Source organism: Streptomyces sp. NBC_01808, assembly GCF_035917395.1.
GTDB lineage: Bacteria > Actinomycetota > Actinomycetes > Streptomycetales > Streptomycetaceae > Streptomyces.
Genome location: NZ_CP109072.1, coordinates 5,157,920 through 5,619,292, shown reverse-complemented (window position 1 = coordinate 5,619,292; position 461,373 = coordinate 5,157,920). Strand labels below are relative to the sequence as shown.

Annotated in this window: 382 protein-coding genes, 19 pseudogenes and 1 riboswitch (2 of these 402 only partly in view); of the genes and pseudogenes, 180 read left to right on the top strand and 221 right to left on the bottom strand. The window is 71.7% G+C overall.

Annotated elements, in window-relative coordinates; translation table 11 throughout:
• The 5 genes in view from OG946_RS24965 to OG946_RS24945 are tightly spaced (at most 37 nt apart) and all read right to left on the bottom strand, a layout consistent with a single transcriptional unit that may run on beyond the window.
• Positions 1-1,784 carry the 5' portion of a type I polyketide synthase gene (locus tag OG946_RS24965; RefSeq protein ID WP_326798244.1) on the bottom strand. Its footprint begins 1,162 nt before the window's first position, so only the first 1,784 of its 2,946 coding nucleotides appear in the window; the start codon lies at positions 1,782-1,784; its stop codon lies off the left edge, out of view.
• Positions 1,781-4,975: a non-ribosomal peptide synthetase gene (locus tag OG946_RS24960; RefSeq protein WP_326798243.1), complete on the bottom strand. Its 3,195-nt coding sequence runs from the start codon at positions 4,973-4,975 to the stop codon at positions 1,781-1,783. Before OG946_RS24960 ends, OG946_RS24965 begins: the two co-directional genes overlap by 4 nt.
• Before the next feature lie 12 nt (positions 4,976-4,987).
• Entirely contained in the window at positions 4,988-6,340 is a 1,353-nt protein-coding gene (locus tag OG946_RS24955; protein WP_326798242.1) for an ATP-grasp domain-containing protein, read from the bottom strand.
• The gene (locus OG946_RS24950) at positions 6,337-7,938 is read right to left on the bottom strand and encodes an MBL fold metallo-hydrolase (protein WP_326798241.1); all 1,602 of its coding nucleotides are present in this window, start codon (positions 7,936-7,938) and stop codon (positions 6,337-6,339) included. Before OG946_RS24950 ends, OG946_RS24955 begins: the two co-directional genes overlap by 4 nt.
• Positions 7,939-7,975: 37 nt before the next feature.
• Positions 7,976-9,694: a prolyl oligopeptidase family serine peptidase gene (locus tag OG946_RS24945; RefSeq protein WP_326798240.1), complete on the bottom strand. Its 1,719-nt coding sequence runs from the start codon at positions 9,692-9,694 to the stop codon at positions 7,976-7,978.
• 604 nt (positions 9,695-10,298) lie between these two features.
• Here OG946_RS24945 and OG946_RS24940 point away from each other — a divergent pair.
• The 6 genes from OG946_RS24940 (at position 10,299) to OG946_RS24915 (ending at position 16,851) form a co-directional block, all read left to right on the top strand.
• On the top strand, positions 10,299-11,207 hold the full coding sequence (locus OG946_RS24940; protein WP_326798239.1) for a class I SAM-dependent methyltransferase: 909 nt from the start codon (positions 10,299-10,301) through the stop codon (positions 11,205-11,207).
• Positions 11,208-11,320: 113 nt separating this feature from the next.
• On the top strand, positions 11,321-11,731 hold the full coding sequence (locus OG946_RS24935; RefSeq protein ID WP_326798238.1) for a phosphopantetheine-binding protein: 411 nt from the start codon (positions 11,321-11,323) through the stop codon (positions 11,729-11,731).
• Positions 11,728-13,098: an amino acid adenylation domain-containing protein gene (locus tag OG946_RS24930; RefSeq protein ID WP_326798237.1), complete on the top strand. Its 1,371-nt coding sequence runs from the start codon at positions 11,728-11,730 to the stop codon at positions 13,096-13,098. Before OG946_RS24935 ends, OG946_RS24930 begins: the two co-directional genes overlap by 4 nt.
• Positions 13,099-13,141: 43 nt before the next feature.
• On the top strand, positions 13,142-14,506 hold the full coding sequence (locus tag OG946_RS24925; protein WP_326798236.1) for a hypothetical protein: 1,365 nt from the start codon (positions 13,142-13,144) through the stop codon (positions 14,504-14,506).
• 30 nt (positions 14,507-14,536) lie between these two features.
• Complete coding sequence (locus OG946_RS24920) at positions 14,537-15,802, top strand: MFS transporter (RefSeq protein WP_326798235.1); 1,266 nt, start codon at positions 14,537-14,539, stop codon at positions 15,800-15,802.
• Between the two features lie 98 nt (positions 15,803-15,900).
• Positions 15,901-16,851 (top strand): aminoglycoside phosphotransferase family protein, encoded by a 951-nt coding sequence (locus OG946_RS24915; RefSeq protein WP_326798234.1) that lies wholly within the window; start codon positions 15,901-15,903, stop codon positions 16,849-16,851.
• Positions 16,852-16,884: 33 nt separating this feature from the next.
• Here OG946_RS24915 and OG946_RS24910 read toward each other — a convergent pair whose 3' ends face one another.
• From OG946_RS24910 to OG946_RS24890, 5 genes are all read right to left on the bottom strand, one after another.
• Positions 16,885-17,676 carry an SDR family NAD(P)-dependent oxidoreductase gene (locus OG946_RS24910; protein ID WP_326798233.1) on the bottom strand — a complete coding sequence of 264 codons (792 nt, stop codon included), beginning with the start codon at positions 17,674-17,676 and terminating at the stop codon, positions 16,885-16,887.
• Between the two features lie 106 nt (positions 17,677-17,782).
• A complete protein-coding gene (locus OG946_RS24905) occupies positions 17,783-18,775 on the bottom strand; it encodes an aldo/keto reductase (RefSeq protein ID WP_326798232.1) in 993 nt (330 codons plus the stop codon).
• Positions 18,776-18,836: 61 nt separating this feature from the next.
• Positions 18,837-20,078 carry an FAD-binding protein gene (locus OG946_RS24900; RefSeq protein WP_326798231.1) on the bottom strand — a complete coding sequence of 414 codons (1,242 nt, stop codon included), beginning with the start codon at positions 20,076-20,078 and terminating at the stop codon, positions 18,837-18,839.
• A complete protein-coding gene (locus tag OG946_RS24895; protein WP_326798230.1) occupies positions 20,075-21,124 on the bottom strand; it encodes a polysaccharide deacetylase family protein in 1,050 nt (349 codons plus the stop codon). Before OG946_RS24895 ends, OG946_RS24900 begins: the two co-directional genes overlap by 4 nt.
• Before the next feature lie 11 nt (positions 21,125-21,135).
• Positions 21,136-21,945, bottom strand: coding sequence for a phytanoyl-CoA dioxygenase family protein (locus tag OG946_RS24890; protein WP_326798229.1), 810 nt, complete (start codon positions 21,943-21,945; stop codon positions 21,136-21,138).
• A 769-nt stretch (positions 21,946-22,714) separates the two neighbouring features.
• Here OG946_RS24890 and OG946_RS24885 point away from each other — a divergent pair.
• The 3 genes from OG946_RS24885 (at position 22,715) to OG946_RS24875 (ending at position 24,665) form a co-directional block, all read left to right on the top strand.
• The gene (locus OG946_RS24885) at positions 22,715-22,909 is read left to right on the top strand and encodes a hypothetical protein (protein WP_326798228.1); all 195 of its coding nucleotides are present in this window, start codon (positions 22,715-22,717) and stop codon (positions 22,907-22,909) included.
• Between the two features lie 327 nt (positions 22,910-23,236).
• Entirely contained in the window at positions 23,237-23,602 is a 366-nt protein-coding gene (locus OG946_RS24880) for a MerR family transcriptional regulator (RefSeq protein ID WP_326798227.1), read from the top strand.
• 46 nt (positions 23,603-23,648) lie between these two features.
• The gene (locus OG946_RS24875) at positions 23,649-24,665 is read left to right on the top strand and encodes an NADPH:quinone oxidoreductase family protein (protein ID WP_326798226.1); all 1,017 of its coding nucleotides are present in this window, start codon (positions 23,649-23,651) and stop codon (positions 24,663-24,665) included.
• A gap of 91 nt (positions 24,666-24,756) precedes the next feature.
• Here the strand turns inward: OG946_RS24875 and OG946_RS36195 are convergent, their stop codons facing one another.
• Both OG946_RS36195 and OG946_RS24870 read right to left on the bottom strand, forming a co-directional pair.
• A complete protein-coding gene (locus tag OG946_RS36195) occupies positions 24,757-25,026 on the bottom strand; it encodes a transposase (protein WP_442814473.1) in 270 nt (89 codons plus the stop codon).
• A pseudogene (locus tag OG946_RS24870) lies at positions 24,923-26,038 on the bottom strand (ISL3 family transposase); the annotation flags it as partial. The gene OG946_RS36195 and the pseudogene OG946_RS24870, both read right to left, overlap by 104 nt.
• A gap of 146 nt (positions 26,039-26,184) precedes the next feature.
• On the opposite strand from OG946_RS24870, the pseudogene OG946_RS24865 reads away from it, so the two are divergent.
• The 6 genes and pseudogenes from OG946_RS24865 to OG946_RS24850 all read left to right on the top strand — a co-directional run.
• A pseudogene (locus OG946_RS24865) lies at positions 26,185-26,512 on the top strand (carbohydrate-binding protein); the annotation flags it as partial.
• Positions 26,513-26,544: 32 nt separating this feature from the next.
• The gene (locus OG946_RS24860; RefSeq protein WP_326800482.1) at positions 26,545-26,787 is read left to right on the top strand and encodes a hypothetical protein; all 243 of its coding nucleotides are present in this window, start codon (positions 26,545-26,547) and stop codon (positions 26,785-26,787) included.
• Positions 26,788-27,371: 584 nt separating this feature from the next.
• Complete coding sequence (locus OG946_RS24855; protein ID WP_326798224.1) at positions 27,372-28,649, top strand: hypothetical protein; 1,278 nt, start codon at positions 27,372-27,374, stop codon at positions 28,647-28,649.
• Positions 28,650-29,280: 631 nt separating this feature from the next.
• A pseudogene (locus OG946_RS36190) lies at positions 29,281-29,697 on the top strand (transposase); the annotation flags it as partial.
• Positions 29,597-29,866 (top strand): transposase, encoded by a 270-nt coding sequence (locus OG946_RS36185; RefSeq protein WP_442814473.1) that lies wholly within the window; start codon positions 29,597-29,599, stop codon positions 29,864-29,866. The pseudogene OG946_RS36190 and the gene OG946_RS36185, both read left to right, overlap by 101 nt.
• A gap of 7 nt (positions 29,867-29,873) precedes the next feature.
• Positions 29,874-30,044: pseudogene (locus tag OG946_RS24850) on the top strand (leucine zipper domain-containing protein); the annotation flags it as partial.
• A gap of 1,982 nt (positions 30,045-32,026) precedes the next feature.
• Here the strand turns inward: OG946_RS24850 and OG946_RS24845 are convergent.
• The 5 genes from OG946_RS24845 to OG946_RS24825 all read right to left on the bottom strand — a co-directional run bounded on the left by OG946_RS24845 (position 32,027) and on the right by OG946_RS24825 (position 38,306).
• Positions 32,027-33,379, bottom strand: coding sequence for a hypothetical protein (locus tag OG946_RS24845; RefSeq protein ID WP_326798223.1), 1,353 nt, complete (start codon positions 33,377-33,379; stop codon positions 32,027-32,029).
• The gene (locus OG946_RS24840) at positions 33,372-35,006 is read right to left on the bottom strand and encodes an NAD(P)/FAD-dependent oxidoreductase (protein ID WP_326798222.1); all 1,635 of its coding nucleotides are present in this window, start codon (positions 35,004-35,006) and stop codon (positions 33,372-33,374) included. Before OG946_RS24840 ends, OG946_RS24845 begins: the two co-directional genes overlap by 8 nt.
• Positions 35,007-36,998: 1,992 nt before the next feature.
• A complete protein-coding gene (locus tag OG946_RS24835; protein WP_326798221.1) occupies positions 36,999-37,229 on the bottom strand; it encodes an anti-sigma factor family protein in 231 nt (76 codons plus the stop codon).
• Positions 37,216-37,896 (bottom strand): RNA polymerase sigma factor, encoded by a 681-nt coding sequence (locus tag OG946_RS24830; protein ID WP_326798220.1) that lies wholly within the window; start codon positions 37,894-37,896, stop codon positions 37,216-37,218. Before OG946_RS24830 ends, OG946_RS24835 begins: the two co-directional genes overlap by 14 nt.
• 149 nt (positions 37,897-38,045) lie before the next feature.
• Complete coding sequence (locus OG946_RS24825) at positions 38,046-38,306, bottom strand: anti-sigma factor family protein (RefSeq protein ID WP_326798219.1); 261 nt, start codon at positions 38,304-38,306, stop codon at positions 38,046-38,048.
• 339 nt (positions 38,307-38,645) lie between these two features.
• On the opposite strand from OG946_RS24825, the gene OG946_RS24820 reads away from it, so the two are divergent.
• From OG946_RS24820 to OG946_RS24805, 4 genes are all read left to right on the top strand, one after another.
• Complete coding sequence (locus OG946_RS24820) at positions 38,646-39,347, top strand: flavodoxin family protein (protein WP_326800360.1); 702 nt, start codon at positions 38,646-38,648, stop codon at positions 39,345-39,347.
• A 40-nt stretch (positions 39,348-39,387) separates the two neighbouring features.
• Positions 39,388-40,236 (top strand): hypothetical protein, encoded by an 849-nt coding sequence (locus OG946_RS24815; protein WP_326798218.1) that lies wholly within the window; start codon positions 39,388-39,390, stop codon positions 40,234-40,236.
• Positions 40,237-40,525: 289 nt separating this feature from the next.
• On the top strand, positions 40,526-41,785 hold the full coding sequence (locus OG946_RS24810; protein ID WP_442814472.1) for a molybdopterin-dependent oxidoreductase: 1,260 nt from the start codon (positions 40,526-40,528) through the stop codon (positions 41,783-41,785).
• An 11-nt stretch (positions 41,786-41,796) separates the two neighbouring features.
• Positions 41,797-42,201, top strand: coding sequence for a hypothetical protein (locus OG946_RS24805; RefSeq protein ID WP_326798216.1), 405 nt, complete (start codon positions 41,797-41,799; stop codon positions 42,199-42,201).
• Between the two features lie 153 nt (positions 42,202-42,354).
• On the opposite strand, the gene OG946_RS24800 is transcribed toward OG946_RS24805, so the two are convergent.
• On the bottom strand, positions 42,355-42,702 hold the full coding sequence (locus OG946_RS24800; protein ID WP_326798215.1) for a winged helix-turn-helix transcriptional regulator: 348 nt from the start codon (positions 42,700-42,702) through the stop codon (positions 42,355-42,357).
• 88 nt (positions 42,703-42,790) lie between these two features.
• Between OG946_RS24800 and OG946_RS24795 the strand changes: the two genes are divergently transcribed.
• Both OG946_RS24795 and OG946_RS24790 read left to right on the top strand, forming a co-directional pair.
• Positions 42,791-42,979, top strand: a complete 189-nt coding sequence (locus tag OG946_RS24795) for a hypothetical protein (protein WP_326798214.1) — start codon at positions 42,791-42,793, stop codon at positions 42,977-42,979.
• Between the two features lie 155 nt (positions 42,980-43,134).
• The gene (locus OG946_RS24790) at positions 43,135-44,058 is read left to right on the top strand and encodes an NmrA family NAD(P)-binding protein (protein ID WP_326798213.1); all 924 of its coding nucleotides are present in this window, start codon (positions 43,135-43,137) and stop codon (positions 44,056-44,058) included.
• Positions 44,059-44,276: 218 nt separating this feature from the next.
• Here the strand turns inward: OG946_RS24790 and OG946_RS24785 are convergent, their stop codons facing one another.
• From OG946_RS24785 to OG946_RS24775, 3 genes are all read right to left on the bottom strand, one after another.
• A complete protein-coding gene (locus OG946_RS24785; protein WP_326798212.1) occupies positions 44,277-44,963 on the bottom strand; it encodes an MFS transporter in 687 nt (228 codons plus the stop codon).
• A gap of 289 nt (positions 44,964-45,252) precedes the next feature.
• Positions 45,253-46,572: a hypothetical protein gene (locus OG946_RS24780; RefSeq protein ID WP_326798211.1), complete on the bottom strand. Its 1,320-nt coding sequence runs from the start codon at positions 46,570-46,572 to the stop codon at positions 45,253-45,255.
• A gap of 1,751 nt (positions 46,573-48,323) precedes the next feature.
• On the bottom strand, positions 48,324-48,650 hold the full coding sequence (locus OG946_RS24775) for a hypothetical protein (RefSeq protein WP_326798210.1): 327 nt from the start codon (positions 48,648-48,650) through the stop codon (positions 48,324-48,326).
• A gap of 415 nt (positions 48,651-49,065) precedes the next feature.
• Between OG946_RS24775 and OG946_RS24770 the strand changes: the two genes are divergently transcribed.
• Positions 49,066-50,010 carry a hypothetical protein gene (locus OG946_RS24770; protein WP_326798209.1) on the top strand — a complete coding sequence of 315 codons (945 nt, stop codon included), beginning with the start codon at positions 49,066-49,068 and terminating at the stop codon, positions 50,008-50,010.
• A gap of 113 nt (positions 50,011-50,123) precedes the next feature.
• Positions 50,124-50,783: a hemerythrin domain-containing protein gene (locus OG946_RS24765; RefSeq protein ID WP_326798208.1), complete on the top strand. Its 660-nt coding sequence runs from the start codon at positions 50,124-50,126 to the stop codon at positions 50,781-50,783.
• 22 nt (positions 50,784-50,805) lie between these two features.
• Here the strand turns inward: OG946_RS24765 and OG946_RS24760 are convergent, their stop codons facing one another.
• Positions 50,806-50,988: a hypothetical protein gene (locus tag OG946_RS24760; RefSeq protein WP_326798207.1), complete on the bottom strand. Its 183-nt coding sequence runs from the start codon at positions 50,986-50,988 to the stop codon at positions 50,806-50,808.
• 799 nt (positions 50,989-51,787) lie between these two features.
• Between OG946_RS24760 and OG946_RS24755 the strand changes: the two genes are divergently transcribed.
• Positions 51,788-52,765 (top strand): lactonase family protein, encoded by a 978-nt coding sequence (locus OG946_RS24755; RefSeq protein WP_326798206.1) that lies wholly within the window; start codon positions 51,788-51,790, stop codon positions 52,763-52,765.
• A 79-nt stretch (positions 52,766-52,844) separates the two neighbouring features.
• Here the strand turns inward: OG946_RS24755 and OG946_RS24750 are convergent, their stop codons facing one another.
• Both OG946_RS24750 and OG946_RS24745 read right to left on the bottom strand, forming a co-directional pair.
• Positions 52,845-53,075, bottom strand: a complete 231-nt coding sequence (locus OG946_RS24750) for an anti-sigma factor family protein (protein ID WP_326798205.1) — start codon at positions 53,073-53,075, stop codon at positions 52,845-52,847.
• Positions 53,076-53,079: 4 nt separating this feature from the next.
• Entirely contained in the window at positions 53,080-53,730 is a 651-nt protein-coding gene (locus tag OG946_RS24745) for an RNA polymerase sigma factor (protein WP_326798204.1), read from the bottom strand.
• 257 nt (positions 53,731-53,987) lie between these two features.
• On the opposite strand from OG946_RS24745, the gene OG946_RS24740 reads away from it, so the two are divergent.
• Positions 53,988-54,362, top strand: coding sequence for a hypothetical protein (locus tag OG946_RS24740; protein ID WP_326798203.1), 375 nt, complete (start codon positions 53,988-53,990; stop codon positions 54,360-54,362).
• A gap of 847 nt (positions 54,363-55,209) precedes the next feature.
• On the opposite strand, the gene OG946_RS24735 is transcribed toward OG946_RS24740, so the two are convergent.
• Positions 55,210-55,977 (bottom strand): SDR family NAD(P)-dependent oxidoreductase, encoded by a 768-nt coding sequence (locus OG946_RS24735; RefSeq protein WP_326798202.1) that lies wholly within the window; start codon positions 55,975-55,977, stop codon positions 55,210-55,212.
• A gap of 686 nt (positions 55,978-56,663) precedes the next feature.
• On the opposite strand from OG946_RS24735, the gene OG946_RS24730 reads away from it, so the two are divergent.
• From OG946_RS24730 to OG946_RS24690, 9 genes are all read left to right on the top strand, one after another.
• Positions 56,664-56,966, top strand: a complete 303-nt coding sequence (locus OG946_RS24730; protein ID WP_326798201.1) for a hypothetical protein — start codon at positions 56,664-56,666, stop codon at positions 56,964-56,966.
• Positions 56,967-57,254: 288 nt separating this feature from the next.
• On the top strand, positions 57,255-57,767 hold the full coding sequence (locus OG946_RS24725) for a cupin domain-containing protein (RefSeq protein WP_326798200.1): 513 nt from the start codon (positions 57,255-57,257) through the stop codon (positions 57,765-57,767).
• A 195-nt stretch (positions 57,768-57,962) separates the two neighbouring features.
• The gene (locus OG946_RS24720; protein ID WP_326798199.1) at positions 57,963-60,950 is read left to right on the top strand and encodes an AfsR/SARP family transcriptional regulator; all 2,988 of its coding nucleotides are present in this window, start codon (positions 57,963-57,965) and stop codon (positions 60,948-60,950) included.
• Between the two features lie 119 nt (positions 60,951-61,069).
• Positions 61,070-61,729 carry a hypothetical protein gene (locus OG946_RS24715; protein WP_326798198.1) on the top strand — a complete coding sequence of 220 codons (660 nt, stop codon included), beginning with the start codon at positions 61,070-61,072 and terminating at the stop codon, positions 61,727-61,729.
• 278 nt (positions 61,730-62,007) lie between these two features.
• Positions 62,008-63,075: a hypothetical protein gene (locus OG946_RS24710; protein ID WP_326798197.1), complete on the top strand. Its 1,068-nt coding sequence runs from the start codon at positions 62,008-62,010 to the stop codon at positions 63,073-63,075.
• Between the two features lie 117 nt (positions 63,076-63,192).
• Complete coding sequence (locus tag OG946_RS24705) at positions 63,193-64,815, top strand: S9 family peptidase (RefSeq protein WP_326798196.1); 1,623 nt, start codon at positions 63,193-63,195, stop codon at positions 64,813-64,815.
• Positions 64,816-64,869: 54 nt separating this feature from the next.
• Complete coding sequence (locus OG946_RS24700; protein WP_326798195.1) at positions 64,870-65,877, top strand: hypothetical protein; 1,008 nt, start codon at positions 64,870-64,872, stop codon at positions 65,875-65,877.
• Positions 65,877-66,341 (top strand): acyl-CoA thioesterase, encoded by a 465-nt coding sequence (locus tag OG946_RS24695; RefSeq protein ID WP_326798194.1) that lies wholly within the window; start codon positions 65,877-65,879, stop codon positions 66,339-66,341. The genes OG946_RS24700 and OG946_RS24695 overlap by 1 nt, the downstream gene beginning before the upstream one ends.
• A gap of 201 nt (positions 66,342-66,542) precedes the next feature.
• Complete coding sequence (locus tag OG946_RS24690; RefSeq protein ID WP_326798193.1) at positions 66,543-67,271, top strand: hypothetical protein; 729 nt, start codon at positions 66,543-66,545, stop codon at positions 67,269-67,271.
• Positions 67,272-67,458: 187 nt separating this feature from the next.
• On the opposite strand, the pseudogene OG946_RS24685 reads toward OG946_RS24690, so the two are convergent.
• The 10 genes and pseudogenes from OG946_RS24685 to OG946_RS24635 form a co-directional block, all read right to left on the bottom strand.
• A pseudogene (locus OG946_RS24685) lies at positions 67,459-67,668 on the bottom strand (DUF6192 family protein); the annotation flags it as partial.
• Between the two features lie 266 nt (positions 67,669-67,934).
• Entirely contained in the window at positions 67,935-69,125 is a 1,191-nt protein-coding gene (locus OG946_RS24675; RefSeq protein ID WP_442814245.1) for an IS110 family transposase, read from the bottom strand.
• Positions 69,126-69,403: 278 nt separating this feature from the next.
• Positions 69,404-71,227, bottom strand: a complete 1,824-nt coding sequence (locus OG946_RS24670; RefSeq protein ID WP_442814639.1) for a type IV secretory system conjugative DNA transfer family protein — start codon at positions 71,225-71,227, stop codon at positions 69,404-69,406.
• Positions 71,228-71,268: 41 nt separating this feature from the next.
• On the bottom strand, positions 71,269-72,723 hold the full coding sequence (locus OG946_RS24665; RefSeq protein WP_326800359.1) for an ATP/GTP-binding protein: 1,455 nt from the start codon (positions 72,721-72,723) through the stop codon (positions 71,269-71,271).
• A 113-nt stretch (positions 72,724-72,836) separates the two neighbouring features.
• Positions 72,837-74,333, bottom strand: a complete 1,497-nt coding sequence (locus OG946_RS24660; protein WP_326798191.1) for an SCO6880 family protein — start codon at positions 74,331-74,333, stop codon at positions 72,837-72,839.
• Positions 74,334-74,394: 61 nt separating this feature from the next.
• Complete coding sequence (locus OG946_RS24655; protein ID WP_326798190.1) at positions 74,395-75,714, bottom strand: hypothetical protein; 1,320 nt, start codon at positions 75,712-75,714, stop codon at positions 74,395-74,397.
• A gap of 1 nt (position 75,715) precedes the next feature.
• On the bottom strand, positions 75,716-76,495 hold the full coding sequence (locus tag OG946_RS24650; protein ID WP_326798189.1) for a hypothetical protein: 780 nt from the start codon (positions 76,493-76,495) through the stop codon (positions 75,716-75,718).
• A gap of 34 nt (positions 76,496-76,529) precedes the next feature.
• A complete protein-coding gene (locus OG946_RS24645) occupies positions 76,530-76,859 on the bottom strand; it encodes a hypothetical protein (protein WP_326798188.1) in 330 nt (109 codons plus the stop codon).
• A gap of 41 nt (positions 76,860-76,900) precedes the next feature.
• Positions 76,901-77,239: a hypothetical protein gene (locus OG946_RS24640; RefSeq protein ID WP_326798187.1), complete on the bottom strand. Its 339-nt coding sequence runs from the start codon at positions 77,237-77,239 to the stop codon at positions 76,901-76,903.
• Positions 77,236-77,964 carry a DUF6668 family protein gene (locus tag OG946_RS24635; RefSeq protein WP_326798186.1) on the bottom strand — a complete coding sequence of 243 codons (729 nt, stop codon included), beginning with the start codon at positions 77,962-77,964 and terminating at the stop codon, positions 77,236-77,238. Before OG946_RS24635 ends, OG946_RS24640 begins: the two co-directional genes overlap by 4 nt.
• Positions 77,965-78,173: 209 nt before the next feature.
• Here OG946_RS24635 and OG946_RS24630 point away from each other — a divergent pair, with 209 nt between their 5' ends.
• The 3 genes from OG946_RS24630 to OG946_RS24620 all read left to right on the top strand — a co-directional run bounded on the left by OG946_RS24630 (position 78,174) and on the right by OG946_RS24620 (position 80,813).
• Positions 78,174-78,980 carry a transglycosylase SLT domain-containing protein gene (locus tag OG946_RS24630; RefSeq protein ID WP_326798185.1) on the top strand — a complete coding sequence of 269 codons (807 nt, stop codon included), beginning with the start codon at positions 78,174-78,176 and terminating at the stop codon, positions 78,978-78,980.
• A gap of 23 nt (positions 78,981-79,003) precedes the next feature.
• Positions 79,004-79,990 carry a hypothetical protein gene (locus OG946_RS24625; protein ID WP_326798184.1) on the top strand — a complete coding sequence of 329 codons (987 nt, stop codon included), beginning with the start codon at positions 79,004-79,006 and terminating at the stop codon, positions 79,988-79,990.
• 235 nt (positions 79,991-80,225) lie between these two features.
• Entirely contained in the window at positions 80,226-80,813 is a 588-nt protein-coding gene (locus tag OG946_RS24620; RefSeq protein ID WP_326798183.1) for a sigma-70 family RNA polymerase sigma factor, read from the top strand.
• 21 nt (positions 80,814-80,834) lie between these two features.
• Here the strand turns inward: OG946_RS24620 and OG946_RS24615 are convergent, their stop codons facing one another.
• The 3 genes from OG946_RS24615 to OG946_RS24605 are packed head-to-tail and all read right to left on the bottom strand — an operon-like array spanning position 80,835 to position 83,599.
• Positions 80,835-81,824 carry a hypothetical protein gene (locus tag OG946_RS24615; protein ID WP_326798182.1) on the bottom strand — a complete coding sequence of 330 codons (990 nt, stop codon included), beginning with the start codon at positions 81,822-81,824 and terminating at the stop codon, positions 80,835-80,837.
• A 60-nt stretch (positions 81,825-81,884) separates the two neighbouring features.
• On the bottom strand, positions 81,885-82,541 hold the full coding sequence (locus OG946_RS24610) for a hypothetical protein (RefSeq protein ID WP_326798181.1): 657 nt from the start codon (positions 82,539-82,541) through the stop codon (positions 81,885-81,887).
• On the bottom strand, positions 82,538-83,599 hold the full coding sequence (locus OG946_RS24605) for a C40 family peptidase (RefSeq protein ID WP_326798180.1): 1,062 nt from the start codon (positions 83,597-83,599) through the stop codon (positions 82,538-82,540). Before OG946_RS24605 ends, OG946_RS24610 begins: the two co-directional genes overlap by 4 nt.
• Before the next feature lie 249 nt (positions 83,600-83,848).
• Between OG946_RS24605 and OG946_RS24600 the strand changes: the two genes are divergently transcribed.
• The 6 genes from OG946_RS24600 to OG946_RS24575 all read left to right on the top strand — a co-directional run bounded on the left by OG946_RS24600 (position 83,849) and on the right by OG946_RS24575 (position 89,787).
• A complete protein-coding gene (locus OG946_RS24600; RefSeq protein WP_326798179.1) occupies positions 83,849-84,367 on the top strand; it encodes a DUF6668 family protein in 519 nt (172 codons plus the stop codon).
• Positions 84,368-84,379: 12 nt separating this feature from the next.
• A complete protein-coding gene (locus tag OG946_RS24595) occupies positions 84,380-84,712 on the top strand; it encodes a hypothetical protein (protein ID WP_326798178.1) in 333 nt (110 codons plus the stop codon).
• Between the two features lie 82 nt (positions 84,713-84,794).
• Entirely contained in the window at positions 84,795-85,553 is a 759-nt protein-coding gene (locus OG946_RS24590) for a hypothetical protein (protein ID WP_326798177.1), read from the top strand.
• Positions 85,553-86,821, top strand: coding sequence for a hypothetical protein (locus OG946_RS24585; RefSeq protein WP_326798176.1), 1,269 nt, complete (start codon positions 85,553-85,555; stop codon positions 86,819-86,821). The genes OG946_RS24590 and OG946_RS24585 overlap by 1 nt, the downstream gene beginning before the upstream one ends.
• Entirely contained in the window at positions 86,808-88,304 is a 1,497-nt protein-coding gene (locus OG946_RS24580) for an SCO6880 family protein (RefSeq protein ID WP_326798175.1), read from the top strand. Before OG946_RS24585 ends, OG946_RS24580 begins: the two co-directional genes overlap by 14 nt.
• Before the next feature lie 22 nt (positions 88,305-88,326).
• A complete protein-coding gene (locus OG946_RS24575; protein WP_326798174.1) occupies positions 88,327-89,787 on the top strand; it encodes an ATP/GTP-binding protein in 1,461 nt (486 codons plus the stop codon).
• 142 nt (positions 89,788-89,929) lie between these two features.
• Here the strand turns inward: OG946_RS24575 and OG946_RS24570 are convergent, their stop codons facing one another.
• From OG946_RS24570 to OG946_RS24560, 3 genes are all read right to left on the bottom strand, one after another.
• The gene (locus tag OG946_RS24570; protein ID WP_326798173.1) at positions 89,930-92,818 is read right to left on the bottom strand and encodes an AfsR/SARP family transcriptional regulator; all 2,889 of its coding nucleotides are present in this window, start codon (positions 92,816-92,818) and stop codon (positions 89,930-89,932) included.
• 83 nt (positions 92,819-92,901) lie between these two features.
• On the bottom strand, positions 92,902-93,039 hold the full coding sequence (locus OG946_RS24565) for a hypothetical protein (protein WP_326798172.1): 138 nt from the start codon (positions 93,037-93,039) through the stop codon (positions 92,902-92,904).
• Positions 93,040-93,177: 138 nt separating this feature from the next.
• On the bottom strand, positions 93,178-93,645 hold the full coding sequence (locus tag OG946_RS24560; protein ID WP_326798171.1) for a transposase family protein: 468 nt from the start codon (positions 93,643-93,645) through the stop codon (positions 93,178-93,180).
• 2,072 nt (positions 93,646-95,717) lie between these two features.
• Here OG946_RS24560 and OG946_RS24555 point away from each other — a divergent pair.
• On the top strand, positions 95,718-97,007 hold the full coding sequence (locus OG946_RS24555) for an RICIN domain-containing protein (protein WP_326798170.1): 1,290 nt from the start codon (positions 95,718-95,720) through the stop codon (positions 97,005-97,007).
• Positions 97,008-97,084: 77 nt separating this feature from the next.
• Here the strand turns inward: OG946_RS24555 and OG946_RS24550 are convergent, their stop codons facing one another.
• Entirely contained in the window at positions 97,085-97,459 is a 375-nt protein-coding gene (locus tag OG946_RS24550) for a DUF4913 domain-containing protein (RefSeq protein WP_326800358.1), read from the bottom strand.
• 564 nt (positions 97,460-98,023) lie between these two features.
• On the opposite strand from OG946_RS24550, the gene OG946_RS24545 reads away from it, so the two are divergent.
• Positions 98,024-99,637 carry a glycosyl hydrolase gene (locus OG946_RS24545; RefSeq protein ID WP_326798169.1) on the top strand — a complete coding sequence of 538 codons (1,614 nt, stop codon included), beginning with the start codon at positions 98,024-98,026 and terminating at the stop codon, positions 99,635-99,637.
• A gap of 2,630 nt (positions 99,638-102,267) precedes the next feature.
• Here OG946_RS24545 and OG946_RS24540 read toward each other — a convergent pair.
• The 3 genes from OG946_RS24540 to OG946_RS24530 form a co-directional block, all read right to left on the bottom strand.
• Positions 102,268-102,651 carry a hypothetical protein gene (locus tag OG946_RS24540; protein WP_326798168.1) on the bottom strand — a complete coding sequence of 128 codons (384 nt, stop codon included), beginning with the start codon at positions 102,649-102,651 and terminating at the stop codon, positions 102,268-102,270.
• Between the two features lie 458 nt (positions 102,652-103,109).
• Complete coding sequence (locus OG946_RS24535) at positions 103,110-103,931, bottom strand: hypothetical protein (RefSeq protein WP_326798167.1); 822 nt, start codon at positions 103,929-103,931, stop codon at positions 103,110-103,112.
• The gene (locus OG946_RS24530; RefSeq protein ID WP_326798166.1) at positions 103,910-104,764 is read right to left on the bottom strand and encodes a glycosyltransferase; all 855 of its coding nucleotides are present in this window, start codon (positions 104,762-104,764) and stop codon (positions 103,910-103,912) included. The genes OG946_RS24535 and OG946_RS24530 overlap by 22 nt, the downstream gene beginning before the upstream one ends.
• A 279-nt stretch (positions 104,765-105,043) precedes the next feature.
• On the opposite strand from OG946_RS24530, the gene OG946_RS24525 reads away from it, so the two are divergent.
• Positions 105,044-106,489, top strand: a complete 1,446-nt coding sequence (locus tag OG946_RS24525; RefSeq protein WP_326798165.1) for a sulfatase family protein — start codon at positions 105,044-105,046, stop codon at positions 106,487-106,489.
• Between the two features lie 238 nt (positions 106,490-106,727).
• On the opposite strand, the gene OG946_RS24520 is transcribed toward OG946_RS24525, so the two are convergent.
• Entirely contained in the window at positions 106,728-107,738 is a 1,011-nt protein-coding gene (locus OG946_RS24520; RefSeq protein ID WP_326798164.1) for a LacI family DNA-binding transcriptional regulator, read from the bottom strand.
• Between the two features lie 198 nt (positions 107,739-107,936).
• Between OG946_RS24520 and OG946_RS24515 the strand changes: the two genes are divergently transcribed.
• The 5 genes from OG946_RS24515 (at position 107,937) to OG946_RS24495 (ending at position 113,550) form a co-directional block, all read left to right on the top strand.
• Entirely contained in the window at positions 107,937-109,427 is a 1,491-nt protein-coding gene (locus OG946_RS24515) for an ABC transporter substrate-binding protein (protein WP_326798163.1), read from the top strand.
• Positions 109,424-110,413 carry a carbohydrate ABC transporter permease gene (locus OG946_RS24510; RefSeq protein ID WP_326798162.1) on the top strand — a complete coding sequence of 330 codons (990 nt, stop codon included), beginning with the start codon at positions 109,424-109,426 and terminating at the stop codon, positions 110,411-110,413. Before OG946_RS24515 ends, OG946_RS24510 begins: the two co-directional genes overlap by 4 nt.
• Positions 110,410-111,342 carry a carbohydrate ABC transporter permease gene (locus tag OG946_RS24505; protein ID WP_326798161.1) on the top strand — a complete coding sequence of 311 codons (933 nt, stop codon included), beginning with the start codon at positions 110,410-110,412 and terminating at the stop codon, positions 111,340-111,342. The genes OG946_RS24510 and OG946_RS24505 overlap by 4 nt, the downstream gene beginning before the upstream one ends.
• A 25-nt stretch (positions 111,343-111,367) precedes the next feature.
• Positions 111,368-113,014: an alpha-L-arabinofuranosidase C-terminal domain-containing protein gene (locus tag OG946_RS24500; protein WP_326798160.1), complete on the top strand. Its 1,647-nt coding sequence runs from the start codon at positions 111,368-111,370 to the stop codon at positions 113,012-113,014.
• Between the two features lie 110 nt (positions 113,015-113,124).
• Positions 113,125-113,550 (top strand): hypothetical protein, encoded by a 426-nt coding sequence (locus OG946_RS24495; RefSeq protein WP_326798159.1) that lies wholly within the window; start codon positions 113,125-113,127, stop codon positions 113,548-113,550.
• 101 nt (positions 113,551-113,651) lie between these two features.
• On the opposite strand, the gene OG946_RS24490 is transcribed toward OG946_RS24495, so the two are convergent.
• The 6 genes from OG946_RS24490 to OG946_RS24460 all read right to left on the bottom strand — a co-directional run bounded on the left by OG946_RS24490 (position 113,652) and on the right by OG946_RS24460 (position 123,621).
• Positions 113,652-114,365: an SDR family NAD(P)-dependent oxidoreductase gene (locus tag OG946_RS24490; protein ID WP_326798158.1), complete on the bottom strand. Its 714-nt coding sequence runs from the start codon at positions 114,363-114,365 to the stop codon at positions 113,652-113,654.
• A gap of 120 nt (positions 114,366-114,485) precedes the next feature.
• A complete protein-coding gene (locus tag OG946_RS24485) occupies positions 114,486-115,910 on the bottom strand; it encodes an RICIN domain-containing protein (protein ID WP_326798157.1) in 1,425 nt (474 codons plus the stop codon).
• Positions 115,911-116,195: 285 nt separating this feature from the next.
• Positions 116,196-117,398 carry a DUF418 domain-containing protein gene (locus tag OG946_RS24480; protein WP_326798156.1) on the bottom strand — a complete coding sequence of 401 codons (1,203 nt, stop codon included), beginning with the start codon at positions 117,396-117,398 and terminating at the stop codon, positions 116,196-116,198.
• A 501-nt stretch (positions 117,399-117,899) separates the two neighbouring features.
• On the bottom strand, positions 117,900-118,043 hold the full coding sequence (locus OG946_RS24475) for a hypothetical protein (protein WP_326798155.1): 144 nt from the start codon (positions 118,041-118,043) through the stop codon (positions 117,900-117,902).
• A gap of 2,044 nt (positions 118,044-120,087) precedes the next feature.
• Positions 120,088-121,620, bottom strand: a complete 1,533-nt coding sequence (locus OG946_RS24470) for a hypothetical protein (protein WP_326798154.1) — start codon at positions 121,618-121,620, stop codon at positions 120,088-120,090.
• Between the two features lie 702 nt (positions 121,621-122,322).
• Positions 122,323-123,621 carry a hypothetical protein gene (locus OG946_RS24460; RefSeq protein ID WP_326798153.1) on the bottom strand — a complete coding sequence of 433 codons (1,299 nt, stop codon included), beginning with the start codon at positions 123,619-123,621 and terminating at the stop codon, positions 122,323-122,325.
• A gap of 202 nt (positions 123,622-123,823) precedes the next feature.
• Here OG946_RS24460 and OG946_RS24455 point away from each other — a divergent pair.
• Positions 123,824-124,385: pseudogene (locus tag OG946_RS24455) on the top strand (transposase family protein); the annotation flags it as partial.
• A gap of 1,034 nt (positions 124,386-125,419) precedes the next feature.
• The gene (locus OG946_RS24450; RefSeq protein WP_326798152.1) at positions 125,420-125,626 is read left to right on the top strand and encodes a hypothetical protein; all 207 of its coding nucleotides are present in this window, start codon (positions 125,420-125,422) and stop codon (positions 125,624-125,626) included.
• Positions 125,627-125,777: 151 nt separating this feature from the next.
• Here OG946_RS24450 and OG946_RS24445 read toward each other — a convergent pair whose 3' ends face one another.
• Entirely contained in the window at positions 125,778-127,415 is a 1,638-nt protein-coding gene (locus OG946_RS24445) for a hypothetical protein (protein ID WP_326798151.1), read from the bottom strand.
• Positions 127,416-128,019: 604 nt separating this feature from the next.
• Here OG946_RS24445 and OG946_RS24440 point away from each other — a divergent pair.
• Positions 128,020-129,615 (top strand): sulfatase family protein, encoded by a 1,596-nt coding sequence (locus tag OG946_RS24440; RefSeq protein WP_326798150.1) that lies wholly within the window; start codon positions 128,020-128,022, stop codon positions 129,613-129,615.
• Between the two features lie 247 nt (positions 129,616-129,862).
• A complete protein-coding gene (locus OG946_RS24435; protein ID WP_326798149.1) occupies positions 129,863-130,639 on the top strand; it encodes a hypothetical protein in 777 nt (258 codons plus the stop codon).
• A 659-nt stretch (positions 130,640-131,298) separates the two neighbouring features.
• Here the strand turns inward: OG946_RS24435 and OG946_RS24430 are convergent.
• Entirely contained in the window at positions 131,299-132,273 is a 975-nt protein-coding gene (locus tag OG946_RS24430) for a glycoside hydrolase family 19 protein (RefSeq protein ID WP_442814469.1), read from the bottom strand.
• Between the two features lie 560 nt (positions 132,274-132,833).
• Between OG946_RS24430 and OG946_RS24425 the strand changes: the two genes are divergently transcribed.
• The 4 genes from OG946_RS24425 to OG946_RS24405 all read left to right on the top strand — a co-directional run bounded on the left by OG946_RS24425 (position 132,834) and on the right by OG946_RS24405 (position 136,631).
• Positions 132,834-133,373, top strand: coding sequence for a DMT family transporter (locus OG946_RS24425; protein ID WP_326798148.1), 540 nt, complete (start codon positions 132,834-132,836; stop codon positions 133,371-133,373).
• A complete protein-coding gene (locus tag OG946_RS36180; protein WP_442814467.1) occupies positions 133,370-133,951 on the top strand; it encodes a hypothetical protein in 582 nt (193 codons plus the stop codon). The genes OG946_RS24425 and OG946_RS36180 overlap by 4 nt, the downstream gene beginning before the upstream one ends.
• A gap of 308 nt (positions 133,952-134,259) precedes the next feature.
• Positions 134,260-135,606 carry a tetratricopeptide repeat protein gene (locus OG946_RS24410; protein ID WP_326798147.1) on the top strand — a complete coding sequence of 449 codons (1,347 nt, stop codon included), beginning with the start codon at positions 134,260-134,262 and terminating at the stop codon, positions 135,604-135,606.
• An 80-nt stretch (positions 135,607-135,686) separates the two neighbouring features.
• Entirely contained in the window at positions 135,687-136,631 is a 945-nt protein-coding gene (locus OG946_RS24405; protein WP_326798146.1) for an AraC family transcriptional regulator, read from the top strand.
• 613 nt (positions 136,632-137,244) lie between these two features.
• On the opposite strand, the gene OG946_RS24400 is transcribed toward OG946_RS24405, so the two are convergent.
• Entirely contained in the window at positions 137,245-138,000 is a 756-nt protein-coding gene (locus OG946_RS24400; protein ID WP_326798145.1) for an SDR family NAD(P)-dependent oxidoreductase, read from the bottom strand.
• Between the two features lie 236 nt (positions 138,001-138,236).
• Between OG946_RS24400 and OG946_RS24395 the strand changes: the two genes are divergently transcribed.
• Positions 138,237-139,145, top strand: a complete 909-nt coding sequence (locus tag OG946_RS24395; RefSeq protein WP_326798144.1) for a cyclase family protein — start codon at positions 138,237-138,239, stop codon at positions 139,143-139,145.
• On the opposite strand, the gene OG946_RS24390 is transcribed toward OG946_RS24395, so the two are convergent.
• The 4 genes and pseudogenes from OG946_RS24390 to OG946_RS24375 all read right to left on the bottom strand — a co-directional run bounded on the left by OG946_RS24390 (position 139,123) and on the right by OG946_RS24375 (position 141,094).
• A complete protein-coding gene (locus OG946_RS24390) occupies positions 139,123-139,701 on the bottom strand; it encodes a helix-turn-helix domain-containing protein (RefSeq protein ID WP_326798143.1) in 579 nt (192 codons plus the stop codon). The two genes, OG946_RS24395 and OG946_RS24390, sit on opposite strands and share 23 nt — an antisense overlap.
• Positions 139,614-139,934, bottom strand: a pseudogene (locus OG946_RS24385) (transposase family protein); the annotation flags it as partial. The pseudogene OG946_RS24385 and the gene OG946_RS24390, both read right to left, overlap by 88 nt.
• Before the next feature lie 236 nt (positions 139,935-140,170).
• Positions 140,171-140,305 carry a hypothetical protein gene (locus OG946_RS24380; RefSeq protein WP_326798142.1) on the bottom strand — a complete coding sequence of 45 codons (135 nt, stop codon included), beginning with the start codon at positions 140,303-140,305 and terminating at the stop codon, positions 140,171-140,173.
• Between the two features lie 9 nt (positions 140,306-140,314).
• Positions 140,315-141,094, bottom strand: coding sequence for an NAD(P)H-dependent oxidoreductase (locus OG946_RS24375; protein WP_326798141.1), 780 nt, complete (start codon positions 141,092-141,094; stop codon positions 140,315-140,317).
• A 138-nt stretch (positions 141,095-141,232) separates the two neighbouring features.
• Here OG946_RS24375 and OG946_RS24370 point away from each other — a divergent pair, with 138 nt between their 5' ends.
• Positions 141,233-142,120 (top strand): helix-turn-helix transcriptional regulator, encoded by an 888-nt coding sequence (locus OG946_RS24370; protein ID WP_326798140.1) that lies wholly within the window; start codon positions 141,233-141,235, stop codon positions 142,118-142,120.
• 104 nt (positions 142,121-142,224) lie between these two features.
• Here OG946_RS24370 and OG946_RS24365 read toward each other — a convergent pair.
• Positions 142,225-142,659 (bottom strand): annotated as a pseudogene (locus tag OG946_RS24365) (transposase family protein); the annotation flags it as partial.
• Positions 142,660-143,182: 523 nt separating this feature from the next.
• On the opposite strand from OG946_RS24365, the gene OG946_RS24360 reads away from it, so the two are divergent.
• Positions 143,183-143,506 carry a hypothetical protein gene (locus tag OG946_RS24360; protein WP_326798139.1) on the top strand — a complete coding sequence of 108 codons (324 nt, stop codon included), beginning with the start codon at positions 143,183-143,185 and terminating at the stop codon, positions 143,504-143,506.
• Between the two features lie 113 nt (positions 143,507-143,619).
• Positions 143,620-144,372, top strand: a complete 753-nt coding sequence (locus tag OG946_RS24355) for a transposase family protein (RefSeq protein WP_326798138.1) — start codon at positions 143,620-143,622, stop codon at positions 144,370-144,372.
• Positions 144,373-144,620: 248 nt separating this feature from the next.
• On the opposite strand, the gene OG946_RS24350 is transcribed toward OG946_RS24355, so the two are convergent.
• On the bottom strand, positions 144,621-145,244 hold the full coding sequence (locus OG946_RS24350; RefSeq protein WP_326798137.1) for a TetR/AcrR family transcriptional regulator: 624 nt from the start codon (positions 145,242-145,244) through the stop codon (positions 144,621-144,623).
• Positions 145,245-145,341: 97 nt separating this feature from the next.
• Here OG946_RS24350 and OG946_RS24345 point away from each other — a divergent pair, with 97 nt between their 5' ends.
• Positions 145,342-145,830: a peroxiredoxin family protein gene (locus OG946_RS24345; protein ID WP_326798136.1), complete on the top strand. Its 489-nt coding sequence runs from the start codon at positions 145,342-145,344 to the stop codon at positions 145,828-145,830.
• Positions 145,831-147,078: 1,248 nt separating this feature from the next.
• A complete protein-coding gene (locus OG946_RS24340) occupies positions 147,079-147,933 on the top strand; it encodes an LLM class flavin-dependent oxidoreductase (protein WP_326798135.1) in 855 nt (284 codons plus the stop codon).
• 344 nt (positions 147,934-148,277) lie between these two features.
• Here the strand turns inward: OG946_RS24340 and OG946_RS24335 are convergent, their stop codons facing one another.
• On the bottom strand, positions 148,278-148,421 hold the full coding sequence (locus OG946_RS24335) for a hypothetical protein (RefSeq protein WP_326798134.1): 144 nt from the start codon (positions 148,419-148,421) through the stop codon (positions 148,278-148,280).
• Between the two features lie 465 nt (positions 148,422-148,886).
• On the opposite strand from OG946_RS24335, the gene OG946_RS24325 reads away from it, so the two are divergent.
• Positions 148,887-149,618, top strand: coding sequence for a hemerythrin domain-containing protein (locus OG946_RS24325; protein WP_326798133.1), 732 nt, complete (start codon positions 148,887-148,889; stop codon positions 149,616-149,618).
• Between the two features lie 3,365 nt (positions 149,619-152,983).
• On the opposite strand, the pseudogene OG946_RS24320 reads toward OG946_RS24325, so the two are convergent.
• The 4 genes and pseudogenes from OG946_RS24320 to OG946_RS24305 all read right to left on the bottom strand — a co-directional run.
• A pseudogene (locus OG946_RS24320) lies at positions 152,984-153,145 on the bottom strand (ATP-binding protein); the annotation flags it as partial.
• Positions 153,146-153,479: 334 nt separating this feature from the next.
• Positions 153,480-154,874: an FAD-binding oxidoreductase gene (locus tag OG946_RS24315; RefSeq protein WP_326798132.1), complete on the bottom strand. Its 1,395-nt coding sequence runs from the start codon at positions 154,872-154,874 to the stop codon at positions 153,480-153,482.
• Positions 154,875-155,075: 201 nt separating this feature from the next.
• A complete protein-coding gene (locus OG946_RS24310; RefSeq protein WP_326798131.1) occupies positions 155,076-156,020 on the bottom strand; it encodes a pyridoxamine 5'-phosphate oxidase family protein in 945 nt (314 codons plus the stop codon).
• Between the two features lie 13 nt (positions 156,021-156,033).
• Complete coding sequence (locus OG946_RS24305; protein ID WP_326798130.1) at positions 156,034-157,395, bottom strand: MFS transporter; 1,362 nt, start codon at positions 157,393-157,395, stop codon at positions 156,034-156,036.
• A 204-nt stretch (positions 157,396-157,599) separates the two neighbouring features.
• On the opposite strand from OG946_RS24305, the pseudogene OG946_RS36175 reads away from it, so the two are divergent.
• Positions 157,600-157,968, top strand: a pseudogene (locus OG946_RS36175) (hypothetical protein); the annotation flags it as partial.
• On the opposite strand, the gene OG946_RS24300 reads toward OG946_RS36175, so the two are convergent.
• Positions 157,925-160,963 carry an AfsR/SARP family transcriptional regulator gene (locus tag OG946_RS24300; protein ID WP_326798129.1) on the bottom strand — a complete coding sequence of 1,013 codons (3,039 nt, stop codon included), beginning with the start codon at positions 160,961-160,963 and terminating at the stop codon, positions 157,925-157,927. The pseudogene OG946_RS36175 and the gene OG946_RS24300 sit on opposite strands and share 44 nt — an antisense overlap.
• 865 nt (positions 160,964-161,828) lie before the next feature.
• Here OG946_RS24300 and OG946_RS24295 point away from each other — a divergent pair.
• Together OG946_RS24295 and OG946_RS24290 are read left to right on the top strand one after the other, a co-directional pair.
• Entirely contained in the window at positions 161,829-162,371 is a 543-nt protein-coding gene (locus OG946_RS24295; protein WP_326798128.1) for a TetR/AcrR family transcriptional regulator, read from the top strand.
• Between the two features lie 104 nt (positions 162,372-162,475).
• Positions 162,476-162,840: pseudogene (locus OG946_RS24290) on the top strand (transposase family protein); the annotation flags it as partial.
• A gap of 10 nt (positions 162,841-162,850) precedes the next feature.
• On the opposite strand, the gene OG946_RS24285 reads toward OG946_RS24290, so the two are convergent.
• The 9 genes from OG946_RS24285 to OG946_RS24245 all read right to left on the bottom strand — a co-directional run bounded on the left by OG946_RS24285 (position 162,851) and on the right by OG946_RS24245 (position 173,896).
• Positions 162,851-163,057, bottom strand: a complete 207-nt coding sequence (locus tag OG946_RS24285; protein ID WP_326798127.1) for a hypothetical protein — start codon at positions 163,055-163,057, stop codon at positions 162,851-162,853.
• A 74-nt stretch (positions 163,058-163,131) separates the two neighbouring features.
• The gene (locus OG946_RS24280) at positions 163,132-163,422 is read right to left on the bottom strand and encodes a hypothetical protein (protein ID WP_326798126.1); all 291 of its coding nucleotides are present in this window, start codon (positions 163,420-163,422) and stop codon (positions 163,132-163,134) included.
• Positions 163,423-163,532: 110 nt separating this feature from the next.
• Positions 163,533-163,745, bottom strand: a complete 213-nt coding sequence (locus OG946_RS24275; protein WP_442814466.1) for a hypothetical protein — start codon at positions 163,743-163,745, stop codon at positions 163,533-163,535.
• Positions 163,746-163,870: 125 nt separating this feature from the next.
• Entirely contained in the window at positions 163,871-164,068 is a 198-nt protein-coding gene (locus OG946_RS24270) for a hypothetical protein (RefSeq protein ID WP_326798125.1), read from the bottom strand.
• On the bottom strand, positions 164,031-164,477 hold the full coding sequence (locus tag OG946_RS24265) for a reverse transcriptase domain-containing protein (protein WP_326798124.1): 447 nt from the start codon (positions 164,475-164,477) through the stop codon (positions 164,031-164,033). Before OG946_RS24265 ends, OG946_RS24270 begins: the two co-directional genes overlap by 38 nt.
• A gap of 1,133 nt (positions 164,478-165,610) precedes the next feature.
• The gene (locus OG946_RS24260) at positions 165,611-166,909 is read right to left on the bottom strand and encodes a TIGR02679 family protein (protein ID WP_326798123.1); all 1,299 of its coding nucleotides are present in this window, start codon (positions 166,907-166,909) and stop codon (positions 165,611-165,613) included.
• A complete protein-coding gene (locus OG946_RS24255; RefSeq protein WP_326798122.1) occupies positions 166,900-171,063 on the bottom strand; it encodes a TIGR02680 family protein in 4,164 nt (1,387 codons plus the stop codon). Before OG946_RS24255 ends, OG946_RS24260 begins: the two co-directional genes overlap by 10 nt.
• Entirely contained in the window at positions 171,060-172,310 is a 1,251-nt protein-coding gene (locus tag OG946_RS24250; RefSeq protein ID WP_326798121.1) for a TIGR02678 family protein, read from the bottom strand. Before OG946_RS24250 ends, OG946_RS24255 begins: the two co-directional genes overlap by 4 nt.
• Positions 172,307-173,896, bottom strand: a complete 1,590-nt coding sequence (locus OG946_RS24245; RefSeq protein ID WP_326798120.1) for a TIGR02677 family protein — start codon at positions 173,894-173,896, stop codon at positions 172,307-172,309. Before OG946_RS24245 ends, OG946_RS24250 begins: the two co-directional genes overlap by 4 nt.
• Before the next feature lie 173 nt (positions 173,897-174,069).
• On the opposite strand from OG946_RS24245, the gene OG946_RS24240 reads away from it, so the two are divergent.
• Together OG946_RS24240 and OG946_RS24235 are read left to right on the top strand one after the other, a co-directional pair.
• Positions 174,070-174,396 carry a hypothetical protein gene (locus tag OG946_RS24240; RefSeq protein WP_326798119.1) on the top strand — a complete coding sequence of 109 codons (327 nt, stop codon included), beginning with the start codon at positions 174,070-174,072 and terminating at the stop codon, positions 174,394-174,396.
• A 142-nt stretch (positions 174,397-174,538) separates the two neighbouring features.
• Entirely contained in the window at positions 174,539-174,787 is a 249-nt protein-coding gene (locus OG946_RS24235; RefSeq protein ID WP_326798118.1) for a hypothetical protein, read from the top strand.
• Positions 174,788-175,095: 308 nt separating this feature from the next.
• On the opposite strand, the gene OG946_RS24230 is transcribed toward OG946_RS24235, so the two are convergent.
• The 11 genes from OG946_RS24230 to OG946_RS24180 form a co-directional block, all read right to left on the bottom strand.
• A complete protein-coding gene (locus OG946_RS24230) occupies positions 175,096-177,792 on the bottom strand; it encodes an endo-beta-N-acetylglucosaminidase (protein WP_326798117.1) in 2,697 nt (898 codons plus the stop codon).
• An 86-nt stretch (positions 177,793-177,878) separates the two neighbouring features.
• Positions 177,879-180,173 carry a glycoside hydrolase family 3 protein gene (locus tag OG946_RS24225; RefSeq protein WP_326798116.1) on the bottom strand — a complete coding sequence of 765 codons (2,295 nt, stop codon included), beginning with the start codon at positions 180,171-180,173 and terminating at the stop codon, positions 177,879-177,881.
• Positions 180,170-181,465, bottom strand: coding sequence for a glycoside hydrolase 5 family protein (locus OG946_RS24220; RefSeq protein WP_326798115.1), 1,296 nt, complete (start codon positions 181,463-181,465; stop codon positions 180,170-180,172). Before OG946_RS24220 ends, OG946_RS24225 begins: the two co-directional genes overlap by 4 nt.
• Positions 181,462-182,301: a carbohydrate ABC transporter permease gene (locus tag OG946_RS24215; protein WP_326798114.1), complete on the bottom strand. Its 840-nt coding sequence runs from the start codon at positions 182,299-182,301 to the stop codon at positions 181,462-181,464. The genes OG946_RS24220 and OG946_RS24215 overlap by 4 nt, the downstream gene beginning before the upstream one ends.
• Entirely contained in the window at positions 182,298-183,185 is an 888-nt protein-coding gene (locus OG946_RS24210; protein ID WP_326798113.1) for a carbohydrate ABC transporter permease, read from the bottom strand. Before OG946_RS24210 ends, OG946_RS24215 begins: the two co-directional genes overlap by 4 nt.
• A 65-nt stretch (positions 183,186-183,250) precedes the next feature.
• On the bottom strand, positions 183,251-184,561 hold the full coding sequence (locus OG946_RS24205; RefSeq protein ID WP_326798112.1) for an ABC transporter substrate-binding protein: 1,311 nt from the start codon (positions 184,559-184,561) through the stop codon (positions 183,251-183,253).
• The gene (locus OG946_RS24200; RefSeq protein ID WP_326798111.1) at positions 184,558-187,719 is read right to left on the bottom strand and encodes an alpha-mannosidase; all 3,162 of its coding nucleotides are present in this window, start codon (positions 187,717-187,719) and stop codon (positions 184,558-184,560) included. The genes OG946_RS24205 and OG946_RS24200 overlap by 4 nt, the downstream gene beginning before the upstream one ends.
• Positions 187,720-187,861: 142 nt before the next feature.
• A complete protein-coding gene (locus tag OG946_RS24195) occupies positions 187,862-188,902 on the bottom strand; it encodes a LacI family DNA-binding transcriptional regulator (protein WP_326798110.1) in 1,041 nt (346 codons plus the stop codon).
• A gap of 197 nt (positions 188,903-189,099) precedes the next feature.
• Positions 189,100-191,901 (bottom strand): family 78 glycoside hydrolase catalytic domain, encoded by a 2,802-nt coding sequence (locus tag OG946_RS24190; RefSeq protein WP_326798109.1) that lies wholly within the window; start codon positions 191,899-191,901, stop codon positions 189,100-189,102.
• 43 nt (positions 191,902-191,944) lie between these two features.
• A complete protein-coding gene (locus tag OG946_RS24185; RefSeq protein WP_326798108.1) occupies positions 191,945-193,333 on the bottom strand; it encodes a pectate lyase family protein in 1,389 nt (462 codons plus the stop codon).
• A 147-nt stretch (positions 193,334-193,480) separates the two neighbouring features.
• Positions 193,481-195,652, bottom strand: coding sequence for a hypothetical protein (locus OG946_RS24180; protein WP_326798107.1), 2,172 nt, complete (start codon positions 195,650-195,652; stop codon positions 193,481-193,483).
• A 402-nt stretch (positions 195,653-196,054) separates the two neighbouring features.
• Between OG946_RS24180 and OG946_RS36170 the strand changes: the two are divergent.
• Positions 196,055-196,210: pseudogene (locus OG946_RS36170) on the top strand (transposase); the annotation flags it as partial.
• Between the two features lie 868 nt (positions 196,211-197,078).
• Here OG946_RS36170 and OG946_RS24175 read toward each other — a convergent pair.
• Genes OG946_RS24175 through OG946_RS24165 form a run of 3 tightly spaced genes read right to left on the bottom strand, consistent with a single transcriptional unit; the run spans position 197,079 to position 201,407 of the window.
• Positions 197,079-198,731, bottom strand: a complete 1,653-nt coding sequence (locus OG946_RS24175; RefSeq protein WP_326798106.1) for a protein kinase domain-containing protein — start codon at positions 198,729-198,731, stop codon at positions 197,079-197,081.
• 43 nt (positions 198,732-198,774) lie between these two features.
• Positions 198,775-199,266 carry a hypothetical protein gene (locus tag OG946_RS24170; protein ID WP_326798105.1) on the bottom strand — a complete coding sequence of 164 codons (492 nt, stop codon included), beginning with the start codon at positions 199,264-199,266 and terminating at the stop codon, positions 198,775-198,777.
• A gap of 44 nt (positions 199,267-199,310) precedes the next feature.
• Positions 199,311-201,407 carry a serine/threonine-protein kinase gene (locus OG946_RS24165; RefSeq protein ID WP_326798104.1) on the bottom strand — a complete coding sequence of 699 codons (2,097 nt, stop codon included), beginning with the start codon at positions 201,405-201,407 and terminating at the stop codon, positions 199,311-199,313.
• A 430-nt stretch (positions 201,408-201,837) separates the two neighbouring features.
• Here OG946_RS24165 and OG946_RS24160 point away from each other — a divergent pair, with 430 nt between their 5' ends.
• Complete coding sequence (locus OG946_RS24160) at positions 201,838-202,920, top strand: IS630 family transposase (RefSeq protein WP_326798103.1); 1,083 nt, start codon at positions 201,838-201,840, stop codon at positions 202,918-202,920.
• On the opposite strand, the gene OG946_RS24155 is transcribed toward OG946_RS24160, so the two are convergent.
• The 5 genes from OG946_RS24155 to OG946_RS24135 all read right to left on the bottom strand — a co-directional run bounded on the left by OG946_RS24155 (position 202,915) and on the right by OG946_RS24135 (position 211,107).
• The gene (locus tag OG946_RS24155; RefSeq protein ID WP_326798102.1) at positions 202,915-203,316 is read right to left on the bottom strand and encodes a golvesin C-terminal-like domain-containing protein; all 402 of its coding nucleotides are present in this window, start codon (positions 203,314-203,316) and stop codon (positions 202,915-202,917) included. The two genes, OG946_RS24160 and OG946_RS24155, sit on opposite strands and share 6 nt — an antisense overlap.
• A 178-nt stretch (positions 203,317-203,494) precedes the next feature.
• Positions 203,495-205,045: a DUF4189 domain-containing protein gene (locus OG946_RS24150; protein ID WP_326798101.1), complete on the bottom strand. Its 1,551-nt coding sequence runs from the start codon at positions 205,043-205,045 to the stop codon at positions 203,495-203,497.
• Positions 205,042-205,911, bottom strand: coding sequence for a protein phosphatase 2C domain-containing protein (locus OG946_RS24145; protein ID WP_326798100.1), 870 nt, complete (start codon positions 205,909-205,911; stop codon positions 205,042-205,044). The genes OG946_RS24150 and OG946_RS24145 overlap by 4 nt, the downstream gene beginning before the upstream one ends.
• 164 nt (positions 205,912-206,075) lie before the next feature.
• Positions 206,076-206,738 (bottom strand): vWA domain-containing protein, encoded by a 663-nt coding sequence (locus tag OG946_RS24140; RefSeq protein WP_326798099.1) that lies wholly within the window; start codon positions 206,736-206,738, stop codon positions 206,076-206,078.
• Positions 206,739-206,868: 130 nt separating this feature from the next.
• Positions 206,869-211,107: a CHAT domain-containing protein gene (locus OG946_RS24135; RefSeq protein ID WP_326798098.1), complete on the bottom strand. Its 4,239-nt coding sequence runs from the start codon at positions 211,105-211,107 to the stop codon at positions 206,869-206,871.
• A gap of 109 nt (positions 211,108-211,216) precedes the next feature.
• Here OG946_RS24135 and OG946_RS24130 point away from each other — a divergent pair, with 109 nt between their 5' ends.
• Together OG946_RS24130 and OG946_RS24125 are read left to right on the top strand one after the other, a co-directional pair.
• Positions 211,217-211,657 (top strand): hypothetical protein, encoded by a 441-nt coding sequence (locus tag OG946_RS24130; RefSeq protein ID WP_326798097.1) that lies wholly within the window; start codon positions 211,217-211,219, stop codon positions 211,655-211,657.
• Positions 211,657-212,568, top strand: a complete 912-nt coding sequence (locus OG946_RS24125; RefSeq protein ID WP_326798096.1) for a hypothetical protein — start codon at positions 211,657-211,659, stop codon at positions 212,566-212,568. Before OG946_RS24130 ends, OG946_RS24125 begins: the two co-directional genes overlap by 1 nt.
• A 148-nt stretch (positions 212,569-212,716) precedes the next feature.
• Here the strand turns inward: OG946_RS24125 and OG946_RS24120 are convergent, their stop codons facing one another.
• Complete coding sequence (locus OG946_RS24120; RefSeq protein WP_326798095.1) at positions 212,717-213,460, bottom strand: site-specific integrase; 744 nt, start codon at positions 213,458-213,460, stop codon at positions 212,717-212,719.
• Positions 213,461-213,789: 329 nt separating this feature from the next.
• On the bottom strand, positions 213,790-214,878 hold the full coding sequence (ychF, locus tag OG946_RS24115; protein WP_326798094.1) for a redox-regulated ATPase YchF: 1,089 nt from the start codon (positions 214,876-214,878) through the stop codon (positions 213,790-213,792).
• A gap of 285 nt (positions 214,879-215,163) precedes the next feature.
• On the opposite strand from ychF, the gene OG946_RS24110 reads away from it, so the two are divergent.
• Positions 215,164-215,763, top strand: a complete 600-nt coding sequence (locus tag OG946_RS24110; RefSeq protein ID WP_326798093.1) for a DUF6542 domain-containing protein — start codon at positions 215,164-215,166, stop codon at positions 215,761-215,763.
• Here the strand turns inward: OG946_RS24110 and OG946_RS24105 are convergent.
• Positions 215,684-216,685 carry a 4-hydroxy-3-methylbut-2-enyl diphosphate reductase gene (locus OG946_RS24105; protein ID WP_326798092.1) on the bottom strand — a complete coding sequence of 334 codons (1,002 nt, stop codon included), beginning with the start codon at positions 216,683-216,685 and terminating at the stop codon, positions 215,684-215,686. The genes OG946_RS24110 and OG946_RS24105 overlap by 80 nt on opposite strands.
• A 106-nt stretch (positions 216,686-216,791) precedes the next feature.
• Between OG946_RS24105 and xseA the strand changes: the two genes are divergently transcribed.
• Both xseA and OG946_RS24095 read left to right on the top strand, forming a co-directional pair.
• Positions 216,792-218,003, top strand: a complete 1,212-nt coding sequence (gene xseA / locus OG946_RS24100) for an exodeoxyribonuclease VII large subunit (RefSeq protein WP_326798091.1) — start codon at positions 216,792-216,794, stop codon at positions 218,001-218,003.
• A 21-nt stretch (positions 218,004-218,024) separates the two neighbouring features.
• A complete protein-coding gene (locus tag OG946_RS24095; protein ID WP_326798090.1) occupies positions 218,025-218,306 on the top strand; it encodes an exodeoxyribonuclease VII small subunit in 282 nt (93 codons plus the stop codon).
• Between the two features lie 121 nt (positions 218,307-218,427).
• On the opposite strand, the gene OG946_RS24090 is transcribed toward OG946_RS24095, so the two are convergent.
• Entirely contained in the window at positions 218,428-218,955 is a 528-nt protein-coding gene (locus tag OG946_RS24090) for a DUF4245 domain-containing protein (RefSeq protein ID WP_326798089.1), read from the bottom strand.
• Positions 218,956-219,136: 181 nt separating this feature from the next.
• Between OG946_RS24090 and glpX the strand changes: the two genes are divergently transcribed.
• Positions 219,137-220,183 (top strand): class II fructose-bisphosphatase, encoded by a 1,047-nt coding sequence (gene glpX / locus OG946_RS24085; protein ID WP_326798088.1) that lies wholly within the window; start codon positions 219,137-219,139, stop codon positions 220,181-220,183.
• 87 nt (positions 220,184-220,270) lie between these two features.
• On the opposite strand, the gene OG946_RS24080 is transcribed toward glpX, so the two are convergent.
• Together OG946_RS24080 and OG946_RS24075 are read right to left on the bottom strand one after the other, a co-directional pair.
• Entirely contained in the window at positions 220,271-220,636 is a 366-nt protein-coding gene (locus OG946_RS24080; protein ID WP_326798087.1) for a WhiB family transcriptional regulator, read from the bottom strand.
• Between the two features lie 211 nt (positions 220,637-220,847).
• Positions 220,848-221,537: a DUF1707 SHOCT-like domain-containing protein gene (locus tag OG946_RS24075; RefSeq protein WP_326798086.1), complete on the bottom strand. Its 690-nt coding sequence runs from the start codon at positions 221,535-221,537 to the stop codon at positions 220,848-220,850.
• 139 nt (positions 221,538-221,676) lie between these two features.
• On the opposite strand from OG946_RS24075, the gene OG946_RS24070 reads away from it, so the two are divergent.
• On the top strand, positions 221,677-223,386 hold the full coding sequence (locus OG946_RS24070; RefSeq protein WP_326798085.1) for a fumarate hydratase: 1,710 nt from the start codon (positions 221,677-221,679) through the stop codon (positions 223,384-223,386).
• Between the two features lie 85 nt (positions 223,387-223,471).
• On the opposite strand, the gene OG946_RS24065 is transcribed toward OG946_RS24070, so the two are convergent.
• Positions 223,472-224,176, bottom strand: coding sequence for a hypothetical protein (locus tag OG946_RS24065; RefSeq protein ID WP_326798084.1), 705 nt, complete (start codon positions 224,174-224,176; stop codon positions 223,472-223,474).
• A 239-nt stretch (positions 224,177-224,415) separates the two neighbouring features.
• On the opposite strand from OG946_RS24065, the gene OG946_RS24060 reads away from it, so the two are divergent.
• The 3 genes from OG946_RS24060 (at position 224,416) to OG946_RS24050 (ending at position 228,773) form a co-directional block, all read left to right on the top strand.
• Positions 224,416-225,852: a class II fumarate hydratase gene (locus tag OG946_RS24060; RefSeq protein WP_326798083.1), complete on the top strand. Its 1,437-nt coding sequence runs from the start codon at positions 224,416-224,418 to the stop codon at positions 225,850-225,852.
• A 24-nt stretch (positions 225,853-225,876) separates the two neighbouring features.
• Entirely contained in the window at positions 225,877-226,632 is a 756-nt protein-coding gene (gene fomD, locus OG946_RS24055; RefSeq protein ID WP_326798082.1) for a cytidylyl-2-hydroxypropylphosphonate hydrolase, read from the top strand.
• Between the two features lie 119 nt (positions 226,633-226,751).
• Positions 226,752-228,773, top strand: a complete 2,022-nt coding sequence (locus OG946_RS24050) for an ATP-binding SpoIIE family protein phosphatase (protein WP_326798081.1) — start codon at positions 226,752-226,754, stop codon at positions 228,771-228,773.
• A 416-nt stretch (positions 228,774-229,189) separates the two neighbouring features.
• Here the strand turns inward: OG946_RS24050 and OG946_RS24045 are convergent, their stop codons facing one another.
• Positions 229,190-230,458 carry a hypothetical protein gene (locus OG946_RS24045; protein ID WP_326798080.1) on the bottom strand — a complete coding sequence of 423 codons (1,269 nt, stop codon included), beginning with the start codon at positions 230,456-230,458 and terminating at the stop codon, positions 229,190-229,192.
• Positions 230,442-231,272, bottom strand: a complete 831-nt coding sequence (locus tag OG946_RS24040; protein WP_326798079.1) for a hypothetical protein — start codon at positions 231,270-231,272, stop codon at positions 230,442-230,444. Before OG946_RS24040 ends, OG946_RS24045 begins: the two co-directional genes overlap by 17 nt.
• A 204-nt stretch (positions 231,273-231,476) precedes the next feature.
• Between OG946_RS24040 and OG946_RS24035 the strand changes: the two genes are divergently transcribed.
• From OG946_RS24035 to OG946_RS24015, 5 genes are all read left to right on the top strand, one after another.
• On the top strand, positions 231,477-232,418 hold the full coding sequence (locus tag OG946_RS24035) for an SPFH domain-containing protein (RefSeq protein WP_326798078.1): 942 nt from the start codon (positions 231,477-231,479) through the stop codon (positions 232,416-232,418).
• Entirely contained in the window at positions 232,415-232,648 is a 234-nt protein-coding gene (locus tag OG946_RS24030) for a hypothetical protein (RefSeq protein ID WP_047017789.1), read from the top strand. Before OG946_RS24035 ends, OG946_RS24030 begins: the two co-directional genes overlap by 4 nt.
• Before the next feature lie 114 nt (positions 232,649-232,762).
• A complete protein-coding gene (locus OG946_RS24025; protein WP_326798077.1) occupies positions 232,763-233,287 on the top strand; it encodes a PadR family transcriptional regulator in 525 nt (174 codons plus the stop codon).
• The gene (locus OG946_RS24020) at positions 233,284-234,000 is read left to right on the top strand and encodes an ABC transporter ATP-binding protein (RefSeq protein ID WP_326798076.1); all 717 of its coding nucleotides are present in this window, start codon (positions 233,284-233,286) and stop codon (positions 233,998-234,000) included. The genes OG946_RS24025 and OG946_RS24020 overlap by 4 nt, the downstream gene beginning before the upstream one ends.
• Entirely contained in the window at positions 233,997-236,393 is a 2,397-nt protein-coding gene (locus tag OG946_RS24015) for an ABC transporter permease (protein ID WP_326798075.1), read from the top strand. Before OG946_RS24020 ends, OG946_RS24015 begins: the two co-directional genes overlap by 4 nt.
• A 91-nt stretch (positions 236,394-236,484) precedes the next feature.
• Here the strand turns inward: OG946_RS24015 and OG946_RS24010 are convergent, their stop codons facing one another.
• From OG946_RS24010 to OG946_RS23995, 4 genes are all read right to left on the bottom strand, one after another.
• Positions 236,485-237,942 carry an NF041680 family putative transposase gene (locus OG946_RS24010; RefSeq protein WP_326798074.1) on the bottom strand — a complete coding sequence of 486 codons (1,458 nt, stop codon included), beginning with the start codon at positions 237,940-237,942 and terminating at the stop codon, positions 236,485-236,487.
• Between the two features lie 956 nt (positions 237,943-238,898).
• A complete protein-coding gene (locus OG946_RS24005; protein ID WP_326798073.1) occupies positions 238,899-239,744 on the bottom strand; it encodes an IS5 family transposase in 846 nt (281 codons plus the stop codon).
• 32 nt (positions 239,745-239,776) lie between these two features.
• Positions 239,777-240,034, bottom strand: coding sequence for a hypothetical protein (locus OG946_RS24000; protein WP_326798072.1), 258 nt, complete (start codon positions 240,032-240,034; stop codon positions 239,777-239,779).
• Between the two features lie 168 nt (positions 240,035-240,202).
• On the bottom strand, positions 240,203-241,204 hold the full coding sequence (locus OG946_RS23995) for a DUF6192 family protein (protein WP_326798071.1): 1,002 nt from the start codon (positions 241,202-241,204) through the stop codon (positions 240,203-240,205).
• A 586-nt stretch (positions 241,205-241,790) separates the two neighbouring features.
• On the opposite strand from OG946_RS23995, the gene OG946_RS23990 reads away from it, so the two are divergent.
• Positions 241,791-242,327 carry a carboxymuconolactone decarboxylase family protein gene (locus OG946_RS23990; RefSeq protein ID WP_326798070.1) on the top strand — a complete coding sequence of 179 codons (537 nt, stop codon included), beginning with the start codon at positions 241,791-241,793 and terminating at the stop codon, positions 242,325-242,327.
• 42 nt (positions 242,328-242,369) lie between these two features.
• Here OG946_RS23990 and OG946_RS23985 read toward each other — a convergent pair whose 3' ends face one another.
• The 4 genes from OG946_RS23985 to OG946_RS23970 all read right to left on the bottom strand — a co-directional run bounded on the left by OG946_RS23985 (position 242,370) and on the right by OG946_RS23970 (position 247,528).
• Positions 242,370-243,776: an AI-2E family transporter gene (locus tag OG946_RS23985; protein ID WP_326798069.1), complete on the bottom strand. Its 1,407-nt coding sequence runs from the start codon at positions 243,774-243,776 to the stop codon at positions 242,370-242,372.
• A gap of 204 nt (positions 243,777-243,980) precedes the next feature.
• On the bottom strand, positions 243,981-244,706 hold the full coding sequence (locus OG946_RS23980; protein ID WP_326798068.1) for a transglycosylase SLT domain-containing protein: 726 nt from the start codon (positions 244,704-244,706) through the stop codon (positions 243,981-243,983).
• 417 nt (positions 244,707-245,123) lie between these two features.
• Positions 245,124-246,437, bottom strand: a complete 1,314-nt coding sequence (locus OG946_RS23975) for a PhoH family protein (RefSeq protein ID WP_326798067.1) — start codon at positions 246,435-246,437, stop codon at positions 245,124-245,126.
• Positions 246,438-246,748: 311 nt separating this feature from the next.
• The gene (locus OG946_RS23970) at positions 246,749-247,528 is read right to left on the bottom strand and encodes an isoprenyl transferase (protein ID WP_326798066.1); all 780 of its coding nucleotides are present in this window, start codon (positions 247,526-247,528) and stop codon (positions 246,749-246,751) included.
• 117 nt (positions 247,529-247,645) lie between these two features.
• Between OG946_RS23970 and mgrA the strand changes: the two genes are divergently transcribed.
• Positions 247,646-248,683, top strand: a complete 1,038-nt coding sequence (gene mgrA, locus OG946_RS23965) for an L-glyceraldehyde 3-phosphate reductase (RefSeq protein ID WP_078898420.1) — start codon at positions 247,646-247,648, stop codon at positions 248,681-248,683.
• Between the two features lie 283 nt (positions 248,684-248,966).
• On the opposite strand, the gene OG946_RS23960 is transcribed toward mgrA, so the two are convergent.
• The gene (locus tag OG946_RS23960; protein WP_326798065.1) at positions 248,967-249,695 is read right to left on the bottom strand and encodes an A24 family peptidase; all 729 of its coding nucleotides are present in this window, start codon (positions 249,693-249,695) and stop codon (positions 248,967-248,969) included.
• 202 nt (positions 249,696-249,897) lie between these two features.
• Here OG946_RS23960 and OG946_RS23955 point away from each other — a divergent pair, with 202 nt between their 5' ends.
• The 4 genes from OG946_RS23955 (at position 249,898) to OG946_RS23940 (ending at position 252,160) form a co-directional block, all read left to right on the top strand.
• Complete coding sequence (locus OG946_RS23955; protein WP_326798064.1) at positions 249,898-250,269, top strand: DUF192 domain-containing protein; 372 nt, start codon at positions 249,898-249,900, stop codon at positions 250,267-250,269.
• A gap of 110 nt (positions 250,270-250,379) precedes the next feature.
• The gene (locus OG946_RS23950) at positions 250,380-251,318 is read left to right on the top strand and encodes a hypothetical protein (protein WP_326798063.1); all 939 of its coding nucleotides are present in this window, start codon (positions 250,380-250,382) and stop codon (positions 251,316-251,318) included.
• Between the two features lie 172 nt (positions 251,319-251,490).
• On the top strand, positions 251,491-251,814 hold the full coding sequence (locus tag OG946_RS23945; protein ID WP_326798062.1) for a hypothetical protein: 324 nt from the start codon (positions 251,491-251,493) through the stop codon (positions 251,812-251,814).
• A gap of 127 nt (positions 251,815-251,941) precedes the next feature.
• Positions 251,942-252,160 (top strand): DUF397 domain-containing protein, encoded by a 219-nt coding sequence (locus OG946_RS23940; RefSeq protein ID WP_326798061.1) that lies wholly within the window; start codon positions 251,942-251,944, stop codon positions 252,158-252,160.
• Positions 252,161-252,167: 7 nt separating this feature from the next.
• Here the strand turns inward: OG946_RS23940 and OG946_RS23935 are convergent, their stop codons facing one another.
• From OG946_RS23935 to OG946_RS23915, 5 genes are all read right to left on the bottom strand, one after another.
• A complete protein-coding gene (locus OG946_RS23935) occupies positions 252,168-252,623 on the bottom strand; it encodes a hypothetical protein (RefSeq protein ID WP_326798060.1) in 456 nt (151 codons plus the stop codon).
• Positions 252,624-252,692: 69 nt separating this feature from the next.
• Positions 252,693-253,319: an OmpA family protein gene (locus OG946_RS23930; protein WP_326798059.1), complete on the bottom strand. Its 627-nt coding sequence runs from the start codon at positions 253,317-253,319 to the stop codon at positions 252,693-252,695.
• A 13-nt stretch (positions 253,320-253,332) separates the two neighbouring features.
• The gene (locus OG946_RS23925; protein ID WP_326798058.1) at positions 253,333-253,932 is read right to left on the bottom strand and encodes a hypothetical protein; all 600 of its coding nucleotides are present in this window, start codon (positions 253,930-253,932) and stop codon (positions 253,333-253,335) included.
• An 18-nt stretch (positions 253,933-253,950) separates the two neighbouring features.
• The gene (locus OG946_RS23920) at positions 253,951-254,592 is read right to left on the bottom strand and encodes a pilus assembly protein TadG-related protein (protein WP_326800356.1); all 642 of its coding nucleotides are present in this window, start codon (positions 254,590-254,592) and stop codon (positions 253,951-253,953) included.
• Positions 254,589-254,795: a hypothetical protein gene (locus OG946_RS23915; protein WP_101426327.1), complete on the bottom strand. Its 207-nt coding sequence runs from the start codon at positions 254,793-254,795 to the stop codon at positions 254,589-254,591. Before OG946_RS23915 ends, OG946_RS23920 begins: the two co-directional genes overlap by 4 nt.
• Positions 254,796-255,082: 287 nt before the next feature.
• Here OG946_RS23915 and OG946_RS23910 point away from each other — a divergent pair, with 287 nt between their 5' ends.
• The gene (locus OG946_RS23910; RefSeq protein WP_326798057.1) at positions 255,083-255,955 is read left to right on the top strand and encodes an LLM class flavin-dependent oxidoreductase; all 873 of its coding nucleotides are present in this window, start codon (positions 255,083-255,085) and stop codon (positions 255,953-255,955) included.
• Between the two features lie 24 nt (positions 255,956-255,979).
• On the opposite strand, the gene OG946_RS23905 is transcribed toward OG946_RS23910, so the two are convergent.
• From OG946_RS23905 to OG946_RS23865, 9 genes are all read right to left on the bottom strand, one after another.
• Entirely contained in the window at positions 255,980-256,879 is a 900-nt protein-coding gene (locus tag OG946_RS23905) for a DUF5936 domain-containing protein (protein ID WP_326798056.1), read from the bottom strand.
• A gap of 15 nt (positions 256,880-256,894) precedes the next feature.
• Entirely contained in the window at positions 256,895-257,830 is a 936-nt protein-coding gene (locus tag OG946_RS23900) for a type II secretion system F family protein (protein WP_326798055.1), read from the bottom strand.
• Positions 257,830-259,164, bottom strand: coding sequence for a CpaF family protein (locus OG946_RS23895; protein ID WP_326798054.1), 1,335 nt, complete (start codon positions 259,162-259,164; stop codon positions 257,830-257,832). Before OG946_RS23895 ends, OG946_RS23900 begins: the two co-directional genes overlap by 1 nt.
• A 2-nt stretch (positions 259,165-259,166) precedes the next feature.
• The gene (locus OG946_RS23890) at positions 259,167-259,616 is read right to left on the bottom strand and encodes a TadE/TadG family type IV pilus assembly protein (RefSeq protein ID WP_326798053.1); all 450 of its coding nucleotides are present in this window, start codon (positions 259,614-259,616) and stop codon (positions 259,167-259,169) included.
• Between the two features lie 233 nt (positions 259,617-259,849).
• A complete protein-coding gene (locus tag OG946_RS23885; protein WP_326798052.1) occupies positions 259,850-261,619 on the bottom strand; it encodes an AAA family ATPase in 1,770 nt (589 codons plus the stop codon).
• 108 nt (positions 261,620-261,727) lie between these two features.
• Complete coding sequence (cpaB, locus tag OG946_RS23880) at positions 261,728-262,441, bottom strand: Flp pilus assembly protein CpaB (protein ID WP_125936816.1); 714 nt, start codon at positions 262,439-262,441, stop codon at positions 261,728-261,730.
• A 10-nt stretch (positions 262,442-262,451) separates the two neighbouring features.
• Entirely contained in the window at positions 262,452-263,435 is a 984-nt protein-coding gene (locus tag OG946_RS23875) for a hypothetical protein (protein WP_326800355.1), read from the bottom strand.
• Between the two features lie 371 nt (positions 263,436-263,806).
• On the bottom strand, positions 263,807-264,010 hold the full coding sequence (locus tag OG946_RS23870; protein ID WP_326798051.1) for a hypothetical protein: 204 nt from the start codon (positions 264,008-264,010) through the stop codon (positions 263,807-263,809).
• Between the two features lie 285 nt (positions 264,011-264,295).
• The gene (locus tag OG946_RS23865; protein ID WP_326798050.1) at positions 264,296-265,585 is read right to left on the bottom strand and encodes an Nramp family divalent metal transporter; all 1,290 of its coding nucleotides are present in this window, start codon (positions 265,583-265,585) and stop codon (positions 264,296-264,298) included.
• 209 nt (positions 265,586-265,794) lie between these two features.
• Between OG946_RS23865 and OG946_RS23860 the strand changes: the two genes are divergently transcribed.
• On the top strand, positions 265,795-267,159 hold the full coding sequence (locus tag OG946_RS23860) for a M14 family metallopeptidase (RefSeq protein ID WP_326798049.1): 1,365 nt from the start codon (positions 265,795-265,797) through the stop codon (positions 267,157-267,159).
• Positions 267,160-267,241: 82 nt separating this feature from the next.
• On the opposite strand, the gene OG946_RS23855 is transcribed toward OG946_RS23860, so the two are convergent.
• The gene (locus OG946_RS23855; protein ID WP_326798048.1) at positions 267,242-267,442 is read right to left on the bottom strand and encodes a hypothetical protein; all 201 of its coding nucleotides are present in this window, start codon (positions 267,440-267,442) and stop codon (positions 267,242-267,244) included.
• Between the two features lie 93 nt (positions 267,443-267,535).
• Here OG946_RS23855 and OG946_RS23850 point away from each other — a divergent pair, with 93 nt between their 5' ends.
• Complete coding sequence (locus OG946_RS23850) at positions 267,536-268,510, top strand: GlxA family transcriptional regulator (RefSeq protein ID WP_326798047.1); 975 nt, start codon at positions 267,536-267,538, stop codon at positions 268,508-268,510.
• A 25-nt stretch (positions 268,511-268,535) separates the two neighbouring features.
• Here the strand turns inward: OG946_RS23850 and OG946_RS23845 are convergent, their stop codons facing one another.
• Both OG946_RS23845 and OG946_RS23840 read right to left on the bottom strand, forming a co-directional pair.
• Positions 268,536-268,949: a RidA family protein gene (locus tag OG946_RS23845; RefSeq protein ID WP_018834583.1), complete on the bottom strand. Its 414-nt coding sequence runs from the start codon at positions 268,947-268,949 to the stop codon at positions 268,536-268,538.
• Positions 268,946-269,695, bottom strand: coding sequence for an IclR family transcriptional regulator (locus OG946_RS23840; RefSeq protein ID WP_326798046.1), 750 nt, complete (start codon positions 269,693-269,695; stop codon positions 268,946-268,948). The genes OG946_RS23845 and OG946_RS23840 overlap by 4 nt, the downstream gene beginning before the upstream one ends.
• 113 nt (positions 269,696-269,808) lie before the next feature.
• On the opposite strand from OG946_RS23840, the gene OG946_RS23835 reads away from it, so the two are divergent.
• Positions 269,809-271,137, top strand: a complete 1,329-nt coding sequence (locus tag OG946_RS23835) for an alanine racemase (protein WP_326798045.1) — start codon at positions 269,809-269,811, stop codon at positions 271,135-271,137.
• Positions 271,138-271,171: 34 nt separating this feature from the next.
• A complete protein-coding gene (locus OG946_RS23830; protein WP_326798044.1) occupies positions 271,172-272,770 on the top strand; it encodes an N-acyl-D-amino-acid deacylase family protein in 1,599 nt (532 codons plus the stop codon).
• Here OG946_RS23830 and OG946_RS23825 read toward each other — a convergent pair.
• A complete protein-coding gene (locus tag OG946_RS23825) occupies positions 272,688-274,820 on the bottom strand; it encodes a P-loop NTPase fold protein (protein ID WP_326798043.1) in 2,133 nt (710 codons plus the stop codon). The two genes, OG946_RS23830 and OG946_RS23825, sit on opposite strands and share 83 nt — an antisense overlap.
• Positions 274,821-274,928: 108 nt before the next feature.
• Between OG946_RS23825 and OG946_RS23820 the strand changes: the two genes are divergently transcribed.
• The gene (locus tag OG946_RS23820) at positions 274,929-276,140 is read left to right on the top strand and encodes a pyridoxal phosphate-dependent aminotransferase (RefSeq protein WP_326798042.1); all 1,212 of its coding nucleotides are present in this window, start codon (positions 274,929-274,931) and stop codon (positions 276,138-276,140) included.
• Between the two features lie 449 nt (positions 276,141-276,589).
• On the opposite strand, the gene OG946_RS23815 is transcribed toward OG946_RS23820, so the two are convergent.
• Together OG946_RS23815 and OG946_RS23810 are read right to left on the bottom strand one after the other, a co-directional pair.
• Positions 276,590-279,205, bottom strand: coding sequence for a tetratricopeptide repeat protein (locus tag OG946_RS23815; protein ID WP_326798041.1), 2,616 nt, complete (start codon positions 279,203-279,205; stop codon positions 276,590-276,592).
• 71 nt (positions 279,206-279,276) lie between these two features.
• The gene (locus OG946_RS23810) at positions 279,277-279,843 is read right to left on the bottom strand and encodes a Uma2 family endonuclease (RefSeq protein ID WP_326798040.1); all 567 of its coding nucleotides are present in this window, start codon (positions 279,841-279,843) and stop codon (positions 279,277-279,279) included.
• 181 nt (positions 279,844-280,024) lie between these two features.
• Between OG946_RS23810 and OG946_RS23805 the strand changes: the two genes are divergently transcribed.
• The gene (locus OG946_RS23805) at positions 280,025-282,178 is read left to right on the top strand and encodes a thioredoxin domain-containing protein (protein ID WP_326798039.1); all 2,154 of its coding nucleotides are present in this window, start codon (positions 280,025-280,027) and stop codon (positions 282,176-282,178) included.
• A gap of 34 nt (positions 282,179-282,212) precedes the next feature.
• Here OG946_RS23805 and OG946_RS23800 read toward each other — a convergent pair whose 3' ends face one another.
• From OG946_RS23800 to trhA, 4 genes are all read right to left on the bottom strand, one after another.
• Positions 282,213-282,863, bottom strand: coding sequence for a TetR/AcrR family transcriptional regulator (locus OG946_RS23800; protein ID WP_326798038.1), 651 nt, complete (start codon positions 282,861-282,863; stop codon positions 282,213-282,215).
• 5 nt (positions 282,864-282,868) lie between these two features.
• The gene (locus OG946_RS23795) at positions 282,869-284,392 is read right to left on the bottom strand and encodes an MFS transporter (protein WP_442814638.1); all 1,524 of its coding nucleotides are present in this window, start codon (positions 284,390-284,392) and stop codon (positions 282,869-282,871) included.
• Between the two features lie 171 nt (positions 284,393-284,563).
• Complete coding sequence (locus OG946_RS23790; RefSeq protein WP_326798036.1) at positions 284,564-284,899, bottom strand: hypothetical protein; 336 nt, start codon at positions 284,897-284,899, stop codon at positions 284,564-284,566.
• Between the two features lie 140 nt (positions 284,900-285,039).
• Positions 285,040-285,729 carry a PAQR family membrane homeostasis protein TrhA gene (gene trhA, locus OG946_RS23785; protein ID WP_326798035.1) on the bottom strand — a complete coding sequence of 230 codons (690 nt, stop codon included), beginning with the start codon at positions 285,727-285,729 and terminating at the stop codon, positions 285,040-285,042.
• Positions 285,730-285,973: 244 nt separating this feature from the next.
• Between trhA and OG946_RS23780 the strand changes: the two genes are divergently transcribed.
• Both OG946_RS23780 and OG946_RS23775 read left to right on the top strand, forming a co-directional pair.
• The gene (locus OG946_RS23780; RefSeq protein ID WP_326798034.1) at positions 285,974-287,782 is read left to right on the top strand and encodes a phosphoenolpyruvate carboxykinase (GTP); all 1,809 of its coding nucleotides are present in this window, start codon (positions 285,974-285,976) and stop codon (positions 287,780-287,782) included.
• Positions 287,783-288,018: 236 nt separating this feature from the next.
• A complete protein-coding gene (locus OG946_RS23775; RefSeq protein WP_326798033.1) occupies positions 288,019-291,363 on the top strand; it encodes a tetratricopeptide repeat protein in 3,345 nt (1,114 codons plus the stop codon).
• Between the two features lie 172 nt (positions 291,364-291,535).
• Here the strand turns inward: OG946_RS23775 and OG946_RS23770 are convergent, their stop codons facing one another.
• Positions 291,536-291,946: a hypothetical protein gene (locus tag OG946_RS23770; RefSeq protein ID WP_326800481.1), complete on the bottom strand. Its 411-nt coding sequence runs from the start codon at positions 291,944-291,946 to the stop codon at positions 291,536-291,538.
• Between the two features lie 4 nt (positions 291,947-291,950).
• Complete coding sequence (mca, locus tag OG946_RS23765; protein WP_101421931.1) at positions 291,951-292,823, bottom strand: mycothiol conjugate amidase Mca; 873 nt, start codon at positions 292,821-292,823, stop codon at positions 291,951-291,953.
• Positions 292,824-292,935: 112 nt separating this feature from the next.
• Here mca and OG946_RS23760 point away from each other — a divergent pair, with 112 nt between their 5' ends.
• Positions 292,936-293,346 (top strand): DUF4307 domain-containing protein, encoded by a 411-nt coding sequence (locus tag OG946_RS23760; protein WP_326798032.1) that lies wholly within the window; start codon positions 292,936-292,938, stop codon positions 293,344-293,346.
• 146 nt (positions 293,347-293,492) lie between these two features.
• Positions 293,493-293,990, top strand: coding sequence for a transcription elongation factor GreA (greA, locus tag OG946_RS23755; protein WP_125936802.1), 498 nt, complete (start codon positions 293,493-293,495; stop codon positions 293,988-293,990).
• 90 nt (positions 293,991-294,080) lie between these two features.
• Here greA and OG946_RS23750 read toward each other — a convergent pair whose 3' ends face one another.
• The 3 genes from OG946_RS23750 to ilvA form a co-directional block, all read right to left on the bottom strand.
• On the bottom strand, positions 294,081-294,938 hold the full coding sequence (locus OG946_RS23750) for an ABC transporter permease (RefSeq protein ID WP_442814462.1): 858 nt from the start codon (positions 294,936-294,938) through the stop codon (positions 294,081-294,083).
• The gene (locus OG946_RS23745; protein ID WP_326798031.1) at positions 294,935-295,954 is read right to left on the bottom strand and encodes an ATP-binding cassette domain-containing protein; all 1,020 of its coding nucleotides are present in this window, start codon (positions 295,952-295,954) and stop codon (positions 294,935-294,937) included. Before OG946_RS23745 ends, OG946_RS23750 begins: the two co-directional genes overlap by 4 nt.
• A gap of 333 nt (positions 295,955-296,287) precedes the next feature.
• Positions 296,288-297,511 (bottom strand): threonine ammonia-lyase, encoded by a 1,224-nt coding sequence (ilvA, locus tag OG946_RS23740; protein WP_326798030.1) that lies wholly within the window; start codon positions 297,509-297,511, stop codon positions 296,288-296,290.
• 259 nt (positions 297,512-297,770) lie between these two features.
• Between ilvA and OG946_RS23735 the strand changes: the two genes are divergently transcribed.
• The 3 genes from OG946_RS23735 (at position 297,771) to OG946_RS23725 (ending at position 299,189) form a co-directional block, all read left to right on the top strand.
• Complete coding sequence (locus tag OG946_RS23735) at positions 297,771-298,358, top strand: MarR family winged helix-turn-helix transcriptional regulator (RefSeq protein WP_326798029.1); 588 nt, start codon at positions 297,771-297,773, stop codon at positions 298,356-298,358.
• A 100-nt stretch (positions 298,359-298,458) separates the two neighbouring features.
• The gene (locus OG946_RS23730) at positions 298,459-298,938 is read left to right on the top strand and encodes a sigma factor-like helix-turn-helix DNA-binding protein (RefSeq protein WP_326798028.1); all 480 of its coding nucleotides are present in this window, start codon (positions 298,459-298,461) and stop codon (positions 298,936-298,938) included.
• Positions 298,935-299,189: a hypothetical protein gene (locus tag OG946_RS23725; RefSeq protein ID WP_047017744.1), complete on the top strand. Its 255-nt coding sequence runs from the start codon at positions 298,935-298,937 to the stop codon at positions 299,187-299,189. The genes OG946_RS23730 and OG946_RS23725 overlap by 4 nt, the downstream gene beginning before the upstream one ends.
• Before the next feature lie 142 nt (positions 299,190-299,331).
• Here OG946_RS23725 and OG946_RS23720 read toward each other — a convergent pair whose 3' ends face one another.
• Positions 299,332-300,477: a cystathionine gamma-synthase gene (locus OG946_RS23720; RefSeq protein WP_326798027.1), complete on the bottom strand. Its 1,146-nt coding sequence runs from the start codon at positions 300,475-300,477 to the stop codon at positions 299,332-299,334.
• A gap of 121 nt (positions 300,478-300,598) precedes the next feature.
• Between OG946_RS23720 and OG946_RS23715 the strand changes: the two genes are divergently transcribed.
• The gene (locus OG946_RS23715; protein WP_326798026.1) at positions 300,599-301,690 is read left to right on the top strand and encodes a hypothetical protein; all 1,092 of its coding nucleotides are present in this window, start codon (positions 300,599-300,601) and stop codon (positions 301,688-301,690) included.
• A gap of 76 nt (positions 301,691-301,766) precedes the next feature.
• Positions 301,767-302,432, top strand: a complete 666-nt coding sequence (msrA, locus tag OG946_RS23710) for a peptide-methionine (S)-S-oxide reductase MsrA (protein ID WP_326798025.1) — start codon at positions 301,767-301,769, stop codon at positions 302,430-302,432.
• Positions 302,433-303,040: 608 nt separating this feature from the next.
• On the opposite strand, the gene OG946_RS23705 is transcribed toward msrA, so the two are convergent.
• Together OG946_RS23705 and OG946_RS23700 are read right to left on the bottom strand one after the other, a co-directional pair.
• Positions 303,041-304,327, bottom strand: a complete 1,287-nt coding sequence (locus tag OG946_RS23705; RefSeq protein WP_326798024.1) for a PP2C family protein-serine/threonine phosphatase — start codon at positions 304,325-304,327, stop codon at positions 303,041-303,043.
• A 514-nt stretch (positions 304,328-304,841) separates the two neighbouring features.
• Positions 304,842-305,447, bottom strand: coding sequence for a lytic polysaccharide monooxygenase auxiliary activity family 9 protein (locus tag OG946_RS23700; protein WP_326800353.1), 606 nt, complete (start codon positions 305,445-305,447; stop codon positions 304,842-304,844).
• A 736-nt stretch (positions 305,448-306,183) separates the two neighbouring features.
• Between OG946_RS23700 and OG946_RS23695 the strand changes: the two genes are divergently transcribed.
• The 3 genes and pseudogenes from OG946_RS23695 to OG946_RS23685 all read left to right on the top strand — a co-directional run.
• Positions 306,184-307,848: a PP2C family protein-serine/threonine phosphatase gene (locus tag OG946_RS23695; protein ID WP_326798023.1), complete on the top strand. Its 1,665-nt coding sequence runs from the start codon at positions 306,184-306,186 to the stop codon at positions 307,846-307,848.
• Positions 307,841-308,935, top strand: coding sequence for a cobalamin B12-binding domain-containing protein (locus tag OG946_RS23690; RefSeq protein ID WP_326798022.1), 1,095 nt, complete (start codon positions 307,841-307,843; stop codon positions 308,933-308,935). Before OG946_RS23695 ends, OG946_RS23690 begins: the two co-directional genes overlap by 8 nt.
• A gap of 11 nt (positions 308,936-308,946) precedes the next feature.
• Positions 308,947-309,170, top strand: a pseudogene (locus OG946_RS23685) (PPOX class F420-dependent oxidoreductase); the annotation flags it as partial.
• Between the two features lie 16 nt (positions 309,171-309,186).
• On the opposite strand, the gene OG946_RS23680 reads toward OG946_RS23685, so the two are convergent.
• From OG946_RS23680 to OG946_RS23665, 4 genes are all read right to left on the bottom strand, one after another.
• Positions 309,187-309,711 (bottom strand): hypothetical protein, encoded by a 525-nt coding sequence (locus tag OG946_RS23680; protein ID WP_326798021.1) that lies wholly within the window; start codon positions 309,709-309,711, stop codon positions 309,187-309,189.
• Positions 309,712-309,831: 120 nt separating this feature from the next.
• On the bottom strand, positions 309,832-310,830 hold the full coding sequence (gene gap, locus OG946_RS23675; RefSeq protein ID WP_326798020.1) for a type I glyceraldehyde-3-phosphate dehydrogenase: 999 nt from the start codon (positions 310,828-310,830) through the stop codon (positions 309,832-309,834).
• 146 nt (positions 310,831-310,976) lie between these two features.
• The gene (locus OG946_RS23670) at positions 310,977-311,933 is read right to left on the bottom strand and encodes a GlxA family transcriptional regulator (protein ID WP_326798019.1); all 957 of its coding nucleotides are present in this window, start codon (positions 311,931-311,933) and stop codon (positions 310,977-310,979) included.
• Positions 311,934-311,965: 32 nt separating this feature from the next.
• Entirely contained in the window at positions 311,966-312,796 is an 831-nt protein-coding gene (locus OG946_RS23665; protein ID WP_326798018.1) for an AraC family transcriptional regulator, read from the bottom strand.
• A 99-nt stretch (positions 312,797-312,895) separates the two neighbouring features.
• Between OG946_RS23665 and OG946_RS23660 the strand changes: the two genes are divergently transcribed.
• A complete protein-coding gene (locus OG946_RS23660) occupies positions 312,896-313,657 on the top strand; it encodes a class I SAM-dependent methyltransferase (RefSeq protein WP_326798017.1) in 762 nt (253 codons plus the stop codon).
• Between the two features lie 12 nt (positions 313,658-313,669).
• On the opposite strand, the gene OG946_RS23655 is transcribed toward OG946_RS23660, so the two are convergent.
• Entirely contained in the window at positions 313,670-314,569 is a 900-nt protein-coding gene (locus OG946_RS23655) for a TIGR03560 family F420-dependent LLM class oxidoreductase (RefSeq protein ID WP_326798016.1), read from the bottom strand.
• 200 nt (positions 314,570-314,769) lie between these two features.
• Here OG946_RS23655 and OG946_RS23650 point away from each other — a divergent pair, with 200 nt between their 5' ends.
• Entirely contained in the window at positions 314,770-315,441 is a 672-nt protein-coding gene (locus OG946_RS23650) for a hypothetical protein (RefSeq protein WP_326798015.1), read from the top strand.
• Between the two features lie 108 nt (positions 315,442-315,549).
• Here OG946_RS23650 and OG946_RS23645 read toward each other — a convergent pair whose 3' ends face one another.
• The 4 genes from OG946_RS23645 to hutH form a co-directional block, all read right to left on the bottom strand.
• A complete protein-coding gene (locus OG946_RS23645) occupies positions 315,550-316,233 on the bottom strand; it encodes an ABC transporter ATP-binding protein (RefSeq protein WP_047017729.1) in 684 nt (227 codons plus the stop codon).
• Positions 316,234-316,283: 50 nt separating this feature from the next.
• The gene (locus OG946_RS23640; RefSeq protein ID WP_326798014.1) at positions 316,284-317,744 is read right to left on the bottom strand and encodes an ABC transporter permease; all 1,461 of its coding nucleotides are present in this window, start codon (positions 317,742-317,744) and stop codon (positions 316,284-316,286) included.
• A 274-nt stretch (positions 317,745-318,018) separates the two neighbouring features.
• Complete coding sequence (locus OG946_RS23635) at positions 318,019-319,209, bottom strand: L,D-transpeptidase (RefSeq protein ID WP_326800352.1); 1,191 nt, start codon at positions 319,207-319,209, stop codon at positions 318,019-318,021.
• A gap of 258 nt (positions 319,210-319,467) precedes the next feature.
• The gene (hutH, locus tag OG946_RS23630) at positions 319,468-321,033 is read right to left on the bottom strand and encodes a histidine ammonia-lyase (protein ID WP_326800351.1); all 1,566 of its coding nucleotides are present in this window, start codon (positions 321,031-321,033) and stop codon (positions 319,468-319,470) included.
• Between the two features lie 174 nt (positions 321,034-321,207).
• On the opposite strand from hutH, the gene OG946_RS23625 reads away from it, so the two are divergent.
• Both OG946_RS23625 and OG946_RS23620 read left to right on the top strand, forming a co-directional pair.
• Complete coding sequence (locus OG946_RS23625; protein ID WP_326798013.1) at positions 321,208-321,987, top strand: enoyl-CoA hydratase/isomerase family protein; 780 nt, start codon at positions 321,208-321,210, stop codon at positions 321,985-321,987.
• Positions 321,988-322,068: 81 nt separating this feature from the next.
• Positions 322,069-323,172: a GGDEF domain-containing protein gene (locus OG946_RS23620; RefSeq protein WP_326798012.1), complete on the top strand. Its 1,104-nt coding sequence runs from the start codon at positions 322,069-322,071 to the stop codon at positions 323,170-323,172.
• 7 nt (positions 323,173-323,179) lie between these two features.
• Here OG946_RS23620 and OG946_RS23615 read toward each other — a convergent pair whose 3' ends face one another.
• Both OG946_RS23615 and OG946_RS23610 read right to left on the bottom strand, forming a co-directional pair.
• On the bottom strand, positions 323,180-324,379 hold the full coding sequence (locus OG946_RS23615) for an adenylate/guanylate cyclase domain-containing protein (protein WP_442814637.1): 1,200 nt from the start codon (positions 324,377-324,379) through the stop codon (positions 323,180-323,182).
• A 123-nt stretch (positions 324,380-324,502) separates the two neighbouring features.
• The gene (locus OG946_RS23610) at positions 324,503-325,369 is read right to left on the bottom strand and encodes a biotin--[acetyl-CoA-carboxylase] ligase (protein WP_326798010.1); all 867 of its coding nucleotides are present in this window, start codon (positions 325,367-325,369) and stop codon (positions 324,503-324,505) included.
• Between the two features lie 227 nt (positions 325,370-325,596).
• Between OG946_RS23610 and OG946_RS23605 the strand changes: the two genes are divergently transcribed.
• From OG946_RS23605 to OG946_RS23590, 4 genes are all read left to right on the top strand, one after another.
• Positions 325,597-327,204, top strand: a complete 1,608-nt coding sequence (locus OG946_RS23605) for an acyl-CoA carboxylase subunit beta (protein WP_442814460.1) — start codon at positions 325,597-325,599, stop codon at positions 327,202-327,204.
• 24 nt (positions 327,205-327,228) lie between these two features.
• Entirely contained in the window at positions 327,229-327,441 is a 213-nt protein-coding gene (locus tag OG946_RS23600; RefSeq protein ID WP_326798009.1) for an acyl-CoA carboxylase epsilon subunit, read from the top strand.
• 72 nt (positions 327,442-327,513) lie between these two features.
• A complete protein-coding gene (gene mmpB, locus OG946_RS23595; protein ID WP_326798008.1) occupies positions 327,514-327,660 on the top strand; it encodes a morphogenic membrane protein MmpB in 147 nt (48 codons plus the stop codon).
• Between the two features lie 137 nt (positions 327,661-327,797).
• Positions 327,798-328,406, top strand: a complete 609-nt coding sequence (locus OG946_RS23590) for a Maf family protein (protein ID WP_326798007.1) — start codon at positions 327,798-327,800, stop codon at positions 328,404-328,406.
• Between the two features lie 54 nt (positions 328,407-328,460).
• Here OG946_RS23590 and OG946_RS23585 read toward each other — a convergent pair whose 3' ends face one another.
• On the bottom strand, positions 328,461-328,892 hold the full coding sequence (locus OG946_RS23585; protein WP_326798006.1) for a hypothetical protein: 432 nt from the start codon (positions 328,890-328,892) through the stop codon (positions 328,461-328,463).
• A gap of 409 nt (positions 328,893-329,301) precedes the next feature.
• Between OG946_RS23585 and OG946_RS23580 the strand changes: the two genes are divergently transcribed.
• Positions 329,302-331,059 (top strand): acetyl/propionyl/methylcrotonyl-CoA carboxylase subunit alpha, encoded by a 1,758-nt coding sequence (locus OG946_RS23580; protein WP_326798005.1) that lies wholly within the window; start codon positions 329,302-329,304, stop codon positions 331,057-331,059.
• Positions 331,060-331,143: 84 nt separating this feature from the next.
• Here OG946_RS23580 and OG946_RS23575 read toward each other — a convergent pair whose 3' ends face one another.
• Entirely contained in the window at positions 331,144-332,574 is a 1,431-nt protein-coding gene (locus tag OG946_RS23575) for an MFS transporter (RefSeq protein WP_326798004.1), read from the bottom strand.
• A gap of 118 nt (positions 332,575-332,692) precedes the next feature.
• Between OG946_RS23575 and OG946_RS23570 the strand changes: the two genes are divergently transcribed.
• Positions 332,693-333,271 carry a TetR/AcrR family transcriptional regulator gene (locus OG946_RS23570; RefSeq protein WP_326798003.1) on the top strand — a complete coding sequence of 193 codons (579 nt, stop codon included), beginning with the start codon at positions 332,693-332,695 and terminating at the stop codon, positions 333,269-333,271.
• A 366-nt stretch (positions 333,272-333,637) separates the two neighbouring features.
• Here OG946_RS23570 and OG946_RS23565 read toward each other — a convergent pair whose 3' ends face one another.
• Positions 333,638-334,582 (bottom strand): DeoR/GlpR family DNA-binding transcription regulator, encoded by a 945-nt coding sequence (locus OG946_RS23565; RefSeq protein WP_442814636.1) that lies wholly within the window; start codon positions 334,580-334,582, stop codon positions 333,638-333,640.
• Positions 334,583-334,791: 209 nt separating this feature from the next.
• Positions 334,792-336,234, bottom strand: coding sequence for an NAD(P)H-quinone dehydrogenase (locus OG946_RS23560; protein WP_326798001.1), 1,443 nt, complete (start codon positions 336,232-336,234; stop codon positions 334,792-334,794).
• A gap of 106 nt (positions 336,235-336,340) precedes the next feature.
• Between OG946_RS23560 and OG946_RS23555 the strand changes: the two genes are divergently transcribed.
• Both OG946_RS23555 and OG946_RS23550 read left to right on the top strand, forming a co-directional pair.
• On the top strand, positions 336,341-337,147 hold the full coding sequence (locus OG946_RS23555) for a purine-nucleoside phosphorylase (protein ID WP_326798000.1): 807 nt from the start codon (positions 336,341-336,343) through the stop codon (positions 337,145-337,147).
• Positions 337,148-337,232: 85 nt separating this feature from the next.
• Positions 337,233-338,948 (top strand): phospho-sugar mutase, encoded by a 1,716-nt coding sequence (locus OG946_RS23550; RefSeq protein WP_326797999.1) that lies wholly within the window; start codon positions 337,233-337,235, stop codon positions 338,946-338,948.
• 2,093 nt (positions 338,949-341,041) lie between these two features.
• Here the strand turns inward: OG946_RS23550 and OG946_RS23545 are convergent.
• The 3 genes from OG946_RS23545 to OG946_RS23535 form a co-directional block, all read right to left on the bottom strand.
• On the bottom strand, positions 341,042-341,227 hold the full coding sequence (locus OG946_RS23545) for a type II toxin-antitoxin system Phd/YefM family antitoxin (RefSeq protein WP_326797998.1): 186 nt from the start codon (positions 341,225-341,227) through the stop codon (positions 341,042-341,044).
• Positions 341,227-341,829: a 3'-5' exonuclease gene (locus OG946_RS23540; protein ID WP_326797997.1), complete on the bottom strand. Its 603-nt coding sequence runs from the start codon at positions 341,827-341,829 to the stop codon at positions 341,227-341,229. The genes OG946_RS23545 and OG946_RS23540 overlap by 1 nt, the downstream gene beginning before the upstream one ends.
• Positions 341,830-341,996: 167 nt before the next feature.
• The gene (locus OG946_RS23535) at positions 341,997-343,292 is read right to left on the bottom strand and encodes a helix-turn-helix domain-containing protein (RefSeq protein ID WP_326797996.1); all 1,296 of its coding nucleotides are present in this window, start codon (positions 343,290-343,292) and stop codon (positions 341,997-341,999) included.
• A 388-nt stretch (positions 343,293-343,680) separates the two neighbouring features.
• On the opposite strand from OG946_RS23535, the gene OG946_RS23530 reads away from it, so the two are divergent.
• A complete protein-coding gene (locus tag OG946_RS23530; protein WP_326797995.1) occupies positions 343,681-343,935 on the top strand; it encodes a hypothetical protein in 255 nt (84 codons plus the stop codon).
• Between the two features lie 192 nt (positions 343,936-344,127).
• Positions 344,128-344,784, top strand: coding sequence for a class I SAM-dependent methyltransferase (locus tag OG946_RS23525; RefSeq protein WP_326797994.1), 657 nt, complete (start codon positions 344,128-344,130; stop codon positions 344,782-344,784).
• 10 nt (positions 344,785-344,794) lie between these two features.
• On the opposite strand, the gene OG946_RS23520 is transcribed toward OG946_RS23525, so the two are convergent.
• Positions 344,795-345,049 carry a hypothetical protein gene (locus tag OG946_RS23520; RefSeq protein ID WP_326797993.1) on the bottom strand — a complete coding sequence of 85 codons (255 nt, stop codon included), beginning with the start codon at positions 345,047-345,049 and terminating at the stop codon, positions 344,795-344,797.
• 26 nt (positions 345,050-345,075) lie between these two features.
• Positions 345,076-345,912, bottom strand: coding sequence for an ATP-binding protein (locus OG946_RS23515; RefSeq protein WP_326797992.1), 837 nt, complete (start codon positions 345,910-345,912; stop codon positions 345,076-345,078).
• Between the two features lie 235 nt (positions 345,913-346,147).
• On the opposite strand from OG946_RS23515, the gene OG946_RS23510 reads away from it, so the two are divergent.
• From OG946_RS23510 to OG946_RS23500, 3 genes are read left to right on the top strand one after another with little or no spacing between them, the layout of a single operon-like run.
• Entirely contained in the window at positions 346,148-347,014 is an 867-nt protein-coding gene (locus tag OG946_RS23510; protein ID WP_326797991.1) for a helix-turn-helix domain-containing protein, read from the top strand.
• On the top strand, positions 347,011-347,235 hold the full coding sequence (locus OG946_RS23505; protein WP_326797990.1) for a DUF397 domain-containing protein: 225 nt from the start codon (positions 347,011-347,013) through the stop codon (positions 347,233-347,235). The genes OG946_RS23510 and OG946_RS23505 overlap by 4 nt, the downstream gene beginning before the upstream one ends.
• 42 nt (positions 347,236-347,277) lie before the next feature.
• Positions 347,278-348,456, top strand: coding sequence for a C40 family peptidase (locus OG946_RS23500; RefSeq protein ID WP_326797989.1), 1,179 nt, complete (start codon positions 347,278-347,280; stop codon positions 348,454-348,456).
• A 49-nt stretch (positions 348,457-348,505) separates the two neighbouring features.
• Here the strand turns inward: OG946_RS23500 and OG946_RS23495 are convergent, their stop codons facing one another.
• A complete protein-coding gene (locus OG946_RS23495) occupies positions 348,506-349,189 on the bottom strand; it encodes a PH domain-containing protein (RefSeq protein WP_326797988.1) in 684 nt (227 codons plus the stop codon).
• Positions 349,190-349,318: 129 nt separating this feature from the next.
• Between OG946_RS23495 and deoC the strand changes: the two genes are divergently transcribed.
• Genes deoC through OG946_RS23480 form a run of 3 tightly spaced genes read left to right on the top strand, consistent with a single transcriptional unit; the run spans position 349,319 to position 352,639 of the window.
• Positions 349,319-350,287 carry a deoxyribose-phosphate aldolase gene (deoC, locus tag OG946_RS23490; protein ID WP_326800349.1) on the top strand — a complete coding sequence of 323 codons (969 nt, stop codon included), beginning with the start codon at positions 349,319-349,321 and terminating at the stop codon, positions 350,285-350,287.
• A 16-nt stretch (positions 350,288-350,303) separates the two neighbouring features.
• Complete coding sequence (locus OG946_RS23485; protein ID WP_326797987.1) at positions 350,304-351,746, top strand: aldehyde dehydrogenase family protein; 1,443 nt, start codon at positions 350,304-350,306, stop codon at positions 351,744-351,746.
• Positions 351,743-352,639 (top strand): aldehyde dehydrogenase family protein, encoded by an 897-nt coding sequence (locus tag OG946_RS23480; protein ID WP_326797986.1) that lies wholly within the window; start codon positions 351,743-351,745, stop codon positions 352,637-352,639. The genes OG946_RS23485 and OG946_RS23480 overlap by 4 nt, the downstream gene beginning before the upstream one ends.
• Before the next feature lie 9 nt (positions 352,640-352,648).
• Here OG946_RS23480 and OG946_RS23475 read toward each other — a convergent pair whose 3' ends face one another.
• From OG946_RS23475 to OG946_RS23465, 3 genes are all read right to left on the bottom strand, one after another.
• Positions 352,649-352,948, bottom strand: coding sequence for a type II toxin-antitoxin system PemK/MazF family toxin (locus OG946_RS23475; RefSeq protein ID WP_326797985.1), 300 nt, complete (start codon positions 352,946-352,948; stop codon positions 352,649-352,651).
• Entirely contained in the window at positions 352,945-353,148 is a 204-nt protein-coding gene (locus tag OG946_RS23470) for a hypothetical protein (protein WP_326797984.1), read from the bottom strand. The genes OG946_RS23475 and OG946_RS23470 overlap by 4 nt, the downstream gene beginning before the upstream one ends.
• A 250-nt stretch (positions 353,149-353,398) precedes the next feature.
• Positions 353,399-354,280, bottom strand: a complete 882-nt coding sequence (locus OG946_RS23465) for a SigE family RNA polymerase sigma factor (RefSeq protein ID WP_326797983.1) — start codon at positions 354,278-354,280, stop codon at positions 353,399-353,401.
• 210 nt (positions 354,281-354,490) lie between these two features.
• Between OG946_RS23465 and OG946_RS23460 the strand changes: the two genes are divergently transcribed.
• The 6 genes from OG946_RS23460 (at position 354,491) to OG946_RS23435 (ending at position 359,269) form a co-directional block, all read left to right on the top strand.
• A complete protein-coding gene (locus tag OG946_RS23460) occupies positions 354,491-355,168 on the top strand; it encodes a response regulator transcription factor (protein ID WP_027771656.1) in 678 nt (225 codons plus the stop codon).
• The gene (locus OG946_RS23455) at positions 355,165-356,712 is read left to right on the top strand and encodes a HAMP domain-containing sensor histidine kinase (RefSeq protein ID WP_326797982.1); all 1,548 of its coding nucleotides are present in this window, start codon (positions 355,165-355,167) and stop codon (positions 356,710-356,712) included. The genes OG946_RS23460 and OG946_RS23455 overlap by 4 nt, the downstream gene beginning before the upstream one ends.
• A 65-nt stretch (positions 356,713-356,777) precedes the next feature.
• Entirely contained in the window at positions 356,778-357,302 is a 525-nt protein-coding gene (locus tag OG946_RS23450; RefSeq protein ID WP_326800348.1) for a hypothetical protein, read from the top strand.
• Positions 357,303-357,377: 75 nt separating this feature from the next.
• On the top strand, positions 357,378-358,295 hold the full coding sequence (locus OG946_RS23445; RefSeq protein ID WP_326797981.1) for a DUF6891 domain-containing protein: 918 nt from the start codon (positions 357,378-357,380) through the stop codon (positions 358,293-358,295).
• Between the two features lie 79 nt (positions 358,296-358,374).
• A complete protein-coding gene (locus tag OG946_RS23440; RefSeq protein WP_326797980.1) occupies positions 358,375-358,974 on the top strand; it encodes a VanZ family protein in 600 nt (199 codons plus the stop codon).
• A 91-nt stretch (positions 358,975-359,065) separates the two neighbouring features.
• Positions 359,066-359,269, top strand: coding sequence for a PspC domain-containing protein (locus OG946_RS23435; RefSeq protein WP_047017701.1), 204 nt, complete (start codon positions 359,066-359,068; stop codon positions 359,267-359,269).
• A 76-nt stretch (positions 359,270-359,345) separates the two neighbouring features.
• On the opposite strand, the gene OG946_RS23430 is transcribed toward OG946_RS23435, so the two are convergent.
• A complete protein-coding gene (locus OG946_RS23430) occupies positions 359,346-359,606 on the bottom strand; it encodes a hypothetical protein (RefSeq protein ID WP_326797979.1) in 261 nt (86 codons plus the stop codon).
• A gap of 180 nt (positions 359,607-359,786) precedes the next feature.
• Entirely contained in the window at positions 359,787-360,917 is a 1,131-nt protein-coding gene (locus OG946_RS23425; RefSeq protein WP_326797978.1) for an adenosine deaminase, read from the bottom strand.
• 513 nt (positions 360,918-361,430) lie between these two features.
• Here OG946_RS23425 and OG946_RS23420 point away from each other — a divergent pair.
• Positions 361,431-362,171 (top strand): alpha/beta hydrolase, encoded by a 741-nt coding sequence (locus tag OG946_RS23420; RefSeq protein WP_326797977.1) that lies wholly within the window; start codon positions 361,431-361,433, stop codon positions 362,169-362,171.
• Between the two features lie 19 nt (positions 362,172-362,190).
• Here OG946_RS23420 and OG946_RS23415 read toward each other — a convergent pair whose 3' ends face one another.
• Positions 362,191-363,078, bottom strand: coding sequence for a LysR family transcriptional regulator (locus OG946_RS23415; RefSeq protein WP_326797976.1), 888 nt, complete (start codon positions 363,076-363,078; stop codon positions 362,191-362,193).
• A gap of 182 nt (positions 363,079-363,260) precedes the next feature.
• Between OG946_RS23415 and OG946_RS23410 the strand changes: the two genes are divergently transcribed.
• The 8 genes from OG946_RS23410 to OG946_RS23375 all read left to right on the top strand — a co-directional run bounded on the left by OG946_RS23410 (position 363,261) and on the right by OG946_RS23375 (position 372,895).
• Positions 363,261-364,661, top strand: coding sequence for an MFS transporter (locus OG946_RS23410; protein WP_326797975.1), 1,401 nt, complete (start codon positions 363,261-363,263; stop codon positions 364,659-364,661).
• Positions 364,662-364,761: 100 nt separating this feature from the next.
• Complete coding sequence (locus OG946_RS23405) at positions 364,762-365,781, top strand: BMP family lipoprotein (protein ID WP_326797974.1); 1,020 nt, start codon at positions 364,762-364,764, stop codon at positions 365,779-365,781.
• 180 nt (positions 365,782-365,961) lie between these two features.
• A complete protein-coding gene (locus OG946_RS23400) occupies positions 365,962-367,623 on the top strand; it encodes an ABC transporter ATP-binding protein (protein WP_442814459.1) in 1,662 nt (553 codons plus the stop codon).
• Positions 367,620-368,723: an ABC transporter permease gene (locus tag OG946_RS23395; protein WP_047017694.1), complete on the top strand. Its 1,104-nt coding sequence runs from the start codon at positions 367,620-367,622 to the stop codon at positions 368,721-368,723. The genes OG946_RS23400 and OG946_RS23395 overlap by 4 nt, the downstream gene beginning before the upstream one ends.
• Before the next feature lie 73 nt (positions 368,724-368,796).
• Positions 368,797-370,080, top strand: coding sequence for an ABC transporter permease (locus OG946_RS23390; RefSeq protein WP_326797973.1), 1,284 nt, complete (start codon positions 368,797-368,799; stop codon positions 370,078-370,080).
• Entirely contained in the window at positions 370,077-370,517 is a 441-nt protein-coding gene (locus OG946_RS23385) for a cytidine deaminase (RefSeq protein ID WP_326797972.1), read from the top strand. The genes OG946_RS23390 and OG946_RS23385 overlap by 4 nt, the downstream gene beginning before the upstream one ends.
• Positions 370,517-371,794 (top strand): thymidine phosphorylase, encoded by a 1,278-nt coding sequence (locus OG946_RS23380; RefSeq protein WP_326797971.1) that lies wholly within the window; start codon positions 370,517-370,519, stop codon positions 371,792-371,794. Before OG946_RS23385 ends, OG946_RS23380 begins: the two co-directional genes overlap by 1 nt.
• Before the next feature lie 99 nt (positions 371,795-371,893).
• Positions 371,894-372,895, top strand: a complete 1,002-nt coding sequence (locus tag OG946_RS23375) for a hypothetical protein (RefSeq protein WP_326797970.1) — start codon at positions 371,894-371,896, stop codon at positions 372,893-372,895.
• A gap of 46 nt (positions 372,896-372,941) precedes the next feature.
• Here OG946_RS23375 and OG946_RS23370 read toward each other — a convergent pair whose 3' ends face one another.
• The 5 genes from OG946_RS23370 to OG946_RS23350 all read right to left on the bottom strand — a co-directional run bounded on the left by OG946_RS23370 (position 372,942) and on the right by OG946_RS23350 (position 377,167).
• Entirely contained in the window at positions 372,942-373,700 is a 759-nt protein-coding gene (locus tag OG946_RS23370; protein ID WP_326797969.1) for a succinate dehydrogenase iron-sulfur subunit, read from the bottom strand.
• Positions 373,700-375,460, bottom strand: a complete 1,761-nt coding sequence (gene sdhA / locus OG946_RS23365) for a succinate dehydrogenase flavoprotein subunit (protein ID WP_326797968.1) — start codon at positions 375,458-375,460, stop codon at positions 373,700-373,702. Before sdhA ends, OG946_RS23370 begins: the two co-directional genes overlap by 1 nt.
• A gap of 21 nt (positions 375,461-375,481) precedes the next feature.
• Positions 375,482-375,964 (bottom strand): succinate dehydrogenase hydrophobic membrane anchor subunit, encoded by a 483-nt coding sequence (locus OG946_RS23360; RefSeq protein WP_326797967.1) that lies wholly within the window; start codon positions 375,962-375,964, stop codon positions 375,482-375,484.
• Positions 375,964-376,344: a succinate dehydrogenase, cytochrome b556 subunit gene (gene sdhC / locus OG946_RS23355; protein WP_326797966.1), complete on the bottom strand. Its 381-nt coding sequence runs from the start codon at positions 376,342-376,344 to the stop codon at positions 375,964-375,966. Before sdhC ends, OG946_RS23360 begins: the two co-directional genes overlap by 1 nt.
• A gap of 247 nt (positions 376,345-376,591) precedes the next feature.
• On the bottom strand, positions 376,592-377,167 hold the full coding sequence (locus tag OG946_RS23350) for a 2-oxo-4-hydroxy-4-carboxy-5-ureidoimidazoline decarboxylase (protein WP_326800346.1): 576 nt from the start codon (positions 377,165-377,167) through the stop codon (positions 376,592-376,594).
• A 163-nt stretch (positions 377,168-377,330) separates the two neighbouring features.
• Here OG946_RS23350 and OG946_RS23345 point away from each other — a divergent pair, with 163 nt between their 5' ends.
• The gene (locus tag OG946_RS23345; protein WP_326797965.1) at positions 377,331-379,097 is read left to right on the top strand and encodes a beta-N-acetylhexosaminidase; all 1,767 of its coding nucleotides are present in this window, start codon (positions 377,331-377,333) and stop codon (positions 379,095-379,097) included.
• A gap of 176 nt (positions 379,098-379,273) precedes the next feature.
• Here OG946_RS23345 and OG946_RS23340 read toward each other — a convergent pair whose 3' ends face one another.
• On the bottom strand, positions 379,274-381,979 hold the full coding sequence (locus tag OG946_RS23340) for an N-acetylmuramoyl-L-alanine amidase (RefSeq protein WP_326797964.1): 2,706 nt from the start codon (positions 381,977-381,979) through the stop codon (positions 379,274-379,276).
• 575 nt (positions 381,980-382,554) lie between these two features.
• Here OG946_RS23340 and OG946_RS23335 point away from each other — a divergent pair.
• From OG946_RS23335 to OG946_RS23325, 3 genes are all read left to right on the top strand, one after another.
• Entirely contained in the window at positions 382,555-383,199 is a 645-nt protein-coding gene (locus OG946_RS23335; RefSeq protein WP_047017683.1) for an RNA polymerase sigma factor, read from the top strand.
• Positions 383,199-384,350, top strand: coding sequence for a hypothetical protein (locus OG946_RS23330; RefSeq protein ID WP_326797963.1), 1,152 nt, complete (start codon positions 383,199-383,201; stop codon positions 384,348-384,350). The genes OG946_RS23335 and OG946_RS23330 overlap by 1 nt, the downstream gene beginning before the upstream one ends.
• A 267-nt stretch (positions 384,351-384,617) precedes the next feature.
• Complete coding sequence (locus OG946_RS23325) at positions 384,618-385,325, top strand: RNA polymerase sigma factor (protein WP_326797962.1); 708 nt, start codon at positions 384,618-384,620, stop codon at positions 385,323-385,325.
• A gap of 276 nt (positions 385,326-385,601) precedes the next feature.
• Here the strand turns inward: OG946_RS23325 and OG946_RS23320 are convergent, their stop codons facing one another.
• Positions 385,602-386,480 carry a L,D-transpeptidase family protein gene (locus tag OG946_RS23320; RefSeq protein ID WP_326797961.1) on the bottom strand — a complete coding sequence of 293 codons (879 nt, stop codon included), beginning with the start codon at positions 386,478-386,480 and terminating at the stop codon, positions 385,602-385,604.
• Positions 386,481-386,722: 242 nt separating this feature from the next.
• On the opposite strand from OG946_RS23320, the gene OG946_RS23315 reads away from it, so the two are divergent.
• Positions 386,723-387,595: a sulfotransferase family protein gene (locus tag OG946_RS23315; RefSeq protein ID WP_326800345.1), complete on the top strand. Its 873-nt coding sequence runs from the start codon at positions 386,723-386,725 to the stop codon at positions 387,593-387,595.
• A gap of 95 nt (positions 387,596-387,690) precedes the next feature.
• Positions 387,691-389,271, top strand: coding sequence for an acyl-CoA mutase large subunit family protein (locus tag OG946_RS23310; RefSeq protein ID WP_326797960.1), 1,581 nt, complete (start codon positions 387,691-387,693; stop codon positions 389,269-389,271).
• Positions 389,272-389,329: 58 nt separating this feature from the next.
• On the opposite strand, the gene OG946_RS23305 is transcribed toward OG946_RS23310, so the two are convergent.
• The 4 genes and pseudogenes from OG946_RS23305 to OG946_RS23290 form a co-directional block, all read right to left on the bottom strand.
• The gene (locus OG946_RS23305; RefSeq protein ID WP_326797959.1) at positions 389,330-389,782 is read right to left on the bottom strand and encodes a MarR family transcriptional regulator; all 453 of its coding nucleotides are present in this window, start codon (positions 389,780-389,782) and stop codon (positions 389,330-389,332) included.
• Positions 389,779-390,273: a MarR family winged helix-turn-helix transcriptional regulator gene (locus tag OG946_RS23300; RefSeq protein WP_326797958.1), complete on the bottom strand. Its 495-nt coding sequence runs from the start codon at positions 390,271-390,273 to the stop codon at positions 389,779-389,781. The genes OG946_RS23305 and OG946_RS23300 overlap by 4 nt, the downstream gene beginning before the upstream one ends.
• Before the next feature lie 98 nt (positions 390,274-390,371).
• A pseudogene (locus tag OG946_RS23295) lies at positions 390,372-391,136 on the bottom strand (macrolide family glycosyltransferase); the annotation flags it as partial.
• A gap of 51 nt (positions 391,137-391,187) precedes the next feature.
• Positions 391,188-391,826 (bottom strand): CatB-related O-acetyltransferase, encoded by a 639-nt coding sequence (locus OG946_RS23290; RefSeq protein ID WP_326797957.1) that lies wholly within the window; start codon positions 391,824-391,826, stop codon positions 391,188-391,190.
• A 107-nt stretch (positions 391,827-391,933) separates the two neighbouring features.
• Between OG946_RS23290 and OG946_RS23285 the strand changes: the two genes are divergently transcribed.
• Positions 391,934-392,554 carry a TetR/AcrR family transcriptional regulator gene (locus OG946_RS23285; protein WP_326797956.1) on the top strand — a complete coding sequence of 207 codons (621 nt, stop codon included), beginning with the start codon at positions 391,934-391,936 and terminating at the stop codon, positions 392,552-392,554.
• A 1,929-nt stretch (positions 392,555-394,483) separates the two neighbouring features.
• On the opposite strand, the gene OG946_RS23280 is transcribed toward OG946_RS23285, so the two are convergent.
• The 7 genes and pseudogenes from OG946_RS23280 to OG946_RS23250 form a co-directional block, all read right to left on the bottom strand.
• Positions 394,484-394,732 carry a DUF397 domain-containing protein gene (locus tag OG946_RS23280; RefSeq protein WP_326797955.1) on the bottom strand — a complete coding sequence of 83 codons (249 nt, stop codon included), beginning with the start codon at positions 394,730-394,732 and terminating at the stop codon, positions 394,484-394,486.
• Positions 394,733-394,769: 37 nt separating this feature from the next.
• Positions 394,770-395,516: pseudogene (locus OG946_RS23275) on the bottom strand (helix-turn-helix domain-containing protein); the annotation flags it as partial.
• 165 nt (positions 395,517-395,681) lie between these two features.
• The gene (locus tag OG946_RS23270; protein WP_326797954.1) at positions 395,682-396,917 is read right to left on the bottom strand and encodes an amidohydrolase; all 1,236 of its coding nucleotides are present in this window, start codon (positions 396,915-396,917) and stop codon (positions 395,682-395,684) included.
• 247 nt (positions 396,918-397,164) lie between these two features.
• Positions 397,165-398,277, bottom strand: coding sequence for a hypothetical protein (locus tag OG946_RS23265; protein WP_326797953.1), 1,113 nt, complete (start codon positions 398,275-398,277; stop codon positions 397,165-397,167).
• Positions 398,274-399,224, bottom strand: coding sequence for an N-acetylneuraminate synthase family protein (locus OG946_RS23260; protein ID WP_326797952.1), 951 nt, complete (start codon positions 399,222-399,224; stop codon positions 398,274-398,276). Before OG946_RS23260 ends, OG946_RS23265 begins: the two co-directional genes overlap by 4 nt.
• 47 nt (positions 399,225-399,271) lie before the next feature.
• Entirely contained in the window at positions 399,272-400,627 is a 1,356-nt protein-coding gene (locus tag OG946_RS23255; protein WP_326797951.1) for an acylneuraminate cytidylyltransferase, read from the bottom strand.
• 35 nt (positions 400,628-400,662) lie between these two features.
• Positions 400,663-402,000, bottom strand: coding sequence for a DUF6716 putative glycosyltransferase (locus tag OG946_RS23250; RefSeq protein WP_326797950.1), 1,338 nt, complete (start codon positions 401,998-402,000; stop codon positions 400,663-400,665).
• A 187-nt stretch (positions 402,001-402,187) separates the two neighbouring features.
• On the opposite strand from OG946_RS23250, the gene OG946_RS23245 reads away from it, so the two are divergent.
• Both OG946_RS23245 and OG946_RS23240 read left to right on the top strand, forming a co-directional pair.
• Complete coding sequence (locus OG946_RS23245; RefSeq protein WP_326797949.1) at positions 402,188-403,165, top strand: glycosyltransferase family 2 protein; 978 nt, start codon at positions 402,188-402,190, stop codon at positions 403,163-403,165.
• Positions 403,165-404,634, top strand: coding sequence for a polysialyltransferase family glycosyltransferase (locus OG946_RS23240; RefSeq protein WP_326797948.1), 1,470 nt, complete (start codon positions 403,165-403,167; stop codon positions 404,632-404,634). Before OG946_RS23245 ends, OG946_RS23240 begins: the two co-directional genes overlap by 1 nt.
• 113 nt (positions 404,635-404,747) lie before the next feature.
• On the opposite strand, the gene OG946_RS23235 is transcribed toward OG946_RS23240, so the two are convergent.
• Positions 404,748-405,743 carry a helix-turn-helix transcriptional regulator gene (locus OG946_RS23235; protein WP_326797947.1) on the bottom strand — a complete coding sequence of 332 codons (996 nt, stop codon included), beginning with the start codon at positions 405,741-405,743 and terminating at the stop codon, positions 404,748-404,750.
• 62 nt (positions 405,744-405,805) lie between these two features.
• Here OG946_RS23235 and OG946_RS23230 point away from each other — a divergent pair, with 62 nt between their 5' ends.
• Both OG946_RS23230 and OG946_RS23225 read left to right on the top strand, forming a co-directional pair.
• Positions 405,806-407,308, top strand: coding sequence for an MFS transporter (locus OG946_RS23230; protein ID WP_326797946.1), 1,503 nt, complete (start codon positions 405,806-405,808; stop codon positions 407,306-407,308).
• Between the two features lie 137 nt (positions 407,309-407,445).
• Complete coding sequence (locus tag OG946_RS23225; protein WP_326797945.1) at positions 407,446-408,294, top strand: methionyl-tRNA formyltransferase; 849 nt, start codon at positions 407,446-407,448, stop codon at positions 408,292-408,294.
• A 296-nt stretch (positions 408,295-408,590) separates the two neighbouring features.
• On the opposite strand, the gene OG946_RS23220 is transcribed toward OG946_RS23225, so the two are convergent.
• The 5 genes from OG946_RS23220 to OG946_RS23200 form a co-directional block, all read right to left on the bottom strand.
• Positions 408,591-409,205: a DUF6879 family protein gene (locus OG946_RS23220; RefSeq protein ID WP_326797944.1), complete on the bottom strand. Its 615-nt coding sequence runs from the start codon at positions 409,203-409,205 to the stop codon at positions 408,591-408,593.
• Positions 409,198-409,467 (bottom strand): hypothetical protein, encoded by a 270-nt coding sequence (locus OG946_RS23215; RefSeq protein WP_326797943.1) that lies wholly within the window; start codon positions 409,465-409,467, stop codon positions 409,198-409,200. Before OG946_RS23215 ends, OG946_RS23220 begins: the two co-directional genes overlap by 8 nt.
• A gap of 92 nt (positions 409,468-409,559) precedes the next feature.
• Complete coding sequence (locus OG946_RS23210; protein WP_326797942.1) at positions 409,560-411,818, bottom strand: MMPL family transporter; 2,259 nt, start codon at positions 411,816-411,818, stop codon at positions 409,560-409,562.
• A 97-nt stretch (positions 411,819-411,915) separates the two neighbouring features.
• On the bottom strand, positions 411,916-413,376 hold the full coding sequence (locus OG946_RS23205) for a sensor histidine kinase (RefSeq protein ID WP_326797941.1): 1,461 nt from the start codon (positions 413,374-413,376) through the stop codon (positions 411,916-411,918).
• Positions 413,373-414,122 carry a response regulator transcription factor gene (locus OG946_RS23200; RefSeq protein ID WP_326797940.1) on the bottom strand — a complete coding sequence of 250 codons (750 nt, stop codon included), beginning with the start codon at positions 414,120-414,122 and terminating at the stop codon, positions 413,373-413,375. The genes OG946_RS23205 and OG946_RS23200 overlap by 4 nt, the downstream gene beginning before the upstream one ends.
• A gap of 164 nt (positions 414,123-414,286) precedes the next feature.
• Here OG946_RS23200 and OG946_RS23195 point away from each other — a divergent pair, with 164 nt between their 5' ends.
• The gene (locus OG946_RS23195) at positions 414,287-415,120 is read left to right on the top strand and encodes a helix-turn-helix domain-containing protein (RefSeq protein WP_326797939.1); all 834 of its coding nucleotides are present in this window, start codon (positions 414,287-414,289) and stop codon (positions 415,118-415,120) included.
• A complete protein-coding gene (locus tag OG946_RS23190) occupies positions 415,117-415,368 on the top strand; it encodes a DUF397 domain-containing protein (RefSeq protein WP_326797938.1) in 252 nt (83 codons plus the stop codon). The genes OG946_RS23195 and OG946_RS23190 overlap by 4 nt, the downstream gene beginning before the upstream one ends.
• 12 nt (positions 415,369-415,380) lie before the next feature.
• Here OG946_RS23190 and OG946_RS23185 read toward each other — a convergent pair whose 3' ends face one another.
• The 3 genes from OG946_RS23185 to OG946_RS23175 all read right to left on the bottom strand — a co-directional run bounded on the left by OG946_RS23185 (position 415,381) and on the right by OG946_RS23175 (position 416,243).
• Entirely contained in the window at positions 415,381-415,632 is a 252-nt protein-coding gene (locus tag OG946_RS23185; RefSeq protein ID WP_326797937.1) for a type II toxin-antitoxin system Phd/YefM family antitoxin, read from the bottom strand.
• A 17-nt stretch (positions 415,633-415,649) separates the two neighbouring features.
• Positions 415,650-416,054, bottom strand: a complete 405-nt coding sequence (locus tag OG946_RS23180) for a hypothetical protein (protein ID WP_326797936.1) — start codon at positions 416,052-416,054, stop codon at positions 415,650-415,652.
• Between the two features lie 63 nt (positions 416,055-416,117).
• Complete coding sequence (locus tag OG946_RS23175; RefSeq protein WP_326797935.1) at positions 416,118-416,243, bottom strand: hypothetical protein; 126 nt, start codon at positions 416,241-416,243, stop codon at positions 416,118-416,120.
• Positions 416,244-416,699: 456 nt separating this feature from the next.
• Here OG946_RS23175 and OG946_RS23170 point away from each other — a divergent pair, with 456 nt between their 5' ends.
• Genes OG946_RS23170 through OG946_RS23160 form a run of 3 tightly spaced genes read left to right on the top strand, consistent with a single transcriptional unit; the run spans position 416,700 to position 418,339 of the window.
• Entirely contained in the window at positions 416,700-416,960 is a 261-nt protein-coding gene (locus OG946_RS23170) for a hypothetical protein (RefSeq protein WP_326797934.1), read from the top strand.
• Positions 416,932-417,459 carry a DUF6879 family protein gene (locus tag OG946_RS23165; protein ID WP_326797933.1) on the top strand — a complete coding sequence of 176 codons (528 nt, stop codon included), beginning with the start codon at positions 416,932-416,934 and terminating at the stop codon, positions 417,457-417,459. The genes OG946_RS23170 and OG946_RS23165 overlap by 29 nt, the downstream gene beginning before the upstream one ends.
• A 28-nt stretch (positions 417,460-417,487) precedes the next feature.
• Positions 417,488-418,339, top strand: a complete 852-nt coding sequence (locus OG946_RS23160; RefSeq protein ID WP_326797932.1) for a helix-turn-helix domain-containing protein — start codon at positions 417,488-417,490, stop codon at positions 418,337-418,339.
• A 37-nt stretch (positions 418,340-418,376) separates the two neighbouring features.
• Here OG946_RS23160 and OG946_RS23155 read toward each other — a convergent pair whose 3' ends face one another.
• Together OG946_RS23155 and rocD are read right to left on the bottom strand one after the other, a co-directional pair.
• Entirely contained in the window at positions 418,377-419,516 is a 1,140-nt protein-coding gene (locus OG946_RS23155) for an FUSC family protein (RefSeq protein ID WP_326797931.1), read from the bottom strand.
• A gap of 277 nt (positions 419,517-419,793) precedes the next feature.
• Positions 419,794-420,999, bottom strand: a complete 1,206-nt coding sequence (rocD, locus tag OG946_RS23150; protein WP_326797930.1) for an ornithine--oxo-acid transaminase — start codon at positions 420,997-420,999, stop codon at positions 419,794-419,796.
• A gap of 126 nt (positions 421,000-421,125) precedes the next feature.
• A riboswitch (ZMP/ZTP riboswitch) is annotated at positions 421,126-421,216 on the top strand.
• A gap of 31 nt (positions 421,217-421,247) precedes the next feature.
• Between rocD and glyA the strand changes: the two genes are divergently transcribed.
• A complete protein-coding gene (gene glyA, locus OG946_RS23145) occupies positions 421,248-422,543 on the top strand; it encodes a serine hydroxymethyltransferase (RefSeq protein WP_326797929.1) in 1,296 nt (431 codons plus the stop codon).
• Here glyA and OG946_RS23140 read toward each other — a convergent pair.
• The gene (locus OG946_RS23140; protein ID WP_326797928.1) at positions 422,513-423,025 is read right to left on the bottom strand and encodes an RNA polymerase sigma factor; all 513 of its coding nucleotides are present in this window, start codon (positions 423,023-423,025) and stop codon (positions 422,513-422,515) included. The two genes, glyA and OG946_RS23140, sit on opposite strands and share 31 nt — an antisense overlap.
• Before the next feature lie 53 nt (positions 423,026-423,078).
• Between OG946_RS23140 and trpS the strand changes: the two genes are divergently transcribed.
• The 3 genes and pseudogenes from trpS to OG946_RS23125 form a co-directional block, all read left to right on the top strand.
• Positions 423,079-424,098: a tryptophan--tRNA ligase gene (trpS, locus tag OG946_RS23135; RefSeq protein WP_326797927.1), complete on the top strand. Its 1,020-nt coding sequence runs from the start codon at positions 423,079-423,081 to the stop codon at positions 424,096-424,098.
• 20 nt (positions 424,099-424,118) lie between these two features.
• Entirely contained in the window at positions 424,119-424,700 is a 582-nt protein-coding gene (locus tag OG946_RS23130) for a 2'-5' RNA ligase family protein (RefSeq protein WP_326797926.1), read from the top strand.
• 100 nt (positions 424,701-424,800) lie between these two features.
• Positions 424,801-425,613, top strand: a pseudogene (locus OG946_RS23125) (YihY/virulence factor BrkB family protein); the annotation flags it as partial.
• Here OG946_RS23125 and OG946_RS23120 read toward each other — a convergent pair.
• Positions 425,530-426,909, bottom strand: coding sequence for a D-alanyl-D-alanine carboxypeptidase family protein (locus tag OG946_RS23120; protein WP_326800344.1), 1,380 nt, complete (start codon positions 426,907-426,909; stop codon positions 425,530-425,532). The pseudogene OG946_RS23125 and the gene OG946_RS23120 sit on opposite strands and share 84 nt — an antisense overlap.
• Before the next feature lie 172 nt (positions 426,910-427,081).
• Here OG946_RS23120 and OG946_RS23115 point away from each other — a divergent pair, with 172 nt between their 5' ends.
• Positions 427,082-427,894, top strand: a complete 813-nt coding sequence (locus OG946_RS23115; RefSeq protein WP_326797925.1) for a hypothetical protein — start codon at positions 427,082-427,084, stop codon at positions 427,892-427,894.
• A 67-nt stretch (positions 427,895-427,961) separates the two neighbouring features.
• A complete protein-coding gene (locus OG946_RS23110; RefSeq protein ID WP_326794281.1) occupies positions 427,962-428,846 on the top strand; it encodes an IS982 family transposase in 885 nt (294 codons plus the stop codon).
• 179 nt (positions 428,847-429,025) lie between these two features.
• On the opposite strand, the gene OG946_RS23105 is transcribed toward OG946_RS23110, so the two are convergent.
• On the bottom strand, positions 429,026-429,583 hold the full coding sequence (locus tag OG946_RS23105; RefSeq protein WP_326797924.1) for a GNAT family N-acetyltransferase: 558 nt from the start codon (positions 429,581-429,583) through the stop codon (positions 429,026-429,028).
• 185 nt (positions 429,584-429,768) lie between these two features.
• Between OG946_RS23105 and OG946_RS23100 the strand changes: the two are divergent.
• The 3 genes and pseudogenes from OG946_RS23100 to OG946_RS23090 form a co-directional block, all read left to right on the top strand.
• Positions 429,769-429,984 (top strand): annotated as a pseudogene (locus OG946_RS23100) (hypothetical protein); the annotation flags it as partial.
• A gap of 86 nt (positions 429,985-430,070) precedes the next feature.
• A pseudogene (locus OG946_RS23095) lies at positions 430,071-430,298 on the top strand (SCO4848 family membrane protein); the annotation flags it as partial.
• A gap of 175 nt (positions 430,299-430,473) precedes the next feature.
• Positions 430,474-431,925: a metallophosphoesterase gene (locus OG946_RS23090; protein ID WP_326797923.1), complete on the top strand. Its 1,452-nt coding sequence runs from the start codon at positions 430,474-430,476 to the stop codon at positions 431,923-431,925.
• 79 nt (positions 431,926-432,004) lie between these two features.
• Here OG946_RS23090 and pdxR read toward each other — a convergent pair whose 3' ends face one another.
• Positions 432,005-433,513 (bottom strand): MocR-like pyridoxine biosynthesis transcription factor PdxR, encoded by a 1,509-nt coding sequence (gene pdxR, locus OG946_RS23085; RefSeq protein WP_326797922.1) that lies wholly within the window; start codon positions 433,511-433,513, stop codon positions 432,005-432,007.
• 46 nt (positions 433,514-433,559) lie between these two features.
• Here pdxR and OG946_RS23080 point away from each other — a divergent pair, with 46 nt between their 5' ends.
• On the top strand, positions 433,560-434,030 hold the full coding sequence (locus tag OG946_RS23080) for a carboxymuconolactone decarboxylase family protein (protein ID WP_326797921.1): 471 nt from the start codon (positions 433,560-433,562) through the stop codon (positions 434,028-434,030).
• A gap of 5 nt (positions 434,031-434,035) precedes the next feature.
• Positions 434,036-434,773 (top strand): isocitrate lyase/PEP mutase family protein, encoded by a 738-nt coding sequence (locus tag OG946_RS23075; RefSeq protein WP_326797920.1) that lies wholly within the window; start codon positions 434,036-434,038, stop codon positions 434,771-434,773.
• 28 nt (positions 434,774-434,801) lie between these two features.
• Here the strand turns inward: OG946_RS23075 and OG946_RS23070 are convergent, their stop codons facing one another.
• The 7 genes and pseudogenes from OG946_RS23070 to OG946_RS23040 form a co-directional block, all read right to left on the bottom strand.
• Entirely contained in the window at positions 434,802-436,343 is a 1,542-nt protein-coding gene (locus tag OG946_RS23070) for a hypothetical protein (protein ID WP_326797919.1), read from the bottom strand.
• A 422-nt stretch (positions 436,344-436,765) separates the two neighbouring features.
• Complete coding sequence (gene rpmF / locus OG946_RS23065) at positions 436,766-436,954, bottom strand: 50S ribosomal protein L32 (RefSeq protein WP_442814454.1); 189 nt, start codon at positions 436,952-436,954, stop codon at positions 436,766-436,768.
• 294 nt (positions 436,955-437,248) lie between these two features.
• Positions 437,249-438,252 (bottom strand): annotated as a pseudogene (locus OG946_RS23060) (IS5 family transposase).
• 241 nt (positions 438,253-438,493) lie between these two features.
• On the bottom strand, positions 438,494-439,492 hold the full coding sequence (locus tag OG946_RS23055; protein WP_326797918.1) for a malate dehydrogenase: 999 nt from the start codon (positions 439,490-439,492) through the stop codon (positions 438,494-438,496).
• Positions 439,493-439,690: 198 nt separating this feature from the next.
• Positions 439,691-441,211, bottom strand: coding sequence for a helix-turn-helix domain-containing protein (locus OG946_RS23050; RefSeq protein ID WP_326797917.1), 1,521 nt, complete (start codon positions 441,209-441,211; stop codon positions 439,691-439,693).
• 160 nt (positions 441,212-441,371) lie between these two features.
• On the bottom strand, positions 441,372-441,755 hold the full coding sequence (locus OG946_RS23045; protein WP_326797916.1) for a DUF3017 domain-containing protein: 384 nt from the start codon (positions 441,753-441,755) through the stop codon (positions 441,372-441,374).
• Complete coding sequence (locus OG946_RS23040; RefSeq protein ID WP_326797915.1) at positions 441,755-442,687, bottom strand: bifunctional methylenetetrahydrofolate dehydrogenase/methenyltetrahydrofolate cyclohydrolase; 933 nt, start codon at positions 442,685-442,687, stop codon at positions 441,755-441,757. Before OG946_RS23040 ends, OG946_RS23045 begins: the two co-directional genes overlap by 1 nt.
• Before the next feature lie 111 nt (positions 442,688-442,798).
• Here OG946_RS23040 and OG946_RS23035 point away from each other — a divergent pair, with 111 nt between their 5' ends.
• Positions 442,799-443,392, top strand: coding sequence for a hypothetical protein (locus OG946_RS23035; protein ID WP_326797914.1), 594 nt, complete (start codon positions 442,799-442,801; stop codon positions 443,390-443,392).
• A 96-nt stretch (positions 443,393-443,488) separates the two neighbouring features.
• On the opposite strand, the gene purH is transcribed toward OG946_RS23035, so the two are convergent.
• Together purH and purN are read right to left on the bottom strand one after the other, a co-directional pair.
• Positions 443,489-445,099, bottom strand: coding sequence for a bifunctional phosphoribosylaminoimidazolecarboxamide formyltransferase/IMP cyclohydrolase (purH, locus tag OG946_RS23030; RefSeq protein WP_326797913.1), 1,611 nt, complete (start codon positions 445,097-445,099; stop codon positions 443,489-443,491).
• Positions 445,092-445,739 (bottom strand): phosphoribosylglycinamide formyltransferase, encoded by a 648-nt coding sequence (purN, locus tag OG946_RS23025; RefSeq protein WP_326797912.1) that lies wholly within the window; start codon positions 445,737-445,739, stop codon positions 445,092-445,094. The genes purH and purN overlap by 8 nt, the downstream gene beginning before the upstream one ends.
• Before the next feature lie 224 nt (positions 445,740-445,963).
• Between purN and OG946_RS23020 the strand changes: the two genes are divergently transcribed.
• On the top strand, positions 445,964-447,118 hold the full coding sequence (locus tag OG946_RS23020; protein WP_326797911.1) for a hypothetical protein: 1,155 nt from the start codon (positions 445,964-445,966) through the stop codon (positions 447,116-447,118).
• Positions 447,119-447,260: 142 nt separating this feature from the next.
• Here OG946_RS23020 and OG946_RS23015 read toward each other — a convergent pair whose 3' ends face one another.
• Positions 447,261-448,682 (bottom strand): cell division protein PerM, encoded by a 1,422-nt coding sequence (locus tag OG946_RS23015; protein ID WP_326797910.1) that lies wholly within the window; start codon positions 448,680-448,682, stop codon positions 447,261-447,263.
• A gap of 319 nt (positions 448,683-449,001) precedes the next feature.
• On the opposite strand from OG946_RS23015, the gene OG946_RS23010 reads away from it, so the two are divergent.
• Entirely contained in the window at positions 449,002-450,030 is a 1,029-nt protein-coding gene (locus tag OG946_RS23010) for an RNA polymerase sigma factor (protein ID WP_326797909.1), read from the top strand.
• 103 nt (positions 450,031-450,133) lie between these two features.
• On the opposite strand, the gene sucD is transcribed toward OG946_RS23010, so the two are convergent.
• The 5 genes from sucD to OG946_RS22985 form a co-directional block, all read right to left on the bottom strand.
• The gene (gene sucD / locus OG946_RS23005) at positions 450,134-451,018 is read right to left on the bottom strand and encodes a succinate--CoA ligase subunit alpha (RefSeq protein WP_326797908.1); all 885 of its coding nucleotides are present in this window, start codon (positions 451,016-451,018) and stop codon (positions 450,134-450,136) included.
• A gap of 22 nt (positions 451,019-451,040) precedes the next feature.
• On the bottom strand, positions 451,041-452,213 hold the full coding sequence (gene sucC / locus OG946_RS23000) for an ADP-forming succinate--CoA ligase subunit beta (RefSeq protein ID WP_326797907.1): 1,173 nt from the start codon (positions 452,211-452,213) through the stop codon (positions 451,041-451,043).
• A 183-nt stretch (positions 452,214-452,396) separates the two neighbouring features.
• Positions 452,397-453,605, bottom strand: coding sequence for a VWA domain-containing protein (locus OG946_RS22995; protein WP_326797906.1), 1,209 nt, complete (start codon positions 453,603-453,605; stop codon positions 452,397-452,399).
• 80 nt (positions 453,606-453,685) lie between these two features.
• Complete coding sequence (locus tag OG946_RS22990; protein WP_326797905.1) at positions 453,686-456,331, bottom strand: DUF5682 family protein; 2,646 nt, start codon at positions 456,329-456,331, stop codon at positions 453,686-453,688.
• Positions 456,332-456,630: 299 nt separating this feature from the next.
• Positions 456,631-457,815 carry an ATP-binding protein gene (locus OG946_RS22985; protein WP_326797904.1) on the bottom strand — a complete coding sequence of 395 codons (1,185 nt, stop codon included), beginning with the start codon at positions 457,813-457,815 and terminating at the stop codon, positions 456,631-456,633.
• Positions 457,816-457,962: 147 nt separating this feature from the next.
• On the opposite strand from OG946_RS22985, the gene OG946_RS22980 reads away from it, so the two are divergent.
• The gene (locus OG946_RS22980; protein WP_442814635.1) at positions 457,963-459,420 is read left to right on the top strand and encodes an SWIM zinc finger family protein; all 1,458 of its coding nucleotides are present in this window, start codon (positions 457,963-457,965) and stop codon (positions 459,418-459,420) included.
• A gap of 145 nt (positions 459,421-459,565) precedes the next feature.
• Positions 459,566-461,254: a DUF5691 domain-containing protein gene (locus OG946_RS22975; protein WP_326797902.1), complete on the top strand. Its 1,689-nt coding sequence runs from the start codon at positions 459,566-459,568 to the stop codon at positions 461,252-461,254.
• Positions 461,255-461,337: 83 nt separating this feature from the next.
• On the opposite strand, the gene OG946_RS22970 is transcribed toward OG946_RS22975, so the two are convergent.
• Positions 461,338-461,373, bottom strand: the 3' portion of a protein-coding gene (locus tag OG946_RS22970; RefSeq protein WP_047017636.1) for a cobalamin B12-binding domain-containing protein. It continues 378 nt past the right edge of the window; the window shows 36 of its 414 coding nt (coding positions 379-414); the start codon falls outside the window, past its right edge; the stop codon is at positions 461,338-461,340.

Sequence of the window (461,373 nt, the reverse complement as noted above, 5' to 3'; positions counted from 1 at the left end):
GCGACCGCGAACAGGGCGGGCTGGGAGAGCCGCGTGCCGTTCAGCTCGGCCGCGGGGAACCCTGGTTCGTACACGGCCTCGCGGACCCGTGCGGCGTGCTCCGCCGGGAAGGCGCCGAGTACGCCGTCCAGCGCCTTGGCGAAGCCCGGGAGGTGCTCCGCGAGCGGCACGGCCATGCCGGGCCGCTGCGAGCCCTGCCCCGGCAGCAGGAGGACCACCGGCCGGTCCCCGCCGCCCGGCGCCCGGCCGCGTACGCCGCCGGGGCCGCCGCGCAGCGCCGCCGCGGCCTCCTCCCCGCTCGCCGCGACGACGGCCAGCCGCTCGGGCAGGACGGCCCGTCCCACCCGCAGGGAGAAGGCCACGTCCCGGACGTCGTCCTGACGGCCCGTCAGCCGTGCCGCGAGCCGTTCGGCCGCGCCGTCGAGCGCGGCGGGGCGGATCGCCGACAGCGTGAGGAGCACGGGCGGACCGCCGGCTGCCGCCGCTGCCGCCCGGCGGGCGGGCTGCGGGGCCTCGACGATCACGTGGGCGTTGGTGCCGCCGATCCCGAAGGAGCTGACCCCGGCGCGCCGCGGTGCCGCCCCGGGCCACGGATCCGGCGCGGACGGCACGTAGAGGGGCGACTCGGCGGGCAGCAGGGGGTTGAGCCTGCTGAACCCGGCCATCGCCGGCACCTCGCCGCGGCCCAGCACCATCAGCGTCCGGTACAGGCCCGCGAGGCCCGCCGCGGCGTCGAGGTGGCCGATGTTGGCCTTCACGGAGCCGACCGCGATTCGGGCCGGGCCCGCGCCGCTCTCGCGCAGTGCGGTCGACGTCGCGGTCCACTCGATCGGGTCGCCCACGTACGTACCGGTGCCGTGTGCTTCGAGGTAGCCGAGGGAACCGGCCGCCACGTCTGCCACCTGGAGCGCCGAGCGGATGACGGCGGTCTGGCCGCGGGGCGACGGCGCGTTGAAGCCGGCCTTGTCCGCTCCGTCGTTGTTGACGGCGGACCCCAGGACCACGCCGTACGGTGCGGGATGCGCGTCCGCCTCGCCGAGGCGGCGCAGCACCATGGCGATGACGCCGGACCCGCCGATCGTGCCGTTGGCAGCGGCGTCGAAGGGGCGGCAGCACCCGTCCGGCGAGACGATCCCGCCGCGTACGTGCTGCGACCCGGCCTGCGGCAGCCGCAGCGAGGCCGCGACCACGACCGCCTGGTCGCAGTCCCCGTTGTTGAGCGACTGCACCGCCAGGTGCATCGCGACCAGGGAGGAGGAGCAGGCCGTCGAGACGCTCATCGCGGGGCCGCGCAGGCCGAGGCGGTAGGCGATGCGGGTCGCCATGAAGTCCCGGCTGGTGCCGGTGGCGAGCGCCTCCCGGGTCGCCGGATCGATGTCGCCGCCGGCGAGGACGCGCGCGAGGGAGCTTTCGCTCGCCGAGGCGAACACGGCGGTGCGCAGCGTGTCGGTCAGCGGGGCGCGGCCGGCGTCCTCCAGTGCGGCCCAGGTCGCCTCCAGCATCAGGCGGTACTGCGGATCGATCAGCTCGGCCTCGCGCGGGCTGATCCCGAACAGCTCGGCGTCGAAGCGCTCGCCGTCGGGGATGCGGCCGCGCACCGGCACGTACGAGGGGTCCCCGGCGAGGCCGGCGGGCACTCCCGCCTCGGCCAGCAGGTCCGCGTCGAGGCGCGTGGTGAGGACCTGCCCCGTGCGTACGGCCGCCCACCAGGCGTCCGGGTCGGCCGGGCCGGGGAGCCGGGCGTGCACCCCGGTGATCGCGACGTCGAGCGAGCGGTCCCTCATGCGTCCCCTGCGGCCGCGGCACGGCGGCGGCCGGCCGCCAGCCGTGCCTGCCGCGGGTCGAGCGCCGGCTCCGGCGCGGCCTCTTCCGCCTGCCCGGCCGTGAGCAGCTCCACCTGGTCGTCGACGGTCGTGGCGGTGAAGAGGTCGAGGATGTCGATCTCCACCCCGAGGCGGTCCTCCAGTTCGATCTGGAGGGTGGGCACGAGCAGCGAGTGGCCGCCCGCGTCGAAGAAGTTGACGTCCGTGTCGACCGAGTCGACCTCCAGCGTCTCGCACCACGCCGCGCGCACGTGGGCGCGCACGGCGGCCCCGGAGTCCGCGGCGCCTTCGCCGTCGCCGGGGTCCGCGTCCGGCGCCTGGGCGGCGGCGTCCGGCGGGCCCGCCGCGGGGGCGTCGCGGCGGGACAGCTCGCGCAGCGCGGTGCGGTCGATCTTGCCGTGCGGGGTACGCGGCAGCTCCGGCACCGCCGTGAAGGAGCCCGGGAGCATGACCGGCGGCAGCTCGCCGGAGAGCTGCTTGCGCACCTGCTTCTCGTCGAAGCCGGGCCGGGCGACGAGGAACGCGTCGAGGCTCGCGCCGCTCGGGGCCGGCAGCACGACCGCGTCCGCGACGCCCTCCGCGGCCCGCAGCGCGGTCTCGACCGCGCCCAGCTCGATGCGGTGTCCGCGGACCTTGACGAGGTCGTCCCGCCGGCCGACGAAGTCCAGACCGTCCCGCTCGTTCCAGCGCACGAAGTCGCCGGTGCGGTACATCCGTGCGCCGGGCCCGTCGAGGAACTTCTCGGCGGTGTCCTGCGGGCGCCCGAGGTAGCCGCGGGCCACGCCGGTCCCCCCGACGTACAGCTCGCCCGCCGCGCCGCGCGGCATGAGGTCCCCGTTCCCGTCGCGCACCGACAGCCGCGCGCCGGGGGCCGCGCCGCCGATGTCGACCGGCGCCGGTTCGTCGAGGACCCGGAAGGTGCTCCACACGGTGGCCTCCGTGGGGCCGTACTCGTTGGCGAGCACCGTCTCCGGCAGCGCGGCGAAGTGCCGGTCCGCGAGTTCCTGCGGCAGTTCCTCGCCGGCCGTGATGACGAGCCGGAGGGAGGCGAGGCGCGCGGCGCCGTCGCGGTCGGCCCGGTCGAGCAGGCCGGAGTAGAGGGTGGGGACGGACAGCATCGCGGTGACGCGCAGGCGCTCGATGAGGCCGGTCAGGCGCTCCGGGTCGTGGACGTCGCCGGTCGCGGCGACGACGAGCCGGCCGCCGGAGGCGAGCGTGCCCCACAGGCCGGCCACGGACGAGTCGAAGGAGAGCGGGGAGACCAGGAGGAAGACCTCGTGGCCCCCGTACGTCGCGAGCCGGCCGGAGGTGGACGCGGCCAGGGACCGGTGCTCGACGACGACGCCCTTCGGTTCGCCCGACGTGCCCGAGGTGTAGATGACGTACGCGGCGTCGCCGCCCTCCGGCGCCGCCGGCTCCGACGGCGCGGCGCCGGTGGTGCGTACCAGGTCGGCGGGCGCGAACACCTCGGCGCCGGGCAGCCTGCCGGCCCAGCGGGGGTCCCCGAGGACGACGTCGGCCCCCGCGTCGCGGAGCATCGCCGACAGCCGCGCCGCCGGGTACGACGGGTTCAGCGGTACGTACGCGGCGCCTGCCCGGAGCACGCCGAGCACCGCCGTCACCGCCGCGGCGGAGGGCTCGGCGAGCACCCCGACGCGGGACTCCCGGCCCAGGCCGCGGGCTTGCAGCGCGGCGGCGATGGCGTCGGCGCGGTCGGACAGCTCGCGATAGCCGAGGTCGCCGTCGGCGTCGGTCACGGCCACGCGCTCCGGATCGGCCGCCGCGATGTCCGCGACCAGGCCGGTGACCGGGCGGAAGTCCTCGTCCGGTGCCGCGCCGGTGCCGAGCGCCGCCAGCTCCGAGCGGTCGGCCGCGGAGAGCATCGGGACCGCCCGGACGCTGCCCGGCTCCTCGCAAAGGCCCGCGAGGACCGCGGCGGTGTGCGCGGTGAACTGCTCGATCTGCGCGGGCGAGTACCGCGACGACCGGTAGGTGGCGAGGAGTTCGGCCGTGTCGCCCCGGTCCCGCAGCACCATCGTCAGGTCGTACTTGGAGACGCGGACCGGCAGCTCGACCTCGCTGATCCGCAGCCCCGCCGTGTCGAGGACCGGCGCGTCGGCCTCGAAGTTGAACAGGGTCCCGAAGAGGGGCGTGCGGGTGGGGTCCGGCGTGGCGTGCAGACGGCGGACGACCTCCTCGAACGGCACCTCGCGGAACGAGAAGGCGCGCATGAGCGAGGAGTGCACCGACCGGCAGTAGTCCGCGACACCGGCGGCCGGGTCGGCGCGGACGCGCAGCGGCACGGGGTTGATGAACATCCCGACGGTGTCGGCGAAGTCGCCGGAGCGGGTGTCCATGGTGCCGCCGACGATCAGGTCGGTCCTGTCGGTGTAGCGGCTCAGCGCGAGCGCGTACGCGGCGAGGCCGATCACCTGCGGCGTGGTGCGCAGACGGCGGCCGAGCCCGCGTACGGCCTCCCACACCCCGGCCGGGATCGCGTGCCGGACGAGGGCCCCGTCGCGGTCGGCGTCCCGGGCGGCGGGGGCGAACCCGAGGGGGTCGCCGTCCTCGGGCAGTTCGAGTTCCTCGATCCAGGACTCGAACCGCCGGTCGGTCGGGGCGGGTGCCGCCGTGACGTAGTCGGTGTACGGGCGGCCGGCGGCGGGCAGTTCCTCCCCCGCATATGCCCTGAACAGGTCGCGTACGAGGAGGGTGAAGGAGCGGCCGTCGACCACGGCGTGGTGGGCCCCGACGACCAGGATGTGCTCGGCCGGGCCGAGCCGGAGCAGCTCGGCGTCGACCAGGCGGTGCCCGACGAGCGGGAACGGGCGGGTGACCGCGTGCTCCAGCTCCGCGGGCACGGTGGCCGGGTCGACCTCCCGTACCGGCAGCGGGAAGTCCCGTGCCGCCCACGCCGAACGGCAGGGCTCGCCGTCCGCCTCGTCGAGCCTCAGCCGCAGCTCCGCGTGGCAGTCCAGCACGGCGCGCCATGCCCGCCGCAGGCGTTCGGCGTCGAGCTCACCGACCAGTCGTCCGGCCCACGGAGCGGTGAACTCCGGGCTGTCGGGCTGGAGCCGGTAGGCCAGCCATAGCCGCCGTTGCGCCGCGGAGAGTGCCTGTGCGCGGCTCCGGCCGGTCTGCATCGTGCTCATGTGCCACGTCCCTCACATATCCCCGAGAACCGGACGACAGATGTCGTCGATCGCGTGCGTCAGTTGTGCGAGATCCGAGTGATCGCGTGTCCGTCCGTGCAGGCGGCCGAGGCGGGCGGTCGCCCCGCCGCGCCAGTCGGCCGGTGGGCCTTCGAGGGCACGCAGGTCGGCGAGGTCGACCCCGGGCAGGAGGCGCAGGGCCCCCAACTCCGTCGCCGTGGTCCGCCCGGCCGCCTCGCCCGGCGTTCCCGGCGTTCCCGGCGTCCCCGGCGTTCCCGGCGAGCCGGCCGGCGGCATCAGCGTGTACTGGTACGCGACGCCGTCGAACCGCGGCGTCTCCCGCACCGGCCGCCCCAGGGCCAGCAGCATCGCCGCCGCCACGAGGTCGACGCCGGAGCCGCGGCGTACGACGTCGCCGACGAGGCCACCGAGGCGGCCGTTGACCTCGATCAGGCGCGGCCCGTCCGCCGTGAGCTTCAGCTCCGTGTGCACGATCCCGTCGCGGACGCCCAGGGCCGCGATGGCCGCCTCGGCCAGTTCGTGTGCGTGCTCGGCGAGTTGCGGCCGCAGGGTGTGCGGGACGAACGAGCCGCGCTCCCGGAACGGCCGTACGAGCGGGAACTTGCCCGTCACGCACAGCCGGTGGCAGGCGCCCCCGTGGACCGCGGTCTCGACGGAGACGTAGTCCCCCCACTCGGGGCCCGCGCCCGCGGCGTCCCCCGGAAGCAGCCCTTCCACCAGCAGCTCCGCGCCGGGCGCGGCGGCGAAGAACTCCCCGGCGGCGACGCGGGCTTCGGCGGCGCTGTCGACGCGGGTGACGAAGCGGCTCCCGGTGCCGCGCCGCGGCTTGAGCACGGCGGGCAGGCCCACGGTGCCGAGCGCGTCGGCCACGCCGACGGCCTTGTCCGCCGGGGCGAAGGGCGGGCCGTCGAGCCCGGCGGCCGCGAACGCCCGGCGCTGCTCCAGCTTGTCGACGAGCCGCCGGGTCACCGCGGGGGAATGCCAGTGCCCGATACCGAGCCCCGCCGCGAGGGCGGAGGTCGTCTCCATCCGGTTCTCGCTGAACGTCACAAGACCGGCGGGAGCGAACGCGGCGACGGCTGCCACGGCCCCGGCCGCGTCGAGCCCGGTGACGTCGCACAGGGTGAACCGCTTCGCCAGCACGGGCAGCAGGTGCCGGACGTGGTCCGAGGCCGTGTCGACCACCAGGACCACGCCGGCGCCGCAGGCGCGCGCGGCGGCCGCCACCTCGGCCGGGCCCGCCGCGCCCACGTCGTAGACGACGCCGACCACGGGGCTCCCGCCGGGCGTGCCCGCCGCACCGCCCGGCGGGTACGGGGCGGGACGTGCCGGCGGCTCCGTCACTTCTCCTCGTCCCGCACCGGCCAGAAGCGCTCCGCGGTGACGTAGAGCAGCTCGGAGGGCACGCCCCGGTCGCCGGCCAGCTTCCGCAGCAGGACCTCCTGTTTGAGCTGCTCGGCCTCGGGGTCGTACCAGCAGCCGGTCAGGTGCTTGAGCCAGGGTTCGATGCCCAGCGCGTAGACGAAGATCTGGCGGGCCCCCAGCCGCTCGGCGAGCGAGTCGGCCGGCGCCGCGAAGGAGCCCTTGAGGCCGCGCTCCACGCTGTGCTCCCGCGCGATGGGCTCGTCGAGCAGCGGGCCGTAGAGCCAGCTCATCGGGGCGCCGACGCACTCCAGGCCGATGAACATCGCGTCGACCTGGCCGATCTCCGCGGCCACCAGGTCGTAGATCGTCGGGTCCACGGGCGAGGTGTCGGTGGCGAACATGAACCCGCGCCCGCCGAGGCGCACCAGCGGCACCATCTTGGCCCGGATGTCGAGTTCGCCGTGCTCGCCGAGGAACGGCAGGGCCGTGATGCGCGCCGGGCCCAGCTCGATCGACTGCATGTCGGCCACCTCCACCACGTCGGTGAAGCCGTAGTGCTCCAGCAGGGCGCGCATCCCGATGTCGGCCAGGCTGCCGCCGGAGGCCCGCGGCACCACGATCACGCCGATGCGGCGGCGCAGTTGCAGCAGCGTCTCCAGGGAGAAGTGGTCGGAGTGGGCGTGGCTGATGATCACGACGTCGATGGTCTCGGGCAGGTCGGCCATGGAGTAGTGCTCGTCGAAGCCGTCGCCGTCGTATCCGAGCGTGGGATCGGTCATCACGGTGAACCCGCCGAAGTCCAGCAGCACGGAGGCATGGCCGAAGTAGCGCATGCGCACCTCGCCGGTCAGGTTCGGTTCGTACGCCCGCGGCGCCTCCTCGGTGAACATCCGGCGGAAGGCCGCCTTCTGGTCGTCGTCGAGGCCGAACCGCCCGGCCAGCTCGTCCACGTCGACGGGGGCCAGCCGGGCCGCGAACAGCTCGTCGAGGAGTTCGGAGGCGAACGGGACCGCCAGGTCGACGCGTCCGGGCTCCGGCAGCACCGGCGAGCTGTAGATGAACGGCTGGTCGGGGTCGTGCCGCTCGCGCAGGGAGACGACCTCGGCCTCCGGCTGCGCCGCCTCCGTCCGGTACAGCAGGCTCTCGAAGAACCGGACGGAAGGGTGGTTCGCCGTGTCGTAGACCAGCTCGGTGATGCCGCGCAGCGAGTCGGGGAGGTCGTCGTAGAGCGACGTGAGCGCGCGCCCGTCCGCGTGCTTGGCGAGCATCTCCCGTACGGTGTCGATGTCCTCGGCCATGTGGATGCGCGGCGCGGCCTCGCGCGTCGTGCGGTCGAGCAGTTCGGTCACCGCCTCCGGCCCGTTCGCGCCGGGGCTCACGTAGGGGGCCCCGAACATCTGCGGGTTGGCCAGGGCACGGGCGTGCTTGCGCGGCGACTCGGCGTAGCTGCGCAGTGCGGGAAGGTGGCGCTTCACCAGGTTCAGCGCGCCGGTGTGCGGAGCGGCGACCATGGGGACGGCGTACCAGCGGTGGATGAGGGGTTGGACCACCGTCGACGGCGAGAGATATCCACGCATCAGAAACCTCGGTCGGCTAGTCGGAGACGTACGGGATTCAGTGGCGGGACAAGCGGGGTGCGGCCTCCGCTTCCGCGTGCCCGAGCACGCGGGTGAGGAATGCCGACTCCGCCGCGACGAGGTGGCGGATGTTCTCGGGCTTGGCGATCGCGTGGCCCTCGTCCGGATAGACCACGAGTTCCACGGCCGCGCCCCGCTCCCGCAGCCCCTCGCGCAGCCCTTCCGCCTGCTCGACGGGTACGACGGGGTCGCGGCCGCCGTGGAAGACGAGCGCCGCCGCCGTCCACGGGCCGGGTCTGCGGAGCGGGGAGCGGGCGGCGTACTGTGCCCGGGCCACGGGCCAGGGGCCGATGAGGCTGTCGAGGTAGCGGGATTCCATCTTGTGGGTGCGCTCGGGGATCGCCGCGGGGTCCGTGACGCCGGCGTAGCAGACCACCGCCGCGAAGTCCCGGTGTGCAGCTGCCGCGTTGAGCGCGGTCAGCCCGCCGGAGCTGCGCCCCCGGACGGCCAGCCGCCGGGGGTCGGCGAGGCCCTCGGCCACCAAGTGCCGGGCGGCGTTCACGCAGTCGGCCGCGTCGAGCACGCCCCACCGGCCGCGGATCCGCTCGCGGTAGGCCCGGCCGTGGCCGGCGCTCCCCCCGTAGTTGATCTCGGCGACCGCGTATCCGCGGCTCGTCCAGTACTGGACCTGTAAGTCGAGGGGGGCGCAGGCCACCACGGTCGGCCCGCCGTGGCAGGTCATCAGCAGCGGGGGCGGCACGCCGTCCGGGCCGCGGCGGTCCGGGTTGCGCGGGGCGTAGTAGAACCCGAAGACGGGCTGCCCCTCCGAGTCGAACTCGAACGGCCGTGCCTCGCTGATCCATTCACCGCCGGGCGCGGCCCGCCGGAGACTGGACCGCAGCTCCTCCGGCTGCCCGCCGCCGACGGGCAGCCGGACTACCGCGGCGGGGTGCGAGCCGGAAGCGGCGACCGCCACCGCCTCGCCGCCGCCGGTGGCCAGCGCCTCCACCACGTCGCGGTCGAGCGGCAGCGGCCGGGGGCCCGCGCCCTGGCCGACGACGGCGACCGCGTCCTTGCCGCGGGTGCGGTACGCGGCCACGATCCGGCCGTCGTCCAGGAAGCCGTAGGTGGTCAGGCCGCAGCACCAGTCCGGCCTGCCGAACTCGGCGGCCATGGGGGCAGGTGAGGTGTCCGCGCCGTCGACGCGCAGGTTCCACCAGCCCGAGCGGTCGTCCACGAAGTGCAGCCGGCCGTCGGGCGCGTAGCAGGGCTGGGTCACGGACACACCCGGGGCCGCGGCCACCAGGCGGCGGGACGCCACCGCACCGGCCCCGTCCAGGCACAGCTCCCACAGGACCGACTCGTCCCAGGGCATGTGCGGGTGGTCCCAGGCGGTGAACGCGATCCGCGCCTCACGGGGGTGGACGGCCGCGGCGCCGTAGAAGTCGTGTCCGGTCGCGAGGACCCGCACCGTCCCGGATCCGTCGGCGGATAACGCCACCGGCTCGTGCACCGCGTCCTGGCCGGCGCCGCGTTCGCGGACGGCGAAGACCAGGCGGCCGTCGTGGGCCGGCCGCGGGGCGCCGTAGCGGACCGGGCGGTCCTCCGCCGCCGTCAGCGGCACGGACGTGCCGTCCGCGTCGAGGCGGTGGACCCGCTGGTCCGCCGCGTCCACGTAGAAGACCGACGCACCGTGCACGGCGTACGGCACGGCGCCGTACCCGCCGACGTCGGAGCGCACTCCCGACCGGACCACCGCGGGTTCCTGTCCGTCGGCGGCAGCCATTAATCGGGGGGCGGCAGGATCGGCGCGATCCGTCTCAATCCAGAATGTCCGGTCGCCGCTGCGGCTCGGGTAGGTGAGTTCCCGGATCCCGTCCACGAGATCCTCCACCCCGACGGCCGATGGCCAAGTGCCGTACGGTGCAATACGCCGCTCCTTCATGTGCGACCTCCGGCAACTCCCGCGATGCGCAATGTGGCACGGGCAGAAGGTCTCACCGCAGCTGGAACGGTGTATTCATGCTGGTCGACCTGCCCCCGTGCGCCGGGGCGACGCATGTCAGGACACACGCACCCCAGGGTCATTCCTCATCACACAGTCAACTCGCCGTACCTTCCCACACAGACTCTCCGGCCCGCAAGTACATGTCAAGAAGATCGACAACGCCCATGCCGATGACCGTGCATGAGGCGCACAAAGCGGTGACTCTCATTCCGCTCTGCATGATCGCGCTGTTACGGGCGGCGTCCTTGACGCGCCCGCACCGCTGGATTATGTTCGCTGATCGGCTGGCCCGGATGGCTTCGTGCCGGTGTCGCCGGGGAAAGCATGCTGAATCTCCGGAAAGGAGCCAAGCTTGTCTGCCACCGCAGAATGCCCGCTCATCGGCATCGAGGCCCAGCGCGTATTCCTCGACCTCCGCGACCGGACCGCCGCCTTCGACTTGGCCGAGGAAGTCCTGCCGCTCACCTACGACTTACATTTCGGCCGGGGCGCCGGGGAACTGATGGGCAAAGGTCTCGCCCGGCTCCGCGAATGCACCACACTCGAAGAAGTGGACGCGGTCTTCGCACAGTCGCGCGACGCATGGGACGCGGCCGGCCACGGCGCGAACCTGACCACCGACAAGGAAGGCGCGTGGCGCCGGATCCAGACCGTCAGCGGCCTGGACACGGCGACCGGACACGTCGTGGACGTCGGCAACCCGAACAACGGATTCGGCGACTGCCTGCTGCGACGGAACCCCGGAGTCCGCCTCGTCACCGGTGTCGACCACCGGAAGGATCCGGCGGTCATGCTCGGCGAGCGGCTGCACTTCGCCCACCAGGAGGACCGGGCCCGCATTCCGCTGGCGGACGGCAGCGCCGACATCGTGGCCTTCCGGGTGGCGCTGCACCACATGACCAAGCAGATTCAGGAAGCACTGCTCGCGGAAGCCGCGCGCGTGCTGCGGCCGGACGGCGAAATCCTCATCCTGGAGGACTCCTGGGCCGATACCCCGGGATTCACGGACAACTCACTGACCATCAAGTTCCGTGCCCTCGACGAGGCCGACAAACTCGCCGCGCTGTCCCTGTTCGACGTGTCGGGCTGCCTGACGAAGCACGAGACGGTGGCATACCCGTTGTCATACCGGTCGGCGGCCGACTGGGAGAACCTGCTGACCGGGGTCGGCGCGAGTTCGATAGACACCGCGTACTGGGGCTTCTCGGTTTTCACCGTGTATGCAGCTCCGCTGGCCGTCATCCGGGCGAAGATAGCCTGACGGCCCCGTACACGGCGGTGTTATCCCGTGTTCTCCCGGGCCCCGGCCCTGAATTCGTTCGGCATCGGGTCGTACACCTGCGCTATGACCGCCACCCCGGAAGGAAACCGTACGTGCTCGATACGGAACTGATGACCTATCTGCGTGAGCGGCTACCCGCATACATGGTGCCCTCGGCGATAGTCGTGTTAGACGCCCTGCCGCGGACTCCCAACGACAAGGTCGACCTCAACGCACTGCCGGCGGTGACCGTGCAGCCCGGCATGGACGGCGAACCGCGCGACGACCTGGAACGCGAACTGGCCGACGTCTGGCGGCAGGTGCTCGAACTCGACGACGTGGGCATCCACGACGACTTCTTCGACCTGGACGGCAATTCACTCCAGGTCATCCGGTTGGTCTCGCATATTCAGCGCTCGCACGGCGTCGGCATTCCGGCCGAGGACGTGTTCGAGCACTCGACGGTCGCGACGCTCGCCGCGCGGGTGCGTGCCGAGATGGCCGCGAACGGGGAGCGCCCATGACGCCCGACCAGGAAACGGCGGCCGGGAGCGTCCTCGACCTGGTGGTCGACGTGATCGGCCGGCATCCCGACGTGCCCGTGGCGCACAGCGGCGGGAGCCTGACCTTCGCGGAGATCGGCCGGCACGCGGGCCGGCTGGCCCGGACGCTGGCGGGCCACGGGGTGTCACCGGGCAGCATCGTCGCCATCCACCGGGACCGGTCGGTGGAGTTGCTGATCGCCATGCTGGCGAGCTGGCAGCTCGGTGCCGCGTACGTGCCGGTCGACCCGAACTATCCCCGCCGCAGGGTCGAGTTCGTCCTCCGCGACGCCGGGGCGCAGGTGATCGTCACGGCGCCGGGCACGCCGGAGGACGCGTTCGACGGGCTCGACGTGCCCGTGGTCGTCTTCGAGGCCGCCGGCGGCGCCGCGGACGGCCCGCCGCTGACCGCCCGTAGCGAAGGCTTCGGGGAGGGCGCGGCGTACGTCCTCTACACGTCCGGCTCCACGGGCGACCCCAAGGGCGCGAGCGTGCCGCACCGCGCGGTGGTGAACCTGCTCCGCTCCATGGCGCGGGAGCCCGGCGTGACCGGCGAGGACGTCGTACTCGCGCTCGCCAGCCCGTCCTTCGACATGTCCGTGCCGGAGCTGCTCCTGCCGCTCACCACCGGTGCGCGCCTGGTCATCGCCTCGACCGCGGACGCCCGCGACCCGCAGCGCCTGCTCGATCTGGTCACGGCGCAGGGCGTCACGGTGATGGCGGCGACGCCGACGTCGTGGGGCGGATTCCGCGCCGCCGCGCCGGACGGCCTCGGCCTGCGCCTCGCGCTGAGCGCCGGGGAGCCCCTCACCCGCCCGCTGGCGAACGGGCTGTGCCGCGTGGCGGACGAGGTCTGGAACATGTACGGCCTGACGGAGATGGCCGTCTACTCGCTGATCACCCGGGTGCCCCCGGCAGCGGACGACGTGCCCGTACCCGTCGGCCGCCCCATCGACAACACGACGGCCTGGGTGCTCGGTGACGACCTGCGCGTACTGCCGGCCGGCGAGGTCGGCGAGCTGTACCTCGGCGGCGCCGGCCTGGCACTGGGGTACCGCGGCCGGCCCGACCTGACCGGCCGGCGATTCGTCTCCGGCCCGCCGGAGACGGGCGGCGAGCGCCTCTACCGCACGGGCGACCTCGTCCGGCTGGGCCCCGACGGGTGCTTCGAGTTCCTCGGCCGGGCCGACACGCAGATCAAGATCCGCGGCCACCGCATCGAGGTCGAGGAGATCGCCGCGGTGCTGCGCCGCCACCCCGGGGTGCGGGAGGCGGTGGTCGTCGCGAAGGACGACGACTCGGGCAACCGCCGGCTGGTGGCCTACGTGGTGCCCGGCAGCGGCAGTTGAGCAGTTGAGCAGTGGAACGTTACCGACAACCGAGGTGTTCACGATGGCGTCGCACGCCGATCTGACAGACGAGTACAACCGGCGTGCCGGGGCCGACGGCCGGCTGCTCAGATGCGTACGGGACCTCGACCCCGCCGAGCCCGCCGCGCACTACGCCGACGACGCCATCGCGCGCCCCGTGTTCGCCCGGCTCGACAGCCTGCAGGGCCTGACCGCCGACATCAAGGCGACGATCGCGGTCATGGACGACCTGCCGGGCCGCTGCTTCGGCGGCAGCGTCGAGGAGTACCTGAGGGCGCAGGGCTACGACGGCGAACTGCTGGCCGCGATGCTCGCCGGGATCGTCGGCTCCGGGGCGCCCGCCGGACCGTGGGACTCCGGCGTCAGCATCGACTACGGCCGCGCCGACGTGTTCCGCACGCCGGACGGCTACCGGGTGCTGGAGCTCAACATGGGCAGCGTGCTCGGGGGCCGGCTGACGACGACGCTGAACGGCGCCCTGCTGCGGACGTCCGCGTTCGGCCGGTTCGCGGAGGAGTTCGGGCTCACCTGGGCCGACCCGGTGCAGGGTCTCGCGGACGACCTGCTCGCCGCCGGCCGTACGACGGCCGGGACCGACTCCCCGGTGGTCGCGATCGTCGAGGAGTCGGGCTCCGAGCAGAGCGCCCGCCGGCTCATGCCCGCGCTCCGCTCCCACGGCGTCGACACCATCCACGGCGAACTCTCCGACCTCGGCTTCGCCGACGGCAAGGCCACGCTGCGGGGCCGGCCGGTCGACGTGGTGCTGCGCATGTTCTTCGTACGCCACATCCCGCTGGAACCGCAGGGCATGGCCAAGCTGCGGGCCCTGATCGAGGCCCACCGGAGCGGTCGCACGGCGTTGTTCACCCCGTTCGACCCGGAGATCCACGACAGCAAGGCGGCGCTCGGCCTGCTCTTCGAGCCCGCGGTACGGGCGAAGCTGTCCAGGACCGAGATCGCCTGCATCGACCGGATCGTGCCGTGGACCCGCCTGCTCGGGCCGGCGTTCCCCACCGTCCCGCAGAACGACCGCGCCGTCCTGCTGAAGGAGTGCCTCTCCCGGCGTACGGAACTCGTGCTCAAGCCCGCCAGCCTGTACGCCAGCCAGGGCGTCGTCATCGGCGACCAGGTCGGCGAGTCCGAGTGGCGGGCCGTGCTCGAATCACCGCCGCGCCCCGACTACGTCGTGCAGGAGCGGGTCCGCCCGCTCCCCGAGACGGTGATCGACCCGGAGACGGCCGAGCCCGACGACTGGACCGTACTGTGGCAGGTCTTCTTCGGCTCCGCCGGGCACAGCGGCTCCTCCGTACGCGGCCGCCCGCTGTCGCAGTCCGGCCCCCTCGGGGGCAACGAGCAGACCAGGACGGGCTGTGTCTTCTTCTGCTGACCTGGCCCACCACCCACCGGGAGGCGCCGGATGAACCGGACGAACCGGATGAACCGGATGAAGCTGCCCGCCGGCATCTCCCCCGTGATCCTGCTCCGCTCCATGTTCAGCGGCGTCTCCACCGGCCTGTACCTGACCGGCAGCGCGGTGTTCTTCACCGAGTACATCGGCCTCTCGCCGGGGCGCGTCGGCCTGGGGATCTCGATCGCCTGGCTCATCAGCACCGCGACGATGATGCCGTTCGGCATGCTGGCCGACCGCTTCGGCGGCCGCCGTGTCTGGCTGGTCGGCGCAACGGCGAGCGCCCTGGTCTTCCTCCTCTACCCCTTCGCCGGCACGTACTGGCAGTTCCAGCTCGTCGTCATCCTCGAACTGCTGGTCAGCGGGCTCGGCAGCGCCGGTGCCGGCCGCTACTTCGGCGACCTCTTCCCGGAGGGCGGCCGGGCACGCGGCAGGGCGTACCTGCGGACCACGTCCAACATCGGCATGGCCGTGGGCGCGGCCATCGCCGGCGTGGCCATCTCGCTGGAATCCCGGTCCGGCTACCTGGCGATCGTCCTCATCGCCGCCGCCGTCACCGCGATCGAGGCCGGCCTCATCGCCTGGGCGGTGCCGCATGTCGACCACCCGCACCGCCCGGCCGAACGGGCGGCCCGCCGCAAGCCGGTGGCCATACGCGACCGGTCGTTCGTGGCCCTCGCCGTGCTGAACGGCGTCTACAACCTCCACGGGCCGGTCCTGTCGGTCCTGCTGCCGCTGTGGATCGTGTCGCAGACCGACGGACCGACGTGGCTCGTGGCCGGAACGATGCTGACGAACATGGGCCTGTGCGTCCTCTTCCAGATCCGGGCGAGCCGCGGCGTGGAGACGCCGGGCAACGGCGCGCGGGCGTGGGCCCGGGCCGGCATCGCCCTGGTCGTCTGCTGCGTCGCCTTCGCCGTGTCCGGGACCACCGAAGGACTGGCCACCGTCGCCGCTCTGGCCGTCGGAATCGTCACGCTGACCGCCGGCGAACTCCTGACGTCGGCGGGGACCTGGGCCATCCGCTACGGCCTGGCGCCGGAGAGCCGGCGCGGGGAGTACGTCGCGGTGTTCGGCCTCGGCGGGCAGCTGAGCTGGGTCGCCGGCCCGGCCGCGCTCTCGTTCCTGGTGGTGACCGGCGGGCCGCCCGGCTGGCTCGTGCTGGCGGGCGTGTTCGCCGCCGCGGCGGCGGTCACCGGCCCGATGGTCGCCTGGGCGTCGCGTACGGACCGGGAGGAGGAGAAGCAGCCCGAGCCCTCCGCCCACCCCGCCTGACCCGCGTGTACGCCCCGTTCCCGGCGGCGGAACCCGGCCGGCGGCGGTCGTGCCGCAGGATTCCCCCCATCCCGCTATTCGCCTGACAGGAAGTCGTGTTGAGCAAGACACCGGATCTCGGCCCCGTACCCCAGCGCATCACCGTCGAGACGGAGCAGGTGCGTTCCCTCATCGGGCAGCAGCTGCCCCAGTGGGCCGGGCTCCCGGTCCGCCCCGTCGCCAAGGGCGGGTGGGACAACCGGACCTTCCACCTCGGCGCCGACATGCTGGTGCGCCTGCCCAGTGCGGCCGAGTACGCGCAGGCGGTCGACAAGGAGCACCGGTGGCTGCCGGAGTTCGCTCCCCGGCTCCCGCTGCCGATCCCCGTACCGCTGGCGAAGGGCGGGCCCGGCGCGGGCTACCCGTACGCGTGGTCGGTCTACCGCTGGCTCGACGGCGAGCCGGCCCGCGTGGACCGTATCGCCGACCCCGTCCGGTTCGCGGGCGACGTGGCCGGGTTCCTGGCCGCCCTGCGGGACGTCGACCCCGCCGACGGGCCCCGGCCGGGAGTCCACAACTGGTACCGCGGCGGCACGCTGCGGACGTACGACGGGCTGGCCCGCGGCGCGCTCGCCGACCTGGAGGGCCGCATCGACACCGGCCTGGCGCACGAGATCTGGACGTGCGCCCTCGACGCGCGCTGGGACGGTACGGAGAGCTGGTTCCACGGCGACATCGCCGAGGGCAACCTCCTCCTCGCCGACGGGCGGTTGGCGGCGGTCATCGACTTCGGCACCTGCGGCGTGGGCGATCCGTCCTGCGATCTGGCCATCGCGTGGACCCTGCTGACCGCCGAGGGCCGGCAGGTGTTCCGGGAGCGGCTGTCGGTGGGCGCGGCGGACTGGGCGCGGGGGCGGGGCTGGGCGCTCTGGAAGACGCTCTCCACCTACGCCTCAGCGTGCGCCGACGGCGACGAGGCGGAGGCCGCCGACTCCCGGCGCGTGCTCGGTGAGATCTTCTCCGAGTACGCCGCCGCCAGCAGCGCGGGCGCGGCGGCAGCCGACCGGTAGGACCCGTTCCGGAGGGGCTGCTTCACCGCGAGTTCACCGCGAGCCGCGCTGCGCCTCGACGATGAGCCGGCCCGCGTCGTCGGCGGGGCCCCGGCGCTGGATCCAGGCAGCCGCGGAGGGGAACTGCACCGCCAGAGCGCAGAGCAGCCGGAGTCTGGCCGGCGCGATGTTCACCTCCGCCCGGTTGTGTTCGACGGCCCGGAGCACCGCGGCCGCCACCTGGTCCGGAGTGACCGTGCGCGTGCCCCGCGGCACGGGCGCCCCGGTCCTGGCGAACATGCCCGCTTCCCGGACGAGGCCGGGCTGCACCAGGGAGACCCCGACGCCCGCCTCGCGCAGGTCCAGCCGCAGGGCGTGGGAGAAGCCGCGCAGCCCGAACTTGGCGGCGGTGTACAGCGACGAGTACGGGATGGCGGCCTTCCCCGACATGGACCCGACGAACGCGAGGTGCCCCCGGCCCGCCTCGGCCATCCGCGGGGCGAGCAGCCGGGCCAGCAGGACCGCCGAGCCCAGGTTGACCGCCAGGGCCCGGTCGATCTGCCCGGGGGTGTACTCCAGCAGGTCGCCGCTGGCCGGCAGCGCCGCGTTCGCCACCAGGATCCCGGTGCCGGCGCAGCGCTCCGCGAGCCGGGCCACGTCGTCCGGGTCGGCCAGGTCGGCGGGGACCGGCCGGGCGCCGAGCCGGTCCGCGAGGTCCCGTAGCGCATCGGTGTCCCGCCCGGTGACGATCAGGTCGGCGCGTGCCGCAGCCAGGCGCTCGGCGAGCACCCGGCCGACGCCCCCGGTCGCGCCGGTGAGCAGGACGGTCTCTCCGGCGATCTTCATCCTGCGGCTCCTGGGACTCCTGGGGCTTACGGGTTTACGGGTTTACGGGTTTACGGGTTTACGGGTTTGCGGGCTTGCGGGCTTGCGGGGCGGGCGGGGCTTGCGGTCACCAGCGGTGGTGCACCAGGCCGCGGATCCTGCGGTCGTACAGCTCGCGCAGCCGCTCGGCCGTCGTCGCGGGCAGCGGGGCCATCGACCCGACGGCCGCGTTGTCGCGCGCCTGCCCGACCGAGGTGGCGCCCGGGATCACCGTGGTGACGCCGTCCTGCTGGACGACCCAGCGCAGGGCGAGCTGCGCGGCCGTCATGCCCTCGGGCACCAGGGCGGCGAACTCGGCCGCGGCTGCGAGGCCGGTCTCGTAGTCGACGCCGGAGAAGGTCTCGCCGACGTCGAACTGCTCGCCGTGCCGGTTGTACGTGCGGTGGTCGTCCTCGGCGAAGACCGTCTCCGGCCTGAACTTCGCGGACAGCAGCCCGGACGCCAGCGGCACCCGGGCGATGATGCCCACGCCCGCGGCCTTCGCGGCGGGCAGGACCTCCTCCAGCGGCTTGCGCCGGAACACGTTCAGGATGATCTGCACGGACGCGACGCCCGGCCGGGCGAGTGCGGTCATGGCCTGGGCGCAGGTCTCGACGCTCACGCCGTACGCCTTCATCCGGCCCTCCTCGACCAGCGCGTCGAGGGCGTCGAAGACCGCGTCGGACGCGAACACGGCGTCGGGCGGGGTGTGCAGCTGCACCAGGTCGAGCGTGTCCATCCCGAGGTTCGCCCGCGACCGGTCGGACCACTCCCGGAAGTTGTCGAGGGTGAAGGAGCCCGGCTCCTGCGGGCCGCGGCGCCCGAACTTGGTCGCCACCGTGGGGCGTTCGCCCGGCGAGGTGCGGAAGTCCTTCAGGAACCGCCCGATCAGCCGTTCGCTTCGGCCGTCGCCGTAGACGTCGGCGGTGTCGATGAAGTCGACGCCGGAGGCGACGGCCGCGTCGAGGATGCCGCGGACGTCGCGTTCGCCGACGTGGCTCCAGCCGTCGCCGAACTGCCAGGTGCCGAGGCCGACAACGGAGAGCTTCCGGTCGGCCCTGGGCAGAAGTCGTGTTCTCATGCGAGCACTCCCGGTCTGGTGGGTCGATGGGTAGGGGCGGGCCGCACCGGAGCGGATCCGGTCACCGGGCACCCGCGGGGAACACGTCGTCGAGGAGGGCGTTGGAGAACTTGCCGCCCGGGTCGAACTTCGCCCGCAGCTCCTGGAAGTCGGCCGCACGGCGGTAGCACGACCGGATCCCGGGGCCCGTCATCACCGTCAGCTTCGCCCAGTGCGGCCGCGCGCCGAGGGGCGCCAGCCGCTCCTCCACGGCGGCGATCACCGGCAGCACCCGGGCGGTGTCCCGGATCCAGGTGAAGTGGAATGTCACCGAGTCCCGTTCGTAGGCGGGGCTCAGCCACAGGTCGTCCTGGTGCACGGTCCGGACCTCACCGACCTGGAGGACCGGCCCGAGCAGCCCGCCGAGCCCGCGGAGCGCGGCGAACGCGGCCGGTGCGGCGGCGCGCGGCAGGAAGTACTCGGACTGGAGCTCATCGCCGGCGGGCGCGGTGGCGCCCGCGCGGAAGTGCGGCAGCCGCTCGTGCCACGGGCCGGGCTCGCCCAGTTGGGGCGTGCACGCCGCCGGGTCGGCGCCGGGCACCGGGTGCAGCGGGCCCGGGGCCGGCACGCCGAAGTCCGGCTCGGGCGCGGGCCGGTCGGTGCGCCGCTTGAGCCAGACGACCGCGTCGTCCGCCCACATGGTGAACATACTGACGCTGTAGGCGGCGGCGAACACGTCGTCGAACCGGTCCTGTACCTCCGCGACGGGCACCGCCGTGCGCAGCGACTGGGCGACCTCGAAGGACGGCTCGATCTCCAGGGTCATCCGGGTGACGATGCCGAGCGCCCCGAGGGAGACCACCGCCCCGGCGAAGACGTCGCGGTCGGCCTCGCGGCGCAGCTCGACCGACTCGCCCTGTGCGTCGACCAGGTGCAGCCCGCTGACCGCCGCCGCCAGCCCGCGCCGGCCGTCGCCGGATCCGTGGGTGCCGGTCGCGCAGGCCCCGGCCGCGGTCAGGTCAGGGAGCGACGGCAGGTTCGCCAGCGCGTGGCCCGCGCGGTGCAGGTGCGCCGCCACGTCGGCGTAGCGGAGACCGGCGCTGACGGTCGCGGTGCGCGCCGCCGTGTCGATCTCGACCACGGGCGGCAGCCCGTCGAGGACGACGGCGGTGCCCTCCGGGGAGAGGACGCCGCTGAACGAGTGGCGGGAGCCGACGGCGCGGACCCGCGCGCTGTCCGCGACGATCCGGCGGAGTTCGTCCGTGGACCGGGGCCGTGCCGGCGGTTCCGCCCCGAGGTCGACGTTGCCTGCCCAGTTCCTCAAGGCGCGCTCACCAGCCCGGAGCCGTCGCGGTCGAGCATGTCGTCCACGCGGACGAACTCGTACCCGCGCTCGGTCAGGCCCTCGATGATCGGCGGGAGCGACGCCACGGTGGGTGCGCGGTCGCCGCCGCCGTCGTGCAGCAGGACGACGGAGCCGGGCCGGGCGGCGGACAGGACGTCGCGGGCGATGTCACCGGACTCGCGCAGGGCCCAGTCGTCGGGCGCGACGTCCCACAGCACCGAGACGACGTCGGACTCGGCGAGCGAGGCCAGGACCGCCGGGGTCCGCGCCCCGTACGGCGGCCGGAACAGCCGTGGCGGGTCGCCCCCGCCCGCTTCGGCTATCGCCTCGGCGGTGCGGTCGATCTGCTCGGCCGCCTGCGGGCGCGACAGCTCGGGCAGGAACGGGTGCGACCAGGTGTGGTTGCCGATGGCGTGGCCCTGCTCGCGCATGCGCGCCAGTATGTCGGCACGGCCGCCCACGTGGATCCCGCAGCAGAAGAACGTGGCGGGGACGCCGTAGCGTTCGAGGATGTCGAGGACCTGCCCGGTGTATGGCGGCTGGGGGCCGTCGTCGAAGGTCAGCGCGACCCGGCGGCGGTCGCGGCCGGCGTGGCTGAAGAGGCGGCCAGCCCCGGCGAGCTCCCGGTCGGCCGGGGCCGACTCCGCGATCCACGCGGCCAGTTCGTCCTCGCGGCCGGTCTGGGTGCCCCGGTGGGGCTCCAGCCTGACCAGCCCCCGCGCGCCGCGCAGGCCCGCGCGCGCCAGCTCCTCCGCCGCGACCGAGCCGAACAGCGGCCGGTCCGGAAGCAGCGCCGGGTCGGCGCGGTGGACCGCCAGGCCCGCCGCCATCAGCCGGCCGTCCAGGGTGCCGTTGGTGCTCTCCACCACCACGGTGGTCCGGTCACCGAGCCCCCGCAGCCGGGTGACCAGTTCGTCCACGCGGTTCGAGGCGTAGTCGGCGGGTTCCGGGACGTCCCGGCCGTCCGGGCCGGCCAGCGCGAGCCGGTAGCCGCCGGCCTGCCATGCGATCCCCGCGTACAGCATGTGACCACTCCTCACTCGGGCTTCACGTACTCGCTGAAGTGCTCGTCGGCGAAGAGGTCCGGCCAGTCCTGGCCGGCGAGCCCGAGCTGCCGCGCCCGGCTCAGCGTCTCCCGCCAGTACGGCTTCGCGGGTGCCCACACCGCCCCCACCTGGCAGTAGGAGGCGTCGACGAAGTAGCGGGGACGGCCCGCGCGCCGGGGCTTCGCCCGGCGGGCGTGGAAGAGCGCGGAGTGCACCAGCACCGTCGACCCGGGCGGCAGTTCCTCGATGAACACCTCACCGGGGACCACATCGGTGCCCAGGTGGGCGCGCGCGGTCTTCTCGGCCGGTTCCCGGTGCGACCCGGGGAGTACGACGAGGCCGGCCATCCTCGGATCGATGCCGTCGAGGTAGTGCAGCGCGTGGACCATGTCGTGGGTACGGGACGACTGGGGCACCAGTTCGTAGTCGTGGTGCCACGGCTTGCCGGGGAGGTCGGGCGCGTGCCGGTCACTGTGCATGTGGTGGAAGACGAATCGCGGTCCGAGTAACTGCCCGATCGCCCGCAGCAGCGGACGGTGGGTGAGGAGTTCCCCGTGCGCGGGCTGGTCGAATTCCATGACTTTCGGCACTCCGTTTGCGTCCGGATCCACCGCAGACGCAATGGACAGGGCGCGCAGACCGGTGTCGATCCAGCGGTCCGCTTCCGACTTCAGCCGGGTTACCAGGTCGGCGGGGAGGAACCCCGGCAGCACGAGAAAACCGGACCGGGCGAACTGCTCGATCTGCTCGTCATTCAGTCCCGACGGCTGTGAGGTGGCTGAGAGCGTCCTCGCGCGCATAAGAAAGGGCTCCATTCCTGTCGGCTCGGCGATCCACGCCGACGACGGCAACTGCATACCGTGATTCCGTCAGCGGGTGCTTTGTTGCGTACCTGACATCAAAGTCCGGAAGCCGACACCCTACCCCCGCTGACCACCACTGTCCGGTGGTCCGGCCTATCCGTCCGGGGCGCCCGGTTCACCGCGGACCGTCCAGTCCGGGCACCGGCGGGCGCATCCCCCGCGAACTTCGTACGCTTTATGCCGAAGTCGATTCGGGCGGGGTCCGTCGCGCCCGGAAAAAGAAGCAGCGGATTCCGCTAAACCTCGGCCAGCCCGGGCTTCGGGACGAAACGGAGGAGCCGGTTCTGAGCAGCGTCGGTGATCGTGTGGAGGGTGGTTTCGTAAGCCCCGCGTTCGTACGTCCTGTCGAACCCGCCTTCGCCGCTCGACTCCGGCCTCTGGCGGTCGCCCCGTTCACTCGTCGCTCAGGCTCGCTGCAGTCAGTCACACTGCTCATCGACTCTCCCGGCAAGAAGGCGAGTTCCACGGTTAACGGTAATCGAGGGGCGGGGTGGTGTCAGCGGGTCGCGCGGCACGGGTTCTGCCGCAAGGAGGCTGTGAGACGTCGGCCGAAGTGGCACCCGGAGCGCATAACAAGATCTTGCCAGGGCGCCCCTGTCGGGCATGGCCGGTGTGGGGAGCGGCCGTGGACCGTGGACGGCGAGAAGTGCGGCTACCCCGGTCCAGATCCCAGGCGGCGCCGAGTTCGCGGTAGCCGTCGACCGCGGTGCGCAGCGCCTCGGCGGCGGCCGGCTCACCTGCCCCGGCCAGGCTGACCGCCGACGACACCGAGGCCGCCCGGCTGCTGGAGGAGGTGCTGCGCACCGCCCCGCTCGCGCCGGCCCGGCGGGGCGAACTCACCGTCAGGCTCGGCCGGACGGCGATCGAGGCCCGCCAGCGAGCTGCGGACGCTGGTCGTTGATGTCCACTGCGGTGACGCCCTCGGCCTCGCCACGTGATCACCGCCCCGCGGGACGAGTCCGCACGCAGTCACAGAAGGAGTCGACAATTCCTAGAACTGGCGGCAGTTGGATACGCAAGTTCACCGTCTCAAGGCCGTGTTCATGCTGGATACACGGGCCCGGCGAGGGTCCACCCTGCATCGTTCGGCGGCGGTCCCAGGAGGCGGGGACGAGGTGGCCGTAGACGTCTGTTGCGGGACACGAGGTTGTTGACCGCCTGAGCAGGTTTTCAACTCGTCGCAGCGAGTGCTGGAAGACCGCGGTGCTCCTGGACGTTGGCTGCAGGTATGAAGATCAGCGAAGCTTCCAGAGCCAGCGGTGTGAGCGCGCGATCGTTGCGGCACTACGAGGACGAGGGCCTGATCGTCCCTGGCCGTTTCAGCAATGGATTCCGCGACTACTGTCAGTCGACCATCGATCGGGTGCTCGTCATCCGCTCGCTGCTGGAGTCCGGGCTGCCCGTGCGGTTGATCAGGGAAGTCCTGCCCAGCCTCACCGATGGATCTGATGCCGGCACCGACGTGGTGTGCGCGGAGTTCCTGCACGAGGTGCAGAGCTATCGCGATCGGCTCGCTGCTCGTATCGCGGTTCTCAGCGATCGGCAGGCGGCACTCGACGTCTACCTGCGAGAGGCCCGCCGTACTGATCTCTGACCGCCGCTTGACCTTGACGCAAGTGTCAGATTCCTACGTTCGGTGCATGGAAATCAACGAGCAGCAGCAAACCGCTGAGCAGACGGTACGAGCCCTGGTCCAGCGGTCGCACCGGGGACCGAAGGATCTGACTCTCACGACCGGTCTTCGACGCCCTACCCCGGGGCCAGGCGAGTACCTGATCCGCGTCGGTGCCGCCGGGGTCAACTTCGCAGACGTCATGCAGACCCATGGAACCTACGGAGGAGGCCCGCGGGCACCCTATGTGGCGGGCTTTGAGGCCGCTGGCGAGCTCGTGGGTGTCGGCCCGGAGGTCGACAGCCCGCTGCAGCTTGGCACGCACGTCGTCGGAGTCGGCCCGGGCGCCTTCGCGCAGTACATGACGATGCCGGCCGCGGGTGTGCTTCCTGTGCCGTCCGGCTGGAGCGACGCCGAAGCCCTCGGCCTGGTGCTGAACTGGGCCACCGCCTTGGCGGCACTGAAGCCGCTGGGCGACATCAAGACTGGTGAGGTAGTCCTCATACATGCCGCGGCCGGAGGCGTCGGGCAGGCCGCCGTCCGCCTCGCCCGCCACTACGGCGCACGCGTGATCGCCACGGCCTCACCGGAGAAGCACGACACCGCCAAAGCGCTGGGCGCCGACGAGGTCCTGGACAGCCGACGCCCCGATCTGGCCGAGGAGATCACCCGCCTGACCGGCGGTGTCGATCTGGTCCTGGAATCAGTGGGACAGGCCACGTTCAAGACCAGCCTGTCCGTCACCAAACCCTTCACCGGACGCATCGTCGTATTCGGCGCCGCCTCCGGCGACGCCACCCTGACCAGCCACGACCTGGTCTTCACCCACCAGGTCCAAGTCAAGGGTCTGCACATCGGTGCACTGGCGGTCGCGGCCCCGTACCTCTACCAGTCGTTGCTCGTCGAGATCGAGGCCCTCATCGCCCACGGCGTGTACGCGCCGGGCACGCCCCAGGTGCACCCTCTGGCTGAGGGGGCGAGGGTGCTGCAGGAACTCGAAGCGGGCCAGACCCGCGGCAAGCTCGCCCTCGATCCTTGGCGTTAGGGAATGCCTGTGCTTCACCGCAATGCCCCACTGTCTCCCGAGGGGCGGCTGCGACTCGGGCAGCGTTGCCAGCACCGCCCAATCGGGGTCTTCAAAGTTGAGCGGTGCGGAGGTGCCCGCGGGCTCGGCGGGTAGTGACGCAGCGTGTCCGTAGCCGCTGACTGTCCGCGTTGCGGAATCCGAACGCGTTGCGCGCGACGAGCTTGATCACGCGGTTGATGCCCTCGCTCTTGGCGTTGCTGTGCCCGGGTGTGGATGAACGCCTCAATCTCGGGCCACCAGCGGTCGACTGTGGTCGCGAGCTGCCGCACCTCGGGGATGTCGGAGTCCGCGCACCAGGTGAGGAACTTCCAGCGGGCATGGCCGACTTGATGGCGATCGGAGCCGGTGCGGGCCAGGGCCAGGAGGTTGCGCAGGTTCTCTTTGGCGATCCAGGCCGTGAGCAGCCGTTGGCCGATCTTCCCCTCGCCGAGCAGCGTGTTCCACATGGTGGCGAATTGCTCGTCGGTGAGGTCCTCGCGGTTGCGCAGCAGGCGCCGCCGGGCCTTCCACTCCGGATCACTGGCGCGTCCGCGCCGGCCTCGGGACCCGGCGGTGGTACGGCGCCGGACCATGGAGAGCATCTTGTTGGCGAGTTGGACGACGTGGAAGTGGTCGACCACGACGGCGGCCCGCGGCAGGGCGACGCGGACGGCCGCACGGTAGGCGGCGGACATGTCGATGGCCACGTACGTGATGTTCTTGCGCCACGTCAGCGGGGTGGCAGCCAGCCAGACGAGCACGTCCGCGACGGTCCGGCCCTCGATCTGCCCGAGCAGGCCGCCGGTGCCGAGTGCGTCGGCGAACCCGGTGTGCCACCGGTCGCGGACCAGGTGCCACTTTCCGGTGACGGGGTCCTGTTCCCAGCGTGGCCGCCCTCGCCGGGTCTCGTCGATGCCCAGCACCTCGACCTCGGGCAGGGGTGCGTCGATGACCTCGCGGGCGGCGGTGCGGAAGGCGTCCATGACGGTCGGCCAGGACAGGTGCAGGTCGCGAGCGGCCTGGACGACGGTGGAGCCGGCGTCCCTCACCCGGTGTCCGGCCCAGGCCCGCAGCCGGGTGGTGATCCGGGCGCGGGCCGGTATCTGCGGGATCTGCTCGGTGAACGAGCGGGGCGGGCAGGCGCGCTCCCCGCAGAACCAGCGACGCTTGTGCCAGCGGAACTCCAGCCCCGTCTCGCCGTACGGAAGATCGCGCGGCCGGGTCGTCGCTGAGCCTTTGACCCGGGTGGCGAACACCCCGCAGGCCGGGCATGCCCGGGCGGTCTCGTCTGCCGTGACCAGGTGAACCCGGCGTCTGCCATCGGCCAGCCGCTCGACCCGAACGACGGACACACCGTCGAGATCGAGCAGCAACGTCGAATCGTTAAGCAAGCCCGTGGCTCCCGCTTGATCGTTCTGCCTAGAGAACAGAAATGATCACTCAGGGCCACGGGCAGCTTGCGCTCAGGGCCGAGCTGCCCGGCACAAGACCACGGAGCGTGACGCCACGTCAGCGACTCAGGACGGCACACCACTCAAGTTCGAAGACCCGCGTATCCGCCGGCCCGGCCAGCGCCGCCGCCGACTGCGCGGCCGGGTGGAACAGCTCGGCGGTCTACTGGGGGGGACGACCTGGTCTCCTACGAGGGCCGCAACTGGGTGGCCAAGTGGTGGACGCTGGGCGAGGTGCCCGGCACCACCGGACAGTGGGGGGTCTGGGCCGACCAGGGCGCCTGCGGCAGCGGAGGCGACCCAGCGGCTGACGCCCCGTCGGGGTCCGTGGTGAGCGAGGCGCAGTTCAACGGGATGTTGCGCCGCTCCAGGAACAGTGCGCCGGCCCCGCCCCACTGGACGGTGACGTGCTGGACGCCGCGATCGGCGGAGGCCTTGCCGTCCGGGCCGGCCCCGCCAGCGAGGAGGGCAGGCTGCAGGCGCTCGCCGTGGACGGCGAGACCGTGCGCGGCTCACGCACCGCGACGTCTGCGGCCATCGCCCTGCTGGCCGCCATGGCGCACCGCGGGGGCGCCCTCGCCCGGCGTCAGGTCGCCGACAAGAGCAACGAGATCCCGGCCTCGCACCCCTGCTGGACGGCATCGACCTGACCGGCTCCGTGATCACTGCCGACGCCCTGCACCCCCGGCACGCCCACGGCGCCTGCCCTGGCGCGAGATCACGCTCGGCCACTACGAGCGCACCCAGGCCCACCACCGCCTGGAGATCCGCAAACTGAAGACGGCCACCTTCGCCCACATCGACTACCCGACGCGAAGCAAGCTCTCACCGAGCTCCCTGCCTGGATCCGGGGCCACCGCAAGATCGAAAACCAACTGCACCACGTACGGACCGCACCTTCCCTGAGGACGACTCCAAAGTCCGCACCGCCGTCCTGCCCCGCACCGTGGCAAACATGCGCAGCCTCGCCGTCAGCGCACACCGCCAGGACGGACGCACCAACATCGCCGCTGCCCTGCGCCAGCCCGAGCAGAACCCGGTCCGTCGCTCAAGCCATCCTCGCCCCCAACAACACATGGGACCAAACTCGTTGAGAAACCGAGTGAACTGCTCCGGCACCTCTTCCGTTGTGAACCAGCACGGGCAAGCAGGCCCAGGGGGCGTCAGGACCGGCTCCGCCGCAGTCCCTCACAACCTGTAAGCCCGAACCACACACCACACCAAGGGAGAAAGCATGGGAAAGAAGAAGGACCGAAACAAGGTCGCACACTTTATAAACCAATACCTGGAAAGCGATAATATCAGCCGGAGGGATTTCTGCGAAAATACAATATTCGAAGGCAAAACGATGCATCATACCGCCCTCAACGAGTGGCTAAAGGAAGCAGAAAGGGGGGAAATCGCAGGCGTAGACTCGGAGAGCGTAAAGAAAAAGAAGAATTCGGAAAGGGAGAAAGCGGAAAGGGAGAAAGCGGAAAGGGGGAAATCTCTTAGAGACTGGATTGACGACAACCCCGATCGCCCCTTGGCGGAGTACGCTCGGCACAGTGGCATTCCCGCCAATACGCTGAGGGATAGAATACGGAGGGAGATACAGCACAACGAATTCGGCCTGCGTGATGCGCTGTCGGAGAAAAAAGAAAGGCTGCCGGCGGCACCTCACACCCAGAGGCGCCTTACGTACGGCGGAAAGGTGGAGCTCAAGCGTGGGTTTGTCGGGCAGCAGCAGCGTCTTACCATGGAACAGTATGCACGCACCACCGGTGAATCACCGACGACAGTTAAAAAAGTGTTGCGCGATCGGAAGGTGGAGGTACCGGGCTGGTCTCAAGAAGAAATAAATAAGGCAATCATAGAAAGGGAACGTTTGTATCGAAAGGCGGTCCACGAAACTCGCGGGGGTAGAAGGCCGGCGGTAGCCGGCTCCTCCAACCCCGCCGGCCCCTCTTCTGTCGAACCCGACAACACCGTCGCCCCACACATCCGAGATCATTTCCCGGTGGATTACGGCACCACCACTCAGCGCCACAGCGGGTGGGAGGCGCCCTACGACCCGTACAGCCAGCCCACTCAGCCTTCATCTTCGTTTGCGGCGCCTGGCTGGGGGTCGGGTGTCGCCGTCACCCAGGGGGACACACCCGCCGGGTGGTCAAACAACGCGAACACCTTCCCGCCAGCCCCCCCGCGGCACCTCCCCCCTGGCACTTTCGGTACGGCCCCTCAGTACTCCAGCAGTCAGTACGGCCTGGGCCCCGCTGGTCCGTCTACGGCGCCCTATGCTTCGCATGGCGACTGGAATGCCAACGGCGGGTACACCCAGGAATCGTTTCCTCAGCATACGGGCGGCAATCCTTGGCAGCCGCAGCCGCAGCCGCAGCCGCCCGGCGGCGACCCGACCATGTATTATGCCCCGGGCACGGGTGACTACTCCGCCAGCTCCTATACCCCACCCCCCCGGCAGCACCCCCAGAGCCCCGGCGGCCCGAGCCAGCGTGCTCAGCACCCGAAGTGACAGTCGAAACCGTCGCCAGCACAGCCGGAACGCGAACCGGACGGGCAAACGATACGTTTTCGCGGGCACCGGGTGAACGCCGTGCGCCGACGACCCGCCCGCGCCCCTGGCCCATGGCGTCCACGCCCTGGACACCGCCGATGCCATGACCGAACAACGAGCCCCGACGTCGCGGCGGTGTCGGGAGCGCCGGCGGCGCGCCCCCGGCCAGTCGCCGGTACGCCGGTAACTCCGCCAGCGCGTACGTCACGCCGCACCGCCGGACGCCTCATCCTGACAGACGCAGGACACCAACGTGAGCCGGGCGCCGAGGGGACGGCGCCTGAGAAGGCTTCGGAACAGCAGGTCAATCGGGGTCTTCGAACTTGAGTGGTGTGCCGTCCTGAGTCGCTGACGTGGCGTCACGCTCCGTGGTCTTGTGCCGGGCAGCTCGGCCCTGAGCGCAAGCTGCCCGTGGCCCTGAGTGATCATTTCTGTTCTCTAGGCAGAACGATCAAGCGGGAGCCACGGGCTTGCTTAACGATTCGACGTTGCTGCTCGATCTCGACGGTGTGTCCGTCGTTCGGGTCGAGCGGCTGGCCGATGGCAGACGCCGGGTTCACCTGGTCACGGCAGACGAGACCGCCCGGGCATGCCCGGCCTGCGGGGTGTTCGCCACCCGGGTCAAAGGCTCAGCTTGTCCTACCTTCCAACCATGGTCCGGCGCCGTACCACCGCCGGGTCCCGAGGCCGGCGCGGACGCGCCAGTGATCCGGAGTGGAAGGCCCGGCGGCGCCTGCTGCGCAACCGCGAGGACCTCACCGACGAGCAATTCGCCACCATGTGGAACACGCTGCTCGGCGAGGGGAAGACCGGCCAACGGCTGCTCACGGCCTGGATCGCCAAAGAGAACCTGCGCAACCTCCTGGCCCTGGCCCGCACCGGCTCCGATCGCCATCAAGTCGGCCATGCCCGCTGGAAGTTCCTCACCTGGTGCGCGGACTCCGACATCCCCGAGGTGCGGCAGCTCGCGACCACAGTCGACCGCTGGTGGCCCGAGATTGAGGCGTTCATCCACACCCGGGCACAGCAACGCCAAGAGCGAGGGCATCAACCGCGTGATCAAGCTCGTCGCGCGCAACGCGTTCGGATTCCGCAACGCGGACAGTCAGCGGCTACGGACACGCTGCGTCACTACCCGCCGAGCCCGCGGGCACCTCCGCACCGCTCAACTTTGAAGACCCCCCAATCGCCCACGTGGTGGCCGAGATGGGCGTCTCCCGTGCGTGCGCGTCGAAATGGGTCAACCGGTCCCGTCGGCACGGTGAACTCGGTCTGCTGGACCGTTCTTCAACACCTCGACGCCAGCCGACGGCGACGAGCTCTGCGGTCGTGGCCAGGATCGAGGCACTCCGCCCTTCCCTCACCGGGAGTTGTGTTGTCTCCTCGGCTGCAACCGGTACTACGGCCACCTCCGACGCCCCCCGGCCCACGTCCACTTCCCGGGTTCACCGGTTATAGGACGCGCCGCTTCCGATGACGTCTCTCCGCAGGTCATCGGGCCGGGGAGGGCCTCCCCAGTTCCCGCCGCCACCTTCGATACGTTCCGCGCCCCATACGCCGGGGAGTCCTTCACGGCTGCCCGTCCAGGATCTTCACCGCTTCCATGGCCTTCGCCCCGATTTCGAGAGGCTCGGCACTCCCTCGTTCCACCCGAAAGAGTGGCTGAGTAACGACGCCACAGGCTTCGCGTGATGCTACGGACCGTATCGTCGCTCCCCCTGGCAGGGCCTTTGACGCTGGGCTTCGACGCCGGACGTTTCCCTCCGACGCCACCAGTCTGCTACCGGGCCTCCTGACAGCTACCCGGACCGGACTTCCACCGGCAGGCGACGACGAGCTTCCGAACAGCAAGAACACCGCTACGTCACGGTGTCACCTCCTGTTCTGCTGGGCGCACGAAAAAACGTCAGTCAAGTTCAGAAGCGTCGGTGACGACGGGAGTTACTCCGGGTGCGGAGTTACTTCGAGGACCGAGGAGACGATTCTTTTTGCGGTACTGGTCTCGCAGACACTGACGGGCCACACCGAATTCTCCATTATCCCTCACAAGCGAACCCAGGACTCTAGCAGCATCCCTGACATGCAGCAAGAACCGCTCTTCATTCTCGGTTTTCTCCAGTGATTCACCCCGCTCAGTAACACGGGCCAAAGCATATTGATAGAGATCACGCCGTTCTTCCTCGAGAGCCCTCCTTCCTTCCTCCGTGAGATGTTGCGGGGCTGCCGGGCCTTGCCCAACGCCTCTCCAGCGAATCCAGTAGTCACAGAGTCGGCGATCACTTCCCCCTGACGGGTCCTGGCCTTCAGACCACAAAATTTCCAGGCGCGCCGGAACATAAGCAGAAAAGGCCACGAATTCTGCCATGTCCGCCCAAGCTTCGCGCTGTTCAGCAGAAGTTCTGGGTGCCATAGCTCCTCACTCTTCTACGCAGAATCGCCTTGTCGGACTCAGCGCCCCGCAGTGGAGAGCGCCAGAAAGGCACCGCGGCCAGCCCGACGGGCGGACCACCGATAGCGATCGACACAGGAGGCTGCCTGCATCGGGGAGCAACTCACGCCTGCCCGCGGCGAGCCCCCCTGACGGACGCGACCAGCGGACGGATCTGCCCGTGACAGGGAGAGGTAGCCGGCACCTTCACCGCAGCCCTGCTGCCGACCCCGGTTCGGGAGGTCACTACGGGAGATCTCTCATTGGTTCATCATCACCAACAGGTGCCGGCAAGCTCTATGCCAACCAGCCGGTGACCCCACCGCCGAGCCACTCCAGTTGCTCATGCGCGCCGGCCTCGGTCACATAGGGAGAAATCACCGTGTCGCATCCTTCCTCGATCCGACTTACTCTCGTCACGGCGGCGCGTATCGTTGCGCTGCTTGGCTCAAGATTCGTTCATTTCGGATGCCGACCTGACCTCACGGTGTCAGCCGCAACTGTTCCATGAGCTGCAACGGAAATATGCGGTGCCCGGTTCAATCCCGGCTTCGGCGCGAGCATCTGCATGCCCTACCGGTCTCAGCGCGTGATGGCGGCACCGGTGTAAGGGCAGTTGAAGCGGCTCGGCCACGACAGGCTGCGGAATTGCGGACGTCGGCGGCGGTCCGGCACGTGACGGCGGATGGCGCTGCGGGCCCGCATCGTGTTGCGGGCGGGCGAGGGCCGCCGCCGCAAGGACGTCGCGGAACTGGAGGGGGTGCCACCGCTATGTGCGGCACGGCACCACGAACCTGTTCGCCGCACCGAACATCGCCACCGGCGAGGTGGTCGGCGACTGCAATCCCGCTGCCCTCCCCACCACCCCGCATCACCGCAGGTCAAGACAGAAACCACTGCTGGAGTACTACGAGACCAGAATGGGCATGAGCAGAGCCACGCAGGTGATCAGGCTCCACAGAGCGGGGGCAGCGCTCAGGGTCTGGGCGTGACGCGCGGTCGCCCTGGCCGCGGCCGCGTCGCTGCGGGTCAGGTGCCAGGGGCTGACCCGCTCCTCCAGCCGCTGGTACACCAGGCCGAGCACGGCGCCGTAGGCGAGGTGGCCGACGAGGGAGGGGAAGGACTCGGCCAGCGCGGAGGCGCTCCACCGGGGCGCGGCACCCAGCAGCAGAGGAAGCAGCGTCAGGTTGCCCAGGATCCACCAGAGGAACCCGTAGGACACACCCCAGCCGATCGCCGAGGCCGGATCGAAGCTGCGACGGCGGAAGAAGACCGCGTAGGTGACCCCGACGATCTGGGAGATCAGCAGGTGGACGACGAGGCCCACGACCGCGGAGCCGGAGCCGACCAGGGACGCGACGGTCGGCAGGAATCCCACGGCGACCATGACGCCGGTGAACGCCGCGCCTCCCGCCAGCCCGGCGACGACGCCGTGCCAGATCGAGATCACCCGGCCGCCGGCCGCCAGGCGGCCCTCCAGAGCATGGCGCACGTCATCGGAGAACACCGCGCGCGACAGACCGCCCAGCCAGCACGTCAGCAGGGCCGCACCGGCTCCGAGCAGGACGTAACCGGGCAGATCCGCCACGGCGGAACGCACCGCAGCCGCCGACCACCGCAGCCCGTCGCCGTCCAGCAGCGGCGCGACCGTCACCGCCGCGAGCACCCACCACACGAACCCGAAGGCGGCGCCGCGGATCAGGGCGGGGCCGCTGCCCTCGCGGACATCGCCGAAGATCAGCGCGTACGAGGCGCCGGCCAGCGCACCGACGAGCAGCCCGCGCCAGCCGAGGCCGAGCACCGGGGCGACGAGCAGCCAGGCGGCCGACGCGCGCGCCAGCAGACCGGGCCTGAGCCTGAACCGGTGCTCTTTGCGCGAGAGCAGGGCGAGGCCCGCGGCCGTGGACGCCCCGTAGGCCAGGTGGCCGAAGAGGCTGGGGATCAGGTCCCGCGCCGTCGCCACGTCCCAGGCCACGGGCTCGCCCAGCAGGACCGGCAGCAGCGTCAGCGGCCCGAGGAACCACCACAGCACGCCGTACGAGAGCCCCCAGAACAGCAGTTCGCGCTGGTGCGCCACCAGCTTGCCGAAGACGCTCCCGACGATCGCCGCGATCAGCAGGTGGACGGCGAAGCCCACGGCGGACGAGTCGGTCCTGACGATCGCCGCGACGGTGGGCAGGAACCCGATCTCCGCCATCACCGCACCGAAGACCAGCCCTCCGGCGAGGCCGGCGAGGGCCCCGAACGCGGCGTTACGCATGACGGTCATCCTTGGCCGTGAGGGCGATGTCCCTGGGAAAGACCAGGTCGAGGGTCCAGTCGGCGAGTACGCGCAGCCGCTTCTCCGCACCCGGCAGCTTGCTCAGATAGACCGAGCGCCACAGGATCCAGGCGAGGAAGCCGGAGACCCGCCGGCCGCCGATCTCTCCGGCCGCCGTGCGGTGCCCCAGCGAGACCAGCACGCCGAGCCCGCCGAAGCGGAACGGAGCGGGACGGCGTCCGCCGAGAACCGCGGCGATGTTCCCGGCCACCGCCTTGCCTTCGCGGATCGCGTGCTGCGCGGTCGGCGGGTAGACCCCGCCCTCCGGGTCGGGGATCTTCGCGCAGTCGCCCAGCGCCCACAGGCCGGGCACGTCGGGGACCTGCATGGTGGGTTCCACGGCGGCCGGCTTCGGCATGATCTGCTGCACCAGCGGGTTCGGCCGGTTGCCGGCCGTCCAGGCCAGGGTGCGGGTCGGGATGGCCTCGCCGGAGTCCAGCGTGATGTCCTCGGCGGTGGCCTTGCTCACGCGCGCGCCGAGGCGGAACTCGATGCCGCGTCCGCCGAGTTTGCGCTGCGCGTAACCGCCGAGCGTCGGCGACAGCTCCGGCAGCAGCCGCTCCCCCGCGTGCACGATCACGAATCTGGGCTGCAGCCCGTGCAGCCGCGGATAGTAGTGGAGTACGTCGTGCACGAGGTCGAACAGCTCGGCCACCAGCTCCGTCCCGGCGAATCCGCCGCCTGCCACCACGAACGTCAGCAGCCTGGCCTGCTCGGCGGGGTCCGGTTCGAGATCGGCCTGCTCCAGCGCGCCCAGCACGTGGTTGCGCAGCCTGGTGGCGTCCTCGACGGACTTCATCGGAAAGGCGTGCTCGCCCACTCCCGGCAGGTCGAAGAAGTGAGGTACCGCACCGACTGCCAGGACCAGTTGGTCGTACGGCACGCGGAGCATCCCCTCCTGACCGGCGTGGACGTAGGCGTTGCGGGTCTGCGTGTCGATCGAGGCCACCCGCCCGTGCAGGAAGGAGGCATGGTTGAGCCCGGCACGCACCGGGGCGCTCACGTGCCGGGCCTCCACCGTGCTGGAGGCGACGCCGACCAGCAGCGGGGTGAACAGCAGGAAGTTCGAGTCGCTGATCAGCGTCACGTGGGCGTCGAGCCCGCGGCCGATCCGCCGGTCCAGTTCACGCGCGGCCCCCACGCCGCCGAAACCACCACCCACGATCACCACATGGGGCTTGGCCCGCGGGGGCTCCGGCCGGGGCGGGCGCCAGCGGGAGAGGGCGTGGAGGGTGAGCCCGGCGAGCGCCCCGAACAGGGCGGCGCCGACGAGCTCGTCGAAGCGCGACACGGCCACCTCGATCGTCCAGGACGGCTCCGCCCCCTCCAGGGCGGGAGCGAGGGTGAGTGCCCACGTCACCCAGTCGAGCAGGCCGACGAGCAGACCGACGGAGAAGGCCGAGCCGTTGCTCTGTCTGTGGTCGCCGAAGAGGAGCCCCAGCACGGCTCCCAGCACCACCGTGTGCGCGGCCCATGGGATCCACGACGGATCCGTCACGACCGCCACGACCACGCCCGCGGTCAGTCCGGCGACGATGCCGGACAAGAGTCTTCTGAGCAGGGTCATGGCTGTCTCCGGTAGTCGCATTGCCTCCGCCCGAAGAGGACGAGGGCGAAGGCGATGCGCGACCTGAGGACTCCGGCGCCCGCCATCAGACGTTCAGTGCGGGCGCGCCCGCCGAGCGTTACACGTCCCTTGGTGGAAGGGCGCCTGCGAGTAAGGCGCCTCAAGGTTCCCGGACATGCACGGTGCACCGCCGGCCTGCCGGGTGCTGTGCGGTGTGCGCATCAGCGCGCTCAGCGGCTACGACGCGGCAGACGGGTAGTCGTGGGCGGCTGAGGGGGTGCGCTGTGGCCGCCGGAAGCCGCAGGGGCAACGCCGCGGTCGCCGGCTCCCGGGGGGCGGGGCGGCGGGAAATGTGCAGCCGGAGCCTCGCGCATCGGCGGGAGGGTCTGCGGTTCGCTGCCCCCGTAGCCAGGGATGTTCCCCGCGGGCGGTCCCTGCGGGTGACCGTGGCCGCCGTAGCCGCGGTTATCGTCGGCTACCCGTGTGCGGTACGCAGACTCCTCTAGCGAATAGTCCACAAAGGCGCGAAACGACGGGAGGTTCGGTGGCCCGCTGTCCGCGTAGGCAGGGGTGTTCCCCGGGGGCGGTCCCTGCGGGTCGCCGTGGCCGCCGTAGCCGCGGTTATCGTCGGCTACCCGTGTGCGGTACGCAGACTCCTCTAGCGAATAGTCCACAAAGGCGCGAAACGACGGAAGGTTCGGTGGCCCGCTGTCCGCGTAGGCAGGGGTGTTCCCCGGGGGCGGTCCCTGCGGGTGACCGTAGCCGCCGTAGCCGCCGGCTCCCGGGGTGTGATCCCCGGGCGGACGGAAACCCGGAGCCAGAACCGCCATCGACGGGTGGGCCTGGACGCCGGCCCCGAGGGCATCGCCGTCTCCCGCCGCGGGTGGCGCTACAGCACCGGCAGCGGCCTGGACGCCGGCGCCGAAGGCATCGCCGTCTCCCGCCGCGGGTGGCGCTACAGCACCGGCAGCGGCCTGGACGCCGGCGCCGAAGGCATCGCCGTCTCCCGCCGCGGGTGGCGCTACAGCACCGGCAGACTCCGCCGGCCCCAAGCCCGCCGCACGCCGAGCACCGGCCCTCGCCAAGGGATGGTTGCGGGGCAGGAACAGGAACTTCTCCGGCTGGTCGGGCACATCCATCACCCGGTCCTCATACCCGTAGTCTCTCAGCACCTGCGCCGTCGCCGGCCCCAGAAAGGTATTCTTCCCCGGGTGCCTGCGAGTCAGATACTCTTCCAGGCGCGATTGGTCGGGGGGCAATGCGGGACGTTGACCGGCCGGCACATCCTGCGCATCGAAGAATTTCTTCAGCTCAGCCGCGACCTCATCGTCGGTCCGTACCACACGAGTGCCAGCGGGTTGGAATTTGAACTTATCCACCCTGCCAGGCTGGTTGGGGACGGGCGTCACCCGGTCTCCATACCCGTAGTCCCCCAGCACCTGCGCCACCGCGGACCTCATCTGGCCATCGCTACCGGGGCGCGCGTTGTGCAGGAACCTCCCTAGGGGGGTATTCCAGCTGGGCAATCTGCCGGTTCCGTCGGGATTCCGGGGTTGCGATTCGAAGTGTTCCCGCAACTGGACCGCACGCTCAGCATCGGCCTGTTTCCGACGTTCCTCCTGGCGTTGCACAACGATCTCCTCTCGGCACGGAACCCCGCCCACGCCTCCCGCCTCGGCGAAGGGGGTACACCGTCACTACGGCTCCGCCCGCCCGAAGGTTCACCCTCCCAGCCCTCAACGCCCCCGGCAGGACACGACCGCCAAAATCATCTGAACTCGGTCCTGCATACCCTCGCCGTCTGCCAGATCCGCGACGACGGGCGCGGGCAGGACTGCTGCGCAGGATCGATGTGGGGAAGACGCCTTCGGAGACCCACAGGGCCCTCAAGCGGCACCCCTCCAACGTGGTCTACCGGATCATGAAACGAGATCAACGGAACCACCTCACTCAAGCCGCTTGACACACAGAGGCGCTACCGGGTGAAGAGGATCACTGCCGCCGCCAGTCCTTGAAAGCGCTGAGCAGTTGCCGCCTGGCGTCCGGTGAGATGCTGTCCGGGGTCAGCTCGCCCGTCGTGGCGATCGTCTGCCGGAATTGATCGAGGTAACGCTCGCACCCGGGGCATTCCGCCAGGTGCTCGACGAAGCGCCGCTCCTCTCCTTCGGGCAGAGCGCCCTCGAGGAAATCGGTCACGAGTTCTACGAAGTCAACGCAGTCCACGCTCGTCTCCTCCCGCCGCGACGTCATAGGCACTGGGCACGTAGCCCTCCAGTTTACGGCGCAGGAAGGCCCTGGCCCGATGGAGGAGGACGCGTTGGTTGCCTGGCGAGATCTCCAGCAGGGAGCACACTTCCTCCGAGCCGTACCCTGCGACGTCGCGAAGTGTGATCACCGTGCGGAGGCGGTCCGGCAGTTCGTCGAGCGCCTCGGATATCACCCCGAGGACTTCGCCGCGCAGCACGTGGTCCTCGGGAAGGTTCCAGGGACGCGGTTCCTGCCCGACGGCCCAGTGCCCGGGGTACTCCTCGCCGGGGCCACGGAACCGTGAGGCATCCACCGTCGGCCCTTCCTCCTCCGGCAGCAGGCTGGCGAAGGGAACGGTCCTGCTCTCCTTCGTACCGCGCGCCTTCGCCGTGCGGACCAGGATCCGGTACACCCACGTCTTCAGGGACGAACGGCCTTCGAAGTCGCCGATCCCCCTGATGACCGCCAGCCAGGTGTCCTGGACGGCCTCCTCCGCGGATGCCTTGGTCGACACGAATGACCTGGCCAGCCGGAGCATGCCGCCCGACCAGGCATCCAGCACCAGGGCGAACGTCTCCTCGTCACCGTCACGCAGCCGCTGGACCAGGACCTCGTCCGCTGGCAGTTCGCGTGCGCCCGCCATTCGCCTCTCCTTGCCGACCGTCAACGTAGGGGGTCAACTCAGGAGGTCAGCTTAGGGCAGGCCGGCGCGTGCGATCGCCGGCTGCTGCATCCGTTCATCTCCCGGTAAGAACATGCGCAGCCGTGCACATCGGGCTGCGGCCGGGTCCGTCAGCCTTGCCGCAACGATCGGAATACGCACCGCAGGTGGTCGCGCGTCTCCGTGGTCAGGCGGGTCTCGGGCAGCTCACCCAGCATCGCGACGGTCTGCTTGACCTGCTCGAGATAGGTCTCGCAGTCACCGCACCGAGACAGGTGCACGAGGAAACGAAGCTCGGCCGGCTCGTCCATGGCGCCGTCGAGAAAAGCGGTCACCAGCTCAACGAACTCGTCACATGACACCTGCCTGACCTCGCTCTTCCGCTCTTCCACCAGCCCACCAGGATACCCAATGCCTGAACGACGTGTTCACAACGTCGTTCATTTCCAGCCGTTGTCGAGGACGAGGGCAGCGTGGGCGATGACGCCGATGCGGCCCCGATCGCCGCCCTCGTCCGCCACCTCGACCAGGTGCGGGACCCCGGCCAGGACTCCGACCGCCTCGCCGCGCTCGCCGGGGTTCCTCCAGGCGGTCCCGGACCCGCGCCGTGTGCGCGGCCGTGCACCTTCTCTACCACCCTCGTTCACGGCGAACGCGCCGTGATCGCCCAGGCCCAGATCGCCACCAAGAGCAACCATGTAACGATCGGCGCGCGAGTCGCACTGAGGAGCATGGACTACGACGACCTGCGTGCGCTGTTCCTCAACTGCACGTTGAAGAGGAGCCCGGAGCGCAGTCACACACAAGGCCTGATCGACGTCAGCTCGCAGATCATGGAGAAGCAGGGGGTTCACGTCGAGCTCCTCCGGCCGATCGACCATGAGATCGCCACCGGGGTGTGGCCGGACATGACCGAGCACGGCTGGGAACGTGACGCATGGCCGTCGATCTACCAGCAGGTGATGGCCGCCGACATCCTCGTCATCGCCGGGCCGATCTGGCTGGGTGACAACAGCTCGGTCGCCAAGCTGGTCATCGAGCGGCTGTACGCCTGCTCGGGCCTGCTCAACGACGCCGGTCAGTACGCCTACTACGGGCGTGTGGGCGGCTGTCTGATCACCGGCAACGAGGACGGCGCCAAGCACTGCGCCATGAACATCCTGTACAGCCTCCAGCACCTGGGCTACACGATCCCGCCGCAGGCGGACGCGGCCTGGCTGGGAGAGGCCGGACCGGGCCCCTCCTACCTCGACCCGGGCTCCGGCGGTCCCGGCAACGACTTCACCAACAGGAACACCACGTTCATGACGTGGAACCTGCTGCATCTGGCCCGGCTGCTCAAGGACGCCGGCGGCGTTCCGGCGCACGGCAACCAGCGGTCGCAGTGGGACGCCGGGTTCCGGTTCGACTTCGAGAATCCCGAATACCGCTAAGCCCGAGTACCGCCAGCACCTCAGCAACGAGAGGCCGAACATGACCGTCGAATCCGTCGAGACCGTCCCCACCTGCGCCTACCCGGGCTGCACCAACCCGCCCGAGCCGCCCGCCCCCGGCGCGCAGGGCCCGGCGCCCCACTTCTGCGAGCATCCCGAGCACAACGCACTCGGCGCGTTCAGGAAATTCCGCGCCAAGCGGCAGCAGCGCAAGGAGGACAAGCGCGCGGCAGCCGAGGCGAAGGAGGCGGCCACGGAGGCGGCCACGGAGGCGGCCACGGAGACCCAGGTGTCCGGGCAGGTCCCGGACGCCGATGCGGCGCCCCCGCGGCCTGCGGCAGCCCTCGTCGCCGATGCGTCACAGCAGGCGACGGCCGAAGCCGCGAACGGTGAGGTGACGGCAATGACGTCGGCATCGATGGTCGACGGCGACCATGCCGCTCGGTCACGCGACGCCCTCGTGGCGCTCATCAAGCAGCTCTCCACCGATCTGCCCGCCTACATCGAGGAGCTGGCGGTCATCACGGACTCCGCGGCGGCCGAGGCCCGGATCGAGACGGTCACCCGCGCCTTCGCGCAGCGCATCCTGGTCGCCGAGGAGCGGGCCTTGCTCGCCGAGGAGGCGGGCGACATGGCCGTCGCCACGCTCGATGCCGCACAGGAGCAGTTCGCCGCGCAGACCGCGGCGATCCGCGAGGAGACGGCCCGCCAGGTGGCGGACGCCCAACTCGTCCGGGCCGAACTGGAGCGCTACCGCGGGCGCGTCGACATGCTCGAAGTCCGGCTCGACGCCGTCCGCGACGAGGCCGACGAACTGCGCCGCGAGAAGGCCGCGCGCGCCGTCACCACCGAGCACGAACGGCCGCGCCCCGCTGCGCAGGGGTCCTGACCGGCCGTCGACCCGCGTGCTCGTCGCGAGTGTTGCTTCATCCCCCACGAGCGAGGGCAACGAGAACCACCCATCTCACCAGCGCCAAGGGTAAGAAACTTCGAATCCCGGGACCGGTCGAAGCGGTGAGTTCCCGAGGAATCACCCCCCTCCTGAATTTATGAGCGCTGTTACGGACCATGAACTGTGCGTGCATCTGCTGGCCTTCTCTGGACGCTTTCGGCGCGGTCAGAGTTTCGTAAGGAGGCAAAACCTGTGAATGCTCTTGCCGGGGGAGTCGGATAGGAACATGCAATCGCGTATCCGTCCTCCCTCGTTCTCCGGGCGCCTGCACGAGCCCCGCACCGCCACTGTTGTGGGACGGCTGCTCGGGCTCGCCGTGCTGATCTGTTTCCTCACCGGGCTGGTGAGCCATCTGCTGCAGGAGCCGCCGGGGTGGCTGATCGGGCACCTGCCGACCAGGCCGGTGTCGGGGTATCGCGTCACCCAGGCGCTCCATGTGATCAGCGGGATCGCGGCGATCCCGCTGCTGCTGGTGAAGCTGTGGACGGTGTATCCGCGGCTGTACGAGTGGCCTCCGGTGCGCGGTGTCGGGCACGCGCTGGAGCGCCTGTCGATCGCGGTGCTGGTCGGGGCGATGACCCTGGAGCTGTTCATGGGGCTGCTCAACACCGCCAAGTGGTATCCCTGGCCGTTCTCCTTCCGGCTGGTGCACTACGCCCTTGCCTGGGTGATCGTCGGCGCGCTGCTGGTGCACCTGGGCGTGAAGATGCCGCAGATCGTGGCCCATTGGCGCCGCCCCCGGGTGGCGGCCGAGCCGGAGCCGGCGGTCGCGGCGGCCGGGCCCGAGGCGGCGGTCGTCGCGGCCGGGCCCGAGGCGGCGGCGGGAGCGGACGAGGCGGCCCGGCAGGGCACGCCGGGCACGCCGGCCGAGGGCGCCGAGCCCCGTGCCGTAGCGGCCGACCGCAGGTCTCTGCTGGTCGGTCTCGGCGTAGCCGTGGGCACGGTGACCGTCGTGACGGCGGGCCAGTCGGTGACCCCGCTGGCCCCCCTGAACCTGCTCGCCCCACGCCATCCCGACCACGGTCAGCAGGGGCTGCCGGTCAACCGCACGGCACGCGCCGCCGGCATCGGCCGCCAGGCCGTGGCGGACTGGCGGCTGAGCGTCGGCGGCCCGGCCGGCTACGAGCTGACGCTCGATCAGCTACGTGCCCTCCCGCAGCACTCCGCGACGCTGCCGATCGCCTGCGTCGAGGGCTGGTCGAAGTCGGCCCACTGGGAGGGCGTGCGGATCAAGGACCTGCTGGAGCGGGCCGGGCTCCCCGACGGGGCACGGCTGCGCGTCGTCTCACTGCAGACCCGCGGCGGATACGCCGTCACGGAGATGGACCGCACGTACACCCGCGACGACCTGACGCTGCTGGCGCTTCGGCTCAACGGCGAAGTCCTGTCGCCGGACCACGGCTATCCGGCCCGCGTCATCGCCCCCAACCGCCCCGGTGTCCTGCAGACCAAGTGGGTCACCCGACTGGAAGTGATCTCCGCATGAGACTGAGTGCGATGACCGCGGTGCGCCTGCTGCTGGGTGTCGCGGGCCTGGGCATGGGGGCGGTCGGCGTCGAGTACCTGCTCACCGAGACCCGGGCGGGCACCGTCCGGGATGTACTGGTGTGGGCCGGCGGCACGTTGATTCTGCACGACGGGCTGCTGGCGCCGGCGGTGTTCGCCGTCGGACTGCTGCTGGCCGGAAGGAGGCTGCGCGGCGTGTGGCGGGCCGGACTGCTGACCGCGGCGACGGTCACGCTGGTGACGCTGCCAGTGCTGCTGCGCCCCGGCAAGCCGGCGGACCCGTCGGTGCTGCCCCTCGACTATCCGCAGGGCCTGACCGTGGTGATGGCAGCCGTCGCGGCGGGCACGGCCGCGACGGCGGGCCGACACGTGTGGCGGCGCCGGCAGAGCCGCTGACGACACCACGGACGGACCACCCTCCCGATTCGATCCCACTCCTCACGCAGGCGTCGCAGGTTCGACCCTGTCCAGGACACCGACCCGGTCACCAGAGGTGATCAACCGTGAAGCGGGCCGGTGGATCCGGGTGAGGCAGGAAGTCATTCCGCGTCATGTCTCGCTTCGCGTGGGGAGATTCCGTTCGCTCCAGTGCGACAACGGCTGAAGGGCGGAGATCAGCTCTTCAGCGTCGGGAGTGAGGGCGTACGTGATCTGGACCGGCGTGCTGGGGACGACTGTGCGTTCCATGAGCCCGCGGCTCTGCAACTGCTTGAGTCGCAGTGTGAGCTGCGGATCCGAGATGCCCGGGACCAGAGCGCGGTACTCCTTGAACCGGCGGGCACCCCGGGCCCCGGCGAGCAGGATCGGTCCCGTCCAGCGCACCCCGATGATGTCGAGCGCGCGCAGGATGCGGTGGCAGCTCTCCTCGTCGACAGGGGAGTCAGGCGATTCAGTCACTTCTCCAGGATAAGTAACTTCGGTGCTCTTTGTCGATGCAGGCCGCCGGGCTGGATGCTTGACCCGGGCCGGCGAGAAGGAGGGCACCATGACCGCACGAACCGCGCCGACGGAGCGACGGGTGGACCGGGTTGTCACCAAGGTGGACATCGGTCCGACCCCCATGTCCGACCACAGTGCGCTGATCATTCCGCCGGGCGACGACGCCTACCGCGACTTCCATTCCGGCAAGTTCGGCAGCATCCCCAGGCATACGCGCTTGCCCGCCGGGGCTTGACCGACCGCGCCCACCGCCGCAGGCACCCGGAACACCTCCACCGCCCCTCGGAGAGAACCCGAGGATCAGCCGCCCGGATATCGCGACGCCGCACCGGGCGGCTGACCATCCACAAGCAGATCGAACAAGGAGTAACCGCAATGACGACAGTACTGGTGGCGGGCGCCACCGGAAGCCTCGGCAGCCTGATCGTGAAGAACCTTCTGGAGCGCGGCGCGGACGTACGCGCGCTGGTCCGTCAGTCCTCGACGGACAAGCTGGCGGCACACCCGAAACTGACGCTGTGCGTCGGCGACCTGGCAGACGGTGCCGACACACTGCAGCGGCACGTCGACGGTGCGGAGGTCGTGGTGTCCGCCGTCCAAGGCGGGCCGGAGGTCATCATCGACGGGCAGCGGGAGCTGCTGCGCGCCGCGGAGCGGGGCGGCGTACACCGCATGATTCCGTCCGACTTCTCGGTCAACCTCTTCGGGTACGGCTACGGCATCAACGTCCTGTCCGACCTGCGCCGAGTGTTCGCCGACGCGTTCGCGACCTCGACGGTCGCGCGCACATCGGTGGCGATCGGCGCGTTCCCGGAATATTTTCTTGGCCCGGTCCACGAGGTGCTCGACCCGGCCGCGGGCACGTTCTCGGTCTGGGGCGACGGCATGCGCCCGATCGACATCACCACGATTCCGGACACCGCCGCGTTCACGGCCGTGATCGCGCTCGACCCGAAGACCGCGGGCCGCGAGGTGCACGTGGTCGGCCAGCAGCTTTCCATGCTGGAGCTACGGAACGAGATCGAAGCGGCGTCAGGGCGGCGGTGGGAACTGGTGCGCAGGGGCACGCTTGACGACCTGCGCGCGGAAATCGCGCGTCGGCAGTTCACGGCCTCCAGCGTGGTCGCGTACGTAGCGCTGCAGTACCAGATTGCGATGTTCGACGGAACGGCCTCGTTGCGGGACGTGCGCAACGCGGACTACCCGGACGTGATACCGACCTCGGTGGCTGCGTACCTGGCGGGCCGGGGCGCGGCGCACTTCGCGGTGTCCCAGGCGGCCCAGCACCGAAGCGAGTGGCCGACCGCCGTCTGAGATTCATCGCTGGGCACCGTCCCCGGTAGACGAGAAGCGGACAGCCGATGCCGCTGTAGCGTAGGGGTCGTTTCGTCCAAGTGGTTGGTGTCTGGCTCCGGCGGGTGAGGAACTCCTCTCGGTCTTCCTCTCCCCATCGACCTGGGACGCCGATGGGGTCAACGACGGCGATGGCCGCGATCCCGGCGGCGGCGAGGCCGATGCCGAGCATCCTGCGATCACTCTCGCCGATCAGGCTCGGGCCGTAGACCAGACCGCCGAAGCCGAGCGTCGTTACGCCGACGCTGCCCCAGTCGATGGAGCTGACCTGCGGCTCGCCGATGTCCTCCAGCTTGCGCAGCCCGAGCACGGTCGCCGCGGCCGCGAGCGGCAGTTCCACCACGAACAGCGGCCCGCCAGGAGCCGACTTGCAGGATGAGCCCGGACACGGTCGGCCCGAGCGCGGGCCCCGTCGACATCGCCAGCGTGACGTGCCCCATCAAATTGCCGCGATGCTGCGCGGGGACGACCGCCATCAGCGGCGGCATCATCACCGCCGTGCCGGCGGCCTGCACGATCCAGCCGGCCAGCAGCACCGCGAACGTCGGCGCGACCGCGGACACGAGGGTGCCCGTGAGGAACGTGCCCATGGCGACCGCGTAGGCCCGGCGGGTCATGACCCGCTTCGGGAACCAGCCCGTGACGGAGATCACCGCGGCCATGGTGAGCATGCACGCCGTGGACACCCACTGCCCCGACTGCTCGGTGACGTGCATCGACTCCATCAGCCGCGGGATCGCGTTGACCATGATGGCCTCGTTGAGGATCACCACGAACGTCGCCAGGACCAGCAGCCGCACCACCGGCGGCGGGTCGCTTCGATATCGCAGCTCGCCTGTCAGCTCCTCGCTGCGGTTCCTGATCACAGTCACCGCGCAGCCGAGGGCCGCCGGACTGGAAGCTCCGTACCTGCCACCGAGGCAGACCCGCGGACGGGCCGGAAGTCGTCGGCCGGCCCGCTGCCGCGAGAGGACGCAGGCGGAGCCTCCGCCGGATGCGAACCGACGGCTCGCCGCCGCCGTGAGTCCTCTTCACCGTCGTCTCCGACGCGCCCCTTCGCCGCCCTACCCGGCCTGCTGACCAGCCCCTTCCACAAGGAGTCCGGCGGTCCCGTGGGACCATCGCCGGCTCAGTCAGGTCCCGGCCACGTTCGCATCACCTGCGGTGCCCCTTCCCCCTCGGCCGGGTGTGCCCGTGGTCCTGAGGGGGCGGTTGCGCAGTACCGGGCGTGCCGAAGCTCTGGCTGTAGGCGATCGGGCCGTACTGGCTGTAGCTGACGGTGCCGGGCGTGCCGGCGAAGCTCGGGCTGTAGGCGGTCGCGGGGTACGGGGGGTGGCTAGCGGTCTGGGATACATCATCGGCGAAGTCCCCGCCGGAGCCGGTCCGGTCAGGCACCGGATCAGCATGAGTGAGGAGGGCCGGGTTCACGGTGGGCGGGTTCGGTAGGCGGAAACTGCCGGGAACCTGCCCCTGCCCGCTGCCGCCGGCGTGAGCAGACGGCCGGCCGTACCCGGTGTACAGGAAGTCGGCCGGGCCGGCAGACGACTCCTCCCCCTCCGACTCTGAGCCGTATCCCAACCAGGGGTTGCGCAACCAGGACGCTGACGGATCTTGCGCGGCACTGCTGTCGAACGACTGCCCCTGCGAGGAAGCTATCGCTCCCCCCCGGTTCCCCTGTTCTCCCGCGGCTTTCAGCCACCTACTGAGGCGCGGTTGGGTTATTGTCCCGCCCGGATTCTCTCGGTTATAACTCTCTACGAAGGCACGCTGACTCTGACCCGATGTCGAAAATTCCTTCAGCACACGCTCCTTGTCCTGTGCACTGGAATTTCTCGGGCGATCTCGTGCCGCTTTCAACGCTACTTGGTCCACGTCAGGAAATCGATCCGGATCGCCTTGCGCGGCTGCCACCCATTCTCCGACTTTGTATCGACTGATTGTCGTGCCGGTTTCTTCACTATACTGCTCCGCGAACGCTGTCAAACTCGTACCGGACGCCACCCACGCATTCACCACCTCCGCCACCTTCTTATCGGAGGAACCATCTCGCGCCGCTTTCAACGCTACTTGGTCCACGCTAGGAAATCGATCCGGATCGCCTTGCGCGGCAGCCACCCAATTTCTGACGCTGTATCGACTGATTGTCGTGCCGGTTTCTTCACTATACTGCTCCGCGAACGCTGGGAAATTCTTACCGGACGCCACCCACGCATTCACCAACTCCGCCGCCTTCTTATCGGAGGAACGATCTTGCGCCGCTTTCAACGCTACTGGGTCCACGCCACGAAATAGATGCGGATGCTTTTGCGCGGCAGTCGCCCAATCTCTGACGTTGTGTCGACTGATTTTCGTGCCGGTTTCTTCACTATACTGCTCCGCGAACACTGTTTTACTCTCACCGGACGCCGCCCATTTTTTCACCACATCAATCTTCACCGCCAAGCTGTAAAGATCGCGCGATTGATTCGTTGGCATGCGTTCTCCTTGGGATTGAGGTCAAGCTGTGAGAGTTTGCCGGGCCTGCAAGAAGCCATGGTGTCCGCTCCCGGCCCTGCACGCTGACAAGCAGAATGCCCAGCAACATGAACTGGCGGAACCAGACCGCCACAGTCAGGTCCCGGCCACGTTCGCATCACCTGCCGGGCCGTTGCGCATTTCCCTTACCGGTGTACCCGTGGCCCGGAGGGGGCGATTGAGGCGCACTGGACCCGCTCCCCTGCCCCGCATACCCGCCGCTGGCATAGCCGGCGGGCGTGCCGAAACTCTGGCTGTAGGCGATCGGGCTGCGCGGGGTGTAGCTGACGGCGTAAGGCGTGCTGTAGGCGGCCGGGGGGGACTGGGAGTGGCCGGCGGTCTGGGATGGACCGGCGAAGCCCTCACCGAAGGCGGTCCGGCCACCCCGCTCGTAAAGGAGCTCGGCCGGGTTCACGGCGGCGATCGGGCTCGGAGGAGCAGACGACTGGCCGTGCCCGGTGTGCAAGGAGCCGGCCCGGCCGGCAGCCCACTCCTCCCCCGACCCCGACTCTGAGCCAGCTCCGCACCACGGGTCGTGCGGCCAGGGCGCTGACGGCTCTGTGGGCGCGGCGACGGACGACGCACCGAGTTGCCCCGTCGCCGCAGGGACCCACCCCTCACCCCCGCCCCCGTACGGGGCAGCCACCGGCTGACCCCGCTGCTGAGGCAGTTGCACGGGTTGCACGGGTTGCACGGGACGGTCGCCGAACGACTCGAACCGCGACGGAGCCACCACTCCCCCCTGGTTCCCCTGTTCTCGCGCGGCTTTCCACCTGCGGACGCCAGCTTCGGATATCGTCCTGCCAGGGTTCTTTTTGTTATAGTCCCTCACGAACCCAATTATTCCCTGGCCGGATGCCCCCAATGAATCCAGCACATCCGCTTTCTCCTGCTCACTGAATCTACGAACGCGATCTTGCGCCCGCCGCAACGCCCCATCTTCCACGCCATCAAAGAGGAGCGGGTCGCGTTCCGCGCGTTTTGCCCAGTTACGGAAGAGGGTTTCAGTGATTTCCCTGCCGGGGTTTCTTTGGTTGTACCCTTGCACGAACTCGTTTCTACTCAGACCGGATGCCGCCCACTCATTCAACGCCCCGATCATCACTTCCCGCTCGGGACCACGGCCTTTCTGCGGTTGATTCTTTGGCATGCGTCTCCTTGGGATTGAGGTCAAGCTGCGATGGTTTGCCGGGTCTGCGGGGAAGCATTCATGATCACGGTGGCTGCCCGCATGCCCGCACCCACCCCCGGCGGGACGCCGGCCAGCGCCGACATCGGAACCACTGCTGCCGTGACAACCCCGGAGCCTGCAACCACCCTGGCGCCTCTGTGGGCATGGCCTGCGCTCTCCTTCTGCTAGCGCCGGTGCACCCAAACGGAAACAGCCTCTAACGTCCAGACCCGTGTGCAGGGCCTGGTGCCAACGCTGCGACCGTGGGGACCGGCACCGTGCGATGTGGAATCGTGGGAACCGCCGGCGACCTCTTGCCCGGCGAGGGTTTTCGCTGCCGGCCAGGACCGGGCACACCTCGTCGCCTTTGCCGCCGAGGGAGTTCCGACCTGACCTGGCATTCCGGCAAGCAACAACGGCCCCGCGCCGCCAACGGTTCACCCGAGGGCCCGCGTCCCGCCACTCTTGACGTCCCCCCGCCACATCACCAAAGCCACCCGGTAACCGCCCTCCCCACGAGGGCACCGACGCGCCGGCCCCGTCACCGCTGGTCTCGGTTGGCTCCACGGTCGTGCGCGCCCACCGGCACGCGGCCGGGGCCGCAGGAAGCAACCCCAACCGGTGCTGCGCTGGCGCGTACGCCCTGAGGATGGTCTGGCTCACCGCTGCCCTCCGCGTCAGACGCACCCCCGCGCCGCGAAACGAACTTCGCGTCCACCGGTTGATCGACACCCGCGGCCCAGCCGTCCTCGGACTCCGGCGACTCCACCTGCTGCCAGGTATCGCCGTCGTCGAAGGGCACCTCGACCTCCGGGGTGTCCACGGCCGCGTCCGGTGAGGCGTGGTTCTGGGCGTACACCGGGATCACGACCGGGAGGTCGCGGCCCCCCTGCCCCGGCGGAGGGAGATCCTCGACGGCCGGATCCGATCGACTCCCCGGCGGTACGGGACCTCCCGGCATGACCCGCACCCCACCCGCGCCGCACCGGTCCCGGAGACCACCGCCGCGAGGGCCGCCCGGATCGGCCCCGTCCAGCAGGCGCTGTGGCAACGGCGGAGGCGGGCGAAGGCGGCAATCGGCAGGCTCGGACCTGTCTACGTGACCGCACGCACCCGGCAGCCGGTTTTGAACCGGATCGGCAGGTGATGCGTTGTCACCACTGGACTGCGCGATGTTCGGCTGCCGGAGGGTGCTGTGCCGTTGAACGACTACCACATGACTGCTGTGCAGAGGCTTCCCCGCAGCAGCGGATGCCGTTGTGGGAAGGGACCGGTGAGGTGAGATGGCTGACACCCAACGGCCTGCCGACAGTGGTCCAGAGCGGAAACTGAATAATGTGCTCAAGCAGTTGTCGGGGCTGTTGGAGCGGCGGAAGGTCCTGATCGAGCTGCGGAAAGGGGCATGGCTGGCGCTTCCCTGGCGGGAAGAGCCTCTGGAACAAGCGCAGTTCGAGCAGGTGTCGCAACGCGAGGGACAGCGCGGGTTGCAGCAATTCTGCACCGAGCTGTTCAATTTCGGCAAGGCGTTGCTCGCTCAGCAGCCCTCCCCAACGCCATCGGGCTCCCAGCGCCTGCAACTCCTGGGAACAGAGCATGAAGAGATGAGCCTTCGCGAGCTTGAGCTGCAAGTAGCGGAGGAAACGAGGGAACGGCACTGGCCACCTGATGTGCTGGAAGCAGCGAGAGCACAGCCACCGACGCCCGGGCAGGAGCGAATCCTCAAGTTGACGCAAAAGGTACGGGAGTTGACACAAAGGGCACGGGAGTTGGCTGACGAAGTACAACAGTTCCGGGAGCAGATGTCCCCCAGCCATCACGTGCCGCCTCTGCAGATGCCAGCCCCGTCAGCCGCGCCTCCGGCACATGCAGAGAAGGGTCAGACTTCGGCGCCTGAGCCTGCGCCGGCACCCCTGTCTCCGGCAGAAGCTGCCGCGCGAACGATTATGCAACGCGATGCGGCACAGATGGCTGCCATGCGACACCAGATGACCCAGCACGAGATCGTGACGATGGTCAAAAAAGAACTGGGCTATTCGCCCTCGGCACTGGCCGACGCCATCCAGGGCCACAGCCACGCCAATACCGCCATCGCATCTGCGGTTTCCAGCCACGCGCCGAGTGCGCAGGGAGAACGACCCGTCCCCTCCACAGAGAGCCGGCCCACATCCCCGCCAGCCAGGACGGCCAGAACGTCCCCTTCCCACCCTACGGGGCGACGTTCACGCTGATAGCCATCGAGAGTGACGTTTCTGCCGGCCGTGTAGCCCGGGTAGGAATCGCGGCTCTGCCACGTGGTGACTTTGTCCAGCCCTCACCTCTCGTGTACGTACGCAAGGAAGCCATGGCAAAGCACAAACCGCAACCTGCGGACAGCAGGGGCGTGTACGCGGTCCACACCATGTTCCGGCGTGAGTTCGATGCGCTGCCGGCGCTGATCCGTGGTGTTTCGGCGCCTGACCGGGCACGGACGCAGATCGTCGCCGATCACGTCGCTCTGGTGGTTGATCTGGTGCATGCACATCACCGCAGCGAGGACCACCACTGCTGGCCCACGTTGGCAAGCCGGGGGCCGCAGGACGTGGCGCCCGTCGTCGAACTGATGCGGTCACGGCACCAGACCGTTGAGGCGATGCTCCGGGCCACCGAACGCCGGATCGCCCTGTGGCGGGTGTCGGGCACGGCGGAGGACCGCGACGCGCTCGCTGACGCGATCGACGGAGTTCTTGCACCGCTCGGCCGGCACCTCGATGCCGAGGAGGAGAAGATACTCCCGCTCATCGACCGGTATCTGACCGCCGACGAGTGGGCCGACGTCGCCGGCAAAGGGCTCGGCAACGTACCCCGTACGAGAATTCCCGTGTTGTTCGGGATGCTGCTGCAGGATGCCTCCAGCGAGCACCGTGCTCTGTTCAAGAAAGCCATGAGCACTGCGGTGTTCGCGGTGATGTCCAGGGTTGGCCCGATCGCCTTGAAGCGTTACCGGCGCAAGGTTTTCGCCTGATCGGAAGCGTCTGCTCCACGCCTCACCTCTCGCCATGGCCTTCTGGCGCAACGCCCTGGGCTTCGCCACGCTCGGACTGTTCCTGCTGATGCTGCGCCGCCGTGAAGCCGTGCGGGTCGCGCGCGGAGAGCGCGGCCTGCTGCGCCGGGAACAGTGGCGGCCCCTGGTCTTCGGCTTCCTCGCGGCCACCTCGCTCGTTCTCCACTTCGCGGCCTTCATGACCAGCACGCGGATGACCACGGTCGCCGCGGCGACGCCGCACAACCCGCCCCGCGACGACAGGGCAGACATCGCAAGGGCACGCTGCTGTTCCCCAACGACGCCCCGGCCGCGGTACGTAGCCCCTCCCCGATCGGGGAGGAGGGCCGGAGCGTACCGGTCGCAGCTTCCGCCGCCGCCTGGTCGACACCACAGGCGGCAGCACCATACGGGCACCATGCCGAACCGGGCCCCGAGGCGGAATGGGCAGGCGTCAGCGAGGACGACAGGCCGACGATGATCCTCGCCTACCATCACGCCGCCGGCGCGTTCGACCCCATGTACTGGCAGCCCAACCGCGCTTACCACACAGCCCTTGACCGTCACGGCCCGGACTGAAGAAGCCGCACGGTCAGCTCATACGCGAGGGCCGGCGCCTACGGCCCTCGCCGTCGAGCACCAGGACGCCGGGCCCGGCCGGCGCGGCCGGCGCGGTGCTCTGCCTACGGCCCACGTCGCGCCTGTAACGCGGGGCGGTATCCGGACACTGAATCTGCCGTCGCCACGAGGAGCTCCGGCCGGCGCCGCGACTGCGCGCCGGGCGGCACGCCACCCGTCGGCTACGCAGTGGCCGATCAACGGCCCACAGTCAACTGAGGAGCACAGTGATCTCCAGAAGAAGCGCCTTGCGCACCCTGACCGTCACCGTGGCGGCTGCCGCTTCGGTCGCCGGGGCGGCCGGGTTCACGGCACCAGTGCACGCCGGCGAGCACGGCCAAGGTCATGCCCATCACGGGAACGGCGGAATGAACGTTTACGTGCAGAGCAACGCCGCCGACGGCAATGCCGTGCTCGCGTTCCGGTCCGACGGGTCGGAGATCGGGGCATTCGCCACCGGCGGCAGCGGAAGTGGCGCCGGGCTCGGTTCCCAGGGTGCGGTGACGGCCAGTGCCGACGGCGACCATCTGTTCGCGGTCAATCAGGGCTCGGCGACTGTGTCGGCCTTCGCGGTCCGCCCCGACGGGCAACTGCACCTGCTCGACTCGGCCAAGACCGGTGAGAACCCGGTGAGCGTGGCCACCCGCGGCAGCGGCGTGTACGTCGTGGGCGGCGATACGGTCACGGCGTTCCGGCTGCTGGGCGACCGCCTGGTGACCAGGGGCAGCCGTCCACTGTCGTCCCAGGGCTCGAACCCCGCACAGATCGGGGTCGTCCCGGGCGGCCGGGCGCTCATCGTGACCGAGCGGAACACCCACACCATCGACGTCCTCCCGCTGGACGCCTTCGGCCGCCCCGGCCCGGCCAGGGCCACCGCGGCCACCGGCGTCACCCCGTTCGGCTTCGCCTTCGGACGCGGCGGGGTCGCGGTGGTGTCCAACGCCTCGGCGGGCGAGGCGGGCGGCAGCACCGTGACGGGGTACGAGGTGGAGCACGACCGCGTGCGCAACACCACGCCCGCGATCCCGACCGGGCAGAGCGCCGCCTGCTGGGTGGCCGTCGACGAGACCGGGCGGTACGCATACGTGGCCAACGCCGGTTCCGGCACGATGTCGTCCCTCGCCGTGCAGCCGGACGGATCGCTCAAGCTGATCGACGGCGCCGCCGCGACCCCGGGCGGCGCCCCGATCGACGCCGCGGTCGGCGGCCACGTCCTGTGGGTCCTGGACAGCAGCCAGGGTCACGTCAGCGCCATCCCGCTCAAGGACGGCGGCAGGCTCGGCAGCCCGGTCGTCCCGATCTCCGGCCTGCCTGCGGGCACGTCCGGTCTGGCGGTCATCCGGTAACCCGGTCCCCGACTCCGCGGACCCCGCCGGGCCGGCCGCTGCGCGTGCGGCGGGCCCGGCGGCGTGTCCCGCGGGCGGCTCAGCCTTGCCGCCAGTCCTGGAACGCGGTCAGCAGCATCTCCCGCGCCTCTTCCGGGATCGACTCGGCGGGAAGCTCGCCCAGCGTCGCGACGGTCTGGCGGAACTGGCCGAGGTACGTCTCGCACCCGTCGCACGAGGCGAGGTGCTCGACGAAGCGCATCTCCTGCCCCGGCGGGAGCGCGCCGTCGAGGAACTCCGTGACCAGATCGACGAACTCGGCACACGTCATGGGCTCAGGTCCCTCCCGCTTCTGGCGCCGCGCGCAACGCAGGCGGCTGCGCGCCCGTGAAGTACTCCTCCAGCCGGGCGCGGACAGCGGCCCGCGCGCGGTGCAGCAACACCCGCTGGTTTCCGGGCGAGATCTCCAGCAGCGAGCACACCTCTTCCGACCCGTACCCCTCAACGTCCCGCAGGGTGATGACGGTCCGCAGCCGAGCCGGCAGATCGGCCAGCGCCGCGGTGATCACCGCCCGGGCCTCGCCGCGCAGCGCCTCTCCCTCGGGGGTCTGCCAGGGCGGCGGCTTCCCGGCGGACGTCCAGTGGCCCGGGTGCGGCTCGGAGGACGACTGGAACCTCGACGGATCGACGGTCGGTTCCTCGTCCTCCGGCAGCAGACTCGTGAACGGCACCGTCCGGTGCTCGCGGACCCCGCGCGCCTTGGCGGTGTTGACCAGGATGCGGTAGACCCAGGTCTTCAGCGCCGACCTGCCCTCGAAGCGGTCGATCCCTCTGATCACTGCCAGCCAGGTCTCCTGGACGACTTCCTCGGCCGAATCCCGCGTCGAGACAAAGGACATGGCCAGCCGCACCATCCGCGCCGACCAGGCGTCCAGCACGAGCGCGAAGGCTTCCTCGTCGCCCGCCCGCAGGCGCGCGACCAGCACCTCGTCAGGCGGGACCCCCGCACGCGCCCCCACAACCGCCCCCTATGTCGGCGTTGGCGCCGTGGCGCCGTTCCCGCAGCAAGCATAGGGCAGCCCGTCTCACCGTCCCGGCAGACGCCGGCACCGCACGACGCCGACGGCCCGGCCGGCACGAGTGAACTCTCTTCGCCCTGGTTTCGTGTGTAGTCGTACAGAGGGAGTTCCGGGGCGGGCTGGCCTCGCTGTCGACAGGAGAGTACATGCCAACACTGCCAACAATGGACCACCTGACCACCAAGGCAAACCTGCTGTGGTGGGACGATAGGCAAGTCAGGGACTACGTGAGGGCGCAACTGGCGGGGGCCGCAGCACCGGTCAGGCGGGCGCAAGATCGTCTGAGCCAGCGGCTGACGCAGATCGATCGCGAGAGGCCGGCGGCCCACCGGACTCAAGAACGGGCGGAGTATGACAGTCAGCACGCGCAGAGCTTGCGCCAGGACTTGGATGCTGTACGTGACACGGGGCTGGCGTACGGGAGGACGTGGGAGAAGAAGAGCCAGGAGTGGCGGAGTACCCCGCGGATGATGGATGTGTTCAACGAGGAGGCGAGGGGCTTCAACCGAGCTCAGACGGCTGTGGTGGAGAAGGGATGAGCCGTAGTGGCGTCCATGCAGCAACCGGTGGGTCCCCCTCCGGCCTTCCCTCCCCCTCCGGCGTACTCATACCTGCCCTCTGGTCAGGAGCAATCCTTCGGCCGGCCTTCGTCCGACACCCCGCAGGCCCGACAGCCCACGAGGCCACCGTCACCGGCGAGGAGACGCTGACGCATCGGAGCGCAGCCGCGCCGGCCACAGCGCGTCCCGGTCGCCGCGCCCCCGGGCGTGGGCCGTAGCCCGCTGGCACCCGTGCTCAGCGTCCTCGTGCGGGACGTCGAGCACGGAACGATCCGGGACCATGAGGTTCCCTGGCCGTGGGGAGGGCTCGGAGCGGTAGCGTGAAGGGCATCGGATCCGGAGTGGACGATGGGCCCCCACAGCCCGACGGACCACAGGATCTCGGCCCGTGGTCGATCCGGGGCCGACGGATTCTCCGGTCCGTGGTGCACGACGAGGGCGGGCATGGACGCGACCCGCAGAGAACGGTTCGGGCCCAACCGGGCCGAGGTCGGCGCCCCGAGAGGGGCGTCGGCCTCGGTTCTTGGAGCAGGTTCGGGTCAGCGTCAGGAGCTGTGCGCCGCAACTGCCCGCCTCGCACGGCGATCCGGCCGGATCAGGTCATGCCTGGACACGCAGGGTGAACCAAGGTGCAGTACCCGGAATCTGACCCAAATTTGCTGCTCAACTCCGGCAGATGAGAGGGAGTAGCGCGGAACAGAGTCCTCCTTCAACCGGGCACCACGGACTCGCGCCGCAAACGGTTCAACGGGAGCAATGAGCCCTGGCCGTCAGCATCGCTGCCACATGCGGACCGGGCGATCAGAAACTATCTCTCAGCTTAAGCTTAGAAGACGCAACTCTCCACCGGTAGCGTGCGCCCGCTGATGTACGCGGCATCTTTTCCTGCCAGGAACGCATAGGCGCCGGCGACTTCGGCGGGTGTGGCAAGCCGATCCAACGCATAACTGACGTCAAGCCATTCCTCAGCCGTAAGATTCATGCCAGGCGGCTGGTACTTGGCTGCGTTCTGCGCCACCATGGCGGTAGCTGTAGCACCCGGGGCCACCGCGTTGATGGTGATGCCACGCTGACCGAGTTCGATCGACAAGCAGCGCACCATTGCATCGACTGCGGCCTTGCTCGCGGTGTACAAAGTGTGCTCGAAGACCGCGCGGCGCGCAGCGTTGGAGGAGGTGAGGATGATACGCCCGCCGTCGGCCATGTGATGTGCGGCGTGCTGGGCTGCGAAGAGCTGACCTCGCATGTTGACCGCAAAGACCTGGTCCGCCGCCTGTGGGCTCAGCGTCGGCAGAGCTCCGAAGTGAGATATGCCCGCGCACGCAGCCAGAATGTCGAGCCGCCCGAAGGCGTCGACGGCCTTGTTCATCAGAGCGGCAACCTCTTCCGTTTCAACAACATCGGATCGCACGGCGATACATCGTGCGCCCGCTGTCTTGAGTTCTTCTTTGAGCGCATGCGCCTCATCAGCACTGCTGTTATACCCGATGACTACGGATGCACCCTCCTGCGCGAACCGGTTTGCCACCGCAGCACCGATACCACGGCTGCCACCGGTGACGACCGCCACCTTCCCGTCAAATTCTCCTGCCATTCTGCATACACCTGACCTAGGCCGCATGATGGATGGATGATCTGGAGCAAGACGAATGAAACCGCGCATGGTTATTGCCAATAGCTCAGAGGGCCTATCGAGCAATACCCCTTGAAGCACTCTCCCCTACCAGGAGAATCCCAGAACCGGATTTCAGTGCTGCCGAGCCCCCGGAGGCGCCGCCCGAGCACGTGCTGAAGTCACGCTGACATACCAGCTTCTCGACCGTTCCATGAAATGCGGGCCGCTGTCAAGCCTCGACCATGCACCGCAGGTTGCATGCGCGTCGTACGGCTCGTCCGCGGCCATCACGCAAAGTGTGCAGGTCTGGGACGCAGCGTGGCTTTGAACCGGGTTCCGCTGTCGTCCGTTGTGGAGTGCAGGAGCCACCATCCGCGCGTTGAAAGGAAGGGCACCACCTGGTCAAGCGTGGCTGCATATCCGGTTGGGCACATGCGGCCATGGGTGAGATTCGCGCGCGAGATTCGCATAGCGCCCTGAACGGGTTGGTAGAGGTCCGATCGCCCTTTCCGGTAGTCCTCTGATCCGGGTTGGCGAGGCGTCGGGCGGGCCGCCGGCGGTTCCGCGCCTGCGTGCCAGGGGAGCTGTTCCCACGCACACGACGCCCTCGAAGCACACGACATATTGATCCGAAACAGTAGGTGTTCTGGGTCGTTGGTCCCGGTGTGGGTGAACTGGTGGGGGACGCACGGCAGTTGTCGCCATCGGCGCAGGAGGCCCTTCGGCTGACCAGCAAACCCCTGACCGCCCACGACCCGAAAGACCTTGGAGAACCCGACCCCGTGCCGGGACTCCACCATGCCCAAGCAACGAAACCAGCCCGCCCGCTGGGTACCGACAGTTGGAAGGCGGCGCAGAGGTTTTTCCACGCCTTGCACTATGACGCCGGTACCGTCGACGGGATCGCCGGACCGGGGACCAAGGCCGCGTTCGCGGCGTTCGCCAACCTGCTCTCCAGCGTCTGCTGAGCCGACCCGACGACCGTACACACGCCGCGGCCCGTCCCTCTCCTGCGTGAGGGGACGGTCAGCGGCGTGTCTCTTCCCCGGGCCCACCACCCGGTCCACCACCAGCTCCGGCGGCAACGGGCACGTCGGCAGTCCCACCGAGATGCGATCTGTAACGTCCGCGAGTCCTGACTGACTGAGCCGGTACATCCGCTCGATGAAGGCCCCCGGATTTCCGGGGTGCCACGTACCAGAGCGGCGTATCCCAGCATCCGCAGTGATCGTCAGTTGGACCGAGGAAGGATCGCAGTGAGTTCTCCCTATGTGGCCCAGGCCGGTGAGCACGAGCAGTTGGAGTGGATCGGTGGCGGGATCATGGAAGTCCTGCTGAACGCGAAGCACACCGGCGGCCACCTGAGCATGTTCCGGTCGACCGTGCCGACCCCCACCGCCTCACCGGTACACGTACACCCCCACGAGGACGAGATCTTCGTGATGCTCAGCGGCGGCGGCCTGGTCTGGATCGGCGACCGCCGTTTCGAACTCCACGCCGGCGGCGTCGCCTTCCTGCCCCGCAACGTCCCCCACGCCTACCGCTTCAGCTCCGACAACGTCGACATGCTCGCCGTCGCCACCCCCTCGGGCATGGAGGGCTTCTTCCGCGACGCCGGCTGGAACCGGTCCCGGCCCAAGCCCGCCGACTGGGCCGTCACCCCCGAAGCCCTGGGCAGGGCAGCCGCCGCAAACGGACAGATCGTCCTCGGACCACCGGTCGCCGCCGACGAGATGATCCCGGCACACCTCCTTGAGGCGAGCCCGTAACCCAGACATCAGGCTGACCGGCACCGCGCGTGCCCGGCCGCTACGCATCCCTGTGGCTGCCACTGGACCCCGACGGGCGGCGGTCGCGTCAAACCCGCCCGGCTCCTCCGGCTGAGCATCAGCCAACCGACCGCTGAGGAAGTGATCATCATGAAGGCAACACGTGGTCCATCGGACATGATCGGTCCACAGACCATGCGGGGGGCAGATCACCGGGAGGGGCCGGGAGCCTACGAGGAATCGCTGCGCTTCGCCGTACTGGGGCCGGTGAGGGCATGGCACGGTGAACGCGCAGTGGAGCTGGGCTCCCCACAGCAACGAGCAGTGCTGGCGGCCCTGTTGCTACGACGTGGGCGGCCTGTCACCGTCGCCGAACTCGTGGACGCCGTATGGGGTGACGGGCCACCGCCCGCGGCCGTGTCCGTGCTGCGCACCTACGCCTCGCGGCTGCGCAAGGCACTGGAACCCGGGCACGCCGCCGGCGGGTCGTACCAAGTGATCGTCTCGGCCGCGGACGGGTATCTGGCGCGCGTTCCCGATCACGCCCTGGACCTGGGCGTGTTCGAGCAGCGGGTCGCCGGGGCGAAGCGGCTGCGCGCCGGGAATGAGGTGCAGGCCGCTGCGGAGTTGCTGCGAGCCGCGCTGGACGGGTGGGAGGGCACGCCGCTGGCCGGCCTGCCGGGGCCGCTGGCCGAGGCTGAGCGCTCCCGGCTGGCCGAGAAGCGGCTCACCGTGCGGGAGACCCGCCTGGAGGTCGATCTCCAGCTCGGCCGGCACAGCGAGGTGATCGCCGAGCTGGGCGTGCTGACCGGTGAGCACCCGCTGCGGGAACGGCTGTGCTGGCTGCTCATGCTGGCGCTGTACCGGTCCGGGCGGCGGGCCGAGGCACTGGCGGCATACCGCAGCACGCGCCGCACCCTGGTAACGGAGCTGGGCATCGAGCCCGGTGCGTCGCTGAAGAAGCTGCGTCACCGCATTCTGTCGGCCGACGTGTCACTTGCCCCCTCCGTGCCGGGAGAGGAGGCCGATCCGACGGGGCCCGCGGCCACCGGGCAGGCGCCCCGGCCGGCACAGCTCCCCCCCGACCAGTCATCCCCCGATCCGGAGTCCGGGGACGGGACGTCCGCGGCGGCCAAGCTTCCACTCCGCCCTGCGCAACTGCCTGCCGATCTGGTTGCTTTCGCGGGTCGGGGGGCTGAGCTGGAGCGGGCTGGGGGGTTGTTGCCCGGTGAGGGGGAGCAGCCGGCCGCGGTGGTGATCACGGTGATCGGTGGGATGGCGGGTATCGGGAAGACGGCTCTTGCGGTGCACTGGGCGCATCGGGTTGCGCATCGTTATCCGGATGGGCAGTTGTACATCAATCTGCGCGGTTTCGACCCGGTGGGCTCTGCGGTGCCGCCGGCGGAGGCGGTGCGTGTCTTCCTTGATGCGCTGGGGGTTCCCGCGCGGCGTATACCGGCGGCTGTGGAGGCGCAGGCGGCGTTGTACCGCAGTCTGCTCGCCAAGCGGCGGATGCTCATCGTTTTGGACAACGCCCGTGACAGCGAGCATGTGCGGCCGTTGCTGCCGGGTGCGCCGGGTTGTCTGGTGATCGTGACCAGCCGCAGCCAGCTCACCGGACTGATCGTCAACAACGGGGCGCAGCCGCTGACGCTGGACCCGCTGACAGCGGATGAGGCGTACAGCTTCCTGATGCGCCGCCTGGGCGCCGCCCGGCTGGCCGCCGAACCCCGGGCGGTGAAGGAGATCATCGACCGCTGCGCCCGGCTGCCGCTGGCCCTGGCCATCGCCGCCGCGAGGGCCGCCGCCCACCCCGGGTTCTCTCTCAGCGCCATCGCCGGGGAGCTGCGTGACAACCGGGGCAGCCTCGATGCTTTCACCGGCGGTGACCTCAGTACGGACGTACGGGCGGTGTTCTCCTCCTCCTACGCGGCACTCACCGCGCCCGCCTCCCGGCTGTTCCGGCTGCTGGGCCTGCACACCGGGCGCGACATCTCCGCACCCGCCGCAGCCGCCCTGGCCGGGCTCCCCCTGCGCGAGACCCACTGTCTGCTGACCGAACTCACCCGCGCCCACCTGCTCACCGAGCACGCACCAGGCCGCTACACCCAGCACGACCTCCTGCGCATCTACGCCACCGAACGCGCACAGACCAACGACACGCAAGAGGAGCGAAAGCGGGCGACCGAGCGGCTGCTGTCCTGGTACCTGCACACCGCCGACGCCGCCTACCCCCACCTCGCCCCCCACCGCCGCCGCATCCCCCTCACACCCCTGCCCCCCCACTGCCGTCCACTGGCCTTCACCACCCACGACCAGGCCCTGGAATGGTGCGAGACCGAACGCCCCAACCTCGTCGCCGCCGTACACCAGGCCGCAGCAACCGACCGACCAGACATGGCATGGCGACTGACCGCCGCACTCTGGGGATTCTTCTACCTCCGCAGCCACCTCCACGACTGGCTCGACACCGCCACCACCTCCCTCCACGCCACCCACGACACCGACGAGCACATCGGCCAGGCATGGAGCCACGACGACAAAGCCGCCGCGCTGACATCGATGCGCCAGTTCGACGAGGCCGTCGTCCACCTCCGCCGATCGATGACACTCTGGCGGGAACTCGGGGACACCCGCGGCAGGTCCCGGGCCCTGTCCAACCTGGGCCACACGTTTCTTGAGGCCGGCCGGTACGACAAGGCCGTCGAGTACGGCCGCCGCGCGCTGGTACTCCACCGCGCCAGCGGCAACCCCTGGGGCCAGGGCATCGTCCTGGCCAACCTCGGCGACGCCTACCAGCGGCTCGGCCGGTACGACGAGGCCACCGACCACCTCCGGGAGGCGCTGACCGTCCTGCGCGCCATCGGCGACCGCTGGGTCGAGGGCATCACGCTCGACATCCTCGGCACGGTCCACTACCGGCTCCACCGCCACGACGACGCGATCGAGCACTACCGCCAGGCGCTTGAGGTGCACCGGGACGTCGGCAACCGCTGGGTCGAGGGCGGCACCCTCGACCACCTCGGCGACGTCCTCCTCGACACCGGCGACCCGGAGGGCGCCCACACCACCTGGCGGCAGGCGCTCGCGGCCTTCGAGGCGATCGGCCATCCGGACGTCGAGGAGATCCGCCGGAAACTCCGTGACCTGGACGAACGAGTGCAGGACGGACCAGCGCCCTGACCACGTACGTCACGCTCCGCGAGTCGTGGGTGAACCACAGACCGAAGCGAGCCGTTGTCCCCCACAGGCGGCGCTGCGGCAGAGCGTGCACTCACCACCTGACTGGAAAACGGACGTCCATGACTGAACACCACGAACCGAATATTTCTCGGGTATCGAGTCCTGCCGTTCCCCGCAAAACCGGCTATCGAGCCGTCGTAGGTCAGACCCTTTTCGAGGAAGCTACCAACTGGCGTTTGATGAGTCGGGTCACCCAGTACATCGCCAATCTCCCCGACGCAGATTTCCAAGCCGCCCGTGCGAGCGCCGGCCCCATAACCGTGCGCTTTGGCCGCACCCTGGACCGAAGCGTTGGCGAGTGGCATCCGCGAAGCCGGACGGTCCTTCTGAACCCCTATCACAAGAGCGTGCGGGAGCGCGGCAGCAGCCGCCTGATGGGAACCGCGGTGTTCGAGATCATCCACGCCGCCACGGAGGCCACGCGCGAACACATCGAAGCGCACGCCCATATCGGCCATACCGAAGAACTGGCCGCAGCCGAAGGAATCACACCCGCGAGTTACCACGCGCGCGCGATGGCGAGCCTGGAGTTCGGCAACATACGATTCCATCGGCGGATCATGGCCAACATCGGCAAGTCGGGCACCCGGGCCGACCTGTTCCACGGGGAGAACCAGGAATTTCACGTGTACTACAACATTCAGGTGCGCACCGGGCGCACCCGCGGTCATGAACACCGGTACCACGTTCTGCGGCAGTCCTCTTACGGACCTTCCTGACGACGCACCGCACACCGTGCGGCATGCCACAGTCCGGCAAGTGCCACGTGAAGGGAGAGACATACATGCGGGAACCGGGTGGATCGAAGGCCGAGTGCCCGGCTGATCGCCGGAGGCCGACCCGTCGGAGGTTCCTCGGCCTTGCCGGCGGTGCGGGGCTGCTGCTCGCGGGGTGCGATTCGGGCGGAGACGCCGGCTCCGCCGACAGCGGCGGCTCTGCCGGAGGCACGTCGGGCGACGCCCCCGGGGCCGGGGACCGGCCTGCGGCCCCTCGGGACGTGCTGGGCGTGAATTTCAACGAGCAGCCGAGCGGGACCAGCCCCGCGGTGCTGGACGACCTGCGCGCGAAGTGGGTGCGCGGCTTCGTCCCGCTGACCGACCTGGACACCAAGCCGGCGCCCCGCCAGCCTGCGGTCAGCACCCTGCTGTCCTTCGCCGGCGACGGCTACGGCACGGTGCTCTCGCTGAAGTTCCCCTACCAGGACAAGCCTCTCCCACAGCCGGGTACCAGCGCGATGGATGCTGAACTCACGCGCCTCGACAAGGTGCTGGACGCCGCATTGGGCAAGGTCGACATCCTGGTCGTCGGCAACGAGCCCTTCCTTGAAACGCGTCCGCAGGACCGCGCCACCCTCCTGAACCCTTTTTACGAAGCCGTTGCCGCGCATGTGATCGCCGAGCGCAAGAAGCGCTTCGGGTCCGACTGCCGCACCCGTCTGTACATGGGCGCCCTCAACCGCCTCGACGACCCCGAATGGCGCACCCCCGCCGTCAACGGCTGGCTGGCCCATGTCAAGGCCACCCCCGAGATCGAGGGCGTAGACATCCACCCGCACGTCAGCGGCATCGAAGAGGCCGAGGCATTTACGCATCACGTGCTGCCCCGGATCCGCTCCGATCAGTTCTTCCTGGCCACCGAGTTCTCCCTGGTGCACTGGTGGAGGCAGCACTGGCGCGAGCCGGTCCCCGCCGTATACGCCAACCGCTACGGGGTGCCGGCCGGCACCCCGGTATGGAAGGAGGTGCGGGACGCCGCCGCGCATCCCGTACCGCAGCAACGATGGCACGACCTGCTCATGAACAGCCCGTGGTTCACTTCACGCCAGGACTACCTGACCGACCAGGTGCGGCGGTTCCGTGCCACCGGACGACTGGCCGTCGCGACCTACGGCGGGCTCCAGGGGCCCGCCATGGTGCGCGGCATCGGACCCAAGAAGATGCCGTGGCTACTGAACAGCCTTCATGCCAATCGTGTCGCCAGGCCGTCACCGACAGGTGAGTTGGCCCAACACCCCCTATTCTTCGACGACTTCCGCGCACTCCAGTCTCCCGCCGGCAAGAAATGAACAAAGCGGCGCCCAGCGGCCACTCGGCCGGTCCGTACGGAAGCGGTGAACCGAAACTCCGGCAGCCACGTGGTGCTTGTCAACGGCAGAACGTATCCAGCGGGAGGTGCTGATCGCATGTTCTCCGCTTCGCACAAGGTCCCGCACCTCACTGTCGAGGACCTGTTCTGCGCGCCCGTCCGCACCGCCGCATCGATCTCGCCCGACGGCACCAGGATCGCCTGCCTGGCGCCATGGCGGGGGACGCTGAACGTGTGGGTGGAGAGCGTCGACACGCATGAGGAGGCGCGCTGCCTCACCGCCGACGACAACCGCGGCGTCCATGCCTACCACTGGACGGACGACCCGCGGTGGCTGCTCTACGAGCAGGACGATGACGGTGACGAGAACCGGCACGTCTTCCGGATCGATCTGGAGAACCCGGACCGCGAGGCGGCCGATCTCACCCCCTTCCCCGGCGTCAGGGCCACGGGCTTCGAGACGACTCCCTCCCGCCCCGGCAAGGCGCTCCTGCACCTGAATCACAGGGAGCGCACGGAGTTCGACTTCTACGAACTCGACATCGCCACCGGTGAGCTGACCATGCTGGCACAGAACCCCGGCCGGGCCGGAGGCTGGCTGTACACCCCCGGCGGGGACCTGTACGCCCACGGCCTGACGGACGACGGCGACATCGAGCTGTCGAGGTGGGACGCCGAGCGGGACACGTGGCACCTCGTCGTGACGTTCGACGGCTCCGACTACCCGCTGGGCATCCAGCCGTTCCAGGTCACCCCGGACGGCACCGGCGTGTGGATCGGCTCCAGCCGAGGCAGCGACCGCACCCGCCTGGTCAGGCTCGACCTGGCCACCGGGAAGGAGACCGAGGTCGACGACCACCTGGTCCTCGGCCTCGACCCGCGGCACGCCGTCTCCCCGTCCCTTCCCCCGCCCCTCATCCTCGACCGGCGCACGGGGGAGCTGGCCGGGGTGCGCTACCTCGGCGAGCGGCAGGTGATCCGCGCGCTCGACCCGCACTTCGCCGCCGTGCTGGAGAACCTGGAAAAGCTGTCCGACGGCGACCTGGCCGTCGTGTCCGGCGACGAGAACGGACAGCGCTGGGTCGTCAGTTTCACGCACGACCGCGATCCCGGTGTCACCTTCTTCTACGATCACTCCACCGGCGAGAGCCGGCTGCTCTTCCGGCCGTATCCGCACCTGGGCCCCGGAGCGCTGGCGCCGAAGACCCCGCTCACGGTCTACTCGCGCGACGGGCTCGCCCTGCCCGCGTACCTGACGCTGCCCGTGGGCGCGGACCCGGCAGGGCTGCCGCTGGTCCTGCTGGTCCGTGAAGGGCCGTGGCACCGCGACACCTGGGGCTTCGACCCCTTCGAGCAGCTCCTGGCCAACCGTGGCTACGCGGTGCTCCAGGTCAACCTCCGCGGCTCCTCCGGCTTCGGCAAGGCGTTCACCGAGGCCGGCACCGGGGAGCCGGCGGGGACAAGGCACGACGACCTCGTCGACGCCGTCGACTGGGTGGTGGCGCGAGGCTACGCGGACCGGGAGCGAGTCGCCGTCCTCGGCGGCTCATACGGCGGTGACGCCACCCTCCCGGAGAACAACACCGACATGTACCGCGCGGTCGACTTCCTCGCCCGCCACCTGTGCGGAAAGCCCGAGGACCAAGCTGGTGACATCTCCGTCCACATGCAACTGAAGCATCCGTCCGGAAAGGTCTCCCCCGGTGGGAAAGACTGCTGAACACGGCCCTGAAGCGACCCCCGAAGACCTCCGGGTCCTCCGCGGGATGGATTCATGACACACGCCCCCCTGATGTGGCCGGACGAGGCATATGAAGCGTTCACGGGTGACTTGACCGTCGCAGTCGCCTACCTCACGCCGGCCGGCGGCGCGGTCGTCACACCCGTTTCTCCGGTAGGCATGGCCGACCGAGCGACGGGTGTGGTCAGTTTCGCCACCTCGATGGGCCTCCCGAAGAAACTGGAAAGGATCCTGAGTAACCCGCACGTCGCTCTCGCCTGCCACACGCGGGCGCACGGCTTCGCTACTCACGACTCCTATGTGCTCGCCCAGGGCAGCGCGTCGGTGGACCTGGAGCCCTCGGCGCAGCGACTGGTGCACCTCAAGAATTCCGCCGAGCGCTTCCTCGGGGAAGCCAAGCGAGGCAAGATCTGGGACTGGCTACTTCGCGAGTATCAGCGGGAACGCGCGTTCGTCGACATCGGCGTGGAGCGACTCGCCACCTGGCCGGAGCTTTCGGCTCATGGAGTGGTGACGGTCAGCGGCCCCTCCTGGCCGGAGCCGCCCGCCGCCCAGCGACCGCCCAGGAACGCAACGTCCCCACGTGTCCGCGTGCCCAAGCTCGCCCGGCAGATCGCCGCCCTCCCCCACCAACTGCTCGCCTACCGGGGAGCCGACGGATATCCCGTCATCCTCCCGGTGAAGGTGACCGGAAGCGACGACGCCGGACTCCGCCTCACGGGACCATCCGATCTACTCCCGCCGGGAGGACGCCGAGCCGGATTCCTGGCCCACACATTCCGGCCGCAGTGCGTCGGCCTGAGCATGCGAACCGTCACCGGCTGGCTGACGGTCGAGGGCGATGAAGCCCTCTACACCCCCCACACTTCCACCGGCCTGTCCGCGCCGCCGAACAAGACGGTGATGGCCATCGCCAACGGGCTGCTGACCAAACGCGGGCTGCGGCGCGCAGAACGCGATGGCACGAGCGCGCGACTGCAATATATGGCAGATGCCGCATCGCGCAATGCCTTTCCCTGCGCCCCCCAAGGAGAAAAATGATGACGCGTACTGAGGAGATCACCTCCCTGCCGAGCACCGACGTCGGTGTCCTGGTGCCGGTCACCGTGAACTATGACGATCTGGATCCGATGGGCATGCTGCACAACAGCCGGTACCAGGTGCTGGTTGAACGGGCGTGGGTCACCTATTGGGGTGAGCGCGGCTTCATCAGCGAGTCCGGCCTCGATGGGGATGCCTTCAACGTCGTCAAGACGTTCACCATCACCTTCGACTTCCCCATACGAAAGATCGGCGAATTCGCCGTGCACCTGTGGATGGAGCGTCTGGGCAACACCTCCTCCACCGCGGGCTACCGGGTGTGCTCAGCCGACGGGGGCACCACGTACGCGCACGGCAGTCGCACGATCGTCTGCATCGACGTCGCCACGCTCACGCCGACGCCGTGGTCCGACCGGGCTCGAAAGGCTGCCCAGGCTCTTGTCGTGCCGCACGGCGGAGCCTGAGAGCCTGCTTTCGAAGGTCCTGGTGAGTGTTTGCCCAGCTCAGGATTCGAAAGGGCTGGAAGCGGGTGCGATGTCGAGGGCTGAGTAGCCGACTGACCCGGGTCGGACGTAGTAGCCCTCTGGCGCGCGGGCAGAAGGGCAAGAAGGGGCCGCGTCCGGAGTTCCGCTGGCGGGCCTGTCCGCGATCTGAAAGGAATGCATATGCCAGATCCAAACATGAGAGAACGTGGCCATGCCTTCCGAGTGCGGCATCTCATGAACGATGATACCGCCCAGAAAGAGGCAAATAATTGGGTGAACGCAGGGCTGCGCGGTGCACGGTACTTGTATCACCAGCATATCCACCGGATGGCATTGGACATTCAAGGCATACGTCCCGGCGGTCACCTTGCGTCCAACACAGACCATCTCAGGTTCGACCTTACTGGCGACGAAAAATCGATGGAGGAGCAGGCCTATAATCTATTCCGCAAGGATTTCCGCAAATTGAAGGAGCAGGTTTCGAGGCCGAATTACGGGGAGGTCAATTGGGACCAGGCTTTCGAACTTAATGAAACACTATTCAACAGGGTGCGCGTCGCGGCGCAAAGAAAGCTGCGTGAGGTACTGGAGCATAATCCAGCTCCGGACTATGCGGCTGCCACGAGGCAGGTCAACCAGAACCCGCGCCCTCTGCACGGCCGCAACCCCGCGCGGCCCCCGGCCTACACGCCGAACCCGGCCTACACTGTGAGGCCAGAGGGGCCGTCTCTTCCGGCTTACGGCGAGGCCGCGGCGGCAGCGCCGCTTTCGCCCGTGGGCTCCTCGCAAAGCGTCAGATCGCTATCGCCGGTTACTGATGTGGCCCGCTCCAGCACTCCCGCCGGCCAGTCACAGATGCCGCCGGGGGGGCACGCACAGAGTCAGCCGCGCAGGACACCGTCCCGGTGATGGTGAGTGCCTATTTCTCAACCCGGTGATCGTTTGCCGATCGAGGCCAAGGACAGGTTCCGGGCGGCAATACATACAACGAGGGTGGGTCCTCCCGCTTTCCTCGGGAGGACCCACCCTCATCACTTACGGCCTCGTCAGCAGTTCGCGCCACAACTCGGTCTTTTCGCGCTGTCGTACCCTGCCCCTTGCCCGTGTTGACCGCGGTCTCGATCCAGTCCAGCGTCGCGCGGACCTTGGCCACGTTCTCGTGCACGATCGTGCGCTCGTCCTCGCCCAGCGTGCGGTCCCGCAGACCCGGGACCGCGCGGCCGACCGCGGCCACGAAGGAGTGGCACGCGGTGACCAGGTCCAGGAACTCGACCGTCCGGTCGATGTGACGGACCGCCGGGGCGACCGAAGGAGCGAGCCGAACAAGCTCACCCCAGCCCGCGTCCGCCGCGGGTTCCGGAACCTCCACGCGAAGGCCACCTCGCCGGCGCGTGCACCGCAACCTCCCCGGCCCGGCCCCGGCCGGCCACCAGGCTCAAAGAACCGCCGCCCGGCAACCCGTCACGACGTGGGCCGACTCCTCGCCACCGGCGAGGCACACACACGGCCCACCCACCACAAGAAGGGAACCAAACCCCGCCGAACTGGATAAACGACTTCCCAATGAGGATGTCAAGCAGCCATCGTGACTGGTGGTGCAGTTTGATAGCACGCTCCGTCGCGGATCATGGCCCAGAGAACGTTGGCCCTTCGACGGGCGAGGGACAGCACGGCCTGCTTGTGACCTTTCCCCTCAGCACGCTTCCGTTCGTAGTACGCCCGTGATGCGGGACACGACCTCAAGCTGGCCATGGAGGAGAGGTAGAAGGCCCGCAGGAGGCCACGGTGGTAGCGGCGGGGTCGGCGCATGTTTCCGCTGACGCGGCCGGAGTCGCGTGGAACCGGTGACAGGCCGGCGAAAGCAGCCAGCCGGTCTGATGTGCCGAAGGCTTCCATGTCGCCGCCGGTCGCGGCGATGAAGGTGGCCCCGAGCATGGCGCCCATGCCGGGCAGGCTGCGGATCACTTCGGCATGCGGGTGTTCGTGAAACCGGGCCTCGATTAGTGCGTCGAGCTCGGCGATCTCCTCTTCGAGGGCCATCACCCCCTTCGCGAGGCGGCCCACCATCGAGGCGGCCAGCTTCTCGCCGGGCAGTGCGGTGTGCTGGGCCTGGGCGGCCTCGACGGCGGCCTGGGCGAGTGCGGCGGCGCCTTTGACCTTGCGGTTCTTCAGCCACGTCTCGATTCGCTTGGCGCCGCTGCGGCGGATTGCGGCTGGCGTCTGGTAGCCGGTCAGCAGCAGGATCGGCCCCTTGTTCGTCAGACTGAGCGCACGCTCCAAGGCCGGGCAGACTTCGAGGAGTTGTTCCCTGAGCCGGTTGATCTGGCGGGTGCGGTCGTTGACGAGGTCGGTGCGGCGCCTGACCAGGATCTTGAGGTCTACGGCTATCTCGTCACCGGGACGGAGCACGCCGAGGTCCTTGCGCATGCGGGCCTGGTCGGCGATGACGAAGGCGTCCTTGGCGTCCGTCTTGCCCTGGCCTCGGTAGGCGGCTGATGCCTGGTGAACGGCGAGGCCGGTGAGGTAGACCATCGGCTGGTCGTGGCCGAGCAGCAGGCCGATGAGCAAGGCGGCGCCGCCGTGGTTGATATCCACCGCCCACAGCGCGTCCTCAGAGAGTGCGAGTACGTCGCCGATCAGCTCCAGCAGCGCGGACTCGTCGTTCAGGACTCGCCGTGACAGGAGGCGTTCGCCGTGCGCGTCGATCACCACGCAGTGGTGGTGTTCCTTGCCGATGTCCACCCCGGCCCAGATCTCGGGCACGGTCACCTCCGCCAGCTCGTCGTCACAGTAGTCCCGCAGACGACCTCGCCGACGTTGTCCTACACAGCGATCGAGTCGCGTATCCCAATTAGCGGTCGAGTCGTCGCGGGGCTCCGGGCGGCCAAGTCATTTGAGCCATCGAGCGGCGACAAGCTGACAGCCATACCCGGAACCCCTGGGCCAGACGATCCTACGAATGACCGCCTCAGGCCCACGCTTGGAAGGTAGGACAAGCTGAGCGGCACCGGCTCCGCCCCGGGGTACGGCACGGCAGCCGTTCACCAGGCGGTGTCCCCCCGCAGGGGCACGCCGTCCTGCGGGGGCACCGCTTTGTTCAAGGGCACGGCGTCCCGCTGCCACCTGCTCACGGCGTCGGTGATCCCCGCGCCGCCGGTGTGGGACCAGGCGCGGGTGGCCCGCTCGGTGATGGCGGCCGTCTCGGCCTTGGCCGCCGCCGAGATGGTGCCCGCGTTGGGCTCCTTGTACCAGGGGCGCAGGCGGATCAGAGCGGGCCGTACGCCGGTGGCCAGCAGCAGCGCGGTGCCCTTGGGCAGGGCGCGGATACGGTCCGCGGGCAGCACCGGGTCCAGTCGGTAGGAGTAGGAGCGGGAGGTGCCGTCCTTGCTCTTGGAGACCGACGCGGTGCGCACGTCGGCATTGCCCACGAGCTTGGAGACCTTCTCCACGAAGTCGGCGTCGTCCAGGCCCGCGCCGAGAAGCTTGATCGTGGCCGCGCTCCACATCGCGTCCATGCCCGCGTCGCCCCACACCCGGCTTCCCTGACGGTAACTCTGCAGCAGGGTGACGACGTTGATGCCGCGCGAGCCGAGGTGGCTGTACAGGTCGGGCAGGTCGGAGATGCGGCAGACGTTGGCGGCCTCGTCGAGGACCGCCGTCATCGGCGGGTCGAGCCGCCCGCCCATCCGCTCCGCGGCGATCACGCCCGCGCGCATCGTCGCGTCGGCAAGGCCCGCGATCACGCCCGCGGCCGAGCCACCACCGTCCTTCGACAGCAGATACAGGGTGTCGTGGCCCAGAGCGTGCTCGTGCGGATCGAACTGCGGAAGCCCGGGGTCAGGCGTCACCCAGGCTGCGATCTCCGGATCGAGCAGGCAGGCCACGCACTGCCGCGCGGTTTCGTAGATGCCGTCACGGGTCTCCACCGCACCGCGCACCGTCCCCTGCAACTGCTCGGCCATGGCGGTCAGTCCGGCGTCCCGCAGCAGGTCGACCGGCGTGCGGTCGGCGGGGTCGGCGAGCCAGGCCAGCAGGTCGTGCAGGGAGGCCCGGCCGCGGGCGGCGGCGAGGAACAGGGCGGTGAGGGTGTTCTGGGCCGCGGAGATCCAGAAGTCCTTCTTCGACTGGTCGTCGTTGACGGAGGCGACGAAGTGACCCGCCAGGCGGCGGGCGCCTTCCATGGTGTGGCAGTCGGCGAGGATGTCCCACCACATCTCGCGCGGGGCGTGCGCGATGGACTGCGGGTCGAACGTCCACACCCGGCCGGCCTTCTCGCGTTCGGCCCGCGTGACGGCGTACACATCTGACTTGTTGGAGGTCAGCAGCACCGCTCCCTGGGCACGGAGTACGCGCGGGACGGCGATGCCGGTGGACTTGCCGGCGCGCGGGGCCATCAGGTCCAGCTCCACGTCCTCGTACGAGGAGCGCAGCACCGGGCCGCTCGGGTCGAGCTCGCCGAGCAGGTTGCCCGTCTCGTCCGGGTGCAGGTCGTCCCGGCCCTTGAGCGAGGGGCGCAGCTCGCGGGCGCGCTTCGCGATGCCGGTCGGGCACAGTGCCGCCAGCTCCCGCTTCCCGGCCAGGCCCTTGGACCGGTTCGTGAACCGGATCACCCGGTGCACGGCCAGCACCCCGGCGGCGCCGGCCAGGCCGAAGACCAGGACGATGCCGGCGGTCACCGCGGCCGGTGACGCGTCCGGCCAGAGCGTCGCCGGACCGTCGGAGAGCAGGGCGGTGAACGTCGACATGGTGAACGGCGGGGGATCCCAGCCCGCCCCGGTCAGCACTGCGCCCAGGGACCCCCCGAGCCATGTGCCGCCGAACACCACCGCGCCCACGCCCGTCACCATGACGACGGCCCAGGGCATCAGCTCGCTGCCGTACATCTTGCCGTTGGATGCGCTCCCGCTCATCCGGTTCGCCTCCCGGCCGCCGTCGGCTGTTTGGAGAGGCTGGGTATGCCCCCGGGCGACTTCCCGGCGGCCGGCTTGTTCGGTGCCCAGCGCTTGTTGGTGTCGTGCAGGTGCCGCTCGGTGTCGGTGATGGCGACCTGGATCGGGATGCCGGGCCGGCCACCGACCTTGATCAGGAACCGCCCCCGGCCGGGCGGCTCCTCACGGTCCCCGTACGCGGCCCAGCCCGGGGGCGAGGACCAGGAGGAGACCAGGTCGATCTCCCGCCGGGACAGGCCGACGACCCGGCCCAACTCCTCCATCTCCTGGCGCGGCAGCCCCGCGCACACCACCATGCCGGCACGTTCGACGAAGCCACGTGCCTTGACCCGGTCGGCGTCGGTGCCCAGCGCCTCGGCGTCCTTGAGCGTGTGGGTGATCTTGGCGTCGCCCAGGCCGAGGGTGCGGTTGAGCCTGGTCAGGGCGTCGATGCGGTCCACGATGCCGGAGGCCGCGCGCAGGGGCCGCCACAGCTCGTCGAGCACGGTGAAGAACCAGCGCCGCGGCCTCAGCCCCGCGTCCGCCAGGGCGTGCGAGGCGGCCACCGTGCCCAGCCCGTCGGACCAGGCCGCCAGCATCGCCGCCGCGGTGAGCTGGGTGTCCGCCTCGCCGATCCGGGAGATGTCCACGCACACGGCGGGGGCGTCGAGGTCGATACGGGTCGAGGTCTCGGAGCCGAACGTGTCGCCGAGGGGCCCGTCCAGCACGCCCAGCAGCGAGCGGTGCAGCGGGTCCACGGCGTCGCGGTAGCGGCTGTCGTCCCCGCGGTCCAGGGTCACCGCCCGTACCCGGTCGGGGCCTTCGGCGAGGACCCGCAGCAGGTCCGGCAGCAAGGGCTGGCGGTCCGGCCGCGTGCGCTCGCGAAGGTGGTGCAGCGCCGCGGAGAGCACCGACTGCTCGTGGTCGTCGATGGCGTGGTCGCGCACGATGGTGATGAGCGCGGCGACCATGTTCAGGACGCGGCCGTGCGTTTCGACGGCCAGCGTCCGCCCGGCCTCGCCGCCGATGCGCTGGGCGGCGGCGCCCATGGCGCCGGGGTCGAGGACGTTGATGCCGCCCACCCCGCGCCCGATGGACAGGACCTGGCCGCCCAGGGCGCGCACGGTGTCGGCGTAGTCAGGCTTCAGGTCGCCGAGCACCAGCGGGACCACACCTGTCGCGGCCAGCCCGATGAGCATGCGGTTGACCAGAGTGGACTTGCCCAGGCCCGGCATGCCGAGCATGAACAGCGACGGGTTGGAGATGTAGTGGGCGCGGGTGAACCACGACAGCGGGTCCCCGCACACGGTGGCGCCGGTGAACAGGTGCTGGCCCAGCGGGACGCCGGTCATGGGCGCGCCCGAGCCCGCCGCGAACGGCCACAGCCCGCACGCCTGCACGGTGGTAGCACGCCACATCGTCGGCGGGTCCATGTTGGCGACCTGGCCGCCGCCGGGCCCCGGCCAGCCGCGCGGGCTGGGCGGGTCGGTTCGGGGTCCGGCGGGCTTCTTCCCGTTCGCCCTGGCCCTCTTCTTTGTCTCGGACGTCACAGCGCTTCCTTCATCTCGCGCGGCACCAGCGTGTACTCCCAGGGCAGAATCCCGGTCGGCAGCGTGCAACTGAACGCCGCCGCCTGCATCCGGTCGGCCGGGCGCATCGACAGCCGTGCCCCTGCCAGCAGGTTGCGCACGGTCGTGGTCGCGTCGGCCACCTCGGCTTCGCTGTCCACTGTGACCGTGACCATCAGTGAGAACTCCACCAGGCCGGCCCCGGTCGCCTCCTCCACCGCCGTCTGCTCGGCGGCGCGTACCTCGCTGGCGGCGCGCGCCTGCACCAGGCCGCGCTTGGAGGTGGCCATGAACTGCGCGGCGCGCCGGTCGGCTTCGACGATGCGCGCCGAGGTCGCCGGGTCGATCGGCCGGTACAGCAGCGCCACCCGCTTGCGCCGGGTGCCGGGCGCGTCCTCCAGCAGTCCGCGTAGCACCTGGGCGCGTACGGTGCCGCGCGGCGCGAGGGTGAGCATCCAGGTCCGTGACACCCCCGAGTCGTGCTGGTACGAGGTGGCCGTCTCGACGGCCGCCGCGGGACCGGCGTCCTCCCACTCCAGACCGGTGCCGCCGTCGACGGCGCGGGCCTCCAGGACGTCCCCCGCCACGGCCGGGTCGTACGCCACCCGGACGACCTCGGCGATGCGCTCGGCCGACAACGGGGTGGCGGGCCCGCCGCCGGCGCTGACCACTCCCGCCAGCAGGCCGGGGATGCGGGTGGCGAGGTCGGCGACGACGTCGTCGGTACCGCGCCGCTGCCCGGGGGGCGCCCCGTAGGTCAGCGCGAGGTAGGTGTGCATCTCCGAGGACGCGGCCGGGTACCGCTCGACGACCTCCTCCATCACCGCCCGTGCCGCGGCCGGGGCGTCCGGGCTGATGCGCGGCAGCACCTCGGCGGCCAGCCGGGTCCCCGTGTCCGGAGCGGTCTCCACCACCACGGAGGCTCCGCGCAGACCCGGCTCGCTGGAGAGCCGGGCCAGCCAGTGGCCCCATGCCGCCACCCAGTTGTCGATCTGGTCGGGGTCGACGAGGGAGCCGCCGTCCGGGTCGCAGCCCAGTACGACGGTGTACAGGTTGCGGCTGCGGTGGTGCAGCACGCCGAACGGCTGGTCGTAGGCGTCCCTGCCCTCCAGCACCCTGACCCGGCTGAGCAGCCCCGGCGGGCGGTACTTGCCGCCCGGCCGCGGGGACAGCGGGCCGGAGACGTAGGTGGTCACGCCCTTGGCCTTGCGCTGGAACCAGCCGATGCGCATGGCGAGGAGCTGGTAGGCGTTGCGCCCGTCCTGGGTGCGCACGGCGAGCGGCAGCAGGAAGAACGCCTGGAGAACGACGAGGCCCAGCGTGAACGTCAGCGAGACCAGCGAGGCCAGCAGATCGATGATGATCCCGCCGAACAGCCCGACGGTGCCGAGGAGCCCGAACGGCCCCAGGCCGGGCCGCCGGGGCCGGCGCCAGTTGCCGTAGGTGGGGTCGACGTGGGCGACTTGGGTGGACATGGTGGTACCTGTTCTCCCTCTCGGTCGGGGATGGTGGGCGGCGGTTCAGCGGGGCAGCGGTTCAGCGCCCGTCGTCCTGGTTGGCGCCCTCGATCCCGCTCCTGGCAACATCCGCGCTGCCCTTGGCCCGCTGCGCCACGAAGGACGCCACCCCGATCGCGGCGGTGATGCCGGCGCCGACGCCCTTGGCGGCCATCTGGCGACCTGACCCACCGCCGCCTCCGCCTTCGGAGCCGCCGCCGCCTCCAGAGGCGCCCGAGGGGCCGCCGCCTTCAGAGCCGCCCCCGGAGCCGCCGCCTCCAGAGCCGCCCTTGGAGCCGCCGCCTCCGCCGCCCCCTCCGGAGCCGCCGCCTTCACCGCCGCCCCCGCCGCCGCCCGCGCCGCTGGCCGCGGCGCCCGAGGCGGCCTTGGCGGCGCCGGAGGCAGCTCCGGCCGCGCCACCGGCTATGGCACCCGTGGCACCCTTGCCGCCCGCCTCGGCGAGCGACTTCGCGCCGGAGGCGGCGCCTCCCATGACGCCCATGGTCTGCTGGCCGACCGAGTCGCCGCCGAGGGCGGCCGTCGCCGGGACGATCACCCTCATCAGCGCCGGCAGGGCGATGCCCGACAGCAGCAGCACGCCCATGCCCGCGATCTGCACGTCGGTCTGTCGTTGCCCGTCCGCGTCGTAGATCATGACGGCGCCCGAGTAGAAGATGAGACCGATCAGGGGCTTGTACAGCAGCCAGGCGACCATCCAGCCGAGGTGCTTGCGCCACCACGAGCCGCCCCATTCCGTCATGGACGCGGCGGCGGCGAGGGGGAGCGTGCCCATCAGGATGATCATCACGCCGAGCCGGATGTACAGCAGGATCGTGTGGATGATGCCGGCGATGATCAGGAGACACCCGATGATCAGCATCAGCATGGGATGGACACCCGAGCAGTCGATGCCTCGCAGCAACTGCGAGAGAGCCTTGGCGAAGAGGTAATCGGAGTACGAACTCATGAGGTCGGCGAACGCGACGATCACGGTGGTCGCCGCCGCACTGACCACGACGACGCGCAGCAGGCCCTTCATCGCCATCGTGCCCGATTCGGCGCGCCGGTCCAGAGCCATCTTGGCGGCGGCGAAAAGGAGTGATCCGATCGCCAGGTAGATGACAAGCCACCGTATTTCACTGGTGATCGTCTCCGCCGAATCCTGGTCCACCGTCCTGGGGTTGCCGATTCCCTGGAAGATCTCCAGGGCGCCGCGCATCGCGATCTGCCCGATGGCCTCCATCATCTCGTCGACGGGGTCACCGAAGATCAGCTTGAAGAAGTCGATGCTGCCTGTGCACTTGTCGCCGATGTCATAGTCGTCCGACTGCGCGAGGTTTTCCACGCCACGCTGTGCCATGTCACGCTCCCCAACTGACGAAACCGTCAGGCGTCGCCTGTGTTCCCGGCGAATAGGCGTCCCCGTCGGCCTGGGGCGCCACCTTCCAGTCACCGTCCCGCCAGCGCACGGTCACCGACATCGACACGTGGCCGCCGAGGCCGTCCGCGACGAGCAGCCGCACGGTCGCGGCGTCGACCGAGTACGACGTCAGGGAGAAGCCCGCGAATCGCGGGACGGCGCCGTTCCCCGGATCCGTCCCCTCGGCCGCCTCCCGTTCGCGGACGAACGTGTCACGTGGCTTGCCGGGCACGACCTGCTGTTCGGCCACGGTGCGCCAGGCGGTGCCGTTCAACTCGACCGGAATGACGTGCGCCGCCATCACCGCTCCCGCGGGCGTGCGGGCAAAGCACCACCACACCCCCGCGTCGAACCGCAGGGGCCCGGCGGACGGTGAGGTGGGCACCGTGAGGTCGCCGAGCTTCTTCCACTCGGCGTCCTGCGGCGCGGCGGTCGGCTGGGCGGTGTCCCGGTCGTCGGTGACGCAGCCTTCCGGCCGCCCGTCCGGCCCCTGCCGGACCTGCTGCGGGTCGCCGGGGGACAGCGGGCCGACGAGGCCGTCCAGCGGCCCCCCGCCTTCCGCCGCGGCATCGGCGTCCCGCCCGCCCGGGTCGCTCGTCAGGATTCCCACGATCGAAATGACCACCAGGAAGCCCAGGAGGGCGGCGGAGTTGAGCCAGCCGCGCTGTTTGTAGAAAGGCCCGTCAGGCGGCGCCTTTTTGCGTTTCCAGGGGCCGAACATGTCGATGCCTTCTCCCGGGACTCAGCGCCTGGCCCTAGCCCTCGCCCTCCTGGTCACCGAAGAAGAACGTGACGATGGGGCCGGCCGTGGCCACCAGGATGCAGCCGCCCAGAACCATGCCCAGGCGGCTCATGTGCTCGGAGCCCTCGCCGCGCTTCATCGACACGGCCATCATGACTCCGGTGACGATGATGCCCACCACTCCGGCGGCGGTGCCGGCCCAACCGGCGATGCCCAGGACCGTGCCGACCGCGTCGGACAGCTCCGTCGGGGCGTTCCGCTCCACCTCGGGGACCTCGTTGGTGCCGTCCTGGGCGAGGTAGCGGTGGCCGTCCCTGTAGGCGGCAGAGAGGATGCTCTTCATGGGTTTCTCCGGTGTGAGAGTGAGTCGGGGACGAAGTACTGCTATTTGTTGACGAGATAGGGATCCACCACGAATGCGACGAGCGGCCCCGCGGTGGTTCCGAGGATGCAGGCGCCCATCACGATGACGCCCCCCCGGTAGATGTGCGCGCCCTCGCCCGGTTCGCCGCGGCGGAACTGAAAGGCAAGCTGAACACCGAGGATGAGCAGCCCTGCCACGGCGCAGGCCGTCACGCACCACGCGAGGAGGCCGAGCAGGTCGCCCGCTCCGGCGGCGACCGGGTCGAACTGGCAGTCCGGGTTGATCTCGCAGTCCGCGCCGGGCTTGAACTCGTCGGGATCGACCGGGTTCGCCAGCGTGCGGGAGTCCAGCAGGTTCATCGCAGCCTTCCCGCATGCCCGGCCGGCGCCGAGACGAGTGCGGCCAGCGCGCGTACTTCCCTCGGCGGCCGCTCGATCTCCTGACCGACGCGCCAGGCCGGTATCCAGGGAATGCGGCGGACCTCGGCCGCCGAGCGCAGGACGCGCACCCGCTGGCCGAGTTCGCGCGGCAGCCGCCCCGGCGCGTCGGCGACGAGCACGACGGCGAGGAGTTCCACCCCCGCCGGGTGCTCGGCCATGCGCAGCGCGTTCAGCGTCTGGGACGCCGCCCGGATGCCCGCGGCGTGGGTACGCGCGACGAGCAGTATCCGGCCGGGCTCGCCCTCGGCCCGGTCGGGCCACCGGCGGCCCACGTCCGCGCCGCCGAGCGCCCGCGCAAGCGTGCTCGCGCCGGCGCCGCCGTGCGCGCTGACCCAGGTGACCTGATGGTTCTGGGGCCGCGACGGCGCGCGTTCGGCCGGTTCCGCGGGCCAGAACGCGGTGTCCAGGCCCGAGCGCCCCGATGACGCGGCGGGCGCGGTCCGCGCCGGGACCCGCGGGATCGGCGCGGTCGGCGCCGGGACCTGCGGAATCAGCGCGGTCGGCGCCGACGCTTGCGGAATCGCCGCCGGAGTCCGCGTGGTCGGCGCCGGCGCGGGCCCGGCCGGCAGCGGGTCGTCCGGTTGCGTGGTCGGTCCGCGGACCCACATCTGGGAGCCGGCGGACGGCGCCGAAGGGACGCCCATGTGCCTCCCCCCTTCCCTGGCTTCTTCGTTCGCTTCGCGTACTGCGCGGATCGGCTTTGAACTGATGAGCCGCTGTGTCCGTTGCGGCATGCGGGCTCGCGGTGATCCGTCGCACAGCCCACCACGGGAAAACCGGCGGCGCGGTTCAAGGACGCCGGGATCCGTGTCGTGCAGCCGAGCGAGCATCGAGCGAAGAGGAGGCGACCGCCATGGCCGAGGACGAAGGGAAAAGCTCCGACCCGGTGACCCTCCTGCTGATCTTCGGCACCGGCATAACGGGCCTGGGATGCGTCAGTTTCATCATTTTCATCATCCTTTTTCCGATCGCGACGTTTCTCCTGCTTGGCATAGCGAAGACCTTTTGGCCCCTCGTGATCTTCTGCAAGATCTTCCCCGTCTGCGACAGCGGAGGAGGCGGAGACGGAGGGGGCAACGACGAGATCTCGCTGGTCGTCGAGGGCAACGGGCGGCAGGAGCTGTACTCCCCCTCCGTGCCCGTCGCCTGGGTGACGGAGGTCCGGGACGCCGGACGGGAGTGCACCGAGATCGGCCCCATCGTCATCGCCGCACAGATCCAGTTCGAGTCCGGGTGGAACGAGAAGCTGCTCGGCCCCAACGGGGAAGAGGGCCTCTCCCAGCTCCCCGCGGACAAGTTCGACGAGTTCGGCGGGGACGCGGACGACGACGACGAGGACTCGCGCATGGACCCCGAGGACTCGATCGCGGCGCAGGGCAAGTACATGTGCTCGCTGGCCGAGGAGATCGGCGTGCTGCTCGACAACGGTCAGGTCGAGGGGGATCCCCTCGACCTGGCCCTGGCCGCGTACGACGTGGGCCTCGATGTGATCAAGGACGCGAAGGGAATCCCGGAGGGCTCCGAGACGAACGGTTACGTCTACGGCATCAGGTCCTTGTTCCCCTTGTACGCCGGCGTCGAGAAACCCCCGGACGGGGAGACCTACCCATCGCCGTCGCCGTTCCCCTCCGAGCCCGGGGACATCCCGGACGGATTCTGACCCGCACAGCAAGGAGCCAGCACGTGTTCGGCAGACGGAGCCGCCAGAACCGGCAGGACCACGACGTACACGAGGCATACGACGTATACGACGGCACGCTGCAGTGGCCGCCGTCCCCCTTCGCGGTGCTGATCCGCCGCGACGGCAGCGCGCTCGTCGACGGCGAGCCCCTCCGCGTTCCCGACGGCGAACCGGTCCACGCCGCGGTGCTCGACGCGATGCAGCGCCACGCGCAGGCCCGGGGCGAGCCGGTCGAGGCGGCGATCCTCGACCGGAACGAGGGCGCGATCACCCATGTCGAGGTCGCCCCCGACGGATCCAGCCGGATCCTGGGCCAGGAAGAACACGACGAGGCGCCCAAGCCGGAACCCCGGCCCGTGGCCGCGGATTCTCCGACCGCCACGCCGGCGGCCGAACGGCCGTCTCCCGAGCCCCCGCCCGCCGCCGAGCCCCCGCCCGCCGCCGAGCCCCGGCCCACCGCCGGGCCGCGGACCGACGACGCGCCGCAGCCCCCCGGCGTCAGCATGCCGCTCCCGGCGCAAGTCCCCGCCGAACTCGCCGAACTCGCCAGACTCGTCACCGACTCCCTGGACACCGGAAGGCCGGAGCGGGCGGCGGCGGTCGCCTTCCGGCTGCGGCAGCACACCGGGCGCGCCTTCGGCGCCGAGCACCCTTACACCATCGAAGCGCGCGCCCTGGAGGCATTCGTCGCCCACCGGAGCGGGAACCAGCGCTTCGCCACGGCCACCGGCCTCGAACTCACCCGGATCCGCCACCGGTTGGGCGACCCCCGGGCCCACGAGGAGCTGAGGCGTGCGGTTGCCGCGTGGTGGCAGATCGACGACGTGCCGTCCGCCGTCGACCAGGGCCGGGTGCTGCTCGACGTATGGTCCACGCTCGCGGCACAGGGCGGGCCGACAGCGCAGGACACCGAATTACTGCACGGCGTCAATCGGCGTATGCACGCCCTCGCCGCCGTGGCTGCCACCCGCGGAACCGGAGCGGCCTGAGAGCGAAAGGCGCAGGTCAACGGCCGGCGACGGCGAGGGTGCCGGGGCGGGAGACCGGCGCTCCCCCGGCGCGCGGCACCCGGCTCCGGCGGCTGCGCCGCGTGCGGGCCGGCCGCATCGTAAATCGGTCGTCAAGGCAGTGTGGAACACCGGTCGCAACACTCCGGCGCAGCGGGGCCACTGACCACGGTCCCCGACCTCCCCTCACGAGGTCACGGAGTGAAGGAGTGCGACCTTGAGCTGGACCGTCATGGGTTCCACGGGATCTGTCCCCGCCCGGGAACGAGCGCTGCGCGCGCTGTACGAAGAACAGGCGGGGCCGCTGCACAGCTACGTGCTGCGACTGCTGGGAGGCGACCGCCACAAGGCCGAGGACGTGGTGCAGGAGGCCCTGCTGCGCTGCTGGCGGACTCAGGACCTGGAGGGCGACGAGCCGCTGCGGCCGTGGCTGTTCCGGGTGGCCCGCAATCTCGTCGTCGACGACTACCGGCTGCGCATGGCCCGGCCCCGGGAGGTCGACGGCACCGCCTGGCTGGACGATCTACTGGCGAAAAGCGACGACATCGACCGGGTGCTGTCCTCGATAGTCCTCAAGGAGGCGTTCCGGGCGCTGTCGCCCAAGCACCGGGAGGTGCTGTACGAGACCTACTACACCGGCAGGTCGACGCGCGAGGTAGCCCTTGTGCTCGGCATCCCCCCGGGCACCGTCAAGTCGCGCCTCTACCACGCGGTGCGGGCGCTGCGCATGGCCCTGGACATCGTGGAGACCCCCTCCGGGGAGGTCGCCGGGAAGCCGGCCTGGGCGTACTCGTCCGCGGCGTGACCCGGGCCCGTCCCGGGCGTGTCATGTCGCCGCCGGGATGTCCTGCGCCGGCCGCTCCCAGGAGCGCATCGGACGCCGCGGCCGCACCGCGCCGGCCCCGCCCGCCGTGGCCGACGTCGCTGGCGTCGCTGGCGTCGCCGAGGGAGAATCCACCGCGGCGGGCGGGGGCGCAGAGGATGCCGGTGCGGCCGGCCGGTGCTGCGGCTGCGGTCCGCCCTCGTCGCGGGCCGCAGTCAGCCACGCCTGGTGTTCCAGTACGGCGGCGAGCGCCTCTCCCGTCTCGCCCGGAAGCTGGTTGCGCAGGCGGATCATGGTGTCCCCGGCGGACAACGCGGTGTCCACGTCCGTGATCCCCATCCAGAGAGTCTCCGCGCGGGTCGCCGCGGCCTCGGCTCGCTCGCCCTCTCCCCTGTAGTGCCATCGCTCGGCGATGTCGCGGAAGAGCTTCAGGCTGCCGACGGCGTCCCCGGCCACCGCGGTGACGCGGGCCCGGACCTCGCGGATGCGCAGGGCATCGGAGTCGGATACCCCGAGGCTGCCGGAAGCCTGCTCGTCAAGCCGCGTCGCGAGCGTGGCGGCCTCGTCGATACGGCCCGCCTTCAGGTGTTCCGTGACCTGGGCCAGGGACTCGGCGTATGCGCCGGGCTCTGGCTGCGCGCCGGCAGGAGGCCGGTCGTCGCGTTTCCTGGGTGCCCTGGCGCGCCGTCCACTCGGCGGCTTGCCGTGTTGTGCACCGCCCGGCAGCTCCCCCACCGCTCCGTCGGGCGAGATGACCAGGTGCCACACGGTGCCGTCCGCCTCGGTGGCCTCGGCCCGCACCGCACGGCCGAGCCGGGCGGCCGCGGCTGCCACCTCGGCGACGGCCGCGGCGCGGGTGGGGTGCCCGGCGACGGGCACCAGCGGACCGGAGGCGGTGATCCGTCCGTCGCCGTGCACGGTGAGGGCGTAGACCGGCCACGAAGGCACGTCCGTGGACTCGGTGGACTCGGTGGACTCGTGTGTCGTATGCATGAAGGGTTTCCTCCGGCGGTGTGGCGGTGCGGCTTCGGGATCCAGGGCCATGGGGTCCGGCTACTGGAAGAGGATGTCGTCGACCCGCCACGCTTCGCCGGCTGCCTTGCGCGTGAGGTGCACATACGCCGGGACGGTGGCGGGCTCGCCCGTCCACCCGTCGCGCCCGCGGGGAGTGGTGGTGACGGCCCACTGGCGCCAGGCCTCGGTGTCGGTGTCGGCGGGCTTGGCGGCGTCCTCGGCCTTCTGCAACGCGACGGTGGTGTAGGCACGGTGACCGGCCCACTCCTGCCATTGGGCGCCGGGGGCCGCGCGGGGGCGGTGCTTGCTCAGGCTCGCCGCGTACGCGTGGGTCAGCCAGCCCGCGCTCGCGGCCCGCACCTCGGCGTCGGAGGGGCCGCGGTCGACCGTGGTGTCGAACGTCCCCATCACCGTGAGCGCGCCCTTGCTGACCGCGTCGGCGTCGGCCTGGTCGACGTCGTCCGGCCGCGGGACGCCTCCCTTGGGCGTACCCCCCGAGCCCGCGGGCAGCGGCTCGGCCTCGGCGGCGTCGGACGGGATCGGGTACGGGCCGGTGCCGGTCGCGGCGGGAGCAGAGGGCGTCGCGGGTCCCTGCCGCCCGCCGTCGGTGCCGGAACCGCACCCCACCGCGGTGAGGACGGCCGCGAGTGCCGTCGCAGCCGCCGCTGTGGCACCGCGCGTGACGGAGGGAGTCATCCGAAGCGCCTCACATTCTGGGGCAGGCCGTCGTAGTAGGGCTCGTCGAGGTCGCTGATCTTGACCACGTCGCCGGTCTTCGGCGCGTGGATGAGCTGCCCGCCGCCGAGGTAGATGCCGATGTGGTCATAGCTGCCGCGCTGGTTGAACCCGATGACGTCACCGGGGCGCATGTCCTCGCGCGGCACCGGCTCGCCCTCGGTGACCTGGAGCTGGGAGACCCGCGGCAGCAGTACCCGGCCGCCGCTGGCGTGGTAGACCGCGTACTGGACGAAGCTGGAGCAGTCGAAACCGACCGTGTCCGCACCCTGCGCGAAACCGCGGGAGGGGCCCTCGGGACCTCCGCCGCCCCACGAGTACGGGGTGCCGAGCCACTCCTTCGCGTGGGCCACGACCCGATCGCCGAACGCGCCGCCGTCCCCGGCCGGCGCACCGCCCGTGAAGTCGGCCATCGACTCGGTGATCGCGGCGACGTAGCCCTGCGTCTCCGGGTACGGCGGCACACCTCCGTACTCCTCGACCGCGCCGGGGCCGGCGTTGTACGCGGCGAGCAGCAGCCGTGTGGTGTCGCCGCCGAGGGCCAGCTCCTCGACCTTGCCGGCGAGCCAGCAGTCGTAGCGGGCCTGGGTCATGATCGCGTCGCCCGGGGTGAACGGGTCGGCGACGCCGTCCGGTCGGGGACTGCCGTCCTTGCCCGCCGCGTCCACTCCCCATGTCTCCCAGGTACCGGGGATGAACTGGCTCAGCCCCTGGGCACTGGCGGGGCTGACCGCGTCGGGGTTCCAGCCGGACTCCGCCTGGATCTGCGCGGCCAGCAGCGGAGCACTGACCTCCGCGCACTGCCTGCCGGCGCGTTCGATCCACGGCACGAACTCGTCAGGGACGTGGCCGGCGTCGAGCGTGGTGGCGAACCCCGTGGGGGCTGAACCTTGGCCTTGTTGCTGCGGCTCCACGGCTCCTCCCAGCACGGACAGGCCGACCACGGAACCGAGCAGCCCCAGGACGGTGCAGCCCGTCACCAGCATCGTCGTTCTCGCCCGAGCGGTGAGACCGCTCATGTCCAACCCCCAGGAGCCATGTGAGACAGGAAGTCATGCGCCCACAACAACGCAACTTGCCCTATCTGTCTGACTTATTGAAAAGTTACTACTTGTATAGAGTTAGGAACTCATGTATATACTTGGACTGTTACGTCCGCAGAAGAAGGTGATTTCGTGGCAGGGGATGGGTGGGCTGTCAATCCCTGGCTGCCGCTGCCGCGCCCTCCAGGGGGCATAAACGGGAAACCGCGGCGATCGGTTCAGGGCGTGCCGACGGAACTCACGGGCCCGGCCGCCCCCCAGGGGGCCGGGGTGCCGCCGCCCGAGCAGGCGCTGCCCGTCGCTCCGCCGCGACTTGGCGACAATCGCGCCTGGTGGTGGCTGGGCGTGCACGGCGGTGCGGGTGTCAGCACGCTGGAGCGGGCCGTGCCCGGCGGCCGGGACGCGGGCCGCGCCTGGCCCGCGTCCGTGCGGACCGAGCCGGTCGTGCTGGTCGCCCGCTCCAGCGCGCACGGCCTGGAGGCTGCGCAGAACGCCGCGCAGCAGTGGGCCTCGGGCATGGTCACCGGTATCGACCTGCTCGGCCTCGTCGTCGTCGCCGACGTTCCCGGCCGACGCCCCAAGGTCCTCCAGAACCTGGTGCGGCTGGTCTCCGGCGCGGTGCCCCGGATGTGGGAGATCCCGTGGGTGGAGCCCTGGCGGCTCGGCGAGCCGCCCCTGTCGCACCTGCCCAAGGAGTGCGCGCCCCTGACGCGCGACCTGGCCCGACTCACCCGACCCGTGTAGAGGGGAACCGCGTTGTCCAGTCTGCCGGCGGCCGTCCTGTCGGACGTCTCCACGTACGTCACTCATCTTGGTCACCTCGCCGCCGCCTCACCGCAGCCCTCGGGCGTGCCGGACGTGGGTGAGGGAGAGGCGCCGCCCGGAGCCGATGACCTGCTGAAGGTGCTGCGGTGGGTGGCCTGGTCCGTCACTTCTCTGTGCGTCGCGGGCATCTTCGGCGTCGCCGCACGGATGGCGATCGACCACTCCCGGGGAGGTGGCCGTGAGCACGCCAGGGGACTCGGCTTCGTCCTGGGCGCGTGCGTACTCGTCGGCTCCGCCTCGGGCATCGTCGGCGCACTCGTGTGACGAGACGGCCATCGGGCCTGAGGCACCGGCCAACTGACCACCCATCACCTGAGGGGAGACCACCGAGGATGGGGAAGCGACCATGACAGAGCCCGGCAGCCGCGCCGCGGCCGACGAGCCGCGCAGTCCGTGGCTGCGCACCGGCTTCGTCCTCGCCGCCGCGTTCATCGGCTTCGTCGCCGTCATCGGCGCCGTGGTCGCTATCGGCCCGGACGGCTCCACCGACGACGACCCCGCCGCCGCGGAGTCGTCCGGCGCCGGGACGGCCGGTCCGCCGGGGTCCGCGCCCGCCGACGACGGCTCCCCCTGCCCCGAGTTGGCCGACGAGCAGCAGGACACACCCGCCTCCCCTCCCGACGGGGTGACCTGGGCCCTGTATCGCGCCGTCGCCCTCCCCGCCTCGAAGGCGGCCGGGCCGGCCGTGGCCGGCGGGGACGTGGCGCGCTGCTACGCGCGCACCCCCGTCGGCGCCCTGCTGGCCAGCAGCCAGATCAGCGTCCGCTACCTGGCCGCCGACGACTGGCTGGAGGTGACGCTCGCGCAGACCGTCGGCGCGGGCCGCGACACCTACATCGAGGACCGGTCCGCGGCGGAGGAGACCGCACCCCCGGACGCGGAGGACGGCGCCCACGGGCAGATCGCCGGGTTCAGGTTCGTCACGTACAGCGACACCACGGCGGTGATCCAGACCGTGTGGCGGTTCCCGGACGGGCGCATGCAGGCCGCCACCACGACGATGCTGTGGCAGGACGGCGACTGGAAGCTGGAGTACCCGGCAGAACCCGCGGCCCCCACCCCGGTCGACTCGCTCGCCGGCTACACCGCATGGGGAGGCGTGTGATGGCGGGCTGTGACTTCGGCTTCGTGTCCCCGACGGTCGGCGGCTACTGCGTCGGCGACGGGGCGGGTACGGCACCGCAGGACCTCGGTGGCAGCGCGTTCGACGACATCGCCGAGAGCGCCGCACAGGCGGCGAGTACGACGGTCAAGGCGCTCGGCAGCGCCTGGATGGACCTGGGCGGTCCCGACCTGAGCGACGACGGCGGCCCGGTGGCGTTCCTGCGCGGCTCCACACTGTGGCTCACCTCGTTCGCGGCCGTGCTGTGCCTGCTGGTCGCCGCGGGGCACCTCGCCTGGCAGCGTCGCGGCGAGCCCGCCCGGCAGGCCCTTCAGGGGGTGCTCAACCTGGTGGTGGTCTCCTCGGCCGGGGTCGCCACCGTCAATCTGCTGACCGCGGCGGGAGACAAGTTCAGCGTCTGGATCATCGACAGGTCCACCGGCTGCCGGCAGATCAGCGCCACCGGGGAGCCGGTGGCCGAGTGCGTCGCCGAGTTCGACAAACGCACCTCGGCGATGCTGGCCCTCGGCGGCACGGACTCCTCGTTCCTCGTCCTGACCATGGCCATCCTGGTGCTCGCCGGCAGCGTGGCGCAGATCGCGCTGATGATCGTGCGCCTGGCCATGCTGGTGATCCTCACCGGCACGCTACCGCTGGCGGCGGCGGTCAGCGGCACCGCCGGCGGCCGGGTCATGTTCCGCAAGTTCGCCGGCTGGCTGGTCGCCTTCGTGCTGTACAAACCCGCGGCTGCCGTGATCTACGCCGCGGCGTTCGCGATGACCGGCCGGCGGCAGGAGAACGAGGTCGTCTCCATGGTCTCCGGGGTGGTGCTGATCGTCCTCGCCTGTCTCACCCTGCCCGCGCTGATGCGGTTCGCCGCCCCGGTCGCACAGGCGGCGCTCTCGGGAACGGGCCGAGCCGCCGGGGGATCCCCCGCAGGCGGTGGAGCGGCCGCGGTCACCGGGGCGCTGTCCGTACCGCACCTGCGGAGCCTGGCCGCCGGCCGGTCGGTGTCGGGCGCCGCCGTCGCCCCCGGCGGATCCAGCGGCACCGGGGCGCGCAACGCCGCGGGGGCGGGCGCCGCCGCCCGGGGCGCGGAGCGGCCGGCCGGAGCGCCGGACGCCGAGCGCACCGTGAAGAACCCCGCCCGGGGGGACCCGGAGGACACCGAGCAAACGCACCCGTACGAGCAGGAGGAGCCGGAGCACGTGCCCGTGCCGTCCCGCCGGCCCACCGACGACCAGCAGGAGGAGCACCGTGGCAGCCACTGAAGCGCCCACCCCCCGCACCTACGGCAACTTCCGCAAGCCCCGCACCTCCGGCCTGCGCGGTCTGTCCCTGGGGGCGACCCTGCTGCTGTTCTCCGGGCTGGCCGTCGTGGTGCTGGTCACGCTGATCTCCCTCTGGCTCGCGCTGGCCGTGGCGGTCGGTCTGGTGGTGCTCATGGCCCCGCTCGCGGTGAAGGACCGGCACGGCCGCACGCTGATGCAGCGCGGCGCGGTCCGGCTGGCCTGGTGGCGCACCTCCTCCTCCGGCGGCCACCACTACCGCTCGGGCCCGCTCGGCCGGGCCGGCTACGGCACCTGCCGACTGCCCGGCCTGGCCGCCGAGTCCACGCTGACGGAGGCGCGGGACGGCTACGGGCGCCCGTTCGCCGTGATCACGATCCCGGCGACCGGGCACCACACCGCCGTCATCGCCTGCGACGCGGACGGCGGCGCCCTCGTCGACGAGCAGCAGGTCGACACCTGGGTCGCCCACTGGGGCCAGTGGCTGTCCGCCCTGGGCGCCGAGCCGGGCCTCGTCGCCGCGAGCGTCACCGTGGAGAGCGCCCCCGACTCCGGAATCCGGCTCCAGCACGAGATCGACGCCGCCGTCGACGACGCCCCCCGCCTCGCCAGGGCGATGCTGGATGAAGTCCTGTCCGCCTACCCCGCCGGCTCTGCGCAGATCACCACGCGCATCGCCCTGACGTACTCCGGCGCGGCCCGCCCCGGCACTCCCCGCCGCACCGCCGAGGACATGGCGGTGCACATCGGCACCCGGCTGCCCGGCCTGACCGCCGGGCTGTCCATGACCGGCGCCGGCGCGGCCGTACCGATGACCGCGACCGAGCTCGCCGAGTCGGTGCGTGTCGCCTACGACCCGACCGTCGCGCCTTTGGTGGAGGAGGCACGGGCCACCGGCGGCACGGGACTGACCTGGGATCAGGCCGGCCCCATGGCCGCCCAGGAGTCCTGGGACCACTACCGGCACGACGGGGCGTTCAGCGTGACCTGGGCCATGACCGAGGCCCCGCAGGGCGAGGTGTTCTCCAACGTCCTGACCGGCCTGGTCCAGCCCAACCGCGACATCGCCCGCAAGCGGGTCACCCTCCTCTACCGCCCGCACACCCGCGCCGAGGGCGCCCGCGTCGTCCAACAGGACTACAAGAACGCCCTGTTCAACGCCCAGCAGTCACAGGTCGGGCAGGCCCGCGACGATGCCGAGGTCACCTCGGCGCGCCGGACCACCGAGGAACAGGCCCAGGGGCACGGGGTGATCCGCTTCGGCCTGCTGATCACCGCGACGGTCAGCTCCGCCGGGGAACTGGTGAACGCCGCCGCGGCCGTGGACAACCTGGCACCCGCCGCCCGCATCGCGGTGCGGCCGGTCTACGGCTCCCAGGCGGCTGCGTTCGCGGCGGCGCTGCCGCTGGGGCTGGTGCTGCCGCTGCACACGGCGGTACCGCAGACCGTACGCGACGCGGTGTAGCGGACGAGGAGGAAGAGTTTCCATGGCACGTACGACCAAGGAACCCCGCGAGCCGCGCCCCACCGCCCGGGGGTGGCCGGGACCCGGCGGCGGCACGGTCGGCTACGTCGAGCCCGCACCCGAGTGGCGCGGCACCTCCGTACAGGTCTGCGGCCTCTGGCCGTTCGGCGCCGGAGCCGGCACCCCGATGGTCGGGGTGCCGCTGGGCCGTGACCTCGACTCGGGGGCCACGGTGTGCTGCGACCCCGTGTCGTGGTTCACCCGCACGAACCTGCTGGCCAACCCGTCGATGTTCGTGCTGGGCCGGCCGGGCCTCGGCAAGTCGACCGCCGTACGGCGCATGGCCCTCGGCCTGTCCGGCTACGGCGTCCACCCGCTGATCTTCGGCGACCTCAAGCCCGACTACGTCGACCTGATCCGCGCGATCGGCGGCCAGGTCATCAGCCTCGGCCGCGGCCGCGGCAACCTCAACGTCCTCGACCCCGGCGAGTCGGTCCAGGCCGCGGCCCGCCTGACCGGCGACGCGCGCCACCGCCTCCTCGCCGACATCCACGGCCGCCGCCTGCACATGGTCTCCGCACTGGTGACCATCCTGCGCACGGAGCCGCCGACCGACCGCGAGGAGACGATCCTGTCGGCGGCACTGAACGTCCTGGACGACCGGCACGCGGAGGGGCGTGTCCCCGTACTCGGCGACCTTGTGCAGGTCATCAAGGACGCGCCGGAAGCGGTGCGTTCTGTCGCGCTGGACCGCGGCGACATCACCCGCTACCGGGACATCACCGAGAACCTGGAGGCGTCGCTCACCGCCATGCTCGGCGACGGCCGCCTGGGCGGCACGTTCGCCCGTCCGACGACGGAGGCGATGAAGCTGGACCGCCCGGTCTGCTTCGACGTCAGCGGCATCGACGACAGCGAGGTCCTGCTCCAGGCGGCGGCGCTGCTGTCCTGCTGGTCGTACGGCTTCGGCGCGGTCTCCACGGCACACGCGCTCGCGGACGCCGGTCTGGAACCGCAGCGCAACTACTTCCTGGTCATGGACGAGCTGTGGCGCGTCCTCCAGGCGGGCCGGGGCCTGGTCGACCGCGTCAACGCCCTCACCCGTCTGGACCGGCAGCGCGGCGTGGGCCTGGCCATGATCACCCACAGCATCGACGATCTCCTCGCCCTGCCCACAGCGGAGGACCGCACCAAAGCGAAGGGCTTCGTGGAACGGGCGGGCATGGTGATCTGCGCGGGCCTGCCGCCGGCGGAGATGCCGCAGCTCGGGCAGGTCGTGGAGCTGACCGAGGCGGAGAAGCGCCTCCTGGTCGACTGGTCCACTCCACCCGCGTGGGACGGCACGAACAGTCGCCGTGCAGACCCACCGGGTCTCGGCAACTTCCTGATCAAGGTGGGCAGCCGCCCCGGAATCCCCCTGCACGTCGATCTGACGGCGGCGGAGCTGGAGATCAACGACACCAACAAGCGGTGGAACAAGTAGGTGGACCTCTCTCATGCCGATTGAACCGCTTGGCGCCTTTTTCCGTGGAGTTGGCAAGGCCGTCTTCCACCGGCGGACCTGCCAGCCGGGACCGGACCCGGCCGCCCCCCGCTTCCCCGGGTCCGGTCCCTTGCCAAGGGCGTCACGGCCGAGCGGTCGTGTCCGTGGGGCGCAGAGTCCCCTCCGGGCCGGCGGCGGGATGCGGCCCTGCGCCCGGCTCACGTTCGTCCAGGCTGCGGAGTCTCCCCCGGATCTCCCCGGCGTCCGGATGGCCGAACTCCTCTAAGATCGCGAGCGCCTGCCGCCAGGTGGTGCGGGCCGCCTCCGGGTCGTCCGCGGCCAGATGGACGTCGCCGAGGTGGTACAGGGTCTGGCCCTCGCCCGAGCGGTTGCCGACGTCCCGGTGCGCGTCGAGCGCCTGGTGGTAGTGCTCGATCGCGTCGTCGTGGCGGTGGAGCCGGTCCTGGAGAGTGCCGAGGACATCGAGCGTGACGCCTTCGACCCAGCGGTCGCCGATGGCGCGCAGGACGGTCAGCGCCTGCTCCAGACAGTCGACGGCCTCGTCGTACCGGTCGAGCCGCCGGTAGGCGTCGCCCAGGTTGGCCAGGACGATGCCCTGGCCCCAGGAGTCGCCGCTGGCCCGGTGAAGTGCCAGGGCCCGGCGGCAGTATTCGACGGCCTCGTCGGGCCGGTCCGCCTGGAGGTAGGTGTGGCCCAGGTTGGACAGGGCCCGGGTTTCGCCCCGGGTGTCCCCGAGTTCCCGCCAGAGTGTCATCGATCGGCGGAGGTGGACGACGGCCTCGTCGAACTGGCGCATCGAGCACAGGGCGGCGGCTTTGTCGTCGTGGCTCCATGCCTGGCCGATGTGCTCGTCGGTGTCGTGGGTGGCGTGGAGGGAGGTGGTGGCGGTGTCGAGCCAGTCGTGGAGGTGGCTGCGGAGGTAGAAGAATCCCCAGAGTGCGGCGGTCAGTCGCCATGCCATGTCTGGTCGGTCGGTTGCTGCGGCCTGGTGTACGGCGGCGACGAGGTTGGGGCGTTCGGTCTCGCACCATTCCAGGGCCTGGTCGTGGGTGGTGAAGGCCAGTGGACGGCAGTGGGGGGGCAGGGGTGTGAGGGGGATGCGGCGGCGGTGGGGGGCGAGGTGGGGGTAGGCGGCGTCGGCGGTGTGCAGGTACCAGGACAGCAGCCGCTCGGTCGCCCGCTTTCGCTCCTCTTGCGTGTCGTTGGTCTGTGCGCGTTCGGTGGCGTAGATGCGCAGGAGGTCGTGCTGGGTGTAGCGGCCTGGTGCGTGCTCGGTGAGCAGGTGGGCGCGGGTGAGTTCGGTCAGCAGACAGTGGGTCTCGCGCAGGGGGAGCCCGGCCAGGGCGGCTGCGGCGGGTGCGGAGATGTCGCGCCCGGTGTGCAGGCCCAGCAGCCGGAACAGCCGGGAGGCGGGCGCGGTGAGTGCTGCGTAGGAGGAGGAGAAGACCGCCCGTACGTCCGTACTGAGGTCACCGCCGGTGAAAGCATCGAGGCTGCCCCGGTTGTCACGCAGCTCCCCGGCGATGGCGCTGAGAGAGAACCCGGGGTGGGCGGCGGCCCTCGCGGCGGCGATGGCCAGGGCCAGCGGCAGCCGGGCGCAGCGGTCGATGATCTCCTTCACCGCCCGGGGTTCGGCGGCCAGCCGGGCGGCGCCCAGGCGGCGCATCAGGAAGCTGTACGCCTCATCCGCTGTCAGCGGGTCCAGCGTCAGCGGCTGCGCCCCGTTGTTGACGATCAGTCCGGTGAGCTGGCTGCGGCTGGTCACGATCACCAGACAACCCGGCGCACCCGGCAGCAACGGCCGCACATGCTCGCTGTCACGGGCGTTGTCCAAAACGATGAGCATCCGCCGCTTGGCGAGCAGACTGCGGTACAACGCCGCCTGCGCCTCCACAGCCGCCGGTATACGCCGCGCGGGAACCCCCAGCGCATCAAGGAAGACACGCACCGCCTCCGCCGGCGGCACCGCAGAGCCCACCGGGTCGAAACCGCGCAGATTGATGTACAACTGCCCATCCGGATAACGATGCGCAACCCGATGCGCCCAGTGCACCGCAAGAGCCGTCTTCCCGATACCCGCCATCCCACCGATCACCGTGATCACCACCGCGGCCGGCTGCTCCCCCTCACCGGGCAACAACCCCCCAGCCCGCTCCAGCTCAGCCCCCCGACCCGCGAAAGCAACCAGATCGGCAGGCAACTGTGCCGGGTGGGCCGGGTGCTCGACAGCCGGAGACACTCCCACCTCGGCCTCAGCGTCCCCCTCCCCCTCTCCGCCGGCTTCCTGCTCTGTGGAGGGGGGGTGGAGGGATGTGTCGGCGGTGAGGATGCGGTGGTGGAGTTCCTGGAGGGATGCGCCGGGTTCGACTCCCAGTTCCGCTGCCAGGATGCTGCGTGTCCTGCGGTATGCCGCCAGTGCCTCGGCCTGTCGTCCGGACCGGTACAGCGCCAGCATGAGCAGCCAGCACAGCCGTTCCCGCAGCGGGTGCTCACCGGTCAGCACGCCCAACTCGGCGATCACCTCGCTGTGCCGGCCGAGCTGGAGATCGACCTCCAGGCGGGTCTCCCGCACGGTGAGCCGCTTCTCGGCCAGCCGGGAGCGCTCAGCCTCGGCCAGCGGCCCCGGCAGCCCGGCCAGCGGCACGCCCTGCCATCCGTCCAGCGCGGTACGCAGCAACTCCGCAGCGGCCTGCACCTCATCCCCGGCGCGCAGCCGCTTCGCCCCGGCGACCCGCTGCTCGAACACACCGAGGTCCAGGGCGCGTTCCGGGACGCGGGCCAGGTATCCGTGCGCGGTCGAGACGATCACCTGCGGGGAGGTGCCGGAATCCCGCGCGGGTTCGAGCACCTTGCGCAGCCGCGACGCATAGGTGCGCAGCACCGACACCGCCGCGGACGGCGGTTCATCACCCCACACGGCGTCGATGAGTTCGGCGACCGCGACCGGCCGCCCGCGCCGCAGCAACAACGCCGCCAGCACCACACGCTGCTGCGGCGAACCCAGCGGCACCTCACGCTCACCGCACCACGCACGAACCGGCCCCAACACCGAAAACCGCAGAGATCCCTCAAGAGATCCGTCATAGGCTGCGTTCATGATTCCGCCCAGGCGTCCTTCGGCACGATCGCCGTACTGACCGTCATGTCCTTGCCGGCCGCGAACACGGAACGGACCGGAACCGTGACAACGGCCGGTGCCAGTGCCGCCGCGCAGGCGACCGCAGTGAGCATAGGGAGTGGGTGCCGCCGCGGTCCGGCGGCCTCGATGAGAGCGTCCATACCCGCCAGGTTCCCGCCGACCGGGCGGCCTTGGGGGGTGCACCCTCTCACACGTCCCGGAATCGTCATTCCCGTGGACGCAGGGCGGCTTCAAGTGTCCGGTAGGGGCGGGCTGTCGGTGATGCCCCAGATCCGGATGGCGTGTTCGGGTGCGTCCCGGATCGCTCGGGTGGTCTTGGCGATGTTGTCCGCTCCGAGCAGCCGTAGCCTGCCGATGGCCGGGTTCCGCAGAGCGGCTATTGCCCGCGGCGCGCTGCCGGTGTGGACGACGGAGCGCGCCGGCGTCCGGGCAGGTGGCGGCGGATGCCGAGGCGTTCCAGCACCGTGGTGGTGGCGCGCTGTCCCCGGCTCGGTGATCTCGGTGATGGTCCGGGCGCCGGAGACGACTGCGCAGGCGCAGATCAGCAGCAGGCCGACCAGGGGATACCACCGCCCGCGACGCGAACGCGGGTCGGGTACGCGCTGGAGGTGGGCGCGCAGGCGGCCGGTGTCGTGCTGGTGAAGGGGGCCCAGTTTCGCCAGGACGGCAGGGACCAGAGAGGAAGGAGCGGCAGGCACGGGACCTCGATGTGATCAGCTGGCGTAGACACCCTGATGATCACCGGTCTCGTGCCTGTGCTGCTGCGTCAACTCCCGCTGGACGCGGACGATCTACGCGACCCCGGAACTTCCAGCCGCCCCGCCGTGAGGTTGAACTGTTTCGGTGCTTCCTCCGTTGTGGAGCCCTGTGAGGGTGGCCAGGGGAGACGGCTGGCCGGGGAGAGGCTCGCCCAGCATCATGTGCGATTCCGGTGTGAAGGCCGGTGTCGCCACACCGCTGCCGCACCCGCTCGTCCGTTCCCACCTGTTCCTCGCCTCGCGCACTCCCAGCCGGTTGCCGGCCTGAACTGCACCGCTTCAAGCAAAGGACGGATAATGGCACCGAACCCCGGGCAGAGGGATTCCGGCTCGCAGCCAGACTCTCAGCCTCACCAAGGCTCCGCTGACGGGCATTCTCCGGCGAATACGTATAACTTGGCTGATCTTGTGCGTAGTTCTGCGCTTCTTGCTCAGCGTCCAAGCACCGATTCATCGGCTCCTTCTCAGGCTGATCTGAGGGACATGCGGCGGGGCGTGGGTGCATCTGATGGCACCGGCCCCGGCTACAACTTGGCCGATCTCATACGATCCACGCTGCCGAGCGCGCAGCCCGATCGCAGTGAGCACGCGGAATCCCGCACTTCCGGCACCGGCCCCGGCTATCGCTTCGCCGACTTCGTACGAGACAACGTGCCGAGGGCGCAGAGCGATATGAGTTCGGGCGCGGCTTCCGGTCCGGAGTCCGGTCCAACCGCCGCCGGCAAGAAGGACGTAGCGTCGGACAAGCAGTCCAGGGGGGCGCGTCGGTCCTGACGGGAGTGTCCAATAGACGGGCCCTGTCTCACTTCCGGTGGTGACGGAGCGTCGCGGCTATCCGAGGAGGATACGGTGGCGGATTCTCTGAACTCGTGACCTTGGTCTGTTCAAGGGGTCCGTGGAGACGGGGTTGAGAGGTCGACAGTGCGGCGTGACCGGCGGGGCGGCTGGAAGTTCCGGGGTCGCGTAGATCGTCCGCGTCCAGCGGGAGTTGACGCAGCAGCACAGGCACGAGACCGGTGATCATCAGGGTGTCTACGCCAGCTGATCACATCGAGGTCCCGTGCCTGCCGCTCCTTCCTCCCTGGTCCCTGCCGTCCTGGCGAAACTGGGCCCCCTTCACCAGCACGACACCGGCCGCCTGCGCGCCCACCTCCAGCGCGTACCCGACCCGCGTTCGCGTCGCGGGCGGTGGTATCCCCTGGTCGGCCTGCTGCTGATCTGCGCCTGCACAGTCGTCTCGGATAGCCCGCCCCTACCGGTCACTTGAAGCCGCCCTGCGTCCACGCGGAGCAACCCCATAGTCACCGCGGCGATCATCGGCCCTCGCACCGCCGGGCACCTGCACAACCTTGAGCGCCGCGGACACCACCCTGGAACCCGCCGTGCTGGATCACATCGATCGTGTCGTGACGCCGGGCACTCACGTCAACCCCGACGACGCCGGCTACAGCGCGGACGTCCCGGCCGACCCCGGGCACCGCCGCCGCACCCCGCCCCGTGAACCGGGCCGGCCGTCCCGTAACCACACACTCCCCGAGGCCGCCCGACCGCCGGCTCCAACCTCTCCCCACCGCCTCGAAGAGGGAGGAAAAGGGAGTGCCCTGCCGACCGCACACGCCGTCGTGTGGCCGACAGGGCCGGGCGGCCACCGCGAGGCTCGAGGGAACCCCGGGGACCGCCGTCGCAGTGGGCAACGGCTGGGGTGAGGAGTCGGTTCACTGCTTTTCGCCGGAGGAGCTGAACTGTTTGCCGGTGGGGCCCGTTGCGGTGTGCGAGGACCGTTGTGACGTCGTGTCCGTGACCGGGCCGCGCGCGGACCGCGGTGGGCCCGGGGCCGGGGTTGCGCGGTCGGCAACGCCAGGAAGAGCGCGAGGAAAGGGGTGGTCATGAGCGTGGGTGAAGAGCCGGGCGAGCCGGGTGGGGTGGGCGGGTCTGCCGGGCCCGGGGATCCGGTGGATCTCGATAAGGCGGTGTTCGGTGGGGAGCCGGGTGAGCCGTCGTCTCCGATCGCTGTGATCATTTCCGATGACGGGTCCGCCGAGATCGACGGGGTGCCCGTGCCGGCGGTGGGAGACGAACCGGTCGACGTCGCGATCCTGGACACCCTCCACGGCTATGCCCGTAGCCGGGGCTCCGCGGTGACCGCGACGATTTCGGATCCGGCCGCCGGTTACGTCGCGGTTGTCGAGGTGGCGCCGGACGGCTCCAGCAGACTGCTGGAGCAGCACGGGCACGAGGCGGACGAGGACGACGTGCCCGGGCCCGCCGGATCCGGCGGGTACCCCGCTCCCCCCGGCCCCGTCGAGGATGCCCCCGGCTTCGACGCCGAGGCCCCCGGCTTCGACAACGAGGTCCCCGACTTCCCCGACTTCCCCGGGGTGGGTGACGAGCGGGGCCGGCAGCCGCAGCCCGTGCCACCGGCGCTTGCGTCCCCTCCCGCTCCCCTCCCGGGGCCCGGCGAGGACCCTGGGCGGGATTCCGGCCGCCGGGGGCAGCGGAACCAGTCGGACGACGAGTACCGGCCGACCGGGCTGCTCAAGCGGCCGGCGTTCGTAGGGGCGGCGGGTGTCGTGGTGGCGGCCGTCATCCTCATACCGCTGATAGCACTGGGCAGTTCGGGAGGCGGCGAAGAGCTGAACCAGTCCGCCGGGGCCACCCGGGAGCCGGACGGGAGGCCGACGACACAGCTCAACCCCGGAGCATCCGATCCCACGTTCTCGAGCACCTCCTCGCCTTCCCTGTCGGACTCGGCGGCCGGCTCGAAGAACCCGGCGTCGAAGGAGACAAAGGACGAGACGGCGGGCCCGGTTACCGGCGCGGATCCCGGCGTCCCCAAGGACGAGGTCCTGATCAGGAACATGAAGTACGGCCTGTGCGTGGACCTTCCCGGCACCGGCGAGAGCGCACCGGAGACCAGGGCACAGGACGCCGCCTGTGAGCCGTCGGGCGACGACAACCAGCAGTGGGTCCTGGACCTGGTCGACGAGAGGGCCGGCACCCACGGGGCCGACCTGTACCTGGTCCGTAACGTCGCATCCGGCCGCTGCCTGGACGTGCCCGGCGAGGGCCCGGGCCAGGTGGGCTCGGTGATCGGTGTCGACGACTGCGTCGACACCGACGAGGACAACCAGCGCTGGTGGCTCAACCGTCGCCCGAACGGCACCTACTCGATCCGCAACCAGAAAAGCGCAGACATGTGCCTCGACTCAGCCAGGACGGGCCAGCAGCGCCCGCACACCAAGATCACCCTCTTCGGATGCACCGCCGTGAACGACCAGCAGTGGAGCTTCTTCGCGCACTGAGTCAGAGGGAACAGCGCCCGGGAGCGGGATGTGCGCCCGGCGCGCACATCCCGCTCTCCGCTTCCGTGATGTCTCCGTCAGGCCGGGGAGGGCTGCGGCCCCGGCGGCGGGCCGAACGGGTCGGCGGCGTCGACCTGGGGAATCTCCTTGTCGCGGTGGGCACCTGGCTTGCAGCCGGCGAAGGGGCCCATCGGGTCCCGCAGCGTGGTCATCACGGGGCCCAGGTAGTCGCGGTGCCAGTTCGCGGGCCCGCACATCCCGGAACCGGGTCCGGTCAGCTCGCCCCAGGCGAGCCACAGCCCGTGGAGCTGAGCGATCGCTTCCGGGTGCTCCCACCAGCGGGAGCACCACGGGGCCGCGGAGGTGACCTCCCTGCCGTAGACCGGCAGCAGCACATGGTGGGTCCACAGGGTCAACTGTCGCAGGTTCTGCGCGTACTCGGGCCCCGTCATGTAGAGGATGAAGTGCGGTGGGGCGAGAGGAAGCTCCCGCGGCTCGGTGCTTTCCGATTCGGTACCCGACTTCTCCGGGGGAACGGCGTCCCCCTCCACTTCGGACACCTCGGAGGTCTCGGTGGACATGGCCGTCCCGCTTTCTCTCGACAGCTTCCGCCTGGCGCACACCCACCACGCCCCGGCGCCGCATACGGTTCACTGACCGGCGGTGGCCCGGGCGCCGAAAGGAGGAGGGAGACCCCCCTTTCCGGCAACGCCCGCCGGCGCTATTCCATCCCGCACGTATCCACCGTGCGCGGCTGTGCGCCGCATGACACCTCGTTGCCGAAGTCGGATCCCCGATTCACTCGCCGAAAAAAATGTGGCGTCTCGGCCAGCGGGGCTGCTGCGCGAATGACCAAAGCGCCGAACCCGCACGCCTGTTGAACCGACCGCTGCGCGCATACGTCGTGGGTGCGCAGGCGATCCACGATCAACGATCCGACGCAGGCCCCCACTCGAGAGGCACGTTCCATGCGCGTGAAACCACCTCGATCATATCGATCACTTCTGTTCGCATTCTTGCTGGTCGTCGTCGGCGCGTCGGCCGTGGCCGCGGCGGCCTTCCAAGACCCTCCCGGCGACCGTGAGGACCGCATCGTCGACGCCGCGGCCACCGGTGACGCCGAGCACACCGTCACCTTCGTGAACGACACAGGCGAACGCATCTGGGTCGGCAGCGTGGCCAGCACCGACGACGGTTCGACCCCGATCACCGGATTGCCGACGCTGGACCCGGGCCAGTCCGCCACCGTCACCGTCCCCGAGCGCTCCGGCGCCGGGCACTGGCGCGGCAGGTTCTTCGCCCGCCAGGGCTGCACCGGCGAGGAAGGCAGCACGTTCCACTGCGCCGTCGGCGACTGCGGGCCGTACGCCGACCGCTGCGACCGCGGGGCACAGCCCGTCAGCCTCGCCGAGTTCAACTTCGACACGGCCGACGCGGCGGCGCCCTGGTACAACGTCAGCTACGTCGACGCCGTCTCGGTGCCCATCACCATCACCCCGGACGGCGTGCCGCCGCCCGCGGACGGCGGCGAGTGCGCCGCGGTGGGCTGCAACGTCGACCTCCTCTCCGTCTGCCCGCCCGAGAACCTGACCAAGGACGCGGCGGGCAAGCCGCTGTTGTGCGTCAACCCGCACGAGGACAAGGACAGGGAGACCGCCTACAGCGACGCGCTCCTCGAACGGTGCCCCATGGCGTACGGGTGGTCCAAGCTCGACCACCAGCGGGGCAACCAGGTCATGCGGCAGTGCAGCAACTGCACCGGCATGACCGTCGCCTTCCACGGATCCGGCACCGGCGGGGGCTCCGACACCGGCGGGGACTCCGGCACCGGCGACGACTCCGGCACCGGTGACAAGACCAAGCCCAATGCGCCGAAGCGCCCCGATGCTCCGAAGGGCCGGACCACGCCCCTCAAGGGCGCCGCCCTCAACCCCGTCGACGGCACCCCCCAGGCGCTGACCGACTCCGGCGTGTCCTGGTACCACAACTGGACCTCCTCCAGCAACGGAGTCGCGAGGCCCAAGGGCGTCGAGTACGTCCCGACGATCTGGGGTCCCGGCTCGGTCAACGAAACCGAGCTGAGCAATGCCACCCGGGAGGGCAAGAACCTCCTCGCCTTCAACGAACCCGACCTGCCCGGGCAGGCCAACATGACGGTGGAGCAGGCGCTCGACCTGTGGCCCCAGTTGGAGAAGACCGGCCTGCGCCTGGGAGCCCCGGCGGTCGCCACCGATGCCGACAAGCCCGGCGCCTGGCTGGACCGTTTCATGAAGGGAGCCGAGGAGCGCGGCCTGCGTGTCGACTTCATCCCGGTGCACTGGTACGGCTCCGACTTCAGCTATCGCGCCAGCTACCAGCTTGCCTACTACCTGCAGCGCATCCACGACCGGTACAAGAAGCCGATCTGGCTGACCGAGTACGCCCTCATCGACTTCACCGAGGGCACCCCCCGCTACCCGAGCGAGGAGGAGCAGAACCGGTTCGTCGAGACGTCGACCGAGGTGATGGAGGTCCTGCCCTTCGTGAAACGCTACGCGTGGTTCGCCCTCTCCACGGAGACCAGCCCGACCGGCCTGTACGACGGCGCCACCCCGAACACCAGCGGCACCATCTACCGCAACGCCGGCTGACCCGCCCCAAGCCGGCCCCGGGAACAGAACCGTCTGCGCCCGGGGCCGGTGCCGAAAACGGACTCGCCGTGACCGCACCGGGGTCACGGCGAGTCCGGCGCAGGTCGCGTCCCGCCGGGTGTAACACCATGGCACCCGGCGGGACGCCATCCCGGGTTCGTTGCGCGGTCGACTGCACCGTGAGTGCGGCGGCCGGGCGGGAGCCGGCCGGGGCGCGTACGCCGGCCTGTCTGCGACAGGCCGGCGTACGCGCTTCCCTGCCCGAGTGGATAACCGGGCGGAGCATGTACAGAGGTGGTCGCTACGCCGTCGGGATCAGCGCCACCCCCCACCCCTTCCCCTGCGTGAACTGGCCGAACTGGGGCCACTTGACGCGGCAGGCGGCCCGTACCCACCGGCGCCCATTCCGTTACCGGCGCTGCCGCCCCCGTTCCCGCTCGGCGCCGCCGGCGCCCGGCCACTCACAGTCACCCCGGTCCTGCTTCGAAGCAACGGCGGGCGCGCGCGGATTGCTATCGAGGTCGCCGTTTCTGCCCGCCGCAGCTCACGCGCCGCCTCCGCGAGCGGAGCGGACGCCTGCTGCGTGCCTGCCGAGGTTGATTCTCCGGACGAGGGCGCCGGGAGGGGGGTCATGGCGCCGAAGACGGGGTTCTCTGCTCGCGTCGAGGTCTCGATGTTCCGGTTTCCGAGTGGGTAGAAGAGTCTGCGAGCATCCCCGTGAGCCTTCTGAGTCTCAAGAGTCGAGGGGCCCGTCGCCAGCGTGTCGATGAAGGCGCTCCATGTCTGCAAGGATGCCTGAACTGCGAGCCTCGTTTCCTCGGACATCGTCGCGTATCCGGTCGTGATGAGCGCGCCTTGCGCCAAGCCGGTGACCACCTGGGCTCCTGCCAACCCCAAGTCCTTCCAGTTGCCGGTCTGGGTGTAGGAGCTCATGTATCTGCGCACGTCCGGCACTTTCACGAGAACGTTCAGAGTTTCACCGGCCGTCACCATCCCCTTCCCCAGTGCCTTTTGGTCTGAGACAGCGTGGGTTATCTTGCCCGCCGACTGGAGCACATGAGCGGCGATCTTCACAGCCAACGTGATCCCCTGTTCATGCTCAAGTGCCCGCCTACCCGCCTTCCTGACGTCCACCGTCCCGTCGCTGGATCCGGCGGGTAGGACGGTGGGGAGGTTTCCGCCCTGCTGTAAGCCCAGGGCGGATCGATCGGAGACAGGACTGGAGGGACCGTCGGAGGGGGTTCCTGGAGGTTCTTCTGAGAACGCTCGCCCTTCCTCAAGGAACCTAAGGGGGGGTGTATGCGGCATACCGGGATGATCCCTTCGCAGGCGGGTGGTTGGCTTGCGGAAGAACACCACGATGCCGGAGTCCGGACGGTTCACCCCGGGGGCGCCGGCGGGTTCCCGCCCCCTGCCGCCGCCACGGTGCAGCCGCGCGGAGGCAGCGCCCTCTGGCCCTGCGCGGGAGATCCGCCGCTGCGTGAGCCGGGCGAGCCCCGCACGACCGCAAACCCGCACCCGACCGGATCTCCCTCGTCCCGAGCCCGACGTCTCACAGCCCGCCGCGAGGTGAACCCCTTCTGCTCCGGTTCCGTGTAAGAGGCACAGGAGAGTGCCGGTCGGGCAGGCCTCGCGGCTGGCCCGCACTGCCGAGGCACACGGATTCATTTCGCGATGAGAGCGAGGGCATATGCCACCACGGCAGCGGATGCAGGACTGGTGGCTGCACCAGAGCGAACGGGCCGTGCGGCGGTATCCGCTAAGGGACGTCTGGCAGGCGGCTGAAAGGGTGTGGGCTGAAGCCGGGGAACTCTACCGGGAGAGGGGGGAGCCGCTGAACTATTCACTGGAAGCGGGGAACCAGACGGTAGCGCAGGTGCTGGCACGGGAGATCCAGGCGGCGGAGGCGTTCCGCGAGCGGTGCGAGCAGGTGCGCAGCCGTGCGGCCTGGTCGCCGAACGCGGAGGCTCTGCGGATAGGTTTGGCGCGCCAGCAGTTTGAATTCGATGAACGTAGGCGGCGCGAGCTGTCGCGCGTAGGGGCATCAGATCCACCGCCGTATGCTGCCGCACCGCCGTACAGCGAGCTTGTGCCCGCGGGTAGCCGAGCTGTTCCGCAACCGGTCGGAGAAGCTGCCGGGGAACTCGCTCCGGATCGCGGTCCGAGCACATCATCAATGCCGCAGCCAGCGGATGGCACCTCGCAGCGCGCACCGTCGCCCGAGGGGCATCACGGGCACCTGCCGCAGACCGCCGCAATCTCCTCGCCTGGGACCGGTGATTGGCAAGCCGAAGCCGCCGCCGTGCTTCAGGCAACGTCCCGCCCGCCAAATACGGTCGGTACCGTAACTTCGGACTCGTCCACACCGGGGGTACCCCTCTCACGGCGGTCGTCGGGCCGGTCGCAGGGCAGAGGCCGAGGATGAGATGATGGGCGGGGTGTCGGCGGTGGCTGAAAAGTGGCTCTGGATCACTTTCCATGCTGGAGCCACGCAGGGTCACCGAATCCGCGATCATGACTGGCCGTGAGTGACGCGCTCCTCCAGGACCTGTGGTTCCGCTAGGACCGACGACGTCGCGGTTGACGCCATCGACACCAACCGCGAGCTGGTGGTCAACGGCCGCGCGCTTTCATCGCCGGCGTTTGGACTCCTCGCGTGTGTGCGCCGCCGGGCGCGTGCGGGAGGCGGCGGGAGCGGGTGCCGAGGCGGAGGCGGACTGACCGGGAGCCCCTGTGGTCTGCGCGCCGCCCGTCGGCTGGCGGGAGGCGTGTGCCGCAGCTGATTCCTCGGGAATGATCGTGAGGGGCTCTTCGCTGCCCAGCATGATCTGCCAGCGCGCGGTTTCCGGCTTCTCCGGGCCATCGGGACGGAATACGGCCGAGTACTGCCAGACCGCACCTTCCCGCCCCTTGAGAATCCAGTCGAGGGGAATGTCGTCGAGTGATATCAACAAGGGGTTGACGCGGATGCGCTGATCGTCGCCGCGCTCATGCTTTTTGATGCGATCAGGCACACCAGACGCCGAGCTGAGTACCAGAGGACCGAAGGGAAGTAGGGGCGAGTTCTGCGGTTCTGTGGATTCGCCTGAGGGTTCGGCCGGCGACGGCCCCGCAGAGGCTTTCGGCATTTTCTACTCCTGTCCGTTCCGCTATCTCTTCGCCATGGAATCCCGTGGCAGACACCAGGCACATCGTGAGCCTGCTGAACTCTGAGCCAATCGGAGATGACATCGCGCCGAACCGAGATTGAGGGTGTGCCGCCCGCCGGCCTCGCGAGACGACGACAGGCGGCCCTTCACGATCTGCAGCCCGACCTTGACCTCCTCCAGCGACGGCACGGACGGCGAGGCCCTGAGGGTGCCGCCGATGCCCTGCTGCCAGCAGCGCCCCGGAGGCGCGCGGACCCGATCCGCAGAGATGTCCCGGTGCTGCCCGCCGCCTGGGCGATCTCGCAGCCGCCGGCACGCCCTCTTCAAGGAGGGCTGTGGTCCGCAGCCAGGAGCGGAGGGGACGTGTCGTCCGGGGGTACGGGGAAGTCGGCCACGGCAAGGTCGACCTGCTCCTCGCAGCCGTCCCGTGCGCACTCGCAGGAGAAGGACAGCACGACATCCGAGGTGCTCCCGAGCGCCCGTGCCCAGGATCGGGTGAAGAAGGTCTGGTACTGAGCGACGAAGGCGCGGTTGGCGTAACGGAGTAGCTGCTGTCGCTCCGCCCGGCCGGTTGCCACCGGCCCATGAGCGAGCAGCTCGGCGAAGTGGTCCTCGACCTCCGCGACGACTTCCTCCACGCTGCATGAGGCGTCGACCACCACGGTCCGGCCGCCGAACTGCTCCACCTCCGCCGCGATCTCGTCCCCCAGATGCTCGTACAGATCCCGTACCCCGGGAAGCAGGTCACGCTCATTCAGGCGGTCACGCTGCAGTTGTGGAGTCGGGACGAGCCACAGGGCCGGGCCTCTTGCCACCTGCGGGGTGATCGGAGTGCCCTCGGCGATCGTCAGTGGTGCAGGGGGCAATGCACGGACGTCGTCCAGGACCATGTGGCCGCGTATGTCGTGCAAGGACATCGCGAGCCGATCCGCCAGGGGCGCCGACCAGCGATCCGGGATCGACATCTCCTCGTACCGAATAGCGGCCGGACATCCTGCGGTGATCGCCCGGTCGCGGTGGTCCCAGGTGTGAGCGTCGGCGTTGTACCAACGCAGCCCACGACGCCGGGCGAGCAACCGGGCAACGGTGGACTTGCCTGCCCCCGGCGGGCCACCCAGCCACATCACGGATTCGAGGCCGTCCATCTCCTGCCGCTCCTCCTCCTGCCACTGTCTGATCTGCCAGGCAGGCGGGGGCTTTGGGTCCCGGTCAGCTGCTTGGTGAGGTGTGACGCAGCCGGCGACCAGCGCCAGCCGGAGGCGTGCAGTGCTTCGGCACGATCGATGGCGATCTTCTGGCGGAGTATCTTCTCCTCTTCGTCGTGGTAGGCCGCGGTGACGGTGTGCTGGCCGGGGTGCTTGCGATACACCTCGCCCGGCCTGGCCTGCATCCACCCCCTGCTGACCGCCTCGCAGAACAGGGCGACGGCGGCGTCCTCGAAGGCCGGGATGGCCGGCCAGCCGCCGACGAGACGCACAAGGTCCGTGCGGGCGGTCAGCGTGGTCCCCATGACCGGCAGTTCACCGCGCTTGGCACCGTCGAGCAGTGCCCGCTCCGGCAGCGGCCCGGGGCTGGGGTCGTACGGACCAGGCTCCAGGCGGCCATCGGTGTGCAGATCGAGGCACGGGGCAACCGTCCAGCCATAGCAGGGGTCGGCCTCCAGGACCTCGATATCGCGGGCAAGGGTCTCCTGATCCGGCAGCAGGTCGTCGGAGTCGACGCAGCGCAGCAGCGTTCCGGTGGCGCGCGCCAGCCCCAGCATGCGGGCCTGGGCGGCTCCACCCCAGCGGCCGGCACCCTTCGAGATCCACGGCGCGTCCGGGAGAGCGTCCAACGGCTTCCCCGTCCGTCCGTCCTCCTGTACCACCCACTCAAGCTGCCAGCCGGCGGGGAGTGTCTGCCCGCGGAGGCACTCATGCAGTTCGCGCATGTCGTACCTGCCTTCATGCACGGGCGTCAGAACGGTGATCATCGGCATCGAGGGGCACAACGGGAGTCATCTGTCGGCGGTTCAACGGGCAGCGCCGTAAGCGACCAGCAACCGCCCGGACTACGCCGCCGCGCAGGCGGCGGTCAGGTCATGGCGTGCGTTCGGGCCTGATGCCGACAGGCGTTGAGACCGCCGGCATGACGGCGTCGTGTCGCCGCATCGCCGGGGACGGGCCGGACGTCGGCCGCGGGTTCTTGACAGGGGTGTCCGGTGCGATCGACAGTGAGCGAACGTTCGCGCTCGCCAGATCCCGGAGGTCGGAACCGCATGCACGGCACGCCCCAGCGTCGCCCCAACATTCTCTTCATCTGCACCGATCAGCAGCGCTACGACACCCTCGGCGCCTACGGCAACGCGCACGCCCGCACCCCGGTGCTGGACGCCCTCGCCGAGAGCGGGGTGGTGTTCGACAACTGCTACGTGCAGAACCCGGTCTGCGCGCCGTCGCGCGCCTCCCTCATGACCGGCCGCTACGTCGCCGCCCACGGCCTGCACGCCAACGGGGTCGCGCTGCCCGAGGGCAACCGGCTGTTCATGAAGAACCTCGCGGACTCCGGTTACGACTGCGCTCTCTTCGGCAAGCAGCACCTGTCGTCCTGCTTCGGCGGCCGTGACGAGATACGCCAGGACGACGGCTACCGCGTCTACCGGCACTCCCACGACCCCCGCCACCCCTCGCCCCGGAACGCCTACCACCAGTGGCTGCGGCGCGAGCACCCCGCCCTGTACGCGGCGGCCGAGCAGGGCACCGGCAGCTTCGACGACATGCCGACCGAGGCCCACTACAGCCACTGGGCCGCCGAGGAGGCCATCGACTACCTGCGCACCGGCCGCGAGCCGGACAAGCCCTTCTTCGCCTGGGTCAACTTCTACGACCCGCACCACGACTTCGTCGCGCCGCCGGAGTACCTGGACCGCTTCGACCCCGCCGCGCTTCCCTCCCCCGTCGGCTCGCCCGCCGACCTGGCCGACCGCCCGGCCGTGCTCACCGAGGCGTCGGTCAAGAGCTACGCGGGCCACCTGCCCGGCTTCCAGGACTACGACGAAGCCGGAATCCGCGACATCGTCCACAACTACTACGCGATGATCGCCCTGATCGACGACGAGGTCGGCCGCATCCTCGCCGCCCTCGACGAGGCCGGGCTCGCCGAGGACACCCTGGTCGTCTTCACCAGCGACCACGGCGAGAACCTCGGCGACCACGGGCTGCTGCTGAAGGGCCCGATGTTCTACGAGGGCGCGGTCCGCGTCCCGCTCGTCATGCGCTGGCCCGCCGGGCTGCCGGCCGGCGAGCGCCGCGCCGGGCTGGTCCAGTGGATCGACCTCAACGCGACCCTCACCGACGCCGCCGGCATCCCGCCGCTGCCGCGCGCCCAGGGCACCAGCCTGCTGCCGACGGCCAGGGGCGAGGCGGACGGCGTGCGCGACTGGGCCCTGTGCGAGTACCGGGACTCCGGCCACCCGTACGCGGACCCGTGCCACGCCACCATGCTGCGTACCGGGGTGCACAAGCTGGTCGTGCACCACGGCGCCCCCGTCTCCGGGCGTGCCCGCAACGGTGAGCTGTACGACCTGGCCGCCGACCCGCGCGAGATGACGAACCTCTGGCACGACCCCGGCCGCCGCGAACTGCGCGCCGGTCTTGAGGCGTATCTGATGGACGTGCTCGTCGCCGTGCAGGACCGCACCCAGCCCCGCGACGGCCACTGGTGAACCGATGAGCCGTACCGCCACCCCGTCTCCCCGCCGAGCGAAGGGAGGCCACCGACGACGACCGGCAGTCCCGCCGTCACCCATCCCGGGCCGCGGCTGACCCGTGCGCGCCCGCGGGACCTCCGCGGCGACCGGCAGTTCCCCCACAACGACGCCGGCCTCGTCGAGGGCTGACAGCGCCACACCGAGCCGGGACATGGCCGGAGCACGGGCGTTGGGGCCGGCGAGGCGCGCGTGTTCAGACCGGGACGACGGCCCGCGACGACGCGCGGTACACCATGGCCACCGGCATGGTCCGGTCGGCCGCCGCGCCCGTCTCCATCTGTTCGGCGAGCAGCCCCAGCGCGGTCTCCCCCGCGCGGTGGAAGGGCAGCCGCACCGTGGTCAGCGGGGGGATCGTGCGCGCCGCGAAGTGCAGGTCGTCGCAGCCGACGACCGAGCAGTCCTCGGGCACCCGCAGGCCGCGTTCGTACAGTGCGTTGAGCGCGCCGACCGCCATCGTGTCGTTCTGCGCGACGAGGGCGGTGAGTCCGGGTATACGGTCCAGCAGCCGGTGTGCCGCACGGTGGCCGCCCTCGACCTCCCAGTCGCCCTCCTCCACCAGCTCGGGCGGCAGGGCGATGCCGTGTTCGCCGAGGACCTCCGCGTACGTGTCGAGGCGCTCGCGGGTGACGCGGCGTGCGCGCAGCCCCGCGATGACGCCGATGCGCCGGTGTCCCAGCGTCAGCAGGTGGCGCATCGGCAGCCGGGCGGACTCGCGGTTGTCGCCGTGCACCACGGGGATGCCGCCGCCGTCGATGTGGTGCAGGGACACGGCCGGGATGCGGCCGGAGCGCAGGAGGGTGCCCGTGCGCGGGTCGTCCTCGACGGCGGGGGCGTTGCAGATGATGCCGTCGACGCGCCGTTCGGTGAGCACGCGCAGGGCACGCTCGGCGTCGGAGCCGGTGGCGTCGACGCTGCTGATGAGCACGCCGAGGCCGCGTCGGCGGGCCTCGCGCTCGATGCCGACCAGGTGCTGCGCGAGGACCGTGTTGCTGAAGTCGGAGTTGAGCACGCCGATGGTGCCCGTCACCCGGGTCTGCAGGCCGCGTGCGAGAACGTTCGGCACGTAGCCCAGTTCGTCCGCGGCCTCCCGCACCCGGCGCCGGGTCTCGGCGGAGACCCTGCCGGAGTCGTTGAGCGCCTTGCTGACGGTCTGGAAGCTCACTCCGGCCCGGGCGGCTACGTCCTTCAAGGAGACATTCGGCACGGTCGGATCATAACGACCCCCGAATCGGCCGTCGATCGGCTGCCGGCCGACGGACATCCGTACGAGGTGTTGACGCGCCGCGGGCGCGGTGGCCACGATGAGCGAACGTTCGCGCCACCGGGATGTCACACGTCGGGCGTCACGCCCCGCACCGGCAGGCCGGGTCGCGTACGGGCCGGGACGGCACCAGGAGGAGAGATGGCGATCAGCCGGCGCACGCTGCTGGGACACGGCTCCGCTCTGGCCGCCGTACCGATCGGCGGCGGCCCGCTGACGGGCTGCTCGTCCGGTTCCGCCGAGGTGACGGCCGACGGCCGCCAGGCGGGCGCCCTGACCTGGTGGGACCAGTACCAGCCCGTGGCGGAGGTGCACGACCGCTTCGCCCGGGCCTTCGAGAAGCACCACCCCGGCACCGCGGTCGCCCGGCAGGTCTACAACCCCGACCAGATGGGCCAGGCCCTGCAACTGGCCCGCAAGAGCCACCAACTGCCCGACATCACCAGCCTCGCCGGCCTGGAGGTGCCCGGCGGCACACCCGCCGCGGGGGTCGCCCGGCTGAAGCGCGACGGCTGGTTCCAGCCGCTGCGCCTCTCCGCCGGGGCCCGTGCCCGTATCCCCCGCGCCGGGCTGGTGGAGGGGCTGAACGTGTTCGACGGCGAGATCTACGGGATGCCGCTCTTCAGCGACCGGTCCCACTCCACCCTCAACTGGTTCGACAGCAGGCTCGTCGAGCAGGCCGGCGGCGACCCGGACTCCGGCCCGGCGACCTGGGACGAGTTCCGCGCCCTCGCCCGCCGCATCACGCACGCCGGCGACAACCGGGTCTGGGGCTGGATCGAGGGCGTGCAGTTCACCGACCGCCTCCAGCAGCGCCTGATCAACCTCGCCAACGTCGCCGGCGCCGCCGGCGAGTGGGACCCGGCCACCGGGGAGTATGCCTACGCCGACGAGCCCTTCGTGCGCGCCCTGGAGTTCTTCAAGGCCCTGCGCGACGACAAGGTGCTGTTCCCCTCCTCCACCTCGCTCGACGTGCGCACCGCCCGCTCCCGCTGGGCGTCCGGGGCGGCCGCGATGTTCCTCGACGGACCGTGGAACGCCGGCGTCGTACTCGGCAGCTTCCCCGAGTTCATGCCGAGGGTACGGGTCGGCCAGATCCCCGTGCCCGACGCCGGCACCGCTCCCCTGGTGCACGTCGCGCACGGCTCCACCCAGCTTTTCGTCACCGCCGACAGCAAGCGGCCCGAACTCGCGGCCGAGCTGCTCGGCGAACTCACCGGGCCGGACTACTACCGCGGTCTCGCCGAGGGCATGGACCTGCCCCCGCTCGACCTCGGCGCCGTGGCGGACGCCGACGTGCCCGGCGTCTACCGCCGGGCGGTGCAGATGTACGCCGAAACGGTCCGCCTGCTGCCCGACCCCACCATGAACAATCCCCGCATCGGCGACGTCACGGCCCGGATGCGGCAGGTCACACCGGACCTGGGCCAGATCGTCCAGGGAGTGCTCGTCGGCGCGCTCGACGACCCGGCCGCGGCGCTGCGCACGTACCAGAGCGACATGAGCGCCGAGCGGGACCGCGCCATCCGGCTCTCCCGCGCCGACGGCCTCGACGCCTCCCCCGACGACTGGGTGTTCCCGGACTGGCGGCGAGGACACGACTACGTACCCGGCGAGGAGGGCGACGAGTGAGCCTCACCAAGCCGGCGCGCACGCCGCACGCCACCACCACCCGGGCGCCGCGGCGGCCGGACCCGCACGGCGACCACTCCCTCGGTACGCGCCTCCGGCGCAACAAATGGGTCTACGCCTTCCTGCTCCCCACGATCGTGCTGTACGGGATGTACACGCTCTGGCCGATCGCCGCCAGCGTCTGGTACTCGCTGCTGGACTGGGACGGGCTGACCGGTGACGGCGAGTTCGTCGGCGGCGCCAACTACGCCGAGGCGTTCTCCGACCCGTTCTTCTGGAACGCCCTGTGGATCACCCTGCTGTTCATGCTGGTGTCGGTGCCGGTGCGGGTCGGCCTCGCGCTCGGCGCGGCCATCGTGCTGAACAACCCCAGGCTGCCGTTCGCCAGACTCTTCCGCACCGCGCTGTTCCTGCCGGTGGTGACGACCACCGCCATCGTCGGCATCGTGCTCGGCTTCGTCCTGGACCCCGTCGGCGGCCCGGTCAACCACGTGCTGCTGTCGCTGGGCCTCGTCGACACCCCGGTGAACTTCCTCGGCGACGCCGGCCTCGCGCCGTGGACGGCGATGGGGGTGCACGTCTGGAAGTGGTTCGGCATCACCCTGGTCTACTGGCTCGCCGCCCTGCAGACCGTGCCCAGGGAGCTGCTGGAGGCCGCCGAGGTCGACGGCGCGGGACCGTGGCAGCGGTTCCGCCACGTCACGCTGCCGGTGCTGAAGCCCTTCCTCGTCATCATCACGCTGCTGAGCGCGGTGGAGACACTCCAGGTCTTCGACCTGGTGCTCACCCTGACCAACGGCGGGCCGTTCTTCTCCACCGAGGTCGTCGAGGTCTACCTCTACCGGCTCGCCTACGCCTCCACCACGCCGCGCCTCGGCTACGCCTCCGCCGTCGCGGTGCTCTTCGGCGCGGTCACCGTGGTCCTGGCGGCCCTGCAGGTGCTCGGTGTCCGGCTGGCGCGCCGCAACGGGAGGAAAGAAGAATGAGCCACTCCCCGAACCGTCCGGCGGCCCGCCCGGCCGGCCGCCGCCTCGGCCTCCGCCCCCGCCGCCCTCACCGCCGCGAGCGCCGGAGTGCGTCCGTCCGGACCCGCCGCCGCGTCCTGCTCTGGGTGCAGGTCGCGATCATCGCCGTGATCTGCGTGGCCTGGATCTACCCGCTGCTCTGGGTGGTCTCGGTGTCCTTCAAGGACCAGGCCGAAGTGTTCTCCGGAGGGCTGTCGCTGATCCCCGACCGCTGGAGCCTGGACAGCTACGAACGGGCGTGGGAGGTCGGCGGGTTCTCCGACTACCTGCTCAACAGCTTCCTCGTCACCGCGGGAACGGTGGTCCTCGTGGTGGCGCGCTGCGCCATGGCGGGCTACGTGATCGCACGGTACAACTTCCCCGGCAAGCGCATCTTCGTGGTCCTGCTGGTCGCCACCCTCTTCGTGCCGGTGGGCCTGACCGTCATCCCCGTCACCGAGCTCAGCGACTCCCTGGGGCTGCTCAACTCCCGGTGGGGTCTGGTCCTCGCGCTCAGCGGCACCGGTCAGGTGGCCGGAGTGCTGCTCTACGCCGGCTACTTCAGGTCCGTGCCCCGCGAGCTGGAGGAGGCCGCCATGCTCGACGGCGCCGGATTCGTGCGCACGTTCACCAAGGTCATGCTGCCCATCGCGCGCCCGGTCACCGCCACCGTGGCGGTGATGACCTTCCTGTTCGCGTGGAGCAACTTCTTCCTGCCGCTGGTCTTCACCCTCAGCCGTCCCGAACTGCGCACCCTGTCGGTCGGCATGCTGGCGTTCCGCAGCGAGAACTCCATCGACTGGCCGGGTCTCGCGGCGGCGGGCACCATCTCCCTGCTCCCCGTCGTGATCGTCTTCATCCTGCTGCAGCGGCACTTCATCGACGGCGTCGCGGGGGCGGTGAAGTCGTGACCACCGGCCGCAGAGGAGGCCCGCGGTGACCGTGCAGGCGGTGATCGGGATCGACACCCGGCGCCCCGCCGGCCGCATCGAGCGCGACATCTACGGCCACTTCCTGGAGTCGGCGTTCTTCGGCAACATCGAGGGCGGCGTCTTCGACGAGGACTCGCCGTTGTCCGCGCCGGGTCCCGGCGTACGGGCCGGCTTCCGCGAGGACGTGCTCGCCCTCTGCCGCGACCTGGGCATCCCCCACGTCCGCTGGCCCGGCGGCAACTTCACCTCCCCGTACCGCTGGGAGGACGGCATCGGGGCGCGCGCCGCGCGCCCGCGACGGCTGGAACTGGCCTGGGGCGGCGAGGAGTCGAACCGCTTCGGCACCGACGAGTTCCTGGCCTGGTGCGCGGACGTGGGCGCCGAGCCGTTCCTGGTGCACGGCTGCCGCAGTGTGGACGACGCGGTGCGCTGGGTGGAGTACACCAACTACGCCGGCGACACCGCCTGCACCCGCCGCCGCGCGGCGAACGGCCACCCGGAGCCGTACCGCGTGCGCTACTGGGGCGTCGGCAACGAGCCCTACGGCCCGTGGCAGATGGGCCACCGCCCGCCCGCCGAGTACGCCGCCGCGGCCCGCGAGCACGCCCGGTTCATGCGCCTGGTCGACCCGGCGATCAAGCTGATCGCCTGCGGCAGCCCCTGGCAGCAGGAGGAGTGGACACGGCCCCTGCTCCAACGGGCCGGGCCGCTGATCGACTACGTCTCCCTGCACCTCTACGCCGCCAGCACCCACCCGTACACCGCCCCGCACGGAGACGACGACTACGAGGCGGTCGTCGCCCAGCCGCTCTACTTCGAGCAGCGCATCCAGGACTACGCCCACCTGGTGGCGGACCTCTCCGCCGAAGCCGGTCTTGAGCGCCCGCCGGCGCTGGCGCTCGACGAGTGGAACATCCGCCACCTGGAGCCCGCCGACTGGCCCGAGCCCCAGCCGGGCAGCGACGGCGGCACGGCCGCGCGCGAGCTGCCGGACGGCCCGGCAGAGGACCGGCCCGAGCGGCTGCGCGTCAACCGCTACAGCCCCCGCACCCTTGCCGACGCCCTGTTCTACGCGGGCGTCTTCCACGCGCTGCACCGCGCCTGCGCGCTGCCCGCGCCGGTGACACTGGCCAGCACGGTCAACCTCGTCAACGCCAACGGACTGGTGGTGGCCCGGCCCGGCGGTGCGGTGAGGTCCGCCTCGTACCACGTGTGGGATCTGTACCAGAACCACACCGGGCCCGTGGCACTGCCGACCACGGTCGAGGGACCGGCCCGCACCGCGGCCGTCCGCCAGGGCGACGGCAGTGAGCGCGGCGGCGCGCTCGCCACCCGCCCCGGCGTCGTGGCCCACCTCGACGCCAGTGCCACCCTCTCGGCCGACGGCCGCCGCCTCCACCTCGCCGTCGTCAACCGCCACCGCGACAGGGCGCTGCCGGCCCGCATCGTCCGCGACGGCGGACACGGCAGCCTCCCGGAGGTGGCCGCGGTCCGTGACCTGGGCGCGGGGACGGACGACGTACTGGCCGCCAACAGCCTGAGCGCCCCGGACCGGGTCGCCGTACGCCACCGCCCGGCGGTCCAGACGCCCGACGGCCACTACACCTTCCCGGCGCACTCCGTCACCGTGCTGGCCTTCGACCTCGCGTAAGAAATGCGGTCAAGGGACCACCGATGAACCCGATGGATAGGGGATGCGTTGTAGCGGATTGCAGGGTCTGAATCGACCCCGCGGTCCAAGAGCACAGGGAAGGAGCAGCCATGCCTCATGCAGTGGACGAGGATGAAAACGCTGAGGGGCTCACCGAGGAGACGGATCCCAACATGCCGACGTCCGAGGAACGGAGGTTGTACGAGCAATGGAGGAATGCCGCGAGCCGCGGGGAGCAGATCGACACGGACGCTGACGATCGCGAGTTGAGGGGCTTGGCGCCGTGGATGGCGGTTCCCGCAGGACGGACGGAGCGCGACCCGCGCCAGTTCTTGCGCAACCTCCGGGACCAGGCTCGCAGTGACGGCACGGACGAGATGAACGCGCCCACCGCCGAAACGGCCCGCGACACCCTGCCCCCCGCGAACGGCGCGAACGGGAATCCCCCCCACGGTACCGAGCGTCAACCGACAAACGGTGTCAACGGTCACGGACCCAGCAGCCCTGAGCGAGGCCGCCGCCGGGCGGCACGCTGACGGTTTCGCGCTCCACCGCGAGAGCGGAACCTGGACGCGGGCCGGTCGGGTACGAGACCGCCCTCCCACTCTCGTACCAGACCGGGCCCGTGGCCCGCGGGTCAGTGGCCGGCGCTCATGCCGCCGTCGACGTGGAGGATCTCGCCGGTGACGAACGGCGCGTTCTCCAGGTAGATCACCGCGTCGACGACGTCGCTCCGTTCGCCCATCCGGCCGACCGGATGCAGGGCGGCGAGGGCCTCATGGGTCTCCGCCGGGTGCATGGGGGTCTTGACCGTGCCCAGGGAGACGGCGTTGGTGCGGATGCCGCGGGTGGCGTACTCGATGGCGAGGGACTTGGTGGCCGACTGCAGGCCGCCCTTGGTCAACGAGGTGAGGACAGAGGGGACGTGGGAGTTGGCGTGGTCGACCAGGCTGGTCGTGACGTTGACGATATGGCCGCCGCCCTGGGCGAGCATCTGCTCGATGGCCAGTTGGGTGATGCGGAAGAAGCCGGCCAGATTCACACCGGTCACCGCGGCGTAGTCGTCCCGGGTGTAGTCGGTGAAGGGCTTGGCGACGAAGACACCCGCGTTGTTGATCAGAGTGTCGACACGTCCGAACCGCTCGACGCCGGCGGCGATGACGTGTTCGGCCGTGCCGGGAGCGGCGATGTCACCCTGGACGGTCAGGACCCCCGCGTCGTCGGAGGGGGCGATCGTGCGCGAGGTGGCGACGACGGCGTAGCCGAGCTTGTGATAAGCGTCGACGAGGCCGGCACCGATGCCCTGCGAAGCGCCGGTGATGACGGCGACCCTCTGGTTCTGAGTACTCATGTTGACCTTCTTCGGGAGGAGATGGGGACTGCCCGGCCGACGAGCGTGGCCGGGGTCGGGAGCCTCAGGTGTTGCGGGCACGCGCCCCCGCGCCCCGATCAGCGGCCAGGATGAAGGAACTCAGATGGTGAAGAAGTTCCACTGGTGGTCGTCGAGGTCGCTGCATCCGTAGAGGGTGACCTTGGCGTGGGGTTCCTCCTTGCTCGTCCTGGCTACGTCGAGGCACATGTCTCCGCTTTTCTGGTTGCGGATCCAGTAGGTGCCGTTCGCGCGCCGGTGGAGCCACCAGCGCTGGTTGTCCTCGGCGCTCTCGCGGCAGTCGTAGACGTCCATCACCACACCCACCTGGCCCGGGCCCCGGTCGGGCACGTCCAGGCAGAGGCCGGCCTTGACGTTGCGGATCACGTACAGGTCGGCCCCGCGGGTGCCGGCCCCCTTGTCGACCAGGTCCAGGACCCACCGCTGGTTGTCGTCGCCCGACGGCGTGCAGCCGGCGTCCCGGGTCCCGGTACCCGGTGAGCTCTTGCCGGTGCCGGGAAGGTCCAGGCACAGGTCGTACTTCTTGTTCCTGATCACGATCTCGCCCTTGGGGACGCGGGGATCCACCCCGGTACTCGGGCCCGCCGGCGGCTTCGACTTCACCGTCTCCTCCTTCTCCTCCGTCTCATCCGTGCCAGCCGGCTCCGGGGAGTCCTTCTTCTCCTCCGGGTCCTGCGAGTCCTTCTTCTCCTCCGGCTTCGGCTTCTTCGGGCCGGACGTCGAGTCCGAGGGGGAAGGCGAGGGGCTCGACGGCGAGGTGCTGGGGAACGTGGGATCGGGCACCCCGGGGTTGAGCTGTGTCGTCGGCCTCCCGTCCGGCTCCCGGGTGGCCCCGGCGGACTGGTTCAGCTCCTCGCCGCCTCCCGAACTGCCCAGCGCTATCAGCGGTATGAGGATGACGGCCGCCACCGCGACACCCGCCGCCCCTACGAACGCCGGCCGCTTGAGCAGCCCGGGCGCCCGGTACTCGTCGTCGGACTGGCTCTGCTGCCCCCGGCGGCCGAATCCCCCACCGGATCCCCGGCCGAATCCCCGGCCGAATCCCCGGCCGACGTTCTCGTCGGGATCCGGGGCGGGAGCGGGAGGCGGCGGAAGTGCCGCCGGTACGGGCTGCGGCCGCAGGCCCGGCTCGGCGCCTACGTCGCCTGCGTCGGGGAGGTCGGGGACCTCGTTGTCGAAGCCGGGGGCCTCGGCGTCGAAGCCGGGGGCATCCTCGACGGGGCCGGGGGGAGCGGGGTACCCGCCGGATCCGGCGGGCCCGGGCACGTCGTCCTCGTCCGCCTCGTGCCCGCGCTGCTCCAGCATCCTGCTGGAACCGTCCGGCGCCACCTCGACAACCGCGACGTAACCCGCGGCCGGATCCGAAATCGTCGCGATCACCGCGGAGCCCCGGGAATGGGCATAGCCGTGCAGGGTGTCCAGGACCGCGACGTCGACCGGCTCCTCCCCCACCGCCGGCACCGGCACCCCGTCGATCTCGGCGGACCCGTCATCGGAAATGATCACAGCGATCGGAGACGACGGCTCACCCGGCTCCCCACCGAACACCGCCTTATCGAGATCCACCGGATCCCCGGGCCCGGCAGACCCGCCCACCCCACCCGGCTCGCCCGGCTCTTCACCCACGCTCATGACCACCCCTTTTCTCGCGCCTCTCCTGGCGTTGCCGACCGCGCAACCCCGGTCCTCGCACACCGCAACGGGCCCCACCGGCAAACAGTTCAGCCCCGCCGGCGAACAAGTGGCAGCGGGCGGCGGTGTCCCTGCGGAAGCCGTACGACGGGGGGTGCTTCAGGGCCGCTTCGCCAGCGTGGCCGCGCGCAGCAGCCACTCGGCCGGGCCGTACCGGAAGCGGCGCAACAGCCATCGGCCGGCGGCGAGTTGCGCCGCGTACAGGGCGAGGCAGCCCGGCAGGACGGCCGCGGTGCCGTAGCGGCCGTACCAGCCCAGTCCGTAGCCGGTGAAGACCAGCGCCATCACCAGGGACTGGGTGAGGTAGTGGGTCAGGGACAGGCGGCCCGCCCCGGCCAGGACGGCGGCGACCCGGCGGCGGGGCCGGGCGGACAGCACGAGAAGCAGGGCGCACGCGTAGGCCGCGGTCAGCGCGGGGGCGGTGAGCACGCCGACGGCCGAGCCGATGTCGTACCAGCGCGCGTCCAGCGGCCCGTTGCGGCAGAAGGCCATGAACACGCTGCCGGCCAGGCCGACCGGCAGACCGAGGACGACGATCTGCGCCATCCGCGCGCGGTACCGGCCGCAGGTCTCGGCGAGCAACTCGCGGCGGCCGGCGGCGAGGCCCGCCAGGAAGGCGGCCAGCATGTCGGCTCCGTAGACGACGTTCCAGCCGAGCGAGTCGCGCAGCCAGCGCGCGTTGGTGCGGACGACCGCCGCGGGGTCGCCCCGGTAGGCGGCCACCGCGTCGTGCACCGCGGTCGCGGTGTTCTGCCCCCGCGGGGGTTCCGCGAGGGCGACGGTGAGCAGGCCCCAGGCCAGCAGCGCTCCCGCGGTGGCGACGACGAGCCAGGCCGCCGCACGCAGCGCGGTGCGCGGTGCGATGTCGCGGAGCGCGAACAGCACGAGGCTGAGCACCCCGTAGACCGCCAGTACGTCACCGGCGAACAGCAGGAAGCCGTGCGCGAGGCCGAGGAAGAACAGGCAGCTCGACCGGCGCAGGTGCCGGGGTGCGAAGGGAGCCCCCGCACGCGCCGCCGAGAGCCGCTGCAGCGTGAAGCTGTACCCGAACAGGAACGAGAAGAGCAGGTAGAACTTGGCGCTGACCAGCGCCGTGACCAGCCATGCGGCCACCTCGTCCGGCCGCGACACGACCGGCCCGCCCGCCGGGTCCACGTGTGGCCCGGCCATCGCCCGGGCGTTGACCAGGAGAATGCCCAGCAGCGCAAATCCGCGCAGGACGTCGACGTCCCGGATACGGCCCTCGGGCCGCGGCGCCGGCTCGGCGCCGGAGTGTGTCCGTACACGGGGCGGGAAGCGCAAGGCGGGTCTCCGGAGCCGGGGCGACGCCGACAGGCGGCTGCGGGGCACGGCGGCAGGACAAAGGGACGGCGGACCAAAGGGGAGCCGCGACCGTTGGGCCCGCACGGCCGACGGTCGCGGCTCAGGAGGCCACTACGGGACACCGCTCCAAGCGGTTCACCCGCCGCCGTCACGCCGTCCGGTCGTACGCCGGGACGCGCCGGTTTTCAGTTGGCCGAGTTCCGAGCACGCCGGCCAGGGGCCACCGCGCCGGTACGGAGACGTGGAAGAGGTACGGCGCCGCCCGGGCCCGCCCCGATGGCGGCATCACAGCGTGACAACGCAACGGCGCCACGGGCGGCTCAACACGCGAGAGGAGGCCGGCAGATCGATCACGGCAGAGAACGGTGCCCGGCGATGCCTACTGCGGGCAGCCGCGGGCTGCCCCGTCAGCCTCGCCCTGCCCGTCGTCCTGGCCCATGCCCATGCCCCTGCGGCTGCCGGTCATGCCGGTCATGCCGGTCATGCCGGGACGACGACGAGCCGGCCGCCGGCGGCGACGGCGTGCGACGGTGCGAGGGTGGAGGTGGAGACGTCTCCCGGAGGGTCGCGGCGACTCGCCTTTTCCACTTGATCCCACATCTGCTGCAACTGCTGCAACGACATGCGCCCTCCCAGTGAGCGTGCGCCATCTTGAAGTTCATGATCGCAAGGACTATGGACCAGCTCCGGGGGTCAGGACGATCTCCGCTGCCCGTCGGGCAGGCCGCCCGGCTCATTCGCAGAGCAGCCGGTCGGCTTGCGGCGTGGTGCACCGGCGCCGGAGCCAGGGCGGTTCAAACGGCTCGGACAAGCCGGCCCGCGTCGGGGGTTGCGGGCCGTGCCGTCTCCGGTGCGGCGGTACGGCGGCGGAGTCGTACTTTCTCCGTCACCTCCCCGGGCCACGCCTAGGCGACGGAGACGGAGACGGAGAACGGGAACTGCCGAAGCCGCCCTGGAACCGCGGACCCGACCCGCCGTGCCCACCGGTCTGGCCCCCGAAGCCCGGAGCCACCGCAGATCCGTACCCGTACGGCACCCCGGCGTTGGGCGCACCCGCGCCGCCCTGGAACTGCGGACCCGACCCGCCGTGCCCACCGGTCTGGCCCCCGAAGCCCGGAACCGCCGCAGATCCGTACCCGTACGGCACCCCGGCGTTGGGCGCACCCGCGCCGCCCTGGAACTGCGGACCCGACCCGCCGTGCCCACCGGTCTGGCCCTCGAAGCCCGGAACCGCCGCAGATCCGTACCCGTACGGCACCCCGGCGTTGGGCGCACCCGCGCCGCCCTGGAACCGCCGGCCCGGCGGCCAGGGGTTGTCCTCTTGACCGTAGGCCACTGGCTCGTGTCCGCGCGGGAGGGAGTCGTACGCGCTGATGGCCGTGGGTGGCACCGGGGCAGTGATTGCCAGTTCCCCCGTTTCCTGGGACAGTGCCTCGTCCCAGGAAGACGGGGTGCCCTCCCCGACGCCAGGCAGGTGGTCGTATAGGGAGGACCCGAAGGGATTCATCACAGGAAGCGCAGGAGGCCGCTGCCCGGTGTCGAAGACTTGGTCGGCCATCTCGTTGGCATTCAGGTCGCCGAACATCCCCGGCGCCGTTTCCTGCACGGGATACAGACCGTCATCGCGGTGGCCGGGCAGCCGCGGGGATCCGGGCATGTAAGAGCCGAAAATCTCCTTCCGCAGCGCGTCCTGCCACTTTCTCATCTCGTTGCGGGCAGTCTCCTGCGTCGGCCTGTGGAGGTCAATTGCCCTCAGCACTCCGGCATCGTTCAGGTCGAGCGTCGGATCGGCGAGCATTGACGGCACGCGCGCCTCCGACGGATCTTTCCTCAGCTGCGGCGCGTGCAGCCGGACCAGCACGGCTGCCGGCGTACTCGCGTTCGTCCTCTTCCGGGCCGACCCGGGATGCAACGCCACCGTCAACCCGTCCCCCGGCACCTCCGGCCACCCTGGCTCCAGTCGGCGATACTGCGCATACAACGCCGACGCCGAATCCCGCTCCCGCATGGCCTTCTTCCGCATCGAATCCCGACCCTGTTCCCGCCGCCGCTGCCGGGAGTCCGGAACCCGCGGCACTTCCCGCGGGTGGTTTCGATCCATGACAGTTCACGTCCCCTCGGTCTTCTGGTCTCCCCCGCTGCTACGCGCTGCACCGCCTACCGGTTCACCAGCCGCCCGTGAAGCTTTGAGTGGGACACGAACGCCCTCGTCCCCCCTCGGTGATGACGGAGGGCACGTCATCCGTGCCCCCGACGCGCGACCCGCTTGCTTCTGTGCTGACGCTTTCGGCCCGGGCCGGTGCCGGGATGGCGGCGTGGACGCGGTGATCACGGGGATCTCGCGGCGTCATCTCGCGTGCTCGGTGGAGGAGTTGGCGGTGCCCTGGCAAGCCAGCCTCGAGGACGGCCGACATGCCGTGCGAGGTGGGGCCGGAAGCGGGCCCCCGGAACCGGAGCCCGCCACCGGCTGGCGTTCGTCGACCAGAGATACATCCGACTCTTGGCCGCGCGGGGTACGCGATCCCCGACCGCCCCCACCTGCGGTTACGGGCTCTGGCCGACGTGTTCGCTATGAGACGGAACACGCCCCCTCGGTCTTCTCCTCTTCCTCGCTGCGGGCCGTGCCGTCTCCGGTGCGGCGGTACGGCGGCGGAGTCGTACTTCTCCGTCACTTCGCCAGGCCACCCGGCGACGAAGGACGGGAACTCCCGAACCCGCTGTGGAGCTGCTGGCCCGGCGCTACGTACCCGGCCTGGCTGTGGTAGCTGGGCGCGGGTTCATGGGCATGCGGCGCCGGGGGGTTGTACGAACCCGCACCGCCGGGGAACTGCTGCTGGCCCGGCACGACATACCCGACGGTCAGGTCTCCGTAGCCGGAAGGTCCCGCGGGTCCGTAGGCATACGGCGTCTGGGGGTTGAACGGACCCGCGCTGCCCGGGAGCTGCCGGCCCGGCGGCCAGGGGGTGCCTTGGCCGTGGGCCACTTGCTGGTGTCCGGGCGGGAGGGCGTCGTGCGCGCTGACGGCCGTGGGTGGCACCGGGGCTGTGATGGTCAGTTCGTCCATTGCCCGGGACATTGCGTCGTCCCAGGAAGACGGGGTGCCCTCCCCGACGCCAGGCAGGCGGCCGTACGCGGAGGACCCGAAGCGATTCATCACGGGAGCCACGGGGGGCCACTGCCCGGTGTCGAAGACTTGGCCGGCGCCGAACATCCCCGGCCCTGCTTCCTGCGCGGAATCCAGACCGTCATCGGGGTGGCCGAGCTGCTGCGGAGATCCGGGAATGCCAGGGCCGAACAACTCCATCCGCAGCACGGCCTGCCGCATTCCCATGTCGTTGCGGACAGTCTCGCTCATCTTCTCGCGAAATACGTCGTCCACGACACGATCGTTCAGGTTGAGCGTCGGATCGGCGAGCACTGGCGGCACGTGCGCCGCCGGCCGATCTTCCGGCAGCTCCGGCTGCGGCACGTGCAGCCGGACCAGCACGGCAACCGGCGTAGGCACGTTCGGCCTCTGCCGGACCGACCCGGGATGCAACGCCACCATCAACCCGGGCGGCGGCACCTCCGGCCACCCTGGCTCCAGCCGGCGATACTGCGCATACACCGCCGACGCCGCCCGCTCCCGCGCGACCTCGTCCCGCAGCGCGTTCTGCCAGATTCTCACGTTATCGAGGACAGCCTCGTTCGTCGGCGAGCCAATTACCGCCTGCACTTTGTCATTGTCCAGGTCGAGCGCCGGATCGGCGAGCACTGGCGGCACGCGCGCCCCCGGCGGATCTTCCCCCGGCTGCGGCCGCGCCGCGTCCAGCCGGACCAGCACCGCCGCCGGCGTCCTCCCGGTCACCTTCAACCGGACTGCCGCGGGATGCAACGCCACCGTCACCGGGGTCGACGGCACCGCCGGCCACCCTGGCTCCAGCCGGCGATACTGCGCATACACCGCCGACGCCGCGTCCTGCTCCCGCTTGGCCCGCTCCTGCGCGGTGTCCTGCTGCTTCTGCAGCCGATCCTCCAGCTTCTGCTTCGACCACCCCGCGACCCGCGCCGCATACCTTTCCCGATTCTTCTTCCGGGCGGCATCCGGATCCTTCCAATAATTCGCCGATAGCGACGCAAGGCGCTCCCGCCGGTACGCCTCATTGCGCTGATACCGGCTCGGAACCCGACCCTGCCCCGGCCCGTCGTCGTCCTGTTCCATTACGTTTCACGTCCCCTCGGTCTTCTGTCTCCCTCGCTGCTACGCGCTGCACCGCCTACCGGTTCACGAGCTGCCCGTGCAGCTTTGCAGCGGGACGCGAACGCCCACGTCCGCCTTCGCCGGTGACGGAGGGCACGCCATCCGTGCACCCGACGCGCGACCCGCTTACCTCGGTGCTGACGCTTTCGGCCGGGCCGGTGCCGGGATGGCGGCGTGGACGCGGTGATCACGGCGCCGGGGTCTTGCGAGTTGGTGCGTGATAGCAGGTGAGCCGTCGTGCCCGGCGGTGGCAGATCCGGCTGTGGCGATCACGGTCAATCGGGCGGTGCTGACGCATCGGCTGTTCACGGGGATCTCGCTACGTCATCTCGCGTGCCTGGTGGAGGAGTTGGCGGTGCGCCGTGGCAAGCCGGCCCCGAGGGCAGCCGTCATGCCGTGCGAGGTGGGGCCGGGAAACGGGCCGCGGGAGCCGGAGCCCGCCACCGGCTGCCGTTCGTCGCCCGGCTGGTGGCCACGCCGGTCCATCTGCGACACGACCTGCCGCACTCGGTACTGGGACTGCTGTTCGGCGTCGACCGCTCCACATCACCCGCCCGACCACAGAGGCAGAGATGCATACGGCTCTCGGCCGAGCGGGAGTGCGCGATCCCGACCGCCCCCACCTGCGGTTACGGACTCTGGCTGCGGAGTCGTATTTCTCCATCACTTGGGGCCAGGACCGGCCGGCCGAGGACGTGGATTCGTGAAGCCGCCCGGGAAGTCCCCAGCCGGCGGGCGACACTGGCCGCCCTGGCCGCCGGAGCCGGGAGCCGCGGGTCCAGGAGCAGACGACGCCTCGGGGTTCCACGCACCCGCGCCGCCCAGGTACGGCGGATCCGGCGCGTACCCACGAGCCTGCCCCCCGTAGGCGGGACCAGACGCAGGTCCGTAGACAAACGGCGCTTGGGCGTTGGCCGCACCCGGGCCGCCCTGGAACTGCGGGCCCGGCGGCCAGGGGTTGTTCCCCTGGCCGTAGGGCACTTGCTGGGGTCCGGCCGGGGAGGCGCCGCGCGCGCTGGTGTCCGTGAGTGGCATCGGGGCTGCGATGGTCATTTGGTCCACTGCCCGGGACAGTGCGTCGTCCGACCCAGGCAGGGTGCCCTGCGGGGCGGGAGGCAGGTGGTCGTATGTGGAGGACTCGAAGGGATTCATCACGGGAGGGACGGGAGGCCGCTGCCCGGTGTCGAAGACTTGGTCGGCCATCTCGTCGGCGTACGGGGCGCCGAACATCCCCGGCTCCGCTTCCAGCGCGGAATACAGACCGTCATCGAGGTGGCCGAACATCTGCGAGGGTCCGGGAATGCCAGAACCGAACATCGCCTTCCCCAGCTCGTTCTGCCACGCTTTCGCCTCATCAAGGGCTTTCGTCGCATCGAGGCCAGTCTGATTCGTCCTCGCGGTAATGACATCCTTCACCCGAGAATCGTCCAGGTCGAGCGTCGCATCGGCGAGCACTGACGGCACGAGCGCCGCCAACCGATCTTCCGGCGGCTCCATCTGCCGCACGTACGGCCGGACCAGCACAGCTGCCGGCGTACGCGTGTTCCTCTTCTGCCGGGCCGACCCGGGATGCAACGCCACCGTCAACCCGGGGGGCGGCACCTCCGGCCACCCTGGCTCCAGCCCGCGATATTGCTTATACACCGCCGACGCCGCCAGCCGCTCCCGCAGGCGCCTGTCCCGCGCACTTCCCGTTTTTTGTTCCCGATGATCCTGCTCAAACTGCTTCCGCTTCTCCTCCGGCATCTTCGCGAGCCGCGTCTCACGCCGTTTCCGCGACCGCTGCCGGGATTGCTCCGGATTCCGCCAATAACGAGCGCGCATCGCGCCCAGAAGCCGGTCCCGGTGCTCCGGATCCTGATATTCCCTCTTCTTCTGCTCCAGAAGCCGCTTCCGGTACTCCGGATCATCCCGATACACATTCCTCCGCGGCTGCTGCTCCGGCTGGTTGTCATGATCCATCACGTGTCACGTCCCCTCGGTCTTCTGGTCTCCCTCGCTGCTACGCGCTGCACCGCCCACCGGTTCACGAGCTGCCCGTGCAGCTTTGCAGCGGGACGCGAACGCCCTCATCCGCCTTCGCCGGTGACGGAGGGCACGTCATCCGTGCACCCGACGCGCGACCCGCTTGCCTCGGTGCCGACGCTTTCGGCCCGGGCCGGTGCTGGGATGGCGGCGTGGACGCGGTGATCACGGCGTCGGGGTCTCGCGAGTTGGTGCGCATCAGCTGTTCACGGGGATCTCGCGGCGTCATCTCACATGCCCGGTGGAGGAATTCGCGGTGCCGTGGCAAGCCGGCCCCGAGGACGGCCGTCATGCCGTGCGAGGTGAGGCCGGAGCCCCGCCACCGGCTGGCGTTCGTCGACCAGAGACACATCGGGCTCTCGGCCGAGCGGGCGTGCGCGATCCCCGACCGCCCCTACCTGCGGTTACGGACCCTGGCCGACGTGTTCGCCTGTGCCCGGGCCGAAGGCGTCAAGCTGCGCTCGGACATCACCCACATCCAGGTCCGCAGGCCACCGGCCCGCCGCGGCGGGCGGCGCGCGTTCGTCTCCGGGAAGAAGAAACAGAACACGATGAAGGCCACCGTCACCGCCGACGGGCAGGGCCGTACGTGAGGGACCGATGCCCTGCGTCCTGGGCATACGCACGACGGCCCGGCCGCCCGCAACGAGGGCTTCGCCATCTTCTTCCAGCACTTCCCCGACGTCGAGGCCCTCTTGGACAAACGGTTATTTCATCCTGGGCCTCTTCGTCGGCTCACCCTTTTGCCCTGCGGCAGGCGATTGCCCGTACTGGGGGTTCTGGGCGTGTTGCCCTGGACCGGAGCCAGCCGCCTGCGGGTACCCAGCGGCAGACCCGGAAGGCGCCAGGGACGCCGCGGCGGGCGCGAGCGGCTGAGGCTGCCCGCCGTAACCAGCAGACGAGCCGCCATGACCACGCGGCTGCGGGTGCGCCACACTCGCTGCCTGAGGGGCCTCCCCGGGAACCGGCACCCCTTGCTTCCACTCGTGCCAGGCCTTCTCGACTCGCCCGGCCTGCTGAGGTGCAGGGGCCTGCTGGTGCCGCTGGGGCATCCTGGCCATCAAGGCCTGTTGTTGGAGCTCCTCCGGGGACATGCTGCCCAACAAGGCCTGTTGTTGGCGCTCCCCGGAAGCGCTGGCTGTCAAGGCCTGTTGGTGCTCGCGCCAGGAGTTGTAGACGTCCTGCTGCGGCGGAATTGCAGGGGCCTGCGTGTGCCACTGGGGCATCCTGGCCATCAAGGCCTGTTGTTGGAGCTCCTCCGGGGACATGCTGCCCGTCAAGGCCTGTTGTTGGCGCTCCCGGGAAGCGCTGGCTGTCAAGGCCTGTTGGTGCTCGCGCCAGGAGTTGTAGACGTCCTGCTGCGGCGGAATTGCAGGGGCCTGCGTGTGCCACTGGGGCATCCTGGCCAGTGCCTCTCGGGTCACTTCGGATGGACCGGGCATGATGCCTCCTTGTGCGAGGGCGGAGATCGATCTGGTCACCAGCCCCAACGTCAGACACGGAGAATCGGTTCACTTGCGGCTGCACCACGCTCGCCGGGTTCTTTCGTCTTCGGCCCACTTCCTCAGGGCTGCGGCAGAGTCGGACCGTCGTGCACGTGAAGACCGCTCCGACCGTCAGATCGGCAGAGCCCGGTGATCGTCCGTAAGCGCTCGGCGTATGCCGGCCAGGCCGTAACTCGAAGGCGTGGTCGACGTCACCCCCGCGCCGGAAGACGCCGTTGAGGTCCATGGGGATGAAGCCGGTGGTCCACGTCCGTCGTCTCCCCGCAGATGGTCGTCTCGACCGCGGACGGATACTGGCCCGCTTCCCGGAACGCGCCCTGGACCTCGGTGTGTTCGAGCAGCACGCCGCCGGGGCGAAGATCGTCAGCCAGGTCGCCGCCTACTCGTGCCGGCCGAGCACCGGCCACGCGCAGCGTTTGCCCAGTTCAGTGACCTGATCCCGGATTCGTCGTTGCCCCGTCCGTGGATACCTCGAGAGATCTGGCGTCCCTGGCTGTGCCCTCGTCGGCGAGCTGGTAGTCAGGGATGCTCCGTGGGAGCCGTACCGTCTCCGGCGCGGTGGTAGGGCTGCGGAGTTGACCGTCTCCGTCACCTCGCCCCAGGCCCCCGCGACGGAGGACGGGAACCCCCGAAGCCGCCATGGGACTGCTGACCCGGCCCGCCGTACGCACCACCCCGCCCGATGCGGGGAGCCGCCGCAGGCTCAGGAGCATGCGGCGCCTGGGGGCTGAACGAACCCGCACCGCCATAGAAATGCGGACCCGACTCGACGTACCCACCACCCAGACCCCCGAAGCTGGGAGCCGGCAGAGGCACAGAGGCATGCGGCGCGTGGGAGTCGGACGGACCCACGCCGCCCGGGAACTGCGGACCCGACCCGCCATACCCACTATCCTGCCCAAAACCGGGAGCCTCCGCAGGCCCAGGAGCAGGCGACGCCTCGGGGTTCCACGAACCCGCACCGCTCGGGAACTGCCAGCCCGGCGGCCAGGGGGTGCTCCCTTGGGCGTAGGCCACTTGCTCGTGTCTGGCCGGGAGGGCGCCGTACGCGCTGATGTCCGTGGGTGACACCGGGGCTGTGACTACCAGTCCGCCCATTGCCTGGGACAGTGCGTCGTTCCAGTTAGACGGGGTGCCCTGCAGGGCGGCGGCAGGCAGGTGGCCGTATGCGGAGAACCCGGAGGGATCCATCACGGGAAGCACGTGAGGCCACTGCCCCGTGCCGAAGGCTTGGCCGGGCGCATCGCCGGCGTACGGGGCGCCGAACATCTCCGGCGCCGTTTCCGGCGCGGGATTCAGACCGGCATCGAGGTGGCCGGACAGCGGCGGGGGTCCGGGAATGCCAGAGCGGAACACCTCCTTCCACAGCTCCTTCCGCAGCGTGGCCTGCCACGCTCTCATCTTGTTGCGGACAGTCTCGTTCGTCTCCGAGTCAATTACCGCCTGCACTCGATCATGGTCCAGATCGAGCTTCGGATCGGCGAGCACTGACGGCACGTGCGCCGCCGGATCTTCCCGCAGCATCGGCCGCGCCGCGTACAGCTGGACCAGTATGGCTGCCGGCGTCCGCCGGGTCACCGTGCGCCGAGCCGACGCGGGATGCACCGCCACCGTCAACCCGGCCGACGGCACCTCCGGACACCCTGGCACCAGCCGGCGATATTGCGCATACACCTCCGACGCCGCCTGCTGCTCCTGCTCGGCCAGGGCCTGCCTCAGCCCGTTCTCATGCTTCCGCCGCCGCTCCCGCTCCTCCTTCGGCAGTTGCCCCAGCCGATCCCGCCGATCCTGTTCCCGCTGCCGGCCGCGGTTCGGATTCTTCCAATACTGACGGTGCTTCCTATCCGCATCCCGCTGCCGCCGCTTGTCGTCCTGTTCCGACGGGGCGCCCTGTTGGCCCGGCTGGATTTGGTGGGCCTCCCCGGGAACCGGCCCCCCTTCCTGCCACTTGAGCCAGGTCTGCCAGACCTGCTGGACCTGCTGGTGCTGGTCCTGCTGAAGCGGGCGGGGTGCAGGGGCCTGCCCGGGCCGCTGGGGCATCCCGGCCAACAGGGCCCGTTGGAGGTGGCGGGCATCCTCTGCATACGGCAGCCGATGCTCCGGGGGCTGCCCGACTGGCTGGTCCTGCTGAAGCGGGCGGGGTGCAGGGGCCTGCCCGGGCCGCTGGTACATCTTGTCCAACAAGGCCCGTTGGGCCTTTTGGGCCTCTTCGGATGGAGAGGTCATGATGTCTCCTTGCGCGAGGGCGGGGACCGATCTGGCCACCTGCCCCAACGTCAAACACGAAGAAACGGTTCACTTACGGCTGTACGACGCCCGCCGGGGGGTGAAGCCGAGCTGGACTCCACCGGTACAAGCGCGTACAACTGCGGCAACAGGGCCTCCTGGAACAGCTCGCGGTTTCAACAACCTTTGAGCTACCAAGAGGTGTCTGCCTTCATGACGACCCCGGCAGAATCACCCGCCCAGCCTGCCGCTTTCGATCACACCACACTCTTCGACCTGGCCTCCAACGGCCAGCTCTCAGCAGCCCGCATCTGACCGACAGACCAGCTCATTCACGCCGAAAAGTTAAGAATTGACGCAGCCGCGAGCCAACGGCTTGATGTGGGAGGACAGTTCGCTGCTGTTCGCCGTAGGCGCTGAACTGTTTGTCGGTGGGGTCCGTTGCGGTGTGCGAGGTCCGTTGTGACGTCGTGCTCGTGAGCGGGCCGCTTGAGGAAGGGCCGCAGGTCGTCGCATACCTGAGAAGGCGTCACTCACGCTGATCGAGGTGCCGGGTTGACCGGCGGACGGACCGAAGCGAACACCGAGAATGCAAGGTGCGCATATGCGTAAGCGACTGAAAAATGCGGCAGCCGCCGGGGCCGCTCTGGTGCTGGTGGCGGCCGGGTTGACGGCAGCGATCAGGAGCAACGGCAGTGCCCCAGATGCGGAACAAGCGACGAGGGAACGGCCGAACATCGTCTACATCCAGGTCGACGACATGTCAGCCGACCTGCTCGGCTATATGACCGAGGCGGCGAAGCTCCAGCGGCAGGGCACCACCATGGCCAACTACATCTTCGCCGACTCCCTGTGCTGTTCTTCCCGGGCCTCCGGCCTGACGGGCAGGCTGCCGCACAATACCGGGGTTCTGACGAACACTTCGCAGTTCGGGGACGGTGGTCTTGGCGCATTCCTCGACGACGAGAGCCGCACCTACGCCACCGCGCTGCGCAAGTCCGGCTACCGCACCGGCAAGATGGGGAAGTACCTCAACGAGTATCGGCCCGGGGGCGCTGAACCCGCCTGGGACTACGATTACCCGGCCGAATACGTGCCGCCGGGCTGGAACGAATGGCATGTCGCCGGCATAGGTGGCTATGGCCAGATGAACTACTCCATGACGGAGTCTGTCGACGGGAACAAGAAGCGGCGGCACTACCAGAACGAATACCTCACCGATCTGCTCTCCGACAAGGCCATGGACTTCCTGAACCGGTCGGTGAAGCACCACGCGGACCAGCCGTTCTTCCTGGAGGTCTCCCCCTTCGCACCGCACTCGGCGGTCGCGAAGAACGCGCCGCTGCCGTACGTGCCCGCGCCCCGCGACCGGGCGAATCCGGACGCCGGCTTCGCCGGCGACTGCGGCCCCGCGGCCTGCGACGACGTCCGCGCGCCGCGCGACGGCTCCGTCGACCGCGCTGTCGCCGACGGGCCGCAATGGCTACGCGAGCGCGCGCTGACCACGGACGAGATGAGGGCGATCGACCGCAGCTATCGGCTGCGGGTGCAGATGATGCAGTCGCTCAACGACATGATCAAGCGGCTCCGGGCGCACCTGACCAAGCTGGGTGTAGCGGACGACACCTACGTCGTCTTCGGCTCCGACAACGGCTTTCACCTCGGCGAGCACCGGCTGTTGCAAGGCAAGGGCACCCCGTTCGACCACGACGCCAGGGTGCCGATCCTGGTGGCCGGTCCCGGGGTGCAGGCAGGGGCGACCCGCCACGAACTGGTGCAGAACACCGACATGTACGCCACCTTTCTGTCGCTGGCAGGGGTGACGCCGGGTGCGAGCGATGGCCGGTCGATGGCCGGGCTGTGGCGCGGCGATACGGACGGCTGGGCCCGGGACGCGGCATTCCTTGAGCACACCTCGCACGCCACCACCGCGCCCCGGGACCCGGATGCCGGGGCCGGGACGGGCAACGCCCAGCCGGGCTCGTACAAGGCGATCCGCACGGCTGACGAGTTGTACGTGGAGTACGCGACGGGCGAAGTGGAGTACCACGACCTGGCTGCCGATCCGCACCAGTTGACCAACACGGCGGCCGAGATGCCCGAGGATCGGCGGGCTGTGCTGCACCGTACGCTGGCCGCCCTGTCCACGTGCGGCCAGCCGGGCAAGCCGGACTGCTGGACCGCGGGTCAGATGGAGTGACCCACGCCCCACCCGTGCGGCGAAGCCGGACGCCCGGGAGCCGGCGCCGTGTCCGGACTGCCGCGCGCCGTCGGGACGGTGCTGTCCGAGCGGCCGGTGCCGCACGTGCCGGGGGTCGACGACTTCGCGCTGCGCCGCCGCCACTGCTCCAGCACCACCGAAGGTGAACCGAACGCAGGCAGGATCCGTGTCTGTCTTAGCGTTGCACGCTCACGACACGGAAGTGGACTCTATGCCTCCGCAGCAGATGGACTTCGAGGCCCGCCGCCAGGACGCCCGGCGCCTGGCCCGGGAAATAATCCTCGCCGAACTGGGCGCCCGGCCGCAGAGGGGGCCAGGGGGGTGGTCAGATTTGCTGCCGGCAAAGTTCGAGGCCGATCTGCGCGACGAACTGAGCAAGATGCCGCCCCCGGCCGCACAGCAGAACTGGAACATCCCACACGGCAACCCGAACGACTCGGTGAACGGACCGCTCGACAGCGCAGTGCGATGGGCGATCCGATCACTGCACTGGCTTTCCCGGGGGCAGGAGTATGCGCAGCCATCTCAGGACCTCGCCGGGCCGGATGCCCGGCAGCGGCCGATGGGGCCACAGGCTGGTCCGAGCGCCTTTGAGCAGTACAACAGGCTCAGCGAAGCGGACCAGAAACTGGTCGCGAATGCAATGCAGGAGTTGCTCGGCGATCCCAACAGGGGGTATCCCGTGCAGAAACATCTGCCCATAGCCGCGAGTATCGCTCACGGTAATCAGTGGGCTATGCACTACGGTTCGGCTCCGCCGCCCCGCCGGATCCAACTGCCAGGGGACCACACCGCTACCCACCCGCAGCAGGACCCGGCACGCCTCCGGAAGCCTGAGACGGTGCTCACGACCTCCATCGGCACCGCCCTCGCCCCCTACGCCAGGCACCTCCTGCCCGCTGGCCTCAGCTTCGACAAACCCTCGTCAAGTGCGCCAGGGTCAGCCCTCGCCCCGGCAGGAGGAATGCCCCTTCGCCCCAAGCCCCGCATGGCGCGAGGGTGAGAGCGGCGGGGTGCGTACGGAGGATGACATGGTTCAGCAGGTTCCCCTTCATGGGACCGCCTTGTTGATCGCGTGACTGTACGGCCTTGGAGCGACGCCGGCATGCAGCCGCTGGCGGCAGTCCCTTCTGCCTCCCACGTTGCGCAGAATCCGGTGGGAGAGTATCTGGCGCCCGCGGCCGGTTCCGGTCAGTTCTCCAGCCCTCAGGCCGGTGACGGGCCGGGCTGGCCGCACGGGGCGCCGGACCCGCGGTTCCACCGCGGCGCAGGTCCGTTCAACCCCCAGGCGCCGCATGCCTACGGACCCGCGGCACCTCCCAGCCACAGCCAGGCCAGCCGATACAGCGGGCCGGGCCGGCAGTTCCAGGGCGGCTTCGGGAGTTCCCGGACGCCGTCGCCGGGGCGTGGCCCGGCGGGGTGACGGAGTCCGGGCGGTGCGGGTGCCGAGGGCACCGTGCTGTTCGTGACGGGTGCCTGTGTTCCCACGGGCAGCACCGCCTGTGCCGTAAGCGGAGAACGAGCACCTCGCCGACGACCTCTGCCGCGTCCGGCTCACGACGTACGGCGGCCTCCACGAAAGCACGTTCCGCACGGAACCCAGGAGACGCCGAAGCCCCAGGGCAGCGGCCCCGGGGCTCGTCGTGCGGGTGCGGCGGTGGATCAGCAGGTGAGAAGGTTGCCGTGCGTGACGCCCAGGATCTGGGTGAAACGCTGGTAGTTGTCGATGCGGCTCTGGACCTGGGCGGGGTTGGCCCCGTCGCACTCCAGGGCGCCGTTGATCGAGCGGATGGACTCACCGAAGCCGGCACCCGAGGTCATCGCCGTGTGCCCGGGCATGCTGCCGGGGCCGGACTGGGTCATCCAGTACCACAGGCCGGTCTGCCAGGCCACGGCCGGTTCCCGCTCCACTCGCCAGGGGTCGTTGAGCAGGTCGAGGCCGAGCGCGTCGCCGGCGGCCTTGTAGTTGAAGTTCCAGCTGAGCTGGATGGGCCCGCGGCCGTAGTACGCGGCCTGGCCGGCCGGGCAGCCGTAGGGCTGGCTCCAGTCGCAGTAGGAGGGGTAGTTGGCCTGGTTCTGCTCCACGACGTGGACGAGGCCGCCGGTCTCGTGGCTGACGTTGGCGAGGAAGGCGGCTGCCTCCAGCCTCTTCATCCTGTCGGCACCGGTGTGGGCGAAGGCCGGGTACGACCGCATGGCCTCGGTCAGGCCCTCGTACGTATAGAGCGGGTTCCGGTTCGGGAACATCTCGTTGAACTGGGCCTCGCTCACCACGGACCCCGACGGGGCGTCGGGCGCCGGGGCGTCGGACGGCGGCTCGTAGGGCGCCACGGCGTCGAACTCCTGGGCGCCTCCGCCGCCGCCGCAGGCGCCCTGGTCGGCCCAGACCCCCCACTGCCCGGTGGTGCCGGGCACCTCGCCCAGCGTCCACCACTTGGCGACCCAGTTGCGGCCCTCGTAGGAGACCACGTCGTCCCCCCAGTAGACCGCCGAACTGTTCCACCCGGCCGCGCAGTCGGCGGCGGCGCTGGCCGGGCCGGCGGATACCACGGGGACCGCGACGGCGAGCACGGCCGCCGCCGCCAGGGATCCGGCCAGCGCCCTGCCGCGTCCACGGCCCCTGCGGTGCGGACGCACGGGCGCACGCTCGCGCAACACCTCATCACGCCGCTCTGTGCGCACGCCGAGCACGCCGTTGGACGTGGTGCCGTTGGACGTGGTGGCCCTGTACCAAGCCGGGGGAACCACGCCTAGATTCCCGTGCCGCACGGAGGAGTTCCCCGGTTCCCCGTCAAGCGCAACCCGGCCGGCCTCTCTTCGCGATGCCATCTGTCTGCTCCTGATCGTCGTCTGCCAACCATCTGCTGACTGCAACGGGGAGAGCGGCACAAGGGTTCATGAAGATTCAGCCTGAACATTGCGTGACTTTGCCGCACGAAACCGGAATGAACTGACGTCACCGTGCCCGCGTAGTAGCCCACGCAGGAGAGGCGAATACAGGACGGGAAAAGCCGCTCCGGACTCCGTGAACCACCGCGAGCGAATACCGTCCGGTATCGGGACCATTCGATGCACTCACCGACGCATCCGACATCAGAGGTCTGGGCCCGCGCATGACAGAAAAAGTTCAGCTGCCGGACGGCATTCCTCCACCTCACCGTGGCCAACGGCCGAAGATCGGAATGGATCCGCTGTCCATGGCGGCGACCCTGGTCACCGTCACCGCCTTCGCGGCCACCGCTCCGCTCACCGCCGCGGCCTCCGCCTCGCCGCTCGCCATGGCCTTCTGGCGCAACTGCCTGGGCCTGGCCGTCCTCGTACCGCTCCTGTTATTGCTGCGCCGTCGCCAAGTGGCGCTCGTGGTACGCGGGAAGCGCCCCCTCCTGCACCGGGCCCAGTGGCGGCCCCTGGCCTGCGGCTTCCTCGCGGCCTCCACGCTCGCCTGCCACTTCGCGGCCTTCATGACGAGCACCCGGCTGACGTCGGTCGCCATGTCCACCGCGCTTGTCGCCACCCAGCCCGTCTGGCAGGCCCTCATCGCCGCGGGGCAAGGCGCCCGGGCGTCCGGCAGGACGTGGGCAGGTCTCACGCTCGCCGTGGTGGGAGCAGCAGCCGCCGCGGGTCTCGACATGCAGTCCGGCGGCACGGTGTTGCTGGGCGACCTGCTCGCCCTCGTCGGCGCCATCGCCCTGGCCGGATACACCTCACTGAGCGAACGGGCGCGCGCGCAGCCGTGAGCACACCGGTGTATTCGACGTTCACCGCACTGGTCTGCAGTCTGGAACTCCTCGCCCTCTGCTGGCTGGCCGGCATCCCGCTGTCCGGTTTCGACGGATCCACGCAACTGTCCCTGCTCGGGCTGCTCATCCTGCCCCAGCTCCTGGGTCTCGGCGCACTGAACTTCGTCCTCGGCAGAGCACCGGCGACGACGGTCAGCGTCCTCCTCCTGCTGGAGAGCCCCATCGCCGCTCTCGCCGCCTGGTCGCTGATGAGCCAGAGCGTCGAGCCGGCGACCGCACCCTGGCTCCTGCTGATCATCGTCGGTGTCGCGCTCGTGGTGACGAACGGCGGCAGCGAGCGGGTCGTAGCAAGGAAACGCGGACTACGCGGTACAGCGGACGAGGCGCCTGCGGCAGCACATGGCCGCGGAGAGGCTGAGAAAGGCGAGGTGGTCGCGGGCGATGCGCTCGTAGCGGTGCGGTTGAGCCGGCCTCGGACGGGTGACCGGGGTCTCCCGCGCACCCACGGCGTGTGCGCGGGGCGGGCAGTTCACCGCGGGCTGTCCCCGACGGCGCCTCCGCACGCCCCGGATTGAACCGTTCCGCGGCGGCTCCCGTGGTGGGGGCCGTCACGGGTCGGCCCACCACACCCTGCTCCGCAGGTCCGGGCCGGCCCGCCAGTCCGGGGCCGCCCCGCCCACCGGCCGGTGCCGGACCGACACCCAAGGCCCGCCCTTTTCTGACGTGGGGGCGGAACGGTGGCCCCGCCCCGCACGCGGACGCCGAGCGCCGCCTCGGGTAGGCAGCCGAGTCCCCGCTGCCCGGCCCGGGGCGACGCGGCCAGCCTCGTACGCCGCCGGTGGATGCAGACGCCCGCGCTGAGCCTCCCGCCGACCAGAGGGCCATGATGATCGACGCACCCAACCCCGTCCACACCGCACTTGACGACCCCGAGGCCCACGTCCGCCGGTGCCTGGCGCGGCTGCCGTTCGCCGACGTGGACGTGGAGCTGACCGCCGCCGCCTGCGCGCTGCCCGGTCGGACCGCGGGCGAGGCGCTGGCGGTGCTGGCCGACGCCGGGCTGCTGGAGCGGCACGGCAGGCACCCGGTCCGCGGCCCGGTCTACGGACTCCGCGGCGCGGTTCGTACCCCTCCCCGCACACATGCCGACGAACGCGACCAACTCGACCAACTCGACCGCCTCGATGCCGAGGGGCCCGACCCCGCCGCCGGGGAGCCGCTGCGCCGGGCGCTGGACTGGCTCCTGGCCGCCACCACGGCCGCCGCACATCTTCTGGACCGCGGCTACCGGGACCTGGACCGCGACTACCACTATCCGCCCGCCGACGCACCGGCCTTCACCACCGTCTCCGAAGCCCTGGCCTGGCTGGATGCCCAGCACACCAATCTCATGGCCGCGGTCCGCGCCACGCACGCCGCCGGGCTGCACAGAAGTACCTGGCAGCTGGTGCACGCCATGAGGCCCTGCTGGACGACGTTCCACCACCGGCCCGGATGGCTCGAAGCACACGAGCTGGCTTACGACGCCGCCCAGGTGTGCGGCCACGCGCCGGCGCAGCGCGAGATCCTCGCCACCTGGGGCGCCGCCCTGCGCAACGCCGGCCGCCATGCGCAGGCCGCCGTCGCCTTCACCCGGGTCATCGCCGCGGCCAGGACCGCCGGGGACGGACTCGGCGCCGCCCGGGCCCTGTACGAACTCGGCGGCACCCACCTGGACGCGAACCGCCCCCGCCAGTCGGTGCAGTTCCTGCGCCGCGCCCGGCGGCTGCTCCGCACACTCGGCGATGCACGCGGAGTCGCACTCTGCAGCATCTGCCTGGGGCAGGTGGCCCTCGTCCACGGCCGCCCCACCGAGGCGATCACACTCCTGGACGAGGCACGCGCCGCCCTCGTCGGGGAGCACCATGCCTTCGACGCCGCCCGTGCCCTGGCCTGGCTCGGCCGGGCCCACGCGCACAAAGGCGACTACGCCACCGCCCAGTACGATCTGCGCCTGGCTCACGACGAGTTCGTCGCCGTCGGCTCGTCACGCTGGATCGCCCGCGTACGGGAGATGCTCGGCGACATCGCCCGGGAGCAACACCGCCTCGAAGACGCCACCCGGTTCCACGCCCAGGCCCTGGAGATGTACGGCAGGAGCAGCCCGTGCGATGCCAAGCGCCTGCGCCGGCACCTGGACGGCCTCAAGGCGCCCACCGGCAGCCCGGACCGTGACCGTGACCGAGTCTGACATCGGCGAGGCCCCGCGGGCGTTCCGCTTGGGGCGAGGTGACCCGATGAACACCGAAGAGGCAATGGGACGATAGCGGAATGTATCACCATGATTCAGTTGATTCGGTACGCTCGATGGACGCTTGGCGCGACGCTTTCGTCGGTCTCCACGGCGCGAACCTCATCACGGTGGCAGACGCCGCGCCCTGGGCGGGACGCCTGGAGTGGCGGCAGTCGCAGGCATACGGCATCGCGCTGTGCGGTGGTGTACGAGTAGATCTGCGGCGGGAGAGGCGGCACATCCGCTCCGACCCCCGGGGTACCTACGAACTCCTGGTGCCGCTCGCCGGAGCGGCCCGGGTGGCACAGGGACGGTCTTCAGGAGAGATCAAGCCCGGGTTCATGGGACTGTGCGATATGGACCGTCCGGTGGCGTTCGCGCACGACGACGACTTCGTATCCATTGCGTTGATCGTTCCCGGGAAGGAAGTCGACCGCCGCGGCATGGCCGCAGCGCGCGAGTCACAGGTCTTCAGTGGTGTCAGCGGCTTGGGCCGGGTGATACGGCAGATGGTGACCACGCTGCAAGAAGAGTGCGAGCGGCTTCCGGAAACGGTTTTCGACCTCGCCTGCGAGCACCTGCTCGACCTTGTCTGTCTGGCTGCGGGAGGCGCCACGGACTCGGCACCGGCCGAGCAGCGGGCAACGGTCGAGGCGGAGATTCGGCGCCATGTCCGCCGGCATGCCTGCGACCCCGACCTCAACGTCGCAGGCATCGCGCGGGCCCTTGGCTGGTCAACCCGCTACATCCAAGAGGTGCTGAAGGCTGCCGACACCACGTCGCGGGATCTCATACGCAGGGAACGACTGCATCTCGCCCGCACCAGGCTGGCCAGTGCGAGCTGGGCCGGGCATTCCATCTCCGAGATAGCTTATTCCTGTGGTTTTGGCAGTCATGCGTCGTTCAGTACCGCATTCCGGCAGGAGTTCGGCATGACGCCTCGCGACGCCAGTAGTCGCCGCGCCTCCGGGCCGGTCGCGTAACGGGGCGGTGTAGGTCTCGCTCGGGTGACGGGTTGGGGTTCCACGGGGAACCGGGGTGGAAGACCGGGGCGGCTCATCGACATACCGAGAAAAGAGAAGGGTAAATCGTGAAGGGACCGGCGAGGTAGACATAATGGTGAAACCAGAGCCCACTAGGGGTAATCCGCCCCAGGGCGGCGAGAGGCGGTCACGACAAGAGAGCCTGACCGGGGCGGGAGCGCCCCCGTTCGAGGTAGCGCACGGGCACTCCACTCGTCAAGCCCTGGTCCAGGGGCCCGTCGTTGTGGCGGGGGCGTCCGGATGGCCCGGTCTGCGGTGTTGGATCTCACCGGCCTGTGCTGGGCGGCATGTGCGGGCTGGTCAGGTCGGGCCATCGAGTTGCAGAACAGGCACGGTCACCGGTGATCACGAGGTGTCGAAGCCCTGATCACACTACGGAAGACCGTGCCTGCCCCCGTATCCGCCCGCACCACCGCCCTGCGGCAACCTGCCCCCGCCTCTGCGGCCACCTGCTCGACGACGTGCTCGACGAACACGTCGAGGGCCGGCGGCCATTCGCCGCTCTCGCCGAGCTCCATCAGCCAGCGCTTGGCGAGACAAGCTGTGCGCCCCGTCAGACCTGCACGGTGCCGCCGTCTACGAAGAGTTCGGCACCGGTGACGAAGCGGCTCTGGTCGGAAGCGAGGAAGAGGGCCACGTCCGCGACGTCCTCCGGGGTGCCGAGCCGGCCGAGCGGGATCCGGGAGACCAGGAACTCCTTCACCTGCCTGCCCTGCTCCGTGTGGCCGCCGCCGACGACCTCGTCGAGTCCGGGGGTGTCGATCGTTCCGGGGCTGATGGCGTTGACCCTGATACCCCGTTCCTTGAGTTCGTTGGCCCAGGTGCGGGCGAAGGACCGTGTCGCCGCTTTCGTGGCCGCGTACACGCCGAAGCCCTCGGGTCCCTCGACCGTCCAGATCGAGGCCGAGAGGATGACGGACGCGTGGTCGTTCAACAGCGGCAGCGCCTTCTGCACGGTGAAGACGGTGCCCCGCACGTTCACGCCGAGAAGAAGGTCGAGGTGTTCCTCCGTGACCTGCGCGAGCGGGGCCGCCTCCCCCACTCCGGCGTTCGCGTACAGCACATCCACCCGGCGGCCGTCCGCGGCGATCCGCTCGTACAGGCGGTCCAGGTCGGCCGGGCCGGCCACGTCGCCGCGGACACCGGTCGCCCCCCGCCCGATGGACGCGACCGCGGCGTCGAGCACCTCCTGCCGCCGGCCGGTGAGGTAGACGTGGGCCCCCTCATCTGCGAAACGACGGGCGCTGGCGAGACCCATTCCCGTCGAGCCACCGGTCACCACGGCCGTCTTGCCGTCGAGCTGTCCCATCACGTCCTCCTCGTGCTCCGATCCCGCATGCGGCCGTGCACGACGAGGGGAACGGCACGCCTCACCCAGGCGAACGACATGCCGCATACCCGTCGCGCAAGCCAGACGTCGATGGCCCTACTCTCACCGTCCCGTGCCTGGACGATCTTTCGCTCCGGCGCACAGTCCTTGTGCGCAGACGCAGACCTTCGGGTACCGGTGAAGGGCGGCCGACCCTTTCCCGTAGGTTCACCGACATGGGTACGGAACCGAAGAACGATGTCACCGGTGCGGCCAACGAGGAGGAATTCCCGAGCAATTGGGGCCGATGGGGTGCGGACGACGAGCTGGGCACGCTCAATCTGATCACCGAGGAGGCGCGGGCCAGGGGCGCTGCGGAGGCCCGTACCGGACGAGCGGTCTCGCTGGCCCAGCCGATCCAGCCGGCGCCGCTCGTCAGCGGGCCCTTCGCGCCCACCACCCGTGATGTCTCGCCGGTGCAGCAGTTGATGCAGTACACCGGAGGTGCACCGGCGACGGCGGACATGATGCTGGTGACCAATCATCACGTGCGCTCGACCCACCTCGACGCCCTGGGGCACCAGATCTGGGACGGCCAGGTCTACCCGGGGCGTCCTCTCGCGGAGAGCGTGACACCGGCCGGCGTGCGGCACGGTTCCACGGCGGCGTTCGCCGCCGGGATCGCCACCCGGGGTGTTCTGCTCGACTTGGCCTTCGACGGCCCGCTGCCTGCGGGGCACCCGATCACCTCGGAGGACCTGGTGGCGGCCGAGGCCCGCCAGGGCGTACGGCTGGAGTCCGGGGACGCTTTGGTGGTGCGCTGCGGGTGGGTCTACACCATCGAACCGGAGAGGCCGATGCCGGGCATCAGCCTGGACGCGGTGCGGTGGATGCACCGGCGCGGCGTGTCCCTGTACGCCGGCGACCTCGGCGACGCCCACCCGCCGCTGGATCCCGCCGCTCCCGGACCGCTGCACCGCGTCGCTCTGCCGCTGCTGGGTATGCCCCTGATCGACGTCGCGGAGTTGGAGGAACTGGCCGCCGTCTGCGCGGAGTCGCACCGCTACGCCTTCCTGCTCACGGTGGCGCCCCCGCGCATCCACGGCCTGACCGGCATCCCGGTCAATCCGCTGGCGATCTTCTGACGGATACCACTCCGGCGATGCCTGCGACCAGTGAACTGCCACGGTGGCGACGTTCCAGGGCCCCCGGCCAGGGCCCCCGGCCCGCGGCCGGCCTCCGACGCCGGGCTCGCGCGCGCCGGGGCCACGCTGGAACCGGGACGGCCCGATCCGGGACGGCCCGATCCGGGAGGGCCGGGTCGCGAGGCACGGGTGCGGGCGTCGCCCGGTCCCTCACGGTGCCGATCAGCTCGTCGCGCTGCGCGTCGTCGAGACCGAGCGCGTCGGCGAGACCGAGCGCGTCGGCGAGTGCGCGCACGGAGTGCGGGTAAGGCCGTCGCCGCTCACCGCGCTCCAGGAGGCCGACCGCCTTCGCCGTCATCCCGGCCCGCCGGGCGAGCTCGTCCTGTGTGAGGGACCGCGCGGTCGGAAGCTGCCGCAACAGGACTCCGAAGGTCGTCACGGGAGTCCGCCGGGGGTCACTGAGCCTCTTCAGCGTTGCAACTCCAGGGTGGGAACGGCCTTGGTGATTGACGTCATGCGGGTGGGGCTGCCTCGGGATCTGCGGAAGATCCGCCATGATTTCAGGCGGGCAACGCCGCGTTCGACGGGTGCCCGTGCCGCGGCCAGGGCCCGGCTGCGGGTTCTCTCGGTGGGGGTGAGTTCCTGCAGGGGCCTGCGTTTGATGCCCGTGGTCAGCCAGGGGCCGCCGCCCTGGTATGCGAGGTCGGCCACGATGGGAACACCCTGGCGCTCGCAGATCCGGATGATCCGGTGGGTGCGGGCGGCGGTCAGGTCGTGGGTGCGGCCCGGCTGGCTTTGTCCACGAGAACGGACAGCAGATGTACACCACTTCCGGAGGCACCCCGATCGGCGGCGCTTCGATGTTCACGAGGATGAGCAGCACGCTGTGTTCACCCGGCGGGCCCGCCAGTAAGCGTGCTTGCGTCCGGGGGGCCGTCGCGCTCATCTCCCAACTGGAGGCGTAGGGGTGAACCGTCCCGAAGTAGGGCGGCGCAGCCGATTGCGGTGACGGCCGCAGCGGTCCGTCAGGCGAGGTTCGGCCGGCTCTGGCTCGTGCTGTGGAGCAGAGCCGAGAGCAGGTAGCTGGCCGCGTAGGCCGCCACCACCGCCACGGCCCTCGGGCTGCTGCTCGGGTTCGCGCCCCAGCTCCCCCTGTCCATCGCCGGCGATTAGCCGCGCACGTGCAGCCCGAAACCCGTGCGGCCCGCGGGCTCCAGTCCCTCCTTCAGATGCAGCGAGGGGATCTCGTAGTCGCCGAAGTTCTGCCGCCGGAACGCGATCGGCTCGGTCGACTCCAAGGTGAGCAGGCGCTGCTCCCAGGCCTTGGCGACGTCCGGATAGTCCTCGTCGGTCATCCGGTCGGTGCCGTAGAGCACGAACGGTGGCAGCACCTGGATGCCCGGGTAGTAGAGGATGCCGTGGTGGATCGGGAACAGCAGATCGTCGATGGGGCCGTTGATCCCGCGAGCGGCGTAATGCGACTCCGGGCCGCCGGCGGTCACCGACAGCAAGGCCTTCTTGCCCGCGAGGGTTCCTTCGCCGAAGCGCTCGCCGTATTTGGTGTCGCTGTGTTCGCCGACGCCGTACGCGAAGTGGTAGGTGAATACCCGGTCCACCCAGCCTTTGAGGATCGCGGGCATGGTGTACCACCACAGCGGGAACTGGAAGATGATCGTGTCGGCCCACAGCAGCTTCTCCTGCTCGGCGAGGACGTCGGGGGTGAGCGTCCCGGCATCGAAGGCCCGGCCCGAGTCCAGGGCGACCTTCAGCGGACGTGAGGCGTTGGGGCCGTAGTCCGCGGCGTCCACGACCGCCTTCCAGTTCATCGCGTACAGATCGCTCACCCGTACCTGGTGCCCGGCGTTCTCCAGCGTGGACACCGCGAGGTCCTTCAGCGAGTTGTTGAGCGACTTCGGCTCCGGGTGGGCGTAGACGATCAGCGTCTTCATGGGAACTCCTTCGGATCGGATGCCTTCGATCCTGGGCGCCGCGGCACCCGGCGTTCAGGGACGCTTCTTCCATCGGACGGGACTTCCTGGTCCTGGCAGGACCACCTTCACGGGCAGCACCGAGGCCATACTGAACACATGGACGATCTCGCGGGTTTCCTGCGGACCCGGCGTTCCCGGGTCGACCCGGCGACCGTCGGCATGCCCACCGACAGCCGCCGCCGGGTCGAAGGGCTGCGCCGCGAAGAGGTCGCACACCTGTCCGGAGTCAGCGTCGACTACTACGTACGCCTGGAGCAGGGCCGCGCAACCCAGCCCTCCGAGCAGGTCCTCGACGCACTCGCCCGCGTCCTCGGCCTCGACGAGACTGAACGCGGGCACCTCTACCGGCTCGCCCGGCAGCGCCACCGCCGCACGAAGGCGCCGGGCGGGCGGGTGAGGCCGGAGCTGCTGCGGGTCCTCGACCTGGTCGCCGACGCACCCGCGCTGATCATGAACCATCGCCTGGACGTGCTCGCCGGGAACCGCCTCGCCGGGCTGCTCTTCGGCCGGCCGATGCCGGGTTTGAACACCGCCCGGCACATCTTCCTCGAGGAGGCCGAGCGCGGCCTGTACGCGGACTGGGAGACATGCACGCTCGACGTGGTCGGGCATCTGCGTCTGGCCGAAGGCAAATACCCCGAGGACCCCCGCCTGGCCTCCCTCATCGGCGAGCTGGCGATGGGCAGCGATCGCTTCCGCCGCCTCTGGGCCCGCGCAGACGTGCGCGCACGCACGCATGGACGCAAGGTGTACCGCCACCCGCTGGTCGGACTCCTGGACCTGCACCATGAGAACTTCGCACTACCGGATGAATCAGGCATGGAGCTACTGGTGCTGTCCGCGTCCCCCGGAAGCCCCGCCGAGGACGGGCTGCGCCTGCTCGCGGGCCTGGGCGCGGACAGCGGTGACGCGCATCCCACGGTGAACGCTCAGATCCGCAAGCAACTCAACGCCCACCCACCACCGGGAACGCCTCAACGCTGACCGCTTTCCGGTCCCCGGACTACTTTGCGGCTTTCGATTTCTGTGTGCGGCGGGGTGCCTCCGGAAGTGGTGTACATCTGCTGTCCGTTCTCGTGGACAAAGCCACCCGGCGGTGTGGGTGAGAGCCACAGCGGCCGGCTGCCCGGATCGGTGACCACCTGGACGTTCACGCCGTGGCGCCGGTGCTTGTGGGAGTAGTCGGCCCGGCCGTCGCCGACCCGGTCGCACTCGGCAAGGGTCCCGTCCAGGAGGACGAAGTCAGGATCCTGTTCGCGTAGCGTCTTCAGCAGGCCCGGTGCACGTGCGGCGAGAAGGTCGATGACCGTGCTGGTGTAGGCGTGTGCGGTGGACTCGCTGATGCCGAAACCGGCAGCGGTCTTCGCCAGAGTGGTGTGCTCGCGCAGGTACACCAGCGCCACCATCGCGCGATGAGACGGGCGGAGCTTGCAGCGCCGGTCGCCCTCACGAGTGACAGGCAGCATGGTGACCCACTCCACGAGCGCATGCGGCAGGTCGAGTGCGGCAGGATGGATGACCAACGAGGCCCCCGAGCACGGTGATTGAGACGTCAGACATCTCGGTCAACAGCCCGGGGGCCTCGCTCGTTGCGGCTCGCGAACCGTCACCTGATCGGTGGCCACCTCGAAGAAGCTCAATGAGAAAACCTGAGTGGCTGCCGCGGTGGTTCCGCCGCTTTACCAACGTCTACTTGCGGGCTTGACCTCGAGGAGCCCCAGAGGGAGACCCAGACTGCCGGCCCCTGTACGGGGGCGGCGGAGAGGAGGTCCGGGTGGGGCCATCCTGTGTGGAGCGCTGAACGGAAGGCTCGGATGCAGCCTGCCGGGACCCAGGTGGGAGCAGAGACTCTGCGGATGCGGGCGAAGGGACGGCCGGGCTGTATGCGGGCGAAGGGACGGCCGGGCTGTGTGCGGGCGAAGGGACGGCCGGGCTGTATGCGGGCGGAGGGACGGCCGGATCGGGTCGCTGGTTAGGTGTGTTCGCGTTGGCATACCTTGTGGCCTGCTGCATCACCTCTGCGTTCATCTCTCCCATGAACTGCTCATGATCAAGCGGGCCACCGCTATAACCTCGGCCGATGGCAACGCGAGCATACTCACGGAGCACCTCGTGGCGGTCAAGCCGCTGGATCGCATCTTCCCTCCGCCGCTCCACCTGCATATCATGCGGGGGCTGAGGGCCTTCCCGGACGGCTTCCCCTCGCTCTACGCCACGTCTGCGATGCCAATCCTCCACGACGACCAGCTGAGCGACGGTGTACTCGATTTCCAGTGGGGTGTGCTGAGATTCGCCAGGCACAGCGCCTCCTTCTCGCAGCTTCAGGGGTGGCATCTTCGTAACGTGACCAAGACGCCATCGGTTCATTGAGCTTCTTCGAGGTGGCCACCGATCAGGTGACGGTTCGCGAGCCGCAACGAGCGAGGCCCCCGGGCTGTTGACCGAGATGTCTGACGTCTCAATCACCGTGCTCGGGGGCCTCGTTGGTCATCCATCCTGCCGCACTCGACCTGCCGCATGCGCTCGTGGAGTGGGTCACCATGCTGCCTGTCACTCGTGAGGGCGACCGGCGCTGCAAGCTCCGCCCGTCTCATCGCGCGATGGTGGCGCTGGTGTACCTGCGCGAGCACACCACTCTGGCGAAGACCGCTGCCGGTTTCGGCATCAGCGAGTCCACCGCACACGCCTACACCAGCACGGTCATCGACCTTCTCGCCGCACGTGCACCGGGCCTGCTGAAGACGCTACGCGAACAGGATCCTGACTTCGTCCTCCTGGACGGGACCCTTGCCGAGTGCGACCGGGTCGGCGACGGCCGGGCCGACTACTCCCACAAGCACCGGCGCCACGGCGTGAACGTCCAGGTGGTCACCGATCCGGGCAGCCGGCCGCTGTGGCTCTCACCCACACCGCCGGGCCGCACCCACGACCTGACCGCCGCCCGCACCCACCGGATCATCCGGATCTGCGAGCGCCAGGGTGTTCCCATCGTGGCCGACCTCGCATACCAGGGCGGCGGCCCCTGGCTGACCACGGGCATCAAACGCAGGCCCCTGCAGGAACTCACCCCCACCGAGAGAACCCGCAACCGGGCCCTGGCCGCGGCACGGGCACCCGTCGAACGCGGCGTTGCCCGCCTGAAATCATGGCGGATCTTCCGCAGATCCCGATGCAGCCCCACCCGCATGACGTCAATCACCAAGGCCGTTCCCACCACCCTGGAGTTGCAACGCTGAAGAGGCTCACTGGGCGGGTCACGTGCCGATCGTACGGCCGGCCGCCGTTGCAGTCCGTGTCGCCCGGGGCCGACTCGGCGATGTCGGGCCGCGCACCCCGACGTCGTGGATGACCTCTCACGCCTGCGCGGGCGCCCGGGTGCCGGCAGGTCCGCCGGGGTCTCCGGGGCCCGGTAGCGGCCCCGTCCGCGCAGAGTGCCGGTCCCGCCCACGCCGCCCGCCGGGGCCGGTGTGGCCGGGGCCCCCGCTCACCCCGGTCCCGCGGCACGGGCCACGTGCTCGATGGCCATGTCCAGGGCGCGTGCGAGCGGACGGCTCGTGCGGTGGGTCTTGGTCAGCAGCAGCCCGCCCTGCAGGGCGGCCATCACGGCTTCGGCGAGGGCCTCCGGATCCGCACCCGGCCGCAGCTCTCCGCGGTCCCGCATGGCGGTGAAACCGGCGCGCAGCGGGGTCTCCCAGGCGGCGAAGCACTCCTGCAGGACGCCGCGCGTCCGCGCGTCGCCGTCGGCGAGTTCGCTGGCGAGGGAGCCGAGCGGGCATCCGCCGGCGTACTCCAGCTCGTCCTGGATCGCGACGATCTTGTCGCGCCAGCCACGCAGGGCGGCCAGGGTGTCCAGGGCTTCCAGCTCCGGGCGCTGGGCGTCCATGACCTGCTCCACCTGGTGCCGGGCGACCGCCCGGAGCAGGTCGCTCTTGTCGGCGAAGTAGTGGTAGAGCTGGGACTTGCTGGTGCCGCTGGCCGCCATCACGTCGTCCAGGCTCGTTCCGGCCGCCCCGCGCTCGCGCACCAGCCCGGCGGTGGCCGCCACGATGCGGCCCTTGGTCGCCGCACCCCGGCGGGTCAGCCTCGGCTCCTGCCGCACACCTTTCATGATTCTTACGCTAGCCGAACTGGACTTGATAGTCCAGTTCTCTGCTGCCTACGGTCGAACGAATCCGTCCGGCAACAGACATGAGAGCAGGGACACCATGACGCGGCTCGGCAATGGCCAGCGCTTCCCCGAACTCCAGATTCCGGCGATCGGGGGCAGAGGGACCCTGTCCCTCCCGGACGACCTCGCCGGACACTTCGGAGTGGTTCTCCTCTACCGCGGGTCCTGGTGCCCGTACTGCAACGCCCAACTTGCCGCCTTCCGGCGCGCCGCCGACACCCTGCAATGGCTCAATGTGCGCGTCGCCGCGCTCTCCGTCGACGACGAGGAGACCACTCGCGCGCTCGTCGCCAAGCACCGCCTGGACTTCCCCGTGGGGTACGGCGCTGACGCCGGCAAAGTGGCCGAGGTCACGGGTGCCTACGTCAACGATGCGCCCGGCGAGCAACGGTACCTGCAGTCCACCGGGTTCGTGCTGGCCCCGGACAGCAAGGTGATCACGGCGGTCTACTCCAGCGGCGCCATCGGACGCCTGGTCCCCGACGACGTCGCCGGCCTGGTCCGCTACCTCCGCGACCACGGCTGACCACGGCGGAGCCGTGCGCTCAGGTACGCGACGCGCTGCGGCCTGCGGCAGGTTGGGGCGCCGGGGCGGCCAGCAGCAGAACCGGGCCCGGCGGTTGCCCGGGCGGCGACAGCCACCGGTGAACCGCTCCTCGCGACCGTACGTAGTGCCTGGGAGAGACGGACGCCTCGACAGGCGCACAAGAGGAGGCACCGGATGTCCTCACCCCGGTCCGGCAGCGGTGGCAGTGGCGACAACTCCCGCACCACCCAGTGGGGAGGCCACGTACGACCGGCCCACGACTACGGCGCGTACCAGGAGGTCCCCCTCACCGGCGACAGCCTGCTCGGCGACCGGTCACAGGGATACACGACGGGACCACCCGCCTACGCCACGCGGGACGCCGGACAGAATGCCCCCCCGGCACGCCGGGGGTCCGCTCCCGACGTGCCACCTCCCAGGTATCCCGACCTGCTTCGCCACCGGACCCAGGGGGACAGCGCGGACACCACTCGGCCGACCGTCGCCGACACGCACGGCGTGCTTGGGCGAGGATACGTATACAGCCCTCGGTCGATGAGTCCCGCCGGAGACCAGGCGGAGAACAGCATCGGCGGAAGCGCCGGGGAAACCCTGCCCAGCACCAGCACCAGCACCAGCACCAGCTACTATTCCGCCCGGAGTGGTGACAGCAGCAGCACCTATCACTCCGCAGTCTCCCAGCTCGCTTCCACCGGGACGAATTCCAGGCCGGGGCGAGGAAGTGGGAGTTCCCGATAAACGAACCTGTCCGGCTCACCTCCTGCGGCAGGGCTTCGGCGTAGTCGCGTCCGGATTATGCTCGTGTGGGGCTGGGGGGCGTGAGAGCGGATGCTGGTTGTCGAGCCGAATAGGGTCTTTACGACTGCGAGCCCTACCCGTTTGCGTTCCCGTGCGCTGGTCGCACCCACAGCGGGCGCCCACGACAGAGGGCGTCACCGTCGGCCGGAGGTACCGACCCCACCCGCGGACCCGGCCTTGTGCGCAACAAGCCCTGGTACACCGGATCAAGGACGGTGGCGCCGCGCGCGGTCCCCTTCCGGTCCCGGCAACTCTGGCGATTATTCCGGCCCGGAGATGCAATAGTATGCTCCGTCAGGCTTGCGCTCACTGGCGCCCTGTACCGCTCAACGTGCTCATGCCACAAGAGGCAACGGTACACCCCCAAGTCCAGTCCCTGCAGTGAGTGACCAGTCGACGTACTTGGCATTCACACAAGGAGTACAGCTTATGAAAATTGGTATCGGCATTCCCAATCAGATACGCAATGTGGGAGCGGAAGTCATCCCGGAATGGGCGCGGCGTGCCGAAGACGCGGGGTTCGCCTCCCTGGGCAGTGTGGGCCGTGTCGCCTATCCGGGGGTGATGGACACGGTCGCGCTGGCAGCCGCGGCAGGTGCCACGAGCAGGATCGGGCTCATCAGCAACGTTCTGCTCGGCCCGGTGTGGCCTCCTTTGCTGCTGGCCAAGGAGGCTCAGAGCATCGATGGTGTTTCGGGCGGCCGTCTCACCCTCGGTATCGGCCTCGGAGGGCGTCCCGACGACTTCGTGGTGGAGGGCCTGGGCCCGCGCGGCACCGGTAGGCGGCTCGACCGCGACATCGAGACGTACAAGAGCGTGTGGCGCGGCGAGACCCCCGCCGGCTGCGACAACCCGCTGGTCCCCGAGGGCAGCCGTGAGGTGCCTCTGCTCTTCGGCGGCATGGTCGAGGCGTCCTACAACCGCGTGGCGCGCTCCGGCCGTGGCTATATCGGCGCGTCGCTACCGGCCCACATGGTCGCCGGCGCCTTCGACGGCGTACGCACGGCCTGGAAGGAAGCCGGACGCGACGGCTCACCGTACCTGGTCGCCATCGCCTACTACGCCGTCGCGGATATCGAGGGTGGCCGAGCGAACGTCTACGACTACTACTCCACCGCGGGAGCAGACACCGCCGGCTTCATTTCGTCTGCGGTGAGCGGAGGAGCGGATGTGATCAAGAAAACCGTCAGGGAATTCGAGGCGATCGGAGCAGACGAGCTGGTCCTCAACCCGACCAGCGACGACATCGACGAGATCCAGCGCGTCGCCGAAGTCGTCCTCTGACACGGTGGCCGTAGTTTCTGATCACGGCCGGTCGGGGGGCTGGTGTCGTTGCTGGTGACAGGCTCGGGTGAGGGCTTGGTGACGGCGGCGCCATGCGATCCGGCGCGGGATGTGGTCGCGGTCTCGGGCAGCATCGGGCAGGACGAGGGCGCGTGGCAGGCGTACGAGCTCCGGGCAGGTCAGCGGGATGAGCCGGGGTGGTCCGGGCAGCCCGGGCTGTGCGGTGGTGACCGGTCCCGTCGGTGACCTGGTGCGAGGCGGCGACGCCGACCGCGTACCCCAGCCCCAGCGACCGGACGCCGCAGCGCAGTTCGCGGGCCGCAGTACACCTCGTCACCGGCGAATCAGCGCGCCTGGATCCCGGCCGTGAGGGCGCCGGTGACCATGGACAGCGGCTGCTGCGATTTCGTCGCGAGCCCGATCCCGGACGGCACCCCGGCCAGCTCGCGGCGCTCGTCGTCCGCGGCCCGGTCCGCCGGGAGATACACCCCCGCCTGCGGGGTGCCGCCCGGCTCGGCCCCGGGCCCCGGAGACCCACAGCAGGTCACCGGCCGGCGAGGCCAGGAACTGAAGGTTCCCGCCGAATCGGCGTGCTTTGCCGGAGTACCGCGGGTTGTTGCCGTTCTCTCGTATCCCGGCGAGGCGGTCGCAGGTGATGAGGGTGCCGTCCAGCACGATGTGGCCCATGCCCTCGCGGTGGCAGCGGTCCAGGAACGTGTGCAGGCCCGTTGCCGGAACCGGCGCCCTCGCTCGCGCACACCGTCTTCACGGCCGTACCGGCCGAGCGTGCCGGTGGCCCGTGGAAGTGAACCGTACCCGGGTGCCGGTCCGTTGTGCTCGCCGGAGGTGGCCGCCGCGGCAGAACACCGGGCGACGACAAGGAGATTCGGAGCCGGCCGCAGGGACGTGCCCGGACCCCGAATCACCCATGCACCAAAGGAAGGTTGCCCGCAATGGGAATGAACGCTGAGATCGAGCCGAAACCGGTCATGGAAACGCGGCTCACGCACGAGACCCACCGGGTGGTCACCACGCTGCTGATGGAGGCCGCCGGCCGCCCCTCGGTCCCCCCGGAGGCGCTTGCGCAACTACGGGACTTCGTCGTGGCGAACCTGCGACACCACCACGAGGTCGAAGACGACTGGCTCTGGCCGCAGATCGCGGCGACCGCGCCGGAGGCGGGGCGCGCGCTCGACGGGCTCGGTGAAGAACACAAGCGTCTGGACGCCGCACTCGACCGGCTTGCCGCCGTCGACGTGACCGGACTGGACGCGGCCGGACCGGACGCGGCCGGGCCGGACGCGGCCGACGTCGACGCGCGGCCGGTCGCCGAGGCACGCCGCGCTCTGCGCGAGGCGGCCGTCGCGGTGCGTGACACCGTGCACGAGCACCTGGCCCACGAGGACCCGGTCCTGTTGCCCGCGCTGCGGGACCACGTCACCTCCGCGCAATGGGACGAGTTCGCCCGGCAGGTGATCGCCACGGCGCCTGCCGTGGCCGGGCACCTGATGATCGGACTCCTCGACGAGGTGGGCACCACCGCCGAAGTGGAGGCGATAACGATGAACTTGCCGCCATCGGCACGGGCTGTCCTTCCCGCCCTTCGCGACCAGGCGATCGCCGACCTCCAGGTGCTGCGAGGAGACACACCACCGAACGCTTCCCCGGAGCAGGGCCCTTCGTAGCGGACGCTGTCCGGTCCCTCGATTTCCCGCATGACGCGACCTGGGCCCGGCCGCCGGTGACCTACGCCGGCGGCCGGTGAACCGTCTCGTGGGCACGGCCGTTGCAGCGCGGCCGATCCCGGGAAGCTGTCGCGTTCGTCGTGGAGGCCAGGGTCAGCGAGGACAAAGGGACTGGGACAAGGCCACGGTGCACCTCCGCGGTTGAACTGGCATTTCACCAGGGAGATTTGCGCGGTGGCCTCTTTATCCTCAGGGGTGCGCACGGCTCCAGGGAGTGCGACCGGAGCGAGAACAGGCGCACCCGCAACCGTTGATCCCCCTGCACCACCCCAAGGGGACACGACCCGGTTGCACGTCAGCCGCCTCTGCCTCGTCTTGCGCGTCCTCCCCGCCCCGTACCCGGGTCTCTCACCGCACCGCTCCGACTCAGCCGCGGTCCCTCGGAGTCCCGCAATGGCGCAGTCATGGCCGCATGCGGATTGAACTGCGCCATGCTGTCGTTGACAGGACCGGCCACCGGATTCACCGGCAGCCGAGTCCCGGGGTGAGTCACAGCGCGGGTGGCCGGGTTCTGGAACTGATTCGACGGGTACTGGCCCTGGGCCTGGTTCAGCGAGGGGCCCCCGGCCTCCGGGTGCGCCTGGGGCTGGGCCACGTTGGGCCGGGCAGGCTGGAAGCCGCCCGCCGAAATCGCCGCCCGCGTCGCCTCGTCCGCCGGGGGCGTGTGTGCCGAGTGCGCCTGAGGCCAGGCCATCTGCTGAAAGAAATATGCGGCCTGTTCCGGACTGAGTGTCGTGTCCCCCGCATACCCCTGGACCTGAGGCTGTTGGTGACCCTCCCGGTGTCCCTGTGAGTCGTCCTCAGAATAAGCCGGGGGCTGATCACCCTGATGGCTCTGCGAGTGCGCCGAAGACTGAGCCGGGGCCGGCGGTTGCCCCCACGTCTCCGCTGCCGCAGCCGCAAACGCTGCCTGGGCCGGATCCATGGTTTGGTAGTCCCACGGGTCGGAGCGTTCCGATGCAGGCGTCCTGCCTCGTTCCTCGGACCCCTCCCGCAACTGTTCCTGAGCTTCCTGGCCGTATGCGGCAACCCAGGTGTCCGAGGGCACCTCCCCGGCACCGGCCATCGACCGGTAGGCAGGAGGCGCTGTCGGCCCCTGCTGTGCCGACCCCGGCTGTACCGGGTCCGTCTGCGGCGGTGGCGTCTGCCCCAGATACCTTGCGGCCTCCGCGGCCATAATCTGTTGCGCGAGTTCGGGGTCGATCAGGCCGCTACCCAGCGAGGTTTGTCCCGCTCGCGCCTCCTGACTCCATCGGCTCCTATACGCGTCCCCGTAAGGATTGTTCGAGGCGAAATTCTGCCGATCCTCATCTGGCATGGGCTGCCTTCCCGTAATCGATTTGGTCGCCACCAAGACCAGCAAACGTCGGTTTCATCCGGCGCTCTGTTCGCAATCGGTGGACGTGGGAACGCACGCTGGAGGCGCTGGCGCATCGCGTGAAGCCCTGAGTTCCCTCGTCAGGCGTTCAGAAACCCGCCAGTGCCTCGATCGATTGGCCACGGTGAGGGCCGGACTGTCCTGCTGGTGGCCGATCTTGTCCATCTCGGCGAGTTCTCCCCGGTATCGGTGTCGACGCTTTCCGCAGGTTTCCGGATCTCCCTTGCCGTGGCCTTCCCTCGGGGTGCGCACACGAGCGGTGTCGCCGGAGCGGCCTCACCGCGGGAGAAACGCGCGATGAGGCCGCTCAGCCGTATCGTCCTCAGTTCCCGGTCCCCGAAGCGCCCGGCGGCCCGGCGCGACGCCGCTGTGCGGAGGTGCCCCGCGCCGGCCGGAGGCGCCGGCCCGCAGCGGCCACCGCCGTTCACGCCACCGGGACCGCCCCGTCCTCTGCGCCGGGAGGCGTTCAGCGACTTCGCTTCTTCTGAACGGTTTCGCTGGGCTTTGTGACCGGAACGGGTTGCTGATCTGGCATCTGGCTCGCACGGTCGCGCCCCTCGGCCTGTGAGGGACCGCCTTGTCCGGAAGGGCTTGATGGGGGCCGCTGACTGAGCGCGTGCCGAGCCGCCCCTGGGTCCACGAACATCGAACCCGGGTGCGCATGGGTCGGCATCCATGTGGACGACATGGGGGCAACGGTACCCGTCGGGCCGGTCAGCGCGCTGTGCGGAGTAACCGGAGTCTGTGGCGCGGCATCCACGTACGCAGCCGTCCATGGATCCATCGACATCGGCCTCCCGTGGGCCGACACCGCCGAGGGCGGAGCCTGTGCCGGGTTATACGCCTCATTCGCAGACGGAAGGTTCGTCTGCAAAGGAGGCGGTGCAGCAGGTCGGGCCCCTCGCTGTTGGATAGCGTAGAGCGCCGTGTTTTCGTTCCGGGACAGCACGGAATCCGCGATGGTCCGCTCTGCCGGTGCGTTACTTTGCCGGGCCTCGTCACTTACCCCGTGCGACGTTTCCGGATGCGACTCCGCTATCCCTGCACGCAGCGGTGCGGGCAGATTTTGCAACCATCCATTGAGCTGCCCTTCACTAAGCTGTCGCGGCTGCCCCTCAGCCACACTAGGGGGCGGCCGCCATGCACCATGTCGGGCGGCTGCAGCGTGGAGCGCAGTGTCGGCGAGGGTCCCCCGTGCCGGTGCGACGTCCGGGTCGACCTCGCCGCTTGCCGTGCTCGACGGTTCCGGACGCAAGTCCGCCATCCTTGCGCGCATCTCTGGGGGCGGACTTTGCTGCCGTTCATTGAGCCGCGCTTCATTGACTGGTGGCCACTTCTCAGTCAACCTTTGGTGCGCCAGCGCGCGGTCCGCCTCCCGACGAGCCTCAGCGCTCAACGGCGCTTCACCGAATGGTGTCCGCCACTCCCCAGTCAACTCGAAGTACGCCAAACTGCGGGACGCGCCCCTAGAATCCTCACGTTGATTGACCATCATCGTTCTCCGTTCGCTGCTGAGCCACGGTCATCTTCGATGCCACCGGCCTGGCTGTCTGTGCGGCAGATCCACGCCTCCCTTTCTGCCGGGGAGCACACACGACACACAACGTGCACGATGGAGGGAAGGTTCAACCGCCCCAGTGAAGGCAGTTGCCGTGCCCGGCCGGGTCATGAACCCTTTCGGCTCGGGTGCCGTGGTCCTTGACGACTCTCCACGCGAAGCCCGTCGACGACGGCAAGCCGACCCCGGGCGCGGCGGTCTAGGTGATCGTGACGGCCACGCTGATCTCGTAGGGGCCCCGGCGATGCGACCGAAGGACGGAGCCCTCCTGTGCCCATAGCCCACGCCTCCGGCACGGACGTGCACTACACGATCAGCGGCAACGGCCCGCACCCGCCGCCAGATCGCCCTCGACCTGCGCATCCGGATCGCCGCTGAGGACTCCGGCGGCGGCTCCGGCGCCCCCGGCAGCCGCAGCAGCGCCTCCGTCCCGCCGCCGGCCGCCCGGCGCAGCTCCACGGTGCCTCCGGCCTGCTGCACCGTACGGGCCACGTTCGACAGCCCGAGCCCGACCCCCGGCCTGCTGCGCGCGCGGATCCACAGGCCACGCCCGGAGACCCGGCCGGGTCTCCGGGCGTGGCACGGCCCGTCCGGCGGGGGAGGTCAGCCGGTACGTCCGCCCGCGCACCGCCAGCATCCGGACCGCGTCCATGGACCGCTCGATGGAGCCCGCGCCGCACGTGATGCGGGCGGCAGCGGGCGTGTCCAGCCCAGGGAGGGACGGGCGGCCCGGGAGGAAGACGGCGTACAGATGGCCGCGCTCGACGGCCTGCCGGGGGGTCGGGCTCGCCGCGGATGAAGGTGTCTATACGGGCGTTGACGAACAGCCCGTTCCCGGCGCCCTCGTCGCCGGGGGGCGGTGTTCCTATTCCGGAGTGATGTTGTGGTTGTTCACCCGGAAGAGATTGCGAGGGTCGTACTGCTGCTTCAGCCGTCGCAGCCGGTCGAGGTCCGCGGTAGTGAACAGTTGCTCGACCCTGTTGTCACGGCCGGCGAAGTTGGTGTGGATGTGTTCCGTGGCCCAGGGCTCCAGGCGCTCGGTCATCTCACGCAGTACGGAGATCCCGGCATCGACCGCCTCCGGCGGTCCGAGGGTGATTCCCCATACGTTGATCACGGCGTCCCGAGCGGCGATAGGGCTCGCCCCGGACGGCCGGTTCGCCAGCTCGCCGCCCAGGTGGCGGATCTCCAGGGCCGTGACCGGACTGCCCGCCATCAGCCGGGCGTTCTCCACAAGCCGGTCGACGGCCTCGGTCGGCAGATCGGTCAGGGCGGTGCCGTGCTCCTCGTACGGCATCGGATCGACCGGGTCGGTATGCACGGCGGCGAACTCGCTGTAGGGGCGGCGCTCCACCGTGTCGGCAACCGCGGGGCCGATGGCCCGGAAAGGCGCGATGAGCTTCTCGGCCTCCTCGTCGGAGCCGAGGTGGACTACCCGAACGTGCGCCAGGAACCGACCGCGCAACAGCTCGGGGACCTCGGGGACAGGCGGGAAGTTCAGCAGCATCACCGAGCACGTGAACCCGTCGGGTGCGTTGCGGAGGACTTCGGGGAATGCCCGCAGTACGGCCTCTACGTCCCCGGCGGGGTAGTAGATTCCACCGCCGTAGAAGGAGGTGACCGGGAAGAGCTCGATCTCCAGCCCGGTCACGACACCGAAGTTGCTGCGTCCGCCACGCAGGCCCCAGAACAGCTCCGGTTCCGTTTCCGCTGAGACGCGGCGCAGCACGCCGTCCGGGGTGACCACGTCGATGGACAGGATGTGGTCGGCGGCCCAGCCGTGAGTCCGGCCCAGGAATGGACTCATACCACCGCCGAGGGTGAAGCCCGCAATTCCCACAGTCGGGGACGACCCGTGCAGGGGCGCCAGTCCGGCTGTCTGGGCGAGCTCCACGATGTCCGCTACGCGCGCACCGGCTTCCACCCGGGCCACGGAACGGTCGGCGTCGATCTCGATCGCGTTCATGTCGCCGGTGGTGATGAGCAGGAAACCGTCCGCCAGCGGGAACGGCTGATGCCCGGTGGCCATGACCCCGACGGGCAGATCATGCGCGGCGGCGAAAGCCACCGCAGCCTGGACATCGTCAGCCGTAGAAGCGGCGACAACCAGACTCGGTCGATGCTGCGAAAGCAGGTTGAACCCGGCTGCCGCCGCCGGGTAGCCCGCGTCATCCGGAGTGAACACCGATCCGGTGATCATGTCATCCAGTTCGGTGACGTCAGCCTCTGCGGGGACGGTCCGCCCCTGGTTCTCGGTCATCTTGCCATGCCTTTCGTTATGTATGTGGTCAGGTGGCAGCGGCATGTGGCCAGTTGATGCCGCCGGTTTCCGGGGCGAGGTGAAGCGGGCCACGCGGCGATGGGCGAGTCGGCGCAAGCGCCTCCACGGACTCCCCGGTGACATGCTGTTCTCGCTGTCCAGGTCTCTGATGTGTCCTCGCCGCGGCCAGGACACCGGTGATCAGGTTTCAGCGGCGTCCTGGGACGCGGACGCTGCGGCGAGAGCCTGCAGAGCCCGCCAGTCCACACGTGGCCGCTGCAGACCACGCCCGCGCAGATACGCCTTCGACGTCCGGCGAACGGTACGCAGGGTGCGTACCTGGCCGCGTGGGGTGCCGTCGCCGCTCGGCTCGATCACCCGGTGTGGCACCAGCAGCCAGTCGCCGTCATCGGACTGCCGCAGCTCACCCCGCACCAGTGCGTTGTAGACGCCGGCGAGGCGGTCATCGTGGCGGTGCACGAGGAGTGTGGCCGGGCCGGGTACGACGTCGCAGTCGGCGGCCGGTTCGACCAGAAACCCGTCGGGCCTCGCCACGGTCCGCGTCCGCATGAGCAGCGGGGCACCGTACGCGTCCCGGGCGCCGAGCACGGCGGTGCGGAAGCCGGCGAGAACACCGGCGCCGGGCAGGGAACTCGTCCGGCCTGCCGCCTCGCCCCGGTCACCGGGCGGCGCGGTCAGAGGCGCGCGAGTGCGCACCTCGGTCGGGCTGACGGTGATCTTCAGCCGCAGGAAGTACCAGTCCATGAGCCAGCGGGCGGGCCGGTCCACATAGCGTCGGCTGTCGGGCTGACGATCGAAGATCATCGACCAGTACGCCTCGTAGCCCGAGGGTGCGGCCGCAATCTGCTCTGGACACACCGCCGTACCCTGCACGAACACCTCTTGAGGGGCGTCCAGCCCACTGCCGGTGGGATCGGAGAAGAGCAGGGCCACCCGGCCGTCACGACGAATGTTCCGTGCCTTCTGGGCGAAGCCGATCGACGTGGAGATGAGAAATGTGCCGTCGTCGCGGCGAAGGGCCGCCGTCGGCCAGACGATCGGTGTGCCGTCCCGGGCGAGAGTGGCGAACTCACAGGTCCGGTGGGCGTCGACGGTCTCGCCCACCACCGGTTCGAGAGATATCACGCGCGCAACCTCACTAGATTTCAGGTGTGTGGGGGACGGGCACAGGCTCGGTGTGGTGCTTCCGCACCGGGAGCCGATCACCACGGGCGATCGGCACCACCCAGCGGCTCGGCTCGTACTCGCGTCCGATCTCGGGAAGCTTGAAGGTGGCCAGCGCGCCGAGCACGCCCATGGCGGCCAGAGTGGTGAAAAGCGCCTGATAGCCACCCAGCATCAGGAGTGCGGGCGCGGCGAACGGCACGAACGACTGCGGCAGCGAGCTGGCGATGTTGATGATCGCAAGGTCCTTGCCCGCGTCGTCCTTGCTGGGCAGCAGTCTTACGCACACCGCCAGATCGACGGCGAGGAAGGTTCCCAGGGCGACTCCGATGGCAGCCACCCCCGCGTAGATGAGCGCCATGTCCCGGGCCCCCGCCATCAGGATGAGCGCTGCGGCCGCCAGCACCCCCGCGAAGACCACAAAGGGCTTCTGCCGCCGCAGCATGTCGGAGAGATAGCCGGCGACCACACTGGAGACGGCAACGCATCCGATGGAGAGCACGGCGAGTTTCAGCACGACACCTCCGATCTCCTTCTCACTTACGCCGAAGCGCTCCATGAGGAAGAAGGTGCTGAAGGTGCTGGAGGCAAAAGCGCACATGATCAGGAAGCGGACGAGCCATGCCCATCCGAACGCCGGGTGGGTCCGGGGGCTGAACCAGAACGTCGAAGCAACGGCCCGCAGACTCAACGGCGGCTTCGGCGTGCTGCTCGGCGGATCACGCAGCAGGAGGACGGCAACGGTGCTCGCCCCGATGGCGAAAAGCGCGATGGCCCACCACTGACCGGCGCTTCCCCCCGGGAACGCGTTGGCAAGAGACAGGCCGATAAGCGGCCCCATGGCCGTGGCCAAGCCGACGAACCCGGATACGCCTCCTCTGCGGTGCTCGGCGACCTGGTCCGCGACGAGGGCACTGTTCGCGGCATCCTGGAAGCTCGCGACCGCCTGCACTCCGCACCACAGCAGCACGACCTGCCAGACCTGAGTCGTGAAAGTCACCCCGATCAAGGCGAGCGCGGCCAGCAGGGAGCCGGTGATGAGCCAGGGACGGCGCCGGCCGAACCGGACACGGGTACGGTCCGAAACCCGGCCGGCGATGGGGGTGAACACCAGCGAGACAAACGCGCCGAAGCCGGTGACGATCCCGAACGCGGTGGTCGCCTCGCCCCCCGTGATGCCCTTGAGGTGCAACGCGAGCAGCAGTTGGAGCGGAGTAGTGAGCGCGACGTGGAAGCCGAACTGAGACAGCATGATCGCTGGCACAATCCGGCGCAGCGGAGTGACACCGTCGCTTGGCCTTACGACCGGCGTCGTGAGGAGATGCCCTGTTGCCATGGCGCTTCCTTAACTGCGGAGGGTTTCCAGTGGGGGGACATACGCTGGCCGCCATAGCCGGGTGAGGGTGCATCCGTCAGCCGCCGTGCACGCCACAGCGGACTGCACGCTCCACTGCGGCGGCGCCATGACCTGCTGCACCCTGGGTGTGGGGGCGGAGCAGGCCACGACGGCGCTCTGCAGCATCCTGTGTCTCTTGGAAGGATGCTTGATCTTCTTGTTCACTCTTGTCCTATTTGTCAGGCCACGCGGGACCGTCACCGCCCCCCGCACCGTCCACGGCAGTGGCACTTCGTCGACATCCCGCACCACGTGTCGCGGCTCGGGGTGGTTCACTGCCGTTCGTCGGACCGTGCTGTAAAGATCAACTCCGTGCAGGGCATGGAGTCCGTAGCAGTGGGTCCTTGCCGGTCCATGCCTGCCACCGTCGTGATGTCCGAACGGCGCCCATCCGGACGGGTCGTGGTGTCCTTCGTGCTGGCCTTCGCCTTCTTCGAGCGATGCTCCTACCAGGCGGTATGGGCCAAGCTCACGGCGGGGCTGGGCAGCGTGCCGGTGGCTCACCCGTGCGCCTCGTCGCCGGCACGTGCCCGGCGCCGGCTGGGAAGCGGACCGCTGCGCCACCTGTTCTCGATCCGGCGTCGACGGGGTGCGGCACTGGGCCGGGCGAACGTTCGTCCAGACGACAGAGTCTCTCCCGGATCTTCTCTGTGTCGGGGTGGTCGATCGCTTCCCAGGCTGTGAGTGCCTGTCGCCAGGTGGTGTGGGCGGCTTCCGGGTCACCTGTGTCGAGAAGGACGTCGCCGATGTGGCCGAGGGTGGCGCCCTCGGCCCAGCGGTTGCCGACGTCCCGGTGGGCCCTGAGCGCCTCGTGGTAGCGGTCGATCGCGGCTTCGTGGCGGTGGAGCCGGTGCTGGAGGGTGCCAAGGCTGTCGAGCGTAACGCCCTCGACCAAGCGGTTGTTGGTGGCGCGCAGGATGGTCAGTGCCTCCTGGAGGTGGCCGACGGCCTCGTCATAGCGGTTGAGCCGCTGGTAGGCGTCGCCCAGATTGGCCAGGACGATGCCTTCTCCCCAGGTACTGCCGAGGGCCCGGTGAAGCGCCAGGGCGCGGCGGCCGTATTCGATTGCTTTGTCGGGCCGGCCGACCTGGAGATAGACGTTGCCCAGGTTGCTCACGGCTTGTGTCCTGCCATGGATGTCGCCGATATCCCGCCAGACGATTATCGACCGGCGAAGGTGGGTGAGGGCTTCGTCGAATCTGCGCATTGATGTCAGCGTGTTGGCCACATCTCCATGACTCCATGCCTGCCCGACCCGGTCGTGGTTTTCACGGGTGACGGTGAGGGAGGTTTTGGCGACATCGAGCCAGTCGTGCCGATGGCTGCGGAGGTAGAAGAATCCCCAGAGGGCGGCCGTCAGGCGCCAGGCGATGCCGGGGTGATGGAGGGCGGCGGCCTGGGTGACGGCGGCGACCAGGTTGGGGCGTTCGGTCTCGCACCATTTCAGGGCTTCGTCGCGGGTGGTGAACGCCAGGGGGTTGCAGCCGGGCGGCGGTGGGGCGAGGGGAACCCGGTGGCGGTGCGGGGTGAGGTGGGGGCGGACGGTGTCCGCGGTGTGCAGGTACCAGGACAGCAACCGTTCGGTTGCCCGGGCGCGGTCTTCCTCCGTTTCGTGCGCGTGGACGCGTTCGGCGGCGTAGATGCGAAGCAGGTCGTGCAGGGTGTAGCGGCCGGGTGTGTGTTCGGTGAGCAGGTGGGCGCGGGCCAGTTCGGCGAGTAGGCTCCGAGTCTCGCGGGCGGGGTGCCCGGCGAGGGCTGCCGCGGCGGGTGCGGAGATGTCGGCTCCTGGGTGCAGGCCCAGCAGCCGGAAAAGCCGGGCAGCCGGGACGGACAGGGCGTCGTAGGAGGCAGAGAAGACCGCGCGGATGTCGGTGCCGAGATCGCCTCCGCTGAAGGCGTCGAGGCTGCCCTGGTTGGCACACAGCCCCTCGGCGATTGCCCTGAGGGAGAAGCTGGGCTGGGTGGCGGCTCTGGCGGAGACGATGCCGAGCGCCAGTGGCAGTCGGGCGCAGCGTGTGATGATCTCCCTTGTCGCCTCGGGTTCGGCGGCCGTCCGTGCGGTGCCGATGCGGCGGGCCAGGAGGTCGTGGGCCTCGGTGGGGGTCAGCGGGTTCAGCGTCAAGGGCTGTGCCCCGTTGGCGGCGATCAGGCCGGTGAGCTGGCTGCGGCTGGTGACGATGACCAGGCAGGCTGGACAGCCCGGCAGCAGGGGCCGGACGTGCTCTGTGTCGCGGGCGTTGTCGAGGAGGATCAGCATCCGCCGGCCGGCGACCAGGCTGCGGTACAGAGCAACTTGGGCCTCCGGGTCTGCGGGAATGCGCTGGGCGGGGACGCCGAGCGCATCGAGGAAGATCCGGACGGCCTCCGCCGGAGTCACGACCGAGTCGGCCGGGTCGAAGCCACGCAGATTGATGTAGAGCTGTCCGTCCGGGTAGCGGTGCGCGATCCGGTGCGCCCAGTGCACCGCCAGGGCGGTCTTGCCGATCCCCGCCATGCCGCCGATCACACTGATCGCCGTGACAGGGCGCTCCCCCTCCTCGTCGCGCAGCAGCGCCCCGACCTGCTGCAGTTCAGCATCCCGGCCGGTGAAGGCGGCCAGGTCCGCGGGCAATTGCGCCGGACGGGCCTGGTGCCCGGCCGGCGGCGAAACCCCGCCGTCCTCTCCGCCTCGTTCCCCGTCCTCGTCTTGCCTTACGTCCAGTTGCGTGGAGAAGGCGTAGGCACGTTCAAGAGTGGTGTCGGCGTTCAGGATGCGGTGGTGCAACTCCTGCAGCGCGGCGCCGGGCTCGATGCCAAGCTCGGCCACGAGAGTGCTACGCAGGGTGCGATACGCCGCCAGTGCCTCGGCCTGCCGGCCGGACCGGTACAGCGCCAGCATCAAAAGCCGGCACAGCTGTTCACGGAGGGGATGCTCACCGGTCAGCACGGCCAACTCGGCGACCACCTCGCTGTGCCGCCGCAACTGGATATCGACCTCCAGCCGCGTCTCCAGCACAGACAGCCGCTGCTCCGTCAGCCGGGACCGCTCAGCCTCCGCCAGCGGCCCGGGCAGCCCGGCGAGCGGCACCCCTTCCCAGCCCTCCAGCGCGGCATACAACATCTCCGCTGCGGCCGACGCTTTACCTGCAGCGTGCAAACTCCTCGCCCCGGCAACCCGCTGCTCGAACACACCCAGGTCCACAGCAAGCTCCGGCACCCGGACGAGATATCCGTCTGCAGACGAAACAATCACCTGTGGCGCAGCACCTGCACCACGACCGGGCTCAAGCACCTTACGCAACCGCGACGCATAGGTCCGAAGCACCGACACCGCCGCACTCGGCGGCTCTTCCCCCCACACCGCGTCAACCAACTCAGCAATCGTCACCGTCCGCCCGCGCCGCAACAACAACGCCGCCAGCACCACCCGCTGCTGTGGCGAGCCCAACGCCATCTCACGATCGTCACGCCACCCCCGCAAAGGCCCCAGCACCGAAAACCGCAAAGATCCTTCATGGGCCTCGTTCATGATTCCGCCAGGGCTTGCTTCGGCACGGTCGCCAAGTTTGCGACCGTGATCGGCTTCGTTGTCGTAGAGGCAGAACGGGCCGGAGCCGCGAGAGTCGCCGGTAGCAGTGCCGCGCGGGCAGCCCGCGTCAGCGTTCGGCGTGGTTGCCGTCGCGGTCCTGCGGCTTTCATGACGGTGCCTGTACCAGCCAGGCTCCCGCGGGCCGAGAGCCCTCCGGTGTGCGTCCGCTCACACTTCCGAGGATCGTCATCCGCGTTCACAGCGACCCGGGCCATGGCGTGCTGGGCGTCGATCGCCACGCTTCCCGGGGCGTGGTCCGGCACGCCCACGCTCCTGCGAACTCCCAGCAGATCCAGGACACCGCCCGCACCGAACCTGATCGCTTCGCCGGCGTACCGGGAGTACAGGTCGTTCTTGCACGGAGCGTTCCGTAAGAAGGCGAGGGTCTGCACGACGCGCCTGGCGCCGAGCGCGATCTTGGAATTCTCCCCCGATCGGTGGTGCACGGCGTAGGCGGTACACACGAAGACCGGTACGCCGTGGTCGCTTCGCTGGCGTCCAGCGAGGCCGAAGTGATCGGCGTCACTGCGAATCGACGAGAGTCCGCGGATATCGTCAGCAGACCTGGCCAGGGAGCGAAGCTCGCGCGGCAGGTCCCGGCCGCGGCCGGGCAGACCTGCATCGATGAGCGTCGTACCCGCCGCAGTGTCGAAGAGGTCGCAGGCGGCCCCGTCGTTGCATCGGCGGTGCAGAGGGGGTGCGAGCGTCACGAGTGCCTCCCGTGAGCTAGGACCAGGGCAGCGATGGCTAATGTACGTAGCTATGATGGCTAGCGTCAATAGCCTTGAGTGCAGAAGGGTGGACGATGCCGGCCCCTGAGAAGACCTCGCTCAGCGCGATCATCGCTGCTGGCCGCGAGCTGCTGGAAGTGCATGGCCAGCAGGGATTGACGATGCAGAACGTAGCCGAGCGTGTGGGGGTACGCGCTCCGTCGCTGTACAAGCACGTCGACAACCGGGCTACCCTGCTCGCCGCCGTGGCAGAGGCCACCCTCGGGGACCTGGTTGCCCGACTGGAGTCGACCGACGGCTCACTTGAGGCACTGGCACACGGCTACAGACGGTTTGCCCGGGAGTGGCCTGAGGGGTTCCGGCTCATGAACTCCACGCACGCACCGACCCAGGCACTCGTCCGGGTGGCCGGCCCGGTACTGATCGCTGCCAGGGAACTCGTAGGCGAGCAGGAGGCGCACGATGCCGCACGCCTGATGCTCGCGTGGGCAATCGGCTTCATGGATATGGAGCTGAACGGCGTCTTCCGTCTCGGCGGTGACGTCGATCGCGCCTTCGTGTACGGCCTGGCCGGTATCCGCCGGGCGCTCGCAGCGGACCGCCAGAACGTGGGGTGACCACCGGAGCGTGAATGCAGCGGGCTGCGCGCGGGACTGTCAATAAAACGGATCCGTCTCACATTCGGCGGTGATGGAGCGTCGCGGCACTCGTTGGTGATCGCGTGGAGGGTGTCAACGCCCAGGTGAGCAGGGTGTTTTTGGGTGTGGCGCCGCTGGTGGTCACGGCGGTGGAGGACGGGGGTGACCGGTTTGTGGTCCGGGCCAGGACGACCGGGGGCCGGCGCCGTGCTGGGGCTGCAAGACGCTGTCGGCGCGGGTGCATGGCTATCGCCAGCGAACGGTCGCGGACGTGCCGGTCGACGCTCGGCGGGTGACTGTCGCAGTGCAGGTGCGGCGGCTGGTGTGCCCGACGCGGGGCTGCCGCCAGACCTTCCGGGAACAACTGCCGGGGGTGCTGGTGCGGTATCAGCGGCGGACTCCGCGCCTGTCTGCGCAGGTGGGGGGCAACCTGCAAGGAACGGCGGGCGGTGGACGGGTTAGGTCACCGTGCCCGCGCCGTCGTCCGGCGGCGGCAGCTCCTCCTGCCACGCCCGCAGCCCGGCGCGAAACTCCCCGTCCAGCGCCGCCCGTACCGCCGGCGCCGTACTCAGCGCCTGCGCCCCCGCCTCGTCACCCGGCTCCACCGCCAACTCCGCCTCCCCGGAGCCGCCCCCGGCACCCCCGGCGTCGGCGTCACAGGTCACCCCGCCCGCCGCCTGGCCGGAACGGCCGCCGAACCGGCCCGTGGCAGGCGCAGCCGACCGGCGCGGCCGGTCGGTCAGACGATGCCGGCGCGGATCTCGTCGTAGAGGCGGGTGGGGTCCTCGGCCAGGGACTTCTTGACGTGGGTGCTCCAGGCGTCGGCCAGGACCTCGGCCTCGCCCGCCTCGATGCCGTCCAGCCCGGCCCGGGCGACCGGGGCCGGGGCGCCCTTGGGGCCGGTGTAGGCGGAGCTGAAGTCGGTGTCCACCGCGCCCAGATGGAGGGCGGTGACCAGGGTGTTCTGTGCTGCCAGTTCCATGCGGACGGCGTTGGTCAGGGCCCACTGGGCGGCAAACTCCTTGGCCACGGCCCTGGCCTGCCTGGTCAGACGGGCTGTGCGGCGCTGGCAACGCTCCAGCACAGGTCTGCTGGCAGCCGAACGTGGGACACACCAAGCGCCGCACCCGCAGGGCTTGATCAAGTTCCGTAGGTGTCGAGGTTGTTGGTGATGCCCAGGAGCGGGAGTACTCGCTGGGGTTGGTCGCGGATCGCCCGGGTGGTTTTGGCGATGTTGTCGGCTCCGAGGGCTTTCAGCAGGCCGATGGCGAGGTTGCGGAGGGTCGCCATCGCGCGGGGTGCGGTCCCAGTGTGGACGGTGGATGCGTCCTCGGCGAAGGTCACGTCTCTCACATGGGGTTCCCGGCGGCGGGTGTCGCCGGTCAGGGCGAGCATCGGCACTGCGCCGGTCCGTCAGTTCACGGATCCGGTCACGGGCATGCCGCACCGCCCTGCCCGAGGGCCAACGGGCGAGGAACTCAACGGGACAACGCCCACCACGCGGCCGGGAAGTAACCCACCGATGGTGACCCCTCGCCTCCCACCCGCAGATGCACAATCCTGGTCTTGGCCGCCTTCGGCTCCAGGCCGAGCTCGGCCAGCAACACCGTCAGCCGCTCCAGGGCGGCCTCGGCCTGCTCACGGGTAGCACACATCACCACCGCGTCGTCGGGCATAACGCACCAGCACCCCGTGACGGCGCATGTCCCATGCCCGGTCCACCCGGTGCCGGTAGATGTTCGCCAACAGCGGTGAAATCACACCGCCCTGAGGAGTACCGGTCACCGGCCGACGGACCTGCCCGCCCTCCATCAGCCCGGCCCGCAGCATCGCGCACAAGAGCTTGAGGACCGACCGGTCGCAGACGCGTTCCTCGACCGCCTGCACCAACTTCTCGATCGGAATCGCCTCGAAACGGTTGGCGATATCCGTCTCCACCACCCACCGCCTGACCCTCCACGCCTCATCCACGAGGACCTGAAGGGCATCGTGTGCTCCACGCCTGGGCCTCAACCCGAACGAGCACGGAAGCATGTCGGCCTCGCAGACCGGCTCGAGCACGATCTTCAGCGCCGCCTGCACCATGCGGTCACGGACAGAAGAATCGACAGCAGCCTGTGCTCAACGGTGCCGGGCTTCGGGATGAACACCCGACGCGCCGGCAACGGACGCCAGCGGCCTTCCTTCAACTCCACGGCCAGCTCGCCCAGGAGCCGGTCGATGCCGTACTCCTCGACCTCGGCGAGAGTGGTGGCATCAAGCAGCGGCCCTTCCCTGGCCGGGGGTTGTGTTGTGTCACACGCGGGGGACCCCGGCGATGCCCACCAGGCCAATGCCCCACAGAGCCACTTGTCGTTGGAGACTCTGGCTCCAGGTTTCCAGGTTCCTGAGAATGGTCCAGGCCCACGGGAGCTTCCGCCGATCAGGGAGGTTGCTGGTGTGCGTGAAGCGCTTGCCCAGAAGCTTCCTGCGTATTTCACCCCGGGTGCTGGGGGCCACCAGCACCTTGCCCATTCCTCGGGAGTACCGACTGCCGGCAGCCCCCGCGCATCCTCTCAGCCGCCCGCGAATACTGGTCCGCAACGTGGTGGTCCCGCGCGCTGATGTGCTGCATTCTCAGGACCCGGCGTGACCCGTGCCGGCCGCCGAGGCGCTCGTGCTGGGTGACTAACCTCGAAGTGGCCGAGCGGCCCCCCGGCGGCCCGCGGGGGCGGCGGCGGTGCCGTTCACACGCGCCGGGGCACGTTCCCCCCGATTGCTCGGCCGACGCGGGCGTACACGCCGTCCGCGCGGACCCGCCGTTCGGCGCTCTCCAGCCAAAATCCAGCCAGCGTGCGGAGAACGACAGATGACGACAGGTGACGAGCCGTCAGGGCATCCAGCCAGAATCCAGCCATGGTACGTGAACGGGGGCGGCCCGAATCCGGGTCGCCCCCGCCTGACCTGGTGGTTTGCTAATTCTCCGGAGCCACGGTATTGCGTGGGCTATACGTTGAAGCGGAACACCGGGTGCACAATTTTGACCCGCGGAGACACCGGAAGGCCGGGCCGTATCCAGCCAGGATCCAGCCGCCGGAAACAGCGGGTCCGTGACCCGTGTGCACGCTGGATCCACAAGCGCGGTGAGGCCCGCCAGCGCTTCTCTGCTCTGCATCGGGAGTGTCCAGGTGTGTCCAGCAGACGGCTGATCTGCGGTTGGGCAGTGGCCAGCGGCGGGTTCAGCGAATCAGATCGCTGAGCAGGTCGCCGATGACGTATTCCTCCTCGACACGGACCCCGAGCTCGGTGAGGGCGGCGGTCAGCCCGGGGTCCCAGAGGGCGGACGCGGGGGTCCCCCGCAGCGGGCGCGCGAGCGGCATCGTGGCCGTCGCTGCGCGGTAGTCCGCCGCGGTGTAGCGCCAGGGGCGCCACGGAACTCGGCGCAGCAGGCCGCTCGCGATGCGCAGGCCGCCCCAGTCGAAATCGCCGTGATAGAGCAGCCGTGCTCCGGCCGCATGCAGGAGCCGCAGCAGGGTGAGCGCGGCGGCCGAGGGCTGGCCCTGGAGGCAGACCAGAGGAGCGCAGGCGGCGCCGTACGCGTCGGCCGCGGCGGCGACGACCGTTGGGTTCTCGCATACGTACACTGTGGAGGCGGTCACTGGCGGGCAGGGCGCGCCGTGGGCGAGTTGGCGCAGGGTCAGCACCGCCGGCTCGCCCGCGTCAGCCAGCGCGTCGAGTGCCGCCGTGCCGCGCACGCCCAGCGCCAGCACGGTGGCGGACAGGGCGTCCTTCAGCAGGCCCGCCGAGGCCCAGGCCGCCCGGCGCCACTCGGCGCCCTCGCCGTCGGGGAAGCCGGTCAGGGCCCGGACGCCGGAGCGGACCAGGGTGGCGAGCGGGGTGCCGTCGTCGAGGGCGTGGGCGTCGCCGAGTGTCTGGGCGGCGAACTCGGTGAGCGAGCGGGCCGGCTCGGCGGGGAGCGCGCCGAGCGCCGAGACGGCCGCGGCGAGAAGCGGGCGGGCCGCATCAGGGGTGCGGGCGAGTCGGCGTACGAGGCCGTCCCGGCGGATGTCGTCGGCCCAGTCCGCCAGGCCCGCGGGCAGGGCGGCGAGTGGTGCGTACGCCTCCTCCCACGCCCGCGCCTGACGCTCGCGGGTCTCTGCGAGCGGGGACACGGGGCCGGTCAGGGCGGTCACGGCGACGGCCAGGCCCGCGGGGCAGACCCGGGAGCGGCGCAGCACCGCGTCGACCTCGTCCAGCCGTACGCTCAGCGAACGGCCCGGACGCGGCGCGCGGCCCAGCAGGCGTTCGGCGGCCCCGCGCTGTGCGGCCGAGGCGGACGCGAGCGTCACCGTGCCGGTCAAGGGCTCGTCGCGGGCCATCCGGCGGCGGACGCGCTCCACCAGCCAGCCGAGGCCCGGATCGCCGAGCAGGCGAGCGAGGCGGTCGGGGTCGATACGCGCCGTCTCGTCAGCGGCGTTGCCGGCGTTGCCGGCGTTCGGCTCGGCTCCGGCGGGCGGCGGGTCACCGCTCACGTCCATAGCGGCTCCGCGCTCGGCTCCTGCACAGCACCGTCCCGCGGCACGGGGATGCCGACCTGCGACGCCGCCGTGCGCTCCGGCTCCGCTCCCTGGTCCAGGGCCACCCCGTCCCACTCCCAACGCGTGACCAGCACCGCCGCGATCTCGTCCACCCGCGACAACTGCGCGATGGCGATCCCCGGCACCTGCGGGTAGCAGGCCCACTCACGCTCGCTCGTCATCACCACGTCGAGATCGAAGGCGTGCAGCAGGCCGAGGCACTTGGCACGGGAGTCGTCGTCGACACCCGCGAACGCCTCGTCCAGGGCGACCAACCGCGGGGCGTCCGGTGCGGCCGTGGCGTAGTGGGAAGAGGCCGCCGCGAACAGCGGCACGCTCATGGCCAGCACCCGCTCGCCCCCGGAGGCGGGTCCGGTGGCCGGCACCCACCGGCCCTGCTGGTGGCGTTCCACTCCGAACTCGTGCCAGGAGCGATAGTCCAGTGCCGCGGTGAGCACCTCCAGCCAACTGCCCTTCCCGCCGCCCTCTCCTTCGTCGGTCTGCTGCCGCGCGATCTGAGCCTGCAGGAACTCCCCCACCGCGGCCCGGTCCTCCGGTGCCCAGGCGTCGGCGGTCTGCCGCAGCCGGGTCCGGGCCCGGTCCAGACCGGCCGGCGCCTTGCGGGAGGGGCGCCAGATCAGCCGCAGCCGCATGCCGGTGGAGGTGGGGCGCTGTTCCAGCTCGTCGTTCATGCGCCGCACCTGCAGCTCCGCGGCGGCGATCAGCTCCTGGAGGGTGCCGGCGACCTCGGTGAGCAGGTGGGTCTCCAGGATCTCGCGCTCGTGCGCGGACAGGATGCGCTGCAACTCGGCCACCTCGACCGCCAGCGCCTCCGCGAGTTCGGGCACGGCCCGCTCCCTGCCCTGGTAGCGGACGTCGACGACCATGCCGTCGTCGGTCATCCGCGCGCTGGCGCTGTGGCCGCCTCGGGAGAGGGCGTCCTGCAGTTTCTTGTACTCCTCGCCGAGCCGCTTCTGCACCCGCTCCCAGGCGCCGTGGGAGTCGTCGACGCCGGCTTCGGCAAGCTCCGCCTCCACGGTGCGGGCGAGCGCGATCGCGGGCTTCGGCGCCCAGCCGCCGACGTCCTGCGCCGGCACCTCGACATCCGGCAGCGCCACGGCGAGCAGCCCGGTGGCGGCGAACCGCTGCAGCGCGGCAATCGCCTCGGCGCGGGCGGCAGTGGCCTCCAGGGTGTCCTTCTCCAGTTGCTCGATCCGCCCCTCCGCGTGCCCGGCGCTCTTCTCCGCCGCGGTGTGGTCCGTACGCGCCCGCCGCTGGTCCCGTTCGCACGCGTCCCGTGCGTCCGCGGTCTGCGCCAGCCGCCGCTGGAGCTCGGCCACGGCCGCGCCCACGGTGCTGCCCAGGGTGGCATGGCGTTCCCCGGCCGCCGCCGCAGTACGGGCCGACTCCTCGGCGCGTACAGCCAGTTCCGCCACCCGTTCCCCGGCCCGCTCGGTCTCGCCGCGGTCCTCGGCGGCGGCGCGAGCGGCGGCGGCCCGTTCCCGCAGCGCGGGCCACAGCGCGGCCAGCACGGCGGTGTAGTCGGCCAGCGCCTGCCGTACGGCGGTCAGGCCCGGCCGGTCTGCGGGCAGGTCCACGGCCGCGGCGGTCTCCGCCAGTTCGGTGGCGGCGGCCTCCGCCGCGCGGGCGGCCTCGCGGGCCGTCTCGGCGTGCTCGTCGCGGCGGCTACGGGCCCGGTGGGCGGCCTCCGCGGCGGCGGCGGTCCGCGCGTGGGCGTGACGCAGGTCCGCCTCTTCTTGGTCAGGGACGGCGGCGAGTTCGCCGTCCAATACGCGGCGCCGGGCGGCCACCGCGTCCCGCTGCGCCTGAAGCGCCTCCCGCGCCGCCGCGAGTTCACCGAGTTCGCCGCGCAGCTCGGCGATACGGGTCCGGCGGGCCTCCTCGCGCGCGCCTTCGCCCACGTACACGGCGGCTTCCTTCGCCCAGCTTCCGGTCAGGGCGCCCACGCGAAAGCGGCCGTCCGGAGCCACCCAGGTGTCGCCGTGGCCGGTGCCGGGGCCGTCACCCGGCCCGTCGCCCAGACCGATCGCCCCGAGCAGCCGGACCACGGCCGCCTCGCCCACCGCGGCGGCCCGCGCGTCGCCGTGGTCCACCGCCGGGCGCAGGGCTCCGTCGAGCCGCGGGCGCCCGGTGAGCGGAGCGCCGGGGGCGAGCAGCACGTCGTGCCCGTCTGCCGTGAGTGCCGTGCCGTCCGGGCACACCCGGGCGTCCAGCAGCCCGGACGCCTCCAGCGCCGCCTCCAGACCGGCGCGTTCCGCCGCACCGACATGCTCACGAAAGTCGACAAGACGCCACAGCGGCGCGCCCGGCGCCTCCTCGCGTAGCCCGGGGGTACGGGTGTGGGGCACCGGCGGCCCGACCTGGCCGCCCGCTTCGAGCCCTGCCAGCTCCCGCTCGGCCGCCTCCCGCCGGGCGCCGAGGTCCGTCAGCCGCCGACCCAGCGCCGCCGACTCGTCGGCCAGCCGCGCGGCCCGTACGCCATGGGCCCGGGCGGCGCGCTCGCGGGCGGGTGACGGGCCGGTCAGATGCGTCGTCCAGTCCGTCAGGACGTCGAGCAGCCCCCCGGGGTCGTCGACGGCCAGCTCGGCGCAGCCCTGGAGATGGTCGCGTACGGCGGCGACGAGCGCGCTTCCCGCCGCGGCGGTCGCTGCCTCGGCCGCGGCCTGCCGCTCGGCGGTGTGCCCGGCCTCCCGCTCGGCCTCGTCCAGGCGGCGGGCCGCGGCGCGGCGCTCGGCCGCGGCCTGTTCGGCCTGCGCCACCAGGTCCGCCACGTGGTCCACGGTGCGCCGCCTGCGGTCCACCGCCTCCCCGGCCGCCCGGCGCAGCTCCGCTTCCGGGGCGCCGTCTGTCCTCAGACCGCCGGTGAGCCGGGCGGTCCGGGCCACCTCCCGCTCCTGCTCCACGATCCGCGCAAGCTGGTCCTCCGCTTCCCCGAGCCGGGCGACGGCATCCGCGAGCCGGCCCAGCGCCCGGGTGTGGTCCTGCGCCGCCTGCTCCCGGTCGGCCTCGGCACGCCGCAGCTCTGCCTCCGTGCGACGGGCGTTGTCCGCGGCCTGCTCCAGCTCGCGGGCGCTGCGCATCTCCGGCCCTGCCCGCAGCGCCTCCTCCTGCGCCTTCAGCCGTACGGCCGTCTCCTCCAGCTCCGCGATCCGGGCCGCGGCCACCTGCCGGTCCGCCTCCGCCTGCACCAGCTCCTCCCGCGCGGTGCCGAGGTCGCGGCCCAGCCGCTCGTAGCGGGCGTGCTCGGTACGCGGCAACCGTGCGCGGCGGCGGGCCGCGACGCGGGCGTAGCGACGGTAGTGATCGAGGAACGCGGAGGAGGCCCGCTCCGCCTCGGCCGCCTGCCGCAACTCCTCCTTCTCCTCGTCCAGCGAGCGGAACGCCTCCGCCACGTCCGCGATCACCGCCTGGTCCAGCGGTGGCAGCGCCTCCGTCAACGCCCTGGACAGGGCGGCCTCGCTGGGCCGTTTCGAGAGCTGCGGCTGGCGGAGCTGGATGAGCAGGTCGACGAGGGCGGCGTAGCGCCGTTCGCCGAGCCCGAAAAGCGCCTCGTCGACCGCCCTGCGGTACGTCTTCGCCTGGTCGTAGACCATGCCGCGGCCCGCGACGGCCTCCGTGAGCCGGTCGCGGGACAGCGCGGTGCCGGTGGCGTCGACCAGGCTCAGCTCCGCGCCGATCCGCTGGTCGGTGACCGCGTACCAGTGGCGGGCGATACCGCGGCCCGCGACCGCCTTCAGCCCGCACAGCAGAGTGACGAAGTGCGGCTGACCGGTGCCGGTGTCGCGTCGGCCGAACTCGATCCAGGTGTAGCCGAGCCGCTCGGGGTGCGGGTGCTCGCCGCCGAGCAGCAGGTTCCACTCCATCCGCTTGCCCGGGTCGGCGTCGGGCTCCACACGGCGCGCGGACAGGTCGCCGTCCAGCAGGAACGGCAGGGTGAGGGCGAGGACCTTGGACTTGCCGGTGCCGTTGTTGCCGCGCAGGAGCAGGCGGCCGTCGCGGAACCAGAACTCCTCGGTGTCGTAGTAGAAGAGGTCGACCAGGCCGATGCGCAGCGGACGCCACCGGCCGGGCGCGGGGCGCGGGAGGGCAGTCACTGCTCGGGGTCCTTTCGGGAGCCGGGGACGGGGCGTACGACGGGTTCTCCCACCGCGTAACGGGCGAGCGCCGGCCGCGGGACGACTCTTTCTGCCGTACGGACCACCAGGCCCAGCGCGGTGAGCCGGTCCAGAGCCTGGCCGGTCAGCTCCGCCTCGGCTCCCGGCTGCCGGGCACTCTTCGCCCAGAACCCGGCGTGCTGCCGGGCCAGCTCCCGCACCCTCGCGCCGAGCGCTGCCTCGGTCACGGGCCCGCCCGTGACCGACGCCAGGTGCTCAGCGAGCAGCAGCGTGACATGTCCGTACGTGCCCTGCTCGGGCATGCGTACATCGGTCAGGCCGTAGGAGGCACCGCCCGGGCGAAGGTCGGGGGGAGGGTCCACCATCGCGATGCCTTCGGCCCTCACCTCCGCGACCAGCCCGGTCAGTTCGGTGATACGGGACGTGAGGAAGGCCCGCTGCCGGGTCAGATACGCCAGCTCCTCGTCGGTCAGCTCGTCGTAATACAGCACCGGGTCGTCGAGCAGGCGCCGGGTGAGGCGGTAGCGGATGGCGCGGAAGCGCAGCTCATCGCTGTCCAGCTCGGTCTCGGCGGTGATTGTGGCCAGCCGCTCCGCGAAGCCGGCCGCGGTGACGAGTGACGGGCCGCGGCGGGCGGCCAGCAGCCCGGCCAGCACCCGCCGTTCCACGTCGTACAGCACGTCACCAGAACCGGAGACGTACGCGTCCTCGTCCCCCGCCACCCGGCGCAGCACCCCGAGGTGCATCAGCAGTCGCACCACGGCCGCGAGGTCGAGGCGCTCGTCGCGCCGCTCCAGGGTGAACTCCAGCCCGGTCGCGGCCAGTTGTTCGTCCGCGGCGTCGAGGACCACCTGCTCCGCGAGCCGGCCAAGCGCGATCTGTGCCTCGCCGCGCTCCAGCGCCGCCAGCGCCAGGCACAGCAGCACGTACCGTCGCCGGGTGAACGGCGCCCGCGACCGGCCCACTTCACGCGCCGGATGCGTGGGGTCGGTCAGGGTGCCGGGGGTGCGCAGCAGCCGCGCGGACTCGGCATCCACCCGCAGCGGCCAGCCGGTGTTGCGATCGAACCACTCGCGCAGCTCGGCCGCGTAGCGCCGGACAAGCTGGAAGCTGTCCGCCTGCGGCCCGCCGGCGAGCAGCAGCGGCTCCTTCAGCAGCGCGCGAGCCGCCTTCTGCAGCTCAGCGCTGCGGTGGGCGTCCAGGAACTCGCCGAGAGGGTTGCTCATACGCGGACTCCCGTGTCCCCGGACATGTCCACGACCGGCTGTGCGGCGCCTCCCAGGGCGATGATCTCCAGCAGGTAATCCGGCCCACGGAACACTCCGCCCGGCGTGCGCACTTCCGCCCGCCCACCGTCCTTCAGAGCGGTGAGGCGGATCTCCATCGTGCCGTCGGTACTGGTCGCCGTGGTGGACAGGGTATCCGGGCGCCAGGTGGCCAGCGCATCCCCGAGCAGGCGCAGGAACAGGCCGAATGCCACCGGGTCGAGTTCGCCGACCTGTGACAGCCGGATCTCGCCGCCGGTGGCGAGCCGGGACCGGGCCGCGGCGATCTCGGCCGCCTGCCTGCCCGCGTACTCGGCCAGCCGCCGCCGCTCGGCGGAGCGGTCCCGCACCCGCCGCGGTTTGCCGCGCCGCTCGTAGCTGCCGGTCCGGCGAAGCTGCGGGCTGATCCTGAGCGGCTCCGCCTCCGCCCAGGGCGTGGCGGGCGGCACCGGCTCCGCGGCCCGCGCCGCGAGGGTGTCGGCGTCGATGGTCAGGTGCCGGGCCGGATAGAGACCGAAGGCGGCGCGCCACAGCCGGTGCCGGGCGCCGTCGTCGGGCGCCTCGGCGAACCAGCGGGCCAGCGTGCGGAAGTCCGCGGAGCGGTCGGTGCGTCCGGCCCGCCGCTCGTTGAGCTGCCGTACGACGGCCAGGAGCTGCGGGATCGCACCGAGCGCCCGGCCGCGCAGCAGCCGGGCCTGCGACTCGCGGCCGTCCGCGGAGACGAACCAGGAGGCCAGCCCAGACCATCGGGCGGCCCACCTCTCGTACGCCTGCGCCTGCGCGGTCTCCACCTCCTCCGGGGCAGCATCGGCCGATTCGCGGGCAGCCGCGAGCCGCAGCAGCGTCTCCACCCGGCCCTGCTGCTCCAGCTCCCCGATCAGCCGGGCGATCCGCCCACCGAGGGCGATGAGATCCTGGATGAACCGCTCCAGATACTGGATCAGCCGGTCCTTGTACGCGAGGAAAGCCTCGACCTCGACGCCGTGCAGGTCGATGGTGCGCTGGAGGGAACCCATGAAGGCCCGCGCGTTCGCCGCCAGCGCCGCGAACCGGTCCGCGAGCGCGGCCAGCGCCAGATGCGCCTTGGCCGCGTCCGGCTCGTCCTCCGCCGCGAGCACCAGCAGCGCCCGAAGCTGGGTGACGATGTCATGCAGTGCGACGGCCTGAAGTGCGCCGCGCCGCCCCAGCGCCTCGTCGTACGCCGCGATCGCCAGCTCCACCGCCTCGCCGGCCGGGGTGAGCTGGTAGATGAACCGCTTGCGGTAGAAGTCCTCGACCGCGGTGACGCGCGAGGTGTCCGGGTCGGCCCGCAGGTTGCCCCACTGCACGAGGCTGTCCAGCGCCTTGGCCACGGCCTCCACCTCGGCCGGCCGCTCCTCCGGCGGCAGCGCGGCGTGCACGTCCTCCGGCCGCAGGTGCACCGCGAAGCGCTCCTTGGCCGCGGTGAAGACGGCCATCACCTGCCGGTAGCGGGCGGCATGGGGAACCGTAAGGTGAGCGAACGGGCCGCGCCCGGCCTCGTGTCGCGCGGATTCGGGTGCACTCATCGCGGAGCATTCTTCCCGAGCGGCCCCGGGTCGGTGCAACCGCGACCGGATCTGCACACATCGCGACCGCTTTCCGACGCCGATACCGCTCGCCGCCGTCACCCGCAGAAGCCTGCGCCTCGGGCGGCCCGCCTCGCCGACAGCACCGACCAGAATACAAGATCCAGGCGGGGGTGAATGCGGCCAGAATCCGCTGGCTCCTCGACGCGCTGCTGGAGGCCGAGCCGGTCGAAGGCTGGCCCCGGGTGGGTGCCGTCCTCACCCGCGACCGGGCAGTGCGGGCACTGCTCGCCGCCCGTCTCGGCCTCGGCGACACCACCTCCGAGACTCTCGACCTCGACGCCGACACCCTGTTCGCCTGGTCCCGCACCCCGACGGGCCCGGCGCGCTACGCGGAGCTGCCGGACGCCGAGCGCGCCGGACTCGCCGAATGGCTGGAGCAGTCCGTAGGGCCGGTCGTGCCCACGCTGCTGGCTCTCGCCGCCGGCGGGCGGCGCTGACGCGCTGCACCCGGGAGCTCTCGCTTCGGCCGCGCTGTCCGCACCGGCGACGGAGGCCGCCGGATTCGCCCTGGGCACCCTCTTCGGCTCGGCGCTCTCCTCCTTCGAGGCGCTGCGGCCCTTCGCGGACCCCGCCACGGGGGTGCTCACGCGCTGGATCGCCCAGGCCGAAGGCAGCGGCCCGCAGCGCCGGGAGGCACGCGACCGCGCCCTCGACGTCCTCGACCACGCCGACCGGCTCGCCGCAGCGGCCAGGCTCAGTCCTCTCATCGGTACGGACCGGCTGCTCCCCTCCGGCTATCAGGCCCGGCTGCGCCACCTGGCGACCGCCCTCGACGGGACGTCAGGTCATCCAGCCAAAATCCAGCCACGCACACGCGATCGGGGTTGACCCGAATTCGGGTCGACCCTGTCCGACCTGGTGGTTTGCTAATTCGCCAGAGCCACGGTATTGCGTGGCCTACACGTTGAAGCGGAACACCGGGTACACAGGTTTGCCCTGCGGAAACGCCGGAGGGCTGGACGGATCCAGCGAGGATCCAGCCGCGGGAAACGGCGGCTTCTCGCTGGATCCCCCGGCCGACGAGCGCGAAACAAGTCGAACTCTCATTCGATACCAGTCGGGGGCCACGTTCGTGGTGTCCACGCACATACTCTGGATGCGAGCCGGCAAGGTGACCCCAGTCTGGTCGCTCACTGTCAGTCGGCGCCGCCTTCCCGCAGGGTGGTCTCGGCCCGGTTCCCGGCGTAGTCCTCGATCTCGGCGGTCACCTTGCTGCTGGCGCTGGACAGCGTGACCGACAGCGCGTCCAGGGTGGTGCGGCCGCGGATCATCCGATCGCGCTCGCCCTGGCTGTACGTGGTGTCGAACGGGATCGGCTCGCCGTTCTCGTACACCGTGAGGGTGTGCCAGTCGGCCAGGGTGGGCTGGGTGAGCCGGAATGAGGTTCCGGACAGCTCGACGGCGGACTTCGGGTACGGCTCGATCTCGGTGTCGGCGAAGCTTCCTGTGGCCGCGACGGTGCTGCCGGCACCGGCGGGGTCCACCGTGGCGACGAAGGCTCCGCCGTCGGCCGGAGTGCCGCGGAAGGTGGCCGAGGTCTCGCCGCCGCCCGGGTCGAGGACGATGCGCCGGTGGTAGCCCGACCGGTCTCCGCCCTCCGCGGCCAGGGTGACCACGCCGCCCGAGGAGACGGGCTCGTCCCAGGCCACGGTCACCGTGCCGGCCTCGGAGGCCCGGGCGGTGACATCACCCGGGCCGCGGGTGAAGTCGTACGGGATGGTCGCCGGCTCACTCTTGCTGCCGTCCTTCCCGACGGCCACCAACCGGAGCGTTCCCTTGGCGCCGGTGAAGTGCTTGGCATAGAGGTTGTCGTCGTAGACGCCGCCGAGGTACTCGCCGTCGGCGTAGACGTCGTAGCGGACGACGTCCTCGTAGTCGTCGAGGTCCCACCCCAGGTACAGCTCGTCGGTGGCCCTCAGGGCCTGGTCGATGTGGAAGCCGGTGGGCGCGTCCGGGGTGTGGTCGGCGCCGTCCGTGAGCGTGAGGGCGCCGAGGTTGACCTGGAAGTCGTCGATCGGCCCGGCCCCGGGGGTGAGGCCGAGCCCGAGCGTGGAGACCGTCTCGCCGGCGTACGCGGAGAGGTCGACGGTCGCGGTGCGCCAGCCGCCGGCGGCGGCTCCGGAGTTCCCGGACTCCTCGATCGGCACGCGGACGGTCTTGTCCTCGTCCGACTCGAACGCGAGCGCGAGGCTCATCTCGGCGTCGTCCGCGCTCGCTCCCGCGTAGGTCAGCTCGACCTGGGATCCGTCCACCACCCGCAGGTCCGTCTTGTACAGGCGCAGCACCGCGTCACCTGCCAGCTCGCCGCTGACCACCAGCGAGGAACCGCCCTCGAAGGCGCCGATCGGCCGGTAGTCGAAACGGTCTGCCGCGGTGTAGTCCGGGCCGTAGTCGTAGTCGGCCTTCAGGCCGTCCGCACCGTCCCCCTGGAACCACCACTGCCAGGTCACCGGCGTGTCCTGGATCCCGATGTTGCCCCACTCCCGCTCGCCGGCCGGCACCCCGTCGCGCCAGTAGCCGAGGCCGTGTCCGGTGTTGAAGGTGGTGGCGAACGTGGACCCGGTGACGGCGGTGCGCTCGGCGATGTAGGAGGAGATGCCCGGCCACTCGCCCTCGGCTGCCGAGCCGGTCCCGGTCGCCGTGCCGGTCCACCACCGCCGCTCGCGGTCGAAGACCGCCGCCTGCTTGTCGTCGTCGGTCTTGTACTCGTAGTCCGAGTGGACGAAGTCCGCTCCGAGGGTGGCGATGGCGTTCATCGGTGTGCCGTCCTCGCCGAGGTTGTCCCGCAGGTCGTACGGCTGGTCGAATTGGTACATGCCGGCCTCGACCCCGGCGAAGACCTGCTCGCGCGGGTTCACGCCGACGGACTCGGCATAGTCGGCGGAGTCCGTGAGCTTCTCGTGATCCCACCAGTAGTTGAGGAAGATCGAGTCGGCCAGCGGGCCGCGGTCGTCGTTCTGGACGAACGGGGCGTTCCGCTCGGTGAACTCGTTCTCGTAGAGCTTCTCGCCGGTCCCGGCGTCGACCGAGTCGTACCACTGCACGTACAGGCCCTCGGCGCGCAGTGCGGCGAGGAAGTCCATGTAGTCGTCCACGTCCTCGGCGGCGACGCGGCTCTGCTCCTGGTTGATGAAGTAACCGTCGAAGCCGAAGTAGCCGGCGACCTCGGCGAGCTTGCGCGCGGCGGGGAAGCCGCCGTTCTCGTCGCGCACGAGCAGCTCGCTGTAGGACTGCGGGCCGCGGTCGTTGTCCGAGAAGAAGACGGTGCCCAGCGACCGGGCACCGTTCTTGTGGGCGGCGTTGGTGTAACCGGGGTTGGGCAGGTTGATCGCGCCGAACTCGAACCAGCGCTGGGTCCACTCGGCGGCGGGGTCGTAGTACCCCTCGGGCACGCCCTCGGTGGGCATGCCGTGCCAGGAGGCGTACGCGTCGGTGTACTGCCAGTAGTTGAAGAGGTACTGGCTGAACTCGTTGGTGTACGGGTGCGATTCGAAGAACGCGTTGCCGTAGTCGCCGGCCAGGGTGAGCATCTGGGTCTCGGCGGGCAGTGCGGGGTCGCGCTGCGTGGCCGGGTCGGCGTCGGCACGCTGCTGCAGGGGTATCCGTGCCCGCAGCCTGTCGGCGTCGGTGTCCGTGCGCGGGTCCCAGTCGAGGAGGGTGGTCGCCGAGTAGCCGTGCTGATACGGCTGGTTCGCTCCCTTGGCGCTCTCCCCCTCCCACGGGAGGGTGTCGGACGCCGTTGCCGGGGGCGCGCCGATGACCGTCGCGGCGAGCGCGGCGGTGACGGTGACGGCGGCGAGCAGCGACCGCCGTCCGGGTGCGGGTCTGGCCATGCTTGACTCCCTTGTGAGTAGCTGTCCTGCCCAGGTCAGCCGCCAAGCGCCTCCGGCGCGGTGCGGCAGCGAAAGGTTCCTGGGGGCTACGCCCCCAGACCCCCCCTCCGGTCCGGCCGGATCGTGCGGGTCAGGCCCTCCACGTGCAGCTCGGTCACGGCCGTCGGCGCGCCCGGATCGGCGAAGACCCGGTCGGCCGGGAGCGTCCAGGTGATCTCGGCCGTCGCGCCGGGTTCGATGGCGAGCCGCCCGAAGGCGAGCAGTTCACGGACCCGGGGCGTGCGCCTCCCGCCCGTGCGGCGGGCGAAGACGGGGATCACCGTGCTGCCCGGCTCGTCGGATCGGTTCGCGGCGGTCACGGTTACCACAGCGGCGTCCGGCCGGACCGCCACGTCCAGGTCGACGACGGCCACGTCGCGATAGCTCAGGCCGAATCCGAACGGCAGCAGGACCGGCTCCGGGACGTCGCGGTAGCAGTCCACCGAGCTCTGCCGGTCGTTGTACCGCACCGGGACGGCCGCGGGGTGCCGCGGCAGCGTCATCGGCAGCCGCCCGGTGGGCTCCGCCTCGCCCAGGAGCGCGTCGGCGGCGGCCTCGCCACCGTACGGGCCCGGATACCCGGCCCACAGCACCGCGTCGCAGTGCTCGAAGGCGCCGGTCAGGACATGTGGCCGGCCGGAGACGACGACGGCGGTCACGGGCGCGTCCGTCGCGCCCCGGACCGCCCGCAGGAGGTCGTCCTGCCCGGCCGGCAGCGAGATGTCGGCGAGGTCCACCCCCTCGCCGCCGGTGGCCTCGCCGGCCCGTCCGGCGATGGCGCCGTTGTCCGCGAAGGCGTCGTCGTAGGAGCGGTGGCTGGTGCCGCCGATCACCGCGACGACGGCGTCGGCGCCGGCGAAGGCCGCCGCCCCCACGTCGTCGAAGGTCTCGCCGACGGTGACCTCGGTGCCGGGCAGCGCGGCGCGCAGCGCCTCGGCGACGCTGCGGCCCGACCCGGCCGGCAGCGGCGGTACGTAGTCGCCGAGCAGCGCGGGGACGTCGTCGGCGTACGGGCCGACGACGGCGACCCGGCGCAGCCGGCCGGGGGCGGGGCCGAGCGGCAGCGCGGCGGTGCCGTCGCCGGCGCGGGCGTTCTTCAGCAGGACGAGCGACTCGGCGGCGAGCCGCCGCGAGGCGGCGCGCGTCGCCTCCTGGGCCTCCGTGAGGCGGACGACCGACCGGGCGGTGTCCGGGTGGACGGGACGACCGGCGTTGTCCAGGAGCCCGAACCGGTCCTTCAGCGTCAGCACCCGGCGGCAGGCGGTGTCGAGAGCGGCGGCCACTTGCTCGTCGTCAGCGGCCAGGGCGGCGAGGCCGGCGAACGACTCGTCCCACAGGGAGATGTCCACCCCTGCCAGCAGGGCGGCCCGGGCGGCGCTCGGCAGGTCTCCGGTCATCCCGGCGAGCCGGTCCACGGCGAGCCCGTCCGCCATCACGATGCCGTCGAAGCCGTGCCGGCCGCGCAGGTAGGTGGTGAGGAGGTCGTGGTTGGCGCAGCAGGGGACGCCGTCGATGTCGTTGTACGCGGCCATGAAGCCGAGCGCCCCGGCGCGCAGGCCGGACTCGACGGGCGGGAGGTGGATCTCGGCGAGGTCGTGCGGGCCGAGGTGCGCGGACTGGCCGTTGCGTCCGCCGACGGCCTCGCCCTGGGCGGCCAGGTGCTTGAGGACGACGGCGACCCCGCCGGCACCCACGCGGGAGCGCGCCTCGCCCTGCATGCCCTCGACGACGGCGCGGGTCAGCTCGGCGGCCAGCAGCGGGTCCTCGCCGTAGCACTCCTCGCCGCGTCCCCACCGGGGGTCGCGCAGCACGTCGAGGGCCGAGACGAGCGCGACGTGGACGCCGCTCGCCTCCAGTTCGGCGCCGACGCCGCGGGCGGCCCCGGCCAGGGACTCGGGCCGCCACGTGGCGGCGGCGGCGAGGTTGACCGGCAGGAGGGTGCCGCCGAGGGCCTGGTGCCCGTGCGGCGCCTCCTCCACCAGCAGCGTCCCGATGCCGTGCCGCCCCGCCCCGAGAACGGCGTCCTGGACGACCGCGGCGGCCTCGGCCCGCTCCTCGGGCCGGATGCCGTTCACCCACGACCTGCCGGACCAGGCGTCGGCCCGGAAGAGGCCGTACAGGGCGCCGAGCCCGCCCCACCGTTCGATCTCCTCGCGGGCGTAGCCGGTCAGCCGGAAACTGCCGCGCCGGTCCCGTTCGACGGTGCGCCAGCCGTAGAGGCGCTGGTTGACCTGGCCGGCCTTCTCCTCGACGGTCATGGCCGCCAGGAGGGCCTCGACGCGCGGCGCGCCCCCGGCGCCGGCCTCGGCCTCCCCGGCGCCCGGTGTCCACTTCCCGGTCACGTCGCCTCCGGCGCGAGAGCCGCGCTGTCGCTGACCGCGGAGTAGAAGCTGGTCCCGGTGGCGTCGGGCACGTGCACGGCGGTGACCCCGCGTGCCGCCCGGTCGTCGGCCGAGGCCGCGGTCTTCGAGGTGGCGACGGCCGGCCTGCGGCCCTGATGCGCCAGGTCCATCCAGGCGGTGAAGACCGCGCCCCCCGGCGCGAGGTCGGCGCGGTGGACCGGGACGTCGGCGTCGTCGACCTCGACGACGACGGCTTCCCGCCGCGGGGCGGGCACGGCGGCGCGGCGCAGTTCCTCCGCGACGCCGGCGAACGCGCGGCCGACGGGCTTGACGTTCCCGTCGGCGTCGAAGAGGCCGAGCGAGTACTCGAGTTCAGGGAAGTCCGCGAGCTTGCGGTCGACGTCGTGGGAGCACCACCACGTCACCCCCCACAGAGCCGGGCTGTCCGCGGCATGGCGGACGGCCTGCTCGCAGAACGCCGGCGCTTCGGACGCGTCGAGGCAGTTGAGGGGCGCGCCGATCTCCTGCAGCCACACCGGCCGGTCGGCGTCGGTGGCGAATGCGCGGGCGAGTTCGACGAGGTACTCGCCGTGCCGCACGCTCTGCGCCGACATGCCGCCGTAGCGCTGTGCGGTGCCGTTGAAGATCCACGAGTGGATCGCGGTGAGGTCGCCGAGCCGCGCCGCGTGCGTGGGCAGGAACGGATGGCCGTCGAGGTACCAGACGGCGTCGTACTCGGCGTGCAGGCGCAGGGCCCGGCCGTCCGCCGGTACGGCGTCCAGCAGCGTCCTGATCCAGTTCTCCGCCTGCTCGGACGACGCGCGCATCGGGGCGGGGTGCGGATCCCCGGAGAACTGGTTCACCTCGTTGCCCAGGGTGAGGCCGAGGTAGTTCGGGAGGTCGGCGAGGGCGCCGTGCAGCGCACGGGCCAGGCCGGCCTGTGCCTGCAGGGCTCCGGCATCGGTGAACATGTTCGTCGCGTGCCAGGAGGTCAGCCATGCGGGCACGAAGTCGTAGCTCGACATGTGTCCCTGGATGACATCGACCGACGCATCGAGACCTGCCTCGCCGGCGAGCCGGAGCAGCTCGCGCACGTCCGCGAGCGCCCGCGGCCGGATGAGCGTGCGGTTGGGCTGGAGGACCGGCCAGAAGGGGAAGATCCGGACGTGGTCGAGCCCCAGCGAGGCGATGTCGTCCAGGTCCCGGCGGAACTCGTCCCAGTCCGGCTCCAGCCAGGAGTAGAACCAGTCCTTGCGCGGCGTGTAGTTCACGCCGAAGCGCAGCGCGGTCATCCCTTGATGCCTCCTTGTTCGAGACCGCGCATGAAGAATCTCTGCAGGGCGGCGAAGAACACGATGATGGGTACGAGCGCGACGATCGTGCCGGCCGCGATGAGTCGTGGGTCGTCGTAGAACGTGCCCTTGAGCATGTTCAGCCCGACGGTGAGGGTGTAGTTCTGCTCGTCGGAGAGCACGATGAGCGGCCAGAGGAAGTCGTTCCACGAGCCGACGAACGCGAAGATCGCGACGACCGCCATCACGCCCTTGACCTGCGGCACGCAGACCCGCAGGAAGCGCTGCCAGATTCCGGCGCCGTCGAGCACGGCGGCCTCTTCGAGCTCGTCGGGGATGCCTGCGAAGGCGTTCCGCATCAGCAGCACGTTCAGCGGTGCCACGAGCGTCGGGAGCGCCACGCCGAGCAGGCTGTCGGTCAGGCCCGCGGACCTGACGAGCAGGAACTGGGCGATGATGACCGCCTCGACCGGCACGAGCAGCGCCGCCACGAAGAACGCCGTCACCAGGCCGCGGAAGCGGAAGCGCAGCCGGGCGAGCGCGAACCCGGCGGCCGTGGCGAACAGGACGTTCCCGCCTACGACGAGCAGGGCGACCAACCCGGAGTTCAGCACGAACCGCAGCACGGGAACCCGGTCGAGGACCCCGGTGTAGTTCTCGAGCGTCGGATCGGACGGCAGCAACTGCGGTGGCTGCGCGTAGAGGTCGTCGTCCGGGCCCTTCAGCGACAGCGAGAGCTGCCACAGCAGCGGTCCCGCGAGCAGGACGAGCATGAGGACGAGGACCGCGTACCGTGCGACCGATCCCGTGGCGATTCGCCCGCGCCGCCGGCTCATCGGTTCCTCCTCTGCCGGTTCTGCGCCACGAGCTGCAGCACGAGGAGGACGGCCATGATCGCGAACATGACGAGGCTGATCGCCCCGGCGTAACCCGTCCGCGCCTGGAGGCCCGTGCCTTCCCGCTGGATCAGCATCGTCATCGTGAGGTTGTCGCCGCCGGTGCCGCCGGTGCCGTCGGTCAGCACGTAGACCTCGCCGAAGACACGGAAGGCCGCGATCGAGGAGAACAGCCCGATGAGGCCCATCGTGTTGCGGACCCCGGGCATGGTCACGTGCAGGAACTTCCGCACCGGGCCTGCTCCGTCGACGGCGGCGGAGTCGTACAGCGACGGGTCGATGCTGGCCAGCGCCGCCAGGTAGATGACCATGTAGTAGCCCATGCCCATCCAGATCGTGACGAACATGGCGCTGAAGAGCAGGAGCCAGCGGTCGGTGAGGAACGGGACGGGCTCACCGACGGCCGACACCCATCCGAGCACCGCGTTGACCAGACCCCGCCGGTCCAGCAGGTTCGTCCACACCAGGCCCACGATGACCGGGGACATGATCACGGGCAGGTAGTAGCTGGTCCGGAAGAACCCCAGGAGACGGCCCTTGCCGGCCACCAGCGCCGCGAGGATCAGCGGCAGGACGACCATGACCGGTACGACGCAGATGACGTAGAGCGTGGAGTTGAGCAGCGCCGTCCTGAAGCGCGAGTCCCCCAGGAGTTCCCGGAAGTTCTCCACTCCGATGAACCCGCCGCCGCGCAGCAGGGTGGCGTCGGTGAAGGAGAGCAGCAGCGTGTTGAAGAAGGGGAAGAGGACGAACGTCGATATGACGAGGAGCGCGACGCCCAGGAAGAGCCACGGTACGTACCAACGACCCTGTGCCCAGTGCACGCGCCGGGCGGGGTGTCCGCGGCCCGCCCGGCGCACCCCCCGCCCGGGGGCGGTGGCCGTATCGGTCACTGCTTCGCGAGCCGGTCGTTGGAGTAGTCGACGGCGTCGTCGAGGGCTTCCTTCGCGGTCTTCTTGCCGAGCAGCGCGCCCGCGATCTGCTCCCGCAGGTTCTCCACGTCGGGGCCTCCCGAGAAGGCCGGCGGCCACCACACGACGGCCTCTCCGACCTGCTCGGCTGCTTCGGCCCGGAGCCGGACCTCGTCGGTGCCGTCGTCCTTGGTGAAGTACGGGTTGTCGAGTGTGCCCGCGGTGGACGGGAAGACCGACGCCTCCTTGGCGAAGGCCATCTGGTTCCCGGGGTTGGTGACGAACTGGGCGAACGCCTTGGCGGTCGCGGTGTTCTCCGACTTGGAGTTCACCACGAGGGATTCGAGGTACATGTTCGGCGCGGTGTTGGCGATGAGCGGACCCATCTCGACCGTCTTGGCGACGTCCGGCGCGGTCTTCTTGAGGTCGCTCAGCGTGTAGGAGCTGCCGGGGAGCCAGCCGAGTTCACCGGATTTGAACGAGTCGAGTTCGCCGGTCTGCAGCGCGTTGAGGGACTCTTCCGTGAGGCCGCTGTCCTTGTACAGCGCCTGGTAGCGCTCGACCAGCTCGACTCCCTTGGCGTCGTTGAACGTGAACTCGGTGCCGTCCTCGTTCATCAGCTCGGCGCCGTACATCCCGAACGTCTCGATGGTGGGCATCCGCCCGATCATGGAGATGCCCTCGTCGCCGCAGTTCTCGGACATGACGGCGGCCTGGTCGAAGAGCTCGTCGTAGGTCTCGGGGAGGTTCTTCGGGTCGAGACCGCACTGCTCGAACAGGTCGGTGTTGAAGAACGACGGGCCCGTGTTGAGGTACCAGGGGTAGCCGTAGGTGCCGCCGTCGATGCCGTCGAACGTCATGGCGTCCCACGCGGTCGGCAGATAGCCCCTCTCGGCCTCGGGATCGGCCTCGGCGACGTTGAGGAGCATTCCGGCGCCCGCCAGCGTGTAGGCCGCCTCGGGGCCCATGTCGACGACGTCGGGCAGGTTCCCGGCGGCGGCGTCGGCGGAGAGCTTGTCCTGGTATCCCTCGGCCGGCTGGTCCACCCACTTCACCGTGGTGCCGGGGTACTTCTTCTCGAAGGCGTCGACGACACCGTCGAAGTATTTCTCGTAGCCGCCCTTGAGGTTCCATGTCTGGAACGTGATCTTGCCGGCTATCTCCCCGTCGGCGTCGGAGCCGCCGGAGTCGGAACTCCCGCCGCCTCCCACGCCACAGCCCGTCAGGGCGAGGGTCAGGGCCGCGCCGGCGGCGACGCTCACGGACGCCCGGCGCTTGGTTCGGCTCATCGAGGTGCTCCTTTGCGGTCGGCGGAGGGCGTCAGCCGGAGCGTGACGACCTGGAAGGGGTCGAGGGAGAGTCGGTTGCCGTCATGCAGCGCGCGCCGGATGCCGCTGTCGGCGGTGAGGTCGCGTTCGAGGAGGTCGGTCTCGCGTACGGCGGCGTCGGCGCCGAGCACGTCCGCCCACCGGAGGGTGGCCGTGGCCCGGCCGCCCTGGGCCTCGTAGACGCGGGCGACGAGGTCGCCGCTGCCGTCGTCGGCGAGCTTGACGGTGTCCAGCACGGGCAGTCCCGTGGCCTGCGTCAGCCGCAGCAGCGGATCGACGGCGGGCAGGTCCACGACGACGGGTGCGCCCAGGGCGTGGGCGGCGGCCACGGTCGCGGCGTGGTCCTCGCCCGGGACGACGGCCCAGCGCATCCGGTGGACGCCGAGGTCGGTCTCGGGGTCGGGGAAGGTGGGCGCGCGCAGCAGCGACAGCCGTACGACGGCGCCGCCGCCGGGGCCGCCGAGGCGGGTGACGTCGCAGCCGTAGACGGAGTCGTTGACGACGCCGACGCCGAAGCCGGGCTCGGCGACGTGCACGTAGCGGTGGGCGCAGTCCTCGTAGTGGGCGGCGTCCCAGCTGGTGTTGGCGTGGATGGTGCGCTCGACGAAGCCGAACTGCGTCTCGTGGCGGGCGGTGGTGGTGTGCACGGCCAGCGGCAGCGCGACCTTCAGCAGCCGCTCGCGCTCGCGCCAGTCGGCGTCCAGCTCCATGGCGAGCTGCCGCTCGCCCGGCGCCAGGCTCATGCTCAGGGTGAGGCGGGAGCCGCCGGGCAGGCCCGCGGTGTGCTCCACGGCCACCTCCGCCGTGCCGTCCTCCCGGGTACGGGCCGTCACGGAGACGGGCTCGGTCAGATCGGTGCGCATGCGGGCCGCGTCACGGTCGATGTCCCAGGCGTCCCAGCGGACCGGCTCGTCGCGGTGCAACTGCAGTACGCCGAGCGGCTGCCCCTCGGGCACCAGCTCGCGGCCGGTGGCCGCATCGCGCAGCGAGACGACGTGGCCGGCCGCGTCCACGACGGCGCGGAGCAGGCCGTTGTCGAGTTCGTGTGCCCCGTCGTCCAGCGGGGTCAGCCGTACCGCCGCGGCGGCGGGGCCGGAGGCAGAGGCAGCCGGCGCCGTCTCCCACGCGCCGCGGCCGGCCCAGGGCAGAGGGGAGAGGATCCCGGCGGTGTGGTCCGTGGCGGCGGTGCCGGATCCGGCCAACTGCTTGCAGGAGCGGTCGATCAGGGCGGTGAGCCGCCCGGTCAGGTCCTCGTAGGTGGCGCGGGCCTCGCGGTGCACCCAGGAGATGGACGAGCCGGGCAGGATGTCGTGGAACTGGTGGAGCAGCACCGTCTGCCAGATCGCGTCCAGCTCGGCGGCCGGGTACTCCGCGCCGGTGCGCACCGTGGCGCTGGCGGCCAGGTACTCGGCGGTGCGCAGCAGGGCTTCGCAGCGGCGGTTGCCGGCCTTCATGGCGTGCTGGGAGGTGAACGTGCCGCGGTGCAGCTCCAGGTACAGCTCGCCGACCCACACCGCCGCGCCGTCGCCGTACTCGTCCTCCACCTCGGCGGCAGCGTCGGCGAAGAAGGCGGCCGGCCTGCGTACGGCGACGCGGGGGGCGCCCTCCAGGTCGGCGAAGCGGGCGGCGCGGGCCAGCATCTCGCGGGTCGGGCCGCCGCCGCCGTCGCCGTAGCCGAAGGGCACCAGCGAGTGCGAGGAGGCGGCCTTGTCGCGGAAGGTGGCGACGGCGTGGTGCAGCTCGGCGGCCGTCACCTCGGCCGCGTAGGTGTCGGCGGGCGGGAAGTGGGTGAAGACCCGGCTGCCGTCGATGCCCTCCCACCAGAAGGTGTGGTGGGGGAAGGCGTTGGTGTCGTTCCAGGAGATCTTCTGGGTGAGGAACCAGCGGAAGCCGGCCAGCCGGGCGAGCTGCGGCAGCGCGCCGGAGTAGCCGAAGCTGTCCGGCAGCCAGACCTCCTCCGGCTCCACGCCGAACCGCTCGGTGAAGTACCGCCGGCCGTAGGTGAACTGCCGGACCATCGCCTCGCCGCCGGGCATCGTCGTGTCGGACTCCACCCACATGCCGCCGACGGGCACGAACCGGCCCTCGGCGACCCGGGCGCGGACCCGCTCGAACAGCTCCGGGTAATACTGCTCCAGCCAGGCGAACTGCTGCGCCGACGACATCGCGTAGACGAAGTCCGGGTCCGAGTCCATCAGCGTCAGGACGTTGGCGACGGTCCTGGCGACCTTCCGGACGGTCTCGCGCAGCGGCCACAGCCAGGCGGCGTCGATGTGCGCGTGGCCGACGGCCGTGACCCGGTGGGCGCTGGCGTGGGCGGGCTTGGCCAGCTCGGGGGCGAGCGCCGCCCGCGCCCGGGGGACGGTGGCGGCGAGGTCCTGCTCGTCGGCGGCGTCGAGCGCCGCGTCGACCGCTCGCAGCAGCCGCCAGTGCCGGGGCTCGTCCTCGGGCACCTCGGCCGCGAGGCCGCCGGCGACCTCCAGGTCGCGCACCAGCTCCCACAGGTCGGCGTCGAAGTCGCACACCTCGGCGCGGGCGAGGCGGTACAGCGGCGCGGACCCGGCCGTGAGCTTGTCGCCGAGCGGCGTGGTGACGAACGGGGGCAGGCCGAGCACCAGCGGGTTGGCAGCGGCCTCGACGAAGACGGTGAACGTCCCGTCCGCGCGCAGCACCTCGGGCGAGGCGCCCGGGCCCGTCAGCCGGAGCCACCCGCTGCGCGGGTGAATCGCCTTGATGACCGAGCCGTCCGGCCGGTGGAGCATGCCCTCGGCCTGGCCGCCCACCGAGTGGTCCTCCCAGCCGAGTTCGAGCACGAGTTCGGTGATCCGCCGGGGGTCGCGGCGGGCCTGCTCGGGCACGGCGCCGTCCACGCGGAGCCAGGTGGTGCCCCAGGCCGGGCCCCAGGGGTCGCCGGCTGCGAGCGGCTCGTAGACGGGGGTGGACCGGCCCGGCAACGGCGCCAGGCCCAGCGCGTGCGCGGCGGGCACGGGCTCGCCGTCGCCGTCGACGGGCCAGGCGGAGACGTTCACGGCGGACAACCGCGTGTGGACCCGGGGTACCAGGCGCTGACGCAGGGCGCGTTCCAGCCGGTCGAGCGTCGTACGCGGCGCGTTGTGCATGTGTGCTTCCCTGGCCGGATCGTGATGGGTAATGAGCTGACCGGACACTAAGGCGCTTAAGTTGCCGGTGTCAACGGCTTCCGGACGTGAGATTCCGGGGCGAGCGGTGGCGGGACGCGCGGACGCCTGCCGCCGGCGCGCGTCAGCCCGTGCCGGCGGGCGTCTCGCCGACGGTGCTGGCCCGCGGCACCAGGGTGGGCACCCGCTCCTCGAAGTCCGCCACCCGCTCCCCCGCCAGGACCTCCAGCAGGCGCTCCGCCACGTCGGCCCCGAACCCGGCCGCGTCGCGCCGCAGCGCGGTGAGGGCGGGCTGGAGCACCGTGCACACGGGGGTGTCCTCCCACACCACCACCGCGACGTCCTCCGGGACGCGCAGCGCCATCCGCCGGATGGCGCCGACACCGGCGACGGCGAGCACTTCGTTGTCGTAGATCAGCGCGGTCGGCCTGGGGTCGCCGAGCAGCGCGGACGTGGTCGCGGTGTCGCCGGCGCCGGCGGAGAAGTCCGTCGCGTGGCTGCGGCAGTCCGCGATGCCGAGGTCGGCCGACGCACGCAGGAAGGACTCGACCCGCCGGTGGACGTGGAGCAGGGCTATCGGCCCCGACAGGTAGGCGATCCGCTCGTGACCGGTCTCCTTGAGATGCCGCATGATGGAGGCCATCGCCGCCGCGTCGTCGATGGACACCGACGGGACGACGCCCGCCGGGTCCGGCCCGCCCGCGATCAGCGCGGGCAGTCCGAGTTCCGCCACGGCCCCGGGCCGCGGGTCGTCGCGCCGCAGGTCCACCAGCACGACACCGTCGACCCGGTGCTCCCGCTTCCACATGTGGTAGACGTCGACCTCCTCGTCGACGGAGTCCACGACCTGCAGCAGCAGGGCGTACCGCCGACGGCTCAGCACCGCCTGCATGCCGGTCATCAGCCGGTGGAAGAACAGCTCCGAGCCGACGTCCTGCGCGCTGCGCGCGATCACCAGGCCCACGGTCGCGGTGCCGGCGCCGGTGAGCGCGCGCGCCGCGTGGTGCGGCGCCCAGTTGAGTTCGCTGGCAGCCTGGAGCACGCGCTGCCGGGTGGCCTCGGACACGCCGGGCTTCCCGTTGAGCGCAAAGGAGGCGGCGGCCTCGGAGACGCCTACCCGGTCGGCGATGTCGCGCAGGGTGGGACGGCGCGCATCGGTTCCCATGTGAAGCCCCATCGTGTCGAGGGTCGCTCATCGTAGCCCTGGCCTGCGGACGGGCGGAGCGCCCGGAGTGTGGTTGTTGCCCGGCAACTTTAGCGCTTAACCAGTGGCTGTTCGGCCACACCCTGGCCACCCGACACCATGCCAAGGGCCGGGCCCGCCAGATGCCGGCCGGCGGACGCGCGCAGCGTCAGGCGGCGTCAGGCGGCGTTCCCCGGACCGAACGTGCTGCGGCCCGAGCCGGCGACGTAGCGCGCGTAGCCGTCGCGGACGCCCTCGAACCGCGGGGACCGCTCGCCGTCGGGGCCCGCGCCGCTCGCCCGCGGCGGCCGGTCGCCTGTGACCGGCACCCGGACCTCGGCGGTCACGTTGACCGGCACGTCCACGGAGAGGGTGGTACCGCCGTCGGCCGTGCGCCACCGCACCCCGACCGGGCCGCGCTGGGTCGGCACCGTGCCGGCGGCGTGGGTCAGCGCGGTGTCCCGCGGCGGGTGGATCCGTACGGCCGCGGCGCCGGGTGCGGTGACCGTGACGCCGAGCAGCGCCTGCTGGACGTCGACCAGGGCCGTCGAGCCCCAGCCGTGCGAGAGGCTGTCGCCCCGCTCCGGCGCCTCCCAGGACTCCCAGGTAAAGGTCCCGCCCCGGGCCAGGAGGTTCGCCCAGCCCCTGGTGCCGGCGTCGGTGAGACGGTGCAGCACCTCGCCGTCGCGGCCGGCCCGGTGCAGGGCGGTCAGCAGCCAGTTCGCCGTCATGGGCCCCATCTGAAGGCCCAGCGCGACGAGGTGGTCGGCGAGGGCCGGCCAGTCGCTCTCCGGGGCGACGCCGAAGGCGATGGCGTAGGCGCCGGCGATCTGGGAGGCGTGGGTGCTCTGCGTGCCCTCGGCGGTGAGCCCGTCGACGTAGATCCCGTCCGGCCGCCGCAGCCGTGCGTTGACCGCGTCGCGCAGCCGGTCGGCGTCGGCGCGCAGGGCCCGGGCCTCGGCCTGTGGCCGGCCCAGCTCGGCGGCGGTGTCCGCGGTCCGGCGCAGGACGTCGACCGCGAGGATGCTCACGGTGGTACGGGCGGCGGTCTCCGTGTCGTAGCCGTACCGGACCGGCCAGTCGATGATGCCGCCCAGGTAGGCGCCGGAGCCGCCGGCGAGGTTGGTGACGAGGCCGGTGTCCGGGTCGACGTAGCGGCGGACGTAGTCGGCGACGGCCGACATCACCGGGTAGGCGTCGCGCAGCGTCGTGTGGTCGCCGGAGCGCAGGTAGTACTCCCACACCCAGCCGGGGTACATCTCGGTGAAGTCGGGGATGTCGCGCTTGCCGTCGCCGTTCGGATAGACCGCGTTGAGCCTGCCGTCCGGCCAGTGGCGCCGCTGCGACTCGGCGAACTCCCGGATCGCCTTGCGGGTCAGCACGCGCTCTCCGTAGCCCCCCATCAGCGCCCGGGAGATGTCCACCGAGTCCGCGAGGAACTGGCCCTTCTCGCGGGTGGGCGTGTCCAGGAACTGCTCCTGCGCGCTGTACACCGCCGACCTCCGCAGCAGCGTGAAGACCGCGTCCAGCGTCTCGTCGGAGCTGTGGAGCGTCGCCGCCCTGCCGGGGTCCACGTCGGTGTGCTGGACGAGCGCCGACACCGAGCGGGCGTCCAGCGGCTCGCCGGGGTTGTCGATCTGCAGATACCGGAACGCCTCGTAGGTGAACGCCTCGAACGTCTGCGGGCCGTCGTGCTGCACGTAGCCGTACGAGAGGTCGGTGTCCTGGTTGTCGTCGGCGGAATCGGACACGCTGCCGTCGGAGGCGTGGACGTAGCCCGCGTGCATGGACACGTCCCGGCCGGCGGTCCCGGCGCGGAAGCGGATCACCGGCCGGGCCGGGATGACCTTGCCGAAGTCCACGACCACCGCACCCGAGTCGAGGGTGGTGACGCTCGCGGGGCGCACGTCCTCGAAGGCGAGCCGGGGCTCCTGGCCGCGCAGCCCGGTGAAGGGCCCCGCCGGGTGCGCCCCGACGACCTGCGGCGCCGCCCAGGCGCTGTCCGCTTCGAAGCCCGGTTCGTCCCAGCCGTGCAACTGCCGCGCGAGCCCGCCGTCGACGTGCTCGACGTAGTCGCCGCCGTCGCCGTTGCGGCGCGGGGCCGTGAGCCAGGGGGCGCGGGCGACCTGCCAGGAGGCGTCGGTGACGACGACCTGGCGGGAGCCGTCTGCGTGGTCGACGACGAGCCGGACGAGCAGTCCCGGTGCCGCCGCCGGCCGGCCCTGGCCGCGGCCGTACCAGTGGACGAGCACGCCGACGGCCGCGGGGGCGCCTGCCCGCAGGGCCGGGGTGACGTCGGTGGCCTGGTAGTAGCCCTGGTCGGGGTGGTTGAACGCCTGGCCGCGGTCGACCGGCTCCCCGTTGACGCGCGCCTCGTACTGGTGCTGGGACGCCACGTACAGCCGGGCACGTACCACCGGGCTCGCCCCGACGGCGAACTCCTTGCGCGCCAGGGTGTAGTCGTCCGGCTCCTCGGTCGTCCGCCGGATCCACTCCGCCTGCCAGTCGCCGTCGGCGATCCCGGTGTCGAACGACGCGGGCGGTGCCCACGGCGACGCCTGCCCCGCCCGGTCCCAGGTCCGCACCGTCCAGCCGTACGTGGCGCCCCGCGCCAGCTCGGCGCCGGCGTACGGCACGTACGACTGCCGGCCGGAGTCGACCCGGCCGCTGTCCCACACCGGCTGGGTCGGTGTGGGACGGCCGCCGTGGGTGCCGGTGGCGAAGACCCGTACCTGGTAGGCCGTCTGGATCTCCCCGGGCCGGGTGTCCCGGGGCAGCCAGCCGAACTGCGGTGTGCCCTCCACGTTGAGCGGCCGCGCCCGGTCGCCGACGGTCAGGCCGGCGGGCGCGAGCGGCGCCGCCCGGTCGCCGTCCCGGGCATCGCGGGCGGCGACGGGAGCGGCTGCTCCGGACGCCGCGCCGAGGGCGACCGCCGCGCCCCCCGTCGCCAGGAACGTACGCCGCGACCATGGTGTTGCCATCTGTGCCTCCTGGGCTGCGTGTGGTGGCCGCCGGTCACGGTGCTCAGCGGCCCGCCCCCGCGTCGGCGAGGACGGCCTCTTTGACGGCGCCCGGGTCGCGCACGAGCCGGTAGTCGTACACCTCGGAGGGCTCCCATCCGACGTCGGTGGTGAACTCGCGCGTGGCCCACTCCGGCACCGGCTCTCCGTTCGCCTCCGCCTCCGCGACGGCCTCCGCCCTGGCGGCCTCGAACTTGCGCCTGGCGATGCCGTCGGCGTCCACGGGCGCCTCGTTGAATGTCGAGCCGCGGTCCGTGAACTCGTTGCCCTTCCAGTTGGCGAGGACGACGTCCGCGGAGGCGTCCGGGCCCGACTGCTCGAAGGCGTTGTACTCGGAGACGATCTTCGATTCGATGCCGCTGCCCAGGAAGTAGCCGTCACCGCCCCGGTCCTGGCTGACGAGCGGGTAGTCGGGGTCGTCGGTTGCGCCGGTGAAGTAGTTGTTGAACACGTGGACCCGGCCGAAGCGGACGCGCGGGCTGCGCTGCTGGGAGTCGTCGAAGAGGTTGCCGTGGTAGGTGATGCGCAGGTGGCCGCGGTCGCCTTTGCCGTCGCCCGAGCCGACGAGCATGGTCTTGTCATGGCCGAGGAAGGCGCTCGACGAGACGGTGACGAGGTCGGTGCCGTCCTCCATGTCCAGGAGCCCGTCGTGGCGCTGGACGCGTTCGCCGTGGAAGCCAACGGGTGCCTCGCTGTCGGGGAAGCGGCCGTCGCTGAAGGTGCAGTGGTCGATCCACACGTTGCGGCCCGTCACCATGGACAGCGCGTCGAAGCGGGCGTTCCAGGCGCCGTCGTCCCCGTCGGCGGGGTCCCAGTTGGTGAAGTAGTCGACGGGCGCCTCGAAGTGGAGGTTCCGGATGACGATGTTCGAGGTGGACCTGATGCTGAGGTAGACGCCGAGGAGCCGGGCGTCGTCGCCGAGGCCGACGATGGTGGTGTTGCTCGGCACCTCGGTCTGGATCTGCGCCTTCTGGTTGTTGGAGCCGGTCTGGCGCAGCTTGCTCTGCTCGTCGCACCAGGGATGCGCGTCGTCGCTCCAGCCGGTTCCGTCGGGGCCGAAGCAGGCCATGAACTTGTCGATGTCGTAGCCGGGCGCGTAGTCCTGCTCGCCGAGGATCGAGCCGTCGGCGGCCTCGGCTCCGTCGATGGCGCCGGACACCTGGATCACCTTCGGCCCGTCGGGGTCGCCGCCGTTGTCGAACGCGGTCTTCAGCTCGGCCCAGGTGGTGACGGTGTGGACGCTCTCCGGTGGCGCGCCCTCGCCACCGGTGGTGCCGTCGCCGGTGGCGGCCCAGCCGACGGGGGCGTCCGCCGCGGCCCCGGCGGCAGGCCCGGGCAGCAGCACGGCGCCCAGTGCCACGGCACACATGAGGGCTGTCCTGGCCTTCCGCATGACTCACTCCTGTCGTCCCTCGGGTATGGACGCGGTACGGCTCTTCGAGGTGGCTGCTGGCCCGTTCGCCGGCCGGGGGCCGCCGGCCGGTCGTCCTCGCGGGCGGTTCGGCGACCGGATCCCCGCTCGGCCCCGCGCGCCCGGCCGCTAGGGCGCCCGGCTGAGCCCCTCCCACCGGACGTGCCACGTCCCGTCCGCGGGGAAGCCCGGCGCGTCGCCCTCGGCGCCGTCCCAGCCGGCCGCCATCATGGCGACCGCGTACAACAGCCCGCCCGGTCCGGGGAAGTACGGCGTGGGAACCCGGGTGCCGCCGACGGGGTAGCCGGCGTCGTCGAAGGCGAGGTTCTCGTGCAGCAGGAAGTCCACCGCGCGCCCGGGTTCGCCGATGCGCGCCGCGTTCATGGCCAGCATCGGGAAGTCCCAGCCCCACGCCTGGTCCCACGCCCAGTGGTCCCAGACCTTGTGGGCCGTGGCGCGCGCGGTGTCCACGTCGGCTCCGTCGCCCGGCAGCCAGCCGTAGACGCCGGTCACCGCCGGGTGGTCGTTGACGTAGTCGGTCCACATGTTCTCGGCGCGCTCGTGGGCGACGTACAGCCCGTCTCGTACCGGAAGCTCCGCCAGGCCGGAGCGCACGGCCTCCCACCGGGGCTCGGGCGGCAGCCCGAGGCGCCGCCGCCACTCGGCCGCCAGCCGCAGCCCGAACCGCCAGTAGGACAGCTCGAAGGCGCCGTTGACCGTGTCCCTGGGGTCGCTGTTCTCCGAGACCAGGTGCAGCGGCGGGCCGAGCACGTAGCGGCCCGACTCCTCCCGGTGGGCGTAGGAGGCCATGAAGTCGGCGGTGGCGAAGACGACCTCCTGCCACTTGCGCAGGGTCCGGCGCTGCGGATGGGCCCGGTAGTCCAGCTCGGCGAGGAAGACGGGGTGGGGCTGCTGCCAGATCAGCAGCGCATTGATCTCGCCGGGCCCCGCGCGCCCGCCGGGATCGGTCATCTTCGGCCAGCGGGCGCCGCGATAGCCCTGCTCGGCGGCCCGCTGACGGGAGGAGTCCAGGAAGCCGCCGTAGACGTCGACGCTGCGCTCCAGCAGCGGCCAGCGGTTCCACAGCGCGTAGTGGGCCCCGTGCCACCAGTACATCTCCATGTGGAACTTGCCGTACCAGCCGTTGTTCACCAACCCGGACTCCTGCGGCGGGCTGCCGCCGGCCTCGTTGACCGCCATCAGGTACTGGCTCACCACGATCCTGCGCTCCAGCTCCCGCCACCGCGCATCGGTGCTCCGCGAGAGATCGACCGCGCCGCCGGAGTTCCACAACCGCGGCCAGGCCCGGGCGCTGGCGTCGGCGACGGCACCCGCGTCCGGCACCTGGGCGGCCCGCTGGGGGGCGAACAGGCAGGTCAGCTCGATGCGTTCGGACCGCCGTCCGCGGTGGCGGCGATCACCCAGCAGCAGGTAGCGGTGCGGCCAGCCGGGGACGGGTGACGGCGCCCGGCCGCCCGTCCAGGCGAGTCCCACGTGGTAGGTGGCGTCATCCAGCGTGCGGGCGATGTCCGCACGGCCGGGACCGACGGCCTGCAGCCGGGTGGCGTGCGCCTCGGGCCGGTCCCACACGCCCACGTAGGGCGCGGAGAACTTGTCCTTGCCGCTGGCGTAGGGGAAGTCGACGAAGACCCCCAGCCGGCCGTCGGCCACCAGCGGGGAGTCGATCTGCACGGCCACCGCGTCCAGGTCGGGACAGCAGCTCGTCACCACCGACACCGCGCTGCCCTCAAGGGTGAAGCGGCTGTGCAGGATCCCGGTCCACAAGTCCAGCTCCTGATGCCGGTCCCGCAGGTCGGCCTCCGTCGCCTCGGTGCCGTCTGCGCGCAGCAGCCGCAGCCCGATGCGGGCGAGGTTCATCCGGTTCGGATTGGCCCGCAGCCACTCGGAGATCGCCGGATGGTCCGGGTCCTCGATGTCGTAGCGCACCGGCCGGCCGTGAGTGTCCCACACCTGCCCCTGATAATCGGCCGGAGTCTCCCCGGGCGGCAGCGGGTCCGTGTGCCAGCCCCAGTGAGACATGGTGGCAAAGGGCTGGAACGTCTGCAGACCGGTGATGTCCGCGCCGAAGGCGAACTGCCCGTTGCCTACCTGCAGGGGCGTGTCCGGGTTACCGGCGGTGCGGATCACGGGATGCCGGGCGACGACGGCTCTGCGGTCGATCCGGCCGGGCTCTTGCCCCCGAGGGCGGGCGGCGGCGTCACCGACCCGCCAGCCGGCGACGACCGAGGCCGCGGCGCCGGTGACGCTGGTGCGTACGAAGGTCCGACGGTCGACTGCCATACATGCGCCCCCGGGGACGGAGTCATGTCGTTGAAACGCCACTGAAACGTTTCGATGAGGACCGTAACAGCCGGGCAGCCGACCAACAATCCCCGCGGCACGAAGTCTTGCGCGGGTGGAGTCGCTCACGTTTGGGGCCGTAGGAGTGATCGCTTGACAGCCTCCAGGCTCGGCGATCGACTCTGTGAAACGATATAAGCAAGCGCTTGTGAATCGGAAGGCGTCGCCGGGGAAGTCAGGTTCGTTGCCGGTGCTGGTGGTGGGGCGGGGAGCGCCGAAAGGGAGTTGTTTGCGGCGGATGACGGCTTGGCCGGCGGCGAGGGAGACGGCCAGCGTGAAGCTTCCCCTTGATCGTGGACACCTGGAGACTGGGACGTGAGGTTCCAGAGGAAGTAGCGCCAGGTGAGAAGTAAGTACACGAAGCGGTACTCGGAGGAGTTCAAGCGGGACGCGGTCGCGCTGGTCCGCTCCTCGGGGAGGACGGTGGCCGAGGTCGCCCGCGAACTCGGGGTCAGCGGCGAGAGCCTACGGGCCTGGGCCAAGCAGGACCAGGCGGCATCACTTACATCGCCACCGGCGAGGGCTGGCTGTATCTGGCGACCTGGCTGGACCTGGCGACCCGGGAGGTCGTCGGCTACTGGATGGCCGACCACCACCCCGCACCGACACCGCACAACCTGATGACAACACGCCTGCCGCTGCCGCGGACGGCCACAACGCCCCCCAGCAACAGCTCATCCACCGAGCCGGACGAGACACGACCTCACGTCGATGATGCTCCGGCGACTCGGCGGACACCCGACACGCCAGCCGCAGACCCGGATCCGGAAGCACGACCCACGCCCACGCCCGGTGCCGGTCGTCTAGCCCCCGGGGCCCTACGCGAGCAGGTCCTCACGCACCTGCAAGCACACCCCACTGAGGCGTTCACCGCCACACAGATCAGCCCGGCGATCGAGAGAAGCTCCGGGGCAATCGCAAACGCCCTGGCCACCCTGACCACCAAAGGGCGGGCCGAACAGGTCACCGACGCACGCTACCGCCTGGCCGACGACGGGGGCGCCGACGCCCACTGACACCAACCACCGGTCCGTGCCCGCCGCACCCGCGGCGGGCACGGACCGCATTAACGCCAAGTGCAAGCTCTCCAAGAGAGATAGCGATCGACGCTGCCGGACTCCGACGACACAGTCTCCTTCAGGGCCTCGACGGGCCAGAGTGAGCCTGGCGGTGCCCCGCTTCACTGCCCATCAGGAGCGGGCCCGGGCGAAGAGGGGTGTGAATGCGCCAACTCACCTGCTGAGGTGGGTATTTCCCAGACGTTTTCGGTGCTATTCGCTAACGTTCTCTGCCACATCGGTCACTCGTCCGCCCCTTCCGCGCGGGGCGCAGCCCAGGGACAGTGCGTGCCTGGAGAAGTGGAGTACTAGGCGGTGCCGGGTCGGATCACGCCCATACACAATCGGACGTTCAGTTCGGGTGACCCTTCCACGGTGAAGTAGTGGTCCCTCTTGTTGTGGGGAACTCGCTCGCAGTCGTCCGAAGAGCTCCGGCCCTCGATACGGCCGATGACCACGAGGCCGGAGGGTCGGCACTGCTTCACGGTCCACGCCGTCCCCTCGGGTCCGCTGCCGATGCAATCGCCCCGGTCCGCGTTGTACGCGGCGCCGTCGCTGTGGCGGTACACCAGACAGACCGTCACGTCGGGATCGCGGGCGGAATAGCGCCACTCGACGCGGTCGACGTAGTCGCACACGCTGCGGTCAGTGGTGTTGTCGAAAGCGCGCAGGACCTCGAACACGCCACCCCCACCGCACTTAGCCGGCTCGAAGTCCATGTCCTGCATGGTCCCGGTGTTGCGAAAGCAGTCGCCTTGAGACACGTCGACGAAAGCGTGGCCGGGTTCAGCCGGGTCACCGGACGGGCCAGCCTGGTGTGTGGCGCCGGCGCCGCCCCGGTCGGTCAGCGCGGTCGCGATCCACAAGGCGCCGAACATCACGACCGCCGCGAGGGTGAGGACGGCCAGCCGCATACGCCACGAACGCGAGGGTCGTGCACCCGGTTCTGGTTCCGGTTCCGGACTGTTGGTCGCTTCCGTTGTGAAGATCTTTGTCGGGTCGAGGTCGTGGGGTCCGGGGAGGACGGCGGTGGGTTCGATCTCGGTGTAGCGGCGTAGTTCGGTGTGTTGTTGTCGGGTGAGCGTGTGGACGGCTTCGGGCCACAGCCGTGGGGGCGGGGGCGGGGGCGGTGCGTCGATCACGGCCAAGAGGGCTTGTGCATCGGGTCGTTCGGCGGGGTCGCGGGCCAGACAGGGCTCGATGACGCGGCGCAGCGCCGAGGGAATCTGCTCCAGGTCCGCGGTGGCCATCATGACGTTGAAGCGGATCTGCTCACCGGTTGTCCCCCGAAAGGGATTGCGGCCGGTGGCAGCGATCGCGAGCAGCGTCCCCAGCGAGAAGATGTCGCTGGCAGGGGTGAGGTCGGACATCCCCATCGCCTGCTCGGGCGACATGAACCCCGGGTTGCCGATCACCACTCCGGTACGAGTCACCGTGACGAGCTGAGTCTGATCAGACGCTCCGGCTTCCAGGCCCGCTGACCTGGCGATGCCGAAATCGATCACCACAGGCCCGTCGTCGGCCAGCAGCACGTTGGCCGTCGACAGATCGCGGTGGATGAACTGCGCGGCATGGATGTCGCGCAGGGCGGTGGCAATGCCTGCCGCGAGATGCAGCACGGAGTTCTCCGGCAGCGCCGCGGACTCGCTCAGAGCGCGGTGAAGGGTGGGCCCGTGATGGAACTCGTAGGCCAGCCAGGGAACTCCGGCATCAGCGTCGGCATCGACCACACGCGCGGCACGAGGGCTGCGGACTCTTCGTGCAGCGACGGCCTCCCGGCGCAGACGTTGCCGGAACGTGTGGTCATAGGCCGCGAAAGCATCGCGCACGAGCTTGACCGCAACGAGACCACCCGCGGCATCGGAGGCCAGTAACACCCGGCCCATGCCGCCCTCACCCAGCACCGCACGCGTCCGGTACGGCCCAACCGAGCGCGGATCAGACGGCGCCAAGTCCCACACAGACAGCCTCCCCCAACAATCCTGTTCGACTCAGCGAAACCTGCTATTTCGCGGGGCCAACCATGTATATCAACGTGTAGACCCCCGTGTCCTTCATGGTGGGTTCCCCCTTCTCGTCCATCGGGGCAGCGGTGAGGTCAACCGACCATTTCTTGTTCACGAAACGGAAGAAGCCTCTATCGTTCATGGCCTTGCTGAGCCCTTCCTGGGTGAATCCACTGGACTTGAACTCTTCGAGCGTCGCCGTCACCGCCTTCTTGGGCAAGCCGATGACCTGCGCACTGTGGAATTCACCCTCAATGGGTTCCGAGGCCGCCTTGATCTCGTATCCGAGAGGCAAGGGGACCTCCGGAGGCCACTTGTCGGGCACCTCGTCCTGCTTCTCCAGGGTGTCTTCCGACTGTTCGGCGGAGGGGGCCGAGGAATTGGCGGAGTCGTCGGCGCGGGACGGGGCGTCCTCCTTCTGTTCGGAACAGGCGGTCAGCAGCGCCAAGGAGACAAGGCCGGCTGCGAGCGCTGCGCTGGGACGGAGCATTGGGCTGGTCCTTCCATCGATGAGAGTGGGAGTGAAACGCGGAGTCAGTTCGCGGCTTCCTCCGCCTTCTCCAGGGACTCGGCCAACACCGGCATTCCGCCAGGCCAGCGGATCGAGAGCACCGTTGGTGAGGCAACCGAGGCGAACTCGTCGGTGCCGAACAGTTGAGCAATCCGCCCTGCCGCGAAGGCCGACAGCGCGTTCAGTTCCTCGCTGGCCAGATCCAGTTCAGCCAACTCGGACGTAGGGGAGTACAGGACGATGACATCGGATTCGAGCCGGCCCAGACCCTCGTAGTCCAGGGTGTACATCATGCCGTTGTCGTCGGAATCCAGCTCGGCCACCGAGTCCGCCGGCCGCATGCCCAGCCCTTCGAGTACCCGGACGACCGGGCTGGCATCGGAGAAGACGTGGACCCTTTTCCGGGGTGGATCGTTGACGATCGCCGCGAAGGACGATCCAGCGAGCCCGTGCTGCTTGCCGAGTTCGGCAAGCCGGGCATCGGACTCCGCGAGCAGCTCCTTGCCCTCCGCGGCCACGCCCAGCGCTTTCGCGGTGGTGGCGATGACGCCCTCCCACGGTTCCACCGAGGCACCCACAGGCCGGGCCACGACCGGTGCGATCGCGCTGAGTTGCTTGTACTGCTCCTCGGTCAGGCCCGAGTACGGAGCGAGAATGAGGTCGGGGTCGGTCGCGGCGATCTGTTCCTCGGGTAGTGCCCAGCTTGCCGAGCCGCCGCCGCTGAAGAGGACAGGGGCGTCGAGCCCTTTGTCCTCGTATGCCTGCGCAACCCAGGGCAGCATTCCCTTGCCCGATTCGGAGTCCTCCTCGGGGATGCCGACCGGGAACGTGTCCAGCGCGATCGCCGCCTCCGCGGCGCCCCAGCCCCAGGTGGCCACCCGTTTCGGCTTGGACCGGACAACCGTCTCCCCGTAGTCGTGCTTGATGCTGACGGGAAAGGCGTCGGCTGCGGCTGCGGGTGTTTTCCCCGGCGCAGCTTCACTGTCGTCCCCGATCGGCCAGGGGACGGCGAAGGCTATGGCCACCGCTACGGCGACGGCGACCACGGCGGCCAGCACGAGCAGCCCGGTGCGCGGCTTCCTCCCTGGGGCCCCGGGCTCCTCGGCCGGGGACGGGTCGGGACTGGCGCCCGGCTCCGCTTCCGTCGTGAAGATCTTTGTCGGGTCGAGGTCGTGGGGTCCGGGGAGGACGGCGGTGGGTTCGATCTCGGTGTAGCGGCGTAGTTCGGTGTGTTGTTCTCGGATGAGCGTGTGGACGGACTCGGGCCACAGCCGTGGGGGCGGGGGCGGTGCGCCGATCATGGCCAGGAGGGCTTGTGCGTCGGGCCGTTCGGCGGGGTCGAGGGCGAGACAGGGCTCGATGACGCGGCGCAGCGCGGAGGGAATCTGCTCCAGGTCCGCGGTGGCCATCATGACGTTGAAGCGGGTCTGCTCGCGGGATATGCCCTGAAACGGGTTGCGGCCGGTGGCTGCCGTCGCGAGCAGAGTCCCCAGGGAGAAGATGTCGCTGGCAGGGGTGAGGTCGGACATGCCCATCGCCTGCTCGGGCGACATGAATCCCGGGTTGCCGATCACCACTCCGGTACGAGTCACGGTGACGAGTTGAGTCTGGTCGGGTGTCCCGGCCGCCGGGCTGGCTGATCTGGCGATGCCGAAGTCGATCACCACGGGCCCGTCGTCGGCCAGCAGAACGTTGGCCGTCGACAGATCGCGGTGGATGAACTGGGCGGCGTGGATGTCGCGCAGGGCAGTGGCGAGTCCTGCCGCGAGGTGCAGCACGGTGTTTTCCGGCAGCGCCGTGGTCGTGGTCAGGGCGCGGTGGAGTGTGGGTCCGTGGTGGAACTCGTAGGCCAGCCAGGGGACTCCGGCATCGGCGTCGGCGTTGATCACTCGGGCGGTACGGGGGCTGCGGACTCTTTGCGCGGCGACGGCCTCACGGCGCAGACGTTGCCGGAAGGTGTTGTCGTAGGCGGCGAAAGTGTCGCGTACGAGTTTGACCGCAACGAGGCCGCCCGCGGGATCGCAGGCCAGTAACACCCGGCCCATGCCCCCCTCGCCCAGCACCGCGCGGGTCTGGTACGGCCCGACCGTGCGCGGATCAGCCGACGCCAGGTCCCACACAGACAGCCTCTCTTGATGAAGGTGGTGCGACTTGACCTCGTTTCCGAGGATCGCGGCCGGTTTTCCTGTAGCCGGGAGTGTGCGTCACTCTAGTCGATGACGACCAGGGCTCATTGAGGTTCCGGCAAGGTGTGGATCGCCCGGCGCTAGAAGAAGCTGTGGGTGCGGAGCGGCTCCTCCGCAGCCAGTTGGCCCTGCCCGTGCATGACGCGGCACCCGCGTCTCGCGGACCTCAACTGGACCGTGTGGGACGGCGTGAGCGTGCGGGACGTGGAGGACAACCGACTGGCGATTCTTGACGTAGCCCGAGCGGTCACGGGATAGCCCACCGCCCCCGACGATCATTTACGGGACAGCCTTTAGTAGTGCTTGACCCGGATAGTGCTAGTGTCCTGAGTCGTGGTTTCGCTGGCGGTTGTAGGGTGGGGTGATGCCTGGTCCGAAGCCGTTGCCGGTGGTGCTGTCCGATGATGAACTCCGGGTGTTGAAGGGCTGGGTGAGGAAGCGGACCGCTGCTGCGTCGCTGGTGCTCCGGTCTCGGATCGTGCTTGCCTGCGCGGAGGGTCTGTCGAATGCGCAGGTTGCGGATGGCCTGGGCATTTCGCGGGAGACGGTACGCAAGTGGCGGGCCCGTTTCGTCGCTGACCGGCTGGAGGGTCTGACGGACAGGCCGCGTCCGGGGCCGCCGCGGAAGGTCACGGACGAGCAGATCGAGGCCCTGGTGGCCAAGACCCTCGACGAGAAGCCGTCGTCGGGGGATTCGCACTGGTCGACGCGGTCGATGGCGCAGGCGACCGGCATGTCGCAGTCGGCGGTCTCCCGGATCTGGCGGGCCTCCGGTCTCAGGCCCCACGCCGTCGAGACCTGGAAGTTGTCGACGGATCCGGAGTTCGTGACCAAGGTCCGCGACGTCGTGGGGATCTACCTGGCTCCGCCCAAGAACGCCCTGGTCCTCGCGGTGGACGAGAAGTCGCAGATCCAGGCGCTGGACCGCACCCAGCCGATGCTGCCCATGGCGCCGGCGACGCCGGCGAGGATGACGCACGATTACGTACGCCACGGCACGACCAGTCTGTTCGCGGCCCTGGACATCGCCTCCGGGTCGGTCATAGCGCAGTACTACCGCCGCCACCGCCACCAGGAGTTCCTCCGCTTCCTGAAAACCATCGACGCCGCGGTCCCCAAGGACCTCGACCTGCACCTGGTGCTCGACAACTACGCCACGCACAAGACAGAGGCAGTGAAGAAGTGGCTGATCCGCCACCCACGCTTCCACCTGCGCTTCACCCCGACCTCCGCGTCCTGGCTGAACCTCGTCGAGCGCTGGTTCGCCGAACTGACCACCCGCAAACTCCGCAGGTCCGCGCATCGGAGTGTCACCGAACTTGAGCGCGACATCCGGCAATGGATCAACGAGTGGAACAAAGACCCCAAGCCGTTCGTCTGGGCCAAGACCGCCGACCAGATCCTCGACACCCTCACCGCATACTGCCAGCGAATTAACGACTCATGACACTAGCACCTCGCCCGATAGTCCCTCGGTGTCGGCTGCCGCGTCGTAGGAGCGGACGAGCTTGACGGCGTCCGCGCTGACGGTGCCCTGGCCGTTCCCGGAGACCGTGATCGATCTGGTGCCCTGCTTGTAGCGGTAGGTGCCGAGCTTCACCCACCGGTCGGCGTCCTCGGCCTGGTCGACCTTCCTGGTCGCCTGACCGCGAGGCGGCCCCAGTTGCGGACGAGGACGGTGGGTCGGTGGTCGGTGGTCTGTTCGGGTGGTGTGGTGGGTGAAGCCGGGGTGTCTGCAGGCGATGCGCCAGCGGTCGCGGCTGTTGCGGTTCTTGTCGTGGTAGTGGGGCAGGTAGGCCGTGTGCCGGGCGACGGCGCCACGGGCTTCGTCAGACGTGGTCACGGGCCCGTTCGCCGACGGCCGCGCCGCCCTGCGCTTCTGCGCCGCCCGCGACCGGACGACCATCACCTGCACCGGCCGCTACCTCAGCAAGGACGCGGCGGACTTCACCCTCCAGTGCAGGCCCCCCGGCGAGCAGCCCTACGGGGGCGGTGCCGGACGGAGACGTGACCGGTGCGGCTCACCGCGTGGTGCACACGTATGTGATCCATCTGCCGCCGCCCGCACGGGCGATGGCGTCGCGGGTGGCCTCGCCCGGCGAGTCGCCGCTGCCGCCGTGGTACCTGCGGGTGCTGCTGTTGTAGGCGACGGCGCCGCAGCCGTTGACAAAGGTCGTCAGGACCTTGCAGTCGCTGCGGTTGCACCTCTTCAGCGCCGCCGCCCTCGCCTCGGCCGACGAGTCGTAGTCCCACGATCTGGCGTATCCGCCGGAGCGGTTCACCGCTATCGCCCCGTAGTTCTTCGGAGGGGGCGGCGGTGGCGGAGGGGGTGCGGCCGGCCTCCTGGACGTCCTGGTCGGGGTGGGGTCGGGCGGATCGGGCTCGTCCTCGGGCGAGTGGTAGTCCGGCGGATCGGGGTCCGGTGGATCGTAGGTCGACGGTGTGCGCCACGACGGGGTTGTGGGGACGTCGCCCACGGAGGTGCCGGCCGCGGAACCGGTGTCGTCCTGCGCGGCCTCTACGGCGAACAGGGCGAGCAGGGCCACGACGACCGCGGCCGCGACACCGGCGCCCTTGTTGGGCGGAGTATTCGCGGGCGGGCGGGGCCCCGTCGGTGCGCCGGGAGCGCCGGGCGGTCGTGGGGAGCCCGCTGAGCCCCCGCGGGAGTGCCCGCGCCGGGCTCCGCCGGCGGCGGGCCTGGTGGAGGCCGACCCGCTCGCGCTGGTGAGCGGTGCCGCCCACTGCCCGGGTGCGGGTCTGGCCGCCGGGTCCCGGTCCAGGCCGGCGCGGGCCAACCGACCGAGCTCGGGGCTGAGCGAGGACAGCGCGGCGGGGTCCGTGGAGGTCTGGTCGCGGGCGAGCAGGCGGACGGCGAGCAGCGCGAACTTGTACGCGTCACCGGCACGGGTCGCCTTCTCCTCGCCAGCGGGGATCTCCCAGTCGGGTGTCTCGGCCTGGGGCAGCGCGGTCGCGCCGTGCAGCCGCACGGCGTCGCAGTCGATGAGGAAACAGCCGGGACGCGGGCCGGTGGCGAAGAGGAGGTTCTTCGGGGAGAGATCACCGATGACGATGCCCAGGGCATGGAGCCGGTCGAGCGTGTCCGCGAGGTCCGCCAGGAGCAGGAGCCTGTCGCGTTCGCTGATGACGAGGCCGATGCCGGCGACATAGGCGTCGTCGTTGAGCAGGTACTCCATGTTCGCGAGGCGTCGCGACGTTCCGGTGCTCCCCTGCAGTCTCTGGAGGGTGAACATGAAACGGTCGGGCACCGCCCGCATCAGGAAACCGCAGGTGATGCCCTGCTGCCGGACCACGGCGGCGGGCCAGGCCGTTCGCTCGCACAGCCATCGGCCCTGCGCGGCGGTCAGCCCCACCAGCGCTTCCAGCGCGGTCACGTCGAGTTGGGGGAGCACGGCGGGGGCGTACTCCTTGTAGACGGCGTCCCAGCCGTCGCCCTGTGAGGTGTTGACCTTCTTGTTGGTCACCTGGTGCACGGTGCCCTGCCCGCCCTGGCCGAGCCGGCGGCCCAGCGCAAGGGTGCGGTGGTCGACGACGGATGGCCGACGGGACGTCACGGTGCCGACGCTCCCGCGCGGGGCCAGATCGCGAGCAGCGTCCGGTCGTCGTCGAAGGTCTCCTTGGAGAAGTCCAGGAGATGCGCCAACCAGGGCGGTGACGGGGGCTCGGGTGCGCCGAGGTTGCGGGCGAACAGGGCGCCGACCGGGCCGTCGCCGTCACCGAGCGGGTCGCCGAAGCCGTCCGTGCCGATCAGCACGGCCTGACCGGGCACCGGTCGGACGCGGACCTGCGGCAGGGGGTCGGGCACCCGGGGAAGCGGGCGCACCTCGTTCGACACGACGGAGCTGTCCGAACCGGTCTTGCTCGCGAACAGCGCTCGGTAAGTGCTGCCCGCCAGGTCCAGCACCCATGCCCCGGAGTCCCCGACGGACCCGATGTCCACCGTGTGTCCCGCGGAGTCGGAGTGCGCCACCCCGAAGACGAGGGTCGTCGCGTACAGGCCCGCTACCTCGCCCGGTTCCGGCTCCCGGCCACCTGTCTGCCATTGGGCCAGCTCCCCCAGCTGGCTGGCGGCGTGGTGGGCGACGTCGCGAAGGTCGACGGGCCCCGGCTGCCGGGACAGCAGCTCCAGCATGCGCCGCACCGCCGCCCGGCAGGCCTCGGCGGCGCCCAGTTCGGCGTGCGAGGCGCTGGACACGCCGTCGGCGACGGCGAACACCGTGCTTCCGGTGGGCTCGTGCACGGCGGCCCGTGCGGCGTCCTGGCGGGGCTGGCGGTGGTAGCGGTGCTTGGCGCCCCGGACCGTGGCGAAGCGCAGGGTGAGCAGCGGGGTCGACCAGCCGTCGCATTCGGTGTCGGGGTGGTCGTGGGCGAAGAGGCCGACCGGTGGCCGCGCCTCGAAATCGGGGCCGGGTTCCCCCACCGTGAGGCGCCGCCAGGGCGCGTCCCGGACCGGAGGCGGGGCCGAGGGCGGGGCGGGAGGCGGCGGGACGACGGGCGGGGTCGTGGGCCGGGCGGGTATGCCGGTGCCGTGGCTGCGGCCGCCTCTGCCGGCACCACGGGCGCCGGGGCCCGCGGGCCCCGTCATCAGCCGACCTCGTCGATCGCCATGCTGAACTGGTCCGGGCGGTTCACCACCAGCTGTGGGTTGCCCGCGTTCAGGGACTGCCCCGAGGCGACCAGGCTGGCGGTGAGCGCGTGGAAGAACTCGGCGACGGCCCGGCCGATGTCCGTACCGGGCTTGGCGACGAACGCGAACTCCTTGCGCGTCGCCACCTCGACCATGGTGGACGCCTGTGCGTCGCCGATGCCGCACGCCACGATGTTCGGGGCGGTGGGTGTCCGCTCCTTGTCGACGAGCGTGCCGTGCGGCAGGCGCCAGGCGCCGCCGTCGGTGGGCTGCCCGTCGCTGAGGAAGAACACCACGGGGCGGTGGACCTTGTAGCCCTCCGCGCGCAGCCGCCGCACGTCGTGCGGAATGCGGTTCACCAGGTCGTCGAAGGCCGCCCGGTAGTCGGTCAGGCTCCGGATGACGACCTCCGGCAGGCTGGTCGCCGAGCGCATGTCGGCCATCGGCAGTCGCACTTGTACGTCGTCGGAGAAGCCCAGTACGGTCAGCCGCAGTTTCGCGGACACCATGGGCTCCGCCCTCAGTCCCTCGCACAGCGAGACCAGCCCGCCGGCCAGGTCTTCCCGGTACGGCGCCATCGACCCCGACTCGTCGGCCAGCACATACGCTGGCAGTAGCACACCCCGCGGTTCCGCCACGCGGACTCGCCCCCGTTCCACATCCGTTGTGGTTCCCTTGCAGTTTCCTGCCAATGTCACCACAAGTAGACACGAGGCCTACGGTCCGTGTGACTTCGTCGCAGAATCTTTATTACACACCGGTGTGGGTGTGGGCGGCCCATGTCGTGGGTGTTCGCGGGTAGTTGGCTCGAAGTGCGCGTACCGCGTGGTGCAGGGCGGTGGGCGCGTGCGTGAGGTCGGGCGCGGTCCGGCCGTCCTCGGTGAGGCGTCCGTAGAAGTCGGCGGCCAGTTGCTGAGCGGGCCGGTCGCCGACGGGCCACAGCGTGCCGACGACGTGCGGGTATCCGGAGAGCTGGAACGCGCCCGTGAGGTGCAGTGCCTCGTCGGGGAGCCTGGTGACCGTGGTGGAGCAGGCGGACAGATAGGCGAGACCGCCGTTCAGACGCAGGGCGGCGATGTCGGAGACCGTCAGCGGGTCCCGCTGGTGGTCGCGGAGCAGCAACTGCCCCTGCCAGGGGTCGATCCGGGCGGGCCGGTGGTGGCAGGCGATGTGGACGACCGGATGGCCGGCCAGGGCGGCGAGCACTGAGGCACGCGTCGGGTCGGGGAGGACCGTGGCGCCGGGGACCAGCCCGGCGAGCAGCGCGGCCTCCGCGGCGGCACCGGGGAGGGCTCCGGTGCCGGGCGCGTCGGGGACGGCGACGATCGCGGTGCGGAGGCCGGACCGTGCGCGGGGACGGTCTGCGCGGGCGCGGGCCAGGCCGCGGACGGTGGTGGTGTAGGAGGACACGACCCGGTCCAGCCCGGTCCGTGGCGCCCGCCGGTACGGGGAGTCGTCGGCCAGGTCACCGTGGTGTCCGGCGGCGTGCAGCGGCAGGTGAGCCAGGTTGCCGACGGGGCACCACCACAACCGTGGCCAGGGTTCGCCGGGGGCCGGTGGCGCGGTGTGCCCCAGTGCGGTGAGCACCGGTTCGGCCACGGTGTCCCAGAGCCAGGCGAGCACGTCCAGCACCTGGCTCTGCGCGGCCCTGCGCGCCATGGGGCCCTTCGTGGGGTCGACCGAGCTGTCGAGGGCGGCTCCGAGGGCCCTGGCCTGCCGGACGACGTCGGACTCCTGCAGGTCGTGGAGGGGGACGACCGACACCGGATCGTCGGGGTCACCGGTCAGCACGAGCGCGTCGCACCGCTTCGGCATGGCGTAGACGTAGACGACCGGGCCCTCGGCGGCAGTTGTGGTGAGGACGGCGGCTCGCGGCGGCATGAGGAAGTCCGCGAAGCCGTCCAGCGTACGGATCCGGCGGAGCAGCGCGTGCCACGCCGTCCGGGTCTCCAGCCGGACGGCGGCACGGGTTTCGGGCGTCACCGGCGAATCCTGGAGGGCCGGGACCGGCAGGTCGAGGGCCTGGCACCGGTTCCTCAGGTCCACGAAGGCGGCGGCGAGATCAGGGGCCGCCGAATACAGCCGGTCCAGATCCGTGCCGACGGCGGCGACAGACTCGGCGGTCAGCACGCCGCGTGACTGCTCCAGCAGTTCCACGGCCTGTCCGGGGCGCCCGGCGGACATCGCGGCCCCGGCCAGCGCGGGTGCCAGCGCGCCCAGATTGCCGAGCACCTGCCCTCGGTCGCCGAGGTCCAGGGAGCCCCCGCCGAGCTGCGGCAGCAGGGCCACGATCGACTCCGCCGAGGACAGTGCCTCGGTGGCGTCGGCCAGCGCGGCGAGCAGGCGGTGGCCGTGGATGCGCGTCTCGGGCTCGGCGGACTCGTCCCCGGCCACCGTGCGAGCGGCGGACAGCACCTCTTCGAGCAGAGCGTGCTCGCCAGTACGGTCGTACAGCAGAAAGAGCACGAGGGCGTGCTGGTAGAGGGCGCCGGAGTGTCCCAGGGCTTCGGGGCCGGTGCGGGCGACCACCTCGTGGGTGTGCGTGAGCGCCTCGTGGAGCAGGACGGCGTCCTCGTTCCGCAGCGCGGTGAGCACGAGCGCTCTGACCAGCAGGCTCCGGGCCTCGACGGACACGGCGCCCGCGTCACCGGCTTCGGCACCGCCTTCGTCCTCGGCTCGGGCGACGCACTCCCGGCTGACCCCGAGCGCGTCCTCCAGGGCGGATTCGTCGTCGCCCCGGACGGCCCGGGTCAGGAGAGCGTCGGCAAGCCCGTGACGCAGCCGGGCACGGTACGGGTGGTCCGCGGGCAGCGTGGCCAGCCCCTCGCGGCAGACCTCGACCGCCTCCGCGATGTCCTCCTCCCGCCCGGTGCGCGCGAAAGACATCTCCAGCGCGGAGCAGAGGTTGCCCAGGAACATCGCCCGGTGGGGATGGTGCCGGGGAGCGGCCTCACAGGCGTCCCGGCAGGCCGTGACCGCGTCCCGCACCGGTGCCGAGTCGCTCGTGTACCAGGCCAGGCGTAGCAGGACCAGACCGAGGCTGTTCAGGTGCAGGGCGCGGTACGGATGCCGGGCGGGCGTGGCGGCGACCGCGGCGCGTGCGGTGCGGGCGGCGTCCCGCATCACCACGAGGGGGTCCTCGGCGAACGGGGCCACGCCGCAGAGGGCGTGCACGAGGTTGTTCAGCGCCGTGGTCCGGTGCGGGCTGTCGTCGGACATGCCGCCGAGGGCCTTCCGCAGGACCGCGGCTGCCTCCTCGGCGGGTTCCCGGGTGCCTTCGCCGCGCGCCAGTGAGGCCAGCGCCATCCCCAGGTTCATCAGCCACTTCGACCGGGTGGCGGCGTCGGGGCTCTCGGCGACGGCCCTCCGGTGGCAGGCGACGGCTTCCTCGGCGAGCGCCACCCGGGCGGTGTGCTCGTACGCCCGGATCAGGACAGCGCCCAGGTGGGACAGGGCCGAAGACCGGTACCGGTGGCCTTCGGGAAGCGCGGCGACGGCCTCGCGGCCGATGCCGACGGCCTCCCACAGGACGTCGTCGTCCGCGACGACGTCGTGCAGGCGGAACAGCGTGAACACCAGGTTGCTCGCGCGGCCGGCGTGCTCCGGAACGCCCCGGGGCGTGGCCGCGACGGCGGACCGGCCGGCGTCGGCCGCCCCGGTCAGCGAGTCCACGTCGCCGGTGTGCTCGAACCGGGCCAGCAGGGCCTGGCTCAGCCGGTCGAGGAACTCCGCCTCGTGGGGGTCGGCGGCCACCGCCTCACGGGCGACGGAGACCGCCTCGGCCGCCGCCGCGCCGCCCTCCTCGGGGACGGTCTCGGCCAACATCTGCAGGCTCCTGCCGAGTCGGTGCAGACACGTGGCGCGCTGCGGCCCGCCGGCGGCGGAGACGGCGGTCCGCGCGGCACCGACCGCCTCGCGCAGCAGGGCCGGATCGCCCGTCCGCCGACCCAGTTCGGTGAGCACCTCGGCGAGACCGCCGACGGCCTCGGCGCGCTGCGGGTGACCACCGGGTGTCATGGCGACAGCCTGCCGCCCGACGGCGACGGCCTCGCTGAGGTACGCCCCGTCGCCGGTGCGCCTGAACTGCGCGTCCAGGGCAGCGGCGAGCAGCAGGAGACGGGCCGCGCGGGCCGGGTCCCGGGGAGGCGTCCCGGACACGGCCAGCCGGAGCAGTGCGACCGCTTCGGCGCCCGCGGCCGCGTCGTCGTGCACCTGGGCCCACCGGGCCCGCAGCAGACCGAGGTGCGTCCGGTACCGCACCAGATGCGGATGGCCGGGCCGGGTCGCGACGACGGCCCGGCGGCAAACGGTGATCCCTTCGTCCAGCGCCGTCGGATCGCCGTCGCGGCCGAACAGCCGGAACAGCGCGAGTCCGAGGTTGCTCAGGAACATCGGATGCTCGGGGTGCGACGTGGCCCGCGCCGCCTGCCGCGCCGCCGCGACGGCCTCGTCCAGTGCCGCGGCCTCCCCCGTCGTCTCGTACGTGATGCGCAGAGCATGCCCCAGATTGTTCAGGGCCATCGCCCTGTCCAGGGCGTGCAGCGACGAGCCGGCCGCAGCGGCGCGCAGCAGCCCGACGGCACGGCCCAACAAGGGGGCCAAGGCGTCCCGTTCGTACGCGAGGAGCAGCAGGAGCCCGCATTCGAGGGCCTCCTCGGCGTCTGCCTCCGGCCCTCCGCCGTCCGTGTACACGGCGGCCAGCTCCGCCGGGACCGCACGCGGGTCGGCGGCGTGCACCGGTGCCAGAAAGCGCGCCGCCTGCACCAGGTCCTCCTCGCCGTTCGCCGTACCCGGCCGGAAGCGCAGCCAGTGGAACCACCCCAGTACGGCGGCCGTGTCCGGGTCGGAGGCGGGGCCGACTACCGGTGCCAGAGCCGCGGCGGCCCGCTCGGCGCCAGCCCCGTGCAGCGGGCCGGTGTCCCCCGTCGCGCGGGCACATCCCACCAGGCGCCTGAGATCCGCGAGCAGTTCGTCCCGGTGCGGCGACATCACGTTCCTCCCGGTCCGCGTACACCTCGATTTCGGAGCGGTACATTGGCAATCACGCGCTGACACATAGTAGTTGACGGTCGGTCGGTACAGCAGGAGGTGATCGGCGGTGAAAGGCGTACGGGACCGGCTGAGCGTGTTGTGCGACCAGCTCACCCGGCATCGGGACATGGCGCCGGAAATAGACGCCGCGGGCGCGGGGCCCCAGCTTGACGAACTCCTGGACCTCCTGTCGGCCACTCCCGACGCCACGGCCGCGTCCGAGGAACGGCTGGGCGAACTCCTGGACGCCATCGAGGACGCCTGTGCCCGTCATGGTCTGGCGGCACTCGACGTACGCGGTCCCGCCGACATCGGGCCGGTCGCGGGCCGGCTCCCTCCCGGGTTCGCGCTCACGCCGGACGATGCGACGGAGAACGGGGCGGATACCGTGGACGCCTGGATCTGCCCGTGGGGCCACTGCGGCCGGGTGGTGTTCCCCGAGGAGGCCGCCGACGCGCCCGTGTGCGCGGCGGGCGACGAGCCCCTGCGCGCCTTCCCGCCGCGCTGATGTCCACGCTGCTCACCGGGATCGGCACGCGGATCGCGGAACGCTGGCTGCAGACGGTCGTCCTAGCCGGCCTGCTGTGGATCGCGGCACTGGTCATCGCCGTACGGCTCGGGCACACGCATCCCTTCGACGCCGGCCGGTTGACCGCGTGGCTCGACGAGATCGCCCGGGACCGGGCCGGGCAGAGTACCTCCGCCACGCTGCTGGTCGCCGCGGCCGTACTGCTGGCGGCGGGAGCCGCGGGCCTCGCGGCCGGGGCGCTGGGCGGCGTGTTCCAGCGGCTGTGGGGCGCCGCCGGCACCGGGCCGGTCCTGTCCTGGGTGCTGCGTCGACGCCGGGCCCGCCGACTGCGCCGCATCGAGCGGGCCCGGCGTTCCATCGCCCGGGCCGGCCTGCACCACGGCCGGGGAGCGCGGCTGCTGCTCTCCCACGCCGGGTACGCGGCCCGGCGGAGGAAGGTGCCGGAGCCCGTGCGTCCGACCCGGATCGGTGACGTCTTCCACGGGGTCGCGGTCCGCGTACGGCGCCGCTACGCGCTCGACCTGGAGCCGACCTGGCCGCGGCTGTGGGCCCTGCTGCCCGAGACGCTGCGCGCCGACCTCGTCGCCGCCCGCCAGGCGTACGACGCCGCCGCGCGCCTGGCCGGCTGGGCGCTGCTGTACGCGGCGCTCGCCCTGCTGTGGTGGCCGGCCGCACCGATCGCGGCCGCCGTCCTGGCCACGGCCGTCGTCCGAGCCCGCGACGCCGCGAGCCTGCTCGCCGTCCTCGTGGAGTCCTCGGTCGACCTGCATCTGACGGACCTGGCGGAGCGCTTGGGCGTGAGCGCGCGCGACGGCGAAGAGGTGGTCACCGCCACCGAACTGGGCCGAGCAATCACCAACCACCTCGCGGGACTCGACGGGACTCGATAGGGCCCAGAGGGTGCGGCACCGCTTCACTGGAGTTGTACGGCTGAGTAGGGTCGGGGGCTGGAAACGGAGCGGAAGCCACCGCGCCAGTCCCCGACCCTACTCAAAGAAGGCCGGAGGATTGTGCTGGATACTGCGGGTCCATGGCCCCTCACACTGGATCCCTGGGGCCAGCCGGGCCCCGCTCTGCGCCCCTGCGTTCGGCCGAGGGGGTGTCTGGTCGCAGGGCGTTGTGCATGACCATTCGGCAGCGGTCCCAGGAGGCGGGGACGAGGTGGCCGTAGACGTCGACGGTGGTTTTGATCGATTTGTGGCCGAGCCAGCGGGACACTTCGTGGATCGGGATGCCGTGGGCCAGGGCAGTGGAGGCGAAGAAGTGCCGCAGGCCGTGGGGGGTGTACTTCGGGCTGCCGTCCGGCTTGACGATGGCCGCTTCGGTGAGTGCTTTCCGGAAGTGGTAGCCGTAGGTGACGGCGGTGGGCATGGTGCGCTTGCCGCGCTCGCGCGGGGCGAAGAGGGTCTCGACGCCGTCCGCGGTCCTGGTGCGCCATTGCCGTAGGTGGGTGTCGATCTCGTCGGCGAGGAAGGCGAGGGTGGGGATGTCGCGGTACTCGTTCTCGGCGCGGTGCTTGAGCGGGATGAAGCGGGTGACGCAGTCCCCGCGGTGGGCCTTGGCGCTGACCTGGCGGCGGATGCGGAGGAAGCCGTCGCGGTGGCAGTCGGCGGAGAACGCGAGGGTCTCGCTGATCCGCAGCCCGGCACCGGACTGGAGGTAGGTCGTGAGCCGGTACTGGGGTGAGATCTGCTTGGCGATGAGGTCCACCTCGTAGAGGGTGGGGATCTCGTCCTCGTCGGCCGCGTGGGATCCGGCGCGGGGACTGTACGTTTTTTCCACGGCCCCGACAGACCCTCCACCGACTGACCGGCGCACCAGGCAACGCAACGCAAGGCCGACGGCCGCCCTCCCGTGCGCGCACTCAACACGATGGACATGACGGCACGTCAGTTCATCCAGCCACAATCCAGCCACCGTGACGGTGACCGCACCGTCACACACCGCTCCCGGTAGCCCTCCCACGCCCCCGACCTGCGAACACGTGAAACCCGCAGCTATCACCCAGCTACTCAAACATTCCGCGGGACCGCGACGACACCCCATCCGCACAACCCACAAAACACCCCCTGACCTGCGAATTCATCGCGTGCGGCCAGGGACGGAATCATTCATACATTGAAGCGGAATTCCACCACGTCGCCGTCGCGCATCACGTAGTCCTTGCCCTCCATGCGGGCCTTGCCCGCCGCGCGGGCTTCCGGGACCGAGCCTGTGGTGACCAGGTCGTCGAAGGAGATGACCTCCGCCTTGATGAAGCCCTTCTGGAAGTCCGTGTGGATCACGCCCGCCGCCTCCGGGGCCGTGGCGCCCTTCTTGATGGTCCAGGCGCGGGCCTCCTTCGGGCCTGCGGTCAGGTAGGTCTGGAGGCCCAGGGTGGCGAAGCCGACGCGGGCCAGGGTGACCAGGCCCGGTTCTTCCTGGCCTACGGACTGGAGGAGTTCCAGGGCGTCGGACTCGTCCAGTTCGGCGAGTTCGGATTCGAGTTTGGCGTTGAGGAAGATGGCCTCGGCCGGGGCGACCAGGGCGCGCTGTTCGTCCTTGAAGGCGTCGTCGGCCAGTTCGTCCTCGTCGACGTTGAAGACGTAGAGGAACGGCTTCGCCGTCAGCAGGTGCAGGTCGTGGAGGAGTTCGGCGCGCTCCGTGCCCTGGGCGATGCCCGCGGCGAAGAGGGTCTGGCCCGTGTCGAGGATGGACTTGGCCTCCTCGATGGCGGTGAGCTTGGGGACCAGGTCCTTCTTGATGCGGGATTCCTTCTGGAGCCGCGGGAGGACCTTCTCGATGGTCTGGAGGTCGGCGAGGATCAGCTCGGTGTTGATGGTCTCGATGTCGTTCTTCGGCGAGACCTTGCCGTCGACGTGGACCACGTTCTCGTCCCGGAAGGCGCGGATGACCTGGCAGATCGCGTCGGACTCGCGGATGTTCGCCAGGAACTTGTTGCCCAGGCCCTCGCCCTCGCTCGCGCCGCGCACGATGCCGGCGATGTCGACGAAGTCGACCGTCGCCGGGAGGATGCGCTGGGAGTCGAAGATGCCCGCCAGGGTGGTGAGGCGGGGGTCGGGGACGCCGACGACGCCGACGTTGGGCTCGATGGTGGCGAACGGGTAGTTGGCCGCCAGCACCTCGTTCTTGGTCAGGGCGTTGAAGAGGGTCGACTTGCCGACGTTCGGCAGGCCGACGATTCCGATCGTGAGCGACACGTGAACGACTTCCTACGAGGTACGGGGACGGGGGCGCGGCAGGGCCCGGTGTGATTCTACGGGTGGTCCCGCGGGCCCCGTGTGTGCGTCCTGTGGGACTCCGGCACTCCGAATGAGCGCATTCTGTGCCCCTCCCGGGGTTTCACCTGCCGCGGGGCCTAACGTGGAGCGATGCAGCATCACCGTACGAATACGGGTCCTGACGGAGAGCGACGGCAAGCTCACGTCCCGCGACCGGCCCGCGAGCCCGATCCCGCCCCGGCTCCCGGGCCGGAGGAGAGCGCCGTGGTGTACCGGGCCGCGGCGCGGCGGCCCGTGCCGCCCGTGCTGCGGACGCTGCTGCGGCCCGCGGGGCCGCGGCTGACGGCGGCCGGCGGGGGGCTGCTGGCGGCGGCGGTGATGCTGGGCACGGGGGCGTTCGTGCAGGTGGTGATGGGGACCGCGCCGGTGTTCTTCGGGGTGGTGTTCCTGGTGCTGTCCGTGTGCTGCGCGCTGTGGATCCGGCCCTCCGACGTCATCGCCGCGCCGATCGCCATGCCGATCGCCTTCGCCGCCGGGACGCTGGCCGTCGGCGAGGGCTCGGGCGGGATCGCCGCGCACGTGATGGCCGCCGGTACGACCCTGGCCCTGGAGGCGCCGTGGCTCTACGGGGGCACGCTGCTCGCCGCCGCCGTCGCGCTGCTGCGGCACTTCGCCATGCTCGCCGTACGGCGCGGCCCCGGCGGGGAGCCTCAGGGCCGGCCGTCCTCCGGGGCGCGCCGGCGGGCGAAGCCGCGGCGGCGGGCCCCGGACCAGCCGGCGGCGGTCAGTCCGCCGCGCCGCCGCCCAGCGCAGCCGCCTCGGCGCGCAGGTCGCGGCGGAGCTCCTTCGGCAGGGAGAAGGTGATCCGCTCGTCCACCGGCTGTACGAGGTCCACGTCCACGTAGCCCCGCTCCGCGAGCCACTCCAGCACGCCGTCGACCAGGACCTCCGGCACCGACGCCCCCGACGTCACGCCCACCGTCGTCACGCCGTCGAGCCACGCCTCGTCGATCTCCTCGGCCCCGTCGACCAGATACGAAGCGTCGGCGCCGGCGTCGACGGCGACCTCGACGAGCCGCAGCGAGTTCGACGAGTTCTGCGAGCCGACGACGATCACGAGATCCGACTCCGCGCCCACCTGCTTCACCGCGACCTGCCGGTTCTGCGTGGCGTAGCAGATGTCGTCGCTCGGCGGGTCCAGCAGGTTCGGGAAGCGGCCCTTGAGCCGGTCGACCGTCTCCATCGTCTCGTCCACCGACAGCGTGGTCTGCGACAGCCAGACGACCTTGTCGGGGTCGCGCACCTCGATCTGGTCGGCGCCCTCGGGACCGTCGACGAGCTGGATGTGCTCCGGCGCCTCGCCCGACGTGCCGATGACCTCCTCGTGGCCCTCGTGGCCGATGAGCAGGATGTCGAAGTCGTCCTTGGCGAACCGGACGGCCTCCTTGTGCACCTTGGTGACCAGCGGGCAGGTCGCGTCGATCGTGGCGAGCCGGCCCTCCTTCGCCTCGTCGTGGACGGTGGGGGCGACGCCGTGCGCGGAGAAGATCACGATGTTGCCCGGCGGCACCTCGGCCGTCTCCTCGACGAAGATCGCGCCCTTGCGCTCCAGCGTCTTGACGACGTACTTGTTGTGCACGATCTCGTGCCGTACGTACACCGGTGCGCCGTAATGTTCAAGGGCCTGCTCGACCGCGATCACCGCCCGGTCCACACCGGCGCAGTAGCCCCGGGGAGCGGCGAGAAGGACGCGACGGGCGGGCTGCGGCGTGCTCGAAGCAGTCATACCGCCATCGTACGGAACACCGCCTCCCCGATTCGAGGGTGCACGACCTGCGACCCTGTCCGCCGGAGCGGCCCGGGTGTCGTACCCCGCCGTTAGGCTCGGGCCCATGGCGGTGAACACGGCCGAGACGCCCATGCCCGTCGGGGTCGTCTCGCGGAAGATCGGCGGCTGGATCGACCGGCTCGGCGCGCTGTGGGTGGAGGGGCAGATCACCCAGTTGTCGCGGCGGCCGGGCGCGGGTGTGGTCTTCATGACGCTGCGCGACCCGGCGCAGGAGGTCTCCCTGACGGTGACGTGCTTCCGCGACGTGTTCGACAAAGTGGCGGATGTCATACAGGAAGGCGCGCGGGTCGTCGTCTTCGCCAAGCCGGTCTGGTACGCGCCGAGCGGCCAGCTCTCGCTGCGCGCCGCCGAGATCCGCCCGGTGGGTGTCGGCGAACTGCTCGTGCGGCTTGAGCGGTTGAAGAAGGCGCTGGCCGCCGAGGGGCTGTTCGCGCCGGAGCGCAAGAAGCCGCTGCCGTTCCTGCCGCGCCGCATCGGGCTGGTGACGGGGCGGGCGTCGGCGGCGGAGCGGGACGTGCTGGAGACGGCGCGGCACCGGTGGCCTGCGGTGCGGTTCGAGGTGCGGCCGGTGGCGGTGCAGGGGGTGCACGCGGTGCCGCAGATCGTCAAGGCCGTGCAGGAGTTGGACGGCCTGCCGGAGGTGGACGTCATCATCGTCGCGCGGGGCGGCGGCAGCGTGGAGGACCTGCTCCCGTTCTCGGACGAGCAGCTCGTACGGGCCGTGGCCGCGTGCCGTACGCCGGTGGTCTCGGCCATCGGCCACGAGCCGGACAACCCCCTGCTGGACTTCGTGGCGGATCTCCGCTCCCGTACGCCCACGCACGCCGCCAAGGACGCCGTGCCGGACGTCGGCGAGGAGCGCGTGCGGATAGAGCAGCTCCGGCTGCGCGCGCTGCGCGTGCTGACGGGGGTGCTGGACCGCGAGGAGCGCGGGCTGGCGGCGTGGCTGAGCCGGCCGGCGATGGCGGAGCCGTACGCGATCGTGGAGGAGCGCGCGGAGGTCGTGGACGCGGTGCTCGCGCGCGGCCGGCGCACGCTGGCGCATCTGCTGGACCGCGCCGACTCCGAGCTGGAGCACACCCGCGCCCGGGTCGTCGCCCTCTCCCCCGCCTCCACGCTGAAGCGCGGTTATGCGGTGCTGCAGCGGCAGGACGGCGCGGCGGTGCGCGCGGCGGACGAGGTGAGCGCGGGCGAGGAGTTGCGCGCCCGGGTCGCCGACGGGGAGTTCGGTGTCACCGTCGGCCCGGTGTCGTAGGCGGGTCCTAAGGTGGGGGCCATGGCAGAGACGAAGGACCGGGGGACTCTCGGCTACGAGCAGGCGCGGGACGAGCTGATGGAGGTCGTGCGCCGGCTGGAGTCCGGCGGTTCGACCCTGGAGGAGTCCCTGGCGCTGTGGGAGCGCGGGGAGGAGCTGGCGCGGATCTGCCGGCAGTGGCTGGACGGTGCCCGCGAGCGGCTCGACGCGGCGCTGACGGAGTCGGAGGACGAAGGGGACGAGGGGGACGAAGGGGACGAAGAAGAGGACGGGGAGGAGTCGGCCGCCGACCGTGCGGACTGAGGCCCCCCGGCCGGCGGCTGCGGTCAGATGCGGCCGCGCGGGTTCGAGCGGGCCGCCTACGGCTCCTCCGTACGCACGTCGTACGGACCCCGTCAGAGCACTCCGCGGGCCAGGAGCCCGCTCACTTCTCCTTCAGCGCCGCCGCCATCCGCTCCATCTGCTGCAGGCTCCCCGTGCCCGTGACCACGGTCGTCACTCCGTCGCCCTTGTGCACCAGCGCGTCGTACGTCCTGCCCTGGTACTGCGCCCACTCCGCGCCCGCCACCTGCCGGGTCTCGCCCGTCGGCCGCGCGTCCTGGGTAACCCTGCGGATGAAGCGGTCGGGCTTCTCGCTCCCCTGCTCCACCGCCACGTACTCGTCGTCGGGAGTGACGAAGCCCAGGTGCCACGTCGTGCCGTGGTCGCCGGTCCCGCGGTACGTCACGGAGTTGGCCCGCCAGTCGTCCGGCAGCCCCACCGGCGCGGCGACCGGGAACGGCGCGGCGCGGCGGGCCTGGCCCAGCTCCTGGCTGTAGGAGACGGCCTCTATCTCGTTGCCGTCGCCCTCGCGCGGGAGGACGCCCCAGTAGACGACCAACGACACCCCGCAGGTGACCGTCAGCGCGCCCACCAGATTGCGCACCGTCCGCATGCTGTTCCTGTCTGCCACCCCTCCATCGTCCCTCATCTGCGGAGCGCCCCCTTCCCCGGGGTGCGGGCGGGCGTCCGACAGCGGCGGAGCCGAACTGCTCATCCGAGGGGCGGTGTGCTCATAATGGCGATAAACGGATAGGCTCAGAGGACCCCCTCGCGCCCCTCCGGCCGTCGACCGAGCCGAAAGGTCCTCACGGATGTCGCAGTCCCATGAGACGCCCCACCACCTCCCCGAGCAACTGGAGGTGGCCCCCGAGGCCCCCGACCGCAACCTCGCCCTGGAACTCGTCCGGGTCACCGAGGCCGGCGCGATGGCCTCCGGCCGCTGGGTCGGCCGCGGCGACAAGAACGGCGCCGACGGCGCGGCCGTACGCGCCATGCGCACCCTGGTCAGCACCGTCTCGATGAACGGCGTCGTCGTGATCGGCGAGGGCGAGAAGGACCACGCCCCGATGCTCTTCAACGGCGAGCGCGTCGGCGACGGCACCGGACCCGAGTGCGACGTGGCCGTCGACCCGGTCGACGGCACCACGCTCACCGCCAAGGGCATGGGCAACGCCGTCTCCGTGCTGGCCGTCGCCGAACGGGGCTGCATGTTCGACCCGTCCGCGGTCTTCTACATGGACAAGCTCGCCACCGGCCCCGAGGCCGCCGAGTACGTCGACATCAACGCCCCCGTCGCCGTCAACATCCGCCGCGTCGCCAAGGCCAAGGGCGGCAACACGGGGGACGTCACCGTCTGCGTGCTGGACCGGCCGCGCCACGACGGGCTGGTACAGGAGGTCCGCGACGCCGGGGCGCGGATCAAGTTCATCTCCGACGGCGACGTCGCCGGCGCCATCATGACCGCCCGCGACGGCACCGGCGTCGACCTGCTGCTGGGCGTCGGCGGCACCCCGGAGGCCGTCATCGCGGCCTGCGCGATGAAGTGCCTCGGCGGCACGTTCCAGGGCCGGCTGTGGCCGCGGGACGACGCGGAGCGGCAGCGGGCGCTCGACGCCGGGCACGACCTGGACCGTACGCTGCTGATCGACGACCTGGTCAGCGGCGAGAACGTGTTCTTCGTGGCCACCGGGATCACGGACGGGGAGCTGCTGCGCGGCGTGCGCTACCGCGCGGACCGGGCGTTCACGCAGTCGCTGGTGATGCGGTCGAAGAGCGGCACGATCCGGCAGATCGAGTCGGAGCACCGGCTGTCGAAGCTGCGCGCGTACAGCTCGGTCGACTTCGACCGGGCCCAGTAGCGGGCGCGGCCACGAGCGCGGGCGGGCGGCGGGCGCGTACGGCCGACGCCCCCGGCAGAACCGTTTGTCCAGACCCGGGGGCCGCCTTCAGCCCGCCTGCGCTATCCCTCGCGGGGCGGTCAGCTTCTCCGTCGTCTCCCGCCGCCTGCGCCGCGCCTGCACGACCCGCCGCTCCGCCGCCGTGAGGCCGCCCCACACGCCGTACGGCTCGGGCAGCAGCAGCGCGTGCTCCCGGCACTCGACCATCACGGGACAGCGCGCGCAGACCCGCTTCGCGGCGGCCTCACGCGAGAGCCGGTCGGCGGTCGGCTCCTTCGACGGAGCAAAGAACAGCGCGGCCTCGTCCCGCCGGCACACCGCCTCCGTGTGCCAGGGATCCCCCTCTTCCCGCTGTCCGGAGCGCTGGATCGGCACCCGGGCTTCCTGCAGGGACTGCTGGTGGGACTGCAGCACGGTCCACTCCTGACGACGGCGATGGCGGATCAGGGACAAAGCTGTCTCGTAGGGCGTACGACCGTTCGCACCTGCAGCCGTACGGAGGAGACGATGCACGTGCTCTACCCGCTGTGCGCGCGCTTATGCGCCGAGTGGCCACCCGGGATGGCGGTGCTCCCTGCGTGTCCGCGGGGGCAGTTGGGGGCGCCGGGAACGCGGTGGAACGGGGTCAGTGACCGAGGCCGTGCTTGCGCATCCGGTCCGTCAGATTCTTCAGGAACTTGCCCTTTTTGCCCTTTGCGTCCACCCCGCCGAAGAGGGCGAAACCGGTGACGACCACCACCGGCGCACGGGGGTCGTCCGCCTCCTGCGCGTGCACGTCGAAGCCGCCGAAGATGGCCGTGCCGGAGCCGCGCAGCGACACGTTGGCCGGGACCTTGATGTCGACGCCGCCGAAGATGGCGGTCGCGTTGATGATGATCTCCTGCTGATGGAAGACGGCCTCGGTCAGGTCGATGTCGACGCCCCCGAAGAGCGCGAACGCCGACGTCCTGCGCCCCACGCTCCAGCGCCCCTTGCGCGTGGAGCCGCTGAAGATCGCGACGAGGGTCTGCGGCTGGGGCTGCGGGTACGGAGACGGGGGCGGCGGCGCCGCGGGCCCCGGCGCGCGCCGGCCGACCGGCAGGTCGCGGACGAGCGGCTCCAACTCGCCCACGGTCTTGGCGGTGTAGACGCCGTCGATCCGCTCGGCGTGCTCCTCCGGGTCCAGCCGCCCCTCGGCGAGCGCCTCGCGGAGGATGTCGGCCACCCGGTCGCGGTCCGCGTCGGAGGCGCGCAGCTCTCCCTCCGCGACCGGCTTCTTCGACAGCGACGGCTGGGCGGCGGGCACGGGGGCGTTGTCGCGCGGGGTCTCGTCCACGGGCCCAGCGTAACCAAACGCGATACATCGTGACTAGGGGCCCGGCGGCGGGCGGAGGGGCACCTCGCCACGCCGCGCCCTCGCGGCCGTCCTAACCTGGGGGACGCACAGCCGCCGCCCGCCGACGACAAGGAACGCGATGACAGCCACCGCCCGCCCCGCCAGCCCCGCGTTCCAGTACACGGACCTCCTCCCGCTGGGCGCGGACACCACGACGTACCGCCTGCTGACGAAGGAGGGCGTACGCACGGCCGAGGCCGGCGGGCGTACGTTCCTGGAAGTCGACCCGGAGGCGCTGCGGCTGCTCGCCGCGGAGGCGATGCACGACATCTCGCACTACCTGCGCCCCGCCCACCTCGCCCAACTGCGCGCCATCTGCGACGACCCGGAGGCGTCGGCCAACGACAAGTTCGTCGCGCTCGACCTGCTGAAGAACGCCAACATCTCGGCGGCGGGCGTGCTCCCCATGTGCCAGGACACGGGCACGGCGATCGTCATGGGCAAGCGCGGGCAGCAGGTGCTGACCGCGGGCCGGGACGAGGAGGCGCTGTCGCGCGGGGTGTACGACGCGTACACCAAGCTCAACCTGCGCTACTCCCAGATGGCGCCGCTGACCATGTGGGACGAGAAGAACACCGGCAACAACCTGCCGGCGCAGGTGGAGCTTTACGCCACCGACGGGGACGCGTACAAGTTCCTCTTCATGGCCAAGGGCGGCGGCAGCGCCAACAAGTCGTTCCTCTACCAGGAGACGAAGGCGGTGCTCAACGAGGCGTCGATGATGCGCTTCCTGGAGGAGAAGATCCGCTCGCTGGGCACGGCCGCCTGCCCGCCGTACCACCTCGCGATCGTCGTCGGCGGCACCTCCGCAGAGTACGCGCTGAAGACCGCGAAGTACGCCTCCGCGCACTATCTCGACTCGCTGCCCACCGAGGGCTCCCCCGCGGGCCACGGCTTCCGCGACACCGAGCTGGAGGCCAGGGTCTTCGAGCTGACCCAGACGCTCGGCATCGGCGCGCAGTTCGGCGGCAAGTACTTCTGCCACGACGTGCGCGTCGTCCGGCTGCCGCGGCACGGCGCGTCCTGCCCGGTGGCCATCGCGGTCTCCTGCTCCGCCGACCGGCAGGCGCTGGCGAAGATCACGGCGGAAGGCGTCTTCCTGGAGCAGTTGGAGCACGACCCCGCGCGCTTCCTGCCGGACACCACCGCCGCGGAGCTGACCGCGGGGTCCGCGGGAGCCATGGACGAGGCGGTGCGGATCGACCTCGCCCGGCCGATGGCCGAGGTGCGGGCGGAGCTGACGAAGTACCCGGTCAAGACGCGCCTGTCGCTGACCGGCCCGCTCGTCGTGGCGCGCGACATCGCGCACGCGAAGATCAAGGAGCGGCTGGACGCGGGCGAGGAGATGCCGCAGTACCTGAAGGACCACCCCGTGTACTACGCAGGACCGGCCAAGACGCCCGAGGGCTACGCCTCCGGGTCCTTCGGGCCGACGACGGCGGGGCGGATGGACGCGTACGTCGAGCAGTTCCAGGCGGCGGGCGGGTCGATGGTGATGCTGGCCAAGGGCAACCGCTCCAAGCAGGTCACCGACGCCTGCGCGGCGCACGGGGGCTTCTACCTGGGCTCGATCGGCGGTCCCGCGGCGCGGCTGGCGCAGGACTGCATCAAGAAGGTCGAGGTCCTGGAGTACGAGGAGCTGGGCATGGAAGCGGTCTGGAAGATCGAGGTCGAGGACTTCCCGGCGTTCATCGTGGTGGACGACAAGGGGAACGACTTCTTCACCGACCCGGGCCCGGTCAAGCCGTTCGTGACGAGCATCCCGGTGCGGGGCGCGGCGCAGCAGTAGCAGGGCGCGTACAGGCGGGGAGGGGCGGCCGGGGCGCGCCGGGCGCCCCTCACGGGCGTACGAGCCGGGCGGTACGCCGGCGCCGTCAGTCGCGCCGCGCGGCCGCCGCCCGGCGCCGTAGCGCGAACACCAGGCCCCCGCCGCCCAGCAGCAGCGCGCCCGCGCCCAGCCCGTACGCCACGGCGCTGTCGGACTCGGCGGCGGCCCGCGGCTCGGCGTCGCGGTCGCCGCCGCGGCCGTCGTCGCGGCCGTCGTCGCGGGTCGCCGCCGGCGCGTCGGTCAGCTTGTCGATGTCCGGCGCGCACACCACCGCGGCCTCCGCGCCCTTCTCGTACGCGCACGCCGTCGCCGCCAGCTCGCCCGCCGTCGGCGCGCCGTCCGCGATCCGCGTGCGCGTGGTGAACTCCGCGTACTTGTGCCCCTTCAGGTCCGCCGTCCAGGTCACCTCGCGGCCACCCCGCACCTTGCCGCCCGGGCCCGGCTCGACCAGGTCCATGCCGTCCGGCAGCGTCTGCCGGACCACGAGGCCCTCGATCGGCCCGTCCTGGAGGCTGGAGACGCGGATCGTGTACGTGGCCTCCTGACCCGGGCCCGAGGTCTTGCGCGCGTTGTCGATGGCGATCTTCATCGCCGGTCCCGTCACCCCCCGCACGTCCTTCCCCTTGTCGTCCCCCTCGTCGTCGTACGGGGCGGCGCCCGCCGGCTGCGCGGCGGCGGCGAGCAGGGCGCAGGCGAGCGCGGCGGCGCGTGCTCCGCTGCGGAAACGGCGGGTGCGAAGGCTGGTCGTCACGTCACTCCTCGGGCCGAACCTGGCGGTTGTCTACCGATCTCTACCGAACTCTTCCGGTCTCTTCTGGTCTCTTCTGGTCTCTTCCGATTTCCTCCGGTCCGTCGATTCCACCGCGCACCCGTCCGCGCCCCCGGCAGCCGCCGCGGCAAGTCCGCGGCCGTCCCCGCCGAATCCACCGTTCGGCGCACCGGCACGGACGGCGGCGCGGGGTGTCGGTGGGCGGTCGTATCCTCGGCAGCATGAGCCAGCCCGCTGACCGGTCCCCCACAGAACGCCCCGCATCCGACGGCTTCCGCATCGAGCACGACTCGATGGGCGAGGTCCGCGCCCCCGCCGCCGCCAAGTGGCGCGCCCAGACGCAGCGCGCCGTGGAGAACTTCCCGGTCTCCGGGCTGCGCCTGGAGGCGGCCCACATCGCCGCGCTGGCCCGGATCAAGGCCGCGGCGGCGAAGGTCAACGCCGAGCTGGGCGTGCTCGACGCGGATATCGCCGCGGCCGTGCAGGCGGCGGCGGAGGAGGTCGCGGCCGGCCGCTGGGACGATCAGTTCCCGGTCGACGTCTTCCAGACCGGCTCCGGCACGTCGTCGAACATGAACATGAACGAGGTGCTGGCGACCCTCGCGCAGGAGAAGCTGGGCGCCGGCGGGCCGGTGGTCCACCCCAACGACCACGTCAACGCCAGCCAGTCGTCGAACGACACGTTCCCCTCCTCCATCCACATCGCCGCGACCGGCGCGGTCGTGCAGGACCTGATCCCCGCGCTGACGCATCTGCAGGCGGCGCTCGCGGGCAAGGCGGAGGAGTTCGCGGAGGTGGTGAAGTCGGGGCGGACGCACCTGATGGACGCCACGCCCGTCACCCTCGGCCAGGAGTTCGCGGGGTACGCGGCCCAGGTCGCCTTCGGCGTCGAGCGGCTGCACGCCTCGCTGCCGCGGCTGGCCGAGCTGCCCCTCGGCGGCACCGCGGTCGGTACGGGCATCAACACCCCGCCCGGCTTCGCCGCCGCCGTCATCGCCGAGGTGGCGCGGGCCACCGGGCTGCCGCTGACCGAGGCGCGCGACCACTTCGAGGCCCAGGGCGCCCGCGACGGCCTGGTGGAGACCTCGGGCCAGTTGCGCACGATCGCGGTCGGGCTGACCAAGATCTGCAACGATCTGCGCTGGATGGGCTCCGGCCCGCGCACGGGCCTCGCCGAGATCGCCCTGCCCGACCTCCAGCCCGGCTCGTCGATCATGCCGGGCAAGGTGAACCCGGTGGTCCCCGAGGCCGTCCTGATGGTCTGCGCCCAGGTCGTCGGGAACGACGTGACGGTCACCACCGCCGGCGCCTCGGGCAACTTCGAGCTGAACGTGATGCTGCCCGTCCTCGCCCGCAACGTGCTGGAGTCCGTCCGGCTGCTCGCCAACGCCGCACGCCTGCTCGCCGATCGCACGGTCGACGGCATCACGGCGCACGCCGGGCGCGCCCGGGAGTACGCGGAGTCGTCGCCGTCCGTCGTCACGCCGCTCAACCGGTACATCGGCTACGAGGAGGCGGCCAAGGTGGCGAAGAAGTCGCTGGCCGAGCGCAAGACGATCCGCGAGGTGGTCCTGGAGGACGGGTACGTCGAGCGCGGGCTGCTCACGGAGGAGCAGTTGGACAGTGCGCTGGACGTGCTGAGGATGACCCGGCCGTGACGCGCCGCTGGTTACCATCGTCTGATGCACGGGCCAGACGCGACGCTTGACAGCGACAAGAACGTCTCAGGCGGCCGGTGGACGCCCGGGGACCACATCCTCTGGCGCTACCGCGCCCACGCGCCCGGGGCGGCCGGGACAGCCGGCGCGGACGGCACGGGCAGCGCCGGCGACGCCGGGCGGCTGGGTCGTACCGTCGCCGTCTGCCGCCCGGTCACCGTCGTCCGCGACGACGCCGAGACGCTCGCCGTCTGGGTGGCGCCGGACACCGAGTGCGTACGTCCCGTGCTCGCCGACGGCACCGAGTTACACCGCGAGCCGCTGGCCACCCGCTACACCAAGCCGCACCGCCCGTTCCGCACCCGCTGGTTCGGCGCCGGCGTGCTCAAGCTGGCCCGGCCGGGCGAGCCCTGGTCGGTCTGGCTGTTCTGGGAAATCGACTGGACCTTCAAGTCCTTCTACGTCAACCTCGAAGCGCCCCGGGTGCGCTGGGCCGGGGGCGTCGACTCCGAGGACCACTATCTGGATCTCGTCGTCCACCCCGACCGCTCCTGGGAGTGGCGGGACGAGGACGAGTTCGCCGCCGCGCAGCGGGCGGGGCTGATGTCCGCCGCCCGGGCCGTGGCCGTACGCGACGCGGGACGGCGGGCGGTCGACGCCATCGGGGCGTGGGGGCCGCCGTTCTCCGAAGGCTGGGAACGCTGGCGCCCCGACCCGAAGTGGACAGTTCCGCTTCTTCCGGCTGATTGGGACCGCACGCCCGCGCGCTTGTCTTCATGAGACCCTTGCTGCGCCCCGGTAGGTCAAACGTAGGATCGACGTCCACAGCACGCAGTACCCACAACTCAACCCGCCCTGTGGAGACTTGGGTGGAACGGCCGGATGGACGGTACCGACACGTGACGGAGCGCGACAGGCGGCGGGCAGCCGCCGAGCGGACGGAGTCCGGCAACACCCTTGCCGCCTCCGGCACGGACGAGGCGGTGTCGCCGACCGCACCCACCGCGAACTCGGGGGAGGCCATCCCCGACCCGCGCGACGCCCTGCACCGTGCGAAACCGGCGCCGCCCGCGACGGCCCCGGGGGCCGCCACGGGCGGCGTACCGGCGCACCAGGGCGCCGACGACACCCCCAGCGGCGGCCGGCCGCGCCCCCAGCCGGGCGCGGGCGGGGACACCGACCCGGTCCGGGGGATGGGCAGGACCGAGGAGGACGCCGCGTCCGCGCGGCTGCGGTTCCTCGGCGCGGCCACCCGCAGGATCGCCCGCGGTATCGACCTGGACGAGATCGTGCTCGGCCTGTGCCGCTCCGTCGTCCCGTCCTTCGCCGACGCGATCCTCGTCTACCTCCGCGACCCGCTGCCGGTCGGCGACGAGCAGCCGACCGAACCGTTCCGGCTGCGGCTGCGGCGTACGGACCGGATCACCGACGGCGTCGAGGACGTCGACAGCATGGGCGGCAGCCGGCTGCTGCCCGCGGCGGCGGAACCGGACACCCCGGGCCTCGGCGCGGCCGAGCAGGTCGACGTCGTACGGGCCGGGGCGCTGCTCGAAGTGCTGCGCGGCGTCCGCCCGGTGTTCGGCGAGACGCTGGCCGCCCGCGCGGCGCTCATCGAACTGCTGGGCCGCGAAAGCCCGCTCGCCAACGCGCCGGCCGACAAGCGCACGATCGTCGCCCCGCTGCGCGGCCGCCGCCGGGTGATCGGGGTGGCGGTGCTCGTACGGGGTCCTGCGCGGCCCGCGTACGGGCAGGACGACCTGCTGATCGCCGCCCAACTGGCCACGCACACGGCCCTCGGTGTCGACAAAGCGGTCATCTACGACCGCGAGGCGTACATCGCCGACCAACTGCAGCGCACGATGCTGCCCGAATACCTGCCGGAGCCCACCGGCGTCCGCCTCGCCAGCCGCTACCGGCCCGCGGCCGAGACCGCGCGGGTCGGCGGCGACTGGTACGACGCGATCCCGCTGCCCGGCAGCCGGGTCGCGCTGGTCGTCGGCGACGTCATGGGCCACTCGGTGACATCCGCGGCGATCATGGGCCAGTTGCGTACCGCGGCGCAGACGCTGGCGCAGCTCGACCTGCCGCCGCAGGAGGTCCTGCACCACCTCGACGAGCAGGCGCAGCGCCTCGGCGACGACCGCATGGCCACGTGCCTGTACGCGGTCTACGACCCCATCGCCCACACCCTCACCGCCTCCAACGCGGGCCACCCGCCGCCGGTCCTGCTCCGCCGGGACGGCTTCAGCGAGGTGCTGGACGTGCCGCCGGGAGCGCCGATCGGGGTGGGCGGCGTGGGCTTCGAGGCGGTGGAGCTGCAGGCGCCGCAGGGCTCGACGCTGCTGCTGTACACGGACGGCCTGGTCGAGTCCCGGCTGATGGACGTCTCCACGGGCATCGACCAGCTCTGCGCGCGGCTGACCCGCACGGCGGCCCTCACCGGTCCTGGCAACCCGCCGCCGCTGGAGCCGCTGTGCGACGAGGTGCTGGACGTCCTGGGTCCCGGCGACCGGGACGACGACATCGCCCTGCTGGCGGCGCGGCTGGACGGCATAGCGCCCAGCGCGGCGGCGCAGTGGTCCCTGGACCCGCGCGCGCAGGCGCCGCGCGAGGCGAGGTCGCTGGCGCGGGGGGCGCTGGCGGGGTGGGGCCTGGAGGAGCTGACGGACATCGTGGAGCTGCTGGTGAGCGAGGTGGTGACGAACGCGGTGCGCTACGCGCAGCGGCCGGTCACGCTGCGCCTTGTGCACACGGACAGGCTGCGGTGCGAAGTGGTGGACGACGTCCCGCAGTTGCCGCGGATGCGGCGGGCGGGTCCTGCGGATGAGGGCGGGCGGGGGATGTTCCTGGTGAACAAGCTGGCCCGGCACTGGGGCGCGGAGCGGCTCAGTGTGGGCAAGGTGGTGTGGTTCGAGATCTGAGCGGCCGGGGGTCGGGGGTCGGAGGGGCGCAGTGCGACCTCGGCTCCGGCTGAGGGGTTGTTCCCCGACCCCGCCCCTTCCCGAAACTCAGAGGGCTTCGCCCCCCGAGACCCCCGGCCCGAGCGCCTACGGCGCCGGGCCCAACCCGGACAGACGACGAGCCGGACGCCGCAGGCGGAGTCATGGCCCCGCCCGCGTCGCGCCGCAGGCGGCGGGGCCGGGGCGGAGCGCCGGGAGGCCGCGGAGCGGCCGACGGGCCGGCGTCGTACGGGGAGTTGCGGGCCGGCCGCCTCGCGCCGCAGGCGCGGGTGGCGTCCCGGGGCGGAGCCCCGGGGGCCCCGCGCCGTAGGCGCTCGGGCGGGGTCTCGGGACGGAGTCCTGAGTTTCGGGAAGGGGCGGGGTCGGGGAAAGACCCCTCACTCACAGGCCGGTAGCGCGGGCAGCGTTGAGGTTTCGGTGAGTTGGATGGTGTCCCTCGCGTCCGCCGCCTTCGCCTCCCCCTCCGGGTACGCCACCCCCAGCCCCCCGTCCCGCGCCAGCGCGTACCCGTATCTCGGGGTGATCTGCGCGTACGCACGCGACCGCAGGTCCAGGGCCCAGGCCGCCTCCGTCGTGCGCCACGTCACCACCTCGCCGCTCACCTGCACCTGGTCGATGCCCCCCAACTCCGGCTCCGCCACCGCCCCGCCGCCCCGGCCCCGTACCAGCGGCAGCGGCTTCGGCCAGCCCTCCCGCCATACGTACAGCCGCGGGCGCTCCGGCTCGCCGCCCGCCCACGCCCACGTGCGGCCGTCCGACGCCACGTACCGGACGTTGCGCAGGGCCGCGATCGGGCCCGGGAGGTCCGCCCGCCGCAGCGTGTCCGTCGAGACGGCCGCCAGACGGGTCTCCGGGCCGCCCGACGGCGACTCGGACTGGCGCAGCCACACCAGCAGGCCGCCCGCCGCGAACGGCGTGTCGACGACGCCCTCGTACACCGTCCGCCGCTCGCCGCCGCCCAGATCCCGCGCGTACACCGCCGACCGGCCGCCGCCCGTCCCCTGCGCCCAGAACAGCCGCCCCGACCGCACCACAGCCTGCACGAACGGCCCCGGCACCGCGCTCTGCCCGTCCGCCGCCCGCTCCGCCTCCGCGACCGCCTTCCGGCGCCCGCTCGTCGCGTCCCAGGCGTAGAGCGTCCAGGGGCTCTCCAACTGCCGGCCCTCGACAACGTCGAAAACAAGCCACCGCCCGTCGAAGTCCGCACTGCCCACCTGATGCTCGACGGGGTCCGCGAGCCGCATCACCCGCCGCTCCTCGTCCCCCTCCCGCAGCACGATCGACCGGTCTGCTCCGGACGACTGCAGGACCGACCACCCGGCCCCGGGACCGACCTCCGTGAGCACGGCGCGCTCCCCCTCCGGCACCGGCACCCGCCCGTCCGCCAGCGCGTCCGACCACCCGCCCGGCAGTTCCACCTCGCAGGCCCGGTCCCGTACGGGCGCGCCGGTCGGCGGCGCCGCCGTGGACGAGCCCTCGCGTGACTCCTCGCGCGACCCTTCGCGCGATCCCTCGCCAGACCCGCCGCCGCCGCCTCCCGGCGAGCACGCCGACGTGCCCGCCAGGAGGACGACCGCGCCCAGCGCCGCGGCGGCTAGGCCGCGCGCGCGGAGCGCACCGGGCCGGGCCTCACCAGACGTACCCACGACCGCCCATGATCGTCGTGATGGTGTCCGACGAGATGGTCGCGGTACGCGGCACGCTGCCGGCCCACGAGATGACGCTCGTCGGCACCCCGCCCACCGGGTCGCGGTACTGCACGGTGCGCGCCCCGTCGTCACTGTGGCCGTCTATCGACACCCAGTGGAATATCTCCCGGTTCGGGTGCCCGACGAGGTGCGGGCCGCCGACGACCTCCCAGGCGTTGCCCGCGATCGCGTAGTCGCCCGAAGTGTTGTGCACGATGTGGTCGCGGAAGTTGGCCTTGTCCGTCGCGGTCGGCGTGTACGGCAGCGCCTTCGGTACGTACCCCGCGCCCGGCAGGCGGTAGTTGAGCACGTCGGGGATGGGATAGCCGGTCGGGTTGGGGACGTTCGCGTTGATGCCGTACCAGGCGGTGCCGGAGGAGTTCGTACGCAGCTCGCTGCCGGCCTGCGTCTGGGACCGGTTGCCGACCTCGTCGCGCGCGGACTGCGTGATCACGAGGGTGGCGGGGCCGCAGTAGTAGGAGTTGATCTGGGACTGCTGTATGGCGCCGGAGGAGACGATCGCCGCCGCCCCGACGTCGCCGCGCGCGGCGGACCGCTGCGCCGCACCCTTCGCCGCCGCCGACTTCTCGGCCAGCAGCCGCCGTTGCTCCGCCGTCAGCCGCTCGGCGGGCAGGGTGTCGGTGCGCTCCTTGTACGCACCCGCGGCCGCGGCTCCGGCGCCCGCCGCGGGGCCCGGGTCGGCCGCCTGCGCGGGTCCGCCGGTGAGGACGAGGGCGGCGACGAGAACGCCGCCCGCTCCGGCTGCGGACACGGCTCGGATAGTGGACATCGCTGTCTCCTGTCGTTCGTGGGGGTGACACGGGGACGGTGATGCCGGCGTCTGCTCCCGCAGGCGGCTCCATTCTGACCGGTGTAGACCACCCATCGGAAGGGGGCATGACAATCCGTCTTCAAAAAGTGCTAGCACATTGCTAGCCTCCACTGCACAATCATGAATCGAGAACGGGGACTTCACATGACCGACCAGCAGTCACCCGACCCGCACGCCCCCGACATGCCCGCCCCACCCGTCGCCGAGCGGCAGGCCACCAGCATCGGCGGCGCCCTCGCCCTGGTCCTCGGCCTCACCGGCGCCCTCGCCGGCGCCGGCCTGCTTGCGCTCGGCATCGCCCTCAGGGGCAGCGGAATACCCGCCGCGGGCGTCCCGGTCCTCGTCTTCGGCGGCGTGCTCTTCCTCATCGCGCTCGTCGCGATGGCCGGGCTGAACATGGTCGAGCCCGGCGAGGCCCGCGTCGTGCAGCTCTTCGGCCGCTACACCGGCACCATCCGCGACGACGGCCTGCGCTGGGTCAACCCCCTCACCACCCGCCGCAAGATCTCCACCCGGGTGCGCAACCACGAGACCGCAGTCCTCAAGGTCAACGACGCCCGCGGCAACCCGATCGAGCTGGCCGCCGTCGTCGTCTGGCAGGTCGAGGACACCGCGCAGGCGGTCTTCGCCGTCGACGACTTCGGCGAGTTCGTCGCCACCCAGACCGAGACCGCGGTACGGCACATCGCCATCGAGTACCCGTACGACGCCTACGAGGACGACGAGTTGTCGCTGCGCGCGGACGCCGAGGAAATCACCGAGAAGCTGGCCGAGGAGCTGACCGCCCGGGTGCAGGCGGCCGGGGTCCGGATCATCGAGTCGCGCTTCACCCACCTCGCGTACGCGCCGGAGATCGCCTCCGCGATGCTCCAGCGCCAGCAGGCCGGCGCCGTGGTCGCCGCGCGGCGGGAGATCGTGGACGGGGCGGTGGACATGGTCGAGGACGCGCTCGCCCGGCTCACCCAGCAGGACATCGTCGAGCTGGACGAGGAGCGCAAGGCGGCGATGGTCGGCAACCTCATGGTCGTGCTCTGCGGCGACCGCGCCCCCCAGCCCGTGCTCAACACCGGGTCCCTCTACCAGTGACGGACGACGGCCCCGACCGCACCCCCCGGGCCCGGCGCAAGCAGGTGCTGCTGCGGCTCGACCCGGCCGTGCACGACGCGCTGGCCCGGTGGGCGGCGGACGAGCTGCGCAGCACCAACGCGCAGATCGACTACCTGCTCCGCCGGGCCCTCGCGGACGCCGGCCGGCTCCCCGGGAACGCCCGCCCGCACCCCCGTCGGGGCCGCCCGCCGCGCGAGCCGGAGGAGTAGCCGCCCCGGCCGGGCACCGCCCCGGCCCGCGCCCGGCACCGCGCCCACCAGCCGTGGGGCACTACACACCCCGTCTATACACAGCATGTATACACACGGTGTAGAGTCCTCCGCATGACGATCGGCCACACCCTCCTGGGGCTCCTGGAGTCCGGCCCCCGCCACGGTTACGACCTCAAACGCGCCTTCGACGAGCGCTTCGGGCACGACCGCCCGCTGCACTACGGGCAGGTCTACTCCACGATGTCCCGGCTGCTGAAGAACGGCCTCGTGGAGGTCGACGGCATAGAGCCCGGCGGCGGCCCGGAGCGCAAGCGCTACGCCATCACCGACGCCGGCATCACCGACGTCGCCGGCTGGCTCGCCGCCCCGGAGAAGCCCGAGCCGTACCTGCAGTCGACCCTCTACACCAAGGTCGTCCTCGCGCTGCTCACCGGCCGCGACGCGGCCGAACTCCTCGACGTACAGCGCGCGGAGCATCTGCGCCTGATGCGCGAGCTGACCCGTCGCAAGAAGGGCGGCGACCTCGCCGACCAGCTCATCTGCGACCACGCCCTGTTCCACCTTGAGGCCGACCTGCGGTGGCTGGAGCTCACCGCCGCGCGCCTCGGCAAACTCGCCGCGGAGGTACGCGCATGAGCACCACACCCGCCCCAGGACCGCTCGCCGAGCCGGTGCCGATCCTCACCGCGACCGCCCTGCGCAAGGTCTACGCCGGCACCCCCGCGCTCGACGGCGCCGACTTCGCCATCGCGGCCGGCGAGACCGTCGCCGTCATGGGCCCCTCCGGCTCCGGCAAGTCGACGCTGCTGCACTGCCTCGCCGGCATCGTCCCGGCCGACGACGGCACCGTGACGTACGCCGGCCGCGACCTCGCCGCGCTCTCCGACGCCGAGCGCAGCGCCCTGCGCCGCCGGGAGTTCGGCTTCGTCTTCCAGTTCGGCCAGCTCGTACCCGAGCTGACCTGCGTGGAGAACGTCGCCCTTCCGCTGCGCCTGACGGGCCTCGGCCGCCGGGACGCCGAACGCGCCGCCCGGCCCTGGCTGGAGCGGCTGGAGGTCGGCGACATCGCGCACAAGCGGCCCGGTGAGGTCTCCGGCGGCCAGGGCCAGCGCGTCGCGGTCGCCCGCGCGCTGGCGACCACGCCGCGGGTGGTCTTCGCCGACGAGCCGACCGGTGCGCTCGACTCCCTCAACGGCGAGCGCGTCATGGAACTGCTCACCGATGCCGCGCAGGACAGCGGCGCGGCCGTCGTCCTGGTCACCCACGAGGCGCGGGTCGCGGCGTACGCGGACCGCGAGATCGTCGTACGCGACGGGCGCACCCGCAGTCTGGAGCCGGCCGGCCGATGAGCGACGTCACGTACGCAGAGAAGAAGCGCGGCACCCCCCGTCCGCACTCCGCGGGCCCGCCGCCGCCCGACCCCCGCGGCACGCTGCGGACCTGGGCCGACGACCTGCGCATGGGCCTGGCCTTCGCGCTCCGCGGCGGGCGCGAGGGCTGGATGCGCACCGTGCTCACCGCGGTCGGCGTCGGGCTGGGGGTGGCGCTGCTGCTGCTCACCACCGCCATCCCGGGCGCCCGGGACAACCGCGACCAGCGGGAGCTGGCCCGCAGCGAAGTCCTCGCGTCCGACGCCGAGTACGGGGGCGACACCCTCCTGGTGGGCAACGTCGACACCGAGTACGAGGACACCCTGGTCCGCGGCAGGCTGCTGCGCCCCGAGGGCTCCGGCGCCCCGCTGCCCCCCGGCCTCGCACACTTCCCGAAGCCCGGCGAGATGGTGGTCTCCCCCGCGCTCGCCGACCGGCTCGACGACGGCGACGCGGACCTGCTGCGCGAGCGCCTGGACTACGGCATCGCCGGCACCATCGCCGACACCGGCCTGAGCGACCCCGGCGAACTGGTGTACTACGCGGGCAGCGACGGCATCGAGGCCGCCGACGTCAACGTCAGCCGTATCGCCGCCTTCGGCGACGAGCCGGACGGCGGCGGCATGGATCCGGTGCTGCTGCTGCTCGCGATGATCGTGTTCGTCGCCCTGCTGATGCCCGTCGCGGTGTTCCTCATCGCGGCCGTACGCTTCGGCGGCGAACGCCGCGACCGCCGGCTCGCCGCGCTCCGCCTCGTCGGCGCCGACGGCCGCGCGGTGCGCCGGATCGCCGCGGGCGAGGCGCTGGCGGGGGCGCTGCTCGGACTCGCGGTCGGCACGGGCCTGTTCCTCGTGGGGAGGCAACTCGCGGGCGCCGTGTCGGTCTACGGCATGAGCGTCTTCACCTCCGACCTGAACCCGTCGCCGACGCTCGCCCTGCTGGTCGCCGTGGCCGTGCCCGCCGCGGCGGTCGGCGTCACCCTCCTCGCGCTGCGGGGCGTCGTCATCGAGCCGCTGGGCGTCGTACGGTCGGCGCGGCCCCGCCGGCGGCGCATCTGGTGGCGACTGCTGCTGCCGGCCGTCGGGCTGGGCCTGCTCGCGCCGATGATGGGCCAGGGCGGGGACGCCGGATCGTTCCCCGAGTGGCAGGTCATCGGCGGCACGGTACTGCTGCTGACCGGCATCACGGCGCTGCTGCCCTGGCTCGTCGAGGCCGTGGTCGCCCGCCTCGGCCGCGGGCCGACGTCCTGGCAACTGGCCGTGCGCCGGCTCCAGCTCAGCAGCGGCACCGCTGCCCGGCTGGTCAACGGCATCGCCGTCGCCGTCGCCGGGGCCATCGCGCTGCAGATGGTCTTCGCCGGCGTCGAGGACGACTACAGCGAGCCGACCGGCGAGGACATCGAGTTCGCCCAGTTGTCCGTGTACGCGGCGCCCGGACAGGACCTCCGGGTGGGTGACCGGGTCGCCGCGACCGAGGGCGTCCGGGAGACCGCCACCACGATCTCCGCCGAGGTCGCCGACGGCAAGCGCAACCCGGCCGGATTCACCACGCTGACCGTCGGTTCCTGCGCGGAACTGCATGAGATGGCGCGGCTCCCCGACTGCCGCGACGGCGACATCTTCTACCTCACCGGCGCCTACGACAGCGCCGACACCAAGCGGTTGATCTCAGCGGAGGGCCCGCTGTACCTCGACCCGTCGTACGACGGGTCGAGCGGGAAGGCGCTCCCCTGGGCCCCGCCGCCCGGCATCCGCCCCGCCAGGGCACTCCGCGACGTCGACGGCTACCAGCACGGCGGTATCGTGGCGACTCCCGCCGCCGTCCCCGACGTCTACGACTCCGGCGTGTACAACGCCTCCGTCGACGTGCGGCTCGACCCGGCCGTGCCGGACGCGGCCGAGCGCGTACGCAACGTGGTCGACGGCGTCGACCCGCTGCTCTCCGTCCACACGCTGACCGGCGAGGCCGTGGACGAGGACTTCGCGGGCATCCGCACCGGGCTGGCGGTGGGCGCCGCGTGCGTGCTGGCGCTGATCGGCACCAGCCTGCTCGTCGGCCAGCTCGAACAACTGCGGGACCGGCGCAAGCTGTTGTCGTCCCTGGTCGCCTTCGGCACCCGGCGCTCCACTCTCAGCCTGTCCGTGCTCTGGCAGACGGCGATCCCGGTGGCGCTGGGAATGGCCCTGTCGATGGGCTTCGGGCTCGTGCTGGGCACGGTGCTGCTGCGCATGACGGACACGCCCGTCGTGGTCGACTGGCCGTCGGTGCTGCTGATGGCGGGCACGGGCGCGGGTGTCGTCGTCGCGGTCACGGGGCTGAGCATGCCGCTGCTCATCCGGCTGATGCGCCCGGACGGGCTGCGCACCGAGTAGGGACCGGGACCGGCCGGGCGCGCGTCACAGGGGGGCGCGCCGGGCCGGTCCCGTACGGACCGGCGGAGTCGGTCCTTAGCTTGTTCTTTATCTACCAAGATCTGCCGGGTCTGCCGATGGCCTTGAGGGTCTCGGGTCGTTTGACGGTCTTGCCCACGTCGTAGCGGGGTGCGGGGCGTCGGTTCTTGGTCCCGGGTGGCCGTCCGGGGCCGGTGCCACGAGGTTGGGGAACACGGGCCGGACAGGCGAGGTGGGGACGGATGTTCCTGAACCCGCGTCGGACCCGGGCCGGGGTGAGGCGTTCGGGCTTGGTCGGCTTCTCCCAGGGCCGGCGGAGGTCGGCGGCCAGCGGCCGGGCGAGGCGGAGCTGGGTGTGGGCGACGACCAGGAGCCAGGTCCAGCGGTCCGCGGCCTCGGGCGTACGGATCTTCGGGGTGGTCCAGCCGAGCGTCTGCTTTCCGAACCGGAAGGTGTGCTCCAGATCGAATCTCCTGAGGAAGACCTGCCACCACAGGTCCACGTCCGCGGGGGCGGCTCCGGTCTTCGAGGACCACAGCCAGACCGGCGGCGCTTCTCGGTCCTTGGAGAGGTGCTCGACCTTGAGGCGGACCAGGGTGCCCTCGACGACGGGGAGTTCGCCGTCGTGCTCCAGCCACGCCGAACGGTGGGTCAACCGGGGGTGGACCCGGTCCCACGCACGGGCTTCGGCTTTGCCGTAGTTCACGGTGTCGGTGGCCGTGGTGACCGCAGGTTCGGGCCAGGTCTCGGGCTTGGCGAAGCGGAACTCCGGCCCGTGCTTGGGCGGGCGCCCGCCCAGGGGGTGGGCCAGGTCCCACTCCTTGCGGGAGGGCGCCGGACAGCGCATCACCCGGTCCGAGCGGATCCGCCCGACCAGCTCGACGGGCAGATCCCGCAGGACCCAGGCCAGGCGGGTGACGTCGTAGCCGGCGTCCATGACGATCGTGACGTTCAGGTCCCCAGGCGTCCACTGACCGACCGTGACGAGCCGCTCGACTACCGCCCTCAGCTGGGCAGCGGTGACCGCGGTCGCGTCGTCCTCGGGGCCGAGCCGGAGCACGTCCAGGATCGACGTCCACGAGGTGGCCCCGGGCTCCAGGACGGCGACGAAGGAGTACGGCCAGCCCGGGATGAACTGCGAGGCGGACTTCGCCCGCCCGTAGACATGGCAGAACAACCGGTCCGCCGAGCACGGCGCGTCCGAGCGCAGCCACGGTGACACGTCGACAGCGAGCACCAGGCGCCCGCCCTCGAAGCGCGGCAGGGGCATACCGGCCAGCAGTGCCCGCAGCCTGTCAGTGTCGATCCGGCCGCGGTTGAGGGCTCCGTACAAGGCGCCGTGACCACGGCGGTGTTCGGGCACCAGCGTCAGGTCCACCGGCGAGGCGACCGCCCCCTCGACACACAGCAGTGCGTCCGTCAGCTCGAACAGCTCATCCCGCCGGGCGGTCAGACACTCGTAGAACTCGCCCCGGAAGCGTGACGCTTCCGCGAACGCTTCGCGCCGAACATCGCGGCACACCACACTCATGACAACGGCCTTCGGTTGATCCCGCATCTCTGTGACGGAGCAAAGGATCAAGCGAAGGCCGCCCTCACGCCCCCTGAATGCCCAGGTGAGCGACGTAGTTCGAGACGCCGTTCGAGGCCAGAAGAAAAGGAACAAGCTCAGTGCCTGTTTGAGATCTCTGACAGTAGAAACGTGACCTCGAGATACCTCAAAGAACTCAGGGTTTTCTCAACGCCTTCCGGGACTTGGGGAACGTTGCCCCTGGGTGTGTGCAGTCGGCTGGCTGTAGCTCTGCTGACTTTGTCCGGGCAGATTCGTGGCAGGCCCCTGGCTGCCAGGTGACCTTATAAAGGCCGGGTCCACGGGATTCTGGAGCGCGTTATGGATGGCGCGTACATGCTGCAGGGAAGGTAGATTCTGTATGGGGGGTGATACAGATGTACCGTTCGCCCTATTAAAAGCCTGTATATTCAAGCCTGTGAATGGTCGTGCCACGGGGAAGACGAGATAGATCTTATGCGGATCCGCCTCGCGCATGTATTTGGGTGGGTTGGGATTGGACTGCTCTCTCAGGCTTCCGCCGTCGACCAGCTGTCCACTCAGGGCTGCAGCAAAGACGGCCGATGCCTGCCTGAATTGAGCCTCGTCTGTCACTATACGTCCTGCATGACGCCAGGTGCTTAGCGCTGTTGGTAGATACACTTCATTACCACTAGGCACGCGGATGTGTCGTTCTTGAGGACCCCTCACTTGCCCAGTGACCTGGTGCGCGTTTTCGCCGGTGGCCTGGTAGGGGGCTTCCGGATTTCCCGTCGCCCTAAGGCCATATTCTATGATTACAGCATCAATCACATCTTGCGTGTCAATCCTGCGGGGCATGAGCTCACCCTCCCGATTACAGGCAACTTACGTTGTCTTGTAACGGCTGCGCCGTCCTGGCGGTTCAGTTGTAGGTTCGGGCGTCGCCCAAGCCGCCATCAGCTGTTCTTGGACCACGTGGCCTGAGGGCTTTTGCGGGTGAGTCTGCGGGTCATCAGTGTGATGAGTGCCCAGGTCAGGTGTGCTTCTGAGTGCTGGGGCAGGCGTTCGTAGTCGCGGACGTTTCGCCGGGCTTTCATGATCCAGCCGAGGGTGCGTTCGACTTTCCAGCGGCGGGGCAGGACGACGAAGCCTCTCGCTCCGCGGGGTCGGGAGACGGTCCTGAGTGTCATGCGGAGGAAGTCGTCTGACCAGTTGGTGAGCTGGCCGGCGTAGGCGGAGTCGGCCCAGACCTGGGTGATCTGGGGCTGCATGACGCGCAGGCGCCAGAGGAGTTCGCGGGCTGCGTCGCGGTCGGTGGTGTCGGCGGGTGTCACCGTGATCATCACCGGGAGCCCGAGGGTGTCGACCGCGATATGTCTCTTGCGGCCATTGATTTTCTTCCCGGCGTCGAATCCGCGAGTGGCTTTGGAGACGGTCTCGGCGCCCTTGACCGACTGTGAGTCGACGATCAGGGTCACGGGCCAGGGACACCGCCCCTGGCCCGTACGGATCTGCCGTCGGAGCTGGTCGCGCAGGAACGCGACGACACCCGCTCGGTGCCAGCGGGCGAAGTGGTAGTAGACCGTCTGCCAGGGCGGGTAGTCGGCGGGCAGAGCCCGCCACTTCACGCCGTTGTCGACGAGGTAGCGGATGGCGTCGACGATTTCGCGGCGGTGCCATTTCTCCGGGCGCCCGCCGGTCCTGGTCTGACAGGCCGGGACGGGCAGCAGTGGTTCGAGCAGCGCCCATTCCGCGACCGTTGTGTCGGAGGGGTAGCGGCGTCGGCGGGACGTGAGAGGCATGGAGAAGTCTCGGGTTCGGGGTCGGGCTTGGTCTATTTGGTCAGCTGGGCCAGGGTCGCGCGGACGCCGGTGAGCTGGGCGGATGCCAGTTGGGCCCATTCGTCGTCCGGGTAGCGGGCCAGGTGAGGGTCGAGCGTCCCCGTGATCAACCGGGTCAGGCAGCCCAGCACCAGGCGGAACTGCTTCTTCTCGTATTCGATCCAGTCGGCGGGCTCGTCGGAGAAGAGGTAGCCGTCCCTGCGGCGCCAGATGATCGGGGTGAGATGCTCGGCGGCGCCGACATCGCGCAAGTGCCGCACTCCGCGGGCGACCTGGGAGGGTGTGAGCCGGGTCGCGGCAACCAGCTGCCGGGTCTGCAGCCCTGCTGGTCTGGCCTCCATCAAAGAGACGCGGACGAGGTCGCCGTAATGCTCGCTGAGCGGCCGGGCCTGTCCGCGCAGGCGGCGGGCTGCCATAACTCAGTCGCCCTTGAGGATCTGGGCGAGTTGCTCGTCCAAGGTGAACTGACCCGTATCGATGGCCGCTTCCAGCCAGTCCGCGGCACCGCGGACCTTCGCGACTGCGCGCCGGATCGTCTCGCGTTCATCGTCGGTGAACTCCTGGTCCCGCATGCGCGGCACGAGCCGGCCCAGGGTGGCGACGTATTGGTGGCAGGAGCCGACCAGGTCCAGGTATTCGAGGGTGTGCTCGATCTTGCAGACCGCCGGGACGCGGTCGCGGATCGTCTCCCGGGTCTCCTCGGAGTTGTCGAACTGGGCGCGGTTGACGGTGAAGCGGGTGTCGTCGTCGCGCATGGCCTGACGGGCGACACGGGGCCGCTGCAACAGCTCCGAAGTGACGCTGGTTGCCACCTCGTCATCGCGGGTCAGCTCCTGTACCACCCTGACCCGCTCGGCGGCCGGCATCGCGGCCGCGGTCTCCGGCCGGCTCAGCAGACTGGCCGTGACCTGGACGGCGACCTCGTCGTCGCGGGTCAGATCCTTCACCGCCCGCACCTTCTCCTCCACCGTCACCGGCCGGTCGACCTGCTGCCCGACCAGGCGTTTCGCCCCGTCCGTAGTCCACTGCCGCTTCCCCGAACGGGAGTTGAACGGCGCGTCCTCGATAGACACCCACCGCTCGGCCTCATCCGGAATCGACGCCAGGATCTTGTGAACGGTGAACGACACCCCGTCCTTGCGCTTGCCCTGCGGCCAGCGCGAGGCAGTCCACCGCCAGTCCAGCACCGTCGCCAGAGCCACCCCGATGTCGTCGGCGAACATCTGCAGCCACTCCTCGACCGTGAACAGCTCTTCAGTGCCCTTGGCCACCGATCCGCCCACCGGCCTCATCGGCTCAATCTCCAGGGCCTTGTCCCCGAGAGCGAACTGGGCCCTCGCGACCTGCGCGACCAGTTCCCTCGCCTCGGCCACCAGTTGCTCGTAACGCGTCCGCGAGACGTTCCCGACCCGATCCGACATGCCGCCTCCACCACCTCGTTCCCAGGCCGGACCAGCCACCCGTCAGTGACGGCACGAAGACATATCAGCCCAGGTCACGACCAGAATGAAACGGCACGTTCCAAGGTCGGCAGGCGCGCAGGACGGGCGCGCGAAGCGCGAACACAATCACGTACGACCCCGTGCAGAACAGGAGGGTCTGCTGAGCCGGAGGCGGCGTTCCGCTATGGCGTCACCGTGACGGAATCCCGCGACGCCTTCTCCCGCCAGGCCCGAGTGCGGCACCGCGAAGAACAGAACACCGCCGACCGCCGATGTTCAACCCCAACCGTCCACCCCCGGCCGCAGACCGGACAGACCGCCTCATCCCCGTGCAGCATCACCGCCACCCGCCGGCGGGCCTGTTCCAGAGCTCGCCACCGCCGTGACCTGCACCTACCCGAACAAAACACCGCTGCCGCCGACTTCGTCGGCGGCAGCGGCACCCCACACTCCCGGCAATACCTTCGAACCACCCCGCCAGAGGCCATACACCCCAGCATCCCGATCGTCAGACCCCGCGACCAGAGATGTCAGACAGACACTTACGTTCTGTAGGGTCGGGCGCGTGGCACTCGACGCGCTCAAGTCGGCCCTCCCCGGCTACGCCGGGGACCTGCGCCGCAACCTCACCTCGGTCGTCGACGACGGGCCGCTGCCGGAACGGCAGTTGTGGGGCGCCCTGCTGGCCTGCGCCATCGCGGTACGCTCCGCCGCCGTGCTGCGCGCGGTGGCGCCGGAGGCGCGGCGGCGGCTGACGCCCGAGGCGTACGAGGCCGCCGGGGCGGCCGCCGCGGCGATGGCGGCGAACAACGTCTTCTTCCGCGCCCGGCACCTGCTCTCCGACCCCGGCTACGGCCATCTGCGCACCGGGCTGCGGACGAACGTGCTGGGCGCCCGGGGCGTACCGAAGGCGGACTACGAGCTGTGGTGCGTCGCCGTGTCCGCCGTGGGCGGCTGCGGGGCGTGCCTGGACGAGCACGAGGCCGCGCTGCGGCGTACCGGCGCGGACCGGGAGACGGTGCAGGAGGCGCTGAAGGTCGCCGCGCTCGTGCACGCTGCCGGCACGGTCCTCGACGCGCAGGAGGCACTCGGCGCCGGCTGACCGCGGCCGGCCGTCGCCGAGCGCCCCGCACGCGCCGGTGCGTCAGCCCTTCGGTTCGCCGCCCTCGGCCTCCGGGCCCTCCCGCGTCGCCGCCGCGGCCTCCGCCGTCTCCGCGTCCGAGCCGGGCGCGGGGGTGTCGGCCGGCGTGGCCGGTGAGATTTCGAGGACCGTCGACCCGTACGGCGGCGGTCCAGGATCCGCCGCGTGTTCCCGGTGGTACGCCTTGAGGTACCCGACCGCCGTGTTGAGCACCGCGATCAGCGGCACCGCGACCACCGCGCCCGGGATGCCCGCGACGAGCGTGCCGATGGCCACCGAGAGCACCACCGCGAGCGGGTGCACCCGCACCATGCGGCCGAGGATGAACGGCTGGAGGACGTGCCCCTCGATCTGCTGCACCAGCAGCACCACGCCGAGCACCAGCAGCGCGGTGACGAGCCCGTTCGTCACGAACGCCACCACCACCGCGAGCGCGCCGGAGACCAGCGCACCGACGAGCGGCACGAACGCGAAGAGGAAGATCAGCACGGCCAGCGGGACGGCCATGGGCACGTCGAGGATGAAGATGCCGATGCCGATGAACACGGCGTCGATGAGCGCCACCAGCACCGTGCCGCGCACGTAACCGGTGAGCGTGGCCCACACCTTCGGCCCGGCGCCGGCCACCGCGTCGCGGGCGTCGGTGGGCACGAAGTTCAGGCACCAGCGCCAGATGCGCTCGCCGTCGTAGAGCAGGAAGAGGGTGACGAACGCGGCGATGGCGGCGCCGGAGAAGAACTCCAGCACGTACGAGACGCCTTCGAGGCCGGCGGAGGTGACCTCGCTGGAGTTCTCGCCCAGCCAGTCGCTTATCTCGTTGCCGATGTTGTTGATCTGCTTTTCCTGCACGTGGAACGGCCCGTCGATGAGCCATTCCTGCGCGTCGTCGATGCCCTGCTGGATGCGGTCGGTCAGATCGTCGATGTTCTCCATGATCTGCCAGACCACGAACCAGCCGATGAGGCCGATCGCGACGAAGCCGCCGATGAACGTGGTGGCGGTGGCGAGCCCCTGGCTGAAGCCCCAGCGGCGCAGCCGAGCGACCGTGGGCTGGAGCAGCGCGGTGACCAGCAGGCCGACCGCGAAGGCGATGACGACGAGGCTGACGACGCTGATGACCTGCATCAGCACGTAGATCAGACCGGCGAGGACCAGCAGCCGCCAGCCCACCTCGGCCGCGACCCGGACCCCCCACGGCACGACGCTGGCCGGCGCGGGACGCGGCGGCGGGCCCGGGGGCCGGGCGGCGGCGGCCGGTTCCGCGACCGTGTCCTGGGGGGCGTCCTCGACGGCGGGCTGCCCGGTGGAGGCGGACTTCTCCGCGGCGGCAGCGGCCGCGGCCCGGCGCCGCTCCGCCATCCGGCTGGCCCGCTCGCCCACCCCGCCGAGCCAGTCCGTCATCTTCGACATAGAAGTCCTCACGCCGCCTTCGGTCCCGCCGCAGCCCCGTCCGTCACCCGCACGACCGTACACGGCCCCCGTGTACGGGAGAGGTCTGCTCCGGTCACCTAGGACGTGCCGGACGGGAGCGGCGGTTCCGTACGCATGCGAAACGCCCCCGGCGGCGGAGCCGGGGGCGTTCACGTACGCGCGGCGCGGGATGCGCGCCGGGGTTCAGTACCAGCCGTTGGCCTGCCAGAACTCCCAGCCGCCGCAGGGGCTGCCGTAGCGGTCGTTCATGTAGTTCAGGCCCCACTCGATCTGGGTGGCGGGGTTGGTCTGCCAGTCGTCGCCCGCCGAGGCCATCTTCGAGCCCGGCAGCGCCTGCATCAGCCCGTAGGCACCGGAGCTCGGGTTGGTAGCGGTGTAGTCCCAGCCCGACTCGTGGTCGACGATGTTGCTGAAGCACTGGTACTGGTCGGCCGGCACCATCTGGCGGGCCATGGCCTGCACATCGGCGACGGAGTAGGACGACTGCGGAGCGAAGTCGCCCGCGTCGGCGGACGCCGACTCGGCCGCGGCCGAGCGGCTGGCGGCCTCGGCGGCCTCCCGCTCCTTCTCGGCGGCTTCCTCGGCCGCCTTGCGCTCTGCGGCCTCCTTCTTCTCCTCCGCGGCCTGGGCGGCGGACTTGCGCGCCGCCTCCTCGGCCGCCTTACGGGCGTCCGTGTGTGCGGCGTCTGCCTGGGCGTCCGCCTGCTCCGTGAGGGAGGCGGTCTGCACCTGGGCGGAGGCGCCAGCGGGTACGTCGGCGAGGAGCGTCGCGTCGGCGGCGGTCGCCTCGACGTTGGCCGTCGAGTCGTCGCCCTTCTCCGCGCCCGTGGCCACGCCGACGACAGCGCCGACAGAGGTGACCGCGGTGGCGGAAGCCACGGCGAAACCCCGGACCGAAATCCGGCTCACACAAAGTCCTTCCAGCGTCGCCCGCTTCGGTGACCTCGCGGACGCGTCCCTGCCCCTGACACTGGCCTCCCCTTGTTCCGGACCGCCGACTGTGGCGGACCGACTGGTCACGGGAGGCGCGGGCCCGGCAGCCCCCGCGTCCGCGGGGACCATTACTGCGCTCGGGCGGCGTACGGCGGCTCTGTTCAGTTGAGTCGTGCTGCACCGGGGTCGGTGCGGGGCCGTACGCAGGGCCTGACGAGTCCCAGACTCTGCCGGAGACGGACACCCGGACGCAATTCCCCGTCCAGTGGGAAAGCTCACACCGCGTTTGCCCCTCGCTGTTGACGGAAACCCGTGCGCAGCACTGGGCGCAACAGCTAAGCTGTTGCGCCCAGTTCACACGGTTCGGGAAGAAGCACGGGGAGCAGTATCCCGTTATACCCGGCCCTCTTCCAGCATTTCGGTCACCAGCGCGGCGATCGGCGACCGCTCGGAGCGGCTGAGCGTCACATGCGCGAAGAGCGGGTGCCCCTTCAGCTTTTCGACGACGGCCACCACACCGTCGTAGCGGCCGACGCGCAGATTGTCCCGCTGCGCCACGTCATGGGTGAGTACGACGCGGGAGTTCGTCCCGATCCGCGAGAGCACCGTGAGCAGAACGTTCCGCTCCAGGGACTGCGCCTCGTCGACGATCACGAACGAGTCGTGCAGCGAGCGGCCCCGGATGTGGGTCAGCGGCAGCACTTCGAGCATGCCGCGCGCGATGACCTCCTCGATCACCTCGCGCGAGGTGACCGCGGACAGGGTGTCGAAGACCGCCTGCGCCCACGGGCTCATCTTCTCGGCCTCGGTGCCCGGCAGATAGCCGAGCTCCTGGCCGCCGACCGCGTACAGCGGGCGGAAGACCATCACCTTCTGGTGCTGCCGGCGCTCCAGCACCGACTCCAGGCCCGCGCACAGCGCCAGCGCGGACTTGCCCGTACCGGCCCGGCCGCCCATCGAGACGATGCCGACGTCCTCGTCCACCAGCAGGTCGAGCGCGATCCGCTGCTCGGCGCTGCGGCCGTGGATCCCGAAGACCTCGCGGTCGCCGCGGACCAGCCGGACCCGCCCGTCGGGCGTGACCCGGCCGAGGGCCCGGCCGCGCTCGGACTGCAGTACGAGCCCGGTGTGCACCGGCAGGTCGTCCGCCTCGGGCACCGAGACGACCTCGGCGGCGAAGAGTTCGTCGACCTGCTCGCCGCTGAGCATCAGCTCGGCCATCCCGGTCCAGCCGGAGTCCGTGATGGCCAGCTCCGCCCGGTACTCCTCGGCGGCCAGCCCCACGGACGACGCCTTGATACGCAGCGGCAGGTCCTTGGAGACGACGGTGACGTCCTGCCCCTCGGCCTGGAGGTTGCGCGCGACGGCCAGGATGCGGGAGTCGTTGTCCCCCAGGCGGAAACCGGCGGGGAGCACCCCGATGTCGGTGTGGTTCAGCTCCACGCGGAGGGTGCCGCCGAGGTCGCCGAGCGGGATCGGGGCGTCGAGGCGGCCGTGCCTGACCCGGAACTCGTCGAGCTGGCGGAGCGCCTGGCGGGCGAAGTAGCCCAGCTCCGGATGGTGCCGCTTGGCCTCGAGCTCGGTGACCACCACGACGGGCAGCACCACCTCGTGTTCGTCGAAGCGCGCCATGGCCATGGGGTCGGCCAGCAGGACGCTCGTGTCGAGGACATAGGTGCGCCGGTCAGGCTTCTTGCTGTTCACCACGGATGGACGAACCCCCTCGGATGAGGTCGGCACGCGACGGAGTCGCGGGGATCGGGCCGGGCGTCCGGACCCGTGCGGCCACGCGGGCGCGCAGGACCGGGCCCCGGCCCTCCGCTCCGTCCGTACGTGCGATGGTGCGCTGCGCACGGACCTCGTGATGCGGCACGTGGTGCAAAGGGCCCTCCCGGGCGGGCGGTGCGGTGGACCGCCTGCTAGCACGGATATTCCCTCGCGAGCCCCGGGGCATGCAATGCCTGTGGCCAAGGGGCCGTAACGGTGGATACGTGCTAAAGGGTGCGCCGCGGGGGGTTTCAGCCGCCGAAGCGGCGGTGGCGGGCCGCGTAGTCGCGCAGGGCGCGCAGGAAGTCGACGCGGCGGAACGCGGGCCAGAAGACCTCGCAGAAGTAGTACTCGGAGTGCGCCGACTGCCACAGCATGAACCCGGACAGCCGTTGTTCGCCGCTGGTGCGGATCACCAGGTCGGGGTCGGGCTGGCCGCGGGTGTAGAGGTGCTGCGCGATGTGCTCCACCTCGACGGTCTCGGCCACGTCGGCGAGCGACCTGCCCTGGTCGGCGGCGTCGCCGAGCATCGAGCGCACGGCGTCGGCGATCTCCTGCCGGCCGCCGTATGCGACGGCGACGTTGACCAGGACGGCGCCGCTGCCGGGCCCGGTGACCACGAGGTGGGTGGCCTCCTCCGCCTCCTTGAGGATCCGCTGGGTCCGCATGGGCAGCAGGTCGAGGTTGCCGACGTGGTGCACCTGCGCGCCGCCGCGCCCGGCGACGCCGGAGACGGCCTCCTCGATGATGGCGAGCAGCGGGTTCAGCTCGGGCTCCGGGCGGTCCAGGTTGTCGGTCGACAGCAGCCAGAGCGTGAGCACCTCGACGTCGGTCTCGCGGCACCAGCGGATCAGCTCGTGGATCTTCTCGGCGCCGGCCTGGTGGCCCTGCTCGGTGGTGCCGCCCGCGGCGCGGGCCCAGCGACGGTTGCCGTCCAGGATGACGCCGATGTGCTTGGGCACACGGGCCGGGTCGAGACGGCGCTCCAGGCGCTTCTCGTAAACGCGATACACGATGCCGCGCCAGGTCATCCGGCGTTCAGCCCTTCCGTCGTACGTTCGGAACACCCCCCGGAAGGCGCCACAGTACTGCCCGCTATGCCACAGTCCTGTCACAGGGGCGCACCGGGTTCGTGATAGGCAGGTTTTGTGAACAGTCTTTTGCCTTACCTGCCAGCAGACACCCGCTACGACGCGATGACCTACCGCCGGACGGGTCGCAGCGGCCTGAAGCTCCCGGAGATCTCCCTCGGTCTCTGGCACAACTTCGGCGACGACCGCTCCCTGGAGTCGCAGCGCGCCATCCTGCGGCGCGCGTTCGACCTCGGGGTGACCCACTTCGACCTGGCGAACAACTACGGCCCGCCGCCCGGCTCCGCGGAGGAGAACTTCGGCCGGATCTTCGCCGCCGACTTCCGCCCGTACCGCGACGAGCTGGTGCTGTCGACCAAGGCGGGCTACCTGATGCAGCCCGGTCCTTACGGCGAGTGGGGCTCGCGCAAGTACCTGCTGTCGTCGCTGGACGCGTCGCTCGGCCGCATGGGCGTGGACTACGTCGACATCTTCTACTCGCACCGCTACGACCCGGACACCCCGCTGGAGGAGACGATGGGCGCGCTGGCGTCCGCCGTGCAGCAGGGCAAGGCGCTGTACGTCGGCGTCTCCTCGTACACCGCGGAGCAGACGCGCGAAGCCGCCCGGCTGCTGCGGGAGATGGGCGTACGGCCGCTGATCCACCAGCCCTCGTACTCGATGATCAACCGCTGGACCGAGGACGACGAACTCCTCGACACCCTGGAGGCGGAGGGCATGGGCTGCATCTCCTTCGCGCCGCTGGCGCAGGGGATGCTGACCGACAAGTACCTGGACGGCATCCCGGCGGACTCGCGGGCCGCGCAGAACAAGTCGCTGGATCCCGAGCTGCTGACGGACGAGGTGGTGCGGCGGCTGCGCGGGCTGAACGAGATCGCGCGCGGCCGCGGGCAGTCGCTGGCGCAGCTCGCACTGGGCTGGGTGCTGCGGGACCCGCGGATGACGTCGGCGCTCATCGGCGCGTCGAGCGTGGCGCAGTTGGAGGCGAACGTCGCGGCGCTGGGCGCGGCGGAGCTGACGGCGGCGGAGCTGGCGGAGATCGACGGGTTCGCGAAGACGACGAGCGGCGTCAACATCTGGGCCGGACGCGGCTGAGAGCCCGTACGTGAGGGCGCCCGGCGGGGCCGTCCACAGAAAAGGGAACGGGCCGGTCCGTGGGGGGGATACGGACCGGCCCGAGGGGGGGAGTTCCACCATAACCCAGGGTGAGGGGTGCTCAGTACCGGAACGGACGGGTCACCTCGAAAAGTGCTCGTTCGGTGACGTTCCGTATACGAACTCCGCTGCGATCAGGTCACTCGCACGGGGCGGTTCGCGGCTCACGGGAGGGGTTCGGGGGGGCGTGCGGGGCGTACGGGCGGACCCGTCCCCGCGCCGCTCAGCCGGCCGCCAGTCCGCCGACGACGAGCCCCGCGAAGGCCCCGACGATCATGAAGGGGCCGAACGCGATGCCCGTCTTCCGGCCGACCCGGCGGGCCGCCAGCATGGTGATCGCGTACCCCGCACCCAGCAGCAGACCGGCGAACGAGCCGGTGAACAGCACGTCCCAGCCGTACCAGCCGAGCGCGACGCCCAGCACGAGCGCCAGCTTCACGTCCCCGAAGCCCATGCCGGCGGGGTTGAGGAAGAAGAGCAGGAAGTAGATCGCCCCCAGCGCGAGGCCACCCAGCAGGGCGCGCGTCCACGATCCCGCGCCTCCTACGAGCGCCGCACCCCCCAGCAGCACCACGGCCGCCCCCGCGAGCGGCAGCGTCAGGACGTCCGGGAGGCGGCGCACCGCCCGGTCGACCGCGAAGAGCAGCACCCCGAAGGGCGCCAGCAGCAGCCAGACCGCCAGCTCCGGCTCGGGTCCCGTGGCGGCGGCGAGCGCGGCGCAGGCGGCGGCGGTCGCGGTGGCCGGGAGCCACATGCGCAGCCCGTACGGGCTCCCGCCGCACTCCTTGCACGTCGCCGGGCCGGCCCAGCCGGGCAGGGGGTGGTCCTGCGGGCAGCGGTCGTGCCACGGCTCGTCGGCGGCCACGGAGAGCCGGTAGGCGGCCCGGGGCAGCAGGGCCCCGGCGGCGGCGCCGTAGCCGGCGGCGAGGACGACGAGGAGGACGGCGAGCACGGGGTGAGCCTAACGGCGCTCCCGCGGGCGGGGCAGGGGCGGGTCGGCGGCGGTACGGCGGCGGGCTGGCGGCGGTACTACGGCGGGCTGGCGGCGGTACGGGGACGGGCCCGCGGCGGTACGGTGGCGGCTCGGGGGCCGGGCCGGGGAACCGTACGGGGTGGCTCCCGGCCCGTAGCGACACCTCGGGGGGAGGCCCGCCATGCCCGCCTGGCCCGACGGACCGGCGACGCTCACCGTCGGCACCGGCACGGACCGGCTGCCGCTGGAGGTGGCGTCCTCCTTCGCCCGCCGCAGCCGCGGCCTGCTGGGCCGCGACGGCCTGGCCGGCGCCCTCCTCCTCACCCCCGCCCAGGGCGTGCACACCCTCGGCATGCGCTTCGCCATCGACGTCGCGTACCTCGACCGCCGGCTGACGGTCCTGGCCGTACGCACCATGCCCCCCGGCCGCCTCGGCCGCCCCCGGCTGCGGGCCCGGCACGTACTGGAGGCGGAGGCGGGCGCGTTCGCCGGCTGGGGCATCCGGCCGGGGGTGCGCCTGGGCGTCGGCCCCGCCCCTGCGGAGGCGGACTGACCGGGCGGCGGGAGCGTCAGTGGCGCTCGCTACGATCGAAAACGACCGTGATCGGGGCCCGCACGCCGGGCCGGGCGCGGACGACGTACGGACGTACAGGGGGCACCACCGTGGGGATATTCGGTCGCAAGCCGCGCCGCGACGGGCGGGACACCACGCGCGACGCCTCGTTCGAGTTCTTCTCCGAGGACGAGGGCGCCCGCTTCCGCGCCGGGGTCCACGCGGCCTTCGCCGAGCAGGGCCTTGAGGTGACGGTCGGCGCGGACGCGGTGACCGACAGCTCGGGCCGGCAGTTCGGCCTGGGCAACCTGGCGGCGGTCTGCCACAACGACACCCGCGGGCCGCGCGTCTGGCCCGAGCTGACCCGCCGCCACATCGGCATCATGCTCCGGGCCATGGACGGCCCCTCGGTGCTGGACACCATGCCGGCGGAGAAGTTCCGCTCCCAGCTCTACCCGCGACTGCTGCCCGACGAGATGACCGGCTCCGACGGCTTCGACTACGCGCGCCCCCTCGCCGAGGGGCTGCGCGAGGTGCTGGCGCTCGACCTCCCGGAGAGCGTCATGGTCCTCCCCCGCTCCTCGCTGGAGCCCTTCGGCGACGTCGCCGTGCTGCGGGCGCGGGCGCTGGACAACCTGCGCCGGCTGCGCGTCGAGGCGCACGAGACGATCGAGCAGGAGGAAGGCGCCCGCGTCGACGTGGTGATGGGCGAGTCGATGTTCACGGCGAGCCTGGTGCTGACGCTGGACGAGCTGGTGCCCCGGATCACCGGCCGCGGCCTGAGCACCGACGGGGCACTGGTGGCGGTGCCGTTCCGGCACCAGCTCGCGTTCCACGCGATCCGCGACCGGCATGTGATAGCCGGCCTCAACACCCTCGCGCAGTTCGCCGCGGCGGGCTTCGAGGAGGGCGTCGGGCGGATCACCCCCGACGTCTACTGGTGGCGGGCCGGTGCGCTGACCCGGCTCAGCGCGATGGACGAGGACGGTATCAAGATCATGGTGGACGAGGAGTTCCAGGCGGTGCTGGAGCGGCTCATCGAGGGCTGAGCCCGACACCCGGGGAGCGCACGGGAGTTGCCCGGTGGCAGACCGCCGGTGGCCCGCGGGCCAGCGCCCCTCGACGCACCCTGAGCGCCCCTGGTACGCGCACGCGCACCGGCCTACGGTGGTGGGCCGGAGAACCGGCGAAGACCGCGGCGGGAAGCCGAAGGAAGCAGCCATGGGCGACTGGTGGTCCATCGAGGTGTTCGACGCGCACTCCTCCGCACTGCGGTGGAAGGACGCGTACGAGTACGCGCTCGTCGAGTCGGCGATCAGCAACCGGGCATCGACCTGGGAATGGCACGTCCACTCCGACGGGATCGTCTTCGAGATCGCGTTCCGCGAGGAGAGCGACGGGGAGGCGTGGCGCCGGCTGCCGGGCGTACGGGCGGCGCTGGACGCCGTACCCGACCCGGCGGCCGGACTCCTCGTCCGCCGCGGCCCGGACGGCACCGCCTGCTGCCGCGGGCCGCTGACGGGGAACGCACGGAAAAAGCGGTAACAACGGGCACTGCGGGAACTAAGTGCCGTGCCGTGTCGTCATTCGTTTCGAGGTTTGTGCCCGCATTGGGCGGCCTTGGGCGCGTCGTGGTCCGGCGCGCGGTACGTGACATACGGCGGGGAGACCGATGAGCACCGAGCACGGCCCTGATGGCCTGGAATGGCGGAGGAGCAGCTACAGCCGCGGGGCCGGGGCCAAGTGCGTGGAGGTCGCCGCCGGGGCCGGGGTGGTGCACGTACGGGACTCCAAGACGCCGGACGGTCCGGTGCTCACGTTCACGCCGGAGGCGTGGGCGGCGTTCACGGCGTACGCGACCCGCACGCCGGGGACGGTGCGCAGGTTCTGAGCGGGGCTCAGGAGGTCCGGGGCGCCCGTCCCGGGCAGTCGTCGCCCCGCTGCCGGGAGAAGCTGAGGACGTCCCCGTGACGGATCTCGTCGCCTTCGCGGTCGTTGACGACGACCACGGGCAGCTTCTCGACGCAGTCGGCGAGGAGTTGCTGCATATGCGCCACCTCGATGCCGACGGCGATCCGGCGGCCGGCGGCGTCGTCGGCGAGGTCGGTGGAGATGACCGTACGCACCGCGGTGTCGCCTTCCCACTCGGTCTCGACTCCGGTGACGTGCTCGGCGAACTCGGCGGCGGCGTAGGTCGACGTGCCGGCCGACCGCCCGGCATCGGGGCGCAGTTGGGCGGAGTCGGCGGGCGGACCCCGTAGCACGTCGTCGGCGAGCCACAGCACGCCGCCCAGCACCACCGCGGCACCGGCCACGGCAGCGGCAACCCGCAGCACCCGCCCCACGAAGGTCACGCGGTCCTCGCCCCCTCCCGGCACGCAGGCGCGCCGACGCGAGCATACCGGGCACGACGGACATCCGGGTCACTGCCCCCGGGGGAAACTCACCTCGACCCGCCGGTTCTGCTTCCGGCCTTCCTCGGTGGCGTTGTCGGCGATGGGGTAGTCCTCGCTGTAGCCGCGGACGACGTAGGTGATGTCTGCGGCCTGGAGGGTGTTGGTCAGCTCCTGGTGCACGGCGTTGGCGCGGTTCTTGGAGAGCGTGACGCCGTGCTCGTACGACCCGAGGTCGTCGGTGAAGCCGAAGACGCGGACGGTGTCCGGGCTGTTCTGCTCGATCTCGTCGGCGATGGCGGCGATCCGGGACTGCGCCTGGCCGGTGAGCTTGGCGCTGTCCTTGGGGAAGAGGACTTCGGCCTGCAGCGCGATGGTGATGGTCGAGTTGGAGTCGGACCGCCGCTCCTCACCGCCCTGGGTCTCGACGACGGAGACGATGTCCAGCACCTTGGGCTCGTCGAGGGTGGCGCCCTCCTCCAGCCGGAGATCGGGGTCGTTGGCGTCGGTCTCGACGGGCGGCGGCGCGGAGGTGCTGGTCCCGGGCGGCGAGGAGGGGACGGGGACGTCGTCCTGCGCGGGGAGCGCGTGCGCGACACCGGGGGTGGCGGCGAGAAAGGAGGCGAGCGCGAGCGCTACGCCTGTGCGGGAGGGCATCGCGGTGCTCACCTCAGTCCGTGATCTCGACTGTGACGGGCGGGAACGTGGGGAGTTGGAACTCGACCTCGGTGGTGTCGTCGGGCGGGGCGGGGAACTGTATGTAGACGGGAACGGTCTTGCCGGCTTCGAGGATGCTCAGCCCGGAGGTGCACAGGCAGCGCTTGTCGGTGTCGCGCAGGGCGTAGTAACGCTTCTTCCCGTCCCCGTCCACCAGCGTGGCGCCCATGAGCGAGGTCTTGTCGACCCCTTCCTCACTGCCGGCCCACAGGTGCGTGTCCAGGTAGGACTCCTCGCCGGTGTTCTCCAGCTCTCCGTTCAGCGTGACGAAGCCGCCGGAGTCCCGCCTGATCTCCATGACGCCGAGCACGACGCCCGCCTGGTTCTTCACCTCGACGATCGGCTCCTCCGGGACCTCTTCCTCGCCCTGGTCCTGGCTTCCGCCTGCCTGGCCGTTCTTGTCCTGCGCCTGGGAAGACTCGGACGACTTCCCGTCGTCGCCACCGTCCCCGTCGTCGCCGCTGCCGCAGCCGGCGGCGGAGAGGGCCAGACCGACAGCCAGCGCCGCGGCGGCGATCCCCTGGGCGGCTCTGCTCGTGCGCCACATGCTCATGTGCCGGGTTCCTTCGCTTCATTCGACGAGACGTACGGAGAAGAGGTCCTCCGGGTCGGGCAGGAGATCGATGTCTTCGGGGTCGATGGACCAGTCGCCGCCGTCGCAGTCGAGCTCCAACGGCGGCGGCTCGTCCCGGTCTTCGTCCCGGTCCTCGTCACGGTCCTCGTCTCCGCCACCGCCTTCGTCGCCGCCCTCGGGCTCCTTCACGTCACACCGGGATTCGAGCACCGCCGTCGCCGTGGCCTCGGAGCGCTTGCTCTCCGTTCCCGGGACGAGCGTGTCCCCCACGGCCTCGCGATTCCGCACCGTCACCGTGAAACCGTCGTCCGGGTCGTAAACACGGTCGCACGCGGTCGTGTCCGCGTCGTTCTTGGCGGCGAAATCCTGCGCCGCGGCGCAGGCGGACCCGTACTCGAAGCCCTCGCCTCCGAGGAGGTCGTCCCACGAGTCCGGGTCGAGGAGCGTGTCCAGCAACCCCTCCGACAACTGCTCGCGCGCGTCGTGGGCGGCGGCCAGCGCGGCGGCGTCGGCCGCCCCCTGGGCGTAGTTGCGGTGCGCCACGGCCTGGCCGACGGCGAAGTACGCGACGGCCAGAAAAAGCAGTCCGCCGATGGCCGCGATGTAGAGGGGAAATGCCTGGCCGGTATCGGACCTCAGGGCAGCTTGTCGATCTGCGCCTTGATCTTGCTGAGGATCGTGTCCCCCAGCCCCGACTGGATGAGCACCAGCACGATCACCACGGAAACCGCGATGATCCCCAGGTACTCCACCGCTGTCTGCCCCCGATCGCGCTTGCGGCCGCGGTGCAGCCGCTGGGTGGCGGCCAGGGACCTCAGCAGCACGTCGTTGGGTTTCCACATGCGGTCTACCTCCGGAGTCGGACAACGCGGCCGTTGCCGTCGGTCCGTCAAGCCAATTGTGGTCTGTAACAGCGGACTTGGCGTCAGGAACGGCCATTTTCCGTCCTCCCCCTCGCCGCCCGCCTTACACCTGCGGCGGCCCGCGCCGCGGCGCGTCCACGTGCGCAGCGTAACCGGCCGCTTGCCGACTGTCCCACACCCCCCTCGCGCATGCGAGAGGCCGGCGGGGAATACCCCGGGATGTCCGCCTCCCGGGTGGTGTCGGCCGTCCCGGGTACCGTCGCCGCATGACGAGACTTGCCACCGTGTTCATTCCCCAGTTCCCTCCCGAGCAGCTTCGCGCCGTGGCCCGCGCCGCCGACGAGGCCGGGATCGACGAGTTGTGGGTGTGGGAGGACTGCTTCTACGAGAGCGGGGTCGCCACCGCCGCCGCCGTGCTCGCCTGGACCGAGCGGGTGCACGTCGCCATCGGGATCCTGCCCGTGCCGCTGCGGAACGTCGCGCTGGTCGCCATGGAGACCGCCACCCTGCACCGGCTCTTCCCCGGGCGCGTGACGCTCGGCGTGGGGCACGGGGTGCAGTCGTGGATGGGGCAGGTGGGGGCGCGGGCCGCGTCGCCGCTGACGTTGCTGCGCGAGCATCTGACCGCGCTGCGCGCGCTGCTCGCCGGGGAGAAGGTCACCGTCGACGGGCGGTACGTCACGCTCGACGCCGTCGAGCTGGCCTGGCCGCCGGCCGCGGCGCCGCCGGTGTTCTCCGGGGGTACGGGGCCCAAGACCCTGCGGCTCACCGGGGAGTCGGCCGACGGGACGATCCTCGCCGGGGGTGCCTCGCCCGAGGTGGTGCAGGAGGCCGCCGAGGCGGTACGGGCCGGGCGGGAGGCCGCCGGGCGGGGCGGGGAGCATCCGCTCGTCGCCTCGATCCTCGTCGCCACCGGGCCCGGCGCCGAGCGCCGGCTCGCCGAGGACGCCCGCCGGATGGGCTGGGATCCCGCCGCGGAGGCCCATGTCGCCGGGGACGCCGCGGCGGTCGCGGCCGCCGTGGACCGCTGGGCGGCGGCCGGGGCGACGACGGTGGTGCTCCAGCCGACCGCCGACGAGCCCGATCCGGTGGCCTTCGTCCGGTGGGTGGCCGAGGAGGTGCGTCCGCTGGTGTCGTAGCGCCTCCGCGAAAGGCTCCACCCGCTACTCCGTCAGCACGCCGAACTCCGAGCCGGAGCCCAGATACACCGCCGTCACCAGCAGGATGATCGTCGCCGGCACCATCAGGCTGGTGATCAGCAGCGTCGCCTTCGGGATCGCCCGGGACGCACGCCGGCGCGCGTTCTGGGCATCCGTGCGCCGCTGGTCCGTGGCGATCTGTATCAGGGTCTCGACGATCGGTGCGCCCAGGTCCTCGCCCTGCTGGAGTGCGGTGACGAACTGGGCGACCTGCTCGGAGTCGTTGCGGCGGCGCAGCTCCTCGAACGCCTGCCGGCGGGAGACGCCCATGTCCATCTGGCGCAGGGTGATGCGCAGTTCGTCCGCCCAGGGGCCCGAGTAGCGTTCGCTGACGCGGTCCAGCGCCTGCCGGAAGCCGAGCCCCGCGCTGACCACCACGGCCAGGACGTCGAGGAAGTCGGGCAGCGTGCGTTCGATGACGTCGCGCCGCTTGCGTACGGCCGCCCAGATGCCGACCTCCGCCCAGCCGTAGCCGAAGGCCGCCAGCACCAGGGCGCCGACCCACTGGCCGGAGGAGAGCAGGGTGAGCGCGCCGCCGTAGCCGATGGCGGCGTAGACGGCGCGGCGGGCGGCGTAGCGGTCGATCGTCAGGCCGCCGGGGTTGCCCGCGCGGTCTATCTTGCGGCGCTTGCTCTCCACCGCCCGCCGGCCCATCAGCTTCAGCACCAGCGGCGCGAACCGCATCCCGAGCCGGTCGATGAGCGAGCCGACGACGGTGGTGCGGGTGGCGCCGACCTCCAGGGCCACCTGGAGGTCGCTGGGGAGCTTGACCTCGGCGCGGTAGACGCGGATGCCGCTGAGGACGCCGAAGACGGCGAGGCCGACGGCGGCGGCGAGGAGCAGGCCGAGGGTTCCGTATGCCATGTGAGTCCCGGCCCCTCAGACGTCGATCTTCGCGAGCCGGCGGATGAGCAGGATGGCCAGCGCGTACAGCCCGACCGCCGTCAGGACCGCACCCTGGCCGAGCGGCGAGGAGCCCATGCGCTCGATGGAGCCGGGCATCACCTGGTCGGTCAGCAGCAGGGTGCCTATGCCCATGACGGGCACGGTGTACGCGGTGAGGGTGACCTGCGAGAGCTGGGTGCGCACCTCGCGGCGGGTCTCCTTGCGGTCGTTGAGGGTGCCGGTGAGGTTCCGCAGCGAGCCGACGACCTGGCCGCCGGCCTTGTTGGAGAGCACCAGCGTGGAGACGAGCACGGACAGCTCGCGCGACGGCAGCCGCTCGGCGAGGTCGCCGAGGGCGTCGTCGAGCGGTACGCCCACGGCGAGCTGGTCGGTGACCTTGGTCAGCTCCTCGCCGGCCGGCGCCTCCAGCTCCTCGGCGGCCAGGCCGAGCGCGGTGCGCAGGGCGAGGCCGGCCTGGGTGGCGTTGGCGAGGATGCGGGAGAGGTCGGGGAGCTGGTTGATGAACGCCTCGATGCGCTTCTGCCGCTGCCGGTTGAGGTAGGCGTGCGCGCACCACACCCCGATGAGCCCGGCGATCGGACCGAAGAACGCGGCGAACAGCGCGTCGGCGAGCAGCCACAGCACGGCGACGCCGGCGAGCACGTACACCGTGAACTCGCCCGGTGTGACGTCCAGCCCGGTCGTCGCGATGCGCTGCTCCAGATAGCGGCCGACGCGCGTCGGCCGCACCCGCCGGTCGACCTCCGCGAAGCGGCGCCGGGGCCGCCGGTCGCCGGCGTCGGCGAGCCGGTCGAGCAGCTCGGCGCGGCGGGCGCGGCCCGCGGCGTAGACGGCGACGCCGCACACGGCGAGCGCGCCGGCGAGCAGTGACAGGCCGACGACGAGCGCGAACAGTTGCTGGCGGTCCATCACCTCGCCTCCCGCGTCTGCAGGTGCCGCTCCGAGGGCGCCACCCCGAACGCCGGCGGTACCGGCTCGCCGGCGTAGAACAGGCGGTCGCCGGTGCGCCGCGGCAGCGGCGAGAACTCGAACTGGCCGCGGACGATCCGGTCCGAGCTGATCGGCAGGGCACGGAAACGGCAGACGGACACCAGTTGGTAGACCTCCCGGCCGCGGGACGACAGCATCACGATCTCGTCGATCTTGCGGGTGCCGTCGGTGTGCCGCGCGAGCTGCACGATCACGTCGACGGCCGAGTTGATCTGGTCGCGCAGCGCCTCGAAGGGCACCTCGACGTCCGACATCGACGCCAGCGTCTGCAGCCGCATCAGCGCGTCCTCGGCGGAGTTGGCGTGCACGGTGGCCAGCGAGCCGTCGTGTCCTGTGGACATGGCCTGCAGCATGTCCAGCGTCTCGCCGCCGCGTACCTCGCCGACGATGATGCGGTCGGGGCGCATGCGCAGCGAGTTGCGTACGAGGTCGCGAATGGTGATCCGGCCCTTGCCCTCGACGTTCGGCGGGCGCGACTCCAGACGGATGACGTGCGACTGCTGCAACTGCAGCTCGGCGGCGTCCTCGACGGTGATGATCCGCTCGTGCTCGGGGATGAGCCCGGAGAGCGAGTTCAGCAGGGTGGTCTTCCCGGCGCCGGTGGCGCCGGAGACGATGACGTTGAACTTCGCCCGGACCAGGCCGGAGAGCAGCAGCAGCATGTGCTCGTCGAGGGTGCCGAGGCCGATGAGTTCGGCGAGGGTGTACGAGCGCGGGAAACGGCGGATCGTCAGCGTCGGCCCGGTCAGCGACAGCGGCGGGATGATGACGTTGACCCGCTCGCCGGTGGGCAGCCGGGCGTCGACCATGGGGGTCGACTCGTCCACGCGGCGGTTGACGGTGGAGACGATGCGTTCGATGGTCTGCATCAGCTGGTCGTCGGAGGCGAACCGCAGCGGCAGTTGCTCGACCCGGCCGGCCCGCTCGACGTAGATCCGGTCGGGGCCGTTGACCATGATCTCGGTGACGCTCGGGTCCTCCAGGAGCGGCTCCAGGATGCCGAGCCCCAGCGCCTCGTCCACGACGCGGCGGATGAGCTGCGAGCGCTCTGCGGTGGAGAGCACGGGGCCCTCGCGGCTGAGGATGTGGCCGAGCACCCGCTCCAGCCGGGCGCGCCGCTCGGCGGGCGACAGCGCCGACATCTCGGCGAGGTCGATCTCCTCCAGCAGCTTGGCGCGGTAGGTGGGGACGAGGGTCTCGCCGTGGCCCTCCGTGCTGTGGTCGGGGGTGGTGATACGGGCCCGCAGGCTCATCGTCAGTCCTTCCCCCGCGGCATGGTGGAGCTGCGCTCCACCGAGCCGAAGTTGTCGACGCCGGGGATGAGGGAGGGGATCTCGACGCTGGCGGTGACGGTGACCTCGCCGTCGCCCGAGGAGACCGAGAAGCCGGCGTCCAGCCAGTCGCTGATCGCCGCGGCGCCGGCGGCCGCGGCGGAGGACGGCGGGTCGTCCAGGGACTCCATCCGCGCCGCGGCCCGGGCGGCGGTGCCGGCCTGGGAGGCGGTGTAGGCGGCGATGCCCAACTGCACGGCGGCGAGCGCGATGAAGATGAGCACGGGCAGGAAGCCGATGTACTCGATCGCCACGGACCCCCGGTCGCGGTGCCCTCGCCGGGCCGGCGAGACGGGCGGGCCGTCCACGGCCGACGCCGGCGCGCGGTGCCCTCGCCGGGCCGGCACGACCGGCCAGTCGTCCGCAGCCGGCACGCGGTGCTCCGCCCCGGCAGCGACGCGGGCCCGCAACCCGCGGCCCCTGAGCCGGAATGGGACGGCCGGCGAGTCCTCCGCCGCCGGCGCGCAGCGCTCGGCCTGCGCACCAGGCCGGGCCGGCGGGTCGCCGGCCCTCCGGCGGCACCGTGCGGGCGGCTCCCGGTCCTCGACCGGCCCCGGCGCGGTCCGCTCGGCGCGGAGCCGTTTCGTACGCGATCCGCTCCCCACCCTCAGCCTCCCTCGTCCGTCGCGCCCGCGGTGCCGCTGACCGTGAACGGGAAGTCCAGCCCGCCCGGGAAGAGGACCGGGACCTTCAGGTCGACCTTCGCGGTGGTGACGCCGTTCGACGAGCCGACCGACACCGAGGCGTCCCAGGCGTCCGGCAGGTCCTCAGCCGCCGCGGCGGCCGGGTCGCCGCCGACGGCGGCGGCGCGGGCGGCCATGTCGGCGGCGTTGCCGGCGAGCGAGTAGGTGTAGCCGACGAGGACGAACTGCCAGACGACGACGAGGACCAGCGCGATCAGCGGCAGCATGCCGGCGAACTCCACCGACACCTGCCCGCGGTCCCCCCAGCGGCGCCCCCCGCGCCCTGCCGCGGGACCCGGCGCGGTGGCAGGGCCCGGCGCCCCCGGGGCGCCGGGCGGCAGCGCAGGCTTCGCGCCGGGCGGTGCGACCTGGGGCGCGGGGCCCGTGCCGCGGCCGCCGGCGGCGACGGCGCCCGGACCGGCGCCCGCGCCCAGCGCCCGCTGACCGCCGCCCCCGTGCGCCCCCGGACCGCCGGGACCGCCCGGACCGCCGGCCGCACCCGGGCCCGCCTGGTCCGGCACCACCGTCAGCCCCAGCTCGCCCGCCACCGCCCACAGCGCCTGCCGCACCGTCGACTTCTGCTCCAGGTCCTGCAGCCGCCCGGCGTCCACCAGCGGCTGCAGCTCCTTGAACGCCGCGGGCACCGCCGTGCGCGCCACCGTCGTCCCGGTGGCCCGCGCGATGATCGACGGCTGGATCTCGGTGTTCCGGGTGAGCCGGTTGACCAGCACGACGGTGTCCTCCGCCTTGCGGATCTGCAGCCGGTCCCACAGCCGCAGCATGCGCTTCGCGCCGCGTACGGAGATCACGTCGGGCGTCGTCACGAGCAGTGCCACGTCGGCGAGTTCGACGGCCGCGGCGTTCGGAGTGGTCACCTGGCTGCCGCAGTCGAGCACCACCACCTCGTACCGCGACCGCAGTGCGCTCAGCGTCTGCCGTGCCGCGCGGTCGTCGACGTCCTCGCCGCGCTCGCCCTCGGAGGGGGCGAGCAGCAGGCCGAGACCGGTGTGGTGGGTGAAGACGGCGTCCTGGAGCACGCGCGGCGAGATGTCCTTGATGCCCGCCAGGTCCGCGACCGAGCGGCGGAACTGCACGTCGAGGTACGAGGCGATGTCGCCGGACTGCAGGTCCAGGTCGGCCAGCGCCACCTGCCGCCCGGCGGCCCGCGCGGCGAGCGCGAGCTGCACCGCCGCGACGGTGGTGCCGACGCCGCCCTTCGCGCCGCTGACGGTGACGAGCGTGCCGCCGGGACCGCCGAACGCCTCAGGACCCGTCGCGGCGCCGAGGTGCCGCCGGACGCCGCCGCTCCACTGCGCGGCGGCCTGCACCCGGGCGGCCAGCTCCTCGTACGCCAGCGGCAGCCCGACGACGCCGCGGGCGCCGGCGTCCATGGCGGCGGAGTAGCCGGCGGGCGAGGTGTCGGCGGTGACGAGGACGGTGCCCACGGCGGGGAAGCGCAGCGCGACGTCGCGGATCAGCTCCAGCGCGGGCACCGGACCGATCCGCTCGTGCACGAGGACGACCTCGGGCAGTTCCGCCACGCCGGTGCCGGCGAGCGTCGCGAGGTGGTCGAGCAGCGCGACGGAGTCGCCGATCGGCGCGGCGGCCTCGGCGTCGGGCAGTTGGTGGAGCAGCGAGACGGTGGCGCGCGCCGCGTCGGGGTCGGCGATGACGGGCTGGATGCGTACGGTCATGGCCGCCGCCCCCCTTCCGAGGGGTACGCGCGCGGGAGCGCGTCCCGCGTCCCGTACGCCCGCGGGACGACGGCCCTTCGCCGGATGCGGATGGTCATGTGCGGCCCCTCACCGGTCCTCGTCGAGGGTGTACGTGCGGTCCTCGGGGGCGATGTCGGTGTCCTCCTCGCCGGGGGCGACCAGCGCGAGGCGCACATGGGTGGCGAAGGACTCCGCGTACGCCACGCGCTGCGCGTCGGAGGTGCCGAGGGCGAAGGTGATCGGCACGGCCTCGCCCTCGTCGGCCCGCGGGTCGTCGTCGCCGGTGCGCTCGATCGGCGTCAGCTCGCCGACGTCGATGACCCGGGCGCCCGCGACGATCACCTGGGAGACGGGCTTGTCGCCGTCGCCCTGGGCGTCGAAGGTGGCGAAGATGTTGACCCGCGCGCCCGGCGTGATCTTCCCGGCGACGCCGGTGGAGGCGTCGATCATGATGGCGATCTCCTGCTGTCCGGGCTCCAGGTCCGGGCGCCCGCTGACCATGTCGCTCTGCAGCAGCGAGCCCTGTTTCAGCGGCGTGAGCGCGACCTTCCCGGCCAGCTCGCCCGGGTCGGTGACCGCGGTGTCGGGCAGCCAGCGCTTCGGCATGGTCGTCTTCTCGTACTGGTCGGGCTCCAGCGGCTCGTACGCCTCGACGTCGGTGGTGAGCCGGTACGCGGTGGCCTCGTCGCCGACCTTGGACTCCACGTCGCTGACGAACGCCAGCACGCCGGCGAAGGCGCCGAGTGCGACGAGGACCGACAGCAGGACGAGGATGATGCCGCGACGCTGGCGTGAGTTCATCGACGGGACCTCAACGGTTGATCTCGGGGGGTGACGGTGGGGCCGCGCCGACGGCGGGCTGGTGGTACGGCGGCGGTACGGACTGCGGCGGCGGCTGCGCGACGGGCGGGGGCGCACCCTGGTGCGGTACGGGCGCCGGCACCGCCTGCGGCAGCGGGGGCGAAGGGGCGGCGGGCCCCGGCGGCACCGGGGTGGCGCAGAGCAGGCACCGGTCGCCGATGATCTCAAGACCGCACCACGAGCAGCGGGCCCGCTGCACCGAGGCGACCAGCCGGCTCAGCACCAGCGGGTCGGTGATCCCGGCGGCGAACTCGCACACCTTGTCCGTCGCCCACCAGGGCGCGGAGGCCGCGGGCAGCGGCGCCATCTCCATCGCCTCCACCCGCCAGCCGGCGGCGAGTTCGCCGGTGACCCAGGCCGCGTCGGCGCGCCCGGAGGCGTGCACGAGCCCGGTGGCGAAGTCGGGTCCCGGCGGCACGGGGTCGCGGCCGATCCGTACCAACCGGGGGCGGGGCGCGGCGAGGACGGCGAACTGCGCGCCCGGCACCCAGGAGCGGGCGTGCGCGCCGAGGGTCACCGGCACCCGGTCGAGCTTGGCGACGCTGCCGAGCACGGCGCCCGCGTGGATGTAGTGCGTGAGCAGCCGGGCTGCGGTGGCGAGCACGCCTGCGCCGAGGTCGGCGGTGGACAACTGGAGCAACTGGCGGGCGATGACGGCGACGGCCAGCGGCGGTAACGGGAGCGGGATCAGCGCCATCCGGTCGCTCTCCAGCACGGACCGCACGGTGTGCAGCCGGCGGACCACCTCGGCGGGGGCTGCGGCGGGGTGGAGCACGACGAGGAAGCCGTGCTGCTCCAGCACGGCGGACACCTCCGCCAGCGCCTCCTCCAGGGGCTGCTCCCGCGGGTGGCGCAGCGCCATCACCGTGGGTCCCGGGAGGCCGGGCGGGCCCTGCCGGCCGAGCGGCCCGTGCCGGCCGGGGGCGGGGAGCACGAGGTCGGGGCCGGTGACTGCGATGGCTGTTGGCACGTCGGGCGTCCCCCCACCGGTCTCAGACACGCTCTGAGCACCATAACCGGGACGTGGGCTGCGGAAACACCTTTTATGCAAAGACGGTTGGGGTGCGTGCCGGGGGCGGGCCGGACGGTGCCGTTCGAGGTACGACCTTCGCGCGGGAAGGCTTGGCGCGCGCATTGATCTCGACCAAGTTGTGCAGCACGCCCCACGTCGCACGTGTACGCGCTCATAGTGGGCAGGGCTTCGACGTCAACCTGGAGAACGGCGTCAACTGCCCGGGCCCTGAGGGTCCCGGTATGCGGGAAGGTTCCCACTGGCTGTGAGATGGCCTCCTGCGTCTGAGCCGTTCAGCCGGTTGGCCGGGCGGCTGGGGCGCGTGACTCACCCCCCGCAGTCCACACGCTCTCGCCCCTGCGGGCAAGGACGTGGGAGGCGTTCTTCTGGAGCTTGCGCCGCAGGGCGAGCTGCCGCTTGCGGTACCGGTTGAGCCGGCGTCCGGCGGCCTGGTAACCGGTGGACGCGGTGGCGATGTTGACGATGCCGAGATCCACACCAACGCCACCTCGGACACCCAGTTCGCCAGGTCGTTGACCGTACGCAGGGTCGCCGACAGCGCCGACGCCTGTACAGCGTCCGGCATCAGCTTGACCTGCGTCACGATCTTCACGCAGGCAGCGTAAACCCAGACACTGACAACGCCCTTGACCAGCCGTTCCGGCTCCCGCCCTGCCCTGACCGGCCGTCCGCGGCCGGCCGCCTCCCGCACCGCAGGCCGCGCCGTCGGCCCACGGCCCGCCCGCCCGTGCAACCCGGGCGGGCGGGCCCGTATCGCCCCGCTACCAGGGCAGGTCCCTGATCTGCTGCACGCACAGCACGATGAAGAGCATCCCGGAGACGGTCAGCAGCGCGTTGCTGAGCAGGCCGTTGCGCCACTGCCGCGGGGTGCGGTCGGTGTTGAGCAGCCACAGCAGCGTCAGCGCGAGGAACGGCATGAAGAACGCGCCGAGCACGCCGTACGTGATGACGATGGCGAACGGCTGGTCGAGCCAGAGCAGCGTCATCGGCGGGAAGGTCAGCCACAACAGGTACGCGCGGAACGGCAGCGACCGCTCCCGGCTGCCCGCGGCGACCTCCCGCGCGCTGCCGTCGCCGCCGCCCGCGCCGCGCACGTTCTCGACGAAGTCCGCGAAGAGCAGGCTGACGCCGTGCCAGACGCCGATGAGCGAGGTGAACGAGGTGGCGAAGAAGCCGACGAGGAAGAGTTTCGCGGTGCCCGCGCCGTAGCGCTCCTCAAGGATGTCGCCGAGGTCGACGAGCCCCTTGTCGCCCGACTCCAGCGTGAGTTGGGTGGCGTGCAGCAGCTCGGCGCCGAGGAGCAGCATCGCGACGACGAAGATGCCGGTGGTGAGGTACGCGACCCGGTTGTCCAGCCGCATGACCTTCAGCCAGCCGATGTCGGTCCAGCCCTTGGCGTTGACCCAGTAGCCGTACGCGGCCATGGTGATCGTGCCGCCGACGCCGCCGATCAGGCCGAGGGTGTACAGCAGCGAGTCGTCGGGCAGCGTGGGCCACAGCCCCGCGAAGGCGTCCCCGATGTTCGGGGAGACGCGGATCGCGACGTACACGACGACCACGAACATGACGCCGACGAGGACGGTCATGACCTTCTCGAAGACCGCGTAGCGGTTGAACCAGACGAAGACCAGGCCGACCAGGCCCGTGAGGATGCCCCAGACCTTCAGCTCGGGACCGTCCGGGAAGAGTGCGACCAGCGGCAGCGCGGAGGACGACATGGCGGTGGCGCCGTAGACGAAGCCCCAGATGACGACGTAGATCGCGAAGTAGACGGAGGTCCAGACGCCGAGGGTGCGCCAGCCCTCGAACAGGGTGCGTCCTGTGGCCAGATGCCAGCGGCCGACGGCCTCGGCGAGGGCGATCTTGACGACGCAGCCTATGACGGCGGCCCACAGAAGGGTGTAGCCGAATTTGCTGCCGGCGAGCAGCGTGGCCACCAGGTCGCCGGCGCCGACGCCGGTCGCGGCGACGACGATCCCCGGCCCGACGTGGCGCCACTTGGCCTTTCTCATCACGGGTGGTGCGGACGCAGGCTCGGTGCGGTCAGCCATGAGCGGCTCCTTCGCAACTCGTCCCCCCTGCGATCTCCGGCATTGATAAGGGATCCGCGGACGGGCGCACAAGAGGGCGTACGCGGCGGATGGCCGGGGCCGCCTCTTGACCTGACCACGCCAGGTTCAGAACCATTGACGCGCACCACAGCCCCACACGACACGACGTCGCCATGCACCACCCCACACCTCCACATCCAGGAGCAGGCATGCGACTACGCATTCGGTCGGTGACCCTGACCGCGGTGCTCGCCCTCACCGCCGCCGGCGCCCTCAGCGCCGCAGGCGCGGAACCCGGCGCCGAACCGGCGGGGACCAGCGGGACGGGCACCGCCCAGGCGCAACGGACCGAGCAGATCCGGCAGATCCGGCAGATCCGGCAGTACGAAGTCCCGGGCCAGACCGGCCGCGAGGCCCGTACCCGCCTCGCCGCCACCGGCGTGTCCGTCGACGAGGTACGCGACCACTCCGTGGTCGTCTCCGCCGACGGCGCCCAGGCCCGGCAGCTCCGCGCGCTCGGCTACCGGCTCGAACAGCTCCCCGCCCCGCCCGCGCGGCTGGCGGACAAGCCCCCTACAACGCTCGACTTCCCGCCGGCCGACTCCGGCTACCACAACTACGCGGAGATGACCGCGGAGATCGACCGGCTGATCGCCGCGAAACCGGACCTCATCAGCAAGCGGGTCATCGGCACCTCGTACCAGGGGCGCGACATCGTCGCCGTCAAGGTCAGCGACAACGTGCGCACCGACGAGAACGAGCCCGAGGTCCTCTTCACCCACCACCAGCACGCCCGCGAGCACCTGACCGTCGAGATGGCGCTGTACCTGCTGGGCGAGTTCGCCGACGGCTACGGCACCGACCAGCGGATCACCGACGTCGTCGACGGCCGCGAGATCTGGATCGTGCCGGATCTGAACCCGGACGGCGGCGAGTACGACATCGCCACCGGCTCGTACCGGAGCTGGCGCAAGAACCGCCAGCCCAACACCGGCTCCACCGCGGTCGGCACGGACCTGAACCGCAACTGGAACTACCGCTGGGGCTGCTGCGGCGGCTCCTCCGGCAGCACGTCGTCCGAGACCTACCGCGGCAGCGCGGCCGAGTCGGCCAAGGAGGTCAAGGTCGTCGCCGACTTCGCGCGCAGCCGGGTCGTAGGCGGCAAGCAGCAGATCAAGGCCGGCATCGACTTCCACACGTACAGCGAGCTGGTGCTGTGGCCGTACGGGTACACGTACAACGACACGGGCCCCGGCCTGACGCAGGACGACCGCGACGCGTTCGCGGCGGTCGGCCAGAAGATGGCCGCGAGCAACGGCTACACGCCGCAGCAGTCGAGCGACCTCTACATCACGGACGGGTCGGTCAACGACTACCTCTGGGGCGAGCAGAAGATCTTCAGCTACACGTTCGAGATGTACCCGCGCTCGGCGAGCGGCGGCGGGTTCTACCCGCCCGACGAGGTCATCGACCGGGAGACCAGCCGCAACCGGGACGCGGTGCTGCAACTGCTGGAGAACGCCGACTGCATGTACCGCTCGATCGGCAAGGAGGCCCAGTACTGCACCGGCTGACGCCGGCGGCGCGCCCCCGGGACCGGGGGCGCGCCGCACCTTACGGGACTTACAGGACTTACCGGACTTGCGGGGCTTGCGGTCAGGCGGCGCGGCCGTAGCGGGCGAGCGCGTCGCGTACGGAGACGTCCCCCGCGGGCGCCGGGTCGCCGCGCTCGGCGGCCTTGAGCCGGCGGTCGGTGAGGCGCTCGCGCCGGTCGAAGTACAGGGCGGGACCCGCGAGGATCGCGGCCATCAGGAGCAGGACCAGGGTGCCGACGGTGTAGTCGAGGATCGCGTTCATGACGTCTACGATCCCGGATCCTTGCACACACAAACAGTGGCAGCCCTGCCATAGACCTTCGAATTGCTGCCACCCGGATGGCATACTGGCCCCATGCTGTCGAACGTCGTGTGTCTGCTGACCGATGACGTCAACGCCTTCGAGCTGGGCGTCGTCTGCGAGGTCTTCGGCATGGACCGCCGCGAGGAGGGCCTGCCGCTCTACGACTTCGCCTTCGCCGCCCCGCGCCCGGGCCGCGTCACCGTCCACCCGGGCCTGCCCGTCGACGTACCGCACGGCCTGGAGCGGTTCGCCGGCGCCGACCTGATCGCCATCCCGGCCGGCCAGAAGTTCGCGTACCGCGACTTCCCGCCCGAGCTGCTCCACGCGCTGCGCGAGGCGGTGGCGCGCGGCACGAAGGTGCTCAGCGTCTGCACGGGCGCCTTCCTGCTCGCCCAGGCCGGGCTGCTGGACGGCCGCCGCTGCACGACGCACTGGCTCTACACCGACATGCTCAAACGCGAGTATCCCGCCGCCCTTGTCGAGCCCGACGTGCTCTACGTCGCCGACGGCCCGGTGCTCACCTCCGCCGGCACCGCCTCCGGCATCGACGCCTGCCTCGCCCTCGTCCGCGAGGAGCAGGGCAGCAAGGTGGCCAACGCGATCGCCCGCCGCATGGTCGTACCGCCGCACCGGGACGGCGGCCAGGCGCAGTACATCGAGCGGCCGGTGCGCGGCACGTGCGACGACGACGCCATCGCCCGGGTGCTGGCCTGGATGCAGGAGCACCTGGACGAGGACGCCACGGTGGAGCAGTTGGCGGCGCGGGCGCATCTGGCGCCGCGGACCTTCGCCCGCCGCTTCCAGCAGGAGACGGGCACGACGCCGTACCAGTGGCTGCTCGGCCAGCGGCTGCTGCTGGCACAGCAGTTGCTGGAGGAGACCGACGCCACGGTGGACGCCATCGCCGCCCGCGCGGGCTTCGGCAACGCGGCGACGCTGCGCCACCACTTCCTGCGCCGGCTGGACACCACGCCACAGGCCTACCGGCGGACGTTCCGCGGCCCGTCCGTCGGCGCGGGGCGCTGACGGACGGGCCGGGGGGAACGTCCGGTCAGCCGAGGACGGCCAGGCAGTCGATCTCCACGAGCAGCCCGGCGGGCAGCCCGACGTACACGGTCGTACGCGCCGCCGGCGGCTGCTCCAGCTCCGCGAAGTAGGCGTCGTAGATCTGGTTGAACTCGGCGAAGTGGGCGGTGTCGGTGAGGTACACGCGGATCATCACCGCGTCCTCCCACGACGCGCCGCCCTCCTCCAGCACCGCCTTGACGTTGGACAGCGTCTGCTCGGTCTGCGCACGCAGATCCGGGCCCGCCGGGGTCGGCGGCTTGCCCTCCTCGGCCGGCAGGAAGCCGACCTGTCCTGCGACCTGGAGGATGTTGCCCTTGCGCACGCCCGCGGAGAAGCGTGCCGGCGGCGGTACGTGGGTGGCGGGGGTGACGTCGGTCTTCTGGGCCTTGTCGCTCATGCGGGCACTCTTCCGGAGTAGTCGTCACTGATCGCTGCCGCCGTGCGGCGGAGCTGCGGGAGGAGGGCCATCAGCTCGTCCGCGGTGACGACGACGTTCGGCGCCGACAGGGAGCAGGCGGCGGCGGTACGGCCGTCGGCGCCGCGGATGGGGGCGCCGATGCAGTTGATGGACTCCTCGTGGCCGCCGAAGTCGGTGGCCCACCCCTGCTCGCGCACCGCGGCCAGCTCGGTGAGCAGGGCCTGCGCGTCGGGCGTCGAACGGGGGGTGTACATGGGGTATTCGAGCCGCTCGGCGACGGCGCGCCGCTCCGGCTCGGGCAGGTCGGCGAGGAGCAGCTTGGCCACGGCCGCGACGGTGATCGCGACGGGCCGGCCGATGCGCGAGTACATCCGCACCGGGTAGCGGCTGTCGACCTTGTCGATGTACATCACCTCGCGGTCCTCGTAGACCGCGAGGTGCACGGTGTGCCCGGTCTGCTCGCCGAGCTTCACCAGGTGCGGGTGGGCGATCTCGCGGACGTCCAGGCTCTCGGCCGCCGCCTGGGCGAGGGCGAAGAGCCGGGCGCCGAGGCGGTAGCGCTGGTCGTCCTGGCGGTAGACCAGGCCGTGTTCGTGGAGGGTGCGCAGCAGCCGCATCGCGGTGGTCTTGTGCACGCCGAGCCGGGTGGCGACCTGTTCCAGGCCCGCGGGTCCTTCGGCGAGCATGGGCAGGATGGCGAGCGCGCGGCCGACCGACTGGCTCATCGCGACCTCCCGCTGCCGTGGCTCCGTACCGCCGGCCGCGACCGCCGGCTTCGTACCGCCGACCGTTGACCGGCCGTTCGCCCGGATGTTAGACAGCGGTGTCGATATACGCAATGCACGTTGCGCGTTGCGCAACCAACCTGCTGGAGGGCTTCATGGCGTCGCTCGCCGAGCTGGCGGAAGAACGTATCGACCACCGCTTCAAGGGCCTGCCGCCCGACGCGGCCGGGCTCACGGTGGGCGAGCTGGCCGCCGAGCGCCGCTCGCTCTTCACCGGCGGCTTCACCACCCCGGTGCTCGCGCTCTCCGCGCCCGCGCTGGCGCACAACCTCGGCGCGCTCGCCCGCTTCTCCGCCGCCCACGGGCTGGCCTTCGCGCCGCACGGCAAGACGACGATGGCCCCGCAGCTCTTCGCCCGCCAGCTCGACCACGGCGCCTGGGGCATCACGGTCGCGGTCCCGCACCAGGCGCGGGTGGCGCGGGCGTTCGGCTTCCGGCGGATCTTCCTCGCCAACGAGCTGGTCGACGCGGCCGCGCTGCGCTGGCTCGCCGCCGAGCTGGCCGCGGACCCGGACTTCCGGCTCGTCTGCTACGTCGACTCGGTGCGCGGCGTCGAGCTGATGGACGCGGCGCTGCGGGCGGCCGGGGCCACCCGGCCCGTGGAGGTCACCGTCGAGCTGGGCGCGGGTCCAGACGCGCGCACCGGGGCACGTACGGAGGCCGACTGCCGCGCGGTCGCCGAGGCGGCGGCGCGGGCGGGGACGCTGCGGCTGGTCGGGGTCGCCGGGTACGAGGCCGAGGCGCCGGGCGCGGACGCCGCAGTGGTACGGGGCTGGATGGGGCGGCTGCTGGGTCTTGCGGCGGAGTTCGACGCCGCGGGGCTCTTCGCGGACGCCGACGAGATCGTGGTCAGCGCCGGGGGCAGCGCGTGGTTCGACGCCGTCGCGGACGGCTTCGCGGCGGCGCCCGAGCTGTCGCGGCCGGTGCTCAAGCTGCTGCGCTCGGGCGCGTACATCAGCCACGACGACGGGCACTACACCCGGGTGACGCCGTTCAACCGGGTGCCGGGCGAGGGGTCGCTGACGCCGGCGTTCCGGCTGTGGACGCAGGTGGTCTCGCGGCCGGAGCCGGGGCAGGCGTTCGTCAACGCCGGGAAGCGGGACGCCGCGTACGACCTGGACCTGCCGGTGCCGGCGGCGGTGCGCAGATTCGACGCGGCCGGCGGGGCGGGCGCGGAGCGGGCGGCGACGGGGATCACCGTACGCAAGCTCTCGGACCAGCACGCCTGGCTGGACGTGACGCCCGGCGGCGTGGAGCTGGAGGTCGGGGACTGGGTGGCGCTGGCCATGTCGCACCCGTGCACGATCTTCGACAAGTGGCAGCTCATCCCGCTGGTGGAGGAGGACGGTACCGTCACGGAGTACGTACGGACCTTCTTCTGAGCGGCCTTCTGAGCGGCGTTCGAGAGCGGCAGACATGGACCTGGTGATCCGCGGCGCCCTCGTCGTCGACGGCTCGGGGGCGGCAGGCCACCGCGCCGACGTGGGGCTGGCCGGGGGCCGGATCGCGGCCGTCGGCCCGCGGCTCACCGGCCGCACCGTCCTCGACGCCGGGGGCCTCGTCCTCGCCCCCGGCTTCGTCGACATGCACGCCCACTCCGACCTCGCCCTGCTGCGCGACCCCGCGCACACCGCCAAGGCCGCGCAGGGCGTGACGCTGGAGGTCATCGGCCAGGACGGGCTGTCGTACGCGCCCGTGGACGACCGCACCCTCGGCGCGCTGCGCCGCCAGATCGCCGGCTGGAACGGCGGCGGTCCTGGCGACGACGAGGTGGCGTTCGACTGGCGCACGGTCGGCGAGTACCTCGACCGCCTCGACCGCGGCCCCGACGGCGACGGGCTCGCCGTCAACGCCGCGTACCTCGTACCGCAGGGCACCGTGCGGATGCTGGCGCTGGGCTGGGAGGACCGGCCGGCCGGGGACGACGAGCTGGCGCACATGAAGCGGCTGGTCGCCGAGGGGCTTGAGCAGGGCGCGGTGGGGATGTCGTCGGGGCTGACGTACACGCCGGGGATGTACGCGCCGACCGCCGAGCTGACGGAGCTGTGCCGGGTCGTCGCGGCGTACGGCGGCTACTACTGCCCGCACCACCGCTCGTACGGCGCCGGCGCCCTCGGCGCGTACGCCGAGATGCTCGGCCTCGCCCGGGACGCCGGCTGCGCGCTGCACCTCGCGCACGCCACCCTCAACTTCGACGTCAACGCCGGCCGCGCCGCCGAGCTGACCGGCCTGCTGGACCGGGCGCTCGCCGAGGGCGTGGACGTCACCCTGGACACGTACCCGTACCTGGCCGGCTGCACCACGCTGGGCGCGCTCCTGCCGAGCTGGGCGGCGGTGGGCGGCCCGGAGGCGACGCTCGCGCGGCTGGGGGACGCGGACACGGCGGCGCGGATCGGGCACGCGCTGGACGTCGAGGGCTCCGACGGGTCGCACGGGGTGCCGATGGACTGGTCGACGATCGAGGTCTCGGGCGTGGGCGACCCGGCGCTCGCGCACTGGGTCGGGCGGCGGCTGCCGGACTTCGCCGCGGCCCGCCGGCTGCTGCTGGACGACCGGCTGGCGACGACGATCCTCCAGCACGTCGGGCACGAGGAGAACGTCCGGGCGATCATGGCCCACCCGGCGCACACCGGCGGCAGCGACGGCATCCTGCACGGCGCGAAGCCGCACCCGCGGGCGTACGGCACTTTCCCGCACTACCTCGGGCACTACGTGCGCGAACTGGGCGTGCTGACCCTGGAGGAGTGCGTCCACCACCTCACCGGCCGCCCGGCGGCCCGGCTGCGGCTGCCGGACCGGGGTCTGGTGCGGGAGGGCTACGTGGCGGACCTGGTGCTGTTCGACCCGGCGACGGTGGCGGCGGGGGCGACGTACGAGGAGCCGCGGCGGGGGCCGGTGGGGGTGCCGTATGTGCTGGTGGGCGGGGAGTACGTCATCCGGGAGGGGCGTCGGACGGCCGCGGTGCCGGGGCGGACGGTTCGGGGGCGGACGGCGCGGGGGCGCGGACGGCGCTGAGGGACACGGCCAGCTCCATGACGTAGCCCAGCAGGGCGTCTCCGCTGTTGAAGATCCTGGCGTCCAGGCCGGCCGCGACCTCCTCGCGCTCGGGAGTGACCCGGCTGGACAGGAACACGGCGCGGCCGTCGTACGTCCCGGAGGTGCGCCAGGCCCGCAGGTCGTCGAGGCCCGCGGACTGTTCGCCGCCGCGGGTGATGTCGGAGATCAGCAGGTCGAACGGGAAGGCGGCCAGCTCCTGCTCCCCCTCCTCGCGATCCCGCGCGATGGAGATCCTGGCGCCGAGGCCGCGCAGCCGGCGGACGTGGGCCGCGTTGTTCTCGGGATGGTCGTCGACCCACAGGATCCGCAGGCCCTCCAGCGCGAGCGAGGACGGCAGCGGGCGGCCGAGGTCGATGTCGCCCATCGGGGGGACAGGGGTGGGGTAGGCCGGCTGAGGCTGGACTTGGCCCGGCGGCGGGTACGCCTGCGGGGGCCGGCCCTGGGCCGGCGGGGGGTACGCCTGCTGGCTCGGCGCCGCCAGGGCGGGCTCCGGGTACGGCGCCTGGTGCCCGTAAGGGGCCTCGTACTGTCCGCCGCCCCAGGACGTCCCCCAGGTACCGGACACCATGCCTCTCTCGTCGACGTACGGGAGCGCCACCGGCGGCTGCGCCTGGCCCGTCCCCTCCACCGCCACCGGCGCCCCCTCGCGCAGCAGCACCAGCAGCCGCTCCGCGTCGGGCACCCGCAGAAGCTCGCCGAGCAGGGACGTGAACCCCTGGTCGTCCGCGTGCTCGGGGAAGCCGACCGGCAGCCGCCGCTCCATCTGCTCCAGCCCGTGCTCCGCCTCCCCCCGGGTCTCGGGCGCGGACAGCTCGTACTGCTCGAAGAACGCGCCGACCTCCTCGGCCGAGGCGAACTCCGGCGACGACACCTGCGCCTCCGGCGGCACCGGCGACAGCAGCGTGCGGCGTACCCGGCGGTAGGTCGTGAACTCCTGCACCACGTCACCGCCCGGGGCGCCGGAGGCGCCGGTCATCATCCGGTAGAACTCCGGATAGAAGTACTGCAGCAGCAGCGTCCTGATGACCGCCTCCGGGCGGAATCCCGACCACACCGGGTTCAGCGTGGCCTCCAGCACGAAGCCGTTGACCAGCCGCTTGATCCGCCGCGGGTTCCGTCCCGACCGCTCGACCAGCAGCTTCTTCAGTACCTCGTCGAGCATGCCCTCGATGCCCGCGGTGCGGGCGCACCACTCGACGTAGCGGCCGACGCCGTCGTTGTCCGCGACGGGGATGCGGTAGCTGGTCTGGAAGATCTTCTCCATGAACGCGGACCCCGCGGGCGACAGGTCGCGCAGCAGCCCGCTGGGGCCGAGCGCGGAGCGGTCGCAGCCGACGACGAAGACGAGCCCCGGCACGTCCAGGTAGATCTTCAGGGCCTCGCAGACGGCGAGGACCGTCTCCTCGGAGCAGCGGTCGAGGTCGTCGATGAAGACGACAAGCAGCCGCTGCGGCCGGTTCCCGGCCCACTCCCGGGCCATGCGGTCGATCTCCTCGCGCATGCCGTTGCGCGCCTCGGGTCCCGCGTCCCAGCTCGTCCACAGCTCGTCGACCAGCCCGGCCGCGCCGAGCGCCCCGCCGAGCACCGTGGTGACGGCGCGTACGCCGCGCGTCACCGTGCGCGCCCGGGAGATCCGCGCCAGCGCGCGCTTCAGCGTGCGCCGCTCGAAGCGGACGAGCACCGACTTCACGAGCCCTTCGAGGGCGTCGGCGCCGGTGGAGGTCCAGGCGTTGTACCAGACCGTCTCCACGTCCGGCTCGGCCCGCAGCCTGGCGTCGACCAGCCGCATCAGGCTGGACTTGCCCATCCCCCAGCCGGCGTCCACGGCGAGGGTGAACGGCGTCGAGGCGCGGGAGGCGTGCAGCAGCCGGGCGAGCTGCGCGGCGGCCAGACCTGTGCCCAGGATGTCGTCGCCGGGGGCGGCCACGGGCTCGTCGTTGACCAGGGCGAGCGTGCCGGCCCCGAGGGAGGCGAACGTCGGTGTGCCGGTGGGGGGTTGGGCCGCCATCCGGACATTGTGGCAGCTACGGACCGGCTCCGGCGGGCCCTCGGCCGTGTGACCGGCCTCGCACGTTATCCGGAGGCGGGGTCGGGGACCGGCCCGTACAGTGGCCGCATGCAGGTGATCCAGTCAACGAAGCTCGCCAACGTCTGCTACGACATCCGGGGCCCCGTGCTCGAAGAGGCGATGCGGCGCGAGGCGGCAGGTCACCAGATCCTCAAGCTCAACATCGGCAACCCGGCCCCCTTCGGCTTCGAGTGCCCCCCGGAGATCCTGGAGGACCTCCTCCGCACGGCCGGCAGCGCCCACGGCTACGGCGACTCCAAGGGCATCCTCCCCGCCCGCCGCGCCGTGATGCAGCACTACCAGACCAAGGGCATCGACCTCGACGTCGAGGACGTCTTCCTCGGCAACGGCGTCTCCGAGCTGATCCAGATGTCCATGCAGGCCCTCCTCAACGACGGCGACGAGGTCCTGATCCCGGCCCCCGACTATCCGCTGTGGACCGCCTCGGTCTCCCTGGCCGGCGGCACCCCGGTGCACTACCACTGCGACGAGCAGGCCGACTGGATGCCCGACCTCGACGACATCGAGCGCCGCATCACGGACCGCACCCGCGCCCTGGTCGTCATCAACCCGAACAACCCCACCGGCGCGGTCTACGACGCGGAGCTGATGCGCGGCCTGACCGACATCGCCCGCCGCCACGGCCTGGTGCTGTGCTCCGACGAGATCTACGACAAGATCCTCTACGACGACGCCACCCACGCCCCCACCGCCACCTACGCCCCGGACCTGCTGGTCCTCACCTTCAACGGTCTCTCCAAGGCGTACCGCGTGGCCGGCTACCGCAGCGGCTGGCTGGCCGTCTGCGGCCCGAAGCAGGACGCCCGCAGCTACCTGGAGGGCCTGACGATCCTGGCGAACATGCGCCTGTGCGCCAACGTCCCCGCCCAGCACATCGTCGCCACCGCCCTCGGCGGCCGTCAGTCGATCAAAGACCTGATCCTCCCGGGCGGCCGCCTCCTCGTCCAGCGCGACACCGCGTACGAGCTGCTCACCCAGATCCCGGGCGTCACCTGCGTCAAACCCAAGGGCGCCCTCTACGCCTTCCCCCGCCTGGACCCCAAGGTCCACAAGATCAAGGACGACGCCCGCTTCGTCCTCGACCTCCTCCGCGCGGAGAACATCCTCCTGGTCCAGGGCACCGGCTTCAACTGGCCCCGCCCGGACCATTTCCGCATCGTCACCCTCCTGGAAAAGGACGGCCTGACGGACGCCATCACCCGCATCGGCGCCTTCCTGGACGGCTACCGCCAGCGCTGACCCGCACCTGAACGACCGGGCGAGATTCCGCCGGACGGCTGTCAGACGTCGCGCACGAAGAACGCGCCGCGACGGCGTCGGTCAGGTCGGCCGTGATCGTCAGCACGGTGCCGTCGGCCGCACGGATCGCGTCCTCAAGCTCGTCCAGGTGATCGGCGCGACGCACGACCATCGCCACCGAAGCGCCTGCGTCGGCCAGCCGCAGGGCAGTGGTCCGGCCGATGGGCCTCCAACCCGGTGTATTGCTGGCCGTGGGAGACGGAGGGACGCAACAGGCAAAGCAGCGCGAACGCGCCGGTGCTGCTGTCCGTTGGGTACGTCTCCTGCCCGTAGAAGACCAAAGGCTGCTGCGGCACTTGCAACCGTTCCGCCTGGTCGAAGGTGGAGGGCGCAACGCCCCCCTTGCCGCTGAGAAAGTCGAACTCGGTCGGCAGCAGAAAGTAGTCGCGCTACTCCGGGAATGTGGAAACTCCCAGCAATTTATCGAGATAGCCTTCTACCGCCGCTTGTTCTCGCTGGGCGTTGAGCTTTCGAAACAGCCGGATAGCCGCGCGATAGTTCGTCTGCGCGATGTCCAGATTGCCGGACATCCATTCGAGGATGCCGAGAAGGGACAGCGTAGTCGCCTCGCGGTACTCGTTCGAGATGTCTCGGAAGTAGTTGTGGGCCAGTTGGAGCGATTTCCTGGAATCTTGCATCCTGCCCATCCTAAGCTGAGCGTGGCCAAGATTCATATAGTTGATGTGAATACCAAACTCATCCTCGACTTCCCGGTATGCCGGGAAAGCTGCCTGAAACGCTCTCATGGACTCTTCCATCTGGCCCAGTTGCAACAGTGCGGTGCCGAGGCCGGCATGTGCGGATGCTTCCTTCCGGCGGTCCCCCGATGCACGGTGGTAACGGAGGGATTCACCGTATGCCGCAGCAGCGGAACTGAGCATGCCTGCCTCTCGATAGGCATTGCCGAGATTCGTGAGCGCCGTGCCAATATCGTTGATGTCTTGATTTCTTTGGGCAATGGCGATTGCATGGACGAGAATCGGAATTGCCTCGACAGGCCCCCGGTGCTGGAGGACTACCGCGCCCAAGCTGATGGTGGCGTCGCACTCGCCGTCGAGGAATCCGATTCTCTTCGCAGTATCGACGGCCTTTGTCAGCGTCCGAATGGCGTCCTCGAATTTTCGCTGGCTGGTCAGAGCGTTGCCCAGGTTATTGAGAGCCTTGACTTGCCGCTCGTCGTCGCCATCCTGGCATGCGGCCTCGTACGCCGTCTCGGCGCACTGAAGGGACTCAGCGACCCGAACCCTCAAATCGAGGAACACGATGAGATTCGTCGAAAGCGTGAACGCATGCTCCGCCATGCCGAAATCTCGGGCCCGCCGAGCAGTCGCCTGAAGGTTTGTGCACTCGGTGTCGAACCACTTCAGTGCATCACCTGCCTCGGCGAACCGGGGTGGATTCCCTTCAGGTATTCCTCTCAACGCGAGGTCGGCATGACGCGAGATCTGAGAGTAGAGCTCTGCCACTCGACCGAAAGCCATTCGACGCTCTGCCGCGACGATGGTTTTTTCGCATCGTTCGGCAGCGAACAGATAGACCAGATCGTGCATCCTCCATTGGGAAGTTCCTGGGACGCGCGAAATCAAACTTGCCTGACTGAGCCTGCGGAGGAGTGAGCGGGCCTGCGGGTCGCGCTCACCCAGAACGGCAGCAGCGACTTGCTCTGACATCTGACTGCCCGGATGAATGGAAAGTCTGCAGAACGGGGCCCGCAGGGACTCATCGAGTCGGATGAGTGAGACGTGGAGTGCGGCTCTGGCGGCCGTGTCTCCGAACTGCAGGACATCAAGCCGCGTCTTCTCAGCCGCTAGTTCCATCAGCAACTCGGTGGGGGCGAGGTCGGGATCTTCCTTCAAGATCGCCGCCGAGATGCTGAGCGCCAACGGAAGGTGCCCGCACAACTCGGAGATTTCTCGGATTGGGGAAAGACAGCGAAGGCGGTCGTCGCGAGGGCCCAGGCTCCTGAGGAACAGGTCCTCCGATTCCGTGGGATCGAGACAATCAAGCTTGACCACCTCGACACCTTCTATGATGCCGAGTCGGCTGCGCGAAGTGATGATCACGCCGTGGTCAGTTCTTCTGGGAAGCAGCTCGGCGACTTGCGCAAGCTCAGCCACATTGTCGAGCACCAGAAGCACCGGACTGTCCGATTCGCCGAGGGCGTCGAGCGTCCGGTGATAGATAGCTGCCTGGCTCTCGACGTTCTGTGGCACCTCGGTGGGCGGGACACCAAGTGCGGACAACAAGGGCGCGTAAGCAGTGTCGGCGCGTGCCAAGTATTCGCGCTTCACCGAGAAGCCGTGCATGTCCGCGACGATCACACCGCCGGAGAACCTCGCATGTGTATCCGGTTCCCCGGCAATCCATTCGATGAGGGAAGTTTTGCCGACGCCAGCCATGCCAGAAATGAGGACTCTGCGGGCGCCACCCTCGGTCAGCTTCGCTTTGATGGTCTGCTGTTCCTGACGTCGACCGACGAACCAGAATGGGGCCAGTAGAGAGGTTTCCGACACGCGTGTGACCTTGATCGCAGTCTCGCTTGTGCCTCGATTGGAACGCTGCTCGACGAATGTCTGGACGGCCTCCAAAAACACGCCGACACTACCTGGGTGGAGCTCCTGCTCGCGAGGAACAAATATCGTTGTCGGCGAATCCTTGGACGCTTCCAAAGCCTCCGTCAGGTTTGCCCAGAACAGCCTTTGTGACCCGACATCGAAGACCACGCCGAAAACTGGTAGAAGTGCGTTCCTCCAGTCGCTTGCGTGTGCCCCGACAGGGATCGCGTAGCCGTTCGCCCGCTTGTACTTCTCGCCGCTCTTCACCTGAACGGTGATCGATGAGCCAGTTCGCTCACCCTCCCGAGTAAGCATGACAAACAGATCCTCGCCGAAGTCGTTGCCTCCGTCGATCTCCTGAACGATTTGATCGTGTTCCTCGAGGAGTGCACGAAGCGCGTTGACCCCCGCCCGTGCAATTCTTCTGTTCCCAGGAACCCTTGCCGGCACTGTTCCCCCTCCCCTGCCGCGCCGGTCAGCACCGCTGACGACAAAAGGCTAGAGCTCAGCCTTGCTGGTTGTCAGATGGATCCCAGGTCCACGGTGACGGAGAAGGGCGCGCCAGCCTTGATCACGCCGGTGAACATCTCGCCGTCCCGGTAGGTCTTGGTGGCAGGGTCGAGAACGTACGTGTAAACGATCGGGACACCGGTGGCGGCCTGTTCGACACGCCAATAGAAGGAGATGCCAGCCTTAGCGTACTGGTCGACCTTCACGATCCGGTCCGTGGTCTCCGAGCCGGGCGAGACAACTTCGACGACCAGGAGTACGTGTTCCGGGCGGGTGGGTGTGAGGTCGATTGTCTCCGCCCGGTAGACGATGACGTCCGGGCGGCGGTTGGTGAGCGGAACGTCCTGTAGCCGGACGTCAAAGTCCGTGTCGGCGTTCCAGTCCTGACCCGCCGCGGCGTCCAGAGCATTGGCCAGGACCCGGGCCAGCCGGTTGTGCCGCTTGGAGGCGCTCGGGCTCACGACGACCATTCCGTCCACGATCTCGATGCCGGCACATTGCTCCTCGGACCAGGAGTCGTACTGCTCCGCACTGATCTGGGTGTGCATCCAGGCGGGCGCCACCATCTCGGCGGTCATGACGTACCTCCCTCAAGGAGCCCTCACAGTCTCCACCCTGCTGGGCTCAGCCTACTGTCCTGTGCTCCCGAGGCGCCCACTTCCGGGAAGGAACGATCTTCGATGCGGCGCGGTTCTGCGAGCGGGATTGAGGTCGTGCGGCTTCGTTGGCCGGGACGGGCGCTGTGAGAGGCTGGGCCGTATGAACCGGTTGGCTGGTGTGACCTCGCCTTATCTGCTTCAGCACGCCGACAACCCCGTCGACTGGTGGCCCTGGTCGCCGGCGGCCTTCGAGGAGGCGCGGCGGCGGGATGTGCCCGTGTTGTTGTCGGTGGGGTATGCCTCCTGTCACTGGTGTCATGTGATGGCGCGGGAGTCCTTCGCCGACGAGGCGACCGCCGCGGAGCTGAACGCCGGGTTCGTCAGCATCAAGGTCGACCGCGAGGAGCGGCCCGACGTCGACGCCGTGTACATGGAGGCGGTGCAGGCTGCCACCGGGCAGGGTGGGTGGCCGATGACGGTGTTTCTGACGCCCGATGCGGAGCCGTTCTACTTCGGGACGTACTTTCCGCCGCGGCCGCGGGGCGGGATGCCGTCGTTCCGGCAGGTGCTGCGGGGGGTTGCGGCGGCGTGGGCGGATCGGCGGGGGGAGGTTGCCGAAGTGGCGGCGCGGGTTGCCGCCGATCTTGCCGGGCGGACGCTCGGCGCGGCGGAGGGCGGGGCGCCCGGGGCGGCTGAGGTGCATGCGGCGCTGCTGGAGCTCACCAAGGAGTTCGACGCGGTACGGGGCGGGTTCGGCGGCGCGCCGAAGTTCCCGCAGCCGATGGTGCTGGAGTTCCTGCTGCGCCACCACGCCCGCACCGGGTCGGCGGCGGCCCTGGAGATGGTGCAGGCCACCTGCGAGGCGATGGCCCGCGGCGGCATCTACGACCAGCTCGGCGGCGGCTTCGCGCGCTACTCGGTGGACGCGGAGTGGGTCGTACCGCACTTCGAGAAGATGCTCTACGACAACGCCCTGCTGGCCCGCGTCTACGCCCGTCTCTGGCGGGCGACCGGCAGCGAGCTGGCCCGGCGGGTGGCGCTGGAGACCGCGGACTTCATGGTGCGCGAACTGCACACCGAGGAGGGCGGCTTCGCCTCCGCGCTGGACGCCGACAGCGACCGGCCGGACGGCGGCGGGCACGCCGAGGGCGCGTACTACGTGTGGACGCCCGGCGAGCTGCGCGAGGTCCTCGGCGCGGAGGACGCGGCGCTGGCGGGTACGTACTACGGCGTGCCCGGGGCGCCGGAGGCGGCGACCTTCGAGGAGGGCGCCTCGGTGCTGCAACTGCCGGACACCGGGATGCCGGTCGACGCCGGGCGGATCGCGTCCGTACGGGAGCGGCTGGCGGCGGCGCGGGCGGAACGGCCCCGGCCGTTCCGCGACGACAAGGTGGTCACGGCGTGGAACGGGCTGGCCATCGCCGCCCTCGCCGAGATCGGCGCGTACTTCGACCGGCCGGACCTGGTCGACGCCGCGGTAGCCGCGGCGGACCTGCTGGTACGGGTGCACATGACGGACGGCACCGGTGGACCCGGCACGGTGGCCCGGCTCGTCCGCACCTCGCGCGGCGGCGCGGCCGGCGACAACGCCGGCGTGCTGGAGGACTACGGCGACGTGGCGGAGGGCTTCCTCACGCTCACCGCCGTCACCGGCGAGGGCACGTGGCTGCACCTCGCCGGGCTGCTGCTCGACACCGTGCTCGACCGGTTCCGGGGCGAGGGCGGCACGCTGTACGACACCGCCGACGACGCCGAACAGCTCATCCGGCGCCCCCAGGACCCGACGGACAACCCGACGCCGTCCGGCTGGACGGCATCCGCCGCGGCGCTGCTGTCCTACGCCGCGTACACCGGCAGCGAACGGCACCGCGAGGCCGCCGAACAGGCCCTCGGCATCGTGGCGAAGCTGGGCCCGCGGGCGCCCCGCTTCGTCGGCTGGGGCCTCGCGGCGGCGGAGGCGGCGCTGGACGGCCCTCGGGAGATCGCCGTCGTCGGCTCCCCGGAGGACCCCCGCCGCGCGGAACTCCACCGCACGGCCCTCCTCTCCCCCGCCCCCGGCGCGGTGGTCGCCACCGGGCCGCCCTCCGGTACGGGTGAGGCGCAGGGGGCAGGCGCGACCGCGGAACCCGCTGCGGCACAGCACGCCGCCGCACTGCCCGAGGATCCGGACGCCGTCCCCCTCCTCGCGGACCGCCCCCTGGTCGACGGCGCTCCCGCCGCGTACGTCTGCCGCCACTTCGTCTGCGCCGCCCCGGTGACCGGGCCCGAAGAGCTACGCGCCCAGTTGACCCCGGCCGCACCCCCGCAGGGCTGAGACGCGGGCACGCCTCACAGCGTGCGGACGCGCCTCACAGCGTCAGGCCGCGCTCCAGCACCGCCAGCGCCCGGTCGACTGTCTCCACCAAGTCGCCCTCCGGCCCTCGGTCCACCCACTCGAACAGCACCTGCGTCAGCGCCCCGAAGATCGCCCCCACCACCACCCGGAGCTCGAAGTCGTCCCTCGGCCGCCCGGTGCGCTCGGAGAGCACCCTGCACAGCAACTCGACGTTCTGGTCCATGCCCTGGTGCATCTGCGCCCGCAGCGCCGGCACCTCGCGCACCAACTGCATCCGCAGCACGAACTCGGGCCGGAACTCGTCGTACAGCAGCCGCAGTGAGGCGACCACCGCCTCCCGCAGCGCGACGAGCGGCGGCTCGTCCGCCGGCCGGTCGAGGATGGCCTGCTCCAGCACCGGGTCGTACTCGTCGGTCAGGATGATGTCCTCCTTGGTCGCGAAGTACCGGAAGACGGTGCTCGGCGAGACCTCGGCGGCCTCGGCGATCTGCTCGACGGTGGTCTGCTCGTACCCCTGCTTCCCGATCAGCCGGTACGCCGCCTGCCGGATCGCCTGGCGGGTGCGCAGCTTCTTGCGCTCGCGCAGACCGAGCCCGGCCTCGGCGACCGAAGCCGCCTGGGAGGCGGCGACGGGTGGGGCGGCGGAGGTACGGGAGGAGGCCATGCTCCTCATTGTCCTGTACCGCCCTTGGCTGCGGCTATTCCGGCGTCGCGGCCTGTCGTCCCCTCCTTCCGTGGGCTCCCGTATCCCCGGTTCTCCCCTCGCCCGCCGTCGGGCAGCCGGACGGCGGTGACGACCGCCGTGAGCAGCGCGGCGATTCCGCAGACCAGCAACGCCAGGCCCATGCCGTGCACATACGCGGAGTCGGCCGACTCCGCGAGCCGCGGTGCGCTCAGCCGCTCGGCGACCGCGTGCGCCGCGACCACGGACTCCCGCGCCTTCTCCGCCGCGGCCCCCGGCACCCCCTCCGTGTCCAGCCGGTCCGTGAACACCCCGTTCAGCAGGCTGCCCAGCAGGGCGACCCCGATGGCGCCGCCGACCTGCCGCAGCGTGGTCAGCAGCCCCGTACCGCTGCCCGCGCGGCTCGCGGGCAGCGCGCCGAGGGCGGCGTCCATGGTCGGCACCAGCGCGAACCCCAGGCCGAAGCCGGTGACGGTCAGCCACACCGCCGTGAAGCCGTACCCGTCGGACACGTCCGTACGGCTGCCGAGCAGCATGGCGAACGCGAAGACCGCCATCCCCGCGCTGACCACGACCCGCGAGCCGAACCGGGCCATCAGCGGCGGCGCCGCCCGCGCCGTCACCAGCAGCCCCGCCATCAGGGGCATCAGCCGCAGCCCCGTGCCGAACGGGTCGTTGCCCAGCACCGCCTGGAGATACTGCGGCAGCACGAACAGCAGCCCCGCCATGACGAAGGTCGCGAGCACGGCCACGATCGCGTTCCACCGGAAGGCGCTGTTGCCCAGCAACTCCAGGTCCAGCATCGGCCGGACCGCACGCCGCTCCCGCAGCACCAGCCAGCCGAGCAGCACCGCCGAGCCGGCCAGCGGCGCCACCACCAGCGGATCGCCCCAGCCCCGCGTCGGCCCCTCGATGACGCCGAGGACCAGCCCGCCGAGGCCGAGGACGCTGAGCACCGTGCTGACCGGGTCGACCCGCGGCACCGAGGGGTCGCGCGTCTCGGGTATCAGCAGCAGCGCCGCCGCGATGCCGAGGGCCACCAGCGGGATGTTCAGCACGAAGATGGAGCCCCACCAGAAGTGGTCGAGCAGCCAGCCGCCCAGCAGCGGCCCCGCGGGCATGCCGACGGCCATGCCGGCGGTCACCGCGCCGACGGCCTTCGTACGCTCGTCGTCGTCGAAGAGCGTGGGGATGACCGAGAGCGCGAGCGGCATGATCAGCGCCCCGCCCAGGCCCATCACCGTACGCGCGACGATCACCGCCTCCGGACTGGAGACGAACGGGCCTATGAGACTGCCGGCCAGGAAGATCACCAACCCGGCCACCAGCATCCGGCGGCGCCCGAACCGGTCCCCCAGCAGCCCCGCGGGCAGCATGCAGGCGGCGAACACCACCGCGTACGAATCGACGATCCACTGCAGCTCGCCGGTGTCGGCCCCGATGTCCGCCGCCATCGTGGGCAGCGCGACATTGAGGATCGTCAGGTCGAACCCGAGCACGAGCACGGACATGACGAGCCCGCCGAGAGCCCACCAGCGCCTTTTGGAAGTCACTCGCAAAAGGTAGCAACTCGCAGAATCGAGCGCCAGGGCCACAGGCGACCCACACAGGAAAAACGCGGAGGCAACAGCAAAGGTCCGGCCCGCGCAGGAGGAGGTGCGGGCCGGACCCGGGATCGTCGCCTAGCGGTTGAAGCTCTGCAGCGGGCCGAACACCACCGTCGCCGACGGGCTGATCTCCGTGTACTTGTTGCCAGAGACACGGCTGTTGATCTTGTTCTCGATGTCGACGTCGACGTCGACCTTGTTCCAGGTCTTGTGGATCTTGTTGAACGACTTGTGGAACTTGTTGTTCTCCTTGTGGATCTTGTTGAACGACTTGTTGTAGTACGACTTACTGCAGCACGGCTTGCCGGACTTCGGGTGCGCGCTGGCCTGAGCCGAAGCCGCACCGGCACCGGCGAGACCGACCACGACGGCGCTGACGGCCAGGGAGCGGGCGAGCATACGGATGCGCATTTCTGCCTCCACGAGGAGCGGGGGGTGGTAGTTCGCACCGAATAACAGCACCCCCGCGGCTTTTGCGCCCCGAAGTACAGAAGCGACACGAGCAGATCACCCGGACAGACGGACGGCTGGCACGAACTCCCCCGCCCGGCTCAGGCGTGGCGGTACGCGACGAGCGAGATCCCCACGTAGTGGACGGCGAACGCCGCCAGCGTGAACGAGTGGAAGACCTCGTGGAAGCCGAACCAACGCGGCGACGGGTTGGGCCGCTTGATCCCGTAGATCACGCCGCCCGCGCTGTACAGCACGCCGCCCACGACGACCAGGACGAGCACCGCGATACCACCCGCGCGCATGAAGTCCGGCAGGAAGAACACGGCCGCCCAGCCCATCGCGATGTAGCAGGGCGTGTAGAGCCAGCGCGGCGCACCGACCCACAGCACGCGGAACGCGATCCCGGCCAGCGCCGCCGCCCAGATGAACCAGAGCAGCGCCTGCTGCCTGCCGCCCTCCAGCAGCAGGATCGTGAACGGCGTGTAGGTGCCCGCGATGATCAGGAAGATGTTCGCATGGTCGAGCCGGCGCAGCACGGCCGTGGCCCGGGGGCCCCAGTCGCCGCGGTGGTAGAGCGCGCTGACCCCGAAAAGCAGACAGGCCGTCAAGGTGTAGACCGCGCAGGCGAGCCGGCCGCGCGGGCTCTCGGCCATCGCCGTCAGGAGCACGCCCGCGAACAGCGCCGCCGGGAACATCACCGCGTGCAACCAGCCGCGCAGCCGCGGCTTGAGCACGGCGGCCGCGGCATTCGCGACCCGCTGCAGCTCTCCCTCGCCCGTCGCACTCATCCGCCCATGCTACCGACGCGTCCGTAGGTTGCGGCCCGGGAGTGGCGCTGTTCACGCAGGAGCCGGCTGGACATGACGTCTGAGCTACCTCATCATCAAACGAGCGCACACCCGACACCGGATGGGCTCATATGAGCGGCGACTGGGTCGGCACCCCCAAGGGGTAACGGTCTTGAAAACCAGATAGATGTGACATCAGAGAAGAACCAGCCCAAATCCTCTACATCTGGAGCAAGCAGCACTCATGACCACCCCGACCAAGCACGAAGGGCTCCTCTCCTGGGTCCAGGAGATCGCCGACCTCACCCAGCCCGACGAGATCGTGTGGTGCGACGGCTCCCAGGCGGAGTACGACCGCCTGTGCGCCGAGCTCGTCGCCAAGGGCACGTTCACGAAGCTGGACCCCGTCAAGCGGCCCGGTTCGTACTACGCCGCGTCCGACCCGACCGACGTCGCGCGGGTCGAGGACCGTACCTTCATCTGCTCCGAGCAGGAACAGGACGCCGGGCCGACCAACCACTGGATGGACCCCGCCGAGATGCGCGAGGTCTTCACCGGCAACTCCGGCAACGGCGGCCTCTTCCGCGGCGCCATGCGCGGCCGCACCATGTACGTCGTCCCCTTCTGCATGGGCCCCCTGGGCTCCCCGCTCTCCGCGCTCGGTGTTGAGATCACCGACTCCGCGTACGTCGCCACCGCCATGCGCACCATGACGCGCATGGGCCGCGCGGTCCTCGACGAGCTGGGCGACGACGGCTTCTTCGTCAGGGCCGTCCACTCCGTCGGCGCACCCCTGGAGCCCGGGCAGCAGGATGTGCCCTGGCCGTGCAGTTCGACGAAGTACATCTCGCACTTCCCCGAGACCCGCGAGATCTGGTCGTACGGATCCGGCTACGGCGGCAACGCCCTGCTGGGCAAGAAGTGCTACGCCCTGCGCATCGCCTCCGTCATGGCGCGCGACGAGGGGTGGCTCGCCGAGCACATGCTGGTGCTCAAGCTCACCCCGCCGCGCGGCGAGGCCAAGTACGTCGCCGCCGCGTTCCCCTCGGCCTGCGGCAAGACCAACCTCGCCATGCTGGAGCCGACCACCCGCGGCTGGACCGTGGAGACCATCGGCGACGACATCGCCTGGATGCGCTTCGGCGAGGACGGCCGGCTGTACGCCATCAATCCCGAGGCCGGCTTCTTCGGCGTCGCACCCGGCACCGGCGAGCACACCAACGCCAACGCCATGAAGACCCTGTGGGGCAACTCCGTCTTCACCAACGTCGCCCTCACCGACGACGGGGACGTGTGGTGGGAGGGCATGACCGACGAGCCCCCGGCGCACCTCACCGACTGGCTCGGCAACGACTGGACCCCGCAGTCCGGCACCCCCGCCGCCCACCCCAACGCCCGCTTCACGGTGCCGGCCGCGCAGTGCCCGACGATCGCGCCGGAGTGGGAGGACCCCAGGGGCGTGCCGATCTCGGCCATCCTCTTCGGCGGCCGCCGCGCCACCGCGGTGCCGCTGGTCACCGAGTCCTTCGACTGGCAGCACGGCGTCTTCCTCGGCGCCAACGTCGCCTCCGAGAAGACCGCCGCCGCCGAGGGCAAGGTCGGCGAGCTGCGCCGCGACCCGTTCGCCATGCTCCCCTTCTGTGGCTACAACATGGGCGACTACTTCGGCCACTGGCTCAAGGTCGGCGCCTCCGCGGACGCCGCGAAACTGCCGAAGATCTACTACGTCAACTGGTTCCGCAAGGACGCGGACGGATCGTTCGTCTGGCCCGGGTTCGGCGAGAACAGCCGCGTGCTGAAGTGGATCGTCGAACGGCTCAACGGCGAGGCCGAAGGCGTCGAGACCCCCATCGGGGTGCTGCCCGCCAAGGGCGCACTGGACCTCGACGGGCTCGAACTCACCGACGAGCAGCTCGACTTCCTGCTCTCCGTGGACCCCGAAGTCTGGCGCGAGGAAGCCGCGCTGATCCCCGCGCACCTCGACACCTTCGGCGACCACACTCCGAAGGAGCTGTGGGACGAGTACCGCGCGCTGGTCAACCGCCTGGGCTGACCTGGTACGCGGACGACCGGACCGGCGGGTACGACAACGGCGTCGTACCCGCCGGTCCGTGTTTTCCCCGCTCCCAATTCCGCTCGAGGACCGGGTACGCGGTGATATCAGCTCTTCATTCACCGCGTCATCCGGCCGAGTTATCCACAGGGGGATGCCGAATGCCCGGGAAACGCGGAAGACTTGGCAGTGCAAGTCAACTGCACGAGCGAGCGACGGGTATGGGAGGGGAGCACATGCCGGGCACAGCGTCCCGACTGCGCGACAAGCATCGGGGGGAGGCGGAGCTTCTTCTCACCCGCGCGGTGGAGGAAGAAGTGCGCCGCTCCGGTGGCCGGACCGACGGCGTGGTGCTGCTCGGCCGGGCGCGGGCGGCGCTGGACGACATGGCGGAGCGCGCCGCCGAGGAGTACGGGGCGTATGTGCGCGCGCTGGACGAGGCCGCCGCCGGCAGGCGCTCGCTCGCCGAGCGCTTCACCCCGCAGTCGACCGGGCCCGCCGTGACGGCGACGCTCACCGCCGCCGCCATCGCCCTGCTCGTCTCCGCCGAAGAGGGTCTGGGCTCCACGGCCGCGCTCTGGACCGGGGTGGCGGCCGGCCTCGCCGGGCTCGCCGCGGGCCTGGTGCAGATCGGCCTGGCCCACTGGCTCTCGGGCAACACGCGCTCGGGCGCCGCCCGGCAGCCCGGCGGCCCGGAGCAGCTCCGGCTGCAGTGGCTGACGGCTCTGGAGCTGCGCGGCGTGCGGCCCTTCTTCGACCAGCAGCGGATGATCTCGGCCGCCACGCGCACCGGCAGCCGCCCGGAGCCCGCCGCCGACGGCCCCCGACCGAGCACGGCCGGCGGCGGGGGTACGGACCGCGAGCCCCAGTCGCGCCGGAACCGCAGCCAGGAGGCGCGGCAGCGGGCCACCCTGGAGCAGTCCTACCGCCAACTGCCCGAAGCCTCCCCGGTGTACGTGGGCCGCAAGGCGCAGCTCACCCAGATCGCCGGCTGGGTGCAGCAGGGCCGCGCCAGCACGGAGACCAAGCCGACCGTCGTCCTGCTGCACGGCCCGCCCGGCGCCGGGCGCACCACGCTCGCGGTCCGCGCCGCTCACCAACTGCGCGAGCAGTTCCGCGCCGCCGTGGTGGTGGACCTGCGCGGGGAGAGCCTGGGCGAGGACCCGCTGCCCACCCGGGACGCGCTGCTGCACCTGCTCAACCGCCTCGGTGCCCCGCGCGACCAGCTCATGTTCCGCGAGCGCCCGGCGCACGACGCGCAGTTGCGCCGGCTCATCGAGCTGTACCACCAGCATCTGACGTCGCTGCCGGTGTCGATAGTGCTGGACGACGCGGTCGACGCCGAGCAGGTCCGGCTGCTGGTGCCGGAGCGCTCAGAGAGCCTGGTGCTGGTGACCTCGCGGGAGCGTCTGGAGCTGCCCGACGACCTCGACGCGTGGGTGCACCACATGCCGGTCGAGGGCCTGGAGCCGACCGCGGCCGAGGAGCTGCTGAGCGCCATGGCCCAGGGGAAGGAGGGCGCCGAGCGCTCCGCCGACCCGTACGACGCGCAGTCCACCGACCGCATCGGGATGCTCTGCGGCGGGCTGCCGCTGGCGCTGCGCATCGCGGGCTCCGCGCTGGACGGGCGCAGCCTCGTCGGGCTCGCCGAGGCGCTGGACGCCTACGGGCCGGTGGGTCCTGTGGAGCGCGCCCTGTGGCTGCGCTACGGCGACCTGGCGGAGCCGACCCGGGCGCTGCTGCGCCGGCTGTCGCTGGTCGGCCGGGCGAGCCTGGGGGCGGCGGCCTGCGCCGCGCTCCTCGACGTCGGCCAGGAGGAGGCCGGCAAGCGGCTGACAGCGCTGGCCCGCGCCGGGCTGGTGGAGCACGTGCGCGGCTCCCGCTTCCGGGTGCACGACCTGGTGCGCCGCTTCGCGTACGCCCGGCTGCTCGACGAGGAGGACCCCGAGGTGCGCGCCGCCGCGCACGAGCGGCTGATCCGCAGCTACGCGGAGCTGGCCGACTCGGTGATCCGGCTGGTCGACGGGCGTACGTCGACGCGCGCCGACCGGTTCGGCTCGCACGGCTTCACCTCGCTGGACTCCGCGCTGCGCTGGCTGGACGACGAGCAGAGCTTCATCACCGCCGCCCTGCGGCACGCCGAGGGCGTGGACCAGGCCACCGTGCTGCATCTGCTGGGCGCCCTCGCGGACTACTGCCTGCTGCGCGGCGACCTGTACCGCCTCGGCGAGCTGAACGAGCTGACCAAGGCCGCCGACCAGGGGCTGCTGATGCGCTCGGTGCAGTGGCGTACGGGCGTCGCCGCCCGGCAGCTCGGCGAGCTGGACAAGGCCCGCTCCACGCTGTCCTCCGTGGTCGACCTCTACCGCGAGGCGCAGCACTCCGCCGGCGCCGCCCGGGCCCTGCGCGACCTGGGCATCACCCTGCAGCAGCAGGGCAGCCTGCGCGAGGCGGAGGCGAAGCTGCGCGAGGCCCTGCAGATACAGCAGGGCGAGAACATGCGCGGCGACCGCGCCTGGACGCTGCACGCGCTGGCGGCCGTGCTGCGCGACCGCGCCCAGTTGGGCGACGCGCTGACGTTGCTGGAGCAGGCGCTCGCGCTGCACCAGGAGAGCGAGAGCGTGCACGGCCAGGCGTGGGCGCACTTCCAGCTCGGCCAGGTGCGACTGCGGATGGGCGACGTCCCGGGGGCCGAGGTGCAGTTGGAGGAGGCCCTGGAGCAGTACGCACGCACCCGCGACGGCCGCGGCGAGGCCTGGGCGATGACCCAGCTCGCCCGCGCCCGGCTGGTCGCCGCCGACCCGGCCACGGCCGTGACGCAGCTCAAGGCGGCCCTCGCCCGGCACCGGGAGAACGACGACGCGCGCGGTGAGGCCTGGACCCTGTACTACCTGGGGCAGGCCCAGGAGGGCGCGGGCAAGCGGGAGTCGGCGGTGCGGGCGCTGGAGCGGTCCCGCTCGATGTTCAGCCGCATGCGGGACGTGTACGGGCTGGCCTGCGCGCGGCACCACTCCGCGCGGGTCACCCGCGACCTGCGCGCCGAGCAGACCGGCACGCTGCGCAACAGCGGCTTCGCCCGGCAGTTGCTCCAGGACGCCAGGCAGGACTTCCACCGGGTGGGCGTGGCCCACGGCGAGGCGTGGTCCTGCATCGAGCTGGCGGTGATCGACGCGGGCAACGGCCGCGCGGGGCAGGCGCTGGAGCTGGTGGACACGGCGATAGACCTGTTCGGCGGCATCGGCGACCGGCGGGGGGCCACGTGGGCGCGGTTCCTGCGCTGCACGCTGCTGCCGTTCGCCTCGCCGGGCGGCTCGGTGGTGGGTGCGGCGGTGGCGCAGCAGGAGCTGTCGGAGCTGCTGGACGAGCTGCGTACGGTGACCGCGGGACGCCGCGGAGTGGTCGACCCGGCGCTGGAGGACTACGCGGAGACGTTCCAGCTCGTGCTGGAGCGGGGCGTGGAGCCGGAGACGGGCTGGCAGGCGTGGCGCCTGGGGATGGTCCCGAGCCGGCACGCCCGGGAGGTCATGGGCGTCCCGCTGGACGGCACGGCCCCCGCGGGCGACGGCGCCCTGGCGGGCTGACCGGCGGCCGGCAGGCTGACCGGCGGCCCGGAAGCCTGCCACTGACCACAGGCCCGCGGCCGGCGACGCTCAGGCAGGGGCGACGGCGTGGCCGGGCGCTGACCGCGCCCGGCGTCCCCGGCTCGGCGCCACTGGCCCGTGTCGGCCCGGGGACCGTGCCCGCCGGCTGTCGTCAGCGGCGGCGGCCGGCCGGCTGCTTGTCGGCGGCCGGGCTCTCCGCCGGCGCCGGGGTGCGCGGCGACTCGCCCCGTGGGCTGTCGTCGCGCGGGGCGCCGCCGCGGGGCGCGTCACCGCGCGGGGCCGACCCGCGCGGTGCGTCCCCACGGGGCGCGTCGTCCCGCGGATCGCCCCCGTCTCCCGGGCCCTCGCCCTCCGGGCGGGAGCCCCCCGGACCGGCGTCGCCGCGGTCGGTCTTCTCCTTGAAGTCGACCTGCCCCAGATGCCGGTTCATGCTCTTCAGCAGGAACCACACCGCGACGCCGAGAAGCGCGAAGACGATGAAGCCGAGGACGCCCGGCGTGACCTTGTTCTTGTCGAGCTCCTCCGCGAGCGGGACGAGATCGGCAGCCAATGTGGTGTTCACACGCTCAATTGTCGCGGATGCCGGCGAAGAGGTCGTCCTCGGGGAGGGAAGTATCCACGAGCGACTTCGCCAGCTCGTACTCCTCGGTGGGCCAGACCTCCTGCTGGACCTCCATGGGGATCTTGAAGAACGGCCCGTCGGGGTCGATCTGGGTCGCGTGCGCGATCAGCGCCTTGTCGCGGATCGCGAAGAAGTCGGCGCACGGCACGTACGTCGTGATCGTGCGCTCCTTGCGCTCGAACTCCTTCCACCGCTCCAGCCACTCCCCGTACGGCGACTCCAGCCCGCGCGAGAGCATCGCCTCGTGCAGCGCGACGGTCCGCGGCCGGTTGAAGCCCTGGTTGTAGTAGACCTTCAGCGGCTGCCAGGGCTCGCCCGCGTCCGGGTAGCGCGCGGGGTCGCCGGCGGCATCGAAGGCGGCCATCGTGATCTTGTGGGTCATGATGTGGTCGGGGTGCGGATAGCCGCCGTTCTCGTCGTAGGTCGTGATGACCTGCGGCTTGAACTCGCGGATCAGCCGGACGAGCGCCTCCGCCGCCTCGTCGACCTCCTGCAGCGCGAAGCAGCCCTCCGGCAGCGGCGGCAGCGGGTCCCCCTCCGGCAGCCCGGAGTCGACGAACCCCAGCCACGCCTGCTTCACGCCGAGGATCTCCCGCGCCTCGGCCATCTCCTTGCGCCGTACCTCGTGCATGTTCTTCTCGATGAAGGCATCGCCCTGAAGCTTCGGGTTCAGGATCGACCCCCGCTCGCCTCCCGTGCAGGTGGCGACCAGGACCTCTACGCCCTCCGAGACGTACTTGGCCATGGTGGCCGCACCCTTGCTCGACTCGTCGTCGGGGTGTGCGTGGACGGCCATCAGCCGCAGGTCATCGCTCACAGATTCAATCCTCGGTAACAGGTCGTCTAGGCCGGCTTCTATAGTGACTGAGCGGACTGACAATTCATTCCGCCGTCAGCCGCAGCCAGCCGCTCTGCCGGGAGGGACCATCATGGCCGGTGTGCCCCAAACGCTGCCCGAGGGCCGTTACGGCCGCTCGGCCGACGCCCGTGCCGACAGGCGGCTGAAAGTCATCGGCGCCGTGCTCGGCGCGGGGCTGCTCGGCTTCGTGGCCTGGGGCGCTGTCGACGCGACGGCCGGTTCGAAGGCGTCCGGGGAGCTGATCCGCTTCCAGGTGATGTCCGACACCGAGGTCCAGGCGCACATCGAGGTCCGCAAGAAGTCCGACGTCGACGCCGTGTGCACGCTGCGTTCGCTGGCAGCGGACAAGTCCGAGGTCGGCGTCCGCGACGTGCGCATCGACGAGCAGAAGACCCGCGTCGACACCGTGGTGTCGATCCGGACCACCGCGCGCGGCGCCAACGCCGAGCTCGTCGGCTGCAAGGCGGCCGACGAGCGATAACGGTCGCCGTCTCGCTGCCGGAATTGTTACGATCGTGGTTTCGCCCCACCCACGAAGGCGCAATTCTTCTGGGTAGGGCGATTGCTGCATCACAGACGCATGAGAAGTTCCCCCAGCACCAGAACCACCACCGACAAGGAGCACCTGTGACCCAGACCAGCGACAACGTCACCTGGCTGACCCAGGCGGCGTATGACCAGCTCAAGGCCGAGCTGGAGCACCTGTCGGGTCCCGCACGCACCGAGATCGCCAAGAAGATCGAGGCGGCTCGCGAGGAGGGTGACCTGCGGGAGAACGGCGGGTATCACGCGGCCAAGGAGGAGCAGGGCAAGCAGGAGCTGCGCGTCCGCCAGCTTCAGCAGTTGCTCGAGAACGCGAAGGTCGGCGAGGCCCCGCCGGACGACGGTGTCGTCGAGCCCGGGATGGTCGTCACGATCGCCTTCGACGGTGACGAGAGCGACACCCTCACCTTCCTGATGGCCTCCCGGGAGTACGCGAGCGGGGACGTCGAGACGTACTCGCCGCAGTCGCCGCTGGGCATGGGAGTCAACGGCAAGAAGATCGGTGAGGAAGCGAGCTACGAGCTGCCGAACGGCAAGAAGGCGATGGTGACGATCCTCAACGCCAAGCCGTACGCAGCCTGACCGCGCGTCGGAGGCAGCAGCCCATCGCGAAGCCCCCGGCGGGAACCGAGGTTCCCGGACCGGGGGCTTCGACGTGCGCCGCGGGGCGCGTTACCCGGCGGAGTTGCGGTACTTCCGCACCGCCAGCGTGCGGAAGATCGCGATGATGGCGACCGAGTAGATCAGCGAGGCCAGCACCGGGTGCTGCATCGGCCAGGCGTCGGACTGGCTGACGCCCGGGTTGCCGAACAACTCGCGGCACGCCTGCACGGTCGCGCTGAAGGGGTTCCAGTCGGCGATGTGCCGCAGCCAGGGCGTCATCCTGGTGGAGTCCACGAAGGCGTTCGAGACGAACGTCACCGGGAACAGCCAGACCAGACCGCCGGACGTGGCCGCCTCGGGCGTACGCACCGACAGCCCGATGAGCGCCCCGACCCAGGTGAAGGCGTAGCCCAGCAGGAGCAGCAGGGCGAACGCGGCCAGCGCCTTCGGCAGGCCCTCGTGGAACCGCCAGCCGACCAGCGCGGCGACGAGGGCGAGCACCACCAGCGTCAGCGCGGTCTGCACCAGGTCGGCGAGGGTGCGGCCGGTGAGGACCGCGCCGCGGGCCATCGGCAGCGACCGGAAGCGGTCGATGAGCCCCTTGTGCATGTCCTCGGCTATGCCGGCGCCCGCCCCCGCGGTGGCGAAGGTGACGGTCTGGGCGAAGATGCCGGCCATCAGGAACTCGCGGTACACCTCGGAGTTCGTGCTGCCGCCGACGTTCATGGAGCCGCCGAAAACGTACGAGAACAGCACCACGAACATGATCGGCTGGATCAGGCCGAAGATGACGACTTCCGGGATCCGGGACATCCGGAGCAGGTTGCGCTTGGCGACGACCAGTGAGTCGCGGGCGGACTGGCCGACACCCCCCAGGGACGGTGGCGCCGTGGGTCCGGGGCGCGCCGGGGCGGTCGAGGCGGTCACTTGTCGGTCTCCTTCGCGGCGTCGGCGGCGGCCCGTGGGTCGCCGTCCTCGATGGCCTTCCCGTTCCCGTCCTCGGCCTCGGCCGCGTGGCCGGTGAGCGAGATGAACACGTCGTCCAGCGTGGGACGGCGCAGCCCGATGTCGTCGATAGCGATGCCGCGCTCGTCCAGGTCCCGGATGACGTCGGCGAGCAGCCGGGCGCCGCCGCTGACGGGCACGGTGAGCTTGCGGGTGTGGTCCGCGACCGTGACCTCGCCCTGGCCGAGGGCGCCGAGGACCTCGCTGGCGGCGAAGATCTGGTCGCGCTGGTGCACGACGACCTCGACGCGCTCGCCGCCGGTCCGGGCCTTGAGCTCGTCGGAGGTGCCGCGCGCGATGACGCGGCCGTGGTCGATGACGCAGATGTCGTGCGCCAGGTGGTCGGCCTCTTCCAGGTACTGCGTGGTGAGCAGCAGGGTCGTGCCGCCCTTGACCAGCTCCTGGATAACGTCCCAGAGCTGCTGGCGGTTGCGCGGGTCGAGGCCGGTGGTCGGCTCGTCCATGAACATCACAGGCGGCTCGACGACGAGCGCGGCGGCCAGGTCGAGCCGCCGGCGCATGCCGCCGGAGTACGTCTTGGCGGTGCGGTCCGCGGCGTCGGCGAGGTTGAACCGCTCCAGCAGCACGGCCGCGCGCGCCTTGGCGTCGCGCGAACTCAACTGGTAGAGCTGGCCGACCATCTGGAGGTTCTCGCGGCCGGTCAGATACTCGTCGACCGCGGCGAACTGGCCGGACAGGCCGATGGACCTGCGCACCTCGTTCGGATGCTTGAGGACGTCGATCCCCGCGACCTCGGCGCGCCCGGCGTCGGGTCGCAGCAGCGTGGTCAGCACACGGACGGCGGTGGTCTTGCCGGCCCCGTTGGGACCGAGCAGACCGAGAACGGAGCCTTCGGGGACGTCGAGATCGACGCCGTCCAGTGCCCGCACATCGCCGAAGTGCTTGACCAGCCCTTCGGCGTGGATGGCGCCTGGCATAGAGATCTCCCCAGGTTGGATGGAAGTCGGTGGTGTTGGACGGTCTGGCGGCACTTCTCAACAAATGTCAGACAAGGGCGGACGAGCGGACAACAGCAGGAGAATAGAACACGCGATATATCGCGTCAAGTCGCGAGTGACAGAGCCGCGTGGGGTGGGTGAAGGGTGGGCTGGGGGGTGTGTGCGCCGATGCGCGTCGTTGCGTACGGGCCGGGACTGCGGCTCCGCGGCGCGCGTCCGGTGCGTCGTGCGCGGGGGCGCTCCGTGACGCGTGATGCCCGTGGGGCGTGGTGTGCGTCGGGCAGCGCTTCGTGCTCGTCGTACTCGTGTGTGTCAGGCAGTCACCGTGTACCCGGCTTTCCGGAGCGCAGCGAGCACCCGATCACAGTGCTCCCGCCCCTTCGTCTCTAGCTGTAGCTCGACTTCGGCCTCTGTGAGCCCGAGGCGCGGATCCGTCCGCACATGGCTCACGTCGAGGACGTTAGCGTCCGCCTCTGACAACACCCCCAGCAGCGTCGCGAGCACCCCCGGGCGGTCGGTCACGCGCAGCCGCAGCGAAAGGTACCTCCCCGCCGCCGCCATGCCGTGCCGGAGGATGCGCTGGACGAGCAGCGGATCGACGTTCCCGCCGGAGAGCACCGCCACCACCGGACCGCCTCCGAATGCCTTCGGATCGGACAGCAGCGCGGCGACCGGAGCCGCTCCGGCCGGCTCGACGACCAGCTTCGCCCGCTCCAGGCACAGCAGTACCGCGGCGGACAGCGCGTCCTCGGAGACCGTACGCACCTCGTCCACGTACTCGCCAATGATTTTGAAGGGGACGTCGCCGGGCTTGCCGACCTGGATGCCGTCCGCCATCGTCCCGAACGACTCCAGCGCCACCGGCCGCCCTGCCGCGAGCGAGGGCGGATACGCCGCCGCGTCCTCCGCTTGCACGCCGATGATCCGCACGTCGGGCCGGACCGCCTTCACCGCCACCGCGATCCCGGCCGCCAGGCCGCCGCCACCGATCCCCACCACGATCGTCGACACCTCGGGGCACTGCTCCAGCACCTCCAGGCCGACCGTGCCCTGGCCCGCCACCACGTCGGGGTGGTCGAAGGGGTGGATGAGGACGGCGCCGGTCGCCGCGGCGTACGACTCCGCCGCCTCCAGGGTCTCGTCGACCACCTGCCCGTGCAGCCGTACGTCCGCGCCGTAGTCCAGCGTCGCGGCCACCTTGGGGAGCGGGGCGCCGACCGGCATGAAGACCGTCGAGCGCACGCCCAGCAGCGATGCGGCCAGGGCGACGCCCTGCGCGTGGTTACCGGCGCTGGCGGCGACCACGCCGCGGTGGCGCTGTCCCTCGCCGAGCCCGGCGATGCGCACGTACGCGCCGCGGAGCTTGAAGGAACCGGTCCGCTGCAGGTTCTCGCACTTCAGATGGACCGGCGCGTCGACCAGCCGGGAGAGGAACCTGCTGCCCTCCAGCGCAGTGACCCGTGCGATGCCGGCGAGGATGTTCTGTGCGTCGCGAACGTCGTCCAGACTGACGGCACCGGCCGCGGCTGCGCTCATGGCCACAGTCTCGCACGCTGAGATGACGCCGGGTTTTCCACAGGGGGTTTTCCACAGGCCGTACGGCAACCTGCGGGGCCGCGTAATCTGTGGCCCAGTTCGAATCCGATGCTCATCCCCTGTCCTACGGACCGACCCGCGCCCGTGTCCGTGCCCGCCCCCCTTATCCGCAGCCACCAGACCGCAGACCCTGCCGCCGTGTCCGTGGCGGCAGCCAGATCCGCAGCCAGTGAACGTCCTCACGAAGTGAGCACCGTCCATGCCCTCCCCGCCTCCTCCCACCGACACCCCAGCACCGGCCGACCTGCTGAACGACCTGCAGCATCAGTTGGCCGTCTTCGCCCGCCGCGCCGAGCAGACGCGCCTCGCCGGTACCGGGCAGATGCGCAACACGATGGACCGCGCCGCCTACCTGCTGCTCAACCGCCTCGAACAGCACGGCCCCACGGGCGTCAAGGCCCTCGCCGCCGGCATGGGCATCGACTCCTCGACCGTGACCCGGCAGGTCGCGCCGCTCGTCGACGGCGGGCTGGTCAAGCGCGCCACCCACCCCGAGGACGGCCGCGCGGTCGTGCTGGAGCTGACGCCGCACGGCAGAGCGCGGCTGCACGAGGTGCAGGATTCGCGGCGCGAGCTGGTCGCACGGCTGACCGCCGACTGGACGCCGATGGAACGGGCCACGTTCTGCACCCTGCTCACGCGGTTCAACACCTCGGTCTCGCAGGCCAACGCCGGGCAGCAGGAGGGCCGGCAGCCGGGCCGGCAGGACGGGGAGGAGAACGGCGAGGAGAACGCAGAGCGGGACGGCCGGGACGGCCTGGGCGGTCCGCGGGACGGGGGCGGCTGACGACGTCAGGCGCTCCGACGACGTTCGGTGCTGCCGACGTCTTGACCACGGCGCCCGGCTGCCGTCCTATTGGTTCGAGGGCGGTGAAGGGAGCAGCGCTGTGCGTCAGCGGCGCTCGGCACAACGGCGCCGCCGTGCCCTGGAGTTCGAGACCTTCTGCGCGGGCGCGGCCGGCCGGCTCCTGCATGCCGCCCAACTGCTCACCGCCGAACCGCCGGACGCCGCCCCGCAGGCCGAACGGCTGCTGACCCAGGCCCTGGCCCGCACGTACGCCCGCTGGGACCGGCTGCGCGGCGAGGATCCGTACGAGACGGCGCGGCAGCAACTCGTCGCCCGCTATGCGCAGACCGCCTGGCGCTACCGGCGCACCTCCGGCGGCCTGCTCGACCGGCTGTCGCCGCAGGAGCGGCTGGTGCTCGTGCTGCGGATGTCGGAGGGCGTCGCCGAGGAGCAGACCGCGGCCGCACTCGGGCTGCCGCCCGAGCGGGTCCACCAGATACTGATGCGGGCCAGCGCCGCCATGCTCAGCCGGCACACGCCGGCCCCGGGGCGTACGCGACGGGAGGTGGCGACGTCGTGATCTCGATCACCGCCCGCAAGGAGCAGGCCGTACGGGACCTCCTCGACGGGCCGCACCCCGCCGTGCCGCCGCAGCTCGCCGACCTGGCCGCCGCACGCGGCCGACGGCTGCTGCGCCGCCGGACGCTGCTGCGGTCCGGGGTGTGGCTGCTGCTCGTCGCGGCGCTGGTGGCGCTGACGGTGTGGGCCGCGGTGAGCGGCGCGTGGGTGGACCACCCGGCACAGACGACGCCGGACTTCGACGGCTGGTGAGGCCGCGGGGCCGGCCCGCGGGAGGCGGGGCGGCCCGGCGGCATCGGGATGGTGCGTAAACGGAGGCCGTGAGGCCCGCGCCCGGTCCGTCCGGGCCCGGTGCGTGCGGGCCGGGCATGTCCGGGCCCGGTGCGTCCCGTCCTCAGCCGCCCAGGGCCTGCGTGAGGTCCGCCAGCAGGTCGTCCACCGACTCGATCCCGACCGACAGCCGCACCAGGTCGTCCGGCACCTCCAGGGGCGACCCCGCCGCCGAGGCGTGCGTCATCCGCCCCGGGTGCTCGATCAGCGACTCGACGCCGCCCAGCGACTCCCCGAGGATGAAGAGCCGAGCCCGGTTGCAGACCTCGACCGCCGCCTCCTCGCCGCCCTCGACGCGGAACGACACCATGCCGCCGAATTCGCGCATCTGCTTCGCGGCCGTCTCGTGGCCGGGGTGGTCTTCGAGGCCCGGGTAGTACACGTGCGTCACGCGGGGGTGCCGGTCCAGCATGTGTGCGACGCGCGCCGCGTTGGCGCTGTGCCGGTCCATCCGTACGGCCAGCGTCTTGATGCCGCGCAGCACCAGCCAGGCGTCGAACGGCCCGGCCACCGCGCCCATCGCGTTCTGGTGGAACGTCAGCCGCTCGCCCAGCTCGCGGTCGGCCACGACGAGCGCGCCGCCGACGACGTCCGAGTGCCCGCCCATGTACTTGGTCGTGGAGTGCACGACGACGTCGGCGCCGAGTGCCAGCGGCTGCTGCAGGTAGGGGCTGGCGAAGGTGTTGTCGACGACGAGCAGGGCGCCGGCCTCGTGCGCGACGGCGGCGGAGGCGGCGATGTCGGTGATGCCGAGCAGCGGGTTGCTGGGCGTCTCCACCCACACCAGCTTCGTACGGTCGGTGAGCGCGGCCCGTACCGCCGCCGGGTCCCCGGTGTGCGCTACCGAGAACTCCACCCCCCAGCGCGCCGCGACCTTCGCGAAGAGCCGGAAGGAGCCACCGTACGCGTCATCCGGGATGACCACGTGGTCGCCGGGGGTGAGCGCGGTGCGCAGCAGGCAGTCCTCGGCGGCCAGGCCGGAGGCGAACGCGAGGCCGCGGGCCCCGCCCTCCAGCGCGGCGAGGTTCTGCTCCAGGGCGGTGCGGGTGGGGTTCGCGGAACGGCTGTACTCGTAGCCTCCGCGCAGGCCCCCCACCCCGTCCTGCTTGTACGTGGACACCTGGTGGATCGGCGGTACGACCGCGCCCGTCGCCGGGTCGGGCTCCTGGCCCGCGTGGATGGCGACGGTCTCGAAGCTGGGCTGGCTCATGCGGCCCGAGGATAAGCCCTGGAGGGGGGCCGTTGCGCGCGGCGGTCTGGTTTGCTGGAGGGGAGGACCCGTACGTGTACCAGCCCGGCCCGCACCCTCTTTGAGAACCCAGGACACATTAATGGAACTGTTGTTCGCACTCCTCGCCATCGCCCTGATCGCATGGGTCGCCGTGCCCCTGCTGCGGCGTGCCCGGGGCGGCCGGGAGGTGCTGCAGTCGAACGCACGGGCCGTCGACCCGGCCGGAAGCTACGGCTTCGTCCCCGTCGACGAGCTCGACGTCCGCCTGCCCGGCCCCGACCCGCAGCTCGCCGAGGTCCTGCGGGAGCTGCAGGAGGACCAGGACTGGCAGGCCGCCTCCCGGCTCCTCGCGCTCACCGACGACGAGTGGGAACTGCGCTGGCAGCGGGTGCAGACGCTGGCGGGCGCGGCGGCCTTCGAGCTGGCGCAGGCGCCGGGCGAGGGCGGGGCGTGGCTGCGCACGTGGCGGGCGGAGAAGCCCAAGGACGTCGGCGGGGCCGAGGTGCACGCGGAGTTCCTGGTACGGCAGGCGTGGATGGCCGGGGCCGGGGCGTCGGAGTTCCCGGTGATCCTGGAGGAGGCGAAGAAGGTCTGCGCGGAGGCGGCGATGCTGGCGCCGGGCAGCCCCATGCCGTACATCATCGAGCTGGCCATCGCCCGCGGGGCGCACTACCGCGAGGCGGACTTCGAGGAGCTGTGGCACACGGTCGAACAGCGCGCGGGCGACCACATGGGCGCGCACCTCGCGGCGCTGCAGTACGCGTGCGAGAAGTGGCACGGCTCCAGGGAGGCGGCGTACGACTTCGCGCAGCGCGCAGCCGCCTCGGCGGGGCCGGGGAAGCTGCTGCCCGCGCTGCCGCTGTTCGCGGTCTGGGAGCACCTGCCGGAGGCGAACCTGGTGCGGGGGCTGTACGAGGGCGAGGTCGTCAGGCAGGCGATCGAGGGCGCGCAGTACGCGGTGCACCACGCCCCGGCGGACCACCCGATGCTGCCGCACGTACGGCACCTGCTGGCGTGCTTCCTGGTCCGGGCGGAACGGTACGAGGAGGCGCTGGAGCAGATGCGCCACGTGGACGGGTACGTGGGCGCGCTCCCGTGGTCGCTGAGCGAGCAGCCGGCGGCGGAGTACGCGGCGTACCGGGCGCTGGCGGTGGCGGGGTACGAGGGCGGCAGGGGCGCGGCGTTGAAGTGAGGGGGCGGGGAATGTCAGAGGTGCGCGATACGTTCTTGGAGAGGGTAATCAGCAGCGTCAGCGGAGGAGGCCGGAGATGTTCCTGAACCGCCACAAGAACCACCTCGTGACCAAGGACGAGGCGATTCCCGGCCGCCCCGCGCCCGCCTTCCCCGTCCCGGAGCGCCACACGGTGCTGGGCAACCCTCTGGAGGGCCCGTACCCGGAGGGCCTGGAGGTCGCGGACTTCGGCCTGGGCTGTTTCTGGGGCGCCGAGCGCAACTTCTGGCAGACGCCGGGCGTGTGGACGACCCTGGTCGGCTACCAGGGCGGACACACGGCGCACCCGACGTACGAGGAGGTCTGCTCGGGCCGGACGGGCCACACGGAGGCGGTCCGGGTGGTGTACGACCCGGCGGTGGTCTCGTACGACGAGCTGCTCAAGCTGTTCTGGGAGTCCCACGACCCGACGCAGGGCTTCCGCCAGGGCAACGACATCGGCACGCAGTACCGCTCGGCGGTCTACACCCACACCCCCGCCCAGGCGAAGGCGGCGGACGCGTCCCGCGCGTCGTACCAGCAGGTGCTGTCCGCCTCCGGCTACGGCGACATCACCACAGAAATCCTCCCGGCAGCCGACCGCCCCTTCTACCCGGCGGAGGCGTACCACCAGCAGTACCTGGACAAGAACCCGGGCGGCTACTGCGGCATAGGCGGCACGGGCGTGAGCTGCCCGGTCGGCGTCGCCCCCGCTGAGGGCTGACAGTTTCGGTCGGGACCCACAGGCAGGGTGAGCGACGAACCGTTGCCTCTGCCTGAGGTACCCAGCACTGAGGCATGTTGTCGGGCACAACCGCCCACTCGACACGCCACCTAGACCTCAGTGGCTTCGACACCTTGGCTAGCTCAGCATGTAGTGCGATGTCAGTGCGAGGCATCACAATCTTGTTCATGGAAGTGCGGTCCGACTTTGCGCCGCAGTTACAGCTAAGTGGCCAGTCGACCGGCGCGTCCTGCCCCACAGGCATCGCACCGACGGGCTGATTCGCTTCTGCCTCGTTCGAGCGGTGGGGTGGGGAGTCACGCCCTGTACGCCGCCGCTAAGGAGAGGACTCGCGCCCCTGTCGGCTTCACCCGGGAGCTGGACCGGGCGGCTGTTTCGACCGCATCATCGGGAGCCGCGGGGGCAACGTGCTCAGGAGCCGTTGTCCTCGTGCTGAATAGGTTGTTGGCTACGGTTCCTCTCGGGCAGCGCTCTGTCGAGATGCTGACACCGTCCAGGGAAGGTGACAACCGGTCTCTGTCGTTGCACACAGCGGCGCCCGCGGCTGTTGTCCCACCGTTCCGGGCCTACGTCACACCGCGCCGTGGTCACGTACCCTCGGGTCCTCCCTCGGCCTGCCGGGACGACCGGTCGTCGAAGACGGCGAGGTGGTCGGCATCACCTCCGCGCCATTCGAAGAGGAAGAGGGTGGCATCGTCGCTGGTGAGGCCGCCTCGTTCCCGTTTCAGAGCATGGGAGAGAGCTCTGGTGGCGGCGCGCACCGTCGGGTTTTGGCCCATGATGTGGTTGGTCCAGTGGATGAGTTGTTCCTCGCCGAACAACTCTCCTTTGCCTCGGTGTTCCTCGATCAGGCCGTCAGTGAAGCACAGGACCCGGTCCCCGCGTCGCAGCATCAGCTCGCTGACAGCCGGTGTATCCCCGCCGAAGCCCACCGGCAACGTGGACGGGCTCTCCAGCCGGTCGACCACCGTAAGGCCGCGGATCAGCAGCGGGGCCGGATGACCGGCGTTGACCCATTGCAGATGCCCCGTGGTGATGTCCAGGCGCATCATCTGGGCGGTGACGAAGTGGTCGGGGCCGAACTGCTCGTCGATGGCCTGATCCATGAACGCGTACACCTGAGCAAGGTCGATGGCGGCGCGGCGGGCGTGGCGGTAGGCGCCGATGGCCACCGTTGCCATGGTCGCGGCGTCCAGGCCGTGCCCCATCGCGTCGATCATGCCCACGTGCAGGAGGTCGTCGTTGAGGGCGTAGTCGAAGCTGTCGCCGGCCGCGGCGTAGGCGGGTTCGAGGATCCCTGCCACTTCGACCTGTGGGACAAACATCGCCAGCGGGGGGAGGAGCGACCACTGGATCTCCGCGGCCAGGCTCATGGGGGCGCGGCGGCGGGCCACGAAGAACTGGTCGGTGTAGGCGTTCTTGGTGACGATCATGTCGGCGACCAGCCCCGCGAGACGCCGCAGGAGTCGCCGGTCGTCGTCGTCCACCTCATCGAGAGTGACGCTCATGGCCCCGACCTGGTCGCTACCGTCCAGCAGCGGCATATAGATCCGGACGCCGCCGTCGTCCTGGTCGACCTCCACGGCTCTGGCGTAGAGGAAGGCGTCACCGGCGGGAGAGTCCTCGATGGGTTCGGGGTCGCCGACCACCAGCCGCCGCCCGGGCAGGGGCACCAGCAGCATCTGCTCGTAGTCCTGCAGGAGGATCGAGACGTCCCGCCCTCCGATACCGGCGACCTCTTCTGCGATCAGGGGGGCGATCATCTGCGGGGGCATTTCGTGCGCGCGGTCCAGCAGCACGCCCAGCAAGCGCTCGCCGAAACCCTCCGACCTGTCTACCTCGACCCGGCGCGGCTTGCGTTCACCTCCCACCACCGTGCACGCCTCCCCCCGCCCCGGTCATTCCGCCTGCAGCTCCGGGTCGCTGACGGAGCGGGGCGCTCACCGGGCGGCCCGGTGTTCGTCTTCGGTGGCCTTGAGCCGGTAGGAGTCGGCGCCGGTCTGCAAGCCCGAAATCATGCTCGGCCACCAGCCGTGCAACGATCCGCTCGATGGTGTGCCGCTGCTTGCGCGGCCCTTCCACATCCGCCAGCAGCATCGCGTCGATGAAGTCCCCAGGCACCCCCGGATCCACCCGACGGTGGCGGGGGATCCGCTCGAAAAGCCACTCACGAGATCTGCACACAGGGGCTCCTGACATGACCGTGACCAACCCGCACAGCCTGGCAGGGCCATCCAGCCCAACAAGCCCATTAGGCCCAATGCGGGCACGTCATCCCAGCCAGAAGCTCCGTTGGCCAGGCGACGCTGCCCAACGGAGCTTGGCCGGCCCGGTGCCGGGCTCACGGCACCGGGCTGGAAGGGGTGCTGTGCGTGCGGCCCTCCCGGCTCAACCGAAGTTCACGTCGCTGCACATCAGGTAGGCCTGGTCGAGGTGCGAGGCCTGCCAGATCGTGAAGACGATGTGATGTCCGGAGTAGCCGGAGGTCTGGACGGGGAACGTGATGTCGGACGCCGGGGGGTAGCTGCCGGTCTCGGTGATGAAGTCGAGGTCACCCCAGCCGAGGCTCTGGGTCCTGGGGTCGAACCCCTGCTTGCTCACGTAGACCCGGAAGAAGTCGGCGCCGTGGGATGCCTGGTCGTATAGGTGGATCGAGAAGTTGTCCTCGACGTCAGTTGTCGTCCAGGGACCGGGGTTGTTCAGGCTCGCGAAGTTCTCCAGGTTGTTGCTGCAGAGCTTCCCGTTGGGGATCCGCGCCTCGAACTCGCCGCCGAGCCCGTCCTGGAGCATGCTCATCCAGTTCCACATGGTGTTGGGGTTGGCCTGGTAGGCCTGCCAGCACATGGGGTCCTCTTGCTCCATCGCCGGGTTCAAGTGGTCGTCTCCCCACTCTTCCCAGCAGTGGTAGGCGCGGGTTGCCGGGTCGACGACGGTGCCGTGAGCCTGGGCGGTGCCGGTCCAGGCCAGTGCGCCGGCGACCACGGCAACCAGCAGGATGAGCGCTTGGAGAGGTCGGCGGGCAGCCCGCCGGGAGCGCCTGCCGGAGGGGCTTGGCTCATGCATGGGGGGTCTCCATTCCGGTTGAAGAACACAGATGGGAGCGCTCCCAATTCTATCTCACCCGTGTGAAATGTCCATGAAGAAAGCAAAAGCAGAGTTCTCAGCCTCCATGCGACCCGGTCCGTGGCCTGGGAAGCCCAGTTCACTGTGACCGCGTCCAGGGTCACGGGCCGGTTCACCCAGGAGACGGCGGCCCATGGTTGACACGGCGGCAGAGGCTCGCCGGCACGGGCGTGAGCTGCCCGGTGGGCGTCGCCAGGGCGGAGTGACCCCGACGGGGTGAGAGCGACGCCGAGTCGGCGATCCAGGAGGACATCGCCCACCTCGTCCGCTTCTGATTCGTGCGAGCAACACAGGAGGGCATCGACGCGCTGGACGGCGCCACGGCCCTTCCCGGCGCGCCGGCCTCGGGCTGTCTCGACGCGTCTCCGGCCGGGCAACAGGATCCGCCACCCCGAATATCCGCGTCACGTCGTCGCCGAGATCAACTCGCCGCAGCGGGTGCACTCCCACTCCTGGTAGTCACCCGCCACGTGCGTGCAGCGCCAAGACACCACTGCGCCGCGCATGGCGCGACGGTCACAGGCACAGTGTTATAAATGCCATAAAATAAGGACACAACCGAGAATACTGCGGGCGCAGGAGCGGAGCGCGCAAGAGGTGGTGGCCGGTGGCGGACGACGGAGATAGCGCGGGCGCGTGGAGCCATACCTCTGCGCAGCTTGGCGAGTTGCTGGATCTCGTCGACGAGGCCATCGTCACGTACGACCGCGCCGATGGGACGATCCGGGGGTTCAACCGTGCCGCCGCGCGCCTCTTTCCCCGGCTGCGCACGGGACAGCCGGCCAGTGCGTCGGCGGCGCCCCTGGCTCGTGCCGCCGCCCGGGGGGCGAAGCGCTTCTCCGCCGCTCACGAGGGCCGCAGGCTCCGCGGTCACCTGCGCACCGCCGACGGACTCGCGGTATGGCTGGTCAGTCAGGTCGGCAGCGCACAGGAGGCCGAGGCGGCGCTCGTCGACGAACGCGCCAGGTCGGCCTTTCTGGAGGAGGCCACGCAGCGCCTTGGCGCTTCGCTCCATCACGGCCGCACCGCCCGTACGCTCGCCGAGATCGTCGCCCCGAAGCTGGCGGACGCGGCCGTGGTGGTCCTGCCTGCGAGCGGGCGGCGTACGGACTGGCACCGGGCGGGTCCTGGCGGGGCCCGCTCCTCCGGTGAGGTGACGGTCGAGAGGCTCGAAGAGGTGCCCGAGGTCGCGAACGCGCTGTACGGACTCCAACCGCGCCCCACCGTCGTCAGCCCTCAAGAGCTGGACCCGCTCGACAGCCTTATGCCCGCAGAGCTCGTCCAAGACGGAGAGCCGCTCGTGGCCCAGCTCGCCGCAGGGGGCGTGCCGGCCGGCGCGCTGATCATGCTGCGCGGCCCGGAACGTGACCGCTTTGACGACGCGGACATCGAACTGGTGCATGAGTTCGCCGTAAGGGCCGGACTCGCGCTGGCAACGGCGGCGCTCTACACGCAGCAGGCCGACACCATCGCCGTCCTGCAGGCCAGCATGGCACCGGAACCCCTGCCCTCCGCCGACGGCCTCAGGCTCGGCGCCGCCTACCGGCCGGCCGCTGAGGCGCTGCACATCAGCGGCGACTTCTACCACGTGGCCCCTTCCGCCCTGGGCGGGGTCACGTTCTTCTTCGGTGACGTGTCCGGGAAGGGTGCGGAGGCCGCGGTGCTGGCGGGGCACCTACGGCAAAGCATGCGGACGCTGGCCATGGTCGCGAAGGAACGCGAACCCCTGCGTGACCTGCATCTGCTCAACGAGATCGTCCTCAGCGACGACCACCGTTTCGCGACCCTGGTCACGGGCTCCGCCCGCCCCTGCGACGACGGCTCGGTGAAGATGGAGATCGCCGGCGGCGGCCACCTCTCCCCGCTCGTCCTTCGTGGCGACGGAAGGGTGGAGGAAATCGCCTGCGAGGGCACGCTCGTCGGGGCGGTGCCCGATCCCCGTTTCAGCCTTACGGAGTTTTTTCTCGAACCCGGCGAGCTGATCCTTTTCTACAGCGACGGGGTCACTGAAGCGCGAGGTGGTGCGAGCGGGCGGGAGATGTACGGCGACGAACGCCTCGTCGACGCGCTGGCCAGTTGCACCGACATGCAGGCGGCGTCGGTCGCCGAGCGGCTGGAACTGCTCACGACCGAATGGCTTGCCGGCCGCCCGCACGACGACATCTCCCTCCTGACGCTTCAGGCACCTCCCCACCGTGGCTCCTCCCTGCACCGTCAGCCCGGGAGCCGCGCGAGTCCCCCGTTGCCGGGAAGGCCGGGATTCCATGAGTGAGCCCCGGATCACCGAAGCCGCCCGGGCCCGCTTCGACGCCTGCCTGGCAGACGCGGACGAGGACGCGGCGGTCGAGCTGGCCGTCGGTCTTGTGACGAGCGGCGTGAGCGCGGAGGACGTGCTGCTCCGACTGGTGGCGCCCGCGCAGGTGAGGGTCGGTGAGCGGTGGGAGTCCGGTGAGTGGACGGTGGCGCAGGAGCACGCAGCCACCCATGTCAGCAGGAAGGCCGTCGACGGGGTCACGTCCGCTGCCCGCGGCACCGACCGCCTGCCCGGCGGGGCCGGTTCACGGGGCCACGTGCTGGTGGCGTGCAGCGACGGCGAATGGCACGTTCTCCCCTCCCAGATCCTCGCCGAGGTGCTGCGACTGCACGGCTTCGACGTGCGCTCACTCGGCGGGTCGGTGTCCCCGCACGGGATTCTCTCGGACGTACACCAGAACGGCCCCGACGTGGTCGCTCTCTCATGCACGCTGCCCTGGAACCTTCCGCTCGCGCACCGGCAGATCGAAATCTGCCGGTGGGCCGGCGTTCCCGTCATCACGGGCGGGGCGGGGTTCGGTCCCGAGGGCACATGGGCGTACGCGCTGGGTGCGGACCTGTACGCGGCCGACGCGCGTGGCGCCGCGGAAGCACTGATTCGCCACTGGCCGCCGGTACTGCGCGGAGAGTCGTCGATCGAGGCGGATGCCGTGGAGGCGTACGCGATGCTCGTCAGGCAACGACCCCGGCTGCTGGAGCACCTGGCCTCGGCGCTGCGAGACGTGGGCCCGGGCTTGCGCGGACGCATGGGCACGGAATACGGCTCCGGCTCCGGCATGGAGCACGAGGAGGGCACCGGGTTTCTCGGCCGGTTGCTGGATTCCCTGGCAGCGGCCGTCTACGTCGACGACGAGCGCGTGTTCACCCGACACCTCGCCTTCGTGCGGACATACCTCTCCGCCCGCTCGGCGGACTCGCGCTGCCTCATCGCGATGGCGGACGCCCTCGCCGACCGACTGGACGGGTCGCCGCGGGCCCTCGACACCCTCTCGGCGGGGCGCCGGTTCCTCGCCGAGGGGGAGGACGACTCCGACCGTCCGGGATGAACGTCGCGACGGACGATGTGTGGTCGTTCGCCGTTGCCGAAGGGGAGGCCGAGGTCTCCGACATCTCGACGGCCCGGGGGATGCAGTGGGGCGGGAACTGCTCGCGATGGTTCCGGCGGCCGCGAAGCCGGAAGACGAGGGCGCGTTCCTGGAGCAGATGGTCGCCGAGCGCCGGGTGGTCATCCGGCTGAAGGTGAACCGGCTGTACGGGACGGCACTCGACGTCACCGGGTAGTACCCGCGCGGCGGGATCAGGTGCGTTCCGGCGGGAGGGGGTGGATTCCCTCTTTTACTGCTCGCTGGATCGTCTGGGAGAGGGTCGCCGCGTCGTGGGTGAAGCCCGTGAGCAGGAGGCGTTTGCCGTTGTGGACTTTTATGCGGCAGTGGACGTCCCAGCCCATGGCCGCGCTGATCGCGTTCTGCTGGCCGCTGTCGGAGACCTTGCGGATGCTCTCCCAGGGAATCACCCGGGACTCGCCGGTCCTGCGGTAGACGAGGCCGCCCTCGCGGACCGTGTAGACCTCGCCGTGGCGGGTGGTGAAGCGCAGGCCGTTGGTGATGCCCGACCACAGGCAGAGCAGGGCCACGCCCACCAGCAGGCCGGCGAAGGTGCCGCTGGAGGACTCCTCGAAGGTCTGGATGAAGACCGGGATGGACGCGGCCCCCGCCGCCACCCCGATCACTAGCGAGATGATCCCGGTCCGCCCGTGGCGTGCCACGTCGGTCTGATGGCGCCCGACGAAGGCACCGAGTTCCTGCTCACCCGGCACGGTCATGTGTCTCCCCCTCAGTCCCCCTTGTGGTGCGCAGCATTCTCGTGAGATCCGCGACGTGCCACAAGCAGACCGGCGACCAGGGCGATCAGCCGGCCCTCCTGGATACGGGGAAGGTGGGCGTCAGGTGGTGGTGAGGAGTTCGAGGGTGTCTATTACCCGGTGGGAGAAGCCCCATTCGTTGTCGTACCAGGCGACTACCTTGATGTGGCGGCCGTCGACGCGGGTGAGGGCCGAGTCGAAGACCGCGGAGGCCGGGTTGCCGGTGATGTCGGCGGAGACGAGGGGGTCTTCGGAGTATTCGAGGATGCCGGCCAGGGGGCCTTCCGCTGCTGTGCGGTAGGCGGCGAGGACGTCTTCGCGGGTGACGTCGCGGGCGACCGTCGTGTTGAGTTCGACGATCGAGCCGACCGGGACCGGGACGCGGATCGAGTCGCCGGAGAGTCTGCCGTCCAGGCCGGGGAGTACGAGGCCGATGGCCTTGGCGGCGCCCGTGGTGGTGGGGACGATGTTGACGGCCGCGGCGCGGGCGCGGCGGGCGTCGCGGTGGGGGCCGTCCTGGAGGTTCTGCTCCTGGGTGTAGGCGTGCACGGTGGTCATGAAGCCGTGCTCGATGCCGGCGAGTTCGTCCAGGACGGCGGCCAGGGGGGCGAGCGCGTTGGTGGTGCAGGAGGCGTTCGAGACGATGGTGTGGGCCTGCGGGTCGTACGCCTCGGTGTTCACGCCGGGCGCGAGGGTGACGTCCGCGCCGGCGGAGGGGGCGCTGACGAGGACCTTGCGCGCGCCCGCGTCGATGTGTGCGCGGGCGGCCGTGGCCGCGGTGAAGCGGCCGGTGGCTTCGAGGACCACGTCCACGCCGAGTTCGGCCCACGGCAGCTTGGCCGGCTCCCGCTCGGCGAGCACCTTGATGCGGCGGCCGTCGACGACGAGGGTGTCGCCGTCCGCCGTCACCGGGCGGCCGAGGCGGCCGGCGGTGGTGTCGTAGGCGAGGAGCCGCGCGAGGGTGGCGGGCTCGGCGAGGTCGTTGACGGCGACGACGTCGAGGCTGCTATCGCGTTCCAGCAGCGCGCGCAGCACGTTGCGGCCGATGCGGCCGAATCCGTTGATGGCGATGCGGGTCATGGCTTCCTGCCTTCCGGGGGTCTGCGGCTTCCCACTGGCTTTCCCCGTGGATTTCCCCTCGGGTTTCTGCGCTTTCCAGCAGGTTCGCCCGCCGTGCCGCTCCCTGACAGCGGCCTGGGTGCCATCCTCCGCAAGGATCTCGCCAGCTACTCGCCCCGCGCGAACGTGCGCCGGTATTCGCTCGGCGTCGTCCCCAGAATCTGCTGGAAGTGCAGCCGCAGGTTCGCGCCCGTGCCGAGGCCGACGCGGTCCGCGATCTGCTCCACGCTCTGCTCGGACCGCTCCAGCAGCTCGCGCGCCACGTCGATACGCGCCCGCATGATCCACTGCATCGGCGTGTACCCGGTGTCGTCCACGAAGCGCCGGGAGAACGTGCGCGTCGACACCCCCGCGTGCCGCGCCAGCGCCTCCAGCGTCAGCGGCTCGCCGAGCCGGTGCAGCGCCCACTCCCGGGTCGCGGCGAACCGCTCGCCGAGCGGCTCCGGCACGCTGCGCGGCACGTACTGCGCCTGGCCGCCGCTGCGGTACGGGGCCGCCACCAGGCGCCGCGCGGCGTGGTTGGACGCGGCCACGCCGAGGTCGCCGCGGAGGATGTGCAGGCACAGGTCGATGCCGGAGGCGGCGCCCGCGGAGGTCAGGACGCTGCCTTCGTCGACGAAGAGCACGTTCTCGTCGACCCGTACCTCCGGGTGCTTCGCGGCGAGTGCGCGCGTGTAGTGCCAGTGGGTGGTGGCGCGGCGGCCGTCGAGGAGGCCGGTGGCGGCGAGGGCGAAGGCGCCGGTCGAGATGGCGGCGAGGCGGGCGCCCCTGCGGTGGGCGGCGATCAGGGCCTCGGTGACGGCGGGCGGCGGGTCGTCGCGGTCGGGGAACCGGTAGCCGGGTACGAAGACGATGTCGGCCCAGGCCAGCGCATCGAGGCCGTGTGCGACGTGGTACGAGAGCCCGTCGCCGCCGGCCACCAGCCCCGGTGCGGCGCCGCAGACCCGGACCTCGTACGGCATGCTCCGGCGGGTGCTGAAGACCTGCGCGGGGATGCCGGCGTCGAGGGGTTTGGCGCCTTCCAGTACGAGGACGGCGGCGCGGCGGAGGCGGGAGGCTGGCACGGGGACACGGTACGTGCCCGGTTCGCGGATCCTCAGTCGCGCGGGAAGTACGTGCCCGGCGGTGCCCCCACGGTGCGGTGGAACGCCGCCACGAACGCGCTCGGCGAGGCGTAGCCGACGTGGCGGGCGGCGGTGGCCACCGTCGCGCCGGAGGCGAGCAGCGGCAGCGACGCCTGGAGGCGCAGGTGCGTACGCCAGCGGCCGAAGGGCATGCCGGTCTCGGCGACGAAGAGGCGCGCCAGCGTACGGGGCGCCGCGCCGGCGTACGGGGACCACTCCGCGAGCGTGCGGGCGTCCGCCGGAGTGTCGCGCAGGGCCTCGGCGACGGCGCGGGGGCGGGGATCGCGGGGCATGGGCGCCAGGACGGACGTCGGGGCGACGGGGGTGAGCTGGTCGAGGACCACGGCCTCCGCGCGGGCGCGGGCGGCCGGGGCGGGGGCGTCGTCGGCGAGGTGGTCGCAGAGGGCCCGCAGCAACGGGGTCACGGCCACGACGGTCGGCTCTGACCACCCGGGCCGGTCCGCCGGCGGGCGCGTACGGAGCGGGTGGTCAGCGGCCGCCGGGGCCGGGCCCGGATACCGGACGTACAGCGTCCGCGGCTCCGCCGTACCCGCCGTACCCGTCGCGTGGCGCACCCCCGGGGGGATCCACAGCGCCGTCGTCGCCGGCAGCACCCACGTGCGGCCCGTCGCACGCACCATCAGGACCCCGCTGCGCGCCCACGCCAGTTGCGGCACGGGGTGGCGGTGGCGGTCGGTCCAGCCGCCGCCCGCCGCCGCGAGGCCCGCCACGAGCACCGCACCGCCCCCGTGGGCGGAAGCGGAAGCGGAATCGGTAGGCGGTGCGGGGCCGTTCAGCGACATGGCTGGCCAGACTAGCGCGTGGCGGCCACTCCCCACCCCGCCCCTCCGCCGGGCGAAGCGGAAGCGCACGAAGGGGCCGCCGCCGGGTAGGAATCGGGCATGCGCCCCGTGGACTACGACGACCGCCTCCACCGCACCTACGCCGCGGGCCGCGCCCTCACCGACGCCCAGCGCACCGCCTGGTCCCGCGCCTTCGCCGCCCGCCTGCCCGCCGCCCGTCCGCTGCGCGGGCTGGACCTCGGGTCCGGCACCGGGCGGTTCACGCCGCTGCTCGCCGCTGAGTTCGGCGGTCCGGTCACCGGGGTCGAGCCGTCGGCGCGGATGCGCGAGCAGGCCGTCGCCAGCGCCGCGCATCCCCAGGTCGCGTACGTCACGGGGCGGGCCGAGACGCTGCCGCTGCCGGACGCGTCGGTCGATTTCGCGCTCGGCTTCCTGGTCTGGCACCACGTACGGGACAAGCCCGCCGGCGCACGCGAGCTGCACCGCGTCGTACGGCCCGGCGGCACCCTGCTGCTGCGTACCGAACTCACCGACTCGCTGCCCGACTTGTGGTACCTCGACGCCTTCCCGCGCGGGCGCGACGTCCTCGCCGCGCTCTACGAGCCGCTGTCAGTGCTGCGCGATACGTTCGAAACGGCGGGGTGGGAACTGAAGGGGGTGGGAGAGGTCGGGCTGCCGGCGCCCGGGACGTGGGCGGGGGCGCTGGCCCGGTTGCGTACGCGGGCGTGCTCGATCTTCGAGCACATGCCGGAAGCCGACATCGAGGCGGGCTTCGCGGAGTTGGAGCGCCGGGTGGCCGCGGCGCCGCAGGCGCCCGCGCCGGTGACCCCGGGGACGGTGGTCACCTTCCGCCGCACGTGAGGGCCGCCGGGCTCACCAGACGCCCACCTCGCTGTTCGGCTTGATCTGCGCCACCACCGGCACGGCCTCGCCCACGGCCTCGACCGCCTCCACCGACCACGGCCCGACCGCGACGAACACCACGTGCTCGATCCCGAACTCCGCGAACGACTCGCACCGCTCCGCCACCGACTCCGCCGGCTCCCCCGGCTCCATCCGGGCGGTGACCGTCTTCTCCACCTCCCAGAACGGCCGCCCGGCCGCCGCGCAGTGGTCCGCGAGCACGTCCAGCTCGCGGCGGAGCGTCAGGCCGCTGTCCGGTACGTCAAAGAAGTTGCACGCGTCCGCGTACTGCGCCGCCAGCCGCAGCATCGGCCCGTCGCCCACGCCGCCGACGAGCACCGCGGGCCGCGGCCGCTGCACCGGCTGCGGGCTGCACACGGGATAGTCCAGCGTGAAGTGGCGCCCGTCGAACGCGCCGGTGTCGCCCGCCCACATCTGCTGCGCCAGCCGCAGCGTCTCCTCCAGCCGCTCGACCCGCTCGACGGCGGGCGGCAGGGTCAGGCCCATCGCGTACGCCTCGTCCTCGCGGTAGCCGGCGCCGAGGCCGAGCCAGGCGCGGCCGCCGGAGAGCACGTCGAGGGTGGTGACGGCCTTGACCAGCAGCGCGGGCGGGCGGTACGTGACGCCGGTGACCATCGTGCCGATGCGGACGTGCTCGGTGCGCGCGGCCAGGTAGCCGAGGGTGGTGTACGCCTCCAGCACCGGCTCGTCCGGCGTGCACGTGGGGTCGGCCTGCAGCAGGTGGTCACCGACCCAGACGGTGTCCACGCCCGCCACGTCCGCGGCGCCGACGACCTCGGCGAGCGCGGGCGCGAGGGCCGTGGGACCGCCGGGCCAGGAGAAGTCGGTGACGTTGATGCTGATGCGCATGGTGGGCGGCCTCCTCGTCGCTTACACGCAGTCTGCCTGTGACGGCGTGTGCCGGTCGTCCGTCCACAGGAGTCAACTTTCTTACTCCCAGGGGAGTAACGGGCGCTCAGGCGCCCGTCCCGGGGCGGCAGGGGCCTGTCGCAGCAGCAGCCGGGACGGTACGCGGAAGGGGGTACGCGGCGACTGCGTACCGTGGTGCCATGAGCACCGCCAAGTTGACGCCCGCCCGGCGCCGGGCCGTGGCCGGGGCCGACGCCGCGACCGGGCTGGTGCGCGCGAGCGAGCGCGTGCTGGAAGGGCTGGTGGACGGCGGTTTCGCGGTACGGCATCCGCGCCCGCCGCACCGGCACTACCTCACCCCCGCGGGGCGTGAGCTGCGCGACCGGCTGCTTGCCGAAGCCGCAGCCGAATCCGCAGCCGGCGCGACAGCCGGGCCGGCGGGCAGCCAGGACCCGGCAGAGCCCGGGGTGTTCGCGGCCCGTACCGGCGGCGAGCCCGCCCCGTCCGACGCCGCCGCGCGCGCCCGCGAGGTGCGCAGCGCCTGGGAGGGCCTCGCCGAGCTGCGCCGGCTCACCAACGCCGACGGCGCCACCGACGTGCCGTGCGCCTGGGAGCGTACGCACCTGGCGTCCGCGGTCGCCCTCGCACTGGAGGCCGGCGGCCTGCCCCCGGCCACCGACGTGACCGGCGGCTACGTCGTCACCCCCGCCGCGCACCAGCCGGAGGCGGTACGGGTCGACCGGCGGCCAGGTCCGGCACTGCGGGAGCTGGTACGGGGCGCGGGGGTGCTGGAGGCGGCGGGGTGGCAGGTCTCCGAACACCCCGAGCGCGACGGCGGGATGTACCTGCTGGCCTCACCGCGCCGCCGCTGAACAGGCCGGCGCCCCGGTGCCGTACGACACCGGGGCGCGCAGGGGCGCGTACGGACGCCTCCGCGCCCGTACGCGCCCTTCCCCCGAAACCCCCGTCCCCTTAAGGCGCTACGCCGCCTCCCGCTCCGTGACCTTCAGCCGGCCCTTCTTGATGACCGCCAGCCGCGGCGCCCGCCTGGCGATCGCGCTGTCGTGCGTGACCAGCACGTACGTCAACCCCAGCTCCTTCCACAGCCCTTCGAGCAGCGCCACGATGTCGTCCCGGGTGTCCTCGTCGAGGTTGCCGGTCGGCTCGTCGGCCAGCAGCACCTTCGGCTGCTTGACCAGCGCCCGCGCGATCGCCACGCGCTGCTGCTGGCCGCCGGACAACTCGCCCGGCAGGTGCGTCAGCCGCTCCGCGAGCCCCACGGACTCCAGCGCCTCGGCCGCCCGCTTGGCGCGCTCGGTCGCCTTCACGCCGAGCGGCACGAGCGCGGTCTCGACGTTCTCCTGGGCGCTGAGGGTGGGGATGAGGTTGAAGCTCTGGAAGACGAAGCCGATGGTCGCGGCGCGTACCCGGGTGAGCGCGGCCTCGCTGAGGCCGCCGAGGTCGGTGCCGTCGAGGCTGACGGTGCCGGAGGTCGCGCGGTCGAGGCCGCCGAGCAGTTGCAGCAGCGTCGACTTGCCACCGCCGGTGGGGCCGCGGACGACGAGCTGGTCGCCGTCGGCGATGGTGAGGTCGACGCCGGCGAGGGCGTCGATGGCCTCCTTGCCGCGCTGGTAGCGCTTGGTGACGCCGGTGAGCTGGTACATCGTGGTCAACTCCTGGATGCCGCGGGTGAGGTGGTCGGGGGAGGTGGAGGCTATTCGACGCGCCGCAGCGCATCGGCCGGCCGCAGCCGCGCCGCCCGCCAGCCGCCGAAGAGGCCGGCGATCAGCCCGCCGGCGACCGCGAGCGCGACGGCCAGGGCGATCACGGAGAGCGTCACGGGCGCCTGGAGCGCGACCTCCACGGTGGAGTTCGCCGCGTCCACCATCTCCTTCGGCCCGCGCATCACGGCACCCTCGGGCATGTCGGAGCCCGGACCCACCGAGGCGTCGAGCGTCGGGGCGACGGTCGTGACGAGGTACGCGCCGGCGACGCCGAGCGCGATGCCGAGGACGCCGCCGAGGATCCCGTTGACGAACGCCTCGCCCATCACCTGCCGGACGACGCGCCCGCTGCGCCAGCCGAGCGCCTTGAGCGTGCCGAACTCCCGCACCCGCCGGCCGACGGCGGACATCGTGAGCAGCCCGGCGAGCAGGAAGGCGGCGATCAGCACGACGGCGGAGAGCCACTTGCCGATGTTGGTGGCCAGGTTGGAGGCGGTGGAGAGGTTGCCGGAGACCTGCTCGGCGAGGTCGGAGGCGGAGGTGACGCTGGCGCCGGACACGTTCTTGTCGATGGCGTCCTTGACCGCGGGGATGTCCTCGGAGCTGTCGGCCTTGACGTAGATGGTGGAGACCTTGTTCTCCAGGTCGGCGTCGGACAGTTCCTGGGCGCGCTTGAGCGGGATGTAGACGTTCGCGGTGGCGGCGCCGGTGTCGGCGGTGGCGATGCCGACGATCTCGAACTTCTTGCCCTTGATGGTGACGTCGTCGCCGACCTTCAGGTCCTCGTCCTTGGCGTACGCGCTGTCGACGACGGCCTTGAGGGCGTCGGTGTCGTTCTTGCCGAAGGTCGCGCCGTCGCTGATCTTGGACGAGGAGAGCGGGCCGACGTCCTGCTGGGTGACGTCGAGGCCGGTGACGGTGAAGGAGTCGACGTCGATGTCGGCGCCGCCGCCCTCGATCCGCGGGCCGCCCCCGCCGCCTCCGCCGCCGGGTCCGCCCTGGCCGGGAGCCGCCTGGTCGGTGGCACCGCCCTCGATCTTCCCCTGCTTGAAGTCGCCCTTGAACTCGATGTCGTTGAGCGCCAGCGCCCCCACCGCGGTGTCGACGCCGTCCTGGGCCTCGACCTCGCCGACGACCGAGTCGTCGAGGTGCTGGAAGCCGCCGAGCGGCATCAGCCGGTCGTCGGTCTTGGTGGCGTCCTCACCGTCCTCGCCGGGCCCGATACGGAAGCTCTGCGGCCCGCCGCCGCTCTCGTCCGCCTCCTTGCTGACGGTGAGGTCGGTGCCCACGCCGTAGAGGGAGTGCAGGACTTCGTCCTGGGCGTCGCGCATGCCGGCGGCCACGGATGACACGGTGATGACGAGGCCGATCCCGAGCGCCAGGCCGAGGGCGACGACCAGTGCGGCCTTTCTGCGCCGGCGCAACTCGCGCCGGAGGTAGGTGAGGAACATGCGGCGAAGCTATGGCGCGTTGTTGGGGAAAGGCTGAGGTCACCGTGAGAGTGCCATGAGAAAGGGCCGGGCCTCGCCGTACGTACGTCGTACGGTCCAGGTCCCGGCCCTGTGCCGGTGCTACGGCGCCCGCCCGCGGCGCCCGCCGGAGGAAGGCGCTCCGCGCCCCCGCGCGCTGCGGTACGCCGGAGCGTACGGGGCATGAACTCCGTACGCCCCCCGGCGCACCGCGTCGGCCCGGCGGTGCCGCGCCACGGCTGAGCGGATCAGCGGCTCAGAGCGCGCTGCCCTCCTGCCAGGCGGCCCAGTCCATGTTCCAGCCGTTGAGGCCGTTGTCCGGGGCGATGGTCTCGTCCGGCGAGTTCTTGACGATCACGACGTCACCGACCAGCGACTGGTCGTAGAACCACGCGCCGTCTGTCCCGGAGTCGTTCGCGCCCTGCTTGTCGAACAGGCCGACGCAGCCGTGGCTGGTGTTGGCGCTGCCGAAGACGCCCCGGCCGCCCCAGTAGTTGCCGTGGATGAACGTGCCCGAGGTGGACAGCCGCATGGCGTGCGGCACGTCCGGGATGTCGTACTCGCTCTCGCCCTGCTTGTCGGTGAAGCCCACGGTCGAGCCGTCCATCCGGGTCTCCTTGTGCTTCTCGGAGATCACCATCTGACCGTTGTACGTGGGGTTCTCGGGCGAACCGGCGGAGATCGGGATGGTCTTGACCTTCTTGCCGTCCCGCACGACCTCCATCGTCATGGCCTTGACGTCGACGGTGGTGACCTGCGAGCGGCCCACGGTGAAGCTCATCTCGCGGTCCTGCACGCCGAAGACGCCGGGCGCCGCCTCGACCCCGTCGAGGTTCATGTCCATGGTGACGGTGGAGCCCGCCTCCCAGTAGTCCTCGGGGCGGAAGTCGAGCCGGGTGTCGTTGAACCAGTGGCCGACGACCTCCTGGCCGCTGCTCGTCTCGACCGCGATCTTCGACTCGACGGCCGCCTTGTCCTCGACCGGCTTGTCGAAGTTGAGCGACACGGGCATGCCGACGCCGACCTCGGTGCCGTCCTCCGGGGTGAAGTAGCCGATCACGCTGTTCTCGGCGGAGACCGTGGAGAAGTTCGCGTTGGAGGTGGACACCTGGCCGTCGCCGTCCTTGGCCTTGGCCGTCAGCCGGTACTCCGTGCCGCGCTCCAGGGCCGCGTCCGGGGTCCAGGAGGCACCGTCGTCCGCGATGGTCCCGGCGATCTGGTCGGTGCTGCCGGCCGCGGTCAGCACGACCTCGGTGAGCTTGCCGCCCTTCACCGTGACCTTGGTGTCGGAGTTGATCCCGACGTTCTCCGTGCCGTCCTTGGGCGCGATGGATATTCGGGCGTCCGGCACGTTCTTCTGCTGGTCCGAGGCGGAGTCCTTCTGATCCCCGGGGCCTTCCGCTTTGCTGTCGCCGCCGCACGCGGTCAGCCCCAGCACGGCGCTCATCGCCACCGCGGTCAGCGCCACCCCGCGCCGCCCCTTGCCGTACACCCTCACGTCGTAACTCCCCTTCACCGCGAAGGGCGCGATGCCCTACCTCACGGAGGAGGACGCCCAGTCCCCACTAGTCCGTTCCGTCCTGCCACCCCACTGTGGCACACGCCACGGACGCTCCTGACCTGTCGTCGGGCACATCGCCTCACAACCGGCCGGAAGGAGAGGGAACGGCGCAGGTCAGCGCCCATTCGATCAGATTGCGACGAATCAGGAAAGAGGCCCTGTGACGGACTCCACCGCCGCGACGAGCCGCCCGGAACGGATGAATCCCTCCGCCGCGGCCAGATCCGGCGACAGGAACCGGTCGTCCCCCGGCCCCGCGACCCCCGCGTCGCGCACGGCGCGCAGCACGGCCTGCGTGGCGGGCGCCGGCGTGAGTCCGGCGCGCAACTCGACGGCGCGGGTGGCCGCGTACATCTCGACGGCCAGCACCTTGGTCAGATGATCGATCGCGGTACGCAGCTTGCGCGCCGCGGACCAGCCCATCGAGACGTGGTCCTCCTGCATCGCCGACGACGGGATGGAGTCGGCCGACGCCGGCACGGCCAGCCGCTTCAATTCGCTGACCAGCGCGGCCTGCGTGTACTGGGCGATCATCAGGCCCGAGTCCACGCCGGGGTCGCCGGCCAGGAAGGCGGGCAGGCCGTGGCTGCGGTTCTTGTCCAGCAGCCGGTCGGTGCGGCGCTCGGCGATGGAGCCGAGGTCGGCGGCGGCGACGGCGAGGAAGTCCAGGACGTACGCGACGGGGGCGCCGTGGAAGTTGCCGTTGGACTCGACCCGGCCGTCGATCACCACCGGGTTGTCGACGGCGGCGGCCAGTTCGCGCTCCGCCACCGTACGGGCGTGGGCGAGGGTGTCCCGGCCGGCGCCCGCGACCTGCGGCGCGCAGCGCACGGAGTAGGCGTCCTGCACCCGGGGCGCGGCGGGCAGGCCGTCGTGGCCGGTCTGGTGGTGGCCGGTGAGGCCGGAGCCGTCGAGCACCTTGAGCATGTTGGCGGCGCTGGCGGCCTGGCCGGGGTGGGGGCGTACGGCGTGCAGCTCGGGCGCGAGCACCCGGTCCGTGCCGAGCAGGGCCTCCAGGGTGAGCGCGGCGGTGACGTCGGCGGCGGTGAGCAGCGCGGCGAGGTCGGCGCAGGCCATGAGCAGCATGCCGAGCATCCCGTCGGTGCCGTTGAGCAGCGCGAGGCCCTCCTTCTCTCGCAGCGTCACGGGCGCGAGGCCGTGCGCCGCGAGCAGGTCCGCGGCGGGGCGCACGGTGCCGTCGGGGCCTTCGGCGTCGCCCTCCCCCATGAGCGCCAGCGCGCAGTGCGAGAGGGGGGCGAGGTCGCCGGAGCAGCCGAGGGAGCCGTACTCGTGGACGACGGGGGTGATGCCGGCGTTGAGCATCCCGGCCATCGCCTGCGCGACCTCGGGGCGTACGCCGGTGTGGCCGGAGGCCAGCGTCTTCAGGCGCAGGAACATCAGCGCCCGTACGACCTCGCGCTCCACCCGCGGGCCCATGCCGGCCGCGTGTGAGCGGACGATGTTGCGCTGGAGCTGCACGCGCAGGTCGGGGCTGATGTGCCGGACGGCGAGCGCGCCGAAGCCGGTCGAGACCCCGTACACCGGGTCGGGCTTGGCGGCGAGGTCGTCCACGACGCGGCGCGCGGCGGCGAGCGCGTCGAGGGCGCGTACGGACAGCTCGACCGGGGCGCCGCGGCGGGCGACGGTGAGGACGTCGTCCGCGGTGGTGCCGGCGGGCCCGAGGACGACGGGCGCGGGGCGGGAGTGCATATTCATATTCAGGAACCTTACGAACTGAATCCTGAGCTGTCACGGGCGCTGCGCGGACCCCCTCGCGGGACGTCCAACTGATCAGAAAACACACTTGGTCGGCTCTGGCGCGCCACGGTCGCACGCACTACGTTAGCGAGCGTTAACGCCACGAGCCGCCGGAGGCAGATTCGCATGGGCGAGGGCATCGCCGTCCGCACGCACGAGCACGTCGCCGAGCTGGTCCTCGACCGGCCGGAGGCCATGAACGCCGTCTCCACCGGGCTGGCCCGCGCGCTCACCGAGACCACCGCGCGGCTGGCCGCCGACGCCTCCGTACGGGCCGTGGTCCTCACCTCCAGCCACGAGCGCGCGTTCTGCGTCGGCGCGGACCTCAAGGAGCGCAACGCCTTCACCGACGCCGACATGCACCGCCACCGCCCCACGTCGCGGGCCGCGTACACGGGGGTGCTGGAGCTGCCGATGCCGGCCATCGCGGCGGTGCACGGCTTCGCGCTCGGCGGGGGGTACGAGCTGGCGCTGTCCTGCGACTTCATCGTCGCCGACGAGACCGCGGTGGTCGGGCTGCCGGAGGTGTCGGTCGGGGTGGTGCCGGGCGGCGGCGGGACACAGTTGCTGCCCCGCCGGGTGGGCTCCGCGCGCGCCGCGGAGCTGATCTTCACCGCGCGCCGGGTGGAGGCGGCGGAGGCCCACGCGCTGGGTCTGGTCGACCGGCTGGTGCCGGCGGGCGAGGCCCGTACGACGGCGCTGGAGCTGGCCCGCCGGATCGCGGGCAACTCGCCGGTGGGCGTACGGGCCGCGAAGCGGGCGCTGCGGCTGGGCTACGGGCGGGAGCTGCGGGCGGGGCTGGAGATCGAGGACGCGGCCTGGCACCGGACGGCGCTGTCGGCGGACCGGAAGGAAGGCGTGGCCGCGTTCAACGAGAAGCGCAAGCCGGAGTGGCCGGGGACGTGAGGGGCGAAGGGGGTCGCCTCCCTCATAGTGGGCAATCAGCCTAAATCCTGCAAATGCGGATCGATTGCCTACCCTGGAGCCGTGACGGGCAACGGCCGGCCCCCGGACGAACCGCTGCGCGCCGTGGTCGAGCTGGCCCGGGCGCTGGCGGAGGCGGTCACGCCCCACGACACGGTGCGTGCGGCGGCGGCGGGTGCCAGGCGCGCGCTGGCCGGATCGTTCGCGGCGGTGTCCGTCTGGGAGCGGGAGCGCGGGCGGCTGCGGGTGCTCGTCAACGACGGCGAGCGGACGCCCGACGAGGAGGAGTTCCCGCCGGACGAGTCGTATCCCCTGCGCGACTTTCCCGACCTGGCCTCGACCGGCGGCGCCCGGACGGCGACGTCCGGCTCTCCGGGACCGCGGGGGGAGATGCTGCGGCGGCGCGGGCGGGGCAGTTGCCTCTTCGCGCCGATCCTGGTGCACGGGCGGGCGTGGGGTGAGCTGTACGTGGCCCGCCCGCGCGGCGCGGCCGCCTTCGGCCCGTACGACGAGAGCTTCGCGGCGGCGCTGAGCGCGGTGGTGGCGGCGGGGCTGGCGCAGACGGAGCGGCTGGAGGAGGCGCGGCGGCTGGCGTTCACGGACCCGCTGACGGGGCTGGCCAACCGCCGGGCGCTGGACCTGCGGCTGGACGAGGCGGTGGAGCAGCACCGGGCGGAGGGCACGGTGGTCAGCCTCGTGGTCTGCGACGTCAACGGCCTCAAGGAGGTCAACGACTCCCTCGGCCACGCGGGCGGCGACCGCCTGCTGGAACGATTCGGCTCGCTGCTGTCGCTGCACGGGGCGGCGCTGCCGGACACGTTGGCCGCCCGGCTGGGCGGCGACGAGTTCTGCCTGCTGTCGGCGGGACCGCCGGCGGACGACGTGGTGCGGACGGCGACGGAGTTGTGCGCGCGGGCGGCGACCCTGGAGCCGGGCCGGGGGGTCGCGTGCGGGGTGGCGTCGACGGGGGACCCGATCGGCCGGGTGCTGTCGGGGCGGCGGCTGCTGCGGCTGGCGGACGCGGCGCAGTACGCGGCGAAGGGGGCGGGTTCTGAGGGTCCGGTGGTGGCGGGCCGGGACAGGGAGGTGACGAGGATGGCGGACGACCCACCGCGGGGGCGGAGCAGGCGGGCGTTCCGGGGGCGGCAGTGGGGAAGTCGGGAGTAGGAGACCCTCAGCCGCGGCGGCTCAGCAGCCAGGGCTCCACCACGCCAAGACCCCGCACCGGGCGCTGCCACATGGGCTGGAGCGCGAAGCGGTACGACGGGGCCTCCTCCGTGCCGCCCTCCGCCGCCGCCTTCTCCGCCGCCGTGGCCGCCGCCTCCGACTCCGGGGCGTCGCCGTCCCGTATCAGCTCCGCGGCGAAGTCGCCGTGGACCAGCACCGTGTCCTTCGGCGCGATCGACGTCAGCCGCGACGCCAGGTTGACCGTCGTGCCGAACACGTCGCCCATCCGCGTCGTCACCGTGCCGAACGCGATGCCCACCCGCAGCTCCGGCATCGTCTCGTCGTGGGCCAGTGTCTCGATCAGACGGATGCCGATCTCCGCCGCCGTGCCCGCGTCGTCCGCGGAGAACAGCACCTCGTCGCCCAGGGTCTTGATGAGCCGGCCGCCGTGGGCGGCGACCAGGTCGGCGGCGGTGGTCTCGAACGCCTCGACCAGCTCGCCCAGCTCCTCCTCCTCCAGCCGCCGGGTCAGCCGGGTGAAGCCCACCAGGTCGGCGAAGCCCACCGCGAGGCGGCGGTCGACCATCTCGTCGTCGTCCTGCGCCTGGACGACGCGGCCGGTGGCCGCGGCGAGCTGGCGGCGCCAGACGTAGACGAGGAACTCCTCCAGCTCCGGGAGCAGCAGCTCGACCAGCGGGTAGGCGATCTCCGTACGGGACATGCCCTCCTGCGGCTCGGTGAGCCCTTCGAGGAAGGAGTCGATCTGCCAGTCCGCCAGCCGGGCCGTGGTCTGCCCGGTGGAGCGCGCCACCTGCACCGCCATGCCCTCGCTCAGCAGCCCGGCCTCCACCAGGCCCGCCAGCCGGCGCAGGGCCAGCACGTCGGCCTCGGTGAGCGCCTTGGCCTGGCCGATGTCGGCGAAGCCCATGGCGCGCCAGAAGCGGGCCGCCAGCTCCATCGGCACGCCCGCGGCGCGGGCGGCCTGGAAGGGCGTGTAGCGGCGGTCGGAGCCCAGGATGAGCTGCTCGATGCGGATCGCGATCGGGTCGTCTTCGCTCTCCGGATCAACCGGTTCGTCCGGCTCTTCCGGGGCCGCCGGACCTTCCGGACCCTCCGGGTCTGCTACGCCCCCGGCGGCGCCCGCCGCGCCCGCCGCGTCGTCGGTGCCCGAAGCGCCCGCAGCGCCCTCCGAGCCGTCAGGACCCACCGGGCCCCTCGGCTCCTCCGCACCGGAGGAGCCCGCAACCTCACTCACCGGCTGCCCCCTCCACCCGTCCGTTCCCTGGCCACCGCCCTTGCGGTCTCAACGATACGGGAAGTGTGGCCCAGCTCACTCCGCTTCGGCCGCGGACCGCAGGTGCACCACGTCCCCCGCGCTGACCGGCTCCGCCAGCCCCGCCGCCGTCGCCAGCACCAGCCGGCCGTCGCCGTCCACCGCGACGGCCTCCCCCGTCACCGCAGTGCCGCCCGGCAGCTCCGCGCGGACCTGCCGGCCGAGCGTCGCGCAGCCCGCCGCGTACGTCTCCTGCAGCCGGGCGCCGGCCGGGTCGCCGCCGGCGGTACGCCAGCTTCCGTACCACCGCTCCAGCGATCGCAGCATCGCGCGCAGCAGCGGATCCCGGTCGGTGACCTTCGCGCCCGCCAGGGCCAGCGAGCCGGCCTGCGGGACGGGCAGTTCACCGGCGCGCAGGGTGACGTTGATGCCGATGCCGAGGACCACGGACTCGCTCGCGGCATCGGGGCGCTCCACGAGGATGCCGCCCGCCTTGCGCTCCTCGCCTCCGACGGTCACGAGCACGTCGTTCGGCCACTTCAGCGCCGTGTCCACGCCCGCGGCCCGCGGCAGCGCGGTCGCCACGGCGACGCCCGCGAGCAGCGGCAGCCAGCCCCACCGGCTGACGGGTACGCCCTCCGGGCGCAGCAGTACGGAGAAGAAGAGCCCCGACCGGGGCGGTGCCGACCACCGGCGCTCCAGCCGGCCGCGCCCCGCCGTCTGCTCCTCGGCGACGAGCACCGCGCCCTCGGGCGCCCCTTCGCGGGCGCGCGCGGCGAGGTCGGCGTTCGTGGAGCCGGTGGCCTCGACGACGTCGAGCGACGTCCACAGCCCCCCGGTCCGTACGAGCGCCCGGCGCAGCGCGTCGGCGTTCAGCGGCGGACGGTCGAGGTCGGACCAGCGGCTTCCCCGATCTGCACTCATACGGCCACCCTAGGGCCAGACATCGGCCCCACCGCCGCCGACGCCACGGGGCCCTTACGCCCGTCGCGGATCGGCGTCAGCACCGCCCCGGCGACGCCACGCGGCGGGTGTGGCCAACGCCGCACCCGTAGGGCGGCCGGGCGCCGATAGCCTACGTAGCGGTAAGTCCCGCACTCCCCCGGGTCCCCCGCCCGGAGGCGCCCCCGACGAGCAGGAGCTGCACCGCGATGGCCATGGCCCAGGAGCCCCCCGCCGAGATGGCGGACAGCCACACGACGGGCGGCCGGCTCGCCGATCTGAGCCGGCGGATCGAGGAGGCCACGCACGCCGGGTCGGCGCGCGCGGTGGAGAAGCAGCACGCGAAAGGCAAGCTGACCGCGCGCGAGCGGGTCGACCTGCTGCTGGACGACGGGTCGTTCACGGAGCTGGACGAGTTCGCCCGGCACCGCGCGACGAACTTCGGCATCGAGGCGAACCGCCCGTACGGCGACGGCGTGGTCACCGGCTACGGGACCGTCGACGGCCGCCCCGTCGTGGTGTATTCGCAGGACTTCACGGTCTTCGGCGGCTCCCTCGGCGAGGTCTACGGCGAGAAGATCGTCAAGGCGATGGACTTCGCCATGAAGACCGGCTGCCCGATCATCGGCATCAACGACGGCGGCGGCGCGCGTATCCAGGAGGGTGTCGTCGCGCTGGGTCTCTTCGCGGAGATCTTCCGCCGCAACGTGCACGGCTCGGGTGTCGTCCCGCAGATCAGCGTCATCGTCGGCCCGTGCGCGGGCGGCGCGGTGTACTCCCCCGCCATCACGGACTTCACCGTCATGGTGGACGGCATCTCGCACATGTTCATCACGGGCCCCGACGTCATCAAGACCGTCACCGGCGAGGACGTCGGCTTCGAGGAGCTGGGCGGCGCCCGTACGCACAACACCACCTCCGGTGTCGCCCACCACATGGCGGGCGACGAGAAGGACGCCTTCGAGTACGTCAAGGCGCTGCTGTCGTACCTGCCGTCGAACAACCTCAGTGACCCGCCCGCCTTCCCCGAGGAGGGCGAGGCGTCGGTCACGGACGAGGACCGGGAGCTGGACACCCTCATCCCGGACTCGGCGAGCCAGCCGTACGACATGCACGCCGCCATCGAACACGTGCTGGACGACCGCGAGTTCCTGGAGACCCAGGCGCTGTACGCGCCGAACATCATCACCGGCTTCGGCCGCGTCGAGGGCCACCCCGTCGGCGTCGTCGCCAACCAGCCGATGCAGTTCGCCGGCTGCCTGGACATCAAGGCCAGCGAGAAGGCCGCCCGGTTCGTGCGCACCTGCGACGCGTTCAACGTCCCCGTGCTCACCTTCGTCGACGTCCCCGGCTTCCTGCCGGGCACGGACCAGGAGTACGACGGCATCATCCGCCGCGGCGCCAAGCTCATCTACGCCTACGCCGAGGCCACCGTGCCGCTGATCACGGTGATCACCCGCAAGGCGTTCGGCGGCGCGTACGACGTCATGGGCTCCAAGCACCTCGGCGCGGACCTGAACCTGGCGTGGCCCACCGCGCGGATCGCCGTCATGGGCGCGCAGGGCGCGGTCAACATCCTGTACCGCCGCACGCTCGCCGCCATCGAGGACGAGCAGGAGCGGGAGGCGCGGCGCGAGGAGCTGATCAGGGAGTACGAGGACGCGCTGCTGAACCCGTATGCGGCGGCGGAACGCGGGTATGTGGACGCCGTCATCATGCCGTCGGAGACGCGGCGGCAGGTGGCGAAGGGGCTGCGGGTGCTGCGCACCAAGCGGGAGACGCTGCCGCCGAAGAAGCACGGGAACATCCCGCTGTAGCGCGGCGGGAGTCGAGGAGGGCCGATGTCCGACGAGATCAAGGTCGTCCGGGGCAACCCGACGGCGGAGGAACTGGCGGCGGCGCTGGCGGTGGTCCAGGCGCGGGCGGTGTCGTCCGCGCCGGGCGGGCGGGGCGGGCCGGCCGGCGAGTGGGCGGATCCGGCGCGGCGGGTGCTGGCCCGGCGGACGCCGCAGCCGGGGCCGAAGGCGTGGCGTACGACGTACTGGCCGTCGTAGGAGGGCCGCGCCGCACGTAATTGAGTACCCGTACTCAGGCGCGCGGGGGCGCGGGACCGGCACCATCGGAAGATGCTCTGGTCCGACCCTCCAGACGAGCCCGACGCGGAGTTGCGTGCGGCGGAACGGCGGCTGCGCCGCGCCGGATGGCTGCTTGCGCTGGCGGCGGTGGTGACGATGGCGCTGGGGGCGGCGGGACCCGGCGTACTGCCCACGTGAGCCGCCGGCGTGAGCCGCCGGCGTACGGGCGCCGCGGCCCCCTGGCACGTGCACAAGTCGTCGTGCGTGCATGACGACTTGTGCACCGGTGCCCGTGCCCGGCGGCGATGTCATCGCCGCCGCCTACGATGACGCCCATGACCCACCACCCCGCCCGCACGCTCGTGCTCGCGTCGCAGTCCCCCGCCCGGCTCGCCCTGCTCCGGCAGGCGGGGCTCGCGCCCGAGGTCGTCGTCAGCGGTGTCGACGAGGACGCCGTGACCGCCGCGACCCCTGCGGAGCTGGCGCTGGTGCTCGCCGAGGCGAAGGCCGGCGCCGTGGCCGCGCGTCCGGAGGCGGCGGGGGCGCTGGTCGTCGGCTGCGACTCGGTGCTGGAGCTGGACGGCAGGGCGCTGGGCAAGCCGGTGGACGCCGAGGACGCCACGGCGCGGTGGAAGGCGATGCGGGGCCGCTCGGGGGTGCTGCAGACGGGGCACTGCGTGATCGACACGGAATCGGGGCGGCGGGCGAGCGCGACCGCGGGGACGGTGGTGCGGTTCGGCGAGCCGAGCGACGCCGAGATCGCGGCGTACGTGGCGACGGGCGAACCGCTGTACGTGGCCGGGGCGTTCACCATCGACGGCCGCTCGTCGGCGTTCATCGACGGCATCGACGGCGACCACGGCAACGTCGTGGGGATCTCGCTGCCACTGCTGCGCCGGCTGCTCGCGGAGTTGGGGGTGCAGATCACGGATCTGTGGGCGTAGGGCGCCTTCAGGACCTTACGGGATGCCGCGCGGCGGCGGTGGAGACGAAGCGGCTCAGGCCGCCGGCGCCGGCTCGGCGCCGCCCTCCGCCTGCCGTACGGGGACGTCCTCGGCGGTCAACGTCAGCACGATCAGGCCGAAGAGCACCATCAGCCCCGCGAACGCCGCCCAGCCCACGAGGCCCACGGCCAGCGCCGCCAGCACCGCATGCAGCACGGCGCAGCTCACCAGCAGGATCCGCCCGGCGCGCCCGGGGGCCCGGTCCCGTACCGCGATGCGCAACGCGACCGCGCAGCAGCACAGCAGATAGAGCCCGATCGCGACACCCGCTGCGCGCGTGGAGGCGGACATGAGACCGGAGTCGAGGCCGGCGAGGGACATGTCCTGGCGGTCGACGACCGAGCCCAGGACGAAGTGCACGACGGTCAGTGCGACCGCGTCGGCGAACAGCGCGGCGCCCGCCACCGCGGCGGCGGTTCTGCGCATGGCGGCACCCCCTGGCCCAGGTCCGTACGGCCCTTTCACGCTACTGATGGGTAGTCCGGGGCGGCAAGGGTGCGCGCACGATGGACATGCGAGGGAACACGCGACGGGCGCACGACAGGCTTGCGCCATGGATCCGACCGGACGGGCGACCCGAAAAGATTCCGTCTCGCCTTCGTATGGTTCCCACAAAAAGATGCGCCGTCCATCTGCTCAATGCGCGCGAGACCTTGGCCACACGCCGGTTTCGCGCGCACGGCCCGGGATGCGGCGTACCTTGGGAACTCAGGGCTACGCGCCCGAGTGCGGCGGCGCGGATCACCCTCTGTGTGGGAAAGCTCACCTCCGGGATCCCGCAGCGCAGAGGTGTCGCCATTACCTAAAATCTCGGTGTTCCGAGAAGGGAGCCAACGTGCGCAAGGTGCTCATCGCCAACCGTGGCGAAATCGCCGTCCGGGTAGCCCGCGCCTGCCGGGACGCCGGTATCGCCAGCGTGGCCGTCTACGCCGCGCCGGACCGGGACGCACTCCACGTCCGCGTGGCCGACGAGGCTTTCGCGCTCGGCGGTGACACCCCGGCCACGAGCTACCTCGACATCGGCAAGGTGCTTCAGGCCGCCGGGGACTCCGGCGCGGACGCCGTCCACCCGGGGTACGGGTTCCTGTCGGAGAACGCCGAGTTCGCCCAGGCCGTCCTCGACGCCGGACTGACGTGGATCGGCCCGCCCCCGCAGGCGATCCGCGACCTCGGCGACAAGGTGTCCGCCCGGCACATCGCCCAGCGCGCCGGCGCGCCGCTGGTGGCCGGCACGAAGGACCCGGTCGGGGGCGTCGAGGAGGTCACGGCGTTCGCGGAGGAGCACGGGCTGCCGATCGCCATCAAGGCCGCCTTCGGCGGCGGCGGTCGCGGGCTGAAGGTCGCCCGCACCCTCGAAGAGGTCCCCGAGCTGTACGAGTCGGCGGTCCGCGAGGCGATCGCCGCGTTCGGCCGCGGCGAGTGCTTCGTCGAGCGCTATCTCGACCGCCCGCGGCACGTGGAGACGCAGTGCCTCGCGGACAAGCACGGGAACGTGGTCGTGGTCTCCACCCGGGACTGCTCGCTGCAGCGCCGCCACCAGAAGCTGGTGGAGGAGGCGCCGGCGCCGTTCCTGTCGCCGAAGCAGAACGCCGAGCTGTACCGGGCGTCGAAGGCGATCCTCCGGGAGGCGCGCTACGAGGGCGCGGGCACCTGCGAGTTCCTCGTCGGCCAGGACGGCACGATCTCCTTCCTGGAGGTCAACACCCGGCTCCAGGTGGAGCACCCGGTGACCGAGGAGGTCACGGGCATCGACCTGGTGCGGGAGATGTTCCGTATCGCCGACGGCGAGGAACTGGGGTATGACGACCCGCCGGTGCGGGGGCACTCCTTCGAGTTCCGTATCAACGGCGAGGACCCGGGGCGCAACTTCCTGCCCGCCCCCGGCACCGTGACTGCCTTCGAGCCGCCGGCCGGCCCCGGCGTGCGGCTGGACGCGGGCGTGGAGGCCGGGAGCGTGATCGGCCCGGCGTGGGACTCACTGCTGGCCAAGCTCATCGTCACGGGCGCGACCCGGCAGCAGGCGCTGCAGCGCGCGGCGCGCGCGCTGGACGAGTTCACGGTCTCCGGGATGGCGACGGCGCTGCCGTTCCACCGTGCGGTGGTACGGGATCCGGCGTTCGCGCCGGCCTCGGCGATCGAGCCGTTCAGCGTCCACACCCGGTGGATCGAGACGGAGTTCGCGGGCGGCATCCCCCCGTTCGCCGGCGGCGCGGACGCCGACGAGGCGGAGGAGAGCCGCGAGACGCTGGTCGTCGAGGTCGGCGGCAAGCGGCTGGAGGTGTCGCTGCCGTCGTCGCTCGGCGCGGTCGCCTCGGCGGCGGCCGGGCGGTCGAAGCCGAAGCGGCGGGCGGCGAAGAAGTCGGGCTCGGCGGTCTCGGGCGACGCGCTGGCCTCGCCCATGCAGGGCACGATCGTGAAGGTGGCGGTCGAGGAGGGGCAGCAGGTCGCGGAGGGCGATCTGGTGATCGTGCTGGAGGCGATGAAGATGGAGCAGCCCATCAACGCCCATCGCGCGGGCACGGTCAAGGATCTCGCGGCGGAGATGGGCGCGACGCTCACGTCCGGCGCGGTCATCTGCGAGATCAAGGACTGACGCGAATCTGACGCGAATCTGACGCGGACTGACGCGGACTGACGCGGTCGGGGGCGGGCCAGAGGGCCCGCCCCCGACGCGGTTTCACGGCGTACGGGTCACGTTCCGGGCCCCGGCCATCAGCAGCAGCGCGACCGCGGAGAACGCCGCCGCGGCGGTGAACGCGGCGCCCGTACCGTCGAAGAACGTGTGCCCCGAGGAGTGCCGCAGGCCCACGTCGAAGACGGAGACCAGGACGGACAGGCCCAGGCTGCCGCCGACGTACTGCATCGTCTGCAGCAGCCCGGAGGCGGAGCCCGCGTCCTCGGGTTCGACGCCGCTGAGGATGAGCGTGGTGAGCTGCATCATCGTCAGCCCGACCCCGACGCCCATGAGCAGCAGCGGGCCCAGCAGCCCGTCGACGTAGCCGGAGGAGGCGTCGAGGCGGGTGAGCCACAGGATGCCGGCGGTGTTGAGGGTCAGCCCCGCCAGCGCGGTGCGCTTCGGCCCGAACCTGGCCTGGGCGCGCGGCGCGAAGCGCGAGGCGGCGAAGAGCGGCAGGGTGAGCGCGAGGAAGGCCAGGCCGGCGCGGAACGGGCTGTAGTCGAGGAACCGCTGCAGGTACTGGGTGGTGAAGTAGAAGACGCCGAACATCCCGGCGGGGACCATCAGCATCGTCCCGTACGAGACCGAGCGATTGCGGTCGGCGAAGAGCGACAGGACCACCAGCGGGCGGCGGACGCGGAGTTCGACGGCGAGGAAGCTGCCGAGCAGCGCCGCGGCGGCGGCGAAGGCGCCGAGGGCGAACCCGTCGCTCCAGCCCTGCTCGGCGGTGCGGATGAAGGCGTAGACGAGCGAGGTCATTCCCAGGGTGCCGAGCAGTGCGCCGAGGGCGTCGAACGGGCCGCGCTGGCGCGGGGTTTCGTCGAGGTGGCGGGGGGCGAGCCAGGCGATGGCGAGGCCGACCGGCAGGTTGATCAGGAAGACCCAGTGCCAGGACGCGAGGTCGGTGAGCGCGCCGCCGAGGACCAGGCCGAGCGCGGAGCCCGCGCCGCTGATGGAGGCGAAGACGGCGAGCGCGCGGGCGCGTTGGCGGCCTTCGGGGAAGGTGGTGGCGATCAGGGCGAGGGTGCTGGGGGCGGCGAGGGCGGCGGCGACACCCTGGGCGGTACGGGCGAACAGGAGCAGGCCGCCGCTGGGCGCGAGGCCGGCGAGGAGGGAGGCGGCGGTGAAGGCGAGCACGCCGGTGACGAGGGCGCGGCGGCGGCCGATGCGGTCGCCTATGCGGCTGCCGAGGAGCAGCAGGCCGCCGAAGGCGAGGGTGTAGAGGTTGAGGATCCAGGACATCCGGGTCGGGGAGAAGCCGAGGTCGAGCGCGATGTCGGGGAGTGCGACGTTCACCACCGTGGCGTCGACCAGGAACATGAGCTGGGTGGCGACGATCGCGGTGAGGGCGAGCCCCGGGCGGGCGCCGCGGGTCTTTCGGCTGTGACCGCGGATGCCGTGGCCGGTGGGCGTGCGCAGGGATGTGGACACAGATGTGCCTCCGGCAGAGAATGAAATGGAGGGTAGCTCCGCTTGACTATACGGAGGGTGCCTCCGTTTTCGCAATGGCATTCTGGGCGGCAGCGGGGACGACGAAGGGTGGTTGCCCATGGGAACGGTGCAGGGCCGGCCGATGCGCGCGGACGCGCGCCGCAACTACGAGCGGCTGCTCGGCGAGGCCGCGGTGGCGTTCGCCGAACACGGCGCGGACGCCTCGCTGGAGGAGATCGCGCGCCGCGCGGGCGTCGGCATCGGCACGCTGTACCGGCACTTCCCTGACCGCTTCGCGCTCATGGGCGAGGTGTTCCAGACACAGGTGGACGAGCTGGACGCGGCGGCGCGGGCGCTGACGGCGGAGGCCGGGACGCCGATGGGGGCGCTGGCGGCGTGGATGCGACGGTACGTGGACGTGTCGTCGACGATCCGCGGGATCGCGGCGACGCTGATGGACGAGGGTCTGATGGTCAACTGCAAGGAGCAGTTGCGGGAGACGGTCGAGCTGCTGGCGTCGCGCGCGCGCCGGTCCGGCGAACTGCGGGCGGACGTCGCGCCGGACGACCTCCTGCGGCTGACGAGCGCGATCGCGTACGCGGCGGAGAAGGCGTCGGCGAAGAACCCGGAGGACAAGGAGGTCGCGGACCGCCTCCTGGGCCTGACCCTGGACGGCCTACGCACCCGAAACGCCTGACGGCGGGTACCGGGGGCGCGGCCACGTGACCGACGCCCTGCGGCGCGCCCGGGGCCCGAGAGGGAGGACACGCTCGGGCGGCTGGCCCTACGGGCGGGGCCGCCGCCGGCGACGCTCCGCGCCGGGGGCGCGAGGGCTGCGCTCCGCGCGTGCTTCGGCGAGGAAGGGGCCGCCGACCCACAGCCCGACGCGCTACGAGGGGGCCTCGGGCCGGGCCGCGAGGGCAAGTACGGAGCGGGCGTAAGGCCCGCGGGACGGGGCCCGCGAGGCTACTCGCCGCGGGGCTGCTGCGGCGGGCCGCTAGGCCGCAGGACCGTGCGCTGGGCGCCGGGACCCCGGGTCGCGAATGTCGGCCGCCCCCGCCCCCTACCGGCGGCGGGGGGCCAGGTCGGCGACTCTGTTCTGGTCGGGGAGGGGGGTGGCTGGGCGCATGGCGGTGGGAGCGGGTTGGGGGGTGCGGCGTTGGCCTGGGAGGGGGACGCTGTCCTCGGTGCGGCGCCGCTCACCTCCGTGCCGGGGGTGCCGGCGGGGCGCCGGGGGGCCGCTGTCACCGCCCGCGGACTGGTCCGGGCCCGCCACCGCGATCTGCACCCCCTGGTCCGCCAGGGCCTGCAGCTCCGTCGCCGCCCGCTCGTCGTTCGGCGGCGGCTGGTCCGTGACCAGCCGCGTGATCACGTCGGTGGGCACCGTCTGGAACATCGTGTCGGTGCCCAGCTTGGAGTGGTCCGCGAGCACCACGACCTCCGCCGCCGCCTGCACCAGCGCCCGGTCGACGCTCGCCGACAGCATGTTGGACGTCGAAAGACCCCGCTCGGCGGTCAGCCCGCTGCCGGAGAGGAACGCGCGCGAGACGCGCAGCCCCTGGAGGGACTGCTCGGCACCGCTGCCCACCAGCGCGTAGTTGCTGCCGCGCAGCGTGCCGCCGGTCATCACGACTTCTACCCGGTTCGCGTGCGCCAGCGCCTGGGCGACGAGCAGGGAGTTGGTCACGACGGTGAGGCCGGGGATGCGCGCGAGCCGGCGGGCCAGCTCCTGCGTGGTCGTACCGGCACCGACGACGACGGCCTCGCCCTCCTCGACGAATCCGGCCGCCAGATCGGCGATCGCGGTCTTCTCCGCGGTCGCAAGATGTGATTTCTGCGGGAAGCCGGACTCACGGGTGAAACCGCCCGGAAGGACCGCCCCTCCGTGCCTTCGGTCCAGCAACCCTTCTGCTTCCAGGGCACGTACGTCTCGGCGTACGGTCACCTCGGAGGTCTGTACGACTCGGGCAAGCTCTCGGAGGGAAACGGCCCCATTGGCCCGCACCATTTCCAGGATCAACTGACGACGTTCTGCAGCGAACACGAAACCGACAGTAACGCCAAAGACCGTGTTCTTTCAGCCGCTTGCGTCGATGAGAAGAAAATGCCCCTTGGCGACATCAGAAGGTGGTATGGGCGCCCGGTTGCCCAACGGGCCCACGCGCGAGCCGGACCAGGTGAGGATCGGGTACGGACCGGGTAAGACCTGGTACGGGCCTAGTCGTCGCCGCCCGGCTTGCTGGCCTGGAGCTGCCGCGCGACCTCCGCGATCGACCCCGACAGCGAGGGATAGACGGTAAACGCCTTCGCGATCTGCTCGACGGTCAGATTGTTGTCGACGGCGATCGAGATGGGGTGGATCAGCTCGCTGGCCCGCGGCGCGACCACCACGCCCCCTACCACGATCCCGGTGCCGGGGCGGCAGATCAGCTTCACGAATCCGTCCCGTACCCCCTGCATCTTGGCCCGCGGGTTGCGCAGCAGCGGCAGTTTCATCACCCGCGCATCAATGCGCCCCTCGTCCACATCCGACTGCTGGTAACCCACCGTGGCAATCTCGGGATCCGTGAACACATTCGCGGAGACCGTCTTCAGCCGCAGCGGCGCGACGGTCTCGCCGAGGAAGTGGTACATCGCGATCCGGCCCTGCATCGCCGCCACCGAGGCGAGCGCGAAGACGCCCGTGCAGTCACCCGCCGCGTAGATGCCCGGCGCGCTCGTGCGCGACACCTTGTCGGTCCAGATGTGCCCGGAGTCCGTCAGCCGCACCCCGGCCTCCTCCAGGCCGATGCCGCGGGTGTTGGGCACCGCGCCGACCGCCATCAGGCAGTGCGAACCGGTGATCACCCGGCCGTCGTTGAGCGTCACCTCGACCCGGTCGCCCACGCGCTTGGCGCCCTGCGCGCGGGAGCGGCTCATCACGTTCATGCCGCGGCGCCGGAAGACGTCCTCCAGCACCGCCGCCGCGTCCGGGTCCTCGCCCGGCAGCACCCGGTCCCGGCTGGAGACCAGTGTGACCCGCGAGCCGAGCGCCTGGTACGCGCCCGCGAACTCCGCGCCGGTGACGCCGGAGCCGACGACGGTCAGCTCCCCGGGCAGCTCGTCGAGGTCGTAGACCTGCTTCCAGTTGAGGATCCGCTCGCCGTCGGGCTGCGCGTCGGGCAGCTCGCGCGGGCTGCCGCCGGTGGCGACGAGCACCGCGTCGGCGACCAGCTCCGCGGGCTCCCCCGCGGCCGCCCCGGTCACCCGGACCGTGCGCGAGCCGTCCGGTGCCTGCTGCGGCGAGACGCTCGCCCGGCCCCGTACGACCCGGCCGCCGGCGCGCGTCACGCTGGTGGTGATGTCCTCGGACTGGGCCAGCGCCAGCCGCTTCACCCGGGCGTTGACCTTGCCGAGGTCCACGCCGACGACGCGGGCAGCCTGCTTCTCCGGAGGCGTGTCGTCCGCGACGATGATGCCCAGCTCCTCGTACGAGGAGTCGAAGGTCGTCATCACCTCCGCGGTGGCGATCAGCGTCTTCGACGGCACGCAGTCGGTGAGCACCGACGCACCGCCCAGGCCGTCGCTGTCGACGACCGTCACCTCCGCGCCGAGCTGCGCGGCGACGAGCGCCGCCTCGTACCCGCCGGGGCCTCCACCGATGATCACGATCCGAGTCACGTACCCATTGTCCCCCGCCGCGGCCGACGGCTCCCGCGCGGGGCTGCGGGCCCCAGTGGGGGGCCGCTTCTACGCGCGTAGGGGGTGACGGGCTAGGCTCGTCGGCGTGAACGCATCCACTCCGCACGCCGCCCCCGACGCGGCGGCCGCCGCCGACCGCCTCCGCGAGCTCACCGGGGCCGAAACCCACGACGTCGCCGTCGTGATGGGCTCCGGCTGGGTACCGGCGGCGGAAGCGCTGGGCGCGCCCGAGCACGAGCTGCGCGTCACCGACCTGCCCGGCTTCCCGCCGCCCGCGGTGGAGGGCCACGCCGGGCGGATCCGCTCCTACCGGCTGGGCGACAAACGGGCGCTGGTCTTCCTCGGCCGCACGCACTTCTACGAGGGCCACGGCGTCGCCGCCGTGGCGCACGGCGTGCGCACGGCCGCGGCGGCGGGCTGCAAGACGGTGGTGCTCACCAACGGCTGCGGCGGGCTGCGCGAGGGCATGCGGCCGGGTCAGCCGGTGCTGCTCTGCGACCACATCAACCTCACGGCGGCCTCGCCGATCGAGGGCGCGCACTTCGTCGACCTGACGGATCTGTACTCGCCGCGGCTGCGGGCGCTGTGCAAGCAGGTGGACGCCAGCCTGGAGGAGGGCGTCTACGCCCAGTTGCCGGGACCGCACTACGAGACGCCGGCCGAGATCGAGATGCTCCGCCGCCTCGGCGCCGACCTGGTGGGCATGTCGACGGTCCTGGAGGCCATCGCGGCCCGCGAGGCCGGCGCCGAGGTGCTGGGGATCTCGCTGGTGACGAACCTGGCGGCGGGCATGACCGGCGAGCCGCTGAGCCACGAGGAGGTCCTGCAGGCGGGCCGCGACTCGGCGGCCCGGATGGGCGGGCTGCTGGCCGAGGTGCTGCGCCGGGTGTGAAGCTTCAGGCGGTACGCGCCGGGGCGTACGCCGCGACGGGCCGGGGACGGACGGAGAAGACGACAGTGACTGAGGACGGCAACCGGTGACGACGAACCCGACCGCAGACGCCGCTGAGGACGCCGCCGCGCTCACCGCACGGGCCGGGGCCTGGCTCGCCGAGGACCCCGACCCCGACACCCGGGCCGAGCTGGCGGCCCTGCTGCGGGACGGCGACACCGCCGCCCTCGCGGACCGCTTCGCCGGCACGCTGCAGTTCGGCACCGCCGGGCTCCGCGGTGAGCTGGGCGCGGGGCCGATGCGGATGAACCGGGCCGTCGTCATCCGCGCCGCCGCGGGGCTGGCCGCGTACCTGAACGAGCAGGGCGCGGGCGGCGGCCTGGTGGTCGTCGGCTACGACGCCCGGCACAAGAGCCACGCCTTCGCCGAGGACACGGCGGCCGTCATGACCGGCGCCGGCTTCCGGGCCGCGGTCCTGCCCCGCCCGCTGCCGACGCCGGTGCTGGCCTTCGCGATCCGGTACCTCGGCGCGGTCGCCGGGGTCACCGTCACCGCCAGCCACAACCCGCCGCGCGACAACGGCTACAAGGTCTATCTCGGCGGCGGCTCGCAGATCGTCCCGCCCGCCGACGCCGGGATCGCCGAGGCCATCGCGGCGGTGGGCCCGCTCGCGGACGTGCCCCGTCCGGCGGACGGCTGGGAGGTGCTGGGCGAGGAGGTCGTGGAGGCGTACCTCGACCGGGCCGCCGCGGTCGTCACCGCGGGCGGCCCCCGTGCCGTACGGACCGTGCACACCGCGCTGCACGGCGTCGGCGGCGCCACCCTCGCCGCCGCCTTCACCCGCGCCGGCTTCCCGGCCCCGGTGCCGGTCGCGGCGCAGGCGGAGCCGGACCCGGACTTCCCCACGGTCGCGTTCCCCAACCCGGAGGAGCCGGGGGCGATGGACCTGGCGTTCGCCACGGCCCGCGCGGCGGCCGGCGGGGACGTCGACGTGATCATCGCCACCGACCCCGACGCCGACCGCTGCGCGGTGGCCGTACCGGACGCGGCGGCGGACCGGGGCACGGGCTGGCGGATGCTGCGCGGCGACGAGGTCGGCGCCCTGCTGGCCACGCACCTCGTACGGAAAGGGGCCGCGGGCACCTTCGCCGCGTCCATCGTCTCCTCGTCGCTCATGGGCCGGATCGCGCGGGCCGCGGGCCTGCCGTACGAGGAGACGCTGACCGGCTTCAAGTGGCTGGCCCGGGTCGACGGCCTGCGCTACGCCTACGAGGAGGCCCTCGGCTACTGCGTCGACCCGGCCGGCGTCCGCGACAAGGACGGCATCACCGCGGCCCTGCTCGTCGCGGAGCTGACGGCGGAGCTGAAGGCGGCGGGCCGTACGCTCCAGGACCTGCTGGACGACATCGCGGTGGAGCACGGGCTGCACGCCACGGACCAGCTCTCCGTCCGCGTGGAGGACCTGGACGTGATCGCGACGGCGATGCACCGGCTGCGCGCGGCCCCGCCGACGTCGGCGGCGGGACTGCGGGTGACGCAGGCGGAAGACCTGTCAACGGGCACCCCGGACCTCCCCCCGACGGACGGCCTCCGCTACACCCTGGGGGGCGACGAGGCCCGGGGCGTGGAGGCGGCCCGGGTGATCGTCCGCCCGAGCGGCACGGAACCGAAGCTGAAGTGCTACCTGGAGGTCGTGATCCCGGCCCCAGACGGCCACCCCGGCCTCCCGGCAGCACGGGCGACGGCGACGGAGGTCCTGGCGGAACTGAAAGCAGACCTGTCGACAGCGGCCGGCCTCTGACGCCTGGGCGGGAGCGGCGTAACCACGGCAGGCGGTGAGTCTCGTAGTAGGACTGACCAGCGGCGAAAGACCCGAAAAATGTCTGCACACGCCCATTGACATCCTTCACGCGTATGTCGACGACACTCACAAACCTCCGTCACCACCGAATAGTGAGACGGGCCACAGCATCATGGGGCGGTGTTTTCCACGGTTTCGGCCGGGCTGGCCTGTGCGACCCCGGCTGTCACGGTGCGTGTGATGGCCCGCCAAGCGGTGCGCGGCGTCCAGCACATCAGCGGGCTCGACGACCACCTTGCGGACCGGCATTCGTGTGCGGCTGAGAGTAGGAGGGGTAGCTGCCGGGAGCCCGTTCTCCCGACGAGTGGGCAGCGGAGGGCCCGCTACCCCTCGGCCTGAGATACTCAGGAAGTTCTTGGGCAAGCGCGTCGCCCACACCACTAATATCCCTGATCGAAGGAAGGCGCTGTGCACCGTCCGGGGCGCCCTGCGGAGCACCGGGCCCGGGCGCGGCGCCGAACCCTACAGGCTCACCTTGCTGCGGACCGGCATTCGTGTGTTCTCCCGACGAGTGGGCAGCGAAGTGCCCGCTGCCCCTCGGGCTGAAAAAATCAGGAAGGCCTTGGGCAAACGCGGGGCCCACATCAGCAACATCCCTGATCGAAGGAAGGCGCTGTGCACCGTCCGGGGCGCCCTGCGGAGCACCGGGCCCGGGCGCGGCGCCGAATCCCACAGGCTCACCTTGCTGCGGACCGGCATTCGTGTGTTCTCCCGACGAGTGGGCAGCGAAGTGCCCGCTGCCCCTCGGGCTGAAAAAATCAGGAAGGCCTTGGGCAAACGCGGGGCCCACATCAGCAACATCCCTGATCGAAGGAAGGCGCTGTGCACCGTCCGGGGCGCCCTGCGGAGCACCGGGCCCGGGCGCGGCGCCGAATCCCACAGGCTCACCTTGCTGCGGACCGTACCCAGGCCACTCGAAACCTGGAGCCACAGCCTCCGGCAACGGGTGGTGCTGCGGGGCGCCGGCCCCGTAGTCACCGCCGTGCCCTGCTGCGCCTGACGCTACGGCACGGGAAGACTCCGCCGGCCCCAACTCCGCCACACGCTCAGCACCGGTCAGCGGTGGCTGCGCATCCTTGAGGGGGAGGAACTTGTACGCCCCGGGCTTGGCGGACCCCTCCTTCGTCAACCGGGCTCCACGTCCGTGAGCCGACAGCCACTGTGCCGTATCCGGCCCCAGATGGGAGCGCCCGTTCGGGCGCGCGTTGCCCAGAAGGTTTGCGACGCGGGAGCCCGTAGCAGCCAATGTGCGGTCTTCGAAGGGCACGTCCCTATCGGCCTGCTCCTTGTCGTGTTTCTCCAACGCATCCACACACTCAGCATCGGTCAGCGGTGGCAGCTTCTCCTTGCGGGGGCGGAACTTGTGCGCCCCGAGCCCGCCGGACTCCGCCTTCTCCAACCGGTGTCCATATCCGCGCTTCCGCAGCCACTCTGCCGCCTTCGGCGGCAGATGGGAGCCCCCGCTCGGGGCCGAGTTGTACAGACGGTTTCCCATGGGGGTGCCCTTAGGAGGCAATGTGCCATGCGCATCCCAGTGTGCCTGCAACTCAGCCACACACTTATCTTCGGTCAGCGGCGCTCTTTTCTGATTCGGCACCACAGTCTCCTCTCCGTACACAACACAACCGCCGCCTCCCGCATCGGCGCGGAGGGCGCGCCATCACCACGGATCCACCCGCCCAATGGTTCACCACCCCGGCACCCCACACCTCCGGCAGGGCTTTCTCCAGCGAGATGATTTCCTGACGGACCCTTGCCGCACCTGCCGCCGCACGGCCTACGCCATCCACCTGGGCGCCCTCGACCCCGCCCAAACCCGCCAGCTCGCCAACGCCCTGCGCGCGCTGGCACGGAGCCGAAGCTGAAGTGCTACCTGGAGGTCGTGGTCCCGGCCCCGGACGGCCACCGCTGCCTCCCGGCGGCCCGGTCGACGGCGGCGGCGGTACTGGCGGAGCTGAAGGGGACCTGTCGGCGGCAGCGGGCCTCTGACACCCCGCCCGGCCACCGCGGCCAGGCGTCACCACAGCGTGGGCTCAGTCGCTGGACGAGGCGGTGTTCGTCTGTCCGCCTGCCAGGCCATCCAGTTCCTCCATGCTTACGCTGACCGTGGCGGAACCTTCCTTGTCACGGGCGACGGCTTCCCTCAGCCGCCGGGCGTTGGCCGGCGAGCGCAGGAGGTAGATGGTCTCCTGCCATGCGTCGAAGTCGTCGGCTTGCATCACCACAGCGTGGGCTCCTGTTCGGGTTCGAGCGCTCCGGGAAGGCCGGGAGGAACTGCGGCGTGCACCAGCGCTTCCCACGTGGCGTAGTGCTGGGCCAGGTGAAGCAGCAGGAGGGCGGTGGCATAGGCGTCGAAGGTGGCGCGGTGTCGATGGGCGGGGGCCTGGCTGAGGTCGAGCCCGGCATGCTGGATGAGGGCATCAAGGTTGTGCTTCGGCGCTGCCTTGTAGGTCGCCCGCGCCAAGCGCAGGGTGTCGATGACGCCTGTGGGTTCCCAGCCCGGTAGGTGGCGGGTGAGGACCCTGTAGTCGACGGAAGCGTTGTGGGCGCAGATCCACGCTCCGTTCAGCATGGTCCTCACATCTTCACGGACAGCTTCCCAGGGCGGGCACGACTTGAGGTCATCATGGGTGAGTTTGTGCACCCGGCTGGCGAAGGGAGTGACGGGGACCGGGGGGCGGACGAGCCAGGCGCCGGCCGTGCTGGTGTCCGGGGCCCCGTTGCGCAGCGGCAGGGCAGCCACTTCGACCACGTCGGGGGGTGTGGCGCCGTTTCCTTCGACATCGACCACCAGCAGCCGGGGCCAGGTCTCGTACTTCATGCCTGCGGGTTCTCCTTGTCCGACCAGCCGACGTCAGCGAAGAGTCCGGCTCGCCGTGCAGCGTGAGGGTGCCGATGCAGCACATGCTCTGCCGGTGCACCGTCTTGGCCGGGCCCGCATGGGACATGGGGTATAGCGTCTTTCGGCGAAGGTCACCTGTCGCGGTTTCAGAACGCGGGTTCGGCGACAGCAGTTGCCAGTTCCTTCACACCGATCGTGTGGGGGTGACGCCGAGCGAGATCGGTGACGATGCTCCGGATGGCCGGGCGGTTGCGGACCTCGGCCGGTGCTACGCGGTGGGCAGCGAGTAGGGCGCGGGCGGTCTGCTCGGGCCTGCCCGACTGCCACCAGGCCCTTCCCATGTCGGTGTGGAACCGACCGCGCCGCTCGGCGGTGGGAAAGTGCTCCGGACGCAGGGTCTTCCCTGCCTGGAGTGCAGCGCCGGAATCGCCCAGCGCCCGGTGCACGCCGACGGCGTACAGCTCGACGGCGGCCGGGGTGATGGAAGACAGGTTGGCGGCCGGAGCCTGGGCGGGCAGACCGCGCGACGCGTCCTGGGCCTCGGCCAGGGTGGTCAGGGCTTCCTCGCGTCGGCCGGCACGAGCGGCGGTGTAAGCGGTAGTCGCCAGCATCTGAACGTAGGCGGCGCGGTGCGGTCGGTCCCGGAGCCCACTGCGCTCCAGCTGCTCGACTGCCCGTCGGGTCAGGAGTTGCGCGGCGTGCGAGTGGTCCTGGTGACGCAGCACGATGCCCAGACAGCGGGCGGCGGCAGCCTGAGCGAGGGGGAAGCCCGACAGCTCCGCGTAGGTAGCAGCGCGGTCCCCGCTCAGCCGGGCCTGTCCGTACGCGCCGATTTTCGACAGCGTGTGGGTGGCCAGGGTGTAGCAGGCCGACAGCCGTGCCTGCGCAGGTTCACCGCCGCTGCGGGCCCGGGCGTGTAGATCACCGAGCAGGGTAGGCAGGGCCTCGATCAGAGTGGCGTAACGGCTGGTGTCGTACAGCCGCTGGGCCTCAGCGAGACGGACACCAGCGGGGACGGCCGAGCCCGTCGCGTCGGGGGTGGCCGCCAGCGCATCATCGAAGGAGGCAAGCAGGTGGGCCGGAGCAAGCGAGGTGGCGGCGAGCAGGGTGCGGCGACGCAACGGGTCCTCCAGCGGACGGCTCTGCTGTCGAGTCGTCACTGTAGTGGCAGAAACCTGTAATCCGAGGGCCCTCGCCAGGACGCGCGTCGGCAGGCCGACCGCGCGTGCAGCCTGACGCAGCAGAGCAAGATCGGGGATGCGGCTGTGGTTCTCCAGCCGGGAGACGGTGGAGGCGGAACAGCCGATGCGCGCGCCGAGGTCGGCCTGCCTCCAGCCACGGTCGACGCGGCCCAGCCGTAGCAGTCGGCCCACTTCCTGACGATCGACCAGGCGGCGGGCCTGCACGGAGTCCCATAAGGAATTGCTGTGCTCAGTGTGCATGGCATCCCCTGCACGCGCTGCGAAGGCGTTCTATCCACGTTAGGCACTTGCACGGTGGCGCGTCGACATCGCGTGCAGGACGTGCACACGGATGCCACCATCTGCACGCGGTGGCGACGCAGGCCGCCGGCGGTGCTGCGATGGAGACGTCCGCATCACCCTGGAGCTGGAAAGGCCGCCCCGATGGCAACGACACTGGAAATTCCGAACCGCCCCGTGCACGACCACCCCCGCAGCCCACGCGACTTCGTTGACCCGAAGGTGTGGGACCGCGAGATCGCCCTGCTGGTCCGTGACCAGCCTTTCGACGAGCTGATGGCCAACCGCCTGTTCGACGCCGCCGTCTCGTACCTGATCACGGCTGGAGAAGTGGGGGAAGAAGTTGGAGATGTGCTGCGGCCGACTGGTCGACATGGCCGTGCACGCCTTCATCCTGGACACCCAGAATTACCGCGAGTTCTGCCATCGGCACTTCGGCGGCAAGTTCCTGGAGCACATCCCCGAGCTGGAGTTCAAGTACGACGGATCGGTGGAGCGCACCGCGCAGATCATTTTCGACAACGGCTTCAACGTCGACTGGCCGCTGTGGGAGCGCGACTACGCCAAGTGCGGCCCCTGCCGCCCCGGGGAGAACTGCCACTGACCTGCGCCTGATCACAGGAGGAATGCCCGGTCGCCCTGGAGGGGCGACCGGGCCGTCTTCTGCACGCCCGAACATGCAGTGCCACGTTCGGTCATACCACCCTGGGCCGGCCCTCCGTCCGGGTACGGTGTCGCCTCGCCAGCACACCCACGCCCCGGAGGACGCCCTGTGCCCCATCCTTCACCGCGCCCCGTGCTCCAGGACGCCGCCGCCTACTGGGACACCTACAAACCCCACAAGGGCGAAGGGACCCAGCCGCGCCCACCTGCCGACGTCTTTGAATGGACGCAATACCCCGGACACGGCCCCGGCGCCGAACTTCTCGGCGCCCCGGCCACCGCTCTCGACCTGGGCGCCGCCGAATGCGCCGAGGCGGCTTTCCTGGCGCGCCAACAGGTGACGGTCACCGCAGTGGACCTCTCCCCGGCACAGGTCAAACGCGCCCGCATGTGGTGGCACGACCTGCCGTGCCTGGAGATCGTCCATGCCGATGTGATCTCGTACCTCACCGAAGCTGATCGCACCTGGGACACGATCTACTCCGTGTGGGGGGCGGTGTGGTTCACCGAACCCGAGCTGCTGCTGCAGCTCATCGCCAAGCGCCTCGCGCCCGGTGGGCGCCTGGTTTTCTCCCAGGCCGAGCCCACCGGCATCTCCGGCCCGCAGCAGATGCGCGGGCACTGGCTCGACGACCACCCCGAAGCCACCCTGCTGCGCTGGCAGTACCGGTCGCAGGAGTGGACCCAGCTCCTGCGACGGGCCGGATTCGAGACCACGGAGGCACGAGTCGTGGCGGCTCCCGCGCCGGGCAAGTTGGGGACCCTGGTTGTCACGGCCGACGTGGGCTGACCCGGTGGCGTCAGCATGTGCCCTCCGAGGGAGACGCGGAACGCTGCAGTGCGCGGAGGGCGTTGGCCAACTGGCGGGTCTGGTCGGGGTCGAGGGTGCCCAGGTGGATGGTGTAGGCGCTGCGGCGGCAGGTGGGGCAGGGGGCGGTGACTTCGATGTCTTCCAGTGGGAGGCCCAGGCGTTCGGCCTGGCGAGCGAGGTTGCGTGCAGCCTCTTCCGCTTCCTGGCGGGCAAGATCGGGGCGGACCAGCTCTTCCAGGGACATGGGTTTCCTGTCTGTGAGTCGGGTGGTCAATGTGCGCTTCGCGACCGGTAGCGGATTCTCGTGTCGACGTCCCCGCGGGAGGCCAGCGGGATCAGCCCTCGGGCGGCGATGCAGCCGGTGCAGGCGTAGACGGTGTGGGTGGTTCCGGACGCCGTGGCGTAGCGGCCCACGGAGACCAGGCGTCTGGCGGTGCCGCACCAGAAGCAGGCACCGTCCGCGATGTCGTCGAGGCGTACGGTGCAGCCGTCGATCTCGCACACGTCCGGCGGGCAGACCACGTGAAGGGCAGTGGCGTCGGCGAACTGCACGACGTATCCGGTACGGGTCTGGACCAGCGCCGCGATCCGTCGCCTCTGACCGAGATAGATGACGTTGTCATCGACAGCCACCGTCGCGAAGTCCACCCGCCGCGCGCCCGCCGCTCGCACGGGAGCCGGTTTGCGCTCTTGCGCGGCGGCGGTCAGCGGGGCACGGAACCACACGGCCTTGCCGTCCTCCCGGCATTCGTAACCCCAGTCGGCCACCATCGAGTTCAGGAGCCACAGACCGCGTCCGCTCTCCGCGTCCCAGGAGGGGGTGGTCAGCGCGGGCGCCTGGCGGGAGGTGTCGTATACGTGGATGTAGACCCACCCCTCGTCGACCCGGACGGTGAGTCGGCAGGTCTTGTTCCCGGCGTGTTCGGCGACGTTGGCTAAGAGTTCCGAGACACCGAGCCGGACCACCGCCACGGCATCCGCGTCCCCGCCGAAGTCGGCGGTTGCGGCGGCGGCCGCGTTGCGCCATCGCTCGATGGTGCGCGCCTCGGCGGTCAGGCGCCATGCGCGCGCCGAGTGGCCTTCGGCGTTATCGGCGGTGACCTTCACGGGGTACCTCCAGGGCTCAACTCATGGCCCATGACACCGAGTCGGATCGCGGGCCGGGGCAGCCACCCTCGTGATCACCAGTAGCTGGACCCCCACGCTCTGTAACTTGCCCGAAGCGTGGCACGACAGGAATGTTGTCCGCAAGAGTTCTTCGTTCAAGGTTGACACGATCGGATGATTGCTTGCAGAGGATGTTCCGATGAGCGGTAGCCTGCGGCCTCAGGGAGGTACACCGATGACCGACGCTGAGCCCAACCTGCACCGACGACGCCTTGGCATGCAGTTGCGAACCCTACGGAAGGCCGCCGGTCTGTCTCTGGCGGAGGCCGCGGACAAGCTCGACCTGCCGGGCGCACCTTCGTTGAGCCGGATCGAGAACGGCAAGCAGCGGGTGGCACCCACGGCCGTACTCGCCTTCTTCGATGTCTACGAAGTCGCCGAAGACGACCGCCGCACGCACATCAGGGAACTCGCGAAGCTCGCCAACAGCGGGAAGCGGAGCAACCTGTTCAACGAGTATCGCAGCGCCATCCCCGACCCCTTCGCGGACTACATCCTGCTTGAGGAACTGGCCGTGAAGTGCGAGTCGTTCGCCAGCATCGTCCCAGGTCTTCTCCAGACAGAGGCGTATGCAACGGCGATCGTGGAGGGAAGTCGCGCTTGGCAGCATCAGCGAGAAATCAACAACTTCGTCGCCCTGCGCATGGCGCGACAGACGGCCTTGAACCGCGAGAAGCCGCTCCACCTGTGGTGCGTCCTGGACGAGGCGGCGTTGATGCGGCGCGTCGGCGGCAACGCGGTGATGAAAGCCCAGCTTGAGCACCTGATCAACGTGTCGGAGGAGCACAAGCACGTAGATGTGCAGGTGCTGACGTTCGATCAGGGCGCCCACGCCGGGGTGGACGGCGCGTTCTACCTCCTGCACTTCGCAGCAGGTCCACCAGTCGCAGCGGTCGAGCCGATGACAACCTCCCTTTATCTGGAGGAGGATGGCCACCTGGCACGCTACGAAAGCGGGTTCGACCACCTCAGAACCGAGGCCCTTGACGTGCGGGCTTCCCGGGATCACATCGCCAAGGTACTCAAGGAGCGCTACACATGATCATAAAGCCCGACCTCACCAACGCCACTTGGGCCAAAAGCGCTTTGAGCAGCGGTGGGCAGAACTGCCTGGAGGTCGCGTTCATCGACGGCGTCGTCGCCCTGCGCGACTCCAAAGACATCGGCAACCCCGAAGCCCAGGTCCTCATCCTCTCCGAAGACGACTACCGGGCCTTCACCGGCGGCATCCAGAACGGGCAGAGCAACCTCCTGCTCCCCTGACCGCAAGGCGTGGGGCGAGGCCGGGGTGGGTAGCGGCTGGGGATGGCCATTCGTTCTTGGATACGTGGGCGGCCCGCGGTCGTTGCCGCCTCCTCCCTCATAGCGGCCGTCCTGCTGACGCAGGCCGCCGTCGCGGATGAGCCCGGCGGTCCCGATGCCGTCGAGGAGCAGCGGGAGCGGGCCGAGGATGCCGCGCAGCGGGCTGCCGACGTACGGGATCGGGTGGGCGAGCTGAATCGGCAGGCCGCTGTCGCCGGAGGGCGGGTCAACGAGGCGGAGGCGGCGGTCGACGAGCAGCAGCGGGCGACCGACCGGCTGCTGGCGCGGGCCGCGCAGGCCACCGCGCGGGTCAACGACGCGCGGCGGACGCTGACCGGGTACGTCACCACCCAGTACCGCACCGGGGCGACCGGCCTGTCGGAGGCCGCCGTTCTGCTGCTCGCCGAGGACCCGCAGAGGTACGCCGACACCCGGCACCTGCTGAGCCGGCTGTCCGCGCGGCAGCAGCACGCGCTGGACCGGTTCACCGCGCGGCAGCAGGAGGCCCGTAAGCGCAGCAAGGCGGCCGGCGCGGCCATGGACAAGCTGAAGGACCGCGAGGCGTCGCTGCGCGAGCAGGAGAAGAAGTTGCGGGCCAAGCTCGCCGAGGCCCGGCAGTTGAAGGCGGAGCTGAGCGACCGCGAGCGCGAGGAGTTCGACAAGCTGGAGCGCGCGGAGCGCGCCGAGGCCGAGCGGCGGGCCCGTGAGCACGCCCGGCGGGAGGCGGCCGAGGAGCGCCGACTGCGGGAGCAGCAGGAGGAGACGCGGCAGGAGCGGGCGGAGGGGACCATCACCGGGGAGGCCACCGCACCCGCCGGGGACGGGCCCGTTTCCGAAGGGGCGGAGGCCGCCATCGCCTTCGCCGAGGCGCAGGTGGGCGAGCCGTACGTGTGGGGCGCCACCGGGCCCGACACGTGGGACTGCTCAGGTCTCACGCAGGCCGCGTGGCGGGCGGCCGGGGTGGAGATCCCCCGCGTGACCTGGGACCAGGTCACCGCCGGCACCTCCGTGCCCGTAGCCGAACTGCGCCCGGGCGACCTGGTCTTCTTCTTCGACGACATCAGCCACGTCGGCCTCTACACCGGCGGCGGCCACATGATCCACGCCCCGCGCCCGGGCGCCGTGGTCCGGTCCGAGTCGATCTACAGCATGCCGATCCACAGCGCGATCCGGCCCGGATGAGCCGGCGCGCCGCCACGCGAGACGAGCGGGGCGCGGCCGGCCGGCGGGTTCAGCCGACGGCGATGGCGATGATCAGGGCCAGGCCGCCCGCGATCGCGGGGCCCAGGATCTCGTACGCCCAGCGCACCGAGACCGGGCCCTGCGCGCCCTCGCGGTCGGCGTACGTGTGCGCCAGCTCGCGCAGCTCGCGGATCGACTTGTCGGCCGTCGGCGTCAGGTCGCCCGCCGAGGGGTCCAGGTCCGCGGCGCCCGTGCCGCCGGGGCGGCGCATCGCCGGATCCGACAGGGCCGGGCGGCTGGACGGGCTGAAGAGCCCGCCGCCGCCGGCCGCGCGGTCCCTGCGGCGGTTGGCCCGCTTGCGGGCGCGCAGCGAGACGGGGATGGCCCACATCTGGTACTTGGCGTCCTCGGTGACGACCTCGCTGGAGTAGCCCGCGCGGATCTCCTCGACCCGGCCCCACGGCACCACGATCGTGCGGAACGGGTTGCGAATCCGCAGCCGCTCCTCGCCCGCGTACACCACGGGACGCAGCGTCAGCGACACCACCATCGGCACCCCGGCGACCAGCGCGGCCACCGCGATCGCCCGCGCCTGCCCGCTGCCGCGGACCAGCGCGTCCGCGCCGAGCCAGCCGCCGAGGACGAGCAGCAGCACGCCGGCGGCGATGCCGGAGACGGAGCGGTAGGCGCGGTCGGCGTATTTCGGCCGGGTGTCCGGGGTGTCCTTGCTCATGCCGCCGATTGTGCCCGACGGCTCCGGAATCCGGACGTCGCGCCGGGATTGCGGTCCCGCATCGATCCGCCGGGACCGCAATGCCCACTCCCGGGACGCTACGCGGGTAGATATGCTCGTGTGGTGACCATGCCCCGCATACCCACCGCAGCCGCGGGCCCGCCGGCGTCCCTCGCGGACGTGACGGCCTCCGACGGCGCGCTCCGCCGCTTCCTGCACGGTCTGCCCGGCGTCGACCCGGTCGGCCTGGAGGCCCGCGCCGCCGCCCTGGGCACCCGCTCCATCAAGACCACCGCCAAGGCGTACGCGCTGGACCTGGCGGTCTCGATGATCGACCTGACCACGCTGGAGGGCTCCGACACCCCCGGCAAGGTGCGCGCGCTGTGCGCCAAGGCGCGTACCCCCGACCCCACGGACCGTACGACGCCCGAGGTCGCGGCCGTCTGCGTCTACCCGGACCTGGCCGGCGTCGCCGCCGAGGCGCTGGCCGGCTCGGGCGTCAAGGTCGCCTCGGTGGCCACCGCCTTCCCCTCCGGGCGGGCGGCGCTTGAGGTGAAGCTCGCCGACACCCGGGCGGCGCTGGCCGCGGGCGCCGACGAGATCGACATGGTCATCGACCGCGGCGCGTTCCTCGCCGGCCGCTATCTGGAGGTCTACGAGCAGATCCGCGCGGTGCGGCAGGCCGCCGCCGGCGCCCGGCTGAAGGTGATCTTCGAGACCGGCGAGCTGTCCACGTACGACAACATCCGCCGGGCGAGCTGGCTCGGCATGCTGGCAGGCGCCGACTTCATCAAGACCTCGACCGGCAAGGTCGGCGTGAACGCCACGCCCGCCAACACCCTGGTCCTGCTCGAAGCCGTCCGGGACTACCGCGCGGCCACCGGCGTGCAGGTCGGCGTGAAGCCCGCGGGGGGCATCCGCACGGCCAAGGACGCGGTGAAGTTCCTGGTGCTGGTCAACGAGACCGCCGGGGACGACTGGCTGGACAACCGCTGGTTCCGCTTCGGCGCCTCCAGCCTGCTCAACGACCTGCTCATGCAGCGGCAGAAGCTGCGCACCGGCCGCTACTCCGGCCCCGACTACGTGACCGTGGACTAGAGGGGGTCCGAGCCGCATGACCGCTGAACACAAGCTCTTCGCCTACGCGCCCGCGCCCGAGTCCCGCTCGGTCGTCGACATCGCGCCCAGCTACGGCCTGTTCGTCGACGGCGAGTTCGCCGAGGCCGCCGACGGCAAGGTCTTCAAGTCCGTCGCCCCGGCGACCGAGGAGGTGCTCTCCGAGGTCGCGCGGGCCGGCGAGGCGGACGTCGAGCGGGCGGTCGCCGCCGCCCGGCGGGCGTTCACCTCCTGGTCGGCGCTGCCGGGCGCGGAGCGCGGCAAGTACCTGTTCCGTATCGCCCGCATCATCCAGGAGCGCTCGCGCGAGCTGGCGGTGCTGGAGACGCTGGACAACGGCAAGCCGATCCGCGAGACCCGGGACGCCGACCTGCCGCTGGTCGCCGCGCACTTCTTCTACTACGCCGGCTGGGCGGACAAGCTCGGCTACGCGGGCTTCGGCCCCGAGCCGAAGCCGCTGGGCGTCGCGGGCCAGGTCATCCCGTGGAACTTCCCGCTGCTGATGCTCGCGTGGAAGATCGCCCCGGCGCTGGCCTGCGGCAACACCGTGGTGCTCAAGCCCGCGGAGACCACGCCGCTGTCCGCGCTGTTCTTCGCCGACATCTGCCGCCAGGCAGGACTGCCCCGCGGGGTGGTCAACATCCTGCCGGGCTACGGGGACGCGGGCGCCGCGCTCGTCGCGCACCCGGACGTCGACAAGGTCGCGTTCACCGGCTCCACGGCCGTCGGCAAGGAGATCGCCAGGTCGGTCGCCGGCACGGACAAGCGGCTCACGCTGGAGCTGGGCGGCAAGGGCGCCAACATCGTCTTCGACGACGCGCCGATCGACCAGGCCGTCGAGGGCATCGTCGGCGGCATCTTCTTCAACCAGGGCCAGGTCTGCTGCGCGGGCTCCCGGCTGCTGGTGCAGGAGTCGGTGGCCGACGAGCTGCTGGAGTCGCTGAAGCGGCGGCTCGGCACGCTGCGGCTGGGCGACCCGCTGGACAAGAACACCGACATCGGCGCCATCAACTCCGCCGAGCAGCTCGCCCGGATCACGGAGCTGGCGGACGCCGGCGACGCGGAGGGCGCGGAGCGCTGGACGGCGCCGTGCGAACTGCCCGGCAGCGGCTACTGGTTCGCGCCGACGCTCTTCACCGGCGTCACGCAGGCGCACCGCATCGCGCGCGAGGAGATCTTCGGCCCGGTGCTGTCGGTGCTGACGTTCCGTACCCCCGCGGAGGCGGTCGCGAAGGCCAACAACACGCCGTACGGGCTGTCCGCAGGGGTGTGGACGGAGAAGGGCTCGCGGATCCTGGCGGTGGCCGACCGGCTGCGGGCGGGCGTCGTGTGGGCGAACACGTTCAACAAGTTCGATCCGACCTCGCCGTTCGGCGGCTACAAGGAGTCGGGCTTCGGCCGCGAGGGCGGCCGCCACGGGCTGGAGGCGTACCTGCGATGACACAGGCGGATGCGAGGCTGTCGGTCCTCAAGACCTACAAGCTGTACGTGGGCGGGAAGTTCCCCCGCTCGGAGAGCGGGCGGGTGTACGAGGTGACCGACGCGAAGGGCCGCTGGCTCGCCAACGCGCCCCGCGCCTCCCGCAAGGACGCCCGCGACGCGGTGGTCGCCGCGCGCAAGGCCGTCGCCGGCTGGTCGGGCGCCACGGCGTACAACCGCGGCCAGGTGCTCTACCGGGTGGCGGAGATGCTCCAGGGGCGGCGCGAGCAGTACGTCGCGGAGGTCGCCGACGCCGAGGGCCTGTCGAAGGCCAAGTCGGCGGCGCAGGTGGACGCGGCGATCGACCGCTGGCTCTGGTACGCGGGCTGGACCGACAAGATCGCCCAGGTCGCCGGCGGCGGAAACCCGGTCGCCGGGCCGTACTTCAACCTCTCCGCGCCGGAGCCGACGGGCGTCGTCGCCGTCGTGGCGCCGCAGGAGTCGGCGCTGCTGGGGCTGGTGTCGGTGCTGGCGCCGGTGATCGCCACGGGCAACGCGGCGGTGGTCGTCGCCGCGGAGGAGCGGCCGCTGCCGGCGCTGTCGCTGGCGGAGGTGCTGGCCACGTCGGACGTGCCGGGGGGTGTGGTCAACGTGCTCTCGGGGCGTACCGCGGAGATCGCGCCGACGCTGGCCGCGCACCAGGACGTCAACGCCATCGACCTGACGGGCGCGGACGCGGAGCTGGCGCGGGAGCTGGAGGTCGCGGCGGCGGACAACCTGAAGCGGGTGCTGCGCCCGCGGCCGCCGTACGACTGGACGGCGGACCCGGGGACGGGCCGGCTGACGGCGTTCCTGGAGACGAAGACGGTCTGGCACCCGACGGGCAGCCTGGGCGTGAGCGGCTCGGCGTATTGACGGGAGAGCTCAGAGGGCGAGCACAGTCCGGATGCCCGTCTCGACTGCCTCCATGTCACGCGGGCCGACCGGCCCCAGATCGGTGGTGAAGTAGCGGGCGGCGAAGGTGGCGTACGCGTCGACGACGACCACCCCCTTGACCGGCTCCGTCAGCACGGTGACCAGGATCGAGGGGGCTGCGCCGCCTGGCCCCTGCACTTCGACACAGGTGGCGATTCCCAGACGCTCGTTGACCAGGTCGTCGGAGACCACCAGGACGCGCCGGACGCCGCCGCCCTGCGTCAGTTCGAAGACGTGCCCGCGCTTCACCGCTGGGTCTCGGCGCTCATGAACGCGTCGCCCGACGCCCGGAGGAACGGGTCGGCCTGCTCACGGCGCGGTAGCCCTGCGAGCGCGTCCTCAAGCATCTGCCGCCTTATTGCGGCTGCGACCGTCGCGGAGGCGTTCGGCCCGGCCTTGAGGTAGGCCGCCACTTCGTCGGGGAGCGAGAAAGTCATGTTGATGGTCATGCGCGTCATCATACAGGGCGCCATGGCCCCAATACGGAGTCCACAAGAGCCGGGGCCGGGCGCACCCCCCGCGCGCCCGGCCCCGGCTCGTCCCCCGTATCCCCCGTTCCCCCCGAGTCCTGACGAGCCCCCCGGCCCCGTACGGTCTCGCGGTCCTCCCCCGTTCCCCCGGTCCCCCCGTTATCCCCCGATTTCCCCCGTTTTTCCCTCTCGCGGCCCGGGGTCCCCCCATCCCCGGTCATCGGCCCCCTCAGGCCACGAGCTCCTCGAACGACTCCTCCCGGTCCCGCCCGAAGCTCAGCGCCTCGTCGTCGCGGAGCCGGCGCAGCGAGCGCCAGATGCTGCTCTTGACGGTCCCCACGCTGATCCCCAGTACGTCGGCGATCTCCGGGTCGGTCCTGCCCTCGTAGTAACGCAGCACGAGCATCGTGCGCTGCATCTCGGGCAGCCGCGCCAGCGCCTGCCAGAGCACCGTGCGCAGCTCCGTGCCGCGCATGGCGTCCGACTCCCCCGGCGCCTCCGGGAGTTCCTCGGTCGGGTACTCCGCGAGCTTGCGCCGGCGCCAGGCGCTGATGTGCAGGTTCGTCATGGTGCGGCGGAGGTAGCCCCCCACCGCGGCCTTGTCGCTGATCCGGTCCCAGGCCCGGTAGGTGGAGAACAGCGCGCTCTGCAGCAGGTCCTCCGCCTCGAACCGGTCGCCGGTCAGGTGGTAGGCGGTGGCGTACAGAGAGGCGCGCCGCTCGGCCACGTAGGCGGTGAACGCCGCGGTGCTGTCAGCCTCCGCGGCGGCCCCGGCCTGTGTGCCGACCGTTTCCCCCGGCACCTCTCCGTACGCCTTCTTCCCCCCGTCGTCCCCCCTGGTGTCCCCCCCGGCGTTCCCCCCCGGGTCCGCGGCCGGTCCGGTCCCCGCCGGCATGACGCCGGTCCCCCCGGGGCCCGTGCTGCCCGCGATCGCGACCATGTAAGGAGGACGACGCCCGGCGCCGCGACCGCACCCCCGCGCGGTTGCGGCACCGGACTCCCCCGCACCGCGCGAGGCGCGGGCGGGAGTCATCCCCTCAGCACTTCCCCCCGTGGCGTGCAGGCGTGTGTGAACCGCTGCGCTGGTGGTGCTGTCGTGCAGTGCGTTCATCTCACGCCCCCCGTCGGTGGAGTCTGCTTCGGTCGGTCCTGCCGTGCCGGGCTTGCCCGACGCCCAGAATCCTGTCGTCCCGACTTCATCGCGCTGTCCGTCGACTGTCACAGGCGTGCAACAGGGGTTGGGCCCCTTACACGGGCCCTTCAGGAGGCCGTGATGACGGCGAACTCGCCCCTTCCGGCGCGCCCTGCCAGAATGACCCGCGTGCCTTCTCTGTTGCTGATCGAGGACGACGACGCCATCCGCACCGCGCTGGAGATGTCCCTCTCCCGCCAGGGCCACCGCGTGACCACCGCGGCGACCGGTGAGGACGGGCTCAAGCTGCTGCGCGAGCAGCGGCCCGACCTGATCGTGCTGGATGTGATGCTGCCGGGCATCGACGGCTTCGAGGTGTGCCGGCGCATCCGCCGCACCGACCAGTTGCCGATCATCCTGCTGACCGCGCGCAGCGACGACATCGACGTGGTGGTCGGGCTGGAGTCGGGCGCCGACGACTACGTCGTCAAGCCCGTGCAGGGCCGGGTGCTGGACGCCCGGATCCGCGCGGTGCTGCGCCGCGGCGAGCGGGAGACCACCGACTCGGCGACCTTCGGCAACGTCGTCATCGACCGCTCCGCGATGACCGTCACCAAGGACGGCGAGCATCTGCAACTGACGCCGACGGAGCTGCGGTTGCTGCTGGAGCTGAGCCGCCGGCCCGGCCAGGCGCTGTCGCGCCAGCAGTTGCTGCAGCTGGTCTGGGAGCACGACTACCTGGGCGACTCCCGGCTGGTCGACGCCTGCGTACAGCGGCTGCGCGCGAAGGTCGAGGACGTGCCGTCCGCGCCGACACTGATCAAAACCGTACGCGGCGTGGGCTACCGGCTGGATCCGCCCTCGTGAGTCCGGGCCCCGCCGACGCGCAGGGGCGGCAGGGGCTCGTACGCGGCTGGGCGGCGGGGCTGCTGCGCTGGATCAGCCTGCGACTGCGTCTGGTCATCGTGTTCGCGCTGGTGGCCCTGGTCTCGGCGGTGTCGGTCGCAGGCATCGCGTACTGGCTCAACCGGGACTCGGTGCTCACCCGCACCCAGGACGCCTCGCTCAAGGACTTCCGGGAGTCGCTGCAGGACGAGGGCGGCGAGCTGGACCTGCGGGCCGGCTGTACGGACCTGGCCAAGGCCGCGCGGCGGCTGTCGAGCACCACCCAGAACTTCGACGTCATACTCATCTCCGGCAGCGGGGGCAGCGGCGACGAGCCCGGCTGCGTGGAGCGCTCCGACCCGTCGTTCACCCTGCACGACGTGCCGAAGACGCTGAAGACGGCGGTCGACCAGCGGCGCGACGACGGCAAGTGGCCGTACCACCTGTACTGGCAGCGGGTGACGATGGACGGCACGCCGTATCTCGTCGGCGGCGCCCGGGTGATCGGCACCGACTGGACCGGCTACATGTTCAAGTCCCTGGACTCCGAGCGCCGGGACCTCAACTCGCTGGCCTGGTCGCTGGGCATCGCCACAGGACTGTCCCTCATCGGCTCCGCGCTGCTCGCGCAGGGCGCCGCGTCCACCGTGCTGCGGCCCGTACAGCGGCTCGGCGACGCGGCGCGGCGGCTCGGCGAGGGCAAGCTCGACACCCGGCTGCGGGTGACGGGCACCGACGAACTGGCCGACCTGTCACGGACGTTCAACCAGACCGCGGAGCGGCTCCAGCAGCGGGTGGAGGAGCTGAGCGAGCGGGAGAAGTCCAGCCGGCGGTTCGTGGCGGACATGTCGCACGAGCTGCGCACGCCGCTGACCGCGATGACCGCGGTCTCCGAGGTGCTGGAGGAGGAGCAGGAGAACCTGGACCCGATGATCGCGCCCGCGGTGCAGCTCGTGGTGCAGGAGACCCGGCGGCTCAACGACCTGGTGGAGAACCTGATGGAGGTGACCCGCTTCGACGCGGGCACCGCCCGGCTCGTACTCGACGACGTGGACGTCGCCGACCAGGTCACCGCCTGCATCGACGCCCGCGCCTGGCTGGACGCGGTGGAGCTGGACGCCGACCGCGGCATCGTCGCGCGGCTCGACCCGCGGCGCCTGGACGTGATCCTCGCCAACCTCATCGGCAACGCGCTCAAGCACGGCGGCTCCCCCGTGCGGGTGTCGGTGCGCACCACGGCGGACGCGCCCGGCGCCGGCGATCTGGTCATCGAGGTCAAGGACAAGGGGCCCGGCATCCCCGCCGAGGTGCTGCCGCACGTCTTCGACCGCTTCTACAAGGCGGACACCGCGCGCCCGCGCTCCGACGGCAGCGGCCTCGGGCTGTCCATCGCGGTGGAGAGCGCCCGGATCCACGGCGGTACGATCACCGCGGCCAACGACCCGGCGGGCGGTGCGGTGTTCACGCTGCGGCTGCCGCGGGACTCGTCTGCGGCGGCGGAGGCCCTGGAGCAGGAGGACGAGTGAGGGCGGCAGCCTCGAACCGGCGGGTCTTCTCCGCCCTGGCGGCGGTCGCCGCGGTCGCCGTCGCGGTGCTGGCCACCGGGTGCGGGATCCGGCCCACGTCCGTGCCGGTGGACGCCGGCAGCGCGCCGTCGCGGGCGGAGTGCGCGCCGGGCGGGTCGTCCCCGGCGGCGAGGTCGGCAGGCGGCGAGACGGTGCGGGCGGTGTATCTCGTGTGCGGTACGCAGTTGGCGCCGGTGCCCCGGAACGTCCCCGACGACCTGGCGGGTACGGAGCTGGCGGCGCGGCTGCTGGCGGAGCTGGAGCGGGAGCCGGGCGAGGACGAGAAGCAGGCCGGCTACTCGACCGCGGTCTCCGGGCTCCGGGTGGTGGACGGGCCGTCCGGGGATCCGGCGGGCACGGTGCGGCTGAGCCGGGATCCGCAGGGGCTGGGGTCGCCGATGCTGGCCCAGCTCGTGTGCACGTACGCGGCGGGCGAGGAGCGTACGGCGGTGCTGGCGGGGCCGGACGCGGGGGACCCGCCGTACACGTACCGCTGCACCGACGACGCGCTGCGGGCGCCGGAGAACACCGTGGGCGAGCCCGCGGCCTGAGCGTTTCCGGCGCGCGGGGGCGGTGTCGGCGGCCGTGCGGGGGCCGGTGTCAGTGGCGTGTGCCACAGTGTCCGCATGCTCGGGATCGTGGTGAAGACGGAGCGCGGGGAGCGGCATGTGCGCGTGTCCGCGGCGGAGTTGGCGGGGCTGGTCGGCCGGATCGGCGGCGCCGGCGACCACTTCCTCGTGCTCCAGCGGATCCCCGACCTGCCCGACGTCTTCGCCCAGGTCTGGCACGACGCCGGCGGGGACTACGAGGTGGAGCACCGCGACGGCGGCGGCGACCGGCACTTCGCCGCGACGGCCGAAGGTCCCGGGGCCGTGATCGCGGCGCTGACCGGCTGGGCCCGCGAGGAGGCCGGCTGGGAGGCGGGGCTGTCCTGGTCCCGCGCGGACATCACCCCCGCGCCCGAGGTGCCGCCGCTCCACCTCGGCGAAGGGGAGCGTACGGAGCTGGAGCGGCGGGTCCGTCAGATGCTGGCCGCGGGGTACGCGACCCGTGCCGAACTGGCCGAGTGCGCCGAGGAGTTCCTCGTCACCGGGGACCGCAGGCCGGTCTCCGCCCCGCAGGCCAGGGCGCTGGCGGACCGGCTGTGGCTGGAGCGGGTCGCCGAGCAGGCCGGCTGGCGGGGCGAGACGGACCCCGAGCGGCTCACCCGCGCCTTCGCGACCCTGCGGGAGTCGGGCATCACCGTCCGTGAGCACTTCGCCTGCTGCCGCAGTTGCGGCAACGCCGAGATAGGCGGGGCGGGCGAGCCGGACGCGCGCGGCTTCGTCTACTCCATCCACCAGTCGTCGGAGTCCGCGGCGGCGGACGGCTGGCTGACCCTCTACTACGGCGGCTTCGACGGCTCGTCCGAGACGACCGCGGCCGTCGGGCACGAGGTGGTCGCCGCCCTCGGGGATGCCGGTCTGCGGACGGAGTGGGACGGCGATCCGGGCCGGTCGATACCCGTCACGGGGCTCGACTGGCGCCGCCGGCTGGTCGGCTGAGAGGGCTCCGCACCGAAGATCACCATCCGGCCGGCGGAGGGCGGGAACCGTACGGGTCGGTAGCGGCGTCCTTGCCTGCGTGCAGCGCCATGCGACGGGCGGAACGGCCGCCCTGAGATTCCGGGTGGCCGGCGTTGTCCTCCTAGTCCTGCATCTGACCGCAGTCTGGTGGTTTACGCTCCGCCCCAACGCCGTGCCGTGGGTTGACGCGGCGAATCTGCGACCGCTCACGACGATCCGGGCGGAGTTCGGCGATGACCCGTGGTCGGCGCTGCGGTACGCCGTCGAGTCGCTGTTCGTGCTGGCCCCCGCGGGGGTGCTGCTGCCGCTGATCGGCGGCCGGGTCAACGCGTCGTTGGCGGGGTCGTTCGCGCGCACCGTCTTCGCGGGCTCGATGCTGGCGCTGGTCGTCGAGCTGCTCAAGACCACGGTGCCCGGGCAGGTCGCGAACGTGGACACGATGCTGCTCTACATCCTGGGGATCGCGCTGGCGCATCTGGCGGTGGTCCCGGCCACGCGGGCGCGGCTGCGCCGGCGGCACCCCGCGGGCCGCGCGGCCGGGGTGGCGCACGCGGCGGGGGCTGCCGGGACGGAAGGGGCGGAAGCGGCGGAGCGTACGGCGGACGGGAAGGCTCAGGGCACGACCCCGAGAATCACCAGGGTCGAGATCGCCCCGTAGGGCGACGTTTCGTCCGGCTTGCGTGCCTACGGTGGAATCACCGGCCCACACACGGCGGGCCGCGAACGCCGACCCGAGGAGTGACGCAGCCATGGCCATGCCGATGAGACCGCGCGACGGCCGGATGATCGCCGGAGTGTGCGCAGGACTGGCCCGGCGCTTCGACACCACCCCCACGACGGTGCGGGTCGTCTTCCTGGTCTCGTGCCTGCTGCCGGGCCCGCAGTTCCTGCTCTACCTGGCGCTGTGGGTACTGATGCCCAGCGAGGAGAAGGTGCAGCACCCGGCCTGGTGAGAACGGACTCCTACGACATGGAGCCGGGGCCGGCATCCACGAGGGACGCCGGCCCCGGCTTCGCTGCGTACGGGCCTCAGAGCGGCAGCGCGCCCACGGGGAGCACGCTGGTCAGGGCGCCGAGCTGACCGAGGGACGGCGGCTGGGCGTTGGCGGCGCCGTTCGGGGTGCCGTTGTGGCTCCCCACCTTGGAGCCGGTGACCGACTCCAGCGGGGAGGTCACCTGGCCGACCGGGTCGGGCAGGCCGGGGACGGGCGCGGCGGAGGCGGTGCCCGCCGCGGCGGCGGCGAAGGCGGCGCCGAGCAGTGCGGTACCGACGAACTTGCGGGTCTTCATGGAATTCAGATCCTCGTCCTTGCGGATATCCAGCGGCAATGAGAAACGTAGCCAGCCGGATATCGCAGCCGCAAAGACCGCCCCGCCGGTTGCGAAATTGGCCCGTACGGCCCCATCCGCGGATCGTAGGACCATCGCCCCGCGAACCGGCGAACTTCCGAACTCGCAGGTCAGAACCGGTCAGCGAAAGAGCCACTCCGACTTCAGACCGGCGTATCCGGGCTTGATGACGTCGCTGATCATCGCCAGCCTTTCATCGAAAGGAATGAATGCGGACTTCATCGCATTGACGGTGAACCACTGCATGTCGTCCAGCGTGTAGTGGAACGTGCGCACCAGCTCCTCGAACTCGCGGCTCATGCTCGTGCCGCTCATGAGCCGGTTGTCGGTGTTGACAGTGGCGCGGAAGTAGAGCCGGCGCAGCAGCCCGATGGGGTGCTCGGCGTACGAGGGGGCGGCGCCGGTCTGGAGGTTGGAGGTCGGGCACAGTTCCAGCGGGATCCGCTTGTCGCGCACGTACGCCGCCAGCCGGCCGAGCTTGACGGTGCCGTCCTCGGCGACGTGGATGTCGTCGATGATCCGTACGCCGTGGCCGAGCCGGTCGGCGCCGCACCACTGCAGCGCCTGCCAGATCGACGGCAGGCCGAAGGCCTCGCCGGCGTGGATGGTGAAGTGGTTGTTCTCGCGCTTCAGATACTCGAAGGCGTCGAGGTGGCGGGTGGGCGGGAAGCCGGCCTCGGCGCCGGCGATGTCGAAGCCGACGACGCCGAGATCGCGGTAGCGGTTGGCGAGTTCGGCGATCTCCAGCGAGCGGGCGGCGTGCCGCATGGCGGTGAGGAGGGCGCCGACGCGGATGCGGTGCCCGGCGGCGTGCGCGCGCCGCTCGCCCTCGCGGAAGCCCTCGTTGACCGCCTCGACCACCTGCTCCAGGCTCAGCCCGCCCTGGAGGTGCTGCTCGGGGGCGTACCGCACCTCGGCGTACACGACGCCGTCGGCGGCGAGGTCCTCGGCGCACTCGGCGGCGACCCGCACGAGGGCGTCGCGGGTCTGCATCACGGCGCAGGTGTGGGCGAAGGTCTCCAGATAGCGCTCCAGCGACCCGGAGTCGGCGGCCTCCCGGAACCAGACGCCGAGCCGCTGGGGGTCGGTCTCGGGCAGTCCGTCGTAGCCGGTCTCGCGGGCGATGTCGACGATGGTGCCGGGACGGAGACCGCCGTCGAGGTGGTCGTGGAGCAGCACCTTGGGCGCCCGCCGAATCCGCTCCGGGTCGGGCACCGCCCGGGCCGGTGCACCTCTGTTGTCATCCGCCATGCGGCACCTCTCTCTCGTCACGATTTGCGTCATCCTACGCGCGTAGAGCGGTGCCCGGCGGCGGCGCCGACAGCGGGGGCGCGGCGACGGGAGCGCCGGGATGAAGCGGCGGCGCGGGGCGGGGGCGCGAGGGTGTGGGTGTGCGGGGGCAGGCGGAGGGGCGGCTGGAGCGGGAGCGTGCGCGGTGGGCCGGAACGTGGTGGTGGCGAGCGGATGCCGTGCGGGCAGCGCGAGAGGGCCGGGAGGGGCAGCGCGCACTGGCCGCGGCGCGCGGAGTCGGCCCGGGCGTGGCCCTCGCGGACCGACGCCAGGGCGCAAGGGCCGCCGGAGACCGGGGACGTGACGGTGGCGAGCAAACTCCGGACGGCACGGCAAGGGGGCCCTACCCCCTGTGCTGACCCGTGACCGTCCCGGGTGGGGCAGTCCGTGGGGCGCAACCGGGGGGCTGTCAGGGGGTGTCGGGGTGGTGCAGACCACTGGGCACGGGGGGGCCGGATCTGCCATCGTGCTGCCATGCCACAGGAGATCAGCGCGACCCGCCCCGCCCGGCTCGGACGTGCCACCGGGGCGGCCTCCGTGCAGGCGGTGGCGTTGCTGCTGCCCGCCGGGGAGGGCGTCAGCAGCCGGCGGCCGTCGCGGCTCGCCGCCGCCTCCGTGTGGTCGCTGGCCCGCCGGCTCGGGCGCGCCGGGCGCGGTGACGGGCTCGTCGCGCACACCGTGCACTACCGCTACCGGGGCTGGAACGGCGCCGCCGCGGACGCCGCGCAGGATGCGGAGTGGGCGCTGGAGGAGGTCGTACGGCGGTACGGGGACGTGCCCGTGGCGCTGGTCGGCACCGACGTCGGCGGCCGGGCCGCGCTGCGCGCCGCCGGGCACGAGGCCGTCGTCTCGGTGCTGGCGCTGGCGCCGTGGCTGCCGGACGCGCAGGCGGCGGACGCCGAGCCCGTACGGCAGCTAAGCGGGCGCACCGTGCTCTTCGTCCACGGCACCGACGACGCCCGCACCGACCCCGACCTGTCGTACCGGCTGGCGGTACGGGCGAAGAAGGCCAACCGCGACGTGTGCCGCTTCGAGGTGCACTCCGACGGGCACGGGCTGCACCAGCACCGCCCCGAAGTCCTCGCCCTGGGCGCCGACTTCGTCATGGGTTCGCTCTTCGGCCGGCCGTACAGCAGACCGCTCGCCGACGCCCTCGCGGCACCCCCGCCGATCGGCCTGCGCATGCCGCTGGCCGCGGGCTTCGCCCCGGCCTGACGCGCCCGGGACGGGCCCCCTACCCCGCCAGCAACTGCCCCCGCCGCCCCAGCAGAAACCGCCGGAACGCCCCCACCGGCGCCGTCTCCTGCTGGCCCGCCACCCAGGCCACCCCGATCTCCCGTACCGCCCGCGGCGCCGTGACGTTCAGTTCCACCACCCCCGGCCGCGGCACCGCAGGCGGCGGCAGCAGCGCCACTCCCAGACCCGCGGCCACCAGCCCGCGGATCGTCTCCGCCTCCTCCCCCTCGAACGCGACCCGCGGCACGAATCCCGCCTCCGCGCACAGTTCCTCCAGCATCCGCCGCATCCCGTAGCCGGGTTCGAGCGTCACGAACGGGTCCTCCGCCACCTCCACGAACCGGATCCGCCGCCGCCCCGCGAGCCGGTGGTCCTCCGGCACCACGATCCGCAGGCGCTGCTCGTCGAGCCGCCGCGCCTCCAGGTCCGGCGCGTCCGGCACCGGCGAGGTCAGGCACAGGTCCAACTCGCCCGCCCGCAGCCGCTGCAGCATCCACTCGCCGTAGTTCTGCACCAGCGCGAAGCGCACCCGCGGGTGGTCCTTGCGGAACTCCCGCAGCAGCCCCGGCACGGTCTCCGAGCCGAGCGTGTGCAGGAAGCCGAAGGCGACCTTGCCGGTCTCGGGGTGCGCGTCGGCGCGTACGGCCTCGGCGCCGCGGGCCACCTCCGCCAGCGCGCGCTCCGCGTACGCGAGGAAGTCGCGGCCCGCGGTCGTCAGCGACAGCGTGCGGCCGCGGCGGGCGAAGAGCGCGACGCCCAGGTCGGCTTCGAGCCGTACCATCGCGCGGCTCAGCGTCGGCTGCGGGACGCCGAGCGCGCGGGCGGCGCGCGTGACGTGCTCCTCGCGCGCGACCGCGGCGAACTGCGCGAGCCGGGGCGCGAGCACCGCGCCCCACTCCCCCGGCTCCCCCGGGGCGCCGGGCGCTGCTACAGCGGCCGTGGCCGAGATGTCTTTCTGATGACGGGACCGTGACAACGACCCCCGCGACCTCTGCTCATTCACCACAGCATCGATTATCACCGTTTTCCGCATTGGACGCATGAGCGAGCCCGCCGTACGTTCGACGCATGCCCTCCGATACCGGGGCGCTTACGCCCCATGTGAGCGCCCTCACCCACGTGCCCGCCAAGCACGCCCCCGGCGAGCCCGGCTACCGCCGCGTGCTCCTCGCCCTGTTCGCCGCCGGCGTCGCCACCTTCACCCTCCTCTTCTCCACCCAGGCCCTGCTGCCCGCCATCTCCGCCGACCTCGGCGTCAGCCCGGGCGCGGCCAGCTGGACCGTCTCCGCCACCACCGCCGCCCTGGCGCTCGCGGTGCTGCCGCTGAGCGCCGTCTCCGAGCGGTTCGGCCGGCGGCGGACGATGACCTGGTCGCTGACGGCGGCCGTGCTGCTGGGGCTGGCGCTGCCGTTCGCGCCCGACCTGGGTGCGCTCGTCGCGCTGCGTACGCTCCAGGGCGTGGCGATCGCCGGGATCCCGGCGTCGGCCATCGCCTTCATCGCCGACGAGGTACGGGCCCGCGCGGTGATCGGCGCCGTGGGGCTCTTCGTCGCGGGCAACAGCATCGGCGGCATGGCCGGACGCATCCTCACCGGCTGGACCGCGAACGCCTGGGGCTGGCGCGCGGCGCTGGCCACCGTCGCCGCGCTCTCGCTGCTCTGCGCGGTCGCATTCCGCGTACTCCTGCCGCGCGCCCGGCACTTCACCGCCGCGCCGCTGGCGCCGCGGGCGCTCGCGCGGACCGTACGCGGCCATCTCTCCGACGGGCTGATGCGCCGGCTGTACGCGATCGGGCTGCTGTTCATGACCGTCTTCGGGTCGGTCTACACGATGATCGGCTACCGGCTGGCCGGCGAGCCCTTCGGCCTGTCCGCGGGCCTCATCGGCTCGGTCTTCGTCATCTACCTCGTCGGCACCGGCTCCTCGGCCGCCGCCGGCCGGCTCGTCGCCCGCCTCGGCCGCCGCGGCACCCTGTACGCCGCCGCAGGCACCACCGCCGCGGGGCTGCTGCTGACGATCGGCGACTCCCTGGCCGCCGTGCTGACCGGTCTGGTGCTGCTCACCGCGGGCTTCTTCGCCGGGCACGCGGTCGCCTCCGCCTCCGTCAGCCACGCGGCGAAGACCGGCAAGGCGCAGGCGTCGGCGCTCTACCAGGTCGCGTACTACGTCGGGAACAGCGCGGGCGCCACCGTCGGCGCGATCGCCTTCCACGCGGTCGGCTGGCGCGGGGTCGTCGTCCTCGGTCTCGTGGCCCTCACCGGCGTCACGGGCATCACTATTCGCGCCACCTTGCTCGCCACCGCGGCGACCCGCACGGCAGCGCGTGAGCAGGCCCGGCAGGAGCCCCGCGCAAGCGGGCGCGCACCGGTCCCCGCAACCCGCCCCGTACCCCGCGAACCGACAGGTCAGCCGATACGCACCGGGCTCGCGCGCAGCGTCGAAAGCACCGGCGCGGAGACGATCCGGTAACGGGTTCGTTGCCGGAGGTTCAGCTTGTTCTACGCGCGTTACGATGCCCCCGAAGTAGCGCCGGAAAGAGGCGCTTCGCCAAGACGAAGGGGAAGTCCTCTTGCGCCGGGTAACCAAGATCGCCGCCGCGGGCGTGGCAACCGCGGCCCTCGCTTTCACCAGTGCTGCGTGCAGCAGCGACAGCGGCAGCAGCGACAAGGGCGTCGGTCTCGCCTTCGACGTCGGCGGCCGCAGCGACGCCTCCTTCAACGAGTCGGCGGCCCGCGGGTACGACAAGGCCAAGAAGGAGTTCGACCTCGGCGGCAAGGAGCTGACCGCCCGCGACGGCGAGACCGAGGCCGACCGCGAGCAGCGGCTCACCTCCCTCGCCGAGGCGGGCTACAACCCGGTGATCGGGGTCGGCTTCGCCTACGGCAAGTCGGTCAACAAGGTCGCCAAGGACTTCCCCGACACCACCTTCGCCGTGATCGACGAGGCATCCCAGGGCAAGAACGTGGCCGGCGTCACCTTCGCCGAGCACGAGGGCTCGTACCTGGCCGGCGTCGCCGCCGCCACCAAGAGCAAGACCGGCAAGGTCGGCTTCATAGGCGGCGTGCACAACAACCTGATCAAGAAGTTCGAGGCCGGCTTCGTCCAGGGCGTCAAGGACACCAAGCCCGACGTCGAGATCGACGTGAAGTACCTCTACGAGAGCGACCTCAAGGGCTTCCAGGACCCGCTGCGCGCCAAGGGCATCGCCGAGGGCATGCTCGACTCCGACGCGGACGTCATCTACAGCGCCGCGGGCCTGTCGGGTACGGGCTCGATCGAGGCCGTGGCCGCGCAGGACGGCGCGTGGGCGATAGGCGTCGACTCCGACCAGTACCGCGACAAGGCCCTGGCGGACTACAAGGACTCGATCATGACGTCCGTGGTCAAGAACGTCGACGTGGCCGTCTACGACGTGATCAAGAGCGTCCAGGACGACAAGCCGCTCACCGGCGACCAGACCTTCGCGCTCAAGGACGACGGTGTGAGCCTGGCCACCTCCGGCGGGTTCATCGACGACATCCAGGGCGAGATCGACGCGGCCAAGAAGAAGATCGCCGACGGCGAGATCACGGTCAGCGACACTCCCTGAGCACGGTACGTGTGACGGGGTCCGGGGGACGGTGCGCGTCGCCGTCCACCGGACCCCGTGCATCTGCCTCCGGACTACGCGCGTAGCGTGATATGCCGTAACTCGCGTCACGTAACTCGCGCCGTCCGCACGGCGCTTCGGTACGTCCGCCGCCCCGCATCCACCGCCCCTCGACGAGGAGTGTGCGCCATCACAGCCCCCAGCAGCAGCTCCACGGCAGCGGACCCACCCGCCGGCGCCGCCGCCGTCGAACTCCACGGCATCACGAAACGCTTTCCCGGCGTCGTCGCCAACCACGACATCGACATCACCGTGCGCCGCGGCACCGTGCACGCCCTCGTCGGCGAGAACGGCGCGGGCAAGTCGACCCTGATGAAGATCCTCTACGGCATGCAGAAGCCGGACGAGGGCACCATCACGCTCGACGGCACGGAGGTCGCGTTCGCCAGCCCCGCCGACGCCATCGCGCGCGGCATCGGCATGGTGCACCAGCACTTCATGCTCGCCGACAACCTCACCGTGCTGGAGAACACCGTCCTGGGCAGCGAGAAGCTGCACGGCATCGGCGACCGGGCACGGGCGAAGATCAAGGAGCTGTCGGACGCGTACGGCCTCGGCATCCGCCCCGACGTGCTGGTGGAGGACCTCGGCGTCGCCGACAGGCAGCGGGTCGAGATCCTCAAGGTCCTCTACCGCGGCGCCCGTACGCTCATCCTCGACGAGCCCACCGCCGTCCTCGTCCCGCAGGAGGTCGACGCGCTCTTCGACAACCTGCGCGGGCTGAAGGCCGAGGGCCTGACCGTGCTGTTCATCTCGCACAAGCTCGGCGAAGTCCTCGCCGTCGCCGACGACATCACCGTCATCCGGCGCGGCACGACCGTCGCCGCCGTGAAGCCCGCGGACGTCACGTCCAAGCAGCTCGCGGAGCTGATGGTGGGCAGCGAGCTGCCGACCCCCGAGACCCGCGAGTCGACGGTCACGGACATACCCATGCTGCGCGTCAGCGACCTGCACCTGTCGGCCGTCGACGCCGACGGCGTACCGCGCGAGGTGCTGGACCGCATCTCCTTCACCATCCACAAGGGCGAGGTGCTGGGCATCGCCGGCGTGGAGGGCAACGGCCAGTCCGAGCTGGTCGAGGCCATCATGGGGCTGCGCCACCCGGACACCGGCAGCATCGTGCTGGACGGCGCGGACATCAGCCACACCGCGACCCGCAAGCGCCGCGCGGGCGGCATCGGCTACATCCCCGAGGACCGCCAGCGGCACGGCCTGCTGCTGGAGGCCCCGCTGTGGGAGAACCGCATCCTCGGCCACACCACGGAACGCCCCAACAGCCGCGGCGTGCTCATCGACGCCGCCGCGGCCCGCAAGGACACCAAGCGGATCGTCGAGGAGTACGACGTCCGCACCCCCGGCATCGACGTGACCGCCGCCTCGCTCTCCGGCGGCAACCAGCAGAAGCTGATCGTCGGCCGGGAGATGAGCCACTCGCCCAAGCTGCTCATCGCCGCCCACCCCACGCGCGGCGTGGACGTGGGCGCGCAGGCGGACATCTGGGAGCAGATCCGCGCGGCCCGCCGCGAGGGGCTCGCGGTGCTGCTGATCTCCGCGGACCTGGACGAGTTGATCGGTCTGTCGGACACGCTGCGGGTGATGTACCGCGGGCGGCTGGTGGCCGACGCGGACCCGGCGGCGATCACGCCGGAGGAGCTGGGCAGTGCGATGACGGGCGCGGCGAGCGGTCACCTGGAGGACGGCGCGGCGGCGCGGGACGCCGCCGTGCCGAACCCGCGGTCCACCGGAAGCGACGACGGGCAGGGCGGAGGCCGTACGCGATGAAACGCCTCGACAGGGACAAGCTGATCACGGCGGTCGGCGCCCCGGTGCTCGCGGTCTTCGCCGCGCTGGTGCTGACCTCGCTGATCATCCTGATCTCCGGGAAGGACCCGTTCCGGGCCTACCAGGTCATGATCGAGTTCGGCACGACCGACCGGAGCGCGATCTACATCGTCAACAAGTCGACGATGTTCTTCCTCTCCGCGCTGGCCGTGGCCATCGGCTTCCGGATGAACCTCTTCAACATCGGCGTCGACGGCCAGTACCGCATCGCGGCCTTCTTCGCCGCGGCCGTCGGCGGCGCGCTGTCGCTGCCCGGCATCATCCAGATCCCGCTGATCATCCTGGTCGCCATGGGCGTCGGCGCGATCTGGGCGGGCATCGCGGGAGTGCTGCGCACCACCCGCGGCGTCAGCGAGGTCATCACGACGATCATGCTCAACTCGATCGCCGGCGCCGTCATCGGGTACTACCTCACCGCGGGCCGCCTCGGCGAGAAGGACGGGAACCTCACCCACACCCCGAACATCCCGTCCTCCAGCCACATCTTCATGATCGAGACCTCGGTCGGGGACATCAACGGCTTCGTGGTCTTCGCCGTGCTCGCCGGCTTCCTGTACTGGTTCGTCCTCAACCGCACCCGCTTCGGCTTCGACCTGCGCAGCGTCGGCCAGTCGGAGACGGCCGCCGCCGCGAGCGGCGTGGACGTCAAGCGCATGATCGTCACCAGCATGGTGCTCTCCGGCGCCGTCGCGGGGCTGGTCGGGATGCCGACCCTGCTCGGCGAGTCGTACAACTACGGCACCGACTTCCCGCTCGGCGTCGGCTTCACCGGCATCGCCATCGCCCTCCTCGGCCGCAACCATCCTGTCGGCATCGCCCTCGGCGCGCTGCTGTGGGCCTTCCTGGAGCGCACCGGCACGCAGCTCGAATTCGAGGGCTACGACCAGAAGATCGTCGAGGTCATCAAGGGCATCATCGTGCTCTGCGTCGTCATCGCCTACGAGGTGGTCCGCCGCTGGGCGCTGCGGGACCAGCAGCGCCGCGTCGGCGAGGAGCTGGCCCAGGCACGTAAGACCGAGAAGGCGGAGGTGGGCGCATGAGCGAGCGGAGCGAGCGAATCATTCAAAGGTGCGCGCTGTGCTCACAGCCCGCCGAGCGAAGCGAGGCTGGCGCATGACCACGGTGACCAGGACGGGCGTCGCCGCGCCCGCGAAGCGCCCGCCGAAGGACGGCGGCAAGCGGCGGCTCGGCATGCCGCAGGTCCTCCTGCTCGTCGCCGCCGGACTGCTGCTGCTCTCCGCGGTACGCGCGATCACCGACACCACCAACCTCACCGCCTCCGCGCAGATCGGCGGCGCGCTCGCGCTGGCCGTGCCGATCGGCCTGGCCGGCCTCGGCGGGCTGTGGGCGGAGCGGTCCGGCGTGATCAACATCGGCCTCGAAGGCATGATGATCCTCGGCACGTTCTTCGCCGGCTGGATCGGCTGGCAGCACGGCCCGTGGGCGGGCGCGCTGGCCGGCGTGATCGGCGGGGCGCTGGGCGGTCTGGTGCACGCGATGGCGACGGTGACATTCGGCGTCGACCACATCGTGTCGGGTGTCGCGATCAACATCCTCGCGCTGGGCGCGACCCAGTACATGGCGAAGATCTTCTTCGCCGACGGGGACGCGCTGGAGGCGGGCGGCACGGACAAGCAGTCGCCGCAAGTCGACGACATGCATACGTTCTCGGTCCCGGGACTCTCCGGCTGGCTCGGGGATCTGGAGGACAAACACTGGTTCTTCCTCTCCGACACCGCCGGCATCCTGCGCGGGCTCACCCACGACGTGTCGTACCTGATCCTCATCGCGGCCGCGCTCTTCGTGCTCACGTACTACGTGCTGTGGCGTTCGGCGTTCGGGCTGCGGCTGCGGTCCTGCGGCGAGAACCCGGTGGCCGCCGAGTCGCTGGGCGTGAACGTCTACCTGTACAAGTACGCGGCGCTGGCCGTCTCCGGCGCGCTCGCCGGGCTCGGCGGGGCGTTCCTGGTCACGTTCACCCACATCTATCTGGAGGGCCAGACCGGCGGCCGCGGCTACATCGGCCTGGCGTCGATGATCTTCGGCAACTGGCGCCCGGGCGGTACGGCGATGGCGGCGGGGCTCTTCGGCTTCACCGACAGCCTGCAACTGCGCGGCGGCGGCGAGGCGGTGCACGCGCTGTTCCTGCTGCTGGCGGTGCTGCTCGCGGCGTACGCGGTCTGGAAGTACGTGCGCGGCGGTGGCCGGGCCGCCATAGCCGCCGGGGCCGCGGCGGTGCTCCTCGGGCTGCTGTACGCGACGACCGACACGGTGCCGCGCGAGGTCGTGGAAGCCACGCCGTACGTGACCACACTGGTGGTGCTGGCGGTGTTCGCACAACGGCTGCGGGTGCCGAAGTGGATCGGCAAGCGTTACCGAAGGGGAGAGAGCGCGTGACGTCGCAGGACGAGCGGTGGGAGGCGCTGCGGCGGGCGGCGCGGGACGCGATGTCCCGGGCGTACGCCCCGTACTCGCGCTACCCCGTGGGCGCCGCGGCGCTCGTGGACGACGGCCGTACGGTGGTCGGCTGCAACGTGGAGAACGCCTCGTACGGCGTCGGGCTGTGCGCCGAGTGCGGCCTGGTCTCCGCGCTGCACGCCACCGGAGGCGGCCGGCTCACCCACTTCACCTGCGTCAACGGCGAGGGGCAGCTCATCCTGCCGTGCGGCCGCTGCCGCCAGTTGCTCAGCGAGCACGGCGGGCCCGGCCTGCTGCTCGACACCCCGGCGGGCATCCGGCCGCTGGCCGAGCTGCTGCCGGACGCGTTCGGCCCGTTCGAGCTGAGCAGATTGCACGGTTCCCAGCATTCCGAGAGCGGAGGATCGCAGAACTGATGGACGCCATCTCCGTCATCCGCGCCAAGCGCGACCGCGAACGGCTCTCCGACGAGCAGATCGACTGGGTCGTGGCGGCGTACACCCGCGGCGAGGTCGCCGACGAGCAGATGTCCGCGCTGGCCATGGCAATACTGCTCAACGGCATGGACCGGGACGAGATCGCCCGCTGGACCGCGGCGATGATCGCCTCCGGCGAGCGGATGGACTTCACCGCGCTGCCGCGCCCGACCGCCGACAAGCACTCGACGGGCGGCATCGGCGACAAGATCACGCTGCCGCTGGCGCCGCTGGTCGCCGCCTGCGGGGCGGCGGTGCCGCAGTTGTCGGGACGGGGCCTCGGGCACACCGGCGGCACGCTCGACAAGCTGGAGTCCGTCCCGGGCTGGCGGGCCTCGCTGTCGAACGACGAGATGATGGCGACCCTGCGCGACGTCGGCGCGGTGATCTGCGCCCCGGGCACGGGCCTGGCGCCGGCGGACCGCAAGCTGTACGCGCTGCGGGACGTGACCGGGACGGTGGAGTCGATCCCGCTCATCGCGTCCTCGATCATGTCGAAGAAGATCGCCGAGGGTACCGGCGCGCTGGTGCTGGACGTGAAGGTCGGCTCGGGCGCGTTCATGAAGGACCTGGACCGGGCGCGCGAACTGGCCGCGACGATGGTGGGCCTGGGCAACGACCACGGGCTGCGCACCGTGGCGCTGCTCACCGACATGTCGACGCCACTGGGGCTGACCGCGGGCAACGCGCTGGAGGTCCGCGAGTCGCTGGAGGTGCTGGCGGGCGGCGGTCCCGCGGACGTGGTGGAGCTGACGCTGGCGCTGGCCAGGGAGATGCTGACGGCGGCGGGCCTGCCGGACGCGGACCCCGCGGCGGCGCTGGCGGACGGCTCGGCGATGGACGTGTGGCGCCGCATGATCACCGCCCAGGGCGGCGACCCGTCGGCCCCGCTGCCCACGGCCCGCGAGACCCACCCGGTGCCGGCCCCGTCGACGGGGGTCCTCACGCGCCTCGACGCCTACGCGGTGGGCCTGGCGGCCTGGCGCCTGGGCGCGGGCCGCGCCCGCAAGGAGGACCCGGTGCAGGCGGCGGCGGGCGTGGAACTCCACGCGAAGCCGGGCACGGTGGTGACAGCGGGCCGGCCGCTGCTGACCCTGCACACGGACACCCCGGAGCGCATCCCGGAGGCCCTGGAGGCCCTGGAGTCCGCGTACGACGTGGCCCCTCCGGGAGCGACGGTGGAGCGCAGCCCCCTGATCCTGGACCGCCTGGACTGAGGGGCGGCGGCGTCAACAGGGCCGAGGTCGATCACTCGCGCGAGTGAGATAACCAGATATGCCGATGGCATATCTGGTTGGGCGCCTAGCATCTCGATCATGGTCAACTCCCCGCACGAGACGCACCACCGGGCCTTCCAGCAGATCCCGGCGTTATTCACGAGCGCGTTCAGGCTGCTGGATCTCCCGGTGCCGGACCAGGCCGTCGTCACGGCGATCGACAGCGACCTCACGGAGGTACGGCCGATTGAACGCCACGTCGACACGCTGCTTCGGCTGGAGTTCCCGGGTGGCGAGCCGTACCTGCTCCTGGTCGAGGCGCAGACGAAGCGGGACCCGGACAAGCCGGACAGCTGGGCGTACTACCTCAGCTACCTCCGCAACAGATACGGCTGCCAACCGATCCTCCTCGTCGTCTGCCGCGACCGCGCAACCGCCCTCTGGGCCTCCCGCCCCTTCCGCATCGGCCACCCGGCCCACCCGAATCTCACTCTCACTCCCCTGGTGCTGGGGCCGCACAACGTCCCGAAGATCACCGACTACGAACGCGCGGCGGCAGACGTGCCGTTTGCGGTCTTCTCAGCCATTACACACAGCAATGACCCGGATGCGGGTGCCATACTGGCAGTGCTGGCAGAAGCCCTGCAGAAAACCGATGACGAGAGCCGCACGATCTGCGCCGAACTGGCCGCCAGCGGACTGGGGGGCACCCCGGCCGCCGGAATTTGGAGGAACCTGATGGAGACGGGTCTGTTTTCCTTCCGCGGCTTCGTCGCCGAGGGCCTGCGTGAAGAGGGCCGCGTCGAAGGCCGCGAGGAAGGCCGGGTGGAAGGCCGCGCGCAGGGGCGGGAGCGAGGCCGGGAAGAAGGTCTCTCGCTGGGGCTCAAGGAGGGCCGCGAGCAGGGCCGCGAAGAAGGCCGGGTGGCGGAGGGGACGGAGAAGCTGATCCGGCTTCTGGAGGTGCGGGGCATTCCCCTGCCCGACGACGCCCGCCTCCGCATCACCGCCTGCGACGACCCGGAACTCCTCGGCCTCTGGTTCGACCGCGCCATCACCGCCGCCACCGTGGACGAAGTCTTCGCCCAACCGCAGCAGGACTGACGCCGCACCCGCGGGAGGCCGCACGGACGCCGGCCTCCCGTACCGGCTAGAACCGCCGCGTGATCAGTGCTCGCTTGACCTCCGCGATCGCCTTCGTGACCTCGATGCCGCGGGGGCACGCGTCCGTGCAGTTGAACGTCGTGCGGCAGCGCCACACCCCGTCCTTGTCGTTCAGGATCTCCAGGCGCTGCTCGCCCGCCTCGTCCCGGCTGTCGAAGATGAAGCGGTGGGCGTTCACGATAGCCGCCGGGCCGAAGTACTGGCCGTCGTTCCAGAACACCGGGCACGAGCTCGTGCAGGCCGCGCACAGGATGCACTTCGTGGTGTCGTCGAAGCGCTCGCGGTCCGCCGCCGACTGGAGGCGCTCGCGGGTGGGCTCGTTGCCGTGGGTGACCAGGAAGGGCATCACGTCGCGGTACGCCTGGAAAAAGGGCTCCATGTCGACGATCAGGTCCTTCTGCACCGTCAGGCCCTTTATCGGCTCCACCAGGATCGGCTTCTCGGGCGCGAGGTCCTTGATCAGGGTCTTGCACGCCAGCCTGTTGCGGCCGTTGATGCGCATCGCGTCGGAGCCGCAGATGCCGTGGGCGCAGGAGCGGCGGAAGGTCAGGGTGCCGTCCATGTCCCACTTGATCTTGTGCAGCGCGTCGAGGACCCGCTCCTTCGGGTCGATCTCGACGTTGAAGTCCTCCCAGTACGACTCCGCCGCCGCCTCCGGGTTGAACCTGCGGATGCGGAACGTCGCGGTGATGTACGGGGAGGCCGCGGCCTCGTCTTCGATCTTGTCCATCACGGGTGTTGCCATCAGTACTTACGCTCCATGGGCTGGTAGCGGGTCTGCACGACCGGCTTGTAGTCGAGCCGGACGGTCTCCGCGCCGTCGTCGCCGACCTCGCGGTACGCCATGGTGTGCCGCATGAAGTTGACGTCGTCGCGGTTCGGGTAGTCCTCGCGGTAGTGGCCGCCGCGGGACTCCTTGCGGGCGAGCGCGGAGATGGCCATGACCTCGGCCAGGTCGAGCAGGTTGCCCAGCTCGATCGCCTCCAGCAGGTCGGTGTTGAACCGCCGGCCCTTGTCCTGGATGCTCACGTTCTTGTACCGCGCCCGCAGCTCCGCGAGCGTCTCGACCGCCTCCTTGATGGTCTGCTCCGTGCGGAAGACCATCACGTTCTTGTCCATCGTCTCCTGCAGCTCGCGCCGCAGCTCCGCCACCCGCTCCTTGCCCGCCGAGTCGCGCAGCCGCTCCACCTCGCCGACCACGAACGCCTCCGGGTCCTCCGGCAGTTCGACGTGGTCCGCCGTCGCCGCGTACTCCGCCGCGGCGATGCCCGCGCGGCGGCCGAAGACGTTGATGTCGAGCAGCGAGTTGGTGCCCAGCCGGTTGGCGCCGTGTACGGAGACGCAGGCGACCTCCCCGGCCGCGTACAGCCCGGGGACGACCGTGGTGTTGTCGGCCAGCACCTCGCCGCGGACGTTGGTGGGGATGCCGCCCATCGCGTAGTGCGCGGTCGGCTGGATCGGGATCGGGTCGGTGTACGGCTCGATCCCCAGGTACGTGCGCGCGAACTCCGTGATGTCCGGGAGCTTCGCGTCCAGTTGCTCCGGCGGCAGGTGCGTGAGGTCCAGGTAGACGTGGTCGCCCTCGGGGCCGCAGCCGCGGCCCTCGCGGATCTCGGTGTAGATCGCGCGGGAGACGACGTCGCGCGAGGCGAGGTCCTTCATGACGGGCGCGTACTTCTCCATGAAGCGCTCGCCGTCCTTGTTGCGCAGGATGCCGCCCTCGCCGCGCGCGCCCTCGGTGAGCAGGATGCCCATGCGCCAGATGCCCGTCGGGTGGAACTGGAAGAACTCCATGTCCTCCAGCGGCAGCCCGCGCCGGAACACCGACGCCTGCCCGTCGCCGGTCAGGGTGTGGGCGTTGGAGGTGACCTTGAAGAACTTGCCGTTGCCGCCCGAGGCGTAGACGACGGCCTTGGCCTGGAAGACGTGGATCTCGCCGGTCGCCAGCTCGTACGCGACCACGCCCGCCGACCGCTTCAGTCCGGTCTCGGGGTCCTCGACGATGAGCTGGTCGAGGACGTAGAACTCGTTGAAGAACTCCACGCCCTCCTTCACGCAGTTCTGGTAGAGCGTCTGGAGGATCATGTGGCCGGTACGGTCCGCCGCGTAGCACGAGCGCCGCACCGGCGCCTCGCCGTGGTTGCGCGAGTGGCCGCCGAAGCGCCGCTGGTCGATGCGGCCCTGCGGGGTGCGGTTGAAGGGCAGGCCCATCTTCTCCAGGTCGAGGACCGCGTCGATGGCCTCCTTCGCCAGGATCTCGGCGGCGTCCTGGTCGACCAGGTAGTCGCCGCCCTTGACGGTGTCGAAGGTGTGCCACTCCCAGTTGTCCTCCTCGACGTTCGCGAGGGCCGCGGCCATGCCGCCCTGCGCGGCGCCGGTGTGGGAGCGCGTCGGGTACAGCTTGGTCAGCACGGCGGTGCGGCTGCGCTTCGTCGCCTCGATGGCGGCGCGCATGCCGGCGCCGCCCGCGCCGACGATCACGGTGTCGTACTTGTGGATCTGCATGAGGGGAACCTCTTCGCCGCGTCAGCGGATGTTCGGGTCGAAGGTGAAGATCACCAACGTGCCCAGGAGGATGGTGAAGACCGTGGCGGCGTACAGCAGCATCTTGAGCCAGAAGCGGGTGCCGTCGCGCTCGGCGTAGTCGTTGATGACCGTGCGCAGTCCGTTGCCGCCGTGCAGCATCGCGAGCCAGAGCATGACCAGGTCCCAGCCCTGCCAGAAGGGGGACGCCCAGCGGCCGGCGACGAAGGCGAAGCTGACCTTGCTGACACCGCCGTCGAGCACCAACTGGATCAGCAGGTGGCCGACGACCAGGACCGCGAGCACGACCCCCGACACCCGCATGAACACCCAGCCGTACAGCTCGAAGTTGGTGCGGGTGCGGGAGGTGGAACGGGCGCTGCGCGGAGTGCGGGCGCGGGGGGCCTCGATGAGCGGGGCGGGGTTGTCAGCGGAGTACGCGGCGGAGGAGCCGGTCAGCTCTACGTCGGAGGTGGCCATGGTCATCAGCTCCCGAACAGCTCGCGCGCGGTGTGGCCGAGCACGGGGTAGACCGCCCCGGCCATCAGCACCGCCCAGATCCCGACCACGATCCACAGCATCGGCTTCTGCAGCCGGGTTCCCTTCGACCAGAAGTCGACGGCGATGACGCGCAGCCCGTTGAGCGCGTGGAAGAGGACGGCGGCGACCAGCCCGTACTCCAGCAGCGACACGATCGGCGTCTTGTAGGTGGCCACCACGTCGTCGTACGCCTCGGGCGACACCCGCACCAGCGAGGTGTCGAGGACGTGGACGAACAGGAAGAAGAAGATGAGGACGCCGGTGACGCGGTGCGCCACCCAGGACCACATGCCTTCCCGGCCGCGGTAGAGCGTTCCAGCCGGCACGGAAAAACCCTCCGGAAACTGATCGGGGGCCGGCCGTCAGGGCTCGGGTACTGCACTGTCGGTCATGACCCGGCCGGGTACGGTCCACCGGCCTTCGCCATCGTAGCGACGGTGCGTCGGCACATCGGCCATGGGGGTGCAGGTGTGATCAATCAGGCACGCGCGTGGCCTAACCGCGCAGGCAGGCGTGGGGATCCGGCCGGTTGCGTCCCCATTTGACGCCTGTGCCGGTGGCGGGTTTTCGCCGTCAGACGGGGGCCGGGCCGGCCGCCGGGGCGACGAGCCGGGCGAGGCGGGCGCGGGCCCGGCGGCGGAGTTCGTCGGCGGCCACGAGGCGTTCCTCGTCGGGTTCGTTGCCGAGGCGGGTGCGGATGGCGGCCAGGGTGTGGTCCAGGCGTTCGTCCTCGGGGCAGCCGTCGAGGCACAGGACGAAGGAGTGGCCGAAGCGGCTCTCGTACGCGGCATGCGCCGCCCGCAGCGCGGTGCGCTCGGCGGGGCCCGCGGCCGCGGGCGGGGCGGTCGCCTCGTCGGCCAGCGCGCCCGCGACGGCGCCGGGGGCGAGGTCGTAGCTGGCCTCGTCGGCGGCGGCGAGCAGCGCGCCGAGGTCGGGGTACGGGCGGTGGGCGGTGAGGCGGCGGGCCCAGTGCCGGTCGTGGAGGCAGCCGAGGAGGGCGCGCTCGGCGTCGGCGGCGGGCGCCGCGTTGAAGGCCGCCAGCCGCGCGGGGTCGGCCGCGGGGCCTGCGGCGCGGGTCGCTCGGGGGGTGGGTGTGGGCAGGACGGCTCCCTGGGGCGTGCCGGGTGCGTGGGGGCGTACCGGGGGCAGTTACGGTCGAACAGCGATGCGTCACGCTAGCGGCCGGAACCGAACGTTCCGGTGGTACCGGCCGCCGGTTCACCCGGAAGAGGAGGTTTGTCGCACTGAATCGACAGGAGTGCTGCTTCGCGTCCCCACGCTCTGCCGTGGCCCTCCGGAAGGTCCCCCACCCATGCGATTCCCCCCGCGTCCGCCCCGCCCCCCGCGCCGGTCCCCCACCGGCCGGCACGCCCGCTCCCCGGGCGGCCCGCTCCGCGCTCTCCGGGGCCCCCGGCGTGCGCTGTACTGGGCCCTGGCCACCGTCCTGGCCACCGCCGCCGTACTCCTCGCCCTCCGCCCCGTACTCGACGGCGGTGACGGCGGCGACAGCCCCCACCGCGGCGTCGGCGCCGCCGCCCACCGCACCGCGCAGGCCCAGGCCCCGGCCACGCCCACGCCGGACGGCGAGGACTTCCCCGCCCCGCCCCGCGGCGACCGCGGCAAGCCCCTGCCCGACCCCCGCACCGTCCCCGCCGTCCGCTCCTACGAGCGCGCCGACGGCACCGGCTGGCGGCCCGCCGACCGGGCCGTCGTGATCGCCGAGGACGACGCGCTCACCGACGAGTCCAAGCGCCTCGCCGGCGAACTCGGCATGCTCTACGCGAAAGACGCCGGCGGCGACCGGCCGGCGGACCCCGGGCAGCGCGGCGACATCCGCCTCCGGCTCGACCCCGGCCGCGCCGGTGGCGCCGAGGCGTACCGCATCGACGTCGCCGACGGCGGCGCCACCGTCACCGCCGCCACCGACACCGGCGTCTTCTACGGCACCCGCACCCTCCTCCAGGCCGCCCGCGCCGGCGGCGGCGTGCCGCCGGGCCGCATCGACGACCGTCCCGACCGCCGGCAGCGCGGGTTCATGGTCGACATCGCCCGCAAGCACTTCAGCGCCGCGTGGCTGTCCGACCGCCTCCGGGAGATGGCCGACCTCAAGCTCAACCAGCTCCACCTCCACCTCTCGGACGACCAGGCGTTCCGGATCGAGAGCGACAGCCACCCCGAGGTGGTCTCGAACCCGCACCTCACCAAGGCGCAGGTCAGGGACATCCTCGAACTCGCCGCCGAGCTGCACATCACCGTCATCCCCGAGATCGACTCCCCCGGCCACCTCGGCGCGGTCCTCGACGCCCACCCGGACCTGCAACTGAAGACCCCGGAGGGCAGCCCGGTGGAGGGCGCGATCGACATCTCCAAGCCGCGCGCCGCCCGGATCGTGGACGACCTGCTGACGGAGTACGCGCGGCTCTTCCCCGGCCCGTACATGCACATCGGCGGCGACGAGTACGTCGCGCTGATGGCGAGCGACCCCGAGGCCCGCTACCCGCACCTGGCCGCCGCCGCCCGCGAGCGCTTCGGCGCGGGGGCGGCCGTCGCCGACCTCAACGCCGCCTGGCTCAACGAACGGGCGGACACGGTCAAGAAGCGCGGCAAGAAGGTCAAGGCGTGGAACGACGGCTTCATCCCGGGCGCGAAGGTCGGCCCCGACCGGGACCGGGAGGTCGAGTACTGGACGGGAAAGGAGGCGTTCGCGCGCGACCCGCAGGCGTTCCTGGAGGACGGGTGGCAGCTCGTCAACCTCAACGACGAGTACCTGTACTACGTCCTCGGCGAGCCCAACGACTTCACGTACCCGACGGGCAAGCGGATCTACGAGGAGTGGACGCCCGCGGTGCTGCGCGGCACCCGGCCGGTGCCGGAGCGGCTGGCGGGCCCGGGGAAGGTGCTGGGCGCCCGTTTCGCGGTGTGGGGGGACCGGGCCGGGGCCCAGACGCCGGAGCAGGTGGCCGAGGGCGTCAGGCTGCCGCTGGCGGCGCTGGCGCAGAAGGTGTGGGACCCGCGCAAGCCCCGGCCGGGGTGGGGGGAGTTCGCGGACCTGGCGGGGACGGTGCGGGGCAGGGGCTGAGCGGCGTACGGGCCGGGCCCCCGGCGGCGCGGACGGCCGCGGGCCCGGGCCCGTACGGGACGGGCCGCCATCGGCCTCTCCGCCGCCGCACGCCGTGTGCAAGCCGTGTGCACGCCGAAGGGGCCGCCCCCACCGGGAGCGGCCCCTCGTCGGCTTTGGTGCCGGGAGTCAGCGCCTCACGGCGCCAGCTCCACCCCCAGCCGCCCGCCCGTCGGCGTGCCGAGCGCGGACTTGCCGTAGTACACGGCCCCCGACGTCGACACGCCCTGGCTGCCGCTGTCGAGCTGCAGCAGGGTGCCGTCGTAGGCGTCCTCGCCGATCACGCCGATGACGAGGTCCGCCCGCCCGTATCCGGACAGGTCGGCCAGCAGCACCGAGGAGCCGAGCCGGTCGCCCTTCTCGCTGACCCCGCTGATCCCCGCGGTGTCCTGGTGGTACGCCTTCGGCGAACCGGACGCCGTCGACAGGCCCGTGGAGCCGCCGCGCAGCAGCAGGGACGTGCCGGCGTCGGCGCGGTTGGCGCCGTCGCGGGTCATGTCCTCGCGGTAGACGCCGGTGAGCAGGTCGGCGTAGCCGTTGGCGTCCACGTCGCCGACCGAGACCGAGAAGCCCATCGCGTCGCCGGCCTCGGACGCGCCGGGCACAGAGCCTGTGTCCTGGTGGACGATCTGCTTGCCGGTCGCCGTCAGGCCGCTCGCGGAGCCCTTCAGCAGCGTGACCTGGCCGCCGGTGTCGGCCGCCGACTCGCTCGCGAAGGGCTGGCCCACGACGAGGTCGGCGTAGCCGTCGCCGGTGACGTCCCCGGTGGCCACCGAACGGCCGCCCGGCACCCCGAGGTTCGCGGTGACGTCCAGCCCGACCGCCGAGCCGCGCAGCACGTCGAGGCGCGCCTTGCCGCTCGGGTCGCGGTAGGTGATCGCGGCGTCGTCGTAGCCGTCGCGGTTGAAGTCGCCCACGGCGGCGTCCTGGTACGCGACCGTCTCGTACGGGAACGAGCCCTCGCGGCCGTTGCCGTTCAGGTCGTGCGTGGCCCACGCCTCCCCGCCGACGCCGAGCACCTCGTCGCGGCCGTCGCCGTCGAAGTCGCCGGCGGCGACCGCGGAGCCGTACTTGGCGCCGGCCGGCGAGAAGCCGTCGCCCAGGACGAGGTTCTGGCCGGAGTCCAGCCCCGGGCCGTACAGGACGGTGATCGCGCCGGCGTCGGCGTGCCCGGCGGCGTCGTCCTTGTTCGGGGCGCCGACGAGGAGGTCGGCGATGCCGTCGTTGTTGACGTCGCCCCACTCGGTGTCGGTGCCCCAGGCGTCGCCGGCCACGGCCGTGCCGGGCACGCCGGTGCTGTTCTGGGTGATGCTGCGCTTGGCGCTCGCCACCGGGCCGTTCTCGCCGCCGGGGACGACGAACACCGCGCCGGAGCCGGTCTTCCCGCCGCCGTTGGCCCGCGGCGTACCGGCGACGAGGTCGCCGCGGCCGTCGCCGTTGAAGTCCCGGGTGGGCAGGGCGTGCGAGGCGCCGGGGGCGGCGGCCAGGGCGCGGATCTGGCCCAGCTTGGCGTACAGCCGGTCGCCGGGGCAGGCGGTGACGTTGACGTCCGCGTCCGCGCCGTCCGGGCGGAACCTGCCGTCCTTGTGACCGGAGATGTTCTTCATGGTCTTCGGGGCACCGGCGGGGATGAAGTTGTCGTCCGCGTCGAGCTTCATGGGCGTCAGCGACGTGCTGCCGGTGGGGCTCACGCCGTACTGGCCGAGCTTCCAGGCGGCGATGCGCGAGACGGCTTCCAGCGACGCGCGGGAGGGGTGGCTGAAGGTGTGGTAGTCGCCGAGGATGGAGATGCCGGTGGAGTGGCTGTTGAAGTTACTGGTGTGCGCGCCCAGCACCGGCTGGTCGATGCCGCCGGCGCGGCCCTCGAAGATGCGACCGCACTTGTCGACGAGGAAGTTGTAGCCGACGTCGTTCCAGCCGTTCCCGTTCACGTGCATGAGGAAGATGGAGCGGACGATGGCGGCGGACTCGGCGCACGAGTAGTTCACGGCCTGGGCGGTGTGGTGCACCAACGCGGCCTTGATGCCGTCGGGGTTGTACGTCGGCGGGTCGTCGACCAGCGACTCGTCGGCGCCCCAGCCGGCCCGGCGGATCACCGGCGGCGGGGTGACGGGCGAGTCGGGTGCCGGGCCCGGGTCCGCCTGGGTGACGGCGGCGGCGGGGGCCATGTCGGCTGCGTACGAGGACGAAGGGTACGAAGAGGACGAAGCCGCGCCGGACTCCGGCGCGGGCGGCGCGGCCGCCTGCGCGACCGGCGCCGTCTCCGTCCCCGCCTCCGTGCCGACGCCGGCGGCCCGCGCCTCCTCGGCCTCCTCCTGCGTGACACCGGGGTCGACGAGGGCGACCTCCATGCCGGCGGGCAGCGTCGTGCTCGTACCGTCCGCGCGTACGACCCGCGCCTCGACGCCGTCCGACGGGCCGACCCACAGCGGCTCGGTGCTGCCGCGCATGGCGGGGGTCAGGTCGTCGGTGGACGGGCCGCCGTCCGTGCTGAGAGCGCGCCAGTCGCTCCAGGTGCCGGTCTCGGCCGAGCGGGTGCGCACCTCGGCGGCGCCGTCGAGGTCGCGGCGTTCGTTGCTCCAGGAGATGCCGACCATCGAGAACTGCTCGGTCCCGGTGCGGTCCACCTCCTGCCGGGCGCCGTCCCCGGTCAGGTCGACGCCGTGCACCGCCGGCTTGCGCGGCTCCAGCCCGGCCGCCGCCGGTTCTTCGGAGCCGGAGCCGGGGTCTGCCACGGCGACGGTGATCACGCCGGCACCGCCGAGCACGACCGCGCCCAGCGTCAGCCAGGCGCGTCTGCGCAGGCTCAGCGGCCGGTACGCATGGGATCTATGCGGACTCACATTCCGCCCCTTCGGTTCGCTCGCGTGTGACCTTCGCTCACGCTTGACACACGTACAGCGCCGCCGGGGTCGAAAACGTGTCACGCCCGCCCTGACCGGTACAAAGAAGACGGCCGGAGCCGCTACCCCCCACAGGAGCTGCTCCGGCCGTCGGCCTCAGGCGCGGTGCCCGTTCGGGCCCGCTGTAATACTCAGCGCCAGAGGGCCCGGAAATGTCACAGCCCCCCGTCGGCGGGTGCCGCGGGACCCCCGCGCACCGCTTCTCCGGGGCCCGTCCTGCCCCTGTCCTGCTGGCTGCCGGGCCCTCTCCCACGGGCCCGTCGCGCCGCTCTCCGGCAGGCCGCCGGGCCGCCGCCGGGGGCCCTGCCAGGACCCGCCCGTTCCTCATGCGGTCGGGTGGGGAGGGCCCCGGTGTGTTGCGAAGGGACCGCCACCGCCGTAGCGTGCAGTGCGCGCCGACTCGGCGCACAGACATTCGTTCGACTATCGCTCGACGGTCCGCCCAGATCCGGGGGTGCTCCGCAGATGTATCCGCGTGTACAGCGTCTCCCGGCGCCACGGACCGACTGACCACCGTGCAGGGGGAATACGCGGAAGACGCCGCGCTGTCCGGCGCGGTGCACGCTGCCCAGCGTGGTGACGAGGCAGCGTTCCGCATCGTGTTCCGGACGGTGCACCCTCGCCTGCTCGGATACGTGCGCAGCCTCGTCGGCGACGGCGACGCGGAGGACGTGACCTCGGAGGCGTGGCTGCAGATCGCCCGCGACCTCGGCTCGTTCAGCGGGGACGCCGACCGCTTCCGCGGCTGGGCCGCGCGCATAGCGCGCAACCGCGCGCTCGACCACGTGCGGATGCGCTCCCGCAGGCCCGTCTCCGGCGGCGACGAGACCCAGCTCGCCGACCGGCCCGCGGACTCGGACACCGCGGAGGAGGCGATCGAGGCGCTGGGTACGGGCCGCACGATGGCCTTCATCGCACGGCTGCCCCGCGACTACGCCGAAGTCGTGGTGCTGCGCGTGATCATGGGACTGGACGCCAAGCGCACCGCCGAAGTCCTGGGCAAGAGCCCGGGCGCGGTGCGTACGGCGGCGCACCGCGGCCTCAAGCAGTTGACCGCGCTGATAGAGCGGCCGCAGGAAGAGGGGGACGTTCCGCCCGGGGAAGGGCAGCAGCCTGGCGGTGTGACGCAATCAGCCGCGCGGACGCTTAAGGAAATGTGATGGTGGACGACCGGTACGGCTGGCTCGATGAGGACGTCGCGGAGCGACTGCTTCGCGGCGAGCCGCTCGACTTCGCGGACGGCAACGGCCGGCGAGGGCGTAAGCGCTGGTCGCCGGAGGACCGGGCCGCCGCCGAGCGGCTGGCCGCCGTGCTGGCGCGGGTGGCGGAGTCGGGTCGTCCGGACGCGAACGGCCGGGTGCCGGGCGAACAGGCCGCGCTGGCGGCGTTCCGGGCGGCGCAGGAGAGCCCGAGCCCGGCGTCGGCCGCGGAGTTCGCCGCCGAGTCGCCGTTCGACGGGCGCCGCGGGCGGCGCCGTTCCGGCGTCGTGCAGCGGCTGCGGTCGCTGCGGCTGAGCGTCGTGGGCGCGGTGGCGGCGTGTGCGCTGGGCGGGGTCGCGGTCGCCTCCAGCGCGGGTGTGCTGCCGTCGCCGTCGTTCATCCAGGACACCGGGGGCAACCGGTCGCCGAGCGTGGGTGCCACGTCGTCTGCGGAGACCCCCGGCGGCGAGAAGGAGAACGACTCCGCCCCGGGGGACGGCGAGGGGTCGGACAAGGACGGCAAGGACAAGGATTCCGGCAAGGACGGCAAGGACCCCGAGGACCAGGGCCGCGGTGCGGACACGGATCTGCCGGGCCGGGGCGTCATCGGCGACGTACGGGGCAACGAGCCGCCGAACACGGCGGACGCGGACGCCGTCCTCGACCAGCTCTGCCGCGACTACCTGGCCGCGCAGGCCGGTACGGGTCCGATGCCGGGCCAGGGGCGGCTGCGCGTCCTGGAGCAGGCGGCCGGCTCGCCGGAGGCGATGGCGTCGTACTGCTCGAACCGGCTGGGCACGAGCGTGGGCACCCCCGGCGGCGCGACCGGCGGCACGGGCGGCGACTCCGAGGAGCCGACCAGCCCGAGCCCGTCGCCGACCGACCCGGGCACCGACCCGGGCGGGAGCACGGGCGGTTCCAGCGGATCCAGCGGCTCCGGCGGGGAGACCGGCGGCGGTGACACCGACGGCGGCAGCGAGAACGGCGGCAGCGAAGCGCCGCCGCAGGAGGGCCCGTCGTCGAATCCCGGCGTCAACGTCTCGGGGTCCCCGGTCCCCGAGCCCACGGCCACCGCGACCGCCGCGGAGCCCGAGGAGTCCGCCGCCGGCTGACGCCGCGGCACCCCGCCCTTCGGCAAGTCGCCGACCGGGGCGCCCTTTTATCCCGTTTCATCCGGAGCGGACCGAGAATATTTGTGGCGGTCACCTGCCCGTACGGGATAAATGTGGGGATGCTCACGTCAAACGTCCATGATGTCTGGCATTGTTGCAGTGATCTGTTCGATTCCGGGAGTGGCTGGGGCAGCGGCCTGACGGAGAGCGCGCGGGGGCGCGGGCACGGTGCACAGTGCCGCAGGCCGATCTCATGAGGCTCACAAGGTGGGGGATTACGACAGACCGGCTGCCGCACGGGCGGCGCCGGAACACAAGGGTGCGGACGAGGACCTTCAGCCACTGGTCCACCGGGCGCAGAACGGCGACGAGACGGCGTTCACCGCGCTCTACCGGCGGCTCCAGCCGGTGCTGCTCGCGTATCTGCGCGGCGTGGTGGGCGACGACGCGGAGGACGTGGCCGCGGACGCCTGGCTGGTGATCGCGCGCGACCTCGGCAAGTTCCGCGGCGACGGCCCGTCGTTCCGCGGCTGGACGATCACCGTGGCCCGGCGCCGGGCGCTCGACCTGCTGCGCCGCGAACGCCGCCGCCCACAGGGCGTGCTGCTCGACGAGGTCGTCCACGACCTGCCCGCGGAGCGCGCGGCCGAGGAGCACGCGCTGGAGTCGCTGGGCACCCGGCAGGTCCTCAGGCTCATCTCCACGCTGCCCCGCGACCAGGCGGAGGCGGTGCTGCTGCGCACGGTGGCCGGGATGCGCGCCACCGACGCCGGTGAGGTGCTGGGCAAGCGGCCGGGCGCGGTGCGTACCGCCGCCCACCGCGGGCTGCGGCAGCTCGCCGGGCTGGTGACGCCCGCGGCCAGGCGGGAACGGAGCCTGGAGCGCGCGGCCTTCGCGGCGGGCGGGAGCGGCCCGCCGGCGGCGGAGCGGGGAGAGGGCTCGGAAGAGCAGTTGAAGCTGGGTCTGGGCGCCTGAGAGGTCCCGTACGCCCGCTGCCGTACGCCTTCCGGCGTACGGCATCCGTAGGCGGCGTCAGGAGGAGGGAGTGGCGCGGGCGGTGCTGGGGGAACGCAACCCGCCCGCGCCATATGCGCTGAGCCGCAGGTACGGGGGGAACCCCGGCCGAGCGCTGGGCCGATGACCAGTCGGCACATCACTTACAGCGTCGTCGGCGGAGAAAGTGTCACAGCCACAGCTCAGCCCCTGCGTACAGCGCGTACGGCACCGCGGGTGCCGTGCCGCCGCGCGCGCTCAGCCGTAGACGACCACCTTGTCTCCGAGCCGGACGTCCCCGAAGAGCTTCGCGATCTTCGCCTCGTCGCGCACGTTCACACAGCCGTGCGAGGCGCCGGCGTAGCCGTTGGCCGCGAAGTCCGCGGAGTAGTGGACGGCCTGGCCGCCGCTGAAGAACATCGCATACGGCATGGGGGTGTCGTAGAGCGTCGAGACGTGGTGCCGGCTCTTGAGAAAGACCTCGAACACGCCCTCGCGGGTCGGCGTGTACTGCGACCCGAAGCGCACGTCCATCGCCGCCAGCACCTCGCCGTCCTTCATCCACCGCAGGGTGTCGCTGCGCTTGCTCACGCACAGCACCCGCCCCTCGTTGCAGCGGGGGTCGGGCTTCTCCATGGCCTGCGAGGTCGGCGGGTACAGCTCGTCGCGCGTGGGCTCGTCCGTACGGGCCAGCAGCCGCTCCCAGGTGACGACGTCGGTCTCGCCGGTGCGCGGCAGGCCGCGGTCCTCCTGGAACGCCGAGACGGCGTCGGCGGTGATCGGCCCGTAGTACGCGGTGGGGCTCCGGTCGAAGACGCCCTCCGCGCGCAGCCGCGCCTGCAGCTCCCGTACCTGCTCGGTCTCGTCGCCCACGGCCATCAGCACCTCGGGGCCCTCGGGCGCCGGCTCCGCGGTGGGCGTCTTGGTCGCGGACGCCTCCGCCTCGGGCTCCTCGGTCGGCTTCGCCGGCTTCTTCCCGGACTGCGTGGCCGAGGGCTCCGCGGGCTTCTCGGACGGCGTGGGCGCGGCGCTCGACGTCGACGGCGACGCGGAACGGCCCCCGCCCCCGGCCGCGTCCGCCGAGGCGGAACACCCCGCCGCGAGCGCCGCACCGGCGGCGGCGAGCGCGACGGCCACGCGGATCGAATGGAGTTTCCTGTAAACGCTCACACGTGCTGGACGCAACTCGCCCATCCCCCCGGTTCCCTCCTGCAAGACGTCGAACGATTCTCTCCCCTGCCACGGCCGGTCCGGAACCCCGTAGCGCGCCGTTGCCTGCCGGACACCTTGCGTTTGCCACGATCCCCTGGAATGGCCCGTCGGCCCGGCGCGCGCCGCCGGACCGTCCGTGATCGCCGCTAGGAGGGTTGGGTGTGCGCATGAACGCCGTCGGCAAGGGGCTCAAGCGGCGCGGCAAGCTGATGGCACAGGCGCTCGGCCCACCCCGGCGCGCCCCCCGGTCCACCAACACACCCGCGCGCACCGCCGTCTCGCCGGGGTACACAGCCCCGCGCGCCCCGCGCCTCGTCGGGTCCCCGGTCTTCGTGCTGTCGTCCGTACGCTCCGGCTCCACCCTGCTGCGCGTACTCCTCAACAGCCACCCGGAGATCCGCGCCCCGCACGAGATGCACCTGCGCACGCTGCGCGTCGACCTCACCCGCCCGTACAGCGCCAGGGCCATGGAGGGCCTGGAGCTGGACCGCCGCGAGCTGGAACACCTGCTGTGGGACCGGGTGCTGCACATGGAGCTGGAGCGCAGCGGCAAGCGGGTCATCGTCGACAAGACCCCCGCCAACGCCCTCATCCGCGACCGCCTCAGCGACTGCTGGCCCGACGCCCGCTTCCTCGTCCTGCTGCGCCACCCCGGCGCCGTCGTCTCCTCCCTCGTCAACCGCCGCAAGGAGCCGGACCTCGACGCCATCCACGCCGAGGTCCTCGACTACGGCGAGGCCCTGGAGGCCGCCCGTACGGAACTGGGCGCGGCCGGGCACGTACTGCGCTACGAGGAGCTGACCGCCGAGCCGGCCACGACCACCCGCGGCATCTGCGACTTCCTCGGCGTCGAGTGGGCCCCGGGGATGCTCGACTACGGCGCGCACGACCACGGCACCTTCCGGCCGCACATGGGCGACTGGAGCAGCAACATCAAGTCGGGCCGCATCCAGCCCGCGCGCACCGGCGACCACGACGCCGGGCTGAGCGGGCGGCTCGCGGAGCTGGCGGAGCTGTGGGGGTACCGGCGCGCCGGGTAGGCGGCGCGAGATCCCGGCCCGTTGTCACCGGCGGAGCGTACGCTCGTGACTACGGTCCGTGCGGGGCACGGAGAGCTGGGAAAGGCTGGGATCACATGGCGCGCCACTCGGAATCCGGGCTGCCCATCGAGCCGGTGTACGGGCCCGAGGCCCTGGCCGGCTGGCGCCCCGAGGTCCGGCTCGGGGAGCCGGGGGCGTATCCGTACACGCGCGGCGTCTATCCCACGATGTACACCGGCCGGCCGTGGACGATGCGCCAGTACGCGGGCTTCGGCACCGCCGCCGAGTCCAACGCCCGCTACCGCGACCTGATCGCCCACGGCACGACGGGCCTGTCCGTCGCCTTCGACCTGCCGACGCAGATGGGGCACGACTCCGACGCGGTCCTCGCGCACGGCGAGGTCGGCAAGGTCGGCGTCGCCATCGACTCGCTGGACGACATGCGGGTGCTCTTCGACGGCATCCCGCTGGACCGGGTGTCCACGTCGATGACGATCAACGCCCCGGCCGCGCTGCTCCTGCTGCTCTACCAGCTCGTCGCGGAGGAACAGGGCGTGGACGCGGCGAAGCTCACCGGCACGATCCAGAACGACGTGCTCAAGGAGTACATCGCGCGCGGCACGTACATCTTCCCGCCGAAGCCGTCGCTGCGGCTGATCGCCGACATCTTCCGGTACTGCCGTGCCGAGATCCCGAAGTGGAACACCATCTCGATCTCCGGCTACCACATGGCGGAGGCGGGCGCCTCGCCCGCGCAGGAGGTCGCGTTCACGCTCGCCGACGGCATCGAGTACGTGCGCACCGCCGTCGCGGCGGGCATGGACGTGGACGACTTCGCGCCCAGGCTGTCGTTCTTCTTCGTCTCCCGCACCACGATCCTGGAGGAGGTCGCCAAGTTCCGCGCCGCGCGCCGCATCTGGGCGCGGGTGATGCGCGAGGAGTTCGGCGCGCGCGACCCCAAGTCGCTGATGCTGCGCTTCCACACCCAGACCGCGGGCGTCCAGCTCACCGCCCAGCAGCCCGAGGTGAACCTCGCGCGCGTCACGGTCCAGGCCCTGGCGGCGGTCCTGGGCGGCACGCAGTCGCTGCACACCAACTCCTTCGACGAGGCCATCGCGCTCCCCACCGACAAGGCGGCGCGGCTCGCGCTGCGCACGCAGCAGGTGCTGGCGTACGAGACGGACGTGACCGCGACGGTCGACCCCTTCGCCGGGTCGTACGTGGTGGAGACGATGACCGACGACCTGGAGGCGGCGGCGGTGGACCTGATGCAGCGGGTCGAGGACCAGGGCGGCGCGGTCAGCGCGATCGAGAACGGCTTCCAGAAGGGCGAGATCGAGCGGAGCGCGTACCGGATCGCGCAGGAGACGGAGGCAGGCGAACGGGTCGTGGTGGGCGTCAACCGCTACCAGTTGGCGCAGGAGGAGCCGTACGAGCCGCTGCGCGTCGACCCGGCGATCGAGGCCCGGCAGGTGGAGCGGCTGGCCCGGCTGCGAGCCGCCCGCGACGGGGGCGCGGTGGCGGCGGCGCTGGCGGAGCTGCGGACGGCGGCGGAGGGGACGGGGAACGTGCTGTATCCGATGAAGACGGCGCTGGCGGCGCGGGCGACGGTGGGAGAGGTGTGCGAGGCGCTGCGGGAGGTGTGGGGGACGTACGAGCCGGTGAACGCGTTTTAGGGAAGCGGTGGGCTGGTCCGTGCGTGCCGTGGGTCGTCGGGTGCTGCGGCCTCGGCGTTCAGCGGGGTGAGTCGCTGAGGGCCGCGAGCTCGGCGTTGGCGCGCTCGTTGACGAGGGCGAGGACCCGGCCGGCGGCGGCAAGGTCCTCGGCGGCGATGCCACCCCAGATGCGCGCGGAGTAGGGGGCGGTCTCCGCGGCGACGGCGGCGAGCAACTCGCGCGCGGCGTCGGTGGGGCGGAAGCGGGCGGCATCGGCGACGAGCAGTTCCCTGGCCAGCAGTTCGTCGAGCGTGGCGCGGATGTCGGCCGGGTCGGCCTTGAGGGAACCACGGACCTGGGCGACGAGGTCGTCCGCGGTCTGCGGGGCGTCGGCGGTGACGGCGGCGCGCAGCGCGATCTGCTGCTGGAACGTGACGCCGTGGCGGGCGAGGACGTGCTCCAGGACCCCGCGGGCGGCGTAGTGGGCCAGGGCGAGGGCACGGGCGTCGGCGACGGGTGCGGTGGTGGTCACGGTGATGTCCCCTGGGTCGTCGGGTCGTTCGGCAGGAGGGGGGCGAGAGGTACGTCGAGCAGGGTCAGCAGCTCGTCGGTGAACGCGCGGGTCCGCGGGGTGTCGAGACCGCCGAGCGGCTCCAGCAACTGATGGACCAGCTCCCGGACCACCACGACGGCCTCCCGTGTCACGGCGAGACCGGACTCGGTGAGGGCGAGCCGCATGGCACGGGGATCGCGGGGATCACGGGTGCGCTCGATCACCCCGTCGGCTTCGAGGGCGCGCGCCAGCTTGGAGACGTACAGCGCCTCCATGCCGGTGTGGTCGGCGAGTTGCCGCTGACTGGGCCGCTCGCCGGCGTGCTGCATGCCGTAGAGGGAGCCGACGAGCGCGTACTTGGCGTGGGTGAGGTCCAGCGGAGCCAGCGCGCGGTCGACGGCGACGCGCCACTTGTTGGCGAGCCGCCAGACCAGGAAACCGGGCGTGGGACCGGATGGACCTTCACTCATACCGATAGAGTACATGGCGACTATATCCATGGCTACTATCTCGGGGCGATGCTCCGCCACCTCGGATCTCTTCTGACACCCGGCACGGTGAGCCGTGGTCAGGGTGTGGGGAGGAGGTTCTCGATGAGATCGGCGGCGCGGGAGGTGCCGCCTTCGGTGCGGGCTGCGGTCTGCAAGTGACGGGAGCGGGCCGCGCGGTCCGGGTCCGCCAGCAGGTCGGTCAGCGCCGTGCGCAGGGTTGCGGCGGTGGCGTCTGCTGTGTCCACGCGGCGGGCGATGCCCAGTTCCACCAGCCGGTCGGCGTTCATGAACTGTTCGGCGCCCTGCGGTACGGCGATCATGGGGACGCCGGCCATGAGTCCTTCGCCGCAGCCGCCCATGCCGGCGTGGGTGACGAAGGCGTCGGCCTGTTCCAGGATCGCCCGCTGCGGGACCCAGGTGCGTACCTCGACGGAGGGCGGGACGGCGCCGAGTTCGCCCGGGTCGGTGTGCCTGCCGATCTGGAGGACCACGTGCCAGCCGGGCAGGTCGCCGAAGGCGGCGACGCACTGGCGGTAGAACTCCGGTTGGCGCGTGTACGCGGAGCCCAGCGAGACCAGCAGCACCCGGTCCGCGCCGGGCGGACGGGTCCAGCCCTCCGTGTCCGTACGGGTGTCGAAGCAGGGGCCGACGAAGGTCACCGTGGACGTGTCGACCCGGTCGGCGTGCGGCTGCATCGCCCGCGGGATCAGGGCGAGGGCGTGGCCGGGCCGCCCGGAGAAGGCGTCCACGTCCGTGGTCGTCGCCCCGCACTCCGCCAGCCACCGCGCGAACTTCTCCGTGTACGCGTCGGCACCCGGCAACTTCCGTATGTGCACGGCGTGCGGCGGTGTGTGCTGTGGGCGCGATGCCGGAGCCCGGTCGGTCTGCGCGGTCTACGGGGCGGCGTCCTCCAGGTCGGTGACCGTACCCGACATGATCGTCCGTACGTGCTCGGTGATGTGCTCCACGGGCCAGTCCCACCACGCCACCGCGAGGAGCCGGGCGACGTCCGCCGCCTCGTAGCGCGTGCGGATGAGACGGGCCGGGTTGCCGCCGACGATGCCGTAGTCGGGAACGTCGCCGGTGACGACGGCACCGGCGGCGATGATCGCCCCGTGGCCGATCCGTACGCCGGGCATGACCGTGGCGCCGTGGCCGAACCACACGTCGTTGCCGACGACGGTGTCGCCCCGGCCCGGCAGGCCGGTGATCAGGTCGAAGTGGTCGGCCCAGGAGCCGCCCATGGTGGGGAAGGGGAACGTGGACGGGCCGTCCATGCGGTGGTTGGCGCCGTTCATGAGGAACCGCGTGCCGGTCCCCAGCGCGCAGTACTTGCCGATGACCAGCCGCTCGGGCCCGTAGTGATACAGCACGTTGCACGTCTCGAACGCGGTCGGATCGTCGGGGTCGTCGTAGTACGAGAAGTCGCCGGCCTCGATCAGGGGTGAGGTCAGCAGGGGTCTGAGGAGAACGACGCGCGGATGCTCGGGCATCGGGTGCAGGAGGGTGGGGTCGGCGGGGACGGGTGGCATGGGGAGGCGGTTCCTCTCGGGCGGCGGTACCGTACTAGTGCGACAACTGTAGCTTTAAGATGGTCACGCATCCCCGGCACGCCGATCAACCGGATTCTGGACCCCTGATGACAGACCCCACGGCCACGACACCGGACCGCCGCCCCGGCGGTCGCACCGCCCGCATCCGCGCCCAGGTCCTCGCCGCGGTACGCGCCGAACTCGCAGAAGGCGGCCACGAAGGACTCACGATGGAAGGGGTCGCCACCCGCGCGGGCGTCCACCGCGCGACGGTCTACCGGCGCTGGCGCGACGTGGGCGGCCTGCTGGTCGACGTCATCGACGCGGCCGGGGAGATCGACTGGCGCCCACCGGACACCGGCTCCCTGCGGGGCGACCTGACGGCGCTGAACGAGGAGATCCAGGAGTCGCTGGTCGTGCGGCCGTCGTTCGCCGTCGCCCTGATGGCCGCCTCGTTCCACTCCGAACGGGCCGCGCGGGCGCAGTCGCGGTTGTGGGATGAGCGGTACGCGCAGTGCGAGATCGTGGTGACCCGGGCGGCCGACCGGGGTGAACTCCCGGCGGGACGGACGGATGCCAGGGCGGTGCTGATGGCCGCGACGGCGCCGGTGTACCACCACGTAGTGCTGCTACGAGCCGCTCCGGACCCGCAACTCCCGGAACGGGCGGCAACGGCGGCGGTGCTGGCGGCGAAGGCGGGGGCGTTTTCGGTGCGGGTGGGTGGGTGATCCGGGGGGGCGGGGTCGGCGGCCCGGGGGCCGGGTCGGTGGTCCCGGGGCGGGGTCGGCGGCCCGGGGGCCGGCGCGGTTCGCCCACGGCCCCCGTCTCGGCGTCGCCCGCCTTTTCCCCTCACACCCGCCCAAGGGTATGCGGCTGGTCTGACAGCGCGGGGGCGGCAGGGCGTTGAGCTGGTACGTCGTGGCTGTGCGGGCCGGGTGCGGGGGTACGGCGTCGGGCCGGCGGTGCTTCGTTGGGGGAGCCGATGTACGGGGGAGCGGCGAAGGGAGTAGCCGTGTCGTGAAGGCTCCCCCCGGGCCACCCCACTCCTGATGATGCGGGCCTCCGTCCGGTGTCAAGGGCGCTCCCTCCGCTTCGCTCCGGGAACGTCGCTGCGCGATGGGGCTTCGCCCCACCCTTGACACCGGACTCCGGCCCGAAAGACCGGCGGCTATGGGTGGCCCGGAGGGAGCGGGCGCCCTCGACCGCCACTACGTATGCCGTACCCGGCGGACGGGGCAGCGGGCCACCGGGAGCCGGGGGTACCCCTGATTGCCGATGGCCCCGGACGACGGGGGTGGGCCACCGGACGCCGGGCCTGCCCCGATCACCGCTGTGCCCCGACGACTTGGGCAGGCCGCCGCGCTCCGGGTCTTCCCCGAGCGCCGATGCCCCCGGACGACGTGGGCCGAAGGCGGAGGCGGGGCTGGCCGATCGCGGATGTCACGCCGGAGCGGGGCGGACCTCGGGGCCGGTGCGCTCCGGTGCGGACGCCCCCCCCCGGCGGACGGGGGCGGGCCGCCGGGCGCCGGGCTTCCCCGGTCGCCGGTGCCCCCGGTCGACGTGGGCCGAGGCCGGAGGCGGGTTTGCCGCGTCGCGGAGGAGCCGCGTGCGGGCGCCAGGTGCGGCGCCGGAGTGGGCGTTGTTCGGACTCGACCTGGGCGCTGGGCGCGTGCCGCGGGGCGAAACTCGGGTTCCGGGGCCCGATTCGGCCCGGATCCGTGGGTGTTAGTGCGAGTTACGACCCAATTCCTCCGCCCGGGCGTCCCGAACGGCGGTAACCGGTCCCGGAATCGGCCGCGTGCGCGTCGATGGGCGAAAGGCGGGCTGCCGGGGTGAGTTGCCCCAATTTGCGGTCGAGGTTGCCGCGAGTTTGGCGCCAGTTCCTGCATGGAGAGTCGCCTGCGGCGCGGCCGGCCTGTCCGCGCCCTGTGAGTGCGCGCGGGTGGGCAAAAGTCTGGCCCGGTGGGCGATTTAAGGCGGTTTTAGAGGCGGGCTGTCGCGAGTTCCTCCCGGTCGCGTTCATTCGGAGCTGCCTGGGCGGCCGTTGGCGTGTCCCGGTGCGCGAAAGTCGGCCCCGGTGGGCGTTTTGGGCAGGTTTGAGGGATGGTTACCGCGAGTTCGTCCCCGCGGCACGCATTCCGCGCGGGCCGGATGGCCAGGGCGTACGCGATGCGGGCAGACTTGCCTCCGGCGGCCCGGCCCCCGTCTGGCGGGGGGCGTCCGCGATCGGGGCCGGCTCAACTCCCCGTGTCCCGGCCCCCGTCCACCGCTGACACCCGCGAACAGGCCAGCCCAGCCCCGGCCGCCGCCTCACGTCGGCCGGGGACGTCGGCGATCGGGGCAGCCCCGGCGTCCGGCGGCTGCCCCGTCCGCCGGGTACGGCATACGTAGTGGCGGTCGAGGGCGCCCGCTCCCTCCGGGCCACCCATAGCCGCCGGTCTTTCGGGCCGGAGTCCGGTGTCAAGGGTGGGGCGAAGCCCCATCGCGAAGCGACGTTCCCGGAGCGAAGCGGAGGGAGCGCCCTTGACACCGGACGGAGGCCCGCATCATCAGGAGTGGGGTGGCCCGGGGGGAGCCTTCACGACACGGCTACTCCCCTCGCCGCCACCCCCGTCGCCGTTGGCGAACGGTGCGGGCGGCGTCGGAACCGCAATGGGTCAGGCGGAGAGTTCGCCTGCCTTGACGGAGGCGAGGAACGCCGTCCAGGCGGCGGGGGTGAAGGCGAGTTGCGGGCCCTCGGGGTCCTTGGAGTCACGCACCGGGATCGCCGTCGGGGTTGTCTTCACCTCGACGCAGTCCCCGCCGTTGGATTCGCTGTAGCTGCTCGTGCGCCATTCCGCGGCCACTTCGATGCAGTTGCCGCCGTTCGACTCGCTGTAACTGCTCTTGCGCCAGGTGATGGCCATGCTGCCGGTATCCCTTCATGAACTCGCCGATCAGAGCGGCGGATTCGTGAGCTGACAGAGCATCGGCTCTGAGCACATCATAGGTCTGCGCGTGGCGGGTATAGACCGCCGGAGCGTCGGTCACATGTCCACGATCCAGTGACTCCCAGTAGATCCAGTCATCCCCTTCGGGCATGGTGATGAGGGACATCGGCGTCGTGGGGCGGAAGATGCCCGCCCTGTCGGCCGGGACGATCTGGATGCGGATGTTGTCCCGCTCCCCCGCCGCGAGCAGGTGTGCGCACTGCTCGCGCATGACCTCGGCCCCACCGATCACCGTACGCAGGCAACTCTCCTCCAGCAGACCCACGTACAGCGGTGGCTCCTTGGGGGAGAAAAACCGCTGCTGGCGACTGAGCCTGGCACGTACTCGGTCTTCGACCTCGTCCTTGTTCGGCTCGGTAGTGAACAAGGCGCGGGCGTAGTTCTCCGTCTGGAGTAGACCGGGGACCACATGCCGCTGATACTGCCGCATCGCCACGCACTCCGCGTCCATCTGCGCCCTGTGCTCGAACCAATCCGGATGCCCCACATCCGGATACCAGTGCACCCTCCCCCACAGCGCGATCAACAGCCCACCCGTATCCAGGATCTCGTCGCACTTCTCCACAAACACATCCGGCGGGACGCTCCGCCCCGTCTCCACCCTCGCCACATACGACCTGTCGCACGGAATCTGCCGCGCCAAATCCGCCTGCTTCAGTCCCGCCCGCTCGCGGAAGTGCTTCAGCACATCCCCGAACATCATGGCGGTCGTGACCCCGCCCTCTCCCGCCGCGTTCCGTCGGCTCACCTGCCAGACCCCCTACGCACCGAACTCAATCAACCACTCACCGTAGTCAATCGGTCCGACAATAGCGGCGCAAGTGTCCAACTGATCACTCACGTGACGAGGGTGAAGAGGGTGACGCTAGGCCGCAGGCCCGGCGCCCAGCAGCGCCGCCGCCGTGAAGAGTTCGACTCCCACCCGGATCGCGCCCTCGTCCACGTCGAAGTCCCCCTGGTGCAGATCCCGCGGCAGCCCCGTCTCCCCCACCGTCCGCACGCCCAGCCGCGCCAGCGCCCCCGGGACGTGCTCCAGGTACCAGGAGAAGTCCTCCCCGCCCAGGCTCTGTTCCGTCGTCTCCACCGACTCCGCTCCCCGCCGCGCCGTCATCGCATTGGCCAGCAGCGCCGTCGTCGCCGGCTCGTTGACCACCGGCGGGACGCCGCGGACGTACGTGATCGCCGACTTCGCCCGGTGCATCGACGCGACCTCGTCGACCGCCGCGTGCAGCAGGTCCGGCGCGCGGCGCCACGTGTCCAGGTCCAGGCAGCGCACCGTGCCCGACAGCTCCGCGTGCTGCGGCACCACGTTGCAGGCGTGGCCCACGTGGAGGCGGCCGAACGTGACCGCCAGGCCCGCGCGCGCGTCCACCCGGCGGCCGAGCAGGGCCGGGACGTCGGTGGCCACCCGGGCGGCCGCCGTGACCAGGTCGGTGGTCAGGTGCGGGCGCGCGGTGTGGCCGCCGGGGCCGTCGAGGGAGATCTCCAGGCGGTCGCACGCGGACGTGATGGCCCCCTGGCGCAGGCCGATCCTGCCCACGTCCACCCGCGGGTCGCAGTGCACCCCGATGATCCGGCCCACCCCGTCGAGCACCCCGGCCTCGATCGCGTCGGTGGCGCCGCCGGGCAGCACTTCCTCCGCCGGCTGGAAGATCAGCCGTACGGGATGCGGCAGCATGCCCTCGCGGGCCAGTGCGGCGAGGACGATGCCCGCGCCGAGGACGACCACCGTGTGCACGTCGTGGCCGCAGGCGTGGGCGCGGTCCGGGACGGCGGAGCGGTACGGGACCGTCTTGGTGTCCGGGATCGGCAGCGCGTCGATGTCCGCGCGCAGCGCCAGCATCGGGCCGGGCGGCGTCCCGCCCTCCTCGACACCGATGTCACAGATCAGCCCGGTGCCCGCGGGGAGTACGCGCGGCGCGAGGCCCTCCGCCTCCAGCCGCTCCTTGATCGCGGCAGTGGTACGGAACTCCTGGTTGCCCAGCTCCGGGTGCATGTGCAAGTCCCGCCGGAACGCGATGAGTTCGGCGTTCAGCGCCGCCGGGAGTGCCCCGGGCAGCAGCGCGTCGGGGCCGGACTCGGGCTCTGCGTCACGGGACATCAGTCGGTTCACACTGTGAAGGGTACGGGGATCACCGGGGCTACCGAGAAGGGATCAACAAAATTTCAGTCCCGCGGGTGCATGACCGGCGTGCGCGGTGGGTACACTCCGGCGCTCGCGCGGCCCGTTCCCCCGTTCACCCCCTATCCGGCCCCCCGTACCCCCGTGTCCGGCTCCCCCGTACCCCCGTGTCCGGCTCCCCCGTCCTTCGTAGAACGGGCGCCTCACACCGACGGAGAACGGCGACTCACACCGACGCCGCCGGCGCCCCCGACCACCCCGTCGCCGTCGCAGGACCCACCGGCAGCCCGTCGACCCCGCGCCGCTCCCGGGCCGCCCCCGCCACCGACGACAGGAAGCCCTGCGCCCGCGGCGACGCCGTCTCCGTCAGCCAGCTCGGGTCCACCTCGCAGACCGCCACCTTCACGCCCGTACCGGCCAGCGCCAGCGGCAGCGTGTGCACGACCGTCGACGGGAAGCTGACGATCGTGCGGCCTATCGGGCCGCGGCGGGCGACGATCTCCAGCGGCAGGTCGGGGCGGACGATCTCAAGACCGGTGTGCAGGTGGAGCCGGTGCAGCTTGTCGGCCCGCTCCCTGCGGTGCGCGAAGTAGCGCGTGGCGCCGTACGCCTTGGTGAGCGACGCCACCGCCTCCAGATACCGGTCGTGGTCGACGACGCCGGTCTCCACGAGGGACGTACCGACGAGGTCCGTCGCCGTGCCGACGCTCGGCGGGCCGAAGCGGGAGCGGGTCCAGGCGAACTCGTTCGCCGTCACCTTCAGCCCGGAGGGCGGGTCCACCACCGGCATGGACGTGAACACCTCCACCCGCGTACCCGAGGCGCCGCTCCCCGCCGGTGTCAGCCGCCGCCGCGCCGCGGTCGCGACCGGCGCGAAGAGCATCCCCCGCGCCCCGCCGCTGCGCCCGCTGCGGTGCCAGCGGACGAACCGCTCCCCCCGCGACAGTTGCGCCGTGAACTCCATCGTCGCCGTGCCGTCGTCCACGACGACGACCTCCCGCGCCTTGACGACGGTCAGCAGCGTCTGCACGTACCGGGAGAACGGGTCGCCCAGCACCACCCGGCGCGCCCGCCGCAGCGGGCGGGCCAGGCTCGTCAAGGTGCGCAGCGGGCCCGCGCCGCCGCGCGCCTCCTGCCAGCGGACGTCCAGCCCGTCGTCCATCGCCAGCTCCGCCATCCGGCGCAACTGGCCGCGCGAAAGCGGCTCGGTGGGGGGCAGCACGACCACCGTCAACGGTATGACGGTGCCGCCCTGGTACGCCCACTCCAGCACGTTCAGCAACTGGACCGGGCTCTCCACCAGGGCGACGGTCGTCCCGCCAGCGCCGTCTCCGGTCATACGCCGACAGGCTCCTTCTCGACTCCCGCCCCGTCGGCCGGCTCGGCGGCCTCCGCGACGACTCCCTTGACCCGGCGCAGCTTCTTCATCGGCGCCAGCTCGCTGTCGTAGACCTTCTTCACGCCGTCGCCCAGGGACTCCTCGACGACGCGGATGTCGCGTACGAGCCGCGCCAGGCCCTGCGGCTCGACCGAGGCGGCCTGGTCGGAGCCCCACATGGCGCGGTCCAGCGTGATGTGCCGCTCGACGAAGACGGCGCCCAGGGCGACCGCGGCGAGCGAGGTCTGCAGGCCCGTCTCGTGGCCCGAGTAGCCGATCGGCACGTTCGGGAACTCGGCCTGCAGCGTGTGGATCATGCGCAGGTTCAGCTCCTCGGCCTTCGCCGGGTACGTGCTGGTGGCGTGGCAGAGCAGGATGTTGTCACTGCCCAGTACCTCGACCGCGTGCCGGATCTGCTTCGGGGTCGACATGCCGGTGGACAGGACCACCGTGCGGCCGGTGGCGCGCATGGCGCGCAGCAGCTCGTCGTCGGTCAGCGAGGCGGAGGCGACCTTGTGGGCCGGCACGTCGAACTTCTCCAGGAAGGCGACGGCCTCGGGGTCCCAGGGGGAGGCGAACCAGTGGATGCCGCGCTCCTTGCAGTGCGCGTCGATCGCCCGGTACTCCTCCTCGCCGAACTCGACCCGGTGCCGGTAGTCGATGTACGTCATCCGGCCCCAGGGGGTGTCGCGCTCGATGTCCCACTGGTCGCGGGGGGTGCAGATCTCGGGCGTGCGCTTCTGGAACTTCACCGCGTCGCAGCCCGCCTCGACGGCGGCGTCGACGAGCGCGAGCGCGTTGTCGAGGTCGCCGTTGTGGTTGATGCCGATCTCACCCGTGACGTACACCGGCCGGCCGGGGCCGACGACGCGGTCGCCAAAGGTGCGGAAACGCTGGGTGGAGCTCATGCAGATCTGTTCCTTACTCTCCAGACCCTCGCCAGGGAGGGATCGGGCTACAGGGAGGGACCGAGGATCCACGAGGCGATCTCGCGGATCGCTCCGTCGCCTCCGGGGGTGGACGTCACCGCACGCGCCGCGTCCCGCACGATCGCGTGGGCGCCGGCGACCGCGACGGGCCAGCCGACGAGGCCGAAGCACGGCAGGTCGTTCACGTCGTTGCCGACGTAGAGCACGCGCTCGGGCGCGATGCCCTCCTCTTCGCACCACTGCTTCAGTGCGATGTCCTTACGGTCGACCCCGTGCAGAACGGGGAGGTGAAGTTTGCGTGCCCGCGCGGCGACGACCGGGTTCTTTTCCGAGGACAGGATGAGCAGCTTCAGCTCGGCGCGGCGCAGGGCGGCGATGCCGAGGCCGTCGCCGCGGTGGACGGCGACGAGTTCGCGGCCTTCTGCGTCGATGTAGACGCGGTCGTCGGTCTGGGTGCCGTCGAAGTCGAGGACGATGGCGTCGACGTCGCGGCGGGTGGGCAGCGACCCCGGTCCCGGCACGTCGAGCAGGGGCGCCAGGGCGCGGGCGCGGGTCAGGTCGTCCGGCTCGTCGACCTCCAGCACGCGGGCGGCGTCGGTACGCACCGGGGCGGTGCGGCCGAAGAAGCGGTGGCGGTGCTCCCGGAACCCGGGCGTGCGCATGGCGTACGCGGCACCGGTCTCCAGCAGATCCTGCGGCCGGTCCTGACGCCGGGGCCGGTACGACTTGTCATGGTTGACGCCGTACCCCTGGGCCGGGCCGGCTTCGACGGCCGGGGCGACCTTCGTCGGCGCGGCACCCGTCGCCGTGCCCGCCGCGGCACCCGTCGCCGCCGCCTTGGCGACCGCGGTGGCCTCCGCGACCGCCGGGGTCTTCGCCGCCGCGGGGGTCTCGGCGACGGCCGCGGCCTCCGCCTCGTCCGCCTCGTCCCGCCAGATGAACCCGTGGAAGGGCGCCACCGTCAGTGCGCTGTCCGCGCCCTCGGCGAGCACCGCCCTCGTGACGCCGTCGATGTCCTCGCCGGTCAGGAACGGGCTCGTGCACTGCACCAGCAGCACCGCGGCCATCGTCGCGCCGCAGTGCTCCTCGTGGCTGTCCAGCGCGTGCAGCACCGCCGCCTCGCTGGAGGCGGTGTCGCCCGCGATCTCCGCGGGGCGGCGGACCACCTCGGCGCCCGCCTCGCGGGCGACGGAGGCGATGGTGTCGTCGTCGGTGGAGACCACGACGTCGGTCACGAGCCGGGCCGCCAGGCACTGCCGTACCGCGCGGGCCACCAGGGGCACGCCGCCGACACGGGCGAGGTTCTTGCCGGGGACGCCCTTGGACCCCCCGCGGGCCGGAATGACCGCGAGCACGCGGGCTGCGGACTCGGGCTGGGACATGGAGGCTCCTTGCTGATGCGAGCGGCCGAGGGACGTCACAGCGCCCCCATGCGGCGGATGAGGGGCGCGATGCGCTGCACTCCGCCCCGGTACGCGGCGCGCGCCGCCTTGCGCAGCAGCGTGCGCGCCCACCGGCGCAGCGGGCCCGGCTCGGCGACGGCCGCGGCCTGCGGCAGCGGCTCGCCGGTGGGGGCCAGGCCGTGCCGGGCGAGGATCCGCGGCAGGTAGCCGCCGGCGGTCCCGGGGGTGTAGTACGGCGCCAGCGGCGGCAACTGCGGGTCGGCGACCAGGGTGGTCAGCCGGGCCCTGGCGCGGTCGAAGGCGGCGTTGTACGGCTCGGCGGAGGCCGCGCCGGGGACGCCCTGGCGGGACAGCCACACGGGGTCGGGCTTGGGCAGGTGGCCGGCGTCCAGCTCGTCCCAGGAGGCGAGGCAGCCGGAGCCGAGGAAGTGGTGGTTGCCCAGCGGCTCGCGTACGCCCAGGTCGGTCAGGACGGCGGTCGGGATGCCGCGGTGCAGGGACTCCAGCGCGGCGGTGGAGGAGACGGTGACGAGCAGGTCGGTGCGGTCCAGGACCTCGCCCATGTTCCCGTAGACCAGGCTGCAGTTCGCGGGCAGGCCGCCGGGCAGCTTCTGGGCGAGCTTCTGGTACGGGGCCTCTTCGATGTGCGTCGTGTGCTCGCCAGGCCGGCTGCGCAGCTTGACCAGCACCTCACGCTCCGGGTGCCGCTCGGCGTGCCGGGCGGCGCGGCGCAGCAGGTACAGCCGGTCCTCGCGGGTGTCGGGCACGGAGGGCTGGACGGCGAAGACGACGGTGTACGGGCGGTCGCCGCCGGGCGCCGCCGGGTCGTATGCCGCGCCGTCGAGGAACGGCAGCGCGCACTCCACGATGCTGTTCGGCGAGGCGCCGACGCCCTCGTACACCGCGCGGAAGCGCTCGGCGTCCTGCCGGCTGTTGGCCAGCACGATGTCGGCGCCGTTGCGCAGGAGGAGGCCGTCGGAGAGCTTCTCGTACACGACGCCGACGTAGCCGGTGACGACCGCGGGACGGCGCTCGGCGCCCTGCCAGGCGCGGGCGAGGCCGTGGAGCATCGCCTGCACGGTGCCGCCGACGCAGGAGAGGAGCACGACGTCGTAGCGGTCGGGGTCGGCGGCGGCCAGGAACTCGACGGCCGTGACCTCCCTCATCGCGTCCGCGGGTACGCCCACCTCGGCGAGCTGGCGGGCCGTGGGCGTCGCCCTGCCGTGCAGCAGGTACCCGTCGAGCACCGCCTCCGGGGCCATGCGGCGAGCGGTGAGCGCGCCCCATTTCCAGCGGGTGTCCGAGTCGGCGAGAACAGCGGTGCGAAGCTGTGACGGGGGGTCGTTGAGCACGCCGCCGACGGTAGGGAGGCATTCCGCTCGATGGCCCAACACCGGCCGTACAAATGGTTAACAACACGCCGCCGAACGGCGAACCCGATCACAGGGGGACGGCGTTCACCATTCCGCCGCCCGGCGTTCATGCCGGCGTCGGGGCAGGGCAAGCCCCGGGCGCGGGGCGGCCCCTAGCATCGCCTGGATGCGTCAACTCTCCGTGATCGTTCCCTTCTACAACGTGCAGGACTACGCGCCCGAGACGCTGGCCTGCCTGCGCGCAAACGCCGCACCCGACACCGAGTTCATCCTGGTGGACGACTGCTCGACGGACCGCACGGGCGAGCTGCTTGAGCAGGCCGCGCGCGAGCTGCCGGGCGCCGTGCACGTACGCCACGAGCACAACGGCGGCCTGGCCACCGCCCGCAACACCGGGCTCGACCGCGTGCGCGGCCGGTACGTGACCTTCCTCGACGGCGACGACTGGCTCGCCCCCGGCCACTACCGCCGGCTGCTGGCGGCCGTCACCGAGCTGGACTGCGACTTCGTCCGCACCGACCACGTGCAGTGCGCCGCCCGCGCCCGCACCATCCACCGCGTCCCGCACGGCCGCCGCGGCGTCGTCCAGGACCCGCGCTCCGCGATCCTGCCGGCGACGCACACCACGTCCGTCGACTACGCGTACGCCTGGGCCGGCATCTACCACCGCCGGCTGCTGGACGAGGGCCTGCTGCACTTCCCCGACGGGCTGCGGACGGCCGAGGACCGGCCGTGGATCTGGCGGCTGCACCGCGAGGCCCGTACGTTCGCGGTCGTCGGGCTGCTCGGCGTCTTCTACCGCCGCGGCGTCGCGAACTCCCTCACCCAGATCGGCGATATCCGCCAGCTCGACTTCCTGCGCGCCTTCGACCAGGTCGTCGAGGAGACGGCGGCGGACCGGGACGCGGAGCTGCTGCTGCCGAAGGCGGTGCGGAACTACTGCGCGATCATCGCGCACCACCTGAAGAACATCGAACGGTTCGAGAAGCCGGTGGCCCGCAGGCTGCGTGAGATGAGCGCCGACGCGCTGCGGCGCATGCCCCAGCACGTACTCACGGAGGTGCTGGACGCCATGGACACCGACCGCTCCGAACTGCTGCGCCGGCTCTACCGCCGGGGCGTACTCGCGGAGGTGGCCGTCTGATGACCTCCCCGTCCGCCGACCCCTTCGCCGACCGCGCGGCCGACCCCGCGGCCGACCACGCGGCCCCCGTGTCCGCGTATCCGCCGTTGCAGATCCGCTACGCGCCCGGCCGGCACACCCAGGTCTTCGTGGCCTCCACCCTCTACGGCACCGCGACCCTCGCCGCCGCCCTGGACGCCGGCCTCTTCCCCGCCGCGGACCGCCGCGTCCTGCTGATCACCAACAACGCCGCCAACCCCGAGACCACCCCCGCCGTCGACGCCATGGCCGGCTTCGCGCACCTGCGCTCCCGCTTCGACGACGTACGCGACTGGAACCACGCCGTCCGCCCGCTGCACCCCGCCGCGTGGGAGCCGCGCGCCGAGGACGTACCGCTGTGGGAGCGGCACCTGCGGCTGCTGTGGGGCCTGGGCGACGACCGGCTCACGCTGGTCGTGGAGTCGATCCAGGTCAACCCGGCGCGGGCGCTCGTCCAGCTCTTCCCCGACGCGGCCCTGCACGTCTACGCCGACGGCCTGATGAGCTACGGCCCCACCCGCAACAAGCTCTCCTCCCTCGTCGGCACGCGCGTCGAGCGGCTCCTCCACCCCGACCTGCTGCCGGGCGTACGGCCCATGCTGCTCACGGAGTTCGGGGTGCCGCCGGAGATCGTGCCGGCCGAGGAGCTGAAGAAGGTGCTCGCCGAACTGGCGGCCGCCGCCGACCTCGACCTGCCCGCCGCCGGAGTCGCCGAAGGGTCCTCGCCCGCACTCCTCCTGGGCCAGTACCTCTCGGCGCTGAAGATCCTCACGGCGGAGGAGGAAGAGGAGCTGCACGTGCGGATGCTGCGCGGGGCCGCCGGACTGGGCCACCGCAGCGTGGTGTTCAAGCCGCACCCGATGGCGCCGGCGCGGGTCTCGCGGCTGCTGGAGCAGGAGGCGGAGAGCCTCGGCGTGACGCTGACGGTGCTCGACTCCCCGGTGCTGGCGGAGGTGCTGTACGAGCGGCTGCAACCGGCGCTGGTCGCGGGCGCGTTCTCCACGGCGCTGATGACCGCCTCGACGCTGTACGGGCTGCCGGTGGCGAGCGTCGGCACCGACACGCTGCTGGAGCGGCTGACCCCGTACGAGAACAGCAACCGCGTCCCGGTCACGATCGCCGACGCGCTGCTGCCGTCGCTGGACGACCCGGCGGCGGTACGCGACTGGCGGGCGCCGACCGCGGAGGAGGCGCAGGCGGCGCTGGGCGGGCTGCTGACGGCGGTCGGGTTCACGATGCAGCCGCGGATCTACGCGCGGCGGCGGCCGGAGGTCGAGGCGTGGCTGGCGGCGGAGCTGGACGCGGACACGTGGCGGTACTTCAAGCGGCGCCGGCTGACGGTGGAGGGGCTGCCGGGCGGGGTGCCGAAGCGGCTGGCGTTCGTGCCGCGGAGCCCGGCGGTACGGCGGGTGGCACGCCGGGCACGGGCGCTACGGCGACGGCTGAGGTGATGGGGGGCGGCGGCCGGGGTAGGCGTGTGGGCCGGACCGCGGGACCGGAGCCCGCTTCGGGACCGCCGGGTCGCACGCGTACCGGATCACCGCAGCCCGCGCCCCTGCCCCGCTCACTCCTCCCCCGTCCCTTCCCCCGTCCCCTCCCCCATCCCGCTCGCCGCTCGGGACGCGCGGCCCGCGAGGGCCCGTAGGTACTCCGCCAGCTCCCGCGGCTCGTGCACCTCGAACTCGCAGCCCAGCGCGGTCAGCCGGAGCGCCAGCCAGTCCAGCGCGTCCGCCTCCGTCACGAACTCGCAGCGCCCCTCGTCCAGCCGCGTCAGCCCCTCCGTACCGGCGAGGCGGCGCGCCAGCTCCTTGTACGGCGCGTGCAGCGTCGCACGGGCGCGGTAGCGGGGCCGGTCCCCGCCCATCCGGTCCTCGACGAACGCCGCCGCGTCCGCCGCCGGCAGTTCGCGGCGCGGCGGGCGGACGCCGGTGGCGAAGGGGCGGGTGATGCGGTCGACGCGGAACATCCGCCAGTCGTCACGGTCGTTGTCGTACGCGACGAAGTACCACCGCCGGCCCGCCGCGACCAGACCGGCCGGCTCCACCAGCCGCTTGGTCTCGGTGCCGTCCGCCGCGCGGTAGCCGAAGCGCAGCCGCTCGCCGCCCGCCGCGCCCGCGGCCAGCACCGTCAGCACCTCGGCGTCGACCTGCGGGCCCTGCCAGCGGGTCAGCGGGGTGGTGGCGGTGCCGAGCGACGCGACGCGGCGGCGCAGCCGCGACGGCAGCACCTGCTCCAGCTTCGCCAGCGCCCGTACGGACGCCTCGGCGAGCCCCGCGACCGTATGGCCCGCGGAGCTGCGCAGGCCGACGGCGATCGCGACGGCCTCGTCGTCCTCCAGGAGCAGCGGGGGCATGGCCTTTCCCGCCACCAGGCGGTAGCCGCCGGCGGTGCCCCTGGCGGACTCGACCGGGTAGCCGAGGTCGCGCAGGCGCTCGATGTCGCGGCGGATGGTGCGGTCGGTGACGCCGAGGCGGCCGGCCAGCTCGCTGCCGGGCCATTCGCGGGGCGTCTGGAGGAGGGAGAGCAGGTGCAGGAGCCGCTTGGGAGTGTCGGTCGTCATGTTTTCCAGACTGCCTTCCCTTTAGGACATGACCTGTCCTATACGGATCCTAGATTACCGCTATGACCTTCCAGAACGCCTCTGTGGCAGGACCGGATCGCCGCCGGTGGCTCGCGCTCGCCGTCGTGCTGACGGCCTCCTTCATGGACCTCGTCGACGCGACGATCGTCAACATCGCCATCCCGAGCATCCGGGAGGACACCGGCGCCTCCTTCGGCGCGATCCAGTGGATCACCGCCGGGTACGCGCTCGCCTTCGCCATCGGCCTCATCACCGGCGGCAGGCTCGGCGACATCTACGGCCGCAAGCGGGTCTTCCTGCTCGGCATGGGCGGCTTCACCGTCGCCTCGCTGCTGTGCGGCATCGCCGCCGACCCGGCGATGCTCGTGGGCTCGCGGGTGCTGCAGGGCGCGATGGCGGCGCTGATGGTGCCGCAGGTACTCAGCATCATCCACGTCACGTTCCCCGCGGAGGAACGGGGCAAGGTCTTCGGGATGTTCGGCGCGGTCGCCGGCCTCGGCGCGGTGTCCGGCCCGATGATCGGCGCGCTGCTCACCGAGTGGGACCTGTTCGGGCTGGCCTGGCGGCCCATCTTCCTCATCAACCTGCCCGTCGGCATCGCCGGCCTGATCCTCGGCCGCCGCTTCATCAGCGAGTCGACGGCACCCGACGCGCTGCGCCTGGACCTGCGCGGGGTGCTGCTGGCCACCGCGGGGCTGCTGATGCTGCTGTACCCGATCACCATGGGCCACGAGAACGACTGGCCGGCGTGGGGCTTCGTCTCGATGGCCGCGAGCCTGCCGGTGTTCGCCGCCTTCGTCGCGTACCAGAAGCGCAAGCAGCGCGCCGACGGCTCGCCGCTGGTCGAGCTGACGCTGTTCCGGGTCAAGAGCTTCGCCGCGGGCATCGGGGTGCAACTCGCCTTCAGCACCGGGCTGGGGATCTTCTTCCTGGTGTGGACGCTGTACATGCAGCTCGGCCTCGGCTGGAGCGCGCTGCACGCGGGCCTGACGGGGCTGCCGTTCTCGCTCGGCTGCTCGGTGGCGGCGGGGATGTCGGTGCAGAAGCTGACGCCGCGGTTCGGGCGGAAGGTGCTGCACGGGGGCGCGGTGATGATGGTGTCGGGAGCCCTGCTGTACCTGGCGGCGTCCGACCGCTACGGCACGGAGATCTCCACCTGGCAGATGGCGCTGCCGCTGACCCTCCTGGGCGCGGGCATGGGCCTGGTCTTCGCCCCCCTGACGAACGCGGTCCTCTCCGGCGTCCCGCGCCGCCACGCGGGCTCGGCGTCGGGCCTGATCAACACGACGAACCAGTTGGGGATGGCGCTGGGTCTCGGCCTGGTGTCGGTGGTGTTCTTCGGCGCGATGGACGAGCCGACGGCCCCGCAGGAGGCGGGCCCGGCGTTCGCGGGGGCGTTCGAGAACGCGATGTGGTGGGTGATCGCGATCCTGGGAGTGGTGTACGCCCTGCTCTTCGCCCTCCCGAAGCGCAACCCGGCGGAGGAGCCGGAGCCGACCGCGGAGGCGGGGCCGGAGCAGAAGGAAGAACTGGTGACCGTCTGACCACGACACCGCCACTACGGACCGGGGTGCAGCCCAACAGGGGCAGCACCCCGCTCCGTTGCGCGGGCGAGGTTTCCCCGTCCCCGGCCACCGCCGAAGTCGCCTTCCGGGGCCTGGTGCCTCGCTATGCTGCCTCGGTGAGCGTTGCCATGCGTATCGGCTTGATCTCATTCGGTGCCCGGGAGTTCGCCACCCTGCACGAGGTCTGCGTGGAAGGCGGCCACACCCCCGTCGTCTACGCCTACTCCCGTTCCATGCGCCCCAGATCGGCGACCGATCCAGCCGCCGCCGACACCGCGGGGCGCATCACCGCCGCGCTGCCCGCGGGGATCGACCTGCTCTTTCCCGGAAGCTCCGAAGGGCTCGGGACAGCCCTCGGCGGATACGGTCTCGATCTCCTGGTCTGCTTCGGCTTCTCGTGGCGGCTGCCCCCGGCCGTTCTCTCGGTCCCCCGCTACGGCGTCGTCAACGTCCACTGCTCGATGCTGCCCGAGTACCGCGGGCCCGCCCCCGTGCTGTGGGCGATCCGGAACGGTGATCCGAAGCTCGGCGTCACGGCCCACCGCATGAACGAGGAGTTCGACGCCGGTCCCATCCTCGCCCAGGAGCGCTCGGTCCCCATCCCGGACGACGCGACGCCCGAGGCGCTGTGGCCCCGGCTCGCGGAGTCGCTCCGACGGGTGCTCGCCGTCGCGCTGGAGCGGGCGGCGGACCCCTCCGCCGGTGAGCCGCAGTCAGCCCGTGGGGCGACCTACGCGGGGCTCATGGAGGAGGAGTTCTCCGTTGTCGACACCGCGCGCAGCGCTCACGAGGTGCACAACCAGGTACGCACGCACCGGTACATCGGCCCTGGCCGGGGACCGGTCGCGGTCTTAGGAGGACGGCGCGTGAAGGTGCTGCGGACCAGTCTCGCCCCCGCCGACGGGCCTCGTCTGGACTGCGCGGACGGGCCCGTGTGGATCACCGAATCCGCACCCGCGGAGTAGGTCCGTACCGCTGGGACGTTCCTCAGGAGGCTTCGAGCTGCCGGCCGCCACGCGCGACGAACGCGACCGGGCCGCATCCTCCGCGAGGAGGGAGTCCAGCCGGGCCAGCTCCCGGGACCGGTTCACGAAGTGCCCGACGCCGCCGCGCAGTTGATGCGGGACGATGGCCGGCGTCGCCTGCCCGTGCTGATGCAGGTGCAGCCCGCCGCTGATGTCCCGGGCCTGGACGACGGCGTGGGCGACGGTCTCGCCCCCGACCCGGTTGACGTGCCCCGGCGTACCGTCACCGCCCATCGCTACGTCTGGGCGGGTGGAGGCGGCAGGTGCGCGACATGCCCGTCGAACCAGTCGAGCAAGGGCTCCCCGGCCTTGTACAGCTCCTCGATGAAGCTCTGGCAGCGCAGGATGAGATCGCGATCGACGAACTTCCGTGCAGCTTCCAGGATGCCCCGTTCGTCGTACACGGCCTCGTACATCACGCGTTCACCGAGGGTGTAGATCTCCGGCAGCGGGCCGTCGGACTCGTACTCCACGATCTTGTCCGCGTCGATGACGTGAATCGGCCCGCCGGATTCCGCACGGACCCGCAGGGCGTGCAGTTCCCACTGCATGTACGGGCTCAGCGGCTCCTCCACCACCCTGATCCGTCGGGAGGTGAAGCCGTGCTCCCGGCCCCTCTGATGACGCCGCGTCAATTCCTCGCGCCCCGCGTCCAGCAGGCGCAGGGACTCCTTCCAGTCGCCGCGGACGAACGCCTCCCAACTGTCGTAGCCCGGTTCCTGGAAGGTCTGCTGCCGCTCCAGCTTCCAGAACCCAAGGTCGGCACTGCGCCAGTAGTGCGTCTCGAAGTCGGCGTAGTAGGGGGCGAGGGGCATGCGCTCGCTCGTCGCGCCGTCGAGCAGGCTACTCATCCGGGATATCCGTCTTCGCCGCGATGACCGTCGCCCGCGGGATGACCACCAGACGCTCGCCGGGGTCGACGCTGACCCCCTCGGGGAGCCGTCCCCTGTAGTCGGTGGTCAGGTCGGTGCCGATGACAGCGACATCCCCATTGTCCAGCTCCCACACATCCGGGCAGCTTGCTTCACCGGCGGTCTGCCCGAGTTCATGCGACGACTTCCCTAACCGACGGACAAACGATGCCTCTGGGTCGGCTTCCCACTTCGTGTCCATGTCCCCTCCGAGGGAGAAACTCTCGCGGCGAGAGTACCACCGGACGAGCCCAATCGACTACTCTCCGTGACATTCGGAAGAGGTTGGCGGAATCACGCCGGGCCCCCGCCCGTCTTCGCGAGTTCCTGGGGGCGGCCCGGCTCGTCTTCCACCCCACCCGGGTCGTCGCGGGGTTCTACTGCCAGGTGGGGGAGGTGGCGGTCCAGCCAGGTGGGGAGCCACCAGTTGGCGGGGCCTATCAGGTGCATGAGGGCGGGGACCAGCATCGTGCGGATCACGAAGGCGTCCAGGGCCACCGCGCCGGCCAGGCCGATGCCCGCCATCACGCCCTCCAGGTCGCCGCTCAGGACGAACGCGCTGAAGACGCAGATCATGATGAGCGCCGCCGCGTTGATGACCCGGCTGGACTCCGCCAGGCCGACGCGGACCGCGCGGGCGTTGTCGCCGTGGTGGACCCACTCCTCGTGCATGCGGCTGACCAGGAAGACCTGGTAGTCCATCGACAGGCCGAAGAGCATCGCCAGCATGATGACCGGGAGGAACGCCGTGATCGGCACCTCGCGGCCGAGGCCGAAGAGGTCGCTGCCCCAGCCCCATTGGAAGATCGCGACCAGGGCGCCGAACGCCGCCGCCGCGGCGAGCAGGTTCATCACCGCCGCCGTCAGCGGTACCACCACCGAGCGGAACGCGACCAGCAGCAGGACGAAGCCCAGCGCGACGATGATGCCGACGAAGAGGGGCAGTTTGCCGGTGATGACGGAGGCGAAGTCCTTGTTGATCGCCGTGACCCCGCCGACGTGGACGTCCAGTGACGTGCCCTCCTGTGCCGCCGGGATGACGTTGTCCCGTAACCGGTCGATGAGCTGGTCGGTCGCCTCGTCCTGAGGGGCGCTGTCCGGGATGACCTGGACGACCGTGATCCTTCCGTCCGGGGCCGGGGCGGGGGTGCCCACCTCTGCCACGCCTTCGGTCCGTGACACGCGGGTGATCAGGTGGCTGAGTGCGGGAGTGTCCGCCTTCCCGGGGGTTTCCGCCACCAGTTGGAGCGGGCCGTTGAAGCCCGGGCCGAAGCCCTCGGCGAGGAGGTCGTACGCCTTGCGCGTGGTCTTGGACTCCTGGTGGTTGCCCTGGTCGGTGGTGCCGAGGCGGAGGGAGAGCAGCGGGAGGGAGACGATCGCGATGACGATGACCGCGAGGGACGCCAGCAGCCGCGGCCTGCGCTGCACCAGCAGCGCCCAGCGGGCGGCCCGCCCGGCGGCCTCCCCGGGCTCCCCCGCCGCCGGGTCACCCGGCTCCGGCGTGCGCTCCGGGCCGTGCTCCGCCAGCCTGCGGCGCTGGCGGCGGCTGAGTACCCGCGTCTGCAGGATGCCCAGCAGCGCCGGGAGCAGGGTCACCGACGCCGCGACGCCCAGCAGCACCGTGAGCGACGCCGCGATCGCCACCCCGTTCAGGAAGCTGATGCCCAGCGCGATCATGCCGAGCAGCGCCACGCACACCGTCCCGCCGGCGAACAGCACCGCGCGCCCGGCGGTGTCCAGGGCCCGTACCGCGGAGTCCTCCACCGGCATGCCGCGGTGCAGCCCCGTGCGGTGCCGGGTCACGATGAAGAGCGCGTAGTCGATGGAGACGCCGAGGCCGATGAGGCTGCCGAGGAGGGTGGTGGCTTCGGCGAAGTCCGTCGTGTGGCTGAGCAGCGTGACCGTCATCAGGCCCGTACCGATGCCGAAGACGGCGCAGACGATCGGCAGCAGCATCGCGAACAGCGAGCCGAACGCGATCGACAGGATGACCGCCGCCGCGACGATGCCCGTCACCTCCGCGAGCCCGCCGGGCGTGCCGTCGACCGCCTGGATCGCCTCGCCGCCCAGCTCGACCTGGAGTCCTTCGACGTCACCGGCCGCGGCCTGCGCGGTGTCGACGACCTCCTCGACGTTCTCCTTCTCCAGGTTCATGGCCTGCTCGGTGAACGTCACCTGCGCGTACGCGATCCGCCCGTCCTCGCTGACCTGCCCGCCGCCCTCGGGCGCGTACGGGCCGACGACCCGGCCGACCTGCGGTACGTCGGCGATGCCGGCCAGCGCCTCCGTCATCCGTGCGCGGATCTGCGGGTCGCGTACCGAGGCGCCCTCCGGCGCCCGCCAGACGACGCTGTCGGTGTCCCCTGAGGTCTGCGGGAAAGACGCGCGCAGCAGGTCGACCGCCTCGGCGGACTCGGTGCCGGGCAGCTCGAAGTCGTTGGCCCAGCGGCTGCCCGCGGCCTGTGCGGCGACGGCGGTACCGAGCAGGGCGCACACCCACAGCAGCAGAACGACGAAGCGGTGGCGGAAACAGAATCGGGCCAGTGCGGCCACGGCGGGGCTCCTCGGCTCGGCGACACGGGGTGGAGGACTTCAGCGTCACCGCGGCGGCCGGGGCGTACCCAGGGCCCTCAGGGATCCCGCAGGCGCTTCACACCGAACTCTCAACCCGCGCGTCGGGCAGCGGCAGCCGGATGGTGACGGCCATGCCCGCGCCGGGCGCGGTGTCGAGCGCGACCTCGCCGTCGTGCGCCTCGACCACCGCCCGCACGATCGACATGCCCAGGCCGCTGCCGCCCGCGACCCGTGCGCGTCCCGGGTCGGCGCGGAAGAACCGGTCGAAGATGCGCGCCGCGTCCTCCGGGCGCATGCCGGGCCCGGTGTCGGCGATGCGCAGGACGGCGGCGCCGTCGCCGGTGGCGGCGGAGAGGGTGCAGGCGGCGTCTTCGGGGGTGTGGGTACGTACGTTGGCGAGGAGGTTGCCGAGGACCTGGCGCAACTGGGCCTCGTCGCCGACCACGACCGCGGGCGCCGCGGCGTCGGCCGTCACGGGGCGGTGCGGCTGCTGCGCGCGGAGGTCGGCGGCGGCGTCGCGGACGAGGGCGGCGAGGTCGACGGGGGCGCGGTCGCGGGCGGGGTGCTGGTCGAGGCGGGCGAGGGCGAGGAGTTCGTCGACGAGGCGGCTCATGCGCTCGGCCTCGGCGCCGACGCGGGTCAGGGCGCGTTCGGCCTCGTCGTCGTCGAGGATGCCCTTGTCGTAGAGCTGGAGGTAGCCGAGTACGGTCGCCAGCGGGGTGCGCAGTTCGTGCGAGGCGTCGGCGAGGAACTGCCGCTGCCGCGCGGCGGCTTCCTCCCGGCTGGCCATGGCGCCCTCGACCTGCTGGAGCATGACGTTGAGCGCGTCGCGCAACTGCTCGACCTCGCTGCCGCCCGGCGGCGAGGTGTCGACGCGGCGCGACAGGTCGCCCTCGGATATCGCGGACGCGGTCTCGACCATGTCCTCCAGGGGGCGCAGCCGGCGGCGGGCGGCGTGCGAGGAGACGACGGCGAGGAGCAGCAGGAGCAGGGCGCCGAAGACGGCTTCCATGACGAAGAGTTTGCGTACGGCGTTGCGCACGCCGTCGTAGCGGGTGGTGTTGATGGCGTACGAACCGTCGTCGAGGCGGGCGACGGCGGCGCGGTAGTGGTGGCCGCCGGCGGCGATGCTGGTGAGGTCGCCGGAGTCGGCGAGGGCGCCGGGGTCGTCGACGGCGTCGGCTATCTCGCGGGAGAGCCGCGGGTCGTTGCCGCCGAAGAGCACACAGGTGGGCCGGAGTTCGCCGGTGGCTTCCAGGAGGACGAACGGCTCGTCCTCGGCGGAGCCCGCGATGCCCTCGTCCTCGCGGACGCCGAAGGTCTCGGCGAGCTGGCACACCCGCTCCAGGGCGACGGCGCTGAGCGGTCCCGAGTCGAGGGTGTCGCGGCCCTGGCGCACGGTGGCGTCGACCTCGCCGACGAGGAGGGTGTACGTACCGAAGAGGCTGGCGCAGGCGGCGGCGAGAAGACCGACGGCGAGGATGACGACGTTGGTGACGGAGAGCCGGTTGCTGAGGGAACGGGGGAACCGCTTCACGGCGGCGGCCCGGCAGCTCCGGCGGGTCCGTCCGAAGGTCCTACGGGGCGCAGTCCGTAGCCGACGCCGCGGCGGGTCTCGATGAGCGGCGGACCGAGGGGGTCGAGCTTGCGCCGCAGGTAGCTGATGTACGTCTCGACGACCGTGGACTCCACCGCGGTGTCGAACTGCCAGACGTTGCGCAGCAACTGCTCCTTGGTGAGGATGCGGCCGGCGTTGCGCATGAGGTGGCGCAGCAGGTTGTACTCGGTCGGCGTCAGCTCCACGGGCGCACCCCCGCGCCGTACGGTGAACGTCGCCTCGTCCAGCTCCACGTCCCCGTGCCGCAGCACCCCGCCCGCGGGCGCCCGCCCCCGGGTCCTGCGCAGCACGGCGCGCACCCGGGCGACGACCTCGTCGACGTTGAACGGCTTGGTGATGTAGTCGTCCCCGCCGAGCGCGAGCCCGCCGAGCACGTCGGCGGGCGCGTCCCGGGCGGTCAGGAAGATCACGGCGGGCTCGTCCCCGTACGCCCGCAGCTCGCGGCAGACCTGCCAGCCGCTGCCGTCGGGGAGCATGACGTCGAGGAGGACGAGGTCGGGGGCGTGGCTGCGGGCGAGTTCGAGCGCGCGCCCTGCGGTGGGCGCGGCGCGCACGGCGAAGCCGTGGAAGCGCAGGGTGATCTGCAGGATGTCGGCGATCCCGGGATCGTCCTCGACCACGAGAACGGACTGCCCCGCCGCACTACGCTCCGCCGCACCGCTCATGGCCCCAGTATCGGGGCGCCGGTCCGGTTCACGGCCGGGCGCGATTTTGCGAGTTCCCTGTGAGAAGCCGAAGCGCGTACAACCCGTATGCGTACATACGCAGAGAGTGGACAGTACTCGTCACCTTCCGTGAGCATGGTCACACGCAACGGGAGGTGGCGGAGATGGTCGCAGGTACGGGTGGTGTGGGTGAGCCGGAGCCGTCGGACAGCATGCGGACGTTCGGCGCGGTGGTCCAAGCACTGCGAGAGCACGCGGGGTTGAGCCGGGAGCAGCTAGGAAAGCACGTCCGGTACTCGAAGCACATGGTGGCGTCGATCGAGGTCGGCCGCCGGATGCCGCCGGAGGACTTCGTGGAGCGGGCGGAGCCGGTGCTCGGGGACACGGGTGCGCTGCGGCGGTCAGTGCCGCATGTGGTGCGCAAACCGGGGCTGGCGCGGTGGTTCCGGGAGTGGGCGCGGCTGGAGAGGGAGGCCGTCAGTCTCTATACGTACGAGTGCCGGCTGATCCCGGGGCTGTTGCAGACGGAGGCGTACGCGCGGACGCTGTTCGGGCACCGGCTGCCGCCGTTGGACGACGCGGAGATCGAGGCCCAGTGGGCGGCCCGGTCGGAACGCCAGCGGTTGCTCGTGGAGCGGTCGCACACGGCGTTCAGCTTCGTGGTGGAGGAGCACCAGTTCGTGCGGCGGATGGGCGGCGACGAGGTGACGCGGGGCCTGATCGACCATGTGCTGGAGGTCGCCCGGCTGCGGAACGTGGAGGTGCAGGTGATGCCGCTGGTACGGGAGACGCACGCCGGTACGGACGGGCCTATGCGCCTGCTGGAAACCCCGGAGAACCGCTGGTATGCCTACAACGAGGGCCAGGAGAGCGGGCAGTTGATCTCCGACCCGAAAGCGGTCAGCGTGCTCCAGCGGCGCTATGCCAGGATGTGCGCACAGGCTCTCAGCCCCGAGGATTCCGTGAGCCTGTTGCAGCGGATGCGAGGATCGCTATGAGCACTTCGAACCTGACCTGGCACAAGTCCAGCTACAGCAGCGGCAGTTCAGGCGACTGCGTCGAGGTCGCCGTCACCTGGCACAAGTCCAGCTACAGCGGCAGCTCCGGCGACGACTGCGTCGAGGTCGCCGCGTGCCCCGAGGCCGTCCACGTCCGCGACTCCAAGGACAAGACCGGCCCCCACCTCACCTTCACCCCCGACGCCTGGGCCGCCTTCGTCGCCTACGCCCGCAACGCGGCCGCGTGACGCGGGAGTAGGTCACGCCCGCAACCCCAGCAGCCTGCCCACCTCTTCGTGGCTGATCCCCTCGCCGAGCGTGCCCTGCGCCTGGCGCCGTTCACGCTCGGCGATCGCCAGGGAGTCTTCGAGATCCTCGATCACCTGAGGCGATACCAGGAGCGCCGCAACCTGGCCTTGGTCGGTGAGCGCGATGGTCTCGCGGCCGAGCGCGGCACGCCGCACCAGATCACCCAGCTCATCGCGGGCATTGCTGATCGAGATCTCAGTCATTCCCCATTTGTACGCCGTCAGCCGGTCGGGCAGCGGTACTCCGGGCGGAAGCGGTGCGGGGAGCAGCCGATGAGGCAGACGGAGAGGAAGCGTCCCCCGGCGAGCCACCACCCGCCCGCGACGTCTTCTCCGCCCGCGACCGCCCGCGCTGCGGCCTCGGCGCGGTCGGACACCTGCTGTCTGTCGTGCGGAGTGAGCGCATCGGCGTGTGCCCGTACGCACCGGCCCCACCAGGCTGCGGCCTCGCCCGGATCGCGCCAGGTGCCCTGGACGAAGGAAGCGGGCTTCAGCAGCCAGTGCGCCAGCTCCAGCGGCGGTACGCGGCTGACGGCGAACTCGCCGTGCGCGGGACGGCGCGGGCCGTCCTTGGCCAACTCGCGTCCGCTGCCGAGCCAGACGTAGCCGTGGTGGTGGTCGCTCACCGGGGCACCTCACCGCCGTACACGGGGTGAGGGGCGGCACAGCCGCCCCTCACGGGTCTTGCGTTACTGACGGCCGCAGCCGTCTCCGTCACCGCAGCCGCCGGCGGACTCGCCGTCGTCGTCTTCCGGCTCCGCCTTGACCTGGTCCAGCAGGTGCCACATGGTGACCCCCTGTCGGGTCCGCGGCACGAGGCGTCTCCTCGCGCCGTGTTGCCCGCGGAACCCCGTTGCCCCGGGGTTCCGGCCCGCCCCGGGCCGCCCGCCGTCCAAGCCCGACGGCCGGGGCGGAAGCCGTCCTTCCTCACCAGCCCCGCCCCCGGCCCCCGCGACACCGCGGACAGCCGCAGGGCGGCCATTCGGAGGTGAGCAGGGGAGCGCAGTCCCCCGCGAAGTACCGCCGTATCGGGCCCCAGGTGCGACCGCTGGTACGGGATACGCGCAGCGTCAACAGCGGTCGGGCGGGTGGGGTGGGGGCGTCGGGCTGGGTCGCCATGGCGTCGACGCTAGGGAGGCACCTGGCCGTCACGCTAGCAATGTGCAGAATTGTGCGCTCTGCATGCCAGACCGAAAGAGTGACTTGACAGCGCACTTGTAGAGCAGGACCGTGATGCACATGAATGCACGAGCGAACACCAGGAGGCAGCCGTGCCGTTAACCTTCATCGGCATCGACCCCGACACCAAGCAAAACCAGAGCCCCACGGTCTGGGTTGACACCGACGCCAACGAGTTCGTCTTCCAGGGATGGAAGCCGAACGCAGAACTTGAGGCCCAGTGCGCCGCCACAGAGGTCCCCGGGCACGCGGTGGGCATCCCCGAGGGTGAGGCGGTGATCCGGATTCCGGCCCGCATGGCCGAGCAGATCAAGGAGGCGTGTGATGTCCTCGGACACGCCGACGTTCGATGAGCTGATGGCCGACTGCACGCAGTCGGCCGTGCACCTGGAAATGCGGGATGTCTACGGGATCGAGCAGGAGAAGGAGGAGTTCGCCGCCTGGAAAAAGGGCTTCCGACACGACCCGGCGGACCGGGACTCGTGGTGGCGGCCATGGCTCGACCTGATCGCCGAGACCGTCGGCCGGGGTGTCGTCGTACGTCGGGCCCGCATCATCAGCGAGCCGGTCTCCGACTACATCCGGTTTGAGCACTCGGACACCTTTACCAACGTGGCCGCCGGTGAGCAAGTCCGCTGGCTACCGCGTCGCCGGGCGTCAGATCTGGCCCTGCCGGGCAATGACTTCTGGCTCTTCGACGGACGGCTGGTGAGCTGGAACCACTTCACGGGGGACGGAGGATCCGGCGGCCACGAGTTGAGCGACGACCCGGCCACTGCGAAACTGTGCGCCACGGCGTTCGAAGCCGTGTGGCAGCGGGCCATCCCGCACGACGAGTACGAGATTCGCTGACGTAGAAAGCATCGGACAGGCCAGCTCATTGCCCATCTCCCCGTCCTCCTCCGCCCAGGCCGCTCGCGAAGCGGTCGCCAAGCGGCTGCGCGACCTGCGCAAGGGTGCGGGGCTGACGGTTGTCGAACTGGCCTCCCGGTGCCACTGGCATCACGCCAAAACCTCCCGTATCGAGAACGCGCACACCGCGCCGTCCGCAAAGGACATACGGGCCTGGTGCCGCGCCTGCGGAGCCGATGACGAGGCCGAGGACCTGGTCATCCAGTCGCTCAACGCCGAGTCGATGTACACCGAATGGCGCCTTCAGGCTCGCCGAGGGCTGAAAGCGCTGCAAGAGGACTGGGTCCAGTTCTTTCACGAGACCCGACTGTTCCGCGTGTACTCATCCACCATGGTGCCCGGCCTGCTGCAGACCGAGGGCTACGCCACGGCACTGCTCGGCGGCATCGCGGACTTCTCCGAGATCCAGAACGACGGGGCCGACGCCGCCGCCACCCGCGTAGAGCGCTCCCGGGTTATCCACGAGCCGGGGCACCGGTTCGTACTCCTCATCGAGGAGGCGGCGCTGCACTACCAGATCGGGGACTCGGAGGCGATGGCCGCTCAGCTCGGTTACCTGCTTACAGCGGGCGCTCTACCCGCCGTATCACTGGGCGTCATCCCGTTCTCCACACCGGCCCGCTCGATGTGGCCGAACGAAACGTTTCACGTCTACGACGACACGCTGGTATCAGTGGAGTTGGTTTCGGCACAGGTGAACATCGTCCAGCCCACGGAGATCGCCCTCTACGTCAAAACGTTCCGGAAACTACAGCAACTCGCCGTCTACGGCGCCGAGGCACGGGCTCTGATACTCAAGGCCATCGAGGCCCTCGACTGAGTGCTGCGGACGCCGCATCAGCGAGGCACACGCGCCGTCAGGGTTCCTCGTCGTCGCGGGCGGCGAGTCTGCCCGCCAGCAGCATGAGGCCCAGGCCGATCGCCACACCGCACGCCGTCCACAGCACGCGGTAGCCCTCGACGGTGTAGTCGGTGGGCTGCGGGAGGCTGACCAGGATGAGCACTCCCGCGGCGACGGCGGCGCAGTAGAGCGCGTGGTTCCAGTAGCGGACCGCCGCCGTGTGCATCAGCAGGACGAGCGCCACCACTTCGAGCACGCGCGTCACGGCGAACAGCTTGGTCCCGGTCTCGCCCGCGGGCAGCAGGATCAGGAGCGAAGCCGCGGCGGCGCCGAGCAGTGCGCCGACGAGGCGCTGCGCGGTGACGAGCGTGGTCTGCTCCAGCACCGGCTTCATCGCGATGACGGTCGCGACCGGGATCCAGTAGCCGTACGAGAGGTCGAGCCCGAAGCCGAGCGCGCACGCCCCGGCGACGGCCGCGGCGCGGATCACCGCGAACGTGAGCACCGGCCAGGACGGAAGCTGCCGCGCGGTCTCGGCGCGCGGCTCCGCGGCGGGCGGGGACTCGTCCCCGGCAGGGGCGTCCCCGGCGGGCGCGTCCCCGGCGGGCGGATCCGCCGCCGGCCGGGGCCCGTTCCCGCGCCCGCGGGCCAGCCACCCCACGGACGTCACCGCGAGCCACAGCGCTGATCCGCCCGCCCAGGCGACCACCTGGGCCCACGTGTGGCTGGTGGGGCCAGAGTGATGGTCGAGCTGGAACGCGAGCGCGAGCGCGGCGATGAACCAGATGTTGAGCAGCAGGGCGGCGGCGAACCTGCGCGTCCCGTACGCGACCGCCAGCCCGGCCAGGAGCGTGACCGCGAAGCCCGAGAGGACCAGCCAGCCCCAGCCCGCGCCCCCGAGGGCGAAGCCCCAGGCGGTCAGTCCCGCGCCGATCAGCGCGTAGAAGGAGACGCGCGCCGCGCGGTGCCCGAAGCTGCCGCCGCGGTCGTCCAGCACCGCGAGCAGCAGGCCGAAGAGCGCGCTGAGGAGGTACTGCTCGTGGCCGATCGCCCAGAAGACCACCAGCGGCACCAGCGCGAGGTCCAGGAACAGGATCGCCCGTGGCAGGTCGAGTCCCCCGGCGTCGAGCCCGAACACCTTCGACAGTTCACTCACGGCCTCCTTCCGGATGACCGAGGTCTCCTTCGGAGTGCTGGAACCCGTCATGACCGCCTCGCTCGTCTGGTCTCCGGAGATGCCGCTGCGGTCCCGCATTCTCCGGGCCCGCGGTGATCGTCACGAACGGACGCGCAGGCCGCGGCCACATGAGGCGCGGTTACCAGTCATACGGCGGATGCCGGGCGGCGGCAGGCGGAGGTGGGGCGGATCACGGACGGAGGCGGGGCAGGAGGCGCGGTGCGCGCCCCCTGCCCCGCACGGCGAGGCGGTGCGGTCAGGCGGTGAGGGTCTCGCGGAGCTGCATGAGGCCCCAGTCGAGGTCTTCCTTGGTGATGACCAGCGGCGGGGCGATGCGGATCGTGGAGCCGTGGGTGTCCTTGACCAGGACGCCGCGGGCCATCAGCTTCTCCGAGAGCTGCCGGCCCGTGCCGTGCGCCGGGTCGATGTCGACGCCCGCCCACAGGCCCCGGCCGCGTACCTCCCGGACCGCGCCCGTGCCCGTCAGCAGGCCCAGTTCGCGGTGCAGGTGGTCGCCGAGCTCCGTCGCACGCTGCTGGTACTCGCCGGTGCGGAGCATCGCGATGACCTCCAGGCCCACCGCGCACGCCAGCGGGTTGCCGCCGAAGGTGGAGCCGTGCTCGCCGGGGTGGAAGACGCCCAGGACCTCGCGGCTCGCGATGACGGCCGAGACGGGGACCACGCCGCCGCCCAGGGCCTTGCCGAGGATGTAGACGTCCGGCACCACACCCTCGTGCTCGCACGCGAACGTACGGCCCGTGCGGCCCAGGCCCGACTGGATCTCGTCGGCCATGAACAGCACGTTCCGGGCCGCGGTCAGCTCCCGTACGCCCGCCAGATAGCCCGGCGGCGGCACCAGCACGCCCGCCTCGCCCTGGATCGGCTCCAGCAGCACGGCGACCGTGTCCTCGTCGACGGCCGCGTCCAGGGCGGCCAGGTCCCCGTACGGGACGATGGCGAAACCCGGCGTGTACGGGCCGTAGTCGGCGCGGGCCTCGGGGTCGGTGGAGAAGCTGACGATGGTGGTCGTACGGCCGTGGAAGTTGTTCTCCGCCACGACGATCTTCGCGCGCCCCTCGGGCACGCCCTTGACGCGGTAGCCCCACTTCCGGGCGGTCTTCACCGCGGTCTCGACGGCCTCCGCGCCCGTGTTCATGGGCAGCACCATGTCCTTGCCGCACAGCTCGGCGAGCTGCGTGCAGAACTCCGCGAAGCGGTCGTGGTGGAACGCGCGCGAGGTCAGCGTCACCCGGTCCAACTGGGCGCGGGCGGCGTCGAGGAGGCGGGGGTTGCCGTGGCCGAAGTTGAGGGCCGAGTAGCCGGCGAGCATGTCCAGGTAGCGGTTGCCCTCGACGTCGGTCATCCACGCGCCTTCGGCGCTGGCGACGACCACGGGCAGGGGGTGGTAGTTGTGCGCGCTGTGGGCGTCGGCCGCGGCGATGGCTGCGTCGGTTCGCGTCACGGGGTCTCCGTTCCGTTGCGCCGTGAAGGGCGGTGCGGGCGGGGCAGGGGTGGTGCCCCTGTTTCTATCTTCACTCGGTTGATGGACGAAGGATCCATCACCGGCGGGCGTGCCCGCTAGGGTGGCACCACGTGCGGCGACTGGCGAACGTGGAACGGACCACGGGGAAGCCGCGCGGCGCAGCAGCCGAGTGGTGCCGCCCGCCTGGGTGCCCCGGGTCCGACGCAGACTCGACCCGGAGGTTCACCGTGGCTCCTTCCCCCGCCCACGCCGCGCCCGCCCACCCCGCCCTCGCGCGGACCGACCCCGAGCTTGCCGCCCTCGTCGCCGCCGAGGAGCAGCTCCAGACCGACACGCTGCGGCTCATCCCCAGCGAGAACTACGTGTCCGCCGCCGTGCTCGAAGCCACCGGCACCGTGCTGACCAACAAGTACAGCGAGGGCTACCCCGGCAAGCGCTACTACGAGGGCCAGCAGAACATCGACCCCATCGAGACCCTCGCCGCGGACCGGGCCAACGCCCTCTTCGGCACCGAGCACGCCAACGTGCAGCCGTACTCAGGATCCCCCGCGAACCTCGCCGCCTACCTGGCCTTCGCCGAGCCCGGCGACACCGTGATGGGCATGTCCCTGCCGCACGGCGGGCACCTCACCCACGGGTGGAGCGTGTCGGTGACCGGCAAGTGGTTCCGCGGCGTGCAGTACACGGTCGGGCGCGAGGACGGGCGCATCGACTTCGACGAGGTACGGGACCTGGCGCGCGCCGAGCGCCCGAAGATCATCCTGTGCGGCGGCACCGCCATCCCGCGGACCATCGACTTCGCCGCCTTCGGTGAGATCGCCCGCGAGGTCGGCGCCGTGCTCGTCGCCGACGTGGCGCACATCGCCGGGCTGATCGCCGGCGGCGCGCACCCCTCGCCCGTACCGCACGCGGACGTCGTCACGACGACCACGCACAAGACGCTGCGCGGCCCGCGCGGGGCGATGATCCTGACCCGCGCGGAACACGCGCGCGCGATCGACCGCGCCGTCTTCCCCGGCCTCCAGGGCGGGCCGCACAACCACACCACGGCGGCCATCGCGGTGGCGCTGCACGAGGCGGCGCAGCCGTCGTTCCGGGAGTACGCGGCGGCGGTGGTCGCCAACGCGCAGGCGCTCGCCGCGCGGCTCGCGGAGCGCGGCTTCTCGCTGGTCTCCGGCGGCACGGACAACCACCTGATCCTCATCGACCTCACCGGCAAGGAGGTCCCGGGGAAAGCGGCGGCGAAGGCCCTGGACCGGGCGGGCCTGGTGGTCAACTACAACACCGTCCCGTACGACCCGCGCAAGCCGTTCGACCCGTCGGGCATCCGGCTCGGCACGCCGTCGCTGACGTCCCGGGGGCTGGGGACGGCGGAGATGGCGCAGGTGGCGGAGTGGATCGACCGGGGGGTCGCGGCGGCGCGGACCGGCGGCGCGGAGGCGGATGTGGCGCTGAAGGGGATCAGGGGCGAGGTGGCGGAGCTGATGGGGGCCTATCCGGCACCGGGGCTGACGGTGGGCTGAGCGCGGGACAGCGGTGGCCGGTCTGTTGCGGCCGGCCGTTGTCTGAACCCGCGCCGGGTGCGTGAGCCGGAGGCTCGCGCACCCGCGTGGCGCGGGTCCCGGCGTGCCCCAGCCGTCGAGGTCGCCGCCCGCCGCCGGGCCGCGGCGCGCACTGTGTCCTTGGTCTCATCGGCCACGATCCGCAGCAGCCACGGGCGGAAGGCCGCCCCGGCCCGGAAGCCGCCGAGCGCCCGGTATGCCGTGATAAAGGCGTTCTGCACCACGTTTTTTGCCTCCGCGCCGGCGCCCAGCAGCAGCGCGAGCCGGTGCGCGGTCTCCGCGTGGGCGCGCACCAGTTCCGCGTACGCCTCGGTCTCCCCGTTCCGTACGCGCGCCACCAGCCGCGCCTCGCCCGCACCGTCCCCGCTGATCGCCGCCCCTCCCCCGCCCCCCGCCGGCCCCGCGCACTGACCGCCCGCGGACGCCACCGACAGCCCCCGCACCCTCCCTACACCGCCGGGCCGAAACACGTTCCGCACCTGAGAGAATGAGCCCCATGGCAGCCCCGACCCGTCGCCCCCGCGTGCTCTCCGGCATCCAGCCCACCGCCGGCTCGTTCCACCTCGGCAACTACCTCGGCGCCGTCCGCCAGTGGGTGGCCCTGCAGGAGACGCACGACGCGTTCTACATGGTGGTGGACCTGCACGCGATCACGGTCCCCCAGGACCCCCGGGAGCTGCGCGCCAGCACGCGCCTGGCCGCCGCGCAGCTCCTCGCCGCCGGTCTCGACCCGGAGCGCTGCACGCTGTTCGTGCAGAGCCACGTGCCCGAGCACGCGCAGCTCGGCTGGGTGATGAACTGCCTCACCGGCTTCGGCGAGGCGTCCCGCATGACGCAGTTCAAGGACAAGGCCGCCAAGCAGGGCACGGCCAACACGACCGTCGGCCTCTTCACGTACCCGATCCTGCAGATCGCCGACATCCTGCTCTACCAGGCCGACGCCGTCCCGGTGGGCGAGGACCAGCGCCAGCACATCGAGCTGACCCGCGACCTCGCCGAGCGCTTCAACACCCGCTTCGGCCGGACGTTCACCGTCCCCGCGCCGTACATCCTCAAGGAGACGGCCCGGATCTACGACCTCCAGGACCCGACGGTGAAGATGAGCAAGTCCGCGTCCTCGCCCAAGGGCCTGCTCAACCTCCTCGACGAGCCGAAGTCCTCCGCGAAGAAGATCAAGAGCGCGGTGACGGACACGGGCACCGAGATCCGCTACGACCCGGAGGCCAAGCCCGGCGTCAGCAACCTCCTCACCATCTACTCGACGCTCACCGGCGCCGCCGTCGCCGAACTGGAGCAGAAGTACACGGGCAAGGGCTACGGTGCGCTCAAGACCGACCTCGCCGAGGTGGTGACCGAGTGGGTGACGCCCTTCCGCTCCCGGACCCAGGAGTATCTGGACGACCCGGAGACCCTGGACTCGCTGCTGGCCAAGGGCGCGGAGAAGGCGCGTACGGTCGCGGCGGAGACACTTGCCGAGGCATATGACAAGGTGGGCTTCCTGCCCGCCAAGCACTGAGGGCCGTGAAGGAGACGCTTGTGGGGACCGTGACGGTCGGTGTATCGATCGCCGTCCCGGAGCCGTACGGCAGCCTGCTGCAGCAGCGCCGGATCAGCTTCGGCGACACCGCGGCCCACGGCATTCCCACGCACATCACGCTGCTGCCGCCGACCGCCGTCGACGCCGGGGCGCTGCCGCGGATCGAGCGGCACCTGGCGCAGATCGCCGAGTGCGGGGTGCCCTTCCCGATGCGGCTGAGCGGTACGGACACGTTCCGGCCGCTGACGCCGGTGGTCTTCGTGCAGGTGGTGGAGGGCGCGGCGGCCTGCTCCTGGCTGCAGAAGATGGTCCGGGACGCCTCCGGGCCGCTGGCCAGGGAGCTGCAGTTCCCGTACCACCCGCATGTGACGATCGCCCACGACATAGACGAGGCGGCGATGGACCGGGCGGCGGCGGAGCTGGCGGACTTCGAGGCGGCCTGGTCGGTGGCCGGGTTCTCGCTGTACGAGCAGGACGCGGACGGCGTGTGGCGGCTGGAGCGGGAGTTCCGCTTCGGCGGCGAATCGGCGCTGGAGGTGCCGGCGCAGACGCGCTCGGAGCCGGCCCCGTCGCCGGGCTGAGGCGGGCGCCCAGCGTGCCGCGTCCCTTTCCCCACCCTCCCCACAGATAGCCTGGCGTTTCCGGGGCATACGCCGGTTCGTACGGCCCGCCGCGCACCCGGTGGCGGCTCGGGGGACGCGACGGCAGGAGTGCAGCGTGGAGTGGCTGACCAGGTTGCCCGTCGTCGGCCCGTACCTCGCCCGGTTCCTGCGCACCCGCCCGTACCGGGCCTTCGAGTACGTCCAGGCACGGCACTGGAGCCGGCTCGCGGGGGCCGTGACGTTCAGCAGCTTCGTCGCGCTCTTCCCGCTGCTCACCAGCGCCGCCGCGATCTCCGCCGCCGTCCTCAGCGACAGCCGGCGCAAGGACGTCGAGAAATGGATCACCGAGCAGGTGCCCGGTATCTCCGACCGGCTCGACCTCGGCGGCCTCTTCGCGAACGCCGGCACGGTGGGGCTGATCTCGCTGGCCGCGCTCCTGTTCACCGGCGTCAACTGGATCAGCACCCTGCGCGACGCCCTGCGCGCGGTGTGGGACCGGGCGGACACCTCCGAGAACCTGTTCCTCGGCAAGGGCAAGGACGCCCTCATCCTGTTCGGTATGGGCGGCACGGTGCTCGTCTCGCTGACCGTCTCGATCACGGCCACGACCGCCGCCGGCGCCGTGCTCGGCGCGCTCGGCATCAAGGAGGGCGGCTGGGGCAGCGCGGTGCTGGAGGTGGCCGCGTTCGGCGCGGCCGTGACCGCGGGGTTCCTGCTGCTGGTCTACGTCCTGACCCGGCTGCCCGGCGTCCACCCGCCCCGGCGGCGGGTGGTGGAGGCGGCCCTCGCCGGAGCCGTGGGCTTCGAGCTACTCAAGCTTCTTCTCAGCGGCTACTTCAGCGGCGTCGCCGGACGGAGCGTCTACGGCGCCTTCGGCGTTCCCGTCGCGCTCGTCATCTGGATCAACTTCATGGCCCGCCTCCTGCTCTATTGCGCCGCCTGGACGGCCACGCCCGACGAGGTCGGGAAGCGGCCAGCGGCGGTGGATGACGTAGGCGACGATCGCGAGCAGCGCGACTGAGCCGATCGTGATGGCGAGCGCCGTGCCGACGCCGCCCTCCTCCTCGCCGTCCGCGGCGGTGGGCCTGGCGCCGTCGGACGCGGACGCCTCGTCGCCGGAGCCCTGGGTGCCGCCGGCGGTCTTGTCGGCGCCCTGACCGGAGTCCTTGCCGGCGGCGTCCTCGTTCCGCATGCCCTCCGGCGGGACCAGCTCGCCGACCGGCTGCACGGCGGGCGCCGCCTTGAAGCCCCAGTCCAGCAGCTTGCCGGCCTCCTTGTAGACGGCGTTCGACTCGTCCTCGTCGGGGTGCATGACGGTGACGAGCAGCACCCGTCCTTCGCGCTCGGCGACGCCGGTGAAGGTGGCGCCGGCGTTGGTGGTGTTGCCGTTCTTGATGCCGGCGATGCCCTTGTAGACGTCCACGTCGACGTCGCCGGTCAGCAGCCGGTTGGTGTTCTGGATCTCGAAGTACTCGCGCTTCTTGCCCTTCTTCCCGCCCGGGAACTTCGCCCGGGGGGTGGCGGCGTACGCGCGGAAGTCCGGGTTCTGCATGCCGGCGCGGGCGAAGAGCGTCAGGTCGTACGCGCTGGAGGTCTGCCCCTTCGCGTCGTACCCGTCGGGGCTGACCACGTGCGTGTCCTCGGCGCCCAGCTCGCGCGCCCGGTCGTTCATGGCCTGCACCGTGGCGTCGACGCCGCCGTTCATGGCCGACAGCACGTGCACGGCGTCGTTGCCGGACCGCAAGAAGACCCCGAGCCACAGCTCGCGGACGGTGTAGGTGAGGTCCTCCTTGATGCCGACGAGGCTGCTGCCCGCGCCCATGCCCTCCAGCTCCTCGGCGGCGACCTTGTGCTTCTCCTCCTTGTTGAACAGAGGCAGCAGGGTGTCGGCGAAGAGCATCTTCAGCGTGCTGGCCGGGGGCAGCTTCCAGTGCGCGTTGTGCGCGGCGAGCACCGCGCCGCTCTCGGCGTCGGCGACGACCCAGGACCTGCCGGTGAGCTTCTTCGGCAGCTCGGGGGCACCGGTGCCGAGATCCACGTGGGTGCCGGGCTGGCCGAGGAGGGTGCCCCCGACGTTCGACATCTGGTCGGGCGGCCGCGGCTTGTCGTCCTGGGCCGCCGCGGGCGCGACGCCCCCGAGCGACAGGAGCGTGGCGGCGGCGGCGAGCGCGGCGCCCCGGATAGTCACATGAGATGTCGGCACGTCGCGAACCTACCTGGAGTCGCCGTCGATGTGGACACCGAGGTGCGCTAGTTGGCCGAGGAGCGCCCCCGGATGGGGGCGGGTGGGACAGGGGAGGGGTCCCGGGCCCCGGTTCTACGCTGAACGTACGACCGTCGCCGGCAGAGGAGCGGTGGGCATGGGCTGGATCAGGGACAGGCTGTTCGGCGGGCGCGCGGGCCGGGGGCGGGGCGGCACGGCGGCACCGCCCGGGGGCGGCGGCGGCTCCGGGAGCGGCGGCGGGAGCAGCGGCGGCGGGAGCAGCGGCGGCGGGAGCGGCGGCGGCCGCGGTGGTGACGACATGGTGTGCGACTGCTGCAACGCCGCCTTGGCCCGCGCGGACGCGTACTACCTCCCCACCAGGACGGTGATGATCTCCGAGGTCCACTGGGCCGACTGCTTCGCGACGAACAAAGCGATCTGGGAGATGTTCCTTCCGGAGGACCGGCTGTCCTCCGTGTTCGACGACTTCCTGCGGCAGCACGTCGCCAGCAACACCCCGTGGGCCGTCTGCGAGCGGTGCAGCGAGTTCTTCATCTTCGACCGGGCGGCGGCACGCGCGGACGCGCTGAACGACCACATCTCCGACAGCAACGGTGCGGTGGACCCGGCGGGTTGCGTGCTCTTCGCGGCCCTGGGGTGGCAGCGGGTCCACGGCTCGTGGCCGGAGTCGGTGAAACAGCCGGAGGTCGCCGACGTGTGCGACTTCTGCGAGAAGAAGATGTACGTGGGCGAGATGTGGGGTTTCGTCGCGAAGGAGACGCTGGAGGGGTACGAGGCCAACGGGTTCACCGACCACGACCGCCCGGTCCGCGTGGCCCGTACCAAGGAGGACGGGGAGACCGGCTGGGTGGAGTGCCAGGTGTGCATGGCCCGGAACCTCAACCGGGGCCAGCGGGCGGACTACCGCCCGGAAGGCCGGGATTGGGGCGGCTCGCCCGGGGCTCCGTGATCTAGATGAATGAGTCCGATGTTTGTGCTGGTCGCGACCATCGCGAAGGGCGCCCGTTGGCTCGTGTGTGACTACCAGCCTGGACGCCCTTCTGGCGGCACTGTACGTGTTCATCGACGACCACGTGGCGCCTCGTCGCCGGATCGGGCGACCCCCGAAACTGACGGATGCCGAACTGCTGTGCCTGGCCGTCGCGCAGGTACTGCTCGGCTTCCCCTCGGCCCGGCACTGGATCCGCTTCGCCCACGCCCGGCTCGGGCACCTCTTCCGCTATCTGCCCCAGCAGTCGGCCTACAACAAAAGGCTCAACGCGGCGGGTCCGCTGATCAGCCAGGTGATCGAGGCCCTGGCCAAGCAGGTGCCGACCTGGCAGGACGACCTGCGGCTGATCGACTCCACGCCTCTGCCCTGCGCAGCCTCCCGCGAGACGGTCAAACGCTCCGCACTGGCCGGGCACGCCGGATACGGCTACTGCCGCAGCCACTCCCGCTTCTTCTGGGGGTTCCGGCTCTACCTGCTCACCACCGCCGAAGGCATGCCGGTGTCCTGGTGCCTGGCAAACCCCAAGCTCGGCGAACGCGAAGTGATGACCGCGCTGCTGGAACGCGACCACCACCTCGTCCGCAGCGGGCAGGTGATCCTCGCCGACAAGGGCTTCGCCGGGCGCGAGTTCGAGGCGTTCCTCACCGAACGGCTGGGCATCCACCTGGTGCGGCCGGACCGCAAGGACGAACCCGCCCGGCACGGCCGACTGGCCCGTGTCCGCCAGTGGATCGAGGCGGTGTTCGACACCCTCAAAGGTCAGCTCAGCCTGGAACACCATGGCGGCAGAACCCCCGCCGGGGTCTTCGCCCGCACCGGCCAACGCCTCCTCGCCCTGGCCGCCGGCATCTGGCACAACTGGACCACCGACGCCAAGATCAAACGATCTCTGATCGACTACGACCACTGAGAACATCGGACTCATTCATCTAGGCTGCGGCGATGGCACGTATCGACGGTGACACGGGTGAGGCCGGCGAGGCCGGGCGGCGGCTCGGCGACGGCGCGGACCTGTACCGGGCCGACCTCCGCGAGCGCCTGCCGTTCGCCGACGGGGCGTTTTCTTCTTGGCCGAGGCGCCGCCGGGGGCTAGCGGGTCCGTTCCCACCGGCTGCGCGTGAGTGCGTACTCGACCTCACCGTGCTCCGAGCCCTCGATCTGCTCCGGCCAGTCGCCCGTGAAGTGCCGTACGAGGGTGAGGCCCGACTTCTCCATCACGCGGCGGGAACCGGTGTTGACGGCCATGGTGTTGGCGGTGACCCGCTCGACGCCGAGGTCGGTGAACCCCTTGCGGATGAGCGCGTGTGAGCCCTCGGTGGCGTAGCCGCGCCCCCAGGCCGACCGGTTGAGCCGGTACCCCAGCTCGACCACGGCGGGGCTGTCCGCCTCCACCGGCCGGAACTCGAACCAGCCGAGAAAGCCGCCGCCGCCCTTCTCCTCCGCGGCCCAGTACCCGCGGGTCCCCCACGGGTAGTCGCGGAGCAGCCGCGGCAGAACCCGCGCCTCGACCGCCTCGCGGCTGGTGGGACGGCCACCGTTGATGAACCGCATGACCGCGGGATCGCCGTCCAGGGCGACCAGGAGATCGACATCGGCGGCGGCGAACGGCCGCAGCACGAGCCGCTCGGTCTCCAGAAACACACCCATCCCCCGATCGTCACCCGCCCCCCACCACCCCCGCCACCGGATTCCCCCGGTCCCCGGAGCCACCGGCGGTGCGACAAGGGGTGGCCGGGTGGTGAACGGTGAGCATCGCGGGCACCGCAGTCGAGGTCTGGAGTGCCGTCGTGTCCGTACCGCGCCTCGGGGTCGCCGTCCTGACCACGGATACGCGGCTCCGCGACCACTACGCCGCCGACGAACGGCTGGGCGTCGTCAGCTTCCGCATCGCCGACGCCACCGGCACCACCCAGCGGCGGCACGTCCCCCGGCGCCGGTCCGGCGACCCGATGCGCGGCGGGATGCGGACCGACTGCGGCGGGCGGCGGCCCATGCGGTGGCGGACGGTGTGGCGCATGTCCAGGCTGGGGCGGCCGCCGATCGTCTAGCCCGCCGAGGGGCGCGCGGGCCCGGGGATTGCGGGCTCAGAGTGCCCCGGGCGTGGGTTCGCGGGGCGGGGTGCGAGGCTTGTCGCATGTACCTCTCACGCCGCGCCTCCTGGTTTCTGCTCGCCTTCGGCGGGTGGTCCTGGTTCATCTGGATCACATTCGTCCGGAATCTGTGGAAGGACTCCAGCGGGCTGGCCTTCGAGGACGGCGACCCCACCGGCTACTTCTGGGTACACCTCACGCTGGCCGTGACGTCCTTCGCGCTGGGGACGACGATCGGGTGGCTGGGCCTGCGCGGCGTACGGGCGGGGCGGCGGGCCGGGAGTGGTCCGGCGGACGGCGGTCCGGGCGGCGGCGGGCGCGACGGGGCGGACGGCGCGGGCGGCGCGGGCGGCGCGGGCGGCGCGGGCGGCTCGGACGGCGCCGGCGGCGCCGGCGGCGCCGGCGGGGACGTGCGCGGGGCGGCGGCCGGGGCCGGGAGGTAGGGCCGTGGTCTTCGTGCCGATTGCGATCGGGATGCTGCTGCTCGTCGCCGGGGCGCACTGGTACGTGTGGCGGCGGCTGGTCCGGGACACCATGCGGCGCGGCGGCTGGCCGCGGCGGCTGGCGACGCCGGCCGTGGTGCTGCTGCCGCTGATGGCGTTCGCGGCGGTGGCCTCGGAGCGCGCCGGGGCGCCGATGCCGGTGCAGCAGGCGCTGGGGTGGCCGGGGCTGATGTGGCTGGCGCTGCTGCTGTATCTGCTGCTGGCGCTGGCGGTGGGCGAGCTGGTACGGCCGGTGCTGCTGCGGGTGCTGGAGCGGCGGGCGCGCCGGGCCGGCGGTGGTGCGGGAGCCGCGGCGCCGGTGGCCGAAGCGGAGCGCGAGGCGGCCGTCGCGGCCCTGGCGCAGCAGGTCGCGACGGCGGAGGCGGCGGACGAGGCCGCCGCGGAGGCCGGTGGCGGTGCGAGCGGCGGAGGCGGCGGTACGGGGACGAAGGCGCCGCTCCGGCTCGGGCCCGCCACCGGGCTGGGGGACGAGGGCGCGGCGGGTTCCGGGGGTTCCGCGGGGTCCGCAGACGGCCGCGCCGACGCCGGTGACCCCGCGGCCGCGCCGGTGGGCGGTGACGTGTCGCGGCGGCTCTTCGTCGCCCGTACCGTCGCGATCGGCGCCACCGCCGTCGCCGCCGGGACCGTCGCGTACGGGGCGTACGGCGTGCTCGGCCGCGCGCCGAAAGTCAAGAACGTCACCGTCCCCCTCACCAAGCTGCCCGCGTCCGCCCACGGCTACCGCATCGCCGTCGTCAGCGACATCCACCTCGGTCCCGTCCTCGGCCGCGGGCACACCCAGCGGATCGTCGACACCATCAACGCCCAGCGCCCCGACCTCGTGGCCATCGTCGGCGACCTCGTCGACGGCTCCGTCGACCACCTCGGGACGGCCGCGGAGCCGCTGGGGCAGTTGGCGGCGCCCGACGGCACGTACTTCGTCACCGGCAACCACGAGTACTTCACCGGCGCCGAAGGCGCCGGTGAGTGGCTCGACCACCTCCGCGAACTCGGCCTGCACCCGCTGGAGAACGCCCGTACGGAACTGTCCGGCTTCGACCTCGCCGGCGTCAACGACGTCTCCGGCGAGGACGTCGGCAGGGCCCCGGACTTCGCGCGCGCCCTCGGCGACCGCGACACCTCCCGCGCCTCGGTGCTGCTCGCGCACCAGCCGGTCGTGATCCACGACGCGGTGGACCACGGCGTCGACCTGCAGTTGTCGGGGCACACCCACGGCGGGCAGATGTGGCCGGTGACGTACATCGCGGAGGCGGCGAACCCGACGCTGGCGGGGCTGGAGCGGTACGGGGACACGCAGTTGTACGTCACGCGCGGCGCGGGGGCATGGGGGCCGCCGGTGCGGGTGGGGGCGCCGTCGGACATCACGTTGGTGCGGCTGGCGTCGCCGGGGGCGTGAGGGGCACCCGTACGCGTACGGCCCGCGCCCGTACGCGCGCGGGGCGGGTCCGTACGCGCGCGGGGCGGGTCCGTACCCCCTACGTCTCCGCCTCCAGCACCCGGCACAGCGCCGCCAGCGCCCCCGGGTACAGGTGGTCCGGCGGCGTCCCGTACCCCACCACCAGCGCCTCCCCCTGCGCCCCCGGCGCCTCCCCCGCGGGGGCCGGCGCCGTGAAGTCGCCGCCCTCCTCCCACGCGGCGTTGCCGTACTCGTACGCCCCCAGCCTGGCCACCGCCAGCCCCTCCCCCGCCGCCCGCGCCAGCACCCGCCGCTCGGTACCCGGCGGGAGCCGTACGACGGCGTGCAGGCCCGCCGCGATCCCGGTGACGGTCACCCGGGGCGCCCGCCGGGCGAGTTCGGCGACGAGGCGGTCGCGGCGGCGGCGGTAGCGCTGGCGGGCGGCGCGTACGTGGCGGTCGTAGCCGCCGGAGTCGAGGAACTCGGCGAGGGTGAGCTGATCGACCACCCCCGGCGGCGTCCGGCTCAGCGACTGCACCGCGTGCACCCCGCGCACCAGCCGCTCCGGCAGCACCATCCAGCCCAGCCGCAGCGCGGGCGACAGGCTCTTGCTGACCGTACCCAGGTGCGCGACGTGCTCCGGGTCGAGGGACTGCAGCGCCCCCACCGGCTGCCGGTCGTAGCGGAACTCGCCGTCGTAGTCGTCGTCCAGCACCACCCCGCCCGTCGCCCGTGCCCAGTCGACGGCCGCCGCGCGCCGGTCGGGGGCGAGGGGGACGCCGGTGGGGAACTGGTGCGCCGGGGTGAGGAGGACGGCGCCGGCGCCGGTCGCGGGCAGGGCGGCGGTGGCGATCCCCTCCTCGTCGTACGGCAGCGGCACCGTCCGCAGCCCGGCGTCGGCGAGGAGGCGCCGGTGCAGCCCGAGCCCGTACGGCTCGACGGCGACCCGCCGGGCGCCCTCGGCCCGTAGCACCTCCGCCAGCAGCCGCAGCCCGCCGGTGAACCCGGCGCAGACCACGATCCGCTCCGGCTCCGCGTACACCCCGCGCGCCCGCGCCAGATACCCGGCCAGCGCCCGGCGCAGCTCCACTCGCCCGCCCGGACCCTGGTGTCCGAAGGCCGCCGAGGGGGCCGCGGTGAGCGCCCGCCGCGCGGCGGCGGCCCAGGCGGCGCGGGGGAAGCGGGCGGCGTCGGGGGCGCCGGGGAGGAGGTTGTAGGTGGCCTGCCGGTCGAGGGGGTGGCGCGGCGGCTCGTGCGCGGGGGCGTGCGCCTGGGTCGTGGCCCGGCGCGGCTCGCTGCGGGCGGCGACGCGGGTGCCGGAGCCCTGCCGGGCGGTCAGCCAGCCCTCGGCGACGAGTTCGGCGTACGCATCGGCCACCGTGTTGCGCGCCACGCCCAGGTCGGCGGCCAGCGCCCGGGACGACGGCAGCCGGGTGCCGGGCGCGAGCCGCCCGGTGCGTACCGCGTCGCGCAGCGACCTGACGAGCGCGGCACCGGCGCCACGGGTGCCGGCGCGGACGTCGACGTGCAGGTCGAGGGAGCGGTGGAAGTCGCGTAGCTCCGCCGAAGTGGCCCAGGAATCCGCCATGGAAATGGACCATACATCTGGGATATGAAGATCTAGCGTGGGAGGCATGACACAGCGTCTCGACCTCTTCGCACTCGCCCCCGACGTCCACCGCGCCCTGGTCAGGGTGGAGCAAGCGGCCAGGAAGGGCCTCGATCCGGTCGTCTACGAACTGGTGAAGCTCCGCGCCTCCCAGATCAACCACTGCGCGTACTGCATCGACATGCACTCGAAGGACGCGCGCGCGGCGGGCGAGACGGAGCAGCGGCTGTACCTGCTGAACGCCTGGGAGGAGGTGCCGCACCTGTACACGGAGAAGGAGCGGGCGGCGCTGGCGCTGGCCGAGGCGGTGACGGTGCTGACGGACGGGTTCGTACCTGACGAGGTGTACGAGCGGGCGGCGAAGCACTTCGGGGAGCAGGAACTGGCGCGGCTGATCGGGGTGCTGACGGTGATCAACGCGTGGAACCGGTGGTGTGTGACGAGCAGGGCGAAGGCGGGGGACTACCGCCCGGGTCAGTACGAGCAGGGGGCGTGAGGGGCGTGGCGGGGAGCGTTGACGAATTCCGGGCGCTGCACCACGGCAGAGAGGCGGGGGACCCGCTGGTGCTGCCGGGCCCCTGGGACGCCGCGAGCGCCCGCGTCTTCGCGGACGCGGGCTTCGCTGCGCTGGCCACGCCGAGCGCGGGCATCGCGAGGGCCCTGGGCTACGGGGACGGGGAGGCGACGCCCGTAGCGGAGATGTTCGCGGCGATCGCGCGGATCACGCGCGCGGTGGACGTACCGGTGACGGCGGACGTGGAGGCGGGCTACGGCCTGCGGCCGCGGGAGCTGGTCGAACGGCTGCTGGTGGCGGGGGCGGTGGGCTGCAACCTGGAGGACACGGTGCACCCGGGCAGGACCCTGAGGGACGCGGCGGAACAGGCGGAGTTCCTGGCGGAGGTCAGGGCGGAGGCGGGGGACGGGCTGTTCATCAACGCCCGGGTGGACACGTTCGTACGGGGGGTGGAGGACCCGGGGGCGGCGGTGGAACGGGGCAGGCTGTACGCGGCGGCGGGGGCGGACGGGGTGTACCCGATCGGGGCCCCGCCGAGGCACTTGCGCCTGCTGGCGGAGGAGACGGGCTTGCCGGTCAACGCACTGGCGGCGACGGGGGGCCGGGGTCCGGGTCCGGCGGAGCTGGGGAGGCTGGGGGCGAGCCGGATCACGTTCGGGGGCGGGCTGCTGGAGAGGACGCTGAGGGGGGTGGAGGACCTGGCGAGGGAACTGGGGAGGGAGTAGGGCGTCCGGGCGGGCGGCGGCTCCCGGCTCAAGCCCCGCCCGTTACCTCGCATTCCGCCCCCGTGCAGAACGACGCCGTCATCTCGTCCACGACCTCCCGCTGTCGGGGCCAGGCCGTCTCCGGGCCCGAGGCCAGCAGCGCGTACATCTTTCCGTCCTCGGTCTCCAGGTCGTGCAGCAAGACGCGTCGCGGGCCCAGTTCCTCGTCGATGTACGAGTAGTCGTACTCCGCGGCGTGGCCCAGGTCCGCCAGTTCGTTGAGCCGGTAGCCCTCCGCGTTCTCCTTGGTGCCCTCGATGATCTGCACCGCCTCATACGGGCTGACCTGCTCGGTCACCTCGTAGACCTGGATGAACGTGCCCTCCGCGAGCGGCTCTTCGTAGAACACCGACACCCCGTCGACCCGCCGCTCCCAATCCTCCGGGACGGCCAGCGAGTAGCCGTTCTCCCTCGCGAGGACATAGCCGGGCGGCACGGCAGGCTCCGACGACGAAGGCGACGGCGATGAGGGCTCGGACGACGGAGAAGGGTCCTCCTTCGGGGGCTTGGGGTCCGCCGCGGCGCTGCGCTGCGGTTCTGCCGCCTGCTCGCCGTCGTCGTCCCCGCCGAGCAGCAGCCAGCCGCCGGCGATGAGCCCGCCGGCCACGATCACCACGAGACCCACCACCGCCGCGACGACCCCGCCGCGTCGCCGCGGGCGCTCGGGCTCGACGCCGAGTTCGTAGCCGGGGTACGGGGCGTAGGGGGCGGCATAGTGGTCGTACGAGGCGTCCTGCCCGTAGCCGTACGCCTGCTCCTGCCCGTACGCCTGCTCCTGCCCGTGCGCCTGCTCCTGCCCGTGCGCCGCCGGATACCCCGTCGCAGCCTGCGTCGGCACGTCCGGCGGCGGAGGGAGTACTCCCGGGGACGGTTCCGGGCCCCAGCCCGGTGCGGTGGGGGGCGGCGGCTGGGCGGACTGCGTCGGCAACTCGGGGGGCGGGGGCGGGGCCGGCACGTCGGGGCCGCCCGCCGCGCCCCAGTCGGGTGCCGTGACCGGCGGCGGTGGGATGGGCCCGGGGGCTTCGGACCAGTCGGGCGCGGTCGGCGGCGGTACCGAACTACCGGCCCCCGCCCACCAGTCGGGCACCTTCAACGCCGGAGGCTCGGCCCCGGAACCCGCTGCCTCTTCCGGCACGCTCAACGCCGGCAGTTCCCGCGGCTCAGCCGCGGAATCCAACGGCTCCTCCGAGCCCGGCGGTTCCGCGTCCGAGGCAATCGGCGGCTTGGCGTCCGACACCACCGCCTCCACACCGGCATTCGCCGCCACATCCGCCACATCCGGCACATCCGCCGGTGCCACCGTCGGCCGCGGCGGTACGTCGTCTTTCGCTCCCGCCGCCCAGTCCGGCCCCGCCGACGACGCGTCCGCAGCCCGGTCCTCCCACCACTCCCGGTCCGTAACGGAGGTGGTCGGCTCTTCTTCCGCGTCGTCCCCGTCTTCCGCCGACTGGTCGGGAACCCTGTCCTCGGGTTCCCTGTCCTCGGGCTCCCTGTCTTCCGGCGTCCCGTCCTCCGGGGCCTGATCCTCCACGGATGTCGCCCCGTCGCCTACGGCCGGTCCATCCGACTCCTCGTGACCCGCACGCGCCTCAGAGCCCGCCGCCGGCGCCTCCGCCGGCCGCGGCGGGATCGTCGGGGGTGGCGGGACCTCCGGTCCCTGCCCCCGCCGCTGTGCATCCTCGTCCCCGTACGACCCGCCGCTGCTCATGTCAGTCTCCTGTCCCCCAGGTCTCCGAGAGCCCCGCACGGGCCACACAGCACGCCCGCCCGGACTCGCCCCCGGCACCGCACCGTCCGCCGGCACACCGAACCGTACCGAGGACTCGGCCCCTCGCGCCCTCCGCCGTCCGACATCGCACCCGTCCCGATACGGCCCCCGCCCCCGGTACCCCTCCCCCGCACAAACCGACACCCCGCCCGGGCCGGCAAGCCCGGACGGGGTGTCCTCACGCACTACGGGCGGTAGACCTGACGCCCCTTGTACTGCCCGCAGTTCGGGCACGCGGTGTGCAGCGGCTTGGGCTCGCCGCACGCCGTGTTCGGGCACGTCATCAGCGCGGGCACCGAGACCCGGCCGCGCCACTGCGCGCGGTGGTGGCGGACCCGGGCCCGCGACTTCTTCCTGAACATGGAGCTGGACACGCTGGTTTCCTTCCTCCGGTGGACGTTCGCTGCGGTGCGGCGAACGCGGGCGGGGGATCCCGCCCGACCAGGGGCCGGAGAACCAGGGCCGTGTCTGGATGCACGTACGGACGGGCATGCGTACGTGCGCGCGTACGCGTACGAAAACACAGACGCACGCGAGCGCTAGGCAAAGGCGACTGAGGAAGCACGGGGAAACGTCCCGGAGACGAGATGGTCGAGCAGGGCAAGCCGAAGCAGCCCCGCTACCCGCGGGGCCGGCGCGAGGGCGCTAGGACGCGTATTTGGTTGTGATCAACGGGTGGTCCGGGTGAGGTCCTTGAGCCAGATCACCGAGGCGCGCAGGTGGAGTCCGGCGAGGTAGCTTGCGGGTGACTTGTCGTATCGAGTGGCGATGCCTCGCCATGCCTTGAGCTTGTTGATCAGGCGTTCGACGGTGTTCCGCTCCTTGTAGAGGTCGGCGTCGTGGCTGAGGGGCCGGCCTCCTGCGGAGCCCTTCTTCTTCCGGTTGGCGGCCTGGTCCTTCTTCTCCGGGATGACCGCCTTGATGCGGCGTTTGCGCAGGTGGGCGCGGTTTCCACGGGACGAGTACGCCTTGTCCGCGGCGACTGTGCCGGGCCGGGTACGGGGACGGCCGACGGGCCCGCGGACCCGTACCTTCTTGAGCACGGGGATGAACTGCGGGCTGTCGGCGGCCTGTCCCGCGGTCAGGATGAACGCCAGTGGGCGGCACTTCCGGTCGCCGGCAACATGGATCTTGCTGGTCTGTCCGCCCCTGGAGCGTCCGAGCAGAGCGGCCTTCAGCCGGAGTCTGCGTCGGCGCCGGATGCGCCGTCGTTCTTCCCGCTCGGGACCGCCTCCGGCCTCCTGCCCGGTTTGTTCGCCGCAGCCGCCCCCCTTGACCTGGCCTTCTCCGCCTCGGTGGCAGCCTTCTCCAAAGCGGTGAGGACGCCCTCGTCCAGGTGCATCCCGGCAGCGTCGTGGTGGGCCCGCGCCGTGGTGGAGTCGATGCTGACCAGGGACAGGTCTACCTCACCCCGCTTCGCGGCTTCCGCGATCAGGCCCTCCAGCAGGGCATCGAAGACCCCGGCGTCACGCCACTGCCGGAAGCGGTTGTGGACGGTCGACCAGGCGCCGAACTCCACCGGCATCTCCCGCCACTGCCCGCCCGTCTTGAACCGCCAGATCACGCCCTCGAACTGCTGCCGCAGCCGCTCGGGGTACGGGCCGTACTCGCCGATCGGCAGATACGGCGCGATGAACTCCCACTCCGCATCCGTCAGTTGCACTCGCGTCACCCAGGAAGGTCTACCGGTCCAGGCCCTGCCGCGAAGGCAAACCCCGCAGATTGATCACGACGCAATACGCGCCCTAGTGCGCCTCGGGTGTGTCGACCGGCTCGGAGACCATGCGCCCGACCGTAGAGACCACCCCCGGCAGGCCGCAACCGAATATCCCCGCCACACAAAAACCGCGGCGGGCCCTCCCCCAGGAGGACCCGCCGCGGCAGGCGGCAAGCAGCAGACGGCAGCGCCAGGCTCAGACCAGCCCGAGGGCCCGTACCGCCTCGCGCTCCTCCGCAAGCTCCTTCACCGAGGCGTCGATACGGGTCCGCGAGAACTCGTTGATCTCCAGCCCCTGCACGATCTCGTACGCACCGTCCGCGCACGTCACCGGGTACGACGAGATGAGCCCCTCGGGCACGCCGTACGAGCCGTCCGACGGGATGCCCATCGAGACCCAGTCGCCCTGCGCCGTGCCGTTGACCCACGAGTACACGTGGTCCACCGCCGCGTTGGCCGCCGACGCCGCCGACGAGGCGCCGCGCGCCTCGATGATGGCCGCGCCGCGCTTGGCCACGGTCGGGATGAACTCGTCGGCCAGCCACTTCTCGTCGTTGACGACCTCGGCGGCGTTCTTCCCGGCGATCTCGGCGTGGAAGACGTCCGGGTACTGGGTCGCCGAGTGGTTGCCCCAGATCGTCAGCTTCTTGATGTCGCCGACCGCGGCGCCCGTCTTCTTCGCGAGCTGCGACAGCGCCCGGTTGTGGTCCAGGCGGGTCATCGCCGTGAAGCGCTCGGCCGGTACGTCCGGGGCGGCGGCGCGGGCGATGAGCGCGTTGGTGTTGGCGGGGTTGCCGACGACGAGGACCTTGATGTCGTCCGCGGCGTGGTCGTTGATGGCCTTGCCCTGCGGCTTGAAGATGCCGCCGTTGGCCTCCAGCAGATCGCCGCGCTCCATGCCCTTCGTCCGCGGGCGGGCGCCGACGAGCAGCGCGACGTTGGCGCCGGCGAAGGCGACGTTCGGGTCGTCGGTGATGTCGATGCCGCGCAGCAGCGGGAACGCGCAGTCGTCGAGCTCCATCGCCGTGCCCTCGGCGGCGCCGAGGGCCGGGGTGATCTCCAGCAGCCGCAGCTTGACCGGCACGTCCGGGCCGAGGAGCTGGCCGGAGGCGATACGGAAGAGCAGCGCGTAGCCGATCTGCCCGGCCGCGCCGGTGACGGTGACGGTGACGGGGCTGTCGGGAGTGCGGGTCATGGTGATCTCTCCGATGAGGGGGCGCGACGTACGGGCTGGGCGGGGCCCGGGCGGCCAAGGGCAGCCGTGCCCCCGTGGGTCAATCTATCCGACTGGCACGGAGTGCCGGAGGGCGGCCGGTGTGGGCCCGGTCACGGCGGCGGTGGGGCGGAGCCGCCGGTACGGGCGGGGAAGGGCGGTCGCACTGTCACCGGGCCCCTACGACGGCAGCGTGCCCTTCGTGCAGGCCGCGGTCCCGTCCGGCAACTCCGCACACGCCCGTACGGTGTCCAGGTCCTCCGCCACGACCATCGCCGTGTAGCCCTCGCTCGTCCCGGCCGACGAGTCCTCGCGGACCGGCTCCTCGCCCGGCACCTCGGCCAGTGCGGTGACCGTCGAGCCGGGCTCCGCGGCGGTGATCCGGGCCCACGCCGCCTGGCAGGGTTCGCTGTAGCGGATCTCCAGGACCATGTCGCCGATGGTCGTCTCCGTGGTCGTACGGGCGAAGTCGCCGCCGCAGCCCATCTCGTCGGCGTCCTTGCCCGTGCAGTCGTCGCCCTGGCACTCCACGCCCTCGGGCAACTCCGCGGCCCCGGACGGCGAACCGGACTCGGACCCCGGGCCCGATGTCTTCCCGGTCGGGCTGGAGTCGGGCGGCGGACCGCCGCGGGGCTTCTGCTGCTCCTCGACGCCCGGGTCGGAGATCAGGCCGTGGCCGACGTAGACGACGCCGGCGCCGCTGCCGGTGAGCAGCAGGGTGACGAGGCCGGCGAGGAGGACGCGGCGCAGGGGCCAGTTCTTCCGTGGGGGCGCCGCGGCGGGCGGGGGCGGGGCGGGGGCGGTGGATATCGGCCGGGTACGGGCCGTCCCGCCGGCCGGCTCCGGTGCGGGCGGCGGGGCGGGGCGGGAGAGGGCGGGGCGGGAGAGGGCGCGGAGTTTCGTGGTCTCGTCGGTGTCCCGGGCGGCGGAGTCGACGGCGTTGCTTCCGGCCTTGCCCCCGGCGTCGGGCCCCGTATCGGAACCGGTGTCAGAACCGGTGTCAGAACCGGCGTCAGAACCGGTGTCAGAACCGCGTCCGGCTCCCGCCGCCGCGGCAGCTCCGCTCCCGGCTCCTCTCCCGGCCCCGGCCCCCGCGCCGGTTCTCGCCTCAACTCCCGCTCCCGCCCCCGCTTCGCCCTCTCCGGCCGCCCCCGTCGCCCGCCTCTCCGGCGGCGGCGGAGGTCCGGGACGTACCGCCGAGCGCTCCGTCGCGTCCGGGCGTACGGGCCTCTCCGCACCCCGCGCCGCACCGCCGCTCCCGCCGACGTGCGCCGTCTCCCCCGCGCCGGGTATCTCCTCGCCGCGTCCCCTGCCCCGGCCCAGGACTCCGCGGATTCCCCGCCCCCGGCGGCCGGGCTCCGGGGCCTGCGCGCCGTCAGGGCCGGGCTCTGCCGCCCGCAGGGCGCGAAGCGCCGACCGGTTCCGCAGCTCCGCCCGGCTCCAGGCGCGGTCCGCCGCGCTCCACTCGGTCATGAGCTGGTCGTCCCGCGCGCCCGTCACCTCCGCGAACGCGACGACCGACGCGCGCGACGGCATCAGCCGCCCGTTGAGGTAGCGCTCCCACGACGACCTGCTGTACCCGGTGCGGTCCGCGACCTCCGACACGGTCAGGCCGCTGCGGTCGACCAGCCGGCGCATGTGCGCGGCGAAGTCCCGTATCTGCGGGTCGAGCTCCTCCGGCAGCTCCTTCCAGCGAGGCATCGCTACTCCCTTGTTCCCCCTTGGTCCCCGTGACGCGCTCCCGCTCCAGCATCGCATCTGCCAGCGCGGACGTGGAGATCCCGGGTACGATCCCGCCCCTCGCCGGCCCCCTCGCCGGCCCGCGCGGCGGCCCTCCGCCGGCCCCCGCCGGCGGCGCCCGTCAGCGTACGGAGAAGTGGACCGCGTCCTCCAGGAACGGCACCTCAAGCCACGGGTCCGGCATCGCGACCAGCGCCAGCAGCACGATCGCCAGGCCCAGCACCCCGAACGTCACGATGTCGGTGAACCGGGACCGCACCGCCAGCATGCCCACCTCCGGCACCGTCCCGCGCAGCACGCCGCCGACGAGCAGTGCCCCGCCGACGATCAGCGTGCCCTCGCGGAACGGGCCCGCGGCCACCGTGATCAGCCCGGCCGCCGCTATCGCGAGCACCAGGAGTATCGGCCACTGCCGCACCGGCGGCGGGGCCTGGCCGGACGCCGCCCGGCCGCCGCCCTCGGGGCGGACCGTGCCGCGGGTGGGGAACGCCGTGCGGCGGGCCATCACGGCGCCGCCGGCGCGGCCGTGCCCATCCCGGACGTATCGGCGACGCCCGCGACACCGGAGACCCCGGACCCGTTCGCCCCCGTCGCGGCCTCCGCCGCCTCCACGACGTTGACCAGCAGCATCGCCCGCGTCATCGGCCCCACCCCGCCCGGGTTCGGCGACAGCCAGCCCGCGACGTCCGCGACGCCCGGGTGCACGTCCCCGACGATCTTGCCGTGCTCGTCGCGGCTCACGCCGACGTCGAGGACGGCGGCGCCCGGGCGGATGTCCGCCGGCTTGATCAGGTGCGGCGAGCCGGCCGCGGCCACGACCACGTCGGCCTGCCGGAGGTGCCCGGCGAGGTCGCGGGTGCCGGTGTGGCACTGGGTGACCGTGGCGTTCTCGGACTTGCGGGTGAGCATCAGCGGCAGCGACCGGCCGATGGTGACGCCGCGCCCGACGACCACGACGTGTGCCCCGTTCAGCTCCACGCCGAACTGGCGCAGCAGCCGGATGACGCCGTTCGGGGTGCAGGGCAGCGGCGCGGGCTCGTTGAGCACGAGCCGGCCGAGGTTCGTGGGGTGCAGCCCGTCGGCGTCCTTGGCCGGGTCGATCAGCTCCAGCACCCGGTTCTCGTCGATGTCACGCGGCAGCGGCAACTGCACGATGTAGCCGGTGCAGTCCGGGTCCTCGTTCAGCTCGCGGACGACCGCCTCGATCTGCTCCTGCGTCGCCGTCGCGGGCAGTTCGCGCTGGATCGAGGCGATGCCGATTTCGGCGCAGTCGCGGTGCTTGCCCGCGACGTACTTCTGGCTGCCCGGGTCGTCGCCGACCAGGAGGGTGCCGAGGCCGGGCGTGACACCCCGGCCCTTGAGCGCCTGCACGCGCGTGGCAAGCTCGGACTTGATCGCGGCCGCGGTGGCCCTGCCGTCGAGAATCTGGGCGGTCATGGCCCCATCCTCCCCGATGCTGCGGGTAACAGACCAATCAGCCGGTCTGGACAGCCGTCCTCGGGCCAGGTCAGTGTGTCAGTACGTCCATAACCGCGGAAGAAGGGCACCGTGAGCCTCCCCGACCAGAACAACCCCTACGGCGGGCCCCAGGGCCAGCAACAGCAGGCGCAGCAGCAACCACCGCAGCAGCCTGCCCAGCAGCAGCCTTACGGCTATCCGCAGTACCCCGGCGCCGGCCAGCCGTATCCGGCGTACCCGGGCGGCCCCGGCCCGTACGGCGACGGCGGCGGCTACCCGACGAGCATCCCGGGCAAGGCGACCGCCGCCCGCATCATGATGTTCATCTCGGCCGGTCTGCAGACCCTGCTCTCGCTCCTGCTGCTCATCGGCATCGCGGTGGCGAAGGATGATTTCGAGGACGGCTTCCAGGAAGGCTCGGGCGTCGAGGTCCCGGCCGAGGCGGTGGCCGTGGTCGCCGGCATCTACCTGGTGCACGCGATCCTGGGCATCGTCCTCGCCTCGCTCTTCGGCAGGGGCGCGGCCGGCGTGCGCGTCGGCAGCATCGTGTGGCTGAGCTTCCTCATCCTCTTCGGCGTGCTGGCGCTCCCGCTCGGCATCATCTGGATCGCGCTCGGCATCATCTCGATCGTGATGGTCGCGAACCGCGACTCCGGGCGCTGGTTCGGGCGCCCCAGGCCGTGACTTTCGTTACGTATACGGACGGAGCCCCGCCGGCGAAGGCGGGGCTCCGTTCGTCTGGGCCGTCCGTGTCGTCCGGGCCGTCCGGCCCGGCGGTCCTCAGTGGTAGAAGTGCCGTGCGCCGGTGAGGTACATGGTCACGCCCGCCTTCTGCGCGGCCTCGATCACCTGCTCGTCGCGGATCGAGCCGCCCGGCTGCACCACGGCCCGTACCCCCGCGTCGAGCAGCACCTCAAGCCCGTCGGGGAACGGGAAGAAGGCATCCGAGGCGGCGTACGCCCCCGCCGCGCGCTCCGCCCCCGCGCGCTGCACGGCGAGCTTCGCCGAGTCGACGCGGTTGACCTGACCCATGCCGACGCCCACGGTGGCGCCGTCCTTCGCCAGCAGGATCGCGTTGGACTTCACCGCGCGGCACGCCCGCCAGGCGAACGCCAGGTCGGCGAGGCCCGCCGCGTCGAGGCCGGCACCCGCGGCGAGCTGCCATCCGGCCGGGTCGTCGCCCGCGGCCTGGAAGACGTCCCGCTCCTGCACCAGCAGCCCACCGTCGACGGGCCGGAACTCCTGGCCGCGCTGCGGCGTCCCGGCGCTGCGCAGGATGCGGATGTTCTTCTTCCGCGTCAGCGCCTCCAGCGCCCCGTCCTCGTACTCCGGCGCCACGATGACCTCGGTGAAGATCTCCGCGACCTGCTCGGCCATCGCCTTCGACACCGGCCGGTTGACGGCGATCACGCCGCCGTACGCGGACACGGGGTCGCAGGCGTGCGCCTTGCGGTGCGCCTCGGCGACGTCGTCGGCGACGGCGATGCCGCAGGGGTTGGCGTGCTTGATGATGGCGACGCAGGGGCGCTCGTGGTCGTACGCGGCACGGCGCGCGGCCTCGGTGTCGACGTAGTTGTTGTACGACATCTCCTTGCCGTGCACCTGCTCGGCGCCGGGCAGTCCTGCGCCGGAGCCGTCGGTGTAGAGGGCCGCGGCCTGGTGCGGGTTCTCGCCGTAGCGCAGGGGGTTCAGCCGGGTGTAGGCGGCGCCGACGAAGTCCTGCGGTCCTTCGTCCGCGGGGGCGTAGTCCGCGGCGAACCAGTTGGCCACGGCCACGTCGTACGCCGCCGTGTGCTGGAACGCCTCCGCCGCGAGCCGCTTGCGCTGCGCCAGGTCGAAGCCGCCGTCCCCGACGGCCTTGAGCACCTCGTCGTAGCGCGCCGGGTTGACGACGACGGCGACCGACGGGTGGTTCTTCGCCGCGCCCCTGACCATCGACGGGCCGCCGATGTCGATCTGCTCGACGCACTCGTCGGGCGAGGCGCCGGAGGCGACGGTCTCGGCGAACGGGTAGAGGTTGCTCACCAGCAGCTCGAACGGCTCGACGCCCAACTCCGCGAGCTGCCGCCGGTGGTCATCGAGGCGCAGGTCGGCGAGGAGCCCGGCGTGCACCCGCGGGTGCAGCGTCTTGACCCGGCCGTCCAGGCACTCGGGGAAGCCGGTCAGCTCCTCGACCTTCGTCACCGGCACTCCGGCGGCCGCGATGCGCGCGGCCGTCGAGCCGGTGGAGACGAGCGCGACCCCGGCCCCGTGCAGCCCGCGGGCCAGCTCCTCCAGGCCGGTCTTGTCGTAGACGCTGATCAGCGCGCGGCGTACCGGCCGCCGGGAGTCAGCCCCGGCAGCCTCTTCCGACGCGGAACCTGCCTTGCCCGGGGACCCAGAATTACTCACCGAACCGAACCTTTCGATCCTCGACGCGGTACCCGTCCCGGGCCAGCCGGCCCACGACGTCGACGAGCAGCCGCCGTTCGACTGCCTTGATGCGCTCGTGCAGCGCCTCGCCCCCGTCCCTGTGGTCCTCCTCGCGGACCTCGACCGCGCCCTGCGCGATGATCGGGCCGGTGTCGACGCCTTCGTCGACGAAGTGGACGGTGCACCCGGTGACCTTCACGCCGTGCGCGAGCGCGTCGCGTACGGCGTGGGCGCCGGGGAAGCTGGGGAGCAGCGCGGGGTGGGTGTTGATGAACCGGCCGCCGAAGCGGGCCAGGAACTCCTTCCCCACGATCTTCATGAACCCGGCCGAGACCACGAGGTCCGGCTCGTACGCGGCCGTGGCCTCGGCCAGCGCCCGGTCCCACTCGGCGCGGGTGGCGAAGTCCTGGACCCGGCAGACGAACGTCGGCAGCCCGGCGCGCTCCGCGCGCAGCAGCCCGGCGGCGCCGGCCTCCGCGGTGCGGTCGGCGCCGACCGCGACGACCTCGGCGCCGTAGGCGTCCGCCCCCTGCGCGGCGACGGCGTCGAGCAGGGCCTGAAGATTCGTACCCGAGCCGGAGACGAGCACGACGAGGCGGGCGGGCGCATGCGGAACCACGGGGGATCTCTCTTCGGCGGGCGATTGTGTGTCCGTACGAGCCGCGAGACCCTGGGGTGCCAGGGGTCCCGGGGAGGGGCGGCGGACGTCTGCCACCATACCGGGCGTCCCCTGGCGGGGCCGCGCCAGGCCGGGCGGGGTAGCGTCTCCGGTAGCAGTTACGCGCGCCCGCGCACGCGCCCCGGCCGCGCGGGCAGACGACCTGAGGAGACGACGCCGTCCAGATGCAGCAGGACCGACGCCGCAGCGCGGCCCTCCGACGCCCCGTCCCCGCAGCGGCCGGGGGCCCTTCGCAGTCCCCCGGCTGGTTCGGCGCGCCCCGGGACGTGCTCGTGCCCGGACAAGGCGGCGTCGTGTACCGCGACTCCAGGCCGCCGTCGGACCCCGAGGCGCCGGCGCCGCCGCCGGAGGACGGCGGGCAGGGCACGCAGGGCGGCCAGGGGGCGCCGGGCGGCCAGGGGGCGCCGGGCGGCCAGGGGGCGCCGGGCGGCCAGGGCGGACAGGGGCAGCAGCCGCAGGGCGGGCCGCAGTACGGGCCCGGGCCTTACGGTGCTCCGCCGCAGGGGCCGCCGCAGATCGGTCCCGGGCCGCAGGACGCGCCGCCGCAGGGGCAACGGCCGCAGGGACCGCAGGGATCGCCCGGTGGCGGCGGCCAGGGCGGTCCGCAGCACGGCGGCCAGGGCGGTCAGGACGGCCAGGGCAACGGGCAGAACGGCGGGCAGGACCAGCCGCCGCCCCCGTGGGGCAACCAGTGGAGCAGCCACCAGCCGCCCCCCGGGCACGGCGGTTGGGGCGGCGGCGACCACGGCCAGCAGGGCACCGGCGGCCCGCAGGGCCAGGGCCAGGGCCCCGGCGGCTCCGGCGACGGGTCGGGGCCCGGCCGCGACAAAGGCCGGGACAACGGCGACGGGCCGGGGAAGAACCTGCGCTGGGACCCGACCGACCCGGTGCAGCGCCGCTCGCGGTACGCGCTGCTCGCCGGCATGTGGGGCTTCTTCTTCGCCCTGTTCAACTGGTGGCCGCTGGCCCTGCTTCTCGGTTCGCTCGCCCTCTACTGGGGCATCGACGCGCTCCGCGGCAAGTCCCGCGCGCCGGGCAACGGTGCGGCCGCCAACGGCCGCGCCAACGGCGGCGGCACGGACGCCTACGGCCAGCCCGTACAGCGCCAGGCCCGGGGCGGCCGCCCGCACACCACGGCGGCGATCACCGGCATCGTGGCGGCGGGCATCACGCTGTCCATCGTGCTCATCGGGTTCTCGGTGCAGATCGCGTACCGCGACTACTTCAACTGCCGCAGCGATGCGCTCACCGAGGCGTCGAAGGAGCACTGCAGCAACGAACTGCCCAAGCCCCTGCGGACGTTCTTCGAGCGCGACTGAGCGCGGGCCGCGGAGCAGTCAGTCAGGTACGTGCCCGGGCGCCCCGCTGCGGCGGCGCCCGGGCACGGTGCGTACGGAGGTGTGGGCTCCTGCCGTACGGTGCCGACTCGCGCCGTACGGCATCGGTTCCTCTCGTACGGCGTCAGTCGCCGCCCGGTTCCTCCTCCCACTCCTCCGCCAGTCGCGAACGCGGCTCCCAAAGCGGCCAGTCCTGCCGCCCCCACGTCCACCGCCGCGCCCGCATCCGCCCGCCGGGCGCCGCCACCGACGTCGGCACCGGCAGCGGCGCCGCGCCGCGCAGCCGGACGGCCCGTACCGTGAGCGCCACCGGCACCCCGACCACCGCCGTCCACGCCACCGCCGCACCACCGGCCTGCCACCACACCGGGCCGAAGGCCGCCAGCGTCTCCGTGCCGAGCGGCCCGCCGGCGAGCCACGCCACCGCTGCCGTGCCCGCGCCGCAGCCGAGCGCCGCCAGCGCCGTCACCCCCACCGTGGGCCACCACCGCCAACCCGGCTCCCGCTCCCTCGCCACCGGCGCCGCGGCCCGCCCCGCGAAGCACCCGACGACGATCCCCGCCGCCACAGGCACCGCCGCGAGGACCCAGGTCAGCGGCCCGCCGGGGCCCTCCCCCGGCACCGCGGCGAGCAGCGGGAAGACGGGCTGCACGGGGTAGTCGGCGGCACCGAGCGGCGTCACCGTGCTCCCCGCCCCGACGGCGAAGCCGGGCCCGAGCCCGTACGCCGCCGCCCACATCGCGGCGTTCGGCAGCAGCGCCAGCGCGAGGAGGAAGACGCCGAACCGGCCGGAGACCGTCGTGGACAGGGAGAGGAAGTGCTCCTGCGCGACGGCCGCGTGGGCGACCAGCGCGACCGCGCACAGCAGCGCCCCGCCGCCGAGCAGCGCGACGACCCCTGCCGCGCCCGCCCGCGCGGCGGCCTCCGCGCGCGGCGCCGCCCCGGCCCGGGCGTCGGCGGCGCCCGGGTGCCAGCGGCGGGGCAGCAGCACGGCGGGCGTCCCGGCCGCGGACCACACCCCGGCGGCGGTGGCCGCCGCCACCGTCAGCGGCACCACGGCGGCGACGCCGAGCGGCGCGGCGCGCAGCGGCCCGGCCAGCGCATAGCCGGTGACCCCGGCGGCGACGACGAGGTAGCCGCAGGCCACCCACGCGCCGGTGGCCAGCGGCGCGAGCTGCGGCCTGCCTTCCTGCGGGGTGAGCGCATCGCGCGCACCGCGGTGCAGGAGGAAGACCGGCAGCGCCGTGAGCAGCAGCGGGGTGAGGCCGACGGGGGCGGGTGTGCCGGTGCGCGTCTCGGTGCGTACGAGATCGGCGCCGTGGGCGAGAAGCCACAGGTCGGCGACGATGTGCAGGGCGCCGCCCGGGCCGCTGTCGGGGTACGGGGACGTGATCCACAGCAGCAGCACGAGCACGGCGAGAAGGCCGAGGCCGAGGCCGGCGGCGAGGAAGCCGCTCGCCAGCGCCGCGGCGACGGCGGCGCCGCGGGCGCCCTGGGCCTGGCGCCGGGGAGATAACGACGGGGCGAGGTCGGTCAATTGACTCACGGCCGCCATGGTGTCAAATTAACCCGTTTCGCCCTGGTAACGAGCGTTTGCCCGTCGTGTTGGCCACGATGGTGCTATGGACCCTGACATATCCCCGCCGCCCGGGCCCCCGGTCCCGCTCGGGCCCCGGGAGAGGCGCCGGCGGCGGCGCGGGCAGGGGCGGTCTCCCGATCTGGAGGACACCGAAGAGATCCCGGTCGTGGGCGTGGCCGGGGCGGGGGCGGATGCGTGGACCGGAGGGACTGGAGCATACGGTCTCGGGCCGGCCGGGGGGACGCCCCGGAACCGCGCCGCGGCGGGCCGGGCGCACCGGGTCGGCGTGTACGGGAACAGGGCGTACCGCGCCGGGCGTCGGGCCGCCGCCGCGCGGAACTCCGCCGCCGCCGACACCACGGCCGCCGCCGCGGAGGCCGCGTACGACGCGCTCTACCAGCGCTGCGCCGCCGACGTCACCCGGCACACGTACCTGCTCACCGGCGACCACGCCCTGACCCGCGAGGCCGTCGAGCACGCCTTCCACCTGGCGTGGGAGCAGTGGCCTGAGGTGGCCTCGGACCGGGATCCGCCGGGGTGGGTGCGGGCGGCTGCGTTCGGTTACGTGCAGGAGCCCTGGGAGTGGCTGCGCGCCCGGTGGCGGCGCCGAACGCGGCGCGGGGTGGCTGTTGGAGGGGAGGAGACGGGCCCGGACGAGACGTGCGGGGAGTTGGGCTGCGGTGAGGAGGCGGACCGGCGGGTGTTCGCGGCGCTGCGGGCGCTGCCGCAGTCGTACCGCAGTGCCGTCGTCGTCTACGACGTCGTCGGGCTCGACCTGCCCGAGGCCGCCGCCGAGCTGGAGGCCAGCACCCTGGCCGCCGCGGGGCGGGTCACGCACGCGCACGAGGCGCTGGCCGAGGCCGTGCCGGAGCTGGGGGCGCTGCCGGAGCGCAGGCGGGCGGAGGAGCTGCGCGCCCGGCTGCGGCGGTTCGCCGCGGCGCAGCCGATACGCACCCTGCCCCCGGGCGCGGCGCGGCAGCGCAGCGAGGCCCGTACGGACCGGCAGTTGCGCCGCTACGCCCTGCTGGCCGCCGTCATCTTCCTGCTCGCCGCCGTCGTCTCCGTCATCGGTGAGGTCCAGGCCCGCAACAGAGCCACGTCGCCCGTGAAGCCCGCGTGGCTGACCGGCCGGTCCGTCTGGCCGCCCGCCACCGGCACCGGCGCCCCGTCCGCACCGGGATCCCGCACCCCGGGCCCCGCCGGCGGCCCCGGCTACGGCCCGCCCGCCGCGCCGCTCGCGCCGGGTCCAGCCGCCGCGCCCGCCGGCGGGCAGGACCACCCGTCCGCGGGACCGGTCCGCGGCACGTCAGGTTGACGCACGCCTGCCCCGGCACGCGCGAGCGGGCCTGCCCCGGGTGGGGCGGGCCCGCTCGCGTTCCGTAACGGGGCCTCTGCCGAGACCTGCGCGGCGAGCCGCGTCAGCCCGCCAGCACCTCGCGGGCCAGCCGCGCCGTCTCCGACGGCGTCTTGCCGACCTTCACGCCCGCGGCCTCCAGGGCTTCCTTCTTCGCCTGGGCCGTGCCCGAGGAGCCGGAGACGATGGCGCCGGCGTGGCCCATGGTCTTGCCCTCGGGGGCGGTGAAGCCGGCGACGTAGCCGACGACCGGCTTGGTCACGTGGGCCTTGATGTAGTCCGCGGCCCGCTCCTCGGCGTCGCCGCCGATCTCGCCGATCATCACGATCAGGTCGGTGTCGGGGTCGGCCTCGAAGGCTTCGAGCGCGTCGATGTGGGTGGTGCCGATCACCGGGTCGCCGCCGATGCCGACGCAGGTGGAGAAGCCGATGTCACGCAGCTCGTACATCATCTGGTACGTCAGCGTGCCGGACTTCGACACCAGGCCGATCCGGCCGGGCTTGGTGATGTCCGCGGGGATGATGCCGGCGTTGGACTGGCCCGGGGTGATCAGACCGGGGCAGTTGGGGCCGATGATGCGCGTCTTGTTGCCGTTGGCACCCGCGTACGCCCAGAAGGCGGCGGTGTCGTGGACCGCGATGCCCTCGGTGATGACCACCGCGAGCGGGATCTCGGCGTCGATGGCCTCGATCACGGCGGACTTGGTGAACTTCTCCGGCACGAAGATGACGGTGACGTCCGCGCCGGTCGTGTCGACGGCCTCCTTGACGGAGCCGAAGACCGGGATCTCACTGCCGTCGAAGTCGACCTTCTGGCCCGCCTTGCGGGGGTTGACCCCGCCGACGACGTTGGCGCCGGACGCCAGCATCCGCCGCGTGTGCTTCTGGCCCTCCGAGCCGGTCATGCCCTGGACGATGACCTTGGAGTCCTTGGTGAGGAAGATAGCCATGGTTTTCTTCTGCCCTCTGTCCTTACTTGGCGGCCAGCTCGGCGGCGCGGTCGGCGGCGCCGTCCATCGTGTCCACCTGCTCGACGAGCGGGTGGTTGGCGTCGCTGAGGATCTTGCGGCCCAGCTCGGCGTTGTTGCCGTCGAGCCGCACGACCAGCGGCTTGGTGACGTCCTCGCCCTTGGTCTTGAGCAGTTCGAGGGCCTGCACGATGCCGTTGGCGACCGCGTCGCACGCGGTGATGCCGCCGAAGACGTTGACGAAGACGGACCGGACGTCCGGGTCGCCGAGGATGATCTCCAGGCCGTTGGCCATCACGTCGGCGGAGGCGCCGCCGCCGATGTCGAGGAAGTTGGCGGGCTTCACGCCGCTGTGCTTCTCGCCCGCGTACGCGACGACGTCGAGGGTGGACATGACCAGACCCGCGCCGTTGCCGATGATGCCGACCTGGCCGTCGAGCTTCACGTAGTTGAGGCCCTTGGCCTTGGCGGCGGCCTCCAGCGGGTTGGCGGCGGCCTTGTCCTCGAAAGCGATGTGGTCGGGCTGGCGGAACTCGGCGTTCTCGTCCAGCGACACCTTGCCGTCCAGCGCCAGCACCGTGCCGTCGGCGGTCTTGACCAGCGGGTTGACCTCGACCAGGAGGGCGTCCTCCTTGACGAAGACGGTCCACAGCGTCTGCAGGACCTCGACGACCTGGTCGGCGATCTCGGCGGGGAAGCGCGCGGCGTCGACGATCTCGCGGGCCTTGGCCTCGGTCACGCCCTCGTTGGCGTCGACGGGGATCTTGGCCAGCGCCTCCGGCTTGGTGGCCGCGACCTCCTCGATGTCCATGCCGCCCTCGACGGAGGCCATGGCGAGGAAGGTGCGGTTGGCGCGATCGAGGAGATACGACACGTAGTATTCGTCGGCGATGTCCGCGGTCTGGGCGAGCATCACCTTGTGGACCGTGTGGCCCTTGATGTCCATGCCCAGAATCTGGCCGGCCTTCTCGACGGCGTCGTCGGGGTCGGACGCCAGCTTCACGCCGCCCGCCTTGCCCCGGCCGCCGGTCTTGACCTGGGCCTTGACGACGGCGCGACCGCCGAGCTCCGCGGTCACCTGGCGCGCCGCCTCGGGCGTGTCGATGACTTCGCCGGCCAGCACCGGTACACCATGCTTGGCGAAGAGATCCCTCGCCTGGTACTCGAACAGATCCACGCGCGTCCGTCCCTTGTGATTCAGTCGTGTCGCGTTGTAATGGCAGGGTCGCCTTGCAGATTAGCCCTGCCCGACAGCCCGGCATAAATTCGGGGTCACACCGGCGCGGTGAGAACGGTCACAAGTGCGGTCCCCGTGTGAGCGGGTACGGATGGGGCACGGGGGACTGCTCTCCGCGTCCCGCTACGTCGCCGCGGGGACGGGCAGCGGGCGGCCTTCCAGCGCCGCCGCCATCACCTCGGGGAACAGCTCGGGCGTACAGGCGAACGCGGGTGCGCCGAGGGCGGCGAGCGCGGCCGCGTGATCACGGTCATACGCGGGCGCCCCCTCGTCGGAGAGCGCGAGCAGCGCGACGAACTGCACGCCGGACGCCTTCATCGCGGCGACCCGCTTCAGCATCTCCTGGCGTATGCCGCCCTCGTACAGGTCGCTGATGAGCACGACCACGGTGTCGGCGGGGCGGGTGATGCGCTGCTGGCAGTAGGCGAGCGCCCTGTTGATGTCCGTACCGCCGCCGAGTTGGGTGCCGAAGAGCACGTCGACGGGGTCACTGAGCTGGTCGGTGAGGTCGACGACCGCGGTGTCGAAGGCGACGAGGCGGGTGGCGAGGGAGCGCATCGAGGCGAGGACGGCGCCGAAGACGGAGGCGTAGACGACGGAGGCGGCCATGGAGCCGGACTGGTCGATGGCGAGGACGACTTCCTTGCGGACGGAGCGGGCGGCGCGCGCGTAGCCGACGAGGCGCTCGGGGACGACGGTGCGGTGCTCGGGGACGTAGTGCTTGAGGTTGGCGCGGATGGTGCGGTCCCAGTCGATGTCGCGATGCCGGGGGCGCTGCACGCGGGCGGCCCGGTCGAGGGCGCCGGTGAGGGTGGCGCGGGTGCGGGCGGCGAGCTTGCGCTCCAGGTCGTCGGTGACCTGCCGGACGACGGTGCGGGCGGTCTCGCGGGCCTCGTCGGGCATGGCCTTGGCGAGGGAGAGGAGCGTGCCGACGAGGTGCACGTCGGGCTCGACGGCGGCGAGCATCTCGGGCTCCAGGAGGAGCGAGGCGATGCCGAGGCGGTCGATGGCGTCGCGCTGCATGACCTGGACGACGGGCGTCGGGAAGTACTCCCGCACGTCGCCGAGCCACCGGGCCACCTGCGGGGCGGACCCGCCGAGCCCGGCCCGCCGCCGGCCGCTGCGGCCGGGTTGCTCTGCGCCCCCGTAGAGAGCGGCCAGCACCTGATCCATCCCGGCGTCGTCCCTGCCCAGCGCGGCCCCGGTCCCGTCCCCGCCGCCTTCACCGCCCAGCACCAGCCGCCACCGCCGCAGCCGCTCTCCCGCGGGGGCGGCGGGAGTGGCAGGTGCGGGAGTCGGGGTCGCGGGCGCGGGGTCGGCGGGGGTAGGCATCGAGGGCTCCTCCTGGGGGGTGTGGGGGTGGGGTGGCGAACCGGGGGTCGGATTCCCTTCGTTGCGGGCTGCGTGCCGGGTCACTGTTGTCCCTTCTCGGTGCCGAGCAGGGCCTGGAGCGCGGGCAGGACGGCGGCCGCGCGGGCGGTGTCGATCTCGTCGGCGAAGCCCGGCAGGCCCTCCGGCTCCGCCGGGCCCGCGGCGGAGGCGCCGCGGCGCACCAACTCGCCGATGGCGCGCCGGGCCCCCGGCTCGTACTCGGCGAACGTCCGCCGCAGCAGCGGCAGCACGTCCGTGAAGGCGTCACCGGACAACCCGGTCAGCCAGCCGTCGACCAGCGCGAGCAGCCGCTCGTCGTGGACGAGGAGCATGCCGCCGTCGCCGCCGAGGAAGCCCTCGACCCATGCGGCGGCGTCCGCGGGCGGCACGGCGTGCGACAGCGCGAGGCCCATGACCCGCTCCGCCTCTGCGGCCGGCATCCGGCCACCGTCGAGAAGCAGCCGCACGGCCCGGCCCCTGATGAGCCCGGGCACGGCGTCCCGGCCCGCCAGCACCCGCAACGCACCGGCCCACCGCCCCCGCAGCGAACCGGCCGTGTCCGGGGCCGTCTTCCTCGCCACCGCGCCATCACCGGCTGCTTTTCCGTCATCACTCCCCGCGTCCGTTCCACGCCCTCCGTGCACCGCACCGCCGGAGGCGTCCCCATCCGAACCGGCGTCTCCCGGCCCCGCGCCCGCGTCCAGCAGCGCCACCGCCGCGTGCACCGCGTCGACGTACGTACGCATCTCCTGCGCCCCGTCCGCGTCGAGCCCCACGCACGCGGCCGGGAGGCCGACGAAGATGCGGTCGGCCAGACCCGTGGCGACCTCCGCGAGCGCCGCGGTCTCCGTGCCGCGGACGTCGCCGTAGCGGACGGAGCGGGCCAGCGCCGGGAGGGCCGCGGCCAGGTGGCCGACGTCGGTGTCGAGCGCGGCGCGGTCGGCGAGTGCCCGCATGGCGACCGGCAGGGCGTCGGTCAGCTCGGCGAGCAGGCACTGCTCGGCCAGCGCCGTCACCTGTGCCAGCGAACCGGCCTGCGCCGCCTCGTACTCGGCCTTGGCCGTGGCCGCCGCGACCACCGTCGTGCCCCAGAGCGCCGCCTCCACGACGCGTACGGACAGGTCCGGCTCCCACCGCAGGCTCCACGTCTCGCGGAACGTGCCGGTGCTCGCCCGGGAGGCCGCGGGCACGCCCCAGTCGATGCCGAGCAGCCGCAGCCGGTGCAGGAGGCGGCTGCGCCCGGCGTCGGTCTCCTTGCGCAGGTCGAGCTGCAGTTCGCGCTCCTCCGCCGCCGGCTTGAGCCGCAACGCCCGCTGCGTACGCGCCAGATCCCGCTGCAGCGGGACGGCGGGCGCCGACTCCGGCACCTCGCCGAGCGCGTCCCCCACGACGAGCCGGTCGGCGACGAGCGCCAGCGGCACCTCGGAGCCGTCGCACATCACGGCCCGTACGGCGTCGAGCGTCTCGGCCAGCCCGGCGAGCGGGCGGCCCCGCATCGTGGCCAGCGCGGTGGCCAGCCGGACGGCCTCGATGACGTGCGCCGACGAGACCGTACGGCCCTCCGCGCGCAGCAGGTCGGCGACCTTGATCAACCAGCGCTCGATGGGCCGGTCCTGTACCTCGAAGAGATGCGCGTACCAGCCGGGGGAGTCGATACCCGCCCCGTAGCCGCTCTGCCGCGCCAGCCGGCGGTGGGTCCACGGCACCCAGGCCACCTCGGTCCTGACCTTGGGCAGGCCCTTGAGCAGACGGCGGTCGGCGGTGACGGTGGTACGGGCCCGCAGCGCGGGCACGTGCCACGCGCCGCAGACGACGGCGACCTGCCCGTCGAACTCGCGCCGCGCCTCCCGCAGCCGCAGCCGCATGTGCGCTTCGCGCACCAGGTCCCGGTCGTGCCCTCCGTCCCCGTACCGCTCGCGCAACGCGCCCATCGCCTCGCCCAGCGCGACGAACGTCGCGGCGACATCACCGCTGCCCGCCGCGGAGGCGGCCTGACCGCGGAGGTCCGCGGTGGCGGCGGAGCCGTCGGCGGCCGACGCCGAGGCGTCCCCCGCATCGGTCTCCGGCGCCGCGCGACCGCGCCGCTCCCCCGCTTCCGCACCCGGTTTCGGCATGCGGTGCTCGATCGCGTCCTCCCACCACCGCTCCGGGTCGTCGTAACCGGCGGCCTCCGCGAGGACCGCCAGCGGGTCGATGCGCAGCGCCTCGGGGTCGGGCCCCGGCCCTTCCCCTCCCTTGCCTCCTGCTCCGTCCCCCTCGTCGGGCCGGCCCCCCTCCGGTCCTTCGCCCGGCCCCGGCCCGCCCGGGGCCAGTCGGCCGGCGCCGGCCATCGCGAGGGTGTGGGTGGCGGGGAGGTCGATGAAGCGGACCGGGACGCCGTGGCGCAGCGCCCAGCGGATCGCGACCCACTCCGGCGAGAAGTGCGCCAGCGGCCAGAACCCCGCCCGCGCCGGCTCGTCCACGGCGTGGGCCAGCAGCGCGACGGGCGGCCGCATGTCCTCCTCTCCGGCGAGCCCGACGATCGCGTCCGCCTCCGGCGGCCCCTCGATGAGCACGACCCGCGGCCGGTACGCGTCCAGCGCCGCGGCGACTCCGCGCGCGGAGCCGGGCCCGTGGTGCCGCACGCCGAGCAGCAGCGGCTCGACGGCCGCGGCGCTCCGCGTGCTCCCCTCCTCCACACCGCTCACAGCCCGCTCCCCCTCCACGACCCCGACTCCCCCGCCCAAGCGCTCCGCACCCCTCCCTGCCACGCCTGCGGCGACTCCCCCGGCCACGGTTTCCGCGCTCCTCCCCGCCAGGCGCCCGGCGGCTTCCCCGGCCACGGTCCGCGCGGCTCCCCCGGCCGCGGGCGCCGCGCCTCCCCCTGCCAGGTGTCCCGTGTCCTCCTGCCGGGCGTCGGCGAACTCCTCGCCCGCGTACGCCTCTTCCGCCACCCTCACCCCCTCACTCCCTTCCTTACTTCTTTATGTCCGGCACTCGGGTGGGGTCAGGCCGTGAGCTCGCGGCAGGCGCGGTAGAAGTCCTTCCAGCCGTCACGCTCGCGGACGACCGTTTCCAGGTACTCCTGCCACACCACGCTGTCCGCCGCCGGATCGCGGACCACCGCGCTCTGGATGCCCGCCGCCACGTCGCTCGCGCGCAGCACCCCGTCGCCGAAGTGCGCCGCCAGCGCGAGGCCGCCGGTGACCACGGATATCGCCTCGGCCGTCGACAGCGTCCCGGACGGGGACTTGACCTTCGTGCGGCCGTCGGACGTCTCCCCGTCGCGCAGTTCACGGAAGACCGTGACGACCCTGCGGATCTCGTCGACCGCCTCGGGGACCGGCGGGAGCTGGAGGGAGGCGCCGATCTGGGCGACGCGCTGGGTGACGATGCCGACCTCGTCCTCGGGGGACGCCGGGAGCGGCAGCACCACCGTGTTGAAGCGGCGGCGCAGGGCGCTCGACAGCTCGTTGATCCCGCGGTCGCGGTCGTTGGCCGTCGCGATGACGTTGAACCCCCGCACCGCCTGGACCTCTTCGCCCAGCTCCGCGATCGGCAGGGTCTTCTCGGACAGGATCGTGATGAGCGAGTCCTGCACGTCGGCGGGGATACGGGTCAGCTCCTCGACCCGCGCCGTCATGCCCTCCGCCATCGCCCGCATCACCGGGCTGGGCACCAGCGCCTCCCGGCTGGGTCCTGCGGCCAGCAACTGCGCGTAGTTCCACCCGTAGCGGATCGCCTCCTCCGGGGTGCCCGCCGTCCCCTGCACGAGCAGCGTGGAATCGCCGCTGACGGCGGCGGCCAGGTGCTCCGAGACCCAGGTCTTCGCCGTGCCGGGCACGCCGAGGAGCAGCAGCGCCCGGTCCGTCGCCAGCGTGGCGACCGCCACCTCCACGATCCGGCGCGGGCCGATGTACTTGGGCGTGATGGCCGTGCCGTCCGGGAGCGTGCCGCCCAGCAGATACGTGGACACCGCCCACGGCGACAGCCGCCAGCGCGGCGGCCTCGGCCGGTCGTCCGCGGCGGCGAGGGCCGCCAGTTCATGCGCGAAGGCGTCCTCGGCGTGCGGCCGCAGCGCGGCGTCGGCGGCCGCGGACCCGCCGGTGCCCGCGGACCCCGCGGACTCCGGAGCCCCGCCCGCCTCGCCGCTGCCCCCGATGGCCGCGCCTGCCCCTGTCGTGGTCGTCATCGTCCCCTCCTCGCCGACTCGGTCGCAGCCGCCGCCCGCTACCGCCGCGGTGACTGCGGAAACCACCTTGCCGCACGGCACTGACACCGCCCCCGTGTCTGTGGATATCGCAGGTCAGAGCCGTTGTCAGTGGGGGGTCGTAGCGTCGTGGGCATGGAGGGGCTGAGCGAACGGTGGAGCGTGGATCAGGTGTGGGGGCTGGCGCCTGACGCCTCGTCACGTACGGCGGGCAGCAAGCTCGCCGCGGCCGGGCCGTGGGCGGAGTCCGGGGCCGCGGGCGAGGCGGTGTGGGGGCTGTGCCGCGGGAGCGGGAGCAGGCCGTATCAGACGGTGGTGGATCTGCAGGGCCCGGCGTACAAGTGCAGTTGCCCGAGCCGGAAGTTCCCGTGCAAGCACGCGCTGGGGCTGCTGCTGCGCTGGGCGCAGGGCGACGTGCCCGAGACCCCGGCGGAAGCGCCGGCCCCGGAGTGGGCGGCGGAGTGGCTGGCGAGCCGCCGGGAGAAGGCGGAGCGGAAGGCCGCCGCCGAGCCCGCGGCGGAGCGGACCCCGGATCCGGCGGCGGCGGCCGAGGCGCGGCGGCGGGCGGAGCAGCGGCGGCAGCGGATCGCCGCGGGGGCCGCGGAGCTGGAGCAGCGGCTGGCGGACCTGCTGCGCGACGGGCTGGCGACGGCGCCGCGGGGCGCGGTGTGGGAGGAGACGGCGGCGCGGATGGTCGACGCGCAGGCGCCCGGGCTGGCGGCGCGGGTGCGCGAGTTGGGGACGCTGCCGGCTTCGGGACCGGGGTGGCCTGCGCGCCTGCTCGCCGAGTGCAGCCTGCTGCATCTGCTCGACCAGGGGTTCCTGCGGCTGGACGAGCTGCCGGAGCCGCTGGCGGCGACGGTGCGGGCGCGGGTGGGCCTGACGGTCGACGCCGCGGGGCTGCTGCGCGGCGGCACGCTGCGGGACGACTGGCTGGTGCTGGCCCAGGAGGACGCCGATGACGGCAAGTTGGTCACGCGCCGCATCTGGCTGTGGGGCGCGGGCACGGAGCGGATGGCGCTGCTGCTGGCGTACGGGGCGGCGGGCCGGGCGCCGGAGCAGTCGCTGCCGACGGGGCTGGTGCTGGACGCGGAGCTGGCCTATTACCCGGGCGCGTATCCGCTGCGCGCGGCGCTCGGCACGGTCCACGCGGGCCCGCGGACCCCGGCGGCGAGGGGCGGCCGGGAGGAGCGGGCCGTGCCGCCGGGGGCCGGGATCGCGGCGGTGGCCGCGGCGTACGGGGCGGCGCTGGCGGCGGACCCGTGGCTGGAGGGGATACCGGCGGTCCTCACGGACCTGGTCCCGGTGCCGGAAGAGGGGGACGAGGGCTGGCAGTTGGCCGAGCGCACGGGTGACCGCGCGCTGCCGCTCCACCCGGCCGCGGGCCGCGGCCCGGGTGTGTGGCAGCTCCTCGCGGTGTCGGGGGGCGGCCCGGTCACGGTCTTCGGCGAGTTCGGCCACGCGGGCTTCCGCCCGCTGACCACATGGTCGGCGGGCACGGCGGTCCCGCTGACGGGCGCAGTCGCCGCGGTGGCGGATGCGGGGGCGCCGATCGCGGCGGCGAAGGGCGGAGGCGCATGGCGCTGACGCGGGATCGGGAGGAGGTGCGGCGCGACGGACCGGCGGTGGCCGGCCGGCTCGGCGCGAGGCGTACGGGACAGGTGGCGGCTGTCGTGGCATATCCGCGCAGGTGCGGGGTTCGGGCGGGGTGCGGGTCTTCTGAGGAGGTCGTATGACCGTGGGGACGCAGGTCTTCGGGGGCTGGGGGGAGTTGGTCGGTGCGGCTGTCGTGGGAGGCGGGCGGCGGGGGGTCGACGAGGGGGCGCTGCTCGACGCCGCCGCCGCGGCCACCGTGCGGCGGCGGGCCGGGGTCGTGCCGGGCCCCGCGCGGCGGCTGCCCGAGCCCGCCGCGCACGATCCGCGGCCGCGGCTGCCCGCCGCCGCGCGACGGCGGCTCGCCGCACTGCTCGCGGACCGCTCCGGTACGGGCGGCGGCACCCGGCGGCGCGGGCCCGCTCCCGACCTCGCCGAGCTGATACCGGAGTGGCTGCGGCACGCCGTCGAGTGCGGCTACCAGTCGCCGCCCGAGTTGCTGCCCGCGCTGCTCGACGCCGCCCGGGCCCGTATCGACCTGCGGCCGCACGCGCTGGCCCTCGCCGGGCCGCGCGGGCTGTGGCTCGCCGAGCGGGCGCCGCAGTGGGCGCCGCTGCTGCGCGACGGCGCCGCCGGGCCCGCGCTGCCCGACCCGCGCGACGCGGGCGCCGTCCGCGCGCTGTGGGAGGAGGGGCCGCGGACCGGCGGGCCGGGGACCAGCCAGGTGCGCGGTGCGCTCTTCGCCGAGGTGCGCAGGGCCGACCCCGCGGGTGCCGTCGAGTTGCTGACCACGACGTGGTCCGCCGAGAAGGCCGAGGACCGGCTCGCGTTCGTGGAGCTGCTGCGCACGGGGCTGTCCCTCGCCGACGAGCAGTTCCTGGAGGACGCCCTGGCCGATCGCAGCCGAGGCGTACGGGCCGCGGCGGCCGAACTCCTCGCCGGGCTCCCCGGTTCCGCGCTAGCCGGGCGGATGGCCGCGCGGGTGCGGTCGCTGGTGATGCTCGACCGCAGCGAGGAGCCGCCGGTCGTCGCGGTGGAGGCGCCCTACGAGTGCGACGCCGCCATGCAGCGGGACGGGATCGTGGCCACGCCGCCGGCGGGCATGGGCGAGCGGTCGTGGTGGTTCGGGCAGTTGGTCGCGGCGGCGCCGCTTGCGGTGTGGACGGAGGTCTTCGACGACCGGACGCCGGCGGAGGTCATCGACCTGCCCGTCGCCGACGGCTGGCGGCCCGACCTGCTCGCCGCCTGGAGCCGCGCCGCCGCCCGGCAGCACGACGCCGCCTGGGCCCGCGCCCTCCTCGGCACCGCCCCGACCTCGCCCCCGAACGAGCCGCCGCCGTTCACCGCCGGGCCGCCCTCCCCCGCGCGCATCCCCGCCCCCGGCAGCACGTCAGGCGGCGGCGAGCACGTCCCCGGGCGGGACCCGGCGCGGCTGCTCACCGCGCTGCCCGAGGCGGAACGGGCCGCGTGGGTCGCCGAGTTCATCTCGGCGCACGGCCTGTCCGAGGCGTTCCGCCTCCTGGGCGCCTGCGCCGTGCCGTGGCCGGAGGAGCTGGGCCGGGCCGTGGTCGACGCCCTGGAGATCGCGCGCGACGGCGGCAGTTACCCGTGGAGCTTCAGCGGCGTGATGGGCCTCGCGGAGCGCTGCCTCGACCCCTCGTACGCCGTCCGCCTCGAACCGCTGGCCGCGATGCACGAGGAGGCGGAGGAGAGTTCGCCGGGCGCCGCCGGGTACTGGTCGGAGGCGTTCCAGCGGCTGGTCGCCACGCTGCGGATACGCGCCGCGATGCGCGACGAGCTGACCACCCCCGCCGCCCTGCGGCCCTGAGGGACGCCCGCGCGCAGACGGTCACGCGCCGTTCCCGGTGGCGCAACGCGCCACCGGGTGCGCGCCCCCTCGGAGCGTACGCCCTACGCGCCCGCCGGCTCCCGCACGTGCGTCCGCAC

Coding starts and splice junctions, on each gene's coding strand:
- OG946_RS24960 (WP_326798243.1), bottom strand. CDS start 4,975: ATGAGCACGATGCAGACCGGCCGGAGCCGCGCACAGGCACTCTCCGCG.
- OG946_RS24950 (WP_326798241.1), bottom strand. CDS start 7,938: ATGCGTGGATATCTCTCGCCGTCGACGGTGGTCCAACCCCTCATCCAC.
- OG946_RS24930 (WP_326798237.1), top strand. CDS start 11,728: ATGACGCCCGACCAGGAAACGGCGGCCGGGAGCGTCCTCGACCTGGTG.
- OG946_RS24925 (WP_326798236.1), top strand. CDS start 13,142: ATGGCGTCGCACGCCGATCTGACAGACGAGTACAACCGGCGTGCCGGG.
- OG946_RS24920 (WP_326798235.1), top strand. CDS start 14,537: ATGAACCGGACGAACCGGATGAACCGGATGAAGCTGCCCGCCGGCATC.
- OG946_RS24910 (WP_326798233.1), bottom strand. CDS start 17,676: ATGAAGATCGCCGGAGAGACCGTCCTGCTCACCGGCGCGACCGGGGGC.
- OG946_RS24905 (WP_326798232.1), bottom strand. CDS start 18,775: ATGAGAACACGACTTCTGCCCAGGGCCGACCGGAAGCTCTCCGTTGTC.
- OG946_RS24895 (WP_326798230.1), bottom strand. CDS start 21,124: ATGCTGTACGCGGGGATCGCATGGCAGGCCGGCGGCTACCGGCTCGCG.
- OG946_RS24890 (WP_326798229.1), bottom strand. CDS start 21,945: ATGCGCGCGAGGACGCTCTCAGCCACCTCACAGCCGTCGGGACTGAAT.
- OG946_RS24880 (WP_326798227.1), top strand. CDS start 23,237: ATGAAGATCAGCGAAGCTTCCAGAGCCAGCGGTGTGAGCGCGCGATCG.
- OG946_RS24875 (WP_326798226.1), top strand. CDS start 23,649: ATGGAAATCAACGAGCAGCAGCAAACCGCTGAGCAGACGGTACGAGCC.
- OG946_RS36195 (WP_442814473.1), bottom strand. CDS start 25,026: ATGCCCGCTGGAAGTTCCTCACCTGGTGCGCGGACTCCGACATCCCCG.
- OG946_RS24855 (WP_326798224.1), top strand. CDS start 27,372: ATGGGAAAGAAGAAGGACCGAAACAAGGTCGCACACTTTATAAACCAA.
- OG946_RS36185 (WP_442814473.1), top strand. CDS start 29,597: ATGCCCGCTGGAAGTTCCTCACCTGGTGCGCGGACTCCGACATCCCCG.
- OG946_RS24845 (WP_326798223.1), bottom strand. CDS start 33,379: ATGCGTAACGCCGCGTTCGGGGCCCTCGCCGGCCTCGCCGGAGGGCTG.
- OG946_RS24840 (WP_326798222.1), bottom strand. CDS start 35,006: ATGACCCTGCTCAGAAGACTCTTGTCCGGCATCGTCGCCGGACTGACC.
- OG946_RS24830 (WP_326798220.1), bottom strand. CDS start 37,896: ATGGCGGGCGCACGCGAACTGCCAGCGGACGAGGTCCTGGTCCAGCGG.
- OG946_RS24820 (WP_326800360.1), top strand. CDS start 38,646: ATGGACTACGACGACCTGCGTGCGCTGTTCCTCAACTGCACGTTGAAG.
- OG946_RS24815 (WP_326798218.1), top strand. CDS start 39,388: ATGACCGTCGAATCCGTCGAGACCGTCCCCACCTGCGCCTACCCGGGC.
- OG946_RS24810 (WP_442814472.1), top strand. CDS start 40,526: ATGCAATCGCGTATCCGTCCTCCCTCGTTCTCCGGGCGCCTGCACGAG.
- OG946_RS24805 (WP_326798216.1), top strand. CDS start 41,797: ATGACCGCGGTGCGCCTGCTGCTGGGTGTCGCGGGCCTGGGCATGGGG.
- OG946_RS24795 (WP_326798214.1), top strand. CDS start 42,791: ATGACCGCACGAACCGCGCCGACGGAGCGACGGGTGGACCGGGTTGTC.
- OG946_RS24780 (WP_326798211.1), bottom strand. CDS start 46,572: ATGCCAACGAATCAATCGCGCGATCTTTACAGCTTGGCGGTGAAGATT.
- OG946_RS24770 (WP_326798209.1), top strand. CDS start 49,066: ATGGCTGACACCCAACGGCCTGCCGACAGTGGTCCAGAGCGGAAACTG.
- OG946_RS24765 (WP_326798208.1), top strand. CDS start 50,124: ATGGCAAAGCACAAACCGCAACCTGCGGACAGCAGGGGCGTGTACGCG.
- OG946_RS24755 (WP_326798206.1), top strand. CDS start 51,788: ATGAACGTTTACGTGCAGAGCAACGCCGCCGACGGCAATGCCGTGCTC.
- OG946_RS24750 (WP_326798205.1), bottom strand. CDS start 53,075: ATGACGTGTGCCGAGTTCGTCGATCTGGTCACGGAGTTCCTCGACGGC.
- OG946_RS24740 (WP_326798203.1), top strand. CDS start 53,988: ATGGACCACCTGACCACCAAGGCAAACCTGCTGTGGTGGGACGATAGG.
- OG946_RS24735 (WP_326798202.1), bottom strand. CDS start 55,977: ATGGCAGGAGAATTTGACGGGAAGGTGGCGGTCGTCACCGGTGGCAGC.
- OG946_RS24720 (WP_326798199.1), top strand. CDS start 57,963: ATGCGGGGGGCAGATCACCGGGAGGGGCCGGGAGCCTACGAGGAATCG.
- OG946_RS24715 (WP_326798198.1), top strand. CDS start 61,070: ATGACTGAACACCACGAACCGAATATTTCTCGGGTATCGAGTCCTGCC.
- OG946_RS24705 (WP_326798196.1), top strand. CDS start 63,193: ATGTTCTCCGCTTCGCACAAGGTCCCGCACCTCACTGTCGAGGACCTG.
- OG946_RS24700 (WP_326798195.1), top strand. CDS start 64,870: ATGACACACGCCCCCCTGATGTGGCCGGACGAGGCATATGAAGCGTTC.
- OG946_RS24695 (WP_326798194.1), top strand. CDS start 65,877: ATGACGCGTACTGAGGAGATCACCTCCCTGCCGAGCACCGACGTCGGT.
- OG946_RS24690 (WP_326798193.1), top strand. CDS start 66,543: ATGCCAGATCCAAACATGAGAGAACGTGGCCATGCCTTCCGAGTGCGG.
- OG946_RS24670 (WP_442814639.1), bottom strand. CDS start 71,227: ATGCCCTGGGCCGTCGTCATGGTGACGGGCGTGGGCGCGGTGGTGTTC.
- OG946_RS24665 (WP_326800359.1), bottom strand. CDS start 72,723: ATGGACCCGCCGACGATGTGGCGTGCTACCACCGTGCAGGCGTGCGGG.
- OG946_RS24660 (WP_326798191.1), bottom strand. CDS start 74,333: ATGTCCACCCAAGTCGCCCACGTCGACCCCACCTACGGCAACTGGCGC.
- OG946_RS24655 (WP_326798190.1), bottom strand. CDS start 75,714: ATGGCACAGCGTGGCGTGGAAAACCTCGCGCAGTCGGACGACTATGAC.
- OG946_RS24650 (WP_326798189.1), bottom strand. CDS start 76,495: ATGTTCGGCCCCTGGAAACGCAAAAAGGCGCCGCCTGACGGGCCTTTC.
- OG946_RS24645 (WP_326798188.1), bottom strand. CDS start 76,859: ATGAAGAGCATCCTCTCTGCCGCCTACAGGGACGGCCACCGCTACCTC.
- OG946_RS24640 (WP_326798187.1), bottom strand. CDS start 77,239: ATGAACCTGCTGGACTCCCGCACGCTGGCGAACCCGGTCGATCCCGAC.
- OG946_RS24635 (WP_326798186.1), bottom strand. CDS start 77,964: ATGGGCGTCCCTTCGGCGCCGTCCGCCGGCTCCCAGATGTGGGTCCGC.
- OG946_RS24630 (WP_326798185.1), top strand. CDS start 78,174: ATGGCCGAGGACGAAGGGAAAAGCTCCGACCCGGTGACCCTCCTGCTG.
- OG946_RS24615 (WP_326798182.1), bottom strand. CDS start 81,824: ATGCATACGACACACGAGTCCACCGAGTCCACCGAGTCCACGGACGTG.
- OG946_RS24610 (WP_326798181.1), bottom strand. CDS start 82,541: ATGACTCCCTCCGTCACGCGCGGTGCCACAGCGGCGGCTGCGACGGCA.
- OG946_RS24605 (WP_326798180.1), bottom strand. CDS start 83,599: ATGAGCGGTCTCACCGCTCGGGCGAGAACGACGATGCTGGTGACGGGC.
- OG946_RS24590 (WP_326798177.1), top strand. CDS start 84,795: ATGACAGAGCCCGGCAGCCGCGCCGCGGCCGACGAGCCGCGCAGTCCG.
- OG946_RS24585 (WP_326798176.1), top strand. CDS start 85,553: ATGGCGGGCTGTGACTTCGGCTTCGTGTCCCCGACGGTCGGCGGCTAC.
- OG946_RS24575 (WP_326798174.1), top strand. CDS start 88,327: ATGGCACGTACGACCAAGGAACCCCGCGAGCCGCGCCCCACCGCCCGG.
- OG946_RS24565 (WP_326798172.1), bottom strand. CDS start 93,039: ATGCTCACTGCGGTCGCCTGCGCGGCGGCACTGGCACCGGCCGTTGTC.
- OG946_RS24550 (WP_326800358.1), bottom strand. CDS start 97,459: ATGACGGGGCCCGAGTACGCGCAGAACCTGCGACAGTTGACCCTGTGG.
- OG946_RS24535 (WP_326798167.1), bottom strand. CDS start 103,931: ATGGACGGCCTCGAATCCGTGATGTGGCTGGGTGGCCCGCCGGGGGCA.
- OG946_RS24530 (WP_326798166.1), bottom strand. CDS start 104,764: ATGCCGATGATCACCGTTCTGACGCCCGTGCATGAAGGCAGGTACGAC.
- OG946_RS24525 (WP_326798165.1), top strand. CDS start 105,044: ATGCACGGCACGCCCCAGCGTCGCCCCAACATTCTCTTCATCTGCACC.
- OG946_RS24515 (WP_326798163.1), top strand. CDS start 107,937: ATGGCGATCAGCCGGCGCACGCTGCTGGGACACGGCTCCGCTCTGGCC.
- OG946_RS24505 (WP_326798161.1), top strand. CDS start 110,410: ATGAGCCACTCCCCGAACCGTCCGGCGGCCCGCCCGGCCGGCCGCCGC.
- OG946_RS24495 (WP_326798159.1), top strand. CDS start 113,125: ATGCCTCATGCAGTGGACGAGGATGAAAACGCTGAGGGGCTCACCGAG.
- OG946_RS24490 (WP_326798158.1), bottom strand. CDS start 114,365: ATGAGTACTCAGAACCAGAGGGTCGCCGTCATCACCGGCGCTTCGCAG.
- OG946_RS24475 (WP_326798155.1), bottom strand. CDS start 118,043: ATGTCGTTGCAGCAGTTGCAGCAGATGTGGGATCAAGTGGAAAAGGCG.
- OG946_RS24470 (WP_326798154.1), bottom strand. CDS start 121,620: ATGGAACAGGACGACGACGGGCCGGGGCAGGGTCGGGTTCCGAGCCGG.
- OG946_RS24460 (WP_326798153.1), bottom strand. CDS start 123,621: ATGGATCATGACAACCAGCCGGAGCAGCAGCCGCGGAGGAATGTGTAT.
- OG946_RS24450 (WP_326798152.1), top strand. CDS start 125,420: ATGAAGCCGGTGGTCCACGTCCGTCGTCTCCCCGCAGATGGTCGTCTC.
- OG946_RS24445 (WP_326798151.1), bottom strand. CDS start 127,415: ATGACCTCTCCATCCGAAGAGGCCCAAAAGGCCCAACGGGCCTTGTTG.
- OG946_RS24440 (WP_326798150.1), top strand. CDS start 128,020: ATGCGTAAGCGACTGAAAAATGCGGCAGCCGCCGGGGCCGCTCTGGTG.
- OG946_RS24435 (WP_326798149.1), top strand. CDS start 129,863: ATGGACTTCGAGGCCCGCCGCCAGGACGCCCGGCGCCTGGCCCGGGAA.
- OG946_RS24425 (WP_326798148.1), top strand. CDS start 132,834: ATGGCGGCGACCCTGGTCACCGTCACCGCCTTCGCGGCCACCGCTCCG.
- OG946_RS24410 (WP_326798147.1), top strand. CDS start 134,260: ATGATGATCGACGCACCCAACCCCGTCCACACCGCACTTGACGACCCC.
- OG946_RS24405 (WP_326798146.1), top strand. CDS start 135,687: ATGTATCACCATGATTCAGTTGATTCGGTACGCTCGATGGACGCTTGG.
- OG946_RS24400 (WP_326798145.1), bottom strand. CDS start 138,000: ATGGGACAGCTCGACGGCAAGACGGCCGTGGTGACCGGTGGCTCGACG.
- OG946_RS24395 (WP_326798144.1), top strand. CDS start 138,237: ATGGGTACGGAACCGAAGAACGATGTCACCGGTGCGGCCAACGAGGAG.
- OG946_RS24390 (WP_326798143.1), bottom strand. CDS start 139,701: ATGGCGGATCTTCCGCAGATCCCGAGGCAGCCCCACCCGCATGACGTC.
- OG946_RS24380 (WP_326798142.1), bottom strand. CDS start 140,305: ATGGACAGGGGGAGCTGGGGCGCGAACCCGAGCAGCAGCCCGAGGGCC.
- OG946_RS24375 (WP_326798141.1), bottom strand. CDS start 141,094: ATGAAGACGCTGATCGTCTACGCCCACCCGGAGCCGAAGTCGCTCAAC.
- OG946_RS24370 (WP_326798140.1), top strand. CDS start 141,233: ATGGACGATCTCGCGGGTTTCCTGCGGACCCGGCGTTCCCGGGTCGAC.
- OG946_RS24360 (WP_326798139.1), top strand. CDS start 143,183: ATGATCAAGCGGGCCACCGCTATAACCTCGGCCGATGGCAACGCGAGC.
- OG946_RS24350 (WP_326798137.1), bottom strand. CDS start 145,244: ATGAAAGGTGTGCGGCAGGAGCCGAGGCTGACCCGCCGGGGTGCGGCG.
- OG946_RS24345 (WP_326798136.1), top strand. CDS start 145,342: ATGACGCGGCTCGGCAATGGCCAGCGCTTCCCCGAACTCCAGATTCCG.
- OG946_RS24340 (WP_326798135.1), top strand. CDS start 147,079: ATGAAAATTGGTATCGGCATTCCCAATCAGATACGCAATGTGGGAGCG.
- OG946_RS24325 (WP_326798133.1), top strand. CDS start 148,887: ATGGGAATGAACGCTGAGATCGAGCCGAAACCGGTCATGGAAACGCGG.
- OG946_RS24315 (WP_326798132.1), bottom strand. CDS start 154,874: ATGACCGAGAACCAGGGGCGGACCGTCCCCGCAGAGGCTGACGTCACC.
- OG946_RS24305 (WP_326798130.1), bottom strand. CDS start 157,395: ATGGCAACAGGGCATCTCCTCACGACGCCGGTCGTAAGGCCAAGCGAC.
- OG946_RS24300 (WP_326798129.1), bottom strand. CDS start 160,963: ATGAACGAGGCCCATGAAGGATCTTTGCGGTTTTCGGTGCTGGGGCCT.
- OG946_RS24295 (WP_326798128.1), top strand. CDS start 161,829: ATGCCGGCCCCTGAGAAGACCTCGCTCAGCGCGATCATCGCTGCTGGC.
- OG946_RS24270 (WP_326798125.1), bottom strand. CDS start 164,068: ATGCCCGACGACGCGGTGGTGATGTGTGCTACCCGTGAGCAGGCCGAG.
- OG946_RS24265 (WP_326798124.1), bottom strand. CDS start 164,477: ATGGTGCAGGCGGCGCTGAAGATCGTGCTCGAGCCGGTCTGCGAGGCC.
- OG946_RS24260 (WP_326798123.1), bottom strand. CDS start 166,909: ATGGACGTGAGCGGTGACCCGCCGCCCGCCGGAGCCGAGCCGAACGCC.
- OG946_RS24250 (WP_326798121.1), bottom strand. CDS start 172,310: ATGAGCAACCCTCTCGGCGAGTTCCTGGACGCCCACCGCAGCGCTGAG.
- OG946_RS24245 (WP_326798120.1), bottom strand. CDS start 173,896: ATGAGTGCACCCGAATCCGCGCGACACGAGGCCGGGCGCGGCCCGTTC.
- OG946_RS24230 (WP_326798117.1), bottom strand. CDS start 177,792: ATGGCCAGACCCGCACCCGGACGGCGGTCGCTGCTCGCCGCCGTCACC.
- OG946_RS24220 (WP_326798115.1), bottom strand. CDS start 181,465: ATGACCGCGCTGCGCTTCGGCGTGAACTACACGCCGCGCAAGGACTGG.
- OG946_RS24215 (WP_326798114.1), bottom strand. CDS start 182,301: ATGAGCCGGCGGCGCGGGCGAATCGCCACGGGATCGGTCGCACGGTAC.
- OG946_RS24205 (WP_326798112.1), bottom strand. CDS start 184,561: ATGAGCCGAACCAAGCGCCGGGCGTCCGTGAGCGTCGCCGCCGGCGCG.
- OG946_RS24200 (WP_326798111.1), bottom strand. CDS start 187,719: ATGCACAACGCGCCGCGTACGACGCTCGACCGGCTGGAACGCGCCCTG.
- OG946_RS24195 (WP_326798110.1), bottom strand. CDS start 188,902: ATGGGAACCGATGCGCGCCGTCCCACCCTGCGCGACATCGCCGACCGG.
- OG946_RS24190 (WP_326798109.1), bottom strand. CDS start 191,901: ATGGCAACACCATGGTCGCGGCGTACGTTCCTGGCGACGGGGGGCGCG.
- OG946_RS24185 (WP_326798108.1), bottom strand. CDS start 193,333: ATGCGGAAGGCCAGGACAGCCCTCATGTGTGCCGTGGCACTGGGCGCC.
- OG946_RS24180 (WP_326798107.1), bottom strand. CDS start 195,652: ATGGCAGTCGACCGTCGGACCTTCGTACGCACCAGCGTCACCGGCGCC.
- OG946_RS24170 (WP_326798105.1), bottom strand. CDS start 199,266: ATGCTCCGTCCCAGCGCAGCGCTCGCAGCCGGCCTTGTCTCCTTGGCG.
- OG946_RS24160 (WP_326798103.1), top strand. CDS start 201,838: ATGCCTGGTCCGAAGCCGTTGCCGGTGGTGCTGTCCGATGATGAACTC.
- OG946_RS24135 (WP_326798098.1), bottom strand. CDS start 211,107: ATGTCGCCGCACCGGGACGAACTGCTCGCGGATCTCAGGCGCCTGGTG.
- OG946_RS24125 (WP_326798096.1), top strand. CDS start 211,657: ATGTCCACGCTGCTCACCGGGATCGGCACGCGGATCGCGGAACGCTGG.
- OG946_RS24105 (WP_326798092.1), bottom strand. CDS start 216,685: ATGACTGCTTCGAGCACGCCGCAGCCCGCCCGTCGCGTCCTTCTCGCC.
- xseA (WP_326798091.1), top strand. CDS start 216,792: ATGGCGGTGAACACGGCCGAGACGCCCATGCCCGTCGGGGTCGTCTCG.
- OG946_RS24095 (WP_326798090.1), top strand. CDS start 218,025: ATGGCAGAGACGAAGGACCGGGGGACTCTCGGCTACGAGCAGGCGCGG.
- glpX (WP_326798088.1), top strand. CDS start 219,137: ATGTCGCAGTCCCATGAGACGCCCCACCACCTCCCCGAGCAACTGGAG.
- OG946_RS24070 (WP_326798085.1), top strand. CDS start 221,677: ATGACAGCCACCGCCCGCCCCGCCAGCCCCGCGTTCCAGTACACGGAC.
- OG946_RS24060 (WP_326798083.1), top strand. CDS start 224,416: ATGAGCCAGCCCGCTGACCGGTCCCCCACAGAACGCCCCGCATCCGAC.
- fomD (WP_326798082.1), top strand. CDS start 225,877: ATGCACGGGCCAGACGCGACGCTTGACAGCGACAAGAACGTCTCAGGC.
- OG946_RS24035 (WP_326798078.1), top strand. CDS start 231,477: ATGACCGACCAGCAGTCACCCGACCCGCACGCCCCCGACATGCCCGCC.
- OG946_RS24025 (WP_326798077.1), top strand. CDS start 232,763: ATGACGATCGGCCACACCCTCCTGGGGCTCCTGGAGTCCGGCCCCCGC.
- OG946_RS24020 (WP_326798076.1), top strand. CDS start 233,284: ATGAGCACCACACCCGCCCCAGGACCGCTCGCCGAGCCGGTGCCGATC.
- OG946_RS24015 (WP_326798075.1), top strand. CDS start 233,997: ATGAGCGACGTCACGTACGCAGAGAAGAAGCGCGGCACCCCCCGTCCG.
- OG946_RS24010 (WP_326798074.1), bottom strand. CDS start 237,942: ATGAGTGTGGTGTGCCGCGATGTTCGGCGCGAAGCGTTCGCGGAAGCG.
- OG946_RS24005 (WP_326798073.1), bottom strand. CDS start 239,744: ATGCCTCTCACGTCCCGCCGACGCCGCTACCCCTCCGACACAACGGTC.
- OG946_RS23995 (WP_326798071.1), bottom strand. CDS start 241,204: ATGTCGGATCGGGTCGGGAACGTCTCGCGGACGCGTTACGAGCAACTG.
- OG946_RS23985 (WP_326798069.1), bottom strand. CDS start 243,776: ATGTCGAAGATGACGGACTGGCTCGGCGGGGTGGGCGAGCGGGCCAGC.
- OG946_RS23970 (WP_326798066.1), bottom strand. CDS start 247,528: ATGACCTGGCGCGGCATCGTGTATCGCGTTTACGAGAAGCGCCTGGAG.
- OG946_RS23955 (WP_326798064.1), top strand. CDS start 249,898: ATGCCCGCCTGGCCCGACGGACCGGCGACGCTCACCGTCGGCACCGGC.
- OG946_RS23945 (WP_326798062.1), top strand. CDS start 251,491: ATGGGCGACTGGTGGTCCATCGAGGTGTTCGACGCGCACTCCTCCGCA.
- OG946_RS23940 (WP_326798061.1), top strand. CDS start 251,942: ATGAGCACCGAGCACGGCCCTGATGGCCTGGAATGGCGGAGGAGCAGC.
- OG946_RS23930 (WP_326798059.1), bottom strand. CDS start 253,319: ATGCCCTCCCGCACAGGCGTAGCGCTCGCGCTCGCCTCCTTTCTCGCC.
- OG946_RS23925 (WP_326798058.1), bottom strand. CDS start 253,932: ATGAGCATGTGGCGCACGAGCAGAGCCGCCCAGGGGATCGCCGCCGCG.
- OG946_RS23915 (WP_101426327.1), bottom strand. CDS start 254,795: ATGTGGAAACCCAACGACGTGCTGCTGAGGTCCCTGGCCGCCACCCAG.
- OG946_RS23910 (WP_326798057.1), top strand. CDS start 255,083: ATGACGAGACTTGCCACCGTGTTCATTCCCCAGTTCCCTCCCGAGCAG.
- OG946_RS23905 (WP_326798056.1), bottom strand. CDS start 256,879: ATGGCATACGGAACCCTCGGCCTGCTCCTCGCCGCCGCCGTCGGCCTC.
- OG946_RS23900 (WP_326798055.1), bottom strand. CDS start 257,830: ATGGACCGCCAGCAACTGTTCGCGCTCGTCGTCGGCCTGTCACTGCTC.
- OG946_RS23895 (WP_326798054.1), bottom strand. CDS start 259,164: ATGAGCCTGCGGGCCCGTATCACCACCCCCGACCACAGCACGGAGGGC.
- OG946_RS23885 (WP_326798052.1), bottom strand. CDS start 261,619: ATGACCGTACGCATCCAGCCCGTCATCGCCGACCCCGACGCGGCGCGC.
- cpaB (WP_125936816.1), bottom strand. CDS start 262,441: ATGAACTCACGCCAGCGTCGCGGCATCATCCTCGTCCTGCTGTCGGTC.
- OG946_RS23865 (WP_326798050.1), bottom strand. CDS start 265,585: ATGGCTGACCGCACCGAGCCTGCGTCCGCACCACCCGTGATGAGAAAG.
- OG946_RS23860 (WP_326798049.1), top strand. CDS start 265,795: ATGCGACTACGCATTCGGTCGGTGACCCTGACCGCGGTGCTCGCCCTC.
- OG946_RS23855 (WP_326798048.1), bottom strand. CDS start 267,442: ATGAACGCGATCCTCGACTACACCGTCGGCACCCTGGTCCTGCTCCTG.
- OG946_RS23850 (WP_326798047.1), top strand. CDS start 267,536: ATGCTGTCGAACGTCGTGTGTCTGCTGACCGATGACGTCAACGCCTTC.
- OG946_RS23845 (WP_018834583.1), bottom strand. CDS start 268,949: ATGAGCGACAAGGCCCAGAAGACCGACGTCACCCCCGCCACCCACGTA.
- OG946_RS23840 (WP_326798046.1), bottom strand. CDS start 269,695: ATGAGCCAGTCGGTCGGCCGCGCGCTCGCCATCCTGCCCATGCTCGCC.
- OG946_RS23835 (WP_326798045.1), top strand. CDS start 269,809: ATGCACGTTGCGCGTTGCGCAACCAACCTGCTGGAGGGCTTCATGGCG.
- OG946_RS23830 (WP_326798044.1), top strand. CDS start 271,172: ATGGACCTGGTGATCCGCGGCGCCCTCGTCGTCGACGGCTCGGGGGCG.
- OG946_RS23825 (WP_326798043.1), bottom strand. CDS start 274,820: ATGGCGGCCCAACCCCCCACCGGCACACCGACGTTCGCCTCCCTCGGG.
- OG946_RS23820 (WP_326798042.1), top strand. CDS start 274,929: ATGCAGGTGATCCAGTCAACGAAGCTCGCCAACGTCTGCTACGACATC.
- OG946_RS23810 (WP_326798040.1), bottom strand. CDS start 279,843: ATGACCGCCGAGATGGTGGCGCCCGCCTGGATGCACACCCAGATCAGT.
- OG946_RS23805 (WP_326798039.1), top strand. CDS start 280,025: ATGAACCGGTTGGCTGGTGTGACCTCGCCTTATCTGCTTCAGCACGCC.
- OG946_RS23800 (WP_326798038.1), bottom strand. CDS start 282,863: ATGGCCTCCTCCCGTACCTCCGCCGCCCCACCCGTCGCCGCCTCCCAG.
- OG946_RS23795 (WP_442814638.1), bottom strand. CDS start 284,392: ATGTCCGTGCTCGTGCTCGGGTTCGACCTGACGATCCTCAATGTCGCG.
- OG946_RS23790 (WP_326798036.1), bottom strand. CDS start 284,899: ATGCGCATCCGTATGCTCGCCCGCTCCCTGGCCGTCAGCGCCGTCGTG.
- trhA (WP_326798035.1), bottom strand. CDS start 285,729: ATGAGTGCGACGGGCGAGGGAGAGCTGCAGCGGGTCGCGAATGCCGCG.
- OG946_RS23780 (WP_326798034.1), top strand. CDS start 285,974: ATGACCACCCCGACCAAGCACGAAGGGCTCCTCTCCTGGGTCCAGGAG.
- OG946_RS23775 (WP_326798033.1), top strand. CDS start 288,019: ATGCCGGGCACAGCGTCCCGACTGCGCGACAAGCATCGGGGGGAGGCG.
- OG946_RS23760 (WP_326798032.1), top strand. CDS start 292,936: ATGGCCGGTGTGCCCCAAACGCTGCCCGAGGGCCGTTACGGCCGCTCG.
- OG946_RS23745 (WP_326798031.1), bottom strand. CDS start 295,954: ATGCCAGGCGCCATCCACGCCGAAGGGCTGGTCAAGCACTTCGGCGAT.
- ilvA (WP_326798030.1), bottom strand. CDS start 297,511: ATGAGCGCAGCCGCGGCCGGTGCCGTCAGTCTGGACGACGTTCGCGAC.
- OG946_RS23735 (WP_326798029.1), top strand. CDS start 297,771: ATGCCCTCCCCGCCTCCTCCCACCGACACCCCAGCACCGGCCGACCTG.
- OG946_RS23720 (WP_326798027.1), bottom strand. CDS start 300,477: ATGAGCCAGCCCAGCTTCGAGACCGTCGCCATCCACGCGGGCCAGGAG.
- OG946_RS23715 (WP_326798026.1), top strand. CDS start 300,599: ATGGAACTGTTGTTCGCACTCCTCGCCATCGCCCTGATCGCATGGGTC.
- msrA (WP_326798025.1), top strand. CDS start 301,767: ATGTTCCTGAACCGCCACAAGAACCACCTCGTGACCAAGGACGAGGCG.
- OG946_RS23690 (WP_326798022.1), top strand. CDS start 307,841: ATGAGTGAGCCCCGGATCACCGAAGCCGCCCGGGCCCGCTTCGACGCC.
- OG946_RS23680 (WP_326798021.1), bottom strand. CDS start 309,711: ATGACCGTGCCGGGTGAGCAGGAACTCGGTGCCTTCGTCGGGCGCCAT.
- gap (WP_326798020.1), bottom strand. CDS start 310,830: ATGACCCGCATCGCCATCAACGGATTCGGCCGCATCGGCCGCAACGTG.
- OG946_RS23665 (WP_326798018.1), bottom strand. CDS start 312,796: ATGTCGCTGAACGGCCCCGCACCGCCTACCGATTCCGCTTCCGCTTCC.
- OG946_RS23660 (WP_326798017.1), top strand. CDS start 312,896: ATGCGCCCCGTGGACTACGACGACCGCCTCCACCGCACCTACGCCGCG.
- OG946_RS23655 (WP_326798016.1), bottom strand. CDS start 314,569: ATGCGCATCAGCATCAACGTCACCGACTTCTCCTGGCCCGGCGGTCCC.
- OG946_RS23650 (WP_326798015.1), top strand. CDS start 314,770: ATGAGCACCGCCAAGTTGACGCCCGCCCGGCGCCGGGCCGTGGCCGGG.
- OG946_RS23645 (WP_047017729.1), bottom strand. CDS start 316,233: ATGTACCAGCTCACCGGCGTCACCAAGCGCTACCAGCGCGGCAAGGAG.
- OG946_RS23640 (WP_326798014.1), bottom strand. CDS start 317,744: ATGTTCCTCACCTACCTCCGGCGCGAGTTGCGCCGGCGCAGAAAGGCC.
- OG946_RS23635 (WP_326800352.1), bottom strand. CDS start 319,209: ATGAGCGCCGTGCTGGGGCTGACCGCGTGCGGCGGCGACAGCAAAGCG.
- hutH (WP_326800351.1), bottom strand. CDS start 321,033: ATGCACTCCCGCCCCGCGCCCGTCGTCCTCGGGCCCGCCGGCACCACC.
- OG946_RS23625 (WP_326798013.1), top strand. CDS start 321,208: ATGGGCGAGGGCATCGCCGTCCGCACGCACGAGCACGTCGCCGAGCTG.
- OG946_RS23610 (WP_326798010.1), bottom strand. CDS start 325,369: ATGAGTGCAGATCGGGGAAGCCGCTGGTCCGACCTCGACCGTCCGCCG.
- OG946_RS23605 (WP_442814460.1), top strand. CDS start 325,597: ATGGCCATGGCCCAGGAGCCCCCCGCCGAGATGGCGGACAGCCACACG.
- OG946_RS23600 (WP_326798009.1), top strand. CDS start 327,229: ATGTCCGACGAGATCAAGGTCGTCCGGGGCAACCCGACGGCGGAGGAA.
- mmpB (WP_326798008.1), top strand. CDS start 327,514: ATGCTCTGGTCCGACCCTCCAGACGAGCCCGACGCGGAGTTGCGTGCG.
- OG946_RS23590 (WP_326798007.1), top strand. CDS start 327,798: ATGACCCACCACCCCGCCCGCACGCTCGTGCTCGCGTCGCAGTCCCCC.
- OG946_RS23585 (WP_326798006.1), bottom strand. CDS start 328,892: ATGCGCAGAACCGCCGCCGCGGTGGCGGGCGCCGCGCTGTTCGCCGAC.
- OG946_RS23570 (WP_326798003.1), top strand. CDS start 332,693: ATGGGAACGGTGCAGGGCCGGCCGATGCGCGCGGACGCGCGCCGCAAC.
- OG946_RS23565 (WP_442814636.1), bottom strand. CDS start 334,582: ATGGTGCGGGCCAATGGGGCCGTTTCCCTCCGAGAGCTTGCCCGAGTC.
- OG946_RS23545 (WP_326797998.1), bottom strand. CDS start 341,227: ATGCAAGCCGACGACTTCGACGCATGGCAGGAGACCATCTACCTCCTG.
- OG946_RS23540 (WP_326797997.1), bottom strand. CDS start 341,829: ATGAAGTACGAGACCTGGCCCCGGCTGCTGGTGGTCGATGTCGAAGGA.
- OG946_RS23535 (WP_326797996.1), bottom strand. CDS start 343,292: ATGCACACTGAGCACAGCAATTCCTTATGGGACTCCGTGCAGGCCCGC.
- OG946_RS23530 (WP_326797995.1), top strand. CDS start 343,681: ATGTGCTGCGGCCGACTGGTCGACATGGCCGTGCACGCCTTCATCCTG.
- OG946_RS23520 (WP_326797993.1), bottom strand. CDS start 345,049: ATGTCCCTGGAAGAGCTGGTCCGCCCCGATCTTGCCCGCCAGGAAGCG.
- OG946_RS23510 (WP_326797991.1), top strand. CDS start 346,148: ATGACCGACGCTGAGCCCAACCTGCACCGACGACGCCTTGGCATGCAG.
- OG946_RS23505 (WP_326797990.1), top strand. CDS start 347,011: ATGATCATAAAGCCCGACCTCACCAACGCCACTTGGGCCAAAAGCGCT.
- OG946_RS23500 (WP_326797989.1), top strand. CDS start 347,278: ATGGCCATTCGTTCTTGGATACGTGGGCGGCCCGCGGTCGTTGCCGCC.
- OG946_RS23495 (WP_326797988.1), bottom strand. CDS start 349,189: ATGAGCAAGGACACCCCGGACACCCGGCCGAAATACGCCGACCGCGCC.
- deoC (WP_326800349.1), top strand. CDS start 349,319: ATGCCCCGCATACCCACCGCAGCCGCGGGCCCGCCGGCGTCCCTCGCG.
- OG946_RS23485 (WP_326797987.1), top strand. CDS start 350,304: ATGACCGCTGAACACAAGCTCTTCGCCTACGCGCCCGCGCCCGAGTCC.
- OG946_RS23480 (WP_326797986.1), top strand. CDS start 351,743: ATGACACAGGCGGATGCGAGGCTGTCGGTCCTCAAGACCTACAAGCTG.
- OG946_RS23470 (WP_326797984.1), bottom strand. CDS start 353,148: ATGACCATCAACATGACTTTCTCGCTCCCCGACGAAGTGGCGGCCTAC.
- OG946_RS23465 (WP_326797983.1), bottom strand. CDS start 354,280: ATGAACGCACTGCACGACAGCACCACCAGCGCAGCGGTTCACACACGC.
- OG946_RS23445 (WP_326797981.1), top strand. CDS start 357,378: ATGCTCGGGATCGTGGTGAAGACGGAGCGCGGGGAGCGGCATGTGCGC.
- OG946_RS23435 (WP_047017701.1), top strand. CDS start 359,066: ATGGCCATGCCGATGAGACCGCGCGACGGCCGGATGATCGCCGGAGTG.
- OG946_RS23430 (WP_326797979.1), bottom strand. CDS start 359,606: ATGAAGACCCGCAAGTTCGTCGGTACCGCACTGCTCGGCGCCGCCTTC.
- OG946_RS23425 (WP_326797978.1), bottom strand. CDS start 360,917: ATGGCGGATGACAACAGAGGTGCACCGGCCCGGGCGGTGCCCGACCCG.
- OG946_RS23420 (WP_326797977.1), top strand. CDS start 361,431: ATGCCACAGGAGATCAGCGCGACCCGCCCCGCCCGGCTCGGACGTGCC.
- OG946_RS23410 (WP_326797975.1), top strand. CDS start 363,261: ATGCCCTCCGATACCGGGGCGCTTACGCCCCATGTGAGCGCCCTCACC.
- OG946_RS23395 (WP_047017694.1), top strand. CDS start 367,620: ATGAAACGCCTCGACAGGGACAAGCTGATCACGGCGGTCGGCGCCCCG.
- OG946_RS23390 (WP_326797973.1), top strand. CDS start 368,797: ATGACCACGGTGACCAGGACGGGCGTCGCCGCGCCCGCGAAGCGCCCG.
- OG946_RS23380 (WP_326797971.1), top strand. CDS start 370,517: ATGGACGCCATCTCCGTCATCCGCGCCAAGCGCGACCGCGAACGGCTC.
- OG946_RS23375 (WP_326797970.1), top strand. CDS start 371,894: ATGGTCAACTCCCCGCACGAGACGCACCACCGGGCCTTCCAGCAGATC.
- OG946_RS23370 (WP_326797969.1), bottom strand. CDS start 373,700: ATGGCAACACCCGTGATGGACAAGATCGAAGACGAGGCCGCGGCCTCC.
- sdhA (WP_326797968.1), bottom strand. CDS start 375,460: ATGCAGATCCACAAGTACGACACCGTGATCGTCGGCGCGGGCGGCGCC.
- OG946_RS23360 (WP_326797967.1), bottom strand. CDS start 375,964: ATGACCATGGCCACCTCCGACGTAGAGCTGACCGGCTCCTCCGCCGCG.
- OG946_RS23345 (WP_326797965.1), top strand. CDS start 377,331: ATGCGATTCCCCCCGCGTCCGCCCCGCCCCCCGCGCCGGTCCCCCACC.
- OG946_RS23330 (WP_326797963.1), top strand. CDS start 383,199: ATGGTGGACGACCGGTACGGCTGGCTCGATGAGGACGTCGCGGAGCGA.
- OG946_RS23315 (WP_326800345.1), top strand. CDS start 386,723: ATGAACGCCGTCGGCAAGGGGCTCAAGCGGCGCGGCAAGCTGATGGCA.
- OG946_RS23310 (WP_326797960.1), top strand. CDS start 387,691: ATGGCGCGCCACTCGGAATCCGGGCTGCCCATCGAGCCGGTGTACGGG.
- OG946_RS23300 (WP_326797958.1), bottom strand. CDS start 390,273: ATGAGTGAAGGTCCATCCGGTCCCACGCCCGGTTTCCTGGTCTGGCGG.
- OG946_RS23290 (WP_326797957.1), bottom strand. CDS start 391,826: ATGCCACCCGTCCCCGCCGACCCCACCCTCCTGCACCCGATGCCCGAG.
- OG946_RS23285 (WP_326797956.1), top strand. CDS start 391,934: ATGACAGACCCCACGGCCACGACACCGGACCGCCGCCCCGGCGGTCGC.
- OG946_RS23280 (WP_326797955.1), bottom strand. CDS start 394,732: ATGGCCATCACCTGGCGCAAGAGCAGTTACAGCGAGTCGAACGGCGGC.
- OG946_RS23270 (WP_326797954.1), bottom strand. CDS start 396,917: ATGTCCCGTGACGCAGAGCCCGAGTCCGGCCCCGACGCGCTGCTGCCC.
- OG946_RS23265 (WP_326797953.1), bottom strand. CDS start 398,277: ATGACCGGAGACGGCGCTGGCGGGACGACCGTCGCCCTGGTGGAGAGC.
- OG946_RS23260 (WP_326797952.1), bottom strand. CDS start 399,224: ATGAGCTCCACCCAGCGTTTCCGCACCTTTGGCGACCGCGTCGTCGGC.
- OG946_RS23255 (WP_326797951.1), bottom strand. CDS start 400,627: ATGTCCCAGCCCGAGTCCGCAGCCCGCGTGCTCGCGGTCATTCCGGCC.
- OG946_RS23245 (WP_326797949.1), top strand. CDS start 402,188: ATGCGTCAACTCTCCGTGATCGTTCCCTTCTACAACGTGCAGGACTAC.
- OG946_RS23240 (WP_326797948.1), top strand. CDS start 403,165: ATGACCTCCCCGTCCGCCGACCCCTTCGCCGACCGCGCGGCCGACCCC.
- OG946_RS23235 (WP_326797947.1), bottom strand. CDS start 405,743: ATGACGACCGACACTCCCAAGCGGCTCCTGCACCTGCTCTCCCTCCTC.
- OG946_RS23230 (WP_326797946.1), top strand. CDS start 405,806: ATGACCTTCCAGAACGCCTCTGTGGCAGGACCGGATCGCCGCCGGTGG.
- OG946_RS23220 (WP_326797944.1), bottom strand. CDS start 409,205: ATGAGTAGCCTGCTCGACGGCGCGACGAGCGAGCGCATGCCCCTCGCC.
- OG946_RS23215 (WP_326797943.1), bottom strand. CDS start 409,467: ATGGACACGAAGTGGGAAGCCGACCCAGAGGCATCGTTTGTCCGTCGG.
- OG946_RS23200 (WP_326797940.1), bottom strand. CDS start 414,122: ATGAGCGGTGCGGCGGAGCGTAGTGCGGCGGGGCAGTCCGTTCTCGTG.
- OG946_RS23195 (WP_326797939.1), top strand. CDS start 414,287: ATGGTCGCAGGTACGGGTGGTGTGGGTGAGCCGGAGCCGTCGGACAGC.
- OG946_RS23190 (WP_326797938.1), top strand. CDS start 415,117: ATGAGCACTTCGAACCTGACCTGGCACAAGTCCAGCTACAGCAGCGGC.
- OG946_RS23185 (WP_326797937.1), bottom strand. CDS start 415,632: ATGACTGAGATCTCGATCAGCAATGCCCGCGATGAGCTGGGTGATCTG.
- OG946_RS23165 (WP_326797933.1), top strand. CDS start 416,932: ATGTCCTCGGACACGCCGACGTTCGATGAGCTGATGGCCGACTGCACG.
- trpS (WP_326797927.1), top strand. CDS start 423,079: ATGGCAGCCCCGACCCGTCGCCCCCGCGTGCTCTCCGGCATCCAGCCC.
- OG946_RS23115 (WP_326797925.1), top strand. CDS start 427,082: ATGGGCTGGATCAGGGACAGGCTGTTCGGCGGGCGCGCGGGCCGGGGG.
- OG946_RS23105 (WP_326797924.1), bottom strand. CDS start 429,583: ATGGGTGTGTTTCTGGAGACCGAGCGGCTCGTGCTGCGGCCGTTCGCC.
- pdxR (WP_326797922.1), bottom strand. CDS start 433,513: ATGGCGGATTCCTGGGCCACTTCGGCGGAGCTACGCGACTTCCACCGC.
- OG946_RS23080 (WP_326797921.1), top strand. CDS start 433,560: ATGACACAGCGTCTCGACCTCTTCGCACTCGCCCCCGACGTCCACCGC.
- OG946_RS23055 (WP_326797918.1), bottom strand. CDS start 439,492: ATGACCCGCACTCCCGACAGCCCCGTCACCGTCACCGTCACCGGCGCG.
- OG946_RS23050 (WP_326797917.1), bottom strand. CDS start 441,211: ATGCCTCGCTGGAAGGAGCTGCCGGAGGAGCTCGACCCGCAGATACGG.
- OG946_RS23045 (WP_326797916.1), bottom strand. CDS start 441,755: ATGGCCCGCCGCACGGCGTTCCCCACCCGCGGCACGGTCCGCCCCGAG.
- OG946_RS23040 (WP_326797915.1), bottom strand. CDS start 442,687: ATGACCGCCCAGATTCTCGACGGCAGGGCCACCGCGGCCGCGATCAAG.
- OG946_RS23020 (WP_326797911.1), top strand. CDS start 445,964: ATGCAGCAGGACCGACGCCGCAGCGCGGCCCTCCGACGCCCCGTCCCC.
- sucD (WP_326797908.1), bottom strand. CDS start 451,018: ATGGCTATCTTCCTCACCAAGGACTCCAAGGTCATCGTCCAGGGCATG.
- OG946_RS22995 (WP_326797906.1), bottom strand. CDS start 453,605: ATGCCTACCCCCGCCGACCCCGCGCCCGCGACCCCGACTCCCGCACCT.
- OG946_RS22985 (WP_326797904.1), bottom strand. CDS start 457,815: ATGACGACCACGACAGGGGCAGGCGCGGCCATCGGGGGCAGCGGCGAG.
- OG946_RS22975 (WP_326797902.1), top strand. CDS start 459,566: ATGACCGTGGGGACGCAGGTCTTCGGGGGCTGGGGGGAGTTGGTCGGT.